The 461,373-nt window shown below is 68.5% G+C and carries 394 protein-coding genes, 4 tRNA genes and 3 pseudogenes (2 of these 401 running past the window's edge); 151 read left to right on the top strand and 250 right to left on the bottom strand.

All coding sequences use genetic code 11. The features are described from left to right. The 5 genes from IAI54_RS05370 to IAI54_RS05350 all read right to left on the bottom strand — a co-directional run. Nucleotides 1-822, bottom strand: partial view of a sensor histidine kinase gene (locus tag IAI54_RS05370; protein WP_187971373.1) — the 5' portion only. Its footprint begins 543 nt before the window's first position; the window shows 822 of its 1,365 coding nt (coding positions 1-822); its start codon is at nt 820-822; its stop codon lies beyond the left edge, outside the window. Nucleotides 823-1,089: 267 nt separating this feature from the next. Next, nucleotides 1,090-1,467 carry a fluoride efflux transporter CrcB gene (crcB, locus tag IAI54_RS05365; protein ID WP_187971372.1) on the bottom strand — a complete coding sequence of 126 codons (378 nt, stop codon included), beginning with the start codon at nt 1,465-1,467 and terminating at the stop codon, nt 1,090-1,092. Between the two features lie 135 nt (nt 1,468-1,602). After that, on the bottom strand, nt 1,603-2,160 hold the full coding sequence (locus tag IAI54_RS05360; RefSeq protein ID WP_187971371.1) for a flavodoxin domain-containing protein: 558 nt from the start codon (nt 2,158-2,160) through the stop codon (nt 1,603-1,605). 31 nt (nt 2,161-2,191) lie between these two features. Next, nucleotides 2,192-2,482, bottom strand: coding sequence for a hypothetical protein (locus IAI54_RS05355; protein WP_187971370.1), 291 nt, complete (start codon nt 2,480-2,482; stop codon nt 2,192-2,194). Nucleotides 2,483-2,746: 264 nt separating this feature from the next. After that, nucleotides 2,747-2,831 (bottom strand) — tRNA-Tyr (locus tag IAI54_RS05350). A 282-nt stretch (nt 2,832-3,113) separates the two neighbouring features. Here IAI54_RS05350 and IAI54_RS05345 point away from each other — a divergent pair. Together IAI54_RS05345 and mmsB are read left to right on the top strand one after the other, a co-directional pair. Next, nucleotides 3,114-4,289 carry an isobutyryl-CoA dehydrogenase gene (locus tag IAI54_RS05345; RefSeq protein ID WP_187971369.1) on the top strand — a complete coding sequence of 392 codons (1,176 nt, stop codon included), beginning with the start codon at nt 3,114-3,116 and terminating at the stop codon, nt 4,287-4,289. A 339-nt stretch (nt 4,290-4,628) separates the two neighbouring features. Beyond that, nucleotides 4,629-5,513 carry a 3-hydroxyisobutyrate dehydrogenase gene (gene mmsB, locus IAI54_RS05340; RefSeq protein WP_187971368.1) on the top strand — a complete coding sequence of 295 codons (885 nt, stop codon included), beginning with the start codon at nt 4,629-4,631 and terminating at the stop codon, nt 5,511-5,513. A gap of 539 nt (nt 5,514-6,052) precedes the next feature. Here the strand turns inward: mmsB and IAI54_RS05335 are convergent. Together IAI54_RS05335 and IAI54_RS05330 are read right to left on the bottom strand one after the other, a co-directional pair. Continuing rightward, entirely contained in the window at nt 6,053-6,412 is a 360-nt protein-coding gene (locus IAI54_RS05335) for a hypothetical protein (protein WP_187971367.1), read from the bottom strand. Nucleotides 6,413-6,500: 88 nt separating this feature from the next. Continuing rightward, a complete protein-coding gene (locus IAI54_RS05330) occupies nt 6,501-6,911 on the bottom strand; it encodes a carboxymuconolactone decarboxylase family protein (protein ID WP_187971366.1) in 411 nt (136 codons plus the stop codon). A 57-nt stretch (nt 6,912-6,968) separates the two neighbouring features. Here IAI54_RS05330 and IAI54_RS05325 point away from each other — a divergent pair, with 57 nt between their 5' ends. Next, complete coding sequence (locus IAI54_RS05325) at nt 6,969-7,304, top strand: hypothetical protein (RefSeq protein ID WP_187971365.1); 336 nt, start codon at nt 6,969-6,971, stop codon at nt 7,302-7,304. Nucleotides 7,305-7,315: 11 nt separating this feature from the next. Here IAI54_RS05325 and IAI54_RS05320 read toward each other — a convergent pair whose 3' ends face one another. Continuing rightward, nucleotides 7,316-8,698: an aspartate aminotransferase family protein gene (locus tag IAI54_RS05320; protein ID WP_187971364.1), complete on the bottom strand. Its 1,383-nt coding sequence runs from the start codon at nt 8,696-8,698 to the stop codon at nt 7,316-7,318. Between the two features lie 247 nt (nt 8,699-8,945). Then, complete coding sequence (locus IAI54_RS05315; RefSeq protein ID WP_187971363.1) at nt 8,946-10,118, bottom strand: MFS transporter; 1,173 nt, start codon at nt 10,116-10,118, stop codon at nt 8,946-8,948. A gap of 219 nt (nt 10,119-10,337) precedes the next feature. On the opposite strand from IAI54_RS05315, the gene IAI54_RS05310 reads away from it, so the two are divergent. From IAI54_RS05310 to IAI54_RS05290, 5 genes are all read left to right on the top strand, one after another. Further along, nucleotides 10,338-11,918, top strand: a complete 1,581-nt coding sequence (locus tag IAI54_RS05310) for a trimethylamine methyltransferase family protein (protein WP_187971362.1) — start codon at nt 10,338-10,340, stop codon at nt 11,916-11,918. An 811-nt stretch (nt 11,919-12,729) separates the two neighbouring features. Continuing rightward, the gene (locus tag IAI54_RS05305) at nt 12,730-13,203 is read left to right on the top strand and encodes an endonuclease domain-containing protein (RefSeq protein ID WP_187971361.1); all 474 of its coding nucleotides are present in this window, start codon (nt 12,730-12,732) and stop codon (nt 13,201-13,203) included. Then, a complete protein-coding gene (locus IAI54_RS05300) occupies nt 13,200-15,773 on the top strand; it encodes a GcvT family protein (protein ID WP_187971360.1) in 2,574 nt (857 codons plus the stop codon). Before IAI54_RS05305 ends, IAI54_RS05300 begins: the two co-directional genes overlap by 4 nt. Nucleotides 15,774-16,011: 238 nt before the next feature. Next, a complete protein-coding gene (locus tag IAI54_RS05295; RefSeq protein ID WP_187971359.1) occupies nt 16,012-16,836 on the top strand; it encodes an NYN domain-containing protein in 825 nt (274 codons plus the stop codon). Between the two features lie 56 nt (nt 16,837-16,892). Continuing rightward, complete coding sequence (locus IAI54_RS05290; protein ID WP_187971358.1) at nt 16,893-18,263, top strand: M24 family metallopeptidase; 1,371 nt, start codon at nt 16,893-16,895, stop codon at nt 18,261-18,263. A 29-nt stretch (nt 18,264-18,292) separates the two neighbouring features. Here IAI54_RS05290 and IAI54_RS05285 read toward each other — a convergent pair whose 3' ends face one another. The 3 genes from IAI54_RS05285 to IAI54_RS05275 form a co-directional block, all read right to left on the bottom strand. Further along, nucleotides 18,293-18,433, bottom strand: coding sequence for a hypothetical protein (locus tag IAI54_RS05285; RefSeq protein ID WP_187971357.1), 141 nt, complete (start codon nt 18,431-18,433; stop codon nt 18,293-18,295). Between the two features lie 183 nt (nt 18,434-18,616). After that, on the bottom strand, nt 18,617-19,468 hold the full coding sequence (locus IAI54_RS05280) for a phosphate/phosphite/phosphonate ABC transporter substrate-binding protein (protein ID WP_187971356.1): 852 nt from the start codon (nt 19,466-19,468) through the stop codon (nt 18,617-18,619). 68 nt (nt 19,469-19,536) lie between these two features. Continuing rightward, nucleotides 19,537-20,547, bottom strand: coding sequence for a fatty acid desaturase (locus IAI54_RS05275; protein ID WP_187971355.1), 1,011 nt, complete (start codon nt 20,545-20,547; stop codon nt 19,537-19,539). 153 nt (nt 20,548-20,700) lie between these two features. Here IAI54_RS05275 and IAI54_RS05270 point away from each other — a divergent pair, with 153 nt between their 5' ends. The 8 genes from IAI54_RS05270 (at nt 20,701) to IAI54_RS05235 (ending at nt 27,913) form a co-directional block, all read left to right on the top strand. Continuing rightward, nucleotides 20,701-21,546, top strand: a complete 846-nt coding sequence (locus IAI54_RS05270; protein ID WP_187971354.1) for a helix-turn-helix domain-containing protein — start codon at nt 20,701-20,703, stop codon at nt 21,544-21,546. A 59-nt stretch (nt 21,547-21,605) separates the two neighbouring features. Continuing rightward, nucleotides 21,606-22,625 carry a betaine--homocysteine S-methyltransferase gene (gene bmt, locus IAI54_RS05265; RefSeq protein WP_187971353.1) on the top strand — a complete coding sequence of 340 codons (1,020 nt, stop codon included), beginning with the start codon at nt 21,606-21,608 and terminating at the stop codon, nt 22,623-22,625. 111 nt (nt 22,626-22,736) lie between these two features. Continuing rightward, nucleotides 22,737-23,510, top strand: coding sequence for a hypothetical protein (locus tag IAI54_RS05260; RefSeq protein ID WP_187971352.1), 774 nt, complete (start codon nt 22,737-22,739; stop codon nt 23,508-23,510). Between the two features lie 212 nt (nt 23,511-23,722). Further along, the gene (locus IAI54_RS05255) at nt 23,723-24,772 is read left to right on the top strand and encodes an AraC family transcriptional regulator (RefSeq protein WP_187971351.1); all 1,050 of its coding nucleotides are present in this window, start codon (nt 23,723-23,725) and stop codon (nt 24,770-24,772) included. 48 nt (nt 24,773-24,820) lie between these two features. Then, complete coding sequence (locus tag IAI54_RS05250) at nt 24,821-26,053, top strand: hypothetical protein (protein WP_187971350.1); 1,233 nt, start codon at nt 24,821-24,823, stop codon at nt 26,051-26,053. A gap of 72 nt (nt 26,054-26,125) precedes the next feature. Further along, entirely contained in the window at nt 26,126-26,575 is a 450-nt protein-coding gene (locus tag IAI54_RS05245; protein WP_187971349.1) for a hypothetical protein, read from the top strand. An 82-nt stretch (nt 26,576-26,657) separates the two neighbouring features. Then, a complete protein-coding gene (locus IAI54_RS05240) occupies nt 26,658-27,449 on the top strand; it encodes an enoyl-CoA hydratase/isomerase family protein (protein WP_187971348.1) in 792 nt (263 codons plus the stop codon). Nucleotides 27,450-27,517: 68 nt separating this feature from the next. Next, nucleotides 27,518-27,913 (top strand): DsrE family protein, encoded by a 396-nt coding sequence (locus tag IAI54_RS05235; protein ID WP_187971347.1) that lies wholly within the window; start codon nt 27,518-27,520, stop codon nt 27,911-27,913. A gap of 30 nt (nt 27,914-27,943) precedes the next feature. On the opposite strand, the gene IAI54_RS05230 is transcribed toward IAI54_RS05235, so the two are convergent. The 3 genes from IAI54_RS05230 to IAI54_RS05220 form a co-directional block, all read right to left on the bottom strand. Further along, entirely contained in the window at nt 27,944-28,855 is a 912-nt protein-coding gene (locus tag IAI54_RS05230) for a helix-turn-helix transcriptional regulator (RefSeq protein ID WP_187971346.1), read from the bottom strand. 567 nt (nt 28,856-29,422) lie between these two features. Next, nucleotides 29,423-31,468 (bottom strand): vWA domain-containing protein, encoded by a 2,046-nt coding sequence (locus tag IAI54_RS05225; protein ID WP_187971345.1) that lies wholly within the window; start codon nt 31,466-31,468, stop codon nt 29,423-29,425. A gap of 2 nt (nt 31,469-31,470) precedes the next feature. Next, nucleotides 31,471-32,034 (bottom strand): RNA polymerase sigma factor, encoded by a 564-nt coding sequence (locus tag IAI54_RS05220; RefSeq protein ID WP_187971344.1) that lies wholly within the window; start codon nt 32,032-32,034, stop codon nt 31,471-31,473. Between the two features lie 280 nt (nt 32,035-32,314). Between IAI54_RS05220 and IAI54_RS05215 the strand changes: the two genes are divergently transcribed. Continuing rightward, nucleotides 32,315-34,108: an adenylate/guanylate cyclase domain-containing protein gene (locus IAI54_RS05215; protein WP_235679259.1), complete on the top strand. Its 1,794-nt coding sequence runs from the start codon at nt 32,315-32,317 to the stop codon at nt 34,106-34,108. Nucleotides 34,109-34,203: 95 nt separating this feature from the next. Here the strand turns inward: IAI54_RS05215 and IAI54_RS05210 are convergent, their stop codons facing one another. Further along, entirely contained in the window at nt 34,204-35,259 is a 1,056-nt protein-coding gene (locus IAI54_RS05210; protein ID WP_235679375.1) for a glycosyltransferase family 2 protein, read from the bottom strand. A gap of 157 nt (nt 35,260-35,416) precedes the next feature. On the opposite strand from IAI54_RS05210, the gene IAI54_RS05205 reads away from it, so the two are divergent. Further along, nucleotides 35,417-36,496: a hypothetical protein gene (locus IAI54_RS05205; protein ID WP_187971342.1), complete on the top strand. Its 1,080-nt coding sequence runs from the start codon at nt 35,417-35,419 to the stop codon at nt 36,494-36,496. Between the two features lie 322 nt (nt 36,497-36,818). Here the strand turns inward: IAI54_RS05205 and IAI54_RS05200 are convergent, their stop codons facing one another. From IAI54_RS05200 to IAI54_RS05185, 4 genes are all read right to left on the bottom strand, one after another. Then, the gene (locus tag IAI54_RS05200) at nt 36,819-37,511 is read right to left on the bottom strand and encodes a 4Fe-4S dicluster domain-containing protein (protein ID WP_187971341.1); all 693 of its coding nucleotides are present in this window, start codon (nt 37,509-37,511) and stop codon (nt 36,819-36,821) included. Between the two features lie 139 nt (nt 37,512-37,650). Continuing rightward, nucleotides 37,651-38,385, bottom strand: a complete 735-nt coding sequence (locus tag IAI54_RS05195; RefSeq protein WP_235679258.1) for a dienelactone hydrolase family protein — start codon at nt 38,383-38,385, stop codon at nt 37,651-37,653. A 78-nt stretch (nt 38,386-38,463) separates the two neighbouring features. Continuing rightward, entirely contained in the window at nt 38,464-38,997 is a 534-nt protein-coding gene (locus tag IAI54_RS05190) for a cytochrome b (protein WP_187971339.1), read from the bottom strand. 304 nt (nt 38,998-39,301) lie between these two features. Further along, nucleotides 39,302-40,876 (bottom strand): trimethylamine methyltransferase family protein, encoded by a 1,575-nt coding sequence (locus tag IAI54_RS05185; RefSeq protein WP_187971338.1) that lies wholly within the window; start codon nt 40,874-40,876, stop codon nt 39,302-39,304. A gap of 252 nt (nt 40,877-41,128) precedes the next feature. Here IAI54_RS05185 and IAI54_RS05180 point away from each other — a divergent pair, with 252 nt between their 5' ends. Next, a complete protein-coding gene (locus IAI54_RS05180) occupies nt 41,129-41,827 on the top strand; it encodes a corrinoid protein (protein WP_187971337.1) in 699 nt (232 codons plus the stop codon). A gap of 19 nt (nt 41,828-41,846) precedes the next feature. Here the strand turns inward: IAI54_RS05180 and IAI54_RS05175 are convergent, their stop codons facing one another. Continuing rightward, nucleotides 41,847-42,005, bottom strand: a complete 159-nt coding sequence (locus IAI54_RS05175) for an entericidin domain-containing protein (RefSeq protein WP_187971336.1) — start codon at nt 42,003-42,005, stop codon at nt 41,847-41,849. Between IAI54_RS05175 and IAI54_RS05170 the strand changes: the two genes are divergently transcribed. The 8 genes from IAI54_RS05170 to IAI54_RS05135 all read left to right on the top strand — a co-directional run bounded on the left by IAI54_RS05170 (nt 42,004) and on the right by IAI54_RS05135 (nt 49,969). Further along, nucleotides 42,004-42,654 (top strand): DUF1638 domain-containing protein, encoded by a 651-nt coding sequence (locus tag IAI54_RS05170; RefSeq protein WP_187971335.1) that lies wholly within the window; start codon nt 42,004-42,006, stop codon nt 42,652-42,654. The genes IAI54_RS05175 and IAI54_RS05170 overlap by 2 nt on opposite strands. A 301-nt stretch (nt 42,655-42,955) precedes the next feature. After that, complete coding sequence (locus tag IAI54_RS05165) at nt 42,956-43,615, top strand: exopolysaccharide biosynthesis protein (protein ID WP_187971334.1); 660 nt, start codon at nt 42,956-42,958, stop codon at nt 43,613-43,615. Between the two features lie 138 nt (nt 43,616-43,753). Beyond that, the gene (locus IAI54_RS05160; RefSeq protein ID WP_187971333.1) at nt 43,754-44,056 is read left to right on the top strand and encodes a virulence factor; all 303 of its coding nucleotides are present in this window, start codon (nt 43,754-43,756) and stop codon (nt 44,054-44,056) included. A gap of 94 nt (nt 44,057-44,150) precedes the next feature. After that, nucleotides 44,151-45,119: a methyltetrahydrofolate cobalamin methyltransferase gene (locus IAI54_RS05155; RefSeq protein WP_187971332.1), complete on the top strand. Its 969-nt coding sequence runs from the start codon at nt 44,151-44,153 to the stop codon at nt 45,117-45,119. A gap of 58 nt (nt 45,120-45,177) precedes the next feature. Continuing rightward, nucleotides 45,178-45,801, top strand: coding sequence for a Uma2 family endonuclease (locus IAI54_RS05150; protein WP_187971331.1), 624 nt, complete (start codon nt 45,178-45,180; stop codon nt 45,799-45,801). A 20-nt stretch (nt 45,802-45,821) separates the two neighbouring features. Next, nucleotides 45,822-47,870 carry an ASKHA domain-containing protein gene (locus tag IAI54_RS05145; protein WP_187971330.1) on the top strand — a complete coding sequence of 683 codons (2,049 nt, stop codon included), beginning with the start codon at nt 45,822-45,824 and terminating at the stop codon, nt 47,868-47,870. Nucleotides 47,871-47,984: 114 nt separating this feature from the next. Beyond that, nucleotides 47,985-48,956 (top strand): alpha/beta hydrolase, encoded by a 972-nt coding sequence (locus IAI54_RS05140; protein WP_187971329.1) that lies wholly within the window; start codon nt 47,985-47,987, stop codon nt 48,954-48,956. A gap of 77 nt (nt 48,957-49,033) precedes the next feature. Further along, the gene (locus IAI54_RS05135) at nt 49,034-49,969 is read left to right on the top strand and encodes an alpha/beta hydrolase (RefSeq protein ID WP_187971328.1); all 936 of its coding nucleotides are present in this window, start codon (nt 49,034-49,036) and stop codon (nt 49,967-49,969) included. A 46-nt stretch (nt 49,970-50,015) separates the two neighbouring features. Here the strand turns inward: IAI54_RS05135 and IAI54_RS05130 are convergent, their stop codons facing one another. Continuing rightward, the gene (locus IAI54_RS05130) at nt 50,016-50,915 is read right to left on the bottom strand and encodes a LysR family transcriptional regulator (protein ID WP_187971327.1); all 900 of its coding nucleotides are present in this window, start codon (nt 50,913-50,915) and stop codon (nt 50,016-50,018) included. A 115-nt stretch (nt 50,916-51,030) separates the two neighbouring features. On the opposite strand from IAI54_RS05130, the gene IAI54_RS05125 reads away from it, so the two are divergent. From IAI54_RS05125 to IAI54_RS05110, 4 genes are all read left to right on the top strand, one after another. Continuing rightward, nucleotides 51,031-51,210, top strand: a complete 180-nt coding sequence (locus IAI54_RS05125) for a DUF1127 domain-containing protein (RefSeq protein ID WP_187971326.1) — start codon at nt 51,031-51,033, stop codon at nt 51,208-51,210. Nucleotides 51,211-51,510: 300 nt separating this feature from the next. Then, nucleotides 51,511-51,648: a hypothetical protein gene (locus IAI54_RS05120; RefSeq protein WP_187971325.1), complete on the top strand. Its 138-nt coding sequence runs from the start codon at nt 51,511-51,513 to the stop codon at nt 51,646-51,648. Between the two features lie 281 nt (nt 51,649-51,929). Further along, nucleotides 51,930-52,868 carry a GlxA family transcriptional regulator gene (locus IAI54_RS05115; RefSeq protein WP_420838292.1) on the top strand — a complete coding sequence of 313 codons (939 nt, stop codon included), beginning with the start codon at nt 51,930-51,932 and terminating at the stop codon, nt 52,866-52,868. Nucleotides 52,869-53,015: 147 nt separating this feature from the next. After that, entirely contained in the window at nt 53,016-53,534 is a 519-nt protein-coding gene (locus IAI54_RS05110; protein ID WP_187971323.1) for a DUF4405 domain-containing protein, read from the top strand. 16 nt (nt 53,535-53,550) lie between these two features. On the opposite strand, the gene IAI54_RS05105 is transcribed toward IAI54_RS05110, so the two are convergent. The 13 genes from IAI54_RS05105 to IAI54_RS05045 all read right to left on the bottom strand — a co-directional run bounded on the left by IAI54_RS05105 (nt 53,551) and on the right by IAI54_RS05045 (nt 69,506). Continuing rightward, nucleotides 53,551-54,435: a DUF1194 domain-containing protein gene (locus IAI54_RS05105; RefSeq protein ID WP_187971322.1), complete on the bottom strand. Its 885-nt coding sequence runs from the start codon at nt 54,433-54,435 to the stop codon at nt 53,551-53,553. A gap of 135 nt (nt 54,436-54,570) precedes the next feature. Beyond that, nucleotides 54,571-57,132, bottom strand: coding sequence for a GcvT family protein (locus tag IAI54_RS05100; protein WP_187971321.1), 2,562 nt, complete (start codon nt 57,130-57,132; stop codon nt 54,571-54,573). 145 nt (nt 57,133-57,277) lie between these two features. Continuing rightward, the gene (locus IAI54_RS05095) at nt 57,278-58,045 is read right to left on the bottom strand and encodes an FkbM family methyltransferase (protein ID WP_187971320.1); all 768 of its coding nucleotides are present in this window, start codon (nt 58,043-58,045) and stop codon (nt 57,278-57,280) included. Beyond that, nucleotides 58,042-59,241 carry a glycosyltransferase family 87 protein gene (locus tag IAI54_RS05090; protein ID WP_187971319.1) on the bottom strand — a complete coding sequence of 400 codons (1,200 nt, stop codon included), beginning with the start codon at nt 59,239-59,241 and terminating at the stop codon, nt 58,042-58,044. The genes IAI54_RS05095 and IAI54_RS05090 overlap by 4 nt, the downstream gene beginning before the upstream one ends. Before the next feature lie 38 nt (nt 59,242-59,279). Beyond that, on the bottom strand, nt 59,280-60,662 hold the full coding sequence (locus tag IAI54_RS05085; protein WP_235679374.1) for an aspartate aminotransferase family protein: 1,383 nt from the start codon (nt 60,660-60,662) through the stop codon (nt 59,280-59,282). A 102-nt stretch (nt 60,663-60,764) separates the two neighbouring features. Then, nucleotides 60,765-61,775 (bottom strand): NAD-dependent epimerase/dehydratase family protein, encoded by a 1,011-nt coding sequence (locus tag IAI54_RS05080; protein WP_187971317.1) that lies wholly within the window; start codon nt 61,773-61,775, stop codon nt 60,765-60,767. Then, nucleotides 61,772-62,206 carry an EamA family transporter gene (locus tag IAI54_RS05075; RefSeq protein WP_187971316.1) on the bottom strand — a complete coding sequence of 145 codons (435 nt, stop codon included), beginning with the start codon at nt 62,204-62,206 and terminating at the stop codon, nt 61,772-61,774. The genes IAI54_RS05080 and IAI54_RS05075 overlap by 4 nt, the downstream gene beginning before the upstream one ends. Before the next feature lie 116 nt (nt 62,207-62,322). Continuing rightward, nucleotides 62,323-63,672, bottom strand: coding sequence for an FAD-binding oxidoreductase (locus IAI54_RS05070; RefSeq protein ID WP_187971315.1), 1,350 nt, complete (start codon nt 63,670-63,672; stop codon nt 62,323-62,325). Further along, nucleotides 63,669-65,111: a UbiA family prenyltransferase gene (locus IAI54_RS05065; protein ID WP_187971314.1), complete on the bottom strand. Its 1,443-nt coding sequence runs from the start codon at nt 65,109-65,111 to the stop codon at nt 63,669-63,671. Before IAI54_RS05065 ends, IAI54_RS05070 begins: the two co-directional genes overlap by 4 nt. 189 nt (nt 65,112-65,300) lie before the next feature. Continuing rightward, a complete protein-coding gene (locus tag IAI54_RS05060) occupies nt 65,301-65,960 on the bottom strand; it encodes a hypothetical protein (RefSeq protein WP_187971313.1) in 660 nt (219 codons plus the stop codon). Next, the gene (locus IAI54_RS05055) at nt 65,938-66,372 is read right to left on the bottom strand and encodes a MerR family transcriptional regulator (protein ID WP_187971312.1); all 435 of its coding nucleotides are present in this window, start codon (nt 66,370-66,372) and stop codon (nt 65,938-65,940) included. Before IAI54_RS05055 ends, IAI54_RS05060 begins: the two co-directional genes overlap by 23 nt. Before the next feature lie 164 nt (nt 66,373-66,536). Continuing rightward, the gene (locus IAI54_RS05050) at nt 66,537-66,800 is read right to left on the bottom strand and encodes a hypothetical protein (protein ID WP_187971311.1); all 264 of its coding nucleotides are present in this window, start codon (nt 66,798-66,800) and stop codon (nt 66,537-66,539) included. Nucleotides 66,801-66,908: 108 nt separating this feature from the next. After that, nucleotides 66,909-69,506, bottom strand: coding sequence for a mechanosensitive ion channel family protein (locus IAI54_RS05045; RefSeq protein ID WP_235679257.1), 2,598 nt, complete (start codon nt 69,504-69,506; stop codon nt 66,909-66,911). Between the two features lie 178 nt (nt 69,507-69,684). Between IAI54_RS05045 and IAI54_RS05040 the strand changes: the two genes are divergently transcribed. Genes IAI54_RS05040 through soxG form a run of 4 tightly spaced genes read left to right on the top strand, consistent with a single transcriptional unit; the run spans nt 69,685 to nt 74,833 of the window. Then, nucleotides 69,685-70,944 (top strand): sarcosine oxidase subunit beta family protein, encoded by a 1,260-nt coding sequence (locus IAI54_RS05040; RefSeq protein WP_187971310.1) that lies wholly within the window; start codon nt 69,685-69,687, stop codon nt 70,942-70,944. Nucleotides 70,945-70,954: 10 nt separating this feature from the next. After that, nucleotides 70,955-71,248, top strand: a complete 294-nt coding sequence (locus IAI54_RS05035; RefSeq protein WP_187971309.1) for a sarcosine oxidase subunit delta — start codon at nt 70,955-70,957, stop codon at nt 71,246-71,248. Further along, entirely contained in the window at nt 71,245-74,253 is a 3,009-nt protein-coding gene (locus IAI54_RS05030; protein WP_187971308.1) for a sarcosine oxidase subunit alpha family protein, read from the top strand. Before IAI54_RS05035 ends, IAI54_RS05030 begins: the two co-directional genes overlap by 4 nt. Beyond that, nucleotides 74,246-74,833, top strand: coding sequence for a sarcosine oxidase subunit gamma family protein (soxG, locus tag IAI54_RS05025; RefSeq protein WP_187971307.1), 588 nt, complete (start codon nt 74,246-74,248; stop codon nt 74,831-74,833). The genes IAI54_RS05030 and soxG overlap by 8 nt, the downstream gene beginning before the upstream one ends. Before the next feature lie 66 nt (nt 74,834-74,899). Here soxG and IAI54_RS05020 read toward each other — a convergent pair whose 3' ends face one another. The 5 genes from IAI54_RS05020 to IAI54_RS05000 all read right to left on the bottom strand — a co-directional run bounded on the left by IAI54_RS05020 (nt 74,900) and on the right by IAI54_RS05000 (nt 80,840). Further along, entirely contained in the window at nt 74,900-75,340 is a 441-nt protein-coding gene (locus tag IAI54_RS05020; protein WP_187971306.1) for a hypothetical protein, read from the bottom strand. A 41-nt stretch (nt 75,341-75,381) separates the two neighbouring features. Beyond that, nucleotides 75,382-76,194: an RNA-dependent RNA polymerase family protein gene (locus IAI54_RS05015; RefSeq protein WP_187971305.1), complete on the bottom strand. Its 813-nt coding sequence runs from the start codon at nt 76,192-76,194 to the stop codon at nt 75,382-75,384. 851 nt (nt 76,195-77,045) lie between these two features. Next, complete coding sequence (locus IAI54_RS05010; protein WP_187973026.1) at nt 77,046-79,124, bottom strand: PQQ-dependent dehydrogenase, methanol/ethanol family; 2,079 nt, start codon at nt 79,122-79,124, stop codon at nt 77,046-77,048. A 301-nt stretch (nt 79,125-79,425) separates the two neighbouring features. Then, nucleotides 79,426-79,752, bottom strand: coding sequence for a MoaD/ThiS family protein (locus tag IAI54_RS05005; protein WP_187971304.1), 327 nt, complete (start codon nt 79,750-79,752; stop codon nt 79,426-79,428). Nucleotides 79,753-79,754: 2 nt separating this feature from the next. Beyond that, nucleotides 79,755-80,840 carry a WD40/YVTN/BNR-like repeat-containing protein gene (locus IAI54_RS05000; protein ID WP_187971303.1) on the bottom strand — a complete coding sequence of 362 codons (1,086 nt, stop codon included), beginning with the start codon at nt 80,838-80,840 and terminating at the stop codon, nt 79,755-79,757. A 93-nt stretch (nt 80,841-80,933) separates the two neighbouring features. Between IAI54_RS05000 and IAI54_RS04995 the strand changes: the two genes are divergently transcribed. Further along, nucleotides 80,934-81,383, top strand: coding sequence for a MarR family winged helix-turn-helix transcriptional regulator (locus IAI54_RS04995; protein ID WP_187971302.1), 450 nt, complete (start codon nt 80,934-80,936; stop codon nt 81,381-81,383). 504 nt (nt 81,384-81,887) lie between these two features. Here IAI54_RS04995 and IAI54_RS04990 read toward each other — a convergent pair. After that, nucleotides 81,888-82,598 carry a nitroreductase gene (locus IAI54_RS04990; RefSeq protein ID WP_187971301.1) on the bottom strand — a complete coding sequence of 237 codons (711 nt, stop codon included), beginning with the start codon at nt 82,596-82,598 and terminating at the stop codon, nt 81,888-81,890. Between the two features lie 208 nt (nt 82,599-82,806). Here IAI54_RS04990 and IAI54_RS04985 point away from each other — a divergent pair, with 208 nt between their 5' ends. From IAI54_RS04985 to IAI54_RS04965, 5 genes are all read left to right on the top strand, one after another. After that, nucleotides 82,807-83,349 carry a helix-turn-helix domain-containing protein gene (locus IAI54_RS04985; protein WP_235679256.1) on the top strand — a complete coding sequence of 181 codons (543 nt, stop codon included), beginning with the start codon at nt 82,807-82,809 and terminating at the stop codon, nt 83,347-83,349. Nucleotides 83,350-83,391: 42 nt separating this feature from the next. After that, a complete protein-coding gene (locus IAI54_RS04980; RefSeq protein ID WP_187971300.1) occupies nt 83,392-85,845 on the top strand; it encodes a GcvT family protein in 2,454 nt (817 codons plus the stop codon). 256 nt (nt 85,846-86,101) lie between these two features. Continuing rightward, nucleotides 86,102-87,007 (top strand): homocysteine S-methyltransferase family protein, encoded by a 906-nt coding sequence (locus IAI54_RS04975; RefSeq protein WP_187971299.1) that lies wholly within the window; start codon nt 86,102-86,104, stop codon nt 87,005-87,007. Further along, nucleotides 87,000-88,190, top strand: coding sequence for a pyridoxal phosphate-dependent aminotransferase (locus IAI54_RS04970; protein ID WP_187971298.1), 1,191 nt, complete (start codon nt 87,000-87,002; stop codon nt 88,188-88,190). The genes IAI54_RS04975 and IAI54_RS04970 overlap by 8 nt, the downstream gene beginning before the upstream one ends. A 331-nt stretch (nt 88,191-88,521) precedes the next feature. Then, entirely contained in the window at nt 88,522-90,966 is a 2,445-nt protein-coding gene (locus IAI54_RS04965; protein WP_187971297.1) for a GcvT family protein, read from the top strand. Between the two features lie 127 nt (nt 90,967-91,093). Here IAI54_RS04965 and IAI54_RS04960 read toward each other — a convergent pair whose 3' ends face one another. Beyond that, a complete protein-coding gene (locus IAI54_RS04960) occupies nt 91,094-91,987 on the bottom strand; it encodes an alpha/beta hydrolase (protein ID WP_187971296.1) in 894 nt (297 codons plus the stop codon). A 150-nt stretch (nt 91,988-92,137) separates the two neighbouring features. On the opposite strand from IAI54_RS04960, the gene IAI54_RS04955 reads away from it, so the two are divergent. Then, nucleotides 92,138-93,070, top strand: coding sequence for an AraC-like ligand-binding domain-containing protein (locus IAI54_RS04955; RefSeq protein WP_187971295.1), 933 nt, complete (start codon nt 92,138-92,140; stop codon nt 93,068-93,070). On the opposite strand, the gene IAI54_RS04950 is transcribed toward IAI54_RS04955, so the two are convergent. Next, nucleotides 93,067-93,984, bottom strand: a complete 918-nt coding sequence (locus IAI54_RS04950) for a choline kinase family protein (protein WP_235679255.1) — start codon at nt 93,982-93,984, stop codon at nt 93,067-93,069. The genes IAI54_RS04955 and IAI54_RS04950 overlap by 4 nt on opposite strands. Nucleotides 93,985-94,089: 105 nt before the next feature. Here IAI54_RS04950 and IAI54_RS04945 point away from each other — a divergent pair, with 105 nt between their 5' ends. Further along, nucleotides 94,090-94,719: a class I SAM-dependent DNA methyltransferase gene (locus tag IAI54_RS04945; protein WP_187971293.1), complete on the top strand. Its 630-nt coding sequence runs from the start codon at nt 94,090-94,092 to the stop codon at nt 94,717-94,719. A 51-nt stretch (nt 94,720-94,770) separates the two neighbouring features. Here the strand turns inward: IAI54_RS04945 and IAI54_RS04940 are convergent, their stop codons facing one another. From IAI54_RS04940 to IAI54_RS04915, 6 genes are all read right to left on the bottom strand, one after another. Next, a complete protein-coding gene (locus IAI54_RS04940) occupies nt 94,771-95,052 on the bottom strand; it encodes a type II toxin-antitoxin system HicB family antitoxin (RefSeq protein WP_187971292.1) in 282 nt (93 codons plus the stop codon). A 133-nt stretch (nt 95,053-95,185) separates the two neighbouring features. Beyond that, nucleotides 95,186-97,627, bottom strand: a complete 2,442-nt coding sequence (locus IAI54_RS04935; protein WP_187971291.1) for a GcvT family protein — start codon at nt 97,625-97,627, stop codon at nt 95,186-95,188. Between the two features lies 1 nt (nt 97,628). Next, the gene (locus tag IAI54_RS04930; RefSeq protein ID WP_420838264.1) at nt 97,629-98,516 is read right to left on the bottom strand and encodes a phosphotransferase; all 888 of its coding nucleotides are present in this window, start codon (nt 98,514-98,516) and stop codon (nt 97,629-97,631) included. Continuing rightward, nucleotides 98,516-100,546, bottom strand: coding sequence for an ABC transporter permease (locus tag IAI54_RS04925; RefSeq protein WP_187971289.1), 2,031 nt, complete (start codon nt 100,544-100,546; stop codon nt 98,516-98,518). The genes IAI54_RS04930 and IAI54_RS04925 overlap by 1 nt, the downstream gene beginning before the upstream one ends. A 3-nt stretch (nt 100,547-100,549) precedes the next feature. After that, nucleotides 100,550-101,596: a quaternary amine ABC transporter ATP-binding protein gene (locus tag IAI54_RS04920; protein ID WP_187971288.1), complete on the bottom strand. Its 1,047-nt coding sequence runs from the start codon at nt 101,594-101,596 to the stop codon at nt 100,550-100,552. A 102-nt stretch (nt 101,597-101,698) separates the two neighbouring features. Then, nucleotides 101,699-102,667 (bottom strand): ABC transporter substrate-binding protein, encoded by a 969-nt coding sequence (locus IAI54_RS04915; RefSeq protein WP_187971287.1) that lies wholly within the window; start codon nt 102,665-102,667, stop codon nt 101,699-101,701. Nucleotides 102,668-102,877: 210 nt separating this feature from the next. Here IAI54_RS04915 and IAI54_RS04910 point away from each other — a divergent pair, with 210 nt between their 5' ends. Both IAI54_RS04910 and IAI54_RS04905 read left to right on the top strand, forming a co-directional pair. Next, the gene (locus tag IAI54_RS04910; protein WP_187973024.1) at nt 102,878-103,642 is read left to right on the top strand and encodes a DeoR/GlpR family DNA-binding transcription regulator; all 765 of its coding nucleotides are present in this window, start codon (nt 102,878-102,880) and stop codon (nt 103,640-103,642) included. A 150-nt stretch (nt 103,643-103,792) separates the two neighbouring features. Then, on the top strand, nt 103,793-104,098 hold the full coding sequence (locus IAI54_RS04905) for a DUF982 domain-containing protein (RefSeq protein ID WP_187971286.1): 306 nt from the start codon (nt 103,793-103,795) through the stop codon (nt 104,096-104,098). Between the two features lie 22 nt (nt 104,099-104,120). On the opposite strand, the gene IAI54_RS04900 is transcribed toward IAI54_RS04905, so the two are convergent. From IAI54_RS04900 to IAI54_RS04890, 3 genes are read right to left on the bottom strand one after another with little or no spacing between them, the layout of a single operon-like run. Beyond that, nucleotides 104,121-105,719 carry a 5-guanidino-2-oxopentanoate decarboxylase gene (locus tag IAI54_RS04900; RefSeq protein WP_187971285.1) on the bottom strand — a complete coding sequence of 533 codons (1,599 nt, stop codon included), beginning with the start codon at nt 105,717-105,719 and terminating at the stop codon, nt 104,121-104,123. Then, complete coding sequence (locus IAI54_RS04895) at nt 105,716-106,354, bottom strand: TetR/AcrR family transcriptional regulator (protein WP_187971284.1); 639 nt, start codon at nt 106,352-106,354, stop codon at nt 105,716-105,718. The genes IAI54_RS04900 and IAI54_RS04895 overlap by 4 nt, the downstream gene beginning before the upstream one ends. A gap of 1 nt (nt 106,355) precedes the next feature. After that, complete coding sequence (locus tag IAI54_RS04890) at nt 106,356-107,204, bottom strand: dimethylarginine dimethylaminohydrolase family protein (protein ID WP_187973023.1); 849 nt, start codon at nt 107,202-107,204, stop codon at nt 106,356-106,358. Nucleotides 107,205-107,443: 239 nt separating this feature from the next. Between IAI54_RS04890 and IAI54_RS04885 the strand changes: the two genes are divergently transcribed. The 11 genes from IAI54_RS04885 (at nt 107,444) to IAI54_RS04835 (ending at nt 121,775) form a co-directional block, all read left to right on the top strand. Next, on the top strand, nt 107,444-108,256 hold the full coding sequence (locus IAI54_RS04885; RefSeq protein ID WP_187971283.1) for an ABC transporter ATP-binding protein: 813 nt from the start codon (nt 107,444-107,446) through the stop codon (nt 108,254-108,256). 47 nt (nt 108,257-108,303) lie between these two features. Continuing rightward, nucleotides 108,304-109,083 (top strand): transporter substrate-binding domain-containing protein, encoded by a 780-nt coding sequence (locus tag IAI54_RS04880; protein ID WP_187971282.1) that lies wholly within the window; start codon nt 108,304-108,306, stop codon nt 109,081-109,083. A 74-nt stretch (nt 109,084-109,157) separates the two neighbouring features. After that, nucleotides 109,158-109,907, top strand: coding sequence for an ABC transporter permease (locus IAI54_RS04875; RefSeq protein ID WP_187973022.1), 750 nt, complete (start codon nt 109,158-109,160; stop codon nt 109,905-109,907). Continuing rightward, nucleotides 109,907-110,719: an ABC transporter permease gene (locus IAI54_RS04870; RefSeq protein WP_187971281.1), complete on the top strand. Its 813-nt coding sequence runs from the start codon at nt 109,907-109,909 to the stop codon at nt 110,717-110,719. Before IAI54_RS04875 ends, IAI54_RS04870 begins: the two co-directional genes overlap by 1 nt. Nucleotides 110,720-110,858: 139 nt before the next feature. Further along, nucleotides 110,859-111,896 carry a BMP family protein gene (locus IAI54_RS04865; protein ID WP_210321213.1) on the top strand — a complete coding sequence of 346 codons (1,038 nt, stop codon included), beginning with the start codon at nt 110,859-110,861 and terminating at the stop codon, nt 111,894-111,896. Nucleotides 111,897-112,087: 191 nt separating this feature from the next. Further along, nucleotides 112,088-113,605, top strand: coding sequence for an ABC transporter ATP-binding protein (locus IAI54_RS04860; RefSeq protein WP_187971280.1), 1,518 nt, complete (start codon nt 112,088-112,090; stop codon nt 113,603-113,605). Beyond that, nucleotides 113,605-114,654: an ABC transporter permease gene (locus tag IAI54_RS04855; RefSeq protein WP_187971279.1), complete on the top strand. Its 1,050-nt coding sequence runs from the start codon at nt 113,605-113,607 to the stop codon at nt 114,652-114,654. The genes IAI54_RS04860 and IAI54_RS04855 overlap by 1 nt, the downstream gene beginning before the upstream one ends. Continuing rightward, entirely contained in the window at nt 114,654-115,598 is a 945-nt protein-coding gene (locus IAI54_RS04850; protein WP_210321212.1) for an ABC transporter permease, read from the top strand. Before IAI54_RS04855 ends, IAI54_RS04850 begins: the two co-directional genes overlap by 1 nt. A gap of 163 nt (nt 115,599-115,761) precedes the next feature. Beyond that, the gene (locus IAI54_RS04845; RefSeq protein WP_187971278.1) at nt 115,762-117,045 is read left to right on the top strand and encodes an amidohydrolase family protein; all 1,284 of its coding nucleotides are present in this window, start codon (nt 115,762-115,764) and stop codon (nt 117,043-117,045) included. Between the two features lie 241 nt (nt 117,046-117,286). Further along, nucleotides 117,287-120,667 (top strand): peptidoglycan-binding domain-containing protein, encoded by a 3,381-nt coding sequence (locus tag IAI54_RS28800; RefSeq protein WP_210321211.1) that lies wholly within the window; start codon nt 117,287-117,289, stop codon nt 120,665-120,667. Nucleotides 120,668-120,743: 76 nt separating this feature from the next. Beyond that, the gene (locus tag IAI54_RS04835) at nt 120,744-121,775 is read left to right on the top strand and encodes a hypothetical protein (protein WP_187971277.1); all 1,032 of its coding nucleotides are present in this window, start codon (nt 120,744-120,746) and stop codon (nt 121,773-121,775) included. A gap of 7 nt (nt 121,776-121,782) precedes the next feature. Here IAI54_RS04835 and IAI54_RS04830 read toward each other — a convergent pair whose 3' ends face one another. Both IAI54_RS04830 and IAI54_RS04825 read right to left on the bottom strand, forming a co-directional pair. Further along, entirely contained in the window at nt 121,783-122,508 is a 726-nt protein-coding gene (locus tag IAI54_RS04830; protein WP_187971276.1) for a hypothetical protein, read from the bottom strand. A gap of 7 nt (nt 122,509-122,515) precedes the next feature. Next, nucleotides 122,516-123,625 (bottom strand): endonuclease/exonuclease/phosphatase family protein, encoded by a 1,110-nt coding sequence (locus IAI54_RS04825; protein WP_187971275.1) that lies wholly within the window; start codon nt 123,623-123,625, stop codon nt 122,516-122,518. A 174-nt stretch (nt 123,626-123,799) separates the two neighbouring features. Between IAI54_RS04825 and IAI54_RS29200 the strand changes: the two genes are divergently transcribed. After that, a complete protein-coding gene (locus tag IAI54_RS29200; protein ID WP_338021489.1) occupies nt 123,800-124,240 on the top strand; it encodes a BA14K family protein in 441 nt (146 codons plus the stop codon). Between the two features lie 86 nt (nt 124,241-124,326). Here IAI54_RS29200 and IAI54_RS04815 read toward each other — a convergent pair whose 3' ends face one another. Continuing rightward, entirely contained in the window at nt 124,327-126,309 is a 1,983-nt protein-coding gene (locus tag IAI54_RS04815; protein ID WP_187971274.1) for a bifunctional 2',3'-cyclic-nucleotide 2'-phosphodiesterase/3'-nucleotidase, read from the bottom strand. A 199-nt stretch (nt 126,310-126,508) separates the two neighbouring features. Between IAI54_RS04815 and IAI54_RS04810 the strand changes: the two genes are divergently transcribed. Next, entirely contained in the window at nt 126,509-127,825 is a 1,317-nt protein-coding gene (locus IAI54_RS04810; protein WP_235679254.1) for a mechanosensitive ion channel family protein, read from the top strand. A gap of 15 nt (nt 127,826-127,840) precedes the next feature. Here the strand turns inward: IAI54_RS04810 and IAI54_RS04805 are convergent, their stop codons facing one another. After that, nucleotides 127,841-128,314 (bottom strand): Lrp/AsnC family transcriptional regulator, encoded by a 474-nt coding sequence (locus tag IAI54_RS04805; RefSeq protein WP_187971273.1) that lies wholly within the window; start codon nt 128,312-128,314, stop codon nt 127,841-127,843. 153 nt (nt 128,315-128,467) lie between these two features. On the opposite strand from IAI54_RS04805, the gene ald reads away from it, so the two are divergent. Beyond that, the gene (ald, locus tag IAI54_RS04800; RefSeq protein WP_187971272.1) at nt 128,468-129,586 is read left to right on the top strand and encodes an alanine dehydrogenase; all 1,119 of its coding nucleotides are present in this window, start codon (nt 128,468-128,470) and stop codon (nt 129,584-129,586) included. A gap of 101 nt (nt 129,587-129,687) precedes the next feature. On the opposite strand, the gene IAI54_RS04795 is transcribed toward ald, so the two are convergent. From IAI54_RS04795 to IAI54_RS04745, 11 genes are all read right to left on the bottom strand, one after another. After that, a complete protein-coding gene (locus IAI54_RS04795; protein WP_187971271.1) occupies nt 129,688-130,212 on the bottom strand; it encodes a GNAT family N-acetyltransferase in 525 nt (174 codons plus the stop codon). Between the two features lie 5 nt (nt 130,213-130,217). Then, a complete protein-coding gene (gene sseA, locus IAI54_RS04790) occupies nt 130,218-131,060 on the bottom strand; it encodes a 3-mercaptopyruvate sulfurtransferase (RefSeq protein WP_187971270.1) in 843 nt (280 codons plus the stop codon). 413 nt (nt 131,061-131,473) lie between these two features. Continuing rightward, nucleotides 131,474-131,902, bottom strand: a complete 429-nt coding sequence (locus IAI54_RS04785; RefSeq protein WP_187971269.1) for a hypothetical protein — start codon at nt 131,900-131,902, stop codon at nt 131,474-131,476. 756 nt (nt 131,903-132,658) lie between these two features. Next, nucleotides 132,659-133,537 carry an NAD(P)-dependent oxidoreductase gene (locus IAI54_RS04780; RefSeq protein ID WP_187971268.1) on the bottom strand — a complete coding sequence of 293 codons (879 nt, stop codon included), beginning with the start codon at nt 133,535-133,537 and terminating at the stop codon, nt 132,659-132,661. Nucleotides 133,538-133,647: 110 nt separating this feature from the next. After that, nucleotides 133,648-134,718, bottom strand: a complete 1,071-nt coding sequence (locus tag IAI54_RS04775) for a 4-oxalomesaconate tautomerase (protein ID WP_187971267.1) — start codon at nt 134,716-134,718, stop codon at nt 133,648-133,650. Nucleotides 134,719-134,937: 219 nt separating this feature from the next. After that, nucleotides 134,938-135,612: a 4-carboxy-4-hydroxy-2-oxoadipate aldolase/oxaloacetate decarboxylase gene (locus IAI54_RS04770; protein WP_187971266.1), complete on the bottom strand. Its 675-nt coding sequence runs from the start codon at nt 135,610-135,612 to the stop codon at nt 134,938-134,940. After that, complete coding sequence (locus IAI54_RS04765) at nt 135,612-136,346, bottom strand: PIG-L deacetylase family protein (protein ID WP_187971265.1); 735 nt, start codon at nt 136,344-136,346, stop codon at nt 135,612-135,614. Before IAI54_RS04765 ends, IAI54_RS04770 begins: the two co-directional genes overlap by 1 nt. A gap of 82 nt (nt 136,347-136,428) precedes the next feature. Then, nucleotides 136,429-137,307, bottom strand: a complete 879-nt coding sequence (locus IAI54_RS04760; protein ID WP_187971264.1) for an amidohydrolase family protein — start codon at nt 137,305-137,307, stop codon at nt 136,429-136,431. Next, nucleotides 137,307-139,247 (bottom strand): TRAP transporter permease, encoded by a 1,941-nt coding sequence (locus IAI54_RS04755; RefSeq protein ID WP_187971263.1) that lies wholly within the window; start codon nt 139,245-139,247, stop codon nt 137,307-137,309. Before IAI54_RS04755 ends, IAI54_RS04760 begins: the two co-directional genes overlap by 1 nt. A gap of 13 nt (nt 139,248-139,260) precedes the next feature. Beyond that, complete coding sequence (locus tag IAI54_RS04750; RefSeq protein WP_187971262.1) at nt 139,261-140,190, bottom strand: TAXI family TRAP transporter solute-binding subunit; 930 nt, start codon at nt 140,188-140,190, stop codon at nt 139,261-139,263. A gap of 23 nt (nt 140,191-140,213) precedes the next feature. After that, nucleotides 140,214-140,900: a TetR/AcrR family transcriptional regulator gene (locus tag IAI54_RS04745; protein ID WP_187971261.1), complete on the bottom strand. Its 687-nt coding sequence runs from the start codon at nt 140,898-140,900 to the stop codon at nt 140,214-140,216. A 240-nt stretch (nt 140,901-141,140) separates the two neighbouring features. Here IAI54_RS04745 and IAI54_RS04740 point away from each other — a divergent pair, with 240 nt between their 5' ends. Continuing rightward, a complete protein-coding gene (locus tag IAI54_RS04740) occupies nt 141,141-142,202 on the top strand; it encodes a sugar phosphate isomerase/epimerase family protein (RefSeq protein WP_187971260.1) in 1,062 nt (353 codons plus the stop codon). 249 nt (nt 142,203-142,451) lie between these two features. Continuing rightward, a complete protein-coding gene (locus IAI54_RS04735) occupies nt 142,452-143,636 on the top strand; it encodes a Gfo/Idh/MocA family protein (RefSeq protein WP_187971259.1) in 1,185 nt (394 codons plus the stop codon). Between the two features lie 250 nt (nt 143,637-143,886). Here the strand turns inward: IAI54_RS04735 and IAI54_RS04730 are convergent, their stop codons facing one another. Together IAI54_RS04730 and IAI54_RS04725 are read right to left on the bottom strand one after the other, a co-directional pair. Further along, nucleotides 143,887-144,675, bottom strand: a complete 789-nt coding sequence (locus tag IAI54_RS04730; RefSeq protein ID WP_187971258.1) for a glycosyltransferase family 25 protein — start codon at nt 144,673-144,675, stop codon at nt 143,887-143,889. Beyond that, nucleotides 144,665-146,281: a glycosyltransferase gene (locus IAI54_RS04725; RefSeq protein ID WP_187971257.1), complete on the bottom strand. Its 1,617-nt coding sequence runs from the start codon at nt 146,279-146,281 to the stop codon at nt 144,665-144,667. Before IAI54_RS04725 ends, IAI54_RS04730 begins: the two co-directional genes overlap by 11 nt. A gap of 152 nt (nt 146,282-146,433) precedes the next feature. Between IAI54_RS04725 and IAI54_RS04720 the strand changes: the two genes are divergently transcribed. Continuing rightward, entirely contained in the window at nt 146,434-147,393 is a 960-nt protein-coding gene (locus IAI54_RS04720) for a glycosyltransferase family 4 protein (protein ID WP_187971256.1), read from the top strand. A gap of 13 nt (nt 147,394-147,406) precedes the next feature. Here the strand turns inward: IAI54_RS04720 and IAI54_RS04715 are convergent, their stop codons facing one another. Both IAI54_RS04715 and IAI54_RS28890 read right to left on the bottom strand, forming a co-directional pair. Then, complete coding sequence (locus IAI54_RS04715) at nt 147,407-148,300, bottom strand: alpha/beta hydrolase family protein (protein WP_235679253.1); 894 nt, start codon at nt 148,298-148,300, stop codon at nt 147,407-147,409. Continuing rightward, entirely contained in the window at nt 148,297-148,728 is a 432-nt protein-coding gene (locus IAI54_RS28890) for an acyl-CoA thioesterase (RefSeq protein ID WP_235679252.1), read from the bottom strand. Before IAI54_RS28890 ends, IAI54_RS04715 begins: the two co-directional genes overlap by 4 nt. A gap of 250 nt (nt 148,729-148,978) precedes the next feature. Between IAI54_RS28890 and rirA the strand changes: the two genes are divergently transcribed. Beyond that, a complete protein-coding gene (gene rirA / locus IAI54_RS04710; protein WP_187971254.1) occupies nt 148,979-149,440 on the top strand; it encodes an iron-responsive transcriptional regulator RirA in 462 nt (153 codons plus the stop codon). Between the two features lie 100 nt (nt 149,441-149,540). Then, complete coding sequence (gene hmuQ, locus IAI54_RS04705; protein WP_187971253.1) at nt 149,541-149,855, top strand: heme-degrading protein HmuQ; 315 nt, start codon at nt 149,541-149,543, stop codon at nt 149,853-149,855. 253 nt (nt 149,856-150,108) lie between these two features. Here hmuQ and IAI54_RS04700 read toward each other — a convergent pair whose 3' ends face one another. The 3 genes from IAI54_RS04700 to putA form a co-directional block, all read right to left on the bottom strand. Further along, the gene (locus tag IAI54_RS04700) at nt 150,109-150,621 is read right to left on the bottom strand and encodes a hypothetical protein (protein ID WP_187971252.1); all 513 of its coding nucleotides are present in this window, start codon (nt 150,619-150,621) and stop codon (nt 150,109-150,111) included. A gap of 757 nt (nt 150,622-151,378) precedes the next feature. Beyond that, nucleotides 151,379-152,419 (bottom strand): IS4 family transposase, encoded by a 1,041-nt coding sequence (locus tag IAI54_RS04695; protein ID WP_235679251.1) that lies wholly within the window; start codon nt 152,417-152,419, stop codon nt 151,379-151,381. 240 nt (nt 152,420-152,659) lie between these two features. Next, entirely contained in the window at nt 152,660-156,499 is a 3,840-nt protein-coding gene (putA, locus tag IAI54_RS04690) for a bifunctional proline dehydrogenase/L-glutamate gamma-semialdehyde dehydrogenase PutA (protein WP_187973017.1), read from the bottom strand. A gap of 169 nt (nt 156,500-156,668) precedes the next feature. On the opposite strand from putA, the gene IAI54_RS04685 reads away from it, so the two are divergent. The 4 genes from IAI54_RS04685 (at nt 156,669) to IAI54_RS04670 (ending at nt 162,160) form a co-directional block, all read left to right on the top strand. Beyond that, entirely contained in the window at nt 156,669-157,130 is a 462-nt protein-coding gene (locus IAI54_RS04685; RefSeq protein WP_187971250.1) for an Lrp/AsnC family transcriptional regulator, read from the top strand. 1,783 nt (nt 157,131-158,913) lie between these two features. Then, complete coding sequence (locus IAI54_RS04680) at nt 158,914-159,864, top strand: AEC family transporter (RefSeq protein ID WP_187971249.1); 951 nt, start codon at nt 158,914-158,916, stop codon at nt 159,862-159,864. 71 nt (nt 159,865-159,935) lie between these two features. Next, nucleotides 159,936-160,799: a formyltetrahydrofolate deformylase gene (gene purU, locus IAI54_RS04675; RefSeq protein WP_420838263.1), complete on the top strand. Its 864-nt coding sequence runs from the start codon at nt 159,936-159,938 to the stop codon at nt 160,797-160,799. Between the two features lie 254 nt (nt 160,800-161,053). Then, nucleotides 161,054-162,160, top strand: a complete 1,107-nt coding sequence (locus IAI54_RS04670) for an IS4 family transposase (RefSeq protein WP_187971247.1) — start codon at nt 161,054-161,056, stop codon at nt 162,158-162,160. Nucleotides 162,161-162,643: 483 nt separating this feature from the next. On the opposite strand, the gene IAI54_RS04665 is transcribed toward IAI54_RS04670, so the two are convergent. The 5 genes from IAI54_RS04665 to IAI54_RS04645 all read right to left on the bottom strand — a co-directional run bounded on the left by IAI54_RS04665 (nt 162,644) and on the right by IAI54_RS04645 (nt 169,633). Then, a complete protein-coding gene (locus IAI54_RS04665) occupies nt 162,644-165,856 on the bottom strand; it encodes an efflux RND transporter permease subunit (RefSeq protein WP_187971246.1) in 3,213 nt (1,070 codons plus the stop codon). Beyond that, a complete protein-coding gene (locus IAI54_RS04660; protein WP_187971245.1) occupies nt 165,853-166,812 on the bottom strand; it encodes an efflux RND transporter periplasmic adaptor subunit in 960 nt (319 codons plus the stop codon). The genes IAI54_RS04665 and IAI54_RS04660 overlap by 4 nt, the downstream gene beginning before the upstream one ends. Before the next feature lie 16 nt (nt 166,813-166,828). Next, nucleotides 166,829-167,029, bottom strand: a complete 201-nt coding sequence (locus IAI54_RS04655; RefSeq protein WP_187971244.1) for a YgaP family membrane protein — start codon at nt 167,027-167,029, stop codon at nt 166,829-166,831. Between the two features lie 93 nt (nt 167,030-167,122). Beyond that, a complete protein-coding gene (locus tag IAI54_RS04650) occupies nt 167,123-168,430 on the bottom strand; it encodes an NAD(P)/FAD-dependent oxidoreductase (RefSeq protein WP_187971243.1) in 1,308 nt (435 codons plus the stop codon). A gap of 255 nt (nt 168,431-168,685) precedes the next feature. After that, a complete protein-coding gene (locus IAI54_RS04645) occupies nt 168,686-169,633 on the bottom strand; it encodes a cupin domain-containing protein (protein WP_187971242.1) in 948 nt (315 codons plus the stop codon). A gap of 142 nt (nt 169,634-169,775) precedes the next feature. Here IAI54_RS04645 and IAI54_RS04640 point away from each other — a divergent pair, with 142 nt between their 5' ends. Together IAI54_RS04640 and IAI54_RS04635 are read left to right on the top strand one after the other, a co-directional pair. After that, nucleotides 169,776-170,582 carry an IclR family transcriptional regulator gene (locus IAI54_RS04640; RefSeq protein WP_187971241.1) on the top strand — a complete coding sequence of 269 codons (807 nt, stop codon included), beginning with the start codon at nt 169,776-169,778 and terminating at the stop codon, nt 170,580-170,582. Nucleotides 170,583-170,719: 137 nt separating this feature from the next. Further along, entirely contained in the window at nt 170,720-171,532 is an 813-nt protein-coding gene (locus IAI54_RS04635) for an IclR family transcriptional regulator (protein WP_235679250.1), read from the top strand. Here IAI54_RS04635 and IAI54_RS04630 read toward each other — a convergent pair. Genes IAI54_RS04630 through IAI54_RS04560 form a run of 15 tightly spaced genes read right to left on the bottom strand, consistent with a single transcriptional unit; the run spans nt 171,523 to nt 185,055 of the window. Next, the gene (locus IAI54_RS04630) at nt 171,523-172,122 is read right to left on the bottom strand and encodes a pentapeptide repeat-containing protein (protein ID WP_187971240.1); all 600 of its coding nucleotides are present in this window, start codon (nt 172,120-172,122) and stop codon (nt 171,523-171,525) included. The genes IAI54_RS04635 and IAI54_RS04630 overlap by 10 nt on opposite strands. Further along, nucleotides 172,122-172,589, bottom strand: a complete 468-nt coding sequence (locus IAI54_RS04625; protein WP_187971239.1) for a flavodoxin domain-containing protein — start codon at nt 172,587-172,589, stop codon at nt 172,122-172,124. The genes IAI54_RS04630 and IAI54_RS04625 overlap by 1 nt, the downstream gene beginning before the upstream one ends. Then, nucleotides 172,586-173,812, bottom strand: coding sequence for an FAD-dependent oxidoreductase (locus IAI54_RS04620; protein WP_187971238.1), 1,227 nt, complete (start codon nt 173,810-173,812; stop codon nt 172,586-172,588). Before IAI54_RS04620 ends, IAI54_RS04625 begins: the two co-directional genes overlap by 4 nt. Further along, entirely contained in the window at nt 173,809-175,308 is a 1,500-nt protein-coding gene (locus IAI54_RS04615) for an aldehyde dehydrogenase family protein (protein WP_187971237.1), read from the bottom strand. Before IAI54_RS04615 ends, IAI54_RS04620 begins: the two co-directional genes overlap by 4 nt. Next, nucleotides 175,308-176,111, bottom strand: coding sequence for an aspartate dehydrogenase (locus IAI54_RS04610; protein WP_187971236.1), 804 nt, complete (start codon nt 176,109-176,111; stop codon nt 175,308-175,310). Before IAI54_RS04610 ends, IAI54_RS04615 begins: the two co-directional genes overlap by 1 nt. Nucleotides 176,112-176,115: 4 nt before the next feature. Continuing rightward, the gene (locus tag IAI54_RS04605) at nt 176,116-177,783 is read right to left on the bottom strand and encodes a thiamine pyrophosphate-binding protein (RefSeq protein WP_235679249.1); all 1,668 of its coding nucleotides are present in this window, start codon (nt 177,781-177,783) and stop codon (nt 176,116-176,118) included. Nucleotides 177,784-177,800: 17 nt separating this feature from the next. Next, nucleotides 177,801-178,589, bottom strand: a complete 789-nt coding sequence (locus IAI54_RS04600) for an SDR family oxidoreductase (protein ID WP_187971234.1) — start codon at nt 178,587-178,589, stop codon at nt 177,801-177,803. After that, nucleotides 178,589-179,512 (bottom strand): VOC family protein, encoded by a 924-nt coding sequence (locus IAI54_RS04595; RefSeq protein ID WP_187971233.1) that lies wholly within the window; start codon nt 179,510-179,512, stop codon nt 178,589-178,591. Before IAI54_RS04595 ends, IAI54_RS04600 begins: the two co-directional genes overlap by 1 nt. A gap of 17 nt (nt 179,513-179,529) precedes the next feature. Next, a complete protein-coding gene (locus IAI54_RS04590) occupies nt 179,530-180,351 on the bottom strand; it encodes an alpha/beta fold hydrolase (RefSeq protein WP_235679248.1) in 822 nt (273 codons plus the stop codon). Next, on the bottom strand, nt 180,348-181,088 hold the full coding sequence (locus IAI54_RS04585; protein WP_187971232.1) for an SDR family oxidoreductase: 741 nt from the start codon (nt 181,086-181,088) through the stop codon (nt 180,348-180,350). The genes IAI54_RS04590 and IAI54_RS04585 overlap by 4 nt, the downstream gene beginning before the upstream one ends. Further along, nucleotides 181,085-182,128 (bottom strand): aromatic ring-hydroxylating oxygenase subunit alpha, encoded by a 1,044-nt coding sequence (locus IAI54_RS04580; protein WP_187971231.1) that lies wholly within the window; start codon nt 182,126-182,128, stop codon nt 181,085-181,087. The genes IAI54_RS04585 and IAI54_RS04580 overlap by 4 nt, the downstream gene beginning before the upstream one ends. Before the next feature lie 22 nt (nt 182,129-182,150). Continuing rightward, nucleotides 182,151-182,984, bottom strand: coding sequence for an ABC transporter permease (locus tag IAI54_RS04575; protein ID WP_187971230.1), 834 nt, complete (start codon nt 182,982-182,984; stop codon nt 182,151-182,153). Further along, nucleotides 182,984-183,958: an ABC transporter substrate-binding protein gene (locus tag IAI54_RS04570; protein WP_187971229.1), complete on the bottom strand. Its 975-nt coding sequence runs from the start codon at nt 183,956-183,958 to the stop codon at nt 182,984-182,986. The genes IAI54_RS04575 and IAI54_RS04570 overlap by 1 nt, the downstream gene beginning before the upstream one ends. 34 nt (nt 183,959-183,992) lie before the next feature. Then, nucleotides 183,993-184,763 (bottom strand): ABC transporter ATP-binding protein, encoded by a 771-nt coding sequence (locus tag IAI54_RS04565; RefSeq protein WP_187971228.1) that lies wholly within the window; start codon nt 184,761-184,763, stop codon nt 183,993-183,995. Further along, the gene (locus IAI54_RS04560) at nt 184,753-185,055 is read right to left on the bottom strand and encodes a recombinase-like helix-turn-helix domain-containing protein (RefSeq protein ID WP_187971227.1); all 303 of its coding nucleotides are present in this window, start codon (nt 185,053-185,055) and stop codon (nt 184,753-184,755) included. Before IAI54_RS04560 ends, IAI54_RS04565 begins: the two co-directional genes overlap by 11 nt. A gap of 208 nt (nt 185,056-185,263) precedes the next feature. Here IAI54_RS04560 and IAI54_RS04555 point away from each other — a divergent pair, with 208 nt between their 5' ends. Next, on the top strand, nt 185,264-186,394 hold the full coding sequence (locus tag IAI54_RS04555) for an FAD-dependent monooxygenase (RefSeq protein WP_187971226.1): 1,131 nt from the start codon (nt 185,264-185,266) through the stop codon (nt 186,392-186,394). 110 nt (nt 186,395-186,504) lie between these two features. On the opposite strand, the gene tuf is transcribed toward IAI54_RS04555, so the two are convergent. Continuing rightward, nucleotides 186,505-187,680, bottom strand: a complete 1,176-nt coding sequence (tuf, locus tag IAI54_RS04550) for an elongation factor Tu (protein ID WP_187971225.1) — start codon at nt 187,678-187,680, stop codon at nt 186,505-186,507. 202 nt (nt 187,681-187,882) lie between these two features. On the opposite strand from tuf, the gene IAI54_RS04545 reads away from it, so the two are divergent. Then, nucleotides 187,883-188,839, top strand: coding sequence for a glutaminase (locus tag IAI54_RS04545; RefSeq protein ID WP_187971224.1), 957 nt, complete (start codon nt 187,883-187,885; stop codon nt 188,837-188,839). Nucleotides 188,840-188,976: 137 nt separating this feature from the next. Here the strand turns inward: IAI54_RS04545 and IAI54_RS04540 are convergent, their stop codons facing one another. From IAI54_RS04540 to IAI54_RS04500, 9 genes are all read right to left on the bottom strand, one after another. Next, on the bottom strand, nt 188,977-190,059 hold the full coding sequence (locus tag IAI54_RS04540) for an LLM class flavin-dependent oxidoreductase (RefSeq protein WP_187971223.1): 1,083 nt from the start codon (nt 190,057-190,059) through the stop codon (nt 188,977-188,979). Between the two features lie 54 nt (nt 190,060-190,113). After that, nucleotides 190,114-190,410 (bottom strand): hypothetical protein, encoded by a 297-nt coding sequence (locus IAI54_RS04535; RefSeq protein WP_187971222.1) that lies wholly within the window; start codon nt 190,408-190,410, stop codon nt 190,114-190,116. A 10-nt stretch (nt 190,411-190,420) separates the two neighbouring features. Further along, nucleotides 190,421-192,007, bottom strand: a complete 1,587-nt coding sequence (locus IAI54_RS04530) for an SDR family oxidoreductase (RefSeq protein WP_187971221.1) — start codon at nt 192,005-192,007, stop codon at nt 190,421-190,423. A gap of 27 nt (nt 192,008-192,034) precedes the next feature. Next, nucleotides 192,035-192,616, bottom strand: coding sequence for a flavin reductase family protein (locus IAI54_RS04525; protein ID WP_210321210.1), 582 nt, complete (start codon nt 192,614-192,616; stop codon nt 192,035-192,037). 84 nt (nt 192,617-192,700) lie between these two features. Beyond that, entirely contained in the window at nt 192,701-193,258 is a 558-nt protein-coding gene (locus IAI54_RS04520) for a nuclear transport factor 2 family protein (protein WP_187971220.1), read from the bottom strand. A gap of 22 nt (nt 193,259-193,280) precedes the next feature. Then, nucleotides 193,281-195,386: an acetate--CoA ligase family protein gene (locus IAI54_RS04515; protein ID WP_187971219.1), complete on the bottom strand. Its 2,106-nt coding sequence runs from the start codon at nt 195,384-195,386 to the stop codon at nt 193,281-193,283. Continuing rightward, complete coding sequence (locus tag IAI54_RS04510; protein ID WP_187971218.1) at nt 195,386-196,285, bottom strand: SMP-30/gluconolactonase/LRE family protein; 900 nt, start codon at nt 196,283-196,285, stop codon at nt 195,386-195,388. The genes IAI54_RS04515 and IAI54_RS04510 overlap by 1 nt, the downstream gene beginning before the upstream one ends. 68 nt (nt 196,286-196,353) lie before the next feature. Next, nucleotides 196,354-197,580 carry an ABC transporter substrate-binding protein gene (locus IAI54_RS04505; RefSeq protein ID WP_187971217.1) on the bottom strand — a complete coding sequence of 409 codons (1,227 nt, stop codon included), beginning with the start codon at nt 197,578-197,580 and terminating at the stop codon, nt 196,354-196,356. 86 nt (nt 197,581-197,666) lie between these two features. Continuing rightward, complete coding sequence (locus IAI54_RS04500) at nt 197,667-198,425, bottom strand: SDR family NAD(P)-dependent oxidoreductase (RefSeq protein WP_187971216.1); 759 nt, start codon at nt 198,423-198,425, stop codon at nt 197,667-197,669. 448 nt (nt 198,426-198,873) lie between these two features. On the opposite strand from IAI54_RS04500, the gene IAI54_RS04495 reads away from it, so the two are divergent. After that, nucleotides 198,874-199,653 (top strand): IclR family transcriptional regulator, encoded by a 780-nt coding sequence (locus IAI54_RS04495; RefSeq protein ID WP_187971215.1) that lies wholly within the window; start codon nt 198,874-198,876, stop codon nt 199,651-199,653. A 42-nt stretch (nt 199,654-199,695) separates the two neighbouring features. Here IAI54_RS04495 and IAI54_RS04490 read toward each other — a convergent pair whose 3' ends face one another. The 8 genes from IAI54_RS04490 to IAI54_RS04455 all read right to left on the bottom strand — a co-directional run bounded on the left by IAI54_RS04490 (nt 199,696) and on the right by IAI54_RS04455 (nt 207,969). Continuing rightward, a complete protein-coding gene (locus IAI54_RS04490) occupies nt 199,696-200,667 on the bottom strand; it encodes a branched-chain amino acid ABC transporter permease (RefSeq protein ID WP_187971214.1) in 972 nt (323 codons plus the stop codon). Continuing rightward, a complete protein-coding gene (locus tag IAI54_RS04485; protein ID WP_187971213.1) occupies nt 200,667-201,548 on the bottom strand; it encodes a branched-chain amino acid ABC transporter permease in 882 nt (293 codons plus the stop codon). Before IAI54_RS04485 ends, IAI54_RS04490 begins: the two co-directional genes overlap by 1 nt. Nucleotides 201,549-201,552: 4 nt before the next feature. Further along, the gene (locus IAI54_RS04480) at nt 201,553-202,299 is read right to left on the bottom strand and encodes an ABC transporter ATP-binding protein (RefSeq protein ID WP_187971212.1); all 747 of its coding nucleotides are present in this window, start codon (nt 202,297-202,299) and stop codon (nt 201,553-201,555) included. Then, on the bottom strand, nt 202,292-203,086 hold the full coding sequence (locus tag IAI54_RS04475; RefSeq protein WP_187973013.1) for an ABC transporter ATP-binding protein: 795 nt from the start codon (nt 203,084-203,086) through the stop codon (nt 202,292-202,294). The genes IAI54_RS04480 and IAI54_RS04475 overlap by 8 nt, the downstream gene beginning before the upstream one ends. Nucleotides 203,087-203,134: 48 nt before the next feature. Beyond that, a complete protein-coding gene (locus tag IAI54_RS04470) occupies nt 203,135-204,298 on the bottom strand; it encodes an acyl-CoA dehydrogenase family protein (protein WP_187971211.1) in 1,164 nt (387 codons plus the stop codon). After that, complete coding sequence (locus tag IAI54_RS04465; RefSeq protein ID WP_187971210.1) at nt 204,298-205,074, bottom strand: enoyl-CoA hydratase/isomerase family protein; 777 nt, start codon at nt 205,072-205,074, stop codon at nt 204,298-204,300. Before IAI54_RS04465 ends, IAI54_RS04470 begins: the two co-directional genes overlap by 1 nt. A gap of 16 nt (nt 205,075-205,090) precedes the next feature. Further along, nucleotides 205,091-206,212 carry an acyl-CoA dehydrogenase family protein gene (locus tag IAI54_RS04460; protein WP_187971209.1) on the bottom strand — a complete coding sequence of 374 codons (1,122 nt, stop codon included), beginning with the start codon at nt 206,210-206,212 and terminating at the stop codon, nt 205,091-205,093. Nucleotides 206,213-206,337: 125 nt separating this feature from the next. Then, a complete protein-coding gene (locus IAI54_RS04455; RefSeq protein ID WP_187971208.1) occupies nt 206,338-207,969 on the bottom strand; it encodes a long-chain-fatty-acid--CoA ligase in 1,632 nt (543 codons plus the stop codon). A gap of 198 nt (nt 207,970-208,167) precedes the next feature. Between IAI54_RS04455 and IAI54_RS04450 the strand changes: the two genes are divergently transcribed. After that, nucleotides 208,168-209,364, top strand: a complete 1,197-nt coding sequence (locus IAI54_RS04450) for an NADH:flavin oxidoreductase/NADH oxidase (protein ID WP_187971207.1) — start codon at nt 208,168-208,170, stop codon at nt 209,362-209,364. Between the two features lie 37 nt (nt 209,365-209,401). Here the strand turns inward: IAI54_RS04450 and IAI54_RS04445 are convergent, their stop codons facing one another. The 3 genes from IAI54_RS04445 to IAI54_RS04435 are packed head-to-tail and all read right to left on the bottom strand — an operon-like array spanning nt 209,402 to nt 212,758. Beyond that, nucleotides 209,402-210,127, bottom strand: coding sequence for a ribonuclease activity regulator RraA (locus IAI54_RS04445; protein ID WP_187971206.1), 726 nt, complete (start codon nt 210,125-210,127; stop codon nt 209,402-209,404). A 14-nt stretch (nt 210,128-210,141) separates the two neighbouring features. Next, nucleotides 210,142-211,875 (bottom strand): L-arabinonate dehydratase, encoded by a 1,734-nt coding sequence (gene araD, locus IAI54_RS04440; protein ID WP_187971205.1) that lies wholly within the window; start codon nt 211,873-211,875, stop codon nt 210,142-210,144. Nucleotides 211,876-211,879: 4 nt separating this feature from the next. Further along, the gene (locus IAI54_RS04435; protein ID WP_187971204.1) at nt 211,880-212,758 is read right to left on the bottom strand and encodes an SMP-30/gluconolactonase/LRE family protein; all 879 of its coding nucleotides are present in this window, start codon (nt 212,756-212,758) and stop codon (nt 211,880-211,882) included. 135 nt (nt 212,759-212,893) lie between these two features. Between IAI54_RS04435 and IAI54_RS04430 the strand changes: the two genes are divergently transcribed. From IAI54_RS04430 to IAI54_RS04415, 4 genes are read left to right on the top strand one after another with little or no spacing between them, the layout of a single operon-like run. After that, entirely contained in the window at nt 212,894-213,874 is a 981-nt protein-coding gene (locus IAI54_RS04430; protein ID WP_210321209.1) for a C4-dicarboxylate TRAP transporter substrate-binding protein, read from the top strand. Between the two features lie 49 nt (nt 213,875-213,923). Next, a complete protein-coding gene (locus IAI54_RS04425) occupies nt 213,924-214,370 on the top strand; it encodes a TRAP transporter small permease (protein ID WP_187971203.1) in 447 nt (148 codons plus the stop codon). 2 nt (nt 214,371-214,372) lie between these two features. Then, the gene (locus tag IAI54_RS04420; protein ID WP_187971202.1) at nt 214,373-215,656 is read left to right on the top strand and encodes a TRAP transporter large permease; all 1,284 of its coding nucleotides are present in this window, start codon (nt 214,373-214,375) and stop codon (nt 215,654-215,656) included. 12 nt (nt 215,657-215,668) lie between these two features. After that, a complete protein-coding gene (locus IAI54_RS04415) occupies nt 215,669-216,415 on the top strand; it encodes a GntR family transcriptional regulator (RefSeq protein WP_210321208.1) in 747 nt (248 codons plus the stop codon). A 74-nt stretch (nt 216,416-216,489) separates the two neighbouring features. Here the strand turns inward: IAI54_RS04415 and IAI54_RS04410 are convergent, their stop codons facing one another. The 5 genes from IAI54_RS04410 to uraD are packed head-to-tail and all read right to left on the bottom strand — an operon-like array spanning nt 216,490 to nt 220,544. Then, the gene (locus IAI54_RS04410) at nt 216,490-217,224 is read right to left on the bottom strand and encodes an aspartate/glutamate racemase family protein (protein ID WP_187971201.1); all 735 of its coding nucleotides are present in this window, start codon (nt 217,222-217,224) and stop codon (nt 216,490-216,492) included. Next, nucleotides 217,224-218,504, bottom strand: coding sequence for a TRAP transporter large permease (locus tag IAI54_RS04405; protein WP_187971200.1), 1,281 nt, complete (start codon nt 218,502-218,504; stop codon nt 217,224-217,226). The genes IAI54_RS04410 and IAI54_RS04405 overlap by 1 nt, the downstream gene beginning before the upstream one ends. After that, a complete protein-coding gene (locus tag IAI54_RS04400; RefSeq protein ID WP_187971199.1) occupies nt 218,501-218,986 on the bottom strand; it encodes a TRAP transporter small permease in 486 nt (161 codons plus the stop codon). The genes IAI54_RS04405 and IAI54_RS04400 overlap by 4 nt, the downstream gene beginning before the upstream one ends. Nucleotides 218,987-218,989: 3 nt before the next feature. Continuing rightward, entirely contained in the window at nt 218,990-219,982 is a 993-nt protein-coding gene (locus IAI54_RS04395) for a TRAP transporter substrate-binding protein (protein WP_187971198.1), read from the bottom strand. A 4-nt stretch (nt 219,983-219,986) separates the two neighbouring features. Continuing rightward, nucleotides 219,987-220,544, bottom strand: a complete 558-nt coding sequence (uraD, locus tag IAI54_RS04390; protein WP_187971197.1) for a 2-oxo-4-hydroxy-4-carboxy-5-ureidoimidazoline decarboxylase — start codon at nt 220,542-220,544, stop codon at nt 219,987-219,989. Between the two features lie 105 nt (nt 220,545-220,649). On the opposite strand from uraD, the gene IAI54_RS04385 reads away from it, so the two are divergent. Then, nucleotides 220,650-221,591, top strand: coding sequence for a LysR family transcriptional regulator (locus tag IAI54_RS04385; RefSeq protein ID WP_187971196.1), 942 nt, complete (start codon nt 220,650-220,652; stop codon nt 221,589-221,591). Between the two features lie 141 nt (nt 221,592-221,732). After that, entirely contained in the window at nt 221,733-221,915 is a 183-nt protein-coding gene (locus IAI54_RS04380; protein ID WP_187971195.1) for a hypothetical protein, read from the top strand. Nucleotides 221,916-222,029: 114 nt separating this feature from the next. Here the strand turns inward: IAI54_RS04380 and IAI54_RS04375 are convergent, their stop codons facing one another. From IAI54_RS04375 to IAI54_RS04365, 3 genes are all read right to left on the bottom strand, one after another. Then, nucleotides 222,030-223,526 (bottom strand): class I adenylate-forming enzyme family protein, encoded by a 1,497-nt coding sequence (locus IAI54_RS04375; protein WP_187971194.1) that lies wholly within the window; start codon nt 223,524-223,526, stop codon nt 222,030-222,032. Nucleotides 223,527-223,643: 117 nt separating this feature from the next. Beyond that, nucleotides 223,644-224,627, bottom strand: coding sequence for a fumarylacetoacetate hydrolase family protein (locus IAI54_RS04370; RefSeq protein ID WP_187971193.1), 984 nt, complete (start codon nt 224,625-224,627; stop codon nt 223,644-223,646). Nucleotides 224,628-224,680: 53 nt separating this feature from the next. Continuing rightward, nucleotides 224,681-225,370 carry a TetR/AcrR family transcriptional regulator gene (locus IAI54_RS04365; protein WP_235679247.1) on the bottom strand — a complete coding sequence of 230 codons (690 nt, stop codon included), beginning with the start codon at nt 225,368-225,370 and terminating at the stop codon, nt 224,681-224,683. 150 nt (nt 225,371-225,520) lie between these two features. Between IAI54_RS04365 and IAI54_RS04360 the strand changes: the two genes are divergently transcribed. The 4 genes from IAI54_RS04360 (at nt 225,521) to IAI54_RS04345 (ending at nt 229,646) form a co-directional block, all read left to right on the top strand. Next, the gene (locus tag IAI54_RS04360) at nt 225,521-226,594 is read left to right on the top strand and encodes a type 2 periplasmic-binding domain-containing protein (RefSeq protein ID WP_187971191.1); all 1,074 of its coding nucleotides are present in this window, start codon (nt 225,521-225,523) and stop codon (nt 226,592-226,594) included. A gap of 145 nt (nt 226,595-226,739) precedes the next feature. After that, the gene (locus IAI54_RS04355; protein ID WP_235679246.1) at nt 226,740-227,300 is read left to right on the top strand and encodes a TRAP transporter small permease subunit; all 561 of its coding nucleotides are present in this window, start codon (nt 226,740-226,742) and stop codon (nt 227,298-227,300) included. Next, entirely contained in the window at nt 227,297-228,613 is a 1,317-nt protein-coding gene (locus IAI54_RS04350; protein ID WP_187971190.1) for a TRAP transporter large permease, read from the top strand. Before IAI54_RS04355 ends, IAI54_RS04350 begins: the two co-directional genes overlap by 4 nt. A 19-nt stretch (nt 228,614-228,632) precedes the next feature. Beyond that, complete coding sequence (locus IAI54_RS04345; RefSeq protein ID WP_187971189.1) at nt 228,633-229,646, top strand: MBL fold metallo-hydrolase; 1,014 nt, start codon at nt 228,633-228,635, stop codon at nt 229,644-229,646. A gap of 142 nt (nt 229,647-229,788) precedes the next feature. On the opposite strand, the gene IAI54_RS04340 is transcribed toward IAI54_RS04345, so the two are convergent. Continuing rightward, nucleotides 229,789-237,684 (bottom strand): hypothetical protein, encoded by a 7,896-nt coding sequence (locus IAI54_RS04340; protein ID WP_187971188.1) that lies wholly within the window; start codon nt 237,682-237,684, stop codon nt 229,789-229,791. A gap of 695 nt (nt 237,685-238,379) precedes the next feature. Here IAI54_RS04340 and IAI54_RS04335 point away from each other — a divergent pair. The 3 genes from IAI54_RS04335 (at nt 238,380) to IAI54_RS04325 (ending at nt 243,104) form a co-directional block, all read left to right on the top strand. Continuing rightward, the gene (locus IAI54_RS04335) at nt 238,380-240,752 is read left to right on the top strand and encodes a xanthine dehydrogenase family protein molybdopterin-binding subunit (protein WP_187971187.1); all 2,373 of its coding nucleotides are present in this window, start codon (nt 238,380-238,382) and stop codon (nt 240,750-240,752) included. Further along, nucleotides 240,749-241,477, top strand: a complete 729-nt coding sequence (locus IAI54_RS04330; RefSeq protein ID WP_187971186.1) for an enoyl-CoA hydratase/isomerase family protein — start codon at nt 240,749-240,751, stop codon at nt 241,475-241,477. The genes IAI54_RS04335 and IAI54_RS04330 overlap by 4 nt, the downstream gene beginning before the upstream one ends. 88 nt (nt 241,478-241,565) lie before the next feature. Next, complete coding sequence (locus tag IAI54_RS04325) at nt 241,566-243,104, top strand: tannase/feruloyl esterase family alpha/beta hydrolase (RefSeq protein WP_187971185.1); 1,539 nt, start codon at nt 241,566-241,568, stop codon at nt 243,102-243,104. A gap of 51 nt (nt 243,105-243,155) precedes the next feature. Here the strand turns inward: IAI54_RS04325 and IAI54_RS04320 are convergent, their stop codons facing one another. The 7 genes from IAI54_RS04320 to IAI54_RS04290 form a co-directional block, all read right to left on the bottom strand. Then, nucleotides 243,156-244,082, bottom strand: a complete 927-nt coding sequence (locus IAI54_RS04320; protein ID WP_187971184.1) for a thioesterase family protein — start codon at nt 244,080-244,082, stop codon at nt 243,156-243,158. Nucleotides 244,083-244,224: 142 nt separating this feature from the next. Next, nucleotides 244,225-245,877 (bottom strand): dipeptide ABC transporter ATP-binding protein, encoded by a 1,653-nt coding sequence (locus IAI54_RS04315; RefSeq protein WP_187971183.1) that lies wholly within the window; start codon nt 245,875-245,877, stop codon nt 244,225-244,227. Next, entirely contained in the window at nt 245,867-246,733 is an 867-nt protein-coding gene (locus IAI54_RS04310; protein ID WP_187971182.1) for an ABC transporter permease, read from the bottom strand. Before IAI54_RS04310 ends, IAI54_RS04315 begins: the two co-directional genes overlap by 11 nt. Before the next feature lie 4 nt (nt 246,734-246,737). Beyond that, on the bottom strand, nt 246,738-247,679 hold the full coding sequence (locus IAI54_RS04305; protein ID WP_187971181.1) for an ABC transporter permease: 942 nt from the start codon (nt 247,677-247,679) through the stop codon (nt 246,738-246,740). 21 nt (nt 247,680-247,700) lie between these two features. Next, on the bottom strand, nt 247,701-249,293 hold the full coding sequence (locus tag IAI54_RS04300) for an ABC transporter substrate-binding protein (protein WP_187971180.1): 1,593 nt from the start codon (nt 249,291-249,293) through the stop codon (nt 247,701-247,703). A 39-nt stretch (nt 249,294-249,332) separates the two neighbouring features. Next, nucleotides 249,333-250,742, bottom strand: a complete 1,410-nt coding sequence (locus tag IAI54_RS04295) for an amidase (protein WP_187971179.1) — start codon at nt 250,740-250,742, stop codon at nt 249,333-249,335. A gap of 151 nt (nt 250,743-250,893) precedes the next feature. Beyond that, entirely contained in the window at nt 250,894-251,835 is a 942-nt protein-coding gene (locus IAI54_RS04290) for a LysR family transcriptional regulator (protein ID WP_187971178.1), read from the bottom strand. A 122-nt stretch (nt 251,836-251,957) separates the two neighbouring features. Here IAI54_RS04290 and IAI54_RS04285 point away from each other — a divergent pair, with 122 nt between their 5' ends. After that, nucleotides 251,958-253,841 carry an AMP-binding protein gene (locus IAI54_RS04285; RefSeq protein ID WP_187971177.1) on the top strand — a complete coding sequence of 628 codons (1,884 nt, stop codon included), beginning with the start codon at nt 251,958-251,960 and terminating at the stop codon, nt 253,839-253,841. Between the two features lie 40 nt (nt 253,842-253,881). Here the strand turns inward: IAI54_RS04285 and IAI54_RS04280 are convergent, their stop codons facing one another. Beyond that, on the bottom strand, nt 253,882-254,496 hold the full coding sequence (locus IAI54_RS04280) for a 2-hydroxychromene-2-carboxylate isomerase (RefSeq protein ID WP_187971176.1): 615 nt from the start codon (nt 254,494-254,496) through the stop codon (nt 253,882-253,884). Nucleotides 254,497-254,642: 146 nt separating this feature from the next. Between IAI54_RS04280 and IAI54_RS04275 the strand changes: the two genes are divergently transcribed. The 6 genes from IAI54_RS04275 (at nt 254,643) to IAI54_RS04250 (ending at nt 263,192) form a co-directional block, all read left to right on the top strand. Beyond that, on the top strand, nt 254,643-256,109 hold the full coding sequence (locus IAI54_RS04275; protein WP_187971175.1) for an NAD-dependent succinate-semialdehyde dehydrogenase: 1,467 nt from the start codon (nt 254,643-254,645) through the stop codon (nt 256,107-256,109). Between the two features lie 28 nt (nt 256,110-256,137). Beyond that, the gene (locus IAI54_RS04270) at nt 256,138-257,835 is read left to right on the top strand and encodes a thiamine pyrophosphate-requiring protein (protein ID WP_187971174.1); all 1,698 of its coding nucleotides are present in this window, start codon (nt 256,138-256,140) and stop codon (nt 257,833-257,835) included. Next, nucleotides 257,835-259,070 (top strand): alpha-hydroxy acid oxidase, encoded by a 1,236-nt coding sequence (locus tag IAI54_RS04265; RefSeq protein WP_235679245.1) that lies wholly within the window; start codon nt 257,835-257,837, stop codon nt 259,068-259,070. Before IAI54_RS04270 ends, IAI54_RS04265 begins: the two co-directional genes overlap by 1 nt. Next, entirely contained in the window at nt 259,067-260,716 is a 1,650-nt protein-coding gene (locus IAI54_RS04260) for a thiamine pyrophosphate-requiring protein (RefSeq protein WP_235679244.1), read from the top strand. The genes IAI54_RS04265 and IAI54_RS04260 overlap by 4 nt, the downstream gene beginning before the upstream one ends. Before the next feature lie 7 nt (nt 260,717-260,723). Further along, nucleotides 260,724-262,100 carry an FAD-binding oxidoreductase gene (locus IAI54_RS04255; RefSeq protein ID WP_187971172.1) on the top strand — a complete coding sequence of 459 codons (1,377 nt, stop codon included), beginning with the start codon at nt 260,724-260,726 and terminating at the stop codon, nt 262,098-262,100. A 75-nt stretch (nt 262,101-262,175) separates the two neighbouring features. After that, the gene (locus IAI54_RS04250) at nt 262,176-263,192 is read left to right on the top strand and encodes an amidohydrolase family protein (RefSeq protein ID WP_187971171.1); all 1,017 of its coding nucleotides are present in this window, start codon (nt 262,176-262,178) and stop codon (nt 263,190-263,192) included. Between the two features lie 50 nt (nt 263,193-263,242). Here the strand turns inward: IAI54_RS04250 and IAI54_RS04245 are convergent, their stop codons facing one another. From IAI54_RS04245 to IAI54_RS04230, 4 genes are all read right to left on the bottom strand, one after another. Further along, nucleotides 263,243-263,719 carry a MarR family winged helix-turn-helix transcriptional regulator gene (locus IAI54_RS04245; protein ID WP_235679243.1) on the bottom strand — a complete coding sequence of 159 codons (477 nt, stop codon included), beginning with the start codon at nt 263,717-263,719 and terminating at the stop codon, nt 263,243-263,245. A 192-nt stretch (nt 263,720-263,911) separates the two neighbouring features. Next, nucleotides 263,912-264,901, bottom strand: coding sequence for a Bug family tripartite tricarboxylate transporter substrate binding protein (locus IAI54_RS04240; RefSeq protein WP_187971170.1), 990 nt, complete (start codon nt 264,899-264,901; stop codon nt 263,912-263,914). A 56-nt stretch (nt 264,902-264,957) separates the two neighbouring features. Beyond that, entirely contained in the window at nt 264,958-266,463 is a 1,506-nt protein-coding gene (locus tag IAI54_RS04235) for a tripartite tricarboxylate transporter permease (protein ID WP_187971169.1), read from the bottom strand. After that, complete coding sequence (locus IAI54_RS04230; RefSeq protein ID WP_187971168.1) at nt 266,464-266,913, bottom strand: tripartite tricarboxylate transporter TctB family protein; 450 nt, start codon at nt 266,911-266,913, stop codon at nt 266,464-266,466. Between the two features lie 370 nt (nt 266,914-267,283). On the opposite strand from IAI54_RS04230, the gene IAI54_RS04225 reads away from it, so the two are divergent. Genes IAI54_RS04225 through IAI54_RS04210 form a run of 4 tightly spaced genes read left to right on the top strand, consistent with a single transcriptional unit; the run spans nt 267,284 to nt 271,228 of the window. After that, nucleotides 267,284-268,507 (top strand): FAD-dependent monooxygenase, encoded by a 1,224-nt coding sequence (locus tag IAI54_RS04225; protein WP_187971167.1) that lies wholly within the window; start codon nt 267,284-267,286, stop codon nt 268,505-268,507. Beyond that, on the top strand, nt 268,504-269,322 hold the full coding sequence (locus IAI54_RS04220) for an IclR family transcriptional regulator (protein ID WP_187971166.1): 819 nt from the start codon (nt 268,504-268,506) through the stop codon (nt 269,320-269,322). The genes IAI54_RS04225 and IAI54_RS04220 overlap by 4 nt, the downstream gene beginning before the upstream one ends. Nucleotides 269,323-269,333: 11 nt before the next feature. Next, the gene (locus IAI54_RS04215; protein ID WP_187971165.1) at nt 269,334-270,014 is read left to right on the top strand and encodes a dienelactone hydrolase family protein; all 681 of its coding nucleotides are present in this window, start codon (nt 269,334-269,336) and stop codon (nt 270,012-270,014) included. Next, nucleotides 270,011-271,228, top strand: coding sequence for an alpha/beta hydrolase (locus IAI54_RS04210; protein ID WP_187971164.1), 1,218 nt, complete (start codon nt 270,011-270,013; stop codon nt 271,226-271,228). The genes IAI54_RS04215 and IAI54_RS04210 overlap by 4 nt, the downstream gene beginning before the upstream one ends. A gap of 66 nt (nt 271,229-271,294) precedes the next feature. Here the strand turns inward: IAI54_RS04210 and IAI54_RS04205 are convergent, their stop codons facing one another. Then, nucleotides 271,295-271,831, bottom strand: a complete 537-nt coding sequence (locus IAI54_RS04205; protein WP_187971163.1) for a VOC family protein — start codon at nt 271,829-271,831, stop codon at nt 271,295-271,297. A gap of 92 nt (nt 271,832-271,923) precedes the next feature. Here IAI54_RS04205 and IAI54_RS04200 point away from each other — a divergent pair, with 92 nt between their 5' ends. The 6 genes from IAI54_RS04200 (at nt 271,924) to IAI54_RS04175 (ending at nt 278,834) form a co-directional block, all read left to right on the top strand. Then, nucleotides 271,924-272,703, top strand: coding sequence for a helix-turn-helix transcriptional regulator (locus IAI54_RS04200; RefSeq protein ID WP_187971162.1), 780 nt, complete (start codon nt 271,924-271,926; stop codon nt 272,701-272,703). A gap of 20 nt (nt 272,704-272,723) precedes the next feature. Further along, nucleotides 272,724-273,449, top strand: coding sequence for an SDR family oxidoreductase (locus tag IAI54_RS04195; protein WP_187971161.1), 726 nt, complete (start codon nt 272,724-272,726; stop codon nt 273,447-273,449). A 66-nt stretch (nt 273,450-273,515) separates the two neighbouring features. Beyond that, nucleotides 273,516-274,379 carry a p-hydroxycinnamoyl CoA hydratase/lyase gene (locus IAI54_RS04190; protein WP_187971160.1) on the top strand — a complete coding sequence of 288 codons (864 nt, stop codon included), beginning with the start codon at nt 273,516-273,518 and terminating at the stop codon, nt 274,377-274,379. After that, a complete protein-coding gene (locus IAI54_RS04185; protein ID WP_210321206.1) occupies nt 274,372-276,498 on the top strand; it encodes an acetate--CoA ligase family protein in 2,127 nt (708 codons plus the stop codon). Before IAI54_RS04190 ends, IAI54_RS04185 begins: the two co-directional genes overlap by 8 nt. A gap of 31 nt (nt 276,499-276,529) precedes the next feature. Continuing rightward, nucleotides 276,530-277,975, top strand: coding sequence for an NAD-dependent succinate-semialdehyde dehydrogenase (locus tag IAI54_RS04180; RefSeq protein ID WP_187971159.1), 1,446 nt, complete (start codon nt 276,530-276,532; stop codon nt 277,973-277,975). 10 nt (nt 277,976-277,985) lie between these two features. Next, the gene (locus IAI54_RS04175) at nt 277,986-278,834 is read left to right on the top strand and encodes a p-hydroxycinnamoyl CoA hydratase/lyase (RefSeq protein WP_187971158.1); all 849 of its coding nucleotides are present in this window, start codon (nt 277,986-277,988) and stop codon (nt 278,832-278,834) included. Here the strand turns inward: IAI54_RS04175 and IAI54_RS04170 are convergent. The 3 genes from IAI54_RS04170 to IAI54_RS04160 form a co-directional block, all read right to left on the bottom strand. Beyond that, nucleotides 278,816-279,802 carry an NAD-dependent epimerase/dehydratase family protein gene (locus IAI54_RS04170; RefSeq protein ID WP_187971157.1) on the bottom strand — a complete coding sequence of 329 codons (987 nt, stop codon included), beginning with the start codon at nt 279,800-279,802 and terminating at the stop codon, nt 278,816-278,818. The two genes, IAI54_RS04175 and IAI54_RS04170, sit on opposite strands and share 19 nt — an antisense overlap. Beyond that, entirely contained in the window at nt 279,799-281,178 is a 1,380-nt protein-coding gene (locus IAI54_RS04165) for a glycosyltransferase family 4 protein (protein WP_187971156.1), read from the bottom strand. Before IAI54_RS04165 ends, IAI54_RS04170 begins: the two co-directional genes overlap by 4 nt. Nucleotides 281,179-281,544: 366 nt before the next feature. Beyond that, a tRNA-Ile gene (locus tag IAI54_RS04160) sits at nt 281,545-281,620 on the bottom strand. A gap of 110 nt (nt 281,621-281,730) precedes the next feature. Here IAI54_RS04160 and IAI54_RS04155 point away from each other — a divergent pair. Further along, nucleotides 281,731-282,453 carry an SIMPL domain-containing protein gene (locus IAI54_RS04155; protein ID WP_187971155.1) on the top strand — a complete coding sequence of 241 codons (723 nt, stop codon included), beginning with the start codon at nt 281,731-281,733 and terminating at the stop codon, nt 282,451-282,453. Nucleotides 282,454-282,481: 28 nt separating this feature from the next. On the opposite strand, the gene IAI54_RS04150 is transcribed toward IAI54_RS04155, so the two are convergent. After that, entirely contained in the window at nt 282,482-282,928 is a 447-nt protein-coding gene (locus tag IAI54_RS04150; RefSeq protein ID WP_187971154.1) for a YcgN family cysteine cluster protein, read from the bottom strand. A gap of 169 nt (nt 282,929-283,097) precedes the next feature. Between IAI54_RS04150 and IAI54_RS04145 the strand changes: the two genes are divergently transcribed. The 4 genes from IAI54_RS04145 to IAI54_RS04130 all read left to right on the top strand — a co-directional run bounded on the left by IAI54_RS04145 (nt 283,098) and on the right by IAI54_RS04130 (nt 288,084). Continuing rightward, on the top strand, nt 283,098-285,008 hold the full coding sequence (locus IAI54_RS04145) for an OmpA family protein (RefSeq protein WP_187971153.1): 1,911 nt from the start codon (nt 283,098-283,100) through the stop codon (nt 285,006-285,008). Nucleotides 285,009-285,282: 274 nt separating this feature from the next. Next, on the top strand, nt 285,283-285,759 hold the full coding sequence (locus tag IAI54_RS04140; RefSeq protein ID WP_187971152.1) for an NUDIX hydrolase: 477 nt from the start codon (nt 285,283-285,285) through the stop codon (nt 285,757-285,759). 113 nt (nt 285,760-285,872) lie between these two features. Then, nucleotides 285,873-287,453, top strand: a complete 1,581-nt coding sequence (locus tag IAI54_RS04135; protein ID WP_187971151.1) for an inorganic phosphate transporter — start codon at nt 285,873-285,875, stop codon at nt 287,451-287,453. A 133-nt stretch (nt 287,454-287,586) separates the two neighbouring features. After that, the gene (locus IAI54_RS04130) at nt 287,587-288,084 is read left to right on the top strand and encodes a GFA family protein (protein ID WP_187971150.1); all 498 of its coding nucleotides are present in this window, start codon (nt 287,587-287,589) and stop codon (nt 288,082-288,084) included. A 27-nt stretch (nt 288,085-288,111) separates the two neighbouring features. On the opposite strand, the gene sufA is transcribed toward IAI54_RS04130, so the two are convergent. The 19 genes from sufA to IAI54_RS04035 form a co-directional block, all read right to left on the bottom strand. Continuing rightward, complete coding sequence (gene sufA / locus IAI54_RS04125; RefSeq protein WP_187971149.1) at nt 288,112-288,498, bottom strand: Fe-S cluster assembly scaffold SufA; 387 nt, start codon at nt 288,496-288,498, stop codon at nt 288,112-288,114. 198 nt (nt 288,499-288,696) lie between these two features. Next, nucleotides 288,697-290,172, bottom strand: coding sequence for a trigger factor (tig, locus tag IAI54_RS04120; RefSeq protein ID WP_187973006.1), 1,476 nt, complete (start codon nt 290,170-290,172; stop codon nt 288,697-288,699). 395 nt (nt 290,173-290,567) lie between these two features. Beyond that, the gene (locus tag IAI54_RS29100; RefSeq protein ID WP_275403601.1) at nt 290,568-290,693 is read right to left on the bottom strand and encodes a hypothetical protein; all 126 of its coding nucleotides are present in this window, start codon (nt 290,691-290,693) and stop codon (nt 290,568-290,570) included. A gap of 37 nt (nt 290,694-290,730) precedes the next feature. Beyond that, nucleotides 290,731-290,985 carry a hypothetical protein gene (locus IAI54_RS04115; protein WP_187971148.1) on the bottom strand — a complete coding sequence of 85 codons (255 nt, stop codon included), beginning with the start codon at nt 290,983-290,985 and terminating at the stop codon, nt 290,731-290,733. 104 nt (nt 290,986-291,089) lie between these two features. Continuing rightward, complete coding sequence (locus tag IAI54_RS04110) at nt 291,090-292,868, bottom strand: GmrSD restriction endonuclease domain-containing protein (protein WP_187971147.1); 1,779 nt, start codon at nt 292,866-292,868, stop codon at nt 291,090-291,092. 76 nt (nt 292,869-292,944) lie between these two features. Further along, complete coding sequence (locus IAI54_RS04105; protein ID WP_187971146.1) at nt 292,945-293,982, bottom strand: tyrosine-type recombinase/integrase; 1,038 nt, start codon at nt 293,980-293,982, stop codon at nt 292,945-292,947. A 38-nt stretch (nt 293,983-294,020) separates the two neighbouring features. After that, nucleotides 294,021-294,392: a MarR family winged helix-turn-helix transcriptional regulator gene (locus tag IAI54_RS04100; protein ID WP_187971145.1), complete on the bottom strand. Its 372-nt coding sequence runs from the start codon at nt 294,390-294,392 to the stop codon at nt 294,021-294,023. Nucleotides 294,393-294,989: 597 nt separating this feature from the next. Next, entirely contained in the window at nt 294,990-295,172 is a 183-nt protein-coding gene (locus tag IAI54_RS04095; protein ID WP_187971144.1) for a hypothetical protein, read from the bottom strand. Further along, nucleotides 295,169-295,384: a hypothetical protein gene (locus tag IAI54_RS04090; protein WP_187971143.1), complete on the bottom strand. Its 216-nt coding sequence runs from the start codon at nt 295,382-295,384 to the stop codon at nt 295,169-295,171. Before IAI54_RS04090 ends, IAI54_RS04095 begins: the two co-directional genes overlap by 4 nt. Then, on the bottom strand, nt 295,381-296,427 hold the full coding sequence (locus IAI54_RS04085; protein WP_187971142.1) for a zinc-binding metallopeptidase family protein: 1,047 nt from the start codon (nt 296,425-296,427) through the stop codon (nt 295,381-295,383). Before IAI54_RS04085 ends, IAI54_RS04090 begins: the two co-directional genes overlap by 4 nt. Before the next feature lie 54 nt (nt 296,428-296,481). Next, the gene (locus IAI54_RS04080; protein ID WP_187971141.1) at nt 296,482-298,308 is read right to left on the bottom strand and encodes a hypothetical protein; all 1,827 of its coding nucleotides are present in this window, start codon (nt 298,306-298,308) and stop codon (nt 296,482-296,484) included. A gap of 9 nt (nt 298,309-298,317) precedes the next feature. After that, complete coding sequence (locus tag IAI54_RS04075) at nt 298,318-298,521, bottom strand: hypothetical protein (RefSeq protein WP_187971140.1); 204 nt, start codon at nt 298,519-298,521, stop codon at nt 298,318-298,320. Between the two features lie 44 nt (nt 298,522-298,565). After that, nucleotides 298,566-298,793: a hypothetical protein gene (locus tag IAI54_RS04070; protein ID WP_187971139.1), complete on the bottom strand. Its 228-nt coding sequence runs from the start codon at nt 298,791-298,793 to the stop codon at nt 298,566-298,568. Nucleotides 298,794-300,400: 1,607 nt separating this feature from the next. Further along, nucleotides 300,401-302,089, bottom strand: coding sequence for a phage terminase large subunit (gene terL, locus IAI54_RS04065; protein ID WP_187971138.1), 1,689 nt, complete (start codon nt 302,087-302,089; stop codon nt 300,401-300,403). Between the two features lie 121 nt (nt 302,090-302,210). Further along, a complete protein-coding gene (locus IAI54_RS04060; protein ID WP_187971137.1) occupies nt 302,211-302,456 on the bottom strand; it encodes a hypothetical protein in 246 nt (81 codons plus the stop codon). Between the two features lie 223 nt (nt 302,457-302,679). Beyond that, nucleotides 302,680-303,174: a hypothetical protein gene (locus IAI54_RS04050; RefSeq protein ID WP_187971135.1), complete on the bottom strand. Its 495-nt coding sequence runs from the start codon at nt 303,172-303,174 to the stop codon at nt 302,680-302,682. Between the two features lie 22 nt (nt 303,175-303,196). Further along, complete coding sequence (locus IAI54_RS04045) at nt 303,197-303,952, bottom strand: hypothetical protein (RefSeq protein WP_187971134.1); 756 nt, start codon at nt 303,950-303,952, stop codon at nt 303,197-303,199. 3 nt (nt 303,953-303,955) lie between these two features. Further along, nucleotides 303,956-305,329, bottom strand: coding sequence for a phage tail fiber domain-containing protein (locus IAI54_RS04040; RefSeq protein ID WP_187971133.1), 1,374 nt, complete (start codon nt 305,327-305,329; stop codon nt 303,956-303,958). A gap of 61 nt (nt 305,330-305,390) precedes the next feature. Beyond that, nucleotides 305,391-306,689, bottom strand: coding sequence for a GNAT family protein (locus IAI54_RS04035; protein ID WP_187971132.1), 1,299 nt, complete (start codon nt 306,687-306,689; stop codon nt 305,391-305,393). Nucleotides 306,690-306,724: 35 nt separating this feature from the next. On the opposite strand from IAI54_RS04035, the gene IAI54_RS04030 reads away from it, so the two are divergent. Beyond that, nucleotides 306,725-307,872, top strand: a protein-coding gene (locus IAI54_RS04030; protein WP_187971131.1) for an IS3 family transposase whose coding sequence is annotated in 2 segments (ribosomal slippage) — nt 306,725-306,974 and nt 306,974-307,872 — 1,149 coding nt in all. Because the reading frame shifts where the segments join, the coding sequence is not laid out codon by codon here. Between the two features lie 67 nt (nt 307,873-307,939). Here IAI54_RS04030 and IAI54_RS29240 read toward each other — a convergent pair. From IAI54_RS29240 to IAI54_RS03960, 15 genes are all read right to left on the bottom strand, one after another. Further along, nucleotides 307,940-308,362, bottom strand: coding sequence for a GIY-YIG nuclease family protein (locus IAI54_RS29240; RefSeq protein ID WP_187971130.1), 423 nt, complete (start codon nt 308,360-308,362; stop codon nt 307,940-307,942). After that, the gene (locus tag IAI54_RS04020) at nt 308,298-310,202 is read right to left on the bottom strand and encodes a DNA polymerase (RefSeq protein WP_210321205.1); all 1,905 of its coding nucleotides are present in this window, start codon (nt 310,200-310,202) and stop codon (nt 308,298-308,300) included. Before IAI54_RS04020 ends, IAI54_RS29240 begins: the two co-directional genes overlap by 65 nt. Before the next feature lie 294 nt (nt 310,203-310,496). After that, entirely contained in the window at nt 310,497-312,164 is a 1,668-nt protein-coding gene (locus IAI54_RS04015) for a DnaB-like helicase C-terminal domain-containing protein (protein WP_187971129.1), read from the bottom strand. Nucleotides 312,165-312,239: 75 nt separating this feature from the next. After that, complete coding sequence (locus IAI54_RS04010) at nt 312,240-312,512, bottom strand: hypothetical protein (protein WP_187971128.1); 273 nt, start codon at nt 312,510-312,512, stop codon at nt 312,240-312,242. A 25-nt stretch (nt 312,513-312,537) separates the two neighbouring features. Continuing rightward, a complete protein-coding gene (locus IAI54_RS04005; protein ID WP_187971127.1) occupies nt 312,538-313,038 on the bottom strand; it encodes a hypothetical protein in 501 nt (166 codons plus the stop codon). Then, the gene (locus IAI54_RS04000) at nt 313,031-313,321 is read right to left on the bottom strand and encodes a helix-turn-helix domain-containing protein (protein ID WP_187971126.1); all 291 of its coding nucleotides are present in this window, start codon (nt 313,319-313,321) and stop codon (nt 313,031-313,033) included. Before IAI54_RS04000 ends, IAI54_RS04005 begins: the two co-directional genes overlap by 8 nt. A 73-nt stretch (nt 313,322-313,394) precedes the next feature. Further along, entirely contained in the window at nt 313,395-313,817 is a 423-nt protein-coding gene (locus IAI54_RS03995; RefSeq protein WP_210321204.1) for a PDDEXK family nuclease, read from the bottom strand. A 38-nt stretch (nt 313,818-313,855) separates the two neighbouring features. Next, nucleotides 313,856-314,575, bottom strand: a complete 720-nt coding sequence (locus tag IAI54_RS03990) for a DUF2815 domain-containing protein (protein ID WP_187971124.1) — start codon at nt 314,573-314,575, stop codon at nt 313,856-313,858. A 27-nt stretch (nt 314,576-314,602) separates the two neighbouring features. Beyond that, a complete protein-coding gene (locus IAI54_RS29095) occupies nt 314,603-314,737 on the bottom strand; it encodes a hypothetical protein (RefSeq protein ID WP_275403600.1) in 135 nt (44 codons plus the stop codon). Nucleotides 314,738-314,850: 113 nt separating this feature from the next. Continuing rightward, the gene (locus IAI54_RS03985; RefSeq protein ID WP_187971123.1) at nt 314,851-315,111 is read right to left on the bottom strand and encodes a hypothetical protein; all 261 of its coding nucleotides are present in this window, start codon (nt 315,109-315,111) and stop codon (nt 314,851-314,853) included. Further along, a complete protein-coding gene (locus tag IAI54_RS03980; RefSeq protein WP_187971122.1) occupies nt 315,108-315,305 on the bottom strand; it encodes a hypothetical protein in 198 nt (65 codons plus the stop codon). Before IAI54_RS03980 ends, IAI54_RS03985 begins: the two co-directional genes overlap by 4 nt. A 57-nt stretch (nt 315,306-315,362) precedes the next feature. Next, nucleotides 315,363-317,828 carry a DNA-directed RNA polymerase gene (locus tag IAI54_RS03975; protein ID WP_187971121.1) on the bottom strand — a complete coding sequence of 822 codons (2,466 nt, stop codon included), beginning with the start codon at nt 317,826-317,828 and terminating at the stop codon, nt 315,363-315,365. 169 nt (nt 317,829-317,997) lie between these two features. Then, nucleotides 317,998-318,086 (bottom strand) — tRNA-Leu (locus IAI54_RS03970). 165 nt (nt 318,087-318,251) lie between these two features. Beyond that, nucleotides 318,252-318,824 carry a GDYXXLXY domain-containing protein gene (locus IAI54_RS03965; RefSeq protein WP_187971120.1) on the bottom strand — a complete coding sequence of 191 codons (573 nt, stop codon included), beginning with the start codon at nt 318,822-318,824 and terminating at the stop codon, nt 318,252-318,254. Next, nucleotides 318,821-319,927 (bottom strand): DUF2157 domain-containing protein, encoded by a 1,107-nt coding sequence (locus IAI54_RS03960; protein WP_187971119.1) that lies wholly within the window; start codon nt 319,925-319,927, stop codon nt 318,821-318,823. The genes IAI54_RS03965 and IAI54_RS03960 overlap by 4 nt, the downstream gene beginning before the upstream one ends. Before the next feature lie 254 nt (nt 319,928-320,181). Between IAI54_RS03960 and IAI54_RS03955 the strand changes: the two genes are divergently transcribed. Further along, nucleotides 320,182-320,322: a DUF1127 domain-containing protein gene (locus IAI54_RS03955; protein ID WP_187971118.1), complete on the top strand. Its 141-nt coding sequence runs from the start codon at nt 320,182-320,184 to the stop codon at nt 320,320-320,322. Between the two features lie 1,135 nt (nt 320,323-321,457). After that, nucleotides 321,458-322,411 carry an aldo/keto reductase gene (locus IAI54_RS03950; protein ID WP_187971117.1) on the top strand — a complete coding sequence of 318 codons (954 nt, stop codon included), beginning with the start codon at nt 321,458-321,460 and terminating at the stop codon, nt 322,409-322,411. A gap of 21 nt (nt 322,412-322,432) precedes the next feature. Here IAI54_RS03950 and IAI54_RS03945 read toward each other — a convergent pair whose 3' ends face one another. Then, nucleotides 322,433-323,011: a hypothetical protein gene (locus tag IAI54_RS03945; protein WP_235679242.1), complete on the bottom strand. Its 579-nt coding sequence runs from the start codon at nt 323,009-323,011 to the stop codon at nt 322,433-322,435. A gap of 143 nt (nt 323,012-323,154) precedes the next feature. Here IAI54_RS03945 and trmFO point away from each other — a divergent pair, with 143 nt between their 5' ends. Then, the gene (trmFO, locus tag IAI54_RS03940; RefSeq protein ID WP_187971116.1) at nt 323,155-324,576 is read left to right on the top strand and encodes a methylenetetrahydrofolate--tRNA-(uracil(54)-C(5))-methyltransferase (FADH(2)-oxidizing) TrmFO; all 1,422 of its coding nucleotides are present in this window, start codon (nt 323,155-323,157) and stop codon (nt 324,574-324,576) included. 3 nt (nt 324,577-324,579) lie between these two features. Here trmFO and IAI54_RS03935 read toward each other — a convergent pair whose 3' ends face one another. Beyond that, on the bottom strand, nt 324,580-326,022 hold the full coding sequence (locus tag IAI54_RS03935; RefSeq protein WP_187971115.1) for an HD-GYP domain-containing protein: 1,443 nt from the start codon (nt 326,020-326,022) through the stop codon (nt 324,580-324,582). Between the two features lie 100 nt (nt 326,023-326,122). Between IAI54_RS03935 and IAI54_RS03930 the strand changes: the two genes are divergently transcribed. The 3 genes from IAI54_RS03930 (at nt 326,123) to IAI54_RS03920 (ending at nt 327,697) form a co-directional block, all read left to right on the top strand. After that, entirely contained in the window at nt 326,123-326,956 is an 834-nt protein-coding gene (locus IAI54_RS03930) for a crotonase/enoyl-CoA hydratase family protein (RefSeq protein ID WP_187971114.1), read from the top strand. A gap of 128 nt (nt 326,957-327,084) precedes the next feature. Next, a complete protein-coding gene (locus tag IAI54_RS03925) occupies nt 327,085-327,414 on the top strand; it encodes a type II toxin-antitoxin system ParD family antitoxin (protein ID WP_187971113.1) in 330 nt (109 codons plus the stop codon). After that, a complete protein-coding gene (locus IAI54_RS03920; RefSeq protein WP_187971112.1) occupies nt 327,362-327,697 on the top strand; it encodes a type II toxin-antitoxin system RelE/ParE family toxin in 336 nt (111 codons plus the stop codon). The genes IAI54_RS03925 and IAI54_RS03920 overlap by 53 nt, the downstream gene beginning before the upstream one ends. 2 nt (nt 327,698-327,699) lie before the next feature. On the opposite strand, the gene IAI54_RS03915 is transcribed toward IAI54_RS03920, so the two are convergent. From IAI54_RS03915 to yajC, 6 genes are all read right to left on the bottom strand, one after another. Further along, nucleotides 327,700-328,668: a sterol desaturase family protein gene (locus tag IAI54_RS03915; RefSeq protein WP_187971111.1), complete on the bottom strand. Its 969-nt coding sequence runs from the start codon at nt 328,666-328,668 to the stop codon at nt 327,700-327,702. Continuing rightward, on the bottom strand, nt 328,668-329,099 hold the full coding sequence (locus IAI54_RS03910) for a hypothetical protein (RefSeq protein WP_187971110.1): 432 nt from the start codon (nt 329,097-329,099) through the stop codon (nt 328,668-328,670). The genes IAI54_RS03915 and IAI54_RS03910 overlap by 1 nt, the downstream gene beginning before the upstream one ends. Nucleotides 329,100-329,211: 112 nt before the next feature. Continuing rightward, entirely contained in the window at nt 329,212-330,036 is an 825-nt protein-coding gene (locus IAI54_RS03905) for a phytoene/squalene synthase family protein (RefSeq protein ID WP_187971109.1), read from the bottom strand. Between the two features lies 1 nt (nt 330,037). Next, the gene (locus IAI54_RS03900) at nt 330,038-330,415 is read right to left on the bottom strand and encodes an Mth938-like domain-containing protein (RefSeq protein ID WP_235679241.1); all 378 of its coding nucleotides are present in this window, start codon (nt 330,413-330,415) and stop codon (nt 330,038-330,040) included. A 19-nt stretch (nt 330,416-330,434) separates the two neighbouring features. After that, nucleotides 330,435-332,999: a protein translocase subunit SecDF gene (secDF, locus tag IAI54_RS03895; RefSeq protein WP_187971107.1), complete on the bottom strand. Its 2,565-nt coding sequence runs from the start codon at nt 332,997-332,999 to the stop codon at nt 330,435-330,437. Between the two features lie 48 nt (nt 333,000-333,047). Further along, nucleotides 333,048-333,386 carry a preprotein translocase subunit YajC gene (gene yajC / locus IAI54_RS03890; RefSeq protein WP_187971106.1) on the bottom strand — a complete coding sequence of 113 codons (339 nt, stop codon included), beginning with the start codon at nt 333,384-333,386 and terminating at the stop codon, nt 333,048-333,050. A 170-nt stretch (nt 333,387-333,556) separates the two neighbouring features. On the opposite strand from yajC, the gene IAI54_RS03885 reads away from it, so the two are divergent. Further along, complete coding sequence (locus tag IAI54_RS03885) at nt 333,557-334,432, top strand: ATP-binding protein (RefSeq protein WP_187971105.1); 876 nt, start codon at nt 333,557-333,559, stop codon at nt 334,430-334,432. A gap of 33 nt (nt 334,433-334,465) precedes the next feature. Here IAI54_RS03885 and IAI54_RS03880 read toward each other — a convergent pair whose 3' ends face one another. The 14 genes from IAI54_RS03880 to IAI54_RS03815 form a co-directional block, all read right to left on the bottom strand. Further along, nucleotides 334,466-336,034 carry a peptidoglycan DD-metalloendopeptidase family protein gene (locus IAI54_RS03880; protein WP_235679240.1) on the bottom strand — a complete coding sequence of 523 codons (1,569 nt, stop codon included), beginning with the start codon at nt 336,032-336,034 and terminating at the stop codon, nt 334,466-334,468. Nucleotides 336,035-336,133: 99 nt separating this feature from the next. Continuing rightward, the gene (locus IAI54_RS03875) at nt 336,134-336,787 is read right to left on the bottom strand and encodes a protein-L-isoaspartate(D-aspartate) O-methyltransferase (RefSeq protein WP_187971104.1); all 654 of its coding nucleotides are present in this window, start codon (nt 336,785-336,787) and stop codon (nt 336,134-336,136) included. Next, on the bottom strand, nt 336,784-337,542 hold the full coding sequence (gene surE / locus IAI54_RS03870; RefSeq protein WP_187971103.1) for a 5'/3'-nucleotidase SurE: 759 nt from the start codon (nt 337,540-337,542) through the stop codon (nt 336,784-336,786). The genes IAI54_RS03875 and surE overlap by 4 nt, the downstream gene beginning before the upstream one ends. Nucleotides 337,543-337,778: 236 nt before the next feature. Beyond that, on the bottom strand, nt 337,779-339,089 hold the full coding sequence (gene serS, locus IAI54_RS03865; RefSeq protein ID WP_187971102.1) for a serine--tRNA ligase: 1,311 nt from the start codon (nt 339,087-339,089) through the stop codon (nt 337,779-337,781). Nucleotides 339,090-339,493: 404 nt separating this feature from the next. Further along, nucleotides 339,494-340,366: a twin-arginine translocase subunit TatC gene (gene tatC, locus IAI54_RS03860; protein ID WP_187971101.1), complete on the bottom strand. Its 873-nt coding sequence runs from the start codon at nt 340,364-340,366 to the stop codon at nt 339,494-339,496. After that, nucleotides 340,363-340,938, bottom strand: coding sequence for a Sec-independent protein translocase protein TatB (tatB, locus tag IAI54_RS03855; protein WP_187971100.1), 576 nt, complete (start codon nt 340,936-340,938; stop codon nt 340,363-340,365). Before tatB ends, tatC begins: the two co-directional genes overlap by 4 nt. A 44-nt stretch (nt 340,939-340,982) precedes the next feature. After that, on the bottom strand, nt 340,983-341,204 hold the full coding sequence (locus tag IAI54_RS03850) for a twin-arginine translocase TatA/TatE family subunit (RefSeq protein ID WP_187971099.1): 222 nt from the start codon (nt 341,202-341,204) through the stop codon (nt 340,983-340,985). A gap of 34 nt (nt 341,205-341,238) precedes the next feature. Continuing rightward, on the bottom strand, nt 341,239-342,402 hold the full coding sequence (locus IAI54_RS03845) for an ABC transporter ATP-binding protein (protein WP_187971098.1): 1,164 nt from the start codon (nt 342,400-342,402) through the stop codon (nt 341,239-341,241). A 51-nt stretch (nt 342,403-342,453) separates the two neighbouring features. After that, complete coding sequence (scpB, locus tag IAI54_RS03840; RefSeq protein ID WP_187973002.1) at nt 342,454-343,173, bottom strand: SMC-Scp complex subunit ScpB; 720 nt, start codon at nt 343,171-343,173, stop codon at nt 342,454-342,456. A gap of 16 nt (nt 343,174-343,189) precedes the next feature. Further along, nucleotides 343,190-344,029, bottom strand: a complete 840-nt coding sequence (locus IAI54_RS03835; RefSeq protein ID WP_187971097.1) for a segregation and condensation protein A — start codon at nt 344,027-344,029, stop codon at nt 343,190-343,192. Between the two features lie 11 nt (nt 344,030-344,040). Beyond that, nucleotides 344,041-345,060, bottom strand: coding sequence for a beta-N-acetylhexosaminidase (nagZ, locus tag IAI54_RS03830; protein ID WP_187971096.1), 1,020 nt, complete (start codon nt 345,058-345,060; stop codon nt 344,041-344,043). 111 nt (nt 345,061-345,171) lie between these two features. Further along, the gene (locus IAI54_RS03825) at nt 345,172-348,495 is read right to left on the bottom strand and encodes an SPOR domain-containing protein (protein WP_187971095.1); all 3,324 of its coding nucleotides are present in this window, start codon (nt 348,493-348,495) and stop codon (nt 345,172-345,174) included. Between the two features lie 102 nt (nt 348,496-348,597). Then, nucleotides 348,598-350,355: an arginine--tRNA ligase gene (gene argS / locus IAI54_RS03820; protein WP_187971094.1), complete on the bottom strand. Its 1,758-nt coding sequence runs from the start codon at nt 350,353-350,355 to the stop codon at nt 348,598-348,600. Between the two features lie 57 nt (nt 350,356-350,412). Next, nucleotides 350,413-351,633, bottom strand: coding sequence for a deoxyguanosinetriphosphate triphosphohydrolase (locus IAI54_RS03815; protein WP_187971093.1), 1,221 nt, complete (start codon nt 351,631-351,633; stop codon nt 350,413-350,415). A gap of 69 nt (nt 351,634-351,702) precedes the next feature. Here IAI54_RS03815 and erpA point away from each other — a divergent pair, with 69 nt between their 5' ends. The 5 genes from erpA to IAI54_RS03790 all read left to right on the top strand — a co-directional run bounded on the left by erpA (nt 351,703) and on the right by IAI54_RS03790 (nt 365,818). Then, the gene (gene erpA, locus IAI54_RS03810) at nt 351,703-352,053 is read left to right on the top strand and encodes an iron-sulfur cluster insertion protein ErpA (RefSeq protein ID WP_187971092.1); all 351 of its coding nucleotides are present in this window, start codon (nt 351,703-351,705) and stop codon (nt 352,051-352,053) included. A 290-nt stretch (nt 352,054-352,343) separates the two neighbouring features. Then, entirely contained in the window at nt 352,344-354,734 is a 2,391-nt protein-coding gene (locus tag IAI54_RS03805; RefSeq protein ID WP_187971091.1) for a FecR domain-containing protein, read from the top strand. Beyond that, a complete protein-coding gene (locus tag IAI54_RS03800) occupies nt 354,731-357,598 on the top strand; it encodes a PKD domain-containing protein (RefSeq protein ID WP_187971090.1) in 2,868 nt (955 codons plus the stop codon). Before IAI54_RS03805 ends, IAI54_RS03800 begins: the two co-directional genes overlap by 4 nt. Further along, nucleotides 357,598-363,975 (top strand): PKD domain-containing protein, encoded by a 6,378-nt coding sequence (locus IAI54_RS03795; protein WP_187971089.1) that lies wholly within the window; start codon nt 357,598-357,600, stop codon nt 363,973-363,975. Before IAI54_RS03800 ends, IAI54_RS03795 begins: the two co-directional genes overlap by 1 nt. Before the next feature lie 124 nt (nt 363,976-364,099). Further along, nucleotides 364,100-365,818, top strand: a complete 1,719-nt coding sequence (locus IAI54_RS03790) for an adenylate/guanylate cyclase domain-containing protein (RefSeq protein ID WP_187971088.1) — start codon at nt 364,100-364,102, stop codon at nt 365,816-365,818. 1,170 nt (nt 365,819-366,988) lie between these two features. On the opposite strand, the gene IAI54_RS03785 is transcribed toward IAI54_RS03790, so the two are convergent. Then, nucleotides 366,989-367,618, bottom strand: a complete 630-nt coding sequence (locus IAI54_RS03785) for an invasion associated locus B family protein (protein ID WP_187971087.1) — start codon at nt 367,616-367,618, stop codon at nt 366,989-366,991. Between the two features lie 249 nt (nt 367,619-367,867). On the opposite strand from IAI54_RS03785, the gene IAI54_RS03780 reads away from it, so the two are divergent. Both IAI54_RS03780 and IAI54_RS03775 read left to right on the top strand, forming a co-directional pair. Beyond that, the gene (locus IAI54_RS03780; protein WP_187971086.1) at nt 367,868-369,673 is read left to right on the top strand and encodes an extracellular solute-binding protein; all 1,806 of its coding nucleotides are present in this window, start codon (nt 367,868-367,870) and stop codon (nt 369,671-369,673) included. A gap of 79 nt (nt 369,674-369,752) precedes the next feature. Next, nucleotides 369,753-370,430, top strand: coding sequence for a DsbA family oxidoreductase (locus tag IAI54_RS03775; protein ID WP_235679239.1), 678 nt, complete (start codon nt 369,753-369,755; stop codon nt 370,428-370,430). Nucleotides 370,431-371,371: 941 nt separating this feature from the next. On the opposite strand, the gene IAI54_RS03770 is transcribed toward IAI54_RS03775, so the two are convergent. The 4 genes from IAI54_RS03770 to IAI54_RS03755 form a co-directional block, all read right to left on the bottom strand. Then, nucleotides 371,372-372,922, bottom strand: a complete 1,551-nt coding sequence (locus IAI54_RS03770) for a hypothetical protein (RefSeq protein WP_187971084.1) — start codon at nt 372,920-372,922, stop codon at nt 371,372-371,374. A gap of 875 nt (nt 372,923-373,797) precedes the next feature. Next, nucleotides 373,798-374,379, bottom strand: a complete 582-nt coding sequence (locus IAI54_RS03765; protein ID WP_187971083.1) for a GNAT family N-acetyltransferase — start codon at nt 374,377-374,379, stop codon at nt 373,798-373,800. Between the two features lie 1,393 nt (nt 374,380-375,772). Beyond that, nucleotides 375,773-379,270 (bottom strand): transcription-repair coupling factor, encoded by a 3,498-nt coding sequence (mfd, locus tag IAI54_RS03760; RefSeq protein ID WP_187971082.1) that lies wholly within the window; start codon nt 379,268-379,270, stop codon nt 375,773-375,775. Nucleotides 379,271-379,283: 13 nt separating this feature from the next. Then, nucleotides 379,284-379,559, bottom strand: coding sequence for a succinate dehydrogenase assembly factor 2 (locus IAI54_RS03755; protein ID WP_187971081.1), 276 nt, complete (start codon nt 379,557-379,559; stop codon nt 379,284-379,286). A 182-nt stretch (nt 379,560-379,741) separates the two neighbouring features. Between IAI54_RS03755 and recG the strand changes: the two genes are divergently transcribed. Next, on the top strand, nt 379,742-381,850 hold the full coding sequence (recG, locus tag IAI54_RS03750) for an ATP-dependent DNA helicase RecG (RefSeq protein ID WP_187971080.1): 2,109 nt from the start codon (nt 379,742-379,744) through the stop codon (nt 381,848-381,850). A gap of 7 nt (nt 381,851-381,857) precedes the next feature. Here the strand turns inward: recG and IAI54_RS28885 are convergent, their stop codons facing one another. The 4 genes from IAI54_RS28885 to IAI54_RS03730 form a co-directional block, all read right to left on the bottom strand. Next, nucleotides 381,858-382,556, bottom strand: a complete 699-nt coding sequence (locus tag IAI54_RS28885; RefSeq protein WP_420838262.1) for a DUF502 domain-containing protein — start codon at nt 382,554-382,556, stop codon at nt 381,858-381,860. A 106-nt stretch (nt 382,557-382,662) separates the two neighbouring features. Beyond that, nucleotides 382,663-384,486 (bottom strand): glutamine--fructose-6-phosphate transaminase (isomerizing), encoded by a 1,824-nt coding sequence (glmS, locus tag IAI54_RS03740; RefSeq protein WP_187971079.1) that lies wholly within the window; start codon nt 384,484-384,486, stop codon nt 382,663-382,665. A 147-nt stretch (nt 384,487-384,633) separates the two neighbouring features. Continuing rightward, nucleotides 384,634-386,004: a bifunctional UDP-N-acetylglucosamine diphosphorylase/glucosamine-1-phosphate N-acetyltransferase GlmU gene (gene glmU / locus IAI54_RS03735; RefSeq protein ID WP_187971078.1), complete on the bottom strand. Its 1,371-nt coding sequence runs from the start codon at nt 386,002-386,004 to the stop codon at nt 384,634-384,636. Nucleotides 386,005-386,101: 97 nt separating this feature from the next. Next, a complete protein-coding gene (locus tag IAI54_RS03730) occupies nt 386,102-387,040 on the bottom strand; it encodes a trypsin-like peptidase domain-containing protein (protein ID WP_187971077.1) in 939 nt (312 codons plus the stop codon). 185 nt (nt 387,041-387,225) lie between these two features. Here IAI54_RS03730 and IAI54_RS03725 point away from each other — a divergent pair, with 185 nt between their 5' ends. Beyond that, nucleotides 387,226-388,161 carry a DMT family transporter gene (locus tag IAI54_RS03725; RefSeq protein WP_187971076.1) on the top strand — a complete coding sequence of 312 codons (936 nt, stop codon included), beginning with the start codon at nt 387,226-387,228 and terminating at the stop codon, nt 388,159-388,161. Here IAI54_RS03725 and IAI54_RS03720 read toward each other — a convergent pair whose 3' ends face one another. Next, nucleotides 388,162-388,908, bottom strand: a complete 747-nt coding sequence (locus IAI54_RS03720) for a cytochrome c biogenesis CcdA family protein (RefSeq protein WP_187971075.1) — start codon at nt 388,906-388,908, stop codon at nt 388,162-388,164. 265 nt (nt 388,909-389,173) lie between these two features. Here IAI54_RS03720 and IAI54_RS03715 point away from each other — a divergent pair, with 265 nt between their 5' ends. From IAI54_RS03715 to IAI54_RS03675, 9 genes are all read left to right on the top strand, one after another. Beyond that, entirely contained in the window at nt 389,174-390,148 is a 975-nt protein-coding gene (locus tag IAI54_RS03715; RefSeq protein WP_235679238.1) for a TAXI family TRAP transporter solute-binding subunit, read from the top strand. A gap of 91 nt (nt 390,149-390,239) precedes the next feature. Next, nucleotides 390,240-392,405: a TRAP transporter permease gene (locus tag IAI54_RS03710; protein WP_187971074.1), complete on the top strand. Its 2,166-nt coding sequence runs from the start codon at nt 390,240-390,242 to the stop codon at nt 392,403-392,405. A 195-nt stretch (nt 392,406-392,600) separates the two neighbouring features. Then, a tRNA-Lys gene (locus IAI54_RS03705) sits at nt 392,601-392,676 on the top strand. A gap of 331 nt (nt 392,677-393,007) precedes the next feature. Next, nucleotides 393,008-396,064 carry a BPTD_3080 family restriction endonuclease gene (locus tag IAI54_RS03700; protein WP_187971073.1) on the top strand — a complete coding sequence of 1,019 codons (3,057 nt, stop codon included), beginning with the start codon at nt 393,008-393,010 and terminating at the stop codon, nt 396,062-396,064. A 61-nt stretch (nt 396,065-396,125) separates the two neighbouring features. Continuing rightward, nucleotides 396,126-397,088 carry a hypothetical protein gene (locus tag IAI54_RS03695; protein WP_187971072.1) on the top strand — a complete coding sequence of 321 codons (963 nt, stop codon included), beginning with the start codon at nt 396,126-396,128 and terminating at the stop codon, nt 397,086-397,088. Nucleotides 397,089-397,092: 4 nt separating this feature from the next. Continuing rightward, nucleotides 397,093-397,557, top strand: coding sequence for a hypothetical protein (locus tag IAI54_RS03690; RefSeq protein ID WP_187971071.1), 465 nt, complete (start codon nt 397,093-397,095; stop codon nt 397,555-397,557). Further along, the gene (locus IAI54_RS03685; protein ID WP_187971070.1) at nt 397,554-398,144 is read left to right on the top strand and encodes a hypothetical protein; all 591 of its coding nucleotides are present in this window, start codon (nt 397,554-397,556) and stop codon (nt 398,142-398,144) included. Before IAI54_RS03690 ends, IAI54_RS03685 begins: the two co-directional genes overlap by 4 nt. A gap of 62 nt (nt 398,145-398,206) precedes the next feature. After that, nucleotides 398,207-399,010 carry a DUF2971 domain-containing protein gene (locus IAI54_RS03680; protein WP_187971069.1) on the top strand — a complete coding sequence of 268 codons (804 nt, stop codon included), beginning with the start codon at nt 398,207-398,209 and terminating at the stop codon, nt 399,008-399,010. Nucleotides 399,011-399,017: 7 nt separating this feature from the next. After that, a complete protein-coding gene (locus IAI54_RS03675; RefSeq protein WP_187971068.1) occupies nt 399,018-401,495 on the top strand; it encodes a site-specific DNA-methyltransferase in 2,478 nt (825 codons plus the stop codon). A 56-nt stretch (nt 401,496-401,551) separates the two neighbouring features. On the opposite strand, the pseudogene IAI54_RS03670 reads toward IAI54_RS03675, so the two are convergent. From IAI54_RS03670 to istA, 3 genes and pseudogenes are all read right to left on the bottom strand, one after another. Beyond that, nucleotides 401,552-402,046 (bottom strand): annotated as a pseudogene (locus tag IAI54_RS03670) (IS3 family transposase); the annotation flags it as partial. A gap of 139 nt (nt 402,047-402,185) precedes the next feature. Further along, entirely contained in the window at nt 402,186-402,920 is a 735-nt protein-coding gene (gene istB / locus IAI54_RS03665) for an IS21-like element helper ATPase IstB (RefSeq protein ID WP_187969608.1), read from the bottom strand. After that, nucleotides 402,850-404,419 (bottom strand): annotated as a pseudogene (gene istA / locus IAI54_RS03660) (IS21 family transposase). Before istA ends, istB begins: the two are co-directional and overlap by 71 nt. Nucleotides 404,420-404,555: 136 nt before the next feature. Between istA and IAI54_RS03655 the strand changes: the two are divergent. Genes IAI54_RS03655 through IAI54_RS03635 form a run of 5 tightly spaced genes read left to right on the top strand, consistent with a single transcriptional unit; the run spans nt 404,556 to nt 406,904 of the window. After that, on the top strand, nt 404,556-404,990 hold the full coding sequence (locus IAI54_RS03655) for a DNA methylase (protein WP_235679237.1): 435 nt from the start codon (nt 404,556-404,558) through the stop codon (nt 404,988-404,990). A 1-nt stretch (nt 404,991) separates the two neighbouring features. Then, nucleotides 404,992-405,825: an HNH endonuclease gene (locus IAI54_RS03650; RefSeq protein ID WP_187971067.1), complete on the top strand. Its 834-nt coding sequence runs from the start codon at nt 404,992-404,994 to the stop codon at nt 405,823-405,825. A gap of 44 nt (nt 405,826-405,869) precedes the next feature. Then, nucleotides 405,870-406,211, top strand: a complete 342-nt coding sequence (locus IAI54_RS03645) for an HTH-like domain-containing protein (RefSeq protein WP_187971066.1) — start codon at nt 405,870-405,872, stop codon at nt 406,209-406,211. Nucleotides 406,212-406,230: 19 nt separating this feature from the next. Beyond that, nucleotides 406,231-406,476, top strand: coding sequence for a type II toxin-antitoxin system Phd/YefM family antitoxin (locus IAI54_RS03640; RefSeq protein WP_187971065.1), 246 nt, complete (start codon nt 406,231-406,233; stop codon nt 406,474-406,476). Next, a complete protein-coding gene (locus tag IAI54_RS03635) occupies nt 406,473-406,904 on the top strand; it encodes a type II toxin-antitoxin system VapC family toxin (protein WP_187971064.1) in 432 nt (143 codons plus the stop codon). Before IAI54_RS03640 ends, IAI54_RS03635 begins: the two co-directional genes overlap by 4 nt. Before the next feature lie 691 nt (nt 406,905-407,595). On the opposite strand, the gene IAI54_RS03630 is transcribed toward IAI54_RS03635, so the two are convergent. From IAI54_RS03630 to IAI54_RS03605, 6 genes are all read right to left on the bottom strand, one after another. Continuing rightward, nucleotides 407,596-408,522 (bottom strand): hypothetical protein, encoded by a 927-nt coding sequence (locus IAI54_RS03630; RefSeq protein WP_187971063.1) that lies wholly within the window; start codon nt 408,520-408,522, stop codon nt 407,596-407,598. Between the two features lie 255 nt (nt 408,523-408,777). Next, on the bottom strand, nt 408,778-409,329 hold the full coding sequence (locus IAI54_RS03625; protein WP_187971062.1) for a fasciclin domain-containing protein: 552 nt from the start codon (nt 409,327-409,329) through the stop codon (nt 408,778-408,780). 404 nt (nt 409,330-409,733) lie between these two features. After that, nucleotides 409,734-410,306, bottom strand: coding sequence for an acetolactate synthase small subunit (gene ilvN, locus IAI54_RS03620; RefSeq protein WP_187971061.1), 573 nt, complete (start codon nt 410,304-410,306; stop codon nt 409,734-409,736). A 31-nt stretch (nt 410,307-410,337) separates the two neighbouring features. After that, nucleotides 410,338-410,733 carry a type II toxin-antitoxin system VapC family toxin gene (locus tag IAI54_RS03615; protein ID WP_187971060.1) on the bottom strand — a complete coding sequence of 132 codons (396 nt, stop codon included), beginning with the start codon at nt 410,731-410,733 and terminating at the stop codon, nt 410,338-410,340. Next, nucleotides 410,717-411,001, bottom strand: a complete 285-nt coding sequence (locus IAI54_RS03610) for an AbrB/MazE/SpoVT family DNA-binding domain-containing protein (protein ID WP_187971059.1) — start codon at nt 410,999-411,001, stop codon at nt 410,717-410,719. The genes IAI54_RS03615 and IAI54_RS03610 overlap by 17 nt, the downstream gene beginning before the upstream one ends. A gap of 58 nt (nt 411,002-411,059) precedes the next feature. After that, on the bottom strand, nt 411,060-412,847 hold the full coding sequence (locus tag IAI54_RS03605; protein ID WP_235679236.1) for an acetolactate synthase 3 large subunit: 1,788 nt from the start codon (nt 412,845-412,847) through the stop codon (nt 411,060-411,062). Nucleotides 412,848-413,198: 351 nt separating this feature from the next. Here IAI54_RS03605 and IAI54_RS03600 point away from each other — a divergent pair, with 351 nt between their 5' ends. Beyond that, nucleotides 413,199-415,085, top strand: coding sequence for an ATP-binding protein (locus tag IAI54_RS03600; protein ID WP_187971058.1), 1,887 nt, complete (start codon nt 413,199-413,201; stop codon nt 415,083-415,085). Nucleotides 415,086-415,148: 63 nt separating this feature from the next. Here IAI54_RS03600 and IAI54_RS03595 read toward each other — a convergent pair whose 3' ends face one another. Then, on the bottom strand, nt 415,149-415,925 hold the full coding sequence (locus IAI54_RS03595) for a GGDEF domain-containing protein (RefSeq protein WP_187971057.1): 777 nt from the start codon (nt 415,923-415,925) through the stop codon (nt 415,149-415,151). Between the two features lie 95 nt (nt 415,926-416,020). Then, nucleotides 416,021-416,998 (bottom strand): tRNA (adenosine(37)-N6)-dimethylallyltransferase MiaA, encoded by a 978-nt coding sequence (gene miaA / locus IAI54_RS03590; RefSeq protein ID WP_187971056.1) that lies wholly within the window; start codon nt 416,996-416,998, stop codon nt 416,021-416,023. Here miaA and serB point away from each other — a divergent pair. Both serB and IAI54_RS03580 read left to right on the top strand, forming a co-directional pair. Continuing rightward, nucleotides 416,976-417,863 carry a phosphoserine phosphatase SerB gene (gene serB, locus IAI54_RS03585; RefSeq protein WP_187971055.1) on the top strand — a complete coding sequence of 296 codons (888 nt, stop codon included), beginning with the start codon at nt 416,976-416,978 and terminating at the stop codon, nt 417,861-417,863. The genes miaA and serB overlap by 23 nt on opposite strands. Continuing rightward, nucleotides 417,860-418,417, top strand: a complete 558-nt coding sequence (locus IAI54_RS03580) for a GNAT family N-acetyltransferase (RefSeq protein ID WP_187971054.1) — start codon at nt 417,860-417,862, stop codon at nt 418,415-418,417. The genes serB and IAI54_RS03580 overlap by 4 nt, the downstream gene beginning before the upstream one ends. Before the next feature lie 51 nt (nt 418,418-418,468). Here the strand turns inward: IAI54_RS03580 and IAI54_RS03575 are convergent, their stop codons facing one another. The 8 genes and pseudogenes from IAI54_RS03575 to thyA all read right to left on the bottom strand — a co-directional run bounded on the left by IAI54_RS03575 (nt 418,469) and on the right by thyA (nt 427,547). Beyond that, nucleotides 418,469-419,947 (bottom strand): DegQ family serine endoprotease, encoded by a 1,479-nt coding sequence (locus IAI54_RS03575; protein ID WP_187971053.1) that lies wholly within the window; start codon nt 419,945-419,947, stop codon nt 418,469-418,471. Nucleotides 419,948-420,104: 157 nt separating this feature from the next. Continuing rightward, nucleotides 420,105-420,290 (bottom strand): DUF2065 domain-containing protein, encoded by a 186-nt coding sequence (locus IAI54_RS03570; RefSeq protein WP_187971052.1) that lies wholly within the window; start codon nt 420,288-420,290, stop codon nt 420,105-420,107. 1 nt (nt 420,291) lies between these two features. Further along, nucleotides 420,292-421,302 carry a protease modulator HflC gene (hflC, locus tag IAI54_RS03565; protein WP_187971051.1) on the bottom strand — a complete coding sequence of 337 codons (1,011 nt, stop codon included), beginning with the start codon at nt 421,300-421,302 and terminating at the stop codon, nt 420,292-420,294. After that, nucleotides 421,302-422,407 (bottom strand): annotated as a pseudogene (gene hflK, locus IAI54_RS03560) (FtsH protease activity modulator HflK). The gene hflC and the pseudogene hflK overlap by 1 nt, the downstream one beginning before the upstream one ends. 163 nt (nt 422,408-422,570) lie before the next feature. Further along, nucleotides 422,571-423,104 carry a dihydrofolate reductase gene (locus tag IAI54_RS03555; RefSeq protein WP_187971050.1) on the bottom strand — a complete coding sequence of 178 codons (534 nt, stop codon included), beginning with the start codon at nt 423,102-423,104 and terminating at the stop codon, nt 422,571-422,573. 2 nt (nt 423,105-423,106) lie between these two features. Further along, a complete protein-coding gene (locus tag IAI54_RS03550) occupies nt 423,107-424,126 on the bottom strand; it encodes a DUF4424 domain-containing protein (RefSeq protein ID WP_187971049.1) in 1,020 nt (339 codons plus the stop codon). A 188-nt stretch (nt 424,127-424,314) separates the two neighbouring features. Continuing rightward, a complete protein-coding gene (locus IAI54_RS03545) occupies nt 424,315-426,363 on the bottom strand; it encodes a TonB-dependent receptor domain-containing protein (RefSeq protein ID WP_187971048.1) in 2,049 nt (682 codons plus the stop codon). A 284-nt stretch (nt 426,364-426,647) separates the two neighbouring features. Continuing rightward, nucleotides 426,648-427,547, bottom strand: a complete 900-nt coding sequence (gene thyA / locus IAI54_RS03540) for a thymidylate synthase (protein ID WP_187971047.1) — start codon at nt 427,545-427,547, stop codon at nt 426,648-426,650. A gap of 336 nt (nt 427,548-427,883) precedes the next feature. Between thyA and IAI54_RS03535 the strand changes: the two genes are divergently transcribed. Further along, nucleotides 427,884-430,265: a hybrid sensor histidine kinase/response regulator gene (locus tag IAI54_RS03535; RefSeq protein WP_210321203.1), complete on the top strand. Its 2,382-nt coding sequence runs from the start codon at nt 427,884-427,886 to the stop codon at nt 430,263-430,265. Between the two features lie 422 nt (nt 430,266-430,687). On the opposite strand, the gene modC is transcribed toward IAI54_RS03535, so the two are convergent. From modC to IAI54_RS03515, 4 genes are all read right to left on the bottom strand, one after another. Further along, complete coding sequence (gene modC / locus IAI54_RS03530) at nt 430,688-431,803, bottom strand: molybdenum ABC transporter ATP-binding protein (RefSeq protein WP_187971045.1); 1,116 nt, start codon at nt 431,801-431,803, stop codon at nt 430,688-430,690. Then, nucleotides 431,800-432,501, bottom strand: a complete 702-nt coding sequence (gene modB, locus IAI54_RS03525) for a molybdate ABC transporter permease subunit (RefSeq protein WP_187971044.1) — start codon at nt 432,499-432,501, stop codon at nt 431,800-431,802. Before modB ends, modC begins: the two co-directional genes overlap by 4 nt. Nucleotides 432,502-432,518: 17 nt before the next feature. After that, nucleotides 432,519-433,322 (bottom strand): molybdate ABC transporter substrate-binding protein, encoded by an 804-nt coding sequence (gene modA, locus IAI54_RS03520; protein ID WP_187971043.1) that lies wholly within the window; start codon nt 433,320-433,322, stop codon nt 432,519-432,521. A gap of 188 nt (nt 433,323-433,510) precedes the next feature. Beyond that, nucleotides 433,511-435,799, bottom strand: coding sequence for an FdhF/YdeP family oxidoreductase (locus IAI54_RS03515; protein ID WP_187971042.1), 2,289 nt, complete (start codon nt 435,797-435,799; stop codon nt 433,511-433,513). A gap of 152 nt (nt 435,800-435,951) precedes the next feature. On the opposite strand from IAI54_RS03515, the gene IAI54_RS03510 reads away from it, so the two are divergent. Next, nucleotides 435,952-436,119 (top strand): hypothetical protein, encoded by a 168-nt coding sequence (locus IAI54_RS03510; RefSeq protein WP_187971041.1) that lies wholly within the window; start codon nt 435,952-435,954, stop codon nt 436,117-436,119. 18 nt (nt 436,120-436,137) lie between these two features. After that, a complete protein-coding gene (locus IAI54_RS03505; RefSeq protein WP_187971040.1) occupies nt 436,138-436,932 on the top strand; it encodes a DUF2243 domain-containing protein in 795 nt (264 codons plus the stop codon). 5 nt (nt 436,933-436,937) lie between these two features. Here IAI54_RS03505 and IAI54_RS03500 read toward each other — a convergent pair whose 3' ends face one another. The 13 genes from IAI54_RS03500 to IAI54_RS03440 form a co-directional block, all read right to left on the bottom strand. Next, on the bottom strand, nt 436,938-437,810 hold the full coding sequence (locus tag IAI54_RS03500; protein ID WP_187971039.1) for an SDR family oxidoreductase: 873 nt from the start codon (nt 437,808-437,810) through the stop codon (nt 436,938-436,940). A gap of 144 nt (nt 437,811-437,954) precedes the next feature. Next, nucleotides 437,955-438,272, bottom strand: coding sequence for a hypothetical protein (locus IAI54_RS03495; protein ID WP_187973409.1), 318 nt, complete (start codon nt 438,270-438,272; stop codon nt 437,955-437,957). 85 nt (nt 438,273-438,357) lie between these two features. After that, a complete protein-coding gene (locus tag IAI54_RS03490) occupies nt 438,358-439,548 on the bottom strand; it encodes a zinc-dependent alcohol dehydrogenase (protein WP_187971038.1) in 1,191 nt (396 codons plus the stop codon). A gap of 10 nt (nt 439,549-439,558) precedes the next feature. Beyond that, nucleotides 439,559-440,218, bottom strand: coding sequence for an SRPBCC family protein (locus IAI54_RS03485; RefSeq protein ID WP_187971037.1), 660 nt, complete (start codon nt 440,216-440,218; stop codon nt 439,559-439,561). Further along, the gene (locus tag IAI54_RS03480) at nt 440,215-440,370 is read right to left on the bottom strand and encodes a hypothetical protein (RefSeq protein WP_187971036.1); all 156 of its coding nucleotides are present in this window, start codon (nt 440,368-440,370) and stop codon (nt 440,215-440,217) included. Before IAI54_RS03480 ends, IAI54_RS03485 begins: the two co-directional genes overlap by 4 nt. Before the next feature lie 234 nt (nt 440,371-440,604). Further along, nucleotides 440,605-441,351: a TIGR04290 family methyltransferase gene (locus IAI54_RS03475; protein WP_187971035.1), complete on the bottom strand. Its 747-nt coding sequence runs from the start codon at nt 441,349-441,351 to the stop codon at nt 440,605-440,607. Continuing rightward, the gene (locus IAI54_RS03470; RefSeq protein WP_187971034.1) at nt 441,351-442,346 is read right to left on the bottom strand and encodes a UDP-glucuronic acid decarboxylase family protein; all 996 of its coding nucleotides are present in this window, start codon (nt 442,344-442,346) and stop codon (nt 441,351-441,353) included. Before IAI54_RS03470 ends, IAI54_RS03475 begins: the two co-directional genes overlap by 1 nt. Continuing rightward, nucleotides 442,333-443,451 carry a CgeB family protein gene (locus tag IAI54_RS03465; RefSeq protein WP_187971033.1) on the bottom strand — a complete coding sequence of 373 codons (1,119 nt, stop codon included), beginning with the start codon at nt 443,449-443,451 and terminating at the stop codon, nt 442,333-442,335. Before IAI54_RS03465 ends, IAI54_RS03470 begins: the two co-directional genes overlap by 14 nt. Continuing rightward, complete coding sequence (locus IAI54_RS03460; RefSeq protein ID WP_187971032.1) at nt 443,448-444,542, bottom strand: CgeB family protein; 1,095 nt, start codon at nt 444,540-444,542, stop codon at nt 443,448-443,450. The genes IAI54_RS03465 and IAI54_RS03460 overlap by 4 nt, the downstream gene beginning before the upstream one ends. Then, on the bottom strand, nt 444,539-445,651 hold the full coding sequence (locus IAI54_RS03455) for a CgeB family protein (RefSeq protein ID WP_187971031.1): 1,113 nt from the start codon (nt 445,649-445,651) through the stop codon (nt 444,539-444,541). Before IAI54_RS03455 ends, IAI54_RS03460 begins: the two co-directional genes overlap by 4 nt. Beyond that, nucleotides 445,651-446,727 carry a glycosyltransferase family 4 protein gene (locus tag IAI54_RS03450; RefSeq protein ID WP_187972999.1) on the bottom strand — a complete coding sequence of 359 codons (1,077 nt, stop codon included), beginning with the start codon at nt 446,725-446,727 and terminating at the stop codon, nt 445,651-445,653. Before IAI54_RS03450 ends, IAI54_RS03455 begins: the two co-directional genes overlap by 1 nt. Before the next feature lie 83 nt (nt 446,728-446,810). Beyond that, nucleotides 446,811-448,835, bottom strand: a complete 2,025-nt coding sequence (locus IAI54_RS03445) for an NAD-dependent epimerase/dehydratase family protein (RefSeq protein WP_187971030.1) — start codon at nt 448,833-448,835, stop codon at nt 446,811-446,813. Continuing rightward, on the bottom strand, nt 448,832-449,911 hold the full coding sequence (locus IAI54_RS03440) for an NAD-dependent epimerase/dehydratase family protein (RefSeq protein ID WP_235679365.1): 1,080 nt from the start codon (nt 449,909-449,911) through the stop codon (nt 448,832-448,834). Before IAI54_RS03440 ends, IAI54_RS03445 begins: the two co-directional genes overlap by 4 nt. Nucleotides 449,912-450,251: 340 nt before the next feature. On the opposite strand from IAI54_RS03440, the gene IAI54_RS03435 reads away from it, so the two are divergent. From IAI54_RS03435 to IAI54_RS03420, 4 genes are all read left to right on the top strand, one after another. After that, nucleotides 450,252-451,253, top strand: coding sequence for an MDR/zinc-dependent alcohol dehydrogenase-like family protein (locus tag IAI54_RS03435; RefSeq protein ID WP_187971028.1), 1,002 nt, complete (start codon nt 450,252-450,254; stop codon nt 451,251-451,253). After that, nucleotides 451,250-452,308 (top strand): Gfo/Idh/MocA family protein, encoded by a 1,059-nt coding sequence (locus IAI54_RS03430; protein WP_187971027.1) that lies wholly within the window; start codon nt 451,250-451,252, stop codon nt 452,306-452,308. The genes IAI54_RS03435 and IAI54_RS03430 overlap by 4 nt, the downstream gene beginning before the upstream one ends. A gap of 83 nt (nt 452,309-452,391) precedes the next feature. Then, nucleotides 452,392-452,616 carry a hypothetical protein gene (locus IAI54_RS03425; RefSeq protein ID WP_187971026.1) on the top strand — a complete coding sequence of 75 codons (225 nt, stop codon included), beginning with the start codon at nt 452,392-452,394 and terminating at the stop codon, nt 452,614-452,616. A gap of 78 nt (nt 452,617-452,694) precedes the next feature. Continuing rightward, entirely contained in the window at nt 452,695-453,087 is a 393-nt protein-coding gene (locus tag IAI54_RS03420; protein ID WP_187971025.1) for a SpoIIAA family protein, read from the top strand. Nucleotides 453,088-453,385: 298 nt separating this feature from the next. Here the strand turns inward: IAI54_RS03420 and IAI54_RS03415 are convergent, their stop codons facing one another. Further along, nucleotides 453,386-454,831, bottom strand: a complete 1,446-nt coding sequence (locus tag IAI54_RS03415; RefSeq protein ID WP_187972998.1) for a ferredoxin reductase family protein — start codon at nt 454,829-454,831, stop codon at nt 453,386-453,388. A gap of 172 nt (nt 454,832-455,003) precedes the next feature. Here IAI54_RS03415 and IAI54_RS03410 point away from each other — a divergent pair, with 172 nt between their 5' ends. Further along, a complete protein-coding gene (locus IAI54_RS03410; RefSeq protein ID WP_235679235.1) occupies nt 455,004-456,095 on the top strand; it encodes a polyheme membrane-associated cytochrome C in 1,092 nt (363 codons plus the stop codon). A gap of 81 nt (nt 456,096-456,176) precedes the next feature. Here IAI54_RS03410 and IAI54_RS03405 read toward each other — a convergent pair whose 3' ends face one another. From IAI54_RS03405 to IAI54_RS03380, 6 genes are all read right to left on the bottom strand, one after another. Continuing rightward, nucleotides 456,177-457,508: a sigma-54-dependent transcriptional regulator gene (locus tag IAI54_RS03405; protein WP_187971024.1), complete on the bottom strand. Its 1,332-nt coding sequence runs from the start codon at nt 457,506-457,508 to the stop codon at nt 456,177-456,179. Nucleotides 457,509-457,510: 2 nt separating this feature from the next. Next, nucleotides 457,511-458,947 (bottom strand): sensor histidine kinase, encoded by a 1,437-nt coding sequence (locus IAI54_RS03400; protein WP_187971023.1) that lies wholly within the window; start codon nt 458,945-458,947, stop codon nt 457,511-457,513. Between the two features lie 77 nt (nt 458,948-459,024). Next, nucleotides 459,025-460,290 (bottom strand): monovalent cation/H(+) antiporter subunit G, encoded by a 1,266-nt coding sequence (mnhG, locus tag IAI54_RS03395; protein WP_187971022.1) that lies wholly within the window; start codon nt 460,288-460,290, stop codon nt 459,025-459,027. Next, nucleotides 460,287-460,580: an MrpF/PhaF family protein gene (locus IAI54_RS03390; RefSeq protein WP_187971021.1), complete on the bottom strand. Its 294-nt coding sequence runs from the start codon at nt 460,578-460,580 to the stop codon at nt 460,287-460,289. The genes mnhG and IAI54_RS03390 overlap by 4 nt, the downstream gene beginning before the upstream one ends. Further along, complete coding sequence (locus IAI54_RS03385; protein WP_187971020.1) at nt 460,577-460,915, bottom strand: Na+/H+ antiporter subunit E; 339 nt, start codon at nt 460,913-460,915, stop codon at nt 460,577-460,579. Before IAI54_RS03385 ends, IAI54_RS03390 begins: the two co-directional genes overlap by 4 nt. Next, on the bottom strand, nt 460,912-461,373 hold the end of the coding sequence (locus tag IAI54_RS03380; protein ID WP_187971019.1) for a Na+/H+ antiporter subunit D. 1,059 nt of this gene lie beyond the right edge of the window; the window shows 462 of its 1,521 coding nt (coding positions 1,060-1,521); its start codon lies off the right edge, out of view; the stop codon is at nt 460,912-460,914. The genes IAI54_RS03385 and IAI54_RS03380 overlap by 4 nt, the downstream gene beginning before the upstream one ends.

The following is a 461,373-nucleotide window of genomic DNA, read 5'->3' as shown; positions in this document are numbered from 1 at the left end:
CAATGCCGCGAGCGCGATCAGCTGCGCGGGTCCGTCGTGGATGTCGGCCCCGATACGTCGCAGGTAGCTCTCGTTCAGCGCCGTGGCACGCCGCGACGCGCTCTGGACGCGTCTGTGAAGTTCCTGGTTCAGGGCAAGAAGGTCCGACAGTTCCCTGACCTGCAGGCCGAGATCGATGCGCTGCCGATCGATCGTCCGGCTGCCGCGCAGCACGACGAGAGACAGGGCGAGGAACAGGCCGATCGTGGCGACGGCGACGGCGACCCAGCTGCGGAGGCGCGCGCGCCACAGGTCGCGCAGCAGATCCGGCGCGGTCTCGTCGAACTGCAGCACCCCCACCACCTGCCCGCTCCAGGGCTGGAGAACGGGGCTGTAGATCCTCAGGATGGGACCAGCTTCGCCGAAGGTGGCGAAGTCGGCGGCAACACGGCCGCGCAGCGCACGCGCCGCCATCTCGTCGGGTTCGATCCTCCGCCCGATCATGTCGCTCTCGTTCGCGTAGAGGATGGTTCCGTCAGCCGAGGACAGACGGAACGAGACCAGCCGGGTCGCGAGTGCACCCTGCGACAACGTCTCGTCGAGCGCGCGTCTGTCCTGTTCCTCGAGGGTCGCGGTCTGCTGCATGTCGGGCAGAAGCGGCGCGATCACACTGTCGACATAGAGCGCGGTCGTGGCCGCGGCGTTGCGCGTCACCACCCGCTCGATCAGGTTCGACACGACTGTGCCGACCATCAGCATGGCGATCACGGAGACGAGCCCGCCCAGCGTGAGGAACTGGCGCGCAAGGGACTGTCGGCTCCAGCCGGTCATCATGTCCTTCATGCGGGGAAGCCGGGATGCGGCGCGGCGCGGGCCGGGGTGACCGGACACGGGAATCGCGCCCGGGCCGCGCGCCAATGGCTGCACGACGACGGTCGGACTGGACGGACTGCTGCTCCGCATCGAGACTGTCTTGCGTCCGCTTGACGGCGGTTCCCTGGCCTTCTGGAGCCGGCGAAACTCGGCAGGCCCGAAGTGGTTCCCACGGGCAAGACTCTTTCGGCCTTTTTGCCGGACTTACTCCGGCCACGGCGCCATTCGACCACGGTGTCAGCCTACCATGCGGACCAGCCACAACCCGGCGAACAGCGCTGAGATCGAGCAGATCACGCTGGCGAGGACATAGGCGAGCGCGGCCGCCGCCAGACCGCGCTCCCACAGCACGGCGACGTCGAGCGAAAAGGACGAGAAGGTTGTGAAGCCGCCGAGCAGGCCCGTGGCCACGAGCAGCCGCAGTTCGTTGGACGCGCCGAAACGCCGGGCCAGCAGTTCGATGAACAGCCCCATGACGAAGGATCCGACGACGTTGACCGTCAGCGTGCCCCATGGAAACCCCGCACCGGCGAGGCGCAGGATCACGAGGCCGGCCATGTGGCGCAGCGCGGCCCCGATCGCTCCCCCAAGCGCGACGATCGCGATGTCCTTCATGCGTTGATACCTGCCCTGCGTGCGTTCCAGGGCAGACATATCCGATCGTCGGACAGGCAACCACAGACGTTTTCGGCAACCGGCAAGTGGCAGGGCCGCGGGGGATGCGCCGGGTTGCAGCCTGACGGTGCCGACTCAGCCTGCGGTCGTCTCCGGCGCGGTCCGGCACGCTTCGACGAAACCTTCGGCGAAGGCGGTCAGCGCGTTCCAGTTGGTGAACTCGTGATCGGTGGTGACGTCCGTCGGTCCGCCTTCGCGATAGGCGATATGCTTCATCAGCAACCGCTTCAGGAAGTCGTACTGCGGATATTTCAGCGCGCCGGCCGCCTGATGGACCATCAGCGGCTTCCAGCCGGTATGCTCGAAAAGCGCGGTCGTGATCCGCTGGATTTCGGCGTGCTCCTCCGGGAAGGGCGACGCGGCCGCCAGCGACACCGACACGAAGGCGCCGGGAAGGCCCGCGAGCCGTTCGGCCTTGGTCTTCAGCCAGTGCGAGATCGCCGTCGGATAGGCACCCATGTGGACCGGAGCGCAGACGATGACGGCGTCGGCGATGTCCAGATCGACGTCTCCGAGGTCGCCCGCATCGAAGACCGTCACCTGGTGCCCCAGGCTCTGCACGGTGGCGGACAGGGTCCGGGCGATCTTGCGGGTGTGGCCCTCGACGGTGCCGAAGATGATCAGGACGTGCATGGCGTATCTCCTTCGTTTCCGGCCGCGGGCGTCAGCAGACGCGGGTGCCGCATTCCATGATGGTGAACTTCGGATCCTGCTCCGCCCGCGAAGCGTCGAACTGCCGTCCGTCGACGCACTGCAGCCGCGCCTCGTAGACGGTCCGGCCTCCAAGCTTTTCCTCGTTGACGAAGATGTAGAATCCGACCTCGCACTGCTCCTCGACGGCGACCTGCTCCCCGAGCTGCTCGAGCCAGGCAGGATCGTCCGTCTGCGCGAGCGCGCCGGCCGGGACGATCAGGAGGCCGACGGCAAAGGCGACCGACCGGAGGGAACTGGACATGGCGCATCCTCTCTTCGATGCGCCGACCCTAGGTGGTCGAGCCTGCAGCGGCCTTGATGCGGGTCAAACGCCCCTGCCCGCCCTCGCCCGGTGCGAAGCCGCAACGCGTGAGGCGTCAAGCCGACGCTCTCCGCCAGGATCGAGATCATCGTCAACGGGGGAACGCCCATGCCGTGGAGCATTCGCGGGATGCGCAGCAACGGCTGATCCCGCCCTCCGCATCTGGTCGATGCGGCGCCCTGCAGCAGGCTTCCGTGTCGGCGGTGGTGGAGGGGGCTGGATTCGAACCAGCGTAGGCTGAGCCAACGGATTTACAGTCCGTCTCCTTTAACCACTCGGACACCCCTCCAGTCGCCATCCGGAGCCGTGCTGCGAGGCAGTCTCGAAAGGACCCGATCCGTTGCCGGACCCGGCCGTTCCGCGAGGGGCCTTATGGCGACTGGCTCCTGACCTGTCAACCGGACGCGGCGAGGTTTTCGACGGAGATTTCACCGCGCTTCCGGGTACCGCACTCGAAGCCGCGCACAGCTCGATGCGAATCGACGCACAGCCTCTGTGTGGCCCGGAACGTTGCGCGGACTCCGCTTTGGGCTAGACTGCACGAAAGACAATCGACGCCAGGGAGGACGCCATGGACGCCGTCGTCGACACGACCGCCCCGCAGTTCGAACTCAACGAGGATCAGCGCGCGATCCAGGACATGGCCCGCGCCTTCGCGACCGACTGCGTCGCGCCGCACGCTCTCGACTGGGACCGCAACCGGCATTTCCCGGACGACGTGATCCGGCAGACGGGGCCGCTCGGCTTCGGCGGCATCTATGTGCGCGACGACGTCGGAGGGTCGGGGCTCGGCCGGCTCGACGCCGTGCTGATCTTCGAGGCGCTGGCGGAAGCCTGCCCGGCCTTCTCCTCCTTCATCTCCATCCACAACATGGCCGCCTGGATGATCGACGTCTTCGGGAGCGACGAGCAGCGGCAGCGATTCCTCCCGTCGCTGACGTCGATGGAGACGCTGGCGAGCTACTGCCTGACCGAACCGGGCTCGGGATCGGACGCCGCGGCGCTGCGCACCCGGGCCGTGCGCAGCGGCGGCAACGGCTCCGACTACGTGCTCAACGGCGCCAAGCAGTTCATCTCGGGCGCGGGCGACACCGATTTCTACGTCACCATGGTGCGCACCGGCGAGGAAGGGCCGAAGGGCATCTCGACGCTCGTCATCCCGAAAGACGCGCCCGGCCTCTCCTTCGGCGCCGTCGAGAACAAGATGGGCTGGCACATGCAGTCGACCCGCCAGGTCATCTTCGAGGACTGCAAGGTGCCGGCGGAGAATCTCCTGTCGGGCGAAGGCGTCGGCTTCCGCATCGCCATGGCGGGTCTCGACGGGGGACGCCTCAACATCGCCGCCTGCTCGCTCGGCGGCGCCCAGTCGGCCATGGACAAGGCGCTCGACTACGCCGCCCAGCGCAAGGCCTTCGGGCGGACGATCGACCAGTTCCAGGCGATGCAGTTCAAGTTCGCCGACATGGAAACCAGCCTGCAGGCCTCGCGCATGCTGCTCTACACGGCGGCGTCGAAGCTCGACCGCAAGGCGCCCGACGCCGGCAAGTGGTCGGCAATGGCGAAACGCTTCGTCACCGACGCGGGTTTCGACGTCGCCAACGACGCGCTGCAGACGCTCGGCGGCTACGGCTACCTGCACGACTACGGGATCGAAAAACTGGTCCGCGACCTGCGCGTGCATCAGATCCTCGAAGGCACGAACGAGATCATGCGGGTGATCGTGGCGCGGCACGTGGTGGGGAAATAGGCAGTCGGCAGTCGGCAGTCGGCAGTCGGCAGTCGGCAGTCGGCAGTCGGCAGTCGGCAGTCGGCAGTCGGCAGTCGGCAGTCGGCAGTCGGCAGTCGGCAGTCGGCAGTCGGCAGTCGGCAGTCGGCAGTCGGCAGTCGGCAGTCGGCAGTCGGAGAAAAGGTGACCGGGACCGGGTCCCGATACAAGCGTTTTCGTCCGGGTGATCCCGTTTTCCTGCTCCATCCGCGCCACGTCTCTCCATCTTCCTTCCGACTGCCGACTGCCGACTGCCGACTGCCGACTGCCGACTGCCTACTGCCTACCTCAAAGCAACCACTCCTCCGGAGGACCCCCCACATGACCACCATCGCCTTCATCGGCCTCGGAAACATGGGCAATCCCATGGCTGCCAACCTCGTCAAGGCCGGACATGCCGTGCGCGGATTCGATCTCGTCGCGGCCAATCTCGAGGCGGCGAAGGGCAATGGCGTGACGGTCGCGGCCGACGCGGCGGAGGCCGTCGAGGGGGCGGACGTGGTGATCACCATGCTGCCCGCCGGCAAGCACGTCGTCTCGGTCTGGGGCGACCTCGCGCCGAAGGCGGCGAAGGGGACGCTGTTCATCGATTCGTCGACCATCGACGTCGAGTCGGCCCGCAAGGCGCATGCGATCGCCGCCGGCCACGGGCTGCTGTCCGTCGACGCCCCGGTCTCGGGCGGGACCGGAGGCGCTGCGGCGGGCACGCTGACCTTCATGGCAGGCGGCGCCGACGAGGCCTTCGCGAAGGCCGAGCCGATCCTGAAGCCGATGGCCGGCCGGATCGTCCACTGCGGCGGCAACGGTGCCGGACAGGCCGCCAAGATCTGCAACAACATGATCCTCGGCATTTCCATGATCGGGGTGTCGGAAGCCTTCGTTCTGGCCGAGAAGCTCGGCCTGTCGCACCAGGCGCTGTTCGACGTGGCCTCCACCTCCTCGGGCCAGTGCTGGTCTCTCACGACATACTGTCCGGTCCCCGGCCCGGTTCCCACCTCCCCCGCCAACCGCGACTACAAGCCTGGTTTCGCGGCGGCTTTGATGCTGAAGGACCTGCGGCTCGCCCAGGAGGCGGCCGCCGCCGCGGGCGCGGTCACCCCGATCGGCGCGGAAGCGGCGCAACTCTACGCGCTGTTCAATGCGCAGGGCGGAGCCGATGCCGATTTTTCTGGGATCATAGAGTTTCTCCGTGGCCGGGCGAGCTGATCGTCGCACGACCGACGACCGCACGGATGCGAAAACAGCGTCGATTCATCCTTGCTTAACCGCCTGCTAACCACGCGGTAAGGATGTCCCTCTACAAGGGTTTGCAAGGCGGCCGACGCGAAAGCCGCCCCTGCTCCGGATCAGGTCTCGCGTACCGGAGCCGCTCCTCGCAAGCGTGAGCGTAAGACGAAGTGCCATGCGTATCGTGGCAAAGCCGCATTCTTCCGCCGGGAGAATGCGGTTTTCGCCGTGCCGCCTGCCGTCGGGACCGGCCGCCGTCCGCCTGCCTCGCCGTTGCGGCGGGCGCGCTCAATTCCTGCAGCGTGCCTTCACCCTTGCGGCGCCCCCATCACCTTCGTCATCCCGGGCGAAGCCGAGCGAAGCGGAGGCGCAGACCCGGGATGACGAAAGCAAGGAGGGCGCGGAGATGGCGAGGGCGCAGCCGCCTCGACGATCTTCATCCTGTGGCGCGAGCGGGCGGAGCCTCGAAGGGCGCCCGACGATGCAGGCATGGGGAGTCGACGACGGCAGATCGCCGGTCAGGCCGCGGGCCGCGACAGCCGCCTGAAATTTGCCCGCACGCGCCTGCCCGACGGCTTCAGCGCCGCATGGAGCGAATGCTCCAGCGCCGCACCCGACAGGAGAGCCGGCATCTTCCCGCTCAGGAGGTCGGGCCAGAAGCTCATCATCGAACCGGCGAGCGAGGCGTTGGCGGCGATGATCCCCTCGGCGAAGGCCGCCGCCTTCTCGGTCACGGCCCCGAGCGTTTCGGCGCCGACGAGCCCCATGCTGCGCGTTTCGGTCAGCATCAGCGGCAGCCGCATGGTCGCCACCATGGGCACGAGCATCAGATCGGCGGCGAGAATCGCTCCCGAGCGCCTCGTGTTGCGTCTGGTCATGTTCGGATCCTGCACTTTCCTGTATGTCTGCCCGTCGTCGCACCGGAGGGCGCGGCGCAGTTTCGGGTTCGAGGTCTCGTCTTCCCGCTCACGCGCGGGGCTTGAACGCGTCGTCGACCGGAGGCCGCAACGCGTTGGCGAGGCGATTGGTTTCGTTGGCCTTGCCGGCGACCGCCAGCACCTCCATCAGCATGGCGTCGGTCATGCCCTTGGCGCGCGCGGCGGCAGTGTGCGAATAGGTGCAGTACTCGCAGCCGTTGGTGGCCGAAACGGCGATGTAGATCAGTTCCTTGGTCAGCGGATCGAGCGCGCCCGGCCCCATGATCTGCTTCAGGTTCTCCCACATCCGCTTCAGCTGCGCCGGATCGTGCGCCAGCACCTTCCAGAAATTGTTGATCCAGTCGGATTTCCGCGTCGCCATGATGTCGTCGTAGACGGCGCGGACCTCCGGCGAGGCATCGGCATATTCGACGAGAGGCAGGATGGGGGGATTGGACATGGCGGGGCTCCGGGCGTAACTGTTGCTCACTGTCATCCAGGCTGAAGGAAAAATGGAATGACTTTATACGCTGGGCTATCTCCAATTTTTCTTGAGACAACCGGGGAAGAGGTGCTTGATGGCACGCTGGCAAAGCGAGTAGATTTGCTTTCATTAGATGAAGGATATGATTTCATCCGCTTCATATTCCCTGACGGATCGTCTACTACAAAGACAAGTAAAAAAAAGACACCTCAGCGCACTGCGCGGAGCGCTATGGATTCGGTATTGTATCGCGGCGGCAAGAATAAAGACCGTCGCGACACAATTGTCCAATACGGAAGCGCTCGTATTGAAATACACTTCATCAACCTTAGTCGAAACCAACTTCGCGCTGCAGCTAATTCAAATTAGATGCTTAGCGCCTAGCCAGCCCTGCGAAGATCCTCCTTCGCCGCGTCCAGCGCCTTGACGATGCGGTCGCAGGCCATGTCGATCGTGTCCTTCGTCCAGATCAGCGGCGGCGACAGGATCATGGTGTCGCCCGTGGCGCGCAGCATCATGCCGTTGGCGATGGCGTGGTCGCGCACCAGGACGGCGGCCGATCCGGCCGGCTGGAAGCGCCGGCGCGTCGCCTTGTCCTGCACGATCTCGATGGCGCCGAGGAAGCCGAAGGTACGGACTTCGCCGACGAGGTCGTGGCCCTCGATGCGCTCCTTCAGCGCGCGCGCGAGATAGGGGCCGGTCTCGTCGCGCACGCGCTCGATCATGCCTTCGCGCTCGATGATCTCGAGGTTCTTCAGCGCCACCGCGCAGGCCACCGGGTGCCCCGAATAGGTGTAGCCGTGGTAGAACTCGCCGCCCTTGCCGACGATCGTCGCCGCCAGCCGGTCGGAGACGAACAGCGCCGACAGCGGCTGGTAACCGGAGGTCAGCGCCTTGGCCGTCGTGATCGTGTCGGCCTCGATGCCCATCGACTGGGCGGCGAACCAGTCGCCGGTGCGGCCGTAGCCGGTGATCACCTCGTCGAGCATCAGGAGCACGTCGTATTTCCGGCAGATGCGCTGGATCTCCGGCCAGTAGCTCGCCGGCGGGATTTTCACGCCCCCCGCGCCCTGCACCGGCTCGCCGATGAAGGCCGCGACGGTCTCGGGGCCGGCGCGCAGGATCTCGTCCTCGACGGCCTTCGCCGCGCGCAGGCCGAAATCATGGTCGCTCTCGCCCGGCAACGCCAGTTCATAGGCATAGGGCATCATCACATGGGCGATGTTGGGCACGGCGCCGCCGAGCTGGTCGTGCATGCCCTGCATGCCGCCGAGCGACGCGCCGGTGATCGTCGAGCCGTGATAGGCCATGTGGCGCGAGATGACGCGGTTCTTCTGCGGCTTGCCCTCCAGCATCCAGTACCAGCGCACCAGCCGCAGCGCCGTGTCGTTGGCCTCCGAGCCGGACGAGCCGTAGAAGATCTGGTTCATGTTGGACGGCGCGATCTCGGCCAGCTTCTGCGAGAGCAGGATCGGCGTCGGCGTCGAGCAGCGGAAGAAGGAGTTGTAGTAGGGCAGCTCCTTCATCTGGGCATAGGCGGCCTCGGCCAGCTCGTCGCGGCCATAGCCGATCGCCACGCACCAGAGGCCCGCCATGCCGTCGAGGATCTCGTTGCCCGCGGCGTCGTAGATGAACGGCCCCTTCGCGTGGGTGATGACGCGCGAGCCGGCGTCGCGCAGGTCGCGGTGGTCGGTGAAGGGGTGCAGGTGATGCGCGGCGTCGATCTGCTGGAGCTGTGCCAGCGAATAGTTCTGGTAGGTCATGATCTCTGTCTCCGATGACGTCGTTCCGGCAGAGCCGGAGGCGGATTCAGCGGGAGACCGGCGGCGAGTAGCCGATACGGGCGCAGAGCCGCAAAAGCTCGGCGTGGAGCGTCCGCCGCGACGGCGTCACGGCGACAGACTGCTTCCTGCTGGTGCGGGCCGAAAGAGGCATTCTCGCAGTGTAGACGAGGCCGGGCCCGCGGTTCAAGCGGCGTTGCAGACAGCGAAATCGAGCCGGCGGCCCCGATCAGCCGCCGCGCCGCCGCACCGTCTCCCGGTACAGCGCGAAGGCGACCAGTGCCGCGCACATCGCCACCATCACGACCGGCAGTCCCTGCGGCCCGAAGGCCTGGATGGCGAAGCCGGCGCCGGGCGGGCCGGCGATGCCGCCGACCCCCCACATGACGGCGAAGGCCGCATTGCCGGCCACCAGCGCCGAGCCGGTGAAGCGGTTGCCGAGTTCGATCAGCGCCATGGTGTAGATGCCGTAGCCCGTGGCGCCGACGACGAAGAGCAGCGGCCAGATCGCCACCGTCTGGATGAGCAGCGGCATCATGGCTGCACCCGCAGCGCTGATGCCCGCGCAGGCGATCAGGAGCAGACGCGGGCTGATCCGCTCGGCGATGAGCCCGAGCGGGAGCTGCAGCACGATGTTGCCCGAGATCATAACGGTCAGCAGCGCCGCCATCGTGGCGGCAGCGATGCCGTAGGCGGCGCCATAGACCGGCAGCAGCGACAAGACCGACTGCTCGAAGGCCGCCGCCACCGCGGTCGCCATGAGCAGCGCCGGGGCGAGGTGCAGAAAATCCTTCAGCGGCACGGCGGCGTGGTCGTCCAGCATGGTGGGCAGGCGCGGCCCGATGACGAGCAGGATGACGACACACAGGAGAAAGGCCGCGATGCCGATGCCGAAGGGCGCCCAGCCGGCCGTTCCGACGAGATAGAGCGTCAGCGGCCCGCCGGCGAACCCCGCCCCGACGATGGCGGTGTAGAGCCCCATGATCCGCCCGCGTTTGGCGGCCGGTGCCAGCGAGATCATCCAGACCTCCGACAGCACGTAGAGCGGGTCGATCGCCACGCCGATCAGGAAGCGCAGCAGGAACCAGGCCCAGCCGTTCTGCAGCCAGCCGACGAGAAAGAGCAGCACCGAGGCGGTGATGGCGCAGGCGATGGCGAGCCGCGGCCCGCCGACCAGTCGCGTCAGCCGCGGCACGAAGGGCGCCGAGGCGATGATGCCGAGCGGCGTCATCGCCGCCGACAGGCCGATCAGGGCCGGCGGCATGCCCTGCTCCTGCATCAGGAAGGTAAACAGCGGATAGGACAGGCCCTGGGCGAGCGCGAAGACCGTGACCGTGGCGGTGACGCCGGCGAGGGCGGCGACGGGAAGGGGCGCTGACGGGAGCGGAGCGGGGGTTACCATCGCAAGGCCCTAGCCGCGCCGGCCGCCGCCGTCGAGAGCCAGCCCGCGGGCGACGGTCGGCCAGTCGGACGGCGCGGCGCACAGGCCGGCCGGGCGGCGGCGGGAACTGCGGGCGGCCATGTCGCATCCCTTGCCCTTCTGGTCGCCGCCTCCGCTATCCCCGGCATGCCGCGCCGCCAATATGCCCGCAATGAAACCGACCTTCCCGCGGGGACGCGCATGACCGACGAGATTCCGGCCCTCGAGCCCGCGCCCGGCGCGGATCGCGCACGCCGCGGCGGCGGGCGTGCCGGCAAGCGCGCCAGCGGCTCGGCGAGCTTCGAGCAGCCCCCCTTCCGGCGCCTGAAGCGTCCCTTCCCGCCCACGGCCATCGTGTCGGAAGACCAGCTGGAATCGATCCACCTCGCCTCGTTGCGGGTGCTGTCGGAGATCGGCCTCGACGTCCTGCACGAGGGTGCCCGCCGGATCATGAAGGAGGCCGGTGCCGACGTGCGGGAGGGCTCGGAGCGGGTCCGCTTCGATCCGGCGATGATCCTGGACTGGGTCTCGCACGCGCCGTCGGAGTTTCGCGTCCACGCCCGCAACCGCGACCATTCGATCGATTTCGGCGGCGACAATCTGGTCTTCGCCCAGGTCGCGTCGGCGCCTAACTGCTCCGACCTCGACAATGGCCGCCGGCCCGGCAACCGCACCGACTTCCGCAACCTCGTCAAGCTCGCCCAGATGCACAACGTCATCTCGGCCACCGGCGGCTATCCGGTCGAACCGATCGACATCCACCCGTCGATCCGCCACCTCGAATGCATCCGCGACCTCGTCACGCTGACCGACAAGGCCTTCCACATCTATTCGCTCGGCCGCGAGCGCAATCTCGACGGCATCGAGATCGGCCGCATCGCCAACGGGCTGACGCACGACCAGCTGCTTACGACGCCGGTCTGCTACACCATCATCAACACCAACTCGCCGCTGAAGCTCGACGTGCCGATGATGGAGGGCATCATCCAGATGTCGTCGCACGGCCAGGTCGTCATCGTCACGCCGTTCACGCTGGCCGGCGCCATGGCGCCGGTGACGGTCGCCGGGGCCGTCGTGCAGCAGAATGCCGAAGCGCTGGCCGGCATCGCCTTCACCCAGATGGTGAAGAAGGGCGCACCGGTCGGCTATGGCGGCTTCACCTCGAACGTCGACATGAAATCCGGCGCGCCGGCCTTCGGCACGCCCGAATACATGAAGGCGCAGATGCTGGGCGGCCAGCTCGCGCGGAAGTACCGCATCCCCTACCGCACCTCGAACACCTGCGCGGCCAATGCCGTCGACGCCCAGGCCGCCTATGAGAGCGTGTTCTCGCTCTGGGGTGCGGTGCAGGGCGGCGGCAATTTCGTACTGCATGCGGCGGGCTGGCTGGAAGGCGGGCTGCGCGCCTCCTTCGAGAAGACGATCCTCGACATCGACCTCCTGCAGATGGTGAGCGAGATGCTGACGCCCCTCGACCTGTCGGACGACGCGCTCGCCGTCGAGGCGATCCGCGACGTCGGTCCCGGCGGCCATTTCTTCGGCACCCAGCACACCCAGGACCGCTACAAGACCGCCTTCTACGCGCCGGTGCTGTCCGACTGGCGCAATTTCGAGACCTGGGCCGAGGCCGGATCGCCCACCGCGCTCGAGAAGGCCAACCGCATCTGGAAAGAGCGCCTCGCCACCTACGAACGCCCCGCCATGGACCCCGCCATCGAGGAGGAGCTCAACGCCTTCGTCGACAAGCGCATCGCCGAGGGCGGCGCACCGACGGATTTCTGAGAGGGGCGCGTGGAGCAGAAGTCCCCCCCTCCGTCGTCGCTGCGCGACGCCACCTCCCCCCACTGCGTGGGGTGGAGGACGGGCGCCAGGCCGGAGGCCCGTCCTCTCCACCCGGAACGGGGGGAGAGGTGGCGCCGCGCAGCGGCGACGGAGAAGGGGGAAGCCGCCGCGGATCGCGCCGCGAGGCAGCAGACTCTCGACCGGCCAGTGTCCTTGCGAAGCCCCCGGGTGACGACGCACGAGCGAAATCCCCCCCTCCGTCGTCGCTCCGCGACGCCACCTCCCCCCCACTGCGTGGGGTGGAGGACGGGCGCCAGGCCGGAGGCCCGTCCTCTCCACCCGGAACGGGGGGAGAGGTGGCGCCGCGCAGCGGCGACGGAGAGGGGGGAAGCCGCCGCGGATCACGCCGCGAGGCTGCCTCCTCCCGACCGGCCAGTGTTCTTGCGAACCCCCCGGGTGACGACGCACGAGGGAAATCCCCCCCTCCGTCGTCGCTGCGCGACGCCACCTCCCCCCCACTGCGTGGGGTGGAGGACGGGCGCCAGGCCGGAGGCCCGTCCTCTCCACCCGGAACGGGGGGAGAGGTGGCGCCGCGCAGCGGCGACGGAGAGGGGGGAAGCCGCCGCGGATCGCGCCGCGAGGCAGCAGACTCCCGGCCTGCCAGTGTCCTTGCGCCTCCCACGGGTGATGACGCACGAAGGAAGTCCTCCCCTCCGTCGTCGCTGCGCGACGCCACCTCCCCCCACTGCGTGGGGTGGAGGACGGGCGCCAGGCCGGAGGCCCGTCCTCTCCACCCGGAACGGGGGGAGAGGTGGCGCCGCGCAGCGGCGACGGAGAGGGGGGAAGCCGCCGCGGATCACGCCGCAAAGCGGGCGCGACCGAACACGCCCGCGTCATGCGGCAGGACGGCACCCGTGAAGAGGCACTGCTCTGGATCGAACTCAAGGCCAGGCGCCTCGGAGGGTTTCACTTCGTCCGCCAACTGCCGATCGGACCGTACATCGCCGATTTCGCCTGTCGCCGGGCAAGACTGATCGTCGAGGTCGACGGCAGCCAGCACGCCGGCAGCGGGCACGATCAGCGCCGCGACGGCTATCTTCGGCGCGAAGGCTGGTCGACGATCCGGTTCTGGAACGAAGACATCCTTCGCCGACGCACCGCCGTCTGCGAAACCATCCTGGCCGCACTCGACGGCCGCCTTTCCGAAGACGTCGTCGCAGGGGATCTGCGCTTCGTGTTCGCCTCGTCTGAACCCACGTCCAAACGCACGGAACTCACCTCATGAAATCCCACGTCAAGGCAGTCGTCATCGGTGGCGGCGTCGTCGGATGCTCCGTCCTCTATCACCTCGCCAAGGCCGGGTGGACCGACATCATGCTGATCGAGCGCTCGGAGCTGACCTCCGGTTCGACCTGGCATGCGGCGGGTGGCTTCCACACGCTCAACGGCGATCCCAACGTCGCCAAGCTGCAGGCCTACACGATCTCGCTCTACGAGGAACTGGAGAAGCTGACCGGGCAGGCCTGCGGGCTGCATCTCGTCGGCGGCTTCCAGATGGCCGACACGCCCGAGCGCATGGACTTCCTGCGCCTCGTGCACGCCAAGTGCCGCTATCTCGGCATGGACACCGAGCTCGTCACGCCGTCGGAGGCCAAGGCGATGTTCCCGATCATGGACGAGACCAATTTCGTCGGCGCGCTGTGGGACCCGATCGAGGGCCATCTCGACCCGTCCGGCACCACGCATGCCTATGCCAAGGCGGCGAAGATGCTGGGGGCGGAGATCGTGCTGCGCAACCCGGTCAAGGAGCTGAACCAGGATCCGGACGGGACCTGGAACGTCGTCACCGTCAACGGCACGGTGAAGTGCGAGCATGTCGTCAATGCCGGCGGGCTGTGGGCGCGCGAGATCGGCCGCATGGTCGGCGTCGAACTGCCGGTTCTGGCCATGGAGCACATGTATCTGCTGACCGAGGACATGCCCGAGGTCATGGAATACAACCAGGCGACCGGCCGCGAACTCTGCCACGTCATCGACTTCAAGGGCGAGATCTATACGCGCCAGGAGCGGCAGGGCATGCTGCTCGGCACCTACGAGAAGGCCTGCAAGCCATGGTCGCCGGTCAACACGCCGTGGGATTTCGGCCACGAACTCTTACAGCCCGACATCGACCGCATCGCGCCGTCGCTGGAGGTGGGCTTCCGCCACTTCCCGGCGATCGAAAGGGCGGGCATCAAGCAGATCATCAACGGCCCCTTCACCTTCGCCCCCGACGGCAATCCGCTGGTCGGGCCGGTGCAGGGCCTGACCAATTTCTGGTCGGCCTGCGCGGTCATGGCCGGGTTCAGCCAGGGCGGCGGCGTCGGACTCGCGCTGTCGAACTGGATGGTCAACGGCGATCCGGGCTTCGACGTCTGGGGCATGGACGTCGCCCGCTTCGGCGAGTGGGCCGGCCTGCGCTACACCAACGCCAAGGTGCGCGAAAACTACTCGCGGCGCTTCTCGATCCGCTTCCCCAACGAGGAACTGCCGGCCGCACGGCCCGCGCAGACGACGCCGCTCTACGACACGATGCTGGCGCAGAACGCCGTCATGGGCGATTCCTGGGGGCTCGAGACACCGCTCTGGTTCGCGCCGGAAGGCACCGAGCCGAAGGACATCGTCTCCTTCCACCGCTCCAATGATTTCGAGCATGTCGGGGCGGAAGTTCGCGCGACGCGCGAACGCGTCGGCGTCACGGAGATCGCCAACTTCGCCAAGTACGAGGTGACCGGCGCCGGTGCAGAGGCCTTCCTCAACCGGCTGATGACCAACCGCATGCCGAAGGCCGGCCGCATCGTGCTGACCCCCATGCTCAACGAGAACGGCAAGCTGATCGGCGATTTCACGATCGCCAATACCGGTGGGGACCGGTTCATGATCTGGGGCTCGTCGGCGGCGCAGAAGTACCACATGCGCTGGTTCGAACAGCATCTGCCGAAGGACGGCTCCGTCCGCATCCACCGCTTCGACCAGACGCTGGTCGGGCTGTCGATCGCCGGGCCGAAGAGCCAGGCGCTGCTCGCCAAGCTGGTCGACGTCGACGTGTCGAGTGCCGCCTTCCGCTTCATGGATTTCCGCGAGATGGCGGTCGGCGGCGCCCCCTGCATGGTCAACCGCATCACCTATACCGGCGATCTGGGCTACGAGATCTGGATGGCTCCGGCCTACCAGCGGCTCGTCTATGCGGCGATCAAGGCGGCGGGTGCCGAGTTCGGCATCGTCGATTTCGGCATGCGCGCCCTGCTCTCGATGCGGCTCGAAAAGAACTTCCCCACCTGGTACCGCGAGCTTCGCCCCATCTACGGCCCCTTCGAAGGCGGCATGGAGCGTTTCGTGAAGCTGGAGAAGAACGACTTCATCGGCCGGGAGGCCGCCGCGAAGGAGAAGGCCGAGGGGCCGAAGCTGCGCCGCGTGTCGCTGGTGGTCGATGCCGTCGACGCCGACGTCATGGGCGACGAGCCGATCTGGGCCAAGGTCGGCGACACCGACCACGGCACGGTCGCCGCGCCCGAGGGCCACGGGCCGAAGCGCTACGGCAAGGACGGCCAGGTCGCCACCGGCTCCGAGGCCGACTATGGCGCGGCCTCGATCCGCGGCATCCGCGACGGCGACTGGCGCGTGGTCGGCTGGGTGACGTCGGGCGGCTATGCCCACTCCGTCCAGAAGTCGATGGCGCAGGGCTACGTACCGGCGGCACTCGCGACCGACGAGAGCGAGGGCCTGTTCGAGATCGAGATCCTCGGCCGCCGCTGCGCCGCACGGATCAACGTCGAGCCGCTGTTCGATCCGACGGGCGAGAAGATGCGGGGATGAGCATGGACGGGAGGCCTCGGCCTCCCGCGTCTCCGATACCGCGTGGCGGCACCCCGGTCAGCGATGGCGATTGCGGCGGCGGGGGCCATCTGCAATGTAGGGGCGGACTCGTCCCGCCCGATGGCCGCGCATGCAACGCGGGCACGGCGGACGGTCTTTCCCGCCCGGCCGACCGGGCCAACGAGCCGCACCGCGCCCGACCCAGGGCGGCTGCCGCGCCAGGAAGAACGGAAACGCCATGGCTTCCCCAGACCGCTCCCCTCGCCTCGCCGTCCTGATCGACGCCGACAACGCCTCCGCCAAGATCGCCGGCGGTCTGTTCGAGGAAATCGCCAAGATCGGCGAGGCCAGCGTGCGGCGCATCTATGGCGATTTCTCCAGCAGCCGCTCCAAGGCCTGGATCGACGTGCTGGCCAAGCACGCCATCGTGCCGCACCAGCAGTTCGCCTATACGACGGGCAAGAATGCCTCCGACATCACGCTCGTCATCGACGCGATGGACCTCCTCCACACCGGCCGCTTCGACGGCTTCTGCCTCGTTTCGTCCGACAGCGACTTCACGCGGCTCGCCTCGCGCATCCGCGAGCAGGGCATCGACGTGTTCGGCTTCGGCGAACAGAAGACGCCGGAGAGCTTCCGCCAGGCCTGCCGCCGCTTCATCTACACCGAGAACCTCCTGCCCGGCGCGGCCGCCGACAGCACCGAGACCAGCGACGAGCGTCCGTCCGGCACGCTGCAGCCGCCGGCCGACGCCGTGCCGCTCATCCGCCGCGTGCTGGCCGAGATGGAAAGCGCCGACGGCTGGGCCTATCTCGGCGCCGTCGGCACGCAGCTGGTCAACCGCTACCCCGATTTCGATCCGCGCTCCTACGGCTTCCGCAAGCTGTCGGACCTCGTGCGCAAGACCGCGGCCTTCGACGTCGAGCAGGGCGAGGATCGCATGGTCCGCATCCGCCTGAAGAAGAAGTCGGCGGCGGAGGAGGAGACCGTCGCCGTGAAGGAGAAGTCCGGCGGCGGCCGCAGGCGCGGCAAGGGCACGGACAAGAAGGCCGCCGCGAAATAGCCCGGGCGGCGACGGGACATCGAACGGGCCGGAGCGAGGAGCCAGCAGGGACGAGCATGACCGGAACGCCTTCTGGATCGACGTTCGGACGCCACCGCAAGATCATGCCTTTCGATTCCGGCGACGGCGCCCCCTCCGAAACCGCGCTGCGCCAGGCGTCGCGCGAGAAGGCCGCCTCCCTCAACAGCCACGTCCTCGGCTACGGCGCCCTGGCCGAGGCGGAGTGGGCGGCGGCGGGCATCGCCGCGCCCGACCTCCCCGCCATGCGGCGCTACCGGCTCGACCGCATCCGCGCCGAACTGAAGCGGCGCGATCTCGCGGGCGTGCTGCTCTACGACCCCGTCAACATCCGCTACGCCACCGATTCCACCAACATGCAGCTCTGGGTCGCGCACAACCCGACGCGGCACTGCTTCGTGGCGACCGAGGGGCCGGTCGTGCTGTTCGACTATTTCTCCTGCGAGCACCTGTCGGATCATTCGGGCGTCGTCGACGAGGTGCGGCCGGCGGTGTCGTGGATGTATCTTTATTCCGGCGACCTGACCGACCGGAAGGTGGAGCGCTGGGCAGCGGGCATCGCCGAACTCGTCCGCGCGCACGGAGGCGGCAACGCGAGGCTGGCGGTCGACCACCTGAACCCGGAGGGCGCCGCCGCACTCGTCCGGCTCGGCCTGTCGATCCACAATGGCGAGGCGGTGATGGAGAACGCGCGGCTGATCAAGTCGGTCGACGAGATCCTTGCCATGCGCCGCGCCATCGTCGCCTGCGAGGCGGCGATGGGCGAGATGCAGGCGGCGCTGCGGCCGGGCCTTTCGGAAAACGAGTTGTGGGCGGAACTGCACCGCGGCAACGTCGTCCGCGGCGGCGAATGGATCGAGACGCGGCTGCTCTCGTCGGGGCCGCGCACCAATCCGTGGTTCCAGGAATGTTCGTCGCGGCCCATCGAGGCGGGCGACCTCGTCGCCTTCGACACGGACCTGATCGGCCCCTACGGCTTCTGCGCCGACCTGTCGCGCACCTGGCTGTGCGGCGACCAACGCCCGTCGAACGAACAGCGCGACCTCTACCGCATCGCGGCCGACCAGATTCTGGCCAACACCGACCTGATGCGGTCCGGCGTCACGTTCCGCGATCTCGTCGACCGCTCGTCCGTGCCGCCCGCCGACTGCTTCGCCACCCGCTACGGCGTGCTCTATCACGGTGTGGGCCTGGCTGACGAATACCCGACCCTTCCGCATGCCGCCGACTGGACCGACGACACGCCGGACGGCGTTCTCGAGCCGGGCACGGTGCTGTGCGTGGAGAGCTACATTGGCCGGCTGGGCGGGCACGAAGGGGTGAAGATCGAGGAACAGATCCTCATCACCGCAACCGGCAACGAGAAGCTTTCGTCCTATCCGCTCGACGAGAGGCTGCTCGGCGCCTGAGCGCCGTTACGAACCGTCCGGCTCCGCGGTCAGCGGCGATCGCGGTCCTTGCGGATCCGCACCGGCACGGGACGGGGACGGTTCTGCTGGACGATGGCGTGCGCCACGATCGCGACCAGCGCGATGGACGAGCCGACGAGTGCGACGAGCCAATACCCTTGTTCGACCATGGCGACATCTCCTTTGGATGAGGCAACGTCGCCCCTTCCGTCCCGTTCCATGACAGTGTGTGTCATATGTGAAGAATAGGTAAGCACGCCGGGGCGCGCGTCAACTGCGTCCATGCGTCCACACGCTTTCGTGCGATGACGCTGCGGAAGCTGCCGGCCTGCGGGCGGTTCGCCACCGTCCGGCTATGCTTCTGCAAGGCAGGTCGCGGCAGGACCTTCGACATGGTCGGGCATGCGCAGCGCCTTTGCCATCGCCGGCGCCAGATGCGCCAGTCGTCGCGCGACGACATAGGGCAGCCCGAGCCGCTTCGCCGTCCATCCGGCGACGCGCAGGTGCGCGACATCGGGCTCGAAGCGACGCGCCAGCGCGAGGCTGCGGCAATCCACCGCGCAGAGATCCGCCCTGCCCTGCGCGACGGCCTGCATCGAGGCCCGGTGGCCGCCGGTCGCCACGAGCCCGGGAAACACCGCGACGTCCGCGCCGGCTGCGCGGAGGTCCGCCGAAAGCGCCACCCAGCCCGACATCGAGTGCTTCTCGTTGAAGGCCAGCCGTCGGCCGCGCATCGCCGCCAGCGGCAGGCGCGCCGCGCCGTCCGGCGGCGGGGTCACGTCGCCGTCGGGCACGCCCGGATCGCCGGCGCGCATCACGATGGCGCTCGAATAGAACGCCCCGTCGCCGCCCGGGACGTCCGAATAATCCGGCTGGGCGACCACCTGCACGAGGGCGCCCAGCCCGGTCTCGTTCATCGGTCCCCAGCAGGTCTGGGCAAGAAGCAGGTCCGGGTGCCGCCACAGCGTCGGCAGGTCGAATTCGTCCGGCGGCAGCGTCGCGGGATCCGGCGCGACCACGGCGCCGGACGCATCGCGGATGCCGCCCGGCACGGCCGGCAGGTCGCCGTTGCGGCGGCAGAGCGCCTCGGGCGCCTCGATGCCCTCCGCCCGCAGCCGGTCGCGCATCGACGCCCATAGCGCGTCGACCTCGGCGCGGGCCTCGGGCCAGTCGTACATGGGAAGGGCTGCAATGAAGACGCTCATCGCGCCATCACGCCCGATCCGCGCCGCGATGGCAAGGCCGCCCGGCCGCCCGGTGCGCCGGAGCCCGGTCAATCCTTCGACGGCTCGGTCGGCACCGGCGCCATGCCGCCGAGGCCCGCCACGGAGCGGCTGCGCACGCGGGGCCGGAAGGCGCGCCCGGGCTCGGGCGTGCGGCGCAGCACGGGGTGCACCACCGGCTCCTTGGCGCGGAACGCGTAGGTGGCGATGAGCGTCCGGTAGTTCGGAAAGACGTAGCCGCCATTCATCCGCACCCATTCGTCACGCCGCGCGGCAAACAGCGCCGGCAGCCGGTACCAGGCGACGTTCGGCATCTTGTGGTGGACGAGATGCAGGTTGTTGTTGAGGAAGAGGATCGACAGCGGCGACCGTTCCACGATGATGGTGCGTCCATCCGGCCGCTCCGACCACTGGTGCTCCGCAAAGGTGCGCACCGAGATCAGCGCCTGGCCGAGCCAGACCGGGCCGATCACGTAGAGCCAGAGCGGCATTCCGAAGCCGTAGTGGACCACCGGCAGGACGACGGCGAGCCCCAGCCCGTGCAGGAGCCAGGCGCGGCCGATGACCCGGTCGCCGCCCACGATCGCCCGCGCATCCGCGATCAGGAAGCCGATCGAGCCGAGCCAGGGATTGAGCAGCATGCGGCCGAGCATGGTGTTGTTGATCGCCAGCAGCATCCGCATGGCGCGCGGAAGCCGGTCGTGCTGCCACAGCGCGCGGTAGTAGCTCTCCGGATCGTCGAAGGGATCGGTCAGGCGGTCGTCGGCGTGGTGGCGCAGATGCACCGCCTTGAAGCGGCGATAGGGCCAGACGAGCCCGACCGGCAGGCCGACGAGCAGTTCGTTCAGCCGCGCCGACCGCGTCGGATGGCCGTGGCAGGCCTCGTGCATCAGCGACGACTGCAGCGCCAGCACCACGCCGAGCCCCACGATCGCAAGTATCGGCCAGTCCGGCCAGACTGCAAGGCCGAGCGCGAGCCACGCGCCGTAGCAGGAGATGATCAGAAGTATCGTCGGCCATTCGACACGAAGGAGGCCCCCGCCTCGCTCGTCGCTTCTCATGATTGTCAAGCGCCCCGTGGGAATCAAGAACGTGTGATCCTGACGTGATGGTGTCAGGAGCTGACGGCGCAGACAACGTGCGTTTGCGCACGAAGCGTTGACATTGCGCCGCATTCGCCTCACCTGTTGTGCATTGTAAACGGATGCGGACTCATGGTCGACAAACGAGACCTTTCCGGCCTGTTCCGGGAGCGACTGCGGGTGCTGCTCGCCCGCTCCGGCAAGAACCAGTCGGCCTTCGCTTCCGACGTCGGCATCGACCGGTCGGCGCTGTCGCAACTCCTGTCGGGTGCCTCCCCGCGGTTGCCGCGGGCCGAGACGCTGTTGAACATCGCCGCCGAGCATCGCGTCTCCCTCGACTGGCTGATGGGGCTCAGCCAGGACGAGGGGCTGACCGGCGAAATGCGCGAGACCTTCGAGATGGAGGAGGCCACGGGCGGCTATGACGGAACGCCGCTCGCGCGCTGGCACGCCGAGGCCGCCGGCACCAAGATCCGCTACGTGCCGGCCGGCATTCCCGACCTGCTGCGGACCGAGGCGCTGATCGACTTCGAGTCCGACGTGTCGCTGCGCAGCCGCGAGGTCCAGGCCGGCGAGACGCAGTACCGCATCGACTACACGCGCCGGCCCGAGACCGACATGGAGATCTGCATGCCGCGCCATGCGCTGGAGATCTTTGCCGCCGGCATGGGCGTCTGGTCGGGCTTTCCGGCGGAAGCACGGCGCGCGCAGCTGCGCCACATGGCCGGGCTTCTCGACGAACTCTACCCCGCCGTGCGGCTCTATCTCTACGACGGACGGCAGCGGTACTCCCTGCCCTACACGATCTTCGGCCCCTACCGGGCGGCGATCTATGCCGGCGACGTCTACCTCGTCCTGAACTCCACCGCCGCGATCCGTGCACTCACGCGCCACTTCGACAATCTCATCCGCGGCGCGGTGGTCAACGCGCATGAGGCGGCGCGTTTCGCGGCGGAGATGGAATCCGGCATCCGTTGACGAGATATAAAGACTTCTTTATATGATTATCCGACCATCAACCTGTCGGACGACCACCCATGACCAATCCCATCGATACGCTCCTCGCCGAAAAGGGCGTGCTTCTCGCCGACGGCGCCACGGGGACCAATCTCTTCGCGATGGGCCTCGAATCCGGCGAGGCGCCCGAACTCTGGAACGAGACGGCACCGGAGAAGATCGAGGCGCTGCATCGCGGCTTCGTCGAGGCCGGCGCCGACATCATCCTGACGAACTCCTTCGGCGGGACGCGCCACCGGCTGAAGCTGCACCATGCGCAGGACCGCGTGTTCGACCTCAACCGCCGCGCCGCCGCGCTCGCCCGCGGTATCGCCGACGCAGCCGGGCGCGAGGTCATCGTCGCCGGCTCCGTCGGCCCCACCGGCGAACTGCTGCAGCCGCTCGGCGCCATGACCTATGACGAGGCGGTCGACGCCTTCGCCGAGCAGATGGAGGGGCTGAAGGCCGGCGGCGCCGACGTCGCCTGGATCGAGACCATGTCGTCGCCCGACGAGATCCGGGCGGCCGCCGAGGCGGCGATCCGCGTCGGCCTGCCCTACACCGTCACCGCCTCCTTCGACACCGCCGGCCGCACCATGATGGGGCTCGCCCCGAAGGACATCCACGGCGTCGCCGAAGCCTTCGCAGAGCAGCCGGTCGGCATCGGCGCCAATTGCGGCGTCGGCGCCTCCGACATCCTGTCCTCGCTGTTCGACATGGCCGACGCCCGGCCGGACGCCACGCTCATCGTCAAGGGCAATTGCGGCATCCCCGAATTCCGCGGCACCGAGATCCACTATTCCGGCACGCCGGAACTGATGGCCGATTACGTGCGGCTGGCCGTCGACGGGGGGGCGAAGATCATCGGCGGCTGTTGCGGCACCTCCTTCGCACACCTGGCCGCCATGCGTGTGGCGCTCGACGGCCACCACCGCGGGCCGCGGCCGACGGTCGAGGACGTCGTCGCCCGCATCGGGCCGCTGCGCAACAAGATCGCCAGCGAGAGCGGCGCCGGCACCGCGGGCGAAGCCCGCCGCGAGCGGCGCCGGGCGCGGGGCTGAGGCGTGTCCGGCTTTCGGCCGCACCGGCGGCGGTCGGTTGCATTCGAACGATCGCGATAAGCCCGTCTTCGTGTCCGCCTGCTAGTCTCCGGCATGGTCCGGAGACCCGCCATGCCGCGCCTCGCCTTCGCCTGCCTGGCCCTGTTTTTCACACTGGCCGCGGTCGCGCGCGCCGGAGACGCGCCTTCCGTCGCCTTTACCGATGCCCGATCCTGGCCGTTCCTCGAGGCGCGACTGGCGCGTGACGAACCGCTGTGGGTGCAGGTCGACTACCGCAGCGACGTGCCCCTGCGCTTCCAGGCACGGGCCTACCGCGACGGGCACCCGGTGGACGAAGGCCAGAAGATGAACGCCTCGGCGGTGCATCCGGCCGGCCACGGATCGGCCCTCGTCTGGGTGGCCTTCTACAAGCCGGCCGTGATCGACGAGATCCGGGTCACCGCCTACGACGCGTCGTTCCGGGCGATCGACACGCGCTCGCTGCCGGCGAAACTGCGGTGGACGGCCGAAGGCGAGCGGCGGTCGACGCCCGGCTGGGTCGACGCGCTCCGCGCCGAGGAGGACAGCCGCATCGCAGCGGCGCAGCGCAGCGCGCCCGACGACGCTCCGGCGCTGGTCGGCCTTCTCATCGCACTGGCGATCTTTGCCGCCTTTCCCGGCTACCTCTATCTCCAGCTGCATTCGCTGAGACGCTGGAGCGGCCTCTGGCGCGCCGCCGCCGCCCTGCCGCTGCTCGCGATGGGACCTGTCATCTTCTACACCGTCCCCGCCTTCCTGGCCGGGGCCAATCTGTGGCCGCTCGCCCTGATCTTCGCCGCGCCGCCGGCCTGTCTCTACCTGCTCGCGCTGCTCGCTTGCCGCCACTGCGTGGTGCGTGCCGCCTGACGCTCGTGAAACCGACCGGCAGAGGCCTTGTTCTCCGGTCCGCGTAACCGCCGCTCCCGCATGCCTCGTCGTCGCAATGCTGGTTCGCGATAGCGACCAAGGTCGCAACATCGTGGAAGCGCCAGGCGCCTCCTTCGCGCCACCCTGCCAGCGCTGAAACCTGCCCCGCCGCAAGCGGGAACCGGGCCAGCGCGAAGGCGGAGAGGAGAGCCGTGCAGCAGGAGCGAACGGGTTTTCGGCCGACGACCGGCCTGCAGAGCTACGACACCGCCATCTGGTATGCCGACCGACCGAGGAACCTCTGGACGGTTCCCGAGCGCAACGGCGTCTCGGCCGTCCGCAAGGTCAACGACAACCTCACCGAGATCGAGGGACCCGACACCTTCCACGACATCCTGCTCTTTGCGACCGACGTGGCGCCGGACGTGCGCTTCCACACGTTCAGGCTGAGCGGCAGCGACCGACGCCAGGCGCCAGGGCCCCGCCAGGTGATGCTGCTGCCCGAAGGCATCTCCACCAACGTGCAGGCGCAGGGACGCTACGAACTGCTGCAGCTGCACTTCCGCCGCGCCCGTCTGCGCGAACTCGTGGAGGACGCCGGTGGCGGTGCCTTCTCGATGGACCAGGTCGACTGGTCGAACGATCCGGCGCTGGCGGCGCTTGCCGAGCAGCTCTGCCGCGAGCAGGCCGAGCCCGGCCTCGCCAACCGCAGCCTGGTCGATGCGCTGCTGATCGAGATCGGCGTCGGCCTGGTGCGGCGCCACTCGAACCTGTCGCGGTCGCCGAAATACGGCGCCGCCGTGCTGTCGGAAGAGCGCTATCGCCGTGTCGCCGACTTTATCGAAGCGGAGCTGGCTACCGACCTGTCGATCGACGACATGGCCAGCGTCGCCTGCCTGTCGCCCTTCCACTTCACCCGTGCCTTCCGCACCCGCGTCGGCGAGACGCCGCATCGCTGGCTGATGCGTCGTCGCGCGACGCGGGCGCGCGACATGCTTCTGGGCGGCACCCTGCCCATCGCGCAGGTGGCGACCGCCTGCGGCTTCTCCTCCCAGAGCCACATGAACGACGTGTTCCGGCGGCTCGATTTCCCCACGCCGGGCAGCCTGCGCAGCAGCCGCGGCGGCACGGCGGACTCGACGCCCGGCGACGCCAGAGCGGTCGCGCCTCCGCGTCCGATGGGAGCCGGGCAAGAGCGCAGGAAGCACGAAGATCAGAGCAGGAGAGCGGAAGAAGGCCGGGCGTCTCCCGGCGAAGAATGACCCTGCGAGCCGATGACGCGTTCGCATCATTCCGACGGAGACCGTTCCATGCTTTCGACGTCCCATTCAGTCCGCCGCGCGACTTCGGCGCTGCTTGCCCTGTCCGCCAGCCTGCTGGCGCTCGCCATCGCTGCGCCGGCCGCGGCCGAGGTGATCGTGCGCGGCACCGAAGGCGCCCCCCTGCATGAGGCGCGGCCCGCGCCGGGCGCCATCTTCCCCGACGAGCACATCGTGGTGGCCCAGCCCTCCCCGTCCGAGGTGAACCCGAGTTTCCTCGGCCCGGTGCTCCTGATGAAATCGGCCCACATCGACCTCGAGAAAGGGACGATGACGGTGCCGCTGCGCAAGGGCCGGCTGGAGTCGGGCGAACTCGTGTGGTCGGTGCTCACCGACGTCACCGACGAGAACCTCGCCAACCTGCACGGCATCAACTACTCCGCCAAGCTCGCCTACGGCCTGATCGGCAAGGCGACCCGCAGCGCCCGGATCGAGAAGGACGGCACCTTCGTCTTCGCCTCCGGCAAGGTCGACTTCAAGCCGGAGCATTCGGTGACGCCCGGCGACGCACCGAACTTCTTCCCGCCGAAATCCGCGCAGCCCGGCGCGATCGGCGATGCCGACTACTCGCCGCTCGTCCAGTTCGAGAACGGCAAGAACGCCGTCTTCAACATGCCCATGGTTGCCTTCGACGCGTCCGAGGAGACGCTCAACGCCATGTGCGAGGGCGCCGTCGACAAGAGCATCGTGCACGACAAGGTCACCGCGATCTGCCCGCGCGACGGCACGGTGACGCTGCAGATGACGCTCGGCTACACTTTCGGCAAGCCGATCTTCTACCTGTCGACCGAAGCCAACGATCCGGTGGTGGCGACGCTCGAGGGGGCGATCCTGACGCCCGCGCTCAACGACACGCCGTTCGCGCTGGAGGATGCCGCGCCCGGCGAGTCGGCCGAGCGGATCTACGTCTTCGTCAACGGCCCGACCGGCATCGACCATCCGTTCCGCCAGGGCGTCAACTCGGCGCTGTCGGACGGCGGCCACGGTCCGCTCAACGTGCTGGGAGGCATCCCGACGATCAACCTCGACTACAGCCCGATCTGGCGCCTCTTCCCGGTCCTGTGGACCGAGGAGGCGATCGAGAAGGGATGGCGCACGAAGCTCACCAACGCCATCGACATCGAGAATGCCGGCGCCAAGGGCATCGTCGTGTCGATCGCGGGCGGCCCGCCCCAGGCCGTGGGCTTCCTCGTCAACTGCCCGGTTGTCTACCGCATCAACTGAGGCAGCGGGATCCGGGTCCCCCGGCCCGGATCCCTCCCCCCAATCCCAAAGGACCGCCGAAAGGAACACCGGATGCTCCCCCTCCATCTCGCCGTCTGCACCCTTGCCGTCGCGGCCGTGGCCACCGGGCCGACCCGCGCGACAGCCGAGCCCGTCACCGTCGAGATCGGCCAGGCCGGCATGCGCCACGTCGTCTTCTCCTTCGAGCGCGGTGCAGGCGGCACGACCGTCACGCTGCGCGCGGAAATGACCGGCGTCGCCGGGTCGCGCCTCACCGTGCGCATCGATCGCGCGCCGGTGTTCGCGCTCGACCACGTCTTCTCCGAAAGCGAATGCCGCTTCCCCGCCGGTGGCGCCAGCATGTGCGAACTGGTGATCGGCCCCGACGATCCGGCAGCGCAGACGCTCCTCCTTGGGTTCAAGCGCGGGCTGGAGGCGCACGTGACGATCGAGGATGCGGGCATCATGCGGATGGACCAGTCGGTCTCGCTGAAGGGCTTTACCCGCCGCTACGGCGCCTGACGCCCTGCGGCCGCCCGCGGCCCGGTCGAAATGCAGCGTCCGCGATCGGCCGTTTTTCAGCTCCCGTCCAGGAGGACATTCCATGCACAGCGACGTCACGCCGGCGCAGGAGCCGGTTCCCGCCTATTTCGGCCATGCCCGCGGCCTGCACATGAACCGCGACCCGCGCGGCGTGCTCACCGTCACCATCAACGACGGCGCCGGCGGCCCCATCACCTTCACTGCACGCGACCACAGCGAGTTCACCGAGGCCTTCTACCGGATCGGCCAGGACCGCGACAACCGGATCGTCATCCTCACCGGCGCCGGCGACTGGATGGCGCAGATCGATTTCGCGACCTTCGGCAATGTCGGCGATCCCGACGTGTGGTCAAAGGTCCATGACGAGGGCGTCCAGATCCTGGAGAACCTCGCCAACATCCGCGTGCCGATGATCGCGGCGGTGGAAGGCCGCGCGCATATCCACTCGGAGTACGCCCTGATGGCAGACGTCATCGTGGCCGGCGAAGGCGCCACCTTTTCCGACCTGCCGCATTTTTCCGGCGGCATCGTTCCCGGCGACGGCATCTTCACGACCTGGTCCTACCGCGCCGGGCCAGGACGGGCGCAGTCCTGGCTGCTCGACCCGATGCCGATCAGCGCGGCGATGGCGGCCGAGTGGGGCGTCGTCAACGAGGTCGTTCCCGATGGCGCCGCGCTCGAACGCGCGCACCAGCTCGCCGACCGTTTCCTGAAGGCGCCCGAGGTCACGCGGCGAAACGCGCGCATCCACTTCGTCCAGCCGCTGAAGCTCAGGATCGTGGCCGAAGTCGGCTATGGGCTCAGCCTCGAAGGCGCCTCGGCAGCCGCCCTCGTGAAGACGCTCCCGTCGTGAACGGCACCACGGGGCCCGGCGGTTCTGCCGGCCCCGGTCGACCATCATCCAGCGCAAGGAAACGAACCATGCAGGAACCCGGTACCGCCGCAGCCGGAGGAGACGAGAAGCGCCACAAGGTCGCCGTCGTCGTCTATTCCAACGTCACCACGGAAGCGCCGAGCCGCGCCTATCGCGCCTTCGGCTTCGTGGCCGAACTCCTCGCCCATGGCGACGACGTCGTCCTGATCTTCGACGGCGGCGGTTCGGCGACGCTCGCCGCCGTGCTGTCCCGGAAGCACGACCTGCACAAGGCCTATGCCGCGGCGGCGCCCGCCCTGCGCGGGGTCTGCGGCTACTGTGCCGGCGCCTACGGCGTCGCCGATGCGCTGAAGGCGGCCGACGTCCCTTTTCTCGTCGATGACCGCGGCCACGCGTCGCTGCGCCGGTTGCTCGACGAAGGACGCCAGATCGTCACGTTCTGATCCGGCGGACGGCAGCGCGACCGCACCGGCTCACCGGCCGCGGATCCGGCGCCGCCACTGCGACGGCGTCGCGCCGGTCTCGCGCCGGAAGACGGTTGTGAAATGCTGGTGGGAGGAAAAGCCGCAGGCGAGTGCGACGCTCGTGATCGGTTCGTCGCCCGCCAGCGCCGCCTTGGCACGCTCGATGCGGCGCAGCGTGACGAAGCGGTGCGGCGTCAGTCCGGTGGCCTGACGGAAGGCGGTGACGAAATGGTACTTGCCGAGGCCGGCAACCGCCGCGAGCCGGTCGAGCGACACCTCCTGGTCGAGCCAGGCCTCGACGGCGCCGGTCACCATCCGCAGCCGCCGGGGCGACAGCGCCCCGATGCGCGGCGGGACAGCCGGGCCCGAACCGGCGGAATGGAAGCCGACCAGGCGCATGCCGATCAGCATCGCCCGCAGGTCCATCTCGATCGGCTGAGGCGGGGCCACCGGGTCGACGCCGCGCCGGACATACTGGTCGAGCATCAGGCGCAGGTCGGCGTCATGCGCGAACACGCGATCCTCGCGCAGGGCTGGCTCGTCGCTGCGGCCGAGTTCGCGCGCCGCCGCCGCCACGAGGCCCGGCTTGAGGTAGTAGTGCCGGCCGGTCGTGTCGCCCGGCGCGATCCAGCGGCGGTCGTAGCCGCCCGGATAGAGCAGGAACGCATCCGCCTCCTTGCCGCCCGTTCGTCCGCGCCAGCGCCCGTCCATGCGCATGAAGGGCGGACCTTCGTCGAGGATGCTGATGGTGACGTGGTCCAGCGCCGGGATCGAGACGTCGAAGCCGACCGGCGCACGCCAGAGGCAGAAGGCGAGGTCCCAGGCCTCCGCGACGCCGATCACGCCGCTGGTCTGCGACTGCCGGACGGCCGGCAGCATGATGCGCGCCTGTGGCGGGGTCTCCTCAAAAGCGTAACGCATCCAACCTCTTGCCGGCATGCTTCGGAATGGGCCGCACAACCCTGGGCAGCACCGGGCGCCCGCGCAGAAGCTAGTGGCGCCGACGCCGCCGCGTCAACGCGGACGAGTTCACGCCGCGGACACGATCATGTGTGGCCCGGCCGCCGCGATCCCCCTGCGCCGACGCGGCGAATGCGGCGGTCGACGCGGGGGCCATGCCCCGCCGCGACGCGAATAGGCCGGCGGAACCCTCGCCCCGCCGGCCTGCCTCACACTACTGGCCTTTGCCTTCGACCTTCGCGCCGCCCCTCATCCGCCTGCCGGCACCTTCTCCCCGTAAAACGGGGAGAAGAACGCCGTCACCGACGGCTTCGCCAGTCGCAGAGGTCGCCTACCTGGTGCCGATGTCGCGGCCGTGACACCTTCTCCCCGCTTGCGGGGAGAAGGTGCCGGCAGGCGGATGAGGGGCAGCGCCGAGGGGCAATCGAAAAGACCGCCGGCCCTTCGCCCGCCCGTGGGTGGACACCGCGGCCGGCCGGGTACCCGGGCGCCCCCGCCCCGCCCGGCTGCCGCGGTGTCCCGCCGCCCCTACCGCCTCGCGTCGAGCGCCGAGGCGAGGCGCACGAGCTGGAGGAACTCCGCGCGGTAGCCGAACGGGTCGGCGCCGCGGGCGGCGGTGGCGATGTCGATGATCCGGTCGTAGCCGAGGCCGGAGGTCTGGTCCGTGCCCCTCAGCTTCTGACCGAAGGCTGCGACGGCGACCGAGAAGCGCTGGTCCTCGCCCGCCGCGTCGAAGGCGGCGATCTCGTTTTCGGCCGTCACCGGCGTCTCGATCAGCGTCGAGACGTCCTCGTGCGGCCGCTTGTAGCGGATCTTCACGAAGGCGTATTCGCCGCCATGGGCGATGCCGGGCGCATCGCCGGTCTTCGCCTCGCCGTAGCGCAGGTCGTCGATCAGCTGCGCCGGACTGCCCTTCGGCGTGATCTCGTAGATGGCGGTCACCGAATGACCCGAACCGATGTCGCCGGCGTCGACGCGGTCGTTGTTGAAATCCTCGCGGGCGAGCGCGCGGGTCTCGTAGCCGATCAGCCGGTACTCCGTGACGGTGGCCGGATTGAACTCGACCTGGATCTTGACGTCCTTGGCGATCGGGAAGAGCGTCGACGACGCCTCCTGGACCAGCGTCTTCTCGGCCTCGGCCAGCGTGTCGATATAGGCGGCGACGCCGTTGCCGTTCTGGGCGATCGTCTGCATCATCCGGTCGTTGTAGTTGCCGCGGCCGAATCCGAAGACGGAGAGGAAGACGCCGCTTGCACGCTTTTCCTCGATCAGCCGCTCGAGGTCCTCGTCGGAGGTCTGGCCGACGTTGAAATCGCCGTCGGTCGCCAGCATCACCCGGTTGACGCCGCCGTCGATGAAGTTCTCCTGCGCCAGCCGGTAGGCCTGCCGCAGCCCCGCCTCGCCGGCCGTCGAGCCGCCGGCGTCGAGCCGGTCGAGCGCGGCGAGGATCTCCTCCTTCCGCGACCCCTCCGTCGGCGCGAGAACCGTGCCGGCGCTGCCGGCATAGGCGATGATCGACACCGTGTCCTTCTCCGTCAGCCGGTCGACCAGCAGGCGGAAGGCGTTCTTCAGGAGCGGCAGCTTGTCGGGCTGGTTCATCGAGCCCGAGGTATCGATCAGGAAGACGAGGTTGGAGGCCGGCTTTTCGGCCGGCTGCAGATCGTAGCCCTTGATGGCGACGTGCATCAGCTTGGTCTGGTCGTTCCAGGGCGTCGGCATCACGCTGACGGTGGCGTTGAACGGCGTGGCGGCGTCCCGCGGACCCGGCCAGTCGTAGGGAAAATAGTTGATCATCTCCTCGACGCGCACGGTGTCGGCCTGCGGAAGGATGCCGCTCTTCAACGACGAGCGCACGAAGGCGTAGGAGGCGGTGTCGACGTCGACCGAGAAGGTGGAGACCGGGTGTTCCAGCGCCGAGCGCACCGGGTTCGTGTCGAAGGCCTCGATCCGGTCGCGGTTCTCCTGCGCCAGCGGAATGGGATCGGCCGGCACGGGCATCACCGCCGACGGCTGCGGCTGGCTGGCGATCCGGGCGCCGGGCGCCGCCTCGCGCGTCATCAGCCGCGCCGGCGCCTCCGCGAGCGGCGCCGAGATGGCCGGCGCGGCGGGCGGCGGCGCGGCGTCGAGGGACCGGTCGGCCTGCACCGCGCCTTCGTCGTCGGCGAAGGCGCGGGCGGCCTCTTCGGCTTCGGCGATCGGGGTGGCTTCGGCAGGCGAAGGCTCGGCCGGCGCGGCGGCCTTCGGTGCCGGCCCCTGCTCCACCCGGCTGTCGACGAAGGGGCTCTGGCGGCCGAACGGGCTCCCGCTCACCAGCATGTAGGCGGCATAGCCGGCCGCCGGCAGCGCCAGAATGCCGGCGATGGCGGGGGTGGATAGAAATCTGCGGTCCATGATCCTGCTCCAGAACGACGGGGTTCTGGTGCTGGGACGCTGCGTCGTGGCCGTTCCTTGGGTGGCCTCCGGAAAATTTTCGTCGAAGGCTTCCATCGCCGCAGCCAGCGCGCGCTGCTTCGCCGCCTCGTCGGGGCGCGGCGGGCGCCGGTCGCGCAGGATGTCGAATTCGTCCCTTGCCATGGTCATTCTTCCCGGGCCGGGCGCAGCAGCGCCTTCAGCCGTTTCCTGGCCTCGTGGATGTGCCACGACACCGTCGCCTCGGCACATCCCATCACGTCCGATGCGGCGTCGTGGCTCAGTCCCTCGCCATAGACGAGCAGCACCGCCTCGCACTGCTTGGGCGGCAGCTGCCGCACCGCTTCCCACAGCGCATCGGCCGGATCGTCTGGCTCGTGCTGCACGACGGCCGCGGCCGACAGGGCCTGAACGCCGTAGGCCGCCATCCTGGTCGCCTCGCGGGCAATGCGGCGGCCGTGGTCGCGCGCGGCGTTCAGCGTCAGCTGGTAGAGCCAGGTCGTGAAACGCCCTTCGCCGCGGAAGCCCGCGATCGCTCTGCCCAGCCGGACACAGACCTCCTGGGCGACGTCCTCGGCATCGGCGCGGCGGCCGCACCAGCGCCAGGCGACGCGGAAGATGAAGTCGTAGTGCCGCTCCACCAGTGCCGCAAACGCCTCGCGGTCGCCGGCCCGCGCCCGCGCCACGAGATCGTCATCGATTGCTTCGGCCCGTGCCGTCATCGCCATCATTCGTCACTGAGACGCAGCCAGTCTGCCATTCCTTGGGGGGGCAGCACGATTCTTTTCGCCGCCGCGCCGCCCGCTTCGATCTCGCCGGCACAGGGATGTCGCCCGCAGGTCACAGCGGCGTGAGCCGGTCGCGACCCGGCGACCCTTGTTCTTTGCAGGTGCGAAGGCCACATAGGGGCGGACCGAGGAGAATGCCGGGGGGCTGAGTCGCCTTTCGGGCGTCTTGCTCGAAACAGTGTGCCGGGACCGCCGGCATGGCATCGCGAGCGACCCGCAGCCCATGGACCAGACCGCCACGCCACGATCTCCCGTCCGCGGATCGCCGATCCGGGTCCAGCGGCGGCTGGCCGCAATCCTGGTGACCGACGTCGTCGGCTATTCGCGGCTGATGCATTCCGACGAGGCGCTGACGCTCGAGCGCCTGCGCCGGCTGCGCTCGGAACTGCTCGACCCGAAACTGGCGGAGTATGCCGGCCGGTTGGTCAAGTCGACAGGCGACGGGATGATCGCGGAGTTCCACAGCGCCGTCGACGCCGTGCAGTACGCCGTCGACGTGCAGCGCGCCATCAAGGACAGCAACGACCTGACCGACACGCCCGGATATCTCACCCTGCGGATCGGCATCAATGTCGGTGACGTGGTGGTGGAAGGCGACGATCTGTTCGGCGACGGCGTCAACGTCGCGGCGCGCATCGAGGGCATCGCCCAGGACGGCGGCATCTGCATTTCGGGCACGGTCCACGACCAGGTGAAGGACAAGCTCGCGCTCGACTTCGAGGATCGCGGCCTGCGCAGCGTCAAGAACATCGCCGAGCCCGTCCGTACCTTCTCGATCCGGATCGACGGCAGGGAGCCGGCGTGGCCGCTGCCTGCCGCGGCGCCGGCCGAGACGGCTTCGATCGCGGTCCTGCCCTTCGACAACATGAGCGGCGATGCCGAGCAGGATTATTTCTCGGACGGCATCACCGAGGACATCATCACCGACCTGTCGAAAATCTCCTCGCTGCTCGTCATCGCGCGCAACTCGTCCTTCACCTACAAGGGCCGCGCGGTGGACGTGAAGCAGGTGGCGCGCGAACTCGGCGTGCGCCACGTGCTGGAAGGCAGCGTGCGGCGCGCCGGCAACCGCGTGCGCATCACCGCCCAGCTGATCGACGGATCGACCGGCGGCCATGTCTGGGCCGAGCGCTACGACCGCGTGCTGGAAGACATCTTCGCCATCCAGGACGAGATCACGCTGACCATCGTCAACCAGCTGAAGATCCACCTGAAGCTCGGCGAGAAGGACCGGCTGTCGCAGCGCTACCAGCCCAACATCGAGGCCTACGATCTCGCGCTGCGCGGACGCGAACTCATCTTCGCCGCCACGCAGGACCGCGTCGAGGAGGGCATCAGGCTGTTCGAACGGTCGATCGCGCTCGATCCGAACCTCACCTTCCCGCATTCGGGTCTCGCCTTCGCCCACATCCTCGCCTACGTCAACAACTGGACGACGGATCCGCAGGGAACGCTCGATCACGCGCACCGCGCCGCGGAACGGGCGCTCGAGCTCGGCCCGGACGACGCGCTCGCCCACCGCGCGCTGGCGGTCTGCCTGCTGTGGGAACGGCGCATGGAGGAAGCCTGCGCGGTGCTCGCCCGGGCGGTCGAACTCGCGCCGGGCGACGCCGAGACGCACGTCACGCGCGGCAACATGCTGGTCTACATGCACCAGCCCGACCTCGCGATCGAATCGCTGGAGAAGGCCGTCCGCCTCAACCCGCGCTATCCCGACATGTGGCTCTACTTCCTCGCCCATGCGCATTTCATGAAGGGCGAGTACGAGCTCGCCGAGCCGTTGCTGCGCGAGCGCATCGCCAAGTCGCCCAACACCGACGTCGCCCGCGTCCTGCTCGCCTCGACGCTCGGCCATCTCGGGGAGCCGGCGCAGGCGAAGCGCTTCTGGGACGAGGTCTTCGTGGTCAACCCGCGCTATTCGCTCGAGCACCGGTCCCGCATCCTGCCCTACAAGGACCCGTCGGACTGGGAACGCGTGCTGGACGGCCTGGCGAAGGCCGGGCTGCCGACGCGGTAGCGCGCCGGCCGCAGCGAAACTCCGTCGACCGCACGACCGCGCCACCATCCCGAGCGGGCTTCCTCGCTGCGGTCTGCCGCCGGTGCGGATCGCCGTCAGTCGAGGCCGGGCGTACGGACCTCGCGCCAGGGAGCGAGCAGGGTCCGCCACCGGTCCTCCCGCCACATCTGCCCGAGCAGCCTCGCCGCCAGGGCCGGCCGACGCCCGGCCAGCGCCGAAGGCAGCAGGCGTGCCAGGACCCGATGCCGCTGACGCGCAGAGCCCGCACCGGCGATCCGCGCGCGCTCGATCGCCGTCATCGCCTCCCGCAGCGCGTCATCCGTCCATCCCCTGACCGGTCCCGAATAGATGCGGTCCATCGCGGCGAAGAGCGAGGCGATTTCCGCCACGTCCGGACCGAGCGCGGCGATCGCATCGGTATCGTTCCAGTCGATCGGACCGTCGGCGCGCGACGTGGGGTCGGGCGCGCCCGATCGGCGCAGCGATGCCGTTTTCACGGCCAGGTCGGTGGAGAACATCTGGCGCAGCCGCTGGCGCGCGCTCACCTGGTCCCCATGGATCCGGTAATGCAGCACGACGTCGGGCAGGTTCGCGATCGGCGCCCGCTCGGCGACCCGCAGCCACAGGTCGATGTCCTCGGCGCACTGGTAGGCGGCGCGGTAGCCGCCGACCGCCTCGAGCACCTGGCGCCTGGCCATGACGGTCGGGTGCGCCACGACGCAGTCGCCGGCGGCGAGCCGTTCGGCGATGGCGGCGGGATCGAGCGGATGGCGCGAACGGCGGCGCAGATCGCGGCCGGCCGCGTCGATGAAGGCCACCTGTCCGGCGACGACGCCGAGATGCGGCGCGGCAGCCAGGGCGGCCACCTGCAGCTCGAACCGCTTGGGAGTCGCGACGTCGTCGGCGTCCATCCGGGCGACGAGCGGCGCGCGCGCTTCGGCCAGTCCGCGGTTGAGGGCGCCGACCAGCCCGAGCCGGCCGCCGCGCAGCACGCGGATGCGCCCGTCGGCCGCCGCGAGCCGCTCGAGGATCTGCGGTGTCGCATCGTCTGACCCGTCGTCGATCGCCAGCAGCTCGAAACACGCATGCGACTGCGCGAGCACGCTCCGTGCCGCATCTTCGACGAAGTGCTGCGCGTTCCGGACGGGCATGATCACGCTGACGTCTGGAACCCCGGAAGGACTGCGCACGCGAATCGGACCGTCATGGACTTGGACTTCACGTCCTGCTTATAAGGCCGCGAAAACGGAACGCAATTCGCGGACGACGACGCCAGTTGGCGGGACGACGCGCAGCCGACGGCGGACGATGACGGACATCGCGCTCTACAGCGAGCATGCCAATCCGACCTGGCTGCGCCAGACCCCCGGTCGAGACGGGCGGTGGGGAGCCGTCCAGGTCCACCTGAACGCCCGTGCGATCGGGGCGGACTGGCTGGTGGTCTACGACGACATGCGCACGGTCCTGCGCACGGACGTTCCGGCCGGGCGCCGCATCCTCGTCGTCTCCGAGCCGCCCGGCGTGAAGACCTACCTGCCCGGCTACACGGCGCAGTTCGGCACGCTCCTGTCGCCGATGCCGGTCGACGGCTATGCCGGACGCTTCGTCCGGGGGCAGACCGGGCTTCCGTGGTGGCTCGGCCTCGCCTTCGAGCCGGGCCGGACCGCGCCCCGCGTCCGCCTCGATTTCGCGGCGCTGCGCGATCTGCCGGTCGGCGAGAAACGCCCTGGGCTCTCGGCCGTCGTCTCCACCAAGGACTTCACCGACAAGCACCGGCGCCGGGTCGAGTTCGTGGTCGCCCTGCAACGGCGTCTCGGCGACCGTTTCGTTCTCTTCGGGCGGGGTTTCGCCGAGATCGGGGACAAGGCCGACGCCATCCTGCCCTACAGCCACCACCTCGTGATCGAGAACAACGACGAGGACGGCTTCTTCACCGAAAAGCTCGCCGACAGCCTGCTCGGCTGGAGCGTGCCGCTCTTCTCGGGCTGCCGGGACATCGGTCGCTACGTCGACCCGGGCGCGATCGAGCCGATCGACATCGACGCGCCGGGCACGATGAACCGGATCGAGGCGATCCTGCGCGAGCCGGTCGGACCCACCCGCCTCGAAAGCCTCGCCGCCGCGCGGAACCGTATCCTCCACGAGCACAACCTGTTCGCCCTCCTCGCCCGGGTGACGGCCGAGGCGCCGCAGCCGCCCGCCGGCCCCCGCGGCACGGCCATCCTGAAGCCGAACGCCTGGTGGGCCGGTCCGTCGCGCCGCTGGCGCGTCGTCAGGCGGAGCCTCGCCGCGGCCTGGAAGGACCGGAGCGGCCACCGCCGTCCCGGTGACGTTGCGGACGACGATCCCCGCGCGACGCGGAGCGGCGGACCGGAAGCCGGTCCGTGAGGCCGAGGGCATCGGGGTGCTTCCTGCGGACGTCACGGTCGCGGGGTCGGGATCCGGCCGCCGCCGCTTCGCCCGGGCTCCGGCAACGCGGGGTCGGACGGGGTTGCGCACATCGGCCACCGGCTCGGCCCGTCGGGCATGCCGAGCGGGTCGGGCTGCAGGTGGCGGACGGTGGTGGGGTCGGAGTGGCGGTGCCAGTTGTCGTGGAGGCCGCTTTCGACCGATGCCATGCAGGCATGATGTCCTGCGATCGGAGGCTGCTCGCAATGTGCAACCCGGCAATTCCTTCGATGTGGCTTCTCCCCGCAGTATGCCGGGGCCTTCATGGGCGGCCCGCGAACGCCGCCATGTGGAAGGCCTGCTGGTCCGCCTCGTAGCTATATTCGCGGCCCACCGGGCAGGCGTTGCGGTCGAGGCAGCCGCCGCTGGCGCAGGGCGTTCCGGCGACCGACCGGACGTGGCCGAGGCAGGCCTCGTAGGCGAATCCGGCCGCCGCATGGGCGCCGACCGGGCAGGCCTTCAGGCAGGGTTTTCCGGGACATGCGTCGCAGGGGTGAGGCATCGCTTGAGGTTCGAGCGGGGCGAGCCCCAGCGGCGCGTCGAACAGCAGCGCTCCCCTGTAGGCGTGCCAGGTGCCCCAGACCGGGTGCATCAGGATGCCGAGCGGCGACGGCCGCAGCCCTTCGGCGCGCATCGCCCAGGCCTGGAAGGGCAGCCAGGGCCGGTCCGACGGCGAGACGGCGCGGGCGCCGAAGCGCAAGGCGACGGCGCCGATGGCCTCCCGCGACCAGGTATCGAGCGGGTCGGCGAGCCCGGCCGGCTGCGTCGCCCGCCAGGCAGTGAAGGCCGGCCAGATCGACGAGCCGGCATGGCCGACGAGCAGCACCGCTCTGGCCGGCGCGCCGGTCGGTCCGGCGGGGGCCGCCTCGTCCGTCCCGAAATCGACGCCGCCGCGGACGATCATCCCGTGGACGGCGAGTGCGGCGGCGATCCCGTCGCGATCGATCGACCCCATCCGGCGCGCCTCCCTGCCCGCGGACCGCGTGACGGCGGCTCAGCGTGTGTCAATCGATCGGGGATGGGCAGGAATGCCCGCCAAGATCCTCGAGGTCATTCGCTCGAGCCGCGCGGAAACGGGCATCTTTCACATCCTCTCAGGCCGCCAGCGTCTCGGAAAAGAGCGTCTCCAGACGCGACCAGTGCCGCTCGGCGCCGGCCACGTCGAAGACGGGATGGTCCGGCATGCACCAGCCGTGCTTCGTGCCGGCATAGGTCTCGAGCATGTGGTCCACCTCGGCCGCCCGCAGCGCCTCGGCCAGGCGACCCGCCTGGTCCGGCGGGAAGGAGCCGTCGACGCCGGCCGCGCCGACATAGATGCGGGCCTTCATGTCCGCCGCGCGCCGGTGCGGGCTGTCGTCCGCGTCGGTGGCGAGGTTGCCGCCGTGAAAACTCGCCGCCGCGGCGATGCGGTCGGGAAAGGCCGCCGCCGCGTTGAGCGCCCGGGCGCCGCCCATGCAGTAGCCGGTGACGCCGACCGGCCCGTCGAACCCTTCGGCCGACAGCGCGTCGAGGAAGGCGCCGGTGTCGGCCATCGTCATGGCCTGCGTGGTGGCGCGCAGCATGCCGAACAGCCGCTCCTTCGTCGCCGCGTCGGCGAAGGCCGTGCGGGGATCGAAGAGCGGCCGGTCGCCGAAGCGGTGGAAGAGGTCGGGCACCAGCACCGCATGGCCGATTGCGACCAGCCTTTCGGCCATGGAGTCGAGCGCGGGGCGCGGGCCGAAGATGTCCATGAACAGGATGACGGCGGCCTTCGCCGCGCCGTCCGGGACGAACAGGCCGGCGCGGCAGGGACCGTCGGCGGTGGCGATGTCGATCATGCGCTTGGTCAAGGCGGAGGCTCCGGGCTCTGGTGCTCGCATGCCTTGTCGCATTGCGGTGCCGCCGGTCGCAAGTCTGCGCCGGCGCCATCAGGCGGTGCGGCGCTCCGGCCGCAGCATGCGCGTCAGCACGTCGGTTCTCTTGACGAAATGCTGCAGCAGCGCGCCGACGGCATGCACGAGGACCGTCACGATGATGACCGGCTTGGCCAGTTCGTGGACTTCCCCCGCCAGCGGGACGTCGAGGTACCAAGCCACGGCACCGCTGATCGGCATGGCGAAGATGGCGACGTAGAGGACGGCATGGGCGAGATGGGCGATCGCCGTCTGGATCTTCGGCTGCCCTGCCGGGAGAGGCGGCGCGCCATGCGTGACGCGCAGCACGAGCCGCGCCACGGCGAGGACCAGGACCGCGAGCCCGATATAGACGTGGATATCCGCCTGGAACAGTTCGTCGGCATCGGCCGCCCTGCCCTGCCGGTAGACGCGATAGGTCTCGGCGATCTCCTCGCCCATGACGAGCTGAAAGACCACCATGGCCGCGATCACCCAGTGCAGGACGATCTGGGCGGCGGAATAGCCGGTGGGGTGCGTGGAGGGGACGGGAGCAACGATGGCTGGCATGATCGGGACCTTTCGAAGCCTCGGTGGATGAGGCGCCTCACGATGTCCCCGAGGCTAGGCCGCAGGCTTGATCCAGAACAAGCCGCGCAACGTTTCGCAAGGTAAAGTTCTGTAAAGTCCGCCGACACGGAGCGCCCGCCATTCCGGCTGCCGTGCGCCTTTTCCGGATCGCGCGTGCCGCGGCGGCCACAAACCACCGCACAGAAGCCGCTCATCGCGGCTTCTTCGGTCCGGAGAAGGCGGTTCTCCAGACTTCCTTGTGGATCAGATCGGCCACTTTAGCCCGGCCTGTATCGGGCTCGCTTCACGTGAAGGCGTCGGGCATGGACTGCTTCTTGGTCGCGATGAAGTCGCGCAGGCCCTCGGCGATGCCCTCGTCGAGCGCCGGTGCCTCGTAGGTCTCAAGCCAGCGGCGGGCGAGTTCGTTGGCGCGTTGTTCCGCCCGCTTCTCGCCTTCCGCCTGCCACTGCTCGAAGGAATTGTTGTCGGCGATGGTCGAGCGGTAGAAGGCCGACTGGAAATTGGCCTGGGTGTGCGAGCAGCCGAGATAGTGGCTGCCGGGACCGACCTCGCGGATGGCGTCCATCGCCTGGCCGTTCTCCGACAGGTCGACGCCGGCGGCGAGCTTCTGCTGCATGCCGAGCTGGTCGATGTCCATCATGAACTTCTCGTAGCAGGAGGCGAGACCGCCCTCGAGCCAGCCGGCCGCGTGCAGCACGAAATTGGTACCGGCGAGAAGCGTCGAGGTCAGCGTGTTGGCGCTCTCGTAGGCGGCCTGCGCGTCGGGAATCTTGGAGGCGCAGAGCGAGCCGCCGGTGCGGAAAGGCAGCCCGAGGCGCCGCGCAAGCTGGCCGGCGCCGTAGGAGACCAGCGTCGGCTCCGGCGTGCCGAAGGTCGGCGCCCCCGACTGCATCGAGATCGACGAGGCGAAGGTGCCGAACAGCACCGGCGCGCCCGGCCGCACCAGCTGCGTGAAGGCGGCGCCCGCCAGCACCTCGGCCAGCACCTGCGTCAGCGTGCCGGCCACGGTCACCGGGCTCATCGCGCCCGCCAGGATGAAGGGCGTGATGATGGTGGCCTGGTTGTTGCGCGCATAGACCTTCGCCGCGCCCAGCATGGTCTCGTCAAAGACCATCGGCGAGTTGGCGTTGATCAGGTTGATGATGACCGTGTTCTCTTCGACGAAGCGCTCGCCGAACAGGATCTTGGCCATCGCCACCGTGTCCTCGGCGCGCTCGGGCGCCGTCACCGAGCCCATGAAGGGCTTGTCGGACAGCGTCATGTGGGCGTGGATCATGTCGAGATGGCGCTTGTTGACCGGCACGTCGACCGGCTCGCACACCGTGCCGCCGGAATGGTGCAGCGACGGCGCCATGAAGGTAAGCTTCACGAAGTTGCGGAAATCCTCGATCGTGGCGTAGCGGCGGTTGCCGTCGAGGTCGCGCACGAAGGGCGGGCCGTAGACCGGCGCGAAGACGGTGGCGTCGCCGCCGATCTGCACCGAGCGCTCGGGATTGCGCGCGTGCTGGGTGAAGACCGACGGAGCGGTCTTCAGGAGCTGCCGGCACAGGCCCTTCGGGAAATGCACCCGCTCGCCCTTCACGTCGGCGCCGGCGTCGCGCCACATCTGCAGCGCTTCGGCGTCGTCACGGAACTCGATGCCGATCTCCTCCAGCACCGTGTCGGCATTGGCCTCGATCAGCGACAGGCCCTCCTCGTCGAGCACCTCGTAGACCTTGATCCGGCGCAGGATGTAGGGCTGCTGGAGGCCCGGCCCGCCGCCCGATCGCGCCGCGCGCCGCGCCGACGCCCCGCCGCGGTCGCCGCGGCCGCGCCGTGCCGTGCCGGCGGCTTGCTCGACTGCCAGATTCTCGTCCATGGGTCCGTTTCCCGACATGAGTTCAGGGCCTTTGCGGCCATTGGCCCGGATCGTAGTGATGGGCCATCGCCGAACCGTCCCGGCAACGTCAGCACGTGTCGCAAAATCGACACCGACGAGGAGTGTTTTCCAGTCGCTTTCGTCGCGTCTCAAGTCGCAAATCGACTATGAACCGCGTGCCCATGGCGAATACACATGAGCCACTGTCCGGGAGCGTGACCGAACGCACCGAAGCATCCTCTGGAGCCCACGATGTCCGACGACGAAATCATCCTGTCCGAACTTTCCGACGACGAACTCGTGCAGCAGATGCACGACGACCTTTACGACGGGCTCAAGGAGGAGATCGAGGAAGGCACCAACATCCTGCTCGAGCGCGGCTGGGCGCCCTACAAGGTGCTGACCGAGGCGTTGGTGGAAGGCATGCGGATCGTCGGCGAGGATTTTCGCGACGGCATCCTCTTCGTCCCTGAAGTGCTGCTCTCGGCCAACGCCATGAAGGCGGGGATGTCGATCCTGCGCCCCCTGCTCGCCGCCACCGGCGCGCCGAAGCAGGGGAAGATGGTCATCGGCACCGTCAAGGGCGACATCCACGACATCGGCAAGAACCTCGTCGGCATGATGATGGAAGGCGCCGGCTTCGACGTCGTCGACCTCGGCATCAACAATCCGGTCGAAAAGTATCTCGACGCCATCGAGCGGGAGAAGCCGGACATCCTCGGCATGTCGGCCCTGCTCACCACGACCATGCCCTACATGAAGGTCGTGATCGACACGATGAAGGAAAAGGGCATCCGCGACGACTATGTCGTCCTCGTCGGCGGGGCGCCGCTGAACGAGGAGTTCGGCAAGGCCGTCGGCGCGGACGCCTATTGCCGCGACGCTGCCGTGGCGGTGGAGACCGCCAAGGAGTTCATGCGCCGCAAGCACAATCAGCGCGCCAACGCCTGAGACGGAGGCGCGAGGTCCGTCAGTCGGCGGCCTCGGCGACGTTGGCTCCGGCGTTCTGGGTCGCATCGACCGTGCTGGCGGCATCCCGGCCGATGCCGCGGATGGTGTTGGCGCAGCCGGTCGAGGCCAGCGCGACGACGGCCAGCACGGCAAGCCGCGAAAGCAGGGAGGCGGTCATGAAAAGTCTCCTTGAAGGGGTTGCAGCGACACCCCGTCAACGCGCCGAAGGCGAGAAGGTTCTCGTCATCGCCTGCGGAATGATCGCCCGCGAGGTACTGGCGGTGAAGGAGCGGCTCGGGCTCGACCACCTCGAACTCACCTGCCTGCCGGCCGAGTTCCACTTCCATCCCGACCGCATAGCGCCGGCCATGGACGCAACGATCGACAAGGCCCGGAGCGAGGGCTACCGGAACATCTTCGTCGGCTATGCCGATTGCGGCACCGGCGGGCTGCTCGACCGCGTCTGCGAGAAGCACGGTGTGGCACGGATGGAAGGGCCGCACTGCTTCGCCTTCTACCAGGGAATGGAAGCCTTCGAGGCGATCGCCGACGACGACATGACGTCGTTCTACATGACCGACTTCCTCTGCCGCCAGTTCGACGCCTTCTTCATGAAGCCGCTGGGGCTCGACCGGCATCCGGAACTCATCGCGGATTTCTTCGGCAATTACGAAAAGCTGGTCTACCTCGCCCAGACCGAGGATCCGGCGCTGGAAGCCGTGGCACAGGATGCAGCGCGGCTGCTCGGCCTCGCCTACGAGAAGCGTGTCACCGGCTATGGCGATCTCGTTCAGGCCCTCGACCGTGCGGCCTGGCCGACGTCCTGAGCACGGGCTTCAATTCCATCAATATGCCCGAATTCGGGCCGCAGAGCATGTCTCCCGAATGTCGGCACCGGATTCGGGTGAACGACATGCACGGAACAGAACCCTGACGCATGCGGGCGAATCCGACGGATCGCGTCACGTGTCAGGTCGCATGGTCCGCTGCAACTCTGCTCCCCGTCGTGCCGACGGCGGCGAGAATTGTAGTGGCGCAACCTGTCATCAAGGGTTAACGGCCATTGTCGCATAAGCGTTCGGGGCAAGGTGCAGGCGCATGACATCGGTGCCGGCGCGGGGATGGGACATGGACGGAGACGACAAGCTCGCACCGGGCAAGGCGCGCCGGCCAAGGCCGCGGCGGCTCTCCGACGTTTTCCTCGTCCTGGCCGCCGAAGCAACCGGACCGATCACGGTCGGGTCGATCCGCGACGCGCTGGGCGACCGTTCGTTCGCCACCCTCCTCGTCTTCTTCTCCTCGCTCAACCTGCTGCCGCTGCCGCCCGGCGCCTCCGTCTTCCTCGGCATCCCCATCGTCATCGTCGCGGCACAGATGGTGCTCGGACGCAGGACGGCCTGGCTTCCGCAATCGCTCCTGTCGAAATCGATCCCGCTCGACCGGTTCCGAACGGGATCGGCGCGGATCGTCCCGCTGCTGCAGCGGCTCGAGCGGCTGGTGCGGCCGCGCTACTGGCCGTTCTGGCGCCGCCAGGGGGATCGTGCCATCGGCGTCATCGCCCTGATCCTCGGCATCGCCGTGGTGCTGCCGGTGCCGCTCGGCAACTGGCTGCCGGCCTTCGCTTCCACGCTCGTCGGGCTCGCGCTATCGGAGCGCGACGGCATCCTGTTCGGCATCGGGGTGGCGGTCGGAATCACATCGCTCGCCATCATCGTCGCCGTGGTGGTCTCTGCCGGAGCCGTGCTGAACCTTCTCTGGAAGACCGCCGGCCTGCATCACTGGTTCTGAGCCGGCGCGACATCCGGACGGCCGTGGCAGCCTGTTCGCATTGCGACGTCGCTTTTGAAGGCGCCCGCGTCGCCACATGAGAAGCGGGGACCGTCGCGTTCCGGCACATCTCGGTGCAGATCCTCTGGAGCAGGGCCGATGGCCGAACTGATCGTCGTCTACTGGCGGGACATCCCCGCACAGGTCATCGTCAAGAAGGGCCGCGCCAGCGCCAAGCGCGAACTGCCGCTGCGTTTCACCGAGGCCATCGACATGGCGGCGATGCGGTCCGGCGCGGCCGAGAGCGGCGCCTACCTCGAGGAATGGCGCAAGGCATCAGCTGTACCGGTGGGCGACGATCTCGAAGCCGAGGCCGACCGCGCCATGAGCGCCATCGAGGCCGACTACGGCCGCGACCGGCTGGTGGCACTGGCGAAAGCCGGCGGCCGTGAAAGCGGCTGATCCTGCTGACCGCCCTCGCCTCCCGCTCGACGCCCCACCGCCACAGAACCCGACCAACCCGACACTGCGTCGCCGACGCCCGGAGAAGACAGACATGACCCGCACCATCGTCGCCTCGGCGTCCCGGGAGATCATCATCGGTTTCGACCAGCCCTTCTGCGTCATCGGCGAGCGCATCAACCCGACCGGCCGCAAGAAGCTCGCCGCCGAGATGGTCGCCGGCAATTTCGAGACGGTCATCAAGGACGCGCTGGAGCAGGCCGCCGCGGGCGCCACGATGCTCGACGTCAATGCCGGCGTCACCGCCGTCGACCCGAACGCCACCGAGCCCGACCTGCTCGTCCGGACGCTGCAGATCGTGCAGGATCTCGTCGACCTGCCGCTGTCGATCGACAGTTCGGTGACGGCCGCCATCGAGGCCGGACTCAAGGTCGCCAAGGGCCGGCCGCTGGTCAATTCGGTCACCGGAGAGGAGGAGAAGCTCGAGGCCATCCTGCCGCTGGTCAAGAAGTATGACGTGCCGGTGGTGGCGATCTCCAACGACGAGACCGGCATCTCGATGGATCCGGACGTGCGCTTCGCGGTCGCCAAGAAGATCGTCGAGCGTGCCATGGACCACGGCATCAAGCCGCACGACGTCGTCGTCGATCCGCTGGTCATGCCGATCGGCGCGCTGGGCGATGCCGGCCGCCAGGTCTTCGCGCTGCTGCGCCGGCTGCGCGAGGAGCTCAAGGTCAACACCACCTGCGGCCTTTCCAACGTCTCCTTCGGCCTGCCGCACCGCCATGGCATCAACGCCGCCTTCATCCCGATGGTCATCGGCGCAGGCATGACGTCCGCCATCATGAACCCCTGCCGCCCGCAGGAGATGGAGGCCGTGCGCGGCGCCAACGTGCTCAACGGCACCGACAAGGACTGCATGAACTGGATCCGCACCTACAAGGACTACAAGCCCGGCGAACACGCCGCCCCCGCACCGGTGCAGGTGAATGCACCGGGCGACGGCGGATCAGCCGGCGGGCGCCGCCGCGGCGGCCGCGAGGCGCGGATGGGCCGGGGGTGACGGAGCCCTTTCGCAAGCGTAATCTGTCTCAGCATTGACCGGGAGCACCTCGGATAAGATGACAGTCGTTCAGACGCAGCGGAAATGGACAATCGACGAGTTCTTCGCCTGGAACGAACACCAGGAGGAGAAATACGAACTCGTGGATGGCGTTCCGATGCTCAAGCGGCTCCCCATCGCCGTGACACTTCCAGGAGCCACGGCCCCGACCATGATGACCGGCGCCAGCCGGCGCCATAACAGGGTGAACAGCAACCTTTCCCGCCTGTTCGGCAACCAGCTTCGAGACGGTCGCTGCAGCGCCTATGTAAGCGATGCGGCCGTGAAGACGGCGGAAAATCAGATCCGGTTTCCCGACCTTGTCGTCGACTGCGGGACGAAAATCGATGGGGGCTTTACATTTGAGCACCCGATACTGGTGGCCGAGGTCTTGTCTCCGTCCACGAGAACGTTCGATCTGGCAGGCAAGATCACAGAATACTGGCGGGTTCAGACAATTCGCCACGTCATGATCATCGACCCGGACAAGCTGCGCGTCCAGTTGCATACGCGGCGGTCGGGTGAAGCGCCGACGGTTGTTGTCTTTTCCGACAGTCAAGATGTGATCGACATCCCCGAAATCGGCGTCACGCTCGCGCTCGCCGACATCTTCGAAGGCCTCGCGTCCGTCACCGAACAGTAACCCATACGGCACCCCCACGCATGTCCGATCCCCTCGTCCTGTTCATGCCGTCCGGCAAGCGCGGCCGCTTTCCGGTCGGCACGCCGGTGCTCGATGCCGCGCGCTCGCTCGGCGTCTACGTCGAGAGCGTCTGCGGCGGCCGCGCCACCTGCGGGCGCTGTCAGGTGGAGGTGCAGGAGGGCAGCTTCGCCAAGCACAAGATCGTCTCCTCCAACGACCACATCTCCGCCCGCGGCCCCAAGGAGGAGCGCTACGACCGCGTGCGCGGCCTGCCGGAGAACCGTCGCCTGTCCTGCTCGGCCACCATCCAGGGCGACCTCGTCATCGACGTGCCGCAGGACACGGTGGTCAATGCCCAGGTGGTGCGCAAGTCGGCCATCGACCGCATCATCGAGCGCAACCCCGCCGTCCAGCTCTGCTACGTGGAGGTCGAGGAGCCCGACATGCACAAGCCGCTCGGCGATCTCGACCGGCTGAAGGCGATGCTGGACAGGGACTGGGGCTTCGACAACCTGCTCGTCTCGCAATATCTCATTCCACAGGTGCAGGGCATCCTGCGCAAGGGGAACTGGGGCGTGACGGCGGCGATCCACCGCGACCTCGAAGCCTCGCGGCCCAACATCATCGCGCTGTGGCCGGGCCTGCACAACGAAGCCTACGGCATCGCCTGCGACATCGGCTCGACCACCATCGCCATGCACCTCGTCTCGCTCCTGTCGGGCCGCATCGTCGCCTCGTCGGGCATGCAGAACCCGCAGATCCGCTTCGGCGAGGATCTGATGAGCCGCGTCTCCTACGTGATGATGAATCCCGACGGTCGCGACCAGATGACGAAGGCTGTGCGCGACGCCGTCACCGAGCTGACGCGCAAGGTCTGCGCGGAAGGCGGCGTGGATCCGAACAACGTGCTCGATGCGGTCATCGTCGGCAACCCGATCATGCACCATCTGTTCCTCGGGATCGATCCGACCGAACTCGGCCAGGCGCCTTTCGCGCTCGCCGTCTCGGGCGCGGTCCACACCTGGGCGAGCGATCTCGGGCTCGGCATCAACACCGGCGCACGCATCTACATGCTGCCCTGCATCGCCGGGCACGTCGGGGCGGATGCCGCAGGCGCGACGCTGTCAGAAGGGCCGCACCGGCAGGACCGCATGATGCTCCTCGTCGACGTCGGCACCAATGCCGAGATCGTGCTCGGCAACCGGGATCGTCTCGTCGCCGCCTCCTCGCCCACCGGCCCCGCCTTCGAAGGTGCGGAAATCTCGGCCGGCCAGCGCGCCGCGCCCGGCGCCATCGAACGCGTGCGCATCGATCCCGCCACGCTCGAACCGCGCTTCAAGATCATCGGCTCCGACCTCTGGTCGGACGAGCCGGGCTTCGACGCGGACGCCGAACGCCTCGGCATCACCGGCATCTGCGGCTCGGCGATCATCGAGGTGGTGGCGGAAATGTATCTCGCCGGCATCATCTCGGAGGACGGCGTGATCGACGGCGGGCTGGCCGCGCGCAGCCCGCGCATCCGCCAGACCGGGCGCACCCATTCCTACCTGCTGCACCAGGGCAAGCAGGAGATCTCCGTCACCCAGAACGACGTCCGCGCCATCCAGCTCGCCAAGTCGGCGCTCTATGCCGGCGTCAAGCTCCTGATGGAGAAGCTCGGCATCGACCATGTCGACACGATCGCGCTCGCCGGCGCCTTCGGCTCCTTCATCGATCCGAAATACGCCATGGTGCTCGGTCTCATCCCCGACTGCGATCTCGCCGAGGTCAAGGCGGTCGGCAACGCCGCCGGCACCGGCGCGCTGATGGCGCTGCTCAGCCGCGACCACCGGCGCGAGATCGAGCGGACGGTGCAGCGCATCGAGAAGATCGAGACGGCGCTCGAGCCGCGCTTCCAGCAGCATTTCGTCAACGCCATGGCGCTGCCCAACAAGGTCGACGCCTTCCCGCATCTGGCCGAAGCGGTCACCCTGCCGCCCCGCGCCACCACCGTCGACGGCGCCACCGGCGATTCCACCCCGCGCCGCCGCTCGCGCGAGGAACGCGACGCGCGGCGGAACCGAAGCTGACAAGGGGCGTTGGCCGGGCGCCGTCCCGGTCTCGCGCCAAGCTGGCTCCCTGCCTGGGCCCTTGACGATCGCGCCGGACGGTCCTTCACTCGGACCCCGGAGGATCGGAGCCCCATGCCGAGCCTGAAAAGCAGATGCGTCGGCCTCTATCTGAAGCTCACGCGCAAGAAGGCGTTTTCGAGCGCGGCGGAGCTGCACCGCTGGATCGCCCGCGACCGGCAGCGTGCCGATCATCGCCCCCCGCCCGCCATCGCGCTGCGCCACCGGATCGAGCAGCGCGTCATCGACGGCTGGCCCGTCTACGACATCCCCGCCACGCGCCGCGGCGCCGGCCACGTGGTGTATTTCCACGGCGGCGCCTTCTGTTTCGAGATCACCAGCTATCACTGGAACCTGATCGCCGACGTCGCGCGGCGCACCGGCGCGCGGGTCACCGTGCCGATCTACCCCCTCGCCCCCGAGCACGATTTCCACGCGATGTTCCGCATGGCGATGGCGACCTACCGCGCGGTGCTGGGCGAGAGCCCGGCGAGCGAGGTCGTGTTCATGGGCGATTCGGCCGGCGGCAACATGGCGGTGGTGCTGACCATGCTGGCGGCGGAGCGGCGAATGCCCCTGCCCGGCCGCCACGTGCTGATCTCGCCCGGCCTCGACATGACCGCCCGGGAGGCGATGGTGGAGGCGGCGCTGAACGATCCGTGGCTCGACGTGCCGGGCGGCATGGAGGCGATCCGCCTCTATTGCGCCGGGCTCGATGTCGCCGACTGGCGCATCAGTCCGCGCCATGGCGACCTCGCGGTGCTTCCGAAAACCCTGGTGTTCTCGTCGACACGCGACCTGCTGCATTCGGGAACGCTCGGCTTCGCCGAGGGCGCCCGCGCTGCCGGCGTCGACATCGAGCTCTTCGTCGAGGAAGGCATGTACCATGTCTGGCCGCTGATCGAGACGATCGAGGCGCGCCGCGCCCGCGACCACATCGTCGCCTTCCTGGGACGCAAGACGCCGGCCGAGCCGCCGCGCAGCCGCGGCAAGGTCGTCCCCGTCGCGCCGGTCCGCACCGGGCTCGGACCGACGCTTCCCGGTTGACCGCGTCTGCCGATCGCGGCAAGTCTCCCCGCCCGGTCCGGCCTCCGGGGGCCGATCACGCAGGCAGGGAAACCGACATGCCGAGCTTCAAGAGCCGTCTCTTCGCCTTCGTGCTGAAGCACACGCGCAAGAAGTCCTTCGCTTCGGTGGAAGGCATGCACGCCCGGCTGAAGGCGGCGCGCGCGAGCGAGGATTTCCGGCCGCCGCAGACGATCGCGCGGCGCCTGGACATCGCCGAGCGCGCGGTCGACGGGATGAGGGTCTATGAGGTGCGGCCGAAAGCCGGCGCCTCGCGGCTGCGGATCGTCTACCTGCACGGCGGCGCCTACCTGTTCGAGATCACCGCGCATCACTGGAAGCTGATCGCCGAAATGGCCGAGCGGCTCTCCGCTCAGATCACCGTGCCGATCTACCCGCTGGCGCCGGAGGCGAAGGCGGAGCGCATCATCGGCGCGTGCATGGCGCTGCACCGCGACGTGCTGGCGACCACCGCTGCCCGCGACCTCGTCCTGATGGGCGATTCGGCGGGCGGCAACATGGCGCTGGTCCTGTCCATGACGGCAGCACGGGAGGGCCTGCCGAAGCCTGCCGGCCTCGTCCTGATCTCGCCGCCGGTCGACCTGTCGCTCGCCAATCCCGAAATATACGAGGTGGAGAAGCGCGATCCCTGGCTCGGCGTGCCCGGGGCCGAGGAAGCCACGCGGCTCTATGCCGGCGGCATCGACCATGCAGACTGGCGCATCAGCCCGGTCCATGGCGACCTGTCGGTGCTGGCGCCGGTGCTCGTGCTGACGGGCACCCGCGACCTGCTCAATCCCGACACGCATGTCTTCGCCGCGCGGGCGCGCGCAGCCGGCGTGCCGGTCGAGATCCTGGAGGAGCCCGGGCTGTACCACGTCTGGCCGCTGCTCGACATGCCCGAAGCTTTTCGCGCGCGCGACAGGATGGTGTCCTTCGTGACGGATCTCGCGGCGACATCGGCCAGGGCTCCGCGATCCGGCGCGGCCGCCTGATCGCCTCGGCGGCGCGGTCCGCGCGGCCGCCTGCCGGCCGGCCGATTCAGAACCGGCCGGTCTCGCGGAAGCTCTCGAAGGTGGCGCGGATGTGGTCGGCCGCCGCCAGCACGGGCGCCGGCGCGTCGGGGGCCACCAGCATCGCGATCTCGTAGGTGCCGATCTCCGGCAGGCCGCTGTCGGGGCCGAGCACGACCACGTCGCCGCCGACGAAGGAGCGCGGCAGCGGCGCCACCGCGAGGTCGGCGATGATGGCGGAGCGCTGCCCCGCGGTGTGCGCGCTCATGTAGGCGACGCGGTAGTCGCGGCCGACGCGCCCCAGCGCCTCCAGCGCGCTGGACCGCCAGGCGCAGCCCTCCTCCCACAGCGACACGGGCAGAGGCTCGCGCAGATGCGCCGAGCCGCCCCTGGCGCCGCCCCAGACAATCGGCTCCGACAGCAGAACCTCGGCATCCGGCACGCGCGACTTCTGCGAGCAGGTCATCAGCGTGATGTCCAGCCGGCGGTCCTCCATCCGGCGCCGCAGGTTCGAACTCTGGTCGATCACCACATCGACGGCGATCGAGGGATGCGACTGGGCGAAGCGCTTCAGCACGATCGGCAGCACGCGTTCGCCGAAATCGTCCGGCGAGCCCAGCCGCACGACGCCGGTGATGTCGGGGACGATGAACTTCGCCACCGCCTCGCGGTTGATCGACAGGAGCCGGCGCGCATAGCCGAGCAGCAGCTCGCCGTCGGTCGTCAGCGAGACGGAGCGGGCGTCGCGGTTGAACAGCGAGCGGCCGAGCTGCTCCTCCAGCTTCTTGATCTGCATCGACACCGCCGACGGCGTCCTGAACACCGCATTGGCCGCCAGCGTGAAGGAGCCCGTGTCGGCGATCGCCACGAAGGTGCGCAGCACGTCCAGTTCCAGCAGCGGCAGCGGGTGGTTCAGCGGTGCGTTCACGGCAGGGTTCCGTTCAGTTTTTCTGATTCAGAAGCTCATTTCATTTCGCTGGATTGAATGCGAGGCCAGGCCGATAGTCAAGCGGTCCACAACATCGGCACGAAAGGATACTGACATGCCCATCCCGACCGACATCGGCGCGCTCGCGCGCCATTGGCGCCGGTGGCGCCGCGCCGCCCGCACGGAGAGGGCGATTGCAGCGCTGCCCTCGGAAATCCGCAAGGACATCGGATGGCCCGACCGCTACACCGCGGAAATCGGCCGCCATCCCGCCCGAGATCATTTCGGTCGCTGATCCGTGACGCTTCCGCGGCGGCCGGCGGCCATGCACCGCCGGCTTCGTCGCTTCTGCGACACGGCGTTTTCGCATGACGCATTTGAGCGGCAAGCATAGCGGCACGATTTTTACTATTAAATTGTTGATTTATCGGTGTTTTTGCGCTCGGCGCCTTACTTTGCCCATGTCGCTTTTTGTGCTTTGCGCTTCGTATTTCCTGCCTCCGAAGCAGGCAGCAGAGCCTATATGGAGGGCATCACGCGCCGCCCCACTCCAATGCGCGAAGGCCGAGCCGTCAAACAGCATGGAGACGCATCGATGAAGTTCCTCACCCGCATGTTCGCCCGCCGCCCGTCCAACCTGACGACCGCTCTGGAGCGCCAGCGCCTGCAGCGCACGATGCCCGGTCAGACCGGCGCGCTGGCGGCCGCCCGCCTCGGACATTCCCTCGGCTGAGACGGCTCCGTCCTCCATGGCCGGGCCGAGCCCGTCCTGATTTCGAATGAACGCCCGCAGGCTTTGCCCTGCGGGCGTCGTCATGTGCGGGGATGCGTTCAATTTCGCTTGCGCGGGCCCCCTCGCCCGTTGACAGCAGCCTTGCTTCCGGACGACACTTTCTTCGTCACGACGATGCAGTCGTAGAAGAATAAGAACAGCCATTTGCGTGGGGCATGCACGTGAACGCGAAGTCATCCCTGAAGCGGTCGATCGTCTTCTTCCTCGTGCCCGATTTCACGATGGTGGCCTTTGCGACGGCCATCGAGCCGCTGCGCATCGCCAACCGGATGCTGGGCTTCGAAGCCTACCGGTGGCGGCTGGCCAGCGCCGACGGCCGGCCGGTCAAGGCCTCCAACGGCGTCGAATGCGCCGTCGACACCTCGCTCGACGACGAGCGGCGCAAGCTCGGCGGTCCGGACCGGCCGTCGATGGTCGTCGTCTGCTCGGGCATCAACGTCGAGAGCTACGCCAACAAGTCGGTCTTCGCCTGGCTGCGCGAGGAGTACAATCGCGGCGTGGCGGTGGGCGGCCTGTGCACCGGCGCCCACGTGCTCGCCTCGGCCGGGCTGCTCTCAAACAAGCGCTGCGCCATCCACTGGGAAAACCTTCCCGGCTTCTCGGAAAAATATCCGAAGGCCAACGTCTTCGCCGACCTCTTCGAGGTCGACCAGAACATCTACACCTGTGCCGGCGGCACCGCCTCGCTCGACATGATGCTGAAGCTGATCGGCGACGATTTCGACGAGACGATCGTCAACCGCGTCTGCGAGCAGATGCTGACCGACCGCGTGCGCAGCCCGACGGACCGCCAGCGCCTGCCGCTGCGCGCCCGCCTCGGCGTCCAGAACGCCAAGGTGCTCGCCATCATCGAGCTGATGGAGGCAAATCTCGCCGAGCCGTTGTCGCTGGTGGAGATCGCCGACGGCGTCGGCCTGTCGCGGCGCCAGATCGAGCGGCTGTTCCGCCAGGAGATGGGGCGCTCGCCGGCGCGCTACTATCTCGAGATCCGCCTCGACCGCGCCCGCCACCTGCTCGTCCAGTCGTCGCTGCCCGTCGTGGAAGTGGCGGTCGCCTGCGGCTTCGTCTCGGCCTCGCATTTCTCGAAATGCTACCGCGAGCTCTACGCCCGCTCGCCGCAGCAGGAGCGCGCCGACCGCAAGCACATGCTGGCGGCCTGACGCTCCGCTGCGGCGGCGATCGCACCGATCGGTGTCGGCCCCCGGGCTGCTTGATTCAGATCAACGTCCACCGGTCGGCGCGGGTGCTTGTGTCCCGGGCGCACGCCGGTGCCTGTGTCGCCGGCGCAGAAGAAACCGGAGTTCCCCATGTCCGTCGTCGTCTCACGCTGGGCCACGCCCCTCGTTACCGGCCTGTTCGTCGTCTCGCTGGTCTCCGGAGTGGCGATCTTCTTCGGCGTCGGGCGGGCGGCCTTCACCGGCATGCATGAATGGCTGTCGATGGTGCTGGTCGTTCCCTTCGTCCTGCACCTGCAGAAGAACTGGCGGCCCTTCCTCGCCTATTTCAAGCGTGCGCCGATGCGTGTCGCGCTGGCGTCGTCGCTGGCCGGCGCCCTCGCCTTCGCTGCGCCGTCGATGATCGGCGGCAGCACCGGAGCGCCGCCCGAGCGCCAGCTGATCCAGCTCCTGCCCAGCCGCACCGTGGCGCAGCTCGCGCCGCTCCTCGGCATGGCGGCGACCGATCTCGAAGCCGCGCTGGTGCGTGGGGGGCTGAAGGTCACGTCGCCGGACGAGCCGATCGCGCAGATCTCGGCGGACTCGTCCGTCACCACCTCGCGGGTCCTGGCAATCGCGCTTGCTGCAAAGCCCCGACCCGCGGGGCCCTGAAAAGCAGGGCGAACGATCAGTTCTCCCAGTAGCGCTGGCGGTTCTGCCAGATCTTCTCGCCGATCAGGCAGTCGAAGCCGGGAGTCGCCTGCGCCAGCACCACGGGCAGGTCCTGCGCCGTCGGCGCGGCAGGCGGGGGCCATGCGGGCGACACTCCGGCAAGCTCCAGCACAAGCTTGCGCCGGATCGCCTCGGGAAACTGCGCCCAGTCGTTCACCGGGATGACGAAGGCGCCCGGCCCGCCGATCACGCAGTTCTGGTAGTAGACGTCCAGGTCGTCCACATCGAAGCTCGACGCGAAGCCGCCGCTGGTCATCAGCGGCAGGCCGTTGATGGTGATCCCCTTGGCGATGATGTCGTCGCGCGTCAGGTCCACCGGCTCGCCCTGGTTGTTCGGCCCGTCGCCCGACACGTCGATGACCCGCTTCAGCCCGCGGAAGCCGTTGTCGTCGAAGAGCTTGTCGGCATAGAGGAGCGCGCCGGAGATCGACGTGCGGCGCGCGCTCTGCGGCGGGTTCGCCGTCATCTGCGCCACGAAGGCCTGCGCTTCCGCCTCGCTGGAGATCCGGGTCCAGGGCACGACGACATGCTGCATGAAGTCGCCCGCCCACTCGAAATAGGTCACCGCGATCTTGCCGTGCACCCCGTCCCGGATCGCCCGAACCACCTCTTCGTGGACGAGGGCTGCCGCATAGCCGTCGCGCTGGATGGCGAGTTCGCCGGGCGACATCGAGAGCGACACGTCGACGGCCAGCACCAGCTCGACGTCGACGACCTCGTCGTCCTCGGGATGGGTCTGCGCCGAAAGCGGCGCGGCGGACAAGAGGCCGAGAAGCCCGGTCAGCAGGAGGATGCGGCAGCCGCGTGTCGCCGCCGCCAGGGGGAGGATGCGCGAGGACATGACGCAACGATACGCGAAACGTCGCGGAGGGAAAGCGAGCGCGGGCAGATTGCACGCCCCTGCCCTTCACATTCGCGCGACCTGCGCCGGTTGCTGAAAAGGACCCGCCGCGTCGCGGCGTGGCGCGGCCCCCGTTCAGCTCCGCGGCTTCGCGTTCTCCGGATCGTACAGCGGCCGATACCCCACCGCCGCGACTTCCACCGGGAACGTCTCGCCGAAATACTCCACCTGCAGCCGGCGGCCCACCTCGCACCAGGCGTGCGGCAGATAAGCGAGCGCGATGTTCTTTCCGATGGTCGGGCCGTAGGCGACCGAAGTGGTGAAGGAGCGGCGGCCGAGGTCGTCGACCAGCGTCTCACCGGTCGCCGGATCCATCACCGGCATCGAGCCGACGGGATAGCGGGCGACGCCCTTCGAATCGACGTTGTCGGTCATCACCAGCGTGCACAGCATGGCCGGCTGGTGCGGCCGCGCCTTGTATTCGAGGTGCTTCGCCTTGCCGCGGAAATCCGCCTCCTTGACCTTCGGGCGGGCGAGGTCGGCCTCGATAAGGTTGTATTCGGTCAGAAGGTCGGCGTTCTGAAGCCGCAGGCTCTTCTCCATGCGCCGCGAATTGGCGTAGGTCTCGACGCCGAAGGCCATCACGCCGGTCGCCCGCAGCGCATCCCAGACGGCGAGGCCGTCCTCGTAGCGCATGTGCAGTTCCCAGCCCTGCTCGCCGACATAGGAGATGCGGAAGGCGGTGACGGACCGGCCGGCGATCTCGACCGGCTTGATGGCCGCGAAGGGGAAGTTCTCGGGATCGAGGCCCGCCGGATCCGCGACTGCCTTCTTCAGCGTCGCGCGGGCATTCGGCCCCCAGATGCCGATGGTGATGTATTTTTCCGAGGTGTCGGTGATGGTGACGTCGAGGCCGCGATCCTCGGCCACGCGCTTCATGTAATAGAGATCGCGCGGGCCGGCGTCGGCGCCGTTCACGAGGCGGCAGCGGTCCTCCATGCGGAAGACGGTGAAGTCGGCGCGCACCATGCCCTCGTCGTCGAGGAAGTGGGTGTAGATGCCCTTGCCGATGTTGGCGTCGCCGCCGATCTTCGCCGCACACAGCCATTCGAGCAGTTCGACATGGTCCGGCCCTTCGATGTCGACCATGTGGAAATGGCTGAGATTGACGATGCCGCAATCCTCGCTCATTGCCAGATGCTCGGCATTGGAGACGCGCCAGAAGTGCCGGTTGTCCCACTCGTTCTGCCGCACCGGCACGCGGTCGCCGTACGTCTCCAGCAGGTGCTCGTTGGCCTTGTAGCCATGCGCACGCTCCCAGCCGCCGAGTTCCATGAAATGGCCGCCGAGCTCGACCTCGCGCTCGTACATCGGCGAGCGCTTGACGTTGCGACCGGTCGCGTAGGGCTCGCGCGGGTGGACGGCAGGGTTGTAGACCTTCTGCGCCGCCTCGCCGCACCGGCCCTCGATGAAGCCCTCTTCCAGCTGGTGCGGGTAGAAGCGGGCGAAATCGATCGAGGCGTGATCGATTTCCGTGCGCCCGTCGGTCATCCAGTCGGCGACCAGCTTGCCGTAGCCCGGGCCGTCCTTGACCCAGATGCCGACGGCGTACCAGAGGCCCCTCACCTTCTGGCTTTCGCCCACCGAGGCGCCGCCGGCGGCCGAGACCTGCAGCAGGCCGTTGAAGGAGCGGCGCTCGTCATAGCCGAGCTCGGCCAGGATCGGCGTCAGCTCGATCGCCTTCTCCAGCGGCGCGATGATCTGCTCCATGTCGAGGTCGCGCTGCGAGGGCGACAGGCGGGCCTGGTGCTTCTCCAAGAGGTCGCGCGGGTGGCAGAGGCGCGGGTTCGTCTCCTCGTAATAGCCCCATTCGATCATGCCGCCTTCCGAGGTCGTCGGGTCGCCGGTGTCGCGCATGTAGGCCGAGTTGCCCTGGTCGCGCATCAGCGGATAGCCGATCTCCTTGCCGGTGCCGGCGAATTCCGTGTAGGGGCCGAAGAAGGTCAGCGGGTGGTCGACCGGCATCACCGGCAGGTCCTCGCCCGCCATCTCGGCGATTAGCCGGCCCCACAGCCCCGCGCAGACCACCACGTGGTCGGCCTCGATCGTGCCGCGCGGCGTCACCACGCCGCGGATGCGGCCGTTCTCGATCTTCAGCGCCGTGGCCGGCGTGTTGGCGAAGGCCTTCAGCCTGCCGCTCTTCTCGCCGGCGTCGACCAGCTTTCCGGCCACCGTCTGCGAGCGCGGGATGACGAGGCCGGCATCAGGGTCCCACAGCCCGCCCTGCACCACGCTCTCCTCGATCAGCGGGAACTTCTGCTTGATCTCGGCCGGCTCGATCAGCCGCGCCCGCGTGCCGAAGGCCTTGGCCGATGCGACCTTGCGCCGGATCTCGTCCATGCGCGTGTCGTCGCCGACGCGGGCGACCTCCAGACCGCCGATGCGCTCGTAGTGGCCGAGCTTCTCGTAGAAATCGATCGAGTAGAGCGTCGTCCAGACGGACAGGAAGTCATGGCTGGTGGTGTAGCAGAAGTCCGAGGCGTGCGCCGTCGAGCCGATGTCGGTCGGGATGCCGGAGGTGTCGATGCCGACGATGTCGTCCCAGCCGCGCTCGATCAGGTGATGCGCCACCGAGGCGCCCACGATGCCGCCGAGACCGATGATGACGACCTTCGCCCGGGTCGGGAACTCTGCCATTGTCCGCTGCTCCGCAATGCATGTCTGGCGCGGACTATATTGCGCCGCGACCGTGTCGTCGCAGCCTGTTTGCGACATCGGCAACGAGCGGCGCGACCTGCGTCGGCGAGGGCGGACCCGCAGCCGGCGGGGCCGCCCGGGGACGTCAGGCGAAGGCCCAGACGTCCTCGGCATAGAGGCCGACGTGATAGCCGGCAGTCTTCAGCTTCACCAGCACCTGGCCGATCTCGTCGGGCCGCAGCGCGCCGATCTCGATCTTGATCATGCCGGGTCGGTAGCGGGCGATGTCGAGCTGGTCGAACACCGTCCAGTCCGCGCCCTCGCAATCGACAAGGAAGGCGTCGATGTGGTCGATGCCGTTGCGGTCGAGCACCGCCTGGAGCGTCTCGGACGGCACCTCGATGTCCTTCAGATAGGGCCGGAAGCGGTCGAAATTGGCATCGGCCTCGCCCCAGGCGTTCACGCCCGACATCAGGTTGGTGTCGGTGACCGACGAGCAGCCGATGAACTCGATCGGCAGCTTGCCGGACTCGAGCGCCGTCGCGTCGAAGGTCCTCACCGAGATCGTGCCGCTTTCGCGGGTGATCGCGACCGGCTCGATGACGAAGCGGCCGGCATCGGGATAGTTCGCCCGGAGCCGCGCCTGGTTGTAGGGGATGGGCTCCACCAGCACGGCGCGGGCGCCGGGAATGCGGTGCAGCCAGGGCGTCACGTCGTCGAACAGCGCCCCGTCGCAGGCGCCGACATTGACCATCTGGAAGGGCTTCGCGCCGCGCCGGCCGGCCCGGCGGGCAGCCTCGGCGAGGAATTTCGTCCCGCGCAGCGCCGGTGCCCGGTCGAGGATCGCCGACGGCAGCCCCCGCGCCACCGCGCGCCGCGCGGCCGCACCCAGTGTCTCCCGCAAGCTGGTCATGACGTCGTCTCCTTCGCGACCAGGCGGTCGAACCTCGGGTTCCAGCGGGTGGCCAGAATGATGGCCATGCCCGCCATGAAGGCGAAATAGAAGCGGTCGTCGGGCAGCGGAAAGCTCGCGAACTTGCCGAGCGTGCCGATGGCGAGCGCGAACATCAGCGCGTTCTCCCGGCCCGTCCCCATCCGGCCGGCACGGGCGAGCAGCACCCATCCCGCCAGGAAGAGCGCCAGCAGCGCCGGCCAGTCATTGTCGAGCAGCGAGACCAGAACGCCGCGGACATAGCCATGGGCGAAATCGAACAGCGAGAAGTCGGGCTGGAAGCCGATCATCGAGTTCTGGATCTGGACGCAGGAGAAGTAGAAATGCGCCCACCAGCCGGGATGCCCGCCGAGCTTCGACACCAGCAGGCAGGCGACGAACGAGGCGGCGAAGGTGACGGCCATCGGCAGCTTGCGCCATCCGAAGGCGACCGCCGCGATGAGCAGCGCGAAGACGAGGATGATGTTGTCGGGCCGCACCAGGACCGACAGCAGAAGCGCCGCACCGGCGGCCCAGTCGCGACCCTTCATGAGCCAGTGGATCGCCAGCAGCGAGATCAGGGCCATCAGGATGTCGGGCGTGATCGCCGTCGACATGTGCGTCAGGTCGGCGATCACCAGCACCGGCGCGAGCACGAAGGCCGACTGCAGCGCCCGTTCCTCCCCGAGCCAGCGGAGCGCCAGCGCGCCGATGCCGACGAGGGAGGCGATCGACACGAACAGGGCACCCCCGACGAGGCCGAACACCGGCTCCAGCGCGCGCAGGGCGGAGACATAGGCCACCTTGACCCGATACATCGACAGCTGCGACTCGAAGTCGACCGGGTTGTTCCACTGGTGGACGTTGTAGGGATTGCCCTGCTGGATCTCGTAGAGCTGCGCCGGCCGTGCGCCGGGCGAGATCTGCGCCCAGGTCTCGCGGTGCAGCTCGGCGGGATCCTCGATCCGGTTCTCCAGCGCGGTCGCCACATAGGCGACCATGTCCCAGTTGTAGTCCGGCCGCACCCAGGTGTAGAGCGCGATGATCAGGATCGTCGCGGCGAAGAAGGCCGCGGCTGCGCGGTCGAGCAGCGTCCGGCCGGTCAGCACCGAGGCGGCCCTTGCCGCGACGGGGGCGTTCAACGCCCAGTCCATCGGCGTCCGACTCACTGTTTGCATGTGCCCGTTCCCCTCTCTGTCCCGTGCAAGCGTTCCGCTCAGCTCACCTGGCTCTTCACGAAGTCCTTGACGATACCGACGATGCCGCGTGACAGGAGGCCGTCGAGAGCGTCGCAGAACTGGTCGACATGCTGGCGCTCGCAGATCAGCGGCGGCTCCAGCCGGATGACGTTGCGATTGTATTCGGTGAAGGCCACCAGCACGCCGTAGTCGCGCAGGAGCAGCGCGCCGATGAAGCCCGACAGCGAGCCCTTCAGCTTCTCGTCCAGCATCGCCACGACCGGGCGCAGCACCATCGGCAGGGTCTGCGAGAAGTCGTGGAACTCGAGCCCCACCATGAAGCCCTTGCCGCGCACCTCCTTGACGATGCTCGGATGCTTGCGGGCGATCGCCTGCAGCCGCTCGATCAGGTAGTCGCCGGTGTCGGCGGCGTTGTCGATCAGCCCCTCGTCGTAGAGCACGTTGAGCGCCTCGATGGAGGTGATGCAGGCCTCGCCGATGCCGCCGAAGGTGGCGGCGGCGTGGATCATCGCCGTCTTCGGCGTGCCGTAGGCCTTCATGTAGACCTCGCGGCGGGCGATCATGGCCGCCATCGCCGTCTTGCCGCCGCCGAGCGACTTGGCGAGCGCGGTCACGTCCGGCACCACGCCATGATGTTCGAAGGCGTAGAAGCGGCCGGTGCGGCCGAGCCCGCACTGCACCTCGTCGGCCACCCACAGCACCCCGTACTGGTCGCAGAGCCTGCGCAGTTTCTGCCAGAACTCCGTCTGCGCCTGGATGATGCCGCCGCCGCCCTGCACCGTCTCCAGCACGATCACGCCGATCTCGGGATCGGCCCGGAAGGCGCGCTCGATCGCCTCGATGTCGCCGAAGGGCACGCGCACGGTGTTGTCGACGAGCCTGAACTCGCCGCGGTAGAGCTGGCCGTCGGTGATCGACAGGACGCCCTTGGTCTTGCCGTGGAAGGAGTTCTCCGCATAGACGACCTTCGGCCGCTTCGGTCCGGCGGCGCGCTCGGCCACCTTGATGGCGGCCTCCATGGCCTCGGAGCCCGAGGAGCCGAGGAACACCATGTCGAGGTCGCCCGGCGAACAGGCGGCGATGTTGTGGGCCAGCGCCGACGCATATTGCGACATGAAGGCGATGGCGATCTCGTGCCGCTTCTCCTCCTGGAAGCGCCTGCGCGCCTCGAGGATGCGAGGATGGTTGTGGCCGAAGGCCAGCGACCCGAAGCCGCCGAAGAAGTCGAGGATCTTCCGGCCGTTCTGGTCGATGTAATACATGCCCTCGGCGCGCTCGATCTTCACCTTGTGGAAGCCGAGCAGCTTCATGAAATGCAGCTGGCCGGGGTTGAGGTGCGCCTTGAACAGGTCGGTCATGCGCGCCACGTCGAGCGCCTTGGCATCCTCCACCGAGAGCATCGGCGGCTTCGGCGTCCGGGTCGGTGCCAGCTCGGGAGCGCCGATCACGGCGCGGGCGTCGGTCAGGTCGGGTCTGGTCATGACGGTCATCGGGTCTCTCCCTCACTCGGCCGGGGCATGCGCGACGGCGGGCGCAGGCGCCCCGCCGATCCTGGCGCGATACTCGGAATAGGCGGCGATCAGCATGTCCTCGTCGCGGTACTGCGGCACCCAGCCGAGGTCGCGCCTGCCCTTGGACACGTCGAGCAGGCAGTCCTCGTCGGCGATCAGGTACTGCTCGGGGTCCATGATCGGCATGTTCATGAGATCGAGCAGGTCGAGGGTGCGCTTCACGGCCCAGCCCGGGGTCGGGATCAGGATCGAGCGCGAGCCGGCATGGGCGATCAGGTCGCCGAGCAGCTTGCGCACCGAGGGCGGGTTCAGCGAGCCGAGATTGTAGGCCTCGTTCGGCACCCCGGCCTTGAAGGCCAGCCTTGCCGCTTCGGCGCAGTCGAAGACGGAGATGAACTGGTAGGGGTTCTTCCCCGAGCCGATCATCGGCACCGGCAGGTTCCAGTCGATCAGCCTGAACAGCTTCGACAGGATGCCGAGCCGGCCCGGCCCGATGATCAGGCGCGGACGGAACAGCGTGATGTTCATGCCGCGCTTGCGCCATTCGGCGGCGAGTTCCTCGGTCTTCAGCTTCGACAGCCCGTATTCGCCGAGCGGCGCGACCGGATGGTCCTCGGTCATCGGGTACTGCACCGTGTGGCCGTAGATCATGTCGGTGGTGAAGTGGACGAGGTTCTTCGCGCCGGCCTCGTCCATCGCCTGGATGATGTTCTCCGTGCCGTGGAAGTTCACGGGCCAGAAGAAGTCGTGGCGCTTCGCCCGCACCTGGATCGGCGACAGCATCTTGGCCGAGAGGTTGTAGACCATGTCGCCGGCCTCGATCCCCAGCGCCCGCACCGACGCCTTGTCGGTCACGTCGCAATGGGCGAAGCGCACGGTCGCGTAGTGCGGCAGCTCGCTTCTGGTGACGTCGGCGACCACGACCTCGTGGCCATCGGCGACCAGTTTCGGGGCAAGATGGCGTCCGACGAAGCCGTCGCCGCCGAAGATGATGTGTCTCATTGGGACATCCCGCTCTTGTGCATGGAAACTCCGGCAAGATCCGTGCCAGCGGCGTCGTGGCCGCGGTCGCTCTGCGCGATCAGGATGGTGCCGAGGCAGATGAAGCCGATCCCCGCGACGCGCCAGGCGTTCAGATCCTCGCGGAAGACGAAATAGGCGAATATCGCGACGGCGACGTAGGCGAGGCTCAGGAAGGGGTAGGCGAAGGAGAGATCCACCTTCGACAGGACGTAGAGATGCGACGCCATCGAGATCACGAAGACGCTGAGCCCGAAGAAGATCCACGGACTGAACACGATCTGCAGGATCTTCAGCACGGGGTTGACGCCGGCAAAGGACAGCGGCCCCATCGACATCATGCCGTACTTCAGCATCAGCTGCGCGGCGGCGTTGGTCATCACCGTGAACAGGATGAAGACGATGTATTTCATGGGGCCGTGTCTCCTCGCGCCTTCATTAGCAAACAGAGAAAAACCGTCGGTGAAGGGGAAGGCCGCAATTCGCACCGAACGGGTTCATGCTTCCGCAACCATCGCGCAGCGGCCGTCTACTCGGCCGCGATCGCCCGCGCCCCGTGGTCCAGCGTCAGCGCGGTGCGGCGCCAGAAATCGGAGACGAAGGCGGGGTCGCGCAGGTCTTCCAGCATCCGCCAGTCGGGGAACGACGCCTCGAAGACATCCGCCGGCATGCGCGCGTCCTTGTAGGGATTGACGGCGCCGCCGGCTTCGACGGCGATCCGGTCGAGCTCGGCCAGCATCAGCCGCGTCGCGAGCCCGCGGTTGGGAAAGTCCAGCGTCAGCGTGTAGCCGGCGCGCGGAAACGACAGGATGCCGGGCGACGGCCGGTCGCCGAACCGCTTCAGGACGGTCAGGAAGGAGCCCTGCCCCCGCCGGCGCGCGAGGTCCAGCATGGCCGGCACCGCCACCCGCGCGGCGGCCGCCGGCACCACCGACTGGTGCTGGAACAGCCCGCCCGGACCGTAGAGCCGGTTCCAGTTCGCGACCCCGTCGAGCGGAAAGAAGAAGCTCTTCGCCGGGACGCATTCCGCTTCGCTGCGGCTGCCGTTCTTCCAGCGGTAGGCGGCGTTGAAGAGCCGCAGGAAAGGCCGGTTCAGCACCGTGAAAGGCGGCTGCACCGGCACCGACAGCCGGCCGGGCTTCATGTCGATGTCGGCGCCTTCGGACGTGTCGGCGTGGTTGCCGGCCAGCAGCAGCCCGCGTCCGGCCGCCCGGCCGCCCGCCAGCTGGTCGATCCAGGCAACGGCGTATTCGTTGCGCAGGTCGGCCTCCTCGGCGAGGTCGAAATAGTCGCGCAGGCTGCCGAAGGGCCGCACGGTCTGCACGACATGCGGCGAGCCCACCCGCATCAGGCGGAGCGTCGCCTTCAGGATCAGCCCCGTCAGCCCCATCCCGGCGATCGTGGCGCGGAACAGGTCGGGCCGGCTGTCGGCGCTGCAGATGGTGGTGCGCCCGTCGGAGCGCAGCAGCGTCAGCGACAGGACATGCGCGCCGAAGCTGCCGCGCCGGTGGTGGTTCTTGCCGTGCACGTCGTTGGCGATCGCCCCGCCCAGCGTCACGTGCTGCGTTCCCGGCACCACCGGCGGGAACCAGCCATGGCGGGCCACCCGCGCGATGATGTCGCCGAGGAAAGCGCCGGCCTCGGCCGTCAAAATCCCGGTCTCGGGATCGAAGGACAGGATGCGGCCGGCGCCGCGCATGTCGATCAGCGCGCCGCCGCCGTTCAGGCAGCTGTCGCCATAGCTGCGGCCGTTGCCGTAGCCGAGCAGGCTGCCCGGCGCCGCGCGCCCGCTCTCCAGCAGCGTCACCGCCTGGACGGGCGTCAGCACGCGCGCCTGGCCGCGGAAGACCCGGCCGAAACTCTCGAGCCCGTCGGTCATGCCGCCACCGCGGCCGTCACGAGGAGGACGCCGCCGAGCGCCGAGACCATCTGGCTGCGCCAGTCGGTGGCGATGAAGACGATCGGATCGTCATGCATCTCGCCGCGGCGCGCCAGCACCCAGATCCGCAGCGTCAGATAGAGCACGATCGGCGCCAGCGGCCAGATCATCCAGGGATGCGGGTAGAGCTCCTTGACGCTGACGCTGTCGATGTAGAGCGCCAGCACCAGCGCGGAGGCGAAGGCGGAGGCGACGCCGGCCTGGGCGACGATGTCGATGTCCTCGGGCCGGTAGCCGCGGCCGGCCAGCCGCGCGCCGCGCGACAGCTCCGTTCCGTCCAGTTCGACGAAGCGCTTCACCAGCGCCAGCGACAGGAAGAAGAAGAGGGAGAAGGCGAGCAGCCAGAACGACACCTCGGTGCCGGTCGCCATCGCGCCGGCGATGATGCGCATCGTGTAGAGGCCGGCCAGCGTGAACACGTCGACCAGCAGCATGCGCTTCAGCCCGAAGGAATAGGCGGTGGTGACGGCGAGGTAGCCGGCGAGCACCATCCAGAACAGCGGCGGCAGGAAGGCGGCTGCAGCGATGCTGACGGCCATCAGCACGCCGATCGAGCCGAGGCCGAAGGGAATGGTGAGGTCGGCGCTGGCGAAGGGCCGCCGCCGCTTGGTGGCGTGGCGGCGGTCGGCGGCGAGGTCGGTGAAGTCGTTGACGATGTAGATCGCCGACGCGGCCGCGCTGAACGACACGAAGGCGAGCAAGCAGGCCGCGATCATCGACAGGTTCATGTATTCGTGCGCCAGCACCAGAGGCACCGCGATCAGGCTGTTCTTCAGCCACTGGTGGGCGCGCAGCATCCGCAGCACGGATCGTGCCGTCGGGCGCGTGCCGGGCACGAGTTCGCAGCCATGCTCGGCCTGCCAGCGCGCCGCATGACGGTCCGGCGCCACCACGATCGCGGCGCGGGCGGCGTCGAACACCTGCAGGTCGTGCCGGCTGTTGCCGGCATAGTCGAAGCCGCCGTCGCCGAACATGTTCATCAGCCGGGTGCGCTTTCGGCCGGAGGTGAGGTTGTGGCGCGGATCGTCGGTGGCGATCACCGCGTCGAAGACGCCCAGATGCGCCGCGATGGCCTCGGCGAACTTGCGCGGCGTGCCGGTGGCCAGAATGATGGTGCGGCCGGCCGCCTTCTCGGCGGAGAGGCGTGCCACCACCGCCTCGCGGTAGGGCAGCGACTCGACGTCGAGGTCGACCCGCGCGGCGATCTCCATCTTCAGCCGCGCCGGACCCGATGCCAGCCAGACCGGGACCATGAAGAGATAGAGCGGATTCCGCTTCAGGAGAAGGAAAAGCCCCTCCCACAAGAGGTCCGTCCTGATCAGCGTCCCGTCGAGGTCGACGGCGAGCGGTATTGCCGTTTGTTCCGACCGAGCATCCATGCCAAGTCACCTTCCCGTATCCCGGGCGCGACTGTCCCCCGGCGCCCATGCCGGACGTTCTAGGGAGAAGCACCTACGGAAGGTTCAACAGTGCCAGCACCGCGGCGTTTCGGGGCGGCATTTCCGCTGCGAGGCTTAATCGCGGGTTGACGCGATAGCGAAAAGGCCGGACATCTGTCGCAGTCTTCGTCAGGCATCGCTCGATGCTTCGTCGTCGTGTAGTACGTGCGACAGATCATCCAGGGTCCCATCCCCATCATGACCCGCCAACCGCTCCGCAAACCGCGGGAGCCCGGAACCGGCAATCTTCTCGAGATAGCCAGGCCATGTCGGGACGCGCCCGGTAACGGATCGGGCAAAACCATAGGCGAGCCGCGATGCTTCGCAGGTGATGACCGGACTGCCGTCATAGACATCGCAGAGGAAGTCGTCAGGGGTGCGGATCAGGACCCCATGAGATTTCAAACTCTCCGCATCGAAGTCCCTCAGGTTCCATGTGAGAAGGTGCGAAGGTGCACAGGCGATTGCCGCCGCTGCCACATGCCGATCCCCGGAGTTGGTGCGACCGGTGTCATCCAGATGACGCTGCCAATGGCCGGGATCGAAATCCGGTATCGCCTTCCGCATCTTCTCGGCCGTACGCAGCGGAGCCATCCCGTCTTTTCCCGCCTTCAGGAGGTGCCTGGCACGGTTGCGAACCCACTCGTCCTCGATCTCCCTTGTCCGATGCAGACGGAAAAGACCCTCGACGGCCAGCGTCATGAGGAGGTTTCGCTGTTCCTGGGAGAACAGGACGTTGGCATCCGCCAGAACCGTCGGCAAGCCTTCAAGGCGACGGTTCTGAATCAATGTCTCCAATCTCCTCGAAGTCCTGATAGATTTCGCCCATCAGCCGATTCCGCTCGTCTTCCCTGGCCTTGAGCCCAAGAACGTCCCCGAGCGTGCATCGCCTGTGCGTACCGACGTAATGGAACGGCAGCCGGCCGTCTTCCATCCGGCGGACGACGAGGGGGCGCGACAGGCCAAGGATCTTGCCGGCCTGGCTTGGCGACAGTTCAGTCCCGAGCGGCCCGTAAGCCACTCCTCCTCTCTCGAGGGCGGCATCGAGAAACCGGGCCAGCGCCGCGGCGATCTGTGGGTCGAGTGTCACCGGGACGGGTTTCCTCGTTCCGCCGAGTTCGCGCAGCGAACCCAGTGCGTCCTCCGCGGCGCGCCGAAGTCTGCCGTCAAAGCTCTCGAAATTCAGATGTGGGGTATCCATCCGATCACCTCGCATCATCTGAAATAAGTGTAACGGATCGCGAGGTCAATTGCTTGGAGCACCGGGATGCCGGGCGTGCTGGGCGAAGCTGAAAATGGAGCAGAGACCGTTCCGCGGAAGCGCCGCCCACCCGGCTGGTCGAAATCGGGCAAGCTTCGAGGCGCCTACTTGATGCGCGCGCGGCCGCCCGAGATCTCGATGACCTCGTTGCCGGACAGGGCGAAGCGGTCGCCGTCGGGCATGGTGACGAAGCAGCTCGAGAAGCAGAACTGCACGGTCTGGCCGGGAGCGATCGCCAACTCCTCCTGCTTGGAGCCTTCGGTGACGACGATGACGCGGACCTCCGCGTCGTTGTTGATCGCGCTCGCCGCCAGCGCCGGAGCCGAGGCCGCCAGGAGGGAAATGGTCGCGCCGAGGAAGAACTTCATGTCACGAAACCGGTGTCGCCACCGCCTCTGGTGTCGGGTGGAAGCCGACGGCTCCCGTTACGCCCATCCTATAGGCGAAGCCGCATGAACGGCAACTGAACGGCCTCCTCACAGCACTTCGTCGCCGTCGTCGGGGTCCTGGCGCTTGCGGCGGCCACGGCGCGGGGTGACGGGCAGCGCGACCACCTCGGCCGTGGCAGCGCCTGCCGGCGGCGGCGGGGCGGGCCTGGGCGCGGCATCCGCCGGGGTCGCGACCAGGTTGATATTGGCGCCCTTCAGATTGAGGTCGCGCTGCGGGAACGGGATCTCGATACCCTCCCGCTCGAAGGCTTCGACGATGGCGAAGCGGATGTCGTTCTGCACGGTCAGGCCGCTGGTGATGTCGGCCAGGAACAGCCTGATCTCGAAATCCAGCGAGGATTCGCCGAAATTGGCGAAGAAGACGAAGGGTTCGGGGTTCTTCAGCACCGTCGGATGGCTCTTCGCGATGTCGAGCAGCAGCGCATGCACCTTGCGCGGGTCGGTGCCATAGGCGACGCCGACCTTGATCTCGATGCGGCCGAGCTTGTTCTTGTGCGTCCAGTTGCCGACCGCGGCATTGATCAATTCGGAATTCGGCAGGATGACCGTCTGGCGCTGGAAGGTCTCGATCTCGGTCGCCCGCACGCTGATGCGCTTGACGGTGCCGGTGACGGCGCCGGCGACGATCCAGTCGCCCGCCTTGAACGGCCGCTCGGCGAGCAGGATCAGACCCGAGACGAAGTTCGAGACGACGTTCTGCAGCCCGAAACCGATGCCGAGCGACAGTGCGCCGGCCACGAGCGCGAGGTTCGACAGGTCGATCCCGGCGGCCGAGATGCCGACGAGCGCGGCGATGGCGATGCCGGCATAGCCGACCGCGGTGCGAATCGAGTTGCGCAGCCCCGCATCGACCTTGCCGCGCGACAGCACCGAGCCGTCGAGCCAGCCCTGGAAGCCGCGCGTGACGAAATAGCCCACGAAGAAGACGACGATGCCGGTGACGATACCGACCAGCGAGAAGGACACCGTGCCGATGGTGATGTTGGTGGCAAGCCGGTGCGCCCAGGTGGTGATGTCGCCCCACTGGAAGCCCCATTGCAGCAGCACCAGCGGCACACCGACGCAGACGACCAGGATGTAGGTGGCGATGCTGGCCGCGAGCCCAAGCTGGTCGAGCGCCACCTCCTCCAGTTTGAAGCGTCGGCGCAGCGCCTCGCCGAGCGCGGTGCGCACGAAGGCGCCCTCGCCCGAGATCGCGCCGGCCGACAGGAAGCCGATATACATCGTGGAGGCGATGGCGCCCGTCACCACGATCTGCTGCGACACGAAGCGGGCGAAGCCGATGTAGCCGAGCAGCGCCGCCGCCATCGTGCCGACGCCGAGCGCAAGGAAGATCCAGTTGATCCAATGAAGCCGTCTCGGCCGGCCGTCGTCCTGCGCCGGCCGAACCAGCCCGATCAGGATCAGCAGGATGCCGACGATCACGGTCGCCACCAGGCTCTTGGCGATGGTGAGCGACAGCGGCGAGCCCATGACCTGATTGACGCGGTTCAGCACGAAGTCGGCACCGGTGGTCACGGCCGTCAGCCAGGCCAGCCAGTAGAGCCTCCGCGCCGAGAGCGTGTCGACCGGCACCAGCCGCCAGTTCGGCCGGTCCGGCCCGAGGGCGGCCCGCGCCAGGCGGTTGACGAAGAAGACGATGGCGATCACCTGGAACAGCGACGACAGCATCTGGCCGATGTCGATGCGCAGGATGTTGAACGTGTCGCAAAGGTACCAGGTGGCCGACAGGAACACGAGAAGCGTGATCGACGGCATCAGCGTCGACCAGAAGGCCACCGACAGCCGCGACAGGTAGGACGGCGACGCTCCCGCGACGGCCTCCATCATCGAGCCGAAGACGCGCCGGCCGCCGAAGGAGAGAACCGCCGCCGCCGCGAGCGCCAGCAGCGTGGCGAAAAGGACCGACTGCAGCTTGAAGGCGACGACGAAGCTGAGCCAGGCCGTGACGGTCCGCTGCAGGGCCAGGATCTCGATGCGCAGATCGTCCAGCGTCGCCGCGTTGAGGGCGCTGCCGATGTCGTAGCGCTTCGACAGCGTGCGCGCGAAGAGGTCGCGCCGCAGGGTGCCGATCTCCTCGATCAGACGGTTGATCTGCACCGACAGGGTCTCGGCCACGCCGATCAGTGCGTTGATCTCGGCCTTCTGCCGCAGCAGGTCGGCGCGTTCGCGGCTCGTGATCTCGGGCTCGGGCGGCAGGCCTTCGCCGGGCGGCGCGCCGATCTGCTCCAGCCGGGCGTTGATCTCCTGCAGACGCGGCCGGAACGCCACGCCGGCCGAAAGCACCTGTCGCGCCAGCGCCTCCAGCTCGATGCGGGTCTCGACCAGCCCCGCATCGTCATCGGCGAAACGGGCGACGCGGTCGCTCAGCGTCGCGAGTTTGGCGGCGACGCCGTCGATGATCGGCTTCTGCTCGTCGTAGACGGACAATGCGGCCGTGATCCGGCCAGCCGTGGCGGCGGGCGCAGCGGTCGCGTCCGGCGCGGAGGCATCGGCCGGTCCGTCAGCCTCCGCGGGGGCCGCGAGCGGCGCGGGCTCCGCCTCCTGCGCGATCGCGGGGCGGCCGGCCGGCGCCGCGGCCAGAAGCATGGCCGTCGCCATTCCCCAGAGCCAGCGTTTCGTCATGTCCCCCATGGCCACATGGTTCCTCGATGAAGTCGCATCCATAGTGGTCGCACCCGCGCACGGCAAGGCGGGCCGATCCGCGCGCTGCGGCGTCGGCCCAGCGAAAGGCGGCGGCGCAATCGTTGCATTCGCGGGGGGCGGCGGGCATTAGTGTCCGGCAGCCCGGGGACAGAGAGACATGAGAGAATATTCGGCCCTTGCGCTGCTGAAGAACGCGTTCTCCGGCAACCGCGACTGGAAGCCCGCCTGGCGCAAGCCCGATCCGAAGCCGCACTACGACGTCGTCATCGTGGGCGGCGGCGGCCACGGGCTGGCGACGGCCTACTATCTCGCCAGCGAGCACGGCATCACCAATGTCGCCGTGATGGAGAAGGGCTGGCTCGGCGGCGGCAATGTCGGCCGCAACACCACCATCGTCCGCTCCAACTATCTCCTGCCCGCCAACACCGGCTTCTACGAGCATTCGATGAAGCTGTGGGAGAACCTGTCGCACGAGCTGAACTACAACGTCATGTTCTCGCAGCGCGGCATCCTCAATCTCGCCCACACGCCCGGCCAGGCGGACGACTACATCCGCCGCGGCAACGCCATGCGGCACGAGGGCATCGACGCGGTGTGGATGAACCCTGCCGAGATCGCGCGCAAGGTTCCCGGCCTCGACGTGTCGGCGAAGGCCCGCTTCCCGATCGTCGGCGGGCTGATGCAGCCGCGCGCGGGCACCGCCCGCCACGACGCCGTCGCCTGGGGCTATGCGCGCGCCGCCGACCGGCGCGGCGTCGACATGCTGGAGAATTGCGAGGTCACCGGCTTCCTGCGCGACGGCGACCGCATCACGGGGGTCATGACCACGCGCGGCGAGATCCGCGCCAGGAAGGTCGCCGTTGCGGTTGCCGGCTCCACCGGCCGCGTGATGAAGCTCGCCGGCATCGACCGGCTGCCGATCGAGAGCCACGTGCTGCAGGCCTTCGTGTCGGAATCGCTGAAACCCGCCATCGACACGGTGGTCACCTTCGGCGGCGGCCATCTCTACGTCTCGCAGTCCGACAAGGGCGGGCTGGTCTTCGGCGGCGACATCGACGGCTACAATTCCTATGCCCAGCGCGGCAACCTGCCCGTCGTCGAGGAGGTGATGAGCGAGATGGCCGCGCTCTTCCCCGGCTGGGCCGGCGTGCGGCTGCTGCGCTCCTGGGGCGGCATCATGGACATGTCGATGGACGGCTCGCCGATCATCACCGCCGGCCCACTGCCCGGCCTCTATCTCAACACCGGCTGGTGCTATGGCGGCTTCAAGGCGACGCCGGCCTCGGGCTCGTGCTTCGCCCACACCATCGCCCGCGACGCGCCGCATCCGCTCAACGCCGCCTTCACGCTGGAGCGTTTTCATCGCGGCGCCGTCATCGACGAGAAGGGCCAGGGCGCCACGCCCCGGCTGCACTGAGGCCGCGCCCATGCTGATCACCTGTCCCTGTTGCGGCCCGCGCGACGTTTCCGAATTCACCTACCAGGGCGACGCCAACCGCACCCGCCCGGACCCCGCCTCGACCGACCAGGCGGCGTGGAACGCCTATGTCTACGACCGCGTCAACACGGCCGGCGCGCATCGCGAATACTGGCAGCATTCCGGCGGCTGCCGGTCGCATCTGATCGTCGTCCGCTCGACCCTGACGCACCGGATCGACAGCGTCCGCTTCGCCCGCGACGCGGCCGACGGCGCCCGCCGCCGCTCCGGGGGGGCCGCATGAGCCCGCGCCGCGCACCGTCCGGCGGACGGATCGACCGCACCCGCTCGGTCTCCTTCCGCTTCGACGGCAGGCTCTATGCCGGCCACCCCGGCGACACGCTGGCCTCGGCGCTGCTCGCCAACGGGGTCACCCTGTTTGGACGCTCCTTCAAGTATCACCGCCCGCGCGGTCTCCTCGCCGCCGGCGTCGACGAGCCGAACGCGCTGGTCACCGTGCTGCGCGGTGCGGTGCGCGAGCCGAACGTGCCGGCGACCCAGGTCGAGATCTTCGACGGGCTGGTGGCCGAAAGCCAGAACCGCTCCCCCTCGCTCGCCGTCGACGTCGGCGCGCTGAACCAGCTCGGCGGCCGGCTGTTTTCGGCCGGCTTCTACTACAAGACCTTCATGGGCCCGGTCGTTGGCCCGCTGAAAGGCACCCGCTTCTGGATGCTGTGCGAAGAGGTCATCCGCCGCGCCGCCGGCCTCGGCCGCGCCGGCCATGCGCCGGACACCGCGCGCTACGAGAAGATGAACGCCTTCTGCGACGTCCTCGTCGTCGGCGGCGGACCCGCCGGCCTCGCGGCAGCGCTGGCGGCGGCGCGGGCCGGCCGGCATGTCGTTCTGGCCGACCTCGAGCCCCTCTTCGGCGGCGCGCTGAAATGGTCGGGCGAACACCTCGACGGCGAGGCCGCCACCGACTGGGTGGCGGGGACCGTGGCCACCCTCGCTTCCATGGACAACGTCCGCCTTCTGCCGCGCACCACCGTCTGGGGCTATTACGACGGCAACACGCTGGCCGCGCTGGAGCGCGTCGGCGATCATCGGCGCGAACAGGCGAGCGGCGCGCCGCGCCACCGCCACTGGGTGATCCGCGCCGGCCATGTCGTGCTCGCCACCGGCGCCTTCGAGCGGCCGATGGTGTTTCCCGGCAACGACCGGCCGGGCGTCATGCTCGCCTCCGCCGCGCAACGCTACGCCGCCGAATACGGCGTTCTGCCGGCCGAACGCTTCGTCGTCTTCGCCAACAATGACGGCGCCTATGCCGCGGCCGCCGCGCTGCGCGCCGCCGGCGCGGCGATCGCCGCCATCGTCGACGTCCGCGCCGACATCTCCGCCGAGGCGCGGGCGCTCGCCGCGCAGGCCGGCGGCGAACTTCTGCTCGGCCATGCCGTCGCCGACACCGCGGGCGGGCGCCGCCTGACCGGCGTCACCGTCCGGCGCTTCGATGCGGCGACGAAGACCCTCTCGGGCGAGCCGCGCCGGATCGAGGCCGACGGCCTCGCCGTCTCCGGCGGCTGGTCGCCGGCGATCCATCTCGCCAGCCAGGCCGGCGCCAGGGCGCGATGGGACGAGACGCTGCAGGCCTTCCTGCCGCCCGAAGCGGAAGCCGATGCCGGCTGGAGCGGCGCCGGCGCCGTCATTGGCCATGCCACCACGACCGCCGCGTTCGCCGACGGCCTCGCCGCCGTCGCAGCCGTCGAGGACGGTCTTGCCGATCCGGTCGACCTGCCGGCCAGCGACGCCCCTGTACTCGACGCCGCCCCCGCCGCGGTCTTCGAGATCCGCCCCGCCGACGGCCGCGGCTCCAAGGCCTTCGTCGACTTCCAGCACGACGTCACCGCCGAGGACGTGCGCCTCGCCCACCGCGAGGGCTTCGTCTCCGTCGAGCACCTGAAGCGCTACACGACGCTCGGCATGGCGACCGACCAGGGCAAGACGTCGAACGTGGCCGGCCTCGCCATCATGGCCGACGCGCGCGGCCTTCCCGTCGCCGAGGTCGGCACCACCCGCTTCCGCCCGCCCTTCGCCCCGGTCTCGATCGGCGCGCTGGCGGCCGAGCGCTTCGGCGAACTGAAGCCCGACCGGCTGACGCCGCTGCACGACTGGCACGTCGAGCAGGGCGCGACGATGTATGCCGCCGGCCTCTGGCACCGGCCGATGATCTACGGCCAGCCCGGCGAGACCGTCGAGCAGGCCTATGTGCGCGAGGCCAGGGCCGTGCGCGACAGCGTCGGCATCGTCGACGTCTCGACGCTCGGCAAGATCATGGTGCAGGGCCCGGACGCGGCCGCCTTCCTCGACCGCGTCTACACCAACCTCTTCTCCACGCTGCCCGTCGGCAAGGCGCGCTACGGGCTGATGCTGCGCGAGGACGGCTTCGCCTTCGACGACGGCACCACCTGGCGGCTGGCCGAGACCGAGTTCCTGATGACGACGACGACGGCCAATGCCGGCCGCGTGCTGCAGCATCTCGAATATTTGCTCGACGTGGTCTGGCCCGACCTGAAGGTCATCATGACCTCCGTCACCGACGAATGGGCGGGCGCCGCCCTCTCCGGCCCGAAGGCGCGCGCGGTGCTGTCCGCCTGCGTGGACGGCACGTCCGTCGACAATGACGCCCTGCCCTTCATGGGCATCGTCCATGGCGCGGTCGGCGGCGTGCCGGTGATGATCTGCCGGCTCTCGTTCTCGGGCGAACTGGCCTACGAGGTCTATTGCGGCTCCGGCCACGGCCAACACGTCTGGGACGCGCTGATGGCGGCAGGCGCGCCCTTCGGCATCGTCCCCTACGGGCTGGAGGCGCTCGGCACGCTGCGCATCGAGAAGGGCCACGTCACCGGTGCGGAAATCGACGGCCGCACCACCGCGCGGGATCTCCACCTTTCCTGGATGCTGTCGAAGAAAAAACCCTTCGTCGGCTCGGCGATGATGGACCGCGAGGCGCTGGTGGCCGACGACCGCATCGCCCTCGTCGGCCTCGTCTCGCTCGACGGCCAGCCGCTGAACGGCGGCGCACACATCGTCGAGCACGGCGACCGGACGCTCTCCGGCTCGATCGGCCACGTCACCTCGGTCTGCTTCTCGCCGGCGCTCGGCAAGTACATCGCGCTGGCGCTGGTGAAGGGCGGCACGGCGCGCCACGGCAGCCGCGCCTTCGTCTCCGATCCGCTGCGCGGCCGCTTCGGGCCGGTCGCGGTCGTCAGCCACCATTTCTTCGATCCCGAGGGGAGCCGCATGCATGGTTGAGCCGCTCTCGCCGCTGGGCAGCGCCTGGAAACCCGGCCGCCACGGCAACCCCGCCGGCGAGCCCGGCGTGGTGCTGTCGGAAACCCGCTCGGGCTCCATCGTCCAGGTCGCGGCCTTCCCCGGAAGCGAAAAACCCGTGATGGCGGCGATCGCGGCCGCGACCGGCCTGACGCTGCCCGACGGCGCGGGCGGCGGCATTGCCACCGGCAGGCAATCCGCCTTCGGCATCGCGCCCGGCCGATTCCTCGTGGTCGACCAGGTCGAGGGCCTGGCCGAGACGCTGCGCGCAGCCCTCGCCACGGCCGACGGCGCCGTCACCGACTTGAGCCACGGCCGCACCTCCATCCGCATCGCCGGCCCGAAGGCCGAATGGGTGCTGTCAAAACTCTTCGCGGTCGACTTCTCGCTCCCCGCCTTCCCCCTCGCCGCCGGCCGCGCCACCCAGCACCACGACGTGCTGGCCCAGATCCAGCGCACCGGCCCCGACCGCTTCGACCTCTACGTCTTCCGCTCGTTTGCGCGGTCGTTCTGGACGATGCTGGTCCATGCCGGCGAGGAGGTGGGGTGCGAGGTGCGGTAGTGGTGAGAAGTCTGCGCTTGCTAGCCGCGAGCCCAATGACAATGGAGAGGAGGCAGGAAAGTCAGTTCATAACTTCTTAAGTTTGTCTATCTCGCGAAATGCGGCGCGTTCAAACCGCTTGATCTGCTGAGTGATCTTCTCATCAACGTCGAACACGGCAGCACTGCGCCGTCCGTAGGAGGAGAAGTTGCGCACGACCCGGAGACCTTCTTCGTCGCGGACCTTCAGATGGGTGAACCGGCGATACAAGCGCTTAGTGTGCGCCTTGGTAGACTTTCCAGAAGCAATGCTACGCTCGGCGACTATGCGCGTCCGGCGCATCGCCCTTCGCATCTTCCGCCACTGGCGAGCAAGAGAGCTTTCCCGAATGGCAGGTCCTGCTTCATAGAGCACGAATCCGAGATACTGCGCAGCTTTCCCGACCACCGCAGCGCCTGTCCCTGTGAATTCGGTCCTTTCTGTCTTGTGCGGCGAAATCTCCAATTTCTCAGCTTTGATGAGGCCCATGATCTTGGCCTCTGCCGCCGCCGCATGAACGGGTTCGCAAATCACCAAATATCGTCCGAATACCGGCGATACAACGCACCGATGCTATCACAGTAGGCGCGTGCCCTAGCATCAAAGTCAATCATGTAGAGGTTTGACGCGGCTGCGCTGATAGGTGTTCCCTGAGGGATGCCACGCCGATGTCCCTTTGCAAATTCCGGGTTCGGGTAGAACTTGATGCCATTGGCCTTCAATTCTTCGACGCTGGCGATCCGATCTCGACTGTTCTCCCTAAGGCGGGCGGAGAACGTGGGGTCCGCCTTCAAATCCTCCATATCCACATAGTGGAAGGCGGTGATCGCCCTAAACACGCGCATCCAGTTTTCGGGGAGCGACGCTACGCCAAGCACGACCTTCAGGCGGCGCTTGAGTAGGGTATGATCGAGGTTGTCGAAGAAGCTGCTGACATCGAAAGCTAGTATCGTCACGGGGGCATGAGACTTGGCAAATGAAAGCACTTCCGCCGAGAAATCATAGTTTCCGCGTCCGAGCGCGCGATAGGCCAAAACGCTATCGGACAAACCAGCAGACTCGTAGTGGGCGTCCAGCAATTTGTTCATCTCGCTGGCGTAATAGGAGAGGATGCAAGCGTCCCGATGCGATGCATACTTGATAGGGCGGTCTTTCGTGCTGATTGTCCGCGTCCCGGTTTTCGGGCACTTCTTATAGCGCTTCTCAGATTTCGTGAAATGCAGAAGAGGTAGGAACGAGTGCCGAAGAACGAAGTTCGGGTCCATAACCTTCTTGGCGAACTTCTCGCCTACGGGCAGATCGAAATGGCGGTAGCCTCTGGTCTTGAACCAATCGAGCGACATAACTCCCCCCTGTCGCAGAGTTCGGAGGACTGGCCCTGACCCTGGGCTCCGGCTTTTTGGGCCGGGCGTCCCCCGAACGCACGCCATCTTCTGCCAGCGCATACGTTCAGCGTCACACTTCCGAACGTCTCGCAGACACGGGTCTCGAAACGCGAGATGGTATTATGTAACCGTGGAGGTCCGAGCTATGCTCAGTGTCTCATTCAGTCTGGCGCTGGTAGCGGAGATGCTGTTCGGCATCCTACTGCCAGGTCACCATAAAGAGGTTGACAAGTTCAACGGCCAAACCCCTGGGCCAATCCCCACGGGCGACGATCATCTGGGGAATGCGACAGCTACATTCAAGGCTGCGGAAGAGAGTTTTCACTGAGAGAAGGCAAATGGCGCCCTTGGCAATTCGATGTCCGGGTTTGGACTGTCTTCGACGCCATCCCACTGCCGTCCTATAAGCACTTAACGAGTGGCAGGATTCCGTCACCAGTAAATTCGGTCCGGAACAGCCGCCATGGGGTCGGCTCCGGTCAAACCCCGTCCCGGTCCCGAGCGTCGGATCTTCACCACCAGGGCCTCACCCCCCGCTGATCGCCGTCCGCACATGAACCTTCGCGCCCGGCGCTAGCGGCGTCTCGAGCCCCGCCCGGTCGCCCTCCACGAACACGTTCATGTGCTTGCGCATCGCGGATGCGGTCGCCCGTGCCTCCCCACGGCCGGTCGCGTTCGTCGATCGTCTCCGACACGGTCGCCGCCGTTTCCCCCACCGCGACCCGACCCGCATCCCGAGCGCGCCACGGCCGGGCGGCGGCGCCCGGCCATGACGGGCGCGGAGCCTTTGGCCCCGCGCCCCTTGAGCGTCACTTCGGCCGCACCGCGTCCGCCGTGCCCTGGATGAAGGCCGTGATCTTCTCCAGCTCGGCTTCCGTCAGCTTGCCGGTGAAGTCGGGCATGCCCTTGTCCTTGAAGGCGCCGTTGAGGACGATGCTCTTCAGGTCGGCGATGGTGCCCGGCGCGGAATAGCCGAGATTGGGCACGTTGCCGCCGCCGTCGACGCCCGGCACGCCGTGGCAGAAGACGCAGTTGGCGATGTAGATCGCCGCGCCCTCGCCGTAATGCGCCGGGTCGTATGCCACGCCCGCCACGAGTTCGCGCTCGGGCGCCTTGACGAATTCCGGCATGGCCGCCGTGCCGCCGACCTTGAAGGTGTAGACGTGGCCGGGGCCGGCGCGGTCGGTGTGCTTCTGGGTGATGCCGTAGACGCCGCCCCAGCCGGCCGCGATGCTGACATACTGCACGCCGTCCACCTCGAAGGTCGAGGGCGCGGCGATCACGCCGGTCCCGACCGGCACCTGCCACACATTGGCGCCCGTCGTCGCGTCATAGGCGAGGAAGCGGCCGTCGGCCGATCCCTGGAACACCAGGTTGCCGGCCGTCGCCAGCGTGCCGCCGTTCCACGGCGAGACGTATTGCTGGCGCCAGACCTCCTTCTGCGCCACCGGGTCCCAGGCGAGCAGGTGGCCAAAGGGCCGCTCGCCGGGCGGCGTGGCCGAGACCAGCCAGCCGAGGTTCCAGCCGAGGTTGGAATGCGGCCGCCCCGGCAGGTTGGCGTTGAACGACCAGGCCTCCCGCGAATCCTGCTCGAGCGTCAGCGGCACGCCCTGCGCCGGGATGTAGACGAGGCCGGTCTGCGGCGAATAGCTCATCGGGTGCCAGTTGTGGGCGCCATAGGGCGACGGCGTCACCTCGAAGGTCTCGCCGGGGTTTCTCGCACGCGGGTCCTCGATCGGCCGGCCATTGGCGTCGTAGCCCAGCGCCCAGTTCACCTTGACGAAGGGTTCCGCCGAGATGAAGCCGCAGTCGGTGCGGTCGACGACGTAGAAGAAGCCGGATTTCGGCGCGTGCAGCATCACCTTGCGCGGGCGTCCGTCGATCTCCATGTCGGCCAGGATGATGTGCTGGGTGGCGGTGTAGTCCCAGTTCTCGCCCGGCACCTCCTGATAGTGGCAGACATAGTCGCCGGTCTCGGCCTTCAGCGCCACCAGCGACGACAGATAGAGATTGTCGCCGCCGCCGGGGCTGCGCAGGTCGCGGTTCCACGGGCTGCCGTTGCCGGTGCCGACGTACAGCGTCCCGGTCTCGGCGTCGTAGGCCATGGCGTCCCACATCGTGCCGCCGCCGCCGGCCTCCCAGTATTTGCCGGCCGGGTCCCAGGTCAGCGCGGCCCGCGCCATCTCCGGACCTTCGGAGGGCTTCGACGGGTCTCCCGGCACCGAATACCAGCGCCAGGCCTGTTTACCGGTCTCGGCGTCATAGGCCGTCAGATAGCCGCGCACGCCATATTCGGCGCCGCCGTTCCCGATCACCACCTTGCCGCCATAGACGCGCGGCGCGCCGGTGATGGTGTAGGAGCGGGCGCGGTCCTCGATCGTGTCGACCTCCCAGAGCTTCTCGCCCGTGCCGGCGTCGAGCGCGATCAGGCGGCCGTCATAGCTGCCGACGAAGACCTTGCCGCCATAGACGGCGACGCCGCGGTTCACCACGTCGCAGCAGCCCTTGTAGGCATAGTCGCGCGGAACCTGCGGATCGTGGACCCAGAGCTTTTCGCCGGTCACGGCATTGATCGCGTGCACCACCGACCAGGAGGCGGTGACGTACATGACGCCGTCGACGACGATCGGCGTCGCCTCGACGCCGCGCGTGCTCTCGAGATCGTAGGACCAGGCGAGGCCGAGCTCGGCGACGTTGGCGGTGTTGATCTGGGTCAGCCTGCTGAACCGGCTCTCGGCATAGTCCAGCCCGTAGCTCGGCCAGTTCCGGGTCGTCGCGGCATTGGCGACGATCGCCTGCGTGTCGATCGCGCCGACCGCCGCGCGCGCCGCCTCGGGCGTGATCTGCTGCGCGGCGGCGAGGCCGGTCATCGCCGAAAGCGCCACCATCGAACCGGCGAGGCCGATCCGGAATGCCCGTGCGCTTGCAACCGCGCTCCCGCGGTGGCCCGCCTGAGGGCGCGGGTCGTCGTTTGCCGCCGCGGTCGCGGCGGCATTCCACTGGAATGCCATATGGGTTCTCCTCCTCGCGTGCGCCGGCGATGCCTCCACCACGGACGCGTGCGCAATGTGTTACGAACACGCCCGCGTTCTCCTCCCGGGCGTCACACATCATTGCGGAGTTCCGACGCTGCGTCAATCTGCCACGCGCCATGCGTGCGGCATTGCCGTCGCGGTCCGGGCGGAGGCCTTACCCGCCGCTGATGGCCGTCAGCACGTAGACCTCGTCGCCGGGGGCGAGCGGCGTCTTCAGGCTCGCCCGGCTGCCGTCGACGAAGACGTTCATGTGCTTGCGGATCGCCGGGCGCGAGTCGCGGATGCGGTCGCCCATGCCGGGCCACAGGCGGTCCAGCTCGTCGATCATCTCGGCGACCGTCGCCGCCACCATCGACACTTCGCGCCGCGAGCCGGGGAACAGGTCGCACAGCACCGGCGACAGCTTCACCGTCACCGGCAGCGCGGCGCGGACGGCCGAGGCATGGCCGGCCGCGTCCGACAGGTCGTCGCGCCGGGCCATTCTCAGGCGTCCAGCACGTGGGTTTCGACCGACGAGATCGTCGGCAGGTGCGCGGCGATCTGCGACCAGCTGTCGCCCTCGTCGGCGCTGGCGTAGATCTCGCCGCTGCCGGTGCCGAAATAGACGCCCGCCGGCTCCATCCGGTCGACCGCCATCGCCTGGCGCAGCACGCCGAAATAGGCGTTCTCCTGCGGCAGGCCGGCGCGCATCGCCTGCCAGCTCGCGCCGCCGTCGCGCGTGCGCCACACCGCCGTCTTTGCATCCGGCATGAAACGGCCCGCCGAATCGCCGTTGAGCGGGATCAGGTAGACGGTTTGCGGATCGCGCGGGTGGACCGCCGCCGGAAAGCCGAAGCTCGACGGCAGGCCGTTCTCCATGCTCGTCCAGGACCGGCCGCCATCGTCGGAGCGGTACATGCCGCAATGGTTCTGCTGGTAGAGCAGCTGGTCGGTGCCGGGCGCCAGCACCATGCAGTGCACGCACTGGCCGAGCTCGGGATAGCGCTGGTCTTCCGGGAAATAGTCGGCGCGCGTGCCCCTGTTGCGCGGCTCCCAGGTCCTGCCGCCATCGTCGGTTCCGAACACGCCGGCCGACGAGATGCCGACCCAGATGCGGTCCGGATCGGTCGGATGCGGCACCAGCGAATGCAGGATCAGCCCTGCCCCGCCGGGGTTCCAGTGCGGCCTCGACGGATGGTCGCGCAGGCCGTTCACGTGGCTCCAGGTCCTGCCGCCGTCGGTGCTGCGGAACAGGCCGGCCGGCTGCACGCCCGCATAGAGCGTGCCGTCACGGCCGGGCGCCAGGCTCCACACCGCCGAGACCGGCTCCTCCCCTTCAGGATAGGCCAGCCCTTCGCTCGAATGCGTCCAGGTCGCGCCGAGGTCGTGCGAGGTCCAGACCGCCGGTCCGAACCACTCGTTGCCGCCGGCGGCATGGATCGCGCCGGTCGCCGGATCGAGGATCGCGTGATGGATCGGCCAGGTGTTGCAATAGGGGCCGCGCAGCCGGAAATTCTTGCGGTTCCCGTCGCTCTCGGCGACGAACAGGCCCTTCTTGGTGCCGATCAGGATGAGTATGCGCTTTGCCAACGGGACGGTCTCCTCTCCCACGAACGACCAGCCGCCTCCGCCGCCCCGAAAGCAAGCGCTGGACATTTACGTTGATATCAACATTATAGGCATATGTCAAAGCCCTCACATACCGAAAAGATCGGATTCGCCGTCACGCTGGAGGTCAGGGACGCGTGCCTGTGCCTCCATGTCCAGCGCGCGGCGCGGTCGCTGGCGCGGCTGTTCGACGAGGCGTTCCGCCCGGTCGGCATCACCAACGGCCAGTTCTCGATGCTGATGTCGCTCAACCGGCCGGTTCCCGCGCGCATGCGCGAGGTCGCCGCCCTGCTCGCCATGGACCGCACCACGCTGACGGCGGCGCTGAAGACGCTCGAACGGCGCGGCCTTTTGGAGGTGCGGATCGACCCCGACGACCGCCGCGGCAAGCTTCTCACGCTGACCGACGCCGGCCGCGACACCCTCGCCCGCGCCGTCCCGATCTGGCGCGACACCCATGCGGTTCTGGAAGAGGGCCTCGACAACGCCGACGGCCTGCGCGCGGCGCTGCTGGCGATCTCGTAGGGCGCCGCGGCCCAAGCTGCCGATCTCCCCCCTTGTGGGGGAGATGCCGGCAGGCAGAGGGGGGTGTCGTAGGACGCAGACGGTTGCTGGGACAACCGAAACATCGTGACTACGATCACCAAAGTCCGCGCTCTGTCGCGCCCCCCTCTGTCCTGCCGGACATCTCCCCCACAAGGGGGGGAGATCACGCGCTCCGCCGGCTTCGCCAACTGCAGCCGTCGCAAGAGGCCCGCCGCCGCCGGAGCTGCCGATCTCCCCCCTTGTGGGGGAGATGCCGGTAGGCAGAGGGGGGTGTCGCAGGGCGCTGGCGGTTGCTGGGACAACCGAAACATCGTGACTACGATCACCAAAGTCCGCGCTCTGTCGCGCCCCCTCTGTCCTGCCGGACATCTCCCCCACAAGGGGGGAGATCAAGCGCTCAGGCGGCGTTGCTCAACCAAAGCCATCGCAGAGGTGCGCCACCGCCGAAGCGGGCAGGGGGAGAGGACAGGCGCCACTCACCCCTCACTTCACAAACGTGACGAACTCCTCCAGCGGCACGCGTTCGGTGCGCAGGCTGTTCTCGGGCTTGGAGGCGTCCTCGTAGCCGAGCGCCATGCCGCAGACGACGATCTCCTCGTCGGGGATGCCGAGCACAGGGCGGATCTGGTTATGGTAGGGCGCGAAGGCCGCCTGCGGGCAGGTGTGCAGGCCCCTGCCCCGCGCCGCGATCATGATCGACTGCAGGAACATGCCGTGGTCGATCCACGAGCCGTGGTTCAGGCGGCGGTCGATGGTGAAGATCATGCCCACCGGCGCGTCGAAGAACACGAAGTTGCGGTCATGCTGGGCGCGCATCTGGTCGACGTCGCGCTTGCCGATGCCGAGCGCCCCGTAGAGCGCGAAGCCGACGGCGCGGCGGCGCCCGTAATAGGGCTCGAAGAACTGGTCGGGATAGTATTTGTACTCGTCCCACTTCGCCTTCTCGGCCCGGATGCCCGAGCCCAGGATGGCATCGGTGATCTTCTGCTTGGTCTCGCCAGTGGTCACCCAGACCTTCCAGGGCTGCATGTTGGTGCCCGACGGCGCCCGGCTGGCCACCCGAAGGATGTCGCGGATCGTCTCCTCGTCCACCGGGTCGGGCAGGAAGGCGCGCACCGAGCGGCGCGACGTGATCGCCGCGTCCACGATCTCCGCTTCGTCGATCGTTTCAGGCTGTTTGTCGGGTGCGAGCATGCCGAGGTCCCCTCGTCCTTATGCACCATCCTTGGCATATCGGGCGCAATTGGTCCAATCGCGACGATCCGCCGGTGCAGCGTCCGGATGTGCCGGGGCTCGTATCACATCGCCTGAAATTCTGCTTGAATTTTTCATGACAGGCGCGATGATGAAATTCGAGAGGATTTTTTCACGAGGCGGTTGCTTGGCGCAGGCGGGGGATGTCTTGCTGGCCGGAAACCTGCGCGCGCTGCGCAAGGCGCGCCGCATGACGCTCGCCGATCTCGGCCAGCAGCTCGACCGATCCGTCGGCTGGCTGAGCCAGGTCGAGCGCGGCCTGTCGCGGCCGTCGGTGGAGGATCTGCGCCGCTTCGCCCAGGCCTTCGGCGTGCCGCTCGGCCTGTTCTTCGGACATGACGCGCCGGTCGAGGCAGAGAAGGGCGTCGTCGTGCGGGCCGGGCGCCGCCGCTCGCTCGGCTCCAGCGAGACCGGCCTCGTCGAGGAACTGCTGTCGCCCGATCTCGGCGGCAGCTTCGAGCTCGTGCGATCCGAGTTCGCACCCGGCGCCCGCCTGGAAGCACCGTCGCTGCGCCCGACCGAGGAGGCCGGCTACGTCGTCTCCGGCCGCTTCGACATCGAGATCGACGGCACTTGGCACCGGCTCGCCGCCGGCGACAGCTTCCGCTTCAAGGAAAAACCCTTCCGCTGGCGCAACCCCGGCACGATCGCGGCGGTGGTCGTGTGGGTCATCTCGCCGCCGGTCTATTGAGCGCGGCGAGAATGCAAAGAGCCCCCTTCGAGGACCAGATCCATGGCTGACCTTCCTTCCCACGCCCGCGTGGTCATCATCGGTGGCGGCGCGGTCGGCGTCTCGTCGCTCTACCATCTGGCGAAGGCCGGCTGGACCGACTGCGTGCTCCTGGAGAAGAACGAGCTCACCTCCGGCTCCACCTGGCATGCCGCCGGCAACGTGCCGACCTTCTCCTCCTCCTGGTCGGTCATGAACATGCAGCGCTATTCGGCCGGGCTCTATCGCGGGCTGGCCGACGCCGTCGGCTATCCGATGAACTACCACGTCACCGGCTCGGTGCGCCTCGCCCACGGCATGGAGCGCATGCGCGAGTTCCAGCGCGCCAAGGGCATGGGCCGCTATCAGGGCATGGCGCTCGAGGTGATCGGCCCCGACGAGATCCGGCAGCACTATCCCTTCATCGAGACGCACGACCTCGAAGGCGCGCTCTACGATCCGGCGGACGGCGACATCGATCCCGCCCAGCTCACCCAGGCGCTCGCCAAGGGCGCCCGCGACATGGGCGCGACCATCGTCCGATTCTGCCCGGTCGACGGCGTCCGCCGCGAAAAGGACGAATGGGTGATCTCGACCGGCCAGGGCGAGATCCGCTGCGAGATCGTCGTCAACGCCGCCGGCTACCGCGCCGCCGAAGTGGGCCGGATGTTCGGCCGCGACATCCCGATGATGGTGATGAGCCACCAGTACATCCTGTTCGACGAGATCCCCGAACTCGCCGCCTGGACGAAGGAGGTCGGCCACAAGCTGCCGCTGCTGCGCGACGTCGACAGCTCCTATTATCTCCGCCAGGAGAAGGGCGGCATGAATCTCGGCCCCTACGAGCGCAACTGCCGCGCCCACTGGGCCACGCCCGACGATCCGATGCCGGGCGATTTCTCCTTCCAGCTGTTCCCGGACGATCTCGACCGGCTGGAATGGTACCTGAACGATGCCGTCGCCCGCGTGCCGATCCTCGGCACCGCGGGCCTCTCCAAGGTCATCAACGGCCCGATCCCCTACGCGCCTGACGGCAATCCGCTGATCGGGCCCATGCCGGGCGTGCCGAATGCCTTCGAAGCCTGCGTCTTCACCTTCGGCATCGCGCAGGCCGGCGGCGCCGGCAAGGTGCTCGCCGAATGGGTCACCGAAGGCGCCACGGAATGGGACATGTGGTCCTGCGACCCCCGCCGCTTCACCGGCTTCGCCGCAGCGCCCGACTATGCGGTGGCCAAGGGGCTGGAGGTCTACGGCCACGAATATGCCATCCACTTCCCGCGCCATGCCTGGCCGGCCGCGCGCGGCCGCAAGCTCTCGCCGATCCACGACCGGATCGCCGCGCTCGGAGCGCAGTTCGGCGCCTACAACGGCTGGGAGCGCGCCACCTGGTATGCCGAGGCGGGCGACGACACGTCCGAGGAAGCGACCCAGACCTTCCGCCGCGACGGCCCCTGGCAGACGCGCATCCGCGCGGAATGCCTCGCCGTCCGCGACGCCGCCGGCATCCTCGACCTGCCCGGCTTCTCGCGCTTCCGCCTGCAGGGGCCGGGCGCGGGCGACTGGCTGGCGACGCAGATCACCGGCGCGGTGCCGAAGCCCGGCCGCATCGGGCTCGCCTATTTCGCCGACGACAAGGGCCGCATCGTCACCGAAATGTCGGTGATGGCGCTCGCCGAAGACTTCTTCTTCCTCATCACCGCGGCCGTCGCGCAGAGCCACGACTTCGAGTGGCTGGCGAAGAACCTGCCGCGAGAGACTGAAATCGGACTCCAGGACGTCACCGACGCCTTTTCCTGCCAGATCCTCACCGGGCCGAAGTCGCGGGCAATCCTGGCCGACGTGTCCGACGCCGACCTTTCAAGACCCTGGCTCACGCACCAGTCCTGCCAGATCGCCGGCCGCTGGCTCCAGCTGGTCCGCGTCTCCTTCGCCGGCGAACTCGGCTGGGAGCTGCACACCAAGGTCGAGGACACCGCCGCCGTCTTCGATGCGGTCTGGGCGGCCGGCCAGGAGCACGGGCTGAAGCCCTTCGGCATGTTCGCGCTGGATTCGCTGCGCCTCGAAAAGGGCTACCGCGCCTGGAAGCAGGAACTGTCGACCGACTACACGGTGCTCCAGGGCGGGCTGGAGCGTTTCGTCAGATGGGACAAACCCGATTTCCGCGGCAAGGCCGCGCTCTTGTCCGAGAAGCAGCGCGGCACGACCAAGCGCTTCGTGGCGCTCACCATCGACCAGCCCGGCGAGTGCGACGCGCCCTATATGTCGACGCTCTGGCACGACGGCGCGATCGTCGGCGAGACCCTGTCGGGCGGCTGGGGGCACCGGGTGGACAAGTCGATCGCGCTCGGCATGCTGCGCACGGATCTGGCCGTGCCGGGGACGGCGGTCGAGGTCGAGATCTTCGGCGAACGGTTTTCCGCGACGGTGCAGGAGGACGGGCCGCTGTGGGACGCGGGGAACGAGAGGCTGAGGGGGTGACAATCTTGGCAACACCTCAGGCGTTCGTGCTCTACGACACCCCCCTCTGTCCTGCCGGACATCTCCCCCTCAGGGGGGGAGATCGGCAGTTTCGATTGCAGCGCCAGTCTTCCAACTTCGGCGATTGGCCGGGGCGACGGCGACAGCCGATCTCCCCCCTTGAGGGGGAGATGCCCGGCAGGGCAGAGGGGGGTGTCGTAGAGCGCGACCGTCCCAACCAACCCGCCAACCAGGCACCGCACGGAGCAACCCGCCCATGACCCCCATCATCCTCACCGACGGCGGCATGGGCCAGGAACTCCTGCGCCGCTCCGGCGCCACGCCCACCCCATTGTGGTCGGCCAAGGTGCTGATGGACGAGCCCGATCTAGTGCGCGACCTGCATGCCGACTTCATCCGCGCCGGCGCCCGCGTCATCACCGTCAACACCTATGCCGCGACGCCCGAGCGGCTGGCGCGCGAGGGTGTGGGCGAGATGTTCCTCCCGCTGCAGCAGGCCGGCCTCGACCTCGCAGAGCAGGCCCGCGACGCCGTCGGCGCCGATTGCGCCATCGCCGGCTGCCTGCCGCCGCTGTTCGGCTCCTATGCGCCGAAGCTCACCATCTCCTTCGAGGAGACCGTCGACCTCTACCGCCGCATCGTCGCGGCGGAGGCAGCCCGGGTCGACCTGTTCCTGTGCGAAACCATGGCCTCGGCGCAGGAAGGCCTCGCCGCCGCCACCGCCGCCGCCGAGAGCGGCAAGCCGGTCTGGATCTCCTGGACGCTGTCCGACGACGGCGCGCCTTCGCTGCGCAGCGGCGAGACGATCGCAGAGGCGGCCGCGGCCGTCGCGCATCTCCCCATCGCCGCCCGCCTCGTCAACTGCTCGCGGCCCGAAACGGTCGATGCCGCCTTCGGCGATCTCGCGTCCCTCGGCGGGGTCGTCGGCGCCTATGCCAACGGCTTCACCGCCGTGCATGCCCTGAAGCATGGTGGCACGGTGGATGTGCTCTCGGCCCGGGAGGATCTCGGTCCCGAGTCCTATGCCGGCTTCGCCATGGGCTGGGTGAAACGCGGCGCCGGCATCGTCGGCGGCTGCTGCGAGGTCGGCCCCGAGCACATCGCGCGGCTGCGCGACCGGCTGATCGAGGCCGGCCACGCCATCGGAGGATTCCATGCCTAGGCATTCGGCCCGCATCGGCGGCATCACCCCGTCCGGCAAGGACGGCTGGGAGGTGCATTTCGCGGCCATGGCGCGCAAGCAGGCCGGCGAGGACATCATGATGCTGTCGGTCGGCGACCACGACTTCGACACGCCCAGGGAGACCGTCGAGGCCTGCAAGGCGGCGCTGGACGCCGGCTTCCACCACTACACCCAGCTCCCCGGCCTGCCCGCGCTCCGGACGGCCATGGCCAGGATCTCGACCCGCTGCACCGGCGTCGCGACCACGGCCGCAGAGGTCATCGCCACGCCCGGCGGCCAGCTCGCGCTCTACGCCGCCGTTCAGGGCACGCTCGATCCCGGCGACCACGCCATCGTGGTGGCGCCCTATTACGCCACCTATCCCGGCACCTTCCGCGCCGCGGGCGCCGCCTTCACCATCGTCGAGGCGAAGGCCGAGAACGGCTTCCAGCCGCTCGCAGCCGACATCGAGGCGGCGCTGCGCGACGACACGAAGGCCATCCTGATCAACACGCCCAACAACCCGACCGGCGCCGTCTATTCGCGCGCCACGCTGGAAGGCATCGCCGATCTCTGCCGCCGCCGCGACCTCTGGCTGATCTCCGACGAGGTCTACTGGTCGCTGCCGGCCGACGGCGGCCATCTGTCGCCACGTTCGCTTCCCGGCATGGCCGGGCGCACGCTGGTGGTGAACTCGATGTCGAAGAGCCACGGCATGACCGGCTGGCGCATCGGCTGGCTCACCGGCCCGGCCGACATGATCGCGCTGCTGGTCAACCTGAACCTCGTCTCCACCTACGGCCTCAACGATTTCGCCAGCCGCGCGGCGATCGAGGCGCTGGAGAACGACTGGGGCGTGGCCGAGATCGCCGCGCTCTACCACCGCCGCCGCGAGGCCTTCCTCGACCATGTGCGCGGGCTGAACGGCATCCGCGTGCGCGGCTCGGAGGGCGGCATGTACGTGATGCTCGACGTCTCCGCCATCGAGCCCGACTGCGAGGCCTTCGCCTGGGCCTTCCTCGAGGCCGAGAAGGTCGCCGTCATGCCGGGCTCGAGCTTCGGCGAAGCAGCGCGGGGCCACATCCGCATCAGCCTCTGCCAGCCCGAGCCCGTGCTCGCCGACGCCGCCGCCCGCCTCCGCCGCTTCGCCGCCGCGCATGGCGGCGGGCAGCGGCAGGCATGAGCGCTTTTGTGTTTCCGCCGCTGCCGCGCCGGGACCCCGACCGAAGCCTGCGCCTGGGAACCCCCACCCTTACCCTCCCCACAAGGGGGAGGGGGTCGCCGGCGTTTCGCTTTTCCGGTCCAATCCTAGCCCCGCAGCCGAACGTCACACCCCCCTTTCGCCTTTCCCGAGGTGACAGGCACCGACGTCGCACATCCCCCTCCCCCTCGTGGGGAGGGTAAGGGTGGGGGTTCCCCGCGCCGACCGCGCGAACCCAGGTGCCGCCCCCCCCCCGACGAACCCAGACACTGAAGCCACCCAGCCCGCAACACCCTCACCAGGAGCCCGCCGCATGACCGCCCTTCCGCCCAAGGCCCGCGCCGTGATCATCGGCGGCGGCGTGTCCGGATGTTCCGTCGCCTATCATCTGGCGAAGCTGGGCTGGACCGACATCGTGCTCTTGGAACGCAAGCAGCTCACCAGCGGCACCACCTGGCACGCCGCCGGCCTCGTCGGCCAGCTGCGCGGCTCGCGCAACATGACGCGGCTCGCCAAATATTCCGCCGACCTCTACGCCAGGCTCGAGGCCGAGACCGGCGTCGCCACCGGCATGCGGCAGGTCGGTTCGATCACCGTCGCGCTCACCGCCGAGCGGAAGGAGGAAATCTACCGCCAGGCCTCGCTGGCGCGCGCCTTCGACGTCGACGTGCGCGAGATTACGCCGGCCGAGGTGAAGCAGATGTATCCGCATCTCAACGTGTCGGACGTGATGGCCGCCGTTCACCTGCCGCTCGACGGCCAGTGCGATCCCGCCAACATCGCGATGGCGCTGGCGAAAGGCGCGCGGATGCGCGGCGCCGTGATCGCCGAGGGCGTCAAGGTCACCGCCGTCCACGAGACCGGCCGCCGCGTCACCGGCGTCTCCTGGGAGAAGGACGGCGAGACCGGCACGATCGCGGCCGACGTGGTGATCAACTGCGCCGGCATGTGGGCGCGCGACCTCGCCTCGAAAAACGGCGTCGCCGTCCCCCTGCATGCCTGCGAGCATTTCTACCTGATCACCGAGCCGATCCCCGGCCTCACCCGCCTGCCCGTGCTGCGCGTCCCCGACGAATGCGCCTACTACAAGGAGGACGCCGGCAAGATGATGCTCGGCGCCTTCGAGCCGGTGGCAAAACCCTGGGGCATGGACGGCATCCCCGAAAGCTTCTGCTTCGACCAGCTGCCGGAGGACATGGACCATTTCGCACCGATCCTCGAAATGGGCGTCGACCGCATGCCGATGCTGGAGACGGCCGGCATCCACACCTTCTTCAACGGCCCCGAGAGTTTTACACCGGACGACCGCTACTATCTCGGCGAGGCGCCCGAACTCGCCGGCTACTGGGTCGCGGCCGGCTACAATTCGATCGGCATCGTCTCGTCGGGCGGCGCCGGCATGGCGCTGGCGCAGTGGATTCACGACGGCGAGCCGCCCTTCGATCTCTGGGAGGTTGACATCCGCCGCGCCCAGCCGTTCCAGAAGAACCGGCGCTACCTCAAGGAACGCGTCACCGAGACGCTCGGCCTGCTCTATGCCGACCATTTTCCCTACCGCCAGATGGCGTCCGCCCGCGGCGTGCGCCGCTCGCCGCTGTACGAGCACCTGAAGGCGCGCGGCGCCGTCTTCGGCGAGGTGGCCGGCTGGGAGCGCGCCAACTGGTTCGCCCGGCCCGGCCAGGAGCGCGACTACCGCTATTCCTGGAAGCGGCAGAACTGGTTCGACAACCAGCGCGACGAGCACATGGCCGTCCGCACCGGCGTCGGCCTGTTCGACATGACCTCCTTCGGCAAGATCCGCGTCGAGGGCCGCGACGCGCTCAGCGTCCTGCAGAAACTGTGCGCCAACGACGTCGACGTGCCCGCCGGCCGCATCGTCTACACCCAGATGCTGAACGCCCGCGGCGGCATCGAGAGCGATCTCACCGTCGCGCGCCTGACCGAGACCGCCTTCCTGGCTGTCGTGCCCGGCGCCACCCTGCAGCGCGACCTCGCCTGGATCCGCCGCCATGTCGGCGAGGCCTTCTGCATCGTCACCGACGTCACGGCCGCCGAAAGCGTGCTCTGCGTCATGGGTCCGAAGGCGCGCGACCTCATGCGCCGAGTCAGCCCGAACGATTTCTCCAACGATGCGAATCCCTTCGGGACGTTTCGTGAAGTCGAGGTCGGCATGGGGCTCGCCCGCGCCCACCGCGTCACCTATGTCGGCGAGCTCGGCTGGGAGCTCTACATCCCGACCGACCAGACCGCCCACGTCTTCGAGGCGCTGGAGGAGGCCGGAGCCGACGTCGGCCTGAAACTCTGCGGCCTGCACACGCTCGATTCCTGCCGCATCGAAAAAGCCTTCCGCCATTTCGGCCACGACATCACCGACGAGGACCACGTGCTGGAGGCCGGCCTCGGCTTCGCGGTCCGCACTTCGAAGGGCGACTTCATCGGCCGCGACGCGGTGCTGAAGAAACGCGAGGCCGGCCTCGACCGCCGCCTCGTCCAGTTCCGCCTGACCGACCCCGAGCCGCTCCTCTTCCACAACGAGGCGATCGTGCGCGACGGCGCCATCGTCGGCACCATCACCTCGGGCAATTACGGCCACGCCCTCGGCGCCGCCATCGGCCTCGGCTACGTGCCCTGCGCGGGCGAGAGCGAGGCCGAGGTGCTGTCCTCGACCTACGCGATCGAGATCGCCGGCGTGCGCCACGCGGCCGAAGCCTCGCTGAAGCCGATGTACGATCCGAAGGCCGAGCGTGTGCGGATGTAGGGGGTACGAAATGCGGGCGCCGGAAATACGGGGACAGTTTACTTAATTCGGCCCGACGCCTGCATTCCAGATGAGTGGAAAGTACTCCGAATTAAGTAAACTGTCCCGTATTTCGCCCTGCCCGCGCCTACAGATGCGCCTTGAACCAGTCGCGCTGGGCGGCCGACGAGATCGCGAAGGGCTTGCCCGTATAGGCCTCGAAATGGCCGCCCGGGAGCACGACGAGCTTCTTCGGCTCCAGCGCCTCCTCGTAGGCGCGCGCGGTCATGTCGAAGGGCGTCAGATGGTCGCCAGCCGCCACCACGATCATCAGCGGCGTCGGCGCGATGCGGGCGACGTAGGTGGCCGGCTCGTATTCGGTGAACATCTCGATCGAGTGCAGCGTCACCTCGTTCTTCCACGCCGTCTCGTGCTCGGCGGCGAAGCGTGTGAAGAAATCGTAGGTGTCGGCCGTCGGCAGCGCGCAGGGCTGGCCCTCGGGTGCCGTCACCGGCATCAGCGCGCCCGGCTCGCCGCGGGCGCGGGCGGCGCGGTCGCCGTCGAAGGCGGCGCGCAGGCCGGCCCAGTGGTCGCCGCGGATCAGCCGGCGGGCGCTCTCGAAGCCCCAGGTCAGCGGCACCTGCGAGACGACGCATTTCACCCGCCGGTCGATCGCGGCCACCACCAGCACGTGGCCGCCGGCATAGCTCGAGCCCCAGACACCGATGCGGCCGGCATCCACCTCGGGTAGGGTCTGCGCATAGGTGATGGCGTCGCGGTAGCCGTTGATCTGCGCCCACGGGTCGACGTGCTGGCGCGGCGTGCCGTCGGAGGCGCCGAAATTGCGGTGATCGTAGACGATGACGTTCATCCCCGCCGCCGAAAACACCTCAGCGAAGTCGCCGAGGAAGATCTCGCGCGTGGCGGTGAAGCCATGCGCCATGATCACCGTCGGCGCGTGGCCTTCCACGCCCTGCGCGCGGAAGAACCAGCCGCGCAGGATCACGCCGTCCTCGGTGTTGAACTCGATGTCGTGTCGCATGCCCTTTTCCTCCCGGATGCATTGTCCACGGTTGCATCTTCCGCCGCGCGCGCGGCCGATGCTTGTCCTGCAGGGAAGCGGCTTGTTCGACAGCGAAGCGCGGCTGCGATAAAGTCGGTCGCGGATGCAACACGCGCCGCGGGAGGAGCGATGCAGTCTGGCAACTGGACATCCGGCGTCCTGCCGGCGTCGCTGCGCGGGCAGGCGACGCGGGCGATGCTGAGTTCCGTCCACTTGCCCTGGTCGCTCGACCTGCCCGACCGAGCCGCGCACGACTGCGCGCTCGCCTGGCACGATCTCGGCGGCTGCGCGCTGATCGAATGCCGCAGCGCGCCGCTGTCGGGCCATCGCGATGGGGACGACATCCGCCGCACCGAGGGCGACCATGTCGGCATGCTGCTCGTCCTGTCCGGGGAGGAACATGTCCGCCAGGGCGAGACGGCGACGCGGCTGACGCCCGGCGACATGCTGTTGTGGGACGGCGGGCAGCCGATCCGCTTCGAGGTCGCGCGGCCGCTGCACAAGGTGACGCTCCTCATCCCGCGCGAGCGGCTCGGCCGGGCGGCGGGGCAGCGCGGCGCAGTGCGTCTGGAGAGCCGCAGCGGGCTCGGCGCGCTCGCCGCCGGCCATCTCGCCGCCCTGACGAAGATCGCCGCCGACATCCCGCCCGGGCACGCGCCGCTCGCCGCCGACATCGTGGTGGACCTGCTCGGCCGGCTGGTCGAGCCCGGCCCGGCGCCCGCGCATGCCGGCGACCTCCTGCCGCGCCTTCTCTCGCATGTCGAGGCCCATCTCGACGATCACGGGCTGACGCCGTCGCGCACCGCCGAACGGTTCGGCGTGTCGGTGCGCTATCTGCACATGCTGTTTTCCGCCACGGGCACGACGTTCTCGGCGCATGTCCGCGCCCGCAGGCTCGCTGCGATGCGCCGCGATCTCGCCGATCCGCGGCTCGCCGCCCGTTCGGTCACCGAGATCGCCTTCGCCCGGGGCTTCGCCGACGCGGCCCATGCCAGCCGCGCATTCTCGGCCGCCTACGGCCTGTCGCCCAGCCGCTGGCGCGCCCTGCGCCGCCAGTCCTAGCCGCGCGCCACCGCCGCCACGTGGCGGGCGAAATCGGGCGTGGCCATCAGCGCCTTGCAGCGCTCGAAGCGGTTGACGGAATAGGCCCAGAAGTCGTCGGCGGGGTTGCCGTTGGCGTGCTGGATCAGGCCCCAGAGCGTCCACAGCAGATCGCACATGGCCTTGTAGATGACGATGCGGCCGCGTTCGGCCGCCGACGGCTCGGCCCCGAACCAGGCCCGGATCATCTCGTCTTCCTGCGCCGCGTCGAAGCCCGCCTCGACGGCGAGGTCGCCGAGGTCCCACATCGGGTCGTTCATGCCCGAATATTCCCAGTCGACGATCCACATGCGGTCGCCGGCATCGAGAAAGTTCTCGCAGAGCGGGTCGCAGTGGCAGGGCGCGAGCGGCAGCGGGTGGGCGGCGAGAGCCGCGCGGACCGTTTCGGCCTCGCGGACCACGTCGTGGTAGCCGTCGGGCAGCGTGACGTCCTTGGTCGCAAGGATCGTCAGATAGCCGTCGATCATCGAAAACAGTTCGAAGCGGAACGGGAACGCGGCACCCGACTCATGCAGCCGGCGGAAGGCCTCGCCCGCCCGCGCCGGGGCGCCCGGGCGGGAGCGGAACGCCTCCGGCGACATCGTCGCCGCGCCGTTGAGGAAGCGCGTCACCATCACGCCGGTCGAGTCGTCGAAGAAGAGTACCTCGGGGCTGACGCCGGCCTTCGCCGCCTCGGCGGCCGCCACCTTCTCGTTCTTGCGGTCGATGTATTCCTCGGTCCCCTTGCCCGGGATGCGCAGGCAGAGGCTCCCAGCCCGGTAAACCCGGTTGGTCAGGCCGCCAAGGCGCTGCAGGGGGGCGTCGATGCCTGCGAAGGCAGGGATCGACGCCAGTATGCCGCGCGCCTCGTCGAGTTCCGCCGTCTGGTCCGCCACGCCCGATCTCCCCTTTTCATGTCCGGTATCGTGCACCCACGGTTCCACAGAATGGCCCGTTCGGCTAGGGTGTCGGGACGCGGAAATCGAGACGAGGGACGAGGCATGGCAGGCAACGAACATGGCGGCGCGCTGGGCGCGGTCTATGCGGCGAAGCGGCCGGAGGAGGTCGCGGCGCTCTACGACGGCTGGGCCGACAGCTACGACCGCGAAATGGCGCAGGCCGGCTATCGCCACCCGGCGATCTGCCTGGCGCTGCTCGCCCGCCACCTGCCGCGCGGGGCCGGACCGCTCCTCGACGCGGGCGCCGGCACCGGGCTCGTCGGCGAGTGGCTGGGCATCGTCGGCTATCGCCATGTCGAGGCGCTCGACCTGTCGGAAGGCATGCTGGCCGTGGCCGCGCGCAAGAACGTCTATGCGGCGCTGCACCGGCTGGCGCTCGGCGGCCCCCTGCCCTTCGCCGACGGCCATTTCGCCGGCATCGTCTCGGCCGGCGTCTTCACCACCGGCCATGTCGGGCCGGAAGGCCTCGACGAACTGGTGCGCATCTGCCGGCCCGGCGGCGTCATCGTGCTGACGGTCAAGGACACGCTCTGGGACGGCTTTTCCACCCACGTCGCCGGCTTCGTGGCGGCCGGCAAGGTCGCGGTCGCGGAAGAGACCGAATCCTACGTCTCGATGCCCGGCGAGGAAGGCACGATCCCCAGCCGCGGGCTGGTGCTGAAGCGGATCTGAGGCATCGGGTTGCGGTGCGCGATCGCAAGCGGTCGGCCTCGCCGTCCGGTTCTAGGCTGCTTCGGTCGCGGGAACGCCCGGATGGACGGCGGCGACGACCGCGTCGGCCGACCAGTCGACGAAAGTCGGATCGCTGCGCAGGGCATCGAGCGTTCGCGGACGGGGTGCTCCGCCGGGCCAGTCTTCGAGCGCGAAGGCCAGTACCACGGACGCTTCGCCCAGCGCGTCGTCCAATGTATCGGCGACCGTCGTGACGCCGAGCAGATCGGGAAAGGACACCCCGTATCCGCTGTCCGAATCCTTGTGAATCAGGGCGATGTAGTGCGATGCCATCCGATCAGTCCTTCGGCCGTCTCGCCGTCTCGTCGATCGACTGCACCGAGGGTGCCTTGGTCACATAGCATTGGCAAGAATTCGACGCCCGATCCGTCCGGGATCGGATGATGGAGCGATCGAAGAAAGGTCTCTACCCCTTCACCCGCGCGGCCTCCGGATCATACAGCGGCCCCATGTGCAGCGACGCCTTCACGCGCTCCTTCGCCACCACCAGTTCGTAGCGCCCCGCGGCCAGCCACTCGTCGCTCACCCCCTGGGAGCGGCGGACGTAGCCGAGGCCGATCGGTTTCCCGATCGTGTAGCCATAGCCGCCGCTCGACAGGTAGCCGCCGAAGTCACCGTCGCGCAGGATGGTCTCACGGCCGAGCAGCACAACCGAAGGGTCATCGACGGTGAAGGTCATCAGCCGCTTCTTCAGCGGCGCGGCAGCGACCTTCGCCACCGCCTCGCGGCCGACGAAATCGAGATTGGACTTAAGCTTCACCGCCCAGCCCAGCCCGGCCTCGAAGGGCGTGTCGTTGGGCGTGATGTCGGAGCCCCAGGCGCGGTAGCCCTTTTCCAGCCGCAGCGATTCCAGCGCGCGGTAGCCGACGGGCGCGATGCCGAAGGGTGCGCCGGCCTCCATCAGCGCATCGAAGACCGCGCCGAGGCCGGCGAGCGGCGCGTGCAGTTCCCAGCCGAGCTCGCCGACATAGGTCACGCGCAAGGCCCGCACCGGCTGGCCGGCGATGTCGATCACCCGCACGTGGCCGAAGGGGAAGGCGGCGTTGGAAACGTCGGCGCCGGTCACCTTCTCCAGCACGTCGCGGGCCCGCGGTCCCATCAGCGACAGCGTGCCGTAGTCCTCCGTCACGTCGATCAGCGCGACGTCGCCACCCGCCGGCAGATGGTCGGCGATCCAGCCGCCGTCATGGGTCCGGAAGCCGGTACCGGTGACGATGTAGAACAGGTCGTCCGCGAGCCGCGCGACCGTCAGGTCGCATTCGATGCCGCCGCGCGAGTTGAGCATCTGCGTATAGGTGAGCCGGCCCGGCTCCCGCGCGACGCGGTTGGAGCAGATCGCCTCGAGCGCCGCCGCCGCATCGCTGCCCCTCAGTTCGAATTTGGCAAAGGAGGACTGGTCGAAGACGCCGACGGCCTCTCGCACCAGCCGGTGCTCCTCGCCCACGGGGGCGAACCAGTTCTGCCGGCCCATGGAGTAGACGTCCTTCGGCTCCACGCCGTCCGGCGCGAACCAGTTCGGCCGCTCCCAGCCGAGCTTGGAGCCGAAGACGGCACGACGGGCCTTCAGCCGGTCGTAGAGCGGCGAGACGAGGCGCGGCCGGCCGCTGTCGTACTCCTCGTGCGGGAAGGCTACTGTGTAGTGCTTGCCATAGGCTTCGAGCGTGCGGTCGCAGACCCACCGGCGGTCGCGGTGCAGGTCGGAGAAGCGGTTGATGTCGACGACCCAGAGGTCGAGCGGTGCCTCGCCGCGCGCCACCCAGGCCGCCAATGCCCAGCCCGCCCCGCCGCCCGACGCGATGCCGAAGGCGTTGAAGCCCGCGCCGACATACATGTTCGAACATTCCGGCGCGCGGCCGAGGATGAAGTTGCCGTCGGGGGTGAAGCTCTCCGGGCCGTTGATCATCTGCTTGACGCCGGCCTCGGCGAGTGCCGGGATGCGGGCGACGGCCTGTTCCATGTGCTGCTCGAAATGCTCCCAGTCGTCGGGGAAGAGCTGAAACTGGAAATCGTCGGGCACGTCGCCCAATGTCCAGGCCTGCGGATTCGGCTCGTAGCCGCCCATGACGACGCCGCCGACCTCCTCCTTGAAATAGGTCCGCCGGTCGGGATCGCGGATGGTCGGCGCGTCGGACGACAGGCCCTCGATCCGCTCGGTGATGACGTATTGATGCTTGACCGGCTGCAGCGGCACCTCGATCCCCGCCAGGGCGCCGATCTGGCGCGCCCACTGGCCGCCGCAATTGACCACCTTGTCGCATTCGACGACGCCCTGCGTCGTATGCACCGCCGTGATGCGGCCGTCGTCGATGTCGAAACCGGTGACGCGGACGCCCTCGACGATCCTTGCCCCGTGCATGCGAGCGCCCTTGGCGAGCGACTGGGCGATGTCGGAGGGGCTCGCCTGGCCGTCGGTCGGCAGCCAGCTCGCGCCGACGAGGTCCGACACCTCCATCAGCGGCCACATGCGCTTCACTTCCTCGGGTGAGACGAGGTGCATCTCCATGCCGAAGCTCTGCGCGGTGGTGGCGAGCCGCCGGAACTCCGTCCAGCGGTCCTGGCTGGTGGCGAGCCTCAGGCAGCCGGTCATCTTCCAGCCGGTCTCCAGCCCGGTCTCGGCGGCGAGCTGCTTGTAGAGGTCGACGGAGTATTTCAGCAGCTGGGTGATCGATGCGGAGGAGCGCAGCTGGCCGACCAGCCCGGCCGCGTGCCATGTCGAGCCGGAGGTGAGCTTGCCCTGCTCGATCAGGAGCACGTCGGCCTTGTGGTCGCGCGCCAGATGATAGGCCGTCGAGCATCCGATGATGCCGCCGCCGATGACGACGATCTCCGCGTGGCTGGGAAGCGCCATGTCAGGTCTCTTTTCCGAACTGGGTTCTGTAGGCGTCGAGCGCTGCCGCCAGCCGCTCGAGGTTCATCCGGGCATAGGCGGCGTAGTCGATGCCCGGATTGTCGAGATGGAGCGCCGAGACCATGCCCCACATCGCCTCGCGCAGCAGCGAGGCGCACTGCATGGCCGCATGCGCGCGGATGATCGCGGCCGATGGCGACCGATCGAAATAATGGCCGAGCAGCGCCTCGGACTCGTCTGAAGAGAATTCCGCGTTGGAGGCGATGCCGGCGAGGTCGAACATCGCCGTGCCGAAACCGGCATATTCGAAGTCGATCATCCACAGGCGGTCGCCGTCGTCGATGATGTTGGCCGGGAGGAAGTCGTGATGGCCGAAGGCGATCGGCAGCGCCTCCTGCGCGGCCTCCAGTTCGTCCGCCAGCGCCAGCCAGCCCGGCAGCTCGCGCGCGAAGGCGCTGCCGCCGGCCGAAAGCGTCAGCGCATAGTCGCGGATGACGTGGAACGGCCAGAAGATGAAGCCCGGGCCGGAGACGTGGCGCGGCATCTCGTCGTGGAAGCGCCGGACCATGGCGGCGACGTCCGGGATCTTCGCCCGCATGTCGGCCTCGGAGAAGGGCTTGCCGGCGATGAAGCGCGACACGGTCAGGCCGGGCTGCGCATGCACCACCTCCGGCGCGAAACCGCCGGCATGGGCGGCGCGCGCCGTCATCAGTTCGCGCTCGCGGATGACGTGGTGGAAGACGTAGTCGCGGCCGAGCCGCACGACGTATTTTTCTCCCGCGTCTTCCACCGTATAGCTCTGGTTGGACAGGCCGCCGTGCAGCGGCTGCGGCTCCACCGTGCCGCGCCAGAGCGGCAGCGCGCGGATGCGGGCGAGATCGTCGGCCATCACGAAACTTCCTGCCCCGACAGGCCGAGCCTGGCGCGGGCGCGGGCAGCGCCCGCTGCGATCAGCCGGTCGGCGATGATGGCGATGAAGGCGACCGCGAGACCCGCGACGATGCCGCGGCCGGTGTCGGCCTTGGTCAGCGCGATATACACCTCCTGGCCGAGGTCGCGGGTGCCGACGAGCGCGGTGATGACCAGCATCGACAGCGCCAGCATGATGGTCTGGTTGACGCCGAGCATGATCTCCGGCAGCGCGAGCTTCAGCCTGATCTTGACCAGCAGCTGGAACGGCGTGCAGCCGGCCGCGCGTCCGGCCTCGATCAGCCGGGGATCGACCTGCTGCAGCCCGTGCGCGGTGTAGCGGATGGCGGGCGCCAGCGCATAGGCGACGATGGCGATCATGGCGGTGAAGTCGCCGACGCGAAACAGCATCACCACGGGCATCAGGTAGACGAAAGACGGCAGCGTCTGCAGCGTGTCGATGACGCCCTGCACGATGCGCCAGACCCTCGGACGATCGGCCGACCAGACGCCGACCGGCACGCCGATCATCAGCGCGAAGACCACCGAGATGCCGCAGAGATAGACGGTCGTCATCGCCTCCTCCCAGAGGCCGGACACGGCGATCAGCGTGGAGAGGACCACCGCGAGAAGCGCGAGGCGGAATCCCGAAAGCGCCCATCCGGCGACGCCGGCGAGCAGCGCGACCCCCAGCCAGGGCAGGCCGAGCAGGAAGCGCTTGAAGGGGATCAGCACGTTGAGCAGCAGCGCGTTCTTCACCGCCTCGAGCTGGTCGAAGAAGTTGACGTTGATCCAGCGCACCAGTTCCGACCAGAAGGTGCCGGTCGACAGTTCCCAGGCCTGCGGCCACCGGGCGAGCGGAGACACGACGAGGCCGGCGAGGACGCTCGCGACCAGCACCAGAGCTGCCGCGACGAGATGCTGATGGCGCGCGACGAGCCCGGCACCCTCGGCATGGGCGCGCTGCACGGTCTGCCGGGCGAAGGCCTGCGAGGTGCGGTCGAGCAGGACGGCGAGCGCCACGATCGCCACACCCGCCTCCAGCCCGGCGCCGAAGTCGAGCCGGCGCAGCGCCGACAACACGTCGAAACCGAGGCCGCCGGCGCCGATCATCGAGGCGATGATGACCATGTTGAGCGACAGCATGATCACCTGGTTGACGCCGACCATCAGCCCCGGCATCGCCGCCGGCACCATGACGCGCCAGGTCATCTGGCGCGGCGTGCAGCCGGTCATGCGGCCGAGGTCGCGGATCTCGGGCGCCACGGCGCGCAGCGCGACGACCGCGATGCGGGTCATCGGCGGCATGGCGTAGATGATGGTCGCGAGGATCGCCGCCACCGGTCCGAACCCGAACAGGAACAGGATCGGCACCAGATAGGCAAAGATCGGGATGGTCTGCATCAGGTCGAGCACCGGCGAGATCGCCCGCTCGAAGGACGGCCAGCGATAGGCGGCGAGCCCGAGCAGCAGCCCGCCAGCGGCACCCGCCGGCACCGCCACGACGATCGAGGCCAGCGTCACCATGGCGCTGTCCCACTGGCCGAAGACGAGGATGAAGCCGAGGCAGGCGACGGCGAGCAGCGCCAGCCGGCGTCCGCCCGCCGCATGCGCGGCGATCACGAAGACGCCGATGACGCCGGCCCAGGAGACGGGCGGCGCGATCTGCACGGCCTGCGAGCCCTGCCCCGACAGAAGGCCCGTCGAGAGGATGGCGAGCACGAATCGATAGGGCGCCTCGACCATGGCCGACAGGAACCGCGTGAATTCCGTGAAGGTGAAGAGGCCGAAATGCGCGTCGTCGACCAGCCAGCGCATGAAGGCGGTGATCGAGGCGGCGAAGCGCGGGGTCCAGGCGCGCGGCCATTCCTGCGCCCAGGGAACCAGCGCACCGGCGCCGGCCCACAGCAGCGCGAAGGCGCAGAGCGCGACGACCCACACCACGAGCCCGCGCGACGGCGCCGCCGGCCACCCCGTACGCGCCGTCTCGGCCGGACCGATCGCGGCCATGGCTCAGCCCCGCATCATCATGGCGGCGACGCGCTCGCGCTCGAGCACGCCCGCGACCGCGCCGTCCCGGCCGCGCACGAGGAGATGCGTGCCAGTGTCGCCGAACAGCGGCGCCGCCTCGGCCACGGTGGCACGGTCGGAGACCTCGCCGGCCACAGCGCCGGCGGTCGCCGCGTCGGCGGGCGTCAGCAGGGCGGCCACCTTCACCACCTTGGCGCGGGTGACGTTGCGCGTGAACTCCGAGACGTAATCCGTTGCCGGCGCGAGCACGATCTCGTCGGGCGTGCCGACCTGCACCACCGCCCCGTCCTTCATGATGGCGATGCGGTCGCCAAGGCGGATCGCCTCGTCGAAATCATGGGTGATGAAGACGATGGTCTTCTTCAGCACCGACTGCAGCCGCATGAACTCGTCCTGCATCTCGCGGCGGATAAGCGGGTCGAGCGCCGAGAACGGCTCGTCGAGGAACCAGAGGTCCGGCTCGACGGCCAGCGAGCGGGCGATGCCGACGCGCTGCTGCTGGCCGCCGGAGAGTTCGCGCGGGAAGAAGTGCTCGCGGCCGGCGAGCCCGACCAGCGCGATCATCTCCATCGCCCGCGCTTCGCGCTTCGCGCGTCCCACCCCCTGCACTTCCAGCGGAAAGGCGACGTTGCCGAGCACGGTCAAGTGCGGCAGCAGCGCGAAGTTCTGGAACACCATGCCCATGTGGCGGCGGCGGATCTCGATCATCCGCTTCTCGCTCGCCGCCAGAAGGTTCTCGCCGTCGAAGAGGATCTCGCCCGCGCTCGGCTCGACCAGGCGCGACATGCAGCGCACCAGCGTCGACTTGCCCGAGCCCGACAGGCCCATGATGACGAAGCACTCGCCCTCGCGCACCGACAGCGAGACGTCGCGCACGGCCGCGACGGCGGTGGTGCCGGCGAGTTCCTCGGGTCGCAGGGTGCCGGCGTCGGCCGCCCTGCCCAGCCGGTCGGCATCCGGGCCGAAGAACTTCCAGACCGACCGGCAGACGAGTTTGGCCGCTGCTGCAGGCGCGTCGGTTTCAGGCATGGTGTCCGCGATGGTGAAGGGCGCGGGCGCAGGCGCCCGCTTCTCGTCCGTGCAGCCGCCGCAAGGCCGGCGGCTGCCATCGATGCGCCGATCGAGGCGCCGCTACTTGATCCAGGCCGACCAGACGGCCTCGTTCTTGCCCATCCAGTCCGCCACGACCGTCTCGACGGTCTTGCCGTCGAGATCGACCTCGGTGATCATCGCGCCCATCTGGTCGTTGTCGATGGTGAAGGCCTTGATCGCCTCGTAGGCGCCCGGCCACTTGTCCTTCACGCCGGCCCAGCCGACCTTCCAGATCTCGCCGAAGGGCTTGCCGCAATCATAGGCCATGTCGGGGTTCGAACCCCACTTCGGGTCGGTGTAGCACTCGGCCGTGTATTCGGGGAACTCGACCCATTCGCCCTGGTACTTCGCCGGCGCCCAGTGCGGCGCGTAGACCCAGAGCAGGATCGGCGCCTGGCGCTGATAGGCACTCTCGAGCTCGGCGAAGAGCGCCGCGTCGGTGCCGGCATGGATCACCTCGAAGGGCAGGTCCAGCGCCTCGACGCGCTCGTCGTCGAAGCCGCCCCAGGTGACCGGGCCGCCGAGATAACGGCCCTTCGGCGCCGTCTCGGCCGTCGAGAAGGCTTCCGCGCAGGCGTCGGACTTCAGCGCTTCCCAGTTGGGCAGGCCGGGGCACTTGTCCTTCATGTAGGAGGGATACCACCATTCTTCCTTGGCCTTCATGCCGGTCGGGCCGATGTTCTCGACCTTGCCGGTGGCGGTCGCGGCGTCCATCGCCTCGCGGCCGGTGGTCTCCCACATCTCCATCGCGACGTGCAGGTCGCCCGTCTCCAGCCCCGCGAACTGGGCGAGATAGTCGGCCTGCACCAGCTCGACATTGTAGCCGGCCTTCTTCAGCACCTCGGCCATCAGGTTGGTGGTGATCAGCTGGCCGGTCCAGTCGTGCAGCGTCAGCTTGATGGGGTCGGTCGATTCGGGTTCGGCCTGCGCCATGCCGAGGCCGAGCGACAGCGCCGCGGCGGTCAGGGCGGTGAAACGTCCCAGTCTGGAGAATGTCCGGCTATGCATCGGTCGCGTCCCTCTGTTTTTCGCCAGGCAGGTCCCGCTTCTGATCGTCGGGAACAGGCCGCAGGCGCGAAGTGTGGATTGCCGCTGCGTCAGATGTCAACCGGGATTTGTGGCCTTTTCCGCCCAGTCTGTGGCATTGCGTGGCTTTGGAGTTGATTTGCCCGAAAATGCGGCACAGATTGCTTCATGGATGAGACATTCATGACCCAGATGGCCCTGTCCCCCCGACAGTCGGAGATCCTCGCGGCGGCGCGGCGCGACGGCGCGGCCAGCATCTCGGCGCTGGCAGCCACGCTCGGCGTCTCGCTGGAGACCGTCCGCCGCGACATCCGCCCGCTGGTCGACGACGGTCATCTGGTCAAGAAGCACGGCACCGTGCACGTGCCGGAGCATGGCCGAGAAGCGCCCTTCGACCGGCGCATGCGCGAGAACGCCGCCGAGAAACGCCGCATCGCCCGACACATCGCCGCCCGCATCGCCGACGGCGATTCGATCATGATGGACACCGGCACCACCACCAGCATCCTCGCCCGCGAACTGTCGGCGCGGCGCGAACTGACCATCGTCACCAACTCGTCCGACGTTGCCCGCACGCTCGCCACCGTCAACGGCAACAAGGTGTTCATGGCCGGCGGCGAGCTGCATGGCGACAACGGCGCCGCCTTCGGCCGCACCGCGATCGACTTCGTCGCCCGTTTCCGGGTGCGCCACGCCATCATCTCGATCGGCGCGATCGACGCGCGGATGGGGCCGATGGATTACCTGCTCGAGGAGGCTGAGTTCGCCCGCACGGTGCTGTCCTGCGGTGCCAGCCGGATCGTGGCGACCGACCATTCGAAATTCGAGCGCACGGCGCTGGTCAGGGTCTGCGGATTCTCCGATTTCGACCTCCTGGTCAGCGACCGCCCGCCCCCGGCCGACATCGCGGCGGCGGTCGGCGCAGCCGGCGGACGGTGGGAGGTGGCCGACGGCTGACAGCCGGCAGCCGTCCGCTTCCTGACGGCGACCGCAGGGTCATGGGATTGCGCAACCGGGTGGCGGAACCTTTGGCGGGTCCGCGGCTTTCTCACGGCGCCCGTCACGCGGCGCCGAAACGTCACCGCGTCCCCACCAAGGATCCGTCCCATGTTCGCCATCAGGTCCCACCGGTCCGTCACCATTCTCGTCGGCCTCGGCTATCCGCTGCGCATCCGCGACGCGCGCGGCGCGCTCGAATGGCTGGAGAGCGAACCGGCCGCCGTTCGCGACGAGGCCTACGAGGCGACCTGCGCAGCCTGCCGCGACGCGATCGCGGGTGCCGACGGCGTCGAGATCGACCCGGGCGAAGCGCTCGACGTCGTCACTGCCTATGCCCGCCGCCGCGGCATCCTGGTGGAGGACGACGTACCGGCCCGCCCCAGCCGCGAGCATCTCGCGCGCCTCTGCGCCTGACCCGCGCCGCGCCCGCCCGCCGTCAGAGAGCCGGATCGCCGGCGATCTCCACCAGCGCGGGGCCTTCCCGCGCCAGCGCCCGCGATAACGCCGCGCCGAGGCCCCCGAGAGACGGGATGCGCTCGGCCGGCATGCCGTAGCTCTTCGCCACCCGGCAGAAATCGGGCGCGGAGGGCCTGACGCCCACCGGGACGATGCCGGCGTCGGTCATGGCGCTCTCGATCTCCTGGAAGCCTTCGTTGTTCCAGACCACGAAGACGACCGCGGCCTTCTCGTCCATCGCCGTTCCCAGTTCGGCCAGCACGAACTGCATCCCGCCATCGCCCACCACGCAGACGACCGGCACGTCCGGCCGGCCGAGGCTCGCACCGATCGCGGCCGGCGGGCCGTAGCCCAGCGCGCCGTAGCCGGTCGCGGCGTTGAACCAGCCGCCGAGCCGGTCGTGGTCGAAGAGGAGGTTGCCGACATAGACCGCCTGCGTGGAATCCCCGACGATCATCGCGCCGGGTGCGGCCTGCCGGATCGCCGCGAGCGCGCCGAGATGGATGCGGTAGCGCGGTCCGATCTCTTCCAGGGCGCCGTTACGGGCCGCGCCGGCACGGGCCGCGCCCTCGCCTGGCACGGCGCGGTCCGGCCCCTGGCCGAGCGCCGCCACGAGCGCCTCGACGGCCGCACGCGCATCCGCCACGATTGCGACGTCGCAAGGGTGGCGGGCCAACTGCGCCGCGTCGACGTCGATCCGCACGAGCCCGTTCAGCGGCGGGAAACCGCCGACGGCGTACATGTCGTAGTCGGTCGGACCGAACTCCGTCCCGACAGCCAGCACCGCGTCGCTGTCGGCAAGCAGCGCGCGGACGGCCTTCAGGCTCGGGCTCGCCGGAACGCCCAGCGGATGCGCGTGCAGGAGGCCACGGCCGTTCGCCGTCATCACCACAGGCGCGTCGAGCCTTTCGGCAATTTCGCGGATGAGCGCCGCCGCCCCTTTCGCGCCACCACCGACCAGGATCGCCGGCCTTGTCGCCCGCGACAGCAGCGCCGCGGCGCGCGCGACGACGCCGGAGTCCGGCTGCGGCGGACCGGCAAAGGGCGCTGCATCGGTGGTCGCTTCGACGGCTGACAGCGCCATCACGTCGACCGGGATCTCGATGTGCACCGGGCCGGGCCGGCCGGAGGCGAAGAGCGCGAAAGCGCGGTCGAGCGCGGGGCCGAGGTCGCGCGGGTCCTCGATCCTTTCGGACGACAGGCAGACGCTCGCCATGGTCGCGCGCTGGTCGGGCAGTTCGTGCAGGCAGCCCAGCCCGCGGCCGAGGGTCGCGCGGGCGTTGACGCCCGAGATCGCCAGCACCGGCACGGAATCGGCCCGCGCCTGCGCCAGCGCGGTGATGGCGTTGGTAATGCCGGGGCCGGTGATCAGGAAGGCGACGCCGGGCTTTCCCGTCGCCCGCGCATAACCGTCGGCCATGAAGCCCGCCGCCTGCTCGTGGCGCGGCGTCACATGGCGGATCGTCGATGCCGCCAGCCCGCGGTAGAGTTCGATCGTGTGGACGCCGGGGATGCCGAACACCATGTCGACACCACGCGCCTCCAGCAGTTCGACCAGCCTTTCGCCCACCGTCGTCATGCGTCCGCTCCCTGGATGTCGATACCGAGGACCCGTCCGACCGAGGCGGTACCGATCGCGGCCAGTTCGCCCGTCTCGAACAGATCGCCGGCCATGCAGCCCTCGATCCACAGCCCGTCGATGACGGCGTTGACGGCGATGGCGTGCCGACGCAGCTGCCCGGCATCGGCCGACTGGCCCGCCGCAGCGAAGGTCTCGGCGATCAGCTGCTCCAGCCGGTCGCGAAACCCGATGTAGCCGTCGCGATGCACCGCCGAGAGCGCCGGATCGGCATGCGCCCGGCCGATGAAGCCCGCCCAGAGCGAGAAGACCCGGGCGTCGACGATCGGCGCGGCGAGATTGGCGGCGACGAAGGCGGCGAGACGTGCCGCCGGGGCCCTTCCGGTGGCGTCCAACGACGCGAGAGCCTGCGCTGTCATCCGTTCGACGATCGTGGCATAGGCCGCCTGCAGCAGGTCCTCCTTGCCGGGAAAATAGTGGCGGATGAGGCCCGCCGTCACACCGGCCCGGCGCGCGATCGCCCGCAGCGTCGCACCCTCGATACCGTCGGCCGCCACGCAGTCCAGCGTCGCCTCGATCAGGTCCTGGCGCCGCCGCTCCTCGCCCTCGCGGCGGAACTTGCGACGCCCGGTCATCTCAGCGCCGCAGGATCGGCCGCGTCAGGCAGGTCGGCCCGCCCTCGCAGGCGATGCAGAGCGCATCGGCCTCGAAGGTCGCGACGGTGCAGCCGGCGGCCTCCATCGCCGCCTGCGTCTTCGGAAAGCCGGCGACCATGATCACCTCGCGCGGCGCCGTCGGCAGCACGTTGAGCGACAGGCCGCCGCTTGCGGAAAACTCGTCTCGGTCGCCCTCGACGAGCGTGATCCCGCGCCCGCGCAGCATCTGCCAGAACGGTGCCGGCAGGAGGGGCGAATGGACGAGCGCCAGAACGTCGGCGAGCGGGCTGATCACCGACATCAGGTGCAGGCAGGCCTCCTCCCCCTGCCAGAGCGGCAGGTCGAAGCCGAAGACCGAGACGCCGATGGGGCCGAGGATGTTGGCGAGCTGCTGGATGCCGTCCTGGTTGGTCCGCACCCCACGCCCGACGACCAGCGTGTTCCGGTCGAGCCAGACGCAGTCGCCGCCCTCCACCTGCCCTTCGCCCTCGACGCGGCCGAGCACCGGGATGCCGAGCCGCCGGTAGGCCGCCTCGTGCAGGGCCGGTTCGGCGCGGCGCAGCGCCTTGCCCATCGACAGGATCACGGCGCCCTTGTCGGTCATCAGCGAGGGATCGTGGGTGAAGACGGAATCCGCCAGACCGTCGTCGGCGTCGTCCAGCCATTCGACCGCCGCGCCGGAGACGGCGACCAGAGCGGCGAAGGCGGCATGCTGCGCGGCGGCGCGCGCGGCGTCGAAGCTCGGGCCGTAGTGCCAGCGGGCCGGGTCGGCGCCCTGCATGGCGCCCCGCGCCGAGCGCATCAGCACGCGCCTCAGCGGCGCTGCCATCGACTGCGATCCGAATGCTGCGTCCACGCGCGACCTCCCGACGAACTTTCGCCGAGCCTGCGGCGCGCCGTAATTATACGCTTGCATAACAAGCCCGCAAGTGCGGTAATGCGGCCTTGGTGCGCCAGTTGACGGGTCCGGTGGGGCCAGTCCATTCTGGCGCCACAAAGGGGAACGACGAGCGTGAACACACGCCGGCCATCGATCGGAATCGCGATGTCAGCGACGGAGCCGTCGCGATGACGGCGGCGTCGCCCGTCGATCATCCAAATGCCGCCGCGAGCGCGCCCGCCGAAGCGATCCACATCGAGAAGCTGCACAAGAAATTCGGCCAGCTGCACGTGCTGAAGGGCGTCTCGCTGTCGGCGCGCGACGGCGACGTGGTGGCCATCATCGGCGGCAGCGGTTCGGGCAAATCGACGCTGCTGCGCTGCATCAACTGCCTGGAGAACCCCACCAGCGGCCTGATCCGGGTGAATGGCGAGGAGATCAGGCTCAAGGGCGACGGCAATGGCGGGCTGATGCCGGCCGACCGGCGCCAGATCGAGCGCATCCGCTCGCGGCTCGGCATGGTGTTCCAGAGCTTCAACCTGTGGAGCCACAGGACGCTGATCGAGAACGTCATCGAGGTGCCGGTGCATGTGCTCGGCGTCGCGCGCGCCGAGGCCATCGCCACCGCCGAGCGCCTGCTCGACCGGGTCGGGCTCGCCGAGAAGCGCGACGTCTATCCGGCCTTCCTGTCCGGTGGCCAGCAGCAGCGGGCGGCGATCGCCCGCGCGCTCGCCATCCAGCCGCGCGTGATGCTGTTCGACGAGCCGACCTCCGCGCTCGACCCCGAACTCGTCGGCGAGGTGCTCAAGGTCATCGCCGACCTCGCGGCGGAGGGCCGGACCATGGTGCTGGTCACGCACGAGATGAAGTTCGCTCGCGAGGTGGCGAGCCACGTGATCTACCTGTGGAACGGCCTGGTGGAGGAGGAAGGTCCGCCCGAGCAGATTTTCGGCGCGCCGCGATCGGAGCGCCTGCAGCAGTTCCTCCGCACGGTCTCCTGACCGGCGGAGCGAGGGGAAAGACCAACGACAAGAACGGGAGTACCACGATGAAGACGATCCTGAAGCTTGCCGCCGGAGCGCTGATGCTCTCGGCCGCCACCATCCCCGCGCAGGCGCAGACCGTGAAGGTCGGCATCGCCGCCGAGCCGTATCCGCCCTTCGCCTCGCCGTCGGCCTCCGGCGCCTGGGAGGGCTGGGAGGTGGAGATCGCCAAGGCGATCTGCGCGGAGGCGAAACTCGACTGCGAGATCACGCCGGTCTCCTGGGACGGAATCATTCCGGCCCTCACGACCAACAAGATCGATTTCATCGCCGCCTCGATGTCGATCACCGAGGAGCGCAAGCAGACGATCGACTTCTCCGACAAGTACTACAACACGCCCACCGTCGTCGTCGGCGCCAAGGGCATGGAGATGGATGCGACGCCGGAGGGGCTGAAGGGCAAGATCCTTGGCGTGCAGGTGTCCACCGTGCACGAGAACTACGCCAAGAAGCATTTCGGCGGCACCGCGGCCGAGATCAAGGAGTACCAGACGCAGGACGAGGCCAACCAGGACCTCGCCGCCGGCCGCATCGACGCCACGCAGGCCGATTCCATCGCCCTCGACGCCTTCCTCGAGACGGATCAGGGCAAGGCCTGCTGCGAGGTGAAGGGAACGGTCGCCGACGATCCGGACGTGCTCGGCCTCGGCGTCGGCTTCGGCGTGCGCAAGGAAGACACCGAACTCAAGGAGAAGCTCAACGCCGCCATCAAGGCGATCCGGGCCAACGGCACCTACGAGGCGATCTCCAAGCCCTGGTTCGACTTCGACATCTACGGCGGCTGAGGCTCCGCATCGACCTGAACCTGCCGGTGGCGCCGCGCGCGCCGCCGGCCCCGTTCCCGCCGGAGCCCGCGCCGATCGAAACGCTCCTCTCCGCCTTCGCCCAGGCGAGCCTGTTCGACCTGCTTGCTCCCTCGCCGCCGGGCTGGGGCGGCAATCTCCTGCGCGGCCTGGCGAATTCGGTGCAGATCGCGCTCGGCGCCTTCGGCATCGGCCTCCTGATCGGCACCGCGGGCGCCTATGGCAAGCTCTATGGCGGACCGGTCGTCCGCGACCTGATGGAGGTCTATACGACGGTCGTGCGGGCGGTGCCCGAGCTGGTGCTGATCCTGCTGCTCTATTATGCGGGCACCGACCTGATCAACCGCCTGCTCGCGGCGATGGGCTATGCCCCGGTCGACATTTCGGGGCTCGTCGCCGGCATCGCCGTGCTCGGCTTCGTGCAGGGCGCCTATGCGACGGAGGTGATCCGCGGCGCGATCCTGTCGATCCCGCAGGGGCAGATCGAGGCCGCCTGCGCCTACGGGATGAGCCCGCTCAAGCTGCTACGCCGCATCACCCTTCCCGCGATGCTGCCCTTCGCCATTCCCGGCCTCGCCAATCTCTGGCTGATCGCCACGAAGGACACCGCCCTGCTCGCCGTCGTCGGCTTCAACGAACTGACGCTTGCGACGCGCCAGGCGGCCGGCACGACCAAGGCCTATTTCACCTTCTTCATCGCCGCCGGTGCGCTCTACCTGCTGCTCACCCTGTTCTCCAACGTCATCATCGGCTGGATCGAGAAGCGGGCGCGGCGCGGCATGCCGTCCGTCGGAGGGGCCAACTGATGGCGCGCGCGGCCAACGTCGACACTCCGACGGCATCGCGGCTGCGTCTCTGGCTGCGTCCGCACCGGGTCGTGATGATCGCCATCGCCCTCGGGCTCGTCGCCCTGGCCGCCGCGACGATGCGCTGGGACTGGATCGAGCGCTACTGGCCGCTGGCGCTGCAGGGCCTGTGGCGCACGATCTGGATCCTGGCCGTCACCTGCACGCTCGGCTTCCTGCTCGCCATCCCGCTCGGCCTCGCGCAGGCCGCCGGGCCGCGCTGGCTCGCCGTCCCCGCGCGCGCCTTCTGCACCGTCATCCGCGGCACGCCGCTGCTGCTGCAACTGTGGCTCCTCTATTTCGGCCTCGGCTCGCTCTTCCCGCAGTTTCCGTGGATCCGCGAATCGGAGCTCTGGCCCTATCTGCGCCAGGCCTGGCCCTATGCGGTGCTCGGGCTCACGCTCTCCTTCGCCGGCTACGAGGGCGAGGTGATGCGCGGCGCCTTCGCCGGCGTGCCGCGCGGGCAGCTCGAGGCGGCGCGGGCCTTCGGCATGCGCCGGACGACGATCTTCCGCCGCATCTGGCTGCCGCAGGCGATCCAGCGGGCGTTGCCGACACTGGCCGGCGAGACGGTGCTGCAATTGAAGGCGACGCCGCTGGTCGCCACCATCACCGTCATCGACATCTATGCGGTCGCGGGACGGGTCCGCCAGGACACCTTCATCGTCTACGAACCGCTGCTGCTGCTGGCGCTCGTCTATCTGATGATCACCGGGATCATCGTCTACGCCTTCCGCAGGCTCGAAAAGCGCCTCCCCGCCCGGCTTGGCTGAAAACAAAGCTGCGGAGAACGCTGCAACATGCTTGTGCATCACGATTGCAGTGCCCAAAAATATCGCCTACCCTTGACCAAACGATAAAAAATGCCGGTGCGACCGAAGCGGCCGCACGCATCTACAGAGAGGTGGAGCCATGACTTTCGATTTGCGCAGTCCGATGCTTGCCGGCGTGTCGCGCCGGACCCTGATCAAGGCCGCCGGTGCGGGCGCGGCACTGGCCGCGGCCGGCACGCTGCCCACGCGCCTGTTCGCGCAGGAGAAGCTCAAGGTCGCCGCGATCTACACCGTGCCCTTCGAGCAGCAGTGGGTGTCGCGCATTCACCAGGCGGCGCTGAAGGCGCAGGAGCGCGGCGACATCGAGTATACCGCGACGGAGAACGTCTCCAACACCGACTACGAGCGCGTGATGCGCGAATATGCCGAGGCCGGCAACAAGCTGATCGTCGGCGAGGTGTTCGGTGTCGAGGAGGCCGCCCGCACGGTTGCGGCCGACTATCCCGACACCGCGTTCCTGATGGGCTCGAGCTTCAAGCCGGACGACGCGCTGCCCAACTTCTCGGTCTTCGACAACTACATTCAGGACGCCTCCTATCTGACGGGCATCATTGCCGGTGCCATGACCAAGTCGAAGAACATCGGCATGGTCGGCGGCTTCCCGATCCCCGAGGTCAACCGGCTGATGCACGCCTTCATGGCGGGCGTGAAGGAGACCGCGCCGGATGCGAAGTTCCAGGTCGCCTTCATCGGCTCGTGGTTCGATCCGCCCAAGGCAAAGGAGACCGCCTTCGCCCAGATCGACGGCGGCGCGGACATCCTCTACGCCGAGCGATTCGGCGTGTCGGACGCGGCCAAGGAGAAGGGCGTGCTCGCCATCGGCAACGTCATCGACACCCAGGCCGACTATCCCGAGACCGTCGTGGCCTCGGCGCTCTGGCACTTCGAGCCGACGCTCGACAAGGCGATCGCGGAAGTGAAGGCCGGCACCTTCAAGGCGGCGGACTACGGCGTCTACTCCTTCATGAAGGAGGGCGGCTGCTCGATCGCGCCGCTCGGTACCTTCGAGGGCAAGGTCCCGGCCGAGGCCATGGCGCTGGTCGCCGAGAAGGAGAAGGCCATCAAGGACGGCTCCTTCACGGTCGCGATCAACGACGAGGAGCCGAAGTCGAGCTGACGAACGGCCTGGCCAAAGCACCCCCTCACCGTCACGCTTCGCGTGCCACCTCTCCCCCTGCCCGGGGGAGAGGAAACGCGGCTTCGGCGATTGGCGTTTCCTCTCCCCTCACGAAGTGGGGGAGAGGTGGCTCGGGCGAAGCCCGAGACGGTGAGGGGGGTCCTTCCTGCTCCTCACACCAAGCGCTCCCGATGACCTCTCCCGTCCTGCGCCTCTCCTCCATCACGAAGCGCTTCGGCCCGCTGACGGCGAACGATGCGATCTCGTTCGAACTGGCGGCAGGCGAGGTCGTCGCGCTTCTGGGCGAGAACGGCGCCGGCAAGACGACGCTGATGAACATCCTGTTCGGCCACTACGTCGCCGACGAGGGCACGGTGGAGGTGTTCGGGCGCGAACTGCCGCCCGGCGACCCGCGCGCGGCGCTCGGGGCGGGCGTCGGCATGGTGCACCAGCACTTCGCGCTGGCCGACAACATGACGGTGCTGGAAAACATCGCGCTCGGGACGCAGAGCGCCTGGCGCCTGTCCTTCGACCGTCGCAGGGCCGCCGCCCGCATCCGCGCGCTCGCCGCAGATTTCGGGCTGGAGGTCGACCCGGCTGCCACCGTCGCCGCGCTGACGGTCGGCGAGCGGCAGCGCGTCGAGATCCTGAAGGCGCTCTACCGGGACGCGCGCATCCTGATCCTCGACGAGCCGACGGCGGTGCTGACGCCGATCGAGACGGAGGCGCTGTTTGCGACCCTGCGCAAGCTCGTGGCAAAAGGGCTGTCGATCATCTTCATCTCGCACAAGCTCAACGAGGTGCTGGCCATCTCCGACCGCGTGCTGGTGCTGCGGGCCGGAAAGCTCTCCGGCGAACGCCGCACGGCAGGCGCCACGCGGCAGGAGCTCGCCGCGCTGATGGTCGGACAGGACGTCAGGCCGCCCGCCGTGCCCGAGGTCGCGCGCGGCCCGGTCCTCCTGAAGCTCTGCGGCGTCTCGACCGGCGGGCGCGGCACCCGGCAGCGGCTCGACGACGTGTCCCTGGCCCTGATCGGCGGGGAAATCACCGGCCTTGCGGGGGTTTCCGGCAACGGCCAGGCGGCGCTGGCAGACCTGGTCGCAGGACTGGAGAAGCCCGCGTCCGGTCGCATCGAGATTGCCGACGCCGTCGTCGCCGACTGGTCGCCGCGCGCGGCCCTATCGGCAGGCGTCGCCCGCATCCCCGAAGACCGGCATGCCGTCGGCACGATCGGCGACATGAGCGTGACGGAGAACGTGATCGCGGAACAATACCGCGCCGCGCGCTTCTCGAAACGCGGACTCATCGACTGGAAGGCAGCCCGGGCGTTCGCGGAAGACCTCATCCGCGACTACGACGTGAAGTGCCCCTCCCCCGAGGCCCGCATCCGGCTCTTGTCCGGCGGCAACATGCAGAAGCTGATCCTCGGCCGTGCGCTCGATCCGGACCCGGCCGTGATCCTCGCCAACCAGCCGACGCGCGGGCTCGACGTCGGCGCCATCGCCTATGTCCACGGACGCCTGCTCGCCGCGCGCCAGCGCGGTGCCGCCATCCTGCTCATCTCGGAGGACCTGGAAGAGATCATGGCGCTATCCGACCGCATCCTGGTCATGTCCAGGGGCCGGCTGTCGACGCCCTCGGCGCGCGGCGAGCGCTCGGTGCGCGATCTGGCCGAACTCATGGCCGGGCACGGACTGGAGGCGGCCTGATGCGGCTCGAACCCCGCCCCGCGCCCGGCCTGACGACACTGCTCGCGCTGCCGGTCGGCGCCGTTCTCGTCACCGTCCTCGTCGCCTCGCTGCTCGTGCTGGCGGCAGGCGCCTCGCCGCTGTCGGTCTTCGGGCTGGTGCTGAAGGGCGCGGCCGGCACGCAGTTCGCCCTGCTGGAGACGCTGACCCGCGCCACGCCGCTGATATTCACCGGGCTCGCCATTGCGGTCGCCTTCCGCGCCAAGCTCTGGAACATCGGCGCGGAGGCGCAGCTCTATGCCGGTGCGGTCGCGACGGTCGTGCTCGGCACCGGTGCGCTGCCGCTGCCCGCGCCCGTCCTGCTGCCGCTGCTGGCGATCGCCGCGGTGAGCGCCGGCGCGCTCCTCCTGCTCGGTCCGGCGATCCTGAAGACGCGTTTCGGCGTCGACGAGGTGGTGACGACGCTGCTCCTGAACTTCATCATGCTGCTCTTCGTCTCGATGCTGCTCGAAGGCGTGCTGAAAGACCCGATGGGGCTCGGCTGGCCGCAGTCGCAGAAGCTCATCGCCGAGGCGCGGCTGCCGCGCATCATTACCGGCAAGCGCCTGCACTACGGCTTCGCGCTCGCCATCGTCTCGGCGATCGTCGTCTGGATCGTCATGAAGAAGACGGCGCTCGGCTACGAGATGCGCGCCGTCGGCCACAACCCGGCCGCCGCGCGCTTCGCCGGCATTCCGGTCAACGGCGTGCTGATCAAGACGGCCGTCCTCTCCGGCGGCCTCGCCGCGCTGGCCGGCTTCTCCGAGGTGGCCGGGCTCAAGGGCAATCTGACGCTCGACCTGTCGCCGGGCTTCGGCTACTCGGGCATCGTCGTGGCGATGCTCGCCATGCTGAACCCGCTCGGGGTCGTGGCCGCCGCGATCTTCGTCGCCGGCATCTTCGTCGGTGCCGACGCCATGAGCCGCACGGCGGGCGTGCCTTCCTACATCGCCAACGTCATGGTCGCGACCGCGTTGCTGACCATGGTCACGGCGATCATGCTGACGCGGTTCAGGGTGCGGTGGCGGTGATGATCGAAGCCTTCGAGATCCTCTTCACCGCCTCGTTCTGGGTCGCCGCGATCCGCATCGCCTCGCCGCTGATCTTCGCCACCATGGGCGAGCTGATCTGCGAGCGGGCGGGCGTGCTGAACCTCGGCATCGAGGGCATCATGGCGGCGGGCGCCTTCGCCGGCTGGTTCACGGTCTATTCGGGCGGCGACCTGTGGACGGGCGTTGTCGTGGCAGCCGCGACGGGCGCGGCCTTCGGCCTGCTGCACGCGACGCTCACCGTGCCGCTCGGCCTGTCGCAGCACGTCGTGGGCATCGGCGTGACGCTGCTCGCCACCTCCATCACCTACTTCACCTACCGGCTGGCGTTGCCGCAGGTCACCTCGCCGCCGAAGATCGAGCCGTTCCAGCCGCTGCCGATCCCCGTCCTGTCCGACATCCCGGTCGTCGGCGAGGCGCTGTTCTCGCAGACGCCGCTGACCTACCTCGCCTTCGTCACCGTGGCCGTGGTCGGCTGGGGGCTCTACAGGACTCCGCTCGGTCTGGCCGTGCGCGCGGCGGGCGAGAACCCGGCGGCGGTCGAGGCGCAGGGGCTCTCGGTCACCGCCATCAGGATCGGCGCGGTCATGGCCGGCAGCGCGCTGATGGCGATCGGCGGCGCCTTCCTCACCATGTCGGCCTTCAACTCCTTCTTCTTCGAGATGATCAACGGCCGCGGCTGGATCTGCATCGCGCTCGTCGTCTTCGGATCGTGGCGGCCGGGCAAGGCGCTGATCGGCGCGATCCTGTTCGCCGCCTTCGACGCCTACCAGATCCGCCTGCAGCAGGTGACGGGCGGCGTCGTGCCCTACCAGCTGTTCCTGATGCTGCCCTACGTGCTGTCGATCCTGGCCCTGGTCCTCGTCGCCCGCCGCGCGACCTATCCCAGGGCGCTGATGGTGCCGTACCAGAAGGGCGAGCGGTAATGTCGCACACGTCTCGTCCGGCGTACTGCCTCACGCCGCCGTCATCCTCGGGCTTGTCCCGAGGATCTGCTGGTCCCGGCAGGTTCGGAGCGCCAACCAGCAACGATCGGCAGATCCTCGGGACAAGCCCGAGGATGACGGCGCGCATACGGAGATCTTGCCCATGACCTTCGACCTCCTCATCAAGGGCGGCACCCTGCCCGACGGTTCCGTGGCCGACATCGGCATCACCGGCGAGACCATCGCCGCCATCGCGCCGTCGCTCGGTTCGGACGCAGGACGTGTGATCGACGCGACCGGGAATCTCGTCGCGCCGCCCTTCGTCGACCCGCATTTCCACATGGACGCGACGCTGTCCTACGGCATCCCGCGCATCAACGCGTCCGGCACGCTGCTGGAAGGCATCGCGCTGTGGGGCGAGCTGAAGCCGCTGCTGACGCACGAGGCGGTGAAGAGCCGCGCGCTGGCCTATTGCGACTGGGCGGTCTCGATGGGCCTGCTCGCCATCCGCACCCATGTCGACGTCTGCGACGACCGGCTGCTGGCGGTCGAGGCGCTGCTCGAGGTCAAGCGCGAGATCGCGCCCTATATCGATCTCCAGCTCGTCGCGTTCCCGCAGGACGGGCTCTACCGCTCGCCCTCGGCGCGCCGCAACACCGTCCGCGCACTCGACATGGGCGTCGACGTGGTCGGCGGCATCCCGCATTTCGAACGCACCATGGCCGACGGCCGCCGCTCCGTCACCGACCTTTGCGAGATCGCCGCCGAGCGCGGACTGATGGTCGACATGCATTGCGACGAGACCGACGACCCGCAGTCGCGCCACATCGAGCAGCTTGCCTACGAGACGCAGCGGCTCGGCCTGCAGGGCCGCGTCGCCGGCTCGCACCTCACCTCCATGCACTCGATGGACAACTACTACGTCTCCAAGCTGCTGCCGCTGATCGCGGAGGCCGAGGTGTCGGCGATCCCCAATCCGCTGATCAACATCATGCTGCAGGGCCGCCACGACACGTTCCCCAAGCGCCGCGGCATGACCCGGGTGAAGGAGATGCTGGCGTTGGGCATTCGCGTCGGCTTCGGCCAGGACTGCGTGCTCGACCCCTGGTATTCGCTCGGCACCGCCGACATGCTGGACGTCGCCTTCATGGGCCTGCATGTGGCGCAGATGTCGCATCCGGCGGAGATGCGCAAATGCTTCGACATGGTGACGGTCGACAGCGCCGCCATCATGGGTCTCGACCACTACGGTCTGGCCGTCGGCAAGCGGGCGAGCCTCATGGTGCTCGACGCCGGCAACCCGACCGAGGCCGTTCGGCTGCGCGCCGAAAGGCTGTGCGTCGTGGCGCGCGGCAAGGTCGTGGCCGAGCGCACCCGGCAGAAGACGCGGCTGGCGCTGGCCGGTCGCCCCTCCGACGTCGACAGGCGCCACCGACCAGCGGGGTGAGGTGCCCCGCCGCGCGTTCGCCATTCCCCAGCCACCGGAAATCCATCGTTCAGCCACCGTTCAGGTGGCGCGGCCGATTGTGAGCCTGCAAACATCTTCCGCGCTGCCGAAACAATCCCCGGATAGTGTCGCGCTTCACGGAGATGTGAAAAGCTTCATGGAACCGGTTGACGGCGCGTGACACCAATCGCCGCCATCCAAGGTGGCGCCCGCTCCGCGGCGCCCAGAGGAGGAAACAGGCATGGCTACCACCGTTTCGAACGCCCCGTCCCGGCGTGACCGCAGGCGGACGGCACTGATCTCGGCGCTGCTTCTCGCATCCTCGGCGCTCGTGGCGCCCGCCTTCGCCCAGGAGGCACCGGCGGCCGGCGAAGCCTTCGCCACCCGCTTCTCCGGAACCACCGAGATCACGCTCGGCGACGGCTCCCGGCTGACGCTCATCGACGAGGACGGCGTGGTGGCCAGCGCCATCGACATCCGCAGCCCCGGCTTCACGGCCGACGGCCGCCACTGGGCGAACGAGCCCCAGCATCTCGCGGTTACCGCGGCCGAAATCGGCCAGGTGTTCGGCATCGCCATCTCGGACGACGCGGAACCCTCGATCTACCTCGCAGCAACCTCGGCCTTCGGCCTCCACCGCTTCGAGGACGGCAGCGACTGGCTGCCGGGTCAGTTCGGCGAAGGCGGGTCCGGCGCGATCTACGTGCTCAGCCCCGACAATGGCTACGCGCCGCAGCTCTTCACCATCATCGATCTCGACGGCCGCGAGAACAGCGGTGCGGCGCTCGGCAACGTCGCTTTCGACCGCGCCGTCGGGCAGCTCTTCGTTTCGGATCTCGAGACGGGCATGATCCACCGGGTGGCACTCGACGGCACCCACATCGATCGCTTCGACCACGGCACGCAGGGCCGGACCTCGTTCCTCGACGTGGCGAGCGGCACCAACAAGACACTCGCCGCAATCGCCTTCGATCCCGCCAGCACGGCCGCGCTGTTCGATTGCGCCGACGGCGCGGGCGCGCCCGCCGACTTCTCGCTGACGCCTTCGTGCTGGAACGTCGCCGACTTCCGCCGCCGCGTCTGGGGCCTGGCCGTGCACACCGATCCGGTCAATGGCGAGACCCGTCTGTTCTATGCCGTCTCCGGCGGCGACGGGCTCGGCGCAGCCGACTGGGCGGCGGCCGGCGAGGACGCGAAGAACGCCGTCTGGTCCGTCGGCCTCGACGCCAATGGCGGCTTCGACGCCGCCGACGTCCGGCGCGAGTTCATCCTGCCTGATTTCGGCACCGCCTCCGAAGGACCGCGCGTCGTGCCCGACATCGCGATCTCGCCGCAGGGCGAGATGCTGGTGGCCGAGCGCGGCGGCCTGCGCAATCTCGGTCTCGACAAGCCGCAGCCCTTCGCCGCGCCGAACGCAGCGCGCGTGCTGCGTTACGTGCATGCCCAGAACGGCACATGGGCGCCGCAGGGCCGCTACGACGTCGGCTTCGACGACCGCCGCAGCGTCGGCGCGCCGTGGCTGCGGGCGGGGGCGGCGGGCGGCGTCGACTTCGGCCACGGCTACGATGCCGCGGGCGCGATCGACCCGAACCGTCCCTACGACACCGCCTGGATGAGCGGCGACTTCCTCTGCTCGCCCACGGGCGCCTGCGTCGACCCGTCGACGGGCCAGCGCACGAACAAGGACGAGGTGCACGGCCTGCAGGGCACGCGTATCGCCGAGACCAGCGAAATCCTGCCCGCCGGCGCGACGGGTCCTTATCCGGCCAATGGGGACCCCTACCCCGCCAACGGTCCGCTCGCCTCCTATCTCGTCGATCTCGATACCAACGTGACGGCGGCCGGCGCCCCGGTCCGGCTCCAGGCCCTCAAGCACGACTCGACGAAGATCGGCGACGTCGAGGTGGTGCGCGGCGGCGGCGGGACCACGCCGCCCCCGGGCCTGCCGCAGCCGCAGGGCTATGACCTCGACATCGACAAGTCGGGGCCGCTGCAGTGCCTCGGCGGCACGCGTTGCGACTTCACCATCACGCTCACCAACCGCGGTCCGGGCGCCTTCTCCGGTCCGGTCTATCTCTGGGACTTCATGCAGCCGAACCAGGCGCCGCTGTCGGGCGTCAGCGGCGGCGACTGGTCCTGCTACGATCTCGGGACCGGCATCCAGTGCCTCAACCCGGCGCTGTCGCTCGGGGTCGGCCAGACGTCTTCCTTCACGCTCAGCATCGACATCCCGTCGCGCTATCCATCGGACGTGATGAGCAACTGCATCGCCGTCCAGTGGCTCTACGACGAGACCGGTGCGATCGACATGCTGGCGATCCAGTCGGCTCTGACGTTGCTCGGCTATGATCTCGGTACGGTCGACGGCGTGTTCGGACCGCGCTCCCGCGATGCGCTGGCGCGGTTCCAGGCCGACAACGGTCTGCCGGCCACCGGCGAGATCGACGAAAGCACGATTGCGCTGCTCTACCCGGGCCTCGTCGGCATCGCGGGCGATCTCGACGCCTCCAACGACGAGGACTGCCACGACGTGACGACCGACCGCCCGCAGCCGGTGCACTCCAAGTGGAACTCGCATCTCAAGATCGGCTCGCCGCACAACAAGGTGCAGTCGCATCTCAAGATCGGCTCTCCCCACAACAAGGTCCAGTCGCACCTCAAGGTCGGTTCGCCGCACGACAAGGTGCAGTCCCACCTCAAGGTCGGCTCGCCGCACAACAAGGTCCAGTCGCACCTGAAGGTCGGATCACCGCACAACAAGGTCCAGTCGCATCAGAAGTACGATTCGCCGCACAACAAGATCCAGTCGCACCAGAAGTTCGGCTCGACCATCCACGAAAAGAACGTCTCGCATCTGAAGGACGGCTCGCCGCACAACAAGGTCCAGTCGCACAAGAAGGCCGGCTCGTTCATCCACGAGAAGACCGTCTCGCACCTGAAGGACGGCTCGCCGCACAACAAGGTCCAGTCGCACAAGAAGGCCGGCTCGTTCATCCACGAGAAGACCGTCTCGCACCTGAAGGACGGTTCGCCGCACAACAAGGTCCAGTCGCACAAGAAGGCCGGCTCGTTCATCCACGAGAAGACCGTCTCGCACCTGAAGGACGGTTCGCCGCACAACAAGCTCCAGTCCCACCTGAAGCAGGGCTCGGACATCCACACCAAGAACGAGTCCCACCGCAAACAGGGCTCCGACGTCCACACCAAGAACGAGTCCCATCGCAAGCAGGGCTCGGACATCCACACCAAGAACGAGTCCCACCGCAAGCAGGGCTCGGACGTCCATACCAAGAGCGAGTCGCATCTGAAGACCGGTTCGCCGCACAACAAGGTGCAGTCCCACCTGAAGCAGGGTTCGGTGATTCACGACAAGCGCCAGTCCCACCAGAAGGACGGCTCGGGCAACGACCACTCCAAGCGGGAGTCCCACCAGAAGCAGGGTTCGGACGGTCACAGCAAGCGTGAATCCCACCAGAAGGAGGGATCGGGCAGCGTGCATACGAAGGAACAGTCGCACCAGAAGGAAGGGTCGCGCAGCCGGCACGGCAAGGAGGAGTCGCACCAGAAGGCGGGGTCGATCCAAATCCAGCCGGTTCTGCCGATCATCCCGCAGATCCAGTGACGTCCGCCATGACGGGCGGGACCCTGCGTCCCGCCCGCGTCCGCCACGCCGTTCCCAGCCTCTCCGGAGACAGCCAATGGGCTTTCGCTGTGCTTTTCACCTGTCGCTCGCGCCCGTGGCGCTCCTGACCGGCAGCCTTCTCGCCGGGTCCGCCACCGGCCTGGCCGCCGCCCAGAACACGATCAAGACCAACGAGGCCTATGTCGAGGAGGTGCTGCGCGCTCCGGAATTCGACATCCGCTCCATCGACGAGGTCTTCGACTACGTCTTCTCCAGCCTCGGCGACGCGGTGACCGTCTATCCGACGGAGAACTACTACTACTTCAAGTTCGTCCATGGCGGCGTGCCCTATGCCGGCAACTTCCGCCTCGACATCGCCGACCGCGACCAGGGGATCGTGCATTTCGCCTATTTCTCGGAGAACAATCCCTTCGTCGAGCAGGAGATCTCCGAGCACCGGGCCTACACCGAGCAGTTCGGGGTGAAGGTCGAGAAGAGGGGTGAACTCGACTATGCGATCACCGCGAAGGGGCGTATGGTCCTCTTCCGCCTCAACGACCTGCGCGGCGTGAAGCCGCCGGAAGCGATCGTGGCCGACGGCGAGCAGTATATCGGCCCGGTGTTCGACGAGTCCGGGGTGCAGATGTTCCTGATGTGGAACCCGGCGACGGAGACCTTCCACTACGTCCTCGACGAGTCCGTCGTCACCGAGAGCTACTTCCAGTCGAGCGCGTCGACCCAGGTCAAGATCGGCCGGCGCACCCACTTTGCCTGGTACAAGGACCGCTACCGCGAGCGCTGGATCCTGGTCGGCGTGCGTGCCGCCGAGACGTCGCTCAACACCTTCTTCGACGGGCCGTTCGACCAGCTGCCGGACAATTTCGTCGAAGGCAACGTGCTGCGCGACGCGCTTCTGACGCTGAGCCCGGAGGTCGAGGGGCAGATCGACCGGCTGGGCAACTCGCTCGACCTCAAGGGCCGGATGCTGGTGGACCCGTACATCCTCTATGACGACGAAGCCGAACTCGCCGCCTTCGACCAGTGTACGGCCGCAGCCGTCGACGAGGAGGGCTACTATCCGTGTCTGGCGGTCGGGCAGTCGAAGTAGCGGTGGCTCAGGCGCCGTCCTGCGTCGCGAAGTGCCAGTCGACGATCCGGCCGACCCAGGGCAGCAGGCCGGGAGCGCGCGGCTGCGTGCGCGTGACGAGCACCGGCTCGACGATCTCCGGACGCGCCTCGCCGGCCACGAAGGCGGCGATCCGAGCCTCGATCTCGCGGGCGGTCTGCTTCAGCGCGTAGCGGCGGATCACGACGACGCCGCGATCCGAACGCAGGACGCGATAGCCGGCTTCCCGCGGCGTGCCGGCCAGCGCGATCCCGGTTTCCTCGAGCACTTCGCGCTGCATGTTGGCATCGACGTCGGCCACGCCACCGACGAAATCCGCCGGCTCCAGCGATCCGCCGGCGAAGTAGACCTGGCCGGCATTGGCCGTCCAGGGCGCCATCCGGACCGTCAGCACCGCGCCGTCGGCGGTGACGGGAAGCGCCATCGCGAAGAGGTGGGCAGCCATGTCGGTCCGGCGCGCCAGACGCCAGTGCAGCAGCGATGCGTAGCGGACCTCGTGACAGTCTCCGACGAGGCGCCCGTCGTGGAGCGCCAGGCGGGAGAACAGGACGGTCCTTCCGTCGAACAGGTCGGGGTTGCGTGCAAGCTCCGCCTGCCAGTTCGCTTCGATCCCGGCGGCGTGCAGCACCTCGTAGGGATGCGGCTCGCCGACGAGCCGGAGCGTCACGTCCGGGGTCGGCAGCATGTGGTCCTGGGCGAAGCCGATGACGCTCATCGTCGGCTCAGGCCATGTCCAGCGTGACCGCCACGGGGCAGTGGTCCGACGCCTTGGGCCGGTCCCAGCCGGTGCGCGGGAAGCGTTCCACCGCCTGGCCGGGCGGAAAGACGGTGCGATACGGCTGGCCGTTGCGGATGATGTCGGGGACCGCACCCGGATTCTTGCGGGCGAGAGCCGGCGACAGCAGGATGTAGTCGAGCTGGCACAGGTGCCGCTCCTGCGGCCCGCGCGTATGGTAGAGCGTCCAGCGGTCGAGTTCCGGACGGCGCTGAACCACGTTCTCGCAGAAGCCGTCGGCCGTCAGCACGTCGATCGAACTGCCCGCCTCCCTGGCCACCCGGAAGCGCGGGGCATCCTCGTCGCCCTCGATGATGACGCGTTCGGCATAGTCGTTCAGGTCGCCGCAGATCACCCAGCGCCTGTCGGCCGTGCGGTCCTTGCCGAAGCGGTCCTCGATGATGCGGCGCACGGCCAGGGCTTCCGCGATGCGGACGGGCATCGTCGCCTCGCGGCCGGTCATGCCGTTGCGCGGGCTGCCCATCGACTTGAAATGGGCGGTGTAGATCGTCAGCGGCCGGCCGCCCACGGTCACGTCGATCTCCAGGCAGTCGCGGCGGAAGACCCGCTCGTGCGGGTCGTTGCCCAGTTCGCCGAGCAGCGGCGTGTGGAGACCGAGATCGTCGAAGGTGAGATGGGCGTGGCTGGACATGCGCACGAACTCGATCGGCTGGCCGTGCCGCGTCTCCTCGCGCATCATGACGGCGAGATCGATGCCGCGACTGTCGTTGCCGGGCGTCATGTATTTGTGGCGGTAGCCCTGCCCCACCATCTTGAACAGGTAGCCGTATTCGAAGGCCTTCAGCGCCTCGATGGTGTCGACCTCCTGCAGGCACAGGATGTCGGCCTTTGCGCGGGCGATCGCCAGCGCCGACAATTGTCGGGCGTCGTCGGTGTGGGCGATGGCACGGGCACGTTCCAGTTCGCGGTACTCGGCCTCGTTCTTCACCTCGAACAGGGCCACGGCCCGGTCCCGCCAGAGTTCGTTGCGGTAGCCGGAGAAATCGAACCTGGCCATCAGGTTCTCGATGTTGAAGGTGGCGATGCGAAGCGACATGACAGACCATTGCCCGCGCCCGCCAGGAATGACAAGCTCCGCCTCCGGTGCTTCGGAATTCCGGCCCGGAACCACCTTCGGTGCGCCGCGTTCATGTCGGGTTCAGGTTCCGGCCGTTATCCCTTCACCGATACGGATCTGGTCGACCGGACCAGACGAACGAGGAGAAAGCAGATGTCAAAGACGCCCAGAATGATCGGGTGGCTCTGCGCCGTGGTGGGCGCGGCCATGCTTGCGGGCACGGCGGGCGCTTCCGCACAGGACGGCGCCGGCATCCCCCGCTACCAGAACGAGAACATCTTCGGTGGCCCGGGTTACCAGGGTCACGGAGACTTTCGCTATCGCCACCACGACTATCGCGACGGCGACTACCGTCACGGCCACAAGCGTCACAAGTACCGCCACAAGTACCGCCACAGCGGCCCGAACGTCGGCATCTATCTCGGCGTGCCGGCCTACCGCTACGTGGAACCGCGCCGCTACGCCCCCCGCGTCAGCCTGACTCGCGCGCACATCAACTGGTGCGAGAATCGCTACCGCTCCTACCGCGCGTGGGACAACACGTTCCAGCCCTATCGCGGCCCGCGCCAGCAGTGCTGGTCGCCCTACAGCTGATCGGCAGTCCCGACGAAACGACGAACGGCGCCCTGAGGGCGCCGTTTCTGTTTCAGGGGAAGCCGTTCCCGTTTCGGGGCAACGCGTCAGAGCGTGATGCGGAACCGCGCGAAGCCGTCGGCGCCCTCGCCGGCCGCCTCGATCTTCACCCCCTTGACGTCGGCGATCAGATCCCTCGCCTTCGGACCGGTGTCGAAGAGCACCGTCGCTCCCTCGACCGGCGCGAAGGCCCAGTTGCCGTCGGCAGACGGGTTGATGGTGCCCTGCTCGACGATGTAGCGGACGATCACGTCGCGGTTGGTGTCCGGCGCCTCGAAGACGACCTTGGAGGCGTTGATCTCCGGGAAGTTGCCGCCGCCGCCAGCGCGGTAATTGTTCGACGCGACCACGAACTTCGCCGCCGGGTCGATCGGCTTGCCGTCGAAGGACAGGTCGACGATGCGGTTCGCCGACGCGTTCAGCACCGCGCCCTTCGGATCGTACTTGGCGGGCTGAGACAGGTCGATCCGGTAGGTCACCCCGTCGATGACGTCGAAATTGTAGGACGGGAAGTCGGGGTTGATCAGCGGCTGGTCGGCCTTGCCCGGTTCGACCTGGTTGAACATGCCGGCCGACATCTCCAGCCATTCCTTGACCTGCGCGCCGGTGATCACCAGCGCCCGGACGGTGTTCGGATAGAGGTAGAGGTCGGCGACGTTCTTGATGGCCACCGCCCCCGCCGGCACGTCGGTATAGTACTCCGGACCGCCGCGTCCGCCGGCCTTGAAGGGCGCTGCTGCCGAGAGCACCGGCAGGTCCTTGTGCTCGGAGTTCTTCAGCATGTCCTTGATGTACCAGGTCTGCGCCTGGCTCACGACCTGCACCGACGGATCGTCGGCGACCAGCGCGAAGTAGGAATAGAGCGGCGCCGCGGTCTCGCCCACCGGCGTGCGGACATAGGCGAGCGTCGCCTCGTGCTCGGCCTTGGTGGCGGCCAGCACCTCGGGCTTGCTCTCGACCGTCGGGACGATCTTGCGATCCTCCGTGCGGTTGTAGATGGGCCGCGCCTCGACGGTGAAGTCGACGATCTTCCAGCCCGACCCGTCCTTTTCGATCAGCAGGTCGACCAGGCCCATGTGCGAGCCCCAGAAGCCGCCCATCACGGTGGGCTTGCCATGGATCGTGCCCTTCACCGGATCGACGCCTTCGAGCCCGTCCCAGGTCTTCGGGCCCGGGAAGACGAGATGCTGGTGGCCGGTCATGATGGCGTCGATGCCCTCGACCGTGGCGAGGTGATAGGAGGCGTTCTCCATGCGCTCGCTGGCGGGGTTGGCGTCGATGCCGGAATGCGACAGCGCCACGACGATGTCGGCACCCTCTTCCTTCATCACCGGAACCCAGGCCTTCGCCGCCTCGACGATGTCGCGGGTCTGCACCTTGCCTTCCAGGTGGCGCACGTCCCAGACCATGATCTGCGGCGGCACGAAGCCGATGAAGCCGACCTTGACCGGGCTCTCCTTGCCGGCGCCGTCCTTCACCATCTTTTCCAGGATCACGTAGGGCTTGGCGAACAGATCGTCGTCCTTGGGGTCGGTCGCGAGCTGGCCCTTGGTCAGGTTGGCGCAGACGAAGGGGAAGGACGCGCCTGCGAGCACGTTGACCATGAAGTCGAGGCCGTAGTTGAATTCATGATTGCCCAGCGTGCCGACGTCGTAGCCGAGCACGTTCATCGCCTGCACGACCGGATGCTTGTCGCCGGCCTTCATGCCGCGCTCGTAGGCGATGTAGTCGCCCATGGGGTTGCCCTGCAGGAAGTCGCCATTGTCGACCAGCATGGAATTGCCGGCCTCGGCGCGGATCGCGTCGATGAGCGAGGCGGTGCGGGCGAGGCCCATCGTGTCGTTCGGCTTGTCGGCATAGTAGTCGTAAGGGTGGACGTGGACGTGGATGTCCGTCGTTTCCATGATGCGCAGATGCGCCTGGTTGGCCTGCGCGCGCGCCGCGAAGGGGTGCAGGACGACGAGGCCGCCGAACGCCGCGGCGCCCGACAGGAACGAACGCCGCGATAGGCGGTTGACGAGAATGGACATGGTGCCTCCTGAAGGGTCTCGCTTGACGTTAGCCGGCTGAAAGCGAGCGAGTGTCGCGCCGGTCTGTCAGGGAGTCCAGCAGATTCAGGAGACGGATTGATGACAGGGCGCAGCGGGCGTCGCTGACGCTGCGGCGCCCTGGCTCCGGCCTGTGAAGAAAGCCGTCGGTCGGTTCCGACCTGGATGAGGAGGGCGCGCGATGGAGATGCAGCTGCGGGCGATCGCCGACGTCGTCACCGGCTGGATCGAGGGCTGGCTCGTCCATGCGACCGATCCGTGGTTTCTCTTCCAGGTCGTGGCGGCGGCAATCCTGCTTGCCGTGGCCAAGCTTGCAGGCAGACGGATCGAAAGCGCGCTGGAGCGCCGGGCGCGCGCGATCCGTGGCCATCCGGGTCTGCTTCGGGTCCTCGTCGCCACCCTGCGAAGGGTCGACTGGATCGTCTTCGTCGTGCTGATGTTCCTGCTCGTCACCGTGCTGCGGGCCACGACATGGCCGAGCCGCAGCTGGCTGCTTTCGCTCCTCCTGTGGCTGGCGCTCGCCTGGGTCGTCGTGTCGATCGCCTCGCGGGTGATCCGCAACCGCCTCGCCGCGCGTCTGGTCGGCTGGGCGGTGTGGATCTACGCGGCGCTGGTCATCCTGGGCTTCGATGCCCGCGCCGCGTTTCTGCTCGACAGCCTGGCGCTCCCGGTCGGCCAGTCGCGGCTGTCGGCGCTGACGCTGCTCAAGGCGGCCGTCCTGCTGACGCTCGCCCTGTGGGTCGCCGGCGCCATCGGCAGCTATCTCGACGAGCGCGTGCAGCAGTCGAAGGACCTCACTCCGTCGATCCGCGTCCTGGTCGGCAAGGTCCTGAAATTCGGTCTCGTCCTGACCGGCGGCGCCATCGCGCTGACGTCGGTGGGCGTCGATCTCACCGCCTTCACGGTCTTCTCCGGCGCGGTCGGCGTCGGCCTCGGCTTCGGCCTGCAGAAGGTGGTCTCCAACTTCGTCTCGGGCATCATCATGCTGACCGACAAGTCGATCAAGCCGGGCGACACGATCTCGGTGGGCGAGACCTTCGGCTGGATCCGTGAGCTGCGGGCGCGCTTCGTTTCCGTCGTCACCCGCGACGGGCGCGAATACCTGATCCCGAACGAGGATTTCGTCACCCAGCGGGTGATCAACTGGTCGTTCAGCGACGAACTCGTGCGCCTCGACGTCGCGTTCGGCGTCTCGTACGACTGCGACCCGCACGAGGTCAGCGCGCTGGCGATCGAGGCGGCGATGGGGGTCGGCCGCGTCGACGTCGACCGGCGCCCGGTCTGCTGGCTTACCGGCTTCGGCGACTCGTCGCTGGATTTCGTGCTGCGCTTCTGGATCCACGATCCGCAGCAGGGGCTGACCAACGTGCGCGGCAAGGTGTTCCTGGCGCTGTGGGACGCCTTCAAGGCGAACGGCATCAAGATCCCCTACCCGCATCGCGAGGTGCTGGTGCGGCGCGATCCGGCGCGGCGGCTGCCGGATCCTTTCGAGGATTGAGCGCCGCGCCGGCCGTCAGGCCATTTCCGGCCTGATCCCCATCCAGGTGCGGTCGATCACCTCGCGCAGGGCGAAGGACGAGTTGATCTTGATGACGTGCGGCATTGCCGTCAGCCATTCCTTGTGGATGCGCTCGTAATCCTCGAGGTCGCGGGCGGCGATGCGCAGCACGTAGTCGTATTCGCCCGACATCAGGTGGCACGACAGGACGTTGGGGCAGCGCCGGATGGCGGCCTCGAATTCGGCCAGCGACTTCTCGAACTGGCCAGACAGCGAGATGTGGACGATCGCCGTCATCTTGTGGCCGAGCGCGCCGTTGGACAGCCGCGCATGATAGCCCTCGATGACGCCGCTCTTCTCCAGATGGTCGAGCCGGCGCGAGCAGGCCGACTGCGACAGGCCGACCTTCTCGGCCAGCGACGCGTTGGAGATTCGACCGTCCTTCTGGAGCGTGTCGAGGATGGCGAAATCGATCCTGTCCAGCCCCATGCGCGGCGATTCCTTCGACGATGACCCTGACCGGCGCAAGCAATAGCCGCGCAGCCGCCTCCCCGCAACCGACTTCGCAAACACATTCGACGCCGGATGTGGTTGAATCCGACGATCAGGGAACAGGCACCCCAGCTCAACGAGGAGGCTCACATGCGCGTCGGCTGCCCCAAGGAAATCAAGAACCACGAATACCGCGTCGGCCTGACGCCGGGCGCGGTCCGCGAATACGTCGCCCATGGCCACGAGGTGCTGGTGGAGACCGGCGCGGGCGCCGGCATCGGCGCCGACGACAACGCCTACCGCGCGGCCGGCGCCTCGATCGCCAGGACCGCCGCCGAGGTGTTCGAGCGTTCCGACATGATCGTCAAGGTGAAGGAGCCGCAGCCGGGCGAATGGGTGCAGCTGCGCGAGGGCCAGATCCTCTATACCTACCTGCATCTGGCGCCGGATCCGGAGCAGACCAAGGGCCTGATCGCCTCGGGCGTCACCGCGGTGGCCTACGAAACCGTCACCGACGAGCGCGGCGGCCTGCCGCTGCTGGCGCCGATGTCGGAAGTGGCCGGCCGCCTGTCGATCCAGGCCGGCGCGACCGCGCTGCAGAAGGCGAATGGCGGCCGCGGCGTGCTGCTCGGCGGCGTGCCGGGCGTTCTGCCGGGCAAGGTCGCCGTGATCGGCGGCGGCGTCGTCGGCCTGCATGCGGCCAAGATGGCGGTCGGGCTCGGCGCCGACGTCACCATCATCGACCGCTCGATCCCGCGGCTGCGCCAGCTCGACGACATCTTCAACGGCCGCATCCACACCCGCTACTCGACCGTCGAGGCGCTGGAGGAGGAGTGCTTTTCGGCCGACATCGTGGTCGGCGCCGTGCTGATCCCCGGTGCTGCCGCGCCGAAGCTCGTGTCCCGCGAGATGCTGTCGGGCATGAAGAAGGGCGCGGTGCTCGTCGACGTCGCCATCGACCAGGGCGGCTGCTTCGAGACCTCGCACGCCACCACCCATGCCGAGCCGACCTACGGGGTCGACGGCATCATCCACTATTGCGTGGCCAACATGCCGGGTGCGGTGCCCGTCACCTCGGCGCATGCGCTGAACAACGCGACGCTGTTCTACGGGCTTCAGCTCGCCGACAAGGGTCTGAAGGCGCTGGTCGACGACCACCATCTGCGCAACGGCCTCAATGTCCACAAGGGGCGGATCACCAACCGCGCCGTGGCCGAGGCGCTGGGCTACGAGATGGCCGAGCCGCAGGCGGCGCTGAAGGCCGCCTGATCCTACGACACCTTCGCGCACCCTCCCGCGCGAAGCGTGCCGGCCCGCCGGTCTGCACCGCCGGCGGGCCTTTTCGTGCCCGAGACGAGGCGTGCGGGTACTCAGTCCCAGGCCTCGACCTCCGCCTGCGAGGTGCCGACCGGTACGAATCCCATCGTCTGGTAGAGCTGCAGCGCGCGCGGGCTGTCGAGCGAATTGGTCTGGATGATCAGCGTCTTCGGATCGTGCTGCCAGGCGGCATGCAGCGCGCAGGACAGGAAGAACTTCGACAGGCCCCTGCCCTGGAACTCGGCCATCAGGCCGAAATACTCCACCTCCGCCTGCTCCGGCGCGCGCGACAGGTCGATCTCCACGAAGCCCGCCGGCGCGCCGTCGACGTAGAGCACGTCGATCAGCGTCGTCGTGGCGTGGATGACCGCCGCCAGCGCATCGTCGTCCATCCGGCGGCGCAGTTCCCAGTGATGCGGCCGGCCCACCCGCTCGTAGAGGTAGCGGTAGAAATGCAGCGGCATCTTCGGCGCGCGCATGACGGCGAGCTGCGCGCCGAGCGGCGCCGGCACCCGGTGCGCCGGCCGCGCGGCCATTTCGAGATGGGTGATGCGGGCGGTAAGCATGCGGGCCGTCATGGCGGTCAGGCCTTTCCCGTGGCGACCGGCGTGTCGGGCCGTCCGCCCCATTCGGTCCAGGATCCGTCGTAGAGGCGGGTGTCGGCATGGCCGAGCGTCTCCAGCGCCAGCACCAGCACGGCGGCCGTGACCCCCGAGCCGCAGGAGGTGACGACCGGCTTCGTCAGGTCGATGCCGGCGGTCTCGAAGGCTGCACGCAGTTCGTCGGGCGGCAGCAGACGGCCGTCGCGGCCGAGCGACAGCGCCGGCACGTTCCGGGCGCCCGGCATGTGGCCGCCGCGCACGCCCGCGCGCGGCTCCGGATCGACGCCTTCGAAGCGGCCGGCCGGGCGGGCGTCGGCGACCTGGGCCGTCCCCGTCTCCACCACCCTGCGCATCTCGTCGAGCGAGGCGACGCGGCCGGGGTCGAACGCGACCTCGAACAGGCAAGGGGCGACCTTCGTCGGCTTGTCCGTCACGAAGCGCCCTTCCCGCTTCCAGCGGTCGATGCCGCCTTCGAGGATGCGCACGTCCTTTGCTCCCATGATCCGGAACATCCACCAGACCCGCGGCGCCGAGAACAGGCCCGGCCCGTCATAGACGACGATGGTGTCGTCGCGGCCGATGCCCATCGAACCGGCGAAGGTGGCGAAGACCTCCGGCGGGGGCAGCGTGTGCGGCAGCGTCGATCCGGGCGCGACCACCACGTCCTGATCGAAGAAGACGGCGCGCGGGATGTGGCCGGCCTCGTACTCCGCCCTGGCGTCACGACCCTGCGCGGGAAGGTACCAGGAACCGTCGACCACCGACAGGCCGGGATCGTCGAGATGCTCGGCGAGCCACCCGGTCGAGACGAAGAAATCGGTCATGATCGTCGGCCTCCTGTTCGGCTGCGCGTGTCTGCCCCAAGGTCTCGCATGTTCGCCGACGGTCCGGAAGACGGAAAGCGGCGTTGCGGTCGCCGGGGAGCGTCCGCTTCATTCGACCCGGGGCGGAATCGCCGCAGCGAAACATCCCCGCAGCGACCCGCTCGCAGGGTGCGGAATTCCGGGGACGGTCTCCTTCGTTCGCGATCGTCCGACGCGCCGTCCCGAGGGGCGTGATCGCGGACGAAAACCGGGGCCGGTTTCCTCAATCCGGCACCGGTCGCCGCGCTTTCGCGGTCGGTTTCAGGTCGAATGAAGCAGACTGTCCCCGCATTTCCGCCAGCACGGGCGGGCCGGGAAGCGGCGCTGCCGCCCGGCCTGCGGGACATCGGGATGGGATCGGCGCGGCGTCGGCGTCAGGAGGTGTCGTGAACCTGCGGCAGCGGCAGGCCGGGCAGGACGGGGCAGGCGACGGCCAGGCACGCGCGGCGTCCGGGGATCGCGTCGCGGCCGGGCGCCCAGGCGGTGCCGCCCATGCTGGCCAGCACCGCGGAGAGCATCGCCGCGCACCAGCGGTAGCGCCAGGCGACCAGCGCGGCATCGAAGGGGCTGGCGTCGTCCGGCCCGGCGGCGGCCGCCAGTTCGTCCTCGATCGCTTCGACGTCGATCCGCAGCGCGTCCGCGACGCTGACCCGTGCGGCCCGCTCGCCGCGGCGCAGGAAGAACAGCACCAGCCAGCGCACGGCGAAGCAACGGCCGGCGGCGGCGTCGGCATGCGCGGCGAGCGACAGCAGGAGCGTGATCGTCTCCCGCAGCTTCCGCCCGTTCAGTCCCGCCCCGCCCATGTCCGCCCTCCTTCAGCTGCGGCCAGTCTGCGGTGGACCGGCAGGGGTGTGGACAGATTTTCCGCAAGGCGTTGTTTTCACTGGAAGCGCCTGTCCTCCACCCCACGCAGTGGGGGCGGAGGTGGCGTCGCGAAGCGACGACGGAGGGGGGGCGGCGACGCTGGAGGATGCGGCGCCCGCGGCGGCGACCGGGCGGCACGTGCCTCGTCGTGGGCCGGATCGCGGGGACGGATGGCGAGGCATGGATCCCGGATACGGCGTCCTGCGCTGCGCTTGGACGCCGTTCCGGGATGACGAAGGTGAAGGGGCGCGCGACGGGTCGGATCCTCGGGCCGTCGATGCGCAGAAGCATGATGGACGGCTTGGCCACATCCGTCGTGCCGACCGTCCGTCGTCGCGACCAGGCCCGGCGGGGTCCCCCCCTCCGCCTCGCTTCGCTCGGCACCTCCCCCCCACTTCGTGGGGTTGGAGGATGGGCGGCGGCGCTTGGGGCGGGCTTCCTCCACCCCACGCAGTGGGGCGGAGGTGGCGTCGCGCAGCGACGACGGAGGGGGGCGGAGGTGGCGTCGCGCAGCGACGACGGAGGGGGGGCGGCGCAGGATGTGGCGCCCGCGGCGGCGACCGGGCGGCACGTGCCTCGTCGTGGACCGGATCGCGGGGATGGGCGGCGAGGCATGGATCCCGGATACGTCGTCCTGCGCTGCGCTCGGACGCCGTTCCGGGATGACGAAGGTGGGGGAGGACGGCGCGGGCGGTTCAGGTTCGGCCCTGCCGCAGCCGGGCCAGCGTCGACAGGTCGGGCGTGCCGGTCGAGAAGTCGGGCGGGGGGGCGGCGAGTGCGCCCATCCTGTCCTGGACGTCGGCGATGGCCTGCGCCAGCGCGCCGTGGAGGCCGAGCGCGTCGAGGGTGGCGGCGCTTTCGCGCATTTCGGCGGCGCGGCGGGCGCCGTGCTTCATGGTGCGCTCGAACTCGTAGCCGGCGAAGGCCGGCCAGCCGAGCCCGGGATAGGAGCCCGACAGGGATTTCAGGATGTAGTCGCGGCAGCCGGAGGCCTCGGCGGCGAGCAGCGCCTCGACGGTGATCGCCTCCAGCCCCTTCACGAACAGGCTGCGCACCATCTTGATGGCGGTGGCCGCGCCCGGCTCGGGGCCGACCAGCTCGAAGGCGAAGCCGAGCGCGGCCAGCCGGTCGCGCAGCGCGGCGTCGACCGGTCCGGCCAGCAGGGTCGGGGTGCGGTGGCCCTTGGGATGAACGGGTGCCATCACCGCCATGTCGACATAGACGGCGCCGGTGGCGCAGACGCGGGCCGCGGTCTGGCGCTTGCGGTCGGGCGAGACGGAGTTGACGTCGAGGAAGACCTGGCCCGGCCGAAGCCACCGGCAGGCGTCGGTCGCCGCTTCCAGGCTCTGGTCGGCGGTGACGGCGGAGACGATCCAGCCGGCGTCGGGCATGCCGGTCTCGCGGCCGGCCTCGGCGACGCCGCGTCCGCGCAGGGCCGCGCGGCAGGGGCCGTCGACGCCCTCGCCCGGCAGCAGGCGGTCGAAGGCGGCGAAGGCGAGCGCGGGGTCGGCCGCCGCCAGACTGTCGCGAAAGGCGCGGCCCGCCTCGCCGAAGCCGATGAAGCCGATGCGCATTTCCGCCTCCTCAGAATGTGTGAATCGATCGGGGATGCGAAAGAACACCCACCGAAATCCTCGAGATTTCTGGCTCCGGCTTCGCGGAAACGGGCATTCTTCACATCCTCTCAGTCGCCGAAGACCACGCCGTCGAAGAGTTTTCGCGCCGTGCGCAGGATGGCGGCACTCTTGACGCCGCCCGCCGCGTCGAGCGTCGCCACCACCGTCATCTCGCCGGTCGGGTGCTCGATGGAGAGGGAGCGGCGCGCCCCCTCGCCCGCCTGCGCCAGTTCGGCTGCGGGCGAGCCGGGCAGCAGGCAGGCGGTGGCGACGCTGACGGCGCCGAGCACGCCGATGGACGAGTGGCAGGAATGCGGGATGAAGGTGCGGGTGGAAATGGCGCCGCCGTTCCGCGGCGCCGAGACCATGGTCATCTTCGGGACCGAGGATTTTTCGACGTCGCCGAGGTTCATCAGCGGTCCGGCCTTCAGGCGGATCGCCTCCAGCTTCGCGCGCAGCGCGGCGTTCGCCTCGAGGTCCTTCGGGTTTTCCTCGCCCGAAATGCCCATGTCGGACGCCCGCATGACCACGCAGGGCATGCCGTTGTCGATCAGGGTCAACTCGATCCCGTCGATGACGTCGACGGCGTTGCCCGTCGGCAGCAGCGCGCCGCAGGAGGAGCCAGCCGTGTCCTCGAATTCGATGGGCACGGGCGCGGCGGTGCCCGGCACGCCGTCGATGCGGGCGTTCCCGGCATAGGTGACCCGGCCGCCGGGCGTGGCGACGGTGGCGACCGCCGTCTGGGCGGTGTTTTCCATGAAGATGCGCACCGGCGTCTCCCCGTCCTGCGCCGCGACCAGCCCGCGCTCGATGGCGAAGGGGCCGACGCCGGCGAGGATGTTGCCGCAGTTCTGCGCGTCGGTGACGATCGCCTTGTCGACGAAGACCTGCAGGAAGAGATAGTCGACGTCGACGCCGTCGCGGGCGGACTTGCGGACGACCGCGACCTTGGAGGTGAGCGGGTCGGCGCCGCCCAGGCCGTCGATCTGGCGCGGATCGGGCGAGCCCATGACGCGCAAGAGGAAGGCGTCGCGGGCAGCGGTGTCGGCGGGCAGGTCGCCGGCGAGGAAGTAGCCGCCCTTCGAGGTGCCGCCGCGCATCCACAGGCAGGGGATGGCGGTGTCCGGTGGAGTTGTCATTTTCCCATCTCCGGTTCCCACGCACGGAAGCACCCCCTCTCCGTCTCGCTTCGCGAGCCACCTCTCCCCCTGCCCGGGGGAGAGGATAGGCGCCCGGCTTGTCTCGCTTCCAGCAACGGAAACGGCGCGACGCCGAAGCTGCGATTCCTCTCCCCCGGGCAGGGGGAGAGGTGGCCCGAAGGGTCGGTGAGGGGGTGCTTCGGCGCGGGTCTCAAAACATCAGACATATTTCAGCCCCTTGGCCGCGAGCTTGTCGCGCATGCCGTAGATGTCGAGGCCCAACTCGCCGGCCATCAGGCGGCGGCGGGTCTCGGCTTCCCTGGTCTCGCGCGCCCGGCTCGCCTGAAGCGCGGTGTCGGCCGTCGCGCGGGGTACGACGCAGACGCCGTCGTCGTCGGCCACGATGACGTCGCCGGGGTTCACCAGGGCACCGGCGCAGACGACGGGCACGTTGACCGAGCCGACCGTCTCCTTGACGGTGCCCTGCGCGAAGACCGCCTTCGACCAGACCGGGAAGCCGATCTCGGTCAGGTCGCGGACGTCGCGCACGCCGGCTTCGATGATCAGGCCGCGCACCTTGCGATGCATGAGCGACCGGGCGAGCAGTTCGCCGAAATAGCCGTCCTCGCAGGGACTGGTCGGCGAAACGACGAGGACGTCGCCCTCGCGGCACTGCTCGACGGCGACGTGGATCATCCAGTTGTCGCCGGGAGCGATCGAGACGGTGACCGCGTTGCCCGCGATGCGGGCGCCCGGATAGATCGGGCGCATGAAGGAACGCATCAGCCCGGTGCGGCCCATCGCCTCGTGGACGGTGGCGACGCCGCAGGCGCTGAGACCGTCGACCGTGTCGAGCGGGGTGCGCTCGACGGTCTGGACAACCACGCCGCCCATCAGCGTCCCTCCGTCGGAACCAGCGTCTCGACCACGTGCGGGAAGACGGCCTCGTAGGCCTCGCCATACTTGATCGTCTTGTCGGAGTTGCGGGCGGCCTGGACGCCGCGCTGCAGCGCCACGCGGGTGTAGTATTCCCACAGATGCTCCTGGCCCGCCATGCACTTGATGGCGGCGAGCTTCTTCTCCCAGACCGGGGTGATGTCGAGCAGCGTGTTGGGCATCCAGCGGCACTGCTCGGGCTGGTGCGGCTCGAACAGCATCACCGGCGGCGCGCCGATGACCTTGACCTCGGGGTCGTGGCCATGCGCCTGCGCGACGATGCGGGCCTCCTGCGCGAACTGGCTGACCAGCGGGTGGTCGCGGTTGTAGGGGTCCTCCTTCGAATGGGTGAGCACGAAGGACGGGCGGATCTTCCGCATCAGCGCGACCAGCCGGAACAGGCTCTCCTGGGTCAGCGTGATCGGGTAGTCGCCGAGATCCCAGAACTGGATGTCGGCGACGCCGAGCGCCTTCGCGGCGGCCTCGGCCTCGGCCTGGCGCTCGCTTTTCACCCGGTCGAGCGTCATGCCGTCCTGGCGCCAGAGCTTGGCGCTCTCGCCGCGCTCGCCATAGGAGAGGCAGACGACGGTGACGTCGATGCCCTGTTCGGCGTGCAGCGCGATCGCGCCGCCGGCGCGCCAGACGAAGTCTGCCGAATGCGCGCTCACCACCAGTCCGGTCTTCCTGCTCATGCCCGTTCTCTCCCTTCCTGCCCGCGGCCGCCCCCCGGGCGCCGCTCGCGTGTTGATTCCTTCAATCCGTCCAAATATCTGGTCAGGCAATCGTTTCGGGCCAGTAGAGGCGCGTCGGATTGTCGACCAGCAGCTTGCGGCGATGCGTCTCGTCGGGCGCGATCAGCGCCAGAAGGTCGACCAGCGCTCCGTCGTCCGGCATGTTGCGGCGGATGTTGGGATGCGGCCAGTCGGTGCCCCAGAGCACGCGGTCGGGATAGCGCTCGACCAGCCTGCGCGCGAAGGGCACGGCGTCGTGAAAGGGCGGGCCGGCGCGCGAGATGCGCTCGGCGCCGCAGACCTTCACCCAGAAGCGCTCGTCTTCCATCAGGTCGCAGAGCATGGCGAAGGCCGGCTGGCCGAGGCCCCGGCTCGCGTCGACGCGGCCCATGTGGTCGATGACCATGGTCAGCGGAATCTCCTTCAGCACCGGGGCCAGCGTCTCGAGCTTGACGGCGTCGAAATGCACCACCGCGTGCCAGCCGAGCGGCGCGATCTTTTCGACGATCATGCGCACGGCGTCGATGTCGGCATCCTCGCCGAGATGGGCCACGAAGTTGAAGCGCACGCCGCGCACGCCGCCGGCGTGCAGCGCCTGGAGCTCTTCCGGCGTCACCTCGGCCTTCACCATGGCGATGCCCCGGTAGCGCCCCTCGCCTGCGGCGATCATGTCGAGCATGGCCGAGTTGTCGGTGCCGTGGCAGGAGGCCTGGACCAGCACCGAGCGGTCGATGCCGAGCTTGCCGTGCAGGGCAAACAGCGTCTCCTTCGGCGCATCGACCGGCGTGTAGGTGCGGCTCTCCGCGAAGGGAAAGCGCGCCGCCGGGCCGAAGACGTGGCAGTGCGCGTCGCAGGCGCCGGCCGGCAGGACGATGTCGGGGGTCTTGGGGTCCGGGTGGAATGGGAGGGCGGCAGGCTGCATCAGGACGTTCCGTGTCGGCTGGGAAGAGCGGCGCCCGCCGAGAGCGCCCGCCAGGCGAGGACGCCGAGCGCAGCGCAGCCGGCGAGGCGCGCGACGAGGGTGACGGGATCGGTCGCGGTGACGGTCGTCGGCCACAGCACGAGCAGCGAGGCGGCGGCCATGCCGAGCCGCTCGGCGGCGCCGAGGTCGCGGCCGAGCCAGCCGGCGAAGGCCGTCGTCAGGCCGACCACGCCGATGGCGGCGAGGATGGCCGAGAGCGCGACGTCGAGACCGGTGCCGATGGTGAGCAGCCCCGGCATGGTGACGAAGAGGAACGGCACCAGCAGCTTGACGAAGCCGAGACGGACCGATTCGAACGCGGTCCTGTTGGCGTCGCCGCCCGAGATCGAGGCCGCCGCATAGGCCGCCAGCGCCACCGGCGGCGTGATCGCCGAGACGAGGCCGTAGTAGAAGATGAACATGTGCGCGACGATGGGCGGCAGGCCGAGCCGCGTCAGGGCCGGCGCGACGAGGACGGCGAGCAGAAGATAGGCCGCCGAGGTGGGCAGGCCCATGCCGAGGACGAAGGAGGCGAGCGCGGTGAGCACCAGGATCGCCCAGATGTTCTGGCCGCCGAGATCGACGATGAGGCCGGACAGCATCAGCCCGAGGCCGGAGAGATTGAGCACGCCGATGACGACGCCGGCGGCGGCGACGGCCGCCACGATCGGCATGGTCGAGACCAGGGTCTCGCGGCAGACCGCCACGAGGTCGACGAGACCGACCCGCGTCTCCTTGCGCCAGGGCGAGACGGCGAGGCCGAAGACCAGCGCCATGACGGCGGCCCGCGTCGGCGTGTAGCCGATGATCAGGAAGGCGATCAGCGCCACCAGCGGCAGGAGCAGGTAGCCGCGCCTGGCGAGCGTCTCGCGCAGCAGCGCCAGGCCCGCGTCGCGGTCGGGCTGGAGATCGAGACGGCCGGCCTCGAGCCGCACCGCGACCATCAGGGCGAGCACGTAGAGGAGGCCCGGCACGAGGGCTGCGAGCGCGATCTGCGCATAGGGGACGCCGATGATCTCGGCCATCAGGAAGGCCGCCGCGCCCATGACCGGCGGCAGGATCTGGCCGGCCGAGGAGGCTGCGGCCTCGATGGCGCCGGCGAGCGTCGGCGAGTAGCCGACGCGCTTCATCAGCGGGATGGTGAAGGTGCCGGTGGTGACGACGTTGGCCACCGCGCTGCCGTTGATGGTGCCGAGCATGGCCGAGGACAGCGCCGCCGACAGGCCCGGCCCGCCCTGCATGCGGCCGGTGATGCCGCGGGCGATGTCGACGAAGACTTCTCCGGTCCCGATCTTCATCAGCAGCGTGCCGAGCAGCGCGAAGAGGAAGATGTATTCGACCGCCACGCCCATCGGCAGGCCGTAGACGCCCTCGGTGGAGAGCATGAGCGTCGAGGCCAGCCGGCGCAGGTCGTAGCCGCCATGGCCGTACTGGCCGGGGATCAGGTAGCCGAACCAGGCATAGGCGAGTGCGGCCACCATCAGGGCGACCAGCGCCCAGCCCAGCGCCATGCGCACCAGCACGAAGACCACCGCCATCAGGCCGACGAAGATCCAGAGATCCGGGGGCGTGGCCATGGCGCCGCGCATGACGATGTCGATGTAGGACTGCCAGAGATGGAAGCCCGGCACCAGCGCCACCGGCACCAGCGCATAGCAGGCGAGCCGGACCCAGCTCGCCCGCGCATTGATGCCGACGAGCAGCAGCCCGCCGGCGGAGACCAGCGAATAGAACAGCGAGCGCAGGATCAGGGCCGTGATCAGCCCGAAATAGGCGCCGTAGATCACCAGCGCGGTGACCGCCACGGCGATGACGGCAAAGAGGAGCGACGCGGTCGCCGCCTCCCCTTCGCCGCGGTCCGCCGCGCGGTCGATCCGCAGCCTGTCGAGTGCCCCGATCATGCGCGTCGCCTGCTCACTTGGCCTGGTCGAAGAACGCCTTGGCGCCCGGATGCAGGTCGATCGGCGTCTGCGTCGCCGTGTCGAGCGCGATGGCCTTCGCCTGCGGGTGCACCTCGCCGAGTTCCGGCAGGTGCTCGAAGATCGTCTTCGTGATGCCGTTGATCAGCGTCTCGTCGGCGCCCTCGGCGGTGAAGATCGTCGCGGGGTCGTTGATGACCATCACCGGCGCGGTCTGGTCCGGATAGGTGCCGGCCTTGATCTCGTAGGGCTGGTAGAAGGGGTATTTTTCGAACAGCGCCGCGACCTTGTCCTCTTCGATCGGCAGCAGCACCATGTCGCGCTGCGCGTCGAGATCGATGAGGGCTGCGGTCGGCGCGCCAGCGAGCACCACGGTCGCGTCGACCGTGCCGTTCATCAGCGCGTTGGTGCCTTCGGTGTAGGACAGGAACTGCGCATTGCCGGCGTCGAACACGCCATAGGCCTCGAGCAGGCGCTGCGCGAGCACGGCGGCGTTCGATCCGGGAGGTCCGAGGTTCACGCGCTTGCCGGCGAGGTCGCCGAAGGAGGCGATGCCGGTGTCGGCGGTGGTCGCCACCTGCAGCACGGCGGGATAGAGATAGGCCATCGCCGCCACCTTCTGCGCATCGCCGTCGAACGGGCCCATGCCGTTCTTGGCCTCGTAGAGCGTGGAGGAGGACGAGAAGCCGAAGGTCATCTGGTTGGCGGCGACGCGGCGGATGTTCTCCACCGAGGCGCCCGTCACCTCGGCCCGCGCGGTGGTGTTTTCCATGTGCTTGTTGAGCACGTCGGCCATGCCGGCGCCGATGACGTAGAACAGGCCGCCGGTGCCGCCGGTGCCGATGGAGATGCGCTCCTGCGCGATGGCCGGCGTCGCCGCCAGCGCGAACGCGGCGAGCGCCGCCTTCATTGCGAGATGCTTCATGGTCTTTCCTCCCTATGGATGGATCAGGTTGAACGAGCCGTCGCGGCGGTTCTTTCCGCCGCCGCGGGACGGGCGAGCGCCCAGAGGCTGGCGTGGCTGGCTTCGACGATCTGGCGGATCGCCTCGTCGTGGTCGAAGCCGTCCGCCCGGCCGTCCGAGAGACGCGAGATACGCTCGGGATTGATGAGCGTGTAGTAGAGCGAGCCGAGCAGGAACTGGCTGCGCCAGACGATGTCCTCGCGGAGCGAGCCCGGCACGCAATCGGCGATGGCGTCGATGAAGGCGCGCGTGGTGGTGTCGAAGGCATCGGCGATGATCAGCCGCGCCTGCTCGCTGCCCTCGGCCGACAGCATGGCGCGCAGCCGGGTGAAGCGGGCGCCGCCGCCGACGAGATCGTCGGAGGAGCGGAAGGCCGGCACGACATAGGCGCGCAGGATGGCGGTGAGCCGGGCGCTGCGCTCCTCGATGCGGGTCGCCTCGCGGATGAGTTCGAGGCGGCGCGCGTTCATCGGCCGGGTGTGGCGCTCGTAGATGGCCGAGAGGATGCCGGCCTTGTCGCCGAAATGGTAGGTCAGGCTGCCGACATTGAGGTCCGCGGCGCGCGCGATCTCGCGCAGCGCCACCGCGCCGTAGCCATGGCGCGAGAACAGCTCCTCGGCCGCGTCGAGAATCGCGGTCCTGGAATCGGTCTCCTTCCCTGCCCTGGCCATGTCCTGCCGCCTCCTTCCCGTCCGGGCGGTTCTAGCGGCAGCATGTCCGGGTGTCCATAGGTTTTCGACAGTCGTTCAACAGCCATGTCGATGCGTCCAAGGACCGCCGGTCGGCGCGCCGCCGACGACCGGTGCGCCGGCGGAGCGGCAGCCGCAGAACGCGTGGACAAGCGCGCCCGACGACTGGACTGCAACGTTTCAGTCCGGATATTCTCGGTGAAAACCAACGGGAGGAGCACCATGGCGGCGCGGATCAAGGGGCCTGCGATCTTTCTGGCGCAGTTTGCGGGCGATGCGGCGCCGTTCGATTCGCTGCCCTCGATCGCCCGGTGGGCGGCGGGGCTGGGCTACGAGGGGGTGCAGATCCCGACCTGGGACGGGCGGCTGTTCGACCTGAAGACGGCAGCCGGGTCGCAGGCCTATTGCGACGAGATGAAGGGCATCTGCGCCGATGCGGGCGTGGCCATCACCGAACTGTCGACGCATCTGCAGGGCCAGCTGGTGGCGGTGCATCCGGCCTATGACGCGCAGTTCGACGGCTTCGCGCCGGCATCCGTGCACGGCAATCCGAAGGCGCGGCAGGCCTGGGCCGTGGAGCAGATGCTGCTCGCGGCCAGGGCCTCGAAGAATCTCGGGCTCGACGTCTCGGTGTCGTTCACCGGCGCGCTCGCCTTCCCCTATCTCTACCCCTGGCCGCAGCGGCCGGCAGGGCTGATCGAGGAGGCCTTCGCCGAGCTCGGCCGGCGCTGGCGGCCCATCCTCGACGCCTACGAGGATGCGGGCTGTTCGATCGGCTACGAGATCCATCCCGGCGAGGACGTGTTCGACGGCACCACCTTCGAGATGTTCCTCGACGCGGTGGGCGGGCACCGGCGCTGCACGATCAACTACGATCCCTCGCACTTCCTGCTGCAGCAGCTCGACTATCTCGCCTTCATCGACATCTATCACGAGCGCATCTCGGCCTTCCACGTCAAGGATGCCGAGTTCAACCCGACCGGCCGGCAGGGCGTCTATTCGGGCTATGCGGGCTGGACCAACCGCGCCGGCCGCTTCCGCTCGCTGGGCGACGGGCAGGTCGACTTCTCCGGCATCTTCTCGAAGCTGACGCAATATGGCTACGACAGCTGGGCGGTGCTGGAATGGGAATGCTGCCTGAAGCACCCCGAACAGGGGGCCGCCGAAGGCGCGCCCTTCATCAAGAGCCATCTGATCGACGTGACGGAAAAGGCCTTCGACGATTTTGCGGGCGGGTCGACGGATCGGGCGGCGTTGCGGAGGATGATGGGGATTGGGGAGTAGGCAGTCGGCAGTCGGCAGTCGGCAGTCGGCAGTCGGCAGTCGGCAGTCGGCAGTCGGCAGTCGGCAGTCGGCAGTCGGCAGTCGGCAGTCGGAAAAAAGGTGACCGGGACCGGGTCCCGATACAAGCGTTTTCGTCCGGGTGATCCCGTTGTCCTGCGCCTTCCGCGCCACGTCTCTCCATCTTCCTTCCGACTGCCGACTGCCGACTGCCGACTTCCAACTTCCAACTTCCAACCCCCGGAGCCCCCCATGGTCAGCGCATCGAACCTCTCCACCCAGTCCGGCCCCATCCGCCTCGGCATGGTCGGCGGCGGCCAGGGGGCGTTCATCGGGGGGGTGCACCGGATCGCGGCGCGGCTCGACGGGGAGTTCGTGCTGGTGGCCGGCGCGCTGTCGTCGGATGCGGAGCGCGCGAAGGCGTCGGCGGCGGAACTGGGGCTCGATCCCGAGCGCAGCTATGGCTCCTTTGCCGAGATGGCGGCGGCGGAGGCCGGCCGCGCCGACGGCATCGAGGCGGTGGCGATCGTGACGCCCAACCACATGCACTTCCCGGCGGCGAAGGCCTTCCTCGAGGCGGGCATCCACGTCATCTGCGACAAGCCGCTGACCTCCACCCTCGCCGACGCGCGGGCGCTCGCCGCGGCGGTGGAGAAGAGCGGCAAGCTGTTCGTGCTCACCCACAACTACACCGGCTATCCGATGGTGCGGCAGGCCCGCGCGATGGTGGCGGCGGGCGAACTCGGCGACATCCGCGTGGTGCAGGCCGAATATCCGCAGGACTGGCTGACGACGCGGCTGGAGGCGAGCGGGCAGAAGCAGGCGGCCTGGCGCACCGATCCGGCGAAGTCCGGGGCCGGCGGCGCGACGGGCGACATCGGGACGCACGCCTACAACCTCGCCCGCTTCGTCACCGGGCTGGAACTCGACGCGCTGTCGGCCGATCTCACGGCCTTCGTCGAGGGCCGGCCGCTCGACGACAACGCCCATGTGATGCTGCGCTTCAAGGCGAAGGGCGATGCCCCGGCGGCGAAGGGCATGCTGTGGGCGAGCCAGGTGGCGCCCGGCAACGAGAACGCGCTGAAGCTCCGCGTCTACGGCACCAAGGGCGGGCTCGCATGGGAGCAGGAACAGCCGAACCACCTCTGGTTCACGCCGTTCGGCGAACCGAAGCGGCTGGTGACACGGTCCGGCGCCGGCGCCGGACCGGCGGCCGCCCGCGTCAGCCGCGTGCCGTCGGGCCATCCCGAAGGCTATCTCGAAGGCTTCGCCACGATCTACGCCGAAGCGGCCCGCGCCATCCGCGCCGCCCGCTCGGGTGCGGCCCCCGATCCGGACGTGACCTATCCCACCGTCGCCGACGGCGTCGAGGGCGTCGCCTTCGTGGAGGCCTGCGTGGCATCGTCCAGGAACGACGCGGCGTGGACGAGGCTGTGAGGGCGCGCGCGCAGGCGGGGGGATGGCGGCGGTTTCGGGCGTCGTGCCAGCGTCCCCCGGCCTGGCAGGTCGAACCTTTCCTTCTCGGCGCATGCTCGACGGACCGTCATCCTCGGTTCTCGTCCGGTGCAACCGTCCCGTCCGGGGCGTGGGCCTCTTCGAGCCATCGGCGTGCGGGAACGTTCCGCCCGCCCGCGAACCGCGGTCTGAGCCCGCCATCGGGATCCGCCCGAGAAACCGGCCGGGCGCCCTACCGACCGCCCTGCCCTTCCCGCGCCAGCCAGACGTCGAATGCGCGGCGCGTGCGCCAGTCGCGGTGGAAGGCGAGCAGGTTTCCCTTGAGCGAGCGCCAGGGCGAGCGGCGGCGTGAGGCCTTGCGGGCGCTCTCGATGAGACTGCCGCCCAGGGCGGCGCTGCCGTCGGCGACGAGGTTCTCGGCGACCGACCAGACGTCGAGGCCGAGCTCCCAGTGGTACTTGATGTCCTCGTCGACAACCCGGAAGACCCGGGCGCGCGACAGGAAGCGGGCGGCACCCTCGCGCGAGATCAGGTAGCCGACCAGCCCGGCGCGCACGTGCTCGCGCTTGAGGAGGCGGATGCCGGCGACGCTGCGCTCGACGGTGCGCCCCCTCGCCCGCTCGCCGGGAAAGTCGAACAGCTTGACGAGGTGACGGCCGTCCGCCAGCAGGTCGTCGGCGGCGGCGAGGACGACGCGGAGGCGGTCCGGGTCCGGGACGACGACGTCGTCCTCCAGCACCAGCGCGAAGGGCCGGCCGCCGTCGAGCAGGGCCCGCCAGGCCATGCGGTGGGTGGCGTAGGCCGCGATTTCGGCGGGGATCGGCGGGCGCTTGCTCCAGCGCGCCGCCGCCTTCGGATCATGCAGTGCCGACACCAGGGGATCGGAAGGCGTCGCGCCGTGGATCACGCCGATCCGGCCCGCCTCGGCGACGAGCGCCGCCTGGTCGAGCGCCGAGCGCAGCCGGGCGGCCGGCGAAGCCCCCGACGTCAGAATGAAGATATCGGGCCGCTCAGCTGGCATGATGCCGGACCTGAACCCTGGGCAGGCCGATCGGCGTGACGCCGAGATCGCGCGCCAGCTGGCCGAAGGCCTCGGTCTCGATCAGACATTCATAGGGGATCTCGGGAAATTTCAGACCCGCGAGGTGCACGTCGGAATGGACGAAGAGGGTGGTCCCGCCGACGCCGTTCAGGGGAACGCGATCGAGATAGCGCAGGTCATGGAGGTGCCGCCGCCACCAGGCGTCGATCGGCGGCTGGGTCAGTCCGTGCTTGAGGTAGCGGTAGTGCTCGACGCGGTGCGGCTTGCCGACGGCGAGCCAGGTGTTGAGGTCGAAGCTCGGACCGTCGGGAACGATGACGCAGTCGGGCACGACGATCTTGGCCTCGGCGGAAAGCAGCGAACCGATCAGATCGCGCGGCAGGCCGACGATGTCGGCATCGAGCCAGAGATACCAGCCATCGAAGCGGCTGCGCAGCGCGTGGTCGATCAGGTCGTTGCGCGCCCTGGCGATGCCGGCACGGCGCGCGCGCTGGTATTTCGGATGCCAGCGGCGGTCGCGCGGAACGTCGGGCGCACCGCGCTGCAGACGGACGCTCGTCATGGAGGCGAAGTCGCGGCCATGGCGCGCGATCAGATCGGCGATGACGTCCGCCGTCCGGTCGCTGCTGCCGCTCTCGCCGTAGAGCACGTGGATGCGGTCGCGCGGATGATCGAGCCCGAGCAGCTGCCGCAGGTTCTCCTCCAGGAAAGCCTCGGCATTGCGGACGGGGATGAGCACCTTGACGAAAGGCGGTTCGGCCGGGCGCCGGAGCGGCAGCGTCAGAATCGCCTGGTCGACCTGCCGCCGCGCAGCCTTGAACGTGAGGCGCTCGTCCCACCGCAGCCGGCTTCGCAGCTCGCGCAGCTGCGCGAGCTTGCGGTGGTAGAGCGAATGCGGGCGATTGTCGAAGTAGCTCCCCTGCCAGCAATGCACCGACAGGACGCCGCCGGCAAAATCGCCCCAGCGCGGATCGGCGGCGTCGTCGCCGTGGACGGTGATGCCGGCGAAGAGATGCGAGGAGTTGAGCGACAGGGAAGCCGGTTGCGGCCATTGCTCGACGGCGGCCGAGAGAATCAGCGGACCCGTCGTCTCAAGGACGTCGAAGTCGCGGCGCGGGTACATCAGGGTGCACAGGTCGATGACGCGGTCCCAGAAGGGATGGCCGGCGGGGCTCGCCATGGTGCCGTTGAACCACAGCGCGTGCATGCCGCGGAAGCGCGCGGGATGGTGCTGCAGGCGCGGCTCCTCGCACAGCACCACGCGCGGATCGCCCGCGAGCGGCTCGAGGGAGGCCGTGCAGATGGTGTCGATGTCGGCATAGATGCCGCCGAAGTGCTTCAGCAGACAGTAGCGCGCCAGATCCGCCCGCTGCACGGGGCGGGAATAGCCGTCGAACATGGGCAGCAGATGCGGGAACTCTGCGGCCATGAAGGCATGCAGATCCTCGTCGGACCAGAACATGTAGCGCCAGCCGGGGTTGAGGGTCTCCCAGCTTTTCGGGTCGCCCGCCTTGATGGGATGGTCCCTGCTGCGCCAGGTCTGGTGTATGATGCGCGGAATGCCGGCGGAGACGGAATGTGCCATTCTTGCAAGCAAACCTGATTGAGGAGGACGGCCGTGTGTCCGGCGCAGAAATCCGGAATGACGCCAATTATCAAGTCCTTTCGGGCCGTCTGCAGGGAGCGCGGCTGTTTCTGCGGAAAAACCTCCACGCCTCCCGCCGCGCCGCTCCGACAGTGGCCGCCCTTGATCCGGGCGACGTGGCCGGCCTCGTGGAGGCCGCGCGGGCCGGTCGGCCGGACTTCATCCTGTTCGAGGGCGTGGCCCTGCTCGATGCGATGCGCGAGGTGCGGCGGGCGCTGCCGCAGGTGAAGATCGTCGTCGATTTCCACAACCTCGAAGGGCCGCTCTACAGGGACGTGCGCCTGGCGCGGCTTGCGGCGCCGGTGCGGCCGTTCGCCCGGCTGCTGCTGCTGCGACGGCTGCGGGCCGCCGCGGCCGCGGACCGGGAAGCGGTGCGGATCGCCGATTCGGTCTGGACCTGTTCGGAGCGCGACGCCGCCGCCGTACGCGCCATGGGCGAAGCGCGGGCGGTGCCTGTGGTGCCCAATCCCATCCCGTCCTGGTGCGGGACCGCCGGAGCCTGGGCGGAACGCGGCGCAGGACGCAGGGTTCTTTTCGTCGGCCATCTCGGCTACGCCCCGAACCGGCGCGCCGTCGACGAACTGGTCGGCGCGATCATGCCGGCGCTGCGGCAGCACTTCGCCGATGCCGAACTGCATGTCGGCGGCCGGGCGCCGCGCGAGCGCCAGGCGCGGCTGCTCGGCGCGCACGGCCACCGGCTGACCGCCGACCCGCCGGACATGGCGCCGCTCTACCGCGACGCGGCGGCAGCCGTCATGCCGCTGCGCCAGGGCGGCGGCACGCGGATCAAGGCGCTGGAGGCGCTGGCGGTCGGCTGTCCGGTGGTGGCGACGGCCAAGGCGGTGGAAGGCCTGGCACTGGAGGACGGGCGGCACTTCCTGCGCGCCGAGACGACCGGCGACTTCGTGTCGGCGCTGTCGCAGCTGTTTCAGGACCGGGACCTCGGCCGGCGGCTCGCGGCGGAGGGGCGGCGCTTCGTGCACGAGACCCATGGCGACGCGGCGCGGTCGCAGTCGGTGCGGGCCGCGCTCGCCGGCATCGGCATCAGCTGAACCGCATGCCGGTTCAGCGCATGGCGCCGAGGAAACCGAGCACCGCCCCGCGCATGGCCGGCGTCTCGGCATGGCCCGTGTCGGGATCGGTGAGCCGGAGCAGCGCTTGCTCCGCACCCGCGGCACGATAGGCCTCACGGCACTCGGCGAAGGCAGTCTCGACCGCGTCAGGCGGAGTCAGCGGGTCGCGGTCTCCGGTGCAGACGAGCTGCGGGCGCGGCGCGACCATGCCGGCGATGCGGCCGAAGGAGGTCTGCGCCAGGAGCCCCGGGATCGTCATGTAATGGCCATGCAGGTCGTGCGCGCCGGTGCGGATCAGGCCGGCGAGATCGGCAAAGCAGCACAGATGCGCGACGCGGGCGATGCGCGGCTCGATGGCGGCGAGGAAATAGGCATGCGTGGCGCCCATGGACAGGCCGAAGGCGGCGATGCGGGCGGGATCGACGTCGCTGCGGGCGGCGAGATGGTCGAAGCCGGCGAGAAGGTCGGCCAGCATCTCGCCCATCAGCGTCCTGCCCTGCCACAGGAGTGCCTTGGACAGCGGATCCTCGCGCTCGTCCGCGCTCTCGCCGAAGGTCGGCATGTCGAGGCAGAGCGTCACGAAGCCGCGCTGCGCGAGCAGCGGCCCCCAGGGCGAGAGCAGGCTCGGGCGGCCGTCGAGCAGCTCGGCCGCGCCGATGCCGTAGCGGGCGCCATGGGCGTGGCAGTAGAGCACGGCCGGCAGGCGCCCTGCCGGCGCTTCGGGCCGGGCGAGGAAGGCCCGCGCGCTGCGGCCCTCGCCGAGGTCGAACCGCAGGGTCTCGATGGCCACGCCCGCGCCGGCGACGACGCTGCGCGCCAGCGCCGGCGGGGCATGTCGCGGACGCGCGGGCACGCGGATCAGGTCGCGGAGGGCTGCGGGCGTCACGACCGCGCCCTCCCCGCGCCGGCTTCGATGACGGCCCTGAGCGGCGCGACCGCACCCGCCCGCAGGCCCTCGCCCTCGCGGATGAAGACGCCGCGCAGCTCGAAGCCTTCGACCACGAGGCGCTCGCCGATGACGCCGCGATAGGCGAGGCGGAAGGTTCTGGCATTCCATTCGACGATGCGCACGACGAGGTCGAGACGGTCGCCATTGGCCGCGGGCGACCGGAACGTGGCGCCGACGTCGATCAGCCCGAGCCCGATCGAGCCGAGGCCGTCGCAGATCGCGGCGTGACCGCCGCCATAGCGGTAGAGCAGTGCGTGGAAGGTGGCGTCGAACCAGCGGAAGTGATTCGGATAGTAGACGATCCCCGCAGGATCGCAGTCGCCGAAGCTGACGGGGATGGAATTCTCGTGGACGATCTCGATCATGGCCGACTTCCGGACTGTTGTGCCTCACGCCGCGGGGGCGGTCCGGGACAGCTAGAGCAATGTCGGCAGCGGTTGAACAGGCTCGCGCTGCATCCGCGCGACAATCCCTCGCCTTTCCGCGCACCCCGCTTCCCTGCCCACAGAAATATGATAATTAGGCTCATGTTTTTTCGTTCGCCCTCTACCATATTGTCTGGAACTGTTCTAAAGAGAGGCCACGCCACTCGGACCATGGCAGCGAGGACGACCTATGCGGCTCACACGCCAGACGAACTACGCCATCCGCATCCTGATGTATTGCGCGGCCAACGAAGGCCGACTCAGCCGGATTCCCGAGATCGCGGCGGCCTATACGGTGTCGGAGCTGTTCCTGTTCAAGATCCTGCAGCCGCTGGTCGAGAACCAGCTGGTCGCGACGGTTCGCGGCCGCAATGGCGGGGTGAAGCTCGCAAAGCCGGCCGCCGAGATCACGCTGTTCGACGTCGTGCGCGTGACCGAGGAGAGCTTCGCCATGGCCGAATGCTTCGAGAACGACGCGGCCGACTGCCCGCTGATCGACAGCTGCGCGCTGAACGCGGCGCTGCGCAAGGCGCTCGGCGCCTTCTTCGACGTGCTGGAGAGCTACACCATCGCCGACCTGGCGAAGGAACGGCCGAGCCTGCAGCTCCTGCTCGGCATCGACGCCAACACCGGCCACGCCATCGCCAACTGACGGTGGGCGCCGGCGCCGCCTGCACCCGCCCGCGCGGGGGCTTCCGCTTGCCTGCCGTTCGCCCCATCCCGCCACGCCTGAACAGGAAGGAAGACCCGCCATGTACGTCGCCATGAACCGCTTCAAGGTCAACAAGGGTTCGGAAGAGGCCTTCGAGGCCGTCTGGAAGGGCCGGGATTCGACGCTGTCGGAGATGAAGGGGTTCCGGACCTTCCACCTGCTGCGCGGCGCCACCAACGAGGCCGAGGGCTACACGCTCTACGCCTCGCACACGGTGTGGGCGAGCTACGACGACTTCTCCGCCTGGACGAAGTCGGAACAGTTCCGCGCCGCGCACAGGAATGCGGGGAACAACAAGCCGCTGTACATGGGCCCGCCGCAGTTCGAGGGGTTTACGGCGGTCGAGGGGGCGTGACGGGCTTGCGAAATAGCCGCGAACCGCAGCGCGGCGGGCTACCGTCGACCGAGGCAGCGTGCGCTGCCTTGACCCGCATGCCCTCTTGCCCTATTTCCTCTGGATCGGTGCAGATCGACTGAGATCCTACGGGATCGATAGTGCCGAGGTCGTCGGGAATTCCGCTCGATCACTTGCCTATGGCTGTGGACCTTCGGGTTTGACGTCGTCGAGGATACCCATGGGGGGACCGGTAACGGTCCCCCTCCTCGTTTCAGAAGTAGGGAATCCGGTACCTAGTCATATGTGCGACGAGTCCAAAGGGGCATGACCGCAGTGTCCGGACCATGTCCGACCTGACGTAGGCGCTCTCCACGTACATTTCGAGGGAATGCAGGCTCGGGTCTTCTAGCTGTCTCGCCGAGTTCCTGATCCTGAAGAAGGCGCAATACCTGTGCTGGCCGCCCCCTTCAGAATGCTCGTAAAAGGTGAAGGTGGTCCAGTTTCTTTCACGAGTCAGCGAGACCTTCGAGGTCGGCTTCTCGAACAGGCCGCGGATCATGATGACCAGCCGTCCCGTTTGGCCGTATCTTTCCGGGCAGTAGACCCTGAGCCTGGGGTGGGTCTCGACGACATGGTCACTTTCGCCCAAGGTTTCTCCCTCGCCGAGTTCCCGGGAATAGCAATGTGTCGAATACCGGAGCCACACCCTGTATGTCTGCTTTCCGGTTGGACTCCTCCAATCGAAATCGGTGGTCGTCTGACGCAGATGGCTGAGGTCGATCAAGGTGCCGTTCTGGCGAAAATTATGGTGCTGCATATGGTCAGCGTTGCCTGGAGAGCGGGGCCTTCAGCCGTCTTGCTCTCCCTATAGCGAATTCTCCTCTGGGTTGCGATCAATTCCGGCATAAGACGCACTGAGCCTCCAGGCGTGGAAACGGTGCGGGCAATCGAGGCGCCTTCGTGACGGCATCGGACCTCGCCGGCGGCGAATGTCAGAGCGCGCGGCGCCGACGCGCAGGAGGAAAGCTCCTCCGGAACCGGGCTCGGCTCCGGCCGCCGGGCCGCATCGTTCAGGCCCGCGTCATTCCGGAAGGCGAGCCGCGCGGGGCGCGGTGGAGCCTGCCCGGAATCCATTCTGTGACGCATGACGGTGATATCGACGAGCGGACGATGCCTGCCGCCGCGTCCGCGGAATGGATTCCGGATCCGGATGCCTCCGCTTCGCTCGGCATCCGGTCCGGAATGACGCCAGCGGTGGTCAGCGCCGTCGACTGACGGTGCCCGGGCCGGAACCATCGGATGCAGCGGGGTCGACGAGGATGGGGCGGTGCAATGACGGGTCGGTCGTCATCCTCGGGCTTGTCCCCATACGCGCTAACATAGCTGCCGATGTGCAATTGCGCGCCGTCGTCGCGGTGGCTCGCGCAGTCGGTGGAGCAGACGGTCGATGGGGATCCGTCTGGTTGGTCCCTGCAAGACCGCCAGGGAGATGTTGGCGAGCGCCATGGCTGCGAGACGCCAGATCGGCAGGGCGGCCCGGTTCAGGCGGCCAGGGGGAGAGAGTCCGGCGCCTCGGGACCGAGGGCCGGCAGGTCGTCTTCGGTCAGCAGGGCGGCCAGAAGGGCGGTGTTGATCCACAGGCGCGCCAGGTTGGGATCTTTTGCGCGGAGGTCTTCCAGGCCCACCAGCGACTTCATCCGTTTGAACGCCAGCTCGACCTGCCATCGCAGCCGATAGGTCGAGGCGAGCCGTTCGGGCGGCCAGCCGTCCGACGGGAGCGACGTCAGCAGCACCAGACAACCGGCCATCTCGATGCCGGCCTCGCTGGGCTCGTACCCCGCCTTGGCGGCCAGACGGCGCGCCGCGCGCCTGGCCTTCGCCGCCGCCTCGGGCGGCAGGGGCAGGATCACCACCCGGGCGGCCACCTCGACCTTCGACTTGCGGTCCTGGACCCTCACCGGCCGATCGAGCACGCCCTTCTCGCCCGCCTCGCGGCACAGCGCCAGACGATCCAGCAGCCGACCCTCCCCATCCAGCAGGCGCGGATGGGTCGAAGGGGCGCGAACCAGGAACGCGCCGCCAGCCTCGACCACCCGAGCCAGATCGTCCGCCCTGGCGTGGGCGCGATCGGCGATCCGCAATTCGCCGGCCTGGACGACGCCGCGCGACAACCGCTCGGCATCATGCCGATCGGTCACGTCCACCGAACACAGCCTGAGCCTCGAGAGGTCGAACACCGTATGCACCATCCAATAGGCCCGCTTGGGTCCGGGCGGCGCCACCACCGTGGCGTCGACCGCCATTATCCGCAGTCCGCCGCTCGAACCGGCCAGGGCTTCGGGGCAGCGCTCGGCGAGCAGGTCCGAGACCAGGTCGCCCACCCAGTCGGCACTGGCCTTCAGCCGCCTGAGCATCGCCACGTCGGACATCGACGCCAGGCCTCGCTGCTCGGCCCAGGCCGCCAGCGTGCGAAGCGAAAACCGCCCCAGCACATAGGCGAAACACAACCGCAACAGAATTGTGGCGCTGGACACCTGCCGCTTTCGAAGCAGCGCACCCGCCTCCCGCGCGCTCCTCGTCAACTCCTCCTCCGAGCCCAGTCGCGCGACCAGCTCGTCCCAATTCCATGCGTGCAGCGAATCATTCATGCGCCAAACGAATCACGCGGCGAATGCACCGTCAACGCTATGTTAGCGCGTATGGGGACAAGCCCGAGGATGACGACGCTGGAGCGGCAGGCGGCGTCGGATCGGCGGCGACGGTCGGCCGTCGGATCTGTGGTCTTCGCGGCTTTCCTCTACGCGGACCCCCGACCTTCCCCCTCACGCCGCCGCCAGCAAACTCGCATTGCCCCCCGCCGCCGTGGTGTCGACGCAGACGGCGCGTTCCTGCGCGTAGGCCGCCGGCGCGAGGGTTTCGCTGATCAGCGGGACGATCGGGCCGGCGCGGGCGGCGAGCGCCTGGCGGAGCGCGCGCTGGCGGGTTGGCTCGGCGGCGGAGGCGACGGCGTCGAGGGCGAGGTGGGCCAGTTCGTCGGGCGCGAGTGTGACGTCGAGGGCGGCGACCGGCAGGCCCTTGCCGAGCAGCGGCTGGAGGGCGGCGGGGGCGCCCGGGGCGACGGCGAGCACGGCGTTGCCGAGGGCGAGCGCCTGAACCGCCTGCGCCAGCACGAGGTCGGCGTCCGGGCCGAGGCAGAGCACTTTTCCGCGCGGTGCCAGCATGAGCGAGTTTGCCTCGCCGGTCGGTCCGGGGAGATCGTAGGGGCCGGCTTCGAGGCCGGCGGCCGCCGCGACCGCTTCCGAAGCCTTGCCGCGCAGGAGCTTGCGCAGGGTGCCGATGCGGTCGGCGCGGGTCGGCCAGTCGGAGCCGGCGGCATCGGGGAAGCGCTCGGCGATCATCGCGGCGGTAACGATCTGGCCTGACGCCGTCACCGGCTGTCCTGATGCCGGGGCCTCTCGTCCCGACCCCGGTACCGCATGCTCCTTCGCGCCGACAGCCTGCTCCGTGGCGGCGACCGCCTGCCCCGTCTGAACCATCGGCTGTCCTGCCGCCTCGGTCGGCTGACCTGTCACGCCAAACGCTTGTCCGATTGCGGCGGCCGCCTGCCCCGTCGTGGCGGCAATGGGTACCGCCGCGGAGTTGGTCGCCGCGGCCGGTGCGAAGCGGGACGGACCCTTCCGGAACCGCCGCAGATAATGCGGGCCACCGGCCTTCGGGCCGGTGCCGGAGAGGCCTTCGCCGCCGAAGGGCTGGGAGCCGACGACGGCGCCGATCTGGTTGCGGTTGACGTAGAGATTGCCGACATGGACGGTGTCGACGAAGCGCTGGACGCGTTCCTCGATGCGGGTGTGCAGGCCGAAGGTGAGGCCGTAGCCCATCGCGTTGACGTCGGCGATGACGCGGTCTATCCGGTCGGCCTCGAAGGTCGCGACGTGCAGGACCGGGCCGAACACCTCGCGCTCCAGTTCGCCGATGCCGGAGACGCGGAGGATGTGGGGGGCCACGAAATGCCCCTCGCCCGGCGCGTCGAGCCTGGCCACCAGCCTGCCCTGCGCTTCCATGCCGGCGCAGTAGGCCGAAATCGAGGCCCGCGCCTCGTCGTCGATGACCGGGCCGACGTCGGTCGACAGCTGCGCCGGGTCGCCGACGACGAGTTCGGCCAGGGCGCCGGTCAGCATCTCCATGATCTTCTCCTCGACGTCGGTCTGGACGTAGAGGATCCGCAATGCCGAACAGCGCTGGCCGGCACTCTGGAAGGCGGAGGCCAGCACGTCGCGCACGGCCTGTTCGGGCAGCGCGGTGGAATCGACCAGCATGGCGTTGAGGCCGCCGGTCTCGGCGATCAGCATGGCGTCGGGCGACGCCGTTCGCGCCAGCTGGCGCTCGATCGACCTCGCGACCTCGGTGGAACCGGTGAAGCAGACGCCTGAGATACCCGGATCGGCGACCAGCGGCGCGCCGACCGAGGGGCCGTCGCCCGGCAGCAGCTGCAGGATGTCGGCAGGCACGCCGGCCTCGTGCAGCAGCGCCACGGCGCGGGCGGCGATCAGCGGCGTCTGTTCGGCCGGCTTGGCGATGACGGCGTTGCCGGTGACGAGGGCGGCCGCCACCTGGCCGGTGAAGATGGCGAGCGGGAAGTTCCACGGCGAGATGCAGACGACGACGCCGCGCGCCTGCGTGCCCGCCTCGGCACCCGCGGCCCCGGCGGCGTAGTAGCGTAGGAAGTCGACCGCCTCGCGCACCTCGGCGATGCCGTCGGCCAAGGTCTTGCCGGCCTCGCGGGTGCAGAGCGCGAAGAATTCCGCGGCATGCGCTTCGTAGAGATCGGCGGCGCGCAGCAGCATGGCGGCGCGGTCGGCGACGGGGGTCGCGGCCCAGGCGGGCTGCGCGGCGGCGGCGATCCGCACGGCCTCGCCCGCAAGGGCTGCGTCGGCCTCGACCACGGTTCCCACAGCCTCACCCGGCCGCGCAGGATTGACGATCACGCGGGCGAGACCGCCCTCGCCCGCCGCCGGCGTGATCGGCCGGGCGGTCCAGACCGAACCCGTCATGAAGGGCGCCCGCGCCGCGTCGAGCGCGGCGATGGTGACCGGGTCGGTGATGTCGAAGCCGTGTGCCGCCTTGCGGCCCGCGCCGAAGATCGCCGCCGGCATCGGGATCGCCGGATTGTGCGCCGGTCCCTGGGAGGCGACCACCTCGAAGGGATCGCGCGCGATCGCTTCCGCGCTGACCGCCTCGTCGACGATCTGGTGGACGAAGGAGGAGTTGGCGCCGTTTTCGAGCAGCCGGCGGACGAGATAGGCGAGCAGGTCGGAATGGGCGCCGACCGGGGCGTAGATGCGGCAGCGGGTGCCCTCCGTCCTGCGCACCGCCTCGTGCAGCGCCTCGCCCATGCCGTGCAGGCGCTGGAACTCGAAGGCGTGGGCGTCGTCGGCCATGGCGAGGATCGCGGCCACGGTGTGGGCATTGTGGGTGGCGAATTGCGGGTAGATGCGATCGGTCATGCCGAGCAGCTTGCGCGCGCAGGCGATGTAGGAGACGTCGGTGTTGGGTTTTCGCGTGAAGACGGGATAGCCGGCGAGCCCGAGCGTCTGGGCGCGCTTGATCTCGGTGTCCCAGTAGGCGCCCTTGACGAGGCGCACCATGATGCGGCGGTCGAGGCCTGTCGCCAGCGCATGCAGCCAGTCGATGACGAAGGGCGCGCGCGGGCCGTACGCCTGGACGACGACGCCGAACCCCTCCCAGCCGGAGAGTTCGGGGTTGGACAGCGTCTCTTCGATCACGTCGAGCGACAGGTCGAGCCGGTCGGCCTCCTCGGCGTCGATGTTCAGCCCCATGCGGGCGTCGCGGGCGGCGAGGCAGAGCGCCGTCAGCCGCTCGACCATGACCGGCAGCATGCGATCGCGCTGCGCCTGCTCGTAACGGGGATGGATCGCCGACAGCTTGACCGAGATGCCGGGATTGCGGCGGACCTCGTTGCCGGTCGCAGTGGCGGCCAGCGCGGCGATGGCGTCGGCATAGGCGCGGTGGTAGCGCAGCGCGTCGCCCTCGGTGCGGGCGGCCTCGCCCAGCATGTCGTAGGAATAGAGATAGCCCTTGCGGGTGAAGTCGCGGCCGCGCCGCACGGCCTCGTCGATGCTGCGGCCGAGCACGAAGTTCTCGCCCATCTCGCGCATGGCGGCCGAAACCGCCGTGCGGATGACCGGCTCGCCGAGGCGGCGGACCATGGATCGCAGCGTCCGCTCGATGGTGCCCTCGCCCTCGTCGAGCACGCGGCCGGTGAGCATCAGCGCCCAGGTCGAGGCGTTGACGAAGATCGAGGCCGATTCGCCCGAATGCGCAGACCAGTCGTGCGGCGCGATCTTGTCGCGGATCAGGTCGTCCATGGTCTCGGCGTCGGGCACGCGCAGCAGCGCCTCGGCCAGGCACATCAGCGCCACGCCCTCCTGCGTCGACAGGCCATATTCGGACAGGAAGACTTCCATCAGCTGCCGGTCGGAGGAGGAGCGCACGGTGCGCACCAGACCGGCGGCGCGGGCGGAGATGTCGGCGCGCTGGGCATCCGACAGCCGGGCTGCGGCGACGAGCCGGGCGAGCGCCGCGTCCTCGTCCGGCAGGGTGTTGGCGCGGATGGTTTCGCGCAGATCAGGACGTGTCGGCATGGCGTTGACCCCGGGAAAGGACGGCTGGCCGCGTGCCGCCGCCTCGGGAGGCTGGTCGACGCGCCAGTGGCCCATCATAGCATTTCCCTTGACGGGCGGCCGGTCCATACAGGAGAGAAATCCAGGCCGATCGTCCCGTTTGGCGCGGCCATTTTCAACGGTGCGGACCATGAACGAGCGCCCGACGGATCAACTGGATCGTATCGACCGCAACATCCTGGCGACGCTGTCGCGCGAGGGACGGCTGTCGATGGCGGAACTCGCCGCGCGGGTCGGCCTGTCGAAGACGCCGGTGCAGGCCCGGGTGCGGCGGCTGGAGGCCGACGGCTACATCCGCGGCTATGCGGCGATCGTCGACCGCGAGCGCATGGGCGAAGGCCATGTCGCCTTCGTGCAGGTCAAGCTCTCCGACACGCGCTCGGCGGCGCTGGAGGCCTTCAACAAGGCGGTGCTGGCGGTGCCCGAGATCGAGCAGTGCCACATGATCGCGTCGAGCTTCGACTATCTCCTGAAGGTGCGCACCAAGGACATCGCGAGCTACCGCCGCGTGCTGGGCGAGCGCATCTCGGCGCTGCCCCACGTCGCGCAGACCTCGACCTTCGTGGCGATGGAGACGGTGAAGGATCGCTGAGGCGGCGCTGGCCGTCCTGCACCGGATCGCGGGCATGGGCGGCGAGGCATGGATCCCGGATACGCGCCGCCTCGGTCCGTCCTCCACCCCACGCAGTGGGGGCGGAGGTGGCGTCGCGAAGCGACGACGGAGGGGGGGGCGCGACGCTGATGGATGCGGCGACGATCGTGACGATGGTCGCGACCGTGGAGCGGGGCCGGCGGAGGGACGGCGCCGGCGGTCGGCGGCCTCGTCGTGCACCGGATCGCGGGCATGGGCGGCGAGGCATGGATCCCGGATACGCCGTCCTGCGCTACGCTTGGACGCCGTTCCGGGATGACGAAGCGGAGGGGTGGCGCGACGGTTGCGGAGGTTGCGGAGCAGCCGGCTGCCGATGGGCGCAAGGGTGGCGGTCTGTCGGGCCGTGCCGGACGTGCCGGGCTGCCTCGGGCCGCCGATGCGCGGGAGCATGACGGGAGACCTCGCCACGTCCGTCGTGCCGACCGTTCACCGTCCCGGCTCGGGGCAGCGGGGTCCCCCCTCCGCCTCGCAGCGCTCGGCACCTCCCCCCACTGCGTGGGGTTGGAGGATGGGCGGCGGCGCTGGTGGCAGTCCGTCCTCCACCCCACGCAGTGGGGGCGGAGGTGGCGTCGCGAAGCGACGACGGAGGGGGGGCGCGACGCTGGTGGATGCGGCGACGACCGTGACGACGGGAGCGGCCGTGGAGCGGGGCCGGCGGAGGGACGGCGCCGGCGGTCGGCGGCGCGGACCTCGTCGTGGACCGGATCGCGGGAGTGGGCGGCGAGGCATGGATCCCGGATACGTCGTCCTGCGCTGCGCTCGGACGCCGTTTCGGGATGACGAAGCGGAGGGGCGGCGCGACGGTGGTGGCGGTCGCGGAGCAGCCGGCTGCCGATGGGCGCAAGGGTGGCGGTCTGCCGGGCCGTGCCGGACGTGCCGGGCTGCCTCGGGCTGCCGATGCGCGGGAGCATGACGGGAGACCTCGCCACGTCCGTCGTGCCGACCGTTCACCGTCCCGGCTCGGGGCAGCGGGGTCCCCCCTCCGCCTCGCTGCGCTCGGCACCTCCCCCCCACTTCGTGGGGTTGGAGGATGGGCGGCGGTGCTGGCGGTTGGCTATCCTCCACCCCACGCAGTGGGGGCGGAGGTGGCGTCGCGAAGCGACGACGGAGGGGGGGCGCGACGCTGATGGATGCGGCGCCCGCGGCGGCAACCGGGCGGCACGTGCCTCGTCGTGCACCGGATCGCGGGCATGGGCGGCGAGGCATGGATCCCGGATACGCCGTCCTGCGCTGCGCTTGGACGCCGTTCCGGGATGACGAAGGTGCGGGGGGGGGGGGGCGGCCTCGGCGCTGCCGGTACGAGCGGCATCTGTATACATGGATGATACCCATCGAGGTTCCCCGTGAAAGGCGGCAGGTGGTCTCGATCGCCGTGGGAATGCTTGCGCATCGAATCCGGATTCGGCGCGAAGGCTCTCGTCTGGCCTTCGTTTCGGCGGTCGACGCGGGGGCGAAAGACGAGTGCGAGGCTTGCCGAGGACGGGCGCCGGCGGGGGTGCGGCGCGCGGTGTCCGGTTGACAGGGCTGCTCCTGACGGCCATGATGCATACATGCGGATCGCCGGGAGGAGGAGCCGAAGCTGCTGCGTCGCCTGGCAGCCACCGACCAGAATGCCGTTCCGCCTCTTGCCCGTGGCCCCGACAGACCTTACGCAGCATCCGATCCTCACCCGCACGCCGGCCGGCTTCGCGCCTTCGCCGGCGACCAACCCCCGAACGGCCCGATGCCCGCCATCTTCCCGCTGATGTTCCCGATCCTGTTCCTGATCGGCCTCGGCTTCCTGGCCGTGAAGACGGGCTATGCCACGCCCGCGCAGATCGACGGGCTGGCGGGGTTCGTGGTGAACTTCGCGCTGCCCGCCGTCATCTTCTCCACTTTCACCGGCCAGCACCTGGGAGAGACGATCAACTTGCCCTACCTCGCCGTCTATGCCGGCGGCTCGCTTATCGCCTTCGCGGCGGTGTTCTCGCTGATGGGCTTCGTGCTGCGGCGGCCGCTGACGACGGCGGCGATCGGCGCGCTCGGCGGCACGGGCGCCAACACCGGCTTCATCGGATTTCCCGTGGCCTCGCTGGTGATCGGCGCCCCGGCCTTCGTGGCGATGCCGCTGACCATGCTGGTCGAGAACATTCTGGTCATCCCGCTGGCGCTGACATTGGCCGAACTCGGCCGCGACGGCGGCGGCTCGGTGACGAGCCTGCTTGCGGGGACGGTGCGGCGGCTCGCCGCCATGCCGCTGATCTGGGCGATCTTCGCCGGCACCGCGCTCTCCTTCGCCGAGGTGCCGATCCCCGGCCTGCTGTCGTCGGCGGTCGACCTGCTCGGTCGCGCCTCGGCGCCGGTCGCCCTGTTCGTGGTCGGCGGCGTGGTCGCCGGGCTCAACCGCGGCGACGTGACGGCCGACCTCGGGCCGGTGGTGATCGGCAAGCTCGTCGCGCATCCGCTGGCGGTGGGCGGCATGCTGCTCCTCGTCCCCGGCGTTCCGGCAGGACTTGCCGCATGCGCGATAGTCTTCTCGAGCGCCTCGATGCTAACGATCTACCCCGTCCTCGCCCGCCGCTACGGGCTGGAAACCAAGGCGGCGGCCGCGCTGATCATCGCGACCGTGGCCGGCCTCTTCACCGTCTCGGCTGTGCTGGCGATGCTTCTGGCCCGCAGCGGGGGCGCCTTCTGACACGCCCGGGCGCCGCGGTCCTCCCGCCGCGCCGCCCCGGCCCGACCCGACCCGACCGAATGGAGATCAAATTGGCTGACGAACCCCTGATCCTTTCCGCTTCCTGCTCCAACAAGCCCGGCATCGTGGCCGCCGTGTCGAAGGCGATCTTCGACATGGGCGGCGACATCGCCGACCTGCAGCAGTTCGACGACCACGGCACCGGCCGGTTCTTCTCGCGCGTGGTGTTTTCGGGCGCCACGGCGCCGATCGGGGCGCAGAAGGCACGCGACCTGCTCGCCCCCGTGCTGGCGCCTTTCGGGATGGACTGGTCGCTGCGGGCGCGCAACGAGCGTCGGCGCGTGCTGATCATGGTGTCGCGCTTCGACCATTGCCTGGCCGACCTCTTGTACCGCTTTCACATGGGCGAGCTGAACATGGAGATCGCGGGCATCGTCTCCAACTATCCGCGCGACATCTACCCGAACCTCGCCTTCGGCGACATTCCGTTCCACCACCTGCCGATCTCGAAGGAGACGAAGGCCGAGCAGGAGGCGAAGCTTCTCGACATCGTCAAGGCGGGCGCGGTCGATCTCGTCGTGCTCGCCCGCTACATGCAGATCCTGTCGGAGGAGATGACGGAGCATCTGGCGGGGCGCTGCATCAACATCCACCACTCCTTCCTGCCCGGGTTCAAGGGGGCGAAGCCCTACCACCAGGCGCATGAGCGCGGGGTGAAGCTGATCGGCGCGACGGCCCACTACGTCACCAGCGATCTCGACGAGGGACCGATCATCGAGCAGGACATCGAGCGGGTGAGCCACCGCGACACCGCCGAGGAACTGGTGCGCAAGGGGCGCGACATCGAACGCCGCGTGCTCGCCCGCGCGGTGCGCGCCCATCTGGAGGACCGCGTGCTGATGAACGGCATGCGCACCATCGTGTTTCCGGAGTAGGAACTGCGGCTCCGACGCTCGACCGGTCGCATCTCCTTCGTCGATTGCCGGTCAGCAGAAGCCAGTTTCATCGGACGGCCGTCATCCTCGGGCTTGTCCCGAGGATCTGCCGATTTCCGCGCGGTTGGCGCTTCCGCGCGTTCCATGCGCGGGCAATAGCGCCCTATAAACCGGACGCGGCAGATCCTCGGGACAAGCCCCATACGCGCTAACATAGCGTTGACGGTGCATTCGGCGCGTGATTCGTTTGGCGCATGAATGATTCGCTGCACGCCATGAATTGGGACGAGCTGGTCGCGCGACTGGGCTCGGAGGAGGAGTTGACGAGGAGCGCGCGGGAGGCGGGTGCGCTGCTTCGAAAGCGGCAGGTGTCCAGCGCCACAATTCTGTTGCGGTTGTGTTTCGCCTATGTGCTGGGGCGGTTTTCGCTTCGCACGCTGGCGGCCTGGGCCGAGCAGCGAGGCCTGGCGTCGATGTCCGACGTGGCGATGCTCAGGCGGCTGAAGGCCAGTGCCGACTGGGTGGGCGACCTGGTCTCGGAACTGCTCGCCGAGCGCTGCCCCGAAGCCCTGGCCGGTTCGAGCGGCGGACTGCGGATGATGGCGGTCGACGCCACGGTGGTGGCGCCGCCCGGACCCAAGCGGGCCTATTGGATGGTGCATACGGTGTTCGACCTCTCGAGGCTCAGGCTGTGTTCGGTGGACGTGACCGATCGGCATGATGCCGAGCGGTTGTCGCGCGGCGTCGTCCAGGCCGGCGAATTGCGGATCGCCGATCGCGCCCACGCCAGGGCGGACGATCTGGCTCGGGTGGTCGAGGCTGGCGGCGCGTTCCTGGTTCGCGCCCCTTCGACCCATCCGCGCCTGCTGGATGGGGAGGGTCGGCTGCTGGATCGTCTGGCGCTGTGCCGCGAGGCGGGCGAGAAGGGCGTGCTCGATCGGCCGGTGAGGGTCCAGGACCGCAAGTCGAAGGTCGAGGTGGCCGCCCGGGTGGTGATCCTGCCCCTGCCGCCCGAGGCGGCGGCGAAGGCCAGGCGCGCGGCGCGCCGTCTGGCCGCCAAGGCGGGGTACGAGCCCAGCGAGGCCGGCATCGAGATGGCCGGTTGTCTGGTGCTGCTGACGTCGCTCCCGTCGGACGGCTGGCCGCCCGAACGGCTCGCCTCGACCTATCGGCTGCGATGGCAGGTCGAGCTGGCGTTCAAACGGATGAAGTCGCTGGTGGGCCTGGAAGACCTCCGCGCAAAAGATCCCAACCTGGCGCGCCTGTGGATCAACACCGCCCTTCTGGCCGCCCTGCTGACCGAAGACGACCTGCCGGCCCTCGGTCCCGAGGCGCCGGACTCTCTCCCCCTGGCCGCCTGAACCGGGCCGCCCTGCCGATCTGGCGTCTCGCAGCCATGGCGCTCGCCAACATCTCCCTGGCGGTCTTGCAGGGACCAACCAGACGGATCCCCATCGACCGTCTGCTCCACCGACTGCGCGAGCCACCGCGACGACGGCGCGCAATTGCACATCGGCAGCTATGTTAGCGCGTATGGGGCTTGTCCCGAGGATCTGCCGATTTCCGCGCGGTTGGCGCTTCCGCGCGTTCCATGCGCGGGCAATACCGCCCTATAAACCGGACGCGGCAGATCCTCGGGACAAGCCCGAGGATGACGGCGGAGGTGTTGCGCCGATCGGCGACCGCAAGGGCCGTTGGACCAAGGGCTGCCCGCACTGCGGCGTCGTCTCGACACGCTTCGAGACGAGAAAAGCCCCGCTCCGGCCTTTGCCGGAGCGGGGCTTTTCCGTTGGGGACCGCTGCCGAAGCATCAGGTCCGCCGCATTGGCGTCAGGTGCGGGGCGTCAGGTGCGCAGCACCCGGTATATGGCCGGGATGACCAGGACCGTCAGGATGGTCGAGGACGCCAGCCCGAACAGCAGCGAGATCGCCAGGCCCTGGAAAATCGGGTCGGTGAGGATGACCGCCGCGCCGATCATGGCGGCGAGCGCGGTGAGCAGGATCGGCTTGAAGCGGATCGAGCCCGCCTCGATCAGGATCTCGGTCAGCGGCCGGCCGGCACCGCCGGCGTGGCGGATGAAGTCGACGAGCAGGATCGAGTTGCGCACGATGATGCCGGCGAGCGCGATGAAGCCGATCATCGAGGTGGCCGAGAACGGCGCGCCGAACAGCCAGTGCCCGCCCAGGATGCCGATGAAGGTGAGCGGGATCGGCGTCAGGATGACCAGCGGCACCTTGAACGAGCCGAACTGTGCCACGACCAGGATGTAGATGCCGAGCAGCGCCACCATGAAGGCGGCACCCATGTCCCGGAACGTCACCCAGGTGACCTCCCACTCGCCGTCCCAGAGCAGCGTCGGGACCGATTCGTCCTGCGGCTGGCCGTGCAGCGCGATCACCGGCTTCTCGAGCCCGGTCCAGTCCTGCGCGTCGATCGCCTCCTGCACCGCGAGCATGCCGTAGAGCGGCGCCTCGAAATCGCCGGCGAGTTCGGCCGTCACCATTTCGGCCGCGCGGCCGTTGTGGCGGAAGACCGGGTAGGAGGCGGTCTCCGCCTTCAGTTCCACCACGTCGCCGAGTTCGACGACACCACGCGCGCCGGGCAGCACGTTGGCGGGGATCGGCGTCGTCAGGAAGCGCTCGTCGAGGGTGCGTTCGCCCTTCGGCCGCTCCAGGCGAATGGCGATCGGCTGGCGTCCGCCGCCGCGATGCGAATAGCCGACCGTCTGCCCGCCATTGAGGATGCCGATCGTGTCGAACACGTCGCCCTCCTCCACCCCGAAGAATTCGAGGTCGTCGGTGGAGATCGTGAGGCGAAGTTTCCGCGCCTGCTCGCCGTAGGAATTGTCGACGTCGACGATGAAGGGCACGGAGCGGAAGGCCGCCTCGACCTTTGCGGCGACGAGCCGCCGCGTCTCGGCATCCGGTCCGTAGATCTCGGCCAGCAGCGTCGCCATGACCGGCGGCCCGGGCGGCGGTTCGACGACCTTCAGGCTGGTGCCGGCCGGCACGGGCAGGCCGGCGATGCGCCGGCGGATGTCGAGCGCGATGGCATGGCTCGAGCGCGACCGCTCGGCCTTGGGCAGGAGATTGATCGCGACCTCGCCCTGCTGCGGTTCGGTGCGGTAGAAGGAATGCCGCACGAGGCCGTTGAAGTTGAAGGGTCCGGCGGTCGCCGCATGGGTCTGCACCGACTTCACCTCCGGCAGCGCCAGCACCTCTCCGGCCACCGCCTGCGCCACCGCGTCGGTGGCCTCGACGGAGGCGCCCTCGGGGAGGTCGATCGTGACCTGCAGCTCCGACTTGTTGTCGAAGGGCAGGAGCTTCACCGTCACGTCCTTCGTATAGAAGAGCGCCAGCGAGCCGAGGGTCAGGACGCCGACGGCGAGAAGGAAGATCCAGCTGCGGGCCTTGGACGCCAGGATCGGCCGCGCGGTTGCCGCGTAGATCCTGCCGAGCATGCCGCCATGGGCGTGGTCGTGATGGGCGGGCATCGGCGCCTTGCCGGCCGTCTTCAGCATCAGCCAGGGCGTGACGATGACGGCGACGAAGAAGGAGAAGATCATCGCCGCCGAGGCGTTGGCCGGGATCGGGCTCATGTAGGGGCCCATCATGCCCGAGACGAAGAGCATGGGCAGGAGAGCCGCGACCACGGTGAGCGTCGCGACGATGGTCGGATTGCCGACTTCGGCGACGGCCTCGATGGCCGCCTGCTTGCGGTCGCGTCCGTCGCCCATGCCCCAGTGGCGGGCGATGTTCTCGATCACGACGATGGCGTCGTCGACCAGGATGCCGATCGAGAAGATCAGCGCAAAGAGCGAGACGCGGTTCAGCGTGTAGCCCATCACACGGGAGGCGAAGAGGGTGAGGAGGATGGTCACGGGGATGACCACGGCCACCACGACCGCCTCGCGCCGGCCGATCGCGAACCAGACGAGCAGGATGATCGACACGGTGGCGAGGCCGAGATGATAGAGGAGTTCGTTCGCCTTCTCGTTGGCGGTCTCGCCATAGTCGCGCGTCACCTCGACGGCGATCTCCTCGGGGATGAGCCGGCCTTCGAGGCTTTCGACCCGGTGCAGGATCGCTTCCGCGACGGTGACGGCGTTGGAGCCGGCGCGCTTGGCGACGGCGACGGTGACCGACGGCACCCGAACCGGACCGCCCTCGCCGCGCGTCACGGTGGCGACATAGGTGTCGGCGCCGTCCTCGGCGAAGCCGATGTCGGCGACGTCGCGGACATAGACCGGGCGCCCGTCGCGGGCCGTCAGCAGGAGATTGCCGATCGCGGCCGGAGATCCCAGCGTCTCGCCGGCAACCAGCATCACCTGATCGCCGCCGTCGCGGACGCGGCCCGCCGGGAAGGCGCGGTTGGCGCTCTGCACCTTGCCGGCCAGCTGCTGCAGCGTCACGCCGAACAGCGCGAGCTTTTCGGGATCGGGCGCGATGCGGATGCGCTCGTCCTGGTCGCCGACGAGATAGGTCAGGCCGACATCGTCGATCCTGGCGATCTCGGTGCGCAGTTCGCGGGCGATGCGGGTCAGGGTGTTGGCGGTGACGGTGGCGGCCGCCTCCGGCTTCGGCGAGAGCGTCAGCGAGACGATGGCGACGTCGTCGATGCCGCGGCCGACGATCAGCGGCTCGGGCACGCCGACGGGAATGCGATCCATGTTGGCGCGCACCTTGTCGTGGACGCGCAGCACGGCCGAATCCGACGAGATGCCGACGACGAAGCGCGCGGTGACCAGCACGCCGTCGTCCTGCGTCTGCGAATAGACGTGCTCGACGCCGTCGATGCCCTTGACGATCGTCTCCAGCGGCTCGGTGACGAGCTTGACGGCGTCCTCCGCCTTCAGGCCCGAGGCATCGACGCGGATGTCGACCATCGGCACGGAGATCTGGGGTTCCTCCTCGCGCGGCAGCGTCATCAGCGCGACGAGGCCGAAGGCGAAGGCCGCGATGAGGAACAGCGGCGTGAGCGGCGAGCCGATGAAGGCCCGCGTCAGGCCGCCCGCGATGCCGAGCGGCGTGCCGTGCGGTGTCTCTGGGGATGTCATGGCAGCTCCACCACGTCACCGGCCGACAGACCGGTCAGGACTTCCAGCGTGCCGGCGTCGCCGACCAGCGGCTCGCCGAGGACGATCGCGCGCGCCACGGGCTTCCCGTCGTGCAGCACCGAGACGAAGTCGATGCCGGACCGCGTCGTCACCGCATCGCGCGGGACGACGAGGCCCTGGCGTTCGCCGACGGGCACTTCCACGAGGACGCGCGCGTCGACGAAGGCGCTGTCCAGCCCCTCGACCTCGACGTCGGCGACGACGCGGCCGTTCTCGATCTGCGGATAGATCTTCGCCAGGCGCCCGGTCAGCTGCCTGCCGTTGCCGGTGATCCGGATGCCGGCGCCCGGCACGAGCGTTCCGGAATGGCGTTCGGGGATGGCGAGCCGGAGGAAGAAGCCGCCGCCGCCGAGCGTCGCGATCTCCTCGCCGGCCATGACGACGGCGCCGCGGGTGACAGGCACGGTGAGCACGCGACCGTCGGCGGGCGCCAGCACGGCACCCTCCTGGCCCTGCTGCACGACAACCGAGCGCTGCGCCTGCGTGGCCGCGATCTGGTTCAGCGCCACGTCGACGTCGGTCCTGAGCTGGTCGAGGCGCTGCGCCGTGGCGATGCCCTTGTCGACCAGCGACTGGCCGCGCTCGAGCTCGGACTGCGCCCTGGCGAGCTGCGCCTCGAGGGCGCGGAGCTGGGCATCATAGGAGGCGATCTGGAACTCGATCTTGTCGTCGCGTACGGTGGCGATGCGCTGGCCTGCGGCCACCTCGTCGCCCTCGGTCACGAGGAGGTCGACGACGATGCCGCCGATGCGTGCCCGCGCGGGCACGAGATCGCGTGCCTCGACGCGGCCGTAGACCGCCTTCCATTCCGTGATGGCGATCGGCTCGACAGTGAAGCCGGCCGCAGCCGCCGGGGCGGCGGCCAGAAGGGCAGCGGTGAGGAGGGCAAGGCGCATCGCGTCGATCCCGGGTTCAGAAGGCGCAGCCCGGCTTCACGCCGAACCGCCTGAAGATGGAAGCGGCCGGGCAGAAGCCGGTGAAGGCGGACTGCAGCAGGTTCAGACCGATGAAGACGGTGAACCAGACGAAGAGCGGCGACACCCAGGCCGTCAGCGCGACGGACAGGAGCACCATGACGCCGGCGAAGGCGAGGACGGAACGATCGAGGGACATAGGGAATCTCCGTTTCGAATTAACACATGATCACTTATGCATGTGTTTTGGAAAGTTCAAGGCCCGGGACGCCGTTTCCCGACACGGACCGGGTCAGGCCTGCTGCCCGCCGGCGCCGGCGTCGATCCGGATCTCCTTGAGCTTGTCGATGCCGAGCACCTGCAGCGCCAGCTTCTCGTAGAAGGGCTCCGCCTGGCCCGACCGGATCTTGTGCAGGAAATACTTCTCGAAGCCGATCTTGGCGGTGTGGACCCATTTGCCCGAGGCGGACCAGTTGACGTTGCGCGGCGGGATCTGCGGCTGCGCGACGAAGGCGATGCCGGAATCGCCGAAATCGGCGAGGCAGACGGCGTTCCAGGTGCCCTGCGCGTCGGGCGCCCTGCCCTCGACGAGGCGGGCGATGTTGTGGGCGGTGGCGGTGACCATGGATTCGATCATGAAGCCGGTCTTCGGCACGCCGACGGGCACGGGCGTCTTGCCGACCGGCGGGATGGCGACGCAGACGCCGATGCCGAACACCTCCGGATAGGCGGGATTGCGCTGGTGCTGGTCGACGAGGATGAAGCCGCGCGGATTGGTGAGACCTTCGATTCCGCGCACGGCCTCGACGCCGCGGAAGGCCGGGAGCATCATCATGAAGTTCTGCGGCACGGCGTGGACCTGGCGGACCGAGCCGTCCTCGGCGATCTCGCTGGCATGCAGCATGCCCGGCTCGATGCGGTCGACGCGGGCGTTGCAGATCCACTTGATGTGGTGCTGGCGCAGCTCGCTCTCGAGCAGGCCCCTGGTGTCGCCGACGCCATCGAGACCGAGATGGCCGACATAGGGCTCCGACGTCACGAAGGTCATCGGCACGCGGTCGCGCACCCTGGCGTCGCGCAGCGCCTTGTCGAGGATGAAGGCGAATTCATAGGCCGGGCCGAAACACGAGGCGCCCTGCACGGCGCCGATCACCACCGGCCCCGGATTGGCGACGAGGCGGTCGAAGGCGTCCTTCGCCTGCAGCGCGTGGTCGACGTGGCAGACCGACTGGCTGTTGGCGGCGGGGCCGAAGCCCTCGATCTCGTCGAAGGCGAGATCGGGTCCGGTCGCGATGACGAGATAGTCGTAGGCCAGGCGCGCGCCGTCGGTCAGCTCGATCTGCTTCTCCTTCGGATGCACCTTCGCGGCGCCCTGCGGATGCAGCTCGATGCCGCGCTTGCCGAAGACCCTGGTGAGGTCGACCTCGATCGCCTCCCTGCTGCGCCAGCCGACCGCCACCCAGGGGTTCGACGGGACGAAGGAATAGCGGCTGCCCTTGTTGACGACCGATATCCTGTGCTGCCTGCCGAGCGCGTCGCGCAGCTCGTAGGCCATGATTGTGCCGCCGAGCCCGGCGCCGAGAACGACCACATGTGCCATGTCTTCTCCTCCACGGTTTCAGATGCGGCCGAACAGGCCATCGCCGCCTATAGGCCCTGAGGAGAGAATGGTCGTTGACGCAGATCAATTTAAATGAACACATGTTCATATGACGAGTGGCTCGGCTGGTCCTCGCCGTCCGATCCCGTTCTTGCGGTCCCCGCGACGCGCCGAGCCGACAGGGGCTGGCCGGTCCACCATGACGAAGGGGCGCCCGGCGGACGCCCCCTCGATGACGGTCGGACTTCGGCGCGCTCAGGCGGCTTCGTAGGTCACGCCGTCGTCTTCGGCGGTGCCGATGACGTGCCAGACGGTGGCAGCACCCGCGCCGTCGTTGCGGATCCAGTGCTTCTGGCCGGCGGGCGTCTTGACGAGATCGCGCGGTCCGAGTTCGACCTCGACGGTCTTGCCGTCGTCTTCCCAGCCGACGACCAGCGAGCCTTCGAGCACCAGGAACGCATCCTCGACCGGGCGGACGAAGGGCTTCAGCGCGACGCGGGACGGGATGCCCCACATTTCCTTGCGGCAGCTGTCGGTGGCGAGCCCGCCCTGGCCGACATAGACCTTGCGCGTGAAGCCGGCCTTCTCCCAGATGGTGGGCTGCAGCGCATGGCGCACGACGTATTTCGCCATCAGCTGCTGCAGCGGGTGGGTGCCCTTGGGATCGAACCTCATGGTCTTGCCGGGCTCGGCGCCGAAGCTGCGGGCGAGTTCGGGGGCGTGGTCCTTCGGGTGGTAGTGGTAGACCGGCGGCAGCGGCTTGCCGACGTCGACCGAGATGGTCATCAGCACCGGCTCGACGCCGTCGACGCGGAAGCCATGGCCGATCTCGCGGGCGTTGAGGATCATGTCCTTCGGCCCGAGATTGACCTCGACGACCTCGCCGTCCTTCTCCCAGCCGACGACGAGCGCGCCGTCGATGATCAGGAAGCTCTCCTCGATCTCGTGGCTGTGGCAGGCGGCGTACTTGCCCGGCTCCTTGTAGATGAGGCTGAGGGTGAAATGGTCGGGCTTCAGGGTCGTCGTGTCGCCGACCTTGGGCGAGCCGCCGGCGCCGATGTAGCGCATCTGGGCGCGGGCGAGATCGTCAAAGCCGACATTCGACGGAAAGGCCTTCCAGTCGAAGGTCTTGTCGGTGAAGCGGCCGGTGTGGGCGGCGAGCGCCTCGGCGAGCGTGTCGAAGTTCCGGTACTGTGCGGTCATGGCGGGTTCCTTCCTGCGGTCAGCCTCGAACTGACGCGAACCTAGACGAGGCACACTTTGCGGGCGAGGCTGCGTTTTGCTGGCAAAGCAGGATCGGGTGATGTAGGGCCTTGCCGGCAGACACGGCGAAGGATCAGGGACGATGGCAGACGAACCCGGCGGCGACCGCTATCTCGTTCCGGGCCTCGTGCGCGGCCTGACGGCGCTGAAGCTGTTCACGCCCGAGCGCCCCGCGCTGTCGCTGACGGAGATCGCGCGGGCGCTCGGCATCTCGCGCTCGGCGGCGTTCCGCACGGTCTACACGCTGACCGAGATGGGCTGCCTGCTGCATGACGAGCGCGAGCAGCGCTATGCGCTCGGCCCGGGGGTGATGCGCCTGAGCTATGGTTATTTCGCCACCCGCGAGGTGGTGGAGATCGCGCAGGGCGAGCTGGAGAAGCTGCGCAGCACCTCCGGCTGGTCGGTGCATCTGGGCGTGCGCGACGGGACGTCGGTGCTCTACCTGATCCGCATCGCCGGCGATCGCCACAATGCGGCGATCGTGCAGGTCGGCAGCAGGCTTCCCGCTCGCAGCACGACGCTCGGACGGGTGCTGCTGGCCGACCTCGAGGAGACCGAACTCGTCTCGCTGTTTCGCGCCGATGCGGCAGGTCTGTCGAAGGGCCGGTCCCCTGCCCTGCCCGGCATCCTGTCGCGGGCCGCGCAGGACCGCCTGGCGGAAGTTGTGGTCCATGCCGGCGATTTCGAGGCGGGCATCGTTTCGGCCGCAGCGCCCGTGCGCGACATGACGGGCCGGGTGGTCGCGGCCATCAACGTCACGGCGCCGCATACGCCGGAGGCGGTCGCCGACGTCGAGGGCGCGGTGCGGGACTCGCTGCTGTCGGCGGCGCGGAGGATTTCGCGCATGCTGGGCTGGGACGGCGCGATGCGGGCGCCGCAGGAGCGTTGAACACGGGTGGCGGCCCTTGCCGCCCGGCCGATCGCAGAGATGGCGTTGCAGCCCCCTGCGGCAGTCGCTAAGACATCGAGCCGTTCACTATTGGACAGCGCGTTCAACGATTCTGCCATCGGCGGGAGGAGCCAGGCGTGACCGACATCGCATCATCCGAGGCGAAGGCCTACGGCGTTCCACCCGTCAGCCGCGCGATCGCGGTGATGCGCTACATTGCCGCCGGCAACCGCTGCCGCAACCTGAGCCACGCCGCCAAGGCGCTCGGCATCAACCGGACGACGCTGATCCGGATCCTCGCCACGCTGGCGGAAGAGGACATGATCGAGGAGGTGCCCGATTCGGGCGGCTACCGTCTGGGCACCAGCCTGATCGCGCTGGCGGCGCAGTCGCTCAACGAGCGCGGCATCCTGCAGGTGTCGCGGCCGGTGCTGCGCAAGCTGGTCGACGACCTGAACCTGTCGGCGCATCTCGGCGTCATCGAGGGGCGCGAGATCATCTACCTGGCGCGCGAGACGCCGAACTCGCATCTGGCGAGCATGGTGCGCGAAGGGACACGGCTGCCGGCGCACGCCACCACGATCGGGCGGATTCTCCTGGCGCAGCTGCCGCGCGCTGCCCTGCACGAGCTCTACAGGGACGTCGAGCTGCCGGCCTATACCGACAAGACGCGCACCAGCCTCGCCGCTCTCGAGGAGCAGCTGGCCGCCGACCGGGCGCGCGGCGTGGCCTGGAGCGTCGGCTTCTTCGAGCCGGAGATCGGCTCGGCGGCGGCGGCGGTGCTCGACCACCAGGGCCGGGCCGTCGGCGGAATCAACGTGACCGGACATTCGAGCGCGTTCGCGCCGGGGAGCCCGGCGGCGGGCAGGATCGAGGAGACGCTGAAGCGGGCCGCGCGGTCGGTCTCCGAGGCGCTCGGCTATCGCGGCTGGGGCTCGGATCAGCTGTAGGTGTAGCCGAAGGCGATGCCGGTCTCGGGCAGGCCGAGCGGCGCATTGCCGCGGCGGGCGCGGCGGACCCAGACCCGGCCATGGGCCTGGACATCCTCGAAATCGGCCTCAGCCGGAAACGAGGCGCCGTCGGCCCAGAAACCGCCGAGCCATTCGGCGCCGGCAAAGCCGGTCTGACCCTGCAACGCCGCCTCGTGCAGCGAGAAGTTGCCGAAGCCGACCATGCCGGCGAAGTCGGCGCCGGCCGAGAAGCGCGCCCGGTCGAACAGGCCGATGCCGCGGAATTCCGTTTGGCGGAATGAGGCGTCCCGCGCGAAGCGGACATCCTCGAAGCGGGCGTCGTTGTGGAAGACGGCGCCGCCGAAGCGCGCCGGTCCGCCGAATTCGACGCCCCGGAACCAGGCGAGGCCGAGGAAGCGGGCGCCGGTGGCGTCGATGCCGGACGGGAAGCGCGCGCCGGAGAAGTCGACGCCCGTCAGGTCGAGACCGGCGAGATCGAGCGGACCGTCGACCGTCACGTCCCTCAGATCCACATGCCGGCCGTGCCGCCAGGGCGCGACGAGCGCATCGCGGATGGCGGCCGGATCCATCAGGCGTCCTCGCCGACGAGGCCGGCGGCCATTTCGATCACCTGCCTCGCCCAGGGGAAGGCGAGGTCTTCAGCCATGTCGGGGCCGGATGCGTCGTGCGTGACCCGCTCGCCGACCTGCACGGCACCGCGCGCGGCCATCAGCGCGGCGAGCTTCTCGCCGCCGCCGTTGAAGGTCTCGTGATACTCGCTGTCGCCGAGGCCGAAGACGGCGAAATGGATGCCGGAAAGATCCGGCGCCTTCGCCTCCACCGCCTTCGCGAAGGGCTGGGCGGAGGCGGGCAGGTCACCGTCGCCATAGGTCGACGAAACGAGGATGTAGAAGGTGCCGGCATCGAAGCCGGCCGGATCGAAGCCCGACAGGTTGGCGCAGCTGACGTCGTGGTCGCCTTCGAGTTCGCCGGCGAGGTCCTCGGCCAGCATCTCGGCATTGCCCGTCTCGGTTCCGTAGAGGACGGCGATCTTCATGGCTGCGTCTCCTTCTCGTCGGGGGCGGCCGCCAGCGAAAGCATCGCGGCGCGGCCGGTGATCTTGGCACGGCAGCGGCCCGCCGGCGGGGCGGCGGTTTCGGCCGCGTCGATGCGCGTCCAGCCGTCATAGGTGACGGTGCCGGGCAGGCAAGCGAGGACATCGCCGGGAATGGACGACGATGCGGGCGTGGCGTCGAGATCGGCGAGGATCACGGCCGCCAGCGCCTGCGCGTCGGCGCGGTTGTCGGGGATGGTGCCGCGCGGGCCGCGGGCGAACCAGCCGGCGCCGTAGAGACCCGGCGCCATGCGGACGGCGGCGCCGCTCTCTGCCGTCGCGGTCTCGCCGTCGAAGCCGATCGCGGTGAGGATGGACGTGGCGGGGAAGCGCTCCTCGCGGCCGTCGGGTGCGATGCAGAGGAGGCCGCTGACGCAACCATCGCCCTCGACCGCTATCGGCCGGCGAGCGAAGACGAAGCGGATGCGGCGCGGCCCGGCGCCGTGGCCATGGAGTGCGGACAGCGCCTCCAGCGTGCGGGCGCCCTCCTCCGTGCCGGCGGTTCCGAGATCGTCGACCGCGATCGACACGCCGGATAGCCTGCCGAGTTCTTTCAGCATCACCGCGTCGAAGCGCGCGGCGGCAGCCGGGGAGCGGCCGAGGATGGTGATCTCGTCGATACCGCTGCCGGCCAGCCAGGCCGTGGGGCCGGGTCCGAGGTCGGAGCCGTCGAGTTCCTCCGAGGTCTTGGCGAGCAGGCGAAGCAGGTCGATGGCGACATTGCCGTTGCCGACGATCAGCGGCCGGGGGCCGAGCGGCGGCAGCGGCTCGGCGTCGGGATGCTCGTAGAGCGCGCGGGTGATGCGGCCGGCGCCATGGACGCCCGGCAGGTCGTCGCCCGGGATGCCGAGCCTTCGGTCGGTGGACAGGCCGGTCGCGACCACGACGGCGTCGTAGGCTTCACGGAGCGCCTCGAGCGTGACGTCGCGGCCGACGGTCACGTTGCCGAAGAAGCGCGCGCCCTGGCGCTCGAACAGCCGGGCGAACTGGCGCGTGATCGCCTTGGTGCCCTGGTGGTCGGCCGCCACGCCGTAGCGGACGAGGCCGTAGGGCACCGGCAGGCGGTCGAGGATGTCGACGCGCAGATCCGGGCGCGCCTTCAACAGCGCCTGCGCGACGAAGCAGCCGGACGGGCCGGCGCCGAGGATGGCGACGCGGCGGCTCATCGGATCGCCTCCCCCGCCCAGGGATGCGGCGCGCCGGACAGGTCGTGGTAGACGCTCTTCTGCGTCATGTAGGCGCGCAGGCCCTCGCGGCCCTTCTCGCGGCCGAGCCCGCTCTCGCCGTCGCCGCCGAAGGGCGTGGAGATCGAGAACTGCTTGTAGGTGTTGACCCAGACGGTGCCGGCGCGGATGGCCCTGCCGACGCGCATGGCCCTTGGAAAGTCGCGCGTCCAGAGACCACAGGCGAGGCCGTAGTCGTTGTCGTTGGCCTGCGCGATCACGTCGGCCTCGTCGTCGAAGGGGATGACGACGAGCACCGGGCCGAAGACCTCCTCGCGGCAGATGCGGGCCGTGTTGGCGACGCCGGCGAGGATCGTCGGCAGGTAGTAGGCGCCGCCGTCGTAGGCCGGGCCTTCGGGCGCCGCGCCGCCGCAGAGCACTTCGGCGCCCTCGTTCCGCGCCAACTGGACATAGGCCGCGACGCTGTCGCGGTGCGTCGGATGGACCAGCGGCGCCACCTGCGTGGCGGGATCGAAGGGATGGCCGACCTTCAGCTTGCGGGTCGCCGCGACCAGCCGCTCGACGAAGCCGTCGTGGATCGACCGTTCGACGAAGAGCCGCGAGCCGGCGATGCAGCTCTGGCCGGTCGAGGAGAAGATGCCGAACAGCACGCCGGCCAGCGCCACGTCCATGTCGGCATCGGCGAAGACGATGGTCGGCGACTTGCCGCCGAGTTCCAGGCTGATCGGCATCAGCTTCTCGGCCGCCTTGCGGGCGAGCGCGCGGCCGGTCGAGGTGCCGCCGGTGAAGCTGACGCGGCCGATGTCGGGATGCTCGACGAGCAGGTTGCCGATCTCGGAGCCGGCGCCGGGCAGCACCGAGAACAGGCCGGCCGGCAGGCCGGCAGCCTCGACGATGCGGGCGAGTTCGAGCGCCACAAGCGGCGACCACGAGGCCGGCTTGAGCAGCACGGCGTTGCCGGCGGCGAGCGCGGGCGCGACCTTCTGCGCGTCGGACGCGATCGGCGAGTTCCACGGCGTGATGGCGGCGACGAGGCCGATCGGCTCGTGCAGGGAGAGCGTCAGCGCGTCGCCGCGCTGGACGGTGGCGAGGTCGTCGGATGTTTCGAGCACGGCGCCGTAGTAGCGGAAGGTGCCGGCCGCGGAGGCCGCGAGCGCGCGGGTCTCGCGCAGCGTCTTGCCGGTGTCGCGGGTCTGGATGAAGGCGATGCGCTCGACATTCGCCTCGATGCCGTCGGCGATACGGTGGAGGAAGCGCGCGCGCTCGTGCGACTTCAGCCGCCGCCAGGCCGGATCGGCCTGCGCGGCCTTCGCACGCGCGATGGCCCGCTCGCCGTCGGCGATGGAGGCGCCGCGCAGCACGCGGTTGACCGAGCCGTCGGCCGGAAAGATCGAGACGATCTCGGCGCCGGTGCCCTCTTCCCAGACGCCGCCGACGAAGAGGCGGCCATCGGGCAGGTCGATCGCATGAGCATCCATCAGATCACCACCGGTCCCTGCCTGTTCCTGATCTCGCGCAGCACGCTCATGATGGTGGCGAGCGAGGTCTTCGCATTGCCCGAAGGGGCGTTCTCGATGCGCATGGTCACCAGCGCCACCGGCGACACGGCCTCGAATTCGTGCACGTTGCCGGAAGCCGCCGGATCGGCGACGAGGACGACCCGCGTCGCGTCAAAGCCGGCGCCGGCGAGTGCCAGCGTCGCGGCGACGTTGGCGTTCTTCGGATAGGCGGTCGCCGCCGCGCGCGCGCTGCCCTCGAAGATCACGGCGGGGCGGTCGAGCGCGGCGAGATCGACGACGGTTTCGGCCGGCGTGCCGGCCCAGGCCTTCGGCGGCTTGGTGCCGGTGTAGCGCACCTGCACGTCCCCGCCGGCCCGGAGCGCGGACAGGATGTCGATGCCGCCGACGGCGCCGGCCGGCAGGATCATCCGGGCGCCGCCGGCTGCCGCCGCCTCGCGGAGACGGGCGTGGAGCGCCTCGTCGGCCAGCGCGCCGATCGAGACCACGACGACGTCGAGCCCCGCATGGAGCAGCGGCGGGACGAAGGCGTCGACGGCGGAATGGCCGGCGCATTCGACGACGAAATCGGGCCGAGCGGCGAGCAGCGCATCGACGGTCGTGACGGCGGCGACCGGAATGGCGCCGTCGTCGAACGATGCCGGCACGTCCGCCGCGCGGCCGGGCCGCACCAGCACGGCGACGGCCTCGATGCCCGAGACCGCGCCGAGATGTCCGGCGAGCGTGCGGGCGATGGTGCCGTATCCGATCAGGCCGAGGCGCATGGGATCAGTCCGTCTTGCCGGCGGCACCTGCCGGCGGACCGGCGAAGCTCTGGGCGAAGGGGCCGATGGCGACCATGTCGATCTCGATCAGCTGCGGCCCCTCGGCGGCGAGCGCCGCCCGCAGCACGTCGCCGAAGGCCTCGACGTCGTCGACGCGGTGGTGCGGCATGCCGATCGAGGCACAGAAGAGCTTGAAATCCGGCACGGCGATCTTGGAATAGTGCCGGCGGCTGCCGTATTGCGCGTCCTGGATGTTCTGGATGACGCCGTAGGCCTGGTCGTTCATCATCACGTAGACCAGCGGCGCGGCCTCGTCGACGGCGGTGATCATCTCGGCGAGGCCGAGCATGGTACCACCGTCGCCGAGCAGCGTGATCGCCTTGGTACCCTTCGAGGCGAGCGCCGCGCCGATGCCCATCGCGACGCCCTGGCCGATGCCGCCGCCGAGTGCATGCACGCCCTGGCGGGGATCGGTGAGCCGGACATAGCGGTTGCCGAAGGTGGAGTTGGAGATGGTGACGTCGCGCACCCAGGCATGGCCACCTGCCGCCACCGTCTCCGACAGCGTGTCGGCGACGACGAAATAGGCGCCGATCTGGTCGCGCATGCGCCCCTCGGCGGTGGCGCGGGCCTGGGCGATGTCGAAGAACAGGTCCGGGTCGGTGTCGAGCTTCGCCGGCAGGCGCTCCAGCAGGCGGGCGAGCGTGTCGGCGGCATCGCCATGGGCGAAGATGTCGACGGGATAGTTGCGGCCGCCCTGCGAGGCCTCGGCGTCGATCTGGAGAAGCGGCGACGGCAGCTGCAGCTCGTTGTTGCGCGTCTCGTTGCCGCGCAGGCGCGAGCCGACGACCAGCATCAGGTCGCAGCTCGCGTAGAGCTTCTCGGCCTCCGGCGTCATGTTGAAGGCGCCGAGATTGCCCGACGAGGCCTCCGAAACGACGGCGCGGCCGTTGGTGGAGGTGACCACGCCCATGCCGCGCCGGTGCAGCTCGGTCGCCTCCGCCACAGCGCCACGGGCGCCGCCGCCGAGCCAGAGCAGCGGCCGGCGGGCGCGCAGGATGCGCTCGGCGAGGTCGTCGATGACGGCGTCCGAGGCGCGCGGCCGCTGCGGCAGCGGCGGGTGGATGCGGGCGACGCCGCGGGCCGGCGTCCGCTGCACGTCGACGGGGATTTCGAGGCTGACCGGGCCGGTCGGCGCCGAGATCGCCGCGGAGACGGCGGCCGTCAGCGCGCCGATCGCGCCGTTGGCGTCCCAGAGGCGGTAGACGGCCTTCGAGATGCCGCGCAGCATCTCGGGCTGGCGCGGCACGTCGTGGATCGCGGCGCGGTCGCGGTCGGCATAGGCGAGATCGACCTGGCTGGTGATGTGCAGCACCGGCGCGCCGGCGGTCAGGGCTTCGGCCTGTGCCCCGGCGGCATTGCCGGCGGCGGTGCCGGTGGAGGTGATGCAGACGCCGAGCGTGCCGGAGACGCGGGCATAGGCGTCGGCCATGTTCATGGCGCCCGCCTCGCCGCGCGCAGGGACGAAGCGGATGCGGCCCTGCCGCGCGACCGCGTCGAGGATCGGCATGTTGTGGATCGAGATCACGCCGAACATGACCGTGACGCCGACGTCGGCGAGATAGCGTGCGATGAAGTCGCCGACGGTCTCGGCCTGCACGAGGGATTCCATCTTCATAATGTCCGGCCTCAGATGTGTCGCGACAGCCCGCCCGAAACCTCGAGCTGGGCGCCTGTGATGTAGCTGGCCGCGCGCGATCCGAGGAACGCGATGGCCGCGGCCGCCTCGGCGGGATTGCCGAGCCGGCCAAGCGGAATGCCCTTGCGCGCGGCGAGCGCGCCGTACCAGTCTGCCCGGGACTGGGTCTTGTCCTCGCGGGCGTCGTAGCGCCGGTTCCACTGGCCGGAATCGACGAGGCCGAGCAGGATCGAGTTCACCCGGACGTGGGGCGCGAACTCGACGCTGAGCGATTTCAACAGGTTCTGGACGCCGGCTCGCGCGGAGGACGTGCAGACCATGTGCGGCTCGGGCTGGTAGGCGAGCAGCGAATTGACCGCGACGATGGCGCCCTTGGAGGCCTTCAGCATCGGCAGGAAGGCGCGGGCCGGGTAGATCTGGCTGAACAGCTTCAGTTCGTATTCGGCGCGCCAGTCGGCATCGGCGGTTTCGGCGAAGGTCGAGACGCGGCCCTGCCCGGCATTGTTGACGAGCAGGTCGCAGCGCCCGAACGTCGCCTCGACCTCGCCGGCGAAGGCCTTGACCGCCGCCTCGTCGAGCACCGACAGCGCCCGGGCGAGCACACGGCCGGCACCGAACGCGGCGGCGAGCTCCGCCTCGACGGCCCGCAGCCGCGCTTCGTCGCGGGCGCAGAAGGCGACGTTCGCGCCGCTGTCGAGCAGCAGGCGCACGGTCGCGAGGCCGATGCCCGACGAGCCGCCGGTGACGACGGCGACCTGATCCCCGTAGCCGTAGTCCATCACGTGGCCTCTGCCATGCGCAGGTCCGGGAAGCCGGGATCGGGCCTGCCCTGCATGACGGCGCGCTGCGCAGGCGTGGGCGGGCCCGCGGTCATCCAGCGGTCCATCGCCTCGGGATCGTTGCGCGACCAGACCTGCGCCTCATGCGTCGCCTCGTCGATCTGCTGCAGTTCGGAGGTGAACTCGATGCAGAAGCCCGACGGCGAGACGAAATAGGCGAAGGGATTGTTGCCGGGACCATGGCGGCCCGGTCCCCAGGTCGGCACGTGACCCTTCTGCTTCATGCGCCCGATGCCGCGCATGAACTCGTTGATGGTCGGCATCTCGAAGGCGACGTGGTTGACGCTGGCATAGGCGTTGCGGACGAGCGCGATCGAGTGGTGATCGGTGTTGCAGCGCAGGAAGACCATCTGGTCGGCCGAATAGTCCGAGACGCGGAAGCCGAGCACGTCGGTGTAGAACTGCTGCACGCCTTCCATGTCGGCGGTGTTGAGGACGACGTGGGAGACCTTGCGGGGCTTGGCCCATTCCGGCTCCTCGTCGTGCCGGCGCGCCTCGGTGCGGAAGCGCAGGCGGCGGTTGTCGGGATCGATGAGCTCGAAGCCGTAGCCGCCGACCCAGTCGTCGAAGGGTGCCGGGCGACCGACGACGGAGGCGCCGCGCGCGACGACCTGGGCGAACAGCGCGTCCATGGAGGCGCGGTCGCGCATGGCGAAGTGGATGTATTCGATGCCGAAGACCGGCCCGTCCTTGAGGCCGTAGAGATAGGCCTCGGGACCGGTGCCGCGCAGCAGGGCCAGGCCGTCCTCCTTGTGGGCGAGACGCAGGCCCCACATGTCCTCGTAGAAGGGCAGCGTGGCGGTGATGCCCGGCCCGCGCATCATGATGCCGCGGAGACTTTCGACCCGGACGGTATCGGTCATGACGTGATCCTCATTTCCTAGCGGACGGTTTCGGGCACGGCGGCGAGCAGCCGCGCCAGCGCGTCCGGCCGTTCATGTGCGATGGCATGGCCCGTCTGCGGCACCTCGACGAAGCGTCCGCGCCACGGCGTGCGCAACGCATCATAGGCGCAGCGCGCACCGTCGGCGGGCGTGACGCGGTCGTCGGCGCCGACGACGACGTCGACGGGCACGGTGATCTGGGCGATGTCGTCGAGCAGGCGACCGGCCGAGAGCATGCGGGCGGCCTGGGCATAGCCCGGAAGACGCACCTGGCTCATGGCGCGGCGCACCGCCTCGACATGGGCGGGATTGGCGTCCGGCTCGAAGACGAGGCGGGCGGCGCGGCGGGCGGCGAATTCCTCCGGTCCCTCGATGCCGAGATCGTCGATCCGCGCCTGGGCCGACGCGCTGAGCACGTTGCCGCGCGGAATGCCGTGGCCCAGCGCCGGCGACGCGAGCACCAGATGGTCGACCCGGTCGCGCCGGGCCGCAGTGAAGGCGGCGGCCATCAGGGCGCCGAGCGAATGGCCGAGCAGGCTGACGCGGCGGATGCCCAGCTCGTCGAGCATCGCGGCCAGCGCCTCGGCATAGTCGCGGGCGAGCGGCCAGTCGCCGGCAAGCGGTTCGGAGCGGCCGTAGCCCGGCGCGTTCCAGGCGAGGATGCGCCAGTCGGCCGGCAGTTCGGCCATCAGCGGCAGGAAGGAGGAGGCGTTGCTGCCGATGCCGTGCAGAAGCACGCAGGCCGGGCCGTCCCCTGCCCGCTCGGCGAGTTCGACCGGGCCGACCATGCGAAGCGCGAGGTTCTGAACGGCGGTCATGTGAAGACGAACCCGTTGTTGACCGGAAGCACCTGCCCGGTCAGCGCCAGCGCGCCTTCGGAGAGCAGGAAGGCGATGGTGGCGGTCACCTCCTCGGGTGCCTGCGGGCCGGGAACGGCGCGACCCTCCGCGTAGAGGCGGTGGCGGGCTTCCGGCACGTAGTCGGTGGAGGGCGTCGTCAGGATGCCCGGCGCGATGGCGGTGACACCGACGCGGTCGGGCCCGAATTCGCGGGCGAGCGAGCGCGTCATGGAGATGATCGCGCCCTTGCTGGCGACGTAGGAGAGAAGCCGCGGCGCGCCCCAGAGCGCGGTGTCGGAGGCGACGTTGACGACGCGGCCGGAGCCGCTGGCACGCAGTTGCGGCGCGACCGCCTTCGTCAGGAGCCAGGTGCCGCGGACGTTGACGCGCAGGACGCGGTCCCAGCTGTCGATCTCGATCTCCTCGAAGCCGATGCCGCCGATGCCGGTGGCGATGGCGCCGTTATTGACCAGACCGTGCAGCGCCCCGCCGGTCGTCGCACCGACCGCGCCGGCAAGCGCCTCGATCGAGGTGGGCTCGCCGAGATCGACGGGAAGGAACGCGGCGTCGAGCGCGGCAGCGACCGCGCGCCCCTCCTCCTCGGCGATGTCGGCCAGGACGAGCCGCGCGCCTCTCTCGGCGAGCGCCTTCGCGACGGTCGCGCCGAGGCCGCGCGCGGCGCCCGTCACCAGGATATGGCGGCCCTCGAGGCTCATTCGGCCGCGACCTTCAACGCGAGCTCGGCCTCGATCTGGCTCTTGGCGGCCCTGGTCAGGAGCTGGCGGACGCGGCTGACGCCAAGATCGTGCTGGTAGAGCATCTCGCGCTTGCGGGCGTCGTCGGGCATGCCTTCGAGCATGACGCGGTCCTGCTCGAGCACGTTCCAGTGGTTCTCCTCGAGCTGCGCCCTGTAGAGGAAGCGCCAGCTCTCGCGAGCCAGGCCCGACACCTGGCGCAGGCGCCAGAAGAAGACCTTGCAGGTGCGCTCGTCGATCGGCGTCGTGAAGCCGACGATGCGCATGAAGCCGCCCGGACCCGCCGCCGGCGGATAGGGGATGTCGAGAAAGCAGAACATGTTGCCGGGATGGATCTCGAACTCCGTCCAGTCGAAGTTCTCGCCGACCTGGCCGACGCGGCTGACGCGGAAGCCGGCCTCGGTCTTGTCGAGCTGCATCAGGTCCTGCTTGGAACCGAAGGCGAGCGTGAAGCTCTCCGAATGCAGGTAGCAGCCGTGCATGGGGTCGGCGAGATTGTCGAGCGCATAGCGGTAGTTGGTCTCCCAGACCGAGGTGCAGAGGAAGCCGGCCCAGTCGTCGCCCGTCAGTTCCTTCGGCAGCACCAGCGCGGGTGCGACCGGTTGCTCGACGGAGGGAATGTAGACGAAGACGGCGTCGTTGGCCTCGGTGACCTCGAAGCTCTCGAGTGCCTTGCGGCCCTCCAGCGCGCATTCGGGCATGGCGGGCACGCGCTTCACCACGCCGTCGCCATCGACGATCACGCCGTGATAGCGGCAGCCGATGTTGCCCTCGTGGACCTCGCCGTAGGAGAGCGGCGCGCCGCGGTGCGGGCAGAAATCCTCGATGCAGCGGATGGCGCCCGACTGGTCGCGCCACAGCACCACCTTCCGGCCAAGCAGCTTCGCGCCATAGGGCTTCGTCGCCTTGACCTCGACGGATTTGGCCACGGGGTACCACTGGCCGAGCAGGCCCTGGTTCACCCGCTCCTCGATCAGCGCTTTCTTGTCGATGACGGTCATCGTCGTCTCCTGGATTGGCCGCTCAGTGTTCTGCTTTGGGGAGATAGTGCAGGATCTTCTCCTCGACGCGGGCGAGCACCGTGTAGAGGACGATCCCGATCAGCGTCAGGAACAGGATGGCGTTGAAGACCATCGCCGCATTGGCCTGGCCGCCGCCATAGGAGATCAGGAAGCCGAGGCCGGTGTTGCCGCCCACGAGTTCGCCGACCGTCACGCCGATCACCGCGAGCGTCGAGGCGATCCGCAGGCCGGCCATGAGGTTGGGCAGCGTCGACGGCATCTCGATCTTGCGGAAAATGCCCCAGCGCGACAGCTTGTAGGCGCGCGCCAGGTTGACGAGGTCGCGGTCGACCGTGCGCATGGCCTGCAGCACGTTGACCATCACCGGGAAGAAGACGATCAGCACGGTGACGAGCAGCTTGGGCATGGCGTTGTAGCCGAACCACATGATGAACAACGGCGCGAAGGCGACCTTCGGCGCGATCTGCAGGGCCAGGATGTAGGGCGACAGCACCTTCTCCCAGAAGGCCGACATGCCGAGCAGGTAGCCCATCACGGCGCCGAGCGCGCTGCCGATGGCGAAGCCGAGCACGGTGTAGAACGCCGTCGACATCGTGTGGCCGAACAGCCGTTCCTGGAACCACATGCGCTTCAGTTCGACGAGGCAGTCGCTCACCGTCGGAATGATGAATTTCGGCACGTCGAGCGCCGGCGGGAGGAACTCCCACAGCAGGAGGAAGCCCGCGAGGATGCCGAGGCTCGCAAGCAGCGTGCCGTGTCGGGCAAGCGAGAAGCTCCGGCGGGGCTTCGCGCCGGCCGGGACGCGGGTCCCGGCCTGCTGAGCAGCGACAGCCATTACTGGATGAACTCGTTGGTGTAGAGGTTCTCGACGGGCACGGCGGTCTGCACGATGCCGTTGTCGACGTAGAACTTCTGCACCTTGGCGATACGCTCCGGATCGAACGAGCCGAGCGGCTGGTTTTCGCCCTCCGGATAGACCAGCTTGGCGTAGGCGCGCATGATGCCCTCGATCTGCGCCTCCTTGCCGGCGTGCTGCGGCATGAAGCTGACATAGTCGGCCGCGGCCTTGGCCGGATCGGTGGTGATGTCCTCGATGCCCCTGAGCACGGCGCCGACGAAGCCCTTCACCATCTCGGGACGCTCGGCGATCGTCTTGTCGGAGGCGATGATGGCCTGCGCCATGGCCGGGAACACGGTGTCCACGGGCATCTCGTCGAGTTCGACGCCGGCGGCCCGGATGGCGGCGATCCATTCCGGCACGCCGGACATGGCGTCGAGATCACCGGAGATCATCAGCTGGATGATGCCGCCGGGTCCGACCGCCTGGATGTCGGCATCGCCCTTCGAGAGGCTTTCGGAAGCGAGCACGCCGAGCAGGTTGTAATAGGTGGTGTCCTGGAAGGCGAGCACGCCGATCTTCTTGCCGGCGAGATCCTTCGGGCCGGTGATGCCGCGGTCCTTGCGCCAGGCGATCTGGGTCAGGCCGCGGCCGCCGAGCAGCGCCACGCCGCGGATGTCGAGGCCGTTGGCCCGCACGATGATCGGCGTGTCGCCGATGCCGCCGCCCATGTCGGCATTGCCGACCGCGACCTGGGTCGCCACGTCGGCGCCGCCCTTGCCGACCTGGAAGGTGACGTCGAGGCCGGCTTCCTTGAAGTAGCCCTTGCCCTTGGCGAGCTGGAACGGGGCGAAGGCGGGCAGGAAGTCCGGTGCCGGGAAGAGATAGGTGACGGCTTCGTCGGCGAAGGCGGCTGTCGCCGAAAAGGCGATCGCCATGGCAGCGACGGCGTTGCGCAGATAATGTCTCATGAAGTTCCCCTGGTCTCGTTGACGTTTCTGGTGGTTACAGCGCCTTCTCCTCGAGCTTCAGGTGCCCGAAGAGTTCGGCGGCGTATCGGCTCACTTCCGGCAGCACGCGCCGCTTCAGCGGCTGGTCGCGGTGCGGAAGGTCGATCCTGATCTCGGCGACGATCGTGCCCGGACGTTCCGAGAGGACGAGGATCCGGTCGGACATCAGCACGGCCTCGGCGAGGTCGTGGGTGATCAGCAGCGTGGTCTTGCCCGCCGCCGCGATGGTGCCGCCGAAAGAGTTCTGCAGCAGAAGCTTGGTCTGCGCGTCGAGAGCCGAGAACGGCTCGTCGAGCAGGATGATCTCGGGATCGATCGCCAGGGTGCGGGCAAGGGCTGCGCGCTGGCGCATGCCGCCGGACAGCTGGTAGGGAAAATGGTTCTCGAAGCCGGCGAGGTGGCAGTGGCGCAGTTCCTTCATGGCCCGCTCACGCCGCTCCGCCTTGCCGACGCCCCTCGCCTCAAGGCCGAACTCGACGTTGGCGACGATGCTGCGCCAGGGCAGCAGCAGGTCCTTCTGCAGCATGAAGCCGACATGGGCGTTGGGGCCGACGACGCGTTCGTCGCTGACGAAGACCTCGCCGCGGGTCGGCTGGTAGAGGCCGGCAGTCATCGACAGGATCGTCGACTTGCCGCATCCCGACGGGCCGACGATGGAGACGAACTCGCCTTCCTCGACCCGGAAATTGATGTCGCGTACGGCGGTCAGCGGATTGTCGGGATTGGTGACGAAATCCTTGCTGACGCCGCGGTACTCAAGCGCCATAGCCATGCTCCGCATAGGCCGCGTCGAGATCGGCGTTGATGCCGGAAAGTTCGGCTTCGAGGAGCGAAACGGACCAGTCGACGGAGCCGGAACGGGGTGCGGCGACGGCACGCCGCGACAGTTCGGCCGCGACGGCGCCGAACTCCTGCGTTCCGGTCCGGTAGATGTCCATCAGCGCGGCGGCGAAGCCCGCTTCGGCCTCCGTCAGGGCCCGTCCGCGCGACTGGTGCGCCAGCGCAGGGCGGCTGGTGTCGCGGGCGCGTCGTGACAGGCGGTCCTTGAAGGCATCCATGGCGGCTCTCGCTGTGTGTTCACATATGAACGATCTGTTCATATTATGATGAGCCAGCGCGACGGGCCTGTCAAGAAGCTTCGTGAAGCGTCGCCCGTCGGGTCCGGATGCGCCCGAAGCCGCGACATTGACAGGTCCTGCATCAGCACATAGCATAATGTGAACACTTCGTGCATATTTGAACACTCCTGAAAATGAGAGGCCTGACATGAGGATCGTCGTTGCGGGTGGGGGCGTCGGCGGCATGACGGTCGCGCTGGCTCTCCAGAAGGCCGGGCATTCCGTCGCCATCTGCGAACAGGCCGGAGCCTATGGCCAGATCGGCGCCGACGTGAACCTGACGCCCAATGCCGTCCACGCGCTCGACGGGCTCGGCCTGCGCTCTGCCCTGGAGGAGACCGCGGCGCGGCCAGAGTTCCGGATCAGCCGCACCGGCGACGGCGGCGAGGAGACGTCGCGCCTGCCGATGTCGGCGGCGGCGGAGGCGAAGTACGGCGCCCCGCAGCTCACCATCCACCGCGCCGACCTTCTCGACGCGCTGCGCGCGGCGCTTGCGCCGGGAACGATCCGGCTCGGCGCCCGGGCCGCGGGCGTGGAGCAGGACGAACAAGGGGCAGTGCTCGTGCTGGCCGATGGCGCGCGCGTGGCGGGGGACCTCGTGATCGGCGCGGACGGCATCCATTCCGTCGTGCGCGCCGCGCTGTTCGGCCCTGACCATCCGCGATTCACCGGCCTCGTCTCGTGGCGCGGCACGGTGCCGCGCGAAAGGCTGGCCGGCATCCCCGATCTCGACAGCTTCACGAAATGGTGGGGGCAGAGCTCCGACCACCAGATCGTCACCTTCCCGCTGCGCAAGGGCGCCGAGATCTTCGTCTTCGCCACGACGCCGCTCGACGGCTGGAGCGAGGAAGGCTGGACGCTGCCCGGCGACGTCGCCGAGCTGCGCGCTGCCTATGCCGATTTCCACCCGCACGCCCGGGCCTTGCTCGCCGCCTGCGAGACCGTCACCCGCTCGGCGCTGCACGTGCGCGATCCCATGCCGCAATGGTCGAAGGGCCGCGTGACGGTGCTCGGCGACGCCGCCCACCCGATGGTGCCCTTCATGGCGCAGGGCGCCTGCATGGCGATCGAGGACGGCGTGGTGCTGGCAAGGGCGGTCGACGCCAATCCCGACGTGCCATCCGCGCTTTCCGCCTACGAGGCGGCGCGGCGCGAGCGGACCGCGCGGGTGCAGGAGGGCTCGCTCGCCAACGACTGGCTGCGGCAGGGCGGCAATGCGGACTGGGTCTATGCCTACGACGCGTGGGCCGTTCCGGTCGGCGACAGGCAGGCCGCCTGAGGGGCAGGCCCCTCCCCGCCGCCGGACAACGCGGCCACCCGGATGCAGAAAGGGCGCCTCATGGGCGCCCTTTCGATTTCAGGAGTGTGGAAGCCCGAGGCTCCCGCCGATCACTCGACGATGGTGGCGACGATGCCCGAGCCGACGGTGCGGCCGCCTTCACGGATGGCGAAGCGCAGCTTCTCCTCCATGGCGATCGGCACGATCAGCGTCACGTCCACGGCCAGGTTGTCGCCCGGCATCACCATCTCCGTGCCTTCCGGCAGCGTCACCACGCCCGTCACGTCGGTCGTGCGGAAGTAGAACTGCGGACGGTAGTTCGTGAAGAACGGCGTGTGGCGGCCGCCCTCGTCCTTGGTCAGGATGTAGACCTCGGCCTTGAACTTGGTGTGCGGCTTCACCGAGCCCGGCTTGCACAGCACCTGCCCGCGCTCCACGCCCTCGCGGTCCACGCCGCGCAGCAGCGCGCCGATGTTGTCGCCCGCCTGGCCCTGGTCGAGCAGCTTGCGGAACATCTCCACGCCCGTCACCGTCGTCGACGTCGTCGGGCGGATGCCCACGATCTCGACCGTCTCGCCGACCTTCACGATGCCGCGCTCGACGCGGCCCGTCACCACCGTGCCGCGGCCAGAGATCGAGAACACGTCCTCGATCGGCATCAGGAAGGGCTGGTCGACCGGGCGCTCGGGCGTCGGGATGTAGGCGTCGACCGCCTCCATCAGCTTGCGCACCGCGTCCTCGCCGATCTCCTTCTGCTTGTCCTCGAGCGCGCACACGGCCGAGCCCGGAACGATCGGGATCTCGTCGCCCGGGAACTCGTACATCGACAGGAGCTCGCGAACCTCGAGCTCCACCAGCTCCAGAAGCTCCGGATCGTCGACCAGGTCGACCTTGTTCAGGAACACCACGATCGACGGAACGCCGACCTGGCGGGCGAGCAGGATGTGCTCGCGCGTCTGCGGCATCGGGCCGTCGGCGGCCGAAACCACCAGGATCGCGCCGTCCATCTGTGCGGCACCGGTGATCATGTTCTTCACGTAGTCGGCGTGGCCCGGGCAGTCGACGTGGGCGTAGTGACGCGCCGCCGTCTCGTATTCCACGTGCGCCGTCGAGATCGTGATGCCGCGCGCCTTCTCCTCCGGAGCGGCGTCGATCTGGTCGTACGCCTTGAACTCGCCGAAGTACTTCGTGATCGCAGCCGTCAGGGACGTCTTGCCATGGTCGACGTGACCGATCGTGCCGATGTTCACATGAGGCTTGGTGCGCTCGAATTTACCTTTTGCCATGTCTCTTTCCCTGGACGGCCGTTGCCGGCCTGTTGCGGTTGCCGCGCGCTTAGCCTCAACCGGCGAAAAACACAAGAGGGAGCGGGGTGCCGGACCGGCCTGCTGCAGGCGCGCGACCGGCAACGGAAGATCCCGTCGCAATGAACCAGCCGTGGAGCGATATCTCTCCTTGCGCGTTTCGGCCCCGGCAGGGAGCAACATCATGGCAAAGAAGGCACGCAAGGTCGACCTCGACCACCTCGAGCGGGTGGTGGAAGAGATCGTCCGGCGGATGGACGTCATCGAGGAGTTCAGCAAGGCAGCGGATCATGTGGAGGGGCTCGGCGGGATGGAGACCGACCGCTTCGGTATCGCCGTTGCCACGGTCGACGGGGCTCTGGTTCTCGGCGGAGATGCCGAAGTTCCGTTTCCGATCCAGAGCATATCGAAGGTCTTCGCCCTCACGCTCGCCCTGCGCGCCTTCGGCGACGCGGTCTGGAAGCGTGTCGGCCGCGAACCCTCCGGCGATCCGTTCAACTCGATCGTCGATCTCGAACGCCACAAGGGTATTCCGCGCAATCCCTTCATCAATCCCGGTGCGCTGGTGGTCTGCGACATCGTGCTCGGTCGGGCAAAGGACCACGGCGGACATGCCGACGTGCGCGCCTTCCTCGAGCATCACGTGGGGGAGAAGAAGCTGGGGCGGCGAGACGAGATCGTGACGGAAGATGGCAAGGGCGCCGGCTTCCAGAACCGGGCGATGGCCAATCTCGCGAAAGCGTTCGACAATCTCCACCATGACGTTGAGGCCGTGATGAAGCTCTATGCGGAGCAATGCGCCATCGAGCTGTCCTGCCGCCAGCTGGCGCTCGCGGGACGCTATCTCATGCATGACGGTATCGACGGCAAGGCGGAGGACCCGCAGGCCGATGCCAGACTGTCTCGCCGCATCAACGCCCTGATGATGACCTGCGGCCAGTATGACGGTTCGGGCGAATTCGCCTACCGGGTCGGCCTGCCGGCCAAGAGCGGCGTCGGCGGCGGCATCCTCGCCATAGCTCCCGACATCGCATCCATCGCCGTCTGGTCGCCGACGCTCGACGAGAACGGCAACTCGCTTCTGGGCACACTGGCATTGGAGCAGCTCACCACACGCATGGGTTGGTCGGTCTTCGGCTAGAGCAGTCGCGCGGCGCCGGGCGGGCGCAGCGCGGGCCGGCGATGCCGCGGCCAAGGCTGCGCCCCGGCATGTGCCGCCGCGGCGGCGTGACGGTCACGGCCGAGACCGCGCCGTGACCGCGCGACGGGTCGGTGCCGTCAAATCACCCCCGCCGCGGCCATCGCCTTCGGCGTGGAGCTGCCCAGCGCCTTGTTCACTGCCGGGATGATCTTCTCGCCCCAGATCTCGATCTGCTTCAGCATGGTCTTCTGGTCGAAGTCGCCGAGCTGGGTCTGGACGGCGATCTGGTCCGGCTTCAGGATCTCGATCTCCTCCAGCAGCCGGTCGATCACCCGGTTGACGCTGCCGACCGGGAGGTTCTGTCGCAATGTCTCGAAGGAGAGATCCTTCTGGGTCGGCGTCTCCTTGAGCATGTAGCCGTCCTCGCTCTGCTGGCGGCGCTGGTGCAGCGCCTCCGAGAGCCGGCGCTGGAACCGCGCGTTCTCCAGATAGCTTTCGACCTCGGCCTCGTTTTCGCTGGCATAGCAGCAGCGCAGCAGGGCGACCTTCACGTCGCCAACCTGCTTCTTCTCGGCCGCGGCCGCCTGTTCGAGCATCGCGCGCAGGCCGGCGATGGCGTCCAGACCGCCATGCAGGGCGGTGACGAAGAGGTTGTGCCCCTCGCGGAAGCCCCGGCCCATGCTGCGCGGCGACCCGGCTGCGATCCAGATCGGCGGGGTGGGCTTCTGGATGGTGCGCACGGAGATCGCCGTCGGCGGGATCCGGATGTGCGTGCCTTCGTGCTCGAAGATCTTCTGGTTGAGGCCCTTCAGGATGATGTCGAGATATTCGGAGAAGACCGCCGGCGCCTGGTCGACGTCGACGCCGAAGCGCTCGAACTCGAACTGCTGGTAGCCGGAGCCGACCCCGAGTTCGAGCCTGCCGTCGGAGACGATGTCGGCGAAGCCGATCTCGGAGAGAAGTCGCTGCGGCTGGTAGAGCGGCAGCACGCAGACGGCCGTGCCGAGCCGGATCGTGCGGGTGACGCCGGCCAGATGCGCGACCATCATGAGCGGCGACGGCACGAGGCTGTAGTTGTTGAAATGGTGCTCGGCGAACCAGGCGGTGTGGAAGCCCGCCTTCTCGGACGTGACGGCCTGCTCGATGGAGTTCTTCAGCACGACGTCGGACGGCTGGTGGTAGCCGCGCTGCGCGGCGAGGATGAAGGTTCCGAATTCCATGACGTTTCCTCGATGCTTTCTCAGTTCACGAACGGCGTGCCGATGCGGCGAGCCTCAGGGCCGGCGCTCGACATGGGCGCGGATGGCGTTCGACGCGTCGTCGACCCATCCCTTGCCGGCGGCATAGGCGACCATCGCGCGGTAGGCTTCACGCCATTCCGCCGTGTCGGGCGCGCCCGGCAGAGCGGGCACGAGGTCGACGCCGATCAGGACGTTGCCATCGTCGACGAAGCGGATTCCGGCGATCGCCGGACGCGATTCGGCATGGCCGGACAGCCGCAGCTTGAAGCCCCTGACGTCGTCGGGTTCGAGCAGCCGCAGGCCGGCCGCGGGAGAATGGTCGACGATCATACGCTTTCTCCTATTCCGTCTCGTCTGCCGGCTCGCTGGCGACGCCGGCATTGCCGAAGGCGGTCCAGCCGCCGTCGACGTAGAGGATCGAGCCGTTGACGTAGGACGCGGCCGGCGAGGCCAGGAAGAGGACGGCATCGGCGACGTCACCCGGACGGCCCATGTCGCCCATCGGGATGCGGCGACGGATGGCGCCCGCGTCGATCCGCCCGGCCGTTTCGAGGGCCGCGACCCCGGGCGTGCGGATATAGCCCGGCGCGACCGTGGCGGTGCGGATCCCCTGCGGGCCGAGTTCGGCGGCCATGCAGCGCGTGAGGATGTCGATGCCCGCCTTCGAGGCGCCGTAGGCATGGCGGGGCGAAAACGGCAGGAAGGTGTTGATCGAGCCGACGTTGAGGATCATCGAACCGCGCCGCATCCTCTTCAGCGCCTCGCGGGTGCACAGGAAGGCGCCGGCGAGATTGACGTCGAGCACGGCTTCGAGGTCGGCCGGCCCCTGGTCGAGCGCCGGCTTGAACCCGTCGGCCACCGCCGCGTCGTTGACGAGCAGATCGATGCGGCCGAAGCGGGCGGCGATGTCGGCGAAGACGGCGACCACCTGGTCTTCCGAGGTGACGTCGAGGGCGTAGCCGGCATGCGGCGCGCCGAGCGAGCCAGCCACCGCCCGGGCGCCCTCCCCGTCGCGGTCGGCAGCGACCACGGTGTCGCCATTGGCGGCGAAGGACCGCGCGATCGCCTCGCCGATGCCGCGCGCGGCACCCGTGACCACCACGACGCGGCCGGTCGCGGCCATGTCGGGACGCGACAGTTCGTCCGGCGGCGTGCCGTCGACGGGCGGATGCGCCTCGCCCGGCTGATTGAACGATGCCCAGCCGCCGTCGACCGCCAGAACCGCTCCGGTGACGTAACGGGCATGGTCGGAGGCGAGGAAGCGGGCGGCATGGGCGATCTCGTCGGGGCGGGCCATCCGGCCGACCGGAACGCGGCGGCGCACGGCGGCGAGGTCGGCCCTGCCGGTGCGCTCCAGTTCGGCGACCATCGGCGTGCGCACGTAGCCCGGCGCGACCGCGCTGACGCGAATGCCGCGCGCGGCCCATTCGCATGCGAGCGACTTCGTGAACGAGATCAGCCCGGCCTTGGAGGCGGCATAGGCATTGCGGCGCGGATTGCCGAGCACGCCGGCAAGCGAGGCGATGTTGACGACGACGCCGCCCGGCTTCATGCGCCGCACCGCTTCGCGCGCCATCACGAAGGGACCGACGAGGTTGACGCCGATCGCCTTGCGGAAGGCGTCGAGCCCGGTATCGACGGTGGCCGCCATGGTCGGGCCCATCGCGGCGTTGTTGACCAGCGCGTCGACCCGGTCGAAGCGCTGGTCGATGCGGGCGTAGAGCGCGAGGATGTCGGCTTCCGACGAGACGTCGCAGGTCAGCCCGAGGTGGCTGGGACCGAGTTGCTCCGCCAGCGCGACGACGTCCGAGCCCGGCAGGTCCACGGCGACGACCGTATCGCCGTCATCGGCGAAGAGCCCGGCGAGCGACCGCCCGATACCCCCCGCAGCCCCCGTCACGATGACGATCCTGCCCGTCTCGACCATGTCCGTATCCTCCCCGGCCGGCGCGCGTCAGGTGACGGGCGCGAGGCGACGGAACGAGCCGTCGCGATAGATCAGTCCTTCCTGGTCGAGCGATTCCGCCGCCACGACCCGGCCGAAATAGATGCTGTGGGTACCCGACGCGATGCAGTTCTCGACGAGGCAGTCGAAACTCGCCAGAGCGCCTTCCAGAACCGGAGCGCCGGTGGCCTGCACCTGCCAGCGGCCCTCGCCGAACCGCTCCTCGGGGCTGAGCTTGGAGGTGGAGAACAGACGCGCGACGACGTGCTGTTGCTCCGTCAGGAAATTCACGGCGAAGACGCCGCTCTCGGCGATGATGGCTTCGGCGGACGCGCCCTTGTTGACGCAGGCCAGAAGCACCGGCGGGCTGGCCGAGACGGAGCAGACCGCGGTGGCGGTCAGGCCGTTGATGCGGCTGCCGGCGCGCGAGGTGATGACGGCGACCGAACTCGCGACCTGGCGCATGGCCATCTTGAACGCGGTTTCCTCGATGCCTGCGGGCAGTGCCTTCCCGGCCGCCCACGCCGCAGGCTCGCCGGGCACGGGACCGACGTCGGAGAGCGATGCGTCCGGCGATCGTGTCCTGCTCACGGATTTCACGCTCCCTGGCTGATCGTCACGCCGCGCCCTGCCGGACGCGCGCCTCTTCGGGCCGACCGGCTGCACGCGGGACCGTCACGAGGCCGCCGACGGGGCCGGCCGCGCCGTCGCGGCCTTGCGGATCGCGGCATAGATGGCGTCGTCCGGGAAGGCCGCGCCGATCGGCCGGCGCGGACCGAAGCGCGTGGCCTCGTCCTCGGAGGGCGGCTGCTGTTCCTCGACCCAGTCGTAGGCCACCACGCGGTCGGCCACCCGCCACTCTCCGCCCCGCTTCTCGAAGCGGTCGCAGTAGCGGCCGGCGAGCAGATACTGGCGCACCGTCCCCGACCCGTCTGGGCCGCGCTGCAGAGCGTTGAAATAGCTCTCCACGACTGCAACCTCCGGACCGGCGAACTCGATCAGGATGTTGGAGACCTGGTGGACGTTGCGGGGGCCCTTGCGGAAGACCTCCAGCGCATGCCGGATGAATCCGTCCGCCGGCCCGACATAGGCGCCATGGCAGTCGTGCGCGTCCTCCCAGTAGGAGGAGCGCAGTGCCGCCTCGTCTGCGCGGTCGATGCCGCGGCAGTAGCGGAAGATGCAGTCGCGGATCGCCTCCCGGTCGAGCAGTTCCGTCAGCTTGGCGTCGTCCATGCACGTCTCTCCGGTCATTCCCTCAGGCCCTCGGCACGATCAGCGCATCCAGCGCGACGAGCCCCCTGCCCCGCTCCAGCACCCGCACCGGGTTCAGGTCGATGCTCTCGATGCCCGCGGCATTGGCGGCGGCGAAGCGCGACAGGTCCGACAGCATCCGCGCCAGCGCGTCGACGTCGGCAGGTGGGGCACCGCGGACGCCTTCGAGCATGGGAAAGCCGCGGATCTCGCGGATCATGCGGTGCGCCTCGGCGACGTCGAAAGGCGCGGCGCGGAAGGTGACGTCCTTCAGCACCTCGACGAAGACGCCGCCGAGGCCGAACATCACCACCGGGCCGAAGGCCGGGTCGCTGGTCACCCCGGCGATGACCTCGACGCCGCCAGCGATCATCGGCGAGACGAGCAGGCCGTCGATCCGCGCGTCCGGACGATGCTTGGCGGCCCTCGCGAGGATCTCGGCGGCGGCGGCCCGCGCTTCCGCCTCGTCCTTCGGGCCGACGATCACGCCGCCGATCTCGGTCTTGTGGGCGATGTCGGGCGAGGCGATCTTGACGACGACCGGGAAGCCGATCGCGGCAGCGGCGGCACCGGCGTCCTCCCCCACCCTCACCAGCGCCTCCTGCGGGAACGGGATGCCGGCGGCCGACAGGATTCGCTTGGCCTCGTGCTCACCGATCGCGTCCCTGCCGATCGCGACGGGCTCGGCCGCGGGAACCTGCCCGTGCGCGGCCTTCGCCTGATCGAAGGAGCGGCGGAAGTGGACGAGCGCCCCGAGCGCGTTCATCAGGGCGGTGCCGTCCTCGTGGACGAGAAAGCCCTTCTCCTCGTAGGAGCGGACGATCTCCGGCGGTGCCGACATGGTGAGCGCCATGATGGTGCCGCGCGAGGCGGCGGACGCCGTCTCCAGCACCTCGCGCAGCCGGCCCGCGAAGGTGGGGCTCGCCGGACCGCTGCCGAAGATGCCCGTGAAGAAATCGTAGCCACCCTTCTCCAGCATCGCCGCGACGTATTTCGTCATCAGCGGCAGGTCGGTGAGCGCCTGCGCCGTCGCGTCGACCGGATTGCGCGGCGAGGCGTAGGGCAGCATCGCCTTCAGCTCGGCCTGCGCCTCCTCCGGCATGGGCGCCACGTCGAGGCCGGCGGCCTCGGCGTCGTCGGCCATCTGGATGCCGAAGCCGCCCGACAGGGTGAAGATGCCGAGCGTGTTGCCGGCCGGATAGAGGCCGCGCGAGCAGGCATAGGCGACGTCGAGCTGTTCGGCGGTGGTCTTCGCCCGCCAGACGCCGTACTGGCGGAACACCGCGTCGAAGACGGCGTCGGAGCCGGCGAGCGCGGCCGTGTGCGAGCTCACCGCATGCGCGCCGACCTCGGAGCGGCCGACCTTCATGAAGACGATCGCCTTCTCGCGTTCGCGCGCCACTTCGAGCGCCTCGACAAAGGCGTCGCGGTTGCGGATGCCTTCGGCGTAGGCCATCACGACGTTGACGTCCGGCTGCTCGACCATCCAGCGCAGCGCCTCGGCGACGTCGACGTCGCATTCGTTTCCGGTGGTGATCCAGTGGCCGATGCCGAGCCCGCGCTGGCGTGCCAGATGGGCGATGTGCGAGCCGTAGGCGCCGCTCTGCGACACGACGCCGACAGGACCGGGCGCGATGAAGGCGCCGTCCAGGATCGCCGAAAAGGTGCCGTAGTAGCCGGTCGCCGAACTGAACACGCCAAGACAGTTGGGGCCGAGCAGGCGCATGCCGCTCTCGCGGGCGATGCCGGTCATCTGGTCCTGGATCGCCCGGCCCGCCTCGTCGGTCTCGGCGAAACCGGCGGTGAAGACGATCGCCGCCTTGACCTTGCGGTCGGCGCAGGCACGCACGGCGTCGAGCGTTCCCGACGCCGGGACGGCGAGGATCGCGACATCGGGCGTTTCCGGCAGGTCGGCGATGGAGGCATAGGCGCGCAGGCCCTGCACGGTGTCTCGCTTCGGATTCACCGGATAGACGGCGCCGCGATAGCCGCCCTCGCGCAGATAGCGCAGCGGCCGGCCGCCGATGCGCTGGGCATCGTCGGAGGCGCCGACGAGGGCGATCGAGTTCGGCGCGAGCAGGGCCGAGAGCGCGTCGGTACGGTCGAGCATCAGGAGGCCTTCGCGATCGTTTCGGTCGTTTCGCCGAAGCGGGTCTCGGGCAGACCGCGGACTCCCAGCCCTTCGATGGCGAAGAGGCAGCCGCCCTGCGGATGGCGCGAGATCGCGCGGCCGGAGCCGGAATCCTTGATCGAGGTGACGTAGAGCGTCGAGAGGTCGTCGCCGCCGAAAGCGACGCAGGAAGGCATGTCGGTCGGTGCCTCGATCATGCGGTCGAGCTTGCCGGCGGGCGTGAAGCGGGCGATCTTGCCAACCTGTACCAGGCAGACCCAGATGCAGCCGTCGGCATCGACGGTGGCGCCGTCCGGGCCCGAATCCCATGGGTTCGTGTCGACGAGCAGGCGCGGATCTCCCACCGGCGTGTCGCCCGGACCGTAGGAGAAGGCGCGGATGGCGCGATCGAGGCTGTCGGCGAAATACATCGTACGGCCGTCGGGACTGAAGCAGAGCGCGTTGAAGATGCGGATGCCGGTGGCGAAGACCTCGGAGCGTCCGTCGCGGTCGACGCGCCAGAGCTTGCCGAGCGGATCGGCGTGCACGCCCATCGTGCCGCACAGGAAGCGGCCGAAGCGGTCGTTCTTGCCGTCGTTGAAGCGGACCCTGGGGTCGGGTTCCGGCTTGAAGATCGGACTGAAGGCGCCCGTGTCGAGGTCGAGTTCCCATATGCCGTCGGCGAGGCCGGCGACCAGCGTCCGGCCGGCGCCGAGCGCGATCGAGCCGACCATCGAGGGCGTCTTCCAGGACCGGAACGCACCCGTGGCGGGATCATGCGCGTGGATCAGCCGCGAGACGCCGTCGACCCAGTAGAGGGTGCGGTCGCGACCGTCCCAGACGGGGCTCTCGCCCAACAGATCAGCGTCCCGCGAGACGAGATGGAACTTCGGGTTCATGGACATGCCTTGGAGGATCGGAGAGTGGCGAAGGGGCCGAAGCCCCTTCGCCGGAGCCTTGGGAGGGCTTACTGGGTCTTGAGCAGCGGGCAGTTGCTCTCGGAAGCCGGCCGCCACACGTCTTCGGCGGGGATCGTCGAGGTGACGGTGTAGTAGTCGTAGGGCTGCTTCACCTCGTCGGGGCTCTTGATGGTCACCGCATACATCGGCCGCATCACCTGCCCGTCCTTGCGGATCTTGACGTCCTTCATCTGGAAGTCGTTGACCGGCATCTCGTGCATCTTGGCCACGACCGCCTCGCCATCGTCCGTGCCGGTTTCCTTGACGGCCTTCAGATAGTGGGTGATCGCGCTGTAGGTGCCGGCCATGGTCTCGTTGGGGATGCGGTCGCGGAAACGCTTCTTGAAGCGGTCGGCGAATTCGCGGGTCTCGTCGTTCAGATCCCAGTAGCCGGGCGTGACGATCGACATGCCCTTGACCGCGTCGAGGCCGATGCCGTGCACCTGGTTGATCTGCAGCCCGAGCGCCACGACCTGCTGGCCGCCGGCCTGGATGCCGAATTCCTGCGACTGCTTGACCGCGTTGGCGAAGTCCGCGCCCGAATTGGCCAGCACGATGACGTCGGCACCGCTCGCCTGCGCCTGCAGGAGGTAGGACGAGAAGTCGTTGCTGTTGAGCGGATGCAGCACCGAGCCCAGCACCTTGCCGCCGGCATCCTCGATGAACTTGGTCGCGTCGGCCTGCCACTGCTTGCCGAAGGTGTAGTCGACGGTGATGAAGTAGTAGGTCTCGTTGCCGGCAGCGATCATCGACTTGATGACGCCCTTGGCGAGCGAATAGGTGTCGAGGACCCACTGCGTGCCCATGGGCGAGCAGGCGTCGTTGGTCAGGCCCGAAGACGCGGTGCCGGCCAGCATGTAGGGCTTCTTCTTCTCCGCCATCATGGCCTGGATCGCGATGGCGATCGACGAGGCCGAACCGCCGACGATGGCATCGACGCCCTCGTCGTCGACCCACTTCTGCGCGATCGCCGCACCGATGTCGGGCTTGTTCTGGTCGTCGGCGATGACCAGTTCGATCTTCTTGCCGTTCACCTCGCCGCCGAAATCCTCGATGGCCATGCGGGCGGCCTCGACGGTGCCCGGACCGCCGTTGTCGGCATAGGGGCCGGACTGGTCGTTCATGACGCCGATCTTGACCACGTCACCCGAGATGCCCTCGGCAAAGGCCGACGGGACGAGGACGGTCGAGGCCAGCAGGCCGGCGACCGCGTATCTGAACACATGCTTCTTCATGTCATTTCCTCCACTTCAGTATCTTCGATGCCCCGGAGATCACCCCGATCGAAGACGGTTGCATCGACGGCTCATGCCGCGATGGATCACGAGAATGCGAACGTCATGGCGCCGTCGACGAGCATCATGTCGCCGCTGACCCAGCCGGATTCGGGGCCGGCCAGGAAGACGGCGGCATTGGCGATGTCCTCCGGCTCGCCCAGCCGGCCGAGCGGCACCTTCTGGCGTCGCCGCTCCCAGCCCGCCTCGTCGACGACGAGGTTGGCGCCGTCGGTGCGCGTCGAGCCCGGCGCGATGGCGTTGACGCGGATGTTCAGCGGGCCGAATTCGGCCGCGGCCGAGCGGGTGGATGCCTGGACGGCCGCCTTGACGGCGCTGTACATCACGCCGTGCCGCATGGCGAGCAGCGCCGCCGGCGACGCGATGTTGACGATCGAGCCGCCGCCGGCCTTCTCCATCTGCGGCACGACGGCCTGATAGCCCCAGATCACGCCCTTGAAGCCGACGTCGATCATCAGGCCGATGGTCTTCTCGTCCTGCTCCAGGAGCGGGCCGTATCGGTTGAACATGGCGTTGTTGACGAGGATCGTCGTCGGCCCGAAGGCGGCTTCGAGCCGCGCGGCGGCCTCGAAGACGTCGGCGCGCTTCGCCACGTTTCCGACGAGCGGGATGGCCCGGCCGCCCGCCGCATTGATCGCGTCGGCGGCCTCGCCTGCGATCTCGGGCTTCAGGTCGAGCACGCCGACCGCGGCGCCCTCGCGGGCGAAGGCCTCCGAGATCGCGCGGCCGATACCGCGGCCGCCACCGGTCACGAGCGCCACGCGCCCCGCGAGCCTGCCTGCCATCGTCGTTCTTTCCTGCATGTCCACGTCCCGTTCCATTGCGTCCGGCTAAACCGCCGCGGCCGCCCGGCCGTCACGCCCGGGGGCGACCGCCGGCACCCCGGCAGACAGGCGCCCCCGCGGAGGGGCGCGCCGCACATGCCCCGCGGTGACGCTTCCAGCGCGGGCGAACGCTGCCCGTCGGCGCGCCCCAGCGCAGGGCCGCGCCACAGCGTTCCCTTGCCGGCACTGCCGCACAAATCGTTCGATAAGGATCCCGAGCCGCATGGCTCATCCTCCTCCCGCCGCGGACGTTCCCAAGGGCCGTCCGTCTCGTCTCCTCCCGGCGCCACGGCGTGTTCGGCCTTGACGAGCGATACATTGTCATGCGGAGTGCGCCGGAACCAGACAAACTCGTACGTGGCGGGCAGTTTCACATCTCTGAATCTCCGCCTCGCCAATGGACCGTCCGATGCAGAACTCGCAGGTCAAGTCGGCTACACGGGCGATCGAGATCCTCGAATATTTCAAGCGCGTTAGGCAGCCACGGGCGATGTCGGAGATCGCCATCGCACTCGGCTATCCGCAGTCGAGCACGACGGTGCTGCTGAAGACGCTGGTGACGCTCGGCTACCTGAACTTCGACCGCAGCGACCGCCTCTATTTCCCCACACCCAAGGTGACGTCGCTCGGAGACTGGATACCGCGGGCCCTGTTCGGCACCAGCCGGGTGCTCGACGCGATGCGCGACGTGCATGCGGCGACCGGGGAGACGGTGTCGATCGGCATCCGCAACGACGTCTACCTGCAGTACATCCAGATCATCCAGTCGGTGCATGCGCTGCGGTTCCACGTCGACGAAGGCACGCTGCGGCCGCTGACGCAGTCGGCGGTCGGCTGGATGCTCCTGTCGACGATGCCCGACGACAAGATCGACAACATCGTGCGCCGTGCCAACATCGCGACGCCGAAGCCCGCGGACCGCGTGAAGATCGCCGACATGATGGAGAAGGTGCGGGAGGTCCGGAAAACCGGATTCTGCTGGACCGAGAACGTGCCCTTCCTCGGCGGCGGAACGATCTGCGTGCTCCTGCCGGTCACGATCCAGAACCAGCCGGTGGTTCTGGGGCTCGGCGGCGCGGCCGAGCGGATCCGCCAGAACCGCGACCGCTATCTGGCTGCGCTGCAGCGGGCGGCGCGGGCCGTGCAGCCGACCGATCCGTTCGACCAGCCGATCGACATCGGGTTCTGAGCCGGCCGCGCGGGCGGCCGGCGCGAAACGCGGATGCCCGGCTCAGTGCGCCCGGGCCTGCCCCGGCGCGTCGGCCTTCGCCTCGCCCTTGCGGCGGCTGGCGAGGAAGGTCGCCAGCGCCGACAGCTCGCCGACGAAGCCGCGGCGGAAGAAGACGATCACGACGAGCAGAATGACGCCCTGGCTGATCAGCGCCCACTCGCCGAAGCCGGCGAGATAGTCGTTGAGCCAGATGATGATGCCGGCGCCGAAGATCGGTCCGAGCAGCGTGCCGAGGCCACCGAGCAGCGTCATCAGGATGACCTCGGCCGAGATGGGCCAGGAGGCGTCGGTCAGCGTCGCGAACTGGTAGACGGTCGCCTTCATGCCGCCCGCCACGCCCGCCATGGTCGCCGAGATGACGAAGGCGAGCAGCTTGATGCGCTCCGGGTCGAAGCCCAGCGATTCCACGCGCGGCTGGTTGTCGCGAACCGCCTTCAGGATCTCGCCATAGGGCGAATGGACCACCCGGTAGTAGACGAAGACGCTGATCAGGGTGATGGCGGCGACGACGTAGTAGTAGGTGCCGTTGTCGGCGACGTCGAAGAGGCCGAACAGGGGGCTGCGCGGGATGGCCTGCATGCCGTCCTCGCCGCCGGTGAACGGCGCCTGCAGCAGGATGAAATAGATGAACTGCGAGAAGGCGAGCGTGATCATGGCGAACTGGATGCCCTGACGGCGGATCGTCAGCAGGCCGATGAAGAGCCCGAGCAGGCCGCTGGCGGCCGCGCCGGCGAGGATCGCCAGTTCGATCGAGAGCGGGGTCGACTTGAGCAGATAACCCGTGACGTAGGCCGCACCGCCGAAGAACATGGCGTGGCCGAAGCACAGGAGCCCGGAATAGCCGAGCAGCAGGTTGAACGAGCAGGCGAAGACGACGAAGCACATGATCGTCATCAGCGTGACCGAGTAGAACTGGAAGGGCGCGACGGCGAGAAGCGCAATCGCCGCGGCGATCAGGAGAAGACGGACCATCAGTTCTGCTCCTTGCCGCTGAAGATACCGGCCGGCCGAAGGTAGAGCGCGACCGTCATGAACAGGAAGATGACGACGCTGGCGGCTTCCGGATAGAAGACCTTCGTCAGGCCCTCGACGACGCCCAGCATGTAGCCGGTGGCGACCGCGCCGATGATCGAACCCATGCCGCCGATCACCACGACCGCGAACACGACGATCATCAGGCTCGACCCCATCGACGGGGAGACCTGGTAGATCGGCGCGGCGAGCACGCCGCAGAGCCCGGCCAGCCCGACGCCGAAGCCGTAGGTGAGCGTCATCATCTTCGGCACGTTGATGCCGAAGGTCTGGACGAGCTGCGGCTTCTCGTTGGCGGCCCGCAGATAGGAACCGAGCTTGGTGTGCTCGATCAGGATCCAGGTTCCGATGCAGGTGACGACGGAGAAGACCACCACCCAGAGCCGGTAGTAGGGCATGAACATGAAACCGAGATTGACCCCGCCCGGAATGGGATTCTGATACGGCAGACCGGTGGAACCGTACTGGTAGCGCACGAGGCCTTCGACGATCAGCGCGACCGCATAGGTGGCGAGCAGGCTGTAGAGATGGTCGAGGCCGGCCAGCGGCCGCAGCAGGAAGCGTTCGAGGATCATGCCGGTGATCGCGACGAGTACCGGGGCGATGACCAGCGCGGGCCAGTAGCCGATGCCGAGATGGTTGAGCAGCAGCCAGGCCACGAAGGCGCCGAGCATGTACTGGGCGCCATGGGTGAAGTTGATGACGTGCATCATGCCGAAGATGATGACGAGGCCCATCGAGAGCATGGCGTAGAACGAGCCGTTGATCAGCCCGATCAGGACCTGCCCCATGAGCAGTTGCGTGGAGATACCGTCGAACATCGGCTCACACCCCCAGGTAGGATTTGACGCGGCCCATGTCGGCGGCGAGTTCGTCGTTGGTCAGCGTATCGACCACGTTGCCGTTCTCCACCACGACGTGGCGGTCGGCCACGAGCCTTGCGAAACGCAGGTTCTGCTCGACGAGAATGATGGTGAAGCCCTGCGCCTTCAGCCGCTTGATGATCTCGCCGATCTCCTTGACGACCACAGGGGCCAGGCCTTCGCTCGGCTCGTCGAGAAGGAGCAGCCTGGCACCGGTGCGCAGGATGCGGGCGATCGCCAGCATCTGCTGCTCGCCGCCCGACAGCTTGGTGCCGGGGCTGTTGGCGCGGGCCTTCAGATTGGGGAAGGTCTCGTAGAGCGCCTCGTCCGACAGGCCACCCGGACGCAGGACCGGCGGCAGGAACAGGTTCTCCTTCACCGAGAGCGAGGCGAAGATGCCGCGCTCTTCCGGACAATAGCCGATGCCGAGCCGTGCGATCTGGAACGGACGGCGCGAAATGGTCTCTTCGCCGGCGAAGCGGATCGAGCCGGTCCGCTTCTGCATCAGGCCGACGATGGAGCGCAGCGTCGTCGTCTTGCCGGCGCCGTTGCGGCCGATCAGCGTGACGAGTTCGCCCTCCCGGACGTCGAAGCCGATGCCGTGCAGGACGCGCGATTCGGCGTACCAGGCCCGCAGGTCGCGGACCTCGAGCAGCGGCGAACCGGTCGTCCCGCCCGCTGGACCGGCCGGCTGTGCAAGGCTATTCATCCACCCCTCCCATGTAGGCCTCGACCACGCGCTGGTCGCTGGAGACCTCGCCGTAGGTTCCTTCCGCAAGCACCTCGCCATGCTGCAGCACGGTGATGCGGTCGCACAGGTTGGAGACGACCGACAGGTTGTGCTCGACGAGCAGCACGGTCCGCCCGACGGCCACCTTGCGGATCAGGTCAGTGATCGGCTCGATGTCCTCGTGGCCCATGCCGGCGGTCGGCTCGTCGAGCAGCATCACCTGCGGCTCGAGCGCCAGCGTGGTGGCGATCTCCAGGGCGCGCTTCTTGCCGTAGGAGAGTTCGGCCGCCGTGATGCCCCGGCTCTCGACGATGCCGACCTGCTCGAGCAGTTCCTCGGCGCGCCGGTTGAGCGGCGCCACGGCGCGCAGCGACCGCCAGAAATGGTAGCCGGTGCCGTAGGGCGCCTGCAGCGCCACGCGCACGTTCTCGAGCACGGTCAGGTTCGGGAAGATCGCCGAAATCTGGAACGAGCGGACGAGGCCGCGCCGCGCGACCTCGGCGGTCCGCAGTCCGGAAATGTCCTCGCCGTTGAGCAGGATCCTGCCCTTCGTCGGCTGCAGGGTCTTGGTGAGAAGGTTGAAGCAGGTCGTCTTGCCGGCACCGTTGGGGCCGATGAGGGCGTGTATGGAGCCCCTCCGGACGGCGAGGTTCACGTCCTTGACGGCCGCGAAGCCGCCGAAGACCTTCGTCAGGCCTTCGCCGACCAATGCGTATTCCCCGCCCGTTGCCGTCGCGGCAGCCCCTGCCGGCACGGCATCAGCCATGGTGGCCATATTCTCCTCCCTCGAACGCGGGAAACCCGCGGCAGTCGATCAGCTCGGCAGTCTCAGGACGGCCTTTGCCAGGATGTTCTTCTGTATTTCGTTGGAGCCGCCGAAGATGGCCGGCGCCCGGGAATCCAGGAACAGGTTCATCGCGTCGACCTCGTCGTTGCCCGCTTCGATGTCGTCGAAGAAGCGTGCGTCCTCGCCCGCCAGCATCAGCGTCTCTTCGGTGATGCGCTGGTAGAGCTCGGTCGTGAAGATCTTGAGCATCGACACGTCGGCGCCGAGTTCGCCGCCGTCTCGCAGCACCTTGGCGAAGCGCTCGAAGGCAGAGCCGAGATCGTAGATGTCGAGCCGATGCTTGGCATAGCGCGACAGGAAGGCCGGATCGTCGAAGGCGCCGCGGGCACGCGCGAGCTTCTCCAGCCGCTCGATGGCGATCTCGGGCCGCGTGGTAGCGCCGAGGAAGATGCGCTCATGGCCGAGCACGGACTTGGCCACGTCCCAGCCCTGGTCGATCTCGCCGACGACGTTTGCCACGGGAACGCGGACGTCGTCGAAGAAGACCTCGCAGAAATCCGTCTCGCCGCGCAGGTTGGCGATCGGGCGCACGCGCACGCCCGGCGTCGTCATGTCGATCAGGAGGACGGTGATGCCCTTCTGGCGCACCTTCTCGTCGCGGCTGGTGCGCACCAGCGCGAAGATCCAGTTGGCGCAATGCGCCAGCGTCGTCCAGATCTTCTGGCCGTTGACGACGAAGACGTCGCCGTCTCGCACGGCGGCGGTGCGCAGGCTGGCAAGGTCCGAACCGGAGTTCGGCTCCGAGTAGCCCTGGCACCAGACGTGCTCGCCGGTGAGGATGCGCGGCAGGTAGTGCGCCTTCTGCTCCTCCGTGCCGTGTTCGAGCAGCAGCGGGCCGATCAGGCCGAGGCCGTGATCGGGAATGCGCGGGCAGCCGAGCCGGCCCCATTCCTCGACGTAGATCATGTGCTTGGCGGGCGTCAGGCCCATGCCGCCGTGCTCGACCGGCCAGACCGGCGCGAGCCAGCCTTCCTCGGCGAGCGCATGGTACCAGACCGAGACCTCGTCGAAGAGCGGCCGCTGCTTGCGCATGAAGCGCAGCTCGGCCGGCAGCCGCCGCGCGACGAGATCGCGGAAGGCCTCTCGGAAGGCCTCGTCGGACATCGCATTCCAGTCGGTCGCGGGCGCCATCAGATCTCGTCCTTGAACACCGCCGGACGCTTCTCCACGAAGGCGCGCATGGCTTCCTTGGAATCCGGGTGACGGGTCATCTCGACGGTCAGATTCTGCTCGAAGCGGTAGCCGTCGCGCAAGGGCATGTGCTCGACCGTGTTGATGGCGCGCTTGGCGAGGCTGAGCGCCTTCGGGCTCTTCGAGGCGATGGTGCGCGCCATCTTCATGGCCTCGTCCATCAGGTTCTCCAGCGGCACGCAGGCCTCGATGATGCCGCGGCGATAGGCCTCTTCGGCCGGAACACGGTAGCCGGTCAGGATCATGCGGCGGGCGAGCGACTTCGGGAACAGCGACATGGTGTGGCGCGCGCCGCCCATCAGGCCGATGTCGATCTCGGGCAGGCCGAAGACGGCATTGTCGGAGGCCAGGATGATGTCGGCGGCGATGATGGGACCCATGCCGGCGCCGAGCGCCGGACCGTTGACGGCGGCGATGACGGCCTTTCCGCATTCCATGATGCAGTTCGACACCTCGCGCGTGCGCCGCAGGTGGCGGTAGGTCTCGCCCTTGATGTCGCCGACGGCCTGGCGGTTCTTGATGTCGGCGCCGGCCGAGAAGATCTTCTCGCGGCCGGTGATGACGATGCAGCGGACTTCCGGCGTGTCGTTGAGTTCGTCGAAGACCTCGATCATCTCCTCCGAGAAGTCACGCGAGTAGGCATTGACCGGGGCGTTGTCCATCTTGACGACCGCGACGCGGTCTTCGATCGTCACCTTGATGAGATTGTTGCGCATGGTTTTCCTCCCGGCCTCAGGCCGCACGTTCCAGTTTGACGAATTCCAGACGCAGCGCCTCCGGCTGGCCGAGCGTCGCGTTCAGGCTGATCGCGCGCTTCAGGTAGAGGCCGATGTCGCATTCGTCGGTGAAGCCCATGGCGCCGTGCAGATGGACGGCGCGGCGGCAGATCGAGACGGCTGCGTCGCCCGCCCGCGCCTTGGCGGCGAGCACGGCCAGATGACCGGCCCGGACATCGCCGGCGGCAAGAGTCTCGACCGCGTTGACGACGGCCGCGCAGGCGAATTCGGCGTCCGACCACATCTCGACGAGGCGGTGCTGGATGGCCTGGAAGCTGGCGATCGGCTTGCCGAACTGCACGCGTGCCTTCGTGTAGTCGATGGTGATCTCGACCGCGCGGGACGCGATGCCGGCGAGTTCGGCCGCGAGCGCGACACGGGCATTGCCGACCGCCTCGCCGAGCAGTTCCGCCTCGCCCGGCGCCTGCGCGATCAGGGCGGTGTCCGGCAGCCGGCACTGGTCGAAGCGGAGCCTGCCGATCGCCGCGCCGTCGACGCCGGCGGCGGCCTCGACCGTCAGGCCGGCACTGCCGGCCGGAACGGAGAACAGGCCGACACCGCCGTCGAGGGCAGCGACGACCAGAAAGTCCGTGGCCGAGAGCGCCAGATCGACGTGACGCTTCTCGCCCGAGATCAGGTATCCGCCGTCCGGCGCGACCCGCGCGGCGGCGGCACGGCCGGCGACGTCCATCCATGCCGGCGCCAGCGTCAGACTGCCGTCGACGAGGCCGGCCACGAGGCGGTCGCGCTCCGCCGAGGCGGCCGCCCGGGACAGAAGGCTCGACGAAAACACGGCAGCGGTGGCGACGGGCTCGCTGATCAGCGCGCGCCCGAGCGCTTCGCTGACGACGGCCTGCTCGGTGAGGGAGAGACCCGTGCCGCCCAGTTCCTCGGGAACGAGAATGCCGGTCCAGCCGGCCTCCGCCATCGCCGTCCAGAGCGCCCGGTCCGTGTCGGCGCCGGCCGCACGCTTGCGGCGCACCGAGGCCGGCCCTGGCTGGCGCGAAGCGAGCGTCGCAACGCTGTCGCGCAGCATGGCGAGCATGCCTTCGGCATCATCGAAAATGGTCTGCGGCATCATTCCTCCCGGATGCAGCCCAAGCCGTCCTGCGCCGCACGGTAGGCGAAGCCTCGCTGGCGTACAAACGAAACAGCTTGCTGCAGTGTCGTTTCATAAATGTGAAGCGGTCAGACGTCCGCGCGTCAGGACGGCAGCCGGTGGTCGCGGAACTGCTCGCGCAATTTCGTCTTCTGCAGCTTGCCGGTGGCGGTGTGCGGCAGCGTGTCGACGAAGGCGATGTCGTCGGGCAGCCACCATTTCGCGACGCGCTCGGCCAGGAACGCGAGAAGCTCTTCCCGGGTGGGCGCCCTGCCCGGCTTCGGCACCACGATCATCAGCGGGCGCTCCTGCCAGCGCGGATGATGAACACCGATGACCGCTGCCTCGGCGACCCCCGGATGCGCCACGGCAGCGTTCTCGAGGTCGATCGAGGAGATCCATTCGCCGCCCGACTTGATCACGTCCTTCGAACGATCGGTGAGCTGGACGTAGCCGTCGGCGTCGATCTTGGCGACGTCGCCGGTCGCGAACCAGCCCTCGGCATCGAGCACGTCGCCGCCCTCGCCGCGGAAATAGCCCGACGCGACCCATGGCCCGCGCACGAGGAGGTCGCCGGCGACCGATCCGTCGTGCGGCAGAGGCCGGCCGTCCTCGCCGCGGATGCGCAGCTCGACGCCGTAGATGGCGCGGCCCTGCTTCGCCTGGATGGAGACCTGATCGTCTTCCGATGCCTCCCTGTGCTTCGGCAGCAGATTGCCGATGGTGGCGAGCGGGCTCGTCTCGCTCATGCCCCAGGCGTGGATGACGAAGACGCCGAAATCGCGCCGGAAGCGCTCGATGACGGCGCGCGGCGCGGCCGAGCCGCCGATCACCACCCGCTCGAGCTTCAGGCCCGACAGGTCGATGCCCGGCGTGTCGTCGACATGCTTGAAGAAGCCGAGCCAGACGGTGGGAACGCCGAGGGAGAAGTTGCAGGCTTCGGCGACAGCGATGTCGAACAGGCTGCGGCCGTCGAGCTGCGGGCCGGGCAGCACCAGCTTGGCGCCGCACATGGCGGCGGCATAGGGAATGCCCCAGGCATTGACGTGGAACAGCGGCACGGCGAGCAGCACGCTGTCGGCGCTGGACAGGCGCAGGCCGTCGGCCGCGCAGGCGGTGAAGGAATGCAGCAGCGTGGAGCGGTGCGAATAGAGCACGCCCTTCGGGTTGCCGGTCGTGCCCGAGGTGTAGCAGAGCGAGGAGGCGGATTTCTCGTCGAACTGCGGCCAGTCGAAGACGTCGTCCTCGGCAGCGATCAGGTCCTCGTAGGCTTCGCAGCCCGCCAGGTCACCGGTCAGATGGCCAGCGTCGGTCATGGCGACGAAACGCTCGACCTTGCCGAGCTTCGGCCGCAGGTCCTTTACGAGGCCGGCGAAGGTGACGTCGAACAGGAGGACCCTGCTCTCGGCGTGATTGAGGATGTAGTCGATCTGCTCGGGAAAGAGCCGCGGATTGACGGTGTGGAGCACGGCGCCGATGCCCGACACCGCGAAATAGAGTTCGACGTGGCGGTGCGTGTTCCAGGCGAGGGTCGCGACCCGGTCGCCGGGCCTGATGCCCATGCGGATGAGCGCCTTGGCCAGTTTTGCGGCACGCGAGCGGACCTGCGCCCAGTTCGTGCGCACGATCGGCCCTTCGCAGGTGCGGCTGACGATCTCGACCTGCGGATGGTAGCGGGCGGCGTGCTCGATCAGCGTCGAGATCAACAGCTGCCTGTCCTGCATCAAGCCCAGCATTGGCATTCCTCCCTGAAGTCGAGCCAGCCTCCACCGGCGCGCCGCAAAATCGGCGGGGTATCGTGGCAAGTCAATCGACTGCGCATATGCGCAGGGTCGATTCACACCTGTGAAATGTCCCGGAAGACAGGCCGCCGATTTGCCTTCGGCCCGGCGGGATGGTGGAGAGGAGCGTGACATCTGCGAGGGAGGATCCGGATGAGCGTTCTGTTCAGCGAAGGCCGCATCGGCGGCATTTCCATCGGCAACCGCATCGTCGTCTCGCCGATGTGCCAGTACAGCGCCGTCGACGGCGTCGCGCAGGACTGGCATCTCGTCCACCTCGGCTCGCTGATGATGTCGGGTGCGGGCCTCGTGATCCTCGAAGCCACGGCGGTCGAGGCGGCCGGCCGCGGCACGCATGGCTGCCTTGGCCTGTACGACGACACGCAGGAGGCGGCGTTGACCCGGCTGGTCGGGGCGCTGCGGAAACTCTCGCCGGCGAAGATCGGCCTCCAGCTCACCCATTGCGGCCGCAAGGCGGCCACCCGAACGATCCCCGAGCGGTGGCGCGGCGAGCCGCTGCCGCCGGAGGAAGGCGCCTGGACGCCGGTCGCGCCGTCCCCGATCGCCTATGACCCGGACTGGCAGACGCCGGACGAACTCGACGAGGCGGGAATCCTGCGCATCATCGACGCCTTCGCCGACAGCACGCGCCGCGCCGCCCGCGCCGGCTTCGATCTTCTCGAACTGCACGGCGCACATGGCTACCTGATCCACCAGTTCCTGTCGCCGATCACCAACCGGCGCACCGACCGCTGGGGCGGCTCGGCCGAGAACCGCAACCGTTTCGCCGTCGAGGTGGTGCGCGCGGTGCGGGCGGCATGGCCGCGCGAGCGGGCGCTGGGATTGCGGATGAACTCAACGGACTGGACCCCGGAAGGCTCGACGCTCGACGACGCCGTCGCGCTCGCCGCAGCGCTGGAGGCGGAGGGACTGGACTATGTCGTGATGTCGTCCGGCAACATCCGCCCCGGCATCGCGATCCCGCCGGCGACACCTGGCCACCAGGTGCCTTTCGCGCAGGCGGTCAAGGAGGCGACCGGCCTTGCCGTCATGGCGGTCGGGATGATCGTGGAGGCGAGGCAGGCGGAGGCGATCGTGACTACGGGTGCCGCCGATTTCGTGGCGCTGGCGCGGCCGATGCTCGACAATCCGCGCTGGGGCATCCATGCGGCGGCCGAGCTCGGCGCCGACATCGCCTACCCGCCGCAATACATCCGCGCACGCCCCAACAACTGGCTCGGCTTCCGCCACGTCCACCCGCAGGCCAACCCGCCCGCCTCGACGCTGCAGCTCGACCGGCCGCGCAGCGTGGCGAGCTGGGACCGGCCGGAGACCCCGGGGCGGAGGTAGCGCCCGACCGGGCGCGAAATCTTGCGACGGTCCACGATCAGCCGCCGCGCCGGCGCCGCCACTCCTCATAGCGTTCCAGCGTCTCCTCGCGGGTCGGCGGGTAGAGGCCGATGATGGCGTGGCCGGCGCGGACGCTCTCCCAGACGAAGGCCTCGAAGTCCTCCATCTCGGCGCATTCCAGCCCGATCTCGTCGGCGAGGTGGGCGGGGATGACGACCACGCCGTCGCCGTCGCCGACGATCACGTCGCCTGGGAAGACAGGCGCGTCGCCGCAGCCGATCGGGACGTCGATGTCGATGGCTTCGTGCAGCGTCAGGTTGGTGGGAGCGGAGGGGCGGACGTGGAAGGCGGGGATGTCGAGCGCGCCGATGGCCTCGGCGTCGCGGAAGCCGCCGTCGGTCACGACGCCGGCGCAGCCCCGCACCTGCAGGCGGGTGACCAGGATGGAGCCGGCCGAGGCGGCGCGGGCGTCCTTGCGGCTGTCGATCACCAGCACGTGGCCCGGCGGGCAGCGCTCCACCGCGACGCGCTGCGGATGGTCCTCGTTGCGGAACACGGAGATCGGGTTGCGGTCCTCGCGCGCGGGCATGTAGCGGAGGGTGAAGGCCTGGCCGATCATGGTGCCCGCCTTGCGCGCAACCGGCAGCGCGCCCTGGATGACCTGGCTGCGCAGGCCGCGCTTGAAGAGGGCCGTGGCGATCGAGGCGGTCGAGGCCCGCTTCAGCCGGTCGCGGGTTTCGTCGCCGAGCACATAGTCCGACATGGCGGGATCCTGATCTAGTAGATGGCGGGTTCGTCGACCGGCGCGCCGAAGCCGGTCTCCAGGAAGTCGAAGTCGCAGCCCCTGTCGGCCTGCAGGATGTGGCGGGTGAACATCCAGCCGTAGCCGCGCTCGTAGCGCGGCGCGGGCGGCGTCCAGGCGGCGCGGCGGGCGGCGAGTTCGTCGTCGCCGACCAGCATGTCGAGCCGCCGTTCCGGCACGCTCAGCCGCACGCGGTCGCCGTTCCGCAGCAGCGCCAGCGGCCCGCCGACGAAGGCTTCCGGGGCGACGTGGAGGACGCAGGCGCCGTAGGACGTGCCCGACATGCGCGCGTCGGACAGGCGCACCATGTCGCGGTGCCCCTTCCTCAGCAGCGCCTTCGGCATCGGGATCATGCCCCATTCGGGCATGCCCGGACCGCCCTTGGGGCCCGCGTTGCGCAGCACGAGCACGGCGTCCGGCGGGATGTCCCAGTCGATGTCGTCGAGCTTCTCCTTGAGCGCCGGATAGCCGTCGAAGACGTAGGCCGGTCCTTCGTGGACATGGAAGCGCGGATCGCACGCGGCCGGCTTGATCACAGCACCGTCGGGCGCGAGATTGCCCTTCAGCACCGCGAGCGAGCCCTCGCTGTAGACCGGGTTGGAGAGCGGGCGGATCACGTCCTCGTCGAAGATCTCGACATCGGCCAGGTTCTCGCCGAGCGTGCCGCCGTTGACCGTCGGGCAGTCGAGATTCAGACGGTCGCCGAGCTGCTTCATCAATGCCGGAAGCCCGCCCGCGTAGAAGAAGTCCTCCATGAGGTACACGTCGCCGACCGGGCGGATGTTGGCGATGACGGGCGTCGTGCGGCTCTTGCGGTCGAGGTCGTCGAGCGACAGGGCGACGCCCGCCCGGTGGGCCATGGCGATCAGGTGGATGATGGCGTTGGTGGAGCAGCCGAGCGCCATGGCGACGGTGTTGGCGTTGTCGAAGGCCTTCGCGGTGAGGATGCGGCCGGGCACGAGATCGTCCCAGACCATGTCGACGATGCGGCGGCCGCAGGCGGCCGCCATCCTCGGGTGGTTCGCATCGGGTGCGGGGATGGACGAGGCTCCGGGCAGGCACAGGCCGAGCGCCTCGGCGATCGCCGTCATGGTGGAGGCCGTGCCCATGGTCATGCAATGGCCATGCGAGCGCGCGATGCCCTTCTCCATCTCCTGCCATTGAGCCTCGGTCACCGTGCCGGCCCGCCGGTCGTCCCAGTGTTTCCAGGCGTCGGAGCCCGAGCCGAGCGTCCTGCCGCGCCAGTTGCCGCGCAGCATGGGGCCGGCGGGGAAGAAGATCATCGGCAGGCCGGCCGAAACCGCGCCCATCACCAGGCCCGGCGTGGTCTTGTCGCAGCCGCCCATCAGCACGACCCCGTCGACCGGGTGGGAGCGGATCTGCTCCTCGGTCTCCATCGCCAGCATGTTGCGGTAGAGCATGGTCGTCGGCTTGACCGCGCTTTCGCTGAGCGAAAGCGCCGGAAGTTCGACCGGGAAGCCGCCGGCCTGCAGGACGCCGCGCTTCACGTCCTCGACCCGCTCGCGGAAGTGCACGTGGCACTGGTTCATGTCCGACCAGGTGTTGAGGATCGCGATCACCGGCTTGCCCAGCCAGTCCTCGTAGCCGTAGCCCATCTGCAGGACGCGGCTGCGGTGGCCGAACGATCGCAGGTCGTCGGGGGCGAACCAGCGGGCGCTTCTCAGATCCCTGGCGTCCTTGCGTGGCATGAGGTCAGGTCCTCGTCCGAATGGCGTGAGATGGGCCGCCGGTGCGCCAGAACGGCACGGCGGGTCCGCGAAGAAGGGGCGGCAGGTCGGTCGCGACGGCGAGTTGACCGCCATAGCCGCCGGCCGACTTGGCGGTGACGACGAGGCCGCCGTCGAAGAAGGCGAGCTTGGTGGGGGCGCTGAACGGCAGCGGGACGGACACCGCGAGATCGCCGTCACCGGAGAAGCCGCAGAGGGCTGCGCCGTCCACCGAGGCGATCCAGTAGAGGTCGCCATTGCTGCCCAGCGCGGCGCCGTCGGGACGTCCCGGCATGTCGTGTGCTGCGGCGAAGACGGTGCGCGGCCCGAGGTCGGCAGTCGCGAAGTCGCAGGCGGCGGTCCAGACGGTCCGGACGTGGGGATGCGAGTCCGAGACATAGAGACGGCCGCGACCGACATCCGCCGCCAGCCCGTTCGGGGTGGTGAGGCCGGTGAGCACCGTGCGCAGACCGAGATCGGCCGTCACGACATGGAGCGCCGCCCGCCCCGGCGCGGCGTCCATCGCCATGGTGGAGACCCACAGCCGCCCGGTGGCGTCGACCGTGGCATCGTTGAAGCGCCCTTCCCCGCCGAAGGAGACGAGGCGCTCGAACCGCGCGTCCGATGGCGAGAAGGCGTAGATGCCGCGCTGCATCCCGACGACGGGCCGGTCCTGTCCGGCAAGCGCCACGAAGCCGGGCGTCTGCGGGGTCGGCCAGCTCTGCGTCCGGCGCGTCGAGAGGCTCGTCTTCAGCAGCCGGCATCCCTCGATGTCGACCCACCAGATGCCGTCCGCAAGGTCCCAGACCGGGCTTTCGCCAAGCAGCGCGCCGTGGTCCCCGACCGGCTCCAGGCATATGTCCACTATCCGGCTCGATGCGACGTCCATACCGCCCGCTTCCCCCGGGGCCGATTGCCCCTTGACACCCGAGGCCTAGCGCAAGTAGGACTCTAGTGCAACTAATATATTAGTCTACGAAGGCCAATGGAGGAGGACGAGATGAAGTCGACGATGACGAGGATGGGACTGTGCGCCGCCGTGCTGGCGGGGCTGGCATTCGGCGCTCCCGCACATGCGGAAACCACGCTGCGGATCGGGACGGTGCTGGCGCCGGCGGACCCGATGGGCCAGGGCCTGGAGAAGTTCAAGGCCGACGTGGAAGCCGCGACGAAGGGCGAGGTGAAGATCGAGATCTTCCACAATTCCCAGCTCGGCGACACGACGGAGATGATCGACCAGGCCCGCGCCGGCGCCAATGTCGGCACCGTGACCGACGTCGCGCGGCTGTCGAGCTTCGTGCCGTCGCTGGCGATCATGTCGGCACCGTTCATGTTCGACACCTACGAACAGGCCGACGCCTTCGCGCTTTCTCCGGACTATCTCGCCTGGGGCGACGAGCTGAAGGAAAAGTCCGGGCTGATGATGCTGGCCTCGAACTGGTACCAGGGGCCGCGCCATCTCCTGACGCAGAAGCCGGTCGCCAGACCGGAGGATCTCGCCGGCGTCCGCATGCGCACCATCGGTGCGCCCATCTGGATCGAGACGATCCGGGCGATGGGTGCGGAACCGACACCGATGGCCTGGGGCGAGGTCTATTCGGCGCTGCAGCTCGGCGCGCTCGACGCGGCCGAGGCCCAGCCGACCGCCATCACCGGCGCCAAGCTCTACGAGGTGGTCAAGCACGTCACCAAGACGGGGCACATCCAGCTGGTGACGGCGCTGGTCGTGGGAGCGGAGGCCTGGGACCAGATTTCGGCGGAGAACCAGAAGATCGTGCGCGACCTGGCGGTGGAGAGCGGCCGCTACGCCTCCGGCCTGACCATCGCGCTCGGCGACAAGTCGCTCGCCGACGTTGCAGCGTCGGGCGTCAGCGTGTCGGATGTCGACATCGCTCCCTTCAAGGCCGCGGTGGCCGGGGTCTACGGGATGTTGAACCTAACGGCGGAAGCCGCGACAGTCGACAAGGTGCTCGGCCGCTGAGCGGCCGGCACCACCGACATCGTCCGCATCCGGCAGCAAGGGATCATCCGTGTTCAGACGCCTTGAATTCGCCTGCGCGGCCCTGCTGCTCGGCGCGGTGGTGGTGCTCGTGGGGCTCGCCGCCGTCACCCGCGCCATGGGGACGCCCATCATCTGGTCCGTCGAGATCGCACAGCTGCTGTTTCTCTGGCTGTGCATCCTGGCCATCGACCTCGCCCTCCAGGAGGAACGGCATTTCGGCCTGCGGATCGTGCAGGACAACGTGTCCCCGCGGATCGGCCGGATCGTCGAGATGATCAACCTGCTGATCATGGTTGCGCTGCTGGCATTCCTGATCCGCTACGCCTGGCGCAACACCCTGCTCATGCACACGCGGCTGGACGGGGCGCTGCAGATCAGGGGCTCCTACCTGCATGCCTCCATGGTGATCGGCTTCGCGCTGATGATCAGGAGCCTGCTCGCCAGACTGGCCCTCCTCGCACGAAAGCGTACCTGACGATGCTTCTCCTGATCGCCGGGCTCTTCGCCCTGTTCCTCCTCATCGGCATGCCGGTGGCCTTCGCGCTGGCGCTGGCCGCCTTCCCGGTGTTCGTGGCGACGGGCACGATGCCGCCCACCGTCGCGATCCAGAAGATGGTGACGGCGACGCAGAGCTTCCCGCTGCTGGCGGTGCCCTTCTTCATCTTCGCCGGCAACCTGATGAACGCCACCGGGATCACCGAGCGTCTGGTCCGGTTCGCCCGGCTGCTGACGGGTTGGATGGCGGGCGGGCTCGGGCAGGTCTCGATCCTGCTCAGCCTGATGATGGGCGGCATCTCGGGATCGGCCGTGGCCGACGCCTCGATGGAGGCGCGCCTGCTCGGCCCCTCGATGATCAGCCAGGGCGGCTACTCCAAGGCGGCGACGGCGGCGGTGCTGGCCTTCGGTTCGATCATCACCGCCACGATCCCGCCCAGCATCGGCCTGATCCTGTTCGGCTTCATCAACGAGGTGTCGATCGGCCGCCTGTTCGTGGCGGGCCTGGTGCCGGGTCTGGTGCTGACGGCGATCCTGATGGTGACGGCCTGGCTGATCGCGCGGCGCAACGGCTATGCCAGCGATCAGGCCGAACTGCCGACGCTGCGCGACCTGTGGACGAGCTTCCTCGACAGCATCTGGGCGCTCGCCTTCCCCGTCATCCTCATCGTCGGCTTCCGGTTCGGCCTGTTCACCGCGACCGAGGCCGGGGCTTTCCTCGTCGGCTATGCGCTGTTCATCGGCGTCTTCGTCTACCGCGAGCTGACATGGGAGAAGTTCTACGAAGCGACGACCGGCTCCGTCTCCGATCTCGGCATGGTGATGCTGCTGATCATGATGGCGGCGGTGCTGGGCTATGCCGTGACGATCGAACGGGGGCCGCAGCAGATCACCGAATTCGTCACGTCGCTGACGACCGAGCCCGGCTTCATCCTGCTGCTGGTCGTCGTGCTGCTGATCGTCAGCGGCATGTTCCTGGAGGGTGCGGCCAACATCCTGCTGGTGACGCCGATCGTGCTGCCCGTCCTGGTGCATGCGGGCTACGACCCGGTGCACATGGGCATCCTGATCGTGACGCTGATCAATTTCGGCGGACTGACGCCACCGGTCGGCGTGATCATGTTCACCGTCTGCGGCATTCTCGACGTTCGGACGGGTGCTTTCACCCGCGCCGCCCTGCCCTATTTCGCGGCGATGATCGTCTTCTTCCTCGTGCTCGCGCTGGTTCCGGCAGTGTCGTTGTTCCTGCCCGACCGACTGATGTAGAAGGGGACGACGATGATACGGAAGACCTCACCCGACCTGAATGCCGGTTCGTTCTCGGCGGCGCTGATGAACGCCGCCGACGATCTGTCCGGCCCGGGCGGTTCGGCTGCCGGGCGGGTCTATTCGACGCTGCGGGCGCAGATCATCTCGCTCGACCTCGAGCCGGACACAACGCTGGTCCGCAACGACATCGCGCGGACGTTCGGCGTCAGCCAGTCGCCGGTCCGCGAGGCGATCCAGCGGCTGGAACAGGAAGGGCTGGTCATCTCCTATCCGCAGTCGCGCACGGTGGTCTCCAGGATCGACGTGGCGCATGCCCGCGAGACGCAGTTCCTGCGCGTCGGCACGGAACTCGAGGTGGCGCGCGCGCTGGCGGCGGCCGGCAATCCCGCCCTGCTCGTGCCCACGACTCGGCTGCTGCGGATGCAGAAGATGGCCGGCGACGATCGCGACATCGGCGAATTCACCACGCTCGACCGGCTGTTCCACCTGTCGCTGTTCGAGGCGGCCGGCGTGCGGGCGCTGTGGCACCTGATCGCCGACCGGTCCGGGCATATCGACCGGCTGCGGCGCCTCAACCTGCCCGACCCCGGCAAGATCGCCCAGGTGATCGCGGACCACGAGGCGATCCTTTCCGCGATCGCCTCGGGCGACCCGGATGCGGTGGAGCATGCCGTCCGCACCCATCTGTCCGGCACGCTCGCCTCCGTGCAGAAGATCATCGAGCAGAACCCACACTACTTCCAGGCGAGGAGCTGAGCGTCCGGCGCTGCCCTGGAGAGGCCCGCCCTGTGTGGGCTTCCCGAGCGCCCCTCGCGGCCATCATTCCGCCGTCACCTTCCCAGCCGCATGGTGATGGCAGCCGGCAGTCCGGTAGAGGCTTTGCCCGGCGGACGCGCATAGCTGCCGCGGTCGGCGCCCTGCGGCCGCAGCCGATGCAGGGCGACGGCGTGGATGACCGCCGCCTGTACGGGATCGACGAGGATCGCCGGGACGTCGCCCGCGATGTCGCCCGCCAGGCCGGCGATCGGCGCGCCGGCGAGGATGAGGACGTCGGCCGCATCGGCCGCGCGCAGGCAGGTGCGCAGGAGCGGTTCGCGCATCTCCTCCGCGACACTCGAGATCGAACCGAATCCTTCCTCCGGCGCGAAGGTGCCGGCAAAGCGCATGGCGAGGCCTGCCCGCGCCACCTGCTCGTCGTACCAGGGCCGCATCCGCCGCGAGAAGGTGACGAAGGCGAAGCGTTCGCCGAGCGACAGCGACATGATCATGGCCGCCTCCGACAGGCCGGTAACCGGCAGATCGAACTGTTCGCGCGCCGCGTGGAGCCCCGGATCGCCGAAGGCGGCGATCACCGCCGCATCGAAGGTTCCTGCCCTTTCCGCCAGCACGTCGAGCACGCCGGCACCGGCGATCTGCGCTTCCGCGCGGGAGGAAATGTAGGGAAAGCCGGTGCCGGCGGTGACCGGGACGAGATCGACGTCGGCCGGCAGCACGCGGGACGCCGAGGCGGCCAGCCGCTGGGTCAGCGCAGCGGTGGTGTTGGGATTGAACAGCAGCAGGCGCATCAGTAGCCGAGCCTTTCCGGCAGCCAGGTGACGAGGCCGGGGAAGACCATGCACAGCACGAGCACCGCGTACATGGCGGCGATGAAGGGCCAGCTCTCGCGGACCAGCTCGCCCATCTTCACGCCGGTGATGCCGCAGACGACGAACAGCACCACGCCGACCGGCGGGGTGAGCATGCCGATGACGAGGTTCAGGACGAACAGGAAGCCGAAATGCAGCGGGTCGAGCCCGTATTGCATGGCGATCGGGTGGAACAGCGGCACGAGCATGATGTAGGCCGCGTTCGATTCCAGGAACATGCCGACGACCAGCAGCATGACCGCGATCAGGCACAGGAACAGGAACGGGTCATCGGTCAGCCCCTGCAGCAGCCCGGCCAGCTTCATCGGCAGCAGGTCGATCGTGAACAGGAACGTCACGGTGGAGGCGAAGGCGATCATGGCGCCCACCATCGCCGAGGTCTTCGCCGCGCCCAGCAGCACCTCCGGCAGGTGACCGAGTTCCAGCCTGCGGGTGACGAAGAAGCCGAGGAAGAGCGCGTAGCAGACGCCCACCGCCGCGCCCTCGGTCGGCGTGAAGATGCCGCCGACGATGCCGCCGATGACGATCACCGGCATCAGGAACACGACGAAGCTGCGCCGCGTCTGGTGCACGATGTTGGAAAGCGTCACCGGCGCGCCGGCCAGCGGATAGTCCCGCTTCCAGGCGATGAACCAGCAGAGCACCATGAAGCTCACGAAGAGGATCAGCCCCGGCACCACGCCGGACATGAACAGCCCGCCGACCGATACGCTCGACCCGGCCATGAAGGCGTAGACGATCATGGCGCCCGACGGGGGAATGATCGGCCCGAGATTGGCGGCGGCCGCCACGATGCCGGTGGAGAATCCGAGACCGTATTGCTGGCGAAGCGACGGGACCAGGGTGGACGAAAGCGCGGAGGCGTCGGCCACGGCGGCGCCCGAGACCGAAGCGAGGCCGGCGCCCGAAATGATGGTGACCTGCGCCAGACCGCCGCGCACCCGGCCGATGAAGGCGTTCGCGAAGTCCACCAGCCGCTCCATGATGCCGCCCTTGAGCATGAGCTCGCCAGCGATCATGAACAGCGGGATCGACATCAGGGGGAAGGAGTTGACGGCGTTGAGCAGGCGCGGCGCCAGCACGGCCGCATCGAAGCCTGCCAGCCACAGCCCCGCAAGCGCGGAGACGCCGAGCGAGAAGGCCAGCGGCATGCCGAGGAAGGCGAGCACCAGGAACAGGACGATGACGAAGAGGCTCATGGGCCGGTGACCTGCGGGGACAGGGCGAGACGGACAAGATGCAGCGCCGCATGTAGCGAGCCCGCGATGATGGGGAAGAAGAAGACGCTCGAGGTGATGTCGATCGACCCGAGCCGCTCCGACCAGGTGGCCGACGCCACCCCGATCGAGATCCAGGACACCACCGCCATCATCATCGCGGCGAGCGCGCTGGTCAGCCTGGCGACCAGACGGCGCAGCCTGACCGGCAGGCGCGACACGAGGAGTTCGATGCCGACATGCGTGCCGTCGCGGATGCCGAGCGGGATCGCCATGAAGATCGTCCAGACGAAGGCGATCCGGCTCACCTCGTCGGCCCAGTCGAAGGACCCGTTGAAGACGTAGCGCATGACGACCTGGGCCGCGACGACCACGACCATGAGCGCTGCGCCCGCCATGACGACGAGGCGCGCGCCGGTATCGGCGCGCGTCAGGAGCGAGGCGAGGATGCGGTCGATCGCCATCGCCTACATGCCGAGCTTCGCGGTCTCGGCGTCGAGCAGCGTCACCAGGTCCGGATCGAGCCGGGCCTTGGTTTCGGCCGCGACGCCTGCGGTCTTCTCGCGCAGCGCTGCGGCGAGTTCGGGCGAGACTTCGGTGAACACCATGCCCTTGCCGACCAGCGTTGCCAGCCCGGCAGCGTCCTGCTCGGCGGCCAGTTCGCGCTGGTAGGCGACGGCGGTCGCCATGGCCTCGCGGACCATCGCCTGCTTGCCCGCGTCGAGCCCGTCGAACCACTTCTTGTTGGCGGCCACGGAGATGAAGTCGAAGAAGTGCCCGGTGTTGGAGATGTTCTTCTGGACCTCGGCGTATCCGGCGACATTGATGATGGCGAAGGGGTTCTCCTGGCCGTCGATGACGTTCTGCTCCAGCGCCGAATAGAGCTCCTTCACGTCCATGGCCACCGGGTTGGCGCCGAGCGCGCGGAAGGTGGCGAGGTGGGTCTCGTTGGGCTGGAGGCGGATCTTGAGGCCGGCGATGTCGTCGATCGTCCGGATCGGGCGGACGTTGTTGGTCAGGTGGCGGAAGCCGAGTTCCATGTAGCCCATCGAGGTCATGCCCTCTTTGGCCAGCTTGGCGTCGAGTGCCGCGCCGACCGGACCGTCGACGATGGCGAAGGCCTGCTCGCGGCTCTGGAACTGGAACGGAAGCCCGACGACCTCGAGTTCCGGAACGGTGCGGGTCAGGTAGGCGGTGCCGACCCACATCAGCTCGATGGCGCCGATCTTGACCGCCTGCACGTTCTCGGCCGCGCCGCCGAGCTGCTGGGCGGGAAAGACGTTGACGTCGATCTCGCCGCCCGACAGGCGCTCGAGCTCCGCCTCGAACTTCGCCATCGCCAGGGACGAGGCGTGTTCGGCGGCGAAATTGCCGGCGACGCGGATAAGATCCTTCGCGTCGGCGGCGGCGACGGAAAGGGCGATGGCAGATGAAGCGATGAGCGGCAGAAGGGCTTTCATGGCATTACTCCAGGGTTGCGGCGGCAGGATGGGCTTGGACGCCGCTGCCCGGCCCGAAGGCGCGGGCGGTGCGGGCGCGGATGACGGAGGCGATTTCGGCCAGGGTGGCGGCGTGTTCCTCGGCCGGCGCGGCGGCGAGACGCTGCTCGAACGCCGCAAACAGCGACGGCAGGTCGTCGAAACGATGCAGGGCCACGATGAAGGGATGGCCGAAGCGGGCGCGGTAGCGGCGGTTCAGGTCGGCGAGACGCCGCGCGTCGGCCGGCAGCAGGGCCAGCAGGCCGAGCCGGTGCTGCTCGCCCGTCGACGCCTCGGTCATGCGCCCTTCGGCCGCCTCGCGCCCGGCCAGTTCCGGATGGACCGAAAACAGCGCACGCTGACGCTCGGCATCGGCCGAAGCGATCGTTTCAGCCAGCGCGGCCGACAGCGCTTCCGCGCTTGCAAAGGGACGGGCATCCACCACGCGGTCGACGACCCAGGGCGAGCACTCCACGAGCGGCTCCATCATGGCGACGGCCGTGTCGCGGGGCGCGGCGTTGAGGATGTCGAGAGGAGTGGTCATTCGTCCGTTCGTCCGGCTGTCGATGCAAGCAAGCTAACGGCAGGGCGACGTTGCAATCCATGACATTATCGACAATTCTGCGTACTGATTTTTGGAATGGGATTCATGGCGCTCCACCTCGTGCCCCGCAGCCTGCAATATGTCGAGGCGGTCGCCGAGCACGGCTCGATCCAGGCAGCCTCCCGCGCCGTCGGCATCGCCGCCTCGGCGATCGACCGGCAGATCAAGCTGCTGGAGGCGCGTCTCGGCGTGCAGCTGTTCGACCGCATGACGACGGGCATGTCGCTGTCGCCCGTCGGCGAGATGTTCATCGTGCTGGCGCGCCGCTGGAAGGCCGACGAGAACCGCATCTGGTCCGACGTCAAGCAGATGCAGGGCGTCGATCTCGGCCACATCAGGCTGGTCACGATGGACAGCCTGGTCAACAGCCTGCTGCCGCGCTTCCTGCAGCACGTCGCCAGCGTCTATCCCAAGGTGCGCATCGACGTGGAGATCGCGACGCCGGACGACGCGGTGGCGGTGCTCGATGCCGGCGATGCCGACGTGGCGCTCGCCTTCAACCTGCGTCCGCAGCGCGACGTCCACGTGATGTGGAGCGAGGAACTGCCGCTGCTGTGCGTCATGGCGCCGGGACATCCGCTCGCCCGGCAGACGGACGTGCGCCTGTCGCAGGTCCGCGAGCACCCGATCGCGGTGCAGAGCCCGGCACTCGCCATCCGTCGGATCCTCGAGGCGCGACACGGCTGGATGTTTGCCGGCGACCGGCCGCCGGTGGTAACGAATTCGCTGCAACTGCTGAAGCAACTGGTCGTCGCCGGCACCCATGTGGCGCTCACCTCTGAGCTCGACACGGCCCAGGAGCTGCTGGACGGTCGCCTCGTCGCGGTTCCGGTCAAGGGCGACAACGTCGTGCCGCAGAGCATCTCGCTGGCGATCAGCTCCCGCCGCACGCTGCCGCGCATCGCCACCCGTGTGGCGGATCTCCTGGCGAAGGACGTCGCGGACACCCTGGCACGCGTCAGGGCCCGGCGGGGGATGGAGCGGTAAGGAGGGTATCGGGGGCCGACCAGCGATGCTGGTCGATGCCTTAAGGATCGACACGGGCGTCCCGACGAAGCGACGGGGGATTCGTCCGCTTCACCATGCCGGAGCCCGCGGACTGATCTCTTCCTGTTCGTGCGAAAGTCCATGACCGGCGATGAACGACGCCAGGTCGGCGACGGCGCTGCTCTTCATATCCGCCGCGAACTCCGCTCCCACCTCGACCGGCCGTCCATGGCGGCGAAGCAGGTCGACCGTCATCAAGTGGGGACGAAGCGAAACGCCGACCGTGGCAAGGTGGGTTTGATCGTGTCCCTTGGAGTGGTGTAGCTTGTCACCACTGACCGCTATCGGGACGGCCCGGGCGGTTCTGCCAGTCGGCCACGGCGGGCAGGCTTTCGAGGTTATTGTCGCCCATCGGCGCGATGGTTTCCATGGCCGTCCCTACCGGCCGTACCTCTCCCGCAGATCCCGGCGCAGCACCTTGCCGTAGGCGTTCTTCGGCAGGTCGGGCAGGATGTGGACGTGCTTGGGCTTCTTGAAGCTCGCGAGGTGATCCTTGCAGAAGGCGAGCAGGGCCTGTTCGTCGAGCGCGGGATCGTCGGCGACGACGGCGACCGCGACGCTTTCGCCCCATTCGGCGTCGGGAACGCCGAAAGCGACGACCTCGCGTACGGCGGGGTGGGCGGCGAGGACGTCCTCGATCTCCTTGGGATAGATGTTGGTGCCGCCGGAGATGATGGTGTCGTGGCGGCGGTCGAGGACGCGCAGCCGGCCGCCGGAATCGAAACGGCCGAGGTCGCCGGTGTGCAGCCAGCCGCCGGCGAGCGCGCGGGCGGTCGCTTCCGGGTTGCGCCAGTAGCCCGCCATCACCACGTCGCCGCGCACGCAGATCTCACCTTCGGCGCCGTCAGGCACGTCGCGGTCGTCCTCGTCGCGGATGCGGACCTCGACGCCCGACCGCACGTAGCCGGCCGAGACCAGCGTCTCGTCGTCGGCGCCCTGATGATCACGGCCGGGGAGATAGGAGATCGTCATCGGCGCCTCGCCCTGGCCGTAGAGCTGATGGAAGATCGGTCCGAAGCGGGCGACCGCCGCGCGGACGTGCTCCAGATGGATCGCGGCACCGCCGTAGATGACGCCCCGCAGGCTGCCGATGTCGTCGCGCGGCGCGGCTTCGAGCAGGCGCACGATCATGGTGGGCGCGACGAAGGCGATGGCGGTGACGCCCAGCGCGGCGATCGTGTCGAAAACCTCGTCGGGACGGAAGCCGGCCCGGTCGTGGACGATGTTGTGCGCGCCGCGGGCGAGCGCGGGCAGGAGATAGAGCCCGCTGCCGTGCGACAGCGGTGCGACGTGGAGGACGCGGTCGGTCTGGCGGAAGTCGAACACGTCGGCGAGACAGTTGACGGAGGCGGCGACGAGGTTGCGGTGGGTGAGCGTGGCGCCCTTCGGCTTGCCGGTGGTGCCGGAGGTGTAGAAGATCCAGGCCGGATCGTCCGGCGCGACAGTCGCGGGCGCCGCCGGCGCGGTGGCAGAGGCAGGGAGATCGAAATTCTCGATGGCGATCACCTCGATCGCGTTCCCCGGCGGCAGCGCGGCAGCCAGCGCGTCAACATGCTCGGCATGGGTGAAGACGAAGCGCGGCCCGGCGTCGCCGGCGATCCAGGCGACCTCGCGCGGATGCAGCTTGGCATTGACCGGCACGGCCACCATGCCGGCGCGCATGGTCCCCATCAGCAGCACCGGATAGTCGAAGCCGTTGCGCAGGAACAGGAGCACGCGGTCGCCGGGCCGGCATCCCCTCGCCTCCAGCCATTCGCCGAAGGCGGCGCAGGCGGCGTCGAAGGCGCGATAGGTGAGACGCCGGCCGGCATGCTCGATCGCGGGTTCATCGGCACGACGGCGGACGGCGTCGGCGATCAGGGCATGGACGTTCATGGCAAGCGTTCCGCAGGATGAAGACGAGGCCGGCGGCAAACGGACGGCCTCTCGGGAAAGAGAGCGGCAAGGGACGCGGGCCGAAGCGAAGCCCCCTGCCCGCCCTCTGCGACGCGGCTACTGGCGCGTCAGCACACGGTTGCGCAGCGTGCCGATGCCTTCGACTTCCAGCTCGACGAGGTCGCCATGCTTCAGGAACTTCATGTGCTCGAGCCCGCAGCCATTGCCGACCGTGCCCGAGCCGAAGAACTCGCCCGGGTGGAGGGTCTCGGAGCGGGAGACGTAGGCGAGCAGGTCCTCGAACTTCCAGTACATCGAGGAGGTGCTGCCGCGGCCCCACTCCTCGCCGTTGACGCGGCAGACCATGGTCAGGCCGTAGGGATCCTTCAGCTCGTCGGCGGTGACCAGACAAGGACCCATGGCGTTGCCATAGTCGAAATCCTTGCCCTTGGCGGGTCCGAGCTGCCCGCCCATCTCCAGCGTCTGGGCGTCGCGGGCCGAGAAATCGTTGAAGATGGTGTAGCCGTAGATGTAGTCGCGGGCGGCGTCGCGGGCGATGTCGACGCCCTTCTTGCGGACGTAGAAGCCGAACTCCAGCTCGAAATCCATCAGGCTGGAATAGCTCGGCCAGAGCACGTCCTGGCCGTCGCCGATCACGCTGAACCGGTTGGCCTTGTAGTAGATGGGCTGGTCGTAGAAGATTTTCGGCACCGACAGTGCGCCCGTGCGCTCGAATTCGCGCATCGCCGCCTCCGGATCAGGCGACGCCGCAGCCCGCACCCGCCTTGCGGCGGCGAAGGACTGCTTCAGGTGGGTCTCGAAGCACAGGCAGTCGCGCATCTGGATCGGCACCGGGACCGGCGCCATGAGCCTGACCGCGTCGCGCGCGACGGTGGCCGCTCCGGCCTTGCCGAGGGTCTCGTAGGCGCGGTCGAGTGCGGCGTCGCCGGCCTCGATCATCGCCTGGACGGAGGCGAAGGGCGCATAGGCCTCACCGTAGGCCGCCTGGTGGGCTTCGGCGAGGTCGACGATCCGGCGGTCGCCCTCGACGAAGGCGCCGGCGCGCGGCGCGCCTTCGCGCTCGTAGGTCACGAGTTTCATTGGTCCGTCCTCCCTTGGGTCCGGCGATCGGCGGATGGCCCGTCCGGCTTCGATTACGACACGCGGCTGTAGAGAAGAGCCGCCTTCATGAGCGCCACGAGGTGCCTGGCCGTGGTCATCTCGTCCTCCGGATCGCAGCGCCCGCCAGACAGGCGGCTGATGCGGCCGGTATCGGCCATGGTGTAGACCATCACGCCGAGCATGGCCTGGTAGCCCCAGTTGATCTCCTCGATCGACCGGTCGGGCATGGCGCGCTGCAGCGCGTCGATCACCTGGTAGGCGATCGGATCGAAGAACTCGGCGACGACCTTGCGGTGGTGAGACTTCGGATCCGACACCTCGCGCGCCAGGATGCGCGCATAGCTCGAATTCTTCTCGGTGCTGCGCATGTGGAGGTTGGGGACGAGCACCGCCTTGACGATCATCTCGACCTTGCGCTCCGGGTCCGGCTCCATCTCGGCCAGGCGAAGGCCGGCGATGCGCTGGTCGACGATCATCGGCGCGCGCATCTCGAAGATCGCGCGGTAGAGCCCTTCCTTGCTGCCGAAGTGATAATTGACCAGCGCGACCGGAACGTCGGCGCGCAGCGCGATCTGGCGCACCGTGGCGCCGTCGAAGCCGTGATCGGCGAACTCGCCTTCGGCCGCCATCAGGATGCGGTTGCGGGTGCCGATGGCGTTGCGCGGCGTCGGTTCGACCACCACGACCCTGTCGCCCTCGCCGGACTTCTCGCTTCTCGCCACGTCGCACCCTTTCCGCCGGACGCCTGCCGCGCCATCACGAGCGTCATTGAACGTCATGACAGGTATCTTGTCAACCTGTTCAAATCTGCTACCGTCCTGTTCGACGGCACCGGCCGGGAGCGAGCCGCCGTCCAACCTGGGAGGAACCCGATGAACAGAAACGCTTTGCTGGGCGGCGCGGCCGCCATCGCCGTCGCCTGGGGCGCGACGCCCGTCTTCGCGCAGGAGACGATCAATCTCACCGTCGCCACCGGCCACCCCGAGGTCTTCCTCTGGGTGAAGCACATCAAGGAAACCTTCATCCCGACCGTCGACGCCGAACTGGCGAAATCGGGCGAGGTCAAGATCAACTGGACGCAGGGCTATGGCGGCACCATCGTCAAGCTCGGCTCGGAAGTTGAGGCCTTCCAGCAGGGCATCATCGACGTCGGTCAGATGAGCGGCGTCTTCAATCCCGCCACGATGGGGCTTCTCAACCTGACCTATGCCATGCCCTTCGGCCCGGCCGACGCCCGCGGCGTGACCGCCGCCGTGGAAGCCGCGCTGACGGAGACGGAAGGCGCGCTGGCGAAGCTCGAGGAGGCGACCGGCGTCGTCTACATCGGCGGCGGCATCGCCATCGACGACTACAACATCGCCTCCACCCGCGAGCTGACGAAGGTCGCCGACATGAACGGCGTCAAGCTCGGCGGCGCCGGACCCAACCTCGCCTGGCTCGCCGGCACCGGGGCCGTCGGCGTGCAGGGCAGCTACGTGTCCTTCTACAACGACATCAAGACGGGCGTGTACGACGGCAACATCGGCTGGATGACGGCCAATGTTCCCGCCAAGCTCTACGAGGTCGCGCCGAACTGGAACCTGACGCATTTCGGGGCGATGTACATCGGCGGCATGGGCGTATCGAAGATGCAGTGGGACACGTTCTCGGATGGCACCAAGGCCGCCTTCCGGACCGCCGCCGCGGCCTACACCAAGGCCTATTTCGACGAGCAGGAGGCGCGCTACGAGGCGGCGAAGAAGACGCTGGTCGAGGCGGGCGGCAAGCTGGTCGAGTTCGACCCGGCCGAGCGCACCGCCTGGATCAAGGCGCTGCCCAATCCGACCGCGGCCTGGATCAAGGCGGCCGAAGCGCGCGGAGAGCCGGCAAAGGCGGTGCTGGAAGCCTATCGCGACAAGCTGAAGGCGGCAGGCTTCACCTACGAGCGCGATTACCTAGCGGAATGAGCACAGCCGGCGCTGGCGCCGGGCTGCAGACGACACGGACGGGCGGCGCCGCGGCGCCGCCTGCACCGGCACCTGCGCGGGTGCCTGATGCCGGCGCACGAGGCGCCCGCGACCGCCCTTCCAACCGATGACGGGAACGACCCTCATGGCCGGCGAATCCGCCCTTCCTCCAGACTCAGCCCCCCTCCCCGGCCCGCCGGCCGGACCTTTCGCGCGCATCCTCGGCATCATGAATGCCCTGGGCACGCTGTGGATCATCGGGCTGATGCTGCTGATCAATGCCGACATCGTCGGCCGCAGCGCCTTCGACGCGCCGATCGCCGGCGTTCCGGAACTCGTCGCCTTCTCGATCGTCGGTATCGTCTTCCTGCAACTCGCCCATACGCTGCGCTCCGGATCGATGACCCGGTCGGACGTGCTGCTCGGCGTGCTCGAAAGCCGCGCGCCGCGGGCTCGCCTTGCCCTCTTGTGCGTCTGCCATCTCGCCGGCGGGCTGCTGATGGCGATGATCGCCTGGCGGTTCTGGCCGAGCGTCGCCGCCGCATGGCTGCATCCGGAGCGCAACTTCATGGGCAATCCGGGCTTCTTCACGATCCCGCAATGGCCGCTGTTCATCCTCGTCTTCCTCGGCATCGCCGCGACCGCGCTGCAGTTCCTCGCAGGTGCGCTCGACGACCTGCGCGCGCTGCGGGAGCGTTCGGCATGAGCGGCGTCGGCATCGCCTTCCTGTCGATCGGCCTCATGCTGGCGCTGATCTATTCGGGCATGCACGTCGCCATCGCCCTCATCCTGCTCTCCTTCGGCGGGGTCTGGCTGCTGCGCGGCAGTTTCGACATCGCCTCGAACATGCTGGTGCTGGCCTTCAAGGATTCCATCAGCGACTATCTGTTCGGCGTGGTGCCGCTGTTCGTGCTGATGGGCCTGCTGGTGGCGGTGGCGGGCATCGGGCGCGACACGTTCGAGGTGGCCGCGCAGCTGTTCCGCCGCGTGCTCGGCGGGCTCGGCATCGCCACGGTGGCCGCCAATGCCGTCTTTGCCGCGATCACCGGCATCTCGATCGCCTCGGCGGCCGTTTTCACCAAGGTGGCGGTGCCGGAGATGATCCGCCACGGCTACACGCCGCGCTTCGCGGTGGGCGTGGTCGCGGGCTCCTCGGTGCTCGGCATGCTGATCCCGCCCAGCCTGCTGTTCATTCTCTACGGCGTGCTGACGGAGCAGTCGGTCGGCTCGCTGTTCATCGCGGGCGTCATCCCCGGGACGCTGCTGGCGGTGGTCTACTGCGCCGGCATCATTGCGATGGGACGGTGGTGGCCGTCCTTCGTCGGGGCAAGACGGGCAGCGTCCTACGACACGTCGCAGGACATGGGCGTGGCCGAAATGGCCAGCAAGCTGGCGCCCATCGTCATCCTGATCGCGCTCGTGCTCGGCGGCATCTATGGCGGCTTCTTCACGCCGACGGAGGCAGGTGCCGCGGGCGCTCTCGGGGCGCTTCTGATCTCGCTCGCCAAGCGCCGGCTGACATGGGCGAGCTTCTGGCAGGTGCTGGTGCAGACCGGCCACACGACCTCGTCGATCTGCTTCCTGATCATCGGCGCCAGCCTCTACTCGCGGATGCTCGCGATGTCGGGCATGCCGGGCTGGCTGGGGTCCTACGTCGTGGAGTCCGGCATGGGCGTCACGGGGATCGTCGTGGCGCTGATGATCGTCATCATCCTGCTCGGCACGATCCTCGATTCGGCTTCGATCATGCTTCTGACGCTGCCGATCGCCCTGCCGATCCTGACCGGCACCGGCGTCGACCTGATCTGGCTCGGCGTGATGGTGGTGCTGGCGGTCGAGATCGGCCTGCTCACGCCGCCTTTCGGCATCGCCGCCTTCGTGGTGAAGGCGACACTGGGGCCCGACAGCACGGTGACGCTGGGCGACATCTTCGCCGGCGCGGCCCCCTTCGCGGCGATGATGCTGCTGGTGCTCGTGCTGGTCTTCCTCTTCCCGTGGCTCGCAACCGCGCTCGTCTGAAACCGATCGGAGTTCCCCAATGGCCAAGTGGCAATACACCAAAGGCATCCACGATCTCGGCAACGGCTGCTACGCCTACCTGCTGCCGGACGGCAGCTGGGGCTGGTCGAATGCCGGGCTGATCGTCGACGGCGACGCGTCGCTGATGGTCGACACGCTGTTCGACCTGAAGCTCACGGCCGAGATGCTCGCCGCCTACCGCGCCTCCATTCCCGCGGCGAAGGAGATCGGCATTCTCGTCAACACCCATGCGGACGGCGACCACACCTTCGGCAACCAGCTCGTCGAGGGCGCGCGCATCATCGCCACCCAGGGGACGGTGGACGACTTCGCCCGCTTCGACCCGGCGGTGGTGCAGAAGATCGTTACCAATGCCGACCAGTACGGCAGCGCAGGGGTCTTCATGAAGGAGTGCTTCCGGCCGTTCGATTTCTCCGGCATCGAGCTCACCCCGCCGACGGAAACCTTCTCGGGCACGCTCGACATCAAGGTCGGCTCCAAGACGGTGCAACTGATCGAGGTCGGCCCGTCGCATTCGCTGGGTGACGCCCTGATCTACGTGCCGGACGACAAGGTGATCTACACCGGCGACATCCTGTTCACCGAAGGCACGCCGATCGCCTGGTACGGACCCGTCGACCGCTGGATCCGGGTCTGCGACATGGTGCTCGACATGGACGTCGAGACGATCGTCGCCGGCCACGGCCCGATCTCGACCAAGGACGACGTGCGGACGATGCGCGACTATCTGCAATACGTCACCGACCGGTCACGGCCGCTCTACGAGCAAGGCATGGACTACCTGGAGGCAGCCTACAAGATCGACCTCGGCGCGTACCGCGACTGGAACGACGCCGAGCGCGTCGTCGTCACCATCCAGACCCTCTTCGACGATTTCGGCCAGGCGCCGGAGCGTCCGGCGCGCGCGCCGATCCCCTATTTCGCGGAGATGAAGGGCTTCCGCCACCATCTCGGCCGCGGACCGGTGCACGAGGCTTATTGCAAGGCCTGCGGGCTTCTCCATCGCGGCTGACGCCGAAGGCCGCCCGCTTCATGCGTCGCCGGCGGGCAGCGGCCGCAACCGGCTGCGCCCGTCAGCACGCCGCGCTCCGAATGGCGGGCCAAGCGGGCGGCCGGCTCTCCCGGGTGGTCGGCCTGCCACGGCCCGCAGACGATCAGAAACAGCCGCCTGCACCGGCCGCTCCGCCGAACCTGTAGGCCAGCATCGCCTTGAGCGCGTGCTGGCTGGTCGTCGTGCCGAAGGAGCCGTCATAGTTCACCTGCATCCTGCCGCCGGACTGCGAGCAGTAGAGATCGAGGCCCGCCTCGATCTCGAACCGCGCCTGGTCGAAGGGTTCGACGATCTCGATCGGGTCGAGCCCGTCGGGTGCCGCGATGAACTGCGTCCGTGCAGACCAGGAGTCCTGCGGCGAGAGCGCGACGCCGCCGCGAACGAAGCCGCTCAGGGTCGCCCCCGAAGCGAGCGCGACCGTGCGATTGACTTCCAGACGCGGTGTGACGACGAAGGCCGACTGCCACAGGGACGGATAGGTCAGGTTGGCGAGGCCGACACCGGTCTCGTCGCGCTCACGCGAGTACATGAAGTAACCGTCGAGATCGAGATAGGACACCATCTCGAAGCCGCCGAAGGCCTGGACGTGGCTGAACCGCAGCCGCGGGTTGAGCGAGAGTATGTCGGGATTGCTTCTCGCGATGCCGTCGATGCCTTCGAACTCGACCGTCTTCTCGGAGAACAGCGGATACTCCTGATCGTTCTCGTCGTAGGCGATGCCGTCGAAACTCGTGTAGGTCTGCTGAAAGCCGTCGACCTCGACATGCCGCCGTGCGCGCCAGGCGCCATAGGAACCGGCGGCCACGAAGGTCATCCCGAACGGACCGTTGCGGTAGTCTGCCGAGAGGCTGGCGGAGTGGATGTTGCCCTTCAGGTCGGAGAGCGTTTCTCCGTGCCGGATCTGGCTGGATGCCGTCTCGGTGGTGCCCAGGGCGAAGCCGGCGGCCCAGTGATCGTTCACCACGCCCTGCAGGCCGAAGGCCAGGGACCGCCAGTCATCCTCGTTCGCGGGGCTGTCCTGGACAACCTCGCGACTGGCCTCGCCCCCGACGACGTCGGCCCAGACGCAGTTGCGCCGGTCGTCGGGATCTGTCTGCCCGGCCGGGCATGACGCCGAGAGGTCGAGGAACTCCGACGAACGCTGCTGCGTCATTGCGAACAGATGCGGCGCCTGGTGCGGCGTCAGCGTGATGACCGCGTCGCCGAGCGCCTGGTGGTCGGGCTGCAGCCGCAGCAGATTGACGAGATAATTGAAGGGATCGTCGACGTCGATCGCCTGCTCGATCGCGTCGATGCCCTCGCCCATCCGCCAGACGTTGGGATCGGTGGTGCCTGATGCCGGATCCTGGAGGAGGTCGAGGAAGGCCGGCTTCTCGGCGAGGAGGACGAGGTCCTGGCCGGTCACAGGATTGTCCTCGACCTCGACGCTGAAGATGAAGCCGACGGCCGGAGGCGTGAGCGTCGGCGTGAAGCCCTGGTCGGTGACGCCGCCGTCGGCATGGACGATGACGTAGCCGTCATTGGAGAACGCCTTGTCGATCGACAGAAGCAGGAGCGGACCCGCGCCGTCGACGGTGGCGGTCTCGTTCACCGAGATCAGGTCGGTCACCTTCGTGTCGTCGGCATTCTGCTGATTGAGGTCGATGTCGATGTAGTAGAAGCCGGAATCGGCCAGCACGAGGTGGCTTCCGACCGACGTCGTCAGGACGCGCCCCCGATCGCCGGGTGCGAGGAAGCCTTCGTTGGTGAGGTAACCGCCCATGCCCAGCTTCACGAAGGCATCGGAAATGAACAGCGCCCCGGCTTCATTGGTCAGATTGTTGGTGCCGCCGCCGAGATCGACATTGCCGATGATGTTGCTGGTCCGGGTGACCCCGTCCGTCAGGGCATAGTCATCCACGAAGCCTGCGCCGCGCGCCCGGTTGAAGACGTCCTCGTTGCCGATGCCGCCGAGAACGGCCAGACCGTCGATCCGCGGCAGCACGTTGGGCGCGGCCAGACTGCCCTGCGCGTAGAGCGTTCCGTTGCTGGACAGAAGGTTCTCGTCGCCATCGGCGAACTGGACCGCAGCTCCCGTCCCGTCGGCCGCCCAGACGAGGCCGATGCCGTTGCCGTCCGTGCCGTTGTGGTCGACGACGATGTCGACGTCGCCATTGGCCGTGCCGCCGGCGCTCTGGCCGTAGATGCCGACGCTGTCTTCGCCCGCCACGACGACGTTGCGGGTCTGGGTGACCGAGACCCTGCCGGCCGTGCCGGGCTTGCCGACGCTGCCGGCGAAGGCTTTCAGGTCCGGATCGTCGATGTCCGTGCCATAGAGCCCCGAACCGACGATCCCGCCGCCGCCCGCGATCGACTGCACCACGATGCCGTGGGCGCCGTAGCCGTCCGTCCGGACGTCGCCATAGCTGTAGAGCGTGGCATCGCCGCCATTGCCGCCCGCGCTGGCTCCGGCGGCAGTGATCGTCACGGGGGTGAGCGAGAAACCGTCCTGGCCGAGCAGCAGGCCGTCGGAATAGACGCCGGTCAGGCCGCCACCGCCGCCGATCGACTGGACGACGATGCCCATGGCCCCGGCGCCGCCGGTCTCGACGCCATGGGCCGTCACGGTGACGTCGCCACCTTCGCCGCCGGCACCGTCCGTGCCGCTTCCGAGCGTGATTTCGACGCCCTCGCCCAGCACGAGACCATCGAGGAACGCGACATTGGCGATGCCGCCGCCGCCGCCGATGGACTGGGCGACGATGCCGTGGCTGAGCGCGCCGGAGGTGGTCACCTGCTCCTCGGCCGTCAGGGTCGAGGCCGGTCCGGCATCGCCGACGAAAGGACCGTCGGTGTGCTGCGATCCCCCGAGCACGATGTCGAGCAGCTTGCCGCCGTTGACGATCGACTCCACCGTGATGGTGCCGACGCCGCCGCCGCCGCCGATGGTCTGGGCGACGATGCCGATGGCGTTGTGGTTCCCGGTCGTGACGGTCCCTTCGGCGGTCATGTCGAAGCCGCCGCCGCTGCCGGTGCCGTCGAAGCCGGCGCCTTCCGAATAGCCGCCGACGCTGAGGATGAAGCTGTCCTCGCCGGTGGGATTGAGCTCGAGTTCCTCGGCGGTCATCGCGTTGACGCCGCCGCCGCCGCCGACCGACTGGGCGATGAGACCGATCGAGCCGAGGCCCGTCGTGGTCGTCGGGTTGCCGTAGGTGATGGTCACTGCCTGGCCGTTCTCCGACAGCGCACCGTTGGAGCCCACGTCGACGACGACGTCGCTGCCGAAGAAGCTCAGGGCGCCCATGACGGTGCCCATGGCGCCGCCGCCGCCGCCGATCGCCTGGGCGAGCAGCCCGTAGGCGAGATTGCCGCTGGTGACCGTGGTCTCGCCATCGATGGTAACCGTGACGGTTCCTTGCGTGCCGCCCTGCGGCAGACATTCCGCGAACTGCAGGCTCAGGCAGGTTTCCGTGATGCTCTTGGAGCCGAGGCTCAGCTTGACGCCGTCCGAATCTCCCGCGCCGGTGCCGATCCCGATCGCCAAGCCGCCCCAGCCGCCGCTGCCGCCGACCGACTGCGCGAAGACGGCCGAGGAATTCGCGCCGGTCGTGGTGATGCTGCCGTTGCTGGTAACCGTGACGTCGCCGCCATTGCCGCCCGCCCCGCCGTCGCCGCCGACGGCGCTCTCCATCGTGCCGTTGATGTCGAGACCGCCGGCGATGCCGCCCGAGCCGCCGCCGCCGCCCACCGACTGGGCGAAGATGCCGAAGGCATTGTCGCCGTGGACGACGATCACGCCGTCGTTCTCGACGATCACCTCGCCGCCATTGCCGCCCGCGCCGCCGCCGCCGCCGCCGACCTCGCTCGAACCGCTGTCGCCGCTCATCGTGACACCGGCCGCGATGGCGATGCCGCCACTGCCGCCGCCGCCGCCGACCGACTGGGCGATGATTCCGTGCGAGAAGTCGCCATGGGTCTCGATGTAACCGAAATTGTCGACGCGCACGTCGCCGCCGTCGCCGCCGCCGCTGCCGTCGCCGCCGACGCTGTTGGCGACGGCCTGGCTGTCCCCGACCGAGGCCGCGATCGAGAATCCGCCCGATCCGCCGCCACCGCCCACCGACTGGGCGAAGACGCCCGCCGCATTGGCCCCGCGCGTGACGATGGTGCCGTAGTTCGTGACGTGGACCTCGCCGCCGGCACCGCCCTCCCCGCCGCCGCCGCCGCCGACCTCGTTCTCGGCGGTGCCGTCGACCGCGATGCTCAGACCGCCGGAGAACCCGCCCGTGCCGCCGCCGCCGCCGACCGACTGCGCGAAGACGCCGACCGCGCCGTCGCCGAAGGTCCGGATCAGCGGAAACAGCAGATTGTCCTGCGCCCCGACCGTCACCGTCACGGTGCCGCCGTCGCCGCCGCCGCTGGCATCGCCGCCGACGCTGTCGACCTTGGAATCCGCCTCGAGCGAACCGCCGAGGCCGATCGAAAAGCCGCCATTGCCGCCACCGCCGCCGATCGACTGCGCCAGGACGCCGTGCGACAGCGCGCCGAAGGTCGTGATCGCCTCGTTGACCTCGACCGTCACCTCGCCGCCGCTGCCGGCCGCTCCGCCCTTGCCGCCGACGCTCTTGGTGTCGGCATCCGACTTCATCGAGCCGCCGAAGCCGATGGAGAAGCCGCCACTGCCGCCGCCGCCGCCGACCGACTGCGCGAAGAGGCCGATGGAGTTGTCGGCGCGCGTGATGATGGTGCCGTTGGAGGTGACGTCGACCGATCCGCCGTCGCCGCCGCCGGCACCCTCGCCGCCCGTGGTGCTGGCCGAGGCGTCTCCTTCCATCGTGATCGCGACCGCGCCGCTGAACCCGCCCGTGCCGCCGCCGCCGCCGATCGACTGGGCGAGAATGCCGTGCGAACCGACGCCTGCGGCGATCTCGCGGTCTCCGATCAGCGCGAAAGCGCCGCCCGTGATGATGGCGGCGTCGTTGACGACGATGACGTCACCCGCATTCTGCGCCGTGCCGCCGGTCCCGCCCACCGCATTGGCGTAGGAATCGCTCTTGAGCGAGAAGCTCGCGCCGATGCTGAAGCCGCCCGTGCCGCCGCCGCCGGCGACGGACTGGGCCAGGATGCCGTGCGACTGCTGCCCGCTGGTGGTGATGGTGCCGAAGACGTCGGTCACCGTCACCGTCCCGCTGCCGCCACCCGTGCCGCCGTCGCCGCCCATCGCCATGACGGCGGCGGTCGACTTGATCGAGCCCGACGCGCCGATGCTGAAGCCGCCGGTGCCGCCGCCGCCGCCGACGGACTGGGCAAGGATGCCGGCGGCATTGTCGCCGCTCGTGCGGATGTCGCCGGAATGATGGACGGTGACGTCGTTGCCTTCCGATCCTTCGCCGCCCGCCCCGCCGAAGGATGCCGCGCCGGCCGCCCCCTGCACGCTGAAGGCGAGCGACCCGGAGAATCCGCCGGTGCCCCCGCCGCCGCCGATCGACTGGGCCAGGATGCCGTTCGAGCCGTCGCCGGTCGTCGTGATGTTGCCGGTGTTGTCGACCGTCACCACGCCGCCCATAGCGCCGACACCGCCGTCGCCGCCGAAGGCGAGGCTCGCCGCCGGACCCTGGAGCGCGACACCCACGGCGACGCTGAAGCCGCCGTTGCCGCCGCCGCCGCCGATGGACTGCGCCAGGATGCCGTGCGACATGTCGCCGTCGGTGCGGATACCGGCCGCGTCGGCGACGGTGCTCACCACGTCGACCGTGCCGCCGCCATTGCCCTCCCCGCCGGTTCCGCCGAAACCGAGAGACAGGCTTCCCACCATGGCCGCCGAGCCGGTGATGGCGAAGCCGCCCGAGCCACCGCCGCCGCCGATGCTGCTGGCCAGAATGCCGTGCGACTGGGTGCAATCGGCGCAGCCGGTCCGAATGGTCGCGAAATTGTTGACGTCGACCTCGCCTCCGGCGCCGCCCTTGCCGCCGGTGCCGCCCATGCCGAGCGCCACGGAGCCACCGGTCGATGCCGACACGGCCACCGTGAAGCCGCCGCTGCCGCCGCCGCCGCCGATCGATTCGGCGACGATGCCGGAGGAGAACGAGCCGCCGGTCATGATCTCGCCATTGGCACCGGCGTAGACCACGCCGCCGTCGCCGCCGTCGCCGCCGCTGCCGCCGAAGGTCAGCGTCACGTTGCCATAGGGCGCGCCCGCCGCGCCGATCGCGAAACCGCCGCTGCCGCCGCCACCGCCGACGGACTGCGCCAGGATACCGGCCGAGCGATCGCCCTTCGTCTCGATCCTGGCACCGGCCGAACCGGCGGTGTTGCCTTCGTTGACGGCCACGTCGCCGCCGCCGCCGCCCTTGCCGCCGCTGCCGCCGACGGCCACGGTCACGAACACGCCGACGCCGAGCGAATTGCCGCCGGCGCCGCCGCCGCCGCCGACGCTCTGCGCGAAGATCGCCGCCGAATCATTCTCTTCCGTCGTGATGTCGCCGGAATTGCCGACGGTGACCTTCTTGCCGCTGCCGCCTTCGGCACCGGCTCCGCCGATCGACACCAGACCGCCGGAGAAGCCGCCGTCGCCGCCGCCGCCGCCGACCGACTGGGCGAAGATGCCGCGCGCGAACACGCCCGACGTGAACAGGGTGCCGCTGTTGGTGACCGTCACGGTCTCGCCGCTGCCGCCGCTGCCGCCTTCGCCGCCGATCGAGACGAGCCCTCCGGAGACCCCGCCGCTGCCGCCGCCGCCGCCGACCGACTGCGCGTAGACGGCATCCGAACGGTCGCCATGGGTGGTGATCGACTGCGCGTTGGTCACGACCACCACGCCGCCGGCGCTCGACGAACTGCCGCCGCCGCCGATCGAGACCAGGCCGCCGGAATTGCCGCCGTCACCGCCGCCGCCGCCGACCGACTGGGCGAAGATGCCCTTGGAATTGTTGCCCTGGGTCTCGATGTGGCCAGCCCCGTCGTTGGTGACGGTCACGGCACCGCCCGCCCCGCCGACCGACCCCTCGGCGCCCAGCGCGACCAGTCCGCCGGCCGAACCGCCGGATCCGCCGCCGCCGCCGATCGACTGCGCCAGGATACCGTGCGAGCCGGCTTCGTCGGTTTCGATGATTCCCTGGTTGTTCACGATGACCGTGCCGCCGGGGCCGGCGCTGGCCGCGTCGCCGCCGAAGGCGACCAGCCCGCCGCCGCTGCCGCCATCGCCGCCGAAGCCGCCGACCGACTGGGCGAAGATGCCGATGGAATAGCCTCCCTGGGTGTGGATAGTGCCGAAATTGTCGACGGTGACCGCGGCGCCCGGAGCTGCCGTTCCGCCGCCGCCGGCTTCGGCCCAGATGCCGCCCGCGTCGCCGCCGGCACCGGCCCGGCCGCCGGAACTCTGGGCGAAGATGCCGTGGGCCGACTCGCCATCGGTCGAGATCGTCGAGTAGCTGGTGATGCTGACCGCACCGCCGCCGGCCGCGGCACCGCCGGTGCCGCCTTCGGCATCGACGCCGCCGGCATCGCCGCCCACCCCACCGTTGCCGCCGATGCTCTGGCCGAGAATGCCGTGCGCGAAATCTCCGGACGTGACGATCTCGCCCGAACTGTCGATCGTCACGGTGCCGCCCGCCCCGCCGGCGCCGCCGGTTCCGCCGTAGCCGCCGAGGCCGTAGCCGTCGCCGCCGCTTCCGCCGTAGCCGCCAAGGCTGATGCCGACGACGCCCTTGCCGCCGCCCGACGTGATGATGTCGAAGGAGCCGCCGGCATAGTCGATGGTCAGGTTCGCGCCTGCGGTGCCCGGGTTGCCCGGATCGCCGTCGCAGACGATCCCGATGTCGCAGTCGTCACCGCCGCCGCCGTCGGGCCGCGGCGCGGTGACCAGGGAAACGCCGGCCACGCCTGCGGCCGGGAGAATGTCGGCAGTCAGGCCGTTGACGTTCAGCGTGGTAACCGCCGGTGCCGTGTACTGCGCGCCACCCGCCGGCGGATCGACGCAGTCCATGGTCGCGCCCGTCGGCACGCAGGCCGCTTCCGCCACGCCCGTGCCCCCAACCAGGAGGAGAAGCGCACAGATGCAGACGAAAGCAGGAAAGCAGACATGCCGCCAGCGACTGGCCGACAGAACAAACGCGTGAAGAAGTCGGCCGAAGACCGTCTCCTTCTCGCCATCTGGCGAGCGGGGGACTTGTCGGACTTCGAGACGCAACATCGGCAACCGCAACGCACTGCGCACGACTGACCTCCAATGCTGCATCGCCGCTCCAAGCCGGGCGAACACAACGGGCCGAATCCGAATGGATTAAGATTAGACAAGTTGCTATCCGCGTCAAGCGCAACCGGTAATCTTTCTCATTTGTTATTCTGAACTTTCGTCGTCTGAGTTTTTCGGAAGCGTGATTGCACGGTCGGGCAGCCGGCGAGGGTCCGGTTCAGGCTGGCTCCACCGGTGCGGGCGGCTCGTCGCGGCACCGCACGAGCGTCGGCGATCACGGAAGCTCGGCGACGAACCTCTGCATGTCCTCTCTCACCGGGATAGTCGGGACCGGTCCATGGCTTCTCCTCCGGCGGGGACCGCCGGCGCTTGATCGCAGCAGCAAATTTTCAACAATGACATATCCAATGTGGCATTCATGAATTATAAGTCTCCCTGATATGCGTGTCGCGAGACCTGAGGAGCGCGCGGGCGCGTGGCGGACGTCGCATCGACGGTACGAGACGGAGAGGACGAGACGAATGAAGGGAATCGGCGAGGAGGTTCTCCGGACGGAAGACGACCGACTCGTTCGCGGAGCCGGACGGTTCGCCGACGACCTGCGCTTCGCGAACGCCGCCTTCGCCGTGTTCGCGCGGTCGCCGCACGCCCATGCGCGGATCCGGGCGATCGACGTCGCCGAGGCGCTGGCCGTCCCCGGCGTTCTGGCCGTCCTCACGGGCGGCGACGCGGCCGTGCGGGCGCTCGCCCCCCTTCCTCACGCGATCGGCACGTCGAAGGCCGGTGCCGACGTCCCGCTGGCCAATGCCGACGGGTCGGAGCGGGCCCGCACGCCCCACCGCGTCCTGCCGGACGACCGGGTGCGCCATGTCGGCGAGGCTTTCGCCGCAGTCGTCGCCGAAAGCCACGACGTCGCCAGGGACGCGGCCGATCGGATCGCGGTGGAGTGGGAGGTGCTCGACGCCGTCACACGGGCCTCGGCCGCCATGCAACCGGACGCCCCTCTGCTCTGGGACCACGTGCCCGGCAACCTCGCGCTCGAGGCGGTGATCGGCGACCCGGCCGCGACCGCGGCGGCTTTCGAGGCGGCGGCCCACCGCGTGGCCTTCCGAAGCCATGTCCAGCGCGTGACCGGCGCGCACATGGAGCCGCGCAGCAGCGCCGCGGCCTATGACGCCGCCACCGGACGCTTCACGCTGCACGCCTCGAGCGGGATCGGCGTGGTGGCCATGCGCGACCAGCTCGCCGCGACGCTCGGCGTCGACCCGGCCCTGGTGCGCGTCGTCGCGCCGCCCGACGTCGGCGGCAATTTCGGCACACGAAACGCGCTCTATCCGGAGTTCGTGGCGCTGGCGCTCGCGGCGCGGCAGACCGGACGTCCGGTGCGTCACATCGCCGACCGCACCGAATCCTTCCTCGCCGACTACCAGGGCCGCGACCTCGAGATCGAGGCGGAGCTGGCGCTGGACGCTGAGGGCACCTTCCTCGCCTTCCGCTCGACCAACACGTCCAACGTCGGCGCCAACACCGTCTCCTACGTGCCGCTCAACAAGGGCGCGCAGCTGATGACGAGCCTCTACCGCGTTCCGGCTGCCTGCGTCGCGGCGCGCGCGGTGATGACCAACACGCCGCCGACCATCCCCTATCGCAGCGCCGGTCGGCCGGAAGCCATGTATGCGATCGAGCGCATGATCGACCTCGCCGCCCGCCAGTGCGGATTCGACCGGATCGCGCTGCGCCGCCGCAACATGATCCCGCCGCAGGCGCAGCCCTACCGCAACCCTTTCGGCGTGACCTACGACAACGGCGCCTACGAGGCGGTCATGCAGAGGGCGCTCGATCTCGCCGACTGGGAGGGCTTCGAGGCCCGCCGGGCCGAGGCGCGAGCGCGCGGGCGCTGCCGCGGGATCGGCTTCGGCAACTACATCGAGGGCACCAGCGGCATTCCCCGCGAGCGCGCCGAGATCGCCATCGACGCCTCCGGCGGGACGATCGACGTCGTCGTGGGGACCCAGAACACCGGCCAGGGCCACGAGACGGCCTTCGCGCAACTCGTCGGCGGTCTCCTCGGCGTCCCTCACACAACCGTCCGCATCCGGACCGGCGACACGGATTTCGTCTCTGCCGGCGGCGGCTCGCATTCGGGCCGTTCGCTGCGTTTCGCCTCCATCGTCTTCCGGCAGGCGTCGGAGGAGATCGTGCTGCGCGCCCGCAGCGTGCTTGCCGCCCTCGCCGGCCGGCCGCTCGACGAGATCGCCGCCGAGGACGGCCTCTTCCGCGTCGCCGGAACCAACCGCGTCGCCACCCTGTTCGAGCTCGCCCGTCAGGCCGAGGACGGCGCCGGCCTGCCCGCGCCGCTGCGAGGCCCCTTCCGCGCCGTCGCCGACGCGGTCACCGCGGGTCTCGCCTTTCCCTACGGCGCCGCCGTCTGCGAGATCGAGATCGACCCGGAGACGGGCGCATGGGAGATCGCCAACTACGTCTCGGTGGACGACGTCGGCCGCGCACTCAACCCGATGATCGTGCACGGCCAGACCCATGGCGGCATCGTCCAGGGTGCCGGACAGGCGCTGCTCGAGTGCATGCACTTCGACGACAGCGGCCAGACGCTGTCGGCGTCCCTGATGGACTATGCGGTCGCCCGCGCCGGCGACTTTCCGTCCTTCGTCACCGACCTGAGCGAAATCCCCTCGGCAAATCACCCGATGGGATTCCGGCCGGGCGGCGAAGGCGGCACGACGCCGGCGCTCGGCGTCACCATCAATGCCGTCGTGGACGCGCTCGCCCATCTCGGCGTGCGTCACGTCGAGATGCCGGCGACGCCGCCGCGGATCTGGCAGGCGATCCAGGACGCAAGGGCAAGGCAGACGATCAGCGGAGGAGACAGCCAGTGAGCAGCGACGTCATCATCACCCGGCGCGACGACCACGTGCTCGACATCGAGCTCAGCCGGCCCGATCACGGCAACGCGCTGACGCCCGTCATGGCCGAGGCGATCACGTCGGCGCTGCGCACCCTCGACCCGGACACGCGGGCAGTGCTCGTCCGCGGCGCCGGCACCGACTTCTGCACCGGCCGCAGCGCGGCGATGCCGCCGGCCGGCACCCGCGCCACCGCGCTCGACCTGCGACGCCTGATCTCCGATCCGGTGCTGGACTTCTACCAGGTCCTGCGGGAGGTCCCGGTGCCGGTGGTGAGCCAGGTGCGCGGCCGCGCCAGCGGCGTCGGCTGCGCCATCGCCGCTCTCGCCGACGTGGCGGTCGCCGCCGACACGGCGCTCTTCCAGGTGCCGGAGATGAACCACGACATCGCCCCGACGCTGGTGATGAACGCGCTCGCCGACCGCCTGCCCCGCGCGGTGCTGGCGCGTCTGGTGCTGACCCGCGACGCGATCTCCGCGCCGGAGGCGAAAGCGCTCGGCCTCATCGGCGTCGTCGCCGCGACCGACGCGCTGGAGGCCGAGACGGAGCGCATCGTCGCGCAGCTGGCAAGGAACTCGGTCGCCACGGTGCGGGCCGTCAAGGCCTTCCTGTCGACCGCGCCGGAGGCGTCCTTCGCCTCCCGCAAGGAGCTCGCCGCGCTGATCAACAGTGTCGCGACGGCCGAACGCTTCCGCTGAGCGGGCTGATTCCGGGAGAGGAGCCCGGAGGCCGAGGCGGCGGGATCGCCGGCAGCATTGCCGTGCAACCAGAAGGAGGAGAGAGACGATGACGACCCGAAGACAGACAGTCGCCGCCGGACTGGCGTTGGTCCTGGCGGCCGGCACCGCGCAGGCGGCGCTCGCCGCCGACTGCGCCGCGCTCATGCAGCCCGGCCTGGTCGCCGACACCACCGTCACCGCCGCCCGCGACGTCGCCGCGGCGGACGGACTGCCCGCCTATTGCGAGGTCGAGGCGGTCAATGCCTCGGCTCCCGGCTCGCAGATCGTCACCGTCACGCGCCTGCCGCTGGACTGGAACGGCAAGTTCCTCGCCCTCGGCGGCAGCGGCTTCGCCGGCGACACCAAGCTGGAGACGGCCGCGCCCGCACTGGCGCGCGGCTACGCCACCATCGGCACCAACATGGGCCACGGCGGCACCGAATCTCTCGGCATGGACTGGATGATCACGGAGAAGGGCCAGCTCAACGAGGTCGTGCTCGCCGATTTCGGCGAGCGCGCCGCCCACGTGTCGGCCGTCGTCGGCAAGGCCCTCGTGGCGGCCCATTACGGCCGGCCGCAGACGCATGCCTACTGGCAGGGCTGCTCGACGGGCGGGCGCCAGGGCATGACCGAAACGCAGCGCCATCCGGACGATTTCGACGGCGTCATCGCCGGCGCGCCGGTGTTCAGCTGGGTGCTCTACTCCCAGTCGATCCAGCGGGCGCAGGTCTTCCGCAACACGCCCGGCGCGCTGATCACCGCCGAGCAGGTGCCGCTGATCCGCGACGCCGTGATCGCGGCCTGCGACGCGGTCGACGGGGTGAAGGACGGCTACCTGACCAACCCGCTCGCCTGCACCTGGGATCCGGCCGAGATCGAGTGCGAGGCCGGCCAGACCGCCGGCGCCGCGTGCCTGTCGCCGGAGCAGGCCGGCGCGGTGCGCAAGCTCTATGCCGGCTACGTCACGCCCGACGGCCTCACGGTGTCCGACCCGACGCTGCGCGGCGGCGAGAGCGACTGGGTGATGCGCTTCGTGGGCATTCCGCCGCTGCCCAAGGGACTCAACGTCCATTTCGGCGGCGTCGCCACGGCCTATCTCTACAAGCAGGACCCGGACTGGGATCCGCTGACCTTCGATCCCGACACGGAGATGGCGAAGCTGCTGGGGACGAAGGCGACCGACTACATGATCCCGACGGATCCCGACATCGCGCCCTTCGTGAAGCGCGGCGGCAAGCTCCTGCTCTGGCACGGCTTCAACGATTCCGGCCCGAGCGCGCTGCAGACGCTGCAATACTACAAGGCCGTGGAGGCCACCGTCGGGCCGCAGATCGATGCACCGGTGACCGACAGCGTGCGCTACTTCCTCGCGCCGGGCGTCGGCCACTGCCGCGGCGGCGCCGGACCCGACCGCTTCGACATGCTGACTGCTCTGGAGAACTGGGTCGAGAAGGGCGAGGCGCCGGAGCGGATCATCGCCTCGAAGGCCGACAGCCCGATGACGCGACCGCTCTGCCCCTATCCGACGATCGCGACCTACAAGGGCAGCGGCGACACCAACGATGCGGCGAACTTCGCCTGCGCGCCGATGAGCCCGGCCGAATAGGCGAAGGACACGGGAGCCGCGGCTTCGACGAAGGCGCGGCCCCGGATACGGTCAGGCGAGCATCATCGGGCGGAGCGCTTCGAGCGCCGCGGCGGTGATGCCGACGATCTTGCGGCGGTCGATGTCGAACACGACCGCCACCGATTCCATATGGCCCCAGACCCGGCCGTCGATCGGGTCGATCATCCAGTGCTCGAGCGACATCGTCTTGCCGTCGGCCGCCGTGAAGGCCGAGCGGACCTCGAAACAGTCGCCGGTGCGCGGCCGGCCGCAATGCACCATCCGGAATTCCAGCACCGCCCCGCCGAAATGCGTCGGCGCGGGGTCGGCATGCGCCACGACGACTTCGCGCAGCGGCGTCGTCAGCTGCCGGATGCCGTCGGCGACGGCGCCCATGAACTTCTGCGGCAGCATGCGCCCGAAGGCATCGCAGTCGGCGGGCGCGAGCGCGCCGAGCGAGATCCGCCTGTGGGCCTCGAGCGCGCGGGCTGCATCGATCGCCGGGACCGGCCCGCTCTTCACGCTGCGCGGGCGCGCCTCCGCCGGCACGGCCATGCCGAGCCCTGCTGCCCGCTCGCGGAAGGATGCCGGCCATTCCGCCGCGCCGCCGTCCGGTGCAGCGGCCCTCAGCACGACCCGGAAGGTCGCCGCGAGCGCTCCGCCGATGCCGTGATGCAGCAGCGCCACCACGTCCGCATCCGCCTCGCCCACCCGCACGAACCCCGCCGTCAGCCGCAGCGGCGTCGCCACGGCCGCCTCGCGGTGGAAACGGATGTGCATTTCGTCGACCTGCAGGGTCACGGTCGCGCCTGCCGCGAAGATGCCGGGCAGGCCGGAGAACGCGAACAGGACGGACAGGCCCTCCATGCAACGCACGACGTAGAACCGGGTGTTCATGTGACCCATCTCGTCGCATTCCCAGGCGTTGACGCCGCCACGCCAGACTTCGATCCCGCCGATGCCGTCCTGACCGCCCATCACGTTCCTCCCGTTCGCCATTCGGCTATCAGGGTTCCTGATATATGGCAACAGCGGGATTCCGCTTCAGGCGCCAGTTGCCGCCTTGGGCGCCAGTTGCCGCCCTAGGCGCCAGATGCTGCCCTAGGCGCCGGTTGCCGCCTTAGGCGCCGGTTGTCGGGGAGTGCTCGGTCTCGACGGCCCGGAAACGGGCGAAGTCCCAGTGCCGGCCCGGTGCGGCGTCGATGAGTTCGCGCGTGTAGCGGTGGCGCGGGTGGCGCAGGATGTCCGCGGCGGGGCCGAACTCCACGGCCTTTCCCGACTGCATCACCAGGATGTCGTCGCACACCTGCGCCGCCACGCGCAGGTCGTGCGTAATGAACAGCATGGCGATGCCGAGATCGTCCTGGAGGGTGCGCAGCAGGTCGAGCACCTGTTTCTGCACGACCACGTCGAGCGCAGACACCGCCTCGTCGGCGACGATGACCTGCGGCGAGAGCGCCAGTGCGCGGGCAATCGCGATGCGCTGGCGCTGGCCGCCCGAAAACTCGTGCGGGTAGCGGTTCACGGCATCGGCAGGAAGCCCGACCCGGTCGAGCAGCGCACGCGCCTGGTCCATGGCGGCCGCGCGGGCGGTGCCGTAGTTGGTCAGGCCCTCGATGATGCTCTCGCCGACCGGAATGCGGGGATTGAGCGAGCGATAGGGATCCTGGAAGACGAGCTGGATGTGCCGCCGCTTCGCGTGCAGGTCCTTTTCCGGAAGAACGGCGATGTCCTCGCCGGCGAGGTTCACCCGCCCTGCATCCGGCTTGAGCAGCCGCATGACGCAGCGCGCGACCGTGCTCTTGCCCGATCCGCTCTCGCCGACGATGCCGAGCGTGCGGCCCGGCCGGAGCGCGAAGGCGACGTCCACTGCCGCGGCCACCTTCCGACGCCTGCCGAACAGTCCGCCACCGCCATAGTGCTTCGACAATCCGTCGACCGTCAGCACCGGCGCGGTCTCGACGGGCGGGCGCCTTGCCGCCGGGATCAGGCTCGGCACCGACTGCAGGAGTTCGCGCGTATAGGCCGCCTCGGGCGCGCGCAGGATGTCCCCGACGGGTCCCTGCTCGACCATGCGGCCGTTGCGCAGCACGATGACCCTGTCGGCGATGTCGGCGACGACGCCCATGTCGTGCGTGATGAACAGCACGCCCATCCGGTTGCGCGCCTGCAGCGCCTTGATCAGCGACAGGATCTGGCGCTGCGTCGTCACGTCGAGCGCGGTGGTCGGCTCGTCGGCGATGAGGATGCGCGGTTTCAGCACCAGCGCCATCGCGATCATCGCGCGCTGCCGCTGCCCGCCGGACAGCTGGTGCGGATAGGCGTCGTAGATCGCGGCCGGATCGGGAAGGTTCACCGATTCCAGCACCTGCAGCACCTCGGCGCGGCGCTCGCGCCTGGACTGGCGCCCATGGATCACCAGCACCTCGTCGATCTGTGCCCCGACGGTGACGACCGGGTTCAGCGCCGTCATCGGCTCCTGGAAGATCATGCCCATGCTGGACGCGCGCATCCGGCGCATCGCCGAGGGTCCCGCATCGAGAACGGAGCGCCCGTCGATGCGGATCGATCCGCCGCGGACCTGGATCGACGGCGACAGCAGGCCCATGGTCGCGAGCGCGGTCAGCGACTTGCCCGAACCGCTCTCGCCGACGAGGCAGACGGTCTCGCCCTCCGCCACCTGAAGCGACAGATCCTCGAGCAGCGGTCGCCAGCCGCCGCGACGCAGCCCGAGCGACAGGCCCGCGATGGCCAGCACCGGTTCAGCCGACACGGCGGTCTCCCCTGCTCAGGCGCGGATCGAGCCGGTCGCGCAGTTCGTCGCCGATGACGTTCATCGCCAGCACGCAGGCCGACAGCACGGCGGCGGGGACGAAAACGATCGACGGCCGGATCTGGAAGTAGAGCCGGCCGTCGGCGATCATGTTGCCCCAGGTCGGCGTGTCGGAGCTCAGGCCGGCGCCGATGAAGGACAGGATCGCCTCGACCATGATCGCCGAGGCGCAGACGTAGGTCGACTGCACGATCAGCGCCGGCAGCGTGTTGGGCATCAGGTGGCGCCGGACGATCAGCCAGCTCGGCGTGCCGAGCGTCACCGCCGCCTCGACATAGGCCTCATGCCGCGTGGCGAGCACGACCGAGCGCGTCAGCCGCACGACCCGCGGGATCTCGGGGACGCTGATGGCGACGATGACGCTGGTGAGCGACGCGCCCCAGAGCGACACGAAGGCGATGGCGAGCAGGATGCCCGGAATGGCCATCAATCCGTCCATCAGCCGCATCAGCAGCATGTCGGCCAACCGGAAATAGCCGCAGACCAGGCCGATCAGCAGTCCGACGGAAATGCTGGCCACGGCCGTGACCACGCCCACGAAGAGAGAGGCGCGCGCGCCGTAGACTAGGCGGGAGAAGATGTCGCGCCCGAAGGAATCGGTGCCGAGCAGGTGTTCGCCGCCCATCGGACGGAAGCGCAGCGCCGGGTTCAGCGCATTCGGATCATGCGTCGCCACCAGCGGCGCCAGGATGGCGGCGACCACGACGACGGCCAGCAGCAGCGCAGCGGCGCCGACCAGCGGGGGCGTGCGCGGGATCGCCGGCAGCCGGAGCGAGGAGAGGGAACGGCCGGTCATCGGTCTAGTACCGGATGCGGGGATCGATGGCGACGTAGGCGATGTCGACCAGGAGGTTGATGCCGAGATAGACGAAGCTCATCAGGAGTACCACGCCCTGGATGACCGGATAGTCGCGCGCCAGGATCGCCTCCACGGTCAGGCGGCCGATGCCGGGCAGGTTGAACACCGTCTCCGTGACGACCACACCGCCGATGAGCAGCGCGAAACTGTTGCCGAGGATGGTGATGATGGGCACGAAGGCGTTCCTCAGCGCATGGCGGAACAGCACCCTCGGCTCCGCGGCGCCCTTGGCGCGCGCCGTGCGGATGTAGTCCTCGCCCAGCACCGACAGCATGCTCGTGCGCGTCATGCGGGCGATGAGAGCGGTGAAGGCGAGCGTCAGCGTCAGCGCGGGCAGCACCATGCGGTAGAGGAAGGGACCGAGCCCCTCGCCGATCGGCCGGTAGCCCTGAACCGGCAGGACGCCGAGCTGGATCGAGAAGATCTGGATCAGCGTGTAGCCGAGCACGAAGACCGGCACCGAGAAGCCGATGATGGAGAACACCATCACGCCGCGGTCGACGGCCGTGCCGTGCTTCCAGGCCGCCAGCACGCCGAGCGGGATGGCGACGAGGACGGTCAGGCAGAAGGTGATCAGGGTCAGCGACAGCGTCGGCTCGAGCCGCTGCCCGATCATCGTGACGACCGGGATCTGCGAGATGATCGAGGTGCCGAAATCGCCGCCGAGGATGCCGCCGGCCCAGTCGAGCATCTGCCGGTGCATCGGGAGATCCAGCCCGAGGCTCAGGCGGATCGCCTCGAGTTGCTCGGGACTGGCGTTCTCGCCGGCGAGGATGGCCGCGGGATCGCCCGGCGTGAGCCGGACGAGGAGGAACACGATGAGCGCCACCAGAACCGCGACCGGCAGGGCGGAACCGATGCGGAGCGCGACGTAGGTGAGCAATCCGTTCCTCCCGCCGTCCGCTTACGGATTCTTCTCGATGTTCCAGAACAGCGTGACCGGGGCACGGACGATGCCGTCGATCGAACTGCTCCAGGCCGTCACCCGGAAGAACTGGCCGAGCGGCGCGTAGACGGCCTGCTCGTAGGCATAGGCCTGGATCTCCTCCGCCATCTTCCTCTGCTCGTCAGCCGAGGCGGAAGCGGCGAAGGCGGCACGCATCTCCTCGAGCTTCGGATCGCCGAGCCAGCCCATCGCGCCACCATTGGTGCCCTTGGCGTTCAGGCGCTCGTTGATGATGGGGTTGGCCATGTCCGGCACGCCGAGCAGGGTGATCAGCATGTTCCACCCGCCCTTGTCCGGAGCCTCGCGGCTGGCCACCTGGCCGAGCACGGTCTGCCAGTCCTTCGACTGCAGGTCGACGTTGAAGCCGCCCTTCTTCAGCGCGTCGGCGCCGACGATGCCCGGCGCGCGCAGCAGCACGAGGTCGGTCGGGTGCGGGATGACCACGGTCTCGTTGGCGTAGCCCGCTTCGGCCAGCATCGCCTTCGACGCCTCGGGGTCGGCCTTCATCACGATCTCGGAGCCGACGTCTGTCTCCAGCGGATTGCCGCAGCCGAACATCGCCCCGCAGAGCTTGTAGTAGCGCGGATCGCCGATCAGCGCGTCCATCACGTCCTTCTGGTTGAAGGCCGCGAGTGCTGCACGGCGCTTCTTCGGGTCGTCGAAGGGCGGATGCAGCGTGTTGAACACCGCGGTGATCTGGTAGCCCGGATCGAGCAGGTCGACGACCACGTCCTCGTTGTTCTCGATGATCGGCAGGAGGTCGACCGGCACGCTCTCGACGTAGTCGACCTCGCCGGAGGCCAGCGCGTTCACGGCGGTCTGCGGATCGGGCATCGTCACCCACTCGACGCGGTCGACCTTGGCGACCTTGCCGCCGGCCAGCCCGCTCGGCGGCTCGTTCCGCGGAACGTAATCCTGGTTCTTGTCATAGGCGACGAGGACGCCCGGGTTGAACGCCGCCTGGTCGAACTTGAACGGACCCGAACCGACCATCTCCTTGATCGGCTGGTTCACCGGCACGTCGGCCAGCCGCTTCGGCATCATGAAGGGCACGAAGGACGACGGCTTGCCGATGGCGGCCAGCACGAAATCGTTCGGTGCCTTCAGCTTCAGCTCGATGCGCCGCTCGTCGAGCGCCGCGAGGCTCTGCGTGTTGGCCATCAGGACCTGGCCGGCGGCATCCTTGGCGCCCCAGCGCTTCAGCGAGGCCACGCAGTCCTCCGCCGTCACCGGCTGGCCGTCGTGCCACTTCAGGCCGTCGCGCAGCGTGAAGACGTAGGTCAGCCTGTCGTCGGAAACGGTCCAGTCCGCCATCTGCGGACGGATGTTGCCCTCGGCATCCGTCGCCAGAAGCGTGTCGAAGATCATGTAGGCGTGGTTGCGGATGATGTAGGCACCCGCCATCATCGGGTCGAGGACGCGCAGCGCCGAGTGCGCGACCACCTTGAGCGTTTCAGCCGAAGCCGTGCCGAGACCGGCGGCGAACATGGAGGCCGCCGCGAGCGCGGACAGCGTGATCTTCCGCAGGACGGAAGTCGTGGAACCAGGCATGTCTACATCCTCCCTGAAGCATCCGACCGATCGGTCGGCCTAGAATTTCGGATCGATGGGCGGGCCGTCGGCGAAGTCGCCCTGGACGATCGCGGCCGCATGCAGGATACGCGCCTCGTCGAACCGTGCCGCCATCAGCTGCACCCCTCCCGGCAGGCCGTCGAGCACGGCCGTCGGCACCGAGGCCGCCGGATAGCCGAGCGCGGAGGCCGGCAGCATCGGCGACAGCAGCCGGAACATCTCGTGCATCGCCGCCTCGCTGCTGGAATCGTAGCCGACGGCGAAGGGCCTGCCGTTCATGACGGGAACGAGCAGCAGCGGATGGTCGCGCAGGAACCGGTCCCAGGCCTTCTGCAGCCCGGTCCGGCGGTCGAGAGCCGCAATGAAGCGGCCGGGCTCGAAGGTGTTCCACTGCTGGACGCGGCGGTTGAGGATCCGGGCGCCCTCGTCGCCATGCTGCTCGATGAAGGGGCCCATGGCGAAGCGGGCCTGCGAGGCGATGGCATGCCACAGCGCCACGGCATCGCCGAAATGCGGCGGCGCAGCGTCGACCACCTCGTAGCCGGCGGACCGCAGCCTGTCGGCCGCAATCCCGAGCGACGCCTCCGTCCAGCCGTCGACCCCGGTCCCGGTGGGATCAACGCACAGCGCCACCCGGCAGGGCGCGGCGTTCGCCGACGGGTCGAACGGCACCGGCACCTGGACGGGATCGCGTCCGCTCGGCGCGGCCATGGCGGAAAAACCCATGCGCACGTCGTCGGCGGTGCGGCCGAGCGGCCCCTGGGTCGAGATCAGTCCCGCCGCGAAGGCACGGCCCTGCGCCTCGTCGGCAGCCGCGGCCGGAATGCGCCCGACGGTCGGCCGCAGACCGACGACGCCGGCGCAGAAGGCGGGCATGCGGATCGAGCCGCCGCCGTCGTTGCCATGCGCGATCGGGCCGAGGCCGATCGCGACGGCGACACCTGCGCCGCCGCTCGACCCGCCCGGCACCACCTCGGCGTTCCATGGGTTGAGCGTGCGCCCGTGGACGTCGTTCTCGGTGGTCCAGCGCATCGACATGGCCGGCGCGTTCGACCGCCCGATCAGCACGGCACCGGCGTCGCGCAGGTTGGCCACACAGGCGTCGTCGTCCGCCGCGATCCTGTCGGCGAAGAAACGGGTGCCGTTGGTGGTGGGCAGGCCGCGCTGGTCGGTGTTGACCTTGGTGGTCACCGGCACGCCGTGCAGCGGCAGCAGCGGCTTGCCGGCCTGCGCATGCGCGTCGAGCACATCGGCCCGCTCCAATGCATCCTCGGCCTGGACCGAGACGAGCGCGTTGACCTTGCCGTTGACGGCGTCGATGCGGGCCAGCGTCGACCGTACCACGTCGCGGGCGGTGAAGCGGCCGGCGGCGATGCCGTCGACGATCGCCCGGGCCGAGAGCGTCCATAGATTGTCGGTGCTGCCCACGGTCGTCCTCCCAGTCGGCAATCGGTCGGGCTTCGCCCCGGCTCTCCCTATCCGCAGGACGTTAGCAGAGCGACCCCCGCACCAATAGCTGGCCTCCTCGAACCCGGTGTTCGAAAATCGGCACGCTCGGACAGGGCGGATGGTGGCCCCGTCAGCTCTGCGCGCGCTGGCGCAGGTAGGTGGCGAGATGATCGATGAAGGCGCGCGTCTTCACGGGCGCGAAGCGGCGCGCGAGATAGGTCGCGGACGCCGTCAGCGGCGGGCTCTCCCAGTCGAGCGCGACCCGCACGAGGGCACCGGACTTGACGTCCTCATGGCACATGATGTCGGGGAGCAGTCCGATCCCCAGTCCACCCAGGACGAGGTCGCGGATCAGCACCGCGTTGTTGGCCACGGCCCGCGGCGGCCGCGGCGGCCCGGCGCCGTCGCCCTGCCGGAGCCAGGGAAAGATCCTGTCGCGCATCTGGAACTGGTGGACGATCAGGTCGTGCGCGGCGAGTTCCATGTGGTGGGACGGTGTTCCATGCATGGCAAGGTAAGCCGGCGTGGCATAGAAACTGCGCGGAAGCTGGGCCAGCGTCCGCGTCGGCTGGAAGGTTTCCGCCGGCTTGCCGAAATGGATGGCGACGTCGAACGGCTCCTCGGTGACGTCGACCTGCCGGTTGTGCGCCTCGATCTCCAGCCGCAGCGCCGGGTTCTGCGCCGCGAAGTCCGCGATCGCCTCGGATACCCAGCCCACGAAGAAGGACGGCATGCTGATGCGCAGCACGCCGCTCATTTCCTCCTGCATCTCGGCCGTCTGCAGGTTGGCCTTCTCGAGTTCGGCCACGATGCGCTCGCACCGGTGATAGAGCGCCTGGCCGGTCTCGGTCAGGCCGAGCGACCGCGCGCCGCGCTTCAGGAGGGTCGAACTGAACTGCTGTTCGAGCAGCCGCAGCCGCCGGCTGATGGTCGACTTCGGCATGTCGAGCAGCGCCGACGCCTTGTTGATGCTGCGGGCATTGACCGTCTCGTAGAACAGCATCAGCGCATTGAGGTCGATCCGCGCCGGACGGGCGGACGCGGCAGCGGCGGGCGGTGTCGAGTGTTCCATATTCGGCACTTTGGGTTCTCGGCGTCCGCCTAGTCAAGCGAAGACCCGCGTCTATTGTCTCCCCGAAGACCAGCGTCGCAGGCTCCCCGCCGCGGCGGCGACACCTGACGGAAGACCCAAGCTTGCACCAGACCATGGACCCCGCCTCGCCGGCCTCCGGGCGCCGCCCCATCCGCGACGCCGCCGACGTCGCGGCGCTGACCGGTGCGGACTACGACGGCGCCGTGCCCGTGCAGTCGACCTACGGATTGCTCCGCCGCTCCGCAGCGCTTCACGGCGAACGCCGCGCCCTCGTCTACCTGCCCGACGGAACCGCCGCCGACGAGCCCGAGATCCTGAGCTTCGCCGGTCTGCTGGAGGCGGTGAACAGGGCGGCGAACCTCTTCCGCTCCCTCGGCGTCGGCCGCGACGACACGGTCGCCCTGCTCCTACCGCCGATGCCGGAAACCGTCGTCGCGTTCCTCGCCGCGCAGGCCGCCGGCCGCGTCATGCCGCTCAACTACATGCTGTCGGCCGAGCACATCGCCGAGCTGATCACCCACGCCGGCGCAAGCGTCGTCGTGGCGCACGGCCCTGACCCCGCCTTTCCGATCTGGGACAAGGTCCCGGCGATCCGCCGCCTCGTCGCGCGCCCGCTCCACGTCCTGCGCGTCGGCGCGGAGGACGGCCCCGACTCGTTCTCCACACTGTCGGCCGCGCAGCCTGCGGAACCGTCCTTCGAGATCGACGTCGACCGCGACGCCATCGCCGCCTGCTTCCACACCGGCGGTTCCACCGGCGTTCCCAAGCTCGTCCTGCACAGCCATCGCAACCAGGTCCACGTCGCCTGGTTTGCCGGCCTGATGTACGACGTCGGGCCGGACGACCTCTTCCTCAACGGTTTCCCGTTCTTCCACGTCGCGGGCTCGATCGTGCTCGCCGCCGCCGCCATCGCCGCCGGCGCGGGCACGCTGATCCCGTCCCGGCTCGGCATGCGCAACAAGGCCTTCGTCCGCGACTACTGGAGAATCGTCGCGCGCCGCGGCGTCACCGTGCTCTCCGGCGGACCGACCTTCGTGTCGACGCTGCTCGCCCAGCATCCGGACGTCCGAGGCGTCCCGGGCATCAAGGCGCTCTACGGCGGCGGCTCGCCGATGCCCGGCGAACTCGCCGCCCGCTTCGAGGAACGCTTCGGCGTGCCGATCCGCAGCATCTACGGCATGACCGAGGCGGCGGGCATGATCGCCACCGTCCCGCGCCACGCCGCGCGCCGGCCGGGTTCGTCAGGCTGGCCCCTGCCCTATTGCGAGGTGCGCGTCTTCGCCGTCGACGGGGACGGCCGGCCCGATCCGACGCGTCCGCTTCCCGTCGGCTCGGCCGGCGCACTGGCGGTCCGCGGCCCCAACGTCACGCCGGGTTACGTCAACGCGACACTGAACGCGTCCGCCTTCCTCCCAGGCGGATGGCTGGCGACCGGCGACACCGGGCGCATCGATCCCGACGGCCAGGTCGTGGTGCTCGGCCGGTCCAAGGACGTGATCATCCGCGGCGGCCACAACATCGACCCGCTGGTGATCGAGGAGGCGCTGATGCACCATCCCGACGTCGAACTCTGCGCCGCCGTCGGCGAGCCCGACCGCCACGCGGGCGAACTGCCGGTCGCCTTCCTCAAGCTGAAGCCGGGCCGCAGCACCGCACCGGACGAGATCCTGGAGAGCGTGCGCGGCCACATTCCTGAGCCCGCAGCCGTGCCGAAGCGGATCTACCTGATGGACGAGATGCCGCTCACCACGACGGGCAAGGTCTTCAAGCCGGCACTGCGCCAGGCCGCGACGGAGCGCGTGCTGATGCGCGACCTCTCCGCATTGCTGCCGGAAGGGCGGATCCGCGACATTTCGTGCCGCGAGGAGCAGGGCCAGCGCAGGGTCCTCATCCGCCTCGATCCGCCCGGCCACGAGGACTCGCGGCGCATCGTGGTCGAGCACATGTCGATGCTGGCCCTCGCCTTCGACTTCGCGGGCGGCTGACCGCCGCCGGTGCGGCGCCTGCCAGCCGCCGGTGCGGCGCCTACCAGCCGCCGGTGTCCAGCCATTCCTCCATCAGCTCCATCTTCTCGACGCCGAAGAACGGCTCCCCGTCGACGATGAAGAAGGGCGAGCCGAAGACGCCCTTGCCGAGCGAGCGGTCGACGGCGGCGCGCAGGAGATCCGAGGCTTCGCCGCTCGCGTGGCCGTCGGCGAGCGCGGCCCTGTCGGCGCCGCAGGCCGCCGCGACGTCCAGCACCAGGCCGAGGTCGCCGATGTCGCGGCCCTCCAGGAAATAGGCTGCATAGATCGCGCGGGCGACCGGCTTGTGGTGCTCCGGCTGGTGCTTCTTCAGCCAGTGGAACGTGCGCCCGGCGGCGAGCGGGTTGGCCGGCGGCGCGCCGAAATCGCGCGCCAGCGTCAGGCCGTGGCGACGGCAGTAGCGCTCGGCGTCGCGGCGCGCATACTCACCCTTCAGCGGCGTGGCCGGGATCGCCTTCAGCCCCATCACCTTGAGCACGCTGATGCCCACCAGCATCGACTGCCAATCCGCCTCGCGACCGTGCCGGGCGGCGATCTCGTCGATCCGCAGGCTCGCGAAGAAGCCGAAGGGCGAGATGAAATCGAAATGGAACTCGATCGGCTCGGGGCTGTCCATGAGCGGCACCTTTCCTCGCGTGTGCGACGACGACGGCGGTCCTTACGCGCCGTGCGGGGACGGCGCCAGAGGATTCACGGGGGACTTGACAATTATCAGGGGCCCTGATGATACGATGGGTTCCATCGGATCGAGGAGGACGACTGATGAACGCCGCGACCACCACGCCCGCCGCGCCGGGCGGCTACGTCTCCCCTGCCCTTCTCATCGACGGCGTCTGGATCGAGGCCTCGGAGCGCGAGACGCAGCCGGTCGTCAATCCCGCCACTGGCCGCGCCGTCGGCGTCGTGCCGCATGCCACGCCGGCCGACCTCGACCGCGCCCTGGCGGCGGCGGAGCGGGCCTTCGCGACCTGGCGACACGTCAACCCGCGGGACCGCGGCCGGATCCTCAAGAAGGCCGCCGACCTGATGCGCGAGCGCCAGGAGGACATCGCCCGCCTCGCCACGCTGGAGATGGGCAAGCCGCTCGCCGAAGCGCGGCTCGAGACGCATTTCGCATCGGAAGAGATGGAGTGGTTCGCCGAAGAAGGCCGCCGCAGCTATGGCCGCGTCATCCCCGGCCGTCTGCACCACACCCGCTTCTCGGTGGTGCGCGAGCCTGTCGGCCCCAGTGCGGGCTTCTCGGCCTGGAACTTTCCGATCGGCAATGCGGCGCGCAAGATGGGTGCTGCGCTCGCGGCCGGCTGCACCATGGTCTACAAGCCGGGCGAGGAAGCGCCGGCCGCCGCGCTGGCGGTGGCGCGGTGCCTGGTCGACGCAGGCGTTCCGGCCGGCGCCATCGCGGTGGTGTTCGGCGTGCCGGACACCATATCGCGCCATCTCCTGGCCTCCCCGGTCATCCGCAAGATCTCGTTCACCGGTTCCATTCCCGTCGGCAAGCACCTGATCAAGCTCGCCGCCGACGGTTTGAAGCGCACGACGATGGAGCTCGGCGGCCACGCGCCCGTGCTCGTCTTCGACGACGCCGACATCGCCACCGCGCTCGACATGGGCGTGCAGCGCAAGTACCGCAATTCCGGGCAGGTCTGCGTGTCGCCGACCCGCTTCTACGTGCAGGAGGCATCCTACGCACGCTTCTGCGAGGGTTTTGCCGAAAGGGCGGCGCGGATCAAGGTCGGCGACGGACTGGAGCCGGACACGCAGATGGGTCCGCTCGTCCACATGCGGCGGCGCGATGCGGTCGAGGCTCTGGTCCAGGACGCGGTCGAGCGAGGGGCGAAACTGCTCGCGGGCGGTCGCCGCATCGGCAACGAGGGCAGCTTCTATGCACCGACGGTGCTCGCCGACGTGCCTGCCGACGCCAGGATCATGCGCGAGGAACCGTTCGGTCCGGTCGCCGTGATCAATCCGTTCGGAAGCCTGGACGATGCCGTCGCCAAGGCCAACGCGCTGCCCTACGGGCTCGCCGCCTATGCCTTCACCTCTTCGGCCGCCGCCATCGCGCGGCTGGGCGACGCCATCGAGGCCGGCATGGTGGGCATCAACTCCTTCAACATCTCGATGCCCGAGACGCCGTTCGGCGGCGTCAAGGAGAGCGGGCACGGCTCGGAAGTCGGCATGGAGGGCATCGACGCCTTCCTCGTCACCAAGACGCTGAGCGTCACGGTCTGAAGCGCATACAGGCAGGGAGGCCAACGCCATGAAACACACCCAGCCGGACGGCAGCTTCGCCGCGGAGGCCGTGCTCGGCCGGATGAAGGCGGCCGGGATCGACGTGCTCTTCGCCAATGGCGGCACGGATTTCCCGTCCATCATCGAGGCCTATGCACGCGCGCCGGAGAGCGGCATCGCCATGCCCGAGCCGCTCGTCATCCCGCACGAGGGCGTCGCGGTCGGCATGGCGCACGGCTACTATCTCGTCACCGGCAAGCCGGCGGCGGTGATGGTGCACGTCAATGTCGGGCTCGCCAATGCGGTGATGGGGCTGATCAACGCCGCATCGGAGAACGTGCCCATCCTGATGTGCTCGGGCCGCACGCCGCTGACCGAGAGCGGCCGCTTCGGTAGCCGGTCGAGCCCGATCCACTGGGGCCAGGAGATGCGCGACCAGGCCGGCATGGTCCGCGAGGTCGTCAAGTGGGACTACGAGCTGCGCTATCCCGAACAGGCGGCCGCGGTGATCGACCGCGCGGTGGGCATCGCCATGAGCGAGCCGCGCGGCCCGGTCTATGTCAGCCTGCCGCGCGAGGTCCTGGCGGAGGCCGTCGACCTGACGGCCGCCGGGCCGGCGGTGGTGCCCACCACCTATGGACCTCCGGCCAAGGAAGCGGTCGCCTGCGCGGCCGATGCGCTCGCCCGTGCGAAGAACCCCGTCATCATCACGCAGAGCGGCGGCTGCGGCGACGGATTCGAGCCGCTGGCCGGCTTTTCGCAGCGCTTCGCGCTGCCGGTGGTCGAGTACTGGGCGACGCGGCAGTCCCTGCCGTCCAGCCATCCGATGCTCGTCGGCCAGGAGCCGACGGCCTGGGTCCGCGAAGCAGACGTCATCGTCGTGGCCGCCGCCATGGTTCCCTGGGTCGCCGCGCACGTGCAGCCGGCGGACGGCTGCACAGTCGTGGCACTCGGGCCGCAGCCGCTCCATCCGGCCGTGCCGATGCGCAGCTTCCGCGTCGACGTCTCGCTGGCCGGCGACGTGCATGCGGGTCTCGCCGCGCTCGACGCCGCACTCGCAGAACGGGTCCCGGCCGGGGAGACCTTCGAAGAACGCCGCGCCAGGGTCGCCGCCGCCCGCGCGGCTGCCGCAGAAGCAATCGAGAAGCGGCTGGCCAGGGGCAGCGGTTCGCCGATGTCGCCCGCCTATGTCAGCCGGTGCCTGTCGGATGCCGCCGACGCCGACACCGTCTTCTTCAACGAACTCGGCATCGAGCCGGCGGCGATGCGGCTCGAAGCGCCCGACAGCTATTTCGGGACGCCGCTGTCCGGCGGGCTCGGCTGGGGCCTCACCGCAGCCCTCGGCGCGCAGTTCGGCAACCGGGGCAAGCAGGTCATCGCCACCATCGGCGACGGCTCCTACATGTTCGCGAACCCCGTCGCCTGCCACCAGACGGCCGCGGCGCTGAAGCTGCCCCTGCTCACCGTCGTCTTCAACAACGGCATCTGGAACGCGGTGCGGCGCTCCACGCTCTACATGTATCCCGACGGCAGGGCCGCCGCCGCCAACGTCATGCCGATCACCGCGCTCGACCCGACGCCCGACCATGCCGCCATCGCCCGCGCCCACGGCGCCCATGCCGAACGGGTCGAGGACGGCGCCGAACTGCCTGCCGCCATCCGGCGGGCGCTCGAGGCGACGCGCGCGGGACGGCAGGCGCTGCTCGACGTGGTGGTGAGCTACTAGTGGACGCGCGGGCGCCGATCGAACCGGACGAGGCGCGGCTGGCGCAGCGTCTGCCGCTGCTGCGGCGCCGCTTCCCGACGATCGAGGACCTCGAGCGACGCGCCGCACGGCGCATCCCGCGCTTCGCCTTCGAATTCCTGCAGGGCGGCGCGGGCGACGACGGCGGCCCGGCGCGCAACCGGTCCGCGCTGCGCAGCATCGAGATCGTGCCGCGCTACGGCCGCGAGGTCCGCGACGTCGACACCTCGGTCGAGCTCTTCGGCCACCGCTACGCCGCGCCGATCGGCATCTCGCCCATCGGCATGGACGGGCTGATGTGGCCGGGCGCGACCGAGCTCTTCGCCCGAGCCGCGCAGCGCATGAACATCCCCTATCTCGTCGGCACGCTGGCCACCGCCACGATCGAGGACGTCACGCGCCGGGCACCCGACGTCACCTGGTTCCAGCTCTATCCGCTGGCGGCGGACGACCACCGCGTCAGCTTCGACCTCGCGCGCCGCGCGCAAGCGGCCGGAGCGCGGGTCCTGGTCGCCACGCTCGACGTGCCGGTGCGCTCGAAGCGGCCGCGCGACCTGCGCAACGGCTTCGTGATGCCGTTCCGGATCGGACCGCGCAACGCCATCGACATCGCCGCCTCGCCGCCCTGGCTCGGCGCCCTGGTGCGGCGCGGCAAACCGGCCTTCGCCAACATCGTGCCCTATGCCGGCGGGCGCGATCCCGCAGCCTTCGTCGGCGCCCATGTCGGCGGCGGTTTCGCCTGGGAGGTGCTGGCGCGGCTGCGCGAAGCCTGGCGCGGGCCGATGCTGGTCAAGGGCGTGCTGCATCCGGCTGACGCCGCACAGGCCCGCTCGATCGGCATGGACGGCGTGATCGTCTCCAACCATGGCGGCCGGCAGTTCGACGCCGCCCCCGCTTCGATCGACGTGCTGCCCGCCATCGCCGCCGCCGTCGGAGACGACATGACGGTGATCCTCGACAGCGGCGTCACATCGGGCGTCGACATGATGCGGGCGCTCGCCTGCGGCGCCCGCTCCACCTTCGCCGGGCGCGCCTTCATGCTGGCGCTCGCGGCGATCGGCGACGACGGGGCGCGCCACATGGCGGCGAGCTTCATCGACGAGTTCACCATCGCGCTCGGCCAATGCGGCCTGCGCTCGGCAGCGGAGGCGCGGCAGGCGCCGGTGCGGCATGCGACGGCCTGGCCGCGCGACACCCTGGGAGGAGACAGGCCATGAAGCTCGGAGCGGCGATCGCCGAGATCCTCAGGCGCGAGGGCGTCGACCTGATCTGCGGCTACCCGGTCAACCACGTGCTGGAGCGCGCGGCGGAGGCGGACATCCGCCCGGTGATCGTGCGGCAGGAACGCACCGGCATCCACATGGCCGACGCGATCTCGCGGCTGTCGTCGGGCCGCCGGATCGGCGTCTTCGCCATGCAGCTCGGACCGGGCACGGAAAATTCCTATGGCGGCATCGCGCAGGCCTATTCGGAGTCGGTGCCGCTGCTGGTGCTGCCGATGGGCTACGAGCGCCGGCTCGCCCATGTCGACCCGAACTACAACGCCACGATCTCGATGCGGACGATCACCAAGTCGGCCGAGCCGATCACCTCGGCCGCAGAACTGGTCAACGTCTTCCGCCGCGCGTTCAGCCGGCTGCGCAACGGCCGCGGCGGCCCGGTGCTGGTCGAGATCCCGAACGACATGTGGCAGCTCGACGTGCCGGAACCGCTCGACTACCGCCCGGTGCTCGCCACCCGCTACGGCCCCGACCCGGCCGCCGTGGACGCCGCCGTCGACCTCCTGCTCGCCGCGAAGCGCCCGGTGCTCTATGCCGGCCAGGGCGTCCACTACGCGAAGGCCTGGCCGCAGCTGAAGGCGCTGGCCGAGCGCCTGGCGATCCCGGTGGCGACCAGCCTCGAAGGCAAGAGCGCCTTCCCCGAGACGCACGACCTGTCGATCGGCGCGGGCGGTGCTGCGATCTCGAAGACGCTGCGCCACTTCCTCGACGCGTCCGACCTGATCTTCGGCATCGGCTGCTCGTTCACCGAGACCGCCTTCGGCGTGCAGATGCCGCTCGGCAAGACGATCGTCCATGCCACGCTCGACCCCGACCACGTCAACAAGGACGTCGAGGCGACGGTGGCGCTGGTCGGCGACGCGGCGCTGACGCTCGACGCCGTGCTCGCCGCGCTCGACGCGCGCGGGACACCCCGTCGCGACGCCGCCGGCACCGCCGCAGAGATCGCCGCCGTGCAGGCCGAATGGCTCGCCATGTGGATGCCGAAGCTCACCTCGAACGACGCGCCGCTGTCACCCTACCGGGTGCTCTGGGACCTGCAGCAGACGGTCGACGTGGCCAATACGATCATCACCCACGATGCCGGCAGTCCGCGCGACCAGCTTTCGCCGTTCTGGAAGACCGTCGAGCCGCTGACCTATATCGGCTGGGGCAAGTCGACCCAGCTCGGCTACGGCCTCGGGCTCGCGATGGGCGCCAAGCTCGCTCATCCCGACAAGCTCTGCATCAACGTCTGGGGCGACGCCGCCATCGGCTTCACCGGCATGGACTTCGAGACCGCCGTGCGCGAGCGCATTCCGATCCTGTCGATCCTGCTCAACAATTTCTCCATGGCGATGGAGCTGCCGATCATGCCAGTCTCGACCGTGAAATACCGCTCGACCGACATCTCCGGCGACTACGCCGCCTTCGCCCGGGCCATGGGCGCCCATGGCGAGCGGGTGACGACGCCGGACGAGATCGTGCCGGCGATCCGCCGCGGCATCGAGAAGACGAAGGCCGGCATCCCCGTCCTGCTCGAATTCATCACCGCCAAGGAAATCCAGCGCTCGCGCTATCACCGCGCGGCGGCGGGCGCGTGAGGCGGCGATGACGCGGCTCCGGGAGACGATCGACCGCCTCAAGGCGCATTTCGGCGAGCGGCTCTCGGTGGCCGACGCCGTACGCGACCACCACGGACGCGACATGTCGCGCCAGCCGGCGCACCTGCCGGACGCCGTGGTCTTTGCCGAGAACGAGGACGACGTGCAGCGGGTGGTCGCCGCCTGCCACGAGGCCGGCGTGCCGGTCACGCCCTTCGCCGCCGGCTCTTCCATGGAGGGCCACACGATCCCGCTGCGCGGCGGGATCTCGCTCGACGTCAGCCGCATGAACCGGATCGTCGCCGTCAACGGCGAGGATTTCGACGCGGTGGTGGAGGCCGGCGTCACGCGCAAGCAGCTCAACGCGCATCTGCGCGACATGGGCCTGTTCTTCCCGATCGATCCGGGTGCGGACGCGACGCTCGGCGGCATGGCCTCGACGCGGGCGAGCGGGACCACGGCGGTGCGCTACGGCACCATGCGCGAGAACGTGCTGGCGCTGCGCGTGGTCACGCCGACCGGCAAGGTCATCACGACGGGGCGCCGCGTGAAGAAATCCTCCAGCGGCTACGACCTGACCAAGCTCTTCGTCGGGGCCGAGGGGACGCTCGGCGTCATCACCGAGGTCACCGTGCGGCTGCAGCCGATCCCGGAGACGATCGCGTCTGCCGTCTGCGCCTTCGAGACCATGCGCGGCGCGGTCGAGGCCGTCGTCGCCACGATCCAGAGCGGGATTCCCGTGGCCCGCATCGAATTCCTGGACGAGGTGGCGATCGACGCGGCCAACGCGCATTCCAATCTCGGCCTCAGGCGTGCGCCGACCCTTTTCCTGGAGTTCCACGGCAGCCCGAACTGGGTCGAGGAGCAGTCGCGCAGCGTCGCCGCCATCGCGGCCGATTCCGGCGGCTCCGATTTCGCCTGGTCGACGCTGCCCGAGGATCGCGAGCGGCTCTGGAAGGCACGCCACGAGACGATCTACGCCAACCAGTCGCTGCGCCCCGGCTGCAAGACCTACACCACCGACGTCTGCGTTCCGATCTCGCGCCTCGCCGAGGCGGTGCTCGCCGCGCGCGCCGACGTCGATCAATCCTTCCTCACCGCCAAGATCATCGGCCATGTCGGCGACGGCAATTTCCATGTCGGCTATCTGATCAAGCCGGAGATTCCCGAGGAACTGGCCGAGGCCGAGCGCCTCGCCGGCCGTCTCTACGCCCGGGCGCTGGAGATGGGCGGCACCTTCAGCGGCGAGCATGGCATCGGCATCGCCAAGCTCCCCTATCTGCGCCGCGAGCACGGGGAGGCCGTCGACGTCATGAACGCCATCAAGGCGGCGCTCGATCCGGCCGGCATCATGAACCCCGGCAAGCTCGGACAGGCCGGCTGACATCGCACGGCCGGCGGTCGACCCGCCGGCCGGGACGGACAGACCAACACCAAACCTCGCAGACTGGAGAGACCCATGCGGAAGATCGACATCTTCAACCACATCTGGCCGAAGCCCTTCTTCGACCGGCTCGTCAAGGAACTCGGCACCATGTCGGACATGACCAAGCGGTCGGGCGACGTGCCGATGATGACGGACCTCGACCGCCGTTTCGAGGTGATGGACATGTTCGGCGACGAGTACCAGCAGGTGCTGTCGCTGGCCTCGCCGCCGCTGGAGAAGTTCGCCGGGCCGCAGGGCGCGCTGGAACTGTCGCAGATCGGCTCCGATTCGATGGCCGAGCTCTGCCAGAAATATCCCGATCGCTTTCCGGCCTTCATCGGCACGGCGCCGATGAACAATCCCGACGCGCTGATCGAGGAGTGCCGCCGCGCTATCGACGATCTCGGCGCCGCCGGCATGCAGATCTTCACCAACATCTCGGGCAAGCCGGTCGACCTGCCGGAATATGCGCCCTTCTTCGACTACATGGCCAAGGCCGGCAAGCCGATCTGGCTGCACCCCGCCCGCGCCCAGAACTTCTCCGACTACGAGAGCGAGAGCCGCTCCGAATACGAGATCTGGTGGACGCTCGGCTGGCCCTACGAGAGTTCTGCCGCCATGGCGCGCATGGTCTTCTCGGGCATGTTCGACAAGTATCCGGGTCTCAAGGTCATCACCCACCATGCCGGCGGGATGATCCCCTATTTCGAGGGCCGCGTCGGTCCCGGCTGGGACCAGCTCGGCAAGCGCACCAGCGACCGCGACCTGACCGGGGTGCTGAAGGCGCTGAAGCGGCCGCATCTCGACTATTTCAAGGAGTTCTACGCCGACACCGCCTCCTTCGGGTCGCGCAAGGCGATCGAGCACGCGATCGAATTCTTCGGCGAGGACCGCGTGGTGTTCGCCTCGGATGCCCCCTTCGATCCGGAAGGCGGGCCGATGTACATCCGCGAGACGCTGCGCATCCTCGACGCGCTCGACGTCAGCGAAGAGGTCCGTCACAAGCTCTACCACGGCAATGCCGAAAAGTTGCTCGGCCTGACCGGCTGACGCCACGCCTCACGCGGAGCGGCTCCGGCCGCTCCGTATCGCCCCAGACCTCAGGCGGCCGGCTCGTCGCGCGTGCGCAGATGGCGCGCGAGATCGCGGGTGAGTTCGCAGAGCCGGCGGTAGTCCTCGTCCGCCATGCCGCCGAACACGTCGCGCTCGACCGCGTCTGCCAGGGCATCGCATGTCTCCAGCATCCCCCGCCCGGTATCGGTGACCGACATGCGCAGGATGCGCCGGTTGGCGGGATCGGCCTTGCGGACGATGTAGTCGCGCCGCTCGAGCAACCCGATCAGTTCGTTCATCGTCTGCGGCGTGACGAAGAAGCGGCGCGACAGTTCCGCCGACGAAAGCCCTTCGTGGCGGCCGATGACGCTGAGCACGGTGTACTGGATTCCCGTCATCTCGACGGCGGCCAGCGCGGCGTCGAGGCGGCTGCGCACCGCATGATTGGCCTGGTTGAGGAAGAACATGGCGCGCGGACGCAGGATCGCGCGATCCGCGCCGGTCGAAGCTTTGCTCGTGGACAATGCGGTTTCCGTCCCCCTTGCCTGCCTCAATCCGCCTAACCGAGATGATCCTGCACTGCAAGCGGAGCCGCATCCTTCGACCACGCAACGCCTGCGAACACGCGGCCGACGCTTCATCCGTGCGGACAGACGGCAGGAAAGGCAAAGCGCCGGCATCTCTGCCGGCGCCCTGATCGAGTCCGTCACGCGTGATTACTGTGCCGGAATCTTCGCCACTTCGACGAGACGCTTCCACTCGGTGATGGTGTCTTCCATCAGCTTCTGCGCCTCCTCGGGCGTCGAGACGTAGGGGTCGCCGCCCTGCTTCATGAGGAACTCCTTGGTCGCCTCGTCGGCCAGCACCTGGTTGAACCAGCCGTTGATGGTCGTCACGACGTCGGCCGGGACACCGGCCGGCACCATCACGCCCCACCAGCCGAGCTGGTCGATGTCGTAGCCCTGCTCCTTGAAGGTCGGGATGTCCGGGATGCCCTGGAGACGCTCCGCGGCGCCGAGCGCCAGAACCCGGAAGCGCCCGCCGCGCACCTGGGCCAGCGAGAAGACCGGGTCCTGCACGCCGAAATCGACCTGACCGCTCATGATGTCGTTGATGGAATCGGCAGCCGTTCCATAGGACACCGGAACGGTCTGCAGCCCGGCGATCTGCTTGAACTCCTCCGCCAGCACGCGGCCGGAGGTGGCGTTGACGGCGTAGGAGCCCTTGTCGCCCTTCGCCTTCTGGTCGGCGACGAGGTCGGCAAGCGTCTTGTAGGGGCTGTCGGCGCGCACGGTGATCATGAAGGCCTGCTTGTTGACCGTCGCGATCGTCTGCAGGTCCTTGGCCGCATCGACCGGCGGCTTCTTCATCAGCCACATGTTGCCCGCGACGGAGTTGCCCGAATGCACGAAGATCGTGTGGCCGTCGGCCGGTGCGCGCGCCGTGAACTCGGTGGCGATGCTGCCCGCGGCTCCCGGCTTGTTCTCGACGATGACCGTGTGGCCAGAGACCGCCGCCACCTTGTCGGCGAAGAAGCGGACCAGCACGTCGGCGCCGCTTCCGGCCGGGAAGGCGCAGATGAAGCTGATGGTCTTGCTCGGATAGCCGCTCTGCGCGAAGGCGAGACCGGGCGCCATCAGCGCGGTCGCGCCGAGGGCGAGCGTCAGCGCCGTGCGGCGCGTGATCTTGAGGTGTTCGTTGGACATGTCTTTCTCCTCCTGGATGGGTTCTGTTGACGGCACGATGGGATGCGGGGCGGCGGCTAGTCCTCCTGGAACGCCACCTCGCGGGTCTTGCGGAACTGCGGGAACACGATCAGCGCGATCACCAGCACGGTGGCGGCGAGCAGGGCAGCGGAGATCGGCCGGTCGAGGAAGATCATCGGATCGCCGCGCGACAGGGTCAGCGAGCGCCGGAGATTGGTCTCCATCAGCGGACCGAGGATGAAGCCGAGCACCAGCGGCGCCGGCTCGCATCCGAATTTGAGGAGCACGTAGCCGAGGATCGTGAAGGCGATCATCAGCACCATCATGAACGGCTCCGTGCTGGTCGAATAGACGCCGACGGCGCAGAACAGCAGGATCGCCGGGTAGAGGAAGCGGTAGGGGACCGACAGGAGCTTCACCCAGATGCCGAGCAGCGGCAGGTTGATGATCACCAGCATCAGATTGCCGATCCACATCGAGGCGACCATGCCCCAGAAGAGTTCCGGCCGCGCCGTCATCACCGCGGCACCCGGCTGGATGCCCTGGATGATCATGGCGCCCATCATGATGGCCATCACCGGGTTGGAGGGGATGCCGAGCGTCAGCAGCGGGATGAAGGACGTCTGCGCGGCCGCGTTGTTGGCCGCCTCGGGTCCCGCCACGCCTTCGATCGCGCCGTTGCCGAAACGCTGCGGCTCGCGCGTGATCTTCTTCTCGACGGTGTAGCTGGCAAAGGAGGCAAGCACGGCGCCGCCGCCGGGCAGGATGCCGAGCAGCGAGCCGATTCCGGTGCCGCGGAGCGCCGCGGGCCAAGCCAGGCGGTACTCGGCGCGCGTCGGCCACAGGTCGCGCAGGCGCGTCGAGATCGGTATGCGGTGCGCGGGCGGGTTCTCGAGGTTGCGGATGATCTCGACGATGCCGAACAGTCCGAGCACCAGTGGCAGAAAGTCGATCCCTTCCCACAGCCCGTCGATGTCGAAGGTGTAGCGCGTGAGCCCGGTGTTGACGTCGGTCCCGACGAGACCGAGCAGCAGCCCGATCAGCACCATGGCGACCGCCTTCAGCACCGACCCGTGCGCCAGTACCACCGCCATCACGAGGCCGAGCACCATCAGCGAGAAGTAGTCCGGCGAGGTGAACTGCTGTGCCACCTTCGACAGCACGGGACCGAAGCCGGCGAGGAAGACGGTGCCGACGCAGCCGGCCACGAAGGAGGCGACCGCCGCCGTCGCCAGCGCCGCCCCGGCGCGGCCGCGCCGCGCCATCTGGTGGCCCTCGATGCAGGTGACGACGGATGAGGCCTCTCCGGGCATGTTCACCAGGATCGACGTGGTCGAGCCCCCGTACTGGGCGCCGTAGTAGATGCCGGCCATCATGATCAGCGCCGAGAGCGGATCGAGCCCGAAGGTGATCGGCAGCAGGATCGCCAGCGTCGGGATCGGCCCGATGCCCGGCAGCACGCCGATCAGCGTGCCGAGCAGCACCCCGATCAGGCAGAAGAAGAGATTCTGCAGCGAGGCGGCGGCGGCGAAGCCGGTCGCCAGATGATCGATCATGTCCATCTAGCTGTTCCACCACAGCGGCATCGGCTGGTTGAGGCCGTACACGAAGACGAGCGCCACGAAGGCGGCGACACAGGCGGCGAAAACGAGCGTCTCGACGATCGCCACCTTCGGCCGCGCATAGGCGGCGGCGACCATCATGGCGATCGAGGTGATGACCACGCCCGCTTCGCGGATGAGCAGGCTGAAGAGCGCCAGAGCGATGAGCAGAACGATGATGGGACGGGCCTGGAACCGCTCGATGGCGGGTCCGCGGAGCGAGAAGGACCGGACCATCACCACCAGCCCGATCAGGATGATCAGGCCCGAGATCAGCATCGGAAAGTAGCCGGGACCCATGCTGCGCGCGCTGCCGAACTCGAGGTCGCGACCGAACAGGAGCCCGGCACCGCCGAACATCAGAAACAGGACCCCCGCACCGAGGTCCTGCGGGCTCTTCACCTTGAGCATCAATCCTCCTCCCAAGGACATTCAATGCTCCGGCGCAGCGGCGCCGGCATTCACAGGGGCGACGCCTCCCGGCACCGGAACTCCCCGCACCGCGTTCGCGGCAGACCAATCGGCTTTGACATTCTCAAACGTCGTCCGGCGACCGCCCCTTCCCTACGCTGTCCCTCCCCCGGATCATATGGCATCCTTATATCAGGCCGCCATACATGGCTTGTCAATGACGATCAGACACACGACCCGGTCCGGCGCGAGGTGGCGCGCGCCCTTCGACCGTTGGATTTAAGCAAACCGAGTTATACTCTGTCAAAAGCAAATTGACATCGCCCGCGCGGCGTTTCATGGTTTCGGGCAATTCGAGGACGGTGCAGGCATGAAGATCGCGATCGTGGGAGGAGGGATAGGCGGGCTGACGGCGGCGCTCGGCCTGTTGCGGCAGGGCTTTGCGGTCGAGGTCTACGAACAGGCCCCGGTGCTGCGCGAAGTGGGCGCGGGCGTGCAGGTCAGCGCCAACGGCACCCGGATCCTGTTCGCGCTCGGCCTCGAGAAAGAGATCATGGACGTGGCCAGCGAGCCGGGCGGCAAGCAGATCCGGCTCTGGAACACCGGCCGCACCTGGAAGCTCTTCGACCTCGGGCCGCTCTCGGTCGCCCAGTACGGGTTTCCCTACATCACCATCCACCGCAACGACCTGCATCAGGCGCTGGCCGCCGGGATCCGCCGCATCGCGCCGGACGCGATCCGGCTCGGCAGGCAGTGCACGGGCATCGACCAGGACGCGCGCGGCGTCACGCTGCGCTTCGCCGACGGATCCTCGGCGCGGTCCGACGTCGCGATCGGCGCCGACGGCGTGCACTCGGTCGTCCGCACTGCGCTGTTCGGCGCCGACGACCCGACCTTCACCGGCATCGTCGCCTGGCGCGGCGTCATCCCCATCGACCGGCTGCCGGAGCGCTTCCGCCGGCCGGTCGGCACCAACTGGATCGGCCCCGGCGGCCACGTCATCCACTATCTGCTGCGCCGCGGCGAACTCATGAACTACGTCTCCGTGGTCGAGCGCGCCAACTGGCAGGTCGAATCCTGGTCCGTCGCCGGGACCGTCGAGGAATGCCTCGCCGACTACGAGGGCTGGCACGAGGACGTCCACACGCTGATCAAGGCCATCGACACGCCCTACAAGTGGGCGCTCATGCTGCGCCAGCCGATGAAGCAGTGGACGCAGGGCCGGGTGACGCTGCTCGGCGATGCCTGCCACCCCACCCTGCCCTTCCTCGCACAAGGAGCGGTGATGGCGATCGAGGACGGCTTCGTGCTGTCGCGCGCGCTCGCGGCGAACGCGGACGACCACGCGGCGGCCTTCCGCCACTACGAGGCCGCGCGCAACGACCGGACGTCCAGGATCGTCAAGGGGGCGGAGGCCAATCTCGGACGCTTCCACAACCCCGCCCTGTCGGATGCCGCGCAGGCCGAAGCCTATGTCGATGCCGAATGGGAGGAATCGAAGATCCGGCAGCGCTACGAATGGCTGTTCACCTACGACGCGACCACGGTGCCGGTGTCCGACGACCGCTCCATGGACCTGGTGGGCGCGCAGTGACCGGCCTGGTCCGCCAGCAGCGCCGCATCCAGTCGATCGACGTCGGCTTCCGCCTGATCCGCGTGCTCGAGGCGGCGGGCGGCAAGCTGCCGCTCAGCAAGATCGCCGAGCTTGCCGACATGCCGGCCAGCAAGGCCCATCTCTACATGGCGAGCTTCGTGCAGGCCGGCCTCGTCGAGCAGGACCCGGCAACGATGCGCTACGGGCTCGGCCCCTATGCGCTGCAGCTCGGCGCCGCGGCGATGCGCCAGATCGACGTCGCCCAGGTTTCGCGCGAGGCGCTCGACGCGCTGCAGTCGGCGACGGGGCTGCTCGTCTTCCTCACCGTGTGGGGCAACCGCGGGCCGGTGATCATCGCCAAGGTGGACGCGACGGTGGAAGTGCTCGTGTCCGTCCGGGTCGGCCACGTGCTGCCGCTCTACCAGGCGGCCACGGGCCGCGTGTACCTCGCCTACAAGGCCCGGTCGGCGATCCAGCACGTGGAGACCCGCGAACGGCCGGTCGACGCGGTGCTGAAGCAGCGCGCCGAGGAGAGCCTGCCGCTCATCCGCCAGCGCCAGCTCGCCTTCTCCGACAGCCAGCTCAACGCCGGCTTCGCCTCCATCTCCGCGCCGGTGTTCGACTATGCCGGCGAGATCGCCGCCGCCGTCACCGCGCTCGGCATGAAGAACGACATCGACATCGACCCGCAGGGCCGGACGGCGCGGCGCGTGCACGCCGCCGCGGCGTCGGTCTCGCGCCGGCTCGGCTGCCCGGCCGACGTGCTGCGCGACGACTTCGCCGATCCGCTCGCCGACGACCGCAAATCAGCCTGAAGGACATCGACATGGGGACCATGCTGCGGCTTCGCGCCGCCGACGGACATGAACTCGGCGCCTACCGCGCCGCGCCGCAGGGAACGCCGCGCGGCGGAATCGTCGTGCTGCAGGAGATCTTCGGCGTCAACGCCCACATCCGCGGGGTCTGCGACGCCTTCGCCGCGGAAGGCTACGTGGCGATCGCGCCGGCCCTGTTCGACCGCTTCGCCCGCGACTTCGAGTCGGGCTATTCGCCCGAGGAGATCGCGACCGCCCTCGCCTACCTGAAGTCGCTCGACTGGGACGCGCTGATGCTCGACACCCGGGCCGCCATCGACCGCGTGCGGGAGGAGACGCAGGCGGTCTCGCTGGTCGGCTTCTGCCTCGGCGGCTCGCTCGCCTTCCTCGCCGCGACCCGTCTGGACGGCCTCGACGCCGCGGTGTGCTATTATGGCGGCATGATCGCGAAATTCGCAGAGGCGAAGCCGCTCTGCCCGGTGATGATGCATTTCGGCGAGACCGACACGTCGATCCCGATGAGCAACGTCGAGACGGTGCGGGCGAAGCGTCCCGAGGCGGTCATCCACCTCTATCCCGCCGGCCACGGCTTCAACCGCGGCGCGCCCGGCACGCCCGACGCCGCACAGGCCGCGATCGCCTGGGAGCGCAGCCTGCGCTTCCTTGCCGAGGCGGGCTCCGCCCGGCGATGAGTGCTGCGCGTCAGGACGCCGGGGCTTTCGCGCCAGCGGCCGCGAAGCCCGCCTGGGAGCGCGTGCCGCTGATCGTCTCCTTCCCGGAGACGGCCCGATTCACCGAGACCTACGGGTTCGCGGGCAATTCGGGCCGGGTCAATCTCGAAGGCCAGCTGCTGCGGCCGGCCGCGCCGTCGTCGACGGTCTACGTGTTCATGCACCCGACCTCGACGCTGCAGCTCCTGCCCATGCCCGCCGCTCTCGCCGACCGCGGCCTGCACGTGCTGTGCGCGGCGAGCCGCTATCCGAAGAACGACAGCGCGCTGATCATGGAGAAAGTGGCGATCGACCTCGGCCGCTGGCTCGACCACGCCCGCACCGTCCTCGGCTACGCGAAGGTCGTGCTGGTCGGGTGGTCGGGCGGCGGCTCGCTGTCGCTGTTCTATCAGGCGCAGGCGGAGAACCCCACGATCACGCACACCCCGGCCGGCGACGAGGTGAACCTGGTCGAGGCCGGGCTGCAGCCCGCCGACGGCGTCATCTTCATCGCCGCACACCTGTCGCGCGCCGAGACCCTCACCGAATGGCTCGACCCTTCGGTGATCGACGAACTCGATCCCGACCGTCGCGACCCGGCGCTCGACATCTACGCGCCCGCGTGCCCCGACCAGCCGCCCTATTCCGCCGCCTTCGTGGCCCGCTTCCGTGCCGCGCAGGTGGCCCGCAACCGCCGGATCACCGACTGGTGCCTGGCCACGCTGGAACGGCTTCGCGCGCAGGGTGGCCCGGAGCAGGAGCGCGCCTTCGTCGTCCACCGCACCATGTGCGACGTCCGCTGGTTCGACCCTTCGATCGATCCGAACGACCGCAGGCCCGGCTGGAGCTACATGGGCGACCCGCGGGCCGTGAACGTCGGCCCGGTCGGTCTGGCGCGCTACTCGACCCTGCGCTCCTGGCTGAGCCAGTGGAGCTACGACATGTCCAATGCCAAGGGACCGAAGAATGCGCGGCTGATCCGCCGCACGCCGGTCCTGCAGATCGAGAACAACGCCGACGAAGCGGTGCCGGCGACTCACAATCCGACCATTGCGGCGGCGCTCGCGACGCCGGACAAGGAGTATCTGCGCATTCCGCGCGCGACGCACTATTATCTCAACCAGCCGGACGAGCTGAAGATCTGCCTCGACCGGGTGATCGACTGGAGCAGGCGGCACGGCCTGCTCAAGGACTGAGCCGCCGCAGGCGGCAGACGCCGATGGCGTCCGTCGTCCGCGGCACGGGAGGAGACGAAAAAGATGTCAGGCGGCCTCGCCCTTCCTGGCGGCGATCATCCTGGCCTTCTTTTCGGTCCACGCCGCCATGGCCGCATGGGCTTCGCTCGCCGCCTTCTCGAGATAGCCGGGCTCCTCGGTGCGGGCCGTGATCTCGAGCCGCAGGCCGTTCGGGTCGAAGAAATAGATCGAGTTGATGAAGTCGTGGTCGACGATGTCGGTCGTCTTCACGCCGGCCTGCTGGAGGCGCTCCTTCATCTGCAGCACCTTCTCGACCGATTCCACCTCCATGGCGAAGTGCATCACCCAGGCCGGCGTGTTGGGCGACGGCAGCGGCATCTCGTTCTCCCCGAGGTCGAAGAAGGCCATGTAGGAGCCGTCCGCCATCTCGAAAAAGAAATGCGCGTAGGGCTTCTCCTCGCCGGTGCTCGGCACCTTGTCCGCGGTCATGCAGTTGACGAGCGGCAGACCGAGCAGGTCCTCGTAGAATTTCCGCGTCTCCTCGCCGTCGCGGCAGGGAAAGGAATAGTGGTAGAGACCCTTCACTTTCGGGGCAGGCGTCATGGCGTTTCCTCCGTGCTGTCGTCGCCGGTGCGACCGAAGCCGAAGCTAGCGGCCGCAGCAGCGCAGTCTGTCCCCCCGGCGGGAGGACGTCGATGATCGAACGGTCGCTCGCCGCGGCACTGGCCGCCGCCGTCGCGGCCATCGGCTCCGACGCCTTCCCCGACCGCTTCCTGGACGTGCTGCGCGCGGCGGCCGGCACCGATCTCTGTTCGGCCTTCGCGATCGACGCCGACGGCACGCCGCGCTGCCTGTTCGCCGCCGGGACCCACCGCGACATTCCCGATTTCGCGCAGAGCGCCTCGCTCGCCTATGCGCGCAGCTACTGGCAGCGCGACCGCGCCATGCAGCGCGCGCTGGCGCAGGCCGCCGGTCCGGTGCAGATCGTCCGCCAGGCCTGGAACGGCATCACCGACCCCGACTACCGTCGCGCCTGCTACGAGCGCGGCGGCATCGTGGAGCGTCTGACGCTCTATGCCGGCGGTCCGGCACCGTTGTTTGCGAGCGCCTACCGGACGCGCGAGAGCGGGCATTCGAGCCCGGCGGAGATCGAGGCGCTCGGCCGGCTCGCCGATCTCGCGATGGCCATGCTCGCCCGCCACGTCGACATGCCGCGCCGCCCGTCGGAACCGGTGCCTGAACCCCTGCCCGAGCTCGTCCGCCGCCTGCTCGACGGCGGCCATGCGCTGTCGGAGCGCGAGGCCGCGGTCGCCGCCGCACTCCATCTCGGGCGGACCCAGCGCGAGATCTCGGCCGCGACCGGCATCGCGCTCAGCAGCGTCATCACCTACCGCCGCCGCGCCTACCGCAAGCTCGGCGTGCGCGACCGCCGCGGCCTCGCCGACTTCCTGCACGCGCTCGACCGAACGCACTGACCACGACGAAGGAAACCGACATGCATCTTCACGGAAAGACCGCCATCGTCACCGGCGCGAGTTCCGGCATCGGCTGGGAGATCGCCAAGACCTATGCGGCCGCCGGCGCCCGATGCGTGCTCGCCGCCCGCACTGCCGGCAAGCTCGACGACCTCGCCGCGGAAATCGCCGGCGCCGGCGGCACGGCGCTCGCCGTCCCCTGCGACGTCACCGACGAAGCGCAGGTCGAGGCGCTCTTCGCGCGCTGCCGCGAGGCTTTCGGCGATCCGGACGTGGTGGTCAACAATGCCGGCATCGCCGACCACACGCCGACCGTCGACCTGGCGCTGGCGCGCTGGGAGGAGGTGATGCGGATCAACCTGACCTCGGTCTTCCTGTGCAGCCGGGCGGCGCTGCGCATGATGATCCCGCGCGGCCGCGGCCGCATCATCAATGTCGGCAGCATCTCCGCAAAGGTGCCGCGACAGCACACCGCGGCCTACACCGCGAGCAAGTTCGCGCTCGAGGGCCTGACCCGCTCGCTGGCGCTCGACGGGCGCGAGCACGGCATCGCGGTGTCGATGCTGCATCCGGGCTCGACCACCAGCATGCTGGTTCCCGGGATCACGGACCGGCCGCGGCCGGGCTCGATGAACCCGGCCGACGTCGCCCGCGTGGCGCTGATCATGGCGACACTGCCGGACGACGTGAACCTGTTCGAGTCCACCATCCTGCCGGTCTCGATGCCGTTCCTCGGGCGAGGTTGAGGCCGTATCAGGTTGACGGATATATGGCTGCCTGATATTGAGCCACGACATTCACGGAGTATCCTCATGCAGCCTGCCGACACCGCGCCCGGTGCCTCCGCCCAGAACGGGTCGTGGGGCGAGAACGTCACCGTCGAGTTCGAGGACGGGATCGCCTGGGTGACGCTGAACCGCCCCGCGCGGCGCAACGCCATCAATCCCGGGATCGTCTGGGAGATGAATGCGATCATGGATGCGCTCGAAACGGACGATCGGTGCAAGGTGATGGTCGTGACCGGGGCGGGCGAGTCCTTTTCCGCCGGGATGGACCTGAAGGAATACTTCCGCGCCACCGACAAGGTGCCGCCGATCCAACGCGAACGCCTGTTCCGCGCCAACGCAGGATGGCAGTGGCGGCGGATGATGCAGTATCCGAAGCCGACCATCTCGATGGTCAACGGCTGGTGCTTCGGCGGCGCCTTCCAGTTCCTGATCGGCTCCGACCTCGCCATCGCCTCGGAGGACGCCGTCTTCGGCCTGTCGGAGATCAACTGGGGCATCATCCCGGCCGGCATCGTCACCAAGGCGGTGGTGGAGGTGATGAGCTTCCGCGACGCCATGTACTACATCATGACCGGCGAGACCTTCACCGGCCGCGAGGCGGCGGCCATGAAGCTCGTCAACAAGGCGGTTCCCGCCGCCGAGCTGAAGGACCGCACCCGCGACCTGGCGAAGACGCTGATGGGCAAGAACCCCTACGTCCTGCGCCAGGCAAAGACCGCCGCCCGCTACGTCAAGGATCTCACCTGGGACCAGGCCGCCGACTACCTGATGGCCAAGTCCGACCAGACCGAGTTCCGCGACCCCGAGAACGGCCGCAACACCGGCATGAAGCAGTTCCTCGACGACAAGTCGTTCAAGCCCGGACTGGAGACCTACGACCGTGGCTGACGCCGTCCCGTCGCCGCTCGCGGTCGCCGGACCGGACATCGACCGGCTGCTCCGGCCGCGCTCCATCGCCATCGTCGGCGCCCAGCCGGAGCCGACCTCGATCGGCGGCGGCGTGCTCGGCAACCTGGAGGCGTTCGGGTACTCCGGCGCCATCCACCTCGTCAGCCGTTCGAAGGACGAGATCCGCGGCCGGCCCTGCGTCAAGACGATCGGCGACCTGCCCGCCGGCATCGACGTGGCGGTGCTGATCGTGCCGCAGGCCGCGATCCTCGAATCCGTGCGCGCCTGCGCCGAGCGCGGCATCGGCGCGGTGGTGGTCTTCGCCTCGGGCTTCGCCGAGGCCGGCGAGGAGGGACGACTGCTTCAGGACGAACTCGCCCGGTTCTGCGGCGAGGCGAACATCGCCCTGCTCGGTCCCAATTGCATGGGCTACACCAACTATCCCGACGGCATCCCGCTGACCTTCGAGCCCGTCGAGGTCCGTGCTCCGGCAGCCGGCCGGCGGCGCGTCGCCGTCGTCGCCCAGAGCGGCGCCACCGCGGCCAACATCCGCTTCGCCATGCATGCGCGCGGCATAGAGACGTCGCTCGTCGTCGCCACCGGCAACGAAGCCGTGCTCGGCGCCGAGCACTTCATCGACGTGCTGGTGCGCGACCCGCAGAACGCCGCCATCGGCGTCTATGTCGAGCAGATCCGCAATCCGCCGCTGTTCGTCGCGGCCGCCCGCCGTGCGCGCGCGGCCGGCATTCCGCTGGTCCTCCTGCATCCCGGTTCCAGCGCCAAGGGCCGCGCGGCGGCGCAGTCGCACACCGGCGCGCTCGCCGGCGACCACGCGGTGATGCAGACCATCCTCCGCGACGAGGCGATCGCTCTGGTCGAGACGACGGACGAGCTCTTCGACGTGCTGGCGATCCTGTCGCGCTTCCCCGCCCCGCCGCCCGGCAAGGCCGGCGTGGTCACCAATTCCGGCGCCATCCGCGGCCTCTGCTTCGACTTCTGCGAACGCATCGGCCTCGAACTCGCGACGCTGACGCCCGAGATCGAGGCGGAGATGCAGGCGCTGGTGCCGCCCTACGTGCATGTCGACAATCCGTTCGACATCGGAACCGTCGGCTTCGCCAATCCCGCGATCTACGGAACGTCGGCGGCGGTGCTGCTGAAGCAGCACGACGTCGGCATGGCCCTGCTCTCCTATGCCGGCGGCTCGCCGAAGATGCAGATCGCCAAGTCCGACGCCATCCTGCCCGTCTACGCGCAGTCCACCAAGCCGGTGATCCTGAACATCATCGGCGACGACTATCCGCTCGACGACCGCTTCATGGCCGACGTGCGGGCGAGCGGCATCCCGTTCTTCCGCTCGCCGGAACGGGCGCTGCGCGCCATGGCGGTGGTCGCCGCCTATGCCGAGGCGCTCGCCGCGACCGACGAGACGCGGCCGGCTCCGGCCGTCGCCGTGCGCGTGCCGGGCAGCGGCGTCGTCGCCGAATACCGGGGCAAGCGCGTGCTGGCCGATCTCGGCATCGCCGTCCCGCGCGGCGAGATGGCCACGACCGTCGAAGACGCCGCCGCAGCGGCAGGCCGCATCGGCTATCCCGTCGTGATCAAGGCGCAGGCCGCCGCCCTCGCCCACAAGAGCGACGTCGGCGGGGTCGTCGTCGGCATCGCCGACGAGGCCGCGCTGCGTGCCGCCTGGGACCGGATGCAGACGAGTGTCGCCGCCGCCCGGCCGGGGCTGGCACTGGACGGCGTGCTGGTGGAGGAGATGGCGAGGCCCGGCCTCGAAATGGTCGTCGGCGCGCGCCGCGACCCGCAATGGGGACCGGTCGTGCTGGTCGGTCTCGGCGGCGTCTGGATCGAGGCGCTGAAGGACGCGCGCCTGCTGCCGGCCTCGACCACCCGCGAGCGCGTGATCGCCGAGCTCGGCCGGCTGAAGGCGGCGACCCTGCTCGGCCCGTTCCGCGGGCAGCCGCGGCGCGACGTCGGCGCCATCGCCGACGTCGTGGTCGCGCTCGGCCGGCTGATGCTTTCGGACCCGTCGATCCGCGAGGTCGACGTCAATCCGCTGATGGTGGGCGCGGCGGGCGCGGTGGCGCTGGACGCGCTCTTTGTGAAGGACTGACGCGGCGATCCGGCCGCACCGGGAGGGGACCATGACCGCAGACGCGCGCTACGGGGCGCTCCAGCTCTTCGTCGACGGCCGCTGGCTCGATGCCGGCGACCGCGTCACCGAGGACGTGATCAACCCGGCGACCGGCGAGGCCATCGGCGCCGTGCCGCATGCCGGCCGCGATGACATCGAGGCGGCCGCGCAGGCCGCGGAGCGCGCGTTCCGGCCGTGGAAGGCGCTGCCCGCCTACGATCGCGCGAAGATCCTGCGCAAGGCCGCGGACCTGATGCGCGAGCGCGTCGAGACCATCGCGGTGCGCATGGTGCTGGAACAGGGCAAGCCGATCCTGGAGGCCCGGCAGGAGGTGATGGCCGCGGCCGACATCTTCGACTGGACGGCCGACGAGGGTCGCCGCACCTATGGCCGCATCGTACCCTCGCGCGTGCCGGGCGCGCGCTGGATGGTGACGAAGGAGCCGGTCGGCCCCGTCGCCGCCTTCACGCCGTGGAACATCCCCGTCATCATCCCCGCCCGCAAGATTTCCGCCGCACTCGCGGTCGGCTGCACCATGGTGATCAAGCCGTCGGAGGAGACCCCGGCCTCCGTGCTCGAGATCGCCCGGGCGCTCGACGATGCCGGCCTGCCGAAGGGCGTGCTCAACGTCGTCTACGGCGTGCCGGCGCAGGTGTCGCAGCAGCTGATCGCCCATCCGGCGATCCGCAAGATCACCTTCACGGGCTCGACCGGCGTGGGCATGCAGCTGGCCAGGCTCGCGGCCGAGGCCGGCGTGAAGCGCGCGACGATGGAACTCGGCGGCCACGCCCCGGTGCTCGTCTTCGAGGATGCCGATCTCGACCACGCGGTGCGCTCGATGGTCGCCGCGAAGTACCGCAATGCCGGCCAGGTCTGCGTCTCGCCGACCCGCTTCTACGTGCACGAGAGCCTGCACGACCGTTTCGTGGAGAGTTTCGCGAGCGCGGCGACGGCGATCCGGGTCGGCGACGGGCTCGACCCCGCCACCGGCATGGGGCCGCTCGCCAACACCCGCCGCGTCGCGGCCATGGAGCGGCTCGTCGCGGATGCCGTCGGCCGCGGCGCCAGGCTCGCGGCCGGGGGCGAGCGCGGCGCCAACCGCGGTTCCTTCTTCCAGCCGACAGTGCTCGCCGACGTGCCGGTGGAAGCGCAGGCGATGAACGAGGAGCCTTTCGGCCCGATGGCGATCACGTCGCGCTTCTCGTCCTTCGACGAGGCGATCGGCCAGGCCAACCGCCTCCCCTTCGGCCTCGCCTCCTACGCCTTCACGACGTCGTCCAGGACCGCCGCAATGGTGGCGGACGCGCTGGAGGCCGGCATGGTCGGCCTGAACAACAACTTCATCAACATGCCCGAGACCCCCTTCGGCGGCATCAAGCAGAGCGGCTACGGCAGCGAAGGCGGCACCGAAGGCATGGACGCCTACCTCACCACCAAGTTCGTCAGCCAGACGTGAGACCGCCAGCATGACACACGATCAAAGCCGCCCCGAACCCTGGGGCAAGGACGTGCTCGTCGAGTTCGAGGACGGCATCGCCTGGGTGAAGCTCAACCGCCCGGAGAAGCGCAACGCCATGAGCGTCGGCCTCGCCGAGGAGATGAACCGGGTCCTCGACGCGCTGGAGATCGACGACCGCTGCGGCGTCATCGTGCTCACCGGCGTCGGCGAGGCGTTCTCCGCCGGCATGGACCTGAAGGACTTCTTCCGCGCCACCGACGGCGTCAGCGACGTCGAGCGCATGCGCGCCTACCGCTCCACCCGCGCCTGGCAGTGGCGCACGCTGATGCACTATTCCAAGCCCACCATCGCCATGGTCAACGGCTGGTGCTTCGGCGGCGCCTTCACGCCGCTGATCTGCTGCGACCTCGCCATCGCTTCCGAGGACGCGGTGTTCGGCCTGTCGGAGATCAACTGGGGCGTCATCCCCGGCGGCGTGGTCTCCAAGGCGATCTCGACCCTGATGAACGACCGCAAGGCGCTCTACTACGTGATGACCGGCGAGCAGTTCGGCGGCAAGGTCGCCGAGCAGCTCGGCCTGGTCAACGAGGCGGTGCCGGCCGACCGGCTGCGCGAGCGCACGGTCGCGCTCTGCCGGGTGCTTCTCGCCAAGAACCCGACGGTGCTGCGCCAGGCGCGCATGGCCTACAAATACGTGCGCGAGATGACCTGGGAGGAATCGGCCGAATACCTCACCGCCAAGGCCGACCAGACGACCTTCGTCGACCCCGAGCGCGGCCGCGCCAAGGGCCTGTCGCAGTTCCTCGACGACAAGACCTACCGCCCCGGCCACGGCACCTATTCCCGCGAGGGGTGACGGGGCGCCGGTTCGGCGGATCGTCCGCTCCGCACCGGTGGGAGACCGGCATACCCCGCCGCGTCAGGGCTGCGGCCGGTGCCCCCGAACGCCTCCAGAAGGTCCGACACGATCCGTCTCATGTCCTTGCGGACGGTCCATCCGAGGTCTCTCGCGATCCGGTCGCTCGACAGCACGTTGACCGGGACGTCGAACGGGCGCGCCGGCAGGTACCGGCGGCGGATCGGCCGGCCGCCGAGATCGTGCACGAGCGCCAGCACCTCGTCGATGCCGGTGCCGACGCCGCTGCCGACATTGTAGACACGGTGAGACGTGTCGCCGCCGAGGCTGCGGATGACGGCATCGGCGAGATCGGCGACGTCGAAATGGTCGCGCACGGTCGAACCGTCGCCCCAGACGTCGATCGTCGCCCCCGCGACGCTGGCGTGAACCGCCCTGGCCACGAAACCCACCGGTTCGAACCGCTGCGCCGCGCCCACCGGGTTCGACGGCCGCAGCACGGTCAGTCCGACGCCCGCAGCCCCCAGCGACGACCGCAGGACACTCTCCGTCATCAGCTTGCGGGCGCCATAGGCGTCGATCGGGTTCGTTGGATGGTCCTCGGTGATCGGCGTGCGATCGGGCTGGGAGCCATAGACGGTGCCGCCGGAGGACAGGTAGACGACGTGGCGCAGGCCGGCTGCCGCGGCGATCCCGGCAAATGCCGCATAGGGTCGGACGTCGTTGCGGATTTCCGCCTCCGTGCGACCGCCCGGCAGGCCCGGCCGCGACTGCGCCACGAGAAGGACGGCCGTCGTGACGCCGCGCAGGAGATGCGCGTAGCCGTCCGGGTGCCCGAAATCGATCGGCACGAAGCAGCCGCTGCGGTTGCGGTGCGACAGGCCGACATGCTCGATCGCCTCCGCGCGCAGCCTGTCGCCGATGACGCGACCGATGAATCCGCTGGCGCCGAAGAGGGCGACCTTCACGCCGGCTCGGGCTCGGGCTGCGGCTGGGCCGCCGGCTCGGCCAAGGGCTGCGGCTGCCCGGCCGCCAGTCCGGCGGCGTCGATCGCCCGCACGTAGCGATCCATGTCGAAACTGCGTCTCGACAGGTTCTGCACGCAGTTGCCGAGCCGCCTCGACCGCTGCCGGTCCCGGGCGAGGCCGGCGATCAGCGTTCCGGCCGCGTGCGCGTCGCAATGCGGAACCACGAGTTCCCTGCATTGCTCGCTGGCGGCAAACAGTTCCGCCGTCCCGCTCGCGTCGGCGAAGCATATGACCGGCAGGCCGGCGAACCCCGCATCGATGCAGACGTTCGGCATGGGATCGAGCCGCGAGGAGAGGAAGAAGGCATCCGCCGCCCCATAGACCGCTTCGAGGTGTTCGGTGGCTTCCATCAGGTCGAAGCGATCCGCGATCCCGGCCCGGCGCGCCTGTTCCTCGATCATGGACAGGTAGATGCCGTCTTCGGCGCGGCGGCGCCCGATCCAGAGAAAGCCGACCGTGAGGTCCGGCGCCGCCGCGGCGACGGCCGATGCGGCGGCGAGAAACAGGTCGACCCCCTTGCGGTAGTCGACCGTTCCTGCTCCGACGACGAGGTAGTCGTAGGACTTGCGAAGCGAGACCGGCGCGGTATCGACCAACCTCGCGGCGGGATTGCCCGGAACCACGCACTTCCCCTGCGGGAGGACCTGCGTCCTGCGGAGGGCCACGTCGGGAAAACAGTCCGCCATCGATCGCCGCACGATCTCGGCCGGAAAGATCACGTCGCTCCATCCGGAGAGGCAGGCGGCGAGACCAGGCGTGTGCATCGTCGGAAAGCCGAACTCGTGGATCAGCCCGACGGTCCGCACGCCCAACCGCTCGAGGTACTGGCCGAACGGTGCGGTCGACGCGCCGTTGCAGATCGCGTAGCCGGGGCGGCAGCGCCCGATCACGCTGCCGGCGAGGACGTCGAGCTTCTCGTCGGCCGCGACCTCGACGACCTCGTCCGCCTCGGCGCGGAAATCCTCCAGGAGGTCGCCGCCGCGCAGCGCGACCACGGCGACGCGGCGGCCATCCGCCTTGAGCCTGCGCACGATGTTCCAGGCCAGGATCGGCGCACCGGTCCGCGTCAATTCGTGGACGACGACCAGCACGGTCGGCCGATCCGGGTCGTCTGCCCACGCCACCCACTGCGCCTGGTCGGGCCTGCCCTGCCGACCCTCGCGAAGACCGTGGCGGAGATAGTGGAGCAGGAGAGGACGGCCATATCCCTCCAGATCCGGATACTGCCGCGCGTAGTGGAACGGATCGAAATCCTTCCAGGGGGACAGCCCCATCCTCTCGCCGAACTCAACGTAGTGCGAGATCGCGTCGGCCACCGCGGCTCCTGCCGGTAGCTGGCTCCGATACAGGACCTCGTCGAAGACCCCGCTCCGACGGATCGCCCTGACGTCCGATCCCTGGCCGAACGATCGCCACAGCCTTCCGCCCCAGTCCCGCAATCGATGATCTCCGACAAATGAAACCCAAGGTGCCTCTGCCGCCGCAGATATCAGGTCGCGGTTGCAGACAGCAAGGCACGATCTGCTCCCGCCGCCGGCGGAGAATCCGGTCGGCCCCTACCCTTCCGGAATGTTGCCGACGGCCTGGCTGAAAGCAACGATCCGCCGCAGATTCCTGCTCCGGTCGCGGAGAAGGAGGACACCTGCCGGCCGGTCGAGGCGATGGAAAGCGGGGGGGTTCGATGGTGGGCCCGGAGGGACTCGAACCCCCAACCAAGCGGTTATGAGCCGCCGGCTCTAACCATTGAGCTACAGGCCCCACGCCAGCCTGCATTAGTGGCTTTCGCGGTGGCAGACAAGGCGGGTGCCGCAATCATCACACAATCGGGGCCTAGCGCTCGGCGACCGAAACGAACGGAGATGCCGTCCATGCAGCGTACCGCCCTGCCCTTCCTCGCCTTCGCAGCCTTCGTGGCCGCGGCCTCGCCCGCCGCCGCGCAGACCCTGCCCGAACCCCGGCCGCGGATCTCGGTCACCGGCGAGGGCGAGCATGCGATGCGGCCGGACATGGCGGTGCTGTCGTTCTCGGTGGTCCGGCAGGCCGGCACCGCGCGCGAGGCGCTGACGGCCAACAACGCGGCGATGGCGCAGGTGATCGCGGCGCTCAAGGGCGACGGGATCGAAGAGCGCGACCTGCAGACGGCCGGCATCCAGATCAATCCGCGCTACGAATACCCGACCGGTCCGGACGGCAGCCAGCGCCAGGTGATGACGGGCTACGAGGTCTCCAACACGCTGACGGTTCGGGTCCGCGACGTCCAGAAGACGGGCGCCATCCTCGACGAGGTGGTGTCGCTGGGGGTCAACCAGGGCGGCGGCATCTCCTTCACCAACGCGGATCCGGACGAGGCCATCGAGACGGCGCGGCGCGAGGCGGTGGCGGACGCCGTCGCCAAGGCCCGCACCCTGGCAGAGGCCGCCGGCGTGGAGCTCGGCCCCATCCTCGAGATCACGGAGATGGCGGCGCGGCCGCAGCCCATGCCCTACATGGCCGCGAAGGTGCGGGCGGAAGCCGCGGACGCCGTGCCCGTCGAAGCGGGCGAGAACAGCTACCGCGTCGAGGTGACGGTGAGCTTCGGCATCGTCCAGTGACGACGGCACTGGCGACCGCGGGTCACGGTCAGAGGTCCTCGCCGAGCATGTGGTCGAAATAGTCGTCCACGTCGGCGAGGTCGTCCTCGGAGGCGGTGATCCGGCCGCGCATCGAGATGCCGGCCTCGTGGACGGTCTCGCGGCTGCCGGAGACCAGCGGGTGCCAGCCGGCGAGATCCCGCCCCTCCGCCACGAGCCGGTAGGCGCAGGTGGAGGGCAGCCAGGGGATGGTGCGGACGTTCCGCGGCGTCAGCTTGACGCAGTCCGACACCCTGGCGAGACGGTTGGCGTAGTCGCTGCAGCTGCACAGGCTCGCGTCGAACAGCCGGCAGCCGACGCTCGTCCAGTGGATCTCGCCGGTGTCCTCATCCTCCAGCTTGGCCAGGCAGCACTTGCCGCAGCCGTCGCAGAGCGATTCCCATTGCGCCTCGGACATGGCCTCGAGCGGCGTGGTCTTCCAGAACGGCTTTTCCATCCCGCGCATGTCGCGCCGGCAGACGCGGTCGTCAAGTGGATCCCGGCGGGCGTCGGCCGCCGATTTGCGATCCGGCGGGAGGACGCAGCGGGCGCTGCCGCTGGAACCATCCCGGCCCGCCATGGTTCTTGACGCCGAAGGGTCATTTTCGGACCGGAGAAAGCATCTGATGAAACATCCCGCACGAATTCTCGCCGGCACGGCGCTCGGCCTGCTGATGGCGTCCTCGCCGACCATCGCCGAGACTCCCGCCGCCGCACCGCTGCTGATGGCCCAGGCGGACGACGCCGAGGCTCGCAAGCTCGAAGAGGAGCGGGCAGCCCGCGAGGCCGCCGAAGAAGAGGCGGCACCGGCCGCGGAACAGGCCGCTCCGGCAGAGGAGGCTGCCCCGGCCGAGGAGACCGCTCCGCCAGCCGAGCCCGAGGCTCCGGCCGCCGCCCCGCAGCAGGAGGCACCAGCCGAGGCACCGACGCCCGAGCCGGCACCCGCCGAGGAGCCTGCACCCGCCGAGGAGCCTGCGCGCGGCGGGGATACCGCGACCGAAGCCGAGGAAGCCGCGCCACGGGCGGCCGAGGAGCCCGCAGCAGCAGAGGATGCCGCACCCGCGGCCCCGGAAGCCGCACCCGCTGTCGAGAGAGCCGAACCTGCAGCCGAAGAGGCCGCCCCCGCCGCCGAGCCGGCGGCACGCGAGCGGCGTGAACGACGCGAGAACCGCGCCGGCCGCGCGGAACGGCAGAACCGCGGCGGTGCCGACGCGGCCGGCGAGGCGCCGGCCGACGGCGAAGCTCCGGCCGCAACCGGCGAAGGAGCCTCGGGCACCGAGGCCGCACCGGCCGCCGAGGCGCCGCGCGAGGCGGAGCGCCCCGCCGACGAAGCCGGCGATGATGCCGCGGAAGACGTGGAGGCAACCCCGGCGGACGATGCGGATGCGGAGACGGCCGGCGACGACGTCCTGCCGGAGAATGCCGCGCCCGTGCTCGACAGCGCCAAGGAAGCGGGCGGCGGCGATGCCGACGCGCGCCGTGCCAACCGCCGCGAGCGCAACCGGTCCGGCGATGCGGCAGAGGCTCCCGCCGAAGAGGCCGGACCGGCGCCGACGAGCGACGAAGACGCCCAGGCGCCCGAGATCCGCGCGGAGGAGATCCAGTCGATCACGGCCACGGAGGGTCGCCGCGTCGACCGCGAGGAGGCCCGGCGCGAGCGCCGACAGCGTCCGGAGGGCTCCGAGGTCGTCCGCGAAAGCGGCGGCCGGGTGATCTTCCAGTTCAACAACCAGACCTATGTCGAGAGCAACGACCTGCCCCGGCTGTCCCGCGATGCGCGCGAGGTCTACTACGAGGAACTGCCGCGCGGGCGGGTGCGCGAGACGATCGTTCGCCCGAACGGCTCGCAGATCGTGACCATCCGCAACCGCTACGGCGAGGTCGTCCGGCGGTCGCGCATCACGCCGGAGGGCCGCGAGATCGTGCTGTCCTACGTCGCCGAGGAAAACTGGGACCGCGAGCGTGAGTGGCGCGACCCGGGCGAGGAGCTGCCGCCGCTTCGGCTGCGCATCCCCGTCCGCGAATACATTCTGGACGCCGAGCGCGTCGAGGACGTGGACACCTATTACGACTTCCTCGACCAGCCGCCGGTCGAGCAGACCCGCCGCCTCTATTCCGTCGACGAGGTGAAGCGGTCGGCCCGGCTGCGCGACACGGTGCGACGCGTCGACCTCGACACCATCACCTTCGCGACCGGTTCAGCCGAGATCGCGCGGTCGGAAGTGGCGGAACTCGAAGGGATCGCGGAGGCCATGCTGCGGCTGCTCGACGAGAACCCGGCCGAGACCTTCCTCATCGAGGGCCATACGGATGCCGTCGGTTCCGACATCGCCAACCTCGCCCTGTCGGACGCGCGGGCGGAGAGCGCCGCATCCGCCCTCACCCGGGTCTACGGCATCCCGCCGGAGAATCTCGTGACCCAGGGATATGGCGAGCGCTATCTGAAGGTCTCGACGGAAGGACCATCGCGCGAGAATCGCCGCGTCGCGATCCGCCGCATCACCCCGCTGGTGACGCCGGTGGCGAGTTCCCGCTGAGTTCTCTTCCGTGAAGACGAGGTGCGGCGCGAGAAATCGCGCCGCACTTCTGCATTCGAGACCCTCCGGATAACCTTGCGCGATTGCATTGTCGGCACGTTCACCTATTTGAGCTAGATTGACGCGATGCGAATCGTTGGCGCAGGAACGATCCTGCGCCGTCGGCGGTTCTGCAGGCACCCGCGGACGGAGGATCGGTGTCATCCGGCACGTGCCGGATTGCGGATCCGATCCTAAGCTGGCAAAGTTGTTTCGCCGGAACCGAAAGGAAGAAATGCTTCTCAACCAGCGCAGCTTCACCGCATCCCTCGAGCGAGTCCGGCGCATGCTGGGCGGCGTCCCGGCGCGTATCCAGGTCGCGGCGCTACCCTGGCGCATGACCGACGAGGGCGTGGAGGTGATGCTGATCACGAGCCGGGACACCGGCCGCTGGGTGCTGCCCAAGGGATGGCCGGAAGCGGGCGAACACCGCTGGCAGGCCGCGCTTCGCGAGGCGGGCGAGGAAGCGGGGCTGGTGGGGACGATGTCGGAACAGGAAGTCGGCCGGTATTTCTACGGCAAGAACCTGAAATCGGGGCTCGAGCAGCGCTGCGAGGTTCACGTCTTCCCGCTCAAGGTGGAGAAGGTCTGTTCCAAATGGCCCGAGAAGGGCCAGCGCGTGCGCAAATGGTTCTCGCCGCAGCACGGCGCAAGCCGGGTGCGCGAGCCCGAACTCGCCGCGATCCTCGCCGAATTCAATCCAGCCGCATAGCGGCGCAAACGCGCGGTCTCCCGGACATGACGATGACAGAAGGCGCGTCTGCGTCCCTCGCGCGCCGCGCCGGCGCTTTCGCCGCAGCCAGCGCCTGAGCACGGAGGCGTCCGATGGCCGACACGACAGACAGCACGCGCAAGACGACGCTCGACAAGGATCTCGACAAGCTCGTCCGCGTCGAGGAAGCGACGACCTTCCTCGCCCGCGGCCTGGTGGCACCGGGCATCGCGCTGTTCTTCATGGCTTTCGTCGCCGTGGCGGTCGCCATCTTCACGGCCGGCGATCCGGGCGCGATCGCCATCGTCGCCGCCGCCGCCATCGGTGCCTACATGGCGCTGAACATCGGCGCGAACGACGTCGCCAACAACGTCGCGCCGGCGGTCGGCGCGCGGGCGCTCACGATGGGCGGGGCGCTGATGCTGGCCGCCGTCTTCGAGACGGCCGGCGCCCTGATCGCCGGCGGCGACGTGGTGCAGACGATCTCGAGGGGCATCATCGATCCCGCCGCCGTCGCCGACCCCGCCATCTTCGTGCGCGCCATGATGGCGGCCGTCTTCGCTTCGGCGATCTGGATCAATCTCGCCACGGCCATCGGCGCACCCGTGTCGACCACCCATTCGGTGGTCGGCGGCGTCATGGGCGCCGGCATCACCGCGGCGGGCCTGGCCGCCGTCGACTGGGGCGTCATGGGCGGCATCGCGGCCAGCTGGGTGGTTTCGCCGCTGCTCGGCGGGCTGATCGCGGCCGGCTTCCTCGCCTTCATCAAGGCTCGCATCATCTATCAGGACGACAAGATCCGCGCCGCACGGCTGTGGGTGCCGATCCTGATCGGCATCATGGCCGGCGCCTTTTCCGCCTATCTGGCGACCAAGGGCCTGTCCAAGCTGATCCGTCTCGACGGCACTTCCATCCTGGTGATCGGCGGCGGCGCCTTCCTTCTCACCTGGGGCCTCTCGCAGATGCTCGTCCGGCGGCAGTCGGCCGGCATGGAAAACCGCAACCAGTCGCTGCGCAGACTGTTCAAGCTGCCGCTGATCGTCTCGGCCGCGCTGCTGTCCTTCGCGCATGGCGCCAATGACGTGGCCAATGCGGTGGGTCCGCTGGCGGCCATCGTCCAGACGGTGCGCAGCGGCGGCGTGGACGGAGCAGTCGCCATCCCCCTGTGGGTCATGCTGATCGGGGCCTTCGGCATCTCCTTCGGCCTTCTTCTCTTCGGGCCGAGGCTGGTGCGCATGGTGGGCGAGCAGATCACCAAGCTGAACCCGATGCGCGCCTTCTGCGTGGCCCTGTCGGCGGCCCTGACGGTGATCGTGGCGTCATGGTTCGGCCTGCCGGTCAGTTCCACCCATATCGCCGTTGGCGCCGTCTTCGGCGTCGGCTTCTTCCGCGAATGGTATACCGCCAATTCGCCGCGCCGCCGCGCCTACATGGAGCGCAAGGCGGAGCGGCTGCGCGCAGAGCGCCGGGCGAACGGCAGCGTCGCCGAGGCGGAACCGGAAGCGGAGGATGCCGACTTCGACGGCGGATCCGAGACCGGCGCGACGGAACCGGTCTCGCGCGAGGACGTCATCCGCCGCAGGCTGGTGCGGCGCGCCCATTTCTCCACCATCGTCGCGGCCTGGGTGGTCACGGTGCCAGCGACCGCCCTGCTCGCCTCCGGGGTCTTCCTGCTGCTCGGAACCCTGCGCTGACTCCCCGCCCGCACCCGAAGCGTCGCGCGAACCTGAAGTTTCGCTCCGGCCGGGTCAGGTCTTCGTTCGCGCGCATGTCTTCCGCCGCAAACCGGCGCCCACTTCCGCGAGACATGCTCAAGAGGAGAGATCCATGCCCCTTCGACTTCACGGCTCCTGCCGCTGCGGCGCCGTCGGCTTCTCCGTCGACAGCCATACGCCGGTTCCCTACCAGTACTGCTACTGTTCGATCTGCCGCAAGCAGCAGGGCGGCGGCGGCTTTGCGATCAACCTCGGCGCCGACGCGCGCACGCTGTCGGTCACCGGAGAAGCGCATCTCGGGCTCTACCGCGCCGAGATCCAGGACGACGAACGGCCCGGCTGCGAACGGTCGTCGGGCGAGCGGCGGTTCTGCACGCGCTGCGGTTCGGCGCTCTGGCTGTTCGACCCGCGATGGCCGGACCTCGTCCACCCCTTCGCCAGCGCGATCGACAGCGACCTGCCGCGCGCGCCGCAGCGGGTGCACCTGATGCTGAAATACAAGGCGGACTGGGTGGAGCCCGACATCCGGCCCGGCGACGACGTCTTCGAGCTCTACCCGCAGGAATCCATCGCCGACTGGCACAGGCGCCGCGGCCTGTGGGTCGACTGAGGCGCTCTCAGGCGCGGGCTGGAGCTCTCAGGCGCCTGCGGCGGCGCGCGCCTCGGCCAGGGCCTTCAGGTCAGCCGGCTTCAGTTCGACCGATTCGCCGCAGCCGCAGGCCGACGACTGGTTCGGATTGGTGAAGGTGAAGCCCGAGCGCAGCCTGGTCGTCTCGAAGCCCATTTCGGTGCCGAGCAGGAACAGCGTCGCTTCCGGAGCGACATAGACATGCGCCCCGTCGCGCTCGATGTGATCGTCGCCCGGGTTGGGCTGGGTCACCAGTTCGACGGTGTACTCCATCCCGGCACAGCCGCCTTTCCTGACGCCGACGCGTACGCCCCGCGCACCCTCGCGGCTCGCGACGATCTCGCGGACGCGGCCGGCCGCCCCATCGGTCATCGTCATCACCTGAAAGCGTCCCATGGGATCTCCTCGTTCGCGGGCCGGTCGGCCCGGATCAATCCAGACTAAAATGGGAGAGTTCGGCGTCGGGCGCAAGGCCGCAGCCATGGTCCAGGACCGCAACCGGCCATTCGCGGAACGGTCGCCCGCCCGAAAGCGAAGAGCGGCGCCGGAGATCCGGCGCCGCCCAGCAAAGAGCCCGATCGAGAGCCGGCGCCTCTATTCGGCGCCTTCGGCGCTGCCGGCGTCCTCGGCCTTCGCGGCCTTCTTCTTCGGAGCCGCCTTCTTCTTCGGCGCGGCTTCCTTCTTCGGAGCCTCTTCGGCAGCGTCCGCCGTTTCGGCGGTCTCGGCCTTCTCGGCCTCGTCATCCGCCAGCAGTTCTTCCTTGGTCACCTTCCTGTCCGTCACGCTGACCTGCGCGAGCAGGTGGTCGACCACCTTCTCCTCGAAGATCGGCGCGCGCAGCTCGGCGAGCGCGTTGGGGTTCTTGCGATAGAAGTCGTAGACTTCCTGCTCCTGGCCGGGATAGCGGCGCACGAAGTCGAACAGCGCGCGCTGCATCTCCTCGTCGCTGACCTGGACGCCCGCCTTCTCGCCGATCTCGGCCAGCACCAGGCCGAGGCGGACGCGGCGCTCGGCGAGGCGCTGGTACTCGGCGCGCGCCTCCTCCTCGGTCGTGTCCTCGTCGGCGAAGGTCTTGCCCGCCTGCTCGAGGTCGCGCGTCACCTGCAGCCAGATGTTGTTGAACTCGGCCGTCACCAGGCGGCCGGGCGCCTCGAAGCTGTAGGCGGCGTCGAGCGCGTCGAGAAGCTGGCGCTTGACCTTCTGGCGGGTGAGCGACCCGAACTGGTTCTCGAGCTGGGTCTTGATGATGTCGCGCAGGCGCTCGACCGATTCGAGACCGAGATTCTTCGCCAGGTCGTCGTTGAGCTCGATCGGCTCGGCAGCGGAGACCTCGGAGACCTTGACGTCGAAGGTGGCCGCCTTGCCGGCAAGGTGCGCGGCCTGATAGTCGGCCGGGAAGGTGACCTCGATGGTCTTCTCGTCGCCCGCCTTGACGCCGAGGAGCTGGTCCTCGAAGCCGGGGATGAACTGGCCGGAGCCGAGCACCAGGTTGGCGCCGGTGTCGGTGCCGCCCTCGAAGGCCTCGCCGTCGACCTTGCCGACATAGTCCATGGTGACGCGGTCGCCGTTCTCGGCCGCACCGTCCTTGGTCGTGTAGGTGCGGGCGGATTCGGCGATGCGCAGCGCCTGCTCGTCGATCTCGCTCTCGGGAACGTCATACACCTCGCGCGTGATGGCGATGCCCGAGACGTCCTGGATCTCAATGGCGGGGATCACCTCGTAGGCGATCGAGAACTCGAAATCGGCCTGGCCGGCCAGGATCTTCTCGGCTTCCTTCTCGTCCTCGGTCATCTTGACCTCGGGCTGCATGGCGGCCTTCTCGCCGCGCTCGCTGAGGATCGACGAGGTCGACTTCGACAGGATGTCGTTGACGACTTCGGCCATCAGCGACTTGCCGTACATCTTGCGCAGATGCTGCACGGGCACCTTGCCGGGGCGGAAACCGTTTATCCGCACCTTTCCCTTGGCGTCGTTCAGACGTTCAAGGAGCCGGGCTTCCATGTCCTGGGCGGGTACGACCACCTGGATCTCCCGTTTCAGCCCTGCATTCAGCGTTTCGGTTACCTGCATCATCAAACCTTTGTCTTCACGGGGTGCGGGGCGCAACAGCGATGCGGCCGCGCGCCTTCCGGATTCCTTTGCCGGGAGTGGCTTCTGGTGCGGGTGGAGGGACTTGAACCCCCACGGCTTGCGCCACAGGAACCTAAATCCTGAGGCTGGACCCTAAGTGCTTGATCTGGTTGAGCCGGGCTGGGCGTAACGGGCACAGTCTGGGCACAGTGGGCACACTTTTGGGCACAGTCTCGGGCACCTCCCGATGCCACGGTCGGACGCGGTATGATTATCCTGTGTGGTTTTGTCAAGGCGGAGCCTCAAGGCTGCGTGGGTCGAGGCCGATAGACGGGCCGGGCCGAAGATGGCGGACACGCCCCGTTCTGCGGGCAGGCTATGCAGCCGCCAGCGGTTCACGGTGCCGGCTCCGGCCATTGCAGCCGGGCGGCGAGGAAGCGGGCTTCGTACGGGGCCTGCGTGGTCTCCATCATGATGTGATAGAGCGCCAGCTTGACGCGATCGTAGCTGAGCCCGGCCACGTCGGCGAGGATGTCGACGCCGATTCGGTTTTGGCCATCAGTTCCTCCCCGCGAACACGGGCGCTACGTCGAGGCACGCCTTCGCAACAGCAGCGAGGGCCGCTGCCATGTCCAGCACCCGCTCCGGCGGCAGCGGGGCGTATCCGACCTCCACCGCCGCTATGGCACGCTCGTTCACGAGGATCGCCGCCTCGTCGAGCAGGTCGTCTTCTGTGAGGTCGTTGTGGCGCAGGTTCAGGAAACGCGACACAACTATGCCGGCATCTCGCATCAAAACTCGCTCATTACGCATCAGGCTGTCTCCTATCGGGCAAAAAGAAAAGGCCCCCGGTCGTGAAACCGAGGGCCCTGTGAGGGTTGACGTAGAGAAAATCGGCGGCGGGATAATCCGACGAACTACATAAACAATTTTGTAACTGCGGCGATCTGTGGACCCGTTGCGGTATGCGTACTCGTGCCGTTTCGGACGAAGCATTGGTCTTTCACAAAGGAAACTGCGGTCTGCTTCGGTATACGCACTCGGAGTACAGAGTGTCCCTTAAATGTTACAACGTCCATTGAGCTAAGGATTTGTGTCTTTAGCGGGTCGACCATGCCAGAATTAGTAATAGCATCTTCAATCTTCCGAATGTATTTATCAAGCTGCAGTCCCAAAACCCTAGCTTCCCGGTCTATACCGACAATCTGAACATGCTCAAACGAAAACGGCTCAATCCCATCGAGCTGTTTTATTCGCTCGGCATCTTTCGGCTTATCTGCAATACCGAAGAAAATGTAACCGTCAGCGCCTGGACCGATATTTGCAATCGCGCACATTGTTTCAACCACTGATACAAGTAGCGCCTCATCAGCATCGCGGCTATCATTAAGCCGAAGAATTCCCTGCTTGAACTCGTAGCGGGGTGTTTCAGTCTTCGACCTGCGGATTGAATTCTCGAAGTCAAAAAGCATTCCAGGACCATGTGTCAATGCGTCCACATCAGCTTTGACGAAAGAGCCTCGGATAAGTCCGTTGACGACCGCGACATTTTCCTTGCGATCTTCCGACTTAATGTGCTTCTGCCCCACCTTGATCCTCTCAGTGAGATTATTCAGCGATTTCACTATCGCGGCCCCGTTCGCCGGCGTCATACCCTCTTTGTACAGCAGAGAATAGAACGCCATGAAAACTGCAAAGAACGGGGACTTCTGCGCGTTGGAAGTCGGCTTCGGATAAACTGTCGTACGAAAGAAGAACCGATCTGTAGACGACTCCTCTAAAGTCTTACGTATTATCGAAAATATCGTCTTGACGTGCTGGATTAAACGATCCCGCCCATACACGTTAAGGCGGGTGTTAACATCGGTATGCTCTTGAGTTCCCGGCGAGTAAAGCTTGTCGAGGAAATCCCCCGAAGCCTCGACCGGCTCTTCGAACAAAATGGATGCGCATATGTCCGCCAATACCTGCTCATCATCGCTGTCGCGAAGGTCGCCGGTGCGAAGGATGCCTTGGTAGCACCAAAAGATATCTTCAGCTTTGAGGTTGTAGCCATGGGGGTTGCGGCTGGTCTCGATGCTAATCTCGGGCATCTGACTGAGCAGAAGTGTTTCTCGAGAAACATCTCCACGAATTTCTGCAGCCAAAGTCCTCACAGTCTCCGCAAACGGAGTGAGAACGCCGGCTTGGCGCCGCTCCTGATCACTGAGTTGCTTACCTCCTGAATTTATTCGCCCAAACACCTGCGTGATGCGGTCCGGCTGTTCTCCTGGGAAAATTGTAACGGCGAGTTGATAATCAAGCAAGTTTGCGCAGGACTTGGCATCCAACCTCTTCACATCCACACCGAAAGTCTTGAAGAGCCCCGCCTCCGCCGCCTGCCGAGCCCGCGCAAACTCTTCGATATCGAACGCCTGCTCGTCCCAAGTGAACCCATGTTCGATATAGCTGAAAATGGCATTGAGTCGCTGCATGCCGTCAATGACCTCCATCACAGCACGCCCTTCTTTGTCCGTCACCTCTGCAAACAGGAAAAGCGGCAAAGGGTAATCTTTAAGCAGACTATCAATGAGCTTTTGCTTTTCAGATACAGTCCAGACCAATTTGCGTTGGTATTGCCGGTTCACTAATATACTTTGATCCCGGTAGAGGCGATACAGCGCTTGGATACTCATTCCAGTTGGTGAAACAGTCAATTCTTGCCCCCCTCAATCAATAAAGCGAACGGCTGTGACAGCTACAAGGGAATTGCCTTAACGCTAGTTAGCCGCGTTAAGCGGCCTCGTCCATCTCTTCGTCAAGGTCTTCGTGCCTTGAGCGCCGTTTTGACGCCCTCTCCAGGATCGACGTCATCTCCTCCAGCGACCTCGGACGGAGCTGCATATACCGCATCGTCGTGGTGATGGTCGTGTGCCCTGCCCACTCCATGACGCGCTTCACGTCAGCGCCCCCATCGACCAACCTGCTGATGCACGTATGGCGCAGCGTATGCGGCGTGACGTCGTGCAGCTTGAGGAAGTCCCGCATCTTGTCCCAGCGGGTCCGCATGGTCTCCTTGTTGACCATCGTAAAGGGCCCTGCATGCCCGCCGAAGAGAGCGTGGCGGGCCTTGACGATCTCCCGGGACCGCTTGGTCAGCGGGACGGTGCGCGGCCGGTGGGTCTTGGTGTTCCAGAAGGTCACCGAGCGGAACCCGGACGAGTAGTGGTCCCACTGCGCTGGGATCATCTCGGAGAAGCACCGAGCGCCGGTGTCGATCAGGAGCGTCGTCAGGTGGACCTGCTCCTCGACGCCGTGGGCGTCCCAGAAGGCGAGGATCGCCCTCTCCTCGGTCTCGTCGACCAGCCGGAACTTGGTCTGCTGTTCCTTCGAGAAGGTGAACTTGGGCGACTTCGCCATGACGCCGCTGTCGACGGCCTTGCGCAGCATCAGGGATAGCGCGGCACAACGCCGGTTTGCGGTGGACTTCGAAAGGCCCTGCTCGACGAGAGTGGCGCGGTAGTCGGCGATGTCGGCCGAAGTGATCCCGGCAACGGGACGATTGGTGCCAAAAAATTCGACAACCTTTCGGCCCTGGCGGATCAGCGTGTCGGCCGACTTCTGCTCGGCCCAATGGGTGCGCGAGACGTGGGTGAAGAGGGAGCCAAGGGTGGACAGGTCGCGATTGCCGGCCTTACCCGTGGACGTGCCCGGAAGAGCCTTGCCTTCGGCGAGTGCGAGCTTGGCGGTCGCCTCCCAGGCATCAGCCTTCGCCTCGGTGTCGAATGTCGGGCGTGCGCGGGTCCCGTCCGGGAGCCTCACGTCAGCCATCCACCTGTTTCCTCTCTTCCGTGCCATTCCTTGGTCTCCTACTGATCTGGTGGTGTGAGCTTGGCGACCACCCGGCGGGCAATCTCCGTGCCCTTGGCGGTCAGCGCGACGATCTTGCTGCGGCTGTCGAACGGGTCCGTGAGGGTGGTCACGAGGTCCAGTCCGTCAGGGTTCGAGCGGCGGCTGTCGGTGTACGCTTCCTTCGACAGCGCCAGCACATTGCGGGAGACCGACGACCGAGAGAGGCCCGTCAGGGAGCCCAATTCGGTCATCTTGATCCCACGCTTCTGCGCGATGAGGAGGAAGATCACCATCTGGTTCACTTCCATCTTGGGGGCGATCTGTCGGAACTCCTCAAGTGCCGACACGAGCCGGCCCAAGGCCGGACCATTCCCCACGTTCGTAGCCATGAACACGTACCTGTCCCTCTCTTGCTATGCCCGCAGGCCTTACGGCCTGACCGTAAAGTAGCACAAGGGGTGACGTACGCGATTGCTTATGTTTGGCTGGCCTCCCGCCGACCCCGAGCGAGGATCGGAGTGACCATGTCGTTGATTTTCGAGTAGCCCCACAACAGCGGATCCTCGACCATAGGGCTCTCGCTGGAGTGCCCATCGGCCAAAGCACGCAATGCCGTGGTGAGAAACTCGATCGCGTACGTGATCTCCCCGATGCTGGGCTCGGCTTTACTCACGCTTGTCACTTTTCTTATGTTGATCACTTCTCGATCATCCCAAAAGTTTCAGGTCCCTCGTTCCGGTCGCGTTGCCGGGACGAACTAGGCAACCTGTAGATGCCTACTGCGGCAGTTGTAAATCCCAATTGAGACGTATCCAAGGATTTTATTCCTACCACCGCCCCCGTCCCCCCGCTAGCGACGGGAGAACCAACTCAGGCAAACCGCCACGATGCCGGCGATCAGCGTGCCCCCACTGATCACTGCACCGAAGAGGATGCACGCCTCATGCGGCGTCATGGCTTACCTCCACAGATCCTCCATTCACACCTCAGACTTCCACACCACACGCCACTAGGAAGCGGCGCTGGTCGAATTTGGGGTTGGTCTTGGTCAGTTCCCCGGCGAGGTCGCAGGCGAGATCGTAGACGGTCCCGTGCTCCCCCTCATTGTCGGCCCGCTGCGCGGCCCGATTGATGGCCGCAGCGATCAGTTCGAAATCCTTCCGGGTCATGCTGCCCTCCTCCGGGCCTGGATGCTCTTCTTGGGAATTATGAAGGGCTCCGGGCGCTCCCACGGCTGGCAGAGGGCAGCGGCCTCGGCTCGGCTGTAGAAGACCCGCGCCGGGTGGCTTCGGGTGTGGTAGCTGCGCTCGACGCGGGTGCCGTGGGTCACCGAGACGAACCGCTCGGTGGCCTTGCTGCGGATGATCCAAGCTTGGCTCATGCTGCCCTCCTCGTGTTTGCGGCGCTGGCGCAGTGCGGGTCCCAATAGTCCTCTTCCTCCTCCTCCTCGGGCTCCTCCTCGAAGACCCCGCCGTAGTAGTCGGCGACTTGGTCCATGAAGTCCTCCCGGCTGACCCCGAAGGCTTGGAGGATGTTGGCCGCGATGTCGGGGTACTGCTTGATCATCCCCTCCAGGTCGTCGCCGGGGTAGCGCCTGTCGGAGGCGGCCGGCGGCGAGAAGCTCCGCCACTTCGACCGGCCCGTGAAGTTGTCGTAGTCCTGCTCGTTCGGGTCCCGAGCGATCACCAATCGCCCCCAATCGGCGGCCACGAGGGTGTCCCGCAGGCCGATCAGGAAGCGCACGTCGAGGTGCTCCCAGCGGGTGTGCTGGTCGAAGTATCCGACCGAGATGTTCGTGCACTCGGGCACAAGCTCGCGGTACTCGTTGGTGTCGGTGTAGACCCCGCGTCTGTCGATCCCGAAGCGGCCCCCGAGGATGCCCGCGAGGGACTTGGCGAACTCGTCGGAAGCGCCCTTCCCGCCGGCCTGATGGGTGATGATGCTCTCGTAACCGAAGCGGTCGAAGGCGATGGCGGCGTTGATCCCGGCGAAGAATGCCGGGTCCTTGGCGAGCCAGCTCGACCCGACACAGCCCTCCTCCTCCGCGTGGTGGATCACGTAGAGGCCCTCGACGCCCGCCTTGACCATCTCGGTCATGAGCCAGACGCCGGCCGTGCAGTCGGCCCCGAGGCAGTTGGACGCGCCCTTCTTGGCGTCCCGCGTCAGGGCCAGCATGGTGCCGTCGAAGTGGACCTTCTGGCGGCCTTCGCGGATGTGGACGGTGTCCATGTGCGAGGACCAGAGGATCGACGGACTGTCCCCGATCCGCAGGACGAGGTTCTGCCCTCTGTCCCGCTCGAAGCCCAGCGGCATGAGGAAACGTTCCGCGAACTCGGTCTCGGTAAGGGAACCGGCCGGCCGCATATAGGTGTGCATGTCGATGATGGTCCGCTCGTCGGACGTGCGGCGTCTGCGCTGCGCCATGTGGGCAACCTCCTGATGGTCAGTGGTGTGGGAGACGGTGGGTACGGGCGACTCTCAGGCCGCCAGCGGGAGGGGCTCCGCAGCGGGAGCCTCGTCGAGGGCTGCGAGCAGGCCCATGCAGGCCAGCCGCAGCGACGGGAGGATGCGGTCAATTCCCGCGCATGACCGGACGTGGGCGACCCCATACTCCCGCAGGAGTGAGAGAGCCTGTTCCCTCGCCGCGCGGGGATCGTGGGCGTAAGCGTCGCTGCCGTAGCAGGCCGTGAACTGAGCCTTGAAGGCCCCCCAACCGGCGGGCTCCGGGGCGGCCAGGAAGTCGTCTGCGGTCAACGCCAGCTTGTCGTCGAAGGTGAGCTGGTCCGGGTGCTCGTCACGGCCCTTCTGGGTCATGAACAGGGCATCCGCGCGGGCGTCGTCGAGGTTGTCGGAAGCGACCATCCGGCCGTCCCCGACGTCCTCCAGCTCGTCCTGCGGGTAGTTCTCCCCGTCGTAGGCGCAGACCCCGCCGTGCCGGGTGAACCATGCGGAAGACCACGTCTCCCCGTTGGCCATCTCTACCCGAGCGACCCGGTCCGAGTAGTAAAGCTCCGATCCCTCGCAGAGGTACGCGAGGCCCCGCTCGACCGCCTCTAGGCTGATGTCTAAGCCTCCTGCGGAGTCGACGAAGTTTTCGTCCCGATGGTAGGCGCGGGTGAGGTCGCAGAAGGTGTAGTTGCGCCGCAGACAGTCGCCGCAGATGTCCCGCTCAGTGCTCTCGACGTAGTGGATATCGTCTTCGCCCACACGCCCCCCGCACTCGTCGCAGGAGTAGCGGGCCTGCGGGTGCTCGACGCTGGTCCCGTTGGTCTGGCGCAGGCAGATGGGGCCGTCGTCCGTCAGGCGCAGGTAGCGCCCGTCGTCCTCCGCCCCGTCGTGGGTGTCGCAGTAGGGGACAGTGAAGAAGTCCCCGTCCGCGTCGTAGAAGCGCCGGATGCGGGCCCCCTCGAAGTCGCATTCGCTGCCAGCCTTCCAGCCCGCCAGGCCGAGCGCCAGCTCCAGCCGGTGATAGTCCCCGTACCACTTCGGGTAGTAGAGCTTCTTCTCGGGCCACACGAGGCACCGTGCGGCAGCGGAGTTTCGCTCCCCGATGTACGCAATGCCGAGGTCCGGGCCGGCATAGACACGCGCCGGGTGGCAGCCGCCCCCCCAATCGCCAGACCCGAAGTGCATACAGGAGCCGTTGTAGCGGCCACGGTAGACAGCCTCGATCTCGTCGGCGTCCTGCGTCACGTGGAGTTCCGGCGGCATCGTGGCGGCCTGCCAAGCGATGCCCAGGCGCTGGATGTCATCCTCGGACAGGATGTCCGCGAAGTACTTCCGGAGGTAGCGACCGGGCTTGATCGGCGTCTCGATATCGGCCGCCCGCTTGGCCGGCGACTGGTAGTAGGCAAGGTTGCCCGGAACTGCCTTCGAGGGGCGCGGAAGGTGCTCGATCCAGCGCAGCCAGTGCTTGTTCCAGAAGTCCTCACCGCGCCACGGATTGAGATCGTCATGGGCCACCGAGGCCCGCAGGAAGTATGGGCCGTCCCCGCCCGCAGCGGTCCGGGAGGTCATGATGTGGACATGGTTCGCCGGCGACCATTCACCGCGAACGGCGGCCCGCAGAACCTCTTCCGCGGCGGCGTCCCTAGCGTAGGCCACGTCGGGGCAGAAACCGCCCGTGGAGTACCCGGTGACTCGCACATAGGTGACGTCACCCGAGCCACGAACCACGTCCAGCCCCTCCGTGGGCGCCGTCATGGTGACGCCGGGGGCGATCTCGATGATGCCCTTGGGGAGCCCGCTCGGCGTCCCTGTGGTCGCGTTACCGGGACGTTCGATCTGCAAAGTTTCGTCGGTCATGTCAGCCTCCTAGAGCCACTCGACGTGGCGGCCGGTACGAGTGTCGATCAGTCGGGCGGTCCAGCCCCGCTCTACGAAACCCGTGTCCGGGTCCCGCTTGGTGTCCATGGTGATGGCCGCGTCGATGGTTGCGCGGCGGCCACACAGCGCGGCGACGGCCTTCGCGGAGGCGGTCTGCGGCGACAGGAAAAGGGAACGGTCTGCGAAGTGCATGGGGCTGTCTCCCGTGCTCGTTTATGTCCCGTTACCGGGACGTTTCAGATGGCGAAAAACAGCAGGACGACCGCCTGAGCGATCATCATGCCAATCCCGAACTTGACGACCGGGTGCATGGGCTCGATGCCGAGATCGGCCATGATCCGCTCGCGCTCCCGCTTGCGGGCCGCCTTCCGGCGCTCGATTTCGGCGATGCGGGCATCCTCGCGGGCTTCCCTTGCGACCGCATAGGGCGACCGTGCGATGGGGTATGTGGCTTGACGTTGCATGTGCAGCGTTCCTTTGTTCGACAACAAATTAAGTAACCGGCCGGGCCTTCCGCCGAGCCGGAAACTAAATCTGTCGTATTTAGTAGTTTGCTTGTTTCTGTCCGGACTAGGCAACGTGCTGTTTACCTATCATCCCGGCGGAACTCTGTTATGCGATTGTATGTCGCTTCACTTGAACCGGGCTATGCATGGCTTCTAACCATGCTTGCGGCGCTTTGCATAACCGATGCCTTACTTGCTTACCTATGGCAGGAATGAACTTAATCAAACCAGAGGAGTGAACCTCATGCGCCATTACTTCCGCAAATCTCCCGTGCATCGGGGTACGCCTAGGGTTTGGTAAGATGACCGGCATATACGATCCGTTCCCGGTCTATCGCTGTCTCCGCCTCTCCGGTTCCCGTGGCGCTTCCCAGCGTGACGGTCCGGCTCATAAGGCAGGCTCTAGGTACTATGCAGCGGGCCATTTAGGTCAGGCCAGACCATGTGAGGCTATGCGGGAAGCCCCTGCCCGAAGGTCGTTTTCGTCTGTCTGTCTTCCTTCGTTTCGTTCGGTGTGACTGGATAATGTCCCGTAACAGGGATGGTTGCAAGCGAAAAATGTGAGGAAGGCGAACTTTTTTATAAGTCGTTGTATTTGTTGCCTATAAAAATGCCCGGAAGGGCTTGGATGGGTCTCGATTAAGCCGCGATAGGGCCGCGATAGGCGAACATATCGGCCCTGTAACGCGGCGGATATGCCGTGCCGATCGGCAGGGATTGCGGGTAGGTGCCTCTCCCCGGGGCGCGATGGGTTGGCCGGATGGTGGCCGGATGGTGGCCGGATGGGCTGGAGTGTGATGTTACAACATGACAAGCAGGTATGAACACATGCAGACTTGCGCATACGACGACGACAACAGATCGACATATGCGCATAGGTGCATGTGTCTGGGCTCCTCCAGGTCACGCTAGGCGGCCGATAGGCGCACCGTCCGGCCACGCGGGATATGACATCCTGCGGGAAGCCTTGCGGCGCATGGCCTAGGGCGTGGCTTGTGCCCGGAAGCGTGCCCGATGGGCGCGATGGGAGGGATAACCGTGCGCTGCCCGCGCGACAAGGACCGCGCGTGAGTACCATAACCGCGCCTGGGCGGGCCCGCGCTCGTGCCATTACCGCGCCCGCACGGGGGGTACGCGCGTGCTGCAATGTTCGAGTTCGGTGGCTCGGATTTTTCCGCCAGAAAGGCCCATCAGGTGCCCTCTCGGATCACCTCTCGGAGCCCTTATGCGGCACCCATAGGGTAGGTGGTAGGGGGTGGGAGGGGGAGTACGTCGGTGGTGGGGGAGCTTGGCTCGACCATCAGACCACCAGTAGGGCCACTATCGGCCACCATGAGGGGAACCACTAGGCCCCCTGAAACGGGTCACATTGGACATCCCGTGAGGTGCCCTATCGGGGCACATTGAACATCCCTTACGGGAAACGTAACGGGCCACCTTGAACATCCCGTAAGGGGCCCCGTTAGGGACCCCTTTAGGAGGTGGAGGAGACAGCCCAACAGGGGCCCCTATATACATGTAAAGGGGCCCCCATCCTAGGTGGTGGGGTAATGCCCCAGAGGGGCCTAGAAGGGTCTCCGAATGATGGAGCCCGGCGACGGAGCCCCTCCAATCACATGCTGGAGGAAGATCCTCAGCTCAGCGTCCAGAGCCTCCTGTCGAGCCTGCTGGGCCGCCTTCTCCGTGTCTCGGGCCATGGCCGAGGTCCAGTAGTGGACGGCAAGGGCCAGAGCGTCGATGCGGTCGTCCTTGGGGATCGATCCGCGGTCGCGGGTGATGCGGGTGAGCTGGTAGAGCAGCCGGAAGCGGTTCTGGTGCTCGGGAGGGAGGCCCTCGGTGGACCGGAAGTCCCGCTCGATCAGGGACCGATCCACGACCAGGCGGTGACCGTTCAGGACGGGTTCGAGGGTGTCGACGATGCGCTGCTCCTTCTGTCCCTTCGAGCGCTCCGTCTCGCTGATCTTGCAGGGGTAGATGCGGGCCATGACGGGGGCCAGGATGCGGTTGAACATGCCGTCGCCGAAGTTGGGCTCGACGATGACCTCCTTGACCCCGTACTGCTTCGCCTTGCTGGCGAGGGCCTCTAGGACGGTGTCCTCGTAGCCCCCACGGAAGCCGCCAGCGTCGAGCAGGAACAGGCGGCCGGCGAGGATCGCCACGATCGCGTAGCCCGTCTCGTCGCCACCACGGCCCGAGGGATCGATCGCCATCACGCAGCCGGTATATGCGCCCCAATTCTCCTTCGAGACCATGATGGGGCGGTAGTAGCGGTCCCCGTCGAAGCCCACGTTCGGGACATCGTTCAGGATGCAGCCGGCGTCGTTGCCCCACGCGATCTCGCGAGGTGCCCTCTCCCGGTCCACGTCCATGACGATGAGGTCGCGGAGCTTGAGCGGGTAGCGGTCGGCGTCGGCGAGCGAGGTGTCGAGCATGAACTGGAGGGCGAAGCCCGCCTGCCCGTACTCGGCCATCTTGTCGACCAGAGTGATCTCGGTGAAGCGCTCGCATACGGGCCCTGTAGCAAGCTCAGGACGGGCGTCGAGGTCTGTCCGGAGGTAGGAGGCCAGGCGCTCCCCGTAACGCGCTCTCTGGGCATCTGTAGGGTAACGAGCGGGGATGGTCCTGATCTCGTACCCACGCGCCGGCAGCTCGTTGTAGATCGACTGCTCGGTCTGGGGAGTGCCGAGGTAGATGATCTTCGAGGTGTCCAGCGGCTTGAGGATGGCCGAGAACTCCTTCGTCAGCTCCTTGAGCTTGTCGCGCATGGCCTGCGTGGCGGAGTTGTTGGCGACCTCGATATCGTCCGCCACGATCACGTCGGCGCGGGAGCCGGTGAGCTGGCCGGTGATGCCGACCGACTTCACGGAGGGCGACTGGTCAGGGCGGGCCGGGCCCACGTCGAAGGCGATCTTGGAGGACCGCTGGCCGTCGTTGGGGATCAGGTGCTTGAGGAACGGCACCTCGTGGATGAGGCGCAGGGTAAAGGTCGAGAAGTCGTCGGCGCGGAGCTTCGAGGCCGACACGACCATGATCTTGAGCTGGGGGTTCCTCAGGAGTAGCCAGCACACGTAGGCCGCCGTCACCCAGCTCTTGCCGATCCCTCGGAAGGCCATGATGACGAGCTTGTTGGGCCCCCCCTGGAGCCACTCTGCGAGCGCGTACTGCGACCGCGTCGGGGACGGGAGGTTGAGGAACTTCCAGATGAGGAAGAGGAACACCTTGAAGTCCGCGAACGGGTCCGTCTTGGTGCTCAAGTGGGTTGAGGAGGAAAGTGCCTTCTTTGTCACGGGAACGGGACAGGAGAGGCGCTGGGCGAGCGTTGAGGCCCCCGGAGGCGTCGACTACCGGGGAACCTCTAAGCGCGTCAGCGGGGCTCTATTGCAGGCTCTCGCCGAGCTTCTTCACCTGCTCGTTCGCGGCGTTGATGAGGTCGGCGAAGGCGCTGTCCGTGTCGCCGGTCTCGATGAGTGCCGTGATGTCGTTGTCCTTGAGGAACTTCACGATCACGGTCCAGTCCTTGGCTTCGCAAGCGCCGTCCTTGAGGCGGGTCAGCATGTCCTCGGCGAGGCGCTTATGGATTTCCTCAAGGATGGCTTGCGTGGCCTTATTGCTCTCGGCCATTAGAGGTCCTTCCTGAGCGTTTCACGGATTTTGGCGATGATCTGGACGGAGAGCCAGACAACGCCGAGGATGGGGGCTATGAGCGCGGCTGCGTCCGAGAAGGACTGGAGCCAGGGTAGCCAGATGGGGGACGTGACAGCCGAAGCCGCCACGCCCGCCGTGGTGTGGTCCACGTAGGTGTTTCCTGTACTGAGGGGTTGGGACACGGGCTGTACTCCGTGAGTTAGAGGGCTGCGGCCCAGCGCCAGAGGTCGTCGATCTGCTCCTCGGGGAGCGCGAAAGAGGCCCCGAGCGCGAGCACTAGGGGATGGGTTCGGCGGAACTCGGTCGCGTGCTTCCACTCGATCGTGCCAAGTGGGTCTTCGACGAGCTTGGCATCCACCAGCGGCTCGGCGATCCCGATGCTGGCGAGCGCGAGCCTGATCTGGCGGGCGGAGAGTGGCGGCATCTCCTCCCGGGTGGGCGGCGGGATATCCGCGACCTCGTAGGTCCGGTAGGCATAGCGGGTGTCCATGCGCCACTTGTCGTGGCCCAAGACGGACAGCCGCTGGGTGGCGGGATCGAACGCGGGGGGTGCGTCCTTCACGAGAATGCCGTACCCATGGTCGATAAGTTCTTCGGCCGTGAGCAGCCGGGAGGTTCCGGGGGTGTCCCCGATGCGCCACCCAGGGTGTCCGGACAGCGTCCAGCCCTCCCCGAGCGTGCGGAGGAATTGCATGTTTTATCCTTGATGTTCGAGATCAGAAGATCGAGACGGCGGCGAGATTGATGCCCCCTCCGCTCGTGCCCCAACGCACCCCGAAGGTGTGGCTGGGGGAGCCTGAGGTCTTTGTCGAGGCTGCTGTGAAGTTCCGGTTGGTTTCGACGCGGTGTTGGGCGTTCATGTCGAGACCGGTCCACACGGGTGTGGCGGTACTCCAGCCGATACCGGCGGCGATGACGACTCCGCCTTCCTCGACGGGGATGCTGAACTGAGCGGTGCCGGCGAAGTCTGGGCTCTCAACAATCGCGTGCTCGCCCTGCGAACCGAACACGCTCCAGACCGCAACGCCGAGCATTAGGGAGTGCTGGCCGGAGGAGAAGCTGTAGGTCAGGGTTCCGCTAGATACCGCCGGGACAAACTTGTAGATGTCGGTCCACCATTCCCCATTGGCGTTGGCTCCCCGGGCGACCCTTGAGCCGGTCGCGCCGCCGGCCGTAACCACGACGTCCGTGGGCGACGGGCCAGGGGTGCGGGCTCCAGAGAAGGCTGCGTAGACGACCCGGTCCTCCGGAGCCCCGAAGCTCACGCTAGAAAAGCTGAACGAGCGCGAGTCGGCCCCGGTCATCGTTGAGTAGGCGAGCGTCTGGGTTGCGGGGGAAGCCACCGAAATGAGCGGCTTCCAGATGCCGGCGTCTCTCACCGAGACCGCAGCGGGCTTCCAGAGGCCGGCGTCTCGTGCGAACGCCTTCCCGGCAGGTTTCCAAAGTCCGCCGTCCTTGGCGAAGATCGGCATGGCCTAGACCTTGAACCAGACGTCCCCGTCAACGCCCCCCGAAGGGTCGCTCGCGGAGATCGTCAGGACCCTGTTCGCCATCGATCCGATAGCGTTCAGCTTCGCCTTGTCGGCGGCCGACATGAACCCGGAAGCTCCCGTCGTGGCGTCGGCATGGGCGTGCGAGGAAGCCGCCTTCCCGTCCAGCGCCGCTTGGAGACCGGTCACGTCGCCGATGACGTGGGCGTGCGTAGCTGCCGCCTTGCCGTCGAGTGTCGTCTGGAGGTTGGTCACCTGCGCGATCGTGTGCGTGTGGGACGCAGCGGCCTTGCCGTCGAGCGTCGTCTGGAGGCTGGTCACCTGCGCGATGGTGTGCGTGTGCGTCACCGCCGCGTACAAGGTGTCGAAGTAGCTCTTGAGGGTCGCCTTGAGGGTCGCCCACGTCGCCCGCTTGCGCTTGTTCGTGTCTTGGCTGTCGGCGAGGATGAAGTTGTCGGCGTCGATTGGCGTCTTCGCAGGGGCCGCCGCGATTGCCGGACCGATGTCGCCAGCCGCTGCCGCCGCCGCGTCTACGGCCGACTGCGCCGCTTCCGCCGCCTTGGTCGTGGCCGTTCCCGCCGCCGTCTCTGCCCCCGTACGCGCCGTCTGGGCACCAGTCTGAGCGGCCTCTGCGGCCCCTCTGGCGGTCTCGGCTCCGGTGCGGGCCGTCTGTGCCGCCGCCCTGTCAGCGCCCGTCTGTGCCCGATCCAGGCCCGTCTGGACCCTATCGGCTGCGGCGTTGGAGGCGCTCGTGCTGGCCGCCCCGGCGGAGGTGGAAGCTGCCGATGCGGCGCTCTGGGTGGCAGTCCGGTCGAGGCCCGTCTGGACCCGATCCGCTGCGGTTGCGATGGCGTCCGCTGCGGTGCCGGCGGCGAGGTCCTCTACGGCGTCCCGGTCGGCGGCGACTGCTGCCCGATCGAGCCCCGTCTGGGTCCTGTCGGCGGCCACGGCCTGCGCGATGGCCTCAGATATGCCCTGTGCGGCCTCTGCGGCGTCCTGGGCGGCCTGTGAGCCTGCGAGGGCCTGCTCGGCCAGCGTGCGCTCTTCTACCGCTGCACGGGCCTTCTCCTCGGCGAAATAGAGCGCCTGGGTCGTCAGCTCGTTGAAGTTCGCCGCCGGGAGCGGCTTGTTGTCGAGGAGGGTGTGGAGGCCCGTCGAGGGGGTGTCGCGCCTGCGATCCACGGCAGCGCCCGCAGAGGGGGCCGGCACGATGCGGATCATTCCGGGGTTCACCCAAGTATGGGCCCGCAGGACGCCGTCGACGTAGACCTTAACATGCTCCCTCCGCAGGTACGGGAAGGGCACAGAGAAATCGGTCGTGGACCCGTCACCGGGCACGATATTGGGCTCGTAGGCCATCTAATCCTTTCGTGTGTTGATGGAGTGGGGAGCCCCCGGAAGGGCCCCCTAAGTGGTGTGGTTAGTTGCTTGGCGGACGCTTCTCGCGGTCTTGGATCATCATCGAGAACAGGGCCGTCACGGGCATGAAGTTGCCGAGAGGCATGAGGGCCCGCCGGGCGGTGTCCAACTCGGACTGAGCCATCGGACGCCCTTCCACGAAGCTACCGACGACCCCCTTCGAGGTTCGCGCCAGCTCCGAGATGTGGCCGCCTGTCGGAGACCCGAAGAGAGCATCTGTCGGGCTCCCGGAGGACCGAGCGCTGCCGAACTGCGGCTCCCACGGGGTGAACAGCAAGGCGCTATCCACGAGCATGGGAACGATCGAGGACGTGGCCGTGCGGGCCGCGCCGTTCTTGATCAGGTTCGCCGGGTCGGTGATCTCGCCCAGGAACTTCTCGCGGTCCTCCTCGGTGGCCCAATGGGAGCCGCCCTGCCGCACCACGTAGGTTGCCACGCCGGCCGCCAGCTCGCCCATCAGGAGGACCATCATTCGCGGGTCCATGTGGTGGATCGAGTAGAGCGTCGACTTGGCCCACGCGCCGAGCACGAAGGACCGGAACTGCGTGAAGAGCTGGACGACCGGGCTGGACATCCAGCGGTGGAGACCACCGATGTCGTTCTGCTGCACGAGGCGGTTTGTGTACCGCTCCAGCGTGTGGGAGAATTTGGTGACCACGGCAGGGTCCCACTTGTTGGTCCCGAGGGAGACCAGACGCTTGCCGTTACGGGTCTCCGCGTGGGTCAGGAGATTCCGGAACAGGTCCTTCATTTCCTGCTCCCCGAGACCGATCGACGCCAGCCGGGCCTTGTTCTTGCCCCGGAGCTTCGAGAAGTCGAAGTCGTAGTGGTCGTAGACCTCGTCGATCTCCTGCACCACGTCGTTGCGTGGCGGTTGCTTCGTCAGCGTGAAGACCGGCTCCGTCTTCGAGTTGCTGTCGAGGTAGCCGTCCTTCGGGCGGATGGTTGCCGCCTTCGACTTCGCGAACTTGTACCCCCGCTTCTCCATCGACTTGTAGACGCGAGCAGCCAGCGGGCTGACCTCGGTGTCACTCGCGAACTTGAGGCCGTTAGCGAGGGCATACTCTATCGCGAGGTCGTACATCTTGGAGCCGATGCCCTGCCCCCGGAGGCGCTCGTCTGCGGTCGACCACATGACGCTGAGCGTGTCGCCCTTGACCTTGAGGTTGATCGACGCCGGGCCGCCGCTGTCGTCCTTGAGGAAGACGCCCACCTCGCCGTCGCTCCACTTCTGCACGCGGAACTCGGTGCCCTTGTAGGCGACCGGAGCCTCCTGGCCTGCTGCCGGTTTCGTGGACACCGAGATAAGGTGTTTAACGGAACTGGAGAGTGGGAATGCAACGAAGGAAGTTCAGCCGCGAGTTCAAGCTCGAGGCGGTTAGGCTGGTGAGGGATCGGGGCGTTGCTGTTGCCCAGGCTGCCCGCGATCTGGATCTCCATGAGAATGTGTTGCGCAAATGGGTGCGCGAGCTGTCGACCGATCCGCAGCATGCCTTTCCCGGCCATGGGCAGATGAAGCCGGAGCAGCAGGAGATTGACCGGCTGCGCAAGGAAGTGGCGAAGCTGAAGGCGGAGCGCGACATCCTAAAAAAGGCCGCAGCCTACTTCGCGAGGGAAGTGACATGAGGTTCGCTTTCATCGCGAAGCACCGGAACGTCTGGCCGGTGGCATGGCTGTGCGAGGCGCTGGATGTCTCCCGCTCGGGCTTCCATGCCTGGCTCAAACGCAGCCCCAGCGCTCGCGCTCGGGACGATGAGGTTCTCATCTCCCGGATCGACCGCAGCTTCAAGAACAGCGACCGCACCTATGGCGCCCGGCGGGTCTGGCGCGACGTTCTGGCCGAGGGTCTTTCCTGTGGCCTTCATCGTGTCGAGCGGCTCATGCGGGAGAACGGGTTGCGTGCCCGGCCGCGGCGCCGTGGGTTGCCAAAGGACACCGGCGAGCGAGCAACAGTGTCCGGCAACCTCCTCGACCGCGCCTTCGAAGCGTCGGCGCCGAACCAGAAGTGGGTAGCCGACTTCACCTACATCTGGACCGCCAAAGGATGGCTCTACGTTGCCGCCGTCGTCGACCTCTTCTCTCGGCGCGTCGTCGGCTGGGCGATGAAGGCGGAGATGACGGCGCAGCTCGTCACAGACGCCCTCATCATGGCGATCTGGCGCCGAGGCAAGCCGGACAGCCTGCTGCACCACTCCGACCAGGGATCGCAATACACCAGCGAGCAGTTCCAGCGCCTGATGGCCGACCACGGCATCACGTGTTCGATGAGCCGGTCGGGTAACGTCTGGGACAATGCTGCGATGGAAAGCTTCTTCTCGTCGCTGAAAACCGAGCGCACGGCACGCAAGGTCTACAGGACGAGAGATGACGCCAGGGCCGACGTGTTCGACTACATCGAGCGCTTCTACAACCCTCGGCGACGGCACTCGACACTGGGATACCTGAGCCCCGTCGAGTTCGAGGAACAAGCTATGTTAGCTTAACCTCGTGTCCGAAAAACCGGCAGCAGGCCAGTACGCCTCCAGAGGCCCGAAGGTCTCCCGTGCGGTCTCAGGCTCGATCGCCAGCGGGATGCCGTACGTGTTGCGCAGGTGCGCCGCCCACTCGCTCTCGTCGAAGATCGTTCGCGAGGCGGTCGAGGAGGTTCGCCGCGTCGTCGGGGTGGATGCGGAACCACTCTCCGTGGGCCCGGTGGCCGGGGCTCGCTGCTCGAAAACGTCGCTCGGCGAGACAAGCGTCGGGGAACCATCGGTGATAGTGCAGAACGAAGTCCCGGTGAGGGCTGCTTGTTTGATATGTTCGCAGCCGAGCAGCGACACTACTTGATCTGCCAACCTTGCAGTAACCCGGCCAAGCGCGGTTCGTGATGACATAGACATAGCCTGCTCCTTTGTTGCGGCGAAACTCTTTAGTGGGTGTCTTTCCAGGTGATCCCGTCGTCGGCGTTTCCGGCGAGTGGGCACTTGAACTCAAGGTCTTCTCCTGCTTTGCGGATCGCGTCTTCGGCGATGCGCTTGACGAGCGGGACATGCTCGGGGAGCACGTCGATCTGCCACTCGTCGTGGACGTTGGCGCAGAACTCGTAGTCCTGTCCGGGGACCAGCCCGGCCGCCTGTAGGTCATCGTCCAGGATGACCAGAGCGACCTTCATGATGATCGCGCCGGCAGACTGGAGGAGGGTATTGAGGGCTGCGTGGGCCTTGCGGACTTTCAGCTTGCCGCCGTCGAGGCCGAACAGGAAGCCGCGCCCGGAGGCCCGCTTCTTGACCAGCTTGACCAGCTTGCCGAGCGCCGGAAGGTTCTCAAGGAACGCCTTGCGGGATTTGGTCCCCGCCGCCTTCCCCTGCCCGAGTATCGCCCCGAGCTTCCAGTCCCCTGCCCCGTAGATGAAGGCGTAGAACCAGACCTTGGCGATGTCGCGCCCGGACATGGTCTTGCCGTCGATGACGTACGCCTTGGTCGGGTCGAGCCCGAGCGCCTTGGCGTTGACGGTGTGCATGTCCGTCCCGAGGGATTTCTTACCCCGCAGGATGGTCTCGATGTACGCCCCGCCGTCGAACCGGGCCATGTAGCCGCCGAGGCAGCGCAGCTCCAGCGCGTCGGCATCGCAGCCAACCAGCCGGAACCCCGGAGAGGCCCGGAACAGCGCCCGACACTCGGCCCCGTAGCCGCCCTCGTAGCCCCACAGGACGTTGCCGTCGTCATCGACCTTGACCTTGGGGACCTGGGCGATGTTGGGGTTGGAGTGCGTCATGCGTCGGGTGACCGCCCCGAGGGTGATCACGCCGCCGAAGATGCGCCCGTTGCGCTCCTTCTTGAGCCACGACTGCTTGCCCTCGGCGATCTGTCCGATGCGCTTCTGGACCGTCAGGTACTCGGTGAGGAGCTTGGCTTCCGGCCACGGGAGCTGCGAGAGGGTCGTTTCGTCGACCTTCGGCTCGCCCTTCTCCGTGAACTCGATCGGTACCCAGCCGAACAGCTTCTTGAGCCGGTCAGCGATATGGTGGCGGGAGCCGGGGTTGAAGTCGACGACCTTGACCTTGGAGAAGGTCGCCCCTTCCTCGTAGTGCTCCAGCACGTAGAGGGGGACGGGGTTGCCTTCCTTGTCGACCTTGATCTTGCCGTTCTTGTACCGCTCCCACCCGATCGGGGGCAGGTCCTTGCGCTTGACGCGGCGGCTCTTGGTGACCTCGCCCTGCCCGCCCGAGGCGTGCCAAGGGGCGAAGGTGGCCCGGAGCTGCTTCTCCAGCCGCTCGCGCTCGGCGATGAGCTGGACGTAGAGCTTCTCGGCCCCTTCCCGGTCGAAGGCGAAGCCCCAGACCTCTTGCCGCGCCACGATCTGCGCAACGCGCATTTCGAGGTAGACGGAGCGGTCGGAGAACGGCGCGGCCTCCTCCTTCCAGAGCTTCCAGAGCTTGTCGAACAGGAGGAAGTTCACGCGAACGTCCTGCTCGCAATACTCCTGCATGTCCGGGTTCCACGCGGCCCAGGGGTCCTTGCCCTGCGCCTTCATGATCGCGGAGTAGTCGCCCTTCCACTCTCCCAGGCGGCACCCGAAGGCTTCGAGGCCGTAGGAGCCGACGAGGTGCTTCGGGAGCTTCCCGCGCTTCACCAGCGTGGGGTCCTGCGTCTTCTTGATCTCGGGCCAGATGAGCCGCGAGAGGACGAGGGTGTCGAGGAGGGCCGCCCGAGGCTTGAACCACGGGAAGACCTTCTGGAGCGCCGGCACGTCGAACTTGATGATGTTGTGGCCGATCAGCTCGTCGGCCTCGTAGAGCATCCGGAGACCCTCTGCGATGCTGATGAGGGCCACGTCCGGGTCCAGAGAGGCGTAGTCGGGGTGGTCGGTGGCCGAGTAGAGCTTGCCGGCGGCAACGTCCTTGATGACCAGTGAGTGGACCTTGGTGAGCTGGTCCAGGAGCCCGTCAGTCTCGATGTCGAAGACTAGACGGATCAGGTCAGGCCCCCGTCCAGAACGCGAAACGACCTCCGGAGGGAGGCCGCTCGCTTGTTGATGCTCTGGCGGATGAGGGCCGCCTTGACGCCCCGGTCCCGGTGGGGGAGAGCGCCAAGGTCTTGGTCGGCCTCGCGCTGGGCGCGGAGCAGGCTAGAAGGGAAGGTCGTCTTCCCCGGAGAAGTTCTCGCTGTCATCGTTCTCCTCGAATGGGTTCTTGTCGAGTTCGAGGAGGCGGCCCGTCTCACCGTCGTAGCGGTAGAAGACGCACTGCCCCACCGCTGCCCCGACTGGTCGATGTTTGAGGATGCGGACGGTCGTCACGCACCGGAGGTTCGGGTTCTCGTGTTGCTGGTCGCGTTCGAGGCCGATCATCGTGAAGCACCAGAAGCCGATCGCTCGGGACCCCTTGAAGTGCCTGATCATCACCCGTCCGCCCTCTTCGTGGGGCGTGCCGTCCGGCGTCGAAAGGTGCGATACCATGTGGATGGTGATGTTCAGCTCCTGCACGAGAGCGCCCATCTCGGACATGATCCGCTCCAGCCCCGTTCGCTCGTCATCCTCGGCGGCGGCGAGCGCCGTGAGGTGGTCGAGGTAGAAGAGCCGGACCCCCTCGGCATGTGCGAGGTGGCGGATCGTGGTCTTGATGATGTCCCAATCGGTGGCCCCGAAGCTGTCGTAGAGGAACAGCCTGTGGTGCTCGATCTCCTCGATCGCCTCGCGCAGCTCTGACGGGGTCCACAGGGGGTTGTCCGGGTCCCGGTTGGGGACGTGGAACTGCTTCCCCGCGTGGGTGCTGGCGAGGCGCTTGACGGTCTCGTGCGGGCGCTGCTCCAGAAGGAAGACAGCGACCGGCTCGTTGAGGATCGTCAGGTCGTAGTGGATTTGCTTCGCGAGGAACTCGGTCTTGCCGACACCCGTGCCGGCCCCTATGGCGATGATCTCGCCGAGCCGCCGACCGTACAGCTCGTAGCTCAGGGTATCCCCGAACCACGGCAGGCCCATTTCCGTGGGCGTCAGCGCCTCTTCCTTCACGTCGCTGATCGTGACGACGCCGTCCGGTCGGAACGACTTGGCCCCGAAGATGGCGTCGACGATCTTGGACCCCTCGCCCGCCACCAGCGCCTCGTTGGCGTCCTTGTGGCCGTCGATCCGCGCGATCTTGCAGCGCCCCGGAGGGAACAGCATGGCGCACTTCTCGGCGGCCTCTCGGCCCGGCTTGTCGTCGTCGAACATGAGGACGACTTCCTCGAACAAGAGGAGCCACTGGAGCTGGTCGCGGAGGCACTTGTGGGCACCCTGCGCCCCGTTCTTCACGGAGACGACGGGCCACTTGTGGCTCTGCACCTGCGAGACCGACAGGGCGTCGATCTCTCCCTCGGTGATGACGACCCTTCGGCCGCCATCGCGCCACAGCCATTGCCCGTAGAGGCCGGCTTGCTTGGGCTCCCCGAGGAACTTGAAGTCCTTGTTCTTGAACCGGAGCTTCTGGGCGACGACTGCGCCGCCAGAGGGCTCCCGATAGTTCGCAACCTGCACGCCGTTGCCGTTGAACTCGGAGGCGGTATACCCCCACTTCGCGCAGGTTTCCTCGGTCAGTCCTCGCTTAGGGAACGCTTGCGGGGAGCCGACCGGGATCAATCCGGTCACTCGTTTGTAGTCCTTCCGCTCTGTGCTGGGGGGTTGCCCGTCGCCGGGCTCGTAGTGCTCGCAGCCGAAGCAATAGCCGTGGCCGTCAGTGTACCGTGCGAGGTTGTCGGCCGAGCCACACTCGGGGCATGGCTCGTGTCCGACGAACTCGCTGTCAGTCTCGTGGCGCACGCTTCCAGTAGTGGAGGACCGTGAGGCTCACGAGGATCGTCCACGCGAGGTTGATGAAGGCCCCGAAGACCTCCATCAGGACACCAGCTCGGCGATTTTCGAGGCGACGCGCTGGGCGCGGACGTTCTCCTCATGGGCGGCGGTCTCGCGTGCCGTCAGGCGGTCTACGGCGCGGCGGTGGCGGATTTCCGCCTTCGAGTGCGCGACGCGGGTCTTGCCGATCCGCTTGGTCTGGATCGCCTGCACCTTGTCGAGGTCCTTGAGGGCCTTGGTGATGCCCTTGAGGGCGCTGTCGGTGGTCGGCGCGATGCCCATGAGGGCGCGGATGATGGCGATGATGCTGCTCATGTGTCGTGTCTCCTGGGTGGTGGGGTTAGATGCGGAAGTGGTCGTAGAGCTTGAGGTACTCGGCGCGGAGCTTGGGCAGGAGTTCGCGCTTGGCTTGCTCCTCGAACTGCCGGCCGACCATCTCGAACAGGTGGGGGGTTTCCTTGGGGGAGAGGCGGCTCACCTCCCACTCGGGAATGCGGTAGTGCATCTCGTAGCGGTCGAGGGCCCAGCGGACGGAGTACGTCTTCATCATCTCGGCCGGGTCCAGCGTCGCCTTGGATGCGAAGGTGCCGAGCGATACCGGGATGCGAACCTGCGAGTAGTACTCCTTCTCCATCCCATCCATCCGCTCGGCCATCTGCTGGTTGCGCTCGCGGTACTCGTGGATGGTGACGAGGAGGTCGAAGACGCGCTCCTCATGAAGCCGTACCATCTCCCAGACGTCCTCCTGCGTGAAGCGGGGGACGTAGCGGTCGATGAGGGCCGTCAGGTTGGCGCGGGTCTTCGCGACCAGCCCGTCCGGGGTCTTCTTGATGTCAGCCATTTGCGGTGATGCCCTGGAACTGCTGGGCCTGGGTGGCGGCCGGCGACACCCACCGATAGCGGGCGTACCGCTGGCCGGTGCTGTCCATCCGCATCTCGCGGACGATCCGGTGGCCGTCCTGCCGCAGCTCGGAGATGCGCTTCGGGAGGTCGCGGCAGCGCCACAGGGCGGCGGCCTCGATCCCGGACACGTCGTTCCCGGCCTTGAGGTGGTCCAGGACGAGCTGCTTCATGGTCTTGGAGGGGTGGACGCGGTTGGCCGCGATGACGTTCTTGGTGCTCACGTTTGTTCCTTTCTAGGACGGCCATGGCCGAGGCCCCGTTAGGGACCCCGGCGCGGGCCTGTGATGGTGTTGTTCAGGAGGTCTTCCGGCCGGCCCGCTCGATGGCGGCCCAGCGCTTGGAACAGGTCGGCTCGTCGAGCCACGCCTGCGGAACCGACTTGTCGGCGAACGGGAACCCGTACTGGACGCACCACATGCCGTAGGTGGTCTTCGACCCCTTGGAGAGTCGGGCGTTCGAGTTCGAGAAGACGAACCGGATGTCGAGGTCGGGGTGCTCGGTCTTGATGGCCTTGTGCTTCTGCCGGTCGTCGGTCGTGAAGCGGCCCTTGGTCTCGACCCAGATGCCGTTGGGAAGCGGGAAGTCGGTTGTGTAGGAGCGGGTCTTGATGGGCGGCGTATAGTACGCCTTCGCGCCCTCGAAGGTGACGTGGATGCCCTTCGCTGCCAGCTCCTCGGCAATGCGTTCTTCGAGGCCCGAGCGGTAGCCGTTAGCCACCGCCCGCTGCCTCGTTGTCGGCTTCTTAGGCAAGAGCCTTAGAAGTCGGTGTCGTCGCCGTCGTCGTCGGCATCGTCCGAGGAGCCGCCCTCGCCGATGTCGCCGTCTTCCAGGTCGTCGCTGTCGAAGCCTTCCTGAGCCTCGAAGCCGTAGGAGGCGGCGGTGCGCTCACCCTTGGAGACCAGCTCGATGACCTGGACCGCGTTCAGGCGGCGCATGACGCCGTAGGAGCCGGTGCCGACCACGAAGTACGGGGAGAACTCGGCGTTGATGATCGCGACCGATCCGCCCCAGATTTCGATGCCCTTCTTGAGCGGCTTGCCCTTGGCGTCGAACAGGGCCGGCTTGGCCGTCCACTTCGAGCCATCCTTCTTGCGGGTGCCGGACGCCTTCATCTTGAAGCGCATCTCGACCTTGCCCGTGTCCTCCTCGGTGTCCTCGTCATAGACGATCGAGTAGGGCTGGTCGGCGGCGATGCCCCCGCTCTTGGCCTCGATCTGCTTGCGGGTCTTGATCGGCAGCTCGGCGAACTTCTCCTCGGCCTGCTTGCGCGAGACTTCGAGCATGGCGTCGAGCTTCGCGAGGAACTTCTGGACCAGCGTCTCCCGGGTGTCGAAGACGGCTCGCGTGTTGTAGCTCCCGTCCGGGTCGGGGAACTTGTCGGTGCCGGTGTCGACCTTGTCGAGCTTCGGCCACTTGAGGACCGTGCGGGGCGTGAACATGGTCACTGCGTCGGGGTTCTTCTTGCCTTTTGCCATTGTTGGCTCCTTGTCAGGTGTTGGGTGTCAGTCGCGGGGCGGGTACTTGGCTTCCAAGGCGTCGACGTCGTAGCCGAGGCTCAGGAGCCGGGTGTGGAGGTCCACCGGCAGGGGCAGGCCCTTGCGCCAGTGGTGGATTGCGTGGGCGAGGTGGTGGTTCATGGAATTTTGTCCTGATACCGGGACGATTTATCCGAGCAAATCGCCGATGACGAAGAGGGCTATCAGGGCCAGAGAAGCCCAGAAGCCAGTGAGGGCGACTTTGTCGGGCCCACTCACAGCTCGTTCTCCACGTAGAGGCCGAGCGTGCGGAAGCCGTGATTGTCCCGGTGCTTCGTGGCGACCATGTTCGTGGCCGCCCGGAACGCCTCTGCCGGCTCCACGCCGACGCACCTGCAGAACGCGAGGTAGGCCGCTCCAAGCCCGAGGACTTGCACCTCCGGGCGTCCGTCTTGCACCCGGTCGATGACTTGGATGGCGGCCTGAGCGACGGCGTCCGGGTTGGCGTTGTTCATCTTGTCGAGGTCGAACTTCATGCCCGCGCCTCCTTCGCCCTGCGCAGCATCGGCTTGCGGGTGACCGCGCCCACCGAGGCGAGCGTGTCCACCACGACGTTGCGGAGGAAGAGTCGCTGCTTGCGCGTCAGCTCGTGGCGGACGAAGGTGACGCCGTCGACGATGATGTCGTCGTGGGCAGCGCCGTAGCGCATGACGATCTTGGGTCTATCCATGTTGAAAAACTCCGTGAGGTCCTGAGTGGTGGGGTATTGTCCCGGTAACGCGACGCTCTAGGCAAAAAAATATGCACTGCGCAGCACGGCGGAGAGGTCAAGACCTCCGACCATCGGGCTGGACGGCACGCGATCTGCCAGATGCGCGGGGACGACCTCCTCCTTGAACTTGTCCAGCGTGTCGGCCGGCTCGTACATTTCGAGGAAGGTCTGACGGATGGCCTGCGCGAGCGCGGGCGCGTGGTGGGCGGTGGTGCCGTAGCTGTCGTGGATCATGGCGAACTTCGTGATCCCCCGGCCGTGCGCCTTGGCGACCGTGAGGATCAGCGCGGCGGCGTCGAGAGAGTGCACGAAGTTCGGGGCGATCCCGTTCACCTGTCGGCGGCGGTCGAGAACGTCGGGGTTCTCGTTGTTGAGGCGCGGCGCGAACCGCGACCCGAGGAGCGTCGTGTCGATACGCTGCGAGGTCAGCTCAGGGTACGCCTGAACGACGACGAAGCCGCTCGGCGCGGTCCACTGGATGGGGAGCCCCTCCTTGGTAACCACGCGGGCCACGTCCTGGAGCCACCCCATCGCCAGCCGGGCGGACAGGACGACCTCCCCGATTGCCTCCCAGACGCGGGCGGCAAGCCACTGCACGGCGGCCGGCAGCTCGTCCCCGAAGGGATTGTCCTGCCCTGAGAGGATGCGAGCCTCGACAGCCTCCTGCACGTACTGGAAGCACGACCGCTGGGTGCCGCCGTACGGGAGCACCATGACGGGCCGCTTGGTCAGCTTCCGGTCTATGCCGAAGGCCCCCCACTGGTTCGCCAGAGCCCACTCGTTGCGGTCCTCCTCGGTGGCATATCCGGCGTCCGTGCGATGCTCAGACATGGCGATATGGTGGAGGTTGTCCATCACCCTATCGGCCACCTCCTTGTAGATGTCCTGTGGCTTCTCGCTCGGGACGAGGTTAACCGCCGCACCGGCCACCGGGTCGCGCAGCATCGCCGAGTAGTGCTGGAGCCCGTTGCAGGACCCGTCCATGGCGATCGGGATGCGGGTGCGGAAACCCTCCCCGGTGATCTTGGCCTGCGTCCATGCGAGGTACTCGAAGCACCACGCAAGGAAGACGAACGGGCTGTCCGCCTCGGCCCACCAGAGGTAGTCGAGCGGAGACTGCGCGGCCTGCATGATGTGCGCGGCGTTGTCGTAGGTCCACTCGATGCGCTCGATGAACGACACCTTGTCGACCCCAAACGAGTTGGCACCATGGATCAGGAACCACTCATCCTGCTCGGGGTAGGTGAGCGGGTCCCCCTCGGCGAACTGGAGGAGCCCCTTCGCGAGGTCACTGCCCTGCGGGTTGAGCACCTGGGGGACAGCGTAGGCCCTCCCCCGGAAGTCGAGCTGGTGGGGGAAGTAGATGGCCGGGTACTTCGCGAACTCCTCGGCGATGCCGACCGCCTTGAGCGAGAGGAGCCGCTTCGACACGATGGTCCGGTTGAAGCGGTAGATCGGGGCCGCAGCCTTCCGCCACGCCAGCCGCGCCTCCTCATTGGTGTCGATGTCGGCAGGCTTGGAGGGGATCGGCCGGTCGCTCATCGGGGGCAGGCCCGCGACCTCGCTTCCGGTGCCCATGAGGGCCTTGGCGACCTCCAGCACGCGATCGTTGACCGCCCACGCCGTCCGCTGAACGACATTCACCTGCTCCATGACGAACGACAGGTCCGCCTTCTTGAGCGCGTCCCGGTGCGCCTTGTGGCGGGTCTTCACGAGCGGGAGCGGGTGGACGAAGGTGTTCGTCAGGTAGCCGCCCGCCGAGAGCCCCGTCCAGTCCTTTGGGGGGACCACGCAGGGGAGGAACTCCGGGGCCATCAGCTCGAACTGCGTGTCCAGGGAAGCGAGCCAGTCACGGAACCTCTGGGTGGGTTCGATGGTGGTCTCGACGCGCTTCTTGCGGGAGTTGGTGTGGACCTCGAACAGGCCCGACGACTGGCAGACCAGCTCGATCAGCTTGAGGCCGACGAGCAGCCGGTCGCGGTCGGTCCAGCAGTCCCAATTGTCCCCGTGCTCGGCCAGCATCCGCATGAGCGTCTTGCGGCGGTGCTCCAGATGGTCGGTCTGGCCGTCGAGCCACTTCGTGGTGCCCTTGTAGTTCTTCGCGTCGTGCTTCGAGAAGGCGTCGAGGCGCTGCTCCATCTCGACCGTGGAGCCGATCCGGACCGCGAGGCGGGTCACGTTCTGGGCTTGAGCGATCCCGTCGAGCAGGAGCTTGGCCGCGATAAAGGCCAGCGCCTCCGCCTCGATCCCGGCGAAGAAGCGGGCGGCGGTGTGGCGGCGGCCGGCACGCTGGGCCCCGGCGTCGTCACGGAACTTGAGGATCGCCGACGTGGTCGGGACGATCACCGCGTCCAGCACGAGCTGCATGGAGCGGTTGTTGGTGGCCTGTCCGGCCTGTCGGGTTTCGAGCGCCTGTCGGCGGAACCTCTCGATGCCGAGGGACGCCATTCGCGCCTCCAGCTCGGCCTGCACTTCCATCATGTCGGACACTTCTCACCTCGTGTTGGTCACAGGTTTGGGCACAGCTCGAAAAAAGCGTGCCTTTGGGGGTTCTGGTCACAGAAATCTTGTCGCGTTACCGGGACATTCTGTTTGGACGAAAAAACCCCACCGGTCGGCAGGGCTCAAAGGCTTGTGCTGTATGGGTTTGTGGTGCGGGTGGTCGGACTCGAACCGACAACGGGACAAAGCCCGACAGGAACCTAAATCCTGCGTGTCTACCAGTTCCACCACACCCGCTTCGGAAGCGTTCCGCCTCCCAAAGCGGGGCGTTCTATATCACCGCACATGCCGGCTTCAAAGGGAAAACGCCCGAGAATTGAGGCTTTTTTCGCGCGCGCGAGGCGATTTCCGGCGTCCTTCCGGCGCCATCGGCGCCCCGGCAGGGGCGGAGCCGGCGGCGGATCAGTAAGGCGCCTCCTCGAACAGTCTCTGCTGACCGTCGAAAAACGCCTTGATCTGCGCCTGGCCGTCTTCGGCGACGGCCACCAGCATGCGGAACGGGCGCACCGACAGGTCGCGCTCGATCGGCTTCCCCTGCCCTTCCGGCAGATAGAAGCGCTCGATGCCGTAGGTCACCCGCACGGTCCGCGCGCCGGCGGGATCGCCGTCGATGCGGCCGGCGATCTCGACCGTGCCGGCGTCGCCGACGGCGGCCGGCGCCCCGTCCGGACGCGCGCCGACGGCCTGCCACAGGCCGTCCTGGCCGGGGGCGAGCCGGACCAGGATGCGGGCGTCCTGCGCCGGCAGGGCGTCCGGGTCGGCAAACAGCGACCGGTCGAGGGTCGAGATGGAGTAGCCGAGCCGGACGTAGTCGCCGCGCAGCAGGTCGCGCGGATCGACCGGCTCGACGTTCAGCAGCACCTCGCGCCCGTCGCGCAGGATCGACGCGCGGCCTTCGACGAGCGCCAGGAGGAAGCCGATCTGCAGCGCGGCGACGAGGAGCGCGGCGCCGACCACCCGGAAACCGGACGTCATGGAGTCTTCTCCTGTGCTTGTGAGGAAATCCTGAAGCGGCGCTCGAAGCGCAGGACGACGAAGGCCATGACGGCCAGAAGCAGGCCGGACGCCAGCAGGAAGCCTGCCGTGCCGAGCATGGTGCCGATGGTCAGGACGTAGACGAGGCAGAGTTCGACGCCGAAGCCGAGATAGGCGAGCCATCGCACGGCACGGTCGTCGCCGCGCGACAGCACCAGCGCGCCGATGCTCGCGGCAAACGACAGGAGCGCGACGACCGCGAGCCCGGCGCCGTCGCCGAAGGTCAGATGCAGGAGCACCATGGCGAGCCCGAAGGCCAGCATGGCGTGGACCGGCACGCCTTCCATCCCGAAGACCCGCCCGGCCTCCGCCCCGAGACGGATCGCCACCACGAAGAGCGTGGCTGAACCCGCCGCCAGGAGGGCCGGCGCGAAGAGCGCGTCGTCCCCGACGAACGCGAGAACCACGTAGGACGAGAGCGACAGGAGGATGAGGTGTCGCGACAGCGCGGACCGTGTCCACAGCGACAGCACCCACAGCGCAGCGAGGATCGGCAGGGACACCACCGGCGCAGCCCCGCCGCGCCAGAAGTCGAACCCTTCGCTCCACATCCAGGCGGTGGCGAGCGCGACGGCCGCCGCCGTCAGCACCGAAGAACGCAGCAGCACGGCGGACAGCGCCGACGCGCCGCACCACACCAGCAGCGCCTGCGCTTCGTCGCCCGACAGGTGGTACATCTGCCCGACGAGCGCCATGCCGGCGCCGAAGGCGGCGATGCCGACGAGATGGCCGGCCTCGGCGAGCCGGGCCTGCCCGCGCAGTCTGGCAACTGCCCCGAAGCCATAGCCGAGGAGGATGAGGAGCAGGATCAGGCCGACCCTGACGAGGCGCGGCATGGCCTCCCAGTTGGCGGCCACGAAGAGCAGGATCGCGGCACCGAACAGGAGCGCGGCGAAGGCCGCGAGCACGGATGCGAAGCCGAAGCGGCTGCCGGCCCGCGCCTCGACGTCAGCATGGAGGCGCCCCGCGGTCGCAGCATCGATCAATCCGGCCGCCAGCCAGCCGTCGATTTCCTTCTTCAGGCGCGCCCGGTGGTTCGCCATCTCCGCTCCTCGTCCTCTCCGCCACCCATCAACCGGTGAAGGCTCGATCCTACATGACGGCTCGCCGCTTTGCGAATCAACGGCTTGGGCAGGGGTCCACACCTCCGGGCCGCCCTTCAAACCGATTGATGTTGCAATGCACAATTCGCATCGCTGCTATGCAACAAACGCGCTTCAAAACGCCGAGGGGCAGTCATATCTTCGGATCACACAAGAGAACAGCCGAAACGAAAATTTCCGAAACGAGACGTGCCATGAACCTGATCCGCAACTATCGCAACTGGCGCCGCTACCGTGAGACCGTCACCGAGCTCGGCCGCCTGTCCAACCGCGAACTGAGCGATCTCGGCATTGCCCGCGGCGACATCACCTTCGTGGCCCGCAAGGCCATCTGACGACTTGAACGAGTTTCGGCAGAACCTACCTCCTCCCAGGTTCTGACGGATTGGCAAGGCATCCACCTCCTCCCGGGTGCCTTCCGAAATCAGCACCGGTCGCACCTCCTCCCGCGACCGGTGCTGTCCTCCCCCGAAGCGGGGACAAGAGATTGACGAATTCCGTCGGGATCCACCTCCTCCCGGTGAACGACGGATCGGCCGGTACCGACCTCCTCCCCGGTACCCGCCACCCAAATGGCACCGGTCGCACCTCCTCCCGCGACCGGTGCCGTTTCCTCCCCAAAGCGGGGAACAGAGATTGACGAATTCCGTCGGGATCCACCTCCTCCCGGTGAACGACGGATCGGCCGGTACCGACCTCCTCCCCGGTACCCGCCACCCAAATGGCACCGGTCGCACCTCCTCCCGCGACCGGTGCCGTTTCCTCCCCCGTAGCGGGGAACAGAGATTGACGAATTCCGTCGGGATCCACCTCCTCCCGGTGAACGACGGATCGGCCGGTACCGACCTCCTCCCCGGTGCCCGCCACCCAAATGGCACCGGTCGCACCTCCTCCCGCGACCGGTGCCGTTTCCTCCCCCGAAGCGGGGAACAGAGATTGACGAATTCCGTCGGGATCCACCTCCTCCCGGTGAACGACGGATCGGCCGGTACCGACCTCCTCCCCGGTACCCGCCACCCAAATGGCACCGGTCGCACCTCCTCCCGCGACCGGTGCCGTTTCCTCCCCGAAGCGGGGAACAGAGATTGACGAATTCCGTCGGGATCCACCTCCTCCCGGTGAACGACGGATCGGCCGGTACCGACCTCCTCCCCGGTACCCGCCACCCAAATGGCACCGGTCGCACCTCCTCCCGCGACCGGTGCCGTTTCCTCCTCGAAGCGGGGAACAGAGATTGACGAATTCCGTCGGGATCCACCTCCTCCCGGTGAACGACGGATCGGCCGGTACCGACCTCCTCCCCGGTACCCGCCACCCAAATGACACCCGCCGCACCTCCTCCCGCGGCGGGTGTTGTTTTTTGCGGGAGTTCCCTGGCACAAGCAGTTTTCGGTCGCGGCGGGTTTCACCGGCTTCGCCACGCGCTATATCGCAGGCAACCTCGTTTCTGCCCAAAGCGCGGAGTTTCTCATGCAGATGCGTCCCCTCGGCCGAACCGGCCTGTCCATCGCGCCGCTGGTCTTCGGCGGCAACGTGTTCGGCTGGACCGCCGACAAGGCGACGTCCTTCGACCTGCTCGACCGGTTCGTCGACGCCGGCTTCAACGCCATCGACACGGCCGACGTCTATTCGCGCTGGGCGCCAGGCCATTCTGGCGGCGAATCGGAGAGCGTGATCGGCGAATGGATGAAGGCGCGCAACGCCCGCGACAAGGTCGTCGTCATCACCAAGGTCGGCTCCGACATGGGTTCCGGCAGGCGCGACCTGTCGAAGGCCTACATCGTGAAAGCGGTCGAGGAGTCGCTGCGCCGGCTCCAGACCGACGTGATCGACCTCTATCTCTCGCACTGGCCCGATCCCGAGACGCCCCATGCGGAGACGCTTTCGGCCTATGACGACCTGCTGAAGGCCGGCAAGGTCCGCTCCGTCGGCTGTTCGAACCTCGACGCCGCGCAGCTGCGTTCGGCGCTGGACGTGGCGAAGGCCGAGGGCCTGCCGCGCTACGAGGTGCTGCAGCCGGAACTCAATCTCTACGACCGCTCCTCCTTCGACGGGCCCCTGAGCGAGCTGACGACGACGGAAGGCCTGGGGGTCATCACCTATTTCAGCCTGGCGAAGGGCTTCCTGTCGGGCAAATACCGCAGCGCGGCCGATCTCGGCAAAAGCCCGCGCGGCGGCGGCATCGGCGGCTACCTCGAACCGCGCGGCTTCGCGATCCTCGACGCGCTGGATACGGTTTCCGCCCGGCATGGCGCCAGGCCGGCCGAAGTGGCGCTCGCCTGGATCATGGCGCGCCCGGACGTGACGGCGCCGATCGCCAGCGCAACGACGGTCGAGCAGTTGAACAGCCTGATGAAGGCGGCGGGACTGGCCCTCGACGCGGACGACATGGCGCTTCTGGAGAAAGCGAGTGCCCCGGCCTGAACCAGGCCGGGTGACCCCGCGTCAGCGTTCGCCGAGCACTCCCCGGGCGGCCCATTCGTCATAGGGCCGGACGTCCGGCGGTCCACCGGCCGGCTCGTACCAGCTGTCGATCGCCCATTTCCGTCCCGAAGCCGTCTCGCGCAGGACGGCGGTGGAGTGCGGATAGCGTCCGTCGACGAAGAGGCCGCGCGACCGGTTCGCCTCCACCGCGTGGTGCTTCAGAAGGCCGCGTTTTTCCAGATAGAGGAGCAGCGAGCGGGTGTTGGTGGACTCGTCGATGCAGTCCATCTGTCCCTTCGCGCGCGACTGCGTGTAGTCGGATTTCGGCAGGTCGCGGAAGCCGATGACGCCGGCTGCCCGCTCCTCCGCATACTGAACGGCCTTTCCGACCGCGATGCGTTCGGCCTCCGGCGAACCGATGCCGGTGAAGTACGCGGCATACTGCTTGTGATCCGCCGCGCCGAGGTCGACACGCGTCTTGTAGGAGCAATCGAAGCCGTGGCAGACGAAGAGCCGGCTCTCCTCGGTCTTCGTGATCTCGCCCAGATAATTGCTCGACGACGAGGTGCATCCGGCGACGAGGCCGTACAGCAGGACCACCGAGACTTTGAACTTCTCACGCATGAGGCGGGAAAGTAGACAGCCGGCGTTCGTATCGCAACAGAAGGATTCGTGGCACGACCACATCCCGCCGGCCGCGGAGGCGATTGCATTCGCAGGTGGGCCGGCCTATCTCGGTGCGCATGACCACACCCATCCACGTCATCGGCGGCGGTCTCGCCGGCTCGGAAGCCGCCTGGCAGATCGCCGGGGCCGGCGTTCCCGTCATCCTGCACGAGATGCGCGGCGTGCGCGGCACGGAAGCGCACAAGACCGACGCTCTCGCCGAACTCGTCTGCTCCAATTCCTTCCGCTCCGACGATGCGGAGAACAATGCCGTCGGCCTTCTGCACGCCGAGATGCGGCTCGCCGGCTCGCTGATCATGGCCTGCGGCGACGCGCATCAGGTGCCGGCGGGCGGCGCGCTCGCGGTCGACCGCGACGGTTTTGCCGCGGCGGTGACCGCGAAGCTCGCGGCGCATCCGCTGGTCACGGTGGTCCGCGAGGAGATCACCGGCCTGCCGCCGCGTGACTGGGACCAGGCGATCATCGCCACCGGTCCGCTGACCGCGCCGGCACTCGCCGAGGCGATCCGCGCCGAGACCGGCGCCGATGCGCTCGCCTTTTTCGACGCGATCGCGCCGATCGTGCATTTCGACACCATCGACATGGATGTCGCCTGGTTCCAGTCGCGCTACGACAAGGTCGGACCCGGCGGCACGGGCAAGGACTACGTCAACTGCCCGATGGACAGGGACCAGTACGAGGCCTTCGTCCAGGCGCTGCTCGACGGCGCCAAGACCGAGTTCAAGGAATGGGAAGGCACGCCCTATTTCGACGGCTGCCTGCCGATCGAGGTGATGGCGGAGCGCGGGCGGGAAACGCTTCGCCACGGCCCGATGAAGCCGATGGGCCTGACCAACGCGCACAACCCGACGGTCAAGGCCTACGCCGTCGTCCAGTTGCGGCAGGACAATGCGCTGGGCACGCTCTACAACATGGTCGGCTTCCAGACCAAGCTGAAGCATGGCGAGCAGACGCGGATCTTCCGGATGATCCCGGGGCTCGAGAATGCCGAGTTCGCGCGGCTCGGCGGCCTGCACCGCAACACCTACATCAACTCGCCCACCCTGCTCGACGGCTCGCTGCAGCTGAAATCGCGGCCGGGGCTGCGCTTCGCCGGCCAGATCACGGGTTGCGAGGGCTATGTGGAATCGGCCTCCATCGGGCTGCTCGCCGGCCGCTTCGCCGCCGCTGAGCGGCTGGGCATGGCGCCGTCGCTGCCGCCCGCGACGACCGCCTTCGGCGCGCTGCTCGGCCACATCACCGGCGGGCACATCGTTTCCGACGACGAGCCCGGCAAGCGGTCCTTCCAGCCGATGAACGTCAATTTCGGCCTGTTCCCGCCACTCGAACCGGGCACGAACCTGAAACCCGAAGGCTTCGAGGGACGGTTCCGCGGAAAGGACAAGACCGCGGCGAAGAAGCGCGCGACGACGGCGCGGGCGCTGGCAGACTGCCGCGCCTGGCTCGGCAGGGCACAGACCGCGCAAGCGGCCGAGTAGGCTCTAAGCCCAGGTCAGCGCCGGCGCGTCCGGCTCGCCGGACGGCACCAGGAGGGCTACAGCGCGCTTGAGCGCCGCCACGCAGTCGCCGTCGAAGGCCGTGCCGGTGTCCTTGTCGAGAATCGCAAAGGCCTGCTCGACGGTCATCGCCTTGCGATAGGGCCGGTCGGCGGTCAGCGCGTCGAAGACGTCGGCGACCGACAGGATGCGCACCTCCGGCACGAGGTCGTCCCCTGCCAGACCGAGGGGATAGCCTTTGCCGTCAAGCCGCTCGTGATGGGCGCCGGCGATGTCGGCGAGGTCGCGGAAGATCGCCACCTTGCGCAGGATCTCGGCGCTGTGCGCCGGGTGGCTGCGGATCGAGGCCCATTCCGCCTCGGCCGGCTTGCCGGGCTTGTCGAGGATCTGGTTCGAGACCGCGAGCTTGCCGATGTCGTGCAGCAGGGCAGCGCGGCGCAGCCAGCGACGATGCGCGGGAGCGAACCCCATCTCCTCCGCGATCATGTCGGTGAACAGCGTGACGCGGCGGCTGTGGCCAGCGGTGAAAGGGCTCTTGGCATCGATGACGTCGGCGAAGGCGGCGACTATGTCGTCGACATAGTCGTCCGTCACGACGGTGCTCGTCTGCGCCGGCGGCAGCGCGAAGAGCCGGACGTCGAGATCGTCCGCCTCGACGGCTTCCCAGAAGCCCGGCTGGCGCTCTTCTGCCAGGAACGCGTCGACGACGGCCGGATCGAACCAGCTGCCGCGCCGCGCCGCGACCTCGCGGCGGGCGGCGTCCCGCCCGCCCTCGGCGTGAAAGATATCGGCCACCTGCGCGGCGAGCGCGATGCGCGAGGCGAGCGGGATCGAGGCTCCCTTGCGACCCTCCGGCTTGCCCGAACCGTCCCAGTGCTCGTCGAGCCAGCGGATGCCATCCTGGACGGCCGGCGCGAAGCGCATCTTCGCCGCGATGTCGGCGCCGCGATGGCAGCGCGTCTCGATCATCTCGCGTGCGATCTGACCCCCGTTGCGCAGGATGTTGAGGATCGCGCGCACGCGTTCGGCGAAACCCGATTCCAGACCGGTCTTGTCGAAGACGAATCGCAGCGCGGCGGCAAGGCTTCCGTCGATCGTCTTGAAGTCGCGCTTGAAGGCGATGTCGTCGGCCAGATAGAGTTCGCAGATGCGCGCGGCGTTGCTGGAGCAGCCGAGATCCTTCAGCAGCACCGCAAAGTAGACGTCCGACAGCGCCTCCCCCTCCAGCCCCATCCGCATCGCGATTCGCGTGCCGATCCAGGCCGCCCGCTGGCAGTGGCCGGGCGGCTGGCCCTCCGTCAGGTCGAGCGCGTGGCTGAGCGTGCCCAGCAGTTCGGCGAGACGCAGCGCACCGGCAGCACCGATGCGGGGCAGGATCGCAGGGAAGGACGCGGAAGGATGGGGCGAAAGCGCGGGGGCATGGGACATGAACCGTATCCTGCCATCGGCCGATTAACGGCAGGACAACGCGCCGCTTGCGCCGCCCGCCTCCATCGCGGACAACTGTCCGCAAACCGGAGGCAACCGCATGACGACGACCGAACCCGACTTCTTCCGCGTGGAACGCCACGGCGCCGTCGTCCACCTGTCGATGAACCGGCCGCAGCGCTCGAATGCCATGTCGCCCGCGTTCTGGACCGGCCTGCCGCGCCTGATGGCCGAACTCGGCCGCGACCCTTCGGTGCGCTGCGCCATCGTTTCCGGCGAGGGTCGCAACTTCACCGGCGGCATGGACCTTTCCGCCTTCACCGACATCGCCCGTCTGTTCGAGAACGAGCCCGGCCGGGCCGCCTACGCCATGCGCGAGGAGATTCTGGCGCTGCAGGAGGCGTTCAACGCCATCGAGCGCGTGCCCTTCCCCGTCATCGCCGCCGTCCATGGCGCCTGCATCGGCGCGGGCGTCGACCTGATCACGGCCTGCGACATGCGGATCGCGTCGGCCGACGCCTATTTCGCCATCGAGGAGATCCATATCGGCATGGCCGCCGACGTCGGCACGCTGCAGCGGCTGCCGAAGCTGATCGCACCGGCCGTCGCGGCCGAACTCGCCTATACCGGCCGCCGCGCAACCGCCGAGGAAGCGAAAAGCTTCGGTCTGGTCTCGGCCGTCCATGCCGACCGGGAGGCCGTGCTCGCCGCAGCCTTCGAGCTGGCCGACGCGGTGGCGGCGAAATCGCCGCTGGCGATGGCGGGCATCAAGCGCAACCTCGCCTATGCCCGCGACCATTCGGTGGCCGATGGGCTCGACTACATCGCCACCTGGAACGGCGGCATGCTGCGCGCTGGCGACCTGATGGCGGCGGTGCAGGCCAAGATGGCGAAACAGGCGGCGTCGTTTCCGGATCTGCTCGCAAAGGACTGACTGCCGAACCTTCCCTTCGGCGCGGACCGCGGGGAGCCTATCGCACCGGGAGCCTGCGCAGTTCGCCGCTTCTGCGGCGGCGGCCTTTCGTGTATGGTCGGATGAAATCCCACCGCCGGAGGCGAACCATGGACCAGGCAGAGAAGCTCTCGGTGACGGTGACGCCGCAGATGGCGCAGATGATCCGCGACAAGGTCGAGAGCGGCCAGTACGCCTCGGCAAGCGAAGTGATCCGCGCCGGACTGCGCGCGCTCCAGTCCGAAGAGGAGGAGCGCGCCGACCGCCTCGCCTGGTTGAAAGCGCAGATCCGGGCGTCCCTCGAAAACCCTGGTCCTGGACACAGCAACGAGGAGGTCTTTGCCGAGCTTCGCGCACGATTGCAGGCGAAAGCCGCAGGTGGTTTCAATGAAGCGCCTCAGAGTTCGATGGAGCAACCTGGCGAAGAGCAATCTCGCTGACCTGATCGAGGACGTCGTGCGCGCGTCCGGATCAATCGACGTCGCTCTTCGTTACTCTGATCGGCTAGAGGCACGGTGCAGACGGATCGGAGAGGTACCGTTGTCGCGACGGCCGCGCGACGATCTTGCCGCAGGGCTCCGCAGCCTTCCGTTCGAATGGAGCGCAATAATCTTCTACGTCGTAGAAAGCGACCACGTGCTGATCTCGAACGTCTTCCGCCGCGGGCGCGACTACGAGGCTGTCCTGCGCGGGCGATCGTCACCCGAGAGCAGTGAAGTCTGATCCTACTCCGCTGGCTCCGCCGCGATACCGCCGCCTCCCGCCCTCCCCGGCAGGCCCGGCCTCCCCGCCTCTCCCGGATGGCGCAGCACGTAGTCGGCCTTGAGGCTCTGCGACGTCTCGCGCGAGCCGTCGTGGCTCCAGCCGGGCGGCATGAACAGGTAGCCGAGGCGCTGCCGCACCGTCAGGCCGGGTGCGGCGGCGTCGCGGGCCATGCCGACCCATTCGTGGAAGGCGACCTTGAACGGGTTGAAGGTCCCGAGGTTCTTCACGATGCCGTAGCGCGGCCGGTCCTCGTCGAGTTCCGGCACGAAGGTGCCGAACAGCCGGTCCCAGACGATCAGCGTGCCGGCATAGTTGGCGTCGAGATAGCGCGGGTTGGTGGCGTGGTGGACGCGGTGGTGCGAGGGCGTGTTGAACACCGCCTCGAACCAGGCCGGCAGCCGGCCGATCGCCTCGGTGTGGATCCAGAACTGCCAGATCAGGTTGAAGCCGAAGACGAAGGCGATCACCGCCGGATGGAAGCCGAGGAGCACGATCGGCGCCTGCAGCACGAACATGCCGGTGAAGGTGCCCGTCCAGGACTGCCTGAGCGCGGTCGAGAGGTTGTAGTGCTGGCTGGAGTGGTGGTTGACGTGCTCGGCCCAGACCCAGCGAACGCGGTGGGCGATGCGGTGGTACCAGTAGTAGCGCAGGTCGTCGATCAGGAAGGCGGCGAGGAAGACCCACCAGTGGAGGCCGAGGTCGAACAGGCGGAACTGCCAGAGCCAGGTCAGTGCCCGATAGGCGACGAAACCGAGCAGGAGGCCGGCCACGACGTTGCCGGTGCCCATCAGCAGGCTGGTCAGCGTGTCGCGCGTCTCGAACTCACCCTTCGCGCGTCCTGTCCGCACCAGCCAGAGCTCGATCAGGATCGCGGCGACGAAGAACGGGATCGCGAGTTCCGTGACCTTGGGAAAGTCGTAGCCGTCCATCAGGCGGTTCTCCTCTGCTCCAGGGCGGGCAAGGCCAGCCGCGCCGCCACCGCGTCGGCGTCAGCGGCCGATGCGAAATCGAAACGCCCGCCCCGCCAGGTGAAGTCGCTTGTGACGATGACCAGCGACGCAGACGCCACCCGTTCCAGCCGCGCGACGTCGGCGGCGCTGACGACACGCGTCAGGAAATGGCCGCCGAAAGACTGGACAATGCCGGTCCGGCTGCCGTCGAGGTCGAGAAATGCGGCATCGCGCGAGAGCGTGAGACGAACGCCTGCCGGCTGCTCGCGCGGGTGGTCGACGGCGAAGCGCGCACGCGCGGCCGCCTCGTCGGCGAGAACCGCCGTGCGGGTGCCGCCGGTGAGATGCACGGCCAGCACGATCGCCGCGATGCCGACGACGACCAGGATCACGAGTACGGGCAGGCTCATCGCCGCTGTCTTCCTCCCGCACGGACCATCCGGATCCGCGCGGACCGATCTAGCACTCTGTTGACGTAAACGTCAAAGATCAAGCTGCGGAAGGCGGCGATTCTCGCGGCTGCTACCAGCCGCGCGTCGCCCTCCGGAAGGCGATCCAGTGGCGGCGCAGCGGAGACAGCCGCCCTCCGCCGTCCAGCGGTGCCGCCTCGAAGCGCGTCAGGTGCGGACCCGCGAAGGCCGCAGGCAGGTAGGCCGGGCGCAGGACGGCGGGAAGCCTGCCCGCACCCCGCTCGAAGGCGGCGGCATGTTCGCGACCGAGCGCCGCCATGGCTGCCACCGCCCGTTCGGTGCCGGGGCCGCCGACCAGAAAGCTCTCCCGGTCCGTCCCGGCGGCCGCGAGGATGTCGGAGGGGACGTAGCACTGTCCACGCGACCGGTGCAGAGGCAACAGCCGCAGCAGGCCGGCGATCGCCTGCGCGCAGCCGGCATGGCCGGCAAGCGCGGCGTTCGCCACCGCCGCCTCGCGATCGAGCACCAGAGCGGCGAACTGGATCAGCGCACCGGCCGTCTCGCCGCAATAGCCCTCGAGCGTCGTTCGATCGGGCATCGGGTCGTCGTACAGATCGAAGATGCGCGCTTCCAGCATCCCGTCGAAGGCGGCCAACGGCAGGTCGTGGGCTGCAATCATCGCCCGCAGTGCGTCCGCGACAGGGTTGCCGGTCATTGCGCCCGGCGGCGCGGCGAGCGCGTCGCGCCACCATTGCAGCCGGATCTCGCCCGGTAGCGGTTCGCGCACCGCGTCGCGGATGCGGGTGATCTCGACGTTGAAGGCATAGAGCGACAGCAGCGCCGCGCGCCGGTCTTCCGGCGCGTAGAGAACCGAAAGCCAGCGTTCCGGATCGCCGTCCCGGACGATCGCGGTCAGATGCTTCGAATTCGGGTCCATATCAGTCGACGGCGATCAGCGCGGCGGCAACCGCTCTGTCCTCCGCCAGCAGCACGTTGTAGGTGCGCACTGCCGCGCCGGTCGACATCGGGTCGGCGGAAATCCCGGCCATGCGGAAGACCTCCCGCAGCGACTGGGGAATACGCCGCAGTTCCCGGCCCATCCCGACGATGAGGATCTCGATGCCGTCCGCCTCGGCAAGGAGCCGCTCGAAGTCCGCGGGTCCGAGGCTTTCGGGGTCTGCGGGCGCCCAGCCGTGGATGCCGGAAGGCAGGCACAGCAGCGAGCCGCGATGCGACATGTCGGCGAAGCGGAAGCCGCCGCCGCCATAGGCGTCGAGCGGCGCCCGCCCAGGAAAGTGCGCCTCGCGGATGATCATGCCGGCGCCTTCGCCATGATCAGGCCTTCGAGGCCTCGACCGGGGCCGCCTCGTCCGTCCTCGCCTCGCCATCCTCCTGGGACAGCGCGCCCGGCCGCAGCTTGAACAGGATCAGCAGCGGCGCGGCGATGAAGATGGAGGAATAGGTGCCGAAGAGCACGCCGAACAGCATCGCCGCCGTGAACGAACGGATCACCTCGCCGCCGAAGAGGAACAGCGCGGCGAGCGCCATCAGCGTCGTCACCGACGTCATCGTGGTGCGCGACAGCGTCTCGTTGATGGCAATGTTGAGCAGTTGCGGCAACGGCATCTTCTTGTAGCGACGCAGTTCCTCTCGGACGCGGTCGTAGACCACGACCGTATCGTTCAGCGAGTAACCCACGATGGTCAGGATCGCGGCGATCGACGACTGGTTGAACTCGATCCCCGACAGGACGAAGAAGCCCATCGTGATGACCACGTCGTGGATGGTGGCGATGATGGCGCCGACCGCAAACTGCCATTCGAACCGGAACCAGACGTAGACCATGATCAGGGCGAGCGCGACGATGACGCCAATGGTGCCCTGGGTTGCCAGTTCGCCGGACACCGTCGGCCCGACGGTCTCGACACGGCGGATGTCGTAGTCCTGCTCGAGTTCGCCCCGCACCACGACGACCACGCTCTGGGCGGCATTGTCGCCGCCTTCCTGCGCCTGGACGCGGATCAGGACGTCGGTGTCGGCGCCGAACTGCTGCACCTGGATCTCGCCGAGGTTCAGGTCGGAGAGCCGGCTGCGGATGTCGGCGACGTCGGCAGGACCGCTGCGCGACTGCACCTCGATCAGCGAGCCGCCCTTGAAGTCGATGCCGTAATTCATGCCGACGGTCATGAACAGCACCACTGCGCCGACCGAAAGGATCGACGACAGGGTGAAGGTCCAGCGCCGCATCGCCATGAAGGGAATGTTCGTCCGCTCGGGAACGAGACGAAGAGGCGCGCGCGGGAGTTCCTTGGGCTTGGCCCGCCGGACCCAGGCCGCCGTCAGCCAGCGGGTCAGGGTGAAGGCGGTGAAGACGGTGGTGACGATGCCGATGGCCAGCGTGACGGCGAAGCCTTTGACGGGGCCGCTGCCCAGATAGAACAGCACCACCGCCGCGATCAGCGTCGTCACGTTGGCGTCGACGATCGTCGCCATCGCTCGGCTGAAACCGGTGTCGATCGACTGGATCAGCGAGCGCCCGAGCCGCCGTTCCTCGCGGATGCGCTCGTAGATCAGCACGTTCGAATCGACCGCCATGCCGATGGTCAGCACGATGCCGGCGATGCCCGGAAGCGTCAGCGTGGCGCCGAGCAGCGACAGGAGCGCGACGATCATCGCGACGTTGGCCACCAGCGCGACGTTGGCGATCAGGCCGAGCAGGCCGTAGACGGCGACCATGAAGATCACGACGAGAACCGCGCCGATCACGCCCGCGATCTTGCCGGCGTCGATCGAATCCTGGCCGAGGCCGGGGCCGACCGTTCTTTCCTCGATGATGTCGAGCGTGGCCGGCAATGCGCCGGCACGGAGCAGGACCGCGAGGTCGTTGGCGCCCTGGACGTCGAAGCTGCCCGAGATCTGACCGGTGCCGCCGAGGATGGGTTCGCGGATCTGCGGCGCCGAGATCACCTGGTTGTCGAGGATGATGGCGAACAGGCGGCCGACGTTCTGCTGCGTGGCCTGCCCGAAGCGGGTGGCGCCCTGCGTGTCGAAACGGAAGGAGACGACCGGTTCGTTGGTCCGCTGGTCGAAGCTCGCCTGCGCATCGACCAGATTCTCGCCCGAAACGATGACACGGTTCTCGATGAGATAGGGAACCGGCGGATCGTCGGTGGAGAACATGACCGTCGAGCCGGCGGGCGGGCGGCCTTCGATCGCCTCCTGTACCGGCATGGAACTGTCGACCATCTGGAAGGTCAGCTTGGCGGTCTGGCCGAGGATGTCCTTGAGCCGCTGGGGATCGTCGAGACCGGGGACCTGGACCAGGATGCGGTCGTCGCCCTGCCTCTGGATGATCGGCTCGGTCGTGCCGAGTTCGTTGACGCGCCGCCCGACGACTTCGATCGACTGGGACAGCGCCGACGACAGGCGGTAGGTGATGCCGGAATCGGTCAGCGCGTAGCGCAGCAGCCCGGGCTCCGGCTCGGAAAGCTCGAGTTCGGATACGCTGCCGCCCGCGAAAAGCCCGGCCGAGATCGGCTCGATCAGGGTGGCAAGCGCTTCCTTCGCCCGCTCCACGTCGCCGGTCTCGCGGATCCGGACCTGCACCGTGCGACCCGTGCCAGACAGGCCGGTGTAGCCGATGCGGGCATCGCGCAGGAGGCGGCGGATGTCGTCGCGGGTGGTCTCCAGCCGCTCGTCGATGAGGTCCTGCTGGTCGATCTGCAGGAGGATGTGAGAACCACCCTGCAGGTCGAGGCCAAGCGTCATCTGGCGCTTGGGGAGCCAGTCGGGCAGCGACGCGAGCGTATCCCTGGAAACCAGGTTGGGCGCCGCGAAGACGACGCCCGCCACGACGGCCAGCCAGATGAGGATGGTCTTCCAGGGCGAGAAGTAGAGCATGTGGCTATCCGTCGGGCGGAGATGTCAGACCATCCGCCCGCAACGAGTTTATTTCTTGGCGTTTTCGTTGGCGACCGGTTCGCCCTTGACCCGCACGTCGGCGATCGTCGCACGCAGCGCGGTGACCTTGAGGCCGTTGCCCAGGTCGATCTCGAGCTCGTTGTCGTTGATGACCTTCGTGACCTTGCCGAGGAGTCCCCCGCCGGTGACCACCGAATCGCCGCGGCGAACGGCGGCGAGCATCTCCTGGCGCTTCTTCAGCTGCTGGCGCTGCGGCCGGATGATCAGGAAATACATGATGACGAAGATGAGGACGAAGGGCAGGATGCTGATCAGCATGTCGGGGCCGCCCCCAGCCGTTTGCGCATAAGCCGGTGTCACGAACATCTAGGTCTCCTGAAAGATGGGGATGAGGGGCGTGTTCCGCCCCCTCCGAAGGTGCGCGGAATATAGTCGCTCGCACCGCCTTTGCAACCGACAAGCCGCCTGAACGCCGCGCTTTTGCGGGTCTTCGGCGCGTGTTAGAGCGCGGTGCGACGAATGGAGGAAGCGCGAGCGTGACGGACGACCCGAAGACCGAGACCCTGAGCGACAAGATCGACCGGCTGATCGCGGCCATCGAGCGGCTGGCACCGGCCGCGCCGCCGCAGTCGGACATCGAGGCTGCGGACTGCTTCGTCTGGGATGCCGCCTCCCGCGCCCTGCAGCCGGTGGAGCGGGTCAACCGGGTCGGGATCGGGCTGATCCGGGGCGTCGACCGGGTGCGCGACATCCTCGTCGACAATACCGAGCGCTTCGCCGCCGGGCTGCCGGCCAACAACGTGCTGCTGTGGGGCGCGCGCGGCATGGGCAAATCGTCGCTGGTGAAGGCCGCGCACGCCGCCGTCAACTCCGGACGACCGTCCTCGCCGCTGAAGCTCGTCGAGATCCACCGCGAGGACATCGACAGCCTGCCCGGCCTGCTGGCCATCCTGAAGGCCTCGCCGCACCGCTTCGTCCTGTTCTGCGACGACCTGTCGTTCGATCACGACGACACGTCCTACAAGTCGCTGAAGGCGGCGCTCGAGGGCGGTGTCGAGGGCCGGCCGGAGAACGTGATCTTCTATGCGACGTCGAATCGCCGCCATCTCCTGCCGCGTGACATGATCGACAACGAGCGCTCGACGGCGATCAACCCGTCGGAAGCGGTGGAGGAGAAAGTGTCGCTGTCGGACCGCTTCGGCCTGTGGCTCGGCTTCCACAAATGCTCGCAGGACGACTACCTGGCGATGGTGGACGGCTATGTCGGCCATTACGGCCTCAGGATCGGCGCGGACGATCTGCGCGCGCAGGCGCTCGAATGGGCGACGACGCGCGGCGCCCGGTCGGGCCGGGTGGCGTGGCAGTTCGTGCAGGACCTCGCGGGACGGCTCGGGCAGCGGCTCGACGGCTGAGCGAAGGATCGCCGGGGAGCCGGCGCCCCTGCCCTATTCGAGGAACTTCGACGGATCGACGGGCGCGGAGTCCTTGCGGACTTCGAAGTGCAGCTTCGGCGTATCGGCCGAACCGCTCATGCCCGAACGCGCGATCTCCTGGCCGCGGCGGACCTTGTCGCCACGCTTGACGTTGAGTTCGGAGGCATGGCCGTAGACGGAGACGAGACCATCCTCGTGGCGGACGAGCACGGTGTTGCCGAACTCCTTGAGACCGTCGCCGGCATAGATGACGACACCGTTCTCGGCCGCCTTGACGGGCGTGCCCTCCGGTACCGCGATGTCGATGCCGTCGTTGGTGCGGCCGCCGGCGGTGCGGCCGTAGCCCTCGATGACGCGGCCGCGCACGGGCCAGCGCATCTTGCCCACGCCCGTCGCCTCCGGTGCGATCGCGGCGGTCTGGGTGACCGCTTCCTTGATCACCTTCTCGTCGCGCGTCGGCGGCGTGTAGGCGGTGACGGGGCTCGGTGCGTGCGCCTTCGCTGCCGGCGCGGAACTCGTCGTGATCGGATCGACCGAAGGGGTGGCGGGCTTGGCTGCTGCGACGGTGGCGGTCCCGCCGGCCGGAACCGTCAGTTTCTGGCCGATGCGCAGATAGCCGTCGCCGAGATTGTTGGCGGCCTTCAGCTGCGCCGTGGTGGCGCCGGTCTTGCGGGCGACGGAGTTGAGCGTGTCGCCGGAGACGACGGTGTAGACGTTGCCGGCATTGGAAGTGGCGACACGCGTGGCCGTGTTGGCGGTCGCAGGCGCCATCGCCGGATCCTTCGGCCGCGGCGTCTGCGGCAGGACGGCGACCGCCTGGGCGGGAGCCGGAGCCGGGCGCGGCGCGGTCGGGGCGTCGTTCTTCAGGCCCCGCGTCGAACTGGCGGCAGCGACCTGAGGATCGTTGTCGGGCGCGGAGACGGGCGCCTGGCGCGAGTAGACGTAGGTGGGGATGACCACCTTCTGGCCGGCCGCCAGTTCGCTGGCGGAGGCCATGTCGTTGGCCTTGAGGATCTCCTTGACCGGAACGCCGAAGCGCTTGGACATGTTGTAAAGGGTCTCGCCCTGGCGCACGGCCACCACCGTGCCGCCGACCTTGGACCAGCCCTGCTGGGCGGAATCAGTCGCCGCGACCTCGACCGCGGGCCCGGCGGTGCCGGTCGCCATCCGGTCGACCTGTGCGGGACCGCGCGCAAGCTGGACGGGCGCGGGCTGCAGCGACGCCTGCTGTACGGGTGCCGGCTGAACCGGGGCCGGCTGGGCTGCCGCCATGGGCGGAAGGGAGGAGCGCTGGATACCGCCGGCCGGCGCTGCGACCGCATAGCGGTCTCCCTGCCCGCCGGAGGGAGCCGCCACCGGTGCGGACGCCGTGCGGACGTCGCCCGGGAAGGGCTGGGCGGCGCCGTTGCGGATGATCGACCGCTGGTTGGCCGTCGAGCCCGTCAGGAGCTGGTCGGTGAAGATACCCTCGTTGAAGCGCGTGACGCCGGAGCTGCACCCCGCCAGAACGGTGGTGGTCGCACATATTACGGCAAAGCGCGAAAGACCGCGCCGATATGCCCCCGAAACCCTCATCCGCATCGCCATTACTCGCGCATACTCGTTACAGTACGATGCGATTAGAGCGCGTTAATCTTACCGGGCGGTTAAGCTTGCCGGAAAATCGTGAAAATGCCGGCCTCAGATACGGGCAGCGAGGCCGGGCAGCAGCGGCTGGAGGCGAACCTTGCCGATGTCCTGCCGCTCGAACCGGCTGCCGACCTTGGTCAGCCGGGCGACCGCCTGCTCGCCGTCGCCGGGGCCGATCGGCGCGATCATGACGCCGCCGGAGGCGAGCTGGTCGACATAGTTGCGCGGCATGCTGTCGAAGGCCGCCCAGCAGACGATCCGGTCGAAGGGTCCCTCGCCTGCCATGCCGAGCTTGGCGTCCGCCTGGCGCAGGATGACGTTGCCGACGCCCAGCGCGTCCAGCCGGTGGCGGGCCTGCTCGACGAGCGTGCGCCAGCGGTCGATGCTGACGACGCGGGCGCAGAGCCTGGCCATGACGGCGGCAGTGAAGCCGGAGCCGGTGCCGATCTCGAGCACCCGGTGCTGCGGGTCGAGCGACAAGGCGTGGATGACCTGCGCCTGCAGGTCGATGCCCTCGATCACCTCGCCGCAGGCGATGGGGACGAGCCGGTCGGACCAGACCGACGACTGCCATTGTGCGCCGATGAAGTTGCGCCGCGGCACCTGCTCGATGGCGCCGACGAGATCCTTGCCGGCGATCCCCCGGCCGCGCATGCGCAGCAGGAAGGCGGCGAAGCCCTCGCGCTCGTCGGCAACCGCGTTCATCCGATCGCGCGCTCCAGCCGATCGCGCAGCTCGTGGGCGGTCAGGTCCAGATGCATCGGCGTGACCGAGACGAAGTTGTCGCGCAGCGCGGCGAGATCGGTGCCGGCACGCACCTCCGACGGCTCGCGGCCGAAGCGCAGCCAGTAGTAGGGGAAATTGCGGCCGTCGCGGCGCTCGTCGATCCACAACCCGTGCACGCGCTTGCCCTGGGTGGTGACCTTCGTGCCAGCCACGGCGGCAGGGTCGCAATTCGGGAAGTTGACGTTCAGGAAGGTTCCCGTCGGCAGATCCGTGCGGACCAGCTTCTCGAGCAGCGCCGGGCCGACCGCCTCGGCGACCTCCCAGGGGACCATCCGGCCTTCCTCGGAGAAGGTGTAGGCCTGACTGAGCGCGATCGAGCGGATGCCGAGCAGCGTGCCTTCCATCGCGCCGGCCACCGTGCCCGAATAGGTGACGTCGTCGGCGACGTTGGTGCCGGAGTTGATCCCCGACAGGATCAGGTCCGGAGGGGAATCCATGATCTTGCGCACGCCCATGATGACGCAGTCGGTCGGGGTGCCGCGCAGCGCGTAGTGCCGGTCGTCGAGCTTGCGCAGGCGCAAGGGCTCCGACAGCGAGAGCGAATGGGCGAAACCCGACTGGTCGGTCTCGGGCGCCACCACCCAGACGTCGTCGGACATGGCGCGGGCCATGCGCTCCAGCACCTGGATGCCCTCGGCGTGGATGCCGTCGTCATTGGTGATGAGAATGCGCATGTCTTGGCCCTGCTCTTTCCTAAGGTCTGGATCGCTTGCGCCCTGCGACACCCCCCTCTGCCCTGCCGGGCATCTCCCCCTCGAGGGGGGAGATCGGCAGCTTCATGTGCCGCGCCCATCCTGCGACGTCCGAAAGAGCGGGGGTCGCAGGAAACAGCCGATCTCCCCCCTTGCGGGGGAGATGGCCGGCAGGCCAGAGGGGGGCGCCGTGGAGCGCTGTCGGTGCGTATCAGGCGTCAGCCGATCCGTTCCAGTCCGCCCATGTAGGGGCGCAATGCTTCAGGAATCGTGACCGAGCCGTCCTCGTTCTGGTAGTTCTCCATCACCGCGATCAGCGCGCGGCCGACGGCGACGCCGGAACCGTTCAGCGTGTGGACGAAGCGCGGCTGGACCTTGCCCTGACCCTCCTCGGGCTTGGGCCGATAGCGCGCATCCATGCGCCGCGCCTGGAAATCGCCGCAGACCGAGCAGGACGAGATCTCGCGATAGGCCTTCTGGCCGGGCAGCCAGACCTCGATGTCGTGCGTCTTCTGCGCGCCGAAGCCCATGTCGCCGGTGCAGAGCACGACGGTGCGGAACGGCAGGCCGAGGCGCTTGAGGACTTCCTCCGCACACGCGGTCATGCGCTCGTGCTCGGCCAGCGACGACGCCTCGTCGGTGATCGAGACCAGCTCGACCTTGTAGAACTGGTGCTGGCGCAGCATGCCGCGCGTGTCGCGCCCGGCCGAACCCGCCTCCGAGCGGAAGCAGGGGGTGAGCGCGGTGTAGCGCAGGGGCAGGTCGGCGACGTCCTGGATGTCCTCGCGGACGAGGTTGGTGAGGGGGACTTCGGAGGTGGGGATAAGGCCGAGGCGGGCCTCTCCGTGCTTGGCGAAGAACAGATCCTCCTCGAACTTGGGCAGCTGGTTGGTGCCGAAAAGCGCCTCGTCCTTCACCAGCAACGGCGGGACCACCTCCGTGTAGCCGTGCTCCGTCGTGTGCAGATCCAGCATGAACTGGCCGAGCGCGCGTTCCAGCCGGGCGAGCTGGCCCTTGAGCACGGTGAAGCGGGCGCCCGACAGCTTGGCGGCGCGCTCGAAGTCCATCAGGCCCATGGCCTCGCCGAGTTCCCAGTGCTCCTTGGCCCAGTCCATCCGGCGCGGCGCGCCGACGCGGCGCAGTTCGACGTTGGCGTGCTCGTCGCGCCCCTCCGGCACGTCGGGCAGCGGCACGTTGGGCAGCACGGCCAGCGCCTGCCTCAGCGCCTCGTCGAGTTCGCGCTCGCGCGCCTCGCCGTTCTGGATGAACTCCTTGATCGTGCCGACCTCGGCCTTCAGCGCCTCGGCACGCGCCATGTCGCCGGCGCGCATGGCGTTGCCGATCTCCTTGGAGGCGGCATTGCGGCGCTCCTGGCTCTGCTGCAACTCGGTCAGATGGGAGCGGCGCGCCTCGTCGCGGGCGATCACGCCGTCGACGACGGACTGCGCCTGCCCGGCCGACGAGCCGCGCCGGACGAGCGCGTCAGTGAGGGCTTGGGGGTTTTCGCGAATCCATCGGATGTCGAGCATGGCGGGGTCTGGTCCCTGATGCGGCGGGTGGATGACGGCGTCCCGGCGGCGCATGGCGCGGGACGGGAAGGCCGTAAACCGCAAATCGAGGCGACGCAAGACCGGGACGGATGCGGGGCTTGCGGTGCGGGCGAAGCGTCGGCGGTGGTGCTTGGCACTCGGGCGGCGGCAGCGGACGTCGTGCACGCGAGCGGGGGCAGCGCGCGGCGACCCCCACCCCTTACCCCTCCCCTCAAGGGGGAGGGGGATGGCGAAGGTCGCGCGGCCCCGATCGGTGGAAGGCGTGGTGGGAACGCTGCAGGACTCCCCTCCCCCTTGAGGGGAGGGGTAAGGGGTGGGGGTTGCGTCGCGCAGACATCCGCGTCAGCACACATGCGCGGCGCATGAGCCGCCGGGCAGGCGCGTCAACCCGCCTTCGGCTCCGCGGCCGCCTGCGCCTCGGCCGCCTCGCGCGCGGCCTCGTCCGCCTCGGCCTTCGCCTTCGCCGCTTCGGCGAGCGCCCGGGTCTTCTCGATGCGGCGGGCGAGGATGATCGATATCTCGTAGAGCAGGATCGTCGGCAGCGCGAGGCCGATCTGGCTGACAGGATCGGGCGGCGTCAGCACGGCGGCGACGACGAAGGCGATGACGATGGCGTATTTGCGCTTGTCAACGAGACCCGCCGCCGAGAGAAGGCCGACGCGGGCCATCAGCGACGTCACCACCGGCAGCTGGAAGACCAGGCCGAAGGAGAAGATCAGCGTCATGATCAGCCCGAGATATTCCGACACGCGCGGCAGCAGCGAAATCTGGATCTCCTGGTCGGGACCCACCTGCTGCATCGACAGGAAGAACCACATGACCATCGGCGTGAAGAAGAAATAGACCAGCGCACCGCCGATGGCGAACAGGATGGGCGAGGCGATCAGGAACGGCAGGAAGGCGTGGCGCTCGTTCCTGTAGAGGCCCGGCGCGACGAACTTGTAGATCTGCGTGGCGATCAGGGGGAAGGCGAGCACGAGGCCGCCGAACATGCCGAGCTTGATCTGGGTGAAGAAGAATTCCTGCGGGGCGGTGTAGATCAGGTCCACCTGGCTCGCGTCGAGCCCGGCCCAGGCGGTCGCCCACTGGAAGGGGATGACCAGAAGGTTGAAGAGCTGCTTGGCGAAGAAGAAGCAGACCAGGAAGGCCACGAAGAAGCCGCCGATCGCCCACATCAGGCGCGTCCGCAGCTCGATCAGATGCTCGATCAGCGGCGCGGAGGATTTTTCGATCTCGTCGTCGTCGGAGGAAGTCACGAGCTGGTCCCGGAAGAGCTTGCGGCCGGCTTGTGAGCCTCGGCGGCGGGATGAGGAGCGGCGGCGCCGTTCGCAGCGGGCCTCGGCTCAACGGGCGGCGCGACGGGCGCAGGCGACGCGAGGGGCGCAGGCGACGCGAGGGGCGCGGGTTCGGACGGGGTCGCGTCTGCCAGCGGCGCCGGTTCGCCCGGCATAGCGGCCGGACCGGCCTTGGCGGGCTCGGCCGGGGTGGCCGGCGCATCGGCCGAGGGCACCTTCGGCGGCTGCGGCTTCATCAGCCCGTCGAGGCCGGCGCGCACGTCGGACGCGGCCTTCTCCATGGGATTGAGCGCCTTGCGGATGTCGGCCGCGGGGTTGAGCTTGCGGGCCGAGTCGATGGTCGACTTGACGTCGTCGAGCTCGGCTTCCTTCAGCGCCTCGTCGAACTGCTTGCGGAAGTCGCCGGCCATCCGGCGCAGGCTCGAGGTCGTGCGCCCGAAGGTGCGCAGCATTTTCGGAAGATCCTTGGGCCCGACGACCACGATCAGGACGACCGCGATCACGAGCATCTCCGGCCAACCGATGTCGAACATGTCTTACGCTTCCGGTTGAGCGGCGCGAATGCCAGGCGTGCGGATCAGGACTTCGGCGCCGTTTCCTTGGCGGCCTTCACCGCCTCGTCCTCGCGGTGCTCGACGACCCGCGCCTTTTCCGCCTCGTCCTCGTCCGACATGCCCTTCTTGAAGCTCTTGATGCCCTTGGCCATGTCGCCCATCAGCTCCGGGATCTTGCCGCGCCCGAAGAGCAGCAGCACCACCACCAGGACGATGAGCCAGTGCCAGATGGAGAAGGAACCCATGATAACCTCTTCCGAACGATGATCGTCCACTTAGTTAGGCGCTATCGGCCCGTCTTTCAAACACAAGCACATCAGACTTTCGCACCGAGAGCCAGACCGCGCGCGCTCCCGGAGACAAAGCGCCACACCGGATGCGCGCCCGGACCGGGACCTCGGCGCCGGACACGGCGAGTTCGAGAGCCTCGGAGTCTCCCAGGAAGCGACGGGATATCACCCTGGCTTCCGTCCCGCCATCCTTTTCATGCGCCTCGATGGCGGTGAGCCGGACGGCGACGGTGACGTCGGTCCCCGCCGGAAAGCCGGGCGCGGCAAAGGGGCCGAGCGGCGTCTCGACCATCCCGTCGCGGGCGACGGCGTCGAAGACGTTGAGCTCGGAGAAGAAGCCCGCGACGAAGAGGCTGGCCGGCTTCTGGAACAGGTCCTCGGCGCGGCCCGCCTGGACCAGCCGGCCGTCGCGCAGGAGCGCGATGCGGTCGCCCATGCGCATGGCCTCCTCGGCGTCGTGCGTGACCACGATGGCGGTGGCGCGGCTCTGGCGCAGGATCGCCAGCGTCTCGGCCCGCACGCTGTCCTTCAGCCGCGAATCGAGGCCGGAGAAGGGTTCGTCGAGGAGCAGCACAGCCGGGCGCGGCGCGAGTGCCCGGGCGAGCGCGGCGCGCTGCTGCTCGCCGCCCGACAGGATGTGCGGATAGGAGGCGGCGTGGTGCTCGAGCCCGACGCGGGCGAGTGCGGCCATCGCCTCGCGCTTCGATTCGGCGGCCGACAGGGCGGTGAGGCCGAAGCGAACATTGTCGAGAATGGTGTAGTGCGGAAACAGCGCGAAATCCTGGAACACCAGGCCGATCGAACGCTTCTCGGGAGGGAGAAAGACCGAAGGGCCGGCGATCTCGCGGTCGTTGAGCAGCACCCTGCCCCGCGTCTGCGCCTCGATGCCGGCGGCGATCCTGAGCAGCGTCGTCTTGCCGGAACCGGAGGGACCGAGCAGGCAGAGCACCTCGCCGGGCTCGGCCGTGAGCGAGACGCCGCGCAGCGTCTCGCTGCCCCGGCCGAAGGAATGCCAGATCTCGTCGAAGGCCAGCCTGGCGGCGAAGCTGACGCCGGTGGCCGGGCGCACGCCGCGTGCGGCCGGCCGGCCGGCCGCCGCCGGATCCGTGCCGGGCTGCCCCGTGCCCGTCCGCCTTGTGCTGGATTGCGTCATCGTTGCTCGTCGCGGCCCGTCCCGGCGACCTGCTGCGGCCGGGTGCCGTGGTCAACCATCCCCGCCGCGGGGTGTCAACAGGCCGAGTTCCTCGAGGTCGACGTCGGTCAGCGGATCCTCGTCGTCCGTCAGTTCGTCCGGATCGGCAGGCGGCAGCGGCATGGAGAAGTTCGACGGCATCCGCACCGAGAGCAGGCCGGCACCCTTGAGCTCGTCCATGCCGGGCAGGTCGCGCAGTTCGGCGAGGCCGAAATGGTCGAGGAAGGCCGTGGTGGTGCCGTAGGTCACCGGGCGGCCGGGCGTGCGGCGGCGGCCGCGCATCCTGACCCAGGCACTTTCGAGCAGCGTGTCGAGCGTGCCCCTGGAGGTCTCGACGCCGCGCACCTCCTCGATCTCGGCGCGCGTGACCGGCTGGTGGTAGGCGATGATGGCGAGCACCTCCAGCGCCGCCCGCGACAGCTTCTTCGGCTGCGGCGCGTCGCGGCTCATCAGGAAGGCGAGGTCGCCCGCCGTGCGGAAGGCCCAGGCGTCGGCGACGCGGACGAGGTTGACGCCGCGCGTCGCGTACTGGCGCGCGAGCGAGGCCATCACCGAAGGCACGTCGACGCCCTCGGGCAGCCGGGCGGCGAGCGCCTTCTCCGTGACCGGTTCGGCGGAGGCGAAGACGATGGCCTCGGCCATGCGGATCGCTTCGGAAGAATGCACGCCCCCGGCGGGATTGTCGTTGCCCGCCGGCCCGGAAAAGACGCCGTCGTCGTCGCCGGCCGGCATGGCGGCTGCTCGCAGGTCACGCATCGGAGGCCTCCGCAGCGGCGTGCTTCAGCCGCGGCCGCAGGTAGATGGGGGCGAAGGCGCCGTCCTGGCGGATCTCCAGCGCCCCCTCGCGCACCAGTTCGAGCGAGGCGGCGAAGGAACTGGCGATCGCGGTGGCGCGCTCCTGGGGGCTCGCCAGCCAGTCGAGGAGGAAGCCGTCGAGGGCGGTCCAGTCGCGCATGCGGCCGACGAGACGCGTCAGCAGGTCGCGCGCCTCCTGCAGCGACCAGACGGTTCGCCGGGCGATGCGCACGTGGGTGACCGCCTGGCGCTGCCGCTGGATGGCGTAGGCGGTGAGCAGGTCGTAGAGCGAGGCCTGGTAGGCGGTCTGCTTCTCAACGACCACGACTTCCGGCATGCCCCGCGCCATGACGTCGCGGCCGAGCCGGTTGCGGTTGACGAGCCGGGCGGCGGCCTCGCGCATGGCTTCGAGCCGCTCCAGCCGGAACTGCAGGACGGCGGCCAGTTCCTCGCCGCTCTCGCCGTCGTCGCCGGGCACCCTCGGGATGAGCAGCTTCGACTTCAGGAAGGCGAGCCAGGCAGCCATGACGAGATAGTCGGCGGCGAGTTCGAGGCGAAGGCTGCGGGCACGCCCGACGAAGACCAGATACTGCTCTGCCAGCGCCAGGATCGAGATGCGGGCGAGATCGACCTTCTGGCCGCGGGCGAGGTGGAGCAGCAGGTCGAGCGGACCTTCGAAGCCATCGACGTCGACGACGAGCGCCTCGGCCGGATCGCGCACGTCCGCCTCGGATGCCGGGAGGCGCTCCTTCGGGACGGCGGGCTCTGCTTTTGCTGCGGCGGCCTTGGCCACGCGTCATCCTCTCATGCGACAGCCCCCGTCAGGGCGGAAAACTCTTCGCGCAACGCCGCCTCGATGGCGCCGTCTGCCCGGCCGAGCAGCGACAACGCGCGTCCGGCGCGGCGCCGCGCCTCGGGCGACAGCCCCGCACAGCCGGCGGCGACGGCCTTCATCTCGTCCATCACGCCGTTGCAGTGAAGGACCACATCGCAGCCGGCTTCAAGGATGGCGCGGGCCTTTTCGTCGAAATCCCCAGAAAGCGCCTTCATCGACACGTCGTCGCTCATCAGCAGTCCGTCGAAGCCGATTTCGCCGCGGATGACGTCGCCGACGATCCGCGGCGATGTGGTTGCCGGGCGGTCGGGGTCGAGCGCGGTGTAGACGACGTGCGCCGTCATCGCCATCGGCAGGTCGGCGAGCGCGGCGAAGGGCGCGAAGTCGCGGGCGCGGAGTTCGTCGAGCGGCGCGTCGACCACCGGCAGTGCGAGATGGCTGTCGGAGAAGGCGCGGCCGTGGCCGGGCACGTGCTTCATCACCGGCAGGACGCCGCCGGCCATCAGCCCCGCGGCCGCGGCACGCCCCATCGCGGCCACGACCGCAGGATCCTTGGCATAGGCGCGGTTGCCGATGACGTCGTGCGCCCCCTCGACGGGGACGTCGAGCACCGGCAGGCAGTCGGCATTGATGCCGAGACGCATCAGATCGAAGGCGTGCAGCCGCGACATCAGCCAGGCCGCGCGCAGGCCGGTTTCCGGCTCCGCCGCGTGAAGGGCGCCGAGGGCGGCGGCCGGCGGATAGTTCGGCGCCAGCGGCGGGCGCAGGCGCTGCACGCGGCCACCTTCCTGATCGATGAAGACGGGCGCGTCGGCCCGGCCGACGCAGTCGCGCATGTCGGCGACGAGATCGGCAATCTCGTTCGGCTCGCCGACGTTGCGGGCGAACAGGATGAAGCCCCAGGGGGCCTCGCCGCGATAGAAGGCGCGCTCCTCGCCAGTGAGGCGCCTGCCCGATGATCCGAAGATGACGGCTCTTGATTCGCTCATGACGGCGAAGGTAGTGCCTTTGTGCGCGCGAGGGAAATGCGCCGTGCCCGCACGAATGCGAACGGGCCGCCCGTGGGACGGCCCGTCGGCAGGCAGAAGCGGAAAGAACCGCTAGCGCGACACGAAGCAGCTGCCGCCGGCGGCCTTGTAGCGCTCGCACAGGGCATTGGCGTCGGCGCGCGAGCCGGTGGGAATGCGGACGCGCCAGAAGGTGCCCTTCCCGGCAATCTCGGCCCTGACGATGTCGACGCCGCGGCCGTTCAGCACGGAGCCGAAGCGGCGCGACAGATCGGCATAGCTGGCGCGGGCGCCTTCGGGCGTCGGCTGCGAGGCGATCTGCATGGCCCATTCGCTGCTCTGGGCGGCGACGACCGGCGCCGGCTGGACGGCAGCGACCTGGGCGCCCGGCGCAGCGCCGCCGGCCGTGCCGACGATGTCGACCGGCTGATCGGACGGACGCGCCGGAGCGACGGGTCCGCGCACCGGTGTCGCCTGTTCGCGGGTGATCGTCGACGTCTCGACCCTGCGCACCGGCGGATCCTGCCTGGCGGGAGATTCGGCGGCAGGAGCGGGCGCTGTGGCGGCATCTCCGGCGGGCGCTGCCGTCGTGGCCGCAGGCGGCGCGGCCGGATCGGTTCGGATCGGCGCCTGGGCGAGCACAGCGGGCGTCTCCGCGGCGGCTGGCTCGGGGACGGCAGCCACGATCGCCGGCGCCTCGTCGGCCGGCTCCTCGCGCGGCACCATCGTCCCGTCGGGGCGCACGACCATGGTGCGGACGCGCCGCGGCGTCACAACCGCGATCTCGCCGGACAGAGCGGTCTCGCCGTCCTCGGCCTGCTCGACGCGATCCTCCGACTTCAGGGTGGCAGCATCGGGCCCCTGGCCGAAGGCCTCCGGCAGTTCGTCGGCCGAATCGGCCTCCGCGGGGTCGACCAGGGGAGTCGGCGCGGTGATCGGCACCGTGCGGACGGCCAGATTGACCGGCTCTTCCTGCGTGGAGAGGAGCTTTTCCTGCGACGGCTGCGCATCGCCGTCTCCGGCCGAGAAGCGCTCGTAGACCGCCTTGTCCTGATTGGGGACCGTCGCGCCGCCCGGCTGCTCCGGCTTGACCTTGACCGGCTCGGGGTCGGCGCGGACGAGCACCGGCGCGTCGTCGTCCCCGCTGCCGCCGAGCGACAGGGCGAAGGCGCCGATGCCACCCAGGATCGCGATGCCGGCAACCACGGCCGCGGCCACGAAGCCGCGGCGCCGCTGAACAGGGGGAACCTCCTGCGCGGAGGCCGGAACGGGATGGAACCCGGGATCGAAGCGGTCGTCCACCTCCATGCGATCGCTTTCGGGACGAATGCCGAGCCAGGCCGGAACGGCGTCGCGCCGCGCCATAACGTCCTTCTCGCTCTCGGCATCCGCCCAGGATCGCACCGCCTCGTCGAAAGCAGCGTCGAGGTCGTCGACCGAATCGAGTTCGTCACGAGCGGCATCCGGCTTGCGGGGCGACACCCGCGACCAGCCCTCGCCCACGGCGGCCGGCGCGGCAGCGGCCGCCATGGCGACGGCGGGACGGGTCTCCGCGCGATCCTCGAAACCGCCGCCGAAATCCGCATCGATGTCGTCGGGAGCGACCGCCTGAGGAATCTCGTCCTCGACGGCGAGTTCGGGAAGATCGATCTCGTCCGCCACGACGTAACGCGCCGTCGGCACCTCGACCGTGTCCACTTCGGGCATACCGCCGTCGTCGCCGGCACCCGCCGGCTCATCGGCGGCGTCGTCGCGCGCGGGGCCGGCTGTCGCGACCGGAGCGGCCTGGGGAAGCGGGACGGGGGCCGGCTGCGGGACGTCCGCTGCACCGGCTGCTCCGGCCTGGGCGGCCCTCGGTTCAGCCGGCGCCACGGTCGGTACGAACGGGGTGTCGGCTTCTTCTGCACGGGCGGGGCCCGACCGCAGCCCCTCGCCTTCGAGCTCGCTGCGCAGCAGGCTTTCCAGATCGAAATCGTCTCCGTAGCCGGCGAAATCCTCTTCGGCCGGGGCTTCCGGAGAGAGTGCGGGGATCCGGGCCATCGGCGGCAAGGCATCCGGTTCGGCGGCATCCTTGCGGAAGAAGAACTCGTCATCGAGATCGTCGCCCGAATCCGGCACGGCTGCAGCGCTGCGCTCGCTCGGGCGGCTCACCCAGGCCGATATGGCATCCCAGGTGGGGTCGGGCGCGGCAGCCGGCTCGGCCAGATCCTCCTCCGGCCGGTCCTCGGGGACCGCACGGGCAAGCGGCTCGGCGGCGGGCAGATCGAAATCGGACGGCGGCGCCTCGACCGGCTCCGGCTCCCGCGCAGCGATCGCCGCGGCGACGGGCGCCAACGCAGCCGGCATCGCGGCATCGCGCGGGGCCGCGGCAGGAGCGGCGCCCGGCACCGACTGCCAGTTGGTGCGGCGGGCGATGATGGAGGGGTTGGCGATGAAGGACTGGTTGTGCAGCCCTCCGTCCGGCGCGCTGCCCGGAGCGGGCCCCGGGCCCTGCCGCGGCTGCGCGGCGGGCGCTGCCGGACCGGCGGTCTCGACCTTCGGGGCTTCCGTCTTCGGTGCGGGGCGAGACTGGCCCGCCATGGCGACGAGTTCCGCGAAGGGATCGAAGATCTTGTCTTCGGGCGCGGCGACGGGCTCGGGCTCGACCCTCCGTGCCGACACGACGGGCTGTCCGGACGCGGCCGGCTGGACGGGAGCGGCCGGCTGGACGGGGGCGGGTCGAGGCGCGGAAGCGACTGGCTCCGGCGAGGGCACCTGCGACGACGCTGCGGCGGGTCGAAGCACGGGGATCGGCGAATTCGCCGGCCGCTCGGCCGACCGAACGGGCGATACCGGCCCGGCAGGCTGGTCGGGCATGCGGAAGGCGGGCGCTGCGGGCCGGCCGCCATCGGCAGGCGCGTCTGCCTGGCGACGATCGAGCCACATGCGGGAGAAGGCCGCGAGCCGCTCGAACGGGTCCTCCTCCGGCTTGTCGGCGGCAGGCGCGTCGACCGGTTCGGCCGCCTGCGGAGCCTTCCAGTCACTGCGCGGAGCGGACGGTTCCGCCTCCCTCGAAGCGCGGGGGGGCGGGGCGGCCTGCGTCACGGCCGGTCCAGCCGGGCCGGCGGCCGGCGAGGACGCCGGGGGAGCAAGGTCGCTGAAGGCAGCCTTCCAGCTGTCGTTCGACGGAACGGCGAAGCTGCGCGCGGACGCCGGCGCGGCGGTGCGGGCGGCCGCCGCTACCGGCGGACGGCTGTCGTTGGCGCCGAGATCACCGAGCAGTTCCCGCTCGAGATCGATCCCGAAATCGTCGGCGCCTGCGTCCCGCCGCGCGGCAGAGGGCGTGTTCATTCCCATGATGCGCGTCAGCTCGGCCAGCGGATCGCTTTCCACGCTTCCGCCCTGCGGCTGCACCTTGAGATGCTTCGGATCTGCCATACCTCGTCCCCGCAATCGCAGACGTCCGCGCGATGGTGTCGCGTCGAACTTTCGGTCGTTACCAGCGCAATGTGGGCGAAAGGTGGCGGGTTTTCGGGCTATTCAGCGCATTTCCTCTGGAGCATCCGCACCGAGGAGCCCGAGCCCCGACGTCAAGACGTCAAGTACGGCCCGCACCAGCCCTAGTCTGGCGTTGGTCGATACTGGATCGTTAACCTTAAGAAAACGTAAGTCGGGATCGTCGGTGCCGCGGTTCCACAGGGCGTGGAGGGCGCTCGCGACTTCGTAGAGGTAGAAGGCGATGCGGTGCGGCTCGTGCGCGGCTGCGGCTGCCTCGACGATGCGCGGGTATTCGGCGAGCTTGCGAACCATGGCGATCTCGGCGGCGTCGGCGAGCGCGCCCACCGCCGCCGACAGCGTCGCGCGGTCGAAAGCGGCACCCGGAAACTGCTCGGCGGCCTGACGGAACACGGAATGGCAGCGGGCGGACGCATACTGCACGTAGAAGACCGGGTTCTCCTTCGACTGCTCCGTGACCTTGGCGAAATCGAAATCCAGCGGCGCGTCGTTCTTGCGATAGAGCATCATGAAGCGGATCGGGTCACGGCCGACCTCGTCCACCACGTCGCGCAGCGTGACGAAATCGCCGGAGCGCTTCGACATCTTGACCGGCTCGCCGTCGCGATAGAGCCGCACGAGCTGGCACAGCAGGACTTCGACCTTCAGCGCGCCGCCCGACAGCGCCTTGGCCAGCGCCTCGAGCCGCTTGACGTAGCCGCCATGGTCGGCGCCGAGCACGAAGATCAGTTCCTCGAAGCCGCGCTCGTACTTGTCCTTCATGTAGGCGACGTCTGCGGCGAAATAGGTGAAGGCGCCGTCCGACTTGACCAGCGGGCGGTCGATGTCGTCGCCGACCTCGGTGGAGCGGAACAGCGTCTGCTCGCGGTCCTCCCAGTCCTCCGGCTTCTGCCCCTTCGGCGGCGGCAGCTTGCCCTTGTAGACGTGGCCGGACAGCGTCAGGTCGGTGATGGCGGAGCGGATCTTGCCGCCATTGCCGGCATGCAGGCTGCGCTCGGAGAAGAACACGTCGTGGCGCACGTTGAGGGCGGCGAGATCCTCGCGGATCATGTCCATCATCATGGCGATGGCAACGTCCTTGGCGATCTCCAGCGCCTTCGCGTCGGCCATGCCCAGCAGGCCCGAGCCGTACTCGGCCAGCAGCGCCTGGCCGACCGGCTTCAGGTAGTCGCCGGGATAGAGCCCGGCCGGGATTTCGCCGATGTTCTCGCCCAGTGCCTCGCGGTAGCGCAGCAGGACGGAGCGGCCGAGCACGTCGATCTGCGAGCCGGCGTCGTTGATGTAGTATTCCTTGACGACGTCGTAGCCGGCGAAGGCCATCAGGTTGGCCAGCGTGTCGCCGACGACCGCGCCGCGGCAATGGCCGACATGCATGGGACCGGTCGGGTTGGCCGAGACGTATTCGACGTTGACGCGGCGGCCGGCGCCGACGGTGGAACGGCCGTAGTCGGCGCCGGCGGCCAGGATGTCGCGCAGCCGCGCCTGCCAGAAGGCGTCGCTGAGGGCAAGGTTGATGAAGCCCGGGCCGGCGATGTCGACGCGCGAGACGTCGGGCTCGCCTCTGAGGCGTTCCGCGATCTGCTGGGCGAGCGCGCGCGGATTCTGGCCGACGGCCTTGGACAGCACCATCGCAGCGTTGGTGGCGAGGTCGCCATGGGCGGGATCGCGCGGCGGCTCGACGGTGACGCGCGCCAGCGACAGGTCCGAACCGTCGACGGGGGTCAGGCCGAGCGAAAGTATGGCCTTGCTGATCCGATCGTGGAAATCGGCGAAGATGTTCATCGGTCGTCTTCCGGTGCCTGGAGATGCCGGCGGGGCCGCGCCGTTTTCGGGCTTCGCCTAACCGATATCTGGCGTATGGTCAAACAGCCGCCGGTGCTCCTTCAGGGCGTAGGTGTCGGTCATGCCGGCGAGGAAATCGGCGACGTGGCGGGCCTTCACGGCATCGCCCGCCCGGGCCAGGATGCCACGCCAGCCTTCGGGCATCGCCTGCGGATCGGCGAAGTAGACGTCGAACAGGTCGGTGACGATGCGCTCGGCCCGCGCCCGCACAGCCATCACGTCGGGATGGCGGTAGAGATTGGCGTAGAGGAAGGACTTCAACTCCTTCTCCTTCACGCGCATGTCCTGCGAGAAGGCGGCGATGGCGCGCGGCGCGGCCCGGACCGCCTCGGGCGAGGAAGGATCGATTTCCGCCAGGCGGGCCTGTGCCTCCGCAATGACGTCCTCGACCATCCGGGTGATCTGGCGGCGCATCAGCTCATGGCCGGTGCGAACGGGGTCGAGCGCCGGATAACGGTCGCGCACGATGGCGAGGAGATCGGCCGTGAAGGCCGGTCCCTCCAGCATGTCGAGCGTCAGCAGGCCGGAGCGCAGCCCGTCGTCGATGTCGTGAGCGTCGTAGGCGATGTCGTCGGCGATCGCCGCCACCTGCGCCTCCAGCGAGGCGAAGCCGGCGAGGTCGAGCGGAAACAGCGCGTCGAAGTCGCGGATCGACTGCGGCAGCGGCGCCTTCAGCCCCTCCCCGTCCGGACCGACCAGCGGGCCGTTGTGCTTGACGAGGCCCTCCAGCGTCTCCCAGCACAGGTTCAGCCCGTCGAACTCGGCGTAGCGGCGCTCCAGCCGGGTGACGACCCGCAGCGCCTGGGCATTGTGGTCGAAGCCGCCGTAAGGCGCCATCTTCGCATGCAGCGCGTCCTCGCCGGTATGGCCGAAGGGCGTGTGGCCGAAATCGTGAACCAGCGCCACGGCCTCGGCCAGATCCTCGTCCAGGCGCAGCGCGCGGGCGAGTGCCCGGGCGATCTGCGCCACTTCGATGGAATGGGTCAGCCGGGTGCGGTAGTGGTCGGCCTCGTGGGCGAAGAAGACCTGCGTCTTGTGCTTCAGCCGGCGGAATGCGGTGGAATGGATGATGCGGTCGCGGTCGCGCTGGAACGGCGTGCGCGTCGGGCTTTCGGGCTCCGGATAGAAGCGCCCGCGCGTCGCGGCCGGATCGCAGGCATAGACGGCGCGCGGCCGGTAGCCATAGCCGATGTCGTCGCGTGGCCCTTCAGCGCTCATGCCCCTGCCGGTTGACTTGCCCCGATGCGCTTCATACCTATCGTCGTATCGCAAAAGCAAGGTGATGCCATGGGCAGCGACGCCAAGATTTCGATGAAGGGCGTGGAACTGACCGAGGCGGCCGCAAAGCGGATCGTCAGGATCGTGTCGGGCGAACCGGACAAGACGGCGCTGCGGGTCTCGGTGGAGGGCGGCGGCTGCTCGGGATTCTCCTACAAGTTCGACCTGACGGCCGAACGCAACGACGACGACGTCGCCATCGAGCGCGATGGCGCCACGGTGCTGATCGACGAGATGTCGCTGATCTACATGGGCGGCTCGGTGATCGACTTCGTCGACGATCTGATCGGCCAGTCCTTCCAGATCCGCAATCCGAATGCCGTCGCTTCCTGCGGCTGCGGGACGAGTTTCTCGGTCTGACACGTCCGGCCCGGCGTCTGACGTCCCCGCATGTCCGGACGCAGTCCCCGTCCCCGCTCGGGACGGGCCGCGTCGCCAAGGGGCTGGGCGGCAGCGTCCTGCGAAGCTTCTCCTCAACCTGCGGTATTTGAGCCAAGTCCCTGATATCTGTCCTGTTTTGGGACATTCTCGGTGCGCAAGACCGTGTTTTTGCGACTGGATTCCCAGCGCCGCATTCCGTATGGTTACCAGAGCGTAAACGGTAACGAGTGGTCCTGGCTGAGATCGCTTCGCGGGCGGGGATTTGGGGCGTGACGATCGGCGACGAGCGTCAAGGCGGAAGACGGCGGGCGGGCCTGAAGCGGCTCGGGGCCTGCGGCCTGTCGCTGTTGCTCGCCTTCGCCTGCGCCGTCCCCGCCAGCGCCCAGCCGGCCACCGCTGGGGCCGAAGACTTCATCAAGGTACGGCTCGAGCCGGGCGTCGGACTGCGGACTCTGTCGCAGCGCTATCTCGACAATCCCGATCTCTGGCCGATCATCCTCAGCGTCAACAATGTCAGCGACATCACCGAATTGGCCATCGGCCAGGAGCTTCTGCTTCCGGGCAACCAGAAGCGGCTGTCGGCGTCGGCGCTCGACGCCTCGCTGTCCGAGATCCAGCGCGCCAACGAATCGGGCGCACAGCTCTATGCGCCGATCCTGATCCGCAACGCGATCGAGTTTCGCGACGAGGCGACGGTGCGCGACCGCGAGGGCATCTATGTCGAGAGCATCGACCTGTCGTCGCGCGCCATCAACCGCGCCGAGGCGGCACGGCTGAAGAGCGAGGAGCAGCGCGACGTCGAGGCCGAGGCGCGGCTCAGCGACCGCCAGGGCTGGGTCGAGGGACAGAAGACGTCGGAGAACAGCTGGTCGGAGCGCGACCTCAACGCCATCCTCAACGAGCAGGAGAAGCTGCGCACGCTGTCGCGCTCGACCGCGCAGGTGGTGTTCCGCGACGCCAGCCGGCTGCGGCTCAACGCCAATTCGCAGGCCGTGATCCAGCGCATGCGGGTCGATCCGCTGAAGCGGCGCGAGGAGGCCAAGATCAGCCTGGTGGAAGGCGACTTCTACGCGCTGCTCGCCACGGAAAGCGACCGCAACCAGCTCCAGGTCGAACTGGAAAACGTCGACGCCAAGATCGATTCCGGCAGCTTCTGGGTCAGCCAGGACGCAGACGGCGCCAAGTTCTCGAACTACGACGTGCGGCCGGTGGCGATCACGGCGGGCGACGAGACGCTGGTGCTCGGGCGCAACGAGGGCACGGTGGTGCGGCCCGGCCAGAAGCCCGGCCGCAAGATCGGCATCCAGTCGCGAATCGCGCTGCAGACGCCGGCCGACGAGGCCGTGGTCTATGGCGGCAGCGTCGATCTCGGCTGGGACGCGGCCGAGACGAGCGGCGGCTACTGGATCGAAATCGCCCATGACGGCCGCTTCGACCGCATGGCGGACAGCCTGTGGGGCATCGAGACCAACCGGCTCGACGATCATCCGCTGCCGCCCGGCACCTATTTCTGGCGCGTCGCGGCGCTCGACGATTTCGGCCTGCCCGGCCAGATGAGCTCGGTGCGCAAGTTCGAGCTGCGCACCGACGACACCCCGCCGTTCCTGCAGATCAGGACGCCTGAACCGGGCGCGGTGCTGCGTGAGGCGGCGGTCACGATCTCGGGCGAGACCGAGGCGGGCGCCGCGGTGCTGATCGACGGGGCGGTGGCCGACATCGACCAGAGCGGCCGCTTCTACCTCACCATCGACGCGCGGGAAGGACTGAACGACGTCGCCGTGGTTGCCCGCGACACGGCCGGCAACGAGACCGAGCGGCGCATCGCCTTCGACTACGTCGCCGACCAGCGCGCCGACATCCTCTACGACCGTTCGCTGCCGCGCGACGCCGAGGGGCGGTTCCTCTCGGCCAACGAGGTGCTGTCGCTGGCCGGCACCGTCATCGGAGGCGCTCGCGTTTCCGTGTTCGGCGCGGCCGGCACGCCGCGTTCGGAGACGATCGCCGCCGCCGACGGCCGGTTCGCGCTCAATGTGCCCCTGTCGGCGCGCGGCGAAGACCTCGCGATCCGCGTCACGACCGTGTCGGGCTACGCCTATGAAGAGACCATCGCGGCGGCGATCCTCGACGAGGCGCCACGGCTGCGGCCGACGGAGCCCCTGCCCCAGGTCACGGCCAGCGCTCTTCTGCCGCTCGCCTTCGAGACCGACCCGGCCAACCGGGTTGCCGTCAACGGCACCCCCTTCGCCATGGCGGGCGGCGTCGCCAGCGGCGAGGTCGCGCTCGTGCAGGGCGCGAACACGATCGAGATCGTCGCCACCAACCCGGTCGGGCTGGTCACCATCGAGAAGCGCACCGTCGTCTACGACACGGAGCGGCCGGCGGTTACCGCGCAGGAGGTTTCCGTCGAGGATCGCGGCGAAACCGAGCTGTTCGAGATCCGCATCGGCGCCACCGATGCCTCCGGCCTCGCGCAGACCTCCCGCTATGCGGTGCGGTCGGGCACGGCCGAGAAGGACGGCGTGCTGCGCTACAACCGGGCGCGCAAGGTTTACCAGGGAACGGTCGAGCTGCCGCGCCGCGCCGCGGGCGACGTCGTCACCATCGTGGTCGAACTCGCCGACGTGGCCGGCAATGTCAGCCAGGTGGAGCTGGTGCGATGAGCGCGGCACGCCTGTCCGCGCTCCGCCTTCGCCGATCGCTCGCCGGTGCCGCAATCGCAGTGCTGCTGCTGGCTCCCGCGGCCGGCCGGGCCGAGGAACCCTTCGAGCCGCATCTCGTCGTGTTCGGGCCGCTGGCACGGGTCAACGAGGGCGACCATGACTTCCGCCAGGTGGTGCGGGTGATGGTGCCGGCCGATGCCGGTCGCATCCATCTGCGGGTGTTCGATCCCGACACCGGCGGCGCCTTCGACGAGGCCAAGGGCGGTTATGATTCGGCGATTCGATTCAGCCTGTTCGGCGCGGGCGCTCGCGCGGTGATTCAACGCGACGGCGACGGCGTTCCGCAGGAACGCGTCGAGGGAACGCCGCTCGGCACCATCGACTTCGGCACGGATGCCACCGCCGACGGGCGCTGGGCGACGCTGTTTTCGGCCGAGGCCTCGTCCGGGATCGAGGCCGCCGGCGGGCGCGAGTTCATGCTCGTCGTCGAGGGCCTGTCGGGCAATGACGGCAACGTCTTCGACGTGGCGGTGAGTTCGTCGGACGCGCGGAACGAGGCCATCGACGGCGCGCGGCTGTCGACGCTGATCCCGACGATCCAGGTGCCGGCCGGCCGCGACCTTGGCGAGATGCGGTTCACGGTTCCGGCCGATGCCACGGCGGTGCGGGTCGAGAATTTCGACGCGGCCGGCGGGCGCATCACCTATGGCGGGCCGTTCCGCAGCCGGGTGCTGGCCGCCTCCGGCAAGAACGAATGGCGCGGCTCCGACGTCACCCTCGACGCCGACGAGCCCGGCGGACCGGGCTCGGTGACCGCCACCAACGGCTCCGAGACGCCGAACGACATGACGCTGTTCGTCACCGCGCTGGATGCGGCAGGAGCCGAACGGCCGCTCGCCGTCGAACTGCCGATCCGCGCCGTGGCGCCGAACCGGCGGCCCGTGCTTTCGCTGTCGGTCGAGCCGCTGGCCTGCCGCGAGATCCGCTTCTCGGCCGCGGGCTCGGCCGACCCCGACGGCGGGGCGCTGACCTATCGCTGGAAGCTCGGTGCCGACGCTGACTGGGTGACGGGCGAGACGGTGACGCAGGGCTTCGCCGAATACGGCGTTCAGGCCGGACGGCTGGAAGGCTTCGACGCGTCGGGCCAGGTGGCGAGCGGTGCGGCCCGGGAATTCTCGTTCTTCGTCAAGCCGCCGCCGGTGGCCGTGTTCGAGGCGCCGGGGCTGGTGGCGCAGGGGGCGGAGGTGGCCTTCGACGGCAGCGGCTCGTCGAACCCGGCGCTGCCCGAAGGCACCGAGATCGCGCGCTACCGCTGGGACTTCGGCGACGGCACGGTGCTGGTGCAGGAGGCGGGCGAGCCCGGATTCGGCCGGCCGGTGCACCGCTACGACCGCTTCGGCAGCTTCACGGTGACGCTGACGGTGACGGACTCCTCCGGCAACCCGTGCAACGAGGCGGTCGCGACGCGGATGATCTCCGTCAACGCACCCCCGGTCGCCAATGCCGGCGGCGACAGGCGGCTGACGGTGGGCGAAACTCACCGTTTCGACGCCGCGCTGTCGCGCGACCCCGACGGCCGGATCGTCTCCACCCTCTGGGACTTCGGCGACGGCACACGGGCAAGCGGGACCGTGGTGCCGCATGCCTTCCACCGCCCGGGCATCTACCGCGTCAGCCTGACCGTGCTCGACGATACCGCCTTCGACAGCGCCAAGGGCGTCGACGTGATCGAGGTGCATGTCGAGGAGCGGGCGAACCAGCGCCCCGTGGCCGAGGCCGGCGGCGACCGGACCGTCCGGGCCGGCGAGGCCGTGCGCATGGACGGGGGCGGCTCGACCGATCCGGACGGCCGCATCCTGTTCTATTCCTGGGATTTCGGCGACGGCAGCGGCGGCGACTTGCCCGCGATGGAGCATGCCTGGTGGCAGCCCGGCACCTATGCCGCGACGCTGACGGTGCGCGACGACGGGCCGGGCGGCGGCGAACGGGCGGTGGACACGGCGAAGATCACCGTGCTGCCGGCCGAAAACCGGCCGCCCGTGGCGACGTTCCCGCGCGAATTCGCCGCCACGACGTGGCAGGCGCTCAGGCTCGACGCCTCGGCGGCGAGCGACCGCGACGGCTCGATCATCGCCCATCGATGGGATTTCGGCGACGGCGCGACCGGGCTCGGCCCCGTCATCGAGCACATGTACCGCAAGCCGGGCTTCTACGAGGCCCGGCTCGACCTCGTCGACAACGGCCTGCCGGAGCCGGCGGTCGTGTCCTTCCCCTTCACGGTGATCGTGGCCGACCGGCCGAACCTGCCGCCGGTCGCGGCCGCCGGTCCCGACATGGCGGCGGTAGCGGGCGCGGAGATCGCCTTCGACGCCTCGGCCTCGCGCGATCCCGACGGCTCGATCCTGACGCACAGCTGGGATTTCGGCGACGGCAACACGGCGTCCGGCATCCGCGCGCGGCACGTCTACCAGTTTCCCGGCGTCTATACGCTGACGCTCGCCGTCGCGGATGACGGGCCGCACGACAGGCTGACGGCGACCGACAGCGTCACGGTGACGGTCGCCCCTGCCCCGAACCAGCCCCCGGTGGCGCGGGCCGGCACCGACCGGATGGTGGCCACGGGCGAGATCATCGAACTCGAAGGACGGGATTCGTCCGACCCGGACGGCAACGTGCTCGCCTGGCGCTGGAGCTTCGGCGACGGCGGCGCCTCGCCCGACGCCGCACCCCGCCACGCCTTCCACGACCCGGGCGTCTACACCGTCGAGTTGACGGTGACCGACGATGGCGAGCCGGCCATGACCTCGAGCGACACGATCACCGTGACGGTGACCACGGCCGAAGCGCGCGGGGGGCAGGACTGATGCGCGCCCTCCTCGCCAGGCTGCTTGCCACCCGCGCCGGACGCAACGCCGCGCTGCTGGCCGCCGGCATGGGCTCGGTGCTGGCGCCGGTGGGTCTCTACGTGAACGCGGACGCCATCGCCGACGCGATGCCCCGGCTCACGGCCTTCGCGATGATGCGCGACGAGCCGGCCGAGCCGCATCTCGTCGTCTTCGGACCGCTGGCACGGGTCAACGAGGGCGATCACGACTTCCGCCAGGTGGTGCGGGTGCTGGTGCCGGCCGATGCCGGTCGCGTCCATCTGCGGGTGTTCGATCCCGACACCGGCGGCGCCTTCGACGAGGCCAAGGGCGGCTATGATTCGGCGATTCGATTCAGCCTGTTCGGCGCGGGCGCTCGCGCGGTGATTCAACGCGACGGCGACGGCGTTCCGCAGGAGCGCATCGAGGGAACGCCGCTCGGCACCATCGACTTCGGCACGGATGCCGCCGCCGACGGACGCTGGACGACGCTGTTTTCGGCCGAGGCCTCGTCCGGGATCGAGATCGCCGGCGGGCGCGAGTTCATGCTCGTCGTCGAGGGCCTGTCGGGCAATGACGGCAACGTCTTCGACGTGGCGGCGAGTTCGTCGGACGCGCGGAACGAGGCCATCGCCGGCGCGCGGCTGTCGACACTGATCCCGACCATCCAGGTGCCGGCCGGCCGCGACCTCGGCGAGATGCGGTTTGTGGTTCCGGCCGATGCCACGGCGGTGCGGGTCGAGAATTTCGACGCGGCCGGCGGGCGCATCACCTATGGCGGGCCGTTCCGCAGCCGGGTGCTGGCCGCCTCCGGCAAGAACGAATGGCGCGGCTCCGACGTCGAACTCGACGCCGACGAGCCCGGCGGACCGGGCTCGGTGACCGCCACCAACGGCTCCGAGACGCCGAACGACATGACGCTGTTCGTCACCGCGCTGGATGCGGCCGGCACCGAGCGGCCGCTCGCCGTCGAACTGCCGATCCGTGCCGTGCCGCCGAACCGGCGGCCCGTGCTTTCGCTGTCGGTCGAGCCGCTCGCCTGCCGCGAGATCCGCTTCTCGGCCGCAGGCTCGGCCGACCCCGACGGCGGGGCGCTGACCTATCGCTGGAAGCTCGGTGCCGACGCTGGCTGGGTGACGGGCGAGACGGTGACGCAGAATTTCCCCGAGTATGGCGTTCAGGACGGACGGCTGGAAGGCTTCGACGCGTCGGGCCAGGTGGCGAGCGGTGCGGCCCGGGCGTTCTCGTTCTTCGTCAAGCCGCCGCCGTTTGCCGTGTTCGAGGCGCCGGGGCTGGTGGCGCAGGGGGCGGAGGTGGCCTTCGACGGCCGCGGCTCGTCGAGCCCGGCCCTGCCCGAAGGCACCGAGATCGCGCGCTACCGCTGGGATTTCGGCGACGGCACGGTGCTGGTGCAGGAGGCGGGCGAGCCCGGATTCGGCCGGCCGGTGCACCGCTACGACCGCTTCGGCAGCTTCACGGTGACGCTGACGGTGACGGACTCCTCCGGCAACCCGTGCAACGAGGCGGTCGCGACGCGGATGATCTCCGTCAATGCGCCGCCGGTCGCCAATGCCGGCGGCGACAGGCGCATCGCGTTCGGCGAAGAGATCGCCTTCGACGCCGGCAGCCCGCAAGGGGCGGACGGCGACACGCACGCATTCACCTGGGATTTCGGCGACGGGACGACGGCTGCAGGCGCGGCGGTCGCGCATCGCTATGCGCGGCCCGGCACCTATGCCGTGTCGCTGACGGTCGACGACGGCCGTGGCGCGGCCAACAGCGTCGCCCGCGCGGCGGCGGGCGTCTTCGTCAACGCCGCGCCCGACGCCACGGCGGCCAGGACGCCGGACCGGCTGGTTGCCGGCGCGCCCGGGCTGTTCGACGCCTCGGCGGCGACCGACCCGGACGGGCGGATCATCGCCACCGAATGGCGCTTCAGCGACGGCACGACCTCCGACAAGCCGGTGATACGGCGCAGCTTTTCGGCGCCGGGGACCTATGGTGTGACGTTGACCGTCACCGATGATTCGCGGCTGGCGAACGGCACGACGACGATCGAGCGCAGCTTCACCGTGGTCGATTCGGGCAATGATGCGCCCATCCCCGACGCGGGCGGCGACCGCGAGGCGGTCGCGGGCGCGGTGGTGCGCTTCGACGGCTCGGGCTCCCGCGATCCGGACGGCTCGATCCTCGCCTATCGCTGGGATTTCGGTGACGGCGCGACGGCGGAAGGGCTCGCCGTCGACCATGTCTACCACGTCGCCGGCACCTATCGCGCGACGCTGACGGTGGAAGACGATTCCGGCCGCGAGAACGCCGTGGCCAGCACGGGTTTCGACGTCATCGTCGACAATCGGCAGAACCTGTCGCCGCAGGTGCGCGTCGGCGGCGACCGCGCCGCCTTCGTCAACGAGATCATCCCCTTCGACGCGACCGGCACGACCGACCCGGACGGCAATGTGGTGGCCGTGGAGTGGGACTTCGGCGACGGGGCGAAGGCCTCCGGCTTCGAGGCCAGGCACGCCTATGCGCGGCCGGGCGCCTATGAGGTGCACGTGCTGGTGCGCGACGATTCCGGGCGGCGCGGCTCGGAGGCCGAGGCGCGCTTCACCGTCACCGTCACGCATCCCTACAACGAACCGCCGGACGGGGCGGTGGCGCCCGAACTCACGCTGCAGACCGGCGTGCCGCATCTGTTCGATGCGCGCGGGGCCGCCGATCCGGACGGTCGCGTCACACGGAACGAATGGAGCTTCGGTGACGGCACGGTGTCGACGGAAGCGGCGATCGCGCATGCCTATGCCGCGCCGGGCACCTATTTCGGCAAGCTGACGCTGGTGGACGATTCGGGCCTCGACAGCGGCGTCACCGAAAAGAAGTTCGTCGCCTTCGTGGAGGAGCGGCGCAACGCGCAGCCGGTGGCAGAGGCCGGGCCCGACGTGGCGGCGATCGTCGGCCAGCGCATCGATGTCGACGGCGGCGGGTCGACCGACACCGATTCGAATCTCGTCGGCTACCTCTGGGACTTCGGCAATGGCAGGCGGGCGGAGGGACAGAAACGCTCGATCGTCTACGACCGGCCGGGGACCTATACGGTGACGCTGACCGTCACCGACGGTTCCGGCCAGGACAATGCGAGCGCGTCGGACACGCTCACCGTCACCGTGGCCGACCGGCCGAACCTTGCGCCCGTGGCGCGGGTGGAGCCGGACCGGCCGGCCGCGATCGACGAGCCGATCGCGTTTTCCGGCGCCGCGTCGGAGGATCCGGACGGCAACATCCTCGCCTATGACTGGGACTTCGGCGACGGCACCACCGCAGGCGGTCGCGACGTCGTGCACCGCTATGCGCGCCCGGGGCTCTATGTCGCGCGGCTGACCGTCACCGACGATTCGGGCCTCGCCAACGACCGGGCGAGCGCGGAGCGGCGCATCCTGGTGAACCAGCCGCCGGTGGCCGACGCCGGACCCGACCAGCACGTCACGGCCTCGGTGGTCGATTTCGACGCGGGCGGCTCCACCGACGGCGACGGCACGATCGCGACCTATCGCTGGGATTTCGGCGACGGAGAGAGCGGCGACGGCCGGACGATCGCCCATACCTATCGCAGCCCCGGGACCTACACCGTGACACTGTCGGTCGCGGATGATTCCGGCACGATCCGCAACGGCGCGACCGATACCATGGCGGTCCGGGTCAACGCGCTGCCGGTCGCCGATGCCGGCTTCGACATGGTCGCCGCCCCCGGCGAGACGCTTTCCTTCGACGGCCGCCGCTCGGAAGACCCGGACGGGAGGATTACCCGCCACGCCTGGAACTTCCGCGACGGCACAACGGCCGAGGGCGAGGTGGTGGAACACGCTTTCGCGCGACCCGGCACCTACACGGTCGAACTCACGGTGGACGACGACAGCGGCCACCCGAACGCCAGCGATTTCTCGCAGATCCGCGTCACCGTGAACGAGGCGCCGGTGGCGCAGGCCGGTCCCAATCTCGTGGTGGCGCCGGGCGAGCCGTTCCGGCTGTCGGGCGACCGGTCGAGCGACCGGGACGGCACCGTCACGGCCTGGCGGTGGGACGTCAACGAGACCGGTACGGTGCTGGACGGCGCCAACGTGGAGCACCGCTTCGACGCGCCTGGCGTCTACACGGTGACGCTGACGGTGACCGACGATTCCAGCGCCGCCAACCGCACCGCCCAGGACGAGATGACGGTGTTCGTCAACCACCAGCCGGTGGCGGAAGCCGGCCGCGACGTGTTCTCGGAGGCGCTGCGCATCGTCTTCGACGCCACCGCCTCGGCCGACGCCGACAATGACGGGCTGGCCTATCTGTGGGATCTCGGCGACGGCAACACGGCGATCGGACCGGTGGTGGAGCACACCTACCAGACCGGCGGCGTCTATCCGGTGCTGCTGACCGTGGACGACGGGAAGGGCTTGTCCAACTCGCAGAACCGCGATGCGATGACGGTGCGCATCAACCGCGCGCCGCTGGCCATCGCCGGCGACAACCGCCAGGCCTGCGTGGGCGACGTCGTCGTGTTCGACGGCTCCTCGTCGAGCGACCCCGACCAGGGGCTGCTGCGCTATGCCTGGGATTTCGGCGACGGGGCGGCCTCCGACATCATCAACCCGACCAAGACCTTCGAGACGCCCGGGACCTTCGGCGTGCGCCTGACGGTCACGGACGAATCAGGGCTCGCCAACGGCACCCATTCGGCCGAGACGCTGGTGACCGTGCTGCCCGCGCCGGTGGCCAATGCGGGCGAGGACCGGCAGATCTGCGCCAACACCACCGTGCGCTTCGACGGCCGCCGCTCGACCGACATCGACGGCGTCGTCAACCGCTTCTCGTGGGATTTCGGCGACGGCTCCAGCGGCGGCGGCGACCAGCCCGAACACGCCTACACCGACGCCGGCAACTACCGGGTGACGCTGCAGATCGAGGGCGACAATCTCGGCCTCTGCTCGCCGGTGTCGAGCGACGACCTGCTGGTGACCGTGCTGCCGGCGCCGCGCGCGGTGATCGGTGCGGTCCGCGCGGCGGCCGTGGGCGAGGAGGTCGTGTTCGACGGCACCGCCTCCTATCTCGACGGCGGCAGCGTCACCGGCCACGCCTGGGACTTCGGCGACGGCACGACCGGCACCGGGGCGGTGGTGAAGCATGCCTTCGACCGGCCGGGCACCTACCGCGTGCAGCTGAAGGCGCTGTCGGGACAGGACAGCCAGGGCTGTTCCAGCGCCGATACGATCCACGTCATCACGATCAATGCCGCCCCGGTGGCCAGGGTGGCGGGAAACGCGGCCGTGGAGGTGGACCAGCCACTCGAGCTTTCGGCTGCCGGCTCGGTCGACCCGGACGGCGGCATCGCCGCCTACCGCTGGGACTTCGGCGACGGCGGCACGGCGACGGGCGTCGAGGTGCGGCACATCTGGCGCTCGCCGGGCACCTTCCCGGTGACGCTGACGGTGAGCGACGGTACCGGGCTGATCAATGCCGAGAACGCGACGACGTTCGACGTGACCGTGGCCGACGCGCCGCGCACCGCGATCGAGACGGCCGATGCCGCCTGTGCCGGCGAGCGCATCGCCTTTGGCCTCTCCAACCTGCCAGGCCTTGCCGACCCCGGCGCGCTGGTGTGGAGCTTCGGCGACGGCAGCAATGCGACCGGGCCGGCCGCCGTGCACGTCTTCGCGCAGCCGGGCACCTATTCGGTTTCGGTGAAGGGCCCGATCGACCGCGCCGGCGAGGTGCTGCTGACGCCAGTGGCGCGGCTGGTGAAGGTGAACCGGCCGCCGGCCGCCATCATCGAGGCGGAGCGCAAGACCTGCCCCGGTCAGACGGTCCGCTTCGACGCGTCGCGCTCCTTCGACGCGGACGGCGCGATCGCCAGCTACGACTGGGACTTCGGCGACGGGCACCTGGCGACGGGACCGCAGGTCACTCACACCTTCGACAGGCCGGGCACCTATGCGGTGCGCCTGAAGGCCACCGACATGTCGGGCTCTGCCTGCGCGTCGACTGTCGAGACGCTGGAGGTCTTCGTCAACGCGCCGCCGGTGGCCGATGCCGGGCCGGACGTCGACCTTTTCGTCGGCGGCGCGCTCGACAGCCATGTGCTCGACGCCAGCGGCTCGCGCGATGCCGACGGCGACGCGCTCGACCACTACTGGACGCTGTCGAACGGCTTCGAGGCCGACGGCGAGAAGACGCGCGTGGAGATCACGCAGCCGGGCGACATCGCCGTCGAACTGACGACGTCGGACCCGCACGGGCTGGACTGCAGCGTGTCGACCGACAGGATCACCATCCGCGCGCGGTCGCGATCGCAGACTCTGCTGCTTCCCGAAACCGGTGATTCGGGTCTAAACTGATCCCTCGCCTGATGGGTGGGGACCCGGGGAGGATCGTGCCGACGCGCTTTCGCGTCGTGCCGCGGTCGTACCGTCGCCACGCCCGCAGACACGGCATTCCTCCGTCACCGCCGGGATTTGCAGCATGCGCCTCAACCTCCGTGCGAAGATGCTGATCTTCACCGCCGTGATCGCGGCGCTGCCGCTGATCGTGGCCGGCCAGTCGGTGATCCGCGTGGCGCGCGACGAACTGAAGAGCGCGGCCAACGAGCAGCTCGCCGTGACGGTGGACAAGGTCACCGGCGAATTCAACGACTTCCTCGAATACTCGCTCTACACGCCGCTCGACCTGATCCGCAACGCGATCTCGGGCGAGCAGCTCGGCTTCGAGGAGAAGATCGTGGTGCTGCGCCAGGGCATCGCCGACCTGCCCGACGTGGTGGTGCTGCAGGTCGACGTCGACGGCGTGCCGCGGCCGATCACCGTGGTGCAGGAAGCCTATTTCGACAGGCTGAAGGCGCATTTCGACAATCCGCTCGACGTGCTGCGGGTGGATGCCGGCCAGTTCGATATGCCCGCCGACGGACGGTCGGCGGCGCAGGTCGTGCAGATCGAGGAGACCGGCGACTGGCTGGCGACGGTAAGCCTGCCGATCCCCGGCGGCATCCGCGAACGGGCGGCGACGCTGCACGCGCGCGTCAACCTCGCCCGCCTGCGCGGCGCGGTCGAGGGCAACCCCTTCGCGAAGACCGGGTCGATCCATGTGGTGGACGGCGGCGGGCGCGTGGTCTTCGCCAGCGACGGCCAGCCGTGGAACCAGCCGGCCGTGCTCGCCAAGGCGCGCGACATGCTGGCTGCGGGCACGGCGACGGTGGCGGTGGAGCCCTTCACGCTGGACGACGGCTCGATCTCGCTCGGCGCCATCGCGCTGACGCGCGCCCTGCCCTTCGCGGTGGTGGCGGAAAAGGCCGAGGCGGACGCCTATGCGCCCGTCAACGACATGATCCGCAGCCTGGCACAATGGCTGGCGATCGGGCTCGTCGCCGCCCTGGCGGGCGCGCTTTTGTTTGCGCTCGGCATTTCGCGGCCGATCCTGCGGATTGGCGAAGCGGCGTCGGAGATCGCCAAGGGCAACCTCGCGCACCGGGTGCGCGGGGTGGCCTCGCGCGACGAGATCGGCGATCTGGCGACCCGCTTCAACGACATGATCGTGCAGCTGAACGAGCGCTTCGAGCTGCAGAAATTCGTCTCGGCCGGCACCATGCGGGCGATCCAGGACAGCGACGCGCGCACGGTGCATCTCGGCGGCGAGCGGCGGCAGATGGCCGTGCTCTTCGCCGACATCCGCGGCTACACCGCGTTCTCGGAGAACCGCGAGCCGGAGGAGGTTGTCACGGTGCTGAACAGCTATTTCCAGAAGCTCGCCGACATCGTCACCGCCAATCATGGCGACATCGACAAATATGTCGGCGACCAGATCATGGCGGTGTTCGCCGGCGCCAACATGTCGAAGCATGCGGTGGAATGCGCCATCGGCATGATGAACGCCATGAACGAGATGGCGAGCCAGACCTCGGCCGACCTGAAGATCGGCATCGGCGTCAACACCGGCGAGGTGGTGGTGGGCGCGATGGGCTCGACCCACCGCAAGGACTTCACCGTGCTCGGCGACCACGTGAACCTGGCGGCGCGGCTGTGCTCGGCGGCCGATCCAGACCAGACGCTGGTGTCGCGGGTGGTCTACGACGCGCTGCCGGCCAAGCTGCGCGACGCCGCGCGCGCGCTGCCGCCGATCTCGGTCAAGGGCAAGAAGGCGCCGATCGAGATCCACGCGTTCGCGGCACGACAGATGCAGGCGGCGTGAGGCCTGAAGGGGGCGCCCCCTTCGCCTTCGTCATCCCGGGCGAAGCCGGAGCGAAGCGGAGGCGCAGGATCCATGGCTCGGCAGTCGTCGGGAGGCTGGACGGCGGAGAAAGGCGATGGCGTCGGGGGAACTCTCCTGCACCATCTCGTTCGCGTGCGACGGCGAGGCATGGATCCCGGATACGCGGCCTCTCGCTCCGCTCGACGCCGCGTTCCGGGATGACGAAGGTGGGCGGCGGCGCGTGGAAGAAGCGGCGTCAGACCGTTCGCCTTTCCGGCTTCCGCATCGTCACACCGGCGCCCCCTTCGCCTTCGTCATCCCGGGCGAAGCCGGAGCGAAGCGGAGGCGCAGACCCGGGATCCATGCCTCGGAAGTCGTCGGGAGGCTCGGCGGCGGAGAAAGGCGACGGCGTCGGGGGAACTCTCCTGCACCATCTCGTTCGTGGGCGACGGCGAGGCATGGATCCCGGATACGTCGTCCTTCGCTCCGCTCGGACGCCGTTCCGGGATGACGAAGGTGGGGGGCGGCGCGGAAGAAGCGGCGTCAGACCCATCGCCTTCCCGGCTTCCGCATCGTCACACCGGCGTCCTCTTCGCCTTCGTCATCCTGGGCGAAGCCGGAGCGAAGCGGAGGCGCAGACCCGGGATCCATGCCTCGGAAGTCGTCGGGAGGCTGGGCGGCGGAGAAAGGCGACGGCGTGCGGCGAACTCTCCTGCACCATCTCGTTCGTGGGCGACGGCGAGGCATGGATCCCGGATACGTCGTCCTTCGCTCCGCTCGGACGCCGTTCCGGGATGACGAAGGAGGGGGGCGCCACGCGACAGTGGCGGCAGTCCCGGCGCCGCCCGCCATCCCCGCGTCATTCCGGAAGAGGTACCGCGCGAAGCGCGGGGCGTCTGTCCGGAATCCATTCCGTGACGCCGGGGATATCAAGCGCGCGCCGCAGACGTCCCGGAATGGATTCCGGATCCGGACACCTCTGCTGCGCTCGGCACCCGGTCCGGAATGACGCGGAGCGGGTGACGGCCGCAATACCGTGGCTTCGGCGCCCGTGTGGCCGATCCCGAGGCGCCGAAAGGGAGTCTCCAGAGACTTGACGACGAGTCCAGCCGGCCGCGCTGCCGACACCGGCGGAACGGAGATCCGCGCCGCCGGGTTCAGAAATCCGCGTCAGTTCGCGGCCTTGGCCTTTTCCTGCTCTTCCTTGAGCTTCTTGGCGAAGTCCTCGTTGTTCTTCGACACGAACTCCTGGAGCTTCTTCTGGCGGTCCTCGATGTCGGCCTGCTGCAGCGGCGCGCCGTCGAAGGCGGCGGTGAAGCCCGAGAGCGAGACCTTGATCGGGTTCGGCTGGTTCTGGAAGTTGACCGAGGTCAGCGTCAGCTCGGTGCCCTTCTTGAAGGCAGCGACCAGTTCGTCGGTCATCGGCACTTCGGCCACGCAGCGATCCGGGAAGCAGACGGCGTAGTCGACCTTCTGCGGCTTGGAGGTGTCGACCTGCATGCCGATGCCGGGCATCATCATGCGGCCGGTGGGCACGGTCACCTGGAAGACCTTGCGGTTCACCTTGCCCTTGACCTCGATCAGGCTGACGCCGGTGATCAGCTGGCCGGAATCCGCCACCACGATGTTCTGCACGTTGCAGATGTCGATGTCTTCCTGCTTGGAGCAGGCCTTGAACCAGCCGCGCGGCGGCTGGCCGGGCTGCTGGGCCAGGACCGGAGCGGCGCTCGCCACGAGGAAGCCGGCCACGCCGGCCGCATGGATTGCAAAGCGGGGTGCGGAGAAGTTCGTCGACAGCATCGGTTGCGCTTCCTCTCGAGTTTCGGTGTCTGAACCCTGGCCGCTCAATGTTGGCCAAATGAGGCGACAGCATGACTTGGCCGCGGGGCCGGCCGACCGTGAATCGTTCTGCCGCCGCCTGTACACCCGCGCGCAAGGCGAATCCAGTATCGTCGTCCGGAATCGCGCCGCTTTATCCTGCAAGGGGTGCAGGCCGGGCCCGGCGTGTTAGGGTGGCCCGAATCAATCCGCTCATCGACGACGGCCGCCATGAGACCCTTCATCCCCCTCCTCGCCCTGGCGCTCTGCGCCCTCCCCTTCGCCGCCGCGCCGGCCGGCGCGGAGCCGCGGCACGCCATCGCCATGCATGGCGAGCCGGCGCTGCCGGCCGGTTTCGACCACCTGCCCTATGCCAATCCCGATGCGCCGAAGGGCGGCACGGTGAACTACGCCGTGCAGGGCACCTTCGACAGCCTGAACCCGCTGATCATCCAGGGATCTGGCGCCCGCGGCATCCTCGACCTCCTCTACGGCAACAATGTCGTCGAGACGCTGATGATGCGCTCCTACGACGAACCCTTCACGCTCTATCCGCTGCTGGCCGAGACGATCGACACCGACGAGGCCCGGACCTATGCCGAGTTCACGCTCGACGCCCGCGCCCGCTTCTCGGACGGCGAGCCGGTGACGCCCGAGGACGTGATCTTCACCTTCGAGCTCCTGCGCGACAAGGGCTTCCCGCGCTATGCGACGACGGTCAACAAGCTGGCGTCGATGGAGAAGGTCGGCGAGCGCGGCGTGCGCTTCACCTTCGAGACGCCCGACCGCGAGCTGCCGCTGATCCTCGGCCTGATGCCGGTGCTGCCCAGGCACGCGATCGATGCGGCGACCTTCGACAAGTCGACGCTGACGCCGATGACCGGCTCGGGTCCCTACACCATCACGACGGTGCGGCCGGGCGAACTGCTCGAGCTTTCGCGCGACCCCGACTACTGGGGCAGGGACATCCCTTCCAAGCGCGGCTTCGACAATTTCGACACGATCCGCCTCAATTATTTCCGCGACGAGAACGCCATGTTCGAGGCCTTCAAGAAGGGCCTGATCGACGTGTTCCCGGAAGGGAGTTCGACCCGCTGGACGAGCGACTATGACTTTCCGGCAGTGGCGAGCGGCGCGGTGGCGAAGGACACGTTCGACAGCGGACTGCCGTCGGGCATGTACGGCTTCGTGATGAACACCCGGCGCCCGGTGTTTGAGGATCGCGCCGCACGCCGCGCGCTGGCCGGGCTGTTCGACTTCGAATGGGCGAACCAGAACCTGTTTTCGGGCGTCTACACCCGTACGAAGAGCTACTGGGACGGTTCCGAACTCGGCTCGCACGGCGTGCCGGCGAGCGACGCCGAGAAGACCCTGCTCGCGCCCTTCTCCGGCGCCGTCGACCCCGCCATCCTGGCGGGCAGCTGGGCGCCGCCGGTTTCCGACGGCACCGGCCGCGATCGCGCCTTCCTGCGCGAGGCCTTCGAGGCGCTGAAGGCGGCCGGCTATGCGATGAAGGACCGAAGGATGATGGGCCCCGACGGGCGGCCCTTCGCCTTCGAGATCATGCTCAAGGCCAATGGCGGCCAGGAACTGGCGCTGGCGTGGCAGCGCACGCTCGCCAGCCTCGGCATCGAGACCTCGATCCGCTCGGTCGACGCGGCGCAGTACCAGCAGCGGCTCCTGACGCGCGACTACGACGTCATCCTGATGAGCTATTCGGCCTCGCTGTCGCCGGGCGTCGAACAGGTCGGCCGCTGGGGCTCGGCGTCGAAGGACGCGCAGGGCTCCTGGAACTTCGCGGGCGTGGCCGACCCCGCCGTCGACGCGCTGATCGAGGCGATGCTGCAGGCGCGCGCGCGGGGCGACTTCATCGAGGCGGTGCGGGCGCTCGACCGGGTGCTGCTCTCCGGCGCCTACGTCGTGCCGCTCTATCACCAGGGCGAGCAGTGGGTGGGACGCTGGACACGGATCGGCCATCCCGGCAAGGTACCGCTCTACGGCTATCAGCTGCCGACATGGTGGCGCGCCGCCGACTGACCCCGGCCGCGAAACCGCCGCAGAGACCCGATCCGACCGAGAGCGCAGCCAGGGAGCCCGCGCAGACATGGAGCCAGCCGTGAACCAGACCCGGACCGTCCGCATCGACGTCATCTCCGACGTGGTGTGCCCCTGGTGCTTCCTCGGCCAGAAGCGGCTCGACCGCGCCATGGAACTTGCCGAGGGCATCGACGTCGACGTGCGCTGGCGACCCTACCAGCTCGACCCGTCGATTCCGCCGGAGGGGCTGGAGCGCAAGGCCTACATGCTGGCGAAATTCGGCAGCGGCGACCGGCTGCGCCAGGCGCACGACACGCTGGTCGGCGCCGGCCAGGCCGAGGGCATCGAATTCGACTTCGAGGCGATCACCGTGGCACCGAACACGCTCGACGCCCACCGGGTGATCCGCTGGGCGGGCTCGGCCGGACCCGAGATCCAGAACCGCCTCGCCCGGCGCCTGTTCGAGTTCTACTTCCAGGAGGGCCGCAACGTCGGCGACCCGGCCGAACTCATCGCGGCGGCCCGCGAGGCCGGCATGGACGCCGCCGTCGTCGAGACGCTGCTGCCCACCGACGCCGACCGCGACGCCGTCACCGAAGAGATCGCCACCGCCTCCCGCATGGGCGTGCGCGGCGTGCCCTGCTTCATCATCGAGAACAAATACGCCGTGATGGGCGCCCAGGACCCGCAGACCCTGGCGGACGCGATCCGGCAGGTGGCGGAGCTGAAGGCGAAGGGGGAACTGGAGGGGGCGTGAAGGGCGGGCTGCTTGTATCGACGGCTGGAGACGAGGCGGCAGGCGCCTCTGCTCCGGACGAGCGGCCGGCTGGGCGAACTGCTTCGGTGCGATGCGTTCGGCTCGCTCGTCGGGTGTGTCATCCGCCCTTGCGCCAGGGGTAAAGCGCCGACAGCCCCGGAAAGGCGGCACCACACGACATGGTCAACTGCCGCTGCAGCGAGTCCGGGTGGAACCTGAGCCGCATATCCGCCTCCCACCCGCTGCCGGTCGGTGCCGCTCATGGTCGTCTCCCCTCGCGGGCCGTGCCGGACGATGTCGAGCGCGGCCGTGCGCCGCGGTCGGGCCGACCGAGAACACCGTTGAACTCGTTACGTCCGACGTGGCTATCCTTCGTCGGGCGCGGGATCGCGTTTCGGAATGAGGCCCGCCGAAGCGGCTGCACCGCGCCGGCCATTCACGCCGCGTCGTTCCGGACCGGACGCCGGGCGCAGCGGAGGCAGCGGGAGCCGGAACCGGGCGGGCGCGGCGTGACCTCGGCGGCGGGTCCGGCGTGACGTTCGCGGCACTGGCGGGCGTCACGGAATGGATTCCGGACAGCCGCTCCGCGCTCCGCGCGGCTCGTCTTCCGGATTGACACGGGCGTCGCGGCCGGCGCAGGGACGGCAACCGCTTTCGCAAAGCGCCCTACCGCTATCGTCATCAACTCTGTTGCGGTTGAGAGACTGCAGGCTGGCAACCTTGCGACCTCGCTCGTCGGCGTCATTCCGGTGCCGCGCAGCGGAACCCGGGATCCAGCGTGCCGACGCCCCAAGGCGGCGCACGAACCACGCGCATTTCCGCCTCGGTTACCACTCTGGATTCCGGGTTCCGCTGCGCGGCCCCGGAATGACGTGGCCCGCGGGGTGGCCGCATGGAGACGCAGGCTGAGACCTGAGGGCTGCAGGCCATCCCCCGCCTCGTCATCCGGAACGGCGTCCGAGCGAAGCGAAGGACGGCGTATCCGGGATCCATGCCTCGACGGACGTCGTCCGCGATCCGGTGGAGGACGAGTCAGGTGCCGCCGCCGCGCCGGCGTCGGGGTCGCAGCTTCTGTCGCAGCGCCCCTCCGTCGGCCCGGTCGTCACGGTCGACGCCAAGTCTTCCAGCGGCGCGCCCCCCCTCCGTCGTCGCTTCGCGACGCCACCTCCGCCCCCACTTCGTGGGGTGGAGGACAGCCCGCCGCCACCGCTGCCGCCCATCCTCCAACCCCACGAAGTGGGGGGAGGTGCCGAGCGAAGCGAGGCGGAGGGGGGGACCACGCTGCCCCTGGACGGTAACCGCACAGGCCCGCCTCGCCCGGCTTTGCCCCCGCCTTCGTCATCCCGGAACGGCGTCCGAGCGAAGCGATGGACGGCGTATCCGGGATCCATGCCTCGACGGACGTCGTCCGGCGGAACGATCGAGAAGACGGCGCCGGTCCTGCCGCGCGCCACCGAGATGGCCGGCGGCCGGCGCTGGTCCTTCCACACCGCGTGTCGCGACCGACGAGGCATGGATCCCGGATACGCGCCGTCTCGCTTCGCCCGGCGCCGCATTCCGGGATGACGGTGGGAGGGCAGCGCTTCCATGTCGCCGCCGGCGGTCGGGTCCCATTCGGTGAAGATGTATTCGCGCGCGGCCGAGATCGTTCCGTCACCGTCGGCATCGAAGAACAGCACGCCGTCGCCCTTGCCGGCCCAGGCGGTCCGATGGATCAGCCCGGTGTCGTCGGTGTCGAACAGGACGAAGTTATCGTCCGCGGCAGCGATTTCGAGGCCGTCGCCGTCGAGATCGACGAGGATGGGTTTCGCACCTCCGCCGCTGTCGGACGAGGTCGCGGCGGGGGCGACGGCATCCTCGTCAACCGTCATACCATAGGCGAAGACGCTTACCGTTCCGATGTCGAGGATGCCGGTTGGCGAAGTGGCGGACTGGCCGGGTACGGCGGGACTGGAAACGAAGGCACCGGTGGGCTGGACGCCGTTCCCGGTGGAAAACGAGCCGGCGGTCGCGGCGGAGGGCGTGCCGACACCGGAGCCGAAGCCCGCGGCCGAGCCTGCGAGGGAACCCACCGTGAAGCCCCCGGATGACGATGCCGCGCCACGGCCGTCACCGGCCGAACCCGCAGTGCCAGACGGAGCATCCATGTCGGACCCGCCCTGCGACCCATTGTCAAAGCCGCCGGTGGACTGGACACCGTTGTCCAGGGAGAACGAGCCCGCGGTCGCGACGGACGGCACACCGAGCCCGGTTCCAAAGCCCGAGGCAGTGCCTGCGAAGGTTGCCGCGCCGCCAAGGGCTGCCACCGCGCCGGCAGCATCCATTTGGTTTGCAATCGCCGCATCGTAGCGTGAGCCGCCCGCCTCGGCGATGTCGTGATAGGTCAGCGAGAGCAACGCATCTAGGTAAGTTGGCACTTGCGACACATACGCGGGCACTTGCGATACAGGAGAGACCTGCGGAACCCCTACTATTGGATGGCTCTCGTACAAGCCATACTCATAAAAATCCGAAGTCCAAGGGATCAGAGAATAGCCGATTGTTGTAGTCTGGGTTGGTGTTCCTAGTACTGAGACATATGTTCCTGCGGTTACCTGGGTGGGATTCCCAAATGTGGGACTCGCATAACCGAGGCCAACCGAAGGACTTATCTCGAAAGAAAGAGAAGATATAACTGAAAAAAAACTTCCGGTAGTATCTATCGTAGTCGTGAATGAAACCTGAGCATATCCAGCTGCAACAACAGATCCTTGAAGACCTAAACTAAACGAATAACCTACCCTACCCGAATCGTTAACGACTCCCAAAGCCGCGTACGCTCCTCCTTTTTGGAAATACCCCCCGATTTCACTCATCGAAATACGCTCTTTGACCTAGCTCTTGCATTTTGCGTTCATAGTAGTTTTTTGTCTCTCGAGCAAGAAGCCAACTCATTCGAAAGAAGCGATATACAGCCAACGCCGCCTTTTGATCGACAGATCGCCCGGTCAATAGAAACATATTCACCATTATTGACATGCAACAGTAAACAAATATAACGGAAGATGATATAAATAGAAGTAATATTATTAGTGTATCCATTCGGAATTTATTATATCCTTCTTCTGCGTACAATGACGAATATTTTGAACACAGACTTGCGACAATGATACTCATGAATAATAGAATGAATATTGTTCTAAACTTCAGGTAATTAAACCGCAATCTGATCATGAACGGTGCCATACTTTCTCATTAACGCTCGCGGTCTCTTTTTTTGGTGTCCAATCTAGACTCCTCCCTTTATCCCGCCAAAGCCTATGGCCTACATCTGCTTACTACAACGGGAATTTTGAGCACAAATCCGTTGGACAGACTCACGTTTGAGCTATTTATCCACATACCCTCCACCCATCAGTTCCAGACCTGCCGCCCTCAGCAACCGGTCGGTGGAAGCGAGATCGCGGCCCGTGGTCACGTGGACGAGAAGGCGCTTTGCCCCGCGGGTGATGGACCATTTGCGGATCGCCGCGACGAGCCGGAGGAAGGTCCGCGCCGACAGAAGCCGGCCACAGAAAGGCACGTCCACGGCAATGACGTGAACCGTGGTCAGAACCTCGCCTTCGCCGAAGACATACTCCCCGGCACTCGCCCAGGCCGCGCCGATGACGCGGCCGTTCAGTTCGGCGACCAGCCCGACCGACTGGCGCGACCGGTTCTTCAGCGAGGCGACCGCGCGGTCGAACTTCGCGTCTGAGAAGGGGATGTCGCCGAAGACGGTGCGGGCATGCATCGCCCTGCAGAGCATGCGGACCGGCTCGCGGTCGGCCTCGACCGGCGTGCGCACGACGATGGTGTCGGCAGGAGCGGCCAGCCGGCGGGACAACTCGCTCGACGTATGCCGCATCGCGTCGGTGGGTGCGCCCGACGCCGCGGCTCCCGATCCTGCCCTGTCGCCCGCCTCGAACACGCCGCAGCCTCCCGCGAAAGTGTTATCCCTGCGGCGCCGTCCCGAAAGGCGGCCGCCGATGGAGCCATGCTGGTGGGGTTCTTTCGAGAATGCAACCCCTGTTTGCCGGTGGCGGCATCGTTCCGAAATCGCTGGTCGGCACGTCGACCCGCACCTGCACCGCGCCACCTCCACCGCCGCGCCCTTCCGGACCGGACGCCGGGCGCAGCGGAGGCGGTCGGAGCCGGGATGCGTTCCGTGACCTCGGCGGCGGGCCCGGCGTGACGTCGGCGGCACCGGGGGGCGTCACGGAATGGATTCCGGACAGCCGCTCCGCGCTCCGCGCGGCTCGTCTTCCGGAATGACGCGGGTGTCGCGGCCGGCGCAGGGACGGCAACCGCTTTCGCAAAGCGCCCTACCGCTATCGTCATCAACTCTGTTGCGTTTGAGAGACTGCAGGCTGGCAACCTTGCGACCTCGCTCGTCGGCGTCATTCCGGGGCCGCGCAGCGGAACCCGGGATCCAGCGTGCCGACGCCCCAAGGCTGCGCACGAACCACGCGCATTTCCGCCTCAGCTACCACTCTGGATTCCGGGCTCCGCTGCGCGGCCCCGGAATGACGTGGCGCGCAGGGTGGCCGCATGGAGACGCAGGCTGAGGCCCAAGGGCTGCAGGCCATCCCCCCGCCTTCGTCATCCCGGAACGGCGTCCGAGCGAAGCGACGGACGGCGTATCCGGGATCCATGCCTCGACGGACGTCGTCCGCGATCCGGTGGAGGACGAGTCAGGTGCCGCCGCCGCGCCGGCGTCGGAGCCTCTGTCGCAGCGCTCCTCCATTGGCTCGGTCGTCACGGTCGACGCCAAGTCTTCCAGCGGCGCGCCCCCCCTCCGTCGTCGCTTCGCGACCCCACCTCCGCCCCCCTTCGTGGGGTGGAGGACAGCCCGCCGCCACCGCTGCCGCCCATCCTCCAACCCCACGAAGTGGGGGCAGGTGCCGAGCGCAGCGAGGCGGAGGGGGGGACCACGCTGCCCCTGGACGGCAACCGCACAGGCCCGCCTCGCCCGGCCATCCCTCCACCCTCGTCATCCCGGAACTGCGTCCGAGCGAAGCGACGGACGGCGTATCCGGGATCCATGCCTCGACGGACGTCGTCGGGCTCCACGATGGAAAAGACTGCGCCGGTTCCGCAGCGCGCCCCGGACATGGACCACGGACGGCGACCGTCCGGCACCGGATCGCGTGTCGCGGACGGCGAGGCATGGATCCCGGACACGCGCCGCCTCGCTTCGCTCGGCGCCGCGTTCCGGGATGACGAAAGGCAGGTCGGAGCGCGTCCGCGCGCGCGTGCCGCTACGCGGCTCGCGCGGCGTGCTGAACCTCGGCCGGGCGCTGGCGGAGCGCGTCCGCGCGCCGCTACGCCGCCTTCTCCGCCAGCCGCGCCAGCTGCGTCATCACCACGGCGGCGCCTGCGAGCCGCTTTTCGGGGTTCGGCCAGTCGCGGATGAAGACGACGCCCTGGTCGGGGCGGATTTTCGCCATCGAGCCCTGTTCGGCGATCATCCTCACCAGACCGGCCGGGTCGGCGAAGGTCTTGTCGCGGAACTGGATCACCACGCCCTTCGGGCCGGCGTCGAGCTTCTCGACGTTGGCCTTGCGGCAGAGCGCCTTGATGTAGACGATCTTCAGGAGGTGCTGCACCTCGTCGGGCAGCGGGCCGAAGCGGTCGATCAGCTCGGCGCCGAAACTGTCGATCTCGGCGATGGTCTCGAGGTCGGCCAGGCGCCGGTAGAGGGCGAGGCGCAGCTGCAGGTCGGGGACGTAGGCTTCCGGGATCATGACGGCGGTGCCCACCGTGATCTGCGGCGACCAGGAGCCGTCGGAGACCTCGCCGGTGCCGCGGATTTCGGCCACGGCCTCCTCCAGCATCTGCTGGTAGAGTTCGAAGCCGACCTCCTTGATGTGGCCCGACTGCTCCTCGCCGAGCAGGTTGCCGGCGCCGCGGATGTCGAGGTCGTGGCTGGCGAGCTGGAAGCCGGCGCCGAGCGTGTCGAGCGACTGCAGCACCTTCAGCCGCCGCTCGGCGGTCTGCGTCAGCGTGCGCTTGGCCGGCAGGGTGAACAGCGCGTAGGCGCGCAGCTTCGAGCGGCCGACGCGGCCGCGCAGCTGGTAGAGCTGGGCCAGACCGAACATGTCGGCGCGGTGGACGATCAGCGTGTTGGCGGTCGGGATGTCGAGGCCGGATTCGACGATCGTGGTCGACAGAAGCACGTCGTACTTGCTGTCGTAGAAGGCGTTCATGATGTCGTCGAGCTCGCCCGGCGCCAGCTGGCCGTGGGCGGTGGCGAATTTCAGCTCCGGCACGTGCTCCTTCAGGAAATCGCCCACCTCCTTCAGGTCGGCGATGCGCGGCACGACGTAGAAGCTCTGGCCGCCGCGGTAGCGCTCGCGCAGCAGCGTCTCGCGGATGACCAGCGGGTCGAAGGGCGAGATGAAGGTGCGCACCGCCATGCGGTCGACCGGGGCCGTGGTGATGAGCGACAGCTCCCGCACGCCCGTCAGCGCCAATTGCAGCGTGCGCGGGATCGGCGTGGCCGACAGCGTCAGCACGTGCACGTCGCTCTTCAGGTCCTTCAGCCGCTCCTTGTGCTTGACGCCGAAATGCTGCTCCTCGTCGATGATCAGCAGGCCGAGATGCTTGAAGCCGATGCCGGCGCCGAGCAGCGCATGGGTGCCGACGACGATGTCGACGGTACCGTCGGCCAGCCCCTTCTTGGTCTCGGCCAGTTCCTTGGCGCCGACGAGACGCGAGGCCTGGCGCACGGTCACCGGCAGGCCGGCGAAGCGCTGCGAGAAGGTCTTGAAGTGCTGGCGGGCGAGCAGCGTCGTCGGCACCACCACGGCCACCTGGACGCCTTCCATGGCGGCGAGGAAGGCGGCACGCAGCGCCACCTCGGTCTTGCCGAAACCGACGTCGCCGCAGATCAGCCGGTCCATCGGCCGGCCGAGGCCGAGATCGTCGATGACGGCGTCGATGGCCGCCTGCTGGTCCTCGGTCTCCTCGTAGGGGAAGCGCGCGGCGAACTCGCCGTAGAGCCCTTCGGGCGGGTGGAAGGCCGGGGCGCCGCGCATCTGGCGCTCGGCGGCGATGCGGATCAGGTCGCCCGCCATGTCGAGCAGGCGCTTCTTCAGCTTGGCCTTGCGCGATTGCCAGGCGCCGCCGCCGAGCTTGTCCAGCGGCGTGTCGGCGGCATCCGAACCGTAGCGCGACAACAGGTCGATGTTCTCGACCGGCAGGAACAGCCGCCCATCGCCGGCATAGTGGATTTCCAGGCAGTCGTGCGGCGCGCCCGCCGCCTCGATGGTGCGCAGGCCAATGAAGCGGCCGATGCCGTGGTCGGCATGGACGACGATGTCGCCGGCGGCGAGCGACGCGAGTTCGGAGATGAAGTCGGAGGCGCGCTTGCGCTTGGCGCGGCGCACCAGACGGTCGCCCAGGATGTCCTGTTCGCCGATGACGGCCAGCCGGTCGGTCTCGAAGCCGGTCTCCAGCGGCAGGACGGCGATGCCGGTCTGGCCGGGCGGGAGCCTTTCCAGTTCGTCGAGGCAGGTGACCCGCGTCAGGCCGCCGAGGCCGTGCTCGGCGAGGATCTGGGTCAGCCGGTCGAGCGAGCCTTCCGTCCAGCCGGCGACCAGCGTCTTCCGGCCGGCCGCGCGGACCTCCGCGACATGGCTGACGGCGTGGTCGAAGACGTTGGCGCCGGGATCGGCGCGCACGGCGGCGAAGGAGCGGCCGGCGCGCGACTTCGCCTTCAGGATCACGCGGCCGTCGGCCGGCGGCGCGTCGAAGGGCGACAGGTCGGCGATCAGCCGCTCGCCGGCCGCCGCGCGCACGGCGTCGGGGGCGAGGTAGAGCCGGTCCGGCGGGGTCGGATTGTAGGGCGTCGAATCGCCGAGGCCCTTGCCCGAGGCCTGCCGCTTGCGGGCGTCGTAATGGTCGAGGATCAGCGTGTGGCGCTCGGCCATCGCCTCCTGCGCCAGCGCGTCGAAGACCACCGGTCCGTCGGGCACATAGTCGAAGACGGTGTCGAGGCTCTCGTAGAAGAAGGGCAGCCAGTGCTCCATGCCCGAGAAGCGGCGGCCCTCGGAGATCGCGACGTAGAGCGCGTCGTCCCGCGAGGGCGCGCCGAAGGTCTCGATGTAGTTGCGGCGGAAGCGGCTGATGGTCTCGGCCGTCAGCGTCACCTCGCTCGCCGCCTGCAGGGTCATGGCGGGGCGCTGGCTGGTGGTGCGTTGCGTGGCCGGGTCGAAGGCGCGGATCGATTCCAGCGTGTCGCCGAAGAAGTCGAGCCGGAGCGGTTCGGCCCAGCCGGGTGCGAAGAGATCGAGGATGCCGCCGCGCACGGCGTAATCGCCGACGTCGCGCACGGTGCCGACGCGGTCGAAGCCGCCGGTCTCCAGCCGCGCCACCAGCGCCTTCATGTCGACCTGGTTGCCGGGCCGGACCGAGACGGACTGGGCGGCGAGCAGTGCGGCCGGCGGCACCTTCTGGAGGATGGCGTTGACGGTGGTGAGGATGACGGCCCGGTGCGGCTTCTCCTTCAGCGCGATCATCGCCGACAGCGCATCGAGCCGACGCGCGGCGGCATCGGCGCCGGGCGAGACCCGGTCGTAGGGCAGGCAGTCCCAGGCGGGCAGTTCCAGCACCGGCAGGCCGGGTGCGGCGAAGCCGAGCGCCTCGACGATGGCGGGAATGCGCTGGCCGTCGCGGGCGACGTAGAGCAGCGGCCGGTCGCCCGCCGCTTCGGCGGCGACCTCGGCCAGCACGAAGGCCTCGTAGCCGTCGGCCACGCCGCCGATGACGACGGAGCCCGTGCGGCCGGGCTTCAGCCCGAGGGAATCGATCAAGCTCATGGATGGACCGTCGTCAGAAAGGCATGACCTGGCGGAACGCCCGGATCCTGCGGAAGAGGTCTGTGTCGTAGCGGTCGGGCACCGGCACCTCGCCGGTGAGCCATTTCAGGAAGTCGCCGTCCGGGATGTCGAGCATTCCCTCGAACGCGTCGAGTTCGGCGGCGCTCATGCCGTCGAGGCTGGCGGCGGCGAAGGTGCCGAGCAGCAGATCCATCTCGCGCATGCCGCGATGCTGGGCGCGGTAGAGCGCCTTCTTGCGCCGGATGCCGAGAGGTCCGCTGCTGGTCATCGTCACGATCTTCGCCTGCCTGGTTCGGCTGCGCATATAGAACGGAACGGGGCCAGTGTCAGCCTTGCAGCGACCGCGCAGGCGGATAAGGTGCGCGCGTGTCACGCCATCGCTCCTCCTGCGCCTCTTCGGCGCCTGCCGGCCCCTCCCCCGCCTGCCCGCAGCCGGCCGGAGGCTGAGCCATGCGTCCGTCGCTGCTCGACCCGCTGTTTGCGCCGGCCACCACGCTCGAGGGCGTGGGGCCGAAGGTCGTCGCGCTGCTGGAGAAGGTGACCCCCGCCGACGTCGCCGAGCGCGATCTCAGGGTCGGCGACCTCCTCTTCGTGCTGCCGCATTCGCTGATCGACCGGCGCAACCGGCCCGGGATCGCGTCCGCCGCCGAGGGCGCGATCGTGACGCTGGAGGTGACGGTCGACCGCCACCAGCCGCCGCCGCGCGGCAACAGGGCCATGCCCTACCGCGTCTTCGCCTTCGACGAGACCGGCGAGATGGCGCTCACCTTCTTCCACGCCAAGGGGACCTGGCTGGAGAACGCCCTGCCGGTCGGCATGCGCATGCTGGTCAGCGGGCGGATGGAATGGTTCAACGGCCGCCCCTCGATGGTGCATCCGGACCACATGGTGCCGGCCGACAAGGCGGGCGACCTGCCGCTGGTGGAGCCGGTCTATCCGCTGACGGCCGGCCTGTCGCCGCGCGTGCTGCGGCGCATCCTCGCCCAGGCGCTGGCGCGGCTTCCGGTGCTGCCGGAATGGCAGGACGCGGAGCTGATGCGGCGGCAGTCCTTCCCCGATTTCGCTGCCGCGCTGAAGCGGCTGCACGAGCCGGCCGACGCGCTCGACGTCGCGCTCGACAATCCGGCGCGGCGGAGGCTGGCCTATGACGAGCTGCTCGCCGGCCAGCTGTCGCTGGCGCTGGTGCGCGCCCGCATCCGCCGGCTTTCCGGACGGCCGCTCTCCGGCGACGGCCGCCACGTGGCGGCGATCCGGAGCGCCCTGCCCTATGCGCTGACCGGCAGCCAGGAACGGGCGGTGGCCGAGATCGACGCCGACCTCGCGCGGCCCGACCGCATGCTGCGGCTGCTGCAGGGCGACGTCGGCGCCGGCAAGACCGTGGTGGCGCTGATGGCGATGGCGCGGGCGGCGGAGGCCGGCGGCCAGGCGGCGCTGATGGCGCCGACCGAGATCCTCGCGCGACAGCATTTTGCCACCATCGCCCCGCTGGCCGAACAGGCCGGTCTCGTGGCCCGCGTGCTGACCGGCCGCGAGAAGGGCCGCGAGCGCGCCGAGATCCTGGCCGGCATCGCCGATGGCTCGATCGACTTCGTCATCGGCACCCATGCGCTGTTCCAGGACGCCGTCGGCTACCGCAACCTCGTGCTCGCCATCGTCGACGAGCAGCACCGCTTCGGCGTGCACCAGCGGCTGGCGATCACCGCCAAGGGCGACGCCCCCGACATGCTGGTGATGACGGCCACCCCGATCCCGCGGACGCTGGTGCTGTCGGCCTTCGGCGACATGGACGTCTCGCGCCTGACCGAGAAGCCCGCCGGACGGCGGCCGATCCAGACGGTGACGCTGCCGGTCGAGCGGCTCTCCGAACTGGTCGCGCGCATCGGCAAGGCGGTGCGCGACGGCCAGAAGGCCTACTGGATCTGCCCTCTTGTGGAGGAATCCGAAGAGGTCAAGCTGATGTCGGCCGAGGACCGGGCCAGGGCGCTGCGCGAGGTGTTCGGGCCACTGGTCGGGCTGGTGCACGGGCGCATGAAGGCGGCCGAAAAGGACGAGGCGATGCGCGCCTTCAAGGCCGGCGAGACGAAGGTGCTCGTCGCCACCACCGTGGTGGAGGTGGGCGTCGACGTGCCGGACGCCACGATCATCGTCATCGAGCACGCCGAGCGCTTCGGGCTCGCCCAGCTGCACCAGCTGCGCGGCCGGGTCGGGCGCGGCGACAAGGCTTCGACCTGCGTGCTGCTCTACGAGGGTCCGCTCGGCGAGACGGCGAAGCGCCGGCTGTCGGTGCTGCGCGAGACCGAGGACGGCTTCGTGATCTCGGAGGAAGACCTGAAGCTGCGCGGCGAAGGCGAGCTGCTCGGCACGCGCCAGTCCGGCACGCCGGGGTTTCAGGTGGCGCGGCTCGAGGCGCATGGCGACCTCCTGGAGATCGCCCGCAGCGACGCCCGGCTGGTGCTCGAGCGCGACCCGGACCTCGTCTCGCCGCGCGGCGAGGCGCTGCGGCTGCTGCTCTATCTCTTCGGGCGCGACGAGGCGGTGCGGCTGCTGCGCGCCGGCTGAGCCGCGCTCATTCCGCCGCGGAGAGGCGCTCGGCCCTGGCCGCCTTCGCCAGGTCGGCGGTCTTCTTCTGGTGGTCAGGCGTGACGAGGCCGGCCGAAATGATCAGCTTGGCCGCCTCCTCGACAGACATCGACAGTTCGATGACGTCGGCGCGCGGCACGTACATGAGAAAGCCCGTCGTCGGGTTGGGCGTCGACGGCAGGAAGACCGCGATCGTCTCGCTTGCCGGCTCCTCCAGCGTGTGGTTCACCTCCGACTGCCGCTCGGACGAGACGAAGACGATCGACCACAGGCCGCGGCGCGGATACTCGATCAGCGCGACCTTCTTGAAGACCTCCGACTTGTTCGACAGCACGGTCTCGAAGATCTGCTTCAGCGCCTTGTAGAGGCTGCGCACCAGCGGCGTGCGGTCGAGCAGGCTCTCGCCATAGGCGACGATCGAGCGGCCGATGAAGTTTGCCGTGAGGAAGCCCACCATGGTGATCAGGATCAGCGCCACGATCAGGCCGAAGCCGGGCACGGCGAAGGGCAGGTAGTAATCGGGATTGTAGCGCGCCGGAATGTAGGGCTTCACCCAGGAATCGACCCAGCCGACGAAGGACCAGGCGATGTAGGCGGTGATCGCCAGCGGCGCGCAGACCACGAAGCCGGTCAGGAAATAGTTCCTGATCCGCATCATTCCTCGGCTCTTGGGATTGTCGGACATGAAAGGGGATTCCGGATCGGCAGCCTCACCATAGATAGGGCAAGGCGACGAAATTATGAATGCCCTTTCATGCGCCGGGCGGCGGGCTGCGCGAGAGCGCCGCGCCTCACTCCACCGTGACCGACTTGGCGAGGTTGCGCGGCTGGTCGACGTCGGTGCCCATGAAGACGGCCGTGAAATAGGCCAGCATCTGGATCGGCAGGGCATAGACGATCGGCGCGATGATCTCCGGCACGTCCGGCATGATGATCGTCTCGAAGGCGTTGATCGAGGCGCGGCGCGCACCCTCCTGATCGGTGATCAGGATGATCTGGCCGCCGCGGGCCGCCACCTCCTGCATGTTCGACACGGTCTTGTCGAAGATGCGGTCGTGCGGGGCGATGACGATCACCGGCATGTCGCGGTCGATCAGCGCGATCGGCCCGTGCTTCAGTTCGCCGGCCGCGTAGCCCTCTGCATGGATGTAGGAAATCTCCTTCAGCTTCAGCGCACCTTCCATGGCGAGCGGAAAGCTGGTGTCGCGGCCGAGATAGAGCACGTGGCGGTACTGCGAGAGCTTGCGTGCCACGCGGTCGATCTGTTCCTCGAGCTTCAGCGCCATGCGCACGAAGCGCGGCGCCTCCGAGAGCTCGCGCACCATGCGCTTCTCGTCCTCGGGCGTGATCGTGCCGCGCTCGCGCCCGGCGCGCAGGGCGAGCGAGGCCAGCACGGAGAGCTGGCTGGTGAAGGCCTTGGTGGAGGCGACGCCGATCTCGGGGCCGGCAAGCGTCGGGAAGATGCAGTCGGCCTCGCGGGCGATGGTCGATTCCTGCACGTTGACGATGGCGCCGATCGCAACGCCCTGCGAGCGGCAGTAGCGCAGCGAGGCCAGTGTGTCGGCGGTTTCGCCCGACTGGGAGACGAAGAAGGCCGCGCTCGCCTTCGGCATCGGCATCTCGCGGTAGCGGAACTCCGAGGCGATGTCGATGTCGACCGGCAGGCGGGCATAGCGCTCGAACCAGTATTTCGACACCAGACCGGCGAGATAGGCGGTGCCGCAGGCCGAGATGGCGATGCGGTCGAGCTTGGCGAAGTCGAAGGGCAGCGCCTCGCGCCGCGCCCTGCCCTCGGCGAAGTCGAGATAATGCGAGAGCGTGTGGGAGATCGTCTCCGGCTGTTCGTGGATTTCCTTTTCCATGAAGTGCCGGTGGTTGCCCTTGTCGACCAGGAAGGCCGTGCCGACCGACTGCTGCATGCGCCGCTCGACCGGCCTGCCCTCCATGTCGAAGATCGTCATGCCGCTTCGGCGCACCACCGCCCAGTCGCCGTCCTCCAGATAGGTGACGGCATTGGTGAAGGGCGACAGCGCGATGGCGTCGGAACCGAGATACATCTCCCCCTTGCCGTGGCCGACGGCGAGCGGCGGGCCGGAGCGGGCGCCGACGATCAGGTCCTCGTCGCCGCGGAAGAGGATGGCGAGCGCGAAGGCGCCCTGCAGCCGCTTCAGCGCATTGTGCGCGGCCTTCTCGGGTGCGGCGCCGCGATCGAGTTCGCGCGAGACGAGATGCGCCACCACCTCGGTGTCGGTCTGCGAGACGAAATCGTAGCCGTCGGCCTTCAGCTCGTCGCGCAGTTCGGCGAAGTTCTCGATGATGCCGTTGTGGACGACCGCGACGTCCTTGCCGAAATGCGGATGCGCGTTGGTCTCGTTGGGCACGCCATGGGTCGCCCAGCGGGTGTGGCCGATGCCGATCAGGCCGGCCAGCGGCTCGGCCTTCAGCCGGTTCTCCAGATTGACCAGCTTGCCTTCGGCGCGGCGGCGGTCGAGCCGTCCGTGCTCGATGGTGGCGACGCCCGCCGAATCATAGCCGCGATATTCGAGGCGCTTCAGCGCGTCGACGATCAGCGGAGCGACCGGCGTCGAGCCGACGATTGCAACAATGCCGCACATATTCCAGCCCCCCGGGGATTCGCGCCATTTCGATGGCGCCGATGGTGAGACGTTCGTTGGACGAACGGAACTAAATTTTCGTTTCAGAACCTTACGTTGTGGCCTCGGACCGGCAGGGCAGAGGGGGGGCCGAAGGAGCGAGGCGTTTCAGACCTTCGAGCCGCCGCCGCGCCGTTCCTTCTCGGCCTTGTAGAGCGCGCGCAGCACCGGGGCGCGGGCGGGCTTGACCTCCTGGCGGGCGCGGCCGAAGGCCAGGCCGTCGTCTGGCACGTCCTTCGTGATCACGCTGCCCGACGCGACATAGGCGCGGTCGCCGATGCGGACCGGCGCGACCAGCGAGGAATTGGAGCCGATGAAGGCGCCGGCGCCGATCTCGGTGCGGTCCTTGGTGTAGCCGTTGTAGTTGCAGGTGATGGTGCCCGCGCCGACGTTCGCCTCGGCGCCGACCGTGGCGTCACCGATATAGGTCAGGTGGTTGATCTTGGCGCCGGCCTGGACGTCCGCCTCCTTGACCTCGCAGAAATTGCCGACCTTTGCCTTTTCGGCCAGCCGCGCGCCGGGCCTCAGCCGCGCATAGGGGCCGACCTCGCAGTCCTCGCCCACGGTCGCGCCCTCCAGATGGGAGAAGGCGCGGATGCGGGCGTTGGCGGCTACCGTCACCTTTGGCCCGAAGACGACGTTGGGCTCGACGATCGTGTCGGCACCGATCACCGTGTCATGGCTGAAATGCACCGTCTCCGGCGCCGTCAGCGTCACGCCCGACAGCATCATGGCGCGGCGGCGGCGCGCCTGCCAGATCGCCTCGGCCTCGGCGAGCTCGACGCGGTTGTTGATGCCGAGCACGTTTTCGAACGGCGCTTCCGTCGCCACCACCGGCAGCCCCCGGGCGCGGGCGATCTCGACGACGTCGGTCAGATAATACTCGCCCTTGGCATTGGCGTTGCCGACCGCGTCGAGCAGCGACAGGGCGTGTTCGCCCGACATCGCCATCAGCCCGCCATTGCAGAAGGTGATCTTCCGCTCCTCCTCGGAGCAGTCGCGGTCCTCGCGGATCGCCATCAGCGCGCCGTCTCTCTCGATCAGGCGGCCGTAACCTGCAGGATTTGCCGTGCGGAAGCCGATGACCGCGACCGCGGCGCCTTCCGCGAGCCGCGCCCGCGCCGTCTCCAGCGCGGCGGGCTCGATCAGCGGCGTGTCGCCGAACATCACCAGCACGTCGTCATGGCCACGCGCGATCGCCTCGCGCGCCGCCAGCACCGCATGCGCGGTGCCGAGCCGCTCGGACTGCAGATAGACGCCGGCGCCCGGCGCGCGCGTCTCGACCGCCTTGCGGACGGCATCCGCGCCATGGCCGATCACCACGGCGAGCGCGCCGCTGCCGGCGGCAGCCGCCGCATCGATGACGTGGCAGACGAGCGGCAGGCCGGCCACCGGGTGCAGGACCTTCGGCAGAGCGCTCTTCATGCGCGTGCCCTCGCCCGCGGCCAGGATGACGGAAAGACAGCTGCGTGCGCTCATAGGTAGCCTACCATGTGTTGGGAATCAGGATTGTTGATCATATACTTGTGACGAGTTGCGCCACTGGATTCGTCGGGCATAGGAGTGCACCGGACGCCTATTTTGACCGCGTGTCGTTTGGATGTCCGGTTGTAGTTAGTAGGACACGGTAAGGAGATCCAGAACGCATGTCCTCGTACAGAACTTCAGTTCTTTCGGTGTCACCTCGTACCTTAACGGTGACATTTTGTGATCGATTGTCAATTATCGAGCGCTCAACAAGCTCACCGAGAAAAACGTGACCCGTATCGACCTCATTCCCAATTTCTACTTGCAGCCCCAATCCCATTGCAGGCCACAGCATCGTTGCCTTCGAGCTCCCTGAGACCTGAAATTTCTCAAAAGCTTCTGATGGAGAATTGTCCGTGGACACAACGCCGACGACGACTATAGGATCCCCGATTTTTTTCGGCTCTCTTATTACCGGAGAACCGCTCATGCCTCCATATAGTGGAATTGTTGTTTCGAAATATGAACTTATACCTGGCAGAGCACCTTTGCCCATCTCAGTAGCGGTTACGACGCCCATTCTCATACAAAATCTTTGCGAAATAACGCCCTTTCCGTCACTTCGTTTTTCGATGTTTATAATATTACCCATCACTATCAAATTTTCACCGACTGAAGGCGCCCCAATATCTATTGCAACATGTTCATTAAATATATTGGCCCCGTCAATTTCATATACAGTAAATAGGGCAACATCAAAATTTTCTATATAGTTTATTTGATCGACACGGCACACATGCGGAACGCCGTCCCTCACGCAAAAAGCAGTTATCTCTTCAGGGTTTAGGTAGTTTGGTCCTTTCGGCAGGAAATCGATGGGTATCTTCAGATTACTTTTTCCACTACGCCACGCCTGCCTGCGCTGAACTGGATGAAAACTGTGAGCGGCACCCAGGCATATCGCACTAACTCCGTTGGCTTTAATTACAAATGCCGACCCGAGAACATCGACTTGAAGATCATCATCTGATGAAAGCAACGTAATCAATGCCGTCTGCTCTGGGGGATTATTCGAATCGGATAGTAGTTCAACCCAGGCTCGCCCTTCTACGTCATTTGGCAGCATCCCCACCCCAATCGTGCCTACCGAAACCGGCCATTGTTCCAGATCGCCAACGTCTCTATCACCGCAGCTCAGCCAATCCAATCGCCGCCCGGCGCGGAGTGACCGCCATGTCGAGCCCCACCGGACGCCAGAGCGCAGCCGTCGCCGTGATGGTGCTGACGCCGCTGTTCTTTTCCACCAACCTGATCTTCGGACGCGGGGTCATCGGCGACGTCGCGCCCTTCACGCTGGCCTTCCTGCGCTGGGGCGCGGTGGCACTGGCGCTGGCCCCTTTCGTGCTCGCCGACCGCACCGCGGCGCTGCGGCTCGTCCGCGGCCATGCGCCTTTCCTGGCCCTTCTCGGCCTGCTCGGCATGTGGATCTGCGGCGCGCTGGTGTACCTCGCCCTGCAGCGCACGACGGCCACCAATGGCACGCTGATCTACACCACCTCGCCGGTCTTCATTATCCTGATCGATGCCGTCACGAACCGCCGCCGCGTCGGACTGCGCGCAGCGGCGGGCTCGGCGCTGGCGCTTGCCGGCATCGCCGTCATCGTGCTGCGCGGTAACCTGCGGGCCCTGGCGGCCCTCGATTTCAACGATGGCGACCTGATCTTCGTCGGCGCCGCGGTCGCCTGGGCGGTCTATTCGCTGCTGCTGCGCTCGCCGCGCGTCACCGGGGTCTCCAATCTCGCGCTGCTGCCGCTGATCGCGGCGGCCGGCGCGCTGATGCTCGCGCCCTTCGCAGCCTTCGAATTCTTCTCAGGCGCGCCGATGCCGGTGACGGGCAGCGCGTGGGGCGGGATCGCCGGGATCGTGGCCTTCGCCTCGCTGGCGGCCTTCCTCGGCTTCCAGTTCGGCATCCGCCGGCTGGGCGCACCGGTGGCCGGCGTGTTCATGTACCTGCTTCCGCCCTATGGCGTGGGGCTGGCGGTGCTGTTTCTCGGCGAGACCTTCCACGCCTACCACGCACTGGGCATCGTGCTGGTCTGCGGCGGCGTCATCCTCGCCACGCTGCCGCCTGCCTGGCTGCCCGCCTTCGGCGCACGGGATCGGCGCTGATCAGCCGAGCGTGCCGAGAATCGGGAAGGTCTCCAGCAGCCAGAAGGAGGCGGTCTGGATGCCGCCGGTCAGGAACAGGATGCCGGCGACGACGAGCAGCCCGCCCATCACCTTCTCGACCCGGCCGAGATGCACCCGGAAGCGCGACAGGAAGCGCATGAAGGCGCCGGAAAACAGCGCCGCCACCAGGAACGGGATGCCGAGCCCCAGCGAATAGGCGGCGAGCAGTGCCGCCCCCTCGCCCACCGTGTCGCGCCCGCCGGCAAGCGTCAGGATCGGACCCAGCACCGGGCCGATGCAGGGCGTCCAGCCGAAGGCGAAGGCGAGGCCCATGAGATAGGCGGCGATGCCGCTGGCCGGCCTGCCGCCTGCCTGGAAGCGCGCCTCGCGCGACAACAACGGGATGCGGACGACGCCGAGGAAGTTCAGCCCCATCAGGATGATCAGCAGGCCCGCGACGACCGCCAGCTCCTGCTGGTACGCCCGCAGCAGCCCGCCGATGGTGGAGGCGCCGGCACCGAGCGCGACGAAGACGGTGGAGAAGCCGAGCACGAAGGCCGCCGACGCGCCGAGCAGCGCGAAACGCGTGGTCCGGTCCTCGGCCTTCGCGCCCTCGCCGCGGAAATCGTCGACCGAGACGCCGGCCATGTAGCAGAGATAAGGCGGCACCAGCGGCAGGACGCAGGGCGACAGGAAGGAGATCGCCCCCGCCCCCACCGCGCTCACATAGCCGACATCGATCGCCATTGGCCTCGTCCCGTCCGGTCTGATACCCGCCGTGGGGCGGCTATAGACCGCGACCGGTGCCGGAGCCAATCACCCTTGCGTGGGCATATTGTCCCGCCGGTCATCGGTCCCGGACCCCGCAGGGGCGGCCGCAGCGGTCGTCGCCGCCCAAGACTTCCGGCCGGAAATGACGTTTGCGCTCCAGCCTTCCCGATGATGTGGAATTCAGTTATGGAAACAGGGTCGGCGACATGGAGGTGTCGGCGCAAACGGGAGGAGATAATCCATGAATATGCTCAAGAAATACCTTTCCGCGTTGGCAATCGCCGCGACGATGACCGCACCGGCAGTCGCCCAGGACCGTGAAGGCTGGCCGAGCGAACTGACGATCGGCACCGCCAGCCAGGGCGGAACCTATTTCGTCTACGGCAACGGCTTCGCCAGCTACATCACCGAGAGCCTCGGCCTCAACGCCACCGGCGAGGTGACCGGCGGCCCGGTGCAGAACGTGACTCTGGTGGAGACCGGCGACCACCTGATGGGCCTCGTGACGATGGGGCCGGCCTATGACGCCTGGACCGGCAAGTCGGAACTGGCGCCAGGGCTGGAGCACAAGTCGATCCGCGCGCTCTTCCCGATGTACCAGACGCCGTTCCAGGTGATCGCGCTCAAATCCTCCGGCATCACGTCGGTCTCCGACCTCGCCGGCAAGCGCGTCAGCGTCGGCCCCGCGGGCGGGACGCCCGGCACCTACTGGCCGCAGTTCATGAGCGCGCTCGGGATCGAGGCCAACATCTCGAACGCCGGCGCCTCGGATGCAGTGGGCCAGCTCGCCGACGGGCTGATCGACGCCTTCGCCTTCGCCGCCGGCGTGCCGATCTCGGCCTTCTCGCAGCTTGCCGCCGAGCAGGACGTGGTGATGTTCGGCCTGTCGGAAGCCGAGCTGCCCAAGGTGCTGGAGGCGTTCCCGGCCATGGCGCCGCTGACCATTCCGGCCGGCACCTATGCCGGACACGACTACGACCAGCCGACCGTGGCGCTGTGGAACTTCGCCATCGCGCACCAGGACATGCCGGAGAGCCTGGCCTACGAGATCACCAGGCTGGCCATGGAGAACCCCGACCGGATGGTGCAGATCCATGCCGCGGCATCCGAGACGCTGGTGGAGAACTGGGACAAGAACACGTTCATGCCCTACCACCCCGGCGCCGTCCGGTACTTCACCGAAAAGGGCATCACCATCCCCGACAACCTGAAGTAAGCCTCCGGCACGCGCCGCCCGACGTCGGCCGGAGACGGCGCGGCGTCGGGTGGCGCCTCTTGCGGATGCACCGGACCGGCGGGGGACGATCATGAGCGCCAGCACCGACAGCGACGGCCTTCTGGGCAAGGGCGTCGACGACGAGATCTTCACGGCCAACCAGCGCAAGCCGTTCGGCACGACGAAGCTCGCGCTTGCCGCACTGTGCGTCCTCTACACCGCCTTCCACATCGCGGTGATGAACCTCTATCCGCTGGAGACCTGGACCTACCGGCTGATCCATGTCGGCGGCGGGCTGGTGATCGGTTTCCTGCTGTTTTCCTCGACGCTGTTTTCGGCCGCTACGCCCGACCGCGCCGGGACGCGTTCGACCCTGCGGATGGCCCTGCTGGCGCCGGGCGCGCTGGCGGTGACGCTGGCCTTCGCCCAGGCCGCCGGCTTCTGGCTGACCGGCGAAGGCGTGGGCCAGGCGGCCGGCAGGACCGCTTTCGTCTGGTCCTTCGGCTGGCCGCTGGTGGGCGGCTCGCTCTGGCTGATCGGCGTGGGCTGGCTGATGCCCGACCGCGACCGCAGCCGGATCGACATGGCCGACGCCTTCCTGGCGGTCGCCGCGGTGGCGGTGACGCTCTACATCATCTTCCACGCGCCGCTGCTGCGGCTGCGCGCCGGCACCGGGCTTGCCAAGGACGCCGACCTCTTCGCGGCCATGGCGGGCGTCATCCTCATCCTCGAACTGACGCGACGGATGGCGGGGCTGGCGCTGGTCATCATCTGCGGCGTCTTCGTGGCCTACAGCTTCGTCGGCCCCTGGCTGCCCGGCATCCTGCAGCACCGCGGCTACACCGCCAGCCGCTTCTTCACCTACATCTTCACCGATCAGGGCATCCTCGGCCCCACGACGGCGATCTCGTCGACCTACATCATCCTGTTCGTGGCGTTCGCGGCCTTCCTGCAGGCGAGCCGGGTGGGCGAGTATTTCGTCAACTTCGCCTTCGCCGCGGCCGGCGACAAGCGCGGCGGACCGGCCAAGGTGGCGGTGTTCGGCTCGGGCCTGATGGGCATGATCAACGGCACGTCGGCCGGCAACGTGGTCGCCACCGGGTCGCTGACCATCCCGCTGATGAAGCGGGTGGGCTATGCGCCGCAGACCGCCGCGTCGGTGGAGGCGGCCGCCTCCTCCGGCGGACAGATCCTGCCGCCGATCATGGGCGCCGGCGCCTTCATCATGTCGGAGATCACCGGCATTCCCTATGCCGAGATCGTGGTCGCGGCGATCATTCCCGCCATCCTCTATTTCCTGTCGGTCTATTTCATGGTCGATCTGGCGGCGCAGAAGTTCGGGATGAAGGGGCTGCCGCACGAGGAACTGCCGAAATTCGCGAAGCTGGCGCGGCAGGCCTTCCTGTTCATCCCGATCATCATCCTGATCGGCGCGCTGTTTGCCGGCTATTCGGTGATCCGGGCCGGCACGCTGGCGATGGCGGCGGCGGCCGTCGTGTCCTGGCTGACGCCCTACAGGATGGGCGTGAAGGAGATCCTCTACGCGCTCGAACTCTCCACCAAGATGAGCCTGCAGCTGGTCGCGGTCTGCGCGGCGGCGGGCATCATCGTCGGCGTCATCGCGCTGACCGGCATCGGCACGCGCTTCTCGTCGCTGCTGCTCGGCCTCGCCGACCAGAACCAGGTGGTGGCGCTGTTCTTCGCCATGGTGGTGTCGATCGTGCTCGGCATGGGCATGCCGACGACGGCCGCCTATGCGGTCGCCGCCTCGGTGATCGCGCCCGGCCTGATCCAGATGGGGATCGCGCCGCTGACGGCGCATTTCTTCATCTTCTACTTCGCCGTCATGTCGGCCATCACGCCGCCGGTGGCGCTCGCCGCCTATGCGGGGGCGGCCATCGCCCAGTCCGATCCGATGAAGACCTCGGTGGAGAGCTTCAAGATCGGTCTCGCCGCCTTCGTGGTCCCCTTCATGTTCTTCTCCTCGCCGGCGCTGCTGATGGACGGGTCGTGGCTGGAGATCGCCCACGTCACCATCACCGCCACCTTCGGCGTCTACATGCTGGCGGCCTGCGTGCAGGGCTGGTTCTTCGGAGCGGCGGGCCTCCTCGTCAGGGCAGGCACGCTCGTCGCCGGCCTCGCGATGATCGAGGGCGGCTGGGCGACCGACGTCGTCGGCCTGGGCATCGCGCTTCTCCTCTTCCTCGTCCAGACCCGCGTCGTGCGGCCGAAGCACCTGGCGCGCGGGCTGGACTGACGGCGCCGCACCGGCTGTACGGGCGGCCCGGCGCCCGGTTCGGGGCTGGACGGACCGCAGGCGCTCCCGCGCGCCCGGCACGGAAGCCCGCCTGCCCGCGGCCCGGCGCCGGGCCCCCGGCGTTTTTCCGGTTGACCGCCCCGAGCCGCCTCCCTATGTTCCGCCGCACTTTCCGGCGCGCCAGGCGCGCTTCGGGAGCGCGTAGCTCAGCCGGTAGAGCAACTGACTTTTAATCAGTAGGTCCTGGGTTCGAGCCCCAGCGCGCTCACCAGTTCGCCGCCCGACCGTCCAGCCTTTCGCCCGGGTGCCATGGTTCGGACTGTGCCCCCTGCGAAATCCCGCTCCTCTTTGGCACAGGATTTTTCTTCCCGCGTCGACAGACCTCGATGCAGTTGTGAGAAGATTGCCGGGCACTACCGCACTGACCAAACGATCAGCGATAAAGCCAAAGCCGACGTCAAGCAGCCTCAGCGCATCAGCGGACCGAGGCGGAATTCAGACTTTCGGTCGCAGACCGTGTCATTTGTTCTCTCCCGCGATTTGAGGTTGAACGATACAGGCCGATACGTGCAATCTGTACCGGAATCGCTTCCGGGGGGATCATGACGAAGCCGTTCTATGCGGATCCCATTCTCAACTCGCCTTATCGGCCGCCTACGCGACATCACGCGCTGGACGACGAGGGGCAGCCGCTCGACTCCCCCCCGATAGACGGCCGCCGTAGCTCGAAGTACCTCGTTCCCGTCCCGCGTGGACGGCGCGCGAAGGCGTCTGCCGCGCAGAAGGACCTCGATCTCGACCATGCGGGGCGCGAGGGCGGCAAGTACTCGCCGAACGATCTGGTCAACGAGCTTCGCCGTCACCTCGAATCCTGGCGAGCGCTTCCCAATCCTTCCGACTGGGGCGTGACGCCGACGACGCAGCGCCTACTCCAGCACTGGCGTCACCACGAGTTCTCGAACCAGCGCCCCTTCTTCTGCCAGGTGGAAGCCGCCGAGACCATCATCTGGCTGAGCGAAGTCGCGCGCGGGCGAAAGCAGTATGCGCACATCTTTCGGTCGCTCGAGGCGGCCAACAGGGATTCCAATCCGGAGCTGTTCCGGCTGGCCCTGAAACTCGCGACCGGCGCCGGCAAGACGACCGTCATGGCGATGCTGATCGCCTGGCAGTCCATCAACGCCGCCCGCCAGCCGAACTCCAGCCTGTTCTCCCGCGGCTTCCTGCTGGTAGCGCCGGGCATTACCATCCGCGACCGGCTTCGCGTGCTCCTGCCATCGGACCCCGACAACTATTACGTCACGCGCGAACTCGTTCCGCCGGACATGATGTTCGACCTCGGCAAGGCCAAGATCGTCATCACCAACTACCACGCCTTCCAGCGCCGCAAGGCGCACGACCTGAACCCCGTGGGCGAGCGCCTGATGCAGGGGCGCACCGGTGCGCCGATCGAGAAGCAGGAGACGGAAGGCGAGATGCTGCAGCGCGCCTGCGGCGAACTCCTGCCGCTCAAGAACGTCGTCGTCATCAACGACGAGGCGCACCACTGCTACCGCGAGCGCCCGGGGACCGACGAGGAGAAGGAGGCCAAGGGCGAGGACAAGGAGGAAGCCAAGAAGAACAACGAGGCGGCGCGCCTCTGGATCTCGGGCATCGAGGCGCTCAAGCGCAAGGTTGGCCTGCGCGGTGTCTACGACCTGTCGGCGACGCCCTTCTTCCTGCGCGGTTCGGGCTACGATGAAGGAACGCTGTTTCCGTGGGTCGTGTCCGATTTCAGCCTCGTCGACGCGATCGAATGTGGCATCGTCAAGCTGCCCCGCGTTCCCGTCGCCGACAACGCGGTCAACGCGCCTGCGCCGATCTACAGGAACCTCTGGGACCACATCGGCAAGAAGATGCCGAAGAAGGGCGCAGGCAAGGCAGGCGACCTCGATCCCCTGGAACTCCCCAACGACCTGCAGACGGCGCTGCATTCGCTCTACAGCCACTACAAGATCGAGCATGACGAATGGGAGCGGGCCGCCATCGGCGTGCCGCCCGTGTTCATTGTCGTCTGCAACAACACGTCGAGCTCCAAGCTCGTCTACGAATGGATCGCCGGATGGCAGCGCGAGCGCGAAGGCCAGATGCAGACGATCCACGCAGGCCATTTGGACCTCCTGCGAAATTTCGATGAACGCACCGGGGAGCCCCTGCCCCGCATGAACACGCTGCTGATCGATTCCGAACAGCTCGAGTCCGGCGACGCGCTCGACCCGAACTTCCGCAAGATCGCCGAAGCTGAGATCGATCTGTTCCGGCGCGAGAAGCAGGAGCGTGAAGGAGCTGCGGCCGGCAGCATCTCGGACAGCGACCTGCTGCGCGAAGTCATGAACACGGTCGGCCAGAAGGGTCGGCTCGGCGAACAGATACGCTGCGTCGTCTCGGTCTCGATGCTGACCGAGGGCTGGGACGCCCAGACGGTCACCCACATCCTGGGCGTCCGCGCCTTCGGCACCCAGCTGCTCTGCGAGCAGGTCATCGGGCGTGGCCTGCGCCGCCAGTCCTATGAGAAAGGCGAAAAGACCGATCCCCAAGGCAATCGGCTCTTCAACGTCGAGTATGCCGACATCATGGGGATTCCCTTCGACTTCGCGACGGAGCCGCAGAAGGTCGTCCGCACGCCCCCGAAGAAGACCACCCGAGTTCAGGCCATGAAGGAGCGCGAGCGGCTGGCCATTCGCTTTCCGCGTGTCGCCGGCTACCGCACCGAACTGCCGCCGGACCGCATCTCCGCGACCTTCACGCAGGATTCGACGCTGACGCTGACGCCCGACATGGTCGGGCCGACCAACGTTCGGCTCGAAGGTCTCGTCGGCGAAGGAATCGACATGTCGCCCGCGGCGCTCGACGAGATGGCGCCCAACACGGTCGGCATGCACCTCACCAAGCGGCTGATCGAGCTCTATTTCCGCGACGGCGACCAGGATCCGCCCTACCATCTGTTCAGCCAGATCCAGCCGGTGACGCGCCGCTGGCTGCGCGAGCACGTCAAATGCGTCGGCGGCACAAGGGTCGGCATGCTCACCTATGCCGAGCTGGCAGAGAAGGCCGCGAACCTGATCTACAGCGCGATCGTGCGGGAAGCGGGTGCCGAGGGTGCCCGCGTGGTGAAGGCCATGCTCGACCCCTACAACCCCGCGGGCACGACCAGTTTCGTCGCCTTCAACACGACCAAGTCCAACCTCTGGAAGACCGCGCCCGACAAGTCGCACATCAATTACGTGGTCTGCGATTCCGATTGGGAGGCCGAGTTTGCGCGCGTGGTGGAATCCCATCCGGCAACGCTGGCCTATGGGAAGAACCAGGCGCTCGGCTTCGAGGTGCCCTACCGCCTCGGCGCGACCACCCGCCGCTACCTGCCGGATTTCATCGTCCGCATCGACGACGGCCGCGGCGACGATGATCCGCTGCACCTCGTGGTCGAGATCAAGGGTTTCCGCGGCGTCGACGCGCAGATCAAGGCCGAGACCATGGCCACGCTCTGGGTGCCGGGTGTCAACAATCTCGGCACCTTCGGGCGCTGGGGTTTCGCGGAGTTCCGCGACGCCTTCGCCATCGAGGAGGAGTGGGGGAAGCTGGTGGAAACGCTTTCGAAGGACAGGGCGAAGGAACCGGCATGAGGGACGGGATCGGATTCCGCAGGAGCACCGGATGCAGCGTAGCCCCAACGGAAGCAGACTGATGCTCGATCCGCGCGATCTACGTGACTTCATGGATGGCTTCTACGGATACGGAAATCCGCAGGCCGCGTTGTGGTTCATCGGAATGGAAGAAGGAGGCGGGAACAGCTTGGACGAGGTCGGCGAGAGGATCGCGATCTGGGACGGATTGGGCCGTCCGGAGTGTGCCGACCTAGCCGTGTATCATGACCGCCTCAGTGCAGGTTTCCCCGCGATCGCCGCCTTCTTCGCGCCGGACGGGAGCGCCCGGATCCAGTCGACCTGGCGGGGGTTGATTCGCATCCTGTTGAAGGCCAAGGGGTTGACGCCGACGCGGGAGAAGGTACGGGACTATCAGGTCTCGAAATGGGGACGCAGCGACGGCGAAGCCCGCCTTCTCAACCTGCTTCCCCTGCCTGCACCCTCGACCAGCCACTGGCCGTATTCCGCCATCGAGGCTCTGCCGGAACTGGAGAGCCGACAGAAATACCTTCAGGCATGGGCGCCGCGCCGCCTCGCAGTGATCCGACGTACCATCGCAGCATTCCGGCCGAGAGACGTCGTGATGTACGGCGCGACCTATAACGATCTATGGGAAGAGCTGGCCGGAGGACGAATGGAGCAGCAGCAGCAGGACGCGAAGGTTCGTTTTCGGTCTGACGGTACCACACGATATTGGGCGATCGGCCACGTCAGCCGTGGAAGCAACGCGACGTTCGATGCGATCGGCCAATCGGTCGGACTGTCCGATCCTGCCGGAATTCCATACTCTTCGGTCTATGAGTTCCTGTGCGCCGGCGCCAGGCTTGCCTGGGGATTCGGACCCGATGAAGCGATCGGTGGGTTCCTGGAGCTTTATCCCTATGCCGACGAGGCGTCGCTGAGACGTGAACTGGAGGAAGACTTCGCAAGGAACGGACAAGACTGCGAGGGATGGACCCCTGGCCCGGTGCCATTTCAGGATGCAGCGCGAGCGGAGAACTAGCCTCATGCACGAGCCCCGCACCGCCGCCGAGTTTCCCAACGCCCGCTTCTGGGCGCTACTCGAGGAGCGTCATCCCGAAGAGAAAGCGCGTCAAGCCAGGAGCGTGGCGTTGCACTGGCACCGCGGACTTCCGGACCTTGATCTGGTGATCACGCTCTACGTCTCGCCCAGCAAGAACCGCTGCGGCGTCTTTCTCGGCCGCAACGAGAAGCTCGGCGCGGTCGACGTCGCGGAGCGGTTGCGTCCCCATGCGGCCCGGCTGAACGAGGTGCTGGGGCTCGATCCGGCCGACAGCACCGAGAAGGAGCCCTTCGTCACCTTCTGGTCCGTCAACTGCCATGCCGAGGACAACTGGCCCGCCATGGTCGACTGGATGGTGACGGAGGCGTCGCGCTACGAAGCGGCGCTGCAGGACATTCTGCGGGAACGAACGGATTCCGCTGTCGTGGCGAAAAGGGGCGACACATGAACTGGAACCGCACCGCCTTCCTCCACACCGGCTGGACCTCCCGGTACGACGGCAGCGAGGCACCCGTGGGTGGCCACGCCTATCTGAAGAAGTCGGTCGGAGTCGAAGCCGAGAATTTCAAGCCGGTCGACGGGGGGTGCTATGGCTACGCCCCCGTCAGCCGCACCAGCGAGGGGCGCAGTGCTCCTGGAGTTCCCAAGGCGAACCGAACGCTCAATATAGAGACGCTGGGCGCTGCCTGCTATGACTACGAACTCAGCGGCATCACTGTCGTATGGACAGGCCGTCACCCTGAACGTGGCACGGTGATCGTCGGCCTCTACGACAACGCCACGGTGTTTCGCTACATGCCGCCGGACGAACCTGTGCGACCTTTCATCGCCAAGGCGCGTGCGGAAGACTGCCACCTCGTCCCCGTGGCGCGACGCTCTTTCGACGTCATTCAGACGCGCAAGGGCTTCCCGGGCATGGCGGCAGCTTGGTTTCCGGGACTGCACGCGGACAGTCCGGCGAAGGAGATGTTCGACGGAGTCGCGGACTATCTGCCGACCGTCCGACGCTACTCGCATACCGGGGAGAAGAGCTGAGAATGCCTATCTCCTCAACGGATCCGGTTAGCCTATACAAGTTCGTTTCGAGCCCCGCTGCCGTGACCAACCTGGCAGCGGGCCGACTGAAGTTCAGCCCGATAGCCGAACTGAACGACCCCAGCGAAATGCTCCCGACCTTCAGGGAGCGTGCATTTTTAGATTCCTTGGAGGCCATCCGAAAAACCGGCTTCTCAGAAGATCAGTTTCGGTGGCTTGGGCACCAAAACGCGATCCTGCAGAAGCTGGCGCCAAATATGCAGGCAGTTCCCCTACCCTCGAGCCGCCAGGCGGCCAACGAACTGATCAGGGCTGCCGCTGTCTACGAGAATGCCGAGTACATGAAACGGACATTCGCGAGGACGGTTGATCTGATCCGCGGTAGCGTCGGGGTCCTATGCCTGACTGAGCGGTACGGTTCGCTTCCCATGTGGGCACACTATGCAAACATGGCGAAAGGTTTCGTCGTCCGTTTCGACGGCTTGAGAGGGTGCTTCGCAGGAGACGAAACCGGCAGCCTGAAAGCTCTGAAAGCCGTTCGCTATGTCGATCAGTTTGAAGGAATGACCTACGATCCGTCCAGTCAGGACAACCTGTTCTTTAGCAAGCTGTCGGACTGGGCATATGAGCGCGAGTGGCGTGTCGTCCTAGCGCTGTCTGACTGCACATCCTCCGATACACTGCATCTGTACGAGATCGATCCGCACCACGTGACCGAAATCATCTGTGGGTGGAATGTTGCCGCGGAGGATATCGAAGCTCTGCGTGCTGACCTGCCTCCCCATATCGCGGTTACCGGTGCAAGGTTGGAAGAGGGACAAGTGACATCGCACGCAATCCCGCCCCAACACAGCGATCGAAGCTAGGAGCATCATGGCCAAGACCCCGATCCAGAAGGCCATCGCGGCGCTGTCGCATGACGACACGCGCATCAACGTGCCGACGGCCGAGATGGCGTCGCTGTTCGAGCAGCAGGCGGAGCTGACGGGAGACACCGAGCGCGAGATAACGATGCCGCGCCCTCGCCCGCTGAACCATGGCGAGACGCGCACACGTGATGGCGATCTCGACCCGCAGATCGTCTGGAACGGCGCGAGGATCCGCATCACAAGAGAGCAGATGCGCCAGCTGGCCGAGACGGGCGAGCTCGAGCTCGGCGACGCGCAGCTGGTCTGGCGCGGCAAGGATTCGCAGGACTGGTCCGACCTCGTGGTGAACGCGCCGCCGATCTACCGCCAGGAGGCCATCCATCCGAAGCACCTGATCGACGATCTCCGGCGCATGTCGGAGCGCGCCCGCGAGACCGGCGCCGAGCAGCCGAACCTGTTCGCCGATTTCAATGGTATCACCGATCCGGAGGCGCGGGCCGAGTTCTACCAGCACGCCCAGCACTGGACGAACCGCTTCATCCTCGGCGACAGCCTGCAGGTGATGGCGAGCCTCACCGAGCGTGAGGCGATGCGGGGCAAGGTGCAGTGCATCTATTTCGACCCCCCTTACGGCATCAAGTTCAACTCGAACTGGCAGGTCTCCACACTCTCCCGCGACGTGAAGGACGGCAAGAAGGAGGACGTCTCACGAGAGCCGGAGCAGGTGAAGGCGTTTCGCGACACCTGGAAGGACGGCATCCACTCATACCTTACCTATCTGCGCGACCGCCTGATGGTCGCGCGCGAGCTACTCACGGAGAGTGGTTCGATATTTGTACAGATTAGCGATGAGAATTTTCACCGCGTGCGCTCATTGATGGATGAGGTATTCGGAGACAAAAACTTTATTGCGGTCATCCCTTACAAGACATCTGTTGGCCTAGGATCGAAACACATAGACAAAGTCTGTGATTATATTATTTGGTACGGAAGAACGCCCCAGATTAAATACCGTCCTCTATATCAAAAACTTAGGCGAGGCGACGCCGGGGCAACGCGCTACAACTACGTCAAATTGCCCGATGGTCGGGAAATGAATGCGTCGGACCAAGACTATCCGGAGGGATCGCGCTTCTACACCGATCAAGGCCTGACATCGCGGCGTCCCGCCACCGAAGCTGAGCGTTTCGCGGTTCGATTTCGGGGTCGTGAATTCAAATCAGGAGGCCAGACGTGGCGAACCACGAAAGACGGCCTAGAGCGAGTGATAAAATCAGATCGGCTAATCGAAACGGAAAGACAGGTGAGATTTAAGAAATACTTCGATGATTTCGGATCGATTTCTTTGACCAATTTTTGGGACGACGTCGGTGGCGGAATTCAGAGCAGGTCGGATCCTAAAATCTACGTCGTTCAGACTTCCACGGCAGTTGTGCAGCGTTGCATTATGATGACCACCGATCCTGGCGACCTTGTGCTTGATCCAACCTGCGGGTCTGGCACCACGGCCACTGTTGCAGAGCAATGGGGCCGTCGGTGGATTACGACCGACACTTCGCGTGTCTCACTTGCACTCGCACGAACCCGGCTCATGTCGGCGCGGTATCCTTATTACTTCCTCGCTGATAGCCACGAAGGTCGTGAGAAAGAACAAGAGGTCTCCGGCAGGTTACAACCGCAGGCGCCAACTGCTGGCGACATCCGCCAAGGGTTTGTCTATGATCGGGCGCCGCATATCACGCTGAAGTCGATCGCGAACAACTCTGAGATCGATGTGATCTGGGAGAAGTGGCAGGCGGTGCTGGAGCCGCTACGGGCGGAGATAAACGAGAAGCTTCAGGCCGCCTTCGAGGAATGGGAAATCCCGCGTGATCTCGACCAGTGGCTGGAGACGAAAGACGGCGCCGCAAAGGCCGGGCTCGTCAGCGCCCGGGTGCGCGCGCTGCACAAGGACTGGTGGGAGGGCCGGATCGCGCGGCAGAAGGCGATAGACGATTCCATCGCCCGCGCAGCCGACGTCGAGATGCTCTACGACCGTCCCTACGAGGACAAGACCAAGGTGCGCGTCGCCGGCCCCTTCACCGTCGAGAGCCTGTCGCCGCACCGCGTCGTCACCTCGCGCGACGACACGCTGGCGGGCGATCTGGCGGCCGCCGAGGGCACCATGCAGCCCGCGCCGAAGAACGTGCCGGACCAGGATTTCGGCCGCATGGTGCTCGACCACCTGCGCTCCGCGGGCGTCCACAGCCAGGAGCGGCGCGACACGATCCATTTCCACTCCGTCGAACCCTGGCCGGGCAACTGGCTGGCCGCCGAAGGCCGCTATACCGACGGCGACGGGCGCGAGAAGCGCGCGGGAATCCTGATCGGCCCGGAATTCGGCACGCTCACCCGATCCAACATCACCGCCGCCGCCCGCGAGGCCTCCGACGCCCGCTTCGACGCGCTGATCGCCTGCGCCTTCAACTTCGAGGCCCAGTGACCTGAGACCCCAATCTCCTCCGGCATGAGGGAGAGTCCTGGGTTTCTTTTCTGGCCTCATGCGGCCTGTTTTTCCAGCGTGGATTTCGTTGCGAACTCGGCCGGCGGCAAGTTGCCGAGGGCCGAGTGGGGTCGGTGGTTGTTGTAGTCCTCCTTCCATGAGTTGATGGCGCTGCGCGCTTCGGTGAGTGTCGAGAACAGCGTGTCGTTGAGGCATTCGTCCCGGAAGCGGCCGTTGAAGCTTTCGACGAAGGCGTTCTGTGTGGGCTTTCCCGGAGCGATGTAATGCCATTCGACGCCGGTCTGCTGGCACCACCGCAGGACCGCCATCGAGGTCAGCTCGGTGCCGTTGTCTGAGACGATCGTGTCCGGCCGGCCGCGCCGGCGGATGATGGCGTCCAGCTCGCGCACGACACGCTGGCCCGACAGTGAGGTGTCGGCGATCAGCGCCAGGCACTCCCGCGTGTAGTCGTCGACGACGGCCAGAACCCGGAAGCGACGGCCGTCGGTGAAGGTGTCGGAGACGAAGTCGAGGCTCCAGCGGGCGTTGCTGTCAATCGGCGCGCAAAGTTGACCCCGGATCGGCGTCCAATATTGACCCCCTCGTAGTGCGCGACGGTGAGCGCCCGACCGGGTGGAGCTGGTCTGGGTTGCGCAGCCCGGTCGGGCGTGTCGGAGAGGCTTTCCGGCTTTAGCTTTGAGTGCGGTTCTTGAAGCGCCAGGATTCGTTGCCGGTCTCGATGATCTCGCAGTGGTGGGTGAGGCGGTCGAGCAGAGCGGTGGTCATCTTGGCGTCGCCAAAGACGGCAGGCCATTCCCCGAAGGCGAGGTTGGTGGTCACGATGATGGAGGTCCGCTCGTAGAGCCGGCTGATCAGGTGGAAGAGGAGCTGGCCGCCCGCCTGGGCGAAGGGGAGATAGCCGAGTTCGTCGAGCACAACGAAGTCGAGCCGGGTGAGGTAGTCGGCGATGCGTCCCTGCTTGCCGGAGCGGTGCTCGGTCTCCAGCCGGTTGACCAGATCGACGACGTTGAAGAAGCGGCCGCGGGCGCCACTGCGTATGAGGGCGCGGGCGATCGCGATGGCCAGATGCGACTTGCCCGTGCCGGTGCCGCCGATGAGCACGGCGTTGCGCTGGTCGGCGACGAAGGCGCCGGTGGCGAGGTCGCGCACGAGCGTCTCGTTGACGGGCGTGCCGGCGAAGTCGAAGTCGTCGATGTCCTTGGCCAGCGGCAGCTTGGCGACGGTGAGCTGGTACTTGATGGAGCGCGCCTGCTTCTCGGCGATCTCGACCGACAGCAGATCGCCGACGACCCTCGGCGGCTCGTGCTGACGCTTGATGGCGGTCGTCATGATCTCATCGTAGGCGCTGCGCATGCCGTAGAGCTTCAGCGTTCCCATCAGGTCCAGAACCTGGGTGCGTTCCATCAGCTTGCCCTCCTGAGGCTGTCGTAACGGGCGCAGTCGGCCTGCGGCTCGATCGCCAAGCGCAGCGCGTCGGGTGTGAGGATGGTCACGGCCGGCGCCGGATCGCGCCGGCGGGCCAGGATGTTGAGAATGACGGCGGACGAGCAGACGTTCTCGGCAAGCGCCTGCTGGCAGGCGATCTCGACGGCATCGAGCCCATCCGACAGCACCGCCGTCAGGATCGACACCATCTGCCGGTCGCCGTCGTCGGCAGCCTTCAGCCGGCGCCTGACCCGCTCCATCGCCGATGGCAGTTCCCAGCCCTGGAACGGCGCACCGTTGCGCAGCGCGCCGGGCTTGCGCGCCAGCACAGGGACGTAGTGCCACGGATCGTAGACCGTCTGGTTGCGACCGAACGAACGGGCATGCTCGCCCACGATCGTGCCGTCCTGGCGCACGACGATGCGATCGGCATAGGCCTGGATCTCGACTGGGCGGCCGACTGCGGTCGAGAGCACCGAGTATTTGTTGTTGTCGAACCGCACGGTGCAGGTCTTCGTGACCGAGGCGGGAACCGTGTGGAAGCCGTCGAAACGGCCGCGATACTCGACCAGCTTGCCGCGCTCCTCCTCGAACACGTCCCAGATGGTGCGCTCCGGCTGGTCGACATGGCGATGGGCCTTGGCGTAGGCCACGCACTTGTCGAGCAACCAGGCGTTCAGCTCCTCGTAGCTCCTGAAGCGCAGCCGAGGCGTGAAGAAGCGCTCCCTCACCAGGCCAACTTGGTTCTCGACCTGCCCCTTCTCCCAGCCCGAGGCCGGCGTGCAGGCAACCGGCTGGACCAGATAGTGGCTGCACATCTGCAGGAAGCGACGGTTGTACTGCCGCTCCTTGCCGACGAAGACCGTCTCCACCGCCGTCTTCATGTTGTCGTAGATGCCGCGCGTGCAGGCGCCGCCGAAGAAGGCGAAGGCCCGGTCGTGGGCGTCGAACACCATCTCCTGCGTCTCGCGCGGATAGGCCCGCACGAACATCATGCGGCTGTGGCAGAGCCGGACGTGGGCGACCTTCACGGTCACCGTCACGCCGGCGAGCAGGACGATCTCGTGGCTCCAGTCGAACTGGTAGGCTTCGCCCGGCGCGAAGAGCAGCGGCACGTAGGCCTCGGCCGTCGCCGATCCTCTCGTCTTCGCCCAGCTCTTCGCATACCGGCGCACCGCGTCGTAGCCGCCCTCATAACCAAGCGCGCGCAGTTCCTCATAGATCCGGATCAGCGTCAGTTGCTCGCGCGCCGCCTTGCCGAGATTGCCGTTCAGGAGCCCGTCGAGTTGATCCTTCCACGGTCCGATCTTCGGCTTCGGTTGCAGCTCGCGCTCGTAGGAGAACGAGGTCTCGTCGGACCTGAGGATCTTGCGGACCGTGTTGCGCGACACGTGCAGCTCGCGGCAGATCCGCTTGAGCGACCACCCCTGCACATGAAAGGCACGCCGAACCCGGGCAATCGTGTCCACTGTCTTCATCCCCTCTCCACCCGCTCGCCAAAACGAACGGATGGTCGCAGATCGACTTCACGAGGGGGGTCAAAATTGGACGCCGATCCTCCCGTCTAGGGGGTCAAAATTGCATGCCGATTCACATCCGATCCTGAAAGCCCGCATGAACCCCGACCTGCACATGGCCGAGGACCTGAAAAACACGGGCAAGGGCAACCTCTTCGTCGTCTTCGGCGAGCCGGACATCGACCTGATCGAGACGCCGGCCGGCGAGATCCAGGTGAAGGTCAACGGCGTCGACGTGTTCGACCCTTCGACGGGCGACATCCGCTCCACCGACACCAAGGGCATCGCCGCCTGGTTCATCGACACCGACTACAACGAGGAAAGCTTCTTCGTCCGCCACGCCTACTTTCTCGGCGCGAACGACCCCTACAAGTCGCTGAAGACGGCGCTGAAGGCGGAGATCGACGAAGACGCGTGGGGGACGCTTTACTCGGACACGTCACGGCCGTTTGCGAGGCCGGCGACGGGGCGGATCGCTGTGAAGGTGATCAATCACTTCGGGGACGAGGTGTTGAAGGTGTTCGGGGTGTGAGATGGCGCTGGATCCGAAGAAAAAGCGACTTGTTGAGGACGATGAATTCGTAAAGGTGAATGTCCGGATTGACCCGCCGCAACCAGGCAAGACCGGAGCGTTCTCAGCACGAAAGCATCGCTACTACACGCCATCAGGATTAGAGGGGGGCTTCGGAAGTTGCACGCCTCGAATACAGTATCTGATCGACAAGATAGCCGAGATTGCCGAGGAGACTGGTGACGTTGTTCCATACGCCTTTGTCGACCGAGACGGGAACAGATGGTCTGTCGACGCGGGATGTCTCGACGCCATCGGTCCGTCTTTCCAAAAACTCGTGACGTTCGAGAAGCGAGGCGGATACATCATCGGCCTGATTCCGGGTAGCAAGTTTCCAAGCCGTAAATCGCCTCAAGTTTCTGATCTCGCTGACGATATCGCAGATATCGCTAACGATGTGTCGCTTCCCCCCACTGAGCGCAAAGCTCTAATCGCAGCTCGTATAGGTCAGGGCAAATTCCGCAAACGTGTCCTGGCCCTTTGGAATGGACGGTGTGCTGTCACGGGATGTTCGCTCGTCGCGGTCATTCGAGCCTCTCATCTGTTGCCGTGGCGAGCCGCGACCAATGAGGAGCGTCTCGATCCCGAAAACGGATTGCCGCTGGTCGCAACACTCGACGCCCTTTTCGATGCCGGGCTGATCTCATTTGATCCGGATGGCGTGCTTCTGGCTAATCGCGCGATGGCCTCGCATAGCGGCCTTCTGGAAGAGAACATGCGCTTGTCCCGGAACCCGACCGCTCGAATGCAAGCCTTTCTCGCGAAGCACAGGGCAGCCAACGGATTTCCGCAATGAGCGCAAGAGGCTTCAAGTGGGTGACCGACTAGGGAGAGCTGGAAATGACAATCGATGAAGCCGCTCGAGAGCTGGCCCGTATGTATCACCAAGGCATTGCGGCTCGCGAACAGGCGCTGTCGGTACATCTGTTCGGAATCAAGTTCGCGGCGGAACTCGACGGCATGCCCTTGAAGGAACTCGCAATCCGCGCCGAGATACCAGTCACCTATGCCACCGAGATCAGGAAGCGCATGAATCTGGCACGGTATGTGGAGATCAGGAAGACCATCCTCGCCGAGACCTTCACCGCCTCCCTCGCCCGTCTCGCAACCACGACACGAGCCAGGCAGCCGGCGTCCGGCTTGTCCCTCCCTTCTCGGACCCGTATATGTAGTCACATGTAGTCTCGCCAGGAGCCCAGTCATGAAACACTTGCAGGTCCGCGACGCCAAGGCCGAGCTTTCCGCGCTGATCGCCGCGGCCGAGCGCGGCGAGCCGACCACGATCACCAAGCATGGCAAGCCCGCCGCCGTGCTGGTGCCGGTGGAGGATGCCGCGAAGCTCTATCCGCATCCCGAGGCCCCGAGCTTCGCCGAGCATTTGCTCGCCTTCCCCGGCGGGATCGAATTCGAGCGCGACCGCACGCCGCTGCGCGACATCGACCTGTGAAGGGGTTTCTCGTCGACACGTCGGTAGTGTCGGAAATCGCGCCGGGCCGGGTTAGCGCGACCGCCGCGCAGTGGTTCCGCGACAATGACGGTCACCTCTTCCTGCCGGTCGTCGCCTTGAGCGAGATCAGGCAGGGCATTGCGCGGCTGGAGCGCACGGGCGCGGCGCGCAAGGCCGAAACGCTGTCGGTCTGGTTCAACCACACCATGGCGGTGTTTTCGGATTTCCTGGTACCGGTCAGTACGAGGATAGCGCTGGAGGCCGGAACGCTCTCTGATCGCGCCAACGCGATCGGCCGGAATCCGGGCTATGCCGACATTCTGATCGCAGCGACGGCGCTGGTAAGCGAAATGCCCGTGGCCACGCGCAACCTGCGCCATTTCGAGCCGCTCGGCGTCCCCTGCCTCGACCCGCTCGCGGGGAGTTGACCATGCCCACCATCCTCGCCGACAGCTTCACCGCCTCCCTCGCCAAGCTCGCCAATGACGAGCAGAAGCAGGCGCAGCTGACGGCGTTCACGCTGATGACGGAGCCGGATCGGCCCGGCCTCCAGTTCCACCGCATCGACACGTCCAAAGATCAGAACTTCTGGTCGGTGCGGGTCAGCCGGAACATCCGCATCATCGTTCACAAGACAGGCGGAAGCCTGATGCTCGCCTATGTCGACCACCACGACGATGCCTACGCCTGGGCAGAGCGCCGCCGCATCGAGGCGCATCCGAAGACCGGCGCGATCCAGATCGTGGAGGCGCGAGAGCGGGTAGAGGAAATCGCGCGACCTGCCGTGCCCGTGCAGGCCGCGATGACCTTCGAGGCGCCGGCCCCTCTCCCGTCGATCTTCGCTGGCCTCGACACGGGCCAGCTCCTGTCCGTCGGCGTGCCGGAGGACAGGCTCGCCGACGTCGGCAAGGCCATCGAGGAGACCTTCTTCGCGCTCGCTGCCCCCTGCCGATGCCTTCGAGCTGGACGAGGTCATCGCGACCGAGCGGCAGCTCCTCTACGTCGCCGCGACGCGAGCCCGCGACAGGCTCTTCGCTTCGGGCGTGGCGCCGGGATCCGAACTGCTCGACGACCTCCTGTCACCGGCGCGGGGAGCATAGCCCGGCAGCCTCCCCGACGTCACACCGCGTCGGTTCGGCCGGCGTCGTCGTCGGCCCGAGAGAGGGCGTCGAGGTGGCGGCACAGGTCGTCGAGCGCGCGGGCGGCTTGCGGATCGGGGCTGCGGGCTGCCGCCTCGGCGACGTCGTAGGCGTAGGGCATCTCGCGCCAGAGGTGCGGGGACACGGCCAGAAGCGCCACCGCGCGCTCGGCGAACAGGGTCTCGAGTTCGCCATCCCCGCGCAGCGCATCGAAGATCCAGCCGGCTTCGCTCCGCCCCGCAAGGGCGGAGCCGCCCGACGGATCGGTGACGATGAGGACGGCCGCCGCGAGGGCCGGTCGCGGCGGGGGCACGCCCATTGCGTCGATGGCGGCAATCATCGCCGCAGCATCGATGGCCGCCTCGCCGACGATCGCTTCGACGTCGCAGACCGGAGCATCCGGCGGCAGTTCCCCGATCGCCCGCACCACGGCCAGGGTGGCGGCATCCGGTCCGGCAGGCGACGGATCGGCGGGAAAACCCTTCAGCTGGCGCAGCGCGTCGTCGAGGAAGGCGTCCATCTGCGCCGCCTTGCGGGGAGACTGCACGATCACCGCCGCGGCCATACAGAGGATCGGGATGGAGAGGGCGACAGGCAGGGGCAGTGGCAAGGCGCCGGCAATGTGGGACAGGCCGAGCCCGGCGAGGTGGAACACGGACGCAAGCACCGCGGTGACGACGACGGAGACGACCAGCGCGGCAACGACCTCAGGCTTCGCCAGGTCGCCCGGACGCCTCGGCCAGGACGAGCTGCGATAGAGAACGCTCCAGAGAAGCATGATCGCCGCGAAAGCCCCGATCGTCCAGGGCGGCTGCCGCGACAGCCCCGCCAGGAAGGGACCGAGATAGAGGCCGCCGGCCAGGATCATCATGACGACGATCCGGCTCGGCAGCAGGCGTTCGAGCATGACCGGCCTCCGCTGCGCTGCGATCGGACATCCCAAGCGGACGATGATGGCGGCATGGAGGCCCGGCGCCGGTCACGTCGCGAGCATCGCGACCGAGACGAGGCGCCCGGCTGCGGCCCGCTGGCGATAGCGTGCCATCATGCGGCAGGCACTCGGGCGACCGTCGGGAAAGTGCGTCCCGCGCCCCAGGGCGCGGGACGCCGGCACCCGCCAGGCTCATGCAGCCGCGACGATGCGGCTCTGGCGGGCACGCGTTCAGGAGGCGGGCAGCAGCACCTTGTCGATGACGTGGATGACGCCGTTCGACTGATCGACGTCGGCGATCGTGACGCTGGCGACGCCGCCGGTCTCGTCCGTCAGCGTGATCTTGTCGCCGTCCATCTTGGCTTGCAGGACGCAGCCGCCGACGGTGTCGACGGGGTGGGTGCCGTTGTCGTCGGCGATCATCTTGCCGATGGCCTCGGACATGGCTTCGGCCGCCACCACGTGGCAGGTGAGGATCTTGGTCAGCTGCTCCTTGTTCTCCGGCTTCAGCAGCGTCTCGACGGTGCCGGCCGGCAGCGCGGCGAACGCGTCGTTCGTGGGTGCGAAGACGGTGAAGGGTCCGGGACCTGACAGCGTCTCCACCAGGCCGGCTGCCTGCACGGCCGCCACCAGCGTGGTGTGATCCGCCGAGTTGACGGCGTTCTCGACGATGGTCTTGTCGGCATACATGGCCGCGCCGCCGACCATCGGATTGTCCTTGGCGAAGGCGGACGCGGAGAGCGCGACGGTGCCGGCGAGGATGGTGGCTGTCAGAATGCGCATGGGCTTTGGTCTCCCTGATTGGACCCCCGTTCTTCGAGGGCTACGACGAAGCCACGACGAAACCGGCAGAGGAGTTTCAGTCGCACGCCAAAAAATCAGGCAGATGCGCCGCAAGGCAGCGATCCGGCCGACCGCGCGTTCCCCATCGACCGACCGGCACAGGCACGAAGCACCATCGGAGAACGGGCGACGCCCGGGCTGCGGACGCCCTCCTCCTTCGCCAGCAGACACGCGAATGCCGACCGCCGTGGGCCGAGACGCATCGGAGCGCGGCGAGAGACCGCGGCGCGACGTCGTGCCCGGGATGACGCGCCGGGCGCCGAAGTCCCACCGAGGCGGCGATCGCCTCGCGGGAGCGCCCGAGCGGATCGGTGCAGACGTCGGGCAGCGGGAGCGGCCGGTGCCTACATGCCTTCCGGTCCGCGGTTCAGCGCGGCGACGCCGGTACGGCAGACCTCGATCAGGCCGAGCGGCTTCATGATGGCGATGAACTGCTCGATCTTGGAGACGCGCCCGGTGATCTCGAAGATGAAGTGTTCGGTGTTGGCGTCGATGACGCTGGCGCGGAAGGCGTCTGCCAGCCGCAGCGCCTCGACCCGCTGGTCCCCCGTGCCCGTCACCTTGACCAGCGCCAGCTCGCGCTCCAGCGGCCTGTCGTGGCCGCGCTCGCGCGCCACCACCGTCAGATCCACCACCCGGTGCACCGGCACGATGCGCTCGAGCTGGTGCCTGATCTGCTCCAGCACCTGCGGCGTTCCGCGGGTGACGATGGTGATGCGCGACAGGTGCCTCTCGTGCTCGGTCTCCGAGACCGTCAGGCTGTCGATGTTGTAGCCGCGGCCCGAGAACAGGCCGATGACGCGGGCGAGCACGCCCGGTTCGTTGTCGACCAGCACCGAGAGCGTGTGCGCCTCGGGCTTGGCGGTTTCCCGTTCGATGAAATAGGCGGAGCCGGTGGGCTGGAGCTGGGCGTTCATGGGTGCTTCCGAGTGAGGGTTCTGGTTCTTGCTAAGCCGGCACCACGGGTATGCCGTTGGAGAGTGTTTTGGACTTGTGCTGCAGGTCCTGATCGAAGGTAGCGAAGGCGTCGTTCCCGTCCGCCGAGAAGAGATGCAGCGCGTCGGCGAAATCGAGACCCATCCGCTGGGCGATGATGCAGTTGGCGATCCGCCGCCGGTCGGCGAACGAGACGTTCGTGGTGGCGACCAGCACGGAGAAGAGGCGGTCCAGGTCGACGCGCCCGACCTTCATGACACTTCGCAACAGCCATTCGGTTTCGAGAAGGACCGTATCGCCGATGAAGACGTCTTCTTCCGCGAGCAATGTCCGTGCGCGCGCTGACTGCTCCGACCCGTCGTCGACCAGCGCCCTGGCCAGGACGTTCGTGTCAACCGCGATCGGCATCGAACCGCCTTGCCGCCTCGGCCAGCATCGCGTCCTCGATTTCCCCGTCCGTCGGAAACGGCCGGTCTGCCTTGACGACATGTTTGAGGAATTCACCGGGCGGCAGAGGCGGAAACCTCGGATCGAACGCGCGCACCGGCTGGACGAAGACCCCTCGCCCCTGACGCACGAACTCGACCTCGGTTCCTTCGGTCAGGCCCAGCTCGTCGCGCACCGATTTCGGTACGACGATCTGCCCCTTGCTCGACATGCGTGCCCGCGCGTTCATCGCCACCTCCAGGTAAGACGCGGTAAGACTTATACGCCTTACCGCGTCTTCCTTCAAATCACACCAGCATCCGCCCCCTGGCGTCGATGGCGTTGGCAACGGCCTCGTCGGTGGCCTCGTCGGGGAGCAGCATCTCGTTGTGCGCCTTGCCGGACGGGATCATCGGGAAGCAGTTGGCGAGGTTGGCCACACGGCAGTCGAAGATCACCGGTTTCCTGACGTCGATCATCTCCTGGATCGCGCCGTCGAGGTCGCCCGGCTTCTCGCAGCGGATGCCGTGACCGCCATAGGCTTCCGCCAGCTTGACGAAGTCCGGCATCGCCTCGGTGTAGGAATGCGACAGCCGGTTGCCGTGCAAGAGCTGCTGCCACTGGCGCACCATGCCCATGTACTGGTTGTTCAGGATGAAGATCTTGATCGGCGCCTCGTACTGCACCGCCGCACTCATCTCCTGGATCGTCATCTGCACGGAGGCGTCGCCGGCGATGTCGATGACCAGCGCATCCGGATGGGCGATCTGGACGCCGAGCGCGGCCGGCAAGCCGTAGCCCATGGTGCCGAGACCGCCCGACGTCATCCAGCGGTTCGGCTTCTCGAAGCCGTAGTGCTGGGCCGCCCACATCTGGTGCTGACCGACTTCGGTGGTGATGTAGGTGTCGCGGTCCTTGGTGAGCGCGTAGAGCCGCTGGATGGCGTATTGCGGCATGATGATCTCGTCGTTCGGCCGGTAGGCCAGCGAGTCGCGGGCGCGCCAGCGTTCGATCTGCTCCCACCAGGGCCGCAGCGCAGCCTTGTCGGCCTTCGCGCCGGCACGCCACAGCCGCACCATGTCCTCCAGAACGCGACCGACGTCGCCGATGATCGGCACCTCGGTGCGAACGTTCTTGTTGATGGACGACGGGTCGATGTCGATGTGGATCTTGCGCGAGTTGGGAGAGAAAGCATTCAGCCGTCCGGTGATCCGGTCGTCGAAGCGCGCGCCGATGCACACCATCACGTCGCAGTCGTGCATGGCCATGTTCGCCTCGTAGGTGCCGTGCATGCCGAGCATGCCGAGCCAGCGCGGGCCGCTGGCCGGATAGGCGCCGAGGCCCATCAGCGTCGAGGTGATCGGGAAGCCGGTCAGCTCGACCAGTTCGCGCAGCAGGTGGCTGGCCTCCGGACCCGAATTGATGACGCCGCCGCCCGAATAGATGATCGGCCGCTTCGCCGACGCCATCAGTTCGACCGCGGCGCGGATCTGCTCCAGGTCGCCCTGGAGCTTCGGGCGATAGGAGGAGCGCGGCGCGGTCTGCGGCGGCGTATACATCCCCTTCGCGAACTGGACGTCCTTGGGGATGTCGACGACGACGGGTCCCGGGCGGCCGGTGGTCGCGACCTGGAAGGCCTCGTGCAGGATGCCTGCGAGATCGTTGACGTCCTTGACCAGCCAGTTGTGCTTGGTGCAGGGCCGGGTGATGCCGACCGTGTCGCATTCCTGGAAGGCGTCGGAGCCGATCAGCGAGGTGGGCACCTGGCCGGTGATGCAGACGAGCGGGATCGAATCCATCAGCGCGTCCTGCAGCGGCGTCACCGCATTGGTGGCGCCCGGACCGGACGTGACGAGCATGACGCCCGCCTTGCCGGTGGAGCGGGCATAGCCCTCGGCCGCGTGGCCGGCGCCCTGCTCGTGGCGGACCAGGATGTGCTGGACGGTCTCCTGCTGGAAGAGTTCGTCGTAGATCGGCAGCACCGCCCCGCCGGGATAGCCGAAGATGTGCTCGACGCCGTTGTCGATCAGCGCCTGCACGACCATCTCGGCGCCGGTCATCTCGCGCCGCCCGGTTTCAACATGTGCCTTGTTCATCGATCTCGTCCCGTATTGTGCGCCGCTGCGGCGCTGGAGGTTCGTCTAGTCCTGTTTCGGCCAATAAAAAAGGCCCCCGAGGGAGCCTGTTCGTCGCGCATGGGGGGATCTCGCCCGGCGGTTACACCGCCTTGCCCATGCGCGCGCCTACTACGAGAATGATCCGGTTCGTCATGGGCGCGGACACTAAGGCGCTACCTCAGGCGCTGTCAACCGCAAATCGGACGCTCAGAACGCTGCGCCCCGTCTCCATTAACGGCACGTGAACCAATGCCCCGAACCCGCCCTTAACCCGGCAATGCCATCCTGTCTCCCAAACGACAAGAAGAAGCAGGACAGGGACGCGCCATCATGTATGCCGCAGAAGCACCGCGCGGGGAAGCGACGGCGCAGGAACGCCGGGATCCTCGCCAGCCCGATGCTCGGATGCTCGGCCGCGTCATCCAGTGCGACGGCGCGATGGCCGTCATCGCCTCCTATGCGGACGCCGCGGAGGGCGCGCCGACCAATCTCTGGAACATCGGCAAGCTGATCTCGGTCTCGACCGGCCAGACGCGCCTCGTCGGCATGGTGTGCTCGATCGAGATGCCCTCTGGGGTCTGGCTCGAGGACGAGCCCAACCCGATCAAGGTGCATCTCGAACTGATCGGCGAAGTGCGCGACGAGGAAGGCACCAGGCGGCCGGTCTTCGACCGCGGCATCACCGTCTATCCCAACATCGGTGCCATCGCGCACCAGATCCGCGCCCGCGACCTCGAAGCCGTCTACCAACTCGCCGGACGCCAGTCCGTTGTCATCGGCAGCCTGTCGCAGAATTCCAACATCGCCGCGCGCATCAGCGTCGATTCCATGCTCAACCGGCACTTCGCCATCGTCGGCACCACCGGCGTCGGCAAGTCCACCGCGGTGTCGCTGCTGCTGCACAAGGCGATCGAGGAGCGGCCGGACCTGCGCATCCTGATCCTCGACCCGCACAACGAGTTCGCGGCCGCCTTCAAGGACCAGGCCGCGCGCATCGACCAGCAGACGCTCGACCTGCCATTCTGGCTGTTCAGGCTCGAGGAACTGGTCGAGGTGCTGTTCCGCGGGCGCGACAACGTGATGGAGGAGGTCGACATCCTGCGCGACCTCATCCCGATCGCCAAGGTCTCCTACCGCAATCCCGGCGGACAGCTGCGGCTGCGCCGCGCGGCCGACATGGGCTCCATCACCGCAGACACGCCGCTTCCCTACCGGATGTCGGACGTTCTGCGCCAGATCGACGAACGCATGGGCTCCCTCGACGGCAAGCACGAGCGGCCGGCGCTGAAATCGCTGAAGAGCCGGATCGAGAGCATCGTCCACGACGCCTCGTACCGCTTCATGTTCGGCACCCACATGGTGGAGGACACCATCCACCAGTCGATCGGCCGGATCTTCCGCGTGCCGCACGAGGGGCGGCCGATCATGTGCTTCCAGCTCGCCGGCATGCCGTCGGAGGTGGTCAACTCGGTCTGCTCGGTGCTGGCGCGGCTCGCCTTCGACCTCGCCCAGAGCAGCCAGGGCAAGCTGAAGCTGCTCGTCGTCTGCGAGGAGGCGCACCGCTACATGCCGTCCGATCCGCGGCTCGGCTTCGCCCCGACGCGCCACGCGCTCGCCCGCATCGCCAAGGAGGGCCGCAAGTACGGCTGCTACCTCGGCGTCGTCACGCAGCGCCCCGGCGAGCTCGATCCGACGATCCTGTCGCAATGCTCCAGCGTCTTCGCCATGCGGCTCGCCAACGACCGCGACCAGGAGATCATCCGCACCGCCATCGCCGATTCCTCGGCCTCGACGCTCGCCTTCCTCTCCTCCATGGGGCAGCGCGAGGCGATCGCCTTCGGCGAAGCGGTGGCGACCCCGATGCGGCTGAAGTTCGAGGAACTGTCGGCCGACAAGATCCCCGGCGCCCATGTCGACAGTTCGCTGGGCAGCGTGGTCTCTCCCGAGGAGGTGGACCTGCAGGCCATCATCGACCGGATGCGGCGCATCGAGCGGCAGCCTGCGGCGGAACCGGAGGAGGACCAGTCCTTCTTCGGCGAGGGCAGCCCGCTGCTCAGGCGGTCGGTGGCCGAAGCCACGGGCGCGACGCCGGACTCCGGGACCGGCATCGCCCATGCACCCGCGCATGGCGGTGGCTCCGGCTTCGGCATGCCGTCCGCCGCCGAACCGCGGCGGCTGCGGCGCTTCGGCGACGCGCCCTTCCGATCCGGAGAGTAGACCGGCCCGCTCGCGAACGGGCAGTTCGCCCACCCCTCGCTCAGGGTGAATCCGGAGGACGGCTCAGGCGCAGACGCGGTTCCGGCCGAGACGCTTCGCCTGGTAGAGTTTGCGATCCGCGCGGCGGAAGAACTCGTCCGCGCTCTCGCTCCTGTCCCACACCGCCAGTCCGACGCTCGTGGTGACGCGCAGCGTGACGTTGCCGGTCGTGACGGTCAGCTGCGAGATGGCCGTGCGGATGCGCTCGGCGAGCTTGCCCAGCATGTCCTCGTCGAGATTGGGGGCCACCACGGCGAACTCCTCGCCGCCGAGACGCGCCGCGACGTCGTGGTAGCGCGTGAACTCGCGCAGGCAGTTCGCCACCTGGCGCAGAACCTCGTCGCCGACGTCGTGCCCATGCGTGTCGTTGACGGCCTTGAAGTTGTCGAGGTCGAGGATCATCAGCCCGACCGGTTTGCCGATGCGCTGGAATTCGGCGAGATACTCCCGCAGGGCGTCGTCGAAGTAGCGGCGATTGTGCATGCTGGTCAGTCCGTCGGTCAGCGCGGCGTGTTCCAGCGTCACCGAGCGGGCGCTCAGCGTTTCCGTCATGGCCCGCAGCTTTCCTTCCTCGCGCACCTGGGTGCGGATCAGCGGAAAGATGAAGAACAGGCCGAAGACGATGGCGGCGGCATTGAGGACCGCTCCGCCGAACAGCAGACGCCCGGCGAGTTCGTGGGCGGGGGCATCGTCGAAGTGGGGGGCGCTCAGCGCGCGGAAAGCGAACAGCAACAGGACGCACGTGACGAGGATCAGCGCCATGAAGACGAAGAAGGCCGTTTCCGATCGATGGAGGCGCATGTAACCCGTACCGCGATGACCGGCGCAGAATTGCACGGCGGCACTTACGGCGGCGTTAACGGTCGCAACCTGAGCGTGAAGGCGACGAAGAAGACTTAGGTCGTAGCGGAGAATACCCTCGCCGCGGACACCTCGCCCTGCAGATCCGTGATTCGATGCCATTCGGGTCCGAGCTGGTGGCGGAACCAGGTCTCCTGCCGCTTGGCATATTGGCGGGTGGCGGCCTTCGCCCGCTCGAGGGCCGCCTCCAGCGTCGTCGATCCCAGAAGGTGGCCGGCCAGTTCCGGAACGCCGATCGCCTTCATGGCGGGCAGCGCCGGATCGAGCCCGAGTGCCAGCAGCGCCCGCACCTCCTCGAGCGCGCCAGCCTCCACCATCGCGTCGAAGCGGGCGTCGATGCGCGCGCGCAGGAGCGCCCGGTCCGGCGCGATGACGAGGCAGCGCGCGGTCGCGGGGTCGATCAGCGACGGTCCCCGCATCGCCTGCCAGTGACCGATCGGCCGGCCGGTCGCCTCCAGGACCTCGAGGGCGCGGATGATCCGCTGGCCGTCGGCATGGCCGATGCGCGCGGCGGCCTCGGCGTCGCGGGCCGAGAGCAGCGCGTGGAGAGCCGCGGCGCCCTCGGACGCGAGCCGCGTGCGCCACCCTTCCCGAATCGCAGGCGGCACAGGCGGCACCTCGGACAGGCCGCCGGTGAGCGCGCGGAAGTAAAGCCCGGTGCCGCCGACAAAGACGAAACGCCCGCCGCCGGCTGCGGCGCCGGCGACGAGGTCGGTCACCTCGCGCAGCCACTGGCCGGCAGAGTGGGCGACCGAGGGAGGCACGTGACCGTAGAGATGGTGCGGCTGCCCGGCTTCCTCCGCGGCGGACGGCCGTGCCGTCAGCACGCGGAGCACACCGTAGACCTGCATGGAATCGGCGTTGACGATCTGCGCACCCGTCAAACGTGCAATCTCGAGGGCCAGCAACGACTTGCCGCTCGCGGTCGGCCCGGCTATCAGGGTTGCATTCCTCAACGGCACGATGCCGTCTCTCGGAGAAACCGTCTCGATGTCGCTGGTCGCCACGCTCATCTCCAGCCCCGCCGCCGCATCGCTGACGCGGGAGGTCGCCGATAGCGCGTCCCGTGCCATCGGCGCAAGGGCGCCGCGCTTCCTGGCCGACGGCATCGCCTGCGACATCGACCTGCCGGAAGATACGGACGCGGCCGGGGCCGAGGCGCGGCTTCGCGAGGCCCTGGCTGGCCTGCCGCTGGACATGGCCGTGCAGCCGGCGCGGGGACGCCGCAAGAGAATCCTGATCGCCGACATGGATTCCACCATGATCGACCAGGAGTGCATCGACGAACTCGCGGCGGAAGTCGGTCTCAAGGACCACGTCTCGGCCATCACGCGGCGGGCCATGAACGGAGAGATCGCCTTCGAGCCGGCGCTGCGCGAGCGCGTGGCCCTGCTCGAGGGACTGCCGCTCTCGGTGATCGACAAGGTGATCGCCGAGCGGATCACGCTGGCGTCCGGCGGGCGGCAGCTCGTCGCGACGATGCGCCGGCACGGCGCATGGACGGCGCTGGTTTCCGGCGGCTTCACGCTGTTCACGGGCCCGGTGGCCGAGCGGCTCGGCTTCGACGAGCACCAGTCGAACACGCTCCTCACGAAGGACGGCGTCCTGGCCGGCGCCGTCGCCGATCCCGTGCTCGGGCGCGAGGCGAAGGCGGAGGCGCTGACGGCGATCGCCGCTCGCCTCGGCGTCACGACCGAGGACGCGGTTGCGGTGGGAGACGGTGCGAACGATCTCGCCATGATCGGCCTCGCCGGCATGGGCGTGGCGCTGCACGCCAAGCCGGCAGTGGCGGCGCAGGCCCGATACCGCATCGACCACGGCGACCTCACCGCCCTCCTCTACCTCCAGGGATACTCCTCGGCCGATTTCGCCTCATGACCCCCCTCCTGACCGAGCGCCTCATCCTGCGGAACTGGGAAGATCGCGACCGCGCCCTCTTCCACCGCATCAATTCGGATGATTCGGTGATGGAGTTCTTCGGCTTCCGCCGCACCCGCGCCGGCTCGGACGCCATGATGGACCGCATGAAGTGCGACATCGCCACGCGCGGCTATGGCTTCTGTGCCGCCGAAATAGCCGCGACCGGAGAGACGATCGGCTTCGTCGGGCTGAACACGGCCGCCCTCCCCGGCATCCTGCCGGACGACGCGGTCGAGATCGGCTGGCGCCTGGCGCCGGAGTTCTGGGGAAAGGGCTACGCGACGGAGGCTGCCCGCGCCTGGCTCACTTTCGCCTTCCGCACGCTTGGCCTCGACGAGGTGCTGTCCTTCGCGGTCTGGACCAACGTGCGCTCGATCGCCGTGATGAAGCGCATCGGCATGAGCCGCATCGAGGACGGCGACTTCGATCATCCGCGTGTGGCAGCACCGAGCCTCAATCCGCACGTCCTCTACGGAATGTGCCGCGACGTGTGGGAGGACATGCAGGCCTGAACGCCAGGACCTGCACCGGCTGACGCCGGCGCCGCCACCACGGCGGCCTGATCAATCCATCCTGAGCGTCACGAAGCGCAGTTCGCCGGTCTTGGACGACAGCATCAGCAGCGCGTTGCGGCGGCCCTGCTCCTTCAGCGCGGCGATCCGGTCGACCACCTGCTGCGGCGAGGACACCGATTCCTGGGCGATCTCGGTGATCACCTCGCCGGCGGTTATGCCCTTGTCCGCGGCGGCCGAATTCGGCGCGACCTCGGTGATCACCACGCCGGACACGTCGGGCACGATGCCGAAGCGTTCGCGTGCGGCGTCGTCGATGGCACCGACTGTCATGCCGAGCACCGCTGCGGTGGCCACGGCCTCGCCCTCCTCGGCGTCTCCCGCCTCGTTCTCCGCCATCTGCTCGCCATCCTCGAGACGGCCGAGCGTGACCTTGACCACCTGTTCCTCGCCCTTGCGGACGATGACGACGTCGACTTCCTTGCCGACCGGGCTGTCGGCGACGATCCGCGGCAGGTCACGCATCTCCCTCACCGGCCTGCCGTCGAAACGGATGATGACGTCGCCGGCCTGGATGATGCCGTTGTCGACCGGTCCGCCCTTGATGACGCCGGCGACCAGCGCGCCTTCGGCCGTGGCCATGCCGAGGCTCTCGGCGATGTCGTCGGTGACGGGCTGGATGCGAACGCCCAGCCAGCCGCGGCGGGTCTCGCCGAATTCGCGCAGTTGGGCGATCACGCCGACGGCAAGATCGGAGGGGATGGAGAAGCCGATGCCGATGGAGCCGCCGGAGGGCGAGATGATGGCGGTGTTGATGCCGATCACCTCGCCGTTCATGTTGAACAGCGGGCCGCCGGAATTGCCGCGATTGATGGCGGCATCGGTCTGGATGAAGTCGTCATAGGGGCCGGAATTGATGTCGCGATTGCGCGCCGAGACGATGCCGACGGTCACCGTGCCGCCGAGGCCGAACGGATTGCCGATGGCCATCACCCAGTCGCCGATGCGGATGGCGCCGGAATTGCCGAACGGGACCGCCTTCAGCTTCTTCTTCGTCGGGTCGACCTTCAGCACCGCGATGTCGGTCTTGGTGTCGCGTCCGACGAGTTCGGCCTTCAGCTTGGAGCCGTCGGAGAAGTTCGCCTCGATCTCGTCGGCATCGGCGATGACGTGGTTGTTGGTGATGATGATGCCCTGCTCGGCGTCGATCACGAAACCGGACCCGAGCGACTGCACGCGGCGCGGCATGGCGTCGCCGCCGCGATCCTTGAAGAATTCGTCGAAGAAATCCTGGAAGGGCGAGCCCTCCGGCAGTTGCGGCATCGGCACCGCCTCTTCGCCGGCGCTGCCGCGGTTCTGCGAGGTCGAGATGTTGACCACCGCTTCCAGAAGCCCCTCCGCGAGGTCGGCGACGGAGGCCGGTCCTGCTTGCTGCGCCATGGCCGGACCGGCCGTCTGCGCCAGCAGGGAGGCTGCCGCGGCCGCAAAGGCAAGTCCGCGCACCGCCGGCAGGAACCGCTTGAGCATCATCGTCACCTTCTCCCGATTGGCCTGGACGCGGGTGCGCCGACGCGGACCCGTCGCCGCTGCAAGACGCCGACGCGACCGGTGTCGCGTCCGCTCCGTCGTCGGCAAGAATTAGGGCCAGTTTGCGGTCGAGGATAGCGCAAACCGGATAAAACCTGCGTTATCCCCGGACGAGCCAGACGATGCCGACGCCGACCGCCACGGCGGCGATGCCGCCATAGCGCAAGGTGTCGTCGGACATGTCGAGCACGTTGGAGGCGAGCCGGCGGGCAAGCGAGGGAAAGCCGCCATAGATGAGGCCCTCGATCACGAGGACGAGACCGAGGGCATCGATGAGGTCGCGCATGTCAGTTGGCTGCGGGGGCTGCGGGGGCTGCGGGCTCGACCGCCGGAACGGCCGGCTCGACCGCCGGCGCCGCCGGCAGAGGGCTGCCGCTGCCGCCTGCCGCCGCTGCCCCCGTCGCCCCGGTGTTCGACCGCCGCCCGGCATCATTGCCGAAATAGCGGAAGAACTCGGAGTCGGGCGACAGAACCATCGACGTGCCGCTTCCCTGCAATGCCTCCGAATAGGCTGCCATCGAGCGGTAGAAGTCGAAGAAGTCCGGGTCGCGCTGGAAAGCGTCGGCGAAGATGGCGTTGCGCTGGGCCTCGCCCTCGCCTCGGAGGATCTCCGATTCACGGCGCGCCTCGGCGATGATCTCGACGACCTCGCGGTCGGCCCGCGCGCGGATACGCGCAGCCGCCTCGCGGCCGCGGGCCCGCAGACGCTCTGCCTCGGCGAGACGTTCGGCCGACATGCGGTCGTAGGTCTGCTGCGAGACCTCCTGCGTCAGATCGGTGCGGCGGATGCGGACGTCCTGGATCGCGAGGCCGAGCGAGGTGGCATCGGGCCGGAGCTGGTCGCGGACCTCGAGCATCATCGAGGTGCGTTCCTCCGACAGCGCCGATTCGAAGCCGCGCAGACCGTAAACGCGGCGCAGGGCCGCGTCGAGGCGGGTGCGCAGGCGCTGTTCGGCGAGCGTCACCGAGCCCGAAACGGTCTGCCGGAAGACGCGCGGATTGTCGATCCGGTAGAGGACGAAGGCGTCGACCTCGTAGAACTTGCCGCCCGAGACCTGGACGCGGATGTCGTCGAGATCGAAGCGCATGATGCGATCCTCGATCATCTGGACGTTGTCCGCCTCGACGAAGCCGAAGGGCAGCTTGAAGTAGATGCCCGGCTCCGACTTGACGTCGACGATCTCGCCGAAGCGCAGCACGATCGCCTGCTGGCGTTCGTTGACGACGAAGAAGGAGGAGTAGGCGATGATGGCGATGACCGCGACGATCGCGGCGATGATGGGAAGCCGGTTCGACATCAGTTGGTCCCTCCCGTGGCGGGCGCACGGCGCTCGAGTTCGGGTAGCGGCAGGTACGGCACGACGCCGGTTCCGCCCGCGCCCTGCTCGATGATGACCTTGTTGGATCCCTTCAGGACCCCCTCCATCGTCTCGAGGAAAAGGCGGCGGCGAGTCACGTCCGGCGCCTTGGCGTATTCCTCGTAGACGGAGACGAAGCGCTGCGCCTCACCCTCGGCCTCCTGAACGACGCGGGTCCTGTAAGCTGCGGCCTCCTCGCGGATCTGGGCGGCCTCGCCACGCGCGCGGCCGAGCTGCTGGTTGGAGTACTGGTTCGATTCCTCGACGAAGCGGTCCTCGTCCTGCTCGGCGCGCTGCACCTCGTCGAAGGCGTCCGCCACTTCGCGCGGCGGCGCGGCGTCCTCGATCGAGATCGCATTGACGACGATGCCGGTGCGGTATTCCTCGAGCGATCCCTGGATGATCTGGCGCACCTCGTCGGCGATGCCCTGACGATCGTCGCGGAAGATATCCTGCGCCGGGCGCCGGCCGACCACCTCGCGCACGGCGCTCTCGGCGATCTGGCGCACGGTGTCGTCGGGGCTCGCGACGTTGAAGAGATAGGCGGCCGGATCGGCGACCTGGTAGGCGACGGAGAACTTCACGTCGACGATGTTCTGGTCGCCCGAAAGCATGAGGCCGGACGAACCGCCGCCGCGCACTTCGCCGATGTTGACCAGCTTCTCGGCGGTGTTGGCCTTCTCGACGGTCTCGATCGGCCACCAGTGGAAATGCAGGCCCGGCTGCGAGAGCTCTTCCTTCGGCTTGCCGAAGCGGAGTTCGACGGCCAGCTCATCTGGCTGAACGGTATACACGGACTGGAAGGCCCACAGCGCCACCAGGCCGACGGCCACCAGGCCGACGATGGCGGGCGAGAAGCCGCCGCCGCCCGGCAGGGCATGCTTCAGACGGTCCTGGCCGCGGCGGATGATGTCCTCCAGATCGGGAGGCGTCCCCTTCGGGCCGCTCGGACCGCGCGGCCCCTGCCCCCAGGGTCCGCCGCCTCCGCCGTTGCCGCCGCCGCCCCCCAAGGGCCGCCGCCACCGCTCTGATTGCTCCAGGGCATGAATGTCCTCTCGTTTGGTGGGTGCCGCCCGACCTGCGAGGGGCGAAACCGATGGGCGTGTTATAGGGATGCGACCCCACCCTTTCAACGCGACACGGGGCGTGAATGCGGCGAATTGCGATGCCTTGTCGCGGAAAAACGCCGAGAGCCGGCAAAACCCCTCCTAACGATGCGCGTTGGCGGGCGTTCCCGCGCGTTCGTAGAGGACGTGGCGGGTCGGGTGGCTGTCGCGCGGCCCGGCCGGATGCTGCTCCTCGGAAACCGCACGCCAGACCGCGGGATCGATTGCAGGGAAACGCGTGTCGCCATCGACCGCAGCGAGGACATGGGTGACGTGCAGCCGGTCGGCACTGCCCATCGCCTGCCCGTAAATCTCGCCGCCGCCGATGATGCAGATCTCGTCGCCTGCGGGAAGGCAGCGGCCGCGGATGCGCGCCAGCGTGAGCGCGTCGTCGAGTGAGCCGACCACCTCCACCCCCTCGGCACGCCAGGCGGCATTGCGCGTCACGACCACGTTCAGCCGCCCTGGCAAGGGCCGGCCGATGCTCTCGAAGGTCTTGCGGCCCATGATGACCGGCTTGCCCATGGTCTGCGCCTTGAAGCGCTTCAGGTCGGCGGACAGCCGCCACGGCATGTCGCCCTCGCGGCCGATGACGCCGTTCTCGGCCACGGCCACGTGGATCGCGATCGCGGTCATGCTCAGCCTCCCGAGGAAGGTTGCGGGTCGACGGGTTCCAGGATCAGGATCTCCAGGTTCTTTTCGGGGTAGTAGTCGGTCGCCCGCATCTCGAAGGTGGACGGCCCCGTCTTCGTCACGCCCTGCCCGCAGAAGGAGACGAGGTTCTTCGGGTCGCCCTTGTCGACCGTCAGGCGGAAATCGCCGATCGTTCCGGAGGCCCAGTTGCCACCGGTCCTCAGGATGTAGGACAACCGCGTCTCGAACAGGCGCGGATAGCCGTCCGGCGAGGCCTTCGCCGCCTTCAGAACCGCCTTCTCGAAGCCCGCGTCCATGCAGTAGCGGGCCTGGTAGTCCGCATGGTTTCCGCCGCCGATACGCCCGTCGCCGAAGAAGGTGAGCCCGGCGGAGGAGCCCACGCTCGGCGTGTATCGGTGCGAGACGGCCACGTCCCGTCCGGCGGGAAACGTCATCCGCCACCAGTAGGTCGTGGCGAGCCGCCAGAACGGACTCACCACGCGCTTCATGCCCGACCCGTCGTCATATTCCTCGATGACGACGATGCCGCGCGTCAGCCAGCCGTCGACGACGTCCTGCGGCAGCTGGGCCAGCGCCGCCTCCGCCGCTCCGCCGTAAGGAAACAGCGGGATGCCGCGCGCGACGAGGTCCTGCGTCACGTCGATGCCGACGGCGAAGGCGCGCTGCTCCAGCGCAGGCGCCACGACCCTGCCGTCGACGGAGACCGAGAAGCCGAGGAAGTCGTCTCCAGCGTCGAAGGGAATCGATACGTTCAGATAGGGATTGGCCTCGATGTCGGGCATCGGAAAGGCGACGATGGAGGAGACGTCCGCATCGGAGCGGTTGCGGAAGACGTAGTCGACCCGCACCGCCTCGCGCGACAGGAAGAGATCCTCGCGGGCCATCTCGACGACGTCGCTGCGCGACAGGACGAGGCCGCCGGCCCCGAGTTCGGCGGTCGAGTCGTTGGCCCGTGCGGCGGTCGCCGCGAGAACGAGGAGGAAAGTGACGGCGGCGCGCTTCATGGGGTCCCTCGGCAGTCGGCGCATCGCCGGTGCCTCATGGCAGGAATCCGGCGGGTGCAGACGGGCTCCTCCATAGCCCGAAACGCCGCGGCCGTCGATTGCGGCCGCGGCGGCGGACGGGATGCGACGCGGCGCGCCTCCGGCGACCGGCCGCCCCGGTCGCGGGGCGGCGACCGGTCCCTTCGTCGTCAGAACGCGACGCGGGCGTTGAGGCGGAAGGTGCGCCCAGGCTCGAAATGAGGCTTCACACCGAGGAAATCCTGGCCGTAGCTCGCCCGGCTCGTATAGGTCTCGTCGAAGATGTTGCGCGCCTCCAGCCGCAGCGTCACGTTCTGCCGCGAGGGCGGCGTCCATTCCGCGAAGGCGTTGAAGACCTGATAGGCCGGCAGCGGCAGCTTGTCGGAAACCGGGTCCGACGGGTGCCTGGCCAGCGTGGCGTCACTTTCGAGGCCGAACTCGGCGTCGCCGCCCAACGTCAGACCCCAGGGCTCGTGGCGCCAGCCCGCCGTCAGCGTCGCGATCTGGCCGAGCGGAGTCGTCAGGTAGCGTCCGACCTCCGAATCGGCCGCCACGCCGTCCACCTCGCCGCGGATGTCGGCATACTTCGCCCTGACCCAGGCGTTGCCCCAGTCGTAGCCGGCGCCGACCTCCCAGCCCCAGCTGTCGAGGTCGTAGCTGCGGGTGGCGCCGCCGCCGTAGACGGCCGAGCGGGCATTGCGGATGTCGGACTGGAAGACGTTCCCTTCCACCGTGAAGCCGTTCCACCTCGCCTCCAGCCCGGCGGTCAGGCTGACCGAGGTGACCGGCGACGGCCCGTCGCCATAGGTCCAGGCGGGGTTCTGGATGAAGTTCTCCGCCAGCGGGACGCCGCCCCAGACCCGGGCCGCACCGGCCTTCGCCGTGAGGAAGTCGGGCACGAGGTCATATTCGCCCGAGACGTTGCCGGAGATGCCCGCATTGCGCCACTCCGAACGGTCGGTTCCGGTGAACCACTGGTTGTCGACACGGCCGCCGAAGGACAGGCGGGCACGGTCGGTGGGTTCCAGACGCGCCTGCGCATAGGCTCCGACATTGCTCGCCTTCTCCTCCGGGTGCTCCTCCGCGCCCGGCTCGCTGTAGTCGAGCTTCGCGCGGTCGGAATAGAAGTCGATGCCGGCGGTCACGCTGCCTGCGTCGAGGTTGAAGCGGTTCTCGACCTTGCCGTTGACGCTCGCCGTCGCACCGACCGCGGGCGCCAGGAGAGCGCCGGAGCCGCGGCTGTAGACGGGTGTCTCGACCTGGGTGCGGCTGTAGGCCAGCACGATCTTCGGGTCCCACCAGCCGGCCGGCTTGTCGACCGTGTAGGTGAAGACGGTGTTCTGGCGGTCGAGCGTGTACTGGCGCAGCACCGGCTCGTTGCGGATGTTGATGTAGGCGTTGGCCCGATAGGGACGCAGGTCGTCGTCGCGCACCTGCTCGTGGCTGAGCTCGAACCGGTGGCCGCCGAGGGTCTCGTAGGCCACCTTGCCCAGGCCGCTGATCAGATTGGTTCCGGTGCCGAGCATCTCCTCGCCGTTGCCGGCCTGGTAGTTGCCACCCTGCGAATAGTTCACGAAACCGAGATATTCGAAGCCGCCGTGGCGGCCATAGCCGCTGACGCCGCTGACGAAGGTGCCGGAGTTGGTGTCCCAGGTGCCGCTGAGGAAGCCGCCGAAGGTCCGGCCCGGCTGAAGCAGGTCGTCCACGTCGACCGTCTCGAAGCCGATGGAGCCCGCGAAGGCGCCGGGACCGGCGTCGGCAGGCGCCACGCCCGCCTGCACGGTCACCGCCTTCAGCAGCGCGGGATCGAGCAGATAGGTGCCGTTGTGGTGGAACACCTTGTTGTTCTGGCGCGAGCCGTCGACGGTGACAGCGAGGTTGGTCTCGTCGACGCCGTTGACGTAGAGCTTCTGGGTGCTGGGAATGGCACCGCCGACGGCCACGGCAGGCTCACCGGCGAAGATTTCCTGCAGGTCGGTCGGCTGCTTGCGCTCCAGTTCCTCGCGCGTGACGGCGATCACCTGCGTTCCGGCCGAGCCCTCGGCACCTGCGCCGACGTCGAGTCGCGGCAGGACGGTCACCTCGTCGTCCGTCTTCGCCTTTTTGCTCTCGGCTGCCGGATCGCGGAGCTGGGACTGGGTCAACGCGGCCCCCGCCGACGAAACGAGGAACACGAGGGACAGCGCGGTCCCGAACGACAGGTTGCGACAGGCGGCCATGGGCTCCCCCGGAAAGACGGTCGATGGTTGATGGTCTGCAGGTCGAAGACCCCTGCCGGTCGGGTGGGAGCCGGCTCGCGGCCGGTCGTTGCCTGGCCGAAGCCCTTACCGGGAGAGCGGCGGCTGCGCAACATTACCTGATTGAAATAGTCTGAATATCAACTGCCGCCTCCCAAGCATCGTGGCGACGATGCAACAGGTCGGCGGACGCGGTCGTCTCCTGCGCCGGGTCAGCGCAGCGGGCGGGCTCTCGGAGCCGGCCGTGTCGTCGCGCGCGCCGGGTTTCAGACGGCGACGTCGGCCGCGATCGGCGGATGGCTGTCGTAGCCCGTCACCACGAAGTCCTCGATCCGGTACCCGTCGATGGTGGCGGGCCGGCGCGCCAGCGAAAGCGACGGGAACGGCCTCGGCTCACGCCGCATCTGTTCGCGCGCCTGGTCGAGGTGGTTCAGATAGAGATGCACGTCGCCGCCCATCCAGACGAACTCGCCGGGAACGAGATCGGTCTGCTGCGCCACCATGGCCTGGAGCGCCGCGGCGCCGACGAAATTGAAGGGCAGGCCGAGCAGCGCGTCGCCGGAGCGCTGGTACATCGCCATGTTGAGGCGGCCGCTCGAATGGACGTGGAACTGGTAGACCATGTGGCAGGGGGGCAGTGCCATGCCGGGCAGGTCCGGCACGTTCCAGCCGTGGAACAGCATGCGCCGGCTCCCGGGATTCTCGCGGATCGTGCGGATTACCTCGGCGATCTGGTCGTGCTCGCGTCCGTCCGCGCCCTGCCAGCGCCGCCACTGCTTGCCGTAGACGGGGCCGAGCTCGCCCCAGCGCGCGGCGAATGCCTCGTCGGCCAGCACCCGGGCCTCGAACCCGGCCTGGTCGATCGCCGCGCCGGTCTCCCGGCGGTAGCGGGCGAGCGGCCAGTCGGTCCAGATCCGCACGTTCTCCCGGAGCAGTTCGCGGATGTTTGTGCCGCCGGTGAGGAACCAGAGCATCTCCTTGATCGCCGTCTTCCAGAAGACCTTCTTGGTGGTCAGCACCGGGATCGTGCCGTCCGACAGGTCGAAGCGCATGGTCGCCCCGAACACCGACAGCGTGCCGACGCCGGTGCGGTCGACGCGGCGGTCGCCGCCCTCCAGGATCCGCTCGATCAGGTCGAGATACTGCCGTTCGGGATGGGTCCGCATCGTGCCGTCCATTCGCTGCGCATCGCCCGCTCCGGGCGGCGATTCCCGCGTGGCACGGACAGTAGACGAGGACGGGGGTCCGCGCACCCTTGCGGACGGGCGATCCCCAGACGATTGCCCGCCGGACTGCGAGCCGGCCGGCGCCGAGCTCCCGAGCGAGCCCAGGGCGCGGTCTCACGGCAGGGTTCCCCTCCCCCGCCGATCTTCGCCTTCCAGATCAGCGGGTTCGGTGCGCGCTGTCCGTGTGCTTGCCATCTTGACGTCCCCGCCGGCGCAATAGAGATAGGAGGGGCCCGATGCCGATGCATTCCTCCCCCGAATTACGGTGTGACATTCATGAATGAAGCGGCCGCCTACCGCCTGGAGCGGGATCGCCTCGTGCGCGTCATCGAAAGCTCGACGAGCGAGATCTTCATCTTCCGATCCGACGACTTCCGGTTCGTGTTCGCCAACAAGGGTGCTCAGGAGAATCTGGGGTTCTCGGCTGCCGAACTCAGGAGCATGACGCCCCTCGACATCAAGCCGGACTTCGACCGCGCCTCCTTCCTGACGCTCATCGGGCCGCTGCTCGACGGTTCGGTGCGTCAGGTCGTCTTCCAGACGGTGCACCGGCGCAAGGACGGGACGCGGTACGTCGCCTCGATCCGGCTGCAACTGATGGACGAGAGCGAGCCGGCGCTGTTCTACGCGGCCGTCCAGGACGTGACCGCGCGGGTCGCCACCGAGAGGCAGCTCGAGCAGACGAGCCGGCGGCTCAACGCCGTCCTGGAGAACACGATGATGGGGGTGTTCCTGATGGATGCCCGCCAGCACTGCGTCTACATGAACAAGGCGGCCGAGCGGATGACCGGCTACAAACTCGAGGAGACGGCCGGGCGGCCGCTCCACGACGTCATCCACCACACGCATCCCGATGGGCGTCCCTTCCCGATCGAGGACTGCGCCATCGACCGCGCGCTGCCCCGGGAGATGCAGGTGCAGGGCCGCGAGGTGTTCGTCCATAAGGACGGTTCGTTCTATCCCGTGGGCTTCACGGCGAGCCCGATCCGCGACGAGAACGGCAACGGTATCGGAACCGTCATCGAGGCACGCAACATCACCGAAGAGCTGCAGGCGGAGGAGACGGCCCGCGCCTTCAACGAGAACCTGGCCGTGCAGGTCGAGCGCGCCGTCGCGGAGCGCGAGGCGCTCACCCTCCAGCTGATCCAGTCGCAGAAGATGGAGGCGATCGGCAAGCTGACCGGCGGCATCGCGCACGACTTCAACAACCTGCTCCAGGTCATCGGTGGCAACCTGCAGCTCCTGTCGAAGGATCTGGCCGGCCATGATCAGGCGCAGGCAAGGATCGGCAACGCCCTGGCCGGGGTGTCACGCGGGTCGAAGCTGGCATCCCAGCTCCTGTCGTTCGGCCGGCGTCAGCCCCTGCAGCCTTCGGTCATCAACATCGGCAGGCTGGTCCGGTCGATGGACGACATGCTGCGTCGGGCGCTCGGGGAGGCCGTCGAGGTGGAGACGGTGATTTCCGGCGGGCTCTGGAACACCGCCATTGACGCCACGCAGCTCGAGAACGCCCTGCTCAACCTGGCGATCAACGCCCGGGATGCGCTGGGCGGGCAGGGAAAGCTGACCATCGAGGCCAGCAACGGCTTTCTCGACGATGCCTATGCGCGCGAGTACGCCGACGTCGCGCCGGGCCAGTACGTCGTCATCGCGGTCACGGACAACGGGCCCGGCATGACGGAGGAGGTGCAGCGGCAGGCCTTCGATCCCTTCTTCACCACCAAGCCGGAAGGCCAAGGCACCGGCCTCGGGCTCAGCATGGTCTACGGCTTCGTCAAGCAGTCCGGAGGCCACATCAAGATCTACAGCGAGCCCGGCGACGGCACGACGATCCGGATGTACCTGCCGCGCTCGACCGATCCCGAAGCCGTTCCGCATCCCAAGAAGGCGAGCGCGCCCGTCGGCGGCAGCGAGACGATCCTCGTCGTCGAGGACGACGAGGACGTGCGCGAGACGGTCGTGGCCATGCTCTCCGACCTCGGTTACAAGGTCGTCAAGGCCAAGGATGCCGACAGCGCGCTGACCATCGTGGAGAGCGGGCTGCCGATCGACCTTCTCTTCACCGACGTGGTGATGCCGGGCAAGCTTCGCAGTCCGGAACTGGCGCGAATCGCGCAGAGCCGGGTGCCCGGGATCAAGGTTCTCTTCACATCGGGATACACGCAGAACGCCATCGTGCACGGCGGCAAGCTGGACGAGAACGTCGAGCTCCTGAGCAAGCCCTATTCGCGCGACGAACTCGGTCTCAAGATCCGGTCGGTGCTCGGGCCGGCGAGGATGCCCGCGGCCGAAAGGCCCCGCCGGCTGCGCGTCCTGATCGTCGAGGACGAGCCCCTGATCCTGGTGACGGCGGTGGAGATGGTGGAAGACCTTGGCCACGAGGTGCAGCAGGCGCTGACCGTGGCCGAGGCGGAGCGGATCCTGTCCGGCGGTTCCATCGACCTCTTGATGGTGGATCTCGGATTGCCCGACGGGAGCGGGCAGGATCTCGCCGCTGCGGCGCAGCGCAAGCACCCGCGCCTGAAGGTCCTGATCGCATCCGGCCAGCAGCTGTCGCTGGACGGTGAGCCGGCCATGGCGGCCGTATCGAAACCGTACAGCGAAAAGCAGATCGCCGCGGCGATAGCCCAGCTCTTCGGCGCAGCGGAAAAGGGCTGAACCGCCCCAGGGTCCAGTGGCGACGGCAGCGCGGGAACGGCCCGAGCGGCGGCTCGCGGGACGCCCGGGACAGGCACGTGCTCACCGCCACCGGCACGCCGGAACATCGCGCCAGCGGGAACTGGCGTCGCAACCCTTCGACCTCGCCCCGCCCGGCGGGAAGCATCCCGCTGTGCTGAACGACGGCGACCCCCTCCCGGGCGGCTCCGCGGACGGCGGCGCCTACCCGCAGATCCCCGCCGATCAGGAGGCCGTGCGGCTGCCGACGACCGCCTTCCTCGTCACGCACCTCCTCCTTGCGCCGGCGGTCCTGGACCGGCTGGGATCGGTGGAGGCGAGCGCCGCGGGCTGCCCGGCGCTCTCCAGGCGGAGACAGCCGACCCGCGACGACTTTCGCGCTCGGGTCTCGCTCCGGCTCGGGCTCACTCCGGAGCGGCGGCGCGCGGCGCGGCGTGAGCGGGGTTGCCGCCGTCGAAGCTGACCGATTTGACGACGGCGTAGACGTCGCGGCCTGCGGCTATGTCGAGGGCCTGGATCGAGCGGCGGGTGATGCGGACAAGCAGGCGGTCGGTGCCGCTCGCCAGCGTCACCAGCGCGTCGGCCCCCTCGCCCGATGTCACGTGCTCGATGCGCGCAGGCAGCACGTTGAGCGCGCTGATGCCCGCCGGCGCCTGCGTCATGATCATGACGTCGCGCGCCCGGATGCGGGCGCGGACCTTCGTGCCGATGGGCCGGTCGATGCGCGGCAGGCGCCACTCGCCGGCGGACGAGCGCAGCACGGTCAGGCCGAATTCGTCGTCCTGGGACGCGATCTCCAGGTCCACCAGCGCGCCCGTCTCGTCGCGCTCGCCCACGGGCAGCGCATCGGGTCGCGACAGGACGTCGGCGGCCGGGCCCGCGGCACGCACGCGGCCGCCGGACAGGACGACCACGTCCGTCGCCAGCCGCGAGACCTCGGCGATCGAATGGCTGACATAGACGATCGGAATCCTGGTCTCGTCGCGGAGCCGCTCGACATAGGGCAGGATCTCGGCCTTGCGCGCATCGTCGAGCGCGGCCAGCGGCTCGTCCATGAGGATGAGCCGCGGGCTCGCGACCAGGGCCCGGCCGATGGCCACGCGCTGCTTCTCGCCGCCCGACAGGAGGCCCGGACGGCGGTCGAGCAGGTGGCCGATGCCGAGCATGTCGACGACGGCGGCCATGTCGGCATAGCGCTCGCGCGGCGGCGCGAAGAAGCGACCGTAGCGCAGGTTCTGGCCGACGGTCAGGTGCGGGAACAGCCGCGCGTCCTGGAACACGTAGCCGATGCGCCGGCGGTGCGCGGGAACGAAGATCCTGGCCGCGGTGTCGACGAGGACGCGGCCGTCGATGGCGATGCGGCCTTCGGCCGGCCGGACGAGACCGGCCACCAGATTGACCAGCGTGGTCTTGCCCGATCCCGACGTGCCGAACAGCGCCGTCAGCCGGCCGCCGCTCTCGAAGGCGGCTTCGAGGTCGAAGGCGCCCTGCCGATGGCGGATGTCGACGGACAGCGTCATTCGATGTCCATCCGCCGGCTGATGCGCCGCGCCAGCACCTCGGAGGCGACGAGCGCCGCCATGGCGATGGCGATCGAGACGAGGGTGAGCCGGAGCGCGCCGACGTCGCCGCCGGGGACCTGCGTGAAGGTGTAGATCGCCGAGGGCAGCGTCTGCGTCTCGCCGGGAATGTTGGAGACGAAGGTGATGGTCGCGCCGAACTCGCCCATCGCCTTGGCGAAGGCAAGGATCATGCCCGCGATGATGCCGGGCAGGATCAGCGGCAGGGTGATGGTGGCGAAGACCCAGGCCGGGCTGGCGCCCAGCGTGCCGGCCGCAGCCTCCAGCCGGCGATCGACCGCCTCGATCGACAGCCGGATCGCCCGCACCATCAGCGGAAAGGCCATCACCGCGCAGGCGAGCGCCGCCCCCGTCCAGCGGAACGAGAAGACGATGCCGCAGCAGCTTTCGAGAAAGGCGCCGGCAGGCCCCCGCCGCCCGAAGGTCAAGAGCAGCAGATAGCCTGTGACGACCGGCGGCAGGATGAGCGGCAGGTGCACGATGCCGTTCAGGATCGACTTGCCCCAGAACGATTTGCGCGCCAGCACCCAGGCCACGACGATGCCGAGCGGCAGCGAGGCGATCGTGGCCCAGACGGACACGCGCAGCGACAGCCGCACGGCGTTCCATTCGTCGGGACTGAGGTGCAGCCACTCCATCCGCGGGGAAATGCCGCTCAGTTCGAAACGACGGGCGCCAGGACGGTGAAGCCCTGCTTCTCGAACAGGGCCTTCGCCTTCGCCGTCTGCAGGCAGTCGAGGAAGGCCGGTGCGGCATCATGCGTCGACGCGGCGGTCCGCGCCACCGGATAGACGATCGGCGGGTGCGTGTCCTGCGGGAAGCTGGCGAGGATCTTCACCTTCGGATCGGCGGCCGCATCCGTCTGGTAGACGATGCCGAGCGGGGCCTCCCCGGTGGAGACGAGCGCCAGCGCGGCACGCACGTTCTCGGCCTGTGCCACGTCGGCCTCGACGGAGGCCCAGACGCCGAGTTTTTCCAGCGCCGCCTTGCCGTATTTGCCGGCCGGAACCGCATCGACATTGGCCATCGCGAGCTTGCCGTCGCCGAGCAGCCCGGCGAGATCGAAGCGCGGGGCGATCTCGGTTGCGGCCGTCGAATCCGCCGGCGCGATGAGGACGATCCGGTTGCCGAGGAGTTCCAGCTCCGTGTCCTTCCTCGTCAGGTTCCTGTCCGAGAGATAGGCCATCCAGGCGAGGTCGGCGGAGATGAAGACGTCCGCCGGCGCGCCCTCCTCGATCTGCCTGGCGAGCGCGGAACTGCCGGCATAGGAGATCGTCGCCTCTTCGCCGACATCCGCAGCGCAGGCCGCGTTGACCTCGTCCAGAGCGTTCTTCAGGCTCGCCGCGGCGAAGACCGTCAGCCTGCCCTGCGCCATCACCGTCGAGGCACCCGCCATCAGCGCGAGCGCGCCGGCCAGAACCGAAGTGATGGCGAGACTGGCTTTGCGAATTGTCGTCATGGAACGGACCCTGGCTGGAGACGCGGCCGGCCGCACAGCGCGCCTCGCTGGCCGACCGTTATATCCAGTCAAACATATCACTCGTATCCTGTCCATCACAAAGGCGCAGGAATCGACCGGCGGCCCGTCCCGAGTGTATCCGGGGGCAGCTTCAGCCCGATGACTTGGACCGGCGGCCCGGCCCGCGTTCACCGCTCGTCCGGCGAGATGCGTACCGGCACCGATTTCGCGGCCGGCGTCTTGCTCTCCTCGGCGTAGTGCCACAACGGGATGAGCGGGTTGCACTCCGGGAAGTAGGCGGCGACCGTTCCGCGCGGGATGTCGTAGTCGATCGCCTGGAAGCCGCCCATGCTGCGCGACAGGCCGTCGTCGACGGCAGTCGTCAGGCGAAGCGTGCCGCCCTTGGCGACGCCCAGGCGCTCGCGGTCGAGCGCGTTGATCATCACGATCATGCGCGAATCGTGGATGCCCCGCAGCCGATCGGCATAGCCGTAGACCGTCGTGTTGAACTGGTCGTTCGACCGCAGCGTGATCAGCCGCAGGATGTCCGGATCGTCTCCGTCGTCGAAGCTCGCGGACAGGGCCTTGGGCAGCTTGAAGTTCGCCTTGCCGGTGTCCGTCTCCCACTTGCGGTTCCGGGCCGCCACCGGACGCGGAAAGCCGCCGGGGATGTCGAGGCGCCGGTTGAAGTCGTGGAAATCGTCCGGGAAGGTCTCTTCGATCGCGTCGCGCACGCGCGCATAGTCGGCCACCCATTCGTCCCATGGTACCATCGGGTTCGGCGCGAGCGTCGCCTTGGCGATCTCCGCGACGATCTTCGGCTCCGAGAGCAGATGCGGGCTCGCCGGCCTGTGCCTGCCGTGCGAGGCGTGGATGCAGGTGGTGGAGTCCTCCATCGTGACGATCTGCGGACCGCTCGCCTGCGCGTCGATCTCGGAGCGGACGAGCGTCGGCAGCAGCCAGGTCGACCGCGCCGTCACCAGATGCGTGCGATTGAGCTTGGTGGCGATCTGGACGGAGAGGTCCATGTCGCGCCAGGTGCGCTCCATCAGTTCGCGCTCCGGAATGGCGCGCACGAAATTGCCGCCCAGGCCGATGAATGCCTGCACCGTCCCGGCGGCGATCGCCTCGCAGGCCTCGACCGTGTTCAGGCCGTCCTGCCGCGGCGGCTCGAAGCCGTATTGCGCGGCAAGCCGGTCGAGCGGCACGAGCTTCGCCTTCTCGGCGATGCCGACCGTGCGCTGGCCCTGGACGTTGGAATGGCCCCGCACCGGGCAGATGCCGGCGCCCGGCTTGCCGAGATTGCCGCGCATCAGGAGCAGGTTGATCAGCATCTGCACGTTGTCGACGCCCAGCCGATGCTGCGTCAGGCCCATGCCGAAGATGGCGATGACGGCTTTCGCCCGCGCATAGGTGGCGCCCGCCGCTTCGAGCGCGGCGCGGGTCAGGCCGCTCGTCGTCTCGATCTCGGTCCAGGACGTCGCGCGCACCCTGGCTTCGAAGGCCTCGAAACCGTGCGTGTGTTCGGCGATGAAGGCTTCGTCGAGGACGCGCTCGCGGCCGGCGCGCCGCGCCGCGTCGTCGAGTTCGAACACCGACCTGGCGATGCCCATCATGGCCGCGATGTCGGCGCCCGCACGCGGCTGGCAGTATTGGGTGGCGATCTGCGTCGGACTGTTGGTCAGCATCTGGCCGGGACGCTGCGGATTGACGAAGGCCTCCCAGCCGCGCTCGCGCAGCGGGTTGAAGACGATGATCGGCACGTCGCGCTCGCGCGCCTCCTGCAGGCTGTGCAGCAGGCGCGGCGCATTCGTTCCGACGTTCTGGCCGAAGGAGAGGATGCAGTCGGTCTGGGCGAAATCCTCCAGAAGCACGGTGCCCACCGGCGTGCCGATGCTCTGCGGCAGGGCCACCGACGTGGTCTCGTGGCACATGTTGGAACTGTCGGGCAGGTTGTTGTTGCCGTAGAGCCGGGCCAGCAGCTGGTACATGTACGACGTTTCCAGCGAGGCGCGGCCGGAGGCGTAGAACACGACGTTCTTCGGATCGTATCCCTTCAGCTTCCCGCCGATGTCCTGGAAGGCCTGCTCCCAGCTCGTCTCGACATAGCGGTCGGTGGCTGCGTCGTAGCGCATCGGATGCGTCAGCCGGCCCTCGTTCTCGAGATCGAAGTCGGACCAGTCCAGCAGTTCCGTGACCGTGTGGCGGGCGAAGAAGTCGGGCGTGGTGCGCTTGGAGGTCAGGTCCCAGAACGTCGCCTTGCCGCCGTTCTCGCAGAACTCGGCAGCGTGCGGCTGCGCCGGCTTCGCCCAGGCGCAGCTGGTGCACATGTAGCCGCCGGGCTTGTTGTGGTCCTTCACCAGGCTGCCCAGCGTCGCGACCGCCTTCTGCGCCTTGGCGTGACGGGCGAGCGACTTGACGGAGCCCCAGCCGCCCGTCGGCTGGTCGTAGGTCTTGTGGCGGGCGCGTCGCGTCATCGAGGTTCTCCCGGTTGATCTCCGCAAATGCCGCCCGGCCCGATCGGTTCCTCACGCCAAAGGCGCCCGCCGCACCCGGCCCGCCCTGGCAGCCGCGCTGGAACAACGGCGCGGCGCGTTGGTTTGGAGCGTCCACGATCGAGGGCGACGCCATGAGCACGAACGAACGCGAGACCGGAGCCCGAAAGCTCCAGCCGATCCCTCCCCGCACCGAGACGGACCAGAATGCCGCGCTGCCGAAGAAGCCGGGCTCGTCGGGAAAGACGCCACCCGTCGACACGCCGGACGATCCGGGCGGGCTGCCGCCGGATCCGCGATAGCGCGGACGGAGGAGCACCATGGCCATCGCCGCCTCCGCACCGCGTCCCGCCCGACTCGACGGAACGACGCGGGCCGGCTGGCTCTTCGTCGGTTTCTCGGTCGGCGGTTTCTTCGACGGGATCGTCCTGCACCAGATCCTGCAGTGGCACCATCTGCTGTCGGGGCTGGACGGGCCGGCAGGCTCCGACCTCCCCTTCCAGATCATGGCCGACGGACTGTTTCACCTCGTGATGTACCTCGTCGCTCTGGCGGGGGCGGTACTCCTGGTGATGGCGCGCGCGTCGGGCGCACGCGGCGGATCCACGAGCGAGATCCTGCGGCTCGTCCTGATCGGCTTCGGCAGCTGGCATGTCACCGACGCCGTCCTCTCCCACTGGCTGCTCGGGCTGCACCGGATCCGGATGGACAGCGACACCCCGCTGGCCTGGGACATCGGCTGGCTCGTCGTCTTCGGGATCGCGCCGCTGGTGCTCGCCGCCATTCTGCCGCACCGCGGGGGGCCGTCCCGGGGAGCGGCAGCCGCCGCAGCCTCGGTCGCGCTCACAGCCGGGCTCATCGCCGCCGCCGGTCCGCGCTTTTCCGGCCAGCAGGAGACCATCGTCGTCTTTCGCCCAGGCATGAGCGAGCCCGCCATGATGCAGGCCGTCCTGGCAGCCGGCAGCCGGCTGAAATGGACCGGCGCGGGCGGAACGGTTTGGGGCGTCGAGACCGTATCCTGGTCGGGCCTCGCCACGCTGCACCGGCGTGGCGCGCTCCTCGTATCCTCGACGCCGGTCCTCGCCGGATGCCTCGCGTGGACCAGAAGCGGATAACCGCATCAGATCATCGGCCGGCCGCCCGTGACCTCGTAGAGGGCGCCCGTGGTGTAGCTTGCATCATCCGAGGCCAGAAGGACATAGGTGGCGGCGAGTTCCGCCGGCTGGCCTGGCCGCTTCATCGGCGTGTTCTGGCCGAAGCTCTCGACTTTCTCCGGCGGCATGGTGGACGGGATGAGCGGCGTCCAGATCGGTCCGGGCGCGACCGCGTTGACGCGGATGCCGCGTTCGGCGACGAGGCCGGCCAGACCCGCCGTGAAGTTGGCGATGGCGCCCTTGGTCGTGGCGTAGGCCAGCAGGGTCGGCGACGGGCTGGTGGCATTGATCGACGAGGTGTTGATGATCGAGGCGCCGGGTTCCATGTGCTTAACAGCCTCCTGGCTGAGGTAGAACATGGCGTAGACATTGGTGCGGAAGGTCAGATCCCATTCCGCCGACGAGATGTCCTCGAACTTCTCGAAGGTCGCCTGATGCGCGGCGTTGTTGACGAGGATGTCGATGCGACCGCACACGTCGACGGTGCGCTGCACCAGCGACCTGGCGAAGCCTTCCTCGCTGATGTCGCCGCGGGCGAGGACGGCCTTGCGACCGGCCTCCTCCACCCAGCGCGCCGTCTCGCGCGCATCCTCGTCCTCTTCGAGATAGGAGATGACGACGTCGGCGCCCTCGCGCGCGAATGCGATGGCCACGGCCCGGCCGATGCCCGAATCCGCGCCGGTGACGAGGGCGACGCGATCGGTCAGCTTGCCGCTTCCGCAATAGCTCTCCTCGCCATGGTCGGGACGCGGGTCCATGTCGCGGGTCTGGCCCGGCATGTCCTGCTGCTGCTTCGGCATCGGGGGCTGCGGATGCTTCGACTGTGGATGCTCCTGCATCGGAAAAGTCCTTTCCTGATCGTTCAGTGTTGATCGTTGGCGTCGGGGGAGTTGCTGGCACCAAGGAAGGCGAGCCGCAGGCCGGTCCGGCGGCGGCGCCGCCGGTTCCGCGGCGACCGGCTCCGGGCGCCGGCCTCGTCCGTCTCAGGCAAAGGCGACGGCTGCGAAGACGGCCGCCGCGATGACGACGAGCACGGTCACGACGAGCCACCAGACACGGTGCCCGCCCGGTGCCTCGACGCCGGGCATCGCCTGCATGGCGCTGCCGGTGCTGGTCTGCGGCGGACGGTGCGTGATACCCGACGGCGCGGGTGCGGAGCCGCCGGATGGCGCCCCGCCCGCCTCGGAATCGGTCTCCATCGGCGCGGCTGCCGGGTCGAAGCCGGGCATCTTGTCGCCCGTCTCGCCCCTGTCGACGGCCGCGCGGTCGCCGATGCCGCCGGCCTCCGGACGCCCGCTCACGTCGAGCCTCCCCGCCCACGCGTGCGGCGCGCAGCTTTCTGGGCCATGCCGGCGGGTGCTACAGTCGGGCCGGTCGCGGCACTGGTCACTGCGCGCGCTCCCAGCCGGGTTTCAGCACGACCTTGGTCGTATCGTTCTGCTCGTCGGCGAACTTCCGGTAGCCCTCGGCGGCGTCTTCCAGCGCCATGCGGTGGCTGATCAGGAAAGTCGTGTCGATCCGCTTCTCCCGGATCATGTCGAGGAGCTTCGGCAGGTAGCGCTGCACATGCGTCTGGCCCGTGCGGATGGTGAGGCCCTTCTGCATCAGCGCGCCGATCGGGAACTTATCGATCATGCCGCCATAGACGCCCGGGATGGAGACGCGACCGCCCTTGCGGCACGCCATCAGCGCCTCGCGCAGCACGTGCGGCCTGTCGGTCTCCAGCATCAGCGCCTGCTTGGCGCGGTCGTAGACATTGTCGATCGAGAAGCCGTGGCTCTCCATGCCCACCGCATCGATCACCGCGTCCGGCCCGATGCCGCCGGTCATGTCGAGCAGCGCCTCCAGCACGTTGGCGGTGGTGTAGTCCAGCGTCTGCGCGCCGAGATCTGCCGCCAGTTGCAGCCGCCGCGGATAGTGATCGATGGCGATCACCCGCGCCGCGCCCATGATGAGCGCGCTCTGGATCGCGAAGAGCCCGACCGGGCCGCATCCCCAGACGGCGACGGTGTCGCCCTCCTCGATCTCGCAGTTCTCCGCGGCCATCCAGCCCGTCGGCAGGATGTCGGACAGGAAGAGGACGTCATCGTCTTCAAGCTCGTCCGGAACCACGATCGGGCCGACGTCGGCGAAGGGCACGCGGACATATTCGGCCTGGCCTCCGGCATAGCCGCCGGTCATGTGCGAATAGCCGAAGAGCCCGCTCATCTGATGGCCGTAGAGGGTCTCGGAAATGTCGGCCTGATCGGCGGGATTGGAGTTGTCGCAGGCGGAGTACTGCAGCCTGGAACAATGGTAGCAGGCGCCGCAGGCGATGACGAAGGGCACCACCACGCGCTGGCCCTTGCGCAGGTCGCTCACGCCCTTGCCCGTCTCGACGATCTCGCCCATGAACTCGTGGCCGAGCACGTCGCCGGCCTGCATCGTCGGGATCATGCCGTCATAGAGATGCAGATCGGAGCCGCAGATCGCGGTCGACGTCACCTTGATGATGATGTCGCGCGGATTGACGATCGCCGGATCGTCGACCGTTTCGACGCGGACGTCCTTCTTGCCCTGCCAGGTCAGTGCTCGCATCGTCTGCTCCTTACCGTGCGTTCGCGGAAACGGGGCGGGTGCGCGCGGTCGCGACCTCGCCGGTTTCCATCAACTGCTTGAATCGCTTGAGATCGCGCCGCGCCTGGATGCTCGGCTCGCGCTGGAACATCTTGGCGACCATGGCGCCCACGGCTCCGCCGGGCGGGTCGTAGGAGATGGTCAGGTCGACCTCGGTGCCCCGGTTGCCCGGTGCGTCGCGGAAGGTGATCCTGCCGGCATTGGGGACCGAGGCGCCCTCCTCCGACCTCCAGGCGATCCTCTCGCCGGGAACGTCGTCGACGATCCGCGACACGAACTCGATCGAGCTGCCGCCCGGCCCTTCGACCGACCAGCGCGAGCGGGTGTCGTCGAGGGAGACAACGGAGGCGACGTTCTCCATGAAATCCGGGAAACGCGTGACGTCCCGCCAGGCGCGGTAGACCTCGTCCCGGGGCTTTGCGATGGTGACGGAGCGCCCGACGATGCGGGCGGAGCCCGGAGGCTGGCGCCTCTGCGACCGCCGCGGCGCGTCTTCCAGCCCGTGGCGCAGCCCGTCGCCGCGGCGCGACAGGACGGCGGCACCGACCACGCCTGCGGCGACGGCCAGCAGTCCGAGCGCCAGCGGCGCGGTGGAGCCCGACCGGGCGTCTCGATACGGGCGCCGGGTCATCCGCCGATCACCGCGTAGGTGGTGAGCGGGCCGAGCGCCATTACGGTGGCGACCGCGAGCGCGATGCGGTCGAGCGCCGCAAGACGGCGATCGGATACCGGCTTCGGCTGGTGGAGGGGATAGGTTTCCCTCGTCTGGACGTGCTGCACCACTGGTCTTCTCCTCGTGCGAGTGTGTCGATGTGCCGGAAGGCAGCGGAGGCGGGGCTTTGGCCGTGGCGGCGCAAGGCTCCTTCTCCCTTCATCGATCCAACCGCCCGTTGCGGCCTTTGTTCCCTGCGGCGGGAAGCGTGAGCGCGAGAAGACGGGCCCGGGTTGCGGCCGCACGAGGACGACCGGTCCGCGTGCGCGGCGGCGCACGGGCGATCCGGCCGGCATGGGCACCGGTCAGCAGGGCGGCGGCTCGACCATCGGAGGCCGCGCCGTCTTCGTGCAGAGGAAGACCTCGCGTTCCGGATGGGCGACGATCCGGAAGCCCGAGCTGCGCAGCATCGCCTGCATCGCCGCCACGTTCGGCACGAACCAGTTGGTCGGATCGCCCGCATAGCGATGCTCGACGAAATGCAGCTTGGGGAAATCGCTCCGGTCGAACACGGTCCATTCGTCGATGGAATAATCGGCGGCGACCGGTTCGGCCGCTCCGCTGCCGCGCGACAGCGACTGGAACAGGAGCAGATCGTCGGCGACATGCTCGTGGATCATGTCGAGCGCCAGAAGCGGATGGCGCAGGTGGTAGAAGACGCCCATGAACAGGACCAGATCGAACCGCCGGGACAGCCGCGGCAGGTCGTAGACCGACATCCGCCTGAAATCGATCTCGACGCCGGCGACCCCGGCGGCGAGCCGGGCCTGCTCGAGGTAGCGCTCGTCATGGTCGATGGCGACCACGTCGCCCGCACCGCGCCGCTTCATCTCCAGCGCATAGAAGCCCGCATTGCAGCCGATCTCCAGGACCGACCGGCCCTCGAGATCGTCCGGCAGCACATGCGCGAAGCCTTCCCATTTGGCGCGCGGATAGTCGCCGAGAAAGTGGTCCGGCGCCGTCTCGACGCCGCCGATGGCCATGTTCTGGAACCATGGCCCCAGTTCGCGGATGCGGTGCTCGATCTTCTTCGACGCGTTGTTCCGGCTCATCACTCGGCAGCCTCCAGCTTGCTGCCGGCCCGTTGCTCGCTGAACCAGGCGATGGTGTGGGCGAGGCCCTCGTCGAGCGCGACCTTCGGCTCCCAGCCGAGCAGGGCGCGGGCCCGCGAGATGTCGGGCTGGCGCCGGCGCGGGTCGTCCTGCGGGAGCGGCAGCCTGCGGATGCCCCGCGCCGTCGGTATCTTGCGCGAGACGATGCGGGCCAGTTCCTCGACGGTGAATTCCCCGGGATTGCCCAGATTGACGGGGCAGCCGGGATTCGGGTCGACGCGCATGAGGCGCACCAGCCCGTCGATGAGGTCGCTGACATAGCAGAAGGAGCGGGTCTGGCTGCCGTCGCCGAAAACCGTCATCCGTTCGCCCGCAAGCGCCTGGACGATGAAGTTGGAGACGATCCGGCCGTCGTCGGCGCGCATCCGCGGGCCGTAGGTGTTGAAGATGCGGGCGATGCGCGCGTCGGCGCGGCCCACCCGCAGGAAGTCGAAGCAGATGGTCTCCGCGGCGCGCTTGCCTTCGTCGTAGCAGGCCCGCGGGCCGGTGCAATTGACGCTGCCGACATAGTCCTCCGTCTGCGGATGCACCTCGGGGTCGCCGTAGATCTCGCTGGTCGAGGCCTGCAGGAAGCGCGCGCCGCGGGCCGCCGCCAGTTCGAGCAGGTTCGAGGTGCCGATGACGCTGGTCATCATGGTGTGGTGCGGATCGGCCTGGTAGCGCGGCGGCGAGGCGGCGCAGGCGAGATTGTAGATCTCGTCGACCCCCTCTTCGTCTATGGACAGCGGCCGCTGGATGTCCTGGCGCACCAGCCGGAAGCCGGGATGCGACGCGAAGCGGGCGATGTTGTCTCCCGTCCCGGACAGAAAACTGTCGATGCAGACGACCCTGCGCCCTTCCTGCAGGAGACGCTCCACGAGATGCGAGCCGAGAAAACCGGCGCCACCGGCCACGAGGCTGGTGCCGTTCGAGCGAACTCCGTTATCGCGCTGCATGATGCGCCTCCGTCGAATGGGTTGAGACAGGTTTCGTTGCTTGCGGCCGGTCCGGGACGAGCGCCGCCGCCAGTTCCTCCGCACGGACCAGGCCGGTGTGGCTGGCAAGGGCAATGCGCATCGCCGCCAGTCCCTGGTCGAGAGCGGCCTTCGTCGGCCTGGAGAGAATGGCGACCACCTCCTCGGCCGTGGCGGCGGTGACGATCGCCTCCGGCTCGGGGAAGAAGTCGCCGAGCCCGTCCCAGCGGTCGCTGATGACCGGCGTGGCACAGGCCGCCGCCTCGAACAGGCGCACGCTCGGCGACCAGCCGACGGCGATCATGTCGCTGCGGGTCACGTTCAGCGTGTAGCGCTGGCGGCTGTAGAAGGACGCGTGGCGTTCCGGCGGCAGATGGTCGATGCGCTCGACATTGTCGGGCCAGCGGATCGATTCCGGGTATTGCGGGCCTGCCACCACGAAGCGGCGCTCGGGCATCAGCCGGGCGGTCCGCAGCAGCAGTTCGTCGAGCGCCGGCTGGCGGTCGGGGCTGTAGGTACCGAGGTAGCCGAGGTCCCAGGTCCTGGCCTCGCCGCTCGGGCGGTAGGCGCCCGCGTCGACCGAGCAGAACAGCGGCGCGGCCCGCCGCACCCCGAAATCCCCTTCCAGGATCTCCAGCGCCCGTCCGCCGGAGAAGGAGAAGACGACGTCGAAGCCGGGAAGCTGGTGCGGCGCGACGTAGGTCTCCTCCCCCCGCGCGAGGCGGGCGAGCGTGACGGGCGTGTCGATGTCGTAGAAGCAGAGCTGCCGCGGCCCCATCCCGGCGATCCGGTCGATCACCTCGATCCCGTCCGGCACGTAGGAGCCGACGATGACGGCGTCGGCCGACCTCAGGGTCGCGCGGTGCGTTTCGAGGTCGTCGACACTGCGGTAGAAGCGGAGCGTGCAATAGTCCGGGTCGGCGAGGTCGCGGTTCTCCAGGTACCAGGACTGCTCGCGCTCCAGGAACAGCACCTCGTGGCCGAGCCGGCCGAGACCGGACAGCAGCGCACGATAGGTCGTGGCATGGCCGTTCCCCCAGGAGGAGGACAGCGACAGTCCGACGAAGACGATCGACAGCGGCCTCATTCGGCCGCCTCGAGGTTGCGGCGCTGCAGGAGCGTCCGGATGACGGCGGCGAAACGGTCGGCACGCGCGGTGTAGGTGTGCTCGGCCAGCACGCGCAGGCGCGCGCGCTCGCCGATCGCGCGGGCGCGCTCCGTCGTCAGTCCCTCCAGCCTCTCGGCAACCTCCTGGCCGTCGCGCGCCTTCAGCACCTCCTCGCCGTCCTTCAGGAACAGGTCGAGCCCGGCCCAGTCGTCGGTGATGAGGCAGGCCCCTGCCCCGGCGGCCTCGAAGACGCGCGTGGCGGGCGAGAAGCCCATCGAGGCCATGCTGTCGCGGCTGATGTTGAGAACGGCCAGCGCCGAGCAGTTGAAGGCGTTGTGATCCGCCGTGGGCACGTGGCCGATGGCGCGGACATTGGCGGGCATGGCCTTGTCGCCCCAGCCCGATCCCCCGAGCAGCATCCGGCGCTGCGGCAGGCGCGCGGCGGCGTCGAGGAAGAAGAGCTCCACCCGGGTCTCCCGGTCCGGCAGGCGGTTGCCGAGAAAGGAGAGGTCCGCCGCGAAGCGCGGATCGGGCGGGACCGGGTGATGGTCGCGCGGGTCGACGGCGTTGTAGATCGGCACGCAGTCGGCGGCGCCGAAGCGGCGGTAGCCGTTGACCACCGGATCGCCGCCGCCATAGGTCAGCACCATGTCGATGCGGGCGAGCTGGCGATGCAGCGGGTGGTCGGGGGCGCCGGCGAGTTCGGCCAGGGTCGCCGGGGCGTCGACGTCCCAGAACAGCATCAGTGCCCGTTCCGCGCAGTGCCTGATCAACAGGTCCAGCAGCGCGTCGTCCTCGTAGCCGCAGCCGCTCGCCTTGACCACGATGTCGGCATCGCGCGCCTCGGCGGCGGCCCGCGCCAGCCCCTCGGCACTGGCTTCGTAGACCACGACCCGGCACCAGTCCGGCGGCTCGATGTCGCGATGCTGCTGGCGGTCGAAGGCATCGGATTCGTAGAAGGTGACGTCGTAGCCGATCTCCGACAGCGCTCTGAGCATGCCGCGATAGTAGGTGGCCGCGCCGTTCCAGTAGGACGAGAGCAGGCTTGATCCGTAGAACGCGATTTTCATTCGGCGGCCTCCGCAACCGGCTGGTTCCCATGGCGCGCCACCAGGCCGAGCAGCTGGTCGGCGCGGTGATCGCAGGTGTGGCGGGCAAGGATCGTCTCGAGGCCGCTCGCCGCCAGGACGCGACGCAGGTCCGGATCGTGGCGCAAGGCCCGCATGTGCCCGGTCATCTCGTCCTCGCCGCGGGCGACGAGATAGTCGCGGCCCGGCCGGAACAGGCCCTCGCGATCCTCCCAGGGCGCGCAGATCAGCGGGATGCCGCAGGCGAGCGCCTCGAAGACGCGGATGGTGGGAATGCCCGGCAGCGCCTCCACATAGGGCCGCCGCGGGACGTGCACCGTGAAGCGGTGGCGGGCGAAGGCCCGCGGAACCTCGTGATTGGCGATCCAGCCGCCATAGCGGATGCCGGCCTCGCGCAGCGACGCCAGTGCCTCGTCCGGATAGCGCACGCCGCGGACGGTGGCGTCGAGGCCGAGCCGGCGCGCGGGCTGGATGAGGAAGCTGCGCAGTTCCGCGCTGCGCTCGCCGTCGCCCCAGTTGCCGATCCAGACGAGCTCATGCTCGGGCTCGACGTCGGGCATCGGCCGGAACAGCGCGACGTCGGCAGCCTCGTGGAACGTCTCCACCTGGCGGCCCCAGCCGGCCGCGAGGTAGCGCTCTTTCAGGGTGTCGCCGAAGGCCAGAACCCCGTCGTAGCCGTCGAGATGCAGCCCGGCGATCTCCGGCTCCCGCGACACGGCCCGATGGTGGGTGTCGTGGAAATAGAGCAGGAACCGCCCTCCGGCGCGGCGCAGCCGGCCGATGCGAGCGACCAGCGCCGGATCCGTCCATTCGTGCACCACAACGACGTCCGCATCCGCGCAGGCCGCCTCGTGATCGAACTCCGGCCCGTAATCCTGCCAGCGCAGGCCCGGAAAGGCCTGTGCGAAGCGCTCTGAGGGCGGCATGCCGCCCTCCGCGGCGAGGTTCGCCCGGCTCCAGCCGTCCGCCGGCTCGAGCGCCAGGGCGTCGTGCCCCTTCGCCTGCAGCGCCCGCATCAGGCCGCGCAGGAAATGCGCGTTGCCGTGATTCCAGTCGGAGACCAGAGAGTGCGTGTAGAACAGGAAACGCATCAGAAGGCCTCCTTCGCAGCCGGCGCGGTCTTCGCCAGGCAGCGGGAATAGATTTCGGCCATGGCCTCGGCCTGCCGGTCGGGCGTGAACCGCCTCGACCGTGCCAGAGCCAGCGAACCGTTGGCACCGCGCAGCGCGCCGTCGCGGATCAGCAGATTGGCCTTGGCGGCGAGATCGGCGGGATCGGCCGGATCGAAGAACAGCGCCGCCCCCTTCCACAGTTCCCGGTAGGTCGGGATGTCGGCCAGAAGCAGGGCCGCGCCGGCCCGGGCACCTTCGAGGGCGGCGAGACCGAAAGGCTCGTAGATCGACGGCGAGACGACGATGCCGGCGCGCCGCACGTGATCGAGCACGCGATCGTGCCCCAGCGCGCCGGGGCTGCGCACATCGGGAAGCTCACGGCGCTGGCCGGTCGGGCTCTCCAGGGGGCCGGCCATCACCACTGGCCAGTCGATCGAGGGGGCCGCCTGGGAGAGGACGTCGCCGTTCTTGCCTTCGTCCCACCAGCGGCCGGCGGCGAACAGGAAGGGCTCGCGTGGCGCGCCAGCAAGGAAAGCGGCGATGCCGTTGTATGCCACCTCGATGCGGAACGGCGGATCGTAGCAGGCTTCGATCGCCTCCGCGTAGCTGCCGGTCGGAACGACGACGGCATCCGCGGCCTCCATGCCGGCCTGATTCAGCCGCTGGTGCCACTGCCATTCCCGGGGCAGCGGCGTTCCCTTCACCGCTCTCCACCAGGTCGGAAGGCAGGAATGGACGACGCTGACGACCGGAACGGTGACGTCGAGGCCGACGACCTGCGACGGAGCGTTGAGATGGACCAGGGCGGCGTCGCATTCTCTGGCGAGCGCGGCCAGCGCCGGTCCAAGCTTGGACAGCCGTTCCGGTCCGTCCACCATCCAGTCGAGGGGCTGGTCGAGCCAGACCAGTTCGCCAAGGCGTCGCGCTTCCTGTTCCTGTGCGGCGCTCGGTGCCGGACCGAGGACGGCGAAGACGGTTCGATATCCCTGCGCCGGCAAGGCGCGGGCGAGTTCCATCGCGTAGCGCCAGACACCCCCGACGGCATCGACCGTCATCAGGATCACCGTCCCATCGTCTCTGTTCGGCCATCGCATCGGCGGCGCATGGAGCGGAAAGGCGTCCCGGGAGACGGCGGACCTCATGCCGAGAGCCTCCTCTGCCTTGCCGCCGGTGCATCGGCGAAGCGCTCCGCCTGCAGCCAGCGGGCGAGGCGCAGGACGCCCCGTTTCCACGGGATGGTCGGCTGCCAGCCGGTCGCAGCCTGCAGGCGCGCGGTGTCGGCGACGAAGTAGAGTTGGTCGCCGGTCCGCCAGGGCTCGTGCGCGGTCTCGACCGGTTCGCCGATGATGCGTGCCATCTCGGCCAGAACCATGGACAGGCTGACGGCGTTGGACGGGCCGCCGCCGAGATTGAAGGCCTGGCCGCTCAGCCGGCCGACGTTCGCGTGCAGCGCCCGGTAGGCGGCCACCGCGTCGTCGACGTCGAGGATGTCGCGGACCTGATGGCCGTCGCCGAAGATGGTGATCCTCTCGCCGCGGAGCGCCCTGATCAGGAAGTGGGCGACCCAGCCCTGATCCTCGGTGCCGAACTGGCGCGGGCCGTAGATGCAGCTCATCCGCAGCACCGCCGCCGGCATGCCGTAGGACTTGGCATAGTCGAGGACGTACTGGTCGGCGGCGCCCTTGGAGCATCCGTAGGGCGTGCAGAAGTCGAGGCTGCGGTCCTCGCCGATGCCGTTCCTGGCGATCTGGGGATCGGCCGGCTGGTGACACTTCGCCGTCGCCACCGTGTCGATGTCCTCGAGCGCTCCGTAGACCTTGTTGGTGCTGGCGAAGATGACGCCAGGGCGGCGCGGGGCGGCGCGCGCGCCTTCGAGCACGTTCAGCGTGCCGCGAACATTCACCTCCATGTCCTCGATGGGATGATCGAGGCTGGTCGTCACCGCCGTCTGTCCGGCGAGATGGAACACAACGCTGGCGTCGCGCACGGCGTCGCGCACCTGCGCGGCGTCGCGCACGTCGGCGATGCAGGAGTGGACCCTGTCGCCGAACTGGTCGCGCAGCCAGGCCAGATTGGAATCGACACCGGGTCGGGCGAGGCTGTCGAAGATGACGACGTCCCTGCCTTCGCGCAGGTAGGACGAGGCGAGGTTGCTGCCGATGAAGCCGCTGCCGCCGGTGATCACCACCGGAGCGACGCTGGAGGCGATCGAGGGCTTGGCGAGGGTGAAGAGCTCCTGCACCCGGCGTACCCCGCCCTCCTGCAGGAGCCGCGCCAGAAGCTTCGGCCGGCCGCCATGCTCGGTCGCACCGAGGTGGTAGTGGCGGGGGTCGAACCAGAGGCCTTCCTGCACCGCCACGTCGTGCGGCACGTCGCGCCAGCTGTACCAGTAGACCCGGTCGGCCGGCACGCTCAGCGCCGCCATGAAGCGGCGCACCTGCTCCACCTCGTCCTGGCGCCAGGTCGAGTAGCCGGTTTCGGTGACCCACAGCTCCGCCCCGGGGTTGTAGACGTCGACGATGCGGCGCAGCTCGCCCAGATGCAGGTCCCAGCCGTTCCAGCTGCCCTCGTCGCTGTCCCAGGTGCCCGGAAAGCCGTGGAAGCCGACCGCGGAGACGACGTCGAGGACGCCGCGCTGACCCATCAGGTTGATCCAGGCCGGATCGAACGGGCACGGCGCGCCGAGCACTGCCTTCCAGCCGCGTTTCTGCACCCAGTAGGCGGCGCCGCCCACCATCTCGCAGAACAGCGAGAAGTCCTTGTCCTCACGCCAGTCCCAGTCGAGCAGGTTGTTGGGCTCGTTCCAGAGTTCGATGTGCCGGAAATGCCGCCCGTAACGGTCGATGACGTGGTCGACGAAGTCGGCGTAGTCCTTGAGGCGACGCGGAGCGCCGGTCGCCTTGCCCGTCCGCGACAGCGACGGCGGCGTGTAGTGGATGCAGGGCAGAACGTCGAGTTCGGCCGACAGTTTCGGCAGCAGCCAGTCGAACCACTCCTCCCCGCCTGGCGCCAGATACTCCGCCCAGGAGAGATGCGTGCGCAGATGCGTCGCGCCGGAGGCGACGATTTCGGGCAGCACGTCCTCTGTCCGTCCGTACTCGCCCGGACGGAACCATTCGACGAAACCGAAGCCGGACCGGGCCGGATGCAGGCGCGCATTCATGCCACCAGCCCCCGCCGTTCGAGTTCGCTGCGCATCTGGCCGTTGCGGTCGACGACCGTCTCGCGGCGCACCCATTCGACGAAGGGCTCGAGCGACGTTTCGAGCCGATGCTCCGCGGTAAAGCCCAGGAGGTCGCGGGCGCGGGCCGTCGAGGCGAAGCAGTGGCGGATGTCGCCGCTGCGCGCCTTGCCGAGGATTTCCGGCTGGAGGTCCGGCACGCCCATTGCCGAAGCCAGCAGTTCCGCCACCCGAGCGATGGAGTAGGAGCGGCCGCTGCCGATGTTGACCACCTCGCCTGCCGCGGCCGGGCTCGCCAGCGCCAGGCGGAAGGCCCGAGCCACGTCCTCGACATGGACGAAGTCGCGCCGCTGCTCGCCATCCTCGAAAACGGTCGGCCGCTGGCCGCCGGCCAGGCGCGACGCGAAATTGGCAAGGACGCCGGTGTAGGGATTGGACAGCGCCTGGCCGGCACCGAACACGTTGAACAGGCGCAGCGCCACGACCGGCACGTCGTAGGCGGCGCCGAAGATCATCACCGCCCGCTCCTGGGCGAACTTGGTCAGCGCATAGATGGAGGCGAGGTCGACGGGCTTGTCCTCGTCCGTGGGCACCGGCTCGAGCCGCCTGCCCTCCTTGTCGCGCGGGTCCCACCGGCCCGTCCCGATCATATCGCGGTGGCGGCGGACCTGGTCGTGCAGCCGCCCGTCGGCGTCGCGGTACCGGCCCTCGCCGTAGACGCTCATCGACGAGGCGACGACGATCGATTTCACCGGATGCTCGATCAGCGCCTCGAGCAGCACGGCCGTCGCGAACTCGTTGCCGCCGACATAGCGGGCGATTTCGTACATGGACTGACCGACGCCGACTTCGGCTGCCAGGTGCGCGACGTGATCGACCCCCCGCACCGCCCGGCGACAGAGGTCCGCGTCGCGAACGTCGCCGATGACGTACTCCGCTCCGTCGATGCGCGCCGGCTCGCCGGCCGGGTGCACCTGTTCCACGAGACTGTCCAGAACGCGGACGCGGTAGCCGTGGCGGAGAAGTTCCGAGACGAGATGGCGTCCGATGAAACCCATGCCGCCCGTGACGAGTACTGTGCTTACCACCCTGAATTCCCTTGCCGTTTGCGACCACTTCTCGTCGCACCGAACCGGGCCGGCAGCGGAATGTTCCGGATGAAGCTGCTGATGAGGTTGAAGAGGAAGAAGCGGGTCGCCGCGCCCCGCACGACCCCCGTCGGCGGAACCCGCGGCGCCCGATGCCGTTCGACGGAAGGCGCTTCGTGGCCCGGCCGCGCATCGGGTCCGCGGCCGGTTCCGGCCCGCGCGGCGTCCCGGCACGCTTCATCTTCATCATCTTCTTCCGGAACATCTTCGGCCTGCGGCTGTTCGGCGAACGCAATGATTGGAGAAGCCGATGAACATGCATGCCAAGACGGACACCCGGCGGGAGCGCGTGTCCTCGCGCGTGATGCGGGCGGCCGTCCTGACCGGACCGCGCACCATCGATCTGCGGGAGGTTCCGATGCCTGAACCGGGACCCGGCGAGGTGCGGGTCCGGCTCGAAGGCTGCGGCGTCTGCGCGTCCAACGTGACGCCCTGGACGGGTCCGGAATGGATGCGTTTCCCGACTGCGCCGGGCGATCTCGGTCACGAAGGCTGGGGCGTCGTCGACGCGGTCGGCCGGGACGTTCGCCAGCTGCGGGAAGGCGACCGCGTCACGACGCTGTTCCAGAAGAGCTATGCGGAGTTCGATGTCGGCCCGGCGGACCAGGCGGTTCCGCTGCCCTCCGCGCTCGGTGACGCGCCGCTGCCGGGCGAGCCGCTCGGCTGCGCGGTCAACGTGATCCGGCGGGCGCGGCTGCAGCCGGGCGAAACGGTGGCCGTGGTCGGGCTCGGCTTCATGGGCCTGCTCCTCGTCCGGCTGGCGTCGCTGGCCGGCGCCCGGGTTGTTGCGGTCGGCCGCAAGCCGCAGGCGCGGGCGCGGGCGCTCGACATGGGCGCCGCCATGGCCGTCGCCACGGAAGACGCCGCCGCCTCGGCCGCCGAGATCGCCAGAGATGGCCTGTTCGACTGCGTGATCGAGGCCACGGGCTACCAGGAACCGCTCGATCTGGCGGCGACACTGACCACCACACGCGGCCGCCTCGTCATCGCCGGCTACCACCAGGATGCGCCGCGCCGGGTCGACATGCAGCTCTGGAACTGGCGCGGACTCGACGTCATCAACGCACACGAGCGCGATCCCGCAGTCTACCTGGAGGGTACCCGCGAAGCGGTCACGCTGGTGGCGGCGGGGCAACTCGATCCGGCGCCGCTCTACACCCACGTTCTGCCGTTCGACCGGCTGAACGAAGCCCTGGAGCTTGCCGCCACGCGGCCGGAAGGTTTCGTCAAGTCGCTGGTGGTGATGCCATGACCGTGCCCCGGAGAGCCGTCGCCACCGGAGCCGCCCCGGTGCGGCTCGGCTTCCTCGGGGTGGGCTGGATCGGCCTGTCGCGGATGAAGGCTTTGCTGGGCACCGGTCTTGCAGAAGCGGCCGCGCTCGTCGACCCGAACACGGACATGGTCGCGCAGGCGCAGACGATCGCCGGTGACGCCCGGACCTTCGAGAGCCTCGACGCCATGCTCAACCATGGCGTCGACGCGGTCGTCGTCGCGACCCCGAGCGCCCTGCATGCGGAGCAGTCGATCCGGGCGATGGAGGCCGGCGTCGCCGTCTTCTGCCAGAAGCCGCTCGGCCGCTCCGCGGCGGAGGTGGCCGCCGTGGTGGACGCCGCAAGACGCAATGATCTGCCGCTCGGACTCGACCTGTCCTACCGGCACACGGCGTCCATGCGGCACATCCGGGGCCTGATCGGCGACGGATCGCTGGGCAGGGTCCACATGATCGATCTCGTCTTCCACAACGGCTACGGCCCCGACAAACCCTGGTTCTACGATCGCCGCCTGTCGGGTGGGGGATGCCTGATGGATCTTGGCATCCATCTCGTCGATCTCGCGCTCTGGTCCCGGGACTTTCCGGCGGTCGCTTCGGTCACGGGCCATCTCATGCGCGCCGGCGAGCCCTGGGACGGGAGCGACGCGACGGTGGAGGACCTCGCCTTCGCCACGCTGGTGACGCAGGACGGCACGCTGATCCGCTTCGCCTGCTCGTGGAAGCTCGACGTCGGCCGCGAGGCCGACATCTCCGCGACCTTCCATGGCACGCGTGCGGCGGCCCGCTTCGCCAATGTCGGCGGCTCGTTCTACGACTTCACCGCCGAACTCCTGACCGGAACGAGCGCGGCCACGCAGGTCTCGGGACCCGACGACTGGGGCGGGCGCGCCGCGCTGCACTGGCTGGGTAAGGTCGAGGCGGGCGGTTTCGATCCGGACTGCCTGCAGTTCACGGCGGTCGCGGAGGTTCTGGACTGCGTCTATGCCTCGGCTTCGCCCTCCGGCACGGCGCGATCGGGCCGGGTCTTCGCCTGAGCGGGCAAGAGCGAGTGTGAGCGCCGCGCGCCGGGAACCTTCCTGGCTCCCTCGTGGTTGCGGACGTCATTCGGAGGCCTGCCATGCCCCTGCTCGTCCGCTTCGTCATCCTCAACTTCGCCGCCGGTACGGCGATCGGCGTCGCCGTCGTCGCCACCGCCTTCTTCGGCAGCAGCGGCGCCTTCGGCGCCCTCGGCGCCGCGAACGACCGCCTGCTCGCCTTCACCATGCTCGCGATGACCGTGGCGCCGAGCTTCGGCCTCGGCTTTCTCGGAACGGCACTGGCGTTCCTCGCGCTCGATGAATGAGACCCGAAGGCCCGCCGCCTGGGCGGGACATCAACCACCGACGCCGCGCCCGGAGGCGTACACCCGAAAGGAAGATCCATGGCACCCCGCTCCATCCGCGCCCTCCCGGCTGCCCTTCCCCCGCTCTACGCCTTCGAGGTGGACGGCAGGATCACCGCCCCGGACGTGGAGTGGATGGCAGGCATCCTGGAGGCGGCGTTCGAGGCGAACGGGACCGTCGACATCCTCATCGTGATGCGTGACTATCAGGGGCTGGACGTCGGCGCGGCCTTCGACCCGAAGGCACTGCGCGCACAGGCCCGGGCGGCGGCGCATGTCGGCAGATACGCGGTCGTCGGGGCGCCCGACTGGGCGGAGACCATGATCAACCTGTTTTCGCCGGTATCTCCCGTGGAAGCGAAGACCTTCGACCTGGAGAACGAGGATGCCGCCTGGGAATGGGTCCGCAGCAAGGGACCGACCGGAGGCTAACCATTCGATCGATGAAGCTGACGATCACGGGCTGACGCAGCACCGAGCCGATCATGCCGATGGCGGCTGCACAGAGAAGAAGCCAGGCGATCTCCCGAAAGACGACGTCGGTCACGAAAGCCCCCGTGACCCGCCGGAACGCGGCCGATTCCACTCCGCCGTCCGATTGCTTCAACCGCCAAGCCGCGTCTCCTCCCTCATCGCCGCATCCCGGGCCGCATCCGGGAAGGTCGCCGCAACTGGGCCACGATCCCCGCCATTCCGACAGTACATGCGCCGTCGCGATCCTGCGCGCGGATCAGCGGATGACCGTGGCCAGCGCGCCGAGCCCGGCGGCCAGCGCGACGCCTATTCCCACGAACTGGAGTGCGCGGCGGCGGTCCAGGCGCGACGTGACACCGCCACCATAATCGAACCGCTCGTAGACGACGTTGTCGATCGGCAGGCCGAGATCGAGAAGAGTATCGGAAACGGCGGTGACCATCGGACCGGGGCCGCACATGAGCGCGATGGTCTGCTTGGGGTCGAGGCCCGCCAGAAGCGCGGCCAGCCGCTGCCGGTCGAGCCGCCCGACCACGCCTGTCCAGCCCGCGGCGTCCTCTTCGCTCACGAGCATCGTGCGCAGGTCGAGCATGCTCTCCGCCGCCTCGATCTCGTCCAGGCAGGCGAAGTTGGCGGGCGTGCCGGCGGCATAGCCGAGGCGCACCGGCCGCGGGTCCCGCCGCGCCACCATGTCGCGCAGGAGCCCCATGATCGGTGCGATGCCGACGCCGCCGGCCAGGAGGACGACGTTTTTCGGCTCCTGCTCGGCCAGCACGAAATCGCCGTGCGGCCCGTCGAGACCGACGGCGGTTCCCGCCTCGAGGCGCCCGACCGTCCGGGTGAAGTCGCCCGCTTCCTTGACGATCAGGCTGATGCCGGGACGGGACGGGCTGTCGGCGATGGAAAAGGGATGGTCGAACAGCGGGAACCGGCGATTGCCCACCGTCATCCAGACGAACTGGCCCGCCTCATAGTGCCAGGCAGGGTTGCCCGGCTCGGGCTGGATGTCGAGCTCCCACATCCTGTCGGCGACCTTCCGCACCGAAGCGAGCCGCCATGGCCTGCGATGCAGCAACAGCCAGCGCCAGCCATAGAGGATGGCCAGGACCGCGACGGCGGCGAGCGCGACCAGCCACCAGAACGCCTCGACAAGCCCGGCCGCGCTGAAGCGGCCGCTCGTCAGCGCGTGATGAAGCCCCGCGCCCACGGCGACCGCGCCGAGTACCAGATGGCTCGCCCGCCAGGCTTCGTAGCGCCAGGGCACGCGCTCGCGCAGCAGGGAACTGCCGACCAGCAGGAAAAGGGCGGCGAGCGCGACGACGCCGGACCGGTAGTGGGACAAGGTCAGATAGGCGATGAACCGTTCCTGCCCGAGCGCCGGATCGTTCAGCCATGTCGGCAGGACGTAGAGGACGGGGTGCAGCACGAGGCCAAGCACGACCCAGCGGGCAGCGATCTTGTGGAACGCCATGATCCTGTCGATGCCGAGCCGCCCCGACACCACGGCGAAGCGGCCGGACGTGACGAACTGCACCGCCATGGCCGTCAGGCCGGCGAGCCCCAGCGCCGCTGCGCCGGCCTCCCAGGGATCGAGCGGCGCCACGGTGCCCGTGGCGGCCAGAACGACCGGCATAAGGCAGACGAGCAGATACAGAATCGCGAGAACAGTTCCGGGCAGGCGCAGGGCACCGCTGGTCTCCATCACGTCGGCTCCATCGCTGGCGCTGTCATTCCGAATCTATCCGGCTGGTGATCCCCTGGGTCTGAATTCTATACTAGGATGACGATCGCAAGACGTCTTGATCCAGGTCATGGAACGGTCATCGGTTGTCGGCGATGTTCGAATTCGGTGAATCCGAGACCGGAGGATAGCCATGCGTCTGGTGACGCTCAGCCGCAGATTTCTTGTTTCGATGCTGGTAGGTCTTGGGCTCTGCGGCCCTGCTGCGGCCCAGCAGGACGACGCCCTGTCCGCTCTGGTGGATGCCTGGCTCGCTTCGCCGCATGGCAGCTATCATTCTCCCTCCTTCACCTACTGGAACAAGGAGGGCGCGGTGCCCGTGCAGTGCGCGGCATGCCACTCGCAGCCCGGCTTCGTCGATTTTCTCGGCGCGGACGGAAGCGCGGCCGGCATCGTCGACGCGCCGGCGGCGATCAACGCACCCATCGGCTGTGCTTCATGCCACAATTCGGCGGCCGGGGCGCTCGACAGCGTGACATTCCCGTCCGGGGTAACCGTCGACGAGCTCGGGGCCTCCGCAACCTGCAACGTGTGCCACCAGGGCCGGGCCTCGACCGACGCGGTCGCAGCGGCGACGCAATCGCTGGAGGAAGACGCCGTGTCGGCGGATCTCGGCTTCATCAACGTCCACTACGGCGTGGCGGCGGCCGTCGCGCAGGGATCGCAGGTGCGGGGCGGCTATCAGTATCCCGGCCGCCGCTATTCGGGACGCTTCCACCACGTGCCGAGTGCCAGCGCCTGCGTGGACTGTCACGAGCCGCACGCGACGACGGTGGAACTGGAACCCTGCCTGACCTGCCATCGCGGCGTCGGGGACGTCCGCGCCATCCGGATGCGCCATTCCGATTTCGACGGGGACGGCAATGCGGCGGACGGTATTCATTCGGAGATCATGGGTCTGCACGCCCGGCTGGGCGACGCCATCCAGGCCTACGCCGCGGACGTGTCCGCTGCGCCGATCGGCTATGCGAAGGAGACCTTTCCCTATTTCTTCGCCGATACGAACGCCGACGGGCAGATCGGCCCGGACGAAGCGGTCTTCCCCAACCGCTACCGGAGCTGGACGCCGCGTCTGCTCAAGGCCGCCTACAATTATCAGGTCGCCGCAAAGGATCCTGGCGGCTACGTCCACAATCCGTCCTACATGCTGCAGCTTCTGTACGACAGTCTCGAAAGCCTCGCCGAGCGGGTCGAGATCGACATGACCAGCCTCGACCGGCCCTGACGGAAGCACCGCGTCGGTCGCAGCGGCAGGCTCGGACGGGAAGCGTGGGCCTCCGGCCGGCGCCGCGCCGCCAGCGTCGCGTCACGGGTCGATGCCGTAGCGGCGCATCTTTTCCCACAGCGTGGTGCGCGAAACCTGGAGAAGGTCGGCCGCGTCCTTCGTCGAGCCGCCGGTCCTTGCCAGAACGGCCTGGATGTGGCGGCGTTCCGCCGCCTCGCGAACGTCGGAGAGGCTGCCGTCGAGAACCTCGTCATCCGCGGTACCGCCGCGGCCGGCGTCGACACCGTCCGGAAACAGGTCGGATGCCGCGAGTCTGCCGCCGCCCCCGAGCGCCACCGCCCGCTGGACGCGGTTGATCAGCTCGCGGACGTTGCCCGGCCAGGCATGGGCGAGCGCGGCCTCGACGGCCGCCGGATCGACGCTGATCCCCGGGAGGCCGTTCTCCGCGGCGGCGGCGGCGGCGATGGTTTCGATCAGGTCGGCGATGTCCTCGGGCCGCTCGCGCAGCGACGGCAGCCGGCAGGTGATCACGTTGATACGGAACCAGAGATCCTCGCGGAAGGCGCCGTCCGAGACGAGGCGCTCCAGGTCCTTGTTGGTGGCGCAGACCAGCCGGGCGCCGAAGCCGCGGTCCTCGGCGGCGCCGAGCCGGCGGAACCGGCGCGTCTCCAGAACCCGCAGCAGCTTGACCTGCAGCGGCAGCGGCAGATCGCCGATCTCGTCCAGGAAGAGCGTCCCCTCCCCCGCCTCCTCCAGGAAGCCGCGATGCACCCCGGCCGCTCCGGTGAAGGCGCCGCGCTCGTGGCCGAAGAGCATGGAATCGGCAAGTTCGGCCGGCATGGCGCCGCAGTTCACCGGAACGAAGGGCTGCGCGGCGCGGGGACCGGCATCATGGAGGTGGCGGGCGGCGACCTCCTTGCCGCTGCCGGTCTCGCCGAGCAGCAGGACCGGCAGCGCGACCTGGGCTGCGCGCGACAGCATCTCGGCGACCGGCCGCATCGCGGCGCTGCGGCCGAGCGGGGAGCCGGCGCCGCCGGTCCGCGCGGCCGAGAGGCGGACGATGTCGCGGAAGCGGTCGACGAGCTGGTCGAGGTCGAAGGGCTTGGTGACGTAGTCGAGTGCGCCTTCGCGCACCAGCCGCACCGCCTGCTCGATGTCGCCATAGGCGGTCATGAAGATCGTCGGCACCAGGCCGGCGGTCCTGAAATGGCTGCGCATGACGGTCTCGCCATCGCCGTCGGGCAGGCGGATGTCGGACAGGATGATGTCGGGCCGGGTGCCCGGCAGCGCCGCGCGTGCCTCCCTGGCCGAACGGACCCAGCGGACGCGGAAGCCTTCGAGCTCCAGCCGCTGCTGCAGCGAGGCTCCCAGCGTGGCGTCGTCCTCGATCATCAGGATCAGTGGCACCGACATGGCTAGCTCCCGCTTTCGGTGCGTGAAGGAAGCGACAGGGTCACGGTCGTGCCGCGCCCCTCCTCGCTGCGGATCGACAGGCTGGCGCCGATGCGCTGCACGAGGTTCGACACCACCCACAGGCCGATGCTGCGCTCCATCGGGATCTCGTCCATCTGGCCGGAGACGATCGCGGCCACGACTTCGGGCGGCATGCCGCTGCCCTGGTCGGCGATGCCGATGGCGACGGACCGCCCGTCCGCGGCGTGCGCGAGCGTGATGGCGATTTCGCTGCCGGGAGGCGAGACGCCGACCGAGTTCAGCAAGAGGTTCACCAGGATCTGCCTGAGCGCGTCGACGTCGACGTCGATGACCACGGTCTCGTCGAGGTCCCATCGCAGCGTCACTTCCGCGCGCTGCGCTGTCGGCAGGATCAGCAGTTCGAGGTCGCGGATGTCGCGCGCGACGAGCGACGTCCTGCCCGGCCTGCGGCGGTAGGTCGACAGGGTCACGTCGACGACGCGGCCGATGCTGTCCAGCCCGCTGTCGAGCAGGTCGACCGTCTGCTGGCGCACCTGCGGCTGGTCGCCGAAGCGGCGCAGCGTCGAGACGCCGTTCTTCAGCCCCGCCAGCGGGTTGCGCACCTCGTGGGCGATGGCCGCCGCCATCCGCGCCAGGAGCGCGTCGCGCTCCTGCTGCGCCATCTGCTCGACGATCCTGGCGCGGTCGGCCTCCGACCGCTCGCGCAGCGCCAGGGCGGCCTCCAGCCGCTGCAGTTCGTGCCCGCGGCGAAGGCCTGCGGAAGCAACCGCGCCGTCCTCGCTGTGGGCCAGCCGGCTGATGAAGCCATCCAGCGGCGAGAGCACGCGACGGGCGATGACATAGACCGTCAGGGCGGCCAGGATCGCAACCAGGACGTCGATGCCGATCGTCAGGCGGAACGCCGTCTCGGCGGCGTCGAGGATCGTCGTCGTGTCGAAGGTGGCAGCCAGCAGAAGGACCCCCTCGCCGAGCGCATAGGTGCGCAGCACCAGCAATACCGCGTTGCCGGGGTCGTTCCATTCCGACACGGCGTCCGGCCCGATGTCGGGCGCCTCGTCCAGCGCCGCGATCAGCCGCTCCTCATGGGTCGGTTCGCCGAGCACCACGGTCTGCGCTGTGCCCATCGTCCCGACCCATCGTGCGGCAATCGCCTGTTCCAGAAGCGCGGTCCGGAAGATCAGCGAGGCCGCCATCTGCCGGCGCACCGCGTCTGGCGATTCGTCGGTCTCGGCCGCGATGTTGCCGGCGACGGCGTCGAGGAAGACCACGGCCTGATCGCGCAGAGCGGTCTCGTCATTGGCCTTCAGGATGCGCACGCCGATCTGGGTCGTGCCGACGGCGACGACGAACATCGCCAGCGCCACGAAGAGCGGCAGCGCGAAGGTGAGCGGCAGGGTGGGCTTCGGAGTCGGGCGCATGGTGCGTCAAGCTAGACCAGCCGCGCGGGTCAGGGCCAGCGACCTGTCGCCGCGTGCCCCGCCGACGCGCGACGCGATCAGTCCGGTGCCTCCATCAGCAGCACCTCGCAGGGGGCGTCCGGCGCGATCCGGCGGCGCCAGTGGCTGCCGAACCAGCTGGTGCGCAGCGGGCGCGGCGCCTGGCCGAGGATCACCGCGCGCGGCAGGCGGATGTCCTCGGGGATGGCGCAGTCGTCGGTCGCGACGATCCGGCGTTCGAAGCTGCAACCGAAGCGGTGCGCGATCGCCTCGACCTCGTCGCCGCCGTCGGCACCGGCTGGTCCGACATGGACGATGTGGGACGCCGGCCAAAGCTCGCCGGCCAGTGCCCATTCGACGAGAGCCGGCAGATGCCGCTCGTCGCGGTCGCGAACGACGATCGTCCCCCGGGCCGGAACGGGTGCATCCGGAGAGACGAAGAGCACCGGACCCCGATGCACCATCGGCAGGCGCAGGAGACCGTCGGGATCCCATGTCGTCTGGTCGCGGCGCACCTCGACCTGGTGGTGGAACCAGCCCTCGCAGGGCAGCACCAGGAGCACGCGGCCCGGGTCGGACGTCGCGAGCAGCCGCTCGGGATCGCCCTCGTCGTAGTTCAGCGCCGCCTCACCGCCGCTCCCTTCCATGCAGGCGCGCATGTCGCGGATGGCTTCGCTGGCGCGCTCGCGGATCAGCTGGCGCGCGCCGGCCGGGTCGGCCGCGCATTCGATGGCGCCCGTATCGATGATGACATGCGCCGACAGGTCGGACCGGAGCCGCCGGGCGATGGCGCATGCGCGGGCCGCGACGGCCGGCACCTGCCCCTGGATCACCGCGAACCGGACGGCCTCGATGGATGGAAGCGAGACGACCGGTGCCGGACGCGGCGCGGACCGATCACGTTTCTTCGGCGACGGAGCCGGCCGAAGAGTCGCCGTAGTGGCCCCGGGCGCAGCGGTCCTGGACGGCAGCCAGGCGAGACGCTCGTCGAGCGAGCGGTCCGACCGCTCCAGCACGCCGGCCAGCGCGTCATCGCCGCGCAGCGAGAGCCGGGCGCCCGACATGTACGACGCACGGCCGAGGAGATGGCCGGCCACCGGCACGGTCAGGAGCAGGAACACGATCGTCAGGAGCCCCATGACGGTCGCGTCGGTCGCGCCATGCGAGATCACCGACCCCAGGATGACCAGCCCGGCGCCCAGCGTGCCGGCCTTGGTGGCGGCATGCATGCGCTGGAACGGATCGGAAAGCCGCATCACGCCGATGCCGGCAATGCAGAGGAAGCCGACGCCGAGGAGCTTGAGCAGGACGGAAACGACGATCATCGGTTCTCTCCCTTCTTCTTCTCGAGCAGCGCCGACAGCGAGCAGGTGGCGAGGAAGCCGATGAGCGCGATGCCGAAGGCGATGTCGAGGAATTCGCGCCGGCCGGTGACGATCATCGTCAGGCAGGCCACCGCCACGGCGATGCCGGTCAGCATGTCGAGCGCGATGAAGCGGTCCGCATAGCCGGGACCCGTCGCCATGCGCAGGGCCGACATGCCGAGCGGCAGCATCAGCACTGTGATGAGCACGGCCGCGATCGTCGGCAGATGGGTGTCCAGAAATTCGATCATCCTTCAATCTCCTTGATGCGGGCCTCGAACGTCGACTTGATCGACGCGATCACCTCGTCGGCCGAGGGCGCGTCGAGCACGTGGATGTAGAGGGTCGACATGTCCTCGCTGACATGCAGCGACGTGGTTCCGGGCGTCAGGCTGACGCAGTTGGCGAGCGTCGTGACCCCTGCGGCGGTGCGCAGCCCGATCGGCACGGCGATGATGGCCGGGGACGAGGCGTCCTTCGCGCCCAGCACAGAGCGGGCGACGGCGACCGACGAGACGACGAGCTCCTTCAGGAAGATGGCGGCGAGCGAGGTCACCTGGAAGGCGCGGGCGGCAATGGCGGTCATGGCGTTGCTCCTGCGATCTGCCGCTCCGCGAAGACCGCGGCGATGAACTCGGCCGGATCGGTCATGGTGCCGGCGGCGACGTTGGCGAAGGCGACCAGCGGCTCGGGATTGAAGCCGATGGCGAGCGTGATGGCGCCGAGGGCGGCGATGGGGACGAGCATGGCGACCGGTACGGCCCGGACGCGCGACACCTTCCGCGGCGAGGTCTTCCAGAAGGCCTCGATCCAGATCTTGCTCATGGAGAAGACGGTCAGCAGGCCGACGAACAGCGCCAGCGCACCGAGCCAGGCCATGTCTGCGCGAAACGACGCGTCGATGACCATGAACTTGGCCCAGAAGCCCGACAGCGGCGGGATGCCGGCCAGCGACAGCGCCGGGACCAGGAAGAGCACGGCGAGCAGCGGCGAGGCCTTCATCAGCCCGCCCGCCTTGCGCAGGTCATAGGTGCCGGTCGCCCT

The sequence above is a fragment of the Aquibium microcysteis genome (assembly GCF_014495845.1).
GTDB classification, from domain to species: domain Bacteria; phylum Pseudomonadota; class Alphaproteobacteria; order Rhizobiales; family Rhizobiaceae; genus Aquibium; species Aquibium microcysteis.
This window is presented reverse-complemented; position numbering and strand designations above follow the sequence as displayed.

Coding starts and splice junctions, on each gene's coding strand:
- IAI54_RS04835 (WP_187971277.1), top strand. CDS start 120,744: ATGGGCTTTCGCTGTGCTTTTCACCTGTCGCTCGCGCCCGTGGCGCTC.
- IAI54_RS05345 (WP_187971369.1), top strand. CDS start 3,114: ATGGACGCCGTCGTCGACACGACCGCCCCGCAGTTCGAACTCAACGAG.
- IAI54_RS04180 (WP_187971159.1), top strand. CDS start 276,530: ATGACCGCAGACGCGCGCTACGGGGCGCTCCAGCTCTTCGTCGACGGC.
- IAI54_RS04380 (WP_187971195.1), top strand. CDS start 221,733: ATGACCGGCGATGAACGACGCCAGGTCGGCGACGGCGCTGCTCTTCAT.
- IAI54_RS04070 (WP_187971139.1), bottom strand. CDS start 298,793: ATGCAACGTCAAGCCACATACCCCATCGCACGGTCGCCCTATGCGGTC.
- IAI54_RS03700 (WP_187971073.1), top strand. CDS start 393,008: ATGACGAAGCCGTTCTATGCGGATCCCATTCTCAACTCGCCTTATCGG.
- IAI54_RS04995 (WP_187971302.1), top strand. CDS start 80,934: ATGTCAAAGCCCTCACATACCGAAAAGATCGGATTCGCCGTCACGCTG.
- IAI54_RS05070 (WP_187971315.1), bottom strand. CDS start 63,672: ATGACCGACGGGCTCGAGAGTTTCGGCCGGGTCTTCCGCGGCCAGGCG.
- IAI54_RS04530 (WP_187971221.1), bottom strand. CDS start 192,007: ATGGTCGAGACGGGCAGGATCGTCATCGTGACGGGGGCTGCGGGGGGT.
- IAI54_RS05015 (WP_187971305.1), bottom strand. CDS start 76,194: ATGTCGCTCGATTGGTTCAAGACCAGAGGCTACCGCCATTTCGATCTG.
- IAI54_RS29095 (WP_275403600.1), bottom strand. CDS start 314,737: ATGAACCACCACCTCGCCCACGCAATCCACCACTGGCGCAAGGGCCTG.
- IAI54_RS03555 (WP_187971050.1), bottom strand. CDS start 423,104: ATGACCGCGATCGCGATCCACGTGGCCGTGGCCGAGAACGGCGTCATC.
- IAI54_RS05045 (WP_235679257.1), bottom strand. CDS start 69,506: ATGACGAAACGCTGGCTCTGGGGAATGGCGACGGCCATGCTTCTGGCC.
- IAI54_RS04980 (WP_187971300.1), top strand. CDS start 83,392: ATGGCTGACCTTCCTTCCCACGCCCGCGTGGTCATCATCGGTGGCGGC.
- IAI54_RS04360 (WP_187971191.1), top strand. CDS start 225,521: ATGAACAGAAACGCTTTGCTGGGCGGCGCGGCCGCCATCGCCGTCGCC.
- IAI54_RS04115 (WP_187971148.1), bottom strand. CDS start 290,985: ATGCGTAATGAGCGAGTTTTGATGCGAGATGCCGGCATAGTTGTGTCG.
- uraD (WP_187971197.1), bottom strand. CDS start 220,544: ATGACCACTCCTCTCGACATCCTCAACGCCGCGCCCCGCGACACGGCC.
- IAI54_RS05360 (WP_187971371.1), bottom strand. CDS start 2,160: ATGCACGTCCTGATCATCTTCGGCACCGTCGAGGGCCACACCCGCAAG.
- IAI54_RS04275 (WP_187971175.1), top strand. CDS start 254,643: ATGAACGCCGCGACCACCACGCCCGCCGCGCCGGGCGGCTACGTCTCC.
- IAI54_RS04310 (WP_187971182.1), bottom strand. CDS start 246,733: ATGACCGGCCGTTCCCTCTCCTCGCTCCGGCTGCCGGCGATCCCGCGC.
- IAI54_RS04355 (WP_235679246.1), top strand. CDS start 226,740: ATGGCCGGCGAATCCGCCCTTCCTCCAGACTCAGCCCCCCTCCCCGGC.
- IAI54_RS04580 (WP_187971231.1), bottom strand. CDS start 182,128: ATGACCGTCATCGACAAGAAAGCGCTGATCGAGGAGCGGGTGAACCAG.
- IAI54_RS04100 (WP_187971145.1), bottom strand. CDS start 294,392: ATGGCTACGAACGTGGGGAATGGTCCGGCCTTGGGCCGGCTCGTGTCG.
- IAI54_RS03825 (WP_187971095.1), bottom strand. CDS start 348,495: ATGGCAGATCCGAAGCATCTCAAGGTGCAGCCGCAGGGCGGAAGCGTG.
- IAI54_RS04975 (WP_187971299.1), top strand. CDS start 86,102: ATGACCCCCATCATCCTCACCGACGGCGGCATGGGCCAGGAACTCCTG.
- IAI54_RS03485 (WP_187971037.1), bottom strand. CDS start 440,218: ATGACCCGGCGCCCGTATCGAGACGCCCGGTCGGGCTCCACCGCGCCG.
- IAI54_RS03645 (WP_187971066.1), top strand. CDS start 405,870: ATGACAATCGATGAAGCCGCTCGAGAGCTGGCCCGTATGTATCACCAA.
- IAI54_RS04335 (WP_187971187.1), top strand. CDS start 238,380: ATGAAGGGAATCGGCGAGGAGGTTCTCCGGACGGAAGACGACCGACTC.
- IAI54_RS03910 (WP_187971110.1), bottom strand. CDS start 329,099: ATGAGCCTGCCCGTACTCGTGATCCTGGTCGTCGTCGGCATCGCGGCG.
- IAI54_RS04290 (WP_187971178.1), bottom strand. CDS start 251,835: ATGGAACACTCGACACCGCCCGCCGCTGCCGCGTCCGCCCGTCCGGCG.
- IAI54_RS03610 (WP_187971059.1), bottom strand. CDS start 411,001: ATGAACGCGCGGGCACGCATGTCGAGCAAGGGGCAGATCGTCGTACCG.
- IAI54_RS04815 (WP_187971274.1), bottom strand. CDS start 126,309: ATGTCCATTCTCGTCAACCGCCTATCGCGGCGTTCGTTCCTGTCGGGC.
- IAI54_RS03600 (WP_187971058.1), top strand. CDS start 413,199: ATGTATGCCGCAGAAGCACCGCGCGGGGAAGCGACGGCGCAGGAACGC.
- IAI54_RS03950 (WP_187971117.1), top strand. CDS start 321,458: ATGCAGATGCGTCCCCTCGGCCGAACCGGCCTGTCCATCGCGCCGCTG.
- IAI54_RS04150 (WP_187971154.1), bottom strand. CDS start 282,928: ATGGAAAAGCCGTTCTGGAAGACCACGCCGCTCGAGGCCATGTCCGAG.
- IAI54_RS03465 (WP_187971033.1), bottom strand. CDS start 443,451: ATGAGGCCGCTGTCGATCGTCTTCGTCGGACTGTCGCTGTCCTCCTCC.
- IAI54_RS04095 (WP_187971144.1), bottom strand. CDS start 295,172: ATGACCCGGAAGGATTTCGAACTGATCGCTGCGGCCATCAATCGGGCC.
- IAI54_RS03925 (WP_187971113.1), top strand. CDS start 327,085: ATGGACCAGGCAGAGAAGCTCTCGGTGACGGTGACGCCGCAGATGGCG.
- thyA (WP_187971047.1), bottom strand. CDS start 427,547: ATGCGGACCCATCCCGAACGGCAGTATCTCGACCTGATCGAGCGGATC.
- IAI54_RS04780 (WP_187971268.1), bottom strand. CDS start 133,537: ATGCGCATCGGCTTCATCGGCTTCGGCGAGGCGGGCCGCGCCTTTCGC.
- IAI54_RS04490 (WP_187971214.1), bottom strand. CDS start 200,667: ATGGTCCGTCTTCTCCTGATCGCCGCGGCGATTGCGCTTCTCGCCGTC.
- IAI54_RS04060 (WP_187971137.1), bottom strand. CDS start 302,456: ATGGCCGAGAGCAATAAGGCCACGCAAGCCATCCTTGAGGAAATCCAT.
- IAI54_RS04825 (WP_187971275.1), bottom strand. CDS start 123,625: ATGTCGCTTCGCATCGCCACCTTCAACATCGAGAACCTGATGGCCAGG.
- IAI54_RS05050 (WP_187971311.1), bottom strand. CDS start 66,800: ATGAAGTTCTTCCTCGGCGCGACCATTTCCCTCCTGGCGGCCTCGGCT.
- IAI54_RS03385 (WP_187971020.1), bottom strand. CDS start 460,915: ATGACCGCCATTGCCGCCCGCGCCTTCCAGGTGACCTCGCTCGCCGCC.
- IAI54_RS04650 (WP_187971243.1), bottom strand. CDS start 168,430: ATGGCACATGTGGTCGTTCTCGGCGCCGGGCTCGGCGGCACAATCATG.
- IAI54_RS03920 (WP_187971112.1), top strand. CDS start 327,362: ATGAAGCGCCTCAGAGTTCGATGGAGCAACCTGGCGAAGAGCAATCTC.
- IAI54_RS05010 (WP_187973026.1), bottom strand. CDS start 79,124: ATGGTGGCGCTTTCGGCGATGACCGGCCTCGCCGCCGCGCAGCAGATC.
- IAI54_RS03490 (WP_187971038.1), bottom strand. CDS start 439,548: ATGCGAGCACTGACCTGGCAGGGCAAGAAGGACGTCCGCGTCGAAACG.
- IAI54_RS29200 (WP_338021489.1), top strand. CDS start 123,800: ATGTCAAAGACGCCCAGAATGATCGGGTGGCTCTGCGCCGTGGTGGGC.
- tuf (WP_187971225.1), bottom strand. CDS start 187,680: ATGGCAAAAGGTAAATTCGAGCGCACCAAGCCTCATGTGAACATCGGC.
- bmt (WP_187971353.1), top strand. CDS start 21,606: ATGACCAATCCCATCGATACGCTCCTCGCCGAAAAGGGCGTGCTTCTC.
- IAI54_RS04575 (WP_187971230.1), bottom strand. CDS start 182,984: ATGGCTGTCGCTGCTCAGCAGGCCGGGACCCGCGTCCCGGCCGGCGCG.
- IAI54_RS03695 (WP_187971072.1), top strand. CDS start 396,126: ATGCTCGATCCGCGCGATCTACGTGACTTCATGGATGGCTTCTACGGA.
- IAI54_RS03915 (WP_187971111.1), bottom strand. CDS start 328,668: ATGGACGGCTACGACTTTCCCAAGGTCACGGAACTCGCGATCCCGTTC.
- IAI54_RS04895 (WP_187971284.1), bottom strand. CDS start 106,354: ATGACCGGGCGTCGCAAGTTCCGCCGCGAGGGCGAGGAGCGGCGGCGC.
- IAI54_RS04615 (WP_187971237.1), bottom strand. CDS start 175,308: ATGGATGCTCATGCGATCGACCTGCCCGATGGCCGCCTCTTCGTCGGC.
- IAI54_RS04190 (WP_187971160.1), top strand. CDS start 273,516: ATGCAGCCTGCCGACACCGCGCCCGGTGCCTCCGCCCAGAACGGGTCG.
- IAI54_RS04965 (WP_187971297.1), top strand. CDS start 88,522: ATGACCGCCCTTCCGCCCAAGGCCCGCGCCGTGATCATCGGCGGCGGC.
- IAI54_RS05335 (WP_187971367.1), bottom strand. CDS start 6,412: ATGACCAGACGCAACACGAGGCGCTCGGGAGCGATTCTCGCCGCCGAT.
- IAI54_RS03815 (WP_187971093.1), bottom strand. CDS start 351,633: ATGAGCGCTGAAGGGCCACGCGACGACATCGGCTATGGCTACCGGCCG.
- IAI54_RS04205 (WP_187971163.1), bottom strand. CDS start 271,831: ATGACGCCTGCCCCGAAAGTGAAGGGTCTCTACCACTATTCCTTTCCC.
- IAI54_RS04480 (WP_187971212.1), bottom strand. CDS start 202,299: ATGAATAGCCTTGCACAGCCGGCCGGTCCAGCGGGCGGGACGACCGGT.
- IAI54_RS04215 (WP_187971165.1), top strand. CDS start 269,334: ATGGGGACCATGCTGCGGCTTCGCGCCGCCGACGGACATGAACTCGGC.
- IAI54_RS04260 (WP_235679244.1), top strand. CDS start 259,067: ATGAAGCTCGGAGCGGCGATCGCCGAGATCCTCAGGCGCGAGGGCGTC.
- IAI54_RS04235 (WP_187971169.1), bottom strand. CDS start 266,463: ATGGACATGATCGATCATCTGGCGACCGGCTTCGCCGCCGCCGCCTCG.
- IAI54_RS04785 (WP_187971269.1), bottom strand. CDS start 131,902: ATGGGCGGGGCGGGACTGAACGGGCGGAAGCTGCGGGAGACGATCACG.
- IAI54_RS03570 (WP_187971052.1), bottom strand. CDS start 420,290: ATGCGCGACCTCATCGATGCCCTCGGTCTCGTCCTCGTGATCGAGGGC.
- IAI54_RS04225 (WP_187971167.1), top strand. CDS start 267,284: ATGAAGATCGCGATCGTGGGAGGAGGGATAGGCGGGCTGACGGCGGCG.
- modC (WP_187971045.1), bottom strand. CDS start 431,803: ATGACGCTGTCCGTCGACATCCGCCATCGGCAGGGCGCCTTCGACCTC.
- secDF (WP_187971107.1), bottom strand. CDS start 332,999: ATGCTCTACTTCTCGCCCTGGAAGACCATCCTCATCTGGCTGGCCGTC.
- IAI54_RS03455 (WP_187971031.1), bottom strand. CDS start 445,651: ATGCGTTTCCTGTTCTACACGCACTCTCTGGTCTCCGACTGGAATCAC.
- IAI54_RS04595 (WP_187971233.1), bottom strand. CDS start 179,512: ATGACCGATACCGTCCGGGTCGAAAGTCTCCGCGGCATCATGATGCGC.
- IAI54_RS04475 (WP_187973013.1), bottom strand. CDS start 203,086: ATGGCTGATGCCGTGCCGGCAGGGGCTGCCGCGACGGCAACGGGCGGG.
- IAI54_RS04955 (WP_187971295.1), top strand. CDS start 92,138: ATGCAGTCTGGCAACTGGACATCCGGCGTCCTGCCGGCGTCGCTGCGC.
- IAI54_RS03960 (WP_187971119.1), bottom strand. CDS start 319,927: ATGGCGAACCACCGGGCGCGCCTGAAGAAGGAAATCGACGGCTGGCTG.
- IAI54_RS04620 (WP_187971238.1), bottom strand. CDS start 173,812: ATGAGCCGCCGCGTCGCCATCCTCGGCGCCGGCCCGTCCGGCTGCTTC.
- IAI54_RS05055 (WP_187971312.1), bottom strand. CDS start 66,372: ATGGATACCCCACATCTGAATTTCGAGAGCTTTGACGGCAGACTTCGG.
- IAI54_RS04870 (WP_187971281.1), top strand. CDS start 109,907: ATGGCGCGCGCGGCCAACGTCGACACTCCGACGGCATCGCGGCTGCGT.
- erpA (WP_187971092.1), top strand. CDS start 351,703: ATGGGCAGCGACGCCAAGATTTCGATGAAGGGCGTGGAACTGACCGAG.
- IAI54_RS04130 (WP_187971150.1), top strand. CDS start 287,587: ATGCCCCTTCGACTTCACGGCTCCTGCCGCTGCGGCGCCGTCGGCTTC.
- IAI54_RS04880 (WP_187971282.1), top strand. CDS start 108,304: ATGAAGACGATCCTGAAGCTTGCCGCCGGAGCGCTGATGCTCTCGGCC.
- IAI54_RS05090 (WP_187971319.1), bottom strand. CDS start 59,241: ATGCAAACAGTGAGTCGGACGCCGATGGACTGGGCGTTGAACGCCCCC.
- IAI54_RS04175 (WP_187971158.1), top strand. CDS start 277,986: ATGACACACGATCAAAGCCGCCCCGAACCCTGGGGCAAGGACGTGCTC.
- IAI54_RS04645 (WP_187971242.1), bottom strand. CDS start 169,633: ATGACCGCACAGTACCGGAACTTCGACACGCTCGCCGAGGCGCTCGCC.
- IAI54_RS03955 (WP_187971118.1), top strand. CDS start 320,182: ATGAACCTGATCCGCAACTATCGCAACTGGCGCCGCTACCGTGAGACC.
- IAI54_RS04195 (WP_187971161.1), top strand. CDS start 272,724: ATGCATCTTCACGGAAAGACCGCCATCGTCACCGGCGCGAGTTCCGGC.
- IAI54_RS04935 (WP_187971291.1), bottom strand. CDS start 97,627: ATGGCGCTTCCCAGCCACGCGGAGATCGTCGTCATCGGCGGCGGCATC.
- IAI54_RS04555 (WP_187971226.1), top strand. CDS start 185,264: ATGAGGATCGTCGTTGCGGGTGGGGGCGTCGGCGGCATGACGGTCGCG.
- IAI54_RS03675 (WP_187971068.1), top strand. CDS start 399,018: ATGGCCAAGACCCCGATCCAGAAGGCCATCGCGGCGCTGTCGCATGAC.
- IAI54_RS05035 (WP_187971309.1), top strand. CDS start 70,955: ATGCTGATCACCTGTCCCTGTTGCGGCCCGCGCGACGTTTCCGAATTC.
- IAI54_RS03880 (WP_235679240.1), bottom strand. CDS start 336,034: ATGCGGATGAGGGTTTCGGGGGCATATCGGCGCGGTCTTTCGCGCTTT.
- IAI54_RS05215 (WP_235679259.1), top strand. CDS start 32,315: ATGGACCAGACCGCCACGCCACGATCTCCCGTCCGCGGATCGCCGATC.
- IAI54_RS04535 (WP_187971222.1), bottom strand. CDS start 190,410: ATGATCGTCGACCATTCTCCCGCGGCCGGCCTGCGGCTGCTCGAACCC.
- IAI54_RS04395 (WP_187971198.1), bottom strand. CDS start 219,982: ATGAAAGCCCTTCTGCCGCTCATCGCTTCATCTGCCATCGCCCTTTCC.
- yajC (WP_187971106.1), bottom strand. CDS start 333,386: ATGTTCGTGACACCGGCTTATGCGCAAACGGCTGGGGGCGGCCCCGAC.
- IAI54_RS04040 (WP_187971133.1), bottom strand. CDS start 305,329: ATGGCCTACGAGCCCAATATCGTGCCCGGTGACGGGTCCACGACCGAT.
- IAI54_RS03780 (WP_187971086.1), top strand. CDS start 367,868: ATGAGACCCTTCATCCCCCTCCTCGCCCTGGCGCTCTGCGCCCTCCCC.
- IAI54_RS04075 (WP_187971140.1), bottom strand. CDS start 298,521: ATGCACTTCGCAGACCGTTCCCTTTTCCTGTCGCCGCAGACCGCCTCC.
- IAI54_RS03505 (WP_187971040.1), top strand. CDS start 436,138: ATGGCCATCGCCGCCTCCGCACCGCGTCCCGCCCGACTCGACGGAACG.
- IAI54_RS03845 (WP_187971098.1), bottom strand. CDS start 342,402: ATGACGCAATCCAGCACAAGGCGGACGGGCACGGGGCAGCCCGGCACG.
- IAI54_RS03630 (WP_187971063.1), bottom strand. CDS start 408,522: ATGCTCGAACGCCTGCTGCCGAGCCGGATCGTCGTCATGATGATCCTG.
- IAI54_RS05330 (WP_187971366.1), bottom strand. CDS start 6,911: ATGTCCAATCCCCCCATCCTGCCTCTCGTCGAATATGCCGATGCCTCG.
- IAI54_RS04325 (WP_187971185.1), top strand. CDS start 241,566: ATGACGACCCGAAGACAGACAGTCGCCGCCGGACTGGCGTTGGTCCTG.
- IAI54_RS04885 (WP_187971283.1), top strand. CDS start 107,444: ATGACGGCGGCGTCGCCCGTCGATCATCCAAATGCCGCCGCGAGCGCG.
- IAI54_RS03690 (WP_187971071.1), top strand. CDS start 397,093: ATGCACGAGCCCCGCACCGCCGCCGAGTTTCCCAACGCCCGCTTCTGG.
- IAI54_RS04960 (WP_187971296.1), bottom strand. CDS start 91,987: ATGCGACACGACATCGAGTTCAACACCGAGGACGGCGTGATCCTGCGC.
- IAI54_RS05105 (WP_187971322.1), bottom strand. CDS start 54,435: ATGTCCTCGCGCATCCTCCCCCTGGCGGCGGCGACACGCGGCTGCCGC.
- IAI54_RS03625 (WP_187971062.1), bottom strand. CDS start 409,329: ATGCGCATTCTGACAGCCACCATCCTCGCCGGCACCGTCGCGCTCTCC.
- IAI54_RS04090 (WP_187971143.1), bottom strand. CDS start 295,384: ATGAGCCAAGCTTGGATCATCCGCAGCAAGGCCACCGAGCGGTTCGTC.
- IAI54_RS04970 (WP_187971298.1), top strand. CDS start 87,000: ATGCCTAGGCATTCGGCCCGCATCGGCGGCATCACCCCGTCCGGCAAG.
- IAI54_RS04805 (WP_187971273.1), bottom strand. CDS start 128,314: ATGGGGCTGGACAGGATCGATTTCGCCATCCTCGACACGCTCCAGAAG.
- IAI54_RS03425 (WP_187971026.1), top strand. CDS start 452,392: ATGCCCCTGCTCGTCCGCTTCGTCATCCTCAACTTCGCCGCCGGTACG.
- IAI54_RS03470 (WP_187971034.1), bottom strand. CDS start 442,346: ATGCAGCGCGATAACGGAGTTCGCTCGAACGGCACCAGCCTCGTGGCC.
- IAI54_RS03685 (WP_187971070.1), top strand. CDS start 397,554: ATGAACTGGAACCGCACCGCCTTCCTCCACACCGGCTGGACCTCCCGG.
- hflC (WP_187971051.1), bottom strand. CDS start 421,302: ATGTCGAACCGGCTTCCCATCATCGCCGCGATCGTCGCGGTCATCGCC.
- IAI54_RS03420 (WP_187971025.1), top strand. CDS start 452,695: ATGGCACCCCGCTCCATCCGCGCCCTCCCGGCTGCCCTTCCCCCGCTC.
- IAI54_RS04545 (WP_187971224.1), top strand. CDS start 187,883: ATGGCAAAGAAGGCACGCAAGGTCGACCTCGACCACCTCGAGCGGGTG.
- IAI54_RS03550 (WP_187971049.1), bottom strand. CDS start 424,126: ATGAAGCGCGCCGCCGTCACTTTCCTCCTCGTTCTCGCGGCGACCGCC.
- IAI54_RS04140 (WP_187971152.1), top strand. CDS start 285,283: ATGCTTCTCAACCAGCGCAGCTTCACCGCATCCCTCGAGCGAGTCCGG.
- IAI54_RS04725 (WP_187971257.1), bottom strand. CDS start 146,281: ATGGCACATTCCGTCTCCGCCGGCATTCCGCGCATCATACACCAGACC.
- IAI54_RS05280 (WP_187971356.1), bottom strand. CDS start 19,468: ATGAGCGTCTTCATTGCAGCCCTTCCCATGTACGACTGGCCCGAGGCC.
- IAI54_RS05110 (WP_187971323.1), top strand. CDS start 53,016: ATGTCCGTCGTCGTCTCACGCTGGGCCACGCCCCTCGTTACCGGCCTG.
- IAI54_RS03445 (WP_187971030.1), bottom strand. CDS start 448,835: ATGAATGCGCGCCTGCATCCGGCCCGGTCCGGCTTCGGTTTCGTCGAA.
- IAI54_RS05320 (WP_187971364.1), bottom strand. CDS start 8,698: ATGACCTACCAGAACTATTCGCTGGCACAGCTCCAGCAGATCGACGCC.
- IAI54_RS04105 (WP_187971146.1), bottom strand. CDS start 293,982: ATGGCTGACGTGAGGCTCCCGGACGGGACCCGCGCACGCCCGACATTC.
- IAI54_RS04890 (WP_187973023.1), bottom strand. CDS start 107,204: ATGGCAGCGCCGCTGAGGCGCGTGCTGATGCGCTCGGCGCGGGGCGCC.
- IAI54_RS03575 (WP_187971053.1), bottom strand. CDS start 419,947: ATGATGCTCAAGCGGTTCCTGCCGGCGGTGCGCGGACTTGCCTTTGCG.
- nagZ (WP_187971096.1), bottom strand. CDS start 345,060: ATGAGCGAATCAAGAGCCGTCATCTTCGGATCATCGGGCAGGCGCCTC.
- IAI54_RS28800 (WP_210321211.1), top strand. CDS start 117,287: ATGGCTACCACCGTTTCGAACGCCCCGTCCCGGCGTGACCGCAGGCGG.
- IAI54_RS05250 (WP_187971350.1), top strand. CDS start 24,821: ATGCTTTCGACGTCCCATTCAGTCCGCCGCGCGACTTCGGCGCTGCTT.
- IAI54_RS04655 (WP_187971244.1), bottom strand. CDS start 167,029: ATGTCCCTCGATCGTTCCGTCCTCGCCTTCGCCGGCGTCATGGTGCTC.
- serB (WP_187971055.1), top strand. CDS start 416,976: ATGTCGCTGGTCGCCACGCTCATCTCCAGCCCCGCCGCCGCATCGCTG.
- IAI54_RS04830 (WP_187971276.1), bottom strand. CDS start 122,508: ATGAGCGTCATCGGCTTCGCCCAGGACCACATGCTGCCGACCCCGGAC.
- IAI54_RS04505 (WP_187971217.1), bottom strand. CDS start 197,580: ATGAAGAAGCATGTGTTCAGATACGCGGTCGCCGGCCTGCTGGCCTCG.
- IAI54_RS04750 (WP_187971262.1), bottom strand. CDS start 140,190: ATGAAGCATCTCGCAATGAAGGCGGCGCTCGCCGCGTTCGCGCTGGCG.
- IAI54_RS04420 (WP_187971202.1), top strand. CDS start 214,373: ATGCTTCTCCTGATCGCCGGGCTCTTCGCCCTGTTCCTCCTCATCGGC.
- IAI54_RS05245 (WP_187971349.1), top strand. CDS start 26,126: ATGCTCCCCCTCCATCTCGCCGTCTGCACCCTTGCCGTCGCGGCCGTG.
- IAI54_RS04250 (WP_187971171.1), top strand. CDS start 262,176: ATGCGGAAGATCGACATCTTCAACCACATCTGGCCGAAGCCCTTCTTC.
- IAI54_RS04200 (WP_187971162.1), top strand. CDS start 271,924: ATGATCGAACGGTCGCTCGCCGCGGCACTGGCCGCCGCCGTCGCGGCC.
- IAI54_RS04155 (WP_187971155.1), top strand. CDS start 281,731: ATGCAGCGTACCGCCCTGCCCTTCCTCGCCTTCGCAGCCTTCGTGGCC.
- IAI54_RS04910 (WP_187973024.1), top strand. CDS start 102,878: ATGGCCCTGTCCCCCCGACAGTCGGAGATCCTCGCGGCGGCGCGGCGC.
- IAI54_RS05190 (WP_187971339.1), bottom strand. CDS start 38,997: ATGCCAGCCATCGTTGCTCCCGTCCCCTCCACGCACCCCACCGGCTAT.
- IAI54_RS05145 (WP_187971330.1), top strand. CDS start 45,822: ATGTCCGATCCCCTCGTCCTGTTCATGCCGTCCGGCAAGCGCGGCCGC.
- modA (WP_187971043.1), bottom strand. CDS start 433,322: ATGACGACAATTCGCAAAGCCAGTCTCGCCATCACTTCGGTTCTGGCC.
- hmuQ (WP_187971253.1), top strand. CDS start 149,541: ATGTACGTCGCCATGAACCGCTTCAAGGTCAACAAGGGTTCGGAAGAG.
- IAI54_RS04560 (WP_187971227.1), bottom strand. CDS start 185,055: ATGGATGCCTTCAAGGACCGCCTGTCACGACGCGCCCGCGACACCAGC.
- scpB (WP_187973002.1), bottom strand. CDS start 343,173: ATGCCGGCCGGCGACGACGACGGCGTCTTTTCCGGGCCGGCGGGCAAC.
- IAI54_RS03535 (WP_210321203.1), top strand. CDS start 427,884: ATGAATGAAGCGGCCGCCTACCGCCTGGAGCGGGATCGCCTCGTGCGC.
- mnhG (WP_187971022.1), bottom strand. CDS start 460,290: ATGATCGTCGTTTCCGTCCTGCTCAAGCTCCTCGGCGTCGGCTTCCTC.
- IAI54_RS03990 (WP_187971124.1), bottom strand. CDS start 314,575: ATGGCAAAAGGCAAGAAGAACCCCGACGCAGTGACCATGTTCACGCCC.
- IAI54_RS05020 (WP_187971306.1), bottom strand. CDS start 75,340: ATGGGCCTCATCAAAGCTGAGAAATTGGAGATTTCGCCGCACAAGACA.
- IAI54_RS05120 (WP_187971325.1), top strand. CDS start 51,511: ATGAAGTTCCTCACCCGCATGTTCGCCCGCCGCCCGTCCAACCTGACG.
- IAI54_RS03390 (WP_187971021.1), bottom strand. CDS start 460,580: ATGATCGAATTTCTGGACACCCATCTGCCGACGATCGCGGCCGTGCTC.
- glmU (WP_187971078.1), bottom strand. CDS start 386,004: ATGAGCGCACGCAGCTGTCTTTCCGTCATCCTGGCCGCGGGCGAGGGC.
- IAI54_RS05230 (WP_187971346.1), bottom strand. CDS start 28,855: ATGCGTTACGCTTTTGAGGAGACCCCGCCACAGGCGCGCATCATGCTG.
- IAI54_RS04465 (WP_187971210.1), bottom strand. CDS start 205,074: ATGCGCAACAATCTCATCAAGGTGACGATCGAAGACCGCGTCGCGGTC.
- mmsB (WP_187971368.1), top strand. CDS start 4,629: ATGACCACCATCGCCTTCATCGGCCTCGGAAACATGGGCAATCCCATG.
- IAI54_RS04900 (WP_187971285.1), bottom strand. CDS start 105,719: ATGACGACGGTGGGCGAAAGGCTGGTCGAACTGCTGGAGGCGCGTGGT.
- IAI54_RS05075 (WP_187971316.1), bottom strand. CDS start 62,206: ATGAAATACATCGTCTTCATCCTGTTCACGGTGATGACCAACGCCGCC.
- IAI54_RS03715 (WP_235679238.1), top strand. CDS start 389,174: ATGAATATGCTCAAGAAATACCTTTCCGCGTTGGCAATCGCCGCGACG.
- mfd (WP_187971082.1), bottom strand. CDS start 379,270: ATGAGCTTGATCGATTCCCTCGGGCTGAAGCCCGGCCGCACGGGCTCC.
- IAI54_RS03795 (WP_187971089.1), top strand. CDS start 357,598: ATGCGCGCCCTCCTCGCCAGGCTGCTTGCCACCCGCGCCGGACGCAAC.
- IAI54_RS03710 (WP_187971074.1), top strand. CDS start 390,240: ATGAGCGCCAGCACCGACAGCGACGGCCTTCTGGGCAAGGGCGTCGAC.
- IAI54_RS04230 (WP_187971168.1), bottom strand. CDS start 266,913: ATGCTCAAGGTGAAGAGCCCGCAGGACCTCGGTGCGGGGGTCCTGTTT.
- IAI54_RS04775 (WP_187971267.1), bottom strand. CDS start 134,718: ATGACAACTCCACCGGACACCGCCATCCCCTGCCTGTGGATGCGCGGC.
- IAI54_RS03450 (WP_187972999.1), bottom strand. CDS start 446,727: ATGACGGTCGATGCCGTCGGGGGTGTCTGGCGCTACGCGATGGAACTC.
- IAI54_RS03935 (WP_187971115.1), bottom strand. CDS start 326,022: ATGTCCCATGCCCCCGCGCTTTCGCCCCATCCTTCCGCGTCCTTCCCT.
- IAI54_RS05180 (WP_187971337.1), top strand. CDS start 41,129: ATGTCCGACGACGAAATCATCCTGTCCGAACTTTCCGACGACGAACTC.
- IAI54_RS03800 (WP_187971090.1), top strand. CDS start 354,731: ATGAGCGCGGCACGCCTGTCCGCGCTCCGCCTTCGCCGATCGCTCGCC.
- IAI54_RS04685 (WP_187971250.1), top strand. CDS start 156,669: ATGAACGAGCGCCCGACGGATCAACTGGATCGTATCGACCGCAACATC.
- IAI54_RS04660 (WP_187971245.1), bottom strand. CDS start 166,812: ATGCGCCTTGCCCTCCTCACCGCTGCCCTTCTGGCCGCCGCCCCGGCG.
- IAI54_RS04540 (WP_187971223.1), bottom strand. CDS start 190,059: ATGGAATTCGGAACCTTCATCCTCGCCGCGCAGCGCGGCTACCACCAG.
- IAI54_RS28890 (WP_235679252.1), bottom strand. CDS start 148,728: ATGATCGAGATCGTCCACGAGAATTCCATCCCCGTCAGCTTCGGCGAC.
- IAI54_RS05085 (WP_235679374.1), bottom strand. CDS start 60,662: ATGCTCTCGGTGGAGGATGCCAAGGCGCTCGACGTGGCGCGCATGACC.
- IAI54_RS04485 (WP_187971213.1), bottom strand. CDS start 201,548: ATGTTCGACGGTATCTCCACGCAACTGCTCATGGGGCAGGTCCTGATC.
- IAI54_RS03460 (WP_187971032.1), bottom strand. CDS start 444,542: ATGAAAATCGCGTTCTACGGATCAAGCCTGCTCTCGTCCTACTGGAAC.
- IAI54_RS04605 (WP_235679249.1), bottom strand. CDS start 177,783: ATGGAATCCCTCGTGCAGGCCGAGACCGTCGGCGACTTCATCGCACGC.
- IAI54_RS04925 (WP_187971289.1), bottom strand. CDS start 100,546: ATGGCCGCGATCGGTCCGGCCGAGACGGCGCGTACGGGGTGGCCGGCG.
- IAI54_RS03875 (WP_187971104.1), bottom strand. CDS start 336,787: ATGAACGCGGTTGCCGACGAGCGCGAGGGCTTCGCCGCCTTCCTGCTG.
- IAI54_RS03900 (WP_235679241.1), bottom strand. CDS start 330,415: ATGATCATCCGCGAGGCGCACTTTCCTGGGCGGGCGCCGCTCGACGCC.
- IAI54_RS05030 (WP_187971308.1), top strand. CDS start 71,245: ATGAGCCCGCGCCGCGCACCGTCCGGCGGACGGATCGACCGCACCCGC.
- IAI54_RS04795 (WP_187971271.1), bottom strand. CDS start 130,212: ATGACGGCCCGCATGCTTACCGCCCGCATCACCCATCTCGAAATGGCC.
- IAI54_RS05225 (WP_187971345.1), bottom strand. CDS start 31,468: ATGGCAAGGGACGAATTCGACATCCTGCGCGACCGGCGCCCGCCGCGC.
- IAI54_RS05140 (WP_187971329.1), top strand. CDS start 47,985: ATGCCGAGCCTGAAAAGCAGATGCGTCGGCCTCTATCTGAAGCTCACG.
- IAI54_RS03965 (WP_187971120.1), bottom strand. CDS start 318,824: ATGACGTCCGGTTTCCGGGTGGTCGGCGCCGCGCTCCTCGTCGCCGCG.
- IAI54_RS04450 (WP_187971207.1), top strand. CDS start 208,168: ATGAGCGTTCTGTTCAGCGAAGGCCGCATCGGCGGCATTTCCATCGGC.
- IAI54_RS04610 (WP_187971236.1), bottom strand. CDS start 176,111: ATGCGCCTCGGCCTGATCGGATACGGCACCATCGCCCGCACGCTCGCC.
- modB (WP_187971044.1), bottom strand. CDS start 432,501: ATGGAGTGGCTGCACCTCAGTCCCGACGAATGGAACGCCGTGCGGCTG.
- IAI54_RS03615 (WP_187971060.1), bottom strand. CDS start 410,733: ATGCCGATCGCGGTTGACACGAACGTCCTGGCCAGGGCGCTGGTCGAC.
- ilvN (WP_187971061.1), bottom strand. CDS start 410,306: ATGAACGCCCAGCTCCAGCCCACCGGCTCCGCCTATTTCATCGAACGG.
- trmFO (WP_187971116.1), top strand. CDS start 323,155: ATGACCACACCCATCCACGTCATCGGCGGCGGTCTCGCCGGCTCGGAA.
- IAI54_RS05095 (WP_187971320.1), bottom strand. CDS start 58,045: ATGACCAGCTTGCGGGAGACACTGGGTGCGGCCGCGCGGCGCGCGGTG.
- IAI54_RS04920 (WP_187971288.1), bottom strand. CDS start 101,596: ATGCCTGAAACCGACGCGCCTGCAGCAGCGGCCAAACTCGTCTGCCGG.
- IAI54_RS05065 (WP_187971314.1), bottom strand. CDS start 65,111: ATGGATGCTCGGTCGGAACAAACGGCAATACCGCTCGCCGTCGACCTC.
- IAI54_RS03440 (WP_235679365.1), bottom strand. CDS start 449,911: ATGGGTTTCATCGGACGCCATCTCGTCTCGGAACTTCTCCGCCACGGC.
- IAI54_RS04915 (WP_187971287.1), bottom strand. CDS start 102,667: ATGCATAGCCGGACATTCTCCAGACTGGGACGTTTCACCGCCCTGACC.
- IAI54_RS05355 (WP_187971370.1), bottom strand. CDS start 2,482: ATGTCCAGTTCCCTCCGGTCGGTCGCCTTTGCCGTCGGCCTCCTGATC.
- IAI54_RS04050 (WP_187971135.1), bottom strand. CDS start 303,174: ATGCAATTCCTCCGCACGCTCGGGGAGGGCTGGACGCTGTCCGGACAC.
- IAI54_RS04665 (WP_187971246.1), bottom strand. CDS start 165,856: ATGACATCCCCAGAGACACCGCACGGCACGCCGCTCGGCATCGCGGGC.
- IAI54_RS03725 (WP_187971076.1), top strand. CDS start 387,226: ATGTCGAGCCCCACCGGACGCCAGAGCGCAGCCGTCGCCGTGATGGTG.
- IAI54_RS05310 (WP_187971362.1), top strand. CDS start 10,338: ATGACCGACGAGATTCCGGCCCTCGAGCCCGCGCCCGGCGCGGATCGC.
- IAI54_RS05300 (WP_187971360.1), top strand. CDS start 13,200: ATGAAATCCCACGTCAAGGCAGTCGTCATCGGTGGCGGCGTCGTCGGA.
- IAI54_RS04630 (WP_187971240.1), bottom strand. CDS start 172,122: ATGGATCCGGCCGCCATCCGCGATGCGCTCGTCGCGCCCTGGCGGCAC.
- IAI54_RS04445 (WP_187971206.1), bottom strand. CDS start 210,127: ATGTCGGACTATGTGCTCGGCGACGAAACCCGCGACCGGCTGAAGCGG.
- IAI54_RS05175 (WP_187971336.1), bottom strand. CDS start 42,005: ATGACCGCCTCCCTGCTTTCGCGGCTTGCCGTGCTGGCCGTCGTCGCG.
- IAI54_RS04495 (WP_187971215.1), top strand. CDS start 198,874: ATGCAGAACTCGCAGGTCAAGTCGGCTACACGGGCGATCGAGATCCTC.
- IAI54_RS04760 (WP_187971264.1), bottom strand. CDS start 137,307: ATGCAGCCTGCCGCCCTCCCATTCCACCCGGACCCCAAGACCCCCGAC.
- IAI54_RS28885 (WP_420838262.1), bottom strand. CDS start 382,556: ATGTCCGACAATCCCAAGAGCCGAGGAATGATGCGGATCAGGAACTAT.
- IAI54_RS04740 (WP_187971260.1), top strand. CDS start 141,141: ATGGCGGCGCGGATCAAGGGGCCTGCGATCTTTCTGGCGCAGTTTGCG.
- IAI54_RS04730 (WP_187971258.1), bottom strand. CDS start 144,675: ATGCCAGCTGAGCGGCCCGATATCTTCATTCTGACGTCGGGGGCTTCG.
- IAI54_RS03435 (WP_187971028.1), top strand. CDS start 450,252: ATGAACATGCATGCCAAGACGGACACCCGGCGGGAGCGCGTGTCCTCG.
- IAI54_RS04300 (WP_187971180.1), bottom strand. CDS start 249,293: ATGCCTGGTTCCACGACTTCCGTCCTGCGGAAGATCACGCTGTCCGCG.
- IAI54_RS05205 (WP_187971342.1), top strand. CDS start 35,417: ATGACGGACATCGCGCTCTACAGCGAGCATGCCAATCCGACCTGGCTG.
- serS (WP_187971102.1), bottom strand. CDS start 339,089: ATGCTCGACATCCGATGGATTCGCGAAAACCCCCAAGCCCTCACTGAC.
- surE (WP_187971103.1), bottom strand. CDS start 337,542: ATGCGCATTCTCATCACCAATGACGACGGCATCCACGCCGAGGGCATC.
- IAI54_RS03415 (WP_187972998.1), bottom strand. CDS start 454,831: ATGGAGACCAGCGGTGCCCTGCGCCTGCCCGGAACTGTTCTCGCGATT.
- IAI54_RS04370 (WP_187971193.1), bottom strand. CDS start 224,627: ATGAAACTCGTGACCTACGAGCGCGAAGGCGCGCCGCGCGCCGGCGCC.
- araD (WP_187971205.1), bottom strand. CDS start 211,875: ATGCCACGCAAGGACGCCAGGGATCTGAGAAGCGCCCGCTGGTTCGCC.
- IAI54_RS05275 (WP_187971355.1), bottom strand. CDS start 20,547: ATGAGAAGCGACGAGCGAGGCGGGGGCCTCCTTCGTGTCGAATGGCCG.
- IAI54_RS04770 (WP_187971266.1), bottom strand. CDS start 135,612: ATGGGCGGCGTGGTTGTCCAGACCGTCGAGCGCACCCCGCTCGACACG.
- IAI54_RS04680 (WP_187971249.1), top strand. CDS start 158,914: ATGCCCGCCATCTTCCCGCTGATGTTCCCGATCCTGTTCCTGATCGGC.
- IAI54_RS05080 (WP_187971317.1), bottom strand. CDS start 61,775: ATGAGACACATCATCTTCGGCGGCGACGGCTTCGTCGGACGCCATCTT.
- rirA (WP_187971254.1), top strand. CDS start 148,979: ATGCGGCTCACACGCCAGACGAACTACGCCATCCGCATCCTGATGTAT.
- IAI54_RS04930 (WP_420838264.1), bottom strand. CDS start 98,516: ATGGCCGACGATCTCGCCCGCATCCGCGCGCTGCCGCTCTGGCGCGGC.
- IAI54_RS03930 (WP_187971114.1), top strand. CDS start 326,123: ATGACGACGACCGAACCCGACTTCTTCCGCGTGGAACGCCACGGCGCC.
- IAI54_RS04045 (WP_187971134.1), bottom strand. CDS start 303,952: ATGCCGATCTTCGCCAAGGACGGCGGACTTTGGAAACCTGCCGGGAAG.
- argS (WP_187971094.1), bottom strand. CDS start 350,355: ATGAACATCTTCGCCGATTTCCACGATCGGATCAGCAAGGCCATACTT.
- IAI54_RS04345 (WP_187971189.1), top strand. CDS start 228,633: ATGGCCAAGTGGCAATACACCAAAGGCATCCACGATCTCGGCAACGGC.
- IAI54_RS04455 (WP_187971208.1), bottom strand. CDS start 207,969: ATGCTGGGCTTGATGCAGGACAGGCAGCTGTTGATCTCGACGCTGATC.
- putA (WP_187973017.1), bottom strand. CDS start 156,499: ATGCCGACACGTCCTGATCTGCGCGAAACCATCCGCGCCAACACCCTG.
- IAI54_RS04415 (WP_210321208.1), top strand. CDS start 215,669: ATGATACGGAAGACCTCACCCGACCTGAATGCCGGTTCGTTCTCGGCG.
- IAI54_RS03785 (WP_187971087.1), bottom strand. CDS start 367,618: ATGCTGTCGACGAACTTCTCCGCACCCCGCTTTGCAATCCATGCGGCC.
- IAI54_RS04640 (WP_187971241.1), top strand. CDS start 169,776: ATGGCAGACGAACCCGGCGGCGACCGCTATCTCGTTCCGGGCCTCGTG.
- IAI54_RS05040 (WP_187971310.1), top strand. CDS start 69,685: ATGAGAGAATATTCGGCCCTTGCGCTGCTGAAGAACGCGTTCTCCGGC.
- IAI54_RS05155 (WP_187971332.1), top strand. CDS start 44,151: ATGACCCGCACCATCGTCGCCTCGGCGTCCCGGGAGATCATCATCGGT.
- IAI54_RS03755 (WP_187971081.1), bottom strand. CDS start 379,559: ATGACCAGCAGCGGACCTCTCGGCATCCGGCGCAAGAAGGCGCTCTAC.
- IAI54_RS03985 (WP_187971123.1), bottom strand. CDS start 315,111: ATGAAGTTCGACCTCGACAAGATGAACAACGCCAACCCGGACGCCGTC.
- IAI54_RS04565 (WP_187971228.1), bottom strand. CDS start 184,763: ATGGCGCTTGAGTACCGCGGCGTCAGCAAGGATTTCGTCACCAATCCC.
- IAI54_RS04135 (WP_187971151.1), top strand. CDS start 285,873: ATGGCCGACACGACAGACAGCACGCGCAAGACGACGCTCGACAAGGAT.
- IAI54_RS03790 (WP_187971088.1), top strand. CDS start 364,100: ATGCGCCTCAACCTCCGTGCGAAGATGCTGATCTTCACCGCCGTGATC.
- IAI54_RS03975 (WP_187971121.1), bottom strand. CDS start 317,828: ATGATGGAAGTGCAGGCCGAGCTGGAGGCGCGAATGGCGTCCCTCGGC.
- IAI54_RS03905 (WP_187971109.1), bottom strand. CDS start 330,036: ATGGACCCGAATTCGAAGCATCTGACCGCGATCGTCCGGGACGGCGAT.
- IAI54_RS03515 (WP_187971042.1), bottom strand. CDS start 435,799: ATGACGCGACGCGCCCGCCACAAGACCTACGACCAGCCGACGGGCGGC.
- IAI54_RS04350 (WP_187971190.1), top strand. CDS start 227,297: ATGAGCGGCGTCGGCATCGCCTTCCTGTCGATCGGCCTCATGCTGGCG.
- IAI54_RS03850 (WP_187971099.1), bottom strand. CDS start 341,204: ATGGGTTCCTTCTCCATCTGGCACTGGCTCATCGTCCTGGTGGTGGTG.
- IAI54_RS03405 (WP_187971024.1), bottom strand. CDS start 457,508: ATGTCGGTGCCACTGATCCTGATGATCGAGGACGACGCCACGCTGGGA.
- IAI54_RS04585 (WP_187971232.1), bottom strand. CDS start 181,088: ATGAGCCTCGAGGGCCGCCATATCCTGGTGACGGGCGCCGCGCGCGGC.
- sufA (WP_187971149.1), bottom strand. CDS start 288,498: ATGGGACGCTTTCAGGTGATGACGATGACCGATGGGGCGGCCGGCCGC.
- IAI54_RS04430 (WP_210321209.1), top strand. CDS start 212,894: ATGAAGTCGACGATGACGAGGATGGGACTGTGCGCCGCCGTGCTGGCG.
- IAI54_RS04500 (WP_187971216.1), bottom strand. CDS start 198,425: ATGGCAGGCAGGCTCGCGGGGCGCGTGGCGCTCGTGACCGGTGGCGGC.
- IAI54_RS04860 (WP_187971280.1), top strand. CDS start 112,088: ATGACCTCTCCCGTCCTGCGCCTCTCCTCCATCACGAAGCGCTTCGGC.
- IAI54_RS04240 (WP_187971170.1), bottom strand. CDS start 264,901: ATGTCCAACGAACACCTCAAGATCACGCGCCGCACGGCGCTGACGCTC.
- IAI54_RS04810 (WP_235679254.1), top strand. CDS start 126,509: ATGGAGATGCAGCTGCGGGCGATCGCCGACGTCGTCACCGGCTGGATC.
- IAI54_RS05210 (WP_235679375.1), bottom strand. CDS start 35,259: ATGCCCGTCCGGAACGCGCAGCACTTCGTCGAAGATGCGGCACGGAGC.
- IAI54_RS03720 (WP_187971075.1), bottom strand. CDS start 388,908: ATGGCGATCGATGTCGGCTATGTGAGCGCGGTGGGGGCGGGGGCGATC.
- ald (WP_187971272.1), top strand. CDS start 128,468: ATGCGCGTCGGCTGCCCCAAGGAAATCAAGAACCACGAATACCGCGTC.
- IAI54_RS04470 (WP_187971211.1), bottom strand. CDS start 204,298: ATGGCGCCCGCGACCGACTGGAATGCGATGTCCGACGAGGCCTTCCGA.
- istB (WP_187969608.1), bottom strand. CDS start 402,920: ATGGAACGCACCCAGGTTCTGGACCTGATGGGAACGCTGAAGCTCTAC.
- IAI54_RS05005 (WP_187971304.1), bottom strand. CDS start 79,752: ATGGCCCGGCGCGACGACCTGTCGGACGCGGCCGGCCATGCCTCGGCC.
- IAI54_RS03980 (WP_187971122.1), bottom strand. CDS start 315,305: ATGGATAGACCCAAGATCGTCATGCGCTACGGCGCTGCCCACGACGAC.
- glmS (WP_187971079.1), bottom strand. CDS start 384,486: ATGTGCGGCATTGTTGCAATCGTCGGCTCGACGCCGGTCGCTCCGCTG.
- tatB (WP_187971100.1), bottom strand. CDS start 340,938: ATGTTCGACATCGGTTGGCCGGAGATGCTCGTGATCGCGGTCGTCCTG.
- IAI54_RS04905 (WP_187971286.1), top strand. CDS start 103,793: ATGTTCGCCATCAGGTCCCACCGGTCCGTCACCATTCTCGTCGGCCTC.
- IAI54_RS04940 (WP_187971292.1), bottom strand. CDS start 95,052: ATGGCATCGCACTACATCGCCCTGATTCACAAGGATTCGGACAGCGGA.
- IAI54_RS04375 (WP_187971194.1), bottom strand. CDS start 223,526: ATGAACGTCCATGCCCTGATCGCCGACGCCGTCCGCCGTCGTGCCGAT.
- IAI54_RS03605 (WP_235679236.1), bottom strand. CDS start 412,847: ATGAACAAGGCACATGTTGAAACCGGGCGGCGCGAGATGACCGGCGCC.
- IAI54_RS04405 (WP_187971200.1), bottom strand. CDS start 218,504: ATGAGCCTCTTCGTCATCGTCCTGTTCCTGGTGCTCGCCTTCCTCGGC.
- IAI54_RS05295 (WP_187971359.1), top strand. CDS start 16,012: ATGGCTTCCCCAGACCGCTCCCCTCGCCTCGCCGTCCTGATCGACGCC.
- IAI54_RS04320 (WP_187971184.1), bottom strand. CDS start 244,082: ATGGGCGGTCAGGACGGCATCGGCGGGATCGAAGTCTGGCGTGGCGGC.
- IAI54_RS04745 (WP_187971261.1), bottom strand. CDS start 140,900: ATGGCCAGGGCAGGGAAGGAGACCGATTCCAGGACCGCGATTCTCGAC.
- IAI54_RS04460 (WP_187971209.1), bottom strand. CDS start 206,212: ATGCCGCAGACCATTTTCGATGATGCCGAAGGCATGCTCGCCATGCTG.
- IAI54_RS03400 (WP_187971023.1), bottom strand. CDS start 458,947: ATGCGCCCGACTCCGAAGCCCACCCTGCCGCTCACCTTCGCGCTGCCG.
- IAI54_RS04845 (WP_187971278.1), top strand. CDS start 115,762: ATGACCTTCGACCTCCTCATCAAGGGCGGCACCCTGCCCGACGGTTCC.
- IAI54_RS05270 (WP_187971354.1), top strand. CDS start 20,701: ATGGTCGACAAACGAGACCTTTCCGGCCTGTTCCGGGAGCGACTGCGG.
- IAI54_RS03580 (WP_187971054.1), top strand. CDS start 417,860: ATGACCCCCCTCCTGACCGAGCGCCTCATCCTGCGGAACTGGGAAGAT.
- IAI54_RS05165 (WP_187971334.1), top strand. CDS start 42,956: ATGGACGGAGACGACAAGCTCGCACCGGGCAAGGCGCGCCGGCCAAGG.
- IAI54_RS05185 (WP_187971338.1), bottom strand. CDS start 40,876: ATGGACGAGAATCTGGCAGTCGAGCAAGCCGCCGGCACGGCACGGCGC.
- IAI54_RS05235 (WP_187971347.1), top strand. CDS start 27,518: ATGCAGGAACCCGGTACCGCCGCAGCCGGAGGAGACGAGAAGCGCCAC.
- IAI54_RS05115 (WP_420838292.1), top strand. CDS start 51,930: ATGGTGGCCTTTGCGACGGCCATCGAGCCGCTGCGCATCGCCAACCGG.
- IAI54_RS04765 (WP_187971265.1), bottom strand. CDS start 136,346: ATGAGCAGGAAGACCGGACTGGTGGTGAGCGCGCATTCGGCAGACTTC.
- recG (WP_187971080.1), top strand. CDS start 379,742: ATGCGTCCGTCGCTGCTCGACCCGCTGTTTGCGCCGGCCACCACGCTC.
- IAI54_RS03595 (WP_187971057.1), bottom strand. CDS start 415,925: ATGCGCCTCCATCGATCGGAAACGGCCTTCTTCGTCTTCATGGCGCTG.
- IAI54_RS03475 (WP_187971035.1), bottom strand. CDS start 441,351: ATGAGCCGGAACAACGCGTCGAAGAAGATCGAGCACCGCATCCGCGAA.
- IAI54_RS04385 (WP_187971196.1), top strand. CDS start 220,650: ATGGCGCTCCACCTCGTGCCCCGCAGCCTGCAATATGTCGAGGCGGTC.
- IAI54_RS05200 (WP_187971341.1), bottom strand. CDS start 37,511: ATGGGGTCGATCGATCGCGACGGGATCGCCGCCGCACTCGCCGTCCAC.
- IAI54_RS04005 (WP_187971127.1), bottom strand. CDS start 313,038: ATGGCTGACATCAAGAAGACCCCGGACGGGCTGGTCGCGAAGACCCGC.
- IAI54_RS04400 (WP_187971199.1), bottom strand. CDS start 218,986: ATGGCGATCGACCGCATCCTCGCCTCGCTCCTGACGCGCGCCGATACC.
- IAI54_RS05170 (WP_187971335.1), top strand. CDS start 42,004: ATGAAAAGTCTCCTTGAAGGGGTTGCAGCGACACCCCGTCAACGCGCC.
- IAI54_RS03430 (WP_187971027.1), top strand. CDS start 451,250: ATGACCGTGCCCCGGAGAGCCGTCGCCACCGGAGCCGCCCCGGTGCGG.
- IAI54_RS05220 (WP_187971344.1), bottom strand. CDS start 32,034: ATGATGGCGATGACGGCACGGGCCGAAGCAATCGATGACGATCTCGTG.
- IAI54_RS04410 (WP_187971201.1), bottom strand. CDS start 217,224: ATGCGCCTGCTGCTGTTCAATCCCAACACCACCGCTGCGCTGACCCAG.
- IAI54_RS04735 (WP_187971259.1), top strand. CDS start 142,452: ATGGTCAGCGCATCGAACCTCTCCACCCAGTCCGGCCCCATCCGCCTC.
- IAI54_RS04755 (WP_187971263.1), bottom strand. CDS start 139,247: ATGATCGGGGCACTCGACAGGCTGCGGATCGACCGCGCGGCGGACCGC.
- IAI54_RS05160 (WP_187971333.1), top strand. CDS start 43,754: ATGGCCGAACTGATCGTCGTCTACTGGCGGGACATCCCCGCACAGGTC.
- tig (WP_187973006.1), bottom strand. CDS start 290,172: ATGCAGGTAACCGAAACGCTGAATGCAGGGCTGAAACGGGAGATCCAG.
- IAI54_RS04670 (WP_187971247.1), top strand. CDS start 161,054: ATGAATGATTCGCTGCACGCCATGAATTGGGACGAGCTGGTCGCGCGA.
- IAI54_RS04515 (WP_187971219.1), bottom strand. CDS start 195,386: ATGCTCGACCGTACCGACGCGCTCTCGGCCCTGCTCGCGCCGAACTCG.
- IAI54_RS04145 (WP_187971153.1), top strand. CDS start 283,098: ATGAAACATCCCGCACGAATTCTCGCCGGCACGGCGCTCGGCCTGCTG.
- IAI54_RS04625 (WP_187971239.1), bottom strand. CDS start 172,589: ATGAAGATCGCCGTCCTCTACGGAACCGAGACGGGCAATGCCGAGATG.
- IAI54_RS03545 (WP_187971048.1), bottom strand. CDS start 426,363: ATGGCCGCCTGTCGCAACCTGTCGTTCGGGACCGCGCTGTCCCTCGTG.
- IAI54_RS05260 (WP_187971352.1), top strand. CDS start 22,737: ATGCCGCGCCTCGCCTTCGCCTGCCTGGCCCTGTTTTTCACACTGGCC.
- IAI54_RS04945 (WP_187971293.1), top strand. CDS start 94,090: ATGGCAGGCAACGAACATGGCGGCGCGCTGGGCGCGGTCTATGCGGCG.
- IAI54_RS04210 (WP_187971164.1), top strand. CDS start 270,011: ATGAGTGCTGCGCGTCAGGACGCCGGGGCTTTCGCGCCAGCGGCCGCG.
- IAI54_RS05135 (WP_187971328.1), top strand. CDS start 49,034: ATGCCGAGCTTCAAGAGCCGTCTCTTCGCCTTCGTGCTGAAGCACACG.
- IAI54_RS03500 (WP_187971039.1), bottom strand. CDS start 437,810: ATGCAGGAGCATCCACAGTCGAAGCATCCGCAGCCCCCGATGCCGAAG.
- IAI54_RS04990 (WP_187971301.1), bottom strand. CDS start 82,598: ATGCTCGCACCCGACAAACAGCCTGAAACGATCGACGAAGCGGAGATC.
- IAI54_RS03655 (WP_235679237.1), top strand. CDS start 404,556: ATGAACCCCGACCTGCACATGGCCGAGGACCTGAAAAACACGGGCAAG.
- IAI54_RS04855 (WP_187971279.1), top strand. CDS start 113,605: ATGCGGCTCGAACCCCGCCCCGCGCCCGGCCTGACGACACTGCTCGCG.
- IAI54_RS04590 (WP_235679248.1), bottom strand. CDS start 180,351: ATGACCGCCGTTCAGAACCTCGCGCTTCGCATGGTCGGCCCGGTCGAA.
- IAI54_RS04280 (WP_187971176.1), bottom strand. CDS start 254,496: ATGGACAGCCCCGAGCCGATCGAGTTCCATTTCGATTTCATCTCGCCC.
- IAI54_RS04510 (WP_187971218.1), bottom strand. CDS start 196,285: ATGAACCCGAAGTTCCATCTCGTCTCGCGGGACGCTGATCTGTTGGGC.
- miaA (WP_187971056.1), bottom strand. CDS start 416,998: ATGAGCGTGGCGACCAGCGACATCGAGACGGTTTCTCCGAGAGACGGC.
- sseA (WP_187971270.1), bottom strand. CDS start 131,060: ATGACCGATTTCTTCGTCTCGACCGGGTGGCTCGCCGAGCATCTCGAC.
- IAI54_RS05325 (WP_187971365.1), top strand. CDS start 6,969: ATGACTTTATACGCTGGGCTATCTCCAATTTTTCTTGAGACAACCGGG.
- IAI54_RS04850 (WP_210321212.1), top strand. CDS start 114,654: ATGATCGAAGCCTTCGAGATCCTCTTCACCGCCTCGTTCTGGGTCGCC.
- IAI54_RS05150 (WP_187971331.1), top strand. CDS start 45,178: ATGACAGTCGTTCAGACGCAGCGGAAATGGACAATCGACGAGTTCTTC.
- IAI54_RS05100 (WP_187971321.1), bottom strand. CDS start 57,132: ATGGCAGAGTTCCCGACCCGGGCGAAGGTCGTCATCATCGGTCTCGGC.
- IAI54_RS04865 (WP_210321213.1), top strand. CDS start 110,859: ATGACTTTCGATTTGCGCAGTCCGATGCTTGCCGGCGTGTCGCGCCGG.
- IAI54_RS04080 (WP_187971141.1), bottom strand. CDS start 298,308: ATGACCGACGAAACTTTGCAGATCGAACGTCCCGGTAACGCGACCACA.
- IAI54_RS04255 (WP_187971172.1), top strand. CDS start 260,724: ATGACGCGGCTCCGGGAGACGATCGACCGCCTCAAGGCGCATTTCGGC.
- IAI54_RS05285 (WP_187971357.1), bottom strand. CDS start 18,433: ATGGTCGAACAAGGGTATTGGCTCGTCGCACTCGTCGGCTCGTCCATC.
- IAI54_RS03410 (WP_235679235.1), top strand. CDS start 455,004: ATGCGTCTGGTGACGCTCAGCCGCAGATTTCTTGTTTCGATGCTGGTA.
- IAI54_RS05240 (WP_187971348.1), top strand. CDS start 26,658: ATGCACAGCGACGTCACGCCGGCGCAGGAGCCGGTTCCCGCCTATTTC.
- IAI54_RS03650 (WP_187971067.1), top strand. CDS start 404,992: ATGGCGCTGGATCCGAAGAAAAAGCGACTTGTTGAGGACGATGAATTC.
- IAI54_RS04010 (WP_187971128.1), bottom strand. CDS start 312,512: ATGAGCAGCATCATCGCCATCATCCGCGCCCTCATGGGCATCGCGCCG.
- IAI54_RS03640 (WP_187971065.1), top strand. CDS start 406,231: ATGAAACACTTGCAGGTCCGCGACGCCAAGGCCGAGCTTTCCGCGCTG.
- IAI54_RS04085 (WP_187971142.1), bottom strand. CDS start 296,427: ATGGCGCAGCGCAGACGCCGCACGTCCGACGAGCGGACCATCATCGAC.
- crcB (WP_187971372.1), bottom strand. CDS start 1,467: ATGAAGGACATCGCGATCGTCGCGCTTGGGGGAGCGATCGGGGCCGCG.
- IAI54_RS05290 (WP_187971358.1), top strand. CDS start 16,893: ATGACCGGAACGCCTTCTGGATCGACGTTCGGACGCCACCGCAAGATC.
- IAI54_RS04600 (WP_187971234.1), bottom strand. CDS start 178,589: ATGGACTACGGCTACGGGGATCAGGTCGCCGTCGTCACCGGCGGCTCG.
- IAI54_RS05125 (WP_187971326.1), top strand. CDS start 51,031: ATGCCCATCCCGACCGACATCGGCGCGCTCGCGCGCCATTGGCGCCGG.
- IAI54_RS04570 (WP_187971229.1), bottom strand. CDS start 183,958: ATGAGACATTATCTGCGCAACGCCGTCGCTGCCATGGCGATCGCCTTT.
- IAI54_RS04520 (WP_187971220.1), bottom strand. CDS start 193,258: ATGGACGACGCCAAGCTGACGGAACTGCTCGACCGGGAGGCGATCCGC.
- IAI54_RS05315 (WP_187971363.1), bottom strand. CDS start 10,118: ATGGTAACCCCCGCTCCGCTCCCGTCAGCGCCCCTTCCCGTCGCCGCC.
- IAI54_RS03510 (WP_187971041.1), top strand. CDS start 435,952: ATGAGCACGAACGAACGCGAGACCGGAGCCCGAAAGCTCCAGCCGATC.
- IAI54_RS04270 (WP_187971174.1), top strand. CDS start 256,138: ATGAAACACACCCAGCCGGACGGCAGCTTCGCCGCGGAGGCCGTGCTC.
- soxG (WP_187971307.1), top strand. CDS start 74,246: ATGGTTGAGCCGCTCTCGCCGCTGGGCAGCGCCTGGAAACCCGGCCGC.